Source organism: Neobacillus sp. GCM10023253 (assembly GCF_042653105.1).
Classification (GTDB): Bacteria; Bacillota; Bacilli; order Bacillales; family Cytobacillaceae; genus Neobacillus; species Neobacillus citreus.
The window spans coordinates 57672-519044 of sequence record NZ_JBHSHV010000003.1 but is presented as its reverse complement, the minus strand read 5'-3'; the positions used below and the strand labels follow the sequence as shown (position 1 = coordinate 519044).

The 461373-nt window shown below is 40.7% G+C and carries 465 protein-coding genes, 2 tRNA genes, 5 pseudogenes and 2 other annotated features (2 of these 474 running past the window's edge); of the genes and pseudogenes, 95 read left to right on the top strand and 377 right to left on the bottom strand.

Going from position 1 to position 461373, the window contains the following annotated elements:
* On the bottom strand, positions 1-312 hold the 5' portion of the coding sequence (locus tag ACFPA1_RS02970) for a cell division suppressor protein YneA (protein ID WP_378581185.1). It extends 12 nt beyond the left edge of the window; the window shows 312 of its 324 coding nt (coding positions 1-312); the start codon lies at positions 310-312; its stop codon lies off the left edge, out of view.
* 159 nt (positions 313-471) lie between these two features.
* Between ACFPA1_RS02970 and lexA the strand changes: the two genes are divergently transcribed.
* Positions 472-1095 (top strand): transcriptional repressor LexA, encoded by a 624-nt coding sequence (gene lexA, locus ACFPA1_RS02965; protein ID WP_213140668.1) that lies wholly within the window; start codon positions 472-474, stop codon positions 1093-1095.
* A 203-nt stretch (positions 1096-1298) separates the two neighbouring features.
* On the opposite strand, the gene glnA is transcribed toward lexA, so the two are convergent.
* The 4 genes from glnA to hflX all read right to left on the bottom strand — a co-directional run bounded on the left by glnA (position 1299) and on the right by hflX (position 6379).
* Entirely contained in the window at positions 1299-2633 is a 1335-nt protein-coding gene (gene glnA / locus ACFPA1_RS02960; RefSeq protein ID WP_213140669.1) for a type I glutamate--ammonia ligase, read from the bottom strand.
* Between the two features lie 27 nt (positions 2634-2660).
* Entirely contained in the window at positions 2661-3035 is a 375-nt protein-coding gene (locus ACFPA1_RS02955; protein ID WP_213141293.1) for a MerR family transcriptional regulator, read from the bottom strand.
* A gap of 801 nt (positions 3036-3836) precedes the next feature.
* On the bottom strand, positions 3837-5108 hold the full coding sequence (locus ACFPA1_RS02950) for an aminotransferase class I/II-fold pyridoxal phosphate-dependent enzyme (protein WP_378581182.1): 1272 nt from the start codon (positions 5106-5108) through the stop codon (positions 3837-3839).
* Between the two features lie 14 nt (positions 5109-5122).
* The gene (hflX, locus tag ACFPA1_RS02945; RefSeq protein ID WP_378581180.1) at positions 5123-6379 is read right to left on the bottom strand and encodes a GTPase HflX; all 1257 of its coding nucleotides are present in this window, start codon (positions 6377-6379) and stop codon (positions 5123-5125) included.
* Between the two features lie 161 nt (positions 6380-6540).
* Between hflX and ACFPA1_RS02940 the strand changes: the two genes are divergently transcribed.
* Entirely contained in the window at positions 6541-7149 is a 609-nt protein-coding gene (locus ACFPA1_RS02940; RefSeq protein WP_213140672.1) for a trimeric intracellular cation channel family protein, read from the top strand.
* Positions 7150-7288: 139 nt separating this feature from the next.
* Here the strand turns inward: ACFPA1_RS02940 and spoVK are convergent, their stop codons facing one another.
* The 3 genes from spoVK to miaA form a co-directional block, all read right to left on the bottom strand.
* On the bottom strand, positions 7289-8239 hold the full coding sequence (spoVK, locus tag ACFPA1_RS02935; RefSeq protein ID WP_213141294.1) for a stage V sporulation protein K: 951 nt from the start codon (positions 8237-8239) through the stop codon (positions 7289-7291).
* Between the two features lie 204 nt (positions 8240-8443).
* On the bottom strand, positions 8444-8674 hold the full coding sequence (gene hfq, locus ACFPA1_RS02930) for an RNA chaperone Hfq (protein WP_213140673.1): 231 nt from the start codon (positions 8672-8674) through the stop codon (positions 8444-8446).
* A gap of 27 nt (positions 8675-8701) precedes the next feature.
* Positions 8702-9658, bottom strand: coding sequence for a tRNA (adenosine(37)-N6)-dimethylallyltransferase MiaA (gene miaA / locus ACFPA1_RS02925; RefSeq protein WP_378581852.1), 957 nt, complete (start codon positions 9656-9658; stop codon positions 8702-8704).
* A gap of 315 nt (positions 9659-9973) precedes the next feature.
* On the opposite strand from miaA, the gene mreBH reads away from it, so the two are divergent.
* Positions 9974-10981, top strand: a complete 1008-nt coding sequence (mreBH, locus tag ACFPA1_RS02920; protein WP_378581177.1) for a rod-share determining protein MreBH — start codon at positions 9974-9976, stop codon at positions 10979-10981.
* Positions 10982-11123: 142 nt separating this feature from the next.
* On the opposite strand, the gene ACFPA1_RS02915 is transcribed toward mreBH, so the two are convergent.
* A complete protein-coding gene (locus ACFPA1_RS02915) occupies positions 11124-11477 on the bottom strand; it encodes a hypothetical protein (RefSeq protein WP_241113828.1) in 354 nt (117 codons plus the stop codon).
* A 227-nt stretch (positions 11478-11704) separates the two neighbouring features.
* Here ACFPA1_RS02915 and ACFPA1_RS02910 point away from each other — a divergent pair, with 227 nt between their 5' ends.
* A complete protein-coding gene (locus tag ACFPA1_RS02910) occupies positions 11705-12454 on the top strand; it encodes a hypothetical protein (protein WP_378581175.1) in 750 nt (249 codons plus the stop codon).
* Positions 12455-12465: 11 nt separating this feature from the next.
* Here ACFPA1_RS02910 and mutL read toward each other — a convergent pair whose 3' ends face one another.
* The 3 genes from mutL to ACFPA1_RS02895 form a co-directional block, all read right to left on the bottom strand.
* The gene (gene mutL, locus ACFPA1_RS02905) at positions 12466-14391 is read right to left on the bottom strand and encodes a DNA mismatch repair endonuclease MutL (protein WP_378581173.1); all 1926 of its coding nucleotides are present in this window, start codon (positions 14389-14391) and stop codon (positions 12466-12468) included.
* A 21-nt stretch (positions 14392-14412) separates the two neighbouring features.
* Positions 14413-17055 carry a DNA mismatch repair protein MutS gene (mutS, locus tag ACFPA1_RS02900; RefSeq protein WP_378581171.1) on the bottom strand — a complete coding sequence of 881 codons (2643 nt, stop codon included), beginning with the start codon at positions 17053-17055 and terminating at the stop codon, positions 14413-14415.
* Between the two features lie 447 nt (positions 17056-17502).
* The gene (locus ACFPA1_RS02895) at positions 17503-19341 is read right to left on the bottom strand and encodes a M6 family metalloprotease domain-containing protein (RefSeq protein WP_378581169.1); all 1839 of its coding nucleotides are present in this window, start codon (positions 19339-19341) and stop codon (positions 17503-17505) included.
* A 248-nt stretch (positions 19342-19589) separates the two neighbouring features.
* Between ACFPA1_RS02895 and ACFPA1_RS02890 the strand changes: the two genes are divergently transcribed.
* The 4 genes from ACFPA1_RS02890 (at position 19590) to ACFPA1_RS02875 (ending at position 21110) form a co-directional block, all read left to right on the top strand.
* Positions 19590-20333, top strand: a complete 744-nt coding sequence (locus ACFPA1_RS02890) for a TIGR02206 family membrane protein (RefSeq protein WP_213140680.1) — start codon at positions 19590-19592, stop codon at positions 20331-20333.
* Between the two features lie 63 nt (positions 20334-20396).
* Positions 20397-20470: transfer RNA gene (locus tag ACFPA1_RS02885), tRNA-Arg, on the top strand.
* A gap of 168 nt (positions 20471-20638) precedes the next feature.
* The gene (locus ACFPA1_RS02880; RefSeq protein ID WP_378581167.1) at positions 20639-20863 is read left to right on the top strand and encodes an HXXEE domain-containing protein; all 225 of its coding nucleotides are present in this window, start codon (positions 20639-20641) and stop codon (positions 20861-20863) included.
* The gene (locus ACFPA1_RS02875; RefSeq protein WP_213140682.1) at positions 20820-21110 is read left to right on the top strand and encodes an HXXEE domain-containing protein; all 291 of its coding nucleotides are present in this window, start codon (positions 20820-20822) and stop codon (positions 21108-21110) included. The genes ACFPA1_RS02880 and ACFPA1_RS02875 overlap by 44 nt, the downstream gene beginning before the upstream one ends.
* On the opposite strand, the gene ACFPA1_RS02870 is transcribed toward ACFPA1_RS02875, so the two are convergent.
* Complete coding sequence (locus ACFPA1_RS02870; RefSeq protein WP_241113831.1) at positions 21090-21242, bottom strand: hypothetical protein; 153 nt, start codon at positions 21240-21242, stop codon at positions 21090-21092. The genes ACFPA1_RS02875 and ACFPA1_RS02870 overlap by 21 nt on opposite strands.
* 16 nt (positions 21243-21258) lie before the next feature.
* Positions 21259-21747, bottom strand: a complete 489-nt coding sequence (locus ACFPA1_RS02865) for a CBO0543 family protein (protein WP_213140683.1) — start codon at positions 21745-21747, stop codon at positions 21259-21261.
* 476 nt (positions 21748-22223) lie between these two features.
* On the opposite strand from ACFPA1_RS02865, the gene ACFPA1_RS02860 reads away from it, so the two are divergent.
* Entirely contained in the window at positions 22224-22811 is a 588-nt protein-coding gene (locus ACFPA1_RS02860; protein WP_241113833.1) for a hydrolase, read from the top strand.
* A gap of 113 nt (positions 22812-22924) precedes the next feature.
* On the opposite strand, the pseudogene wrbA (ACFPA1_RS02855) reads toward ACFPA1_RS02860, so the two are convergent.
* Positions 22925-23544 (bottom strand): annotated as a pseudogene (wrbA, locus tag ACFPA1_RS02855) (NAD(P)H:quinone oxidoreductase).
* A 283-nt stretch (positions 23545-23827) separates the two neighbouring features.
* Between wrbA (ACFPA1_RS02855) and ACFPA1_RS02850 the strand changes: the two are divergent.
* On the top strand, positions 23828-24580 hold the full coding sequence (locus tag ACFPA1_RS02850) for a threonine/serine exporter family protein (RefSeq protein ID WP_378581164.1): 753 nt from the start codon (positions 23828-23830) through the stop codon (positions 24578-24580).
* Between the two features lie 18 nt (positions 24581-24598).
* Positions 24599-25024 (top strand): threonine/serine exporter family protein, encoded by a 426-nt coding sequence (locus ACFPA1_RS02845; protein ID WP_213140686.1) that lies wholly within the window; start codon positions 24599-24601, stop codon positions 25022-25024.
* Positions 25025-25132: 108 nt separating this feature from the next.
* Here the strand turns inward: ACFPA1_RS02845 and ACFPA1_RS02840 are convergent, their stop codons facing one another.
* From ACFPA1_RS02840 to ACFPA1_RS02820, 4 genes are all read right to left on the bottom strand, one after another.
* Positions 25133-25456 (bottom strand): 2Fe-2S iron-sulfur cluster-binding protein, encoded by a 324-nt coding sequence (locus tag ACFPA1_RS02840; RefSeq protein ID WP_213140687.1) that lies wholly within the window; start codon positions 25454-25456, stop codon positions 25133-25135.
* 30 nt (positions 25457-25486) lie between these two features.
* On the bottom strand, positions 25487-26818 hold the full coding sequence (locus ACFPA1_RS02835) for a glycosyl hydrolase family 18 protein (protein ID WP_213140688.1): 1332 nt from the start codon (positions 26816-26818) through the stop codon (positions 25487-25489).
* A 41-nt stretch (positions 26819-26859) separates the two neighbouring features.
* A complete protein-coding gene (gene cdaS, locus ACFPA1_RS02830) occupies positions 26860-27495 on the bottom strand; it encodes a sporulation-specific diadenylate cyclase CdaS (RefSeq protein WP_213140689.1) in 636 nt (211 codons plus the stop codon).
* A gap of 362 nt (positions 27496-27857) precedes the next feature.
* Positions 27858-28490: an MFS transporter gene (locus tag ACFPA1_RS02820; protein ID WP_378581160.1), complete on the bottom strand. Its 633-nt coding sequence runs from the start codon at positions 28488-28490 to the stop codon at positions 27858-27860.
* A gap of 384 nt (positions 28491-28874) precedes the next feature.
* Here ACFPA1_RS02820 and ACFPA1_RS02815 point away from each other — a divergent pair, with 384 nt between their 5' ends.
* Positions 28875-29186, top strand: coding sequence for a winged helix-turn-helix transcriptional regulator (locus ACFPA1_RS02815; protein ID WP_378581158.1), 312 nt, complete (start codon positions 28875-28877; stop codon positions 29184-29186).
* A 135-nt stretch (positions 29187-29321) separates the two neighbouring features.
* Here ACFPA1_RS02815 and wrbA (ACFPA1_RS02810) read toward each other — a convergent pair whose 3' ends face one another.
* From wrbA (ACFPA1_RS02810) to spxA (ACFPA1_RS02800), 3 genes are all read right to left on the bottom strand, one after another.
* Positions 29322-29987, bottom strand: a complete 666-nt coding sequence (gene wrbA, locus ACFPA1_RS02810) for an NAD(P)H:quinone oxidoreductase (protein ID WP_213140691.1) — start codon at positions 29985-29987, stop codon at positions 29322-29324.
* Positions 29988-30205: 218 nt separating this feature from the next.
* Positions 30206-31150: a ring-cleaving dioxygenase gene (locus ACFPA1_RS02805; protein ID WP_378581156.1), complete on the bottom strand. Its 945-nt coding sequence runs from the start codon at positions 31148-31150 to the stop codon at positions 30206-30208.
* Between the two features lie 187 nt (positions 31151-31337).
* Complete coding sequence (spxA, locus tag ACFPA1_RS02800; RefSeq protein WP_378581154.1) at positions 31338-31742, bottom strand: transcriptional regulator SpxA; 405 nt, start codon at positions 31740-31742, stop codon at positions 31338-31340.
* A 272-nt stretch (positions 31743-32014) separates the two neighbouring features.
* Here spxA (ACFPA1_RS02800) and ACFPA1_RS02795 point away from each other — a divergent pair, with 272 nt between their 5' ends.
* On the top strand, positions 32015-32509 hold the full coding sequence (locus ACFPA1_RS02795; protein WP_378581152.1) for a hypothetical protein: 495 nt from the start codon (positions 32015-32017) through the stop codon (positions 32507-32509).
* A 119-nt stretch (positions 32510-32628) separates the two neighbouring features.
* Here the strand turns inward: ACFPA1_RS02795 and ACFPA1_RS02790 are convergent, their stop codons facing one another.
* The 7 genes from ACFPA1_RS02790 to ACFPA1_RS02760 all read right to left on the bottom strand — a co-directional run bounded on the left by ACFPA1_RS02790 (position 32629) and on the right by ACFPA1_RS02760 (position 40878).
* The gene (locus ACFPA1_RS02790; RefSeq protein ID WP_378581150.1) at positions 32629-33966 is read right to left on the bottom strand and encodes a glucose-6-phosphate isomerase; all 1338 of its coding nucleotides are present in this window, start codon (positions 33964-33966) and stop codon (positions 32629-32631) included.
* Between the two features lie 84 nt (positions 33967-34050).
* Entirely contained in the window at positions 34051-34710 is a 660-nt protein-coding gene (gene fsa, locus ACFPA1_RS02785; RefSeq protein WP_213140697.1) for a fructose-6-phosphate aldolase, read from the bottom strand.
* A gap of 36 nt (positions 34711-34746) precedes the next feature.
* Positions 34747-35640 (bottom strand): phosphogluconate dehydrogenase (NAD(+)-dependent, decarboxylating), encoded by an 894-nt coding sequence (gene gnd, locus ACFPA1_RS02780; RefSeq protein ID WP_213140698.1) that lies wholly within the window; start codon positions 35638-35640, stop codon positions 34747-34749.
* 53 nt (positions 35641-35693) lie between these two features.
* Positions 35694-37691: a transketolase gene (gene tkt / locus ACFPA1_RS02775; RefSeq protein WP_378581148.1), complete on the bottom strand. Its 1998-nt coding sequence runs from the start codon at positions 37689-37691 to the stop codon at positions 35694-35696.
* Positions 37692-37712: 21 nt separating this feature from the next.
* Positions 37713-39221 (bottom strand): glucose-6-phosphate dehydrogenase, encoded by a 1509-nt coding sequence (gene zwf / locus ACFPA1_RS02770; protein WP_378581851.1) that lies wholly within the window; start codon positions 39219-39221, stop codon positions 37713-37715.
* 75 nt (positions 39222-39296) lie between these two features.
* Positions 39297-39431, bottom strand: coding sequence for a BA3454 family stress response protein (locus ACFPA1_RS02765; RefSeq protein ID WP_378581146.1), 135 nt, complete (start codon positions 39429-39431; stop codon positions 39297-39299).
* A 196-nt stretch (positions 39432-39627) separates the two neighbouring features.
* On the bottom strand, positions 39628-40878 hold the full coding sequence (locus ACFPA1_RS02760; RefSeq protein ID WP_378581144.1) for an ATP-binding protein: 1251 nt from the start codon (positions 40876-40878) through the stop codon (positions 39628-39630).
* Positions 40879-41246: 368 nt separating this feature from the next.
* Between ACFPA1_RS02760 and ACFPA1_RS02755 the strand changes: the two are divergent.
* Positions 41247-41525, top strand: a pseudogene (locus tag ACFPA1_RS02755) (OsmC family protein); the annotation flags it as partial.
* Positions 41526-41683: 158 nt separating this feature from the next.
* Here ACFPA1_RS02755 and cysK read toward each other — a convergent pair.
* From cysK to ACFPA1_RS02710, 9 genes and pseudogenes are all read right to left on the bottom strand, one after another.
* Entirely contained in the window at positions 41684-42607 is a 924-nt protein-coding gene (gene cysK, locus ACFPA1_RS02750; RefSeq protein ID WP_213140702.1) for a cysteine synthase A, read from the bottom strand.
* A 348-nt stretch (positions 42608-42955) separates the two neighbouring features.
* The gene (locus tag ACFPA1_RS02745; protein WP_213140703.1) at positions 42956-43732 is read right to left on the bottom strand and encodes a sulfite exporter TauE/SafE family protein; all 777 of its coding nucleotides are present in this window, start codon (positions 43730-43732) and stop codon (positions 42956-42958) included.
* 139 nt (positions 43733-43871) lie between these two features.
* A complete protein-coding gene (locus ACFPA1_RS02740; RefSeq protein ID WP_213140704.1) occupies positions 43872-44267 on the bottom strand; it encodes a DsrE/DsrF/DrsH-like family protein in 396 nt (131 codons plus the stop codon).
* Positions 44268-44279: 12 nt separating this feature from the next.
* Positions 44280-44855: a sulfurtransferase TusA family protein gene (locus ACFPA1_RS02735; protein ID WP_213140705.1), complete on the bottom strand. Its 576-nt coding sequence runs from the start codon at positions 44853-44855 to the stop codon at positions 44280-44282.
* Positions 44856-44972: 117 nt separating this feature from the next.
* The gene (locus tag ACFPA1_RS02730) at positions 44973-45452 is read right to left on the bottom strand and encodes a DsrE/DsrF/DrsH-like family protein (protein WP_378581141.1); all 480 of its coding nucleotides are present in this window, start codon (positions 45450-45452) and stop codon (positions 44973-44975) included.
* A gap of 71 nt (positions 45453-45523) precedes the next feature.
* Positions 45524-45730, bottom strand: a pseudogene (locus ACFPA1_RS02725) (sulfurtransferase TusA family protein); the annotation flags it as partial.
* A gap of 234 nt (positions 45731-45964) precedes the next feature.
* Positions 45965-46228: a metal-sensitive transcriptional regulator gene (locus ACFPA1_RS02720; RefSeq protein WP_213140708.1), complete on the bottom strand. Its 264-nt coding sequence runs from the start codon at positions 46226-46228 to the stop codon at positions 45965-45967.
* A 13-nt stretch (positions 46229-46241) separates the two neighbouring features.
* Positions 46242-46622: a hypothetical protein gene (locus ACFPA1_RS02715; RefSeq protein ID WP_213140709.1), complete on the bottom strand. Its 381-nt coding sequence runs from the start codon at positions 46620-46622 to the stop codon at positions 46242-46244.
* A gap of 142 nt (positions 46623-46764) precedes the next feature.
* A complete protein-coding gene (locus ACFPA1_RS02710) occupies positions 46765-48711 on the bottom strand; it encodes a CoA-disulfide reductase (RefSeq protein ID WP_378581138.1) in 1947 nt (648 codons plus the stop codon).
* Positions 48712-49195: 484 nt separating this feature from the next.
* Between ACFPA1_RS02710 and ACFPA1_RS02705 the strand changes: the two genes are divergently transcribed.
* From ACFPA1_RS02705 to ACFPA1_RS02690, 4 genes are all read left to right on the top strand, one after another.
* Positions 49196-49450: a transcriptional regulator SplA domain-containing protein gene (locus tag ACFPA1_RS02705; RefSeq protein ID WP_378581136.1), complete on the top strand. Its 255-nt coding sequence runs from the start codon at positions 49196-49198 to the stop codon at positions 49448-49450.
* Positions 49443-50471, top strand: coding sequence for a spore photoproduct lyase (gene splB / locus ACFPA1_RS02700; protein ID WP_213140712.1), 1029 nt, complete (start codon positions 49443-49445; stop codon positions 50469-50471). Before ACFPA1_RS02705 ends, splB begins: the two co-directional genes overlap by 8 nt.
* A gap of 14 nt (positions 50472-50485) precedes the next feature.
* Positions 50486-50908 (top strand): pyridoxamine 5'-phosphate oxidase family protein, encoded by a 423-nt coding sequence (locus tag ACFPA1_RS02695; RefSeq protein ID WP_213140713.1) that lies wholly within the window; start codon positions 50486-50488, stop codon positions 50906-50908.
* Between the two features lie 198 nt (positions 50909-51106).
* Complete coding sequence (locus ACFPA1_RS02690) at positions 51107-51367, top strand: hypothetical protein (protein ID WP_378581134.1); 261 nt, start codon at positions 51107-51109, stop codon at positions 51365-51367.
* Between the two features lie 40 nt (positions 51368-51407).
* Here ACFPA1_RS02690 and qoxD read toward each other — a convergent pair whose 3' ends face one another.
* From qoxD to ACFPA1_RS02665, 5 genes are all read right to left on the bottom strand, one after another.
* Positions 51408-51689 (bottom strand): cytochrome aa3 quinol oxidase subunit IV, encoded by a 282-nt coding sequence (qoxD, locus tag ACFPA1_RS02685; RefSeq protein ID WP_213140715.1) that lies wholly within the window; start codon positions 51687-51689, stop codon positions 51408-51410.
* Position 51690: 1 nt separating this feature from the next.
* Complete coding sequence (gene qoxC, locus ACFPA1_RS02680) at positions 51691-52287, bottom strand: cytochrome aa3 quinol oxidase subunit III (protein ID WP_378581131.1); 597 nt, start codon at positions 52285-52287, stop codon at positions 51691-51693.
* The gene (qoxB, locus tag ACFPA1_RS02675) at positions 52287-54233 is read right to left on the bottom strand and encodes a cytochrome aa3 quinol oxidase subunit I (RefSeq protein WP_213140717.1); all 1947 of its coding nucleotides are present in this window, start codon (positions 54231-54233) and stop codon (positions 52287-52289) included. The genes qoxC and qoxB overlap by 1 nt, the downstream gene beginning before the upstream one ends.
* Before the next feature lie 64 nt (positions 54234-54297).
* Complete coding sequence (gene qoxA / locus ACFPA1_RS02670; RefSeq protein WP_213140718.1) at positions 54298-55215, bottom strand: cytochrome aa3 quinol oxidase subunit II; 918 nt, start codon at positions 55213-55215, stop codon at positions 54298-54300.
* A gap of 353 nt (positions 55216-55568) precedes the next feature.
* Positions 55569-56942 (bottom strand): S8 family peptidase, encoded by a 1374-nt coding sequence (locus ACFPA1_RS02665; protein WP_378581129.1) that lies wholly within the window; start codon positions 56940-56942, stop codon positions 55569-55571.
* A 255-nt stretch (positions 56943-57197) separates the two neighbouring features.
* On the opposite strand from ACFPA1_RS02665, the gene hpaB reads away from it, so the two are divergent.
* Positions 57198-58640: a 4-hydroxyphenylacetate 3-monooxygenase, oxygenase component gene (gene hpaB, locus ACFPA1_RS02660; RefSeq protein ID WP_378581127.1), complete on the top strand. Its 1443-nt coding sequence runs from the start codon at positions 57198-57200 to the stop codon at positions 58638-58640.
* A 31-nt stretch (positions 58641-58671) separates the two neighbouring features.
* Here hpaB and ACFPA1_RS02655 read toward each other — a convergent pair whose 3' ends face one another.
* Entirely contained in the window at positions 58672-59469 is a 798-nt protein-coding gene (locus ACFPA1_RS02655) for an ABC transporter ATP-binding protein (protein WP_378581125.1), read from the bottom strand.
* A gap of 265 nt (positions 59470-59734) precedes the next feature.
* On the opposite strand from ACFPA1_RS02655, the gene adhE (ACFPA1_RS02650) reads away from it, so the two are divergent.
* Positions 59735-62335, top strand: a complete 2601-nt coding sequence (adhE, locus tag ACFPA1_RS02650; protein ID WP_378581123.1) for a bifunctional acetaldehyde-CoA/alcohol dehydrogenase — start codon at positions 59735-59737, stop codon at positions 62333-62335.
* Between the two features lie 206 nt (positions 62336-62541).
* Here adhE (ACFPA1_RS02650) and ACFPA1_RS02645 read toward each other — a convergent pair whose 3' ends face one another.
* The 4 genes from ACFPA1_RS02645 to ACFPA1_RS02630 all read right to left on the bottom strand — a co-directional run bounded on the left by ACFPA1_RS02645 (position 62542) and on the right by ACFPA1_RS02630 (position 65592).
* Positions 62542-63009, bottom strand: a complete 468-nt coding sequence (locus ACFPA1_RS02645; RefSeq protein ID WP_213140724.1) for a flavin reductase family protein — start codon at positions 63007-63009, stop codon at positions 62542-62544.
* Between the two features lie 107 nt (positions 63010-63116).
* Complete coding sequence (locus ACFPA1_RS02640) at positions 63117-63410, bottom strand: hypothetical protein (RefSeq protein WP_213140725.1); 294 nt, start codon at positions 63408-63410, stop codon at positions 63117-63119.
* Between the two features lie 30 nt (positions 63411-63440).
* Positions 63441-64856 carry a radical SAM protein gene (locus ACFPA1_RS02635; RefSeq protein ID WP_213140726.1) on the bottom strand — a complete coding sequence of 472 codons (1416 nt, stop codon included), beginning with the start codon at positions 64854-64856 and terminating at the stop codon, positions 63441-63443.
* Positions 64849-65592 (bottom strand): prolipoprotein diacylglyceryl transferase, encoded by a 744-nt coding sequence (locus ACFPA1_RS02630; protein ID WP_241113832.1) that lies wholly within the window; start codon positions 65590-65592, stop codon positions 64849-64851. The genes ACFPA1_RS02635 and ACFPA1_RS02630 overlap by 8 nt, the downstream gene beginning before the upstream one ends.
* 173 nt (positions 65593-65765) lie before the next feature.
* Here ACFPA1_RS02630 and ACFPA1_RS02625 point away from each other — a divergent pair, with 173 nt between their 5' ends.
* A complete protein-coding gene (locus tag ACFPA1_RS02625; RefSeq protein WP_213140728.1) occupies positions 65766-66323 on the top strand; it encodes a GNAT family N-acetyltransferase in 558 nt (185 codons plus the stop codon).
* Positions 66324-66334: 11 nt separating this feature from the next.
* Here ACFPA1_RS02625 and ACFPA1_RS02620 read toward each other — a convergent pair whose 3' ends face one another.
* The 87 genes from ACFPA1_RS02620 to ACFPA1_RS02190 all read right to left on the bottom strand — a co-directional run bounded on the left by ACFPA1_RS02620 (position 66335) and on the right by ACFPA1_RS02190 (position 159591).
* Positions 66335-66535, bottom strand: a complete 201-nt coding sequence (locus tag ACFPA1_RS02620) for a hypothetical protein (RefSeq protein WP_213141341.1) — start codon at positions 66533-66535, stop codon at positions 66335-66337.
* A 109-nt stretch (positions 66536-66644) separates the two neighbouring features.
* Positions 66645-67190 (bottom strand): outer spore coat protein CotE, encoded by a 546-nt coding sequence (locus tag ACFPA1_RS02615; RefSeq protein WP_213140729.1) that lies wholly within the window; start codon positions 67188-67190, stop codon positions 66645-66647.
* A gap of 214 nt (positions 67191-67404) precedes the next feature.
* Positions 67405-67860, bottom strand: coding sequence for a RicAFT regulatory complex protein RicA family protein (locus ACFPA1_RS02610; RefSeq protein WP_213140730.1), 456 nt, complete (start codon positions 67858-67860; stop codon positions 67405-67407).
* Position 67861: 1 nt separating this feature from the next.
* Positions 67862-69406 carry a tRNA (N6-isopentenyl adenosine(37)-C2)-methylthiotransferase MiaB gene (gene miaB / locus ACFPA1_RS02605; RefSeq protein ID WP_213140731.1) on the bottom strand — a complete coding sequence of 515 codons (1545 nt, stop codon included), beginning with the start codon at positions 69404-69406 and terminating at the stop codon, positions 67862-67864.
* Between the two features lie 208 nt (positions 69407-69614).
* Positions 69615-70481 carry a 2-oxoacid:ferredoxin oxidoreductase subunit beta gene (locus tag ACFPA1_RS02600; protein WP_213140732.1) on the bottom strand — a complete coding sequence of 289 codons (867 nt, stop codon included), beginning with the start codon at positions 70479-70481 and terminating at the stop codon, positions 69615-69617.
* Complete coding sequence (locus ACFPA1_RS02595; protein ID WP_213140733.1) at positions 70482-72218, bottom strand: 2-oxoacid:acceptor oxidoreductase subunit alpha; 1737 nt, start codon at positions 72216-72218, stop codon at positions 70482-70484.
* Positions 72219-72698: 480 nt separating this feature from the next.
* The gene (gene spoVS, locus ACFPA1_RS02590; RefSeq protein ID WP_038541258.1) at positions 72699-72959 is read right to left on the bottom strand and encodes a stage V sporulation protein SpoVS; all 261 of its coding nucleotides are present in this window, start codon (positions 72957-72959) and stop codon (positions 72699-72701) included.
* A gap of 160 nt (positions 72960-73119) precedes the next feature.
* Positions 73120-73917, bottom strand: a complete 798-nt coding sequence (locus ACFPA1_RS02585; RefSeq protein WP_213140734.1) for a TIGR00282 family metallophosphoesterase — start codon at positions 73915-73917, stop codon at positions 73120-73122.
* A gap of 88 nt (positions 73918-74005) precedes the next feature.
* A complete protein-coding gene (gene rny / locus ACFPA1_RS02580; protein ID WP_213140735.1) occupies positions 74006-75565 on the bottom strand; it encodes a ribonuclease Y in 1560 nt (519 codons plus the stop codon).
* Between the two features lie 327 nt (positions 75566-75892).
* Positions 75893-76933 (bottom strand): recombinase RecA, encoded by a 1041-nt coding sequence (gene recA, locus ACFPA1_RS02575; RefSeq protein ID WP_213140736.1) that lies wholly within the window; start codon positions 76931-76933, stop codon positions 75893-75895.
* A gap of 419 nt (positions 76934-77352) precedes the next feature.
* Positions 77353-78609 carry a competence/damage-inducible protein A gene (locus ACFPA1_RS02570; protein WP_378581116.1) on the bottom strand — a complete coding sequence of 419 codons (1257 nt, stop codon included), beginning with the start codon at positions 78607-78609 and terminating at the stop codon, positions 77353-77355.
* Between the two features lie 26 nt (positions 78610-78635).
* Positions 78636-79214 carry a CDP-diacylglycerol--glycerol-3-phosphate 3-phosphatidyltransferase gene (gene pgsA, locus ACFPA1_RS02565; RefSeq protein WP_213140738.1) on the bottom strand — a complete coding sequence of 193 codons (579 nt, stop codon included), beginning with the start codon at positions 79212-79214 and terminating at the stop codon, positions 78636-78638.
* 79 nt (positions 79215-79293) lie between these two features.
* The gene (locus ACFPA1_RS02560) at positions 79294-80205 is read right to left on the bottom strand and encodes a RodZ domain-containing protein (RefSeq protein ID WP_213140739.1); all 912 of its coding nucleotides are present in this window, start codon (positions 80203-80205) and stop codon (positions 79294-79296) included.
* Between the two features lie 20 nt (positions 80206-80225).
* Entirely contained in the window at positions 80226-81014 is a 789-nt protein-coding gene (locus ACFPA1_RS02555; RefSeq protein WP_213140740.1) for a DUF3388 domain-containing protein, read from the bottom strand.
* A 156-nt stretch (positions 81015-81170) separates the two neighbouring features.
* Positions 81171-81416 (bottom strand): DUF3243 domain-containing protein, encoded by a 246-nt coding sequence (locus ACFPA1_RS02550; protein WP_213116299.1) that lies wholly within the window; start codon positions 81414-81416, stop codon positions 81171-81173.
* 81 nt (positions 81417-81497) lie between these two features.
* The gene (ymfI, locus tag ACFPA1_RS02545; RefSeq protein ID WP_213140741.1) at positions 81498-82220 is read right to left on the bottom strand and encodes an elongation factor P 5-aminopentanone reductase; all 723 of its coding nucleotides are present in this window, start codon (positions 82218-82220) and stop codon (positions 81498-81500) included.
* A gap of 60 nt (positions 82221-82280) precedes the next feature.
* Entirely contained in the window at positions 82281-83576 is a 1296-nt protein-coding gene (gene yfmH / locus ACFPA1_RS02540; RefSeq protein ID WP_378581112.1) for an EF-P 5-aminopentanol modification-associated protein YfmH, read from the bottom strand.
* Positions 83576-84856, bottom strand: a complete 1281-nt coding sequence (yfmF, locus tag ACFPA1_RS02535) for an EF-P 5-aminopentanol modification-associated protein YfmF (RefSeq protein WP_213140743.1) — start codon at positions 84854-84856, stop codon at positions 83576-83578. Before yfmF ends, yfmH begins: the two co-directional genes overlap by 1 nt.
* Positions 84857-85012: 156 nt before the next feature.
* Complete coding sequence (locus tag ACFPA1_RS02530) at positions 85013-85972, bottom strand: ABC transporter permease (RefSeq protein ID WP_213140744.1); 960 nt, start codon at positions 85970-85972, stop codon at positions 85013-85015.
* Complete coding sequence (locus ACFPA1_RS02525; RefSeq protein WP_213140745.1) at positions 85973-87022, bottom strand: ABC transporter permease; 1050 nt, start codon at positions 87020-87022, stop codon at positions 85973-85975. It lies immediately after the preceding gene.
* A complete protein-coding gene (locus ACFPA1_RS02520; RefSeq protein WP_213140746.1) occupies positions 87015-88544 on the bottom strand; it encodes an ABC transporter ATP-binding protein in 1530 nt (509 codons plus the stop codon). The genes ACFPA1_RS02525 and ACFPA1_RS02520 overlap by 8 nt, the downstream gene beginning before the upstream one ends.
* 209 nt (positions 88545-88753) lie before the next feature.
* The gene (locus ACFPA1_RS02515) at positions 88754-89839 is read right to left on the bottom strand and encodes a BMP family lipoprotein (RefSeq protein ID WP_213140747.1); all 1086 of its coding nucleotides are present in this window, start codon (positions 89837-89839) and stop codon (positions 88754-88756) included.
* Between the two features lie 84 nt (positions 89840-89923).
* On the bottom strand, positions 89924-90649 hold the full coding sequence (locus ACFPA1_RS02510; RefSeq protein ID WP_213140748.1) for a GntR family transcriptional regulator: 726 nt from the start codon (positions 90647-90649) through the stop codon (positions 89924-89926).
* A gap of 213 nt (positions 90650-90862) precedes the next feature.
* Positions 90863-93211 (bottom strand): FtsK/SpoIIIE family DNA translocase, encoded by a 2349-nt coding sequence (locus ACFPA1_RS02505; protein WP_378581108.1) that lies wholly within the window; start codon positions 93209-93211, stop codon positions 90863-90865.
* A gap of 140 nt (positions 93212-93351) precedes the next feature.
* The gene (locus tag ACFPA1_RS02500; protein WP_213140750.1) at positions 93352-93561 is read right to left on the bottom strand and encodes a YlzJ-like family protein; all 210 of its coding nucleotides are present in this window, start codon (positions 93559-93561) and stop codon (positions 93352-93354) included.
* Entirely contained in the window at positions 93558-94313 is a 756-nt protein-coding gene (locus tag ACFPA1_RS02495) for a ClpP family protease (protein WP_213140751.1), read from the bottom strand. The genes ACFPA1_RS02500 and ACFPA1_RS02495 overlap by 4 nt, the downstream gene beginning before the upstream one ends.
* A 134-nt stretch (positions 94314-94447) precedes the next feature.
* Complete coding sequence (locus ACFPA1_RS02490; RefSeq protein ID WP_277398235.1) at positions 94448-96115, bottom strand: ribonuclease J; 1668 nt, start codon at positions 96113-96115, stop codon at positions 94448-94450.
* Between the two features lie 132 nt (positions 96116-96247).
* Complete coding sequence (gene dapA, locus ACFPA1_RS02485; RefSeq protein ID WP_213140752.1) at positions 96248-97120, bottom strand: 4-hydroxy-tetrahydrodipicolinate synthase; 873 nt, start codon at positions 97118-97120, stop codon at positions 96248-96250.
* Between the two features lie 69 nt (positions 97121-97189).
* Positions 97190-98434, bottom strand: coding sequence for an aspartate kinase (gene dapG, locus ACFPA1_RS02480; RefSeq protein ID WP_213141300.1), 1245 nt, complete (start codon positions 98432-98434; stop codon positions 97190-97192).
* A 24-nt stretch (positions 98435-98458) separates the two neighbouring features.
* Positions 98459-99508 (bottom strand): aspartate-semialdehyde dehydrogenase, encoded by a 1050-nt coding sequence (asd, locus tag ACFPA1_RS02475; protein WP_378581104.1) that lies wholly within the window; start codon positions 99506-99508, stop codon positions 98459-98461.
* Between the two features lie 185 nt (positions 99509-99693).
* Positions 99694-100293, bottom strand: coding sequence for a dipicolinate synthase subunit B (gene dpaB / locus ACFPA1_RS02470; protein ID WP_213140754.1), 600 nt, complete (start codon positions 100291-100293; stop codon positions 99694-99696).
* A complete protein-coding gene (gene dpaA / locus ACFPA1_RS02465; RefSeq protein WP_213141301.1) occupies positions 100290-101192 on the bottom strand; it encodes a dipicolinic acid synthetase subunit A in 903 nt (300 codons plus the stop codon). The genes dpaB and dpaA overlap by 4 nt, the downstream gene beginning before the upstream one ends.
* A gap of 716 nt (positions 101193-101908) precedes the next feature.
* The gene (locus ACFPA1_RS02460) at positions 101909-102151 is read right to left on the bottom strand and encodes a YlmC/YmxH family sporulation protein (RefSeq protein WP_213140755.1); all 243 of its coding nucleotides are present in this window, start codon (positions 102149-102151) and stop codon (positions 101909-101911) included.
* A 105-nt stretch (positions 102152-102256) separates the two neighbouring features.
* Positions 102257-103495 (bottom strand): M16 family metallopeptidase, encoded by a 1239-nt coding sequence (locus ACFPA1_RS02455; RefSeq protein ID WP_378581102.1) that lies wholly within the window; start codon positions 103493-103495, stop codon positions 102257-102259.
* A gap of 100 nt (positions 103496-103595) precedes the next feature.
* Entirely contained in the window at positions 103596-104543 is a 948-nt protein-coding gene (locus ACFPA1_RS02450) for a polysaccharide deacetylase family protein (protein ID WP_213140757.1), read from the bottom strand.
* 116 nt (positions 104544-104659) lie between these two features.
* Complete coding sequence (pnp, locus tag ACFPA1_RS02445; protein WP_213140758.1) at positions 104660-106777, bottom strand: polyribonucleotide nucleotidyltransferase; 2118 nt, start codon at positions 106775-106777, stop codon at positions 104660-104662.
* Between the two features lie 220 nt (positions 106778-106997).
* Positions 106998-107267: a 30S ribosomal protein S15 gene (rpsO, locus tag ACFPA1_RS02440; RefSeq protein ID WP_213116319.1), complete on the bottom strand. Its 270-nt coding sequence runs from the start codon at positions 107265-107267 to the stop codon at positions 106998-107000.
* Between the two features lie 159 nt (positions 107268-107426).
* The gene (ribF, locus tag ACFPA1_RS02435) at positions 107427-108389 is read right to left on the bottom strand and encodes a bifunctional riboflavin kinase/FAD synthetase (RefSeq protein ID WP_378581099.1); all 963 of its coding nucleotides are present in this window, start codon (positions 108387-108389) and stop codon (positions 107427-107429) included.
* 30 nt (positions 108390-108419) lie between these two features.
* Positions 108420-109340 carry a tRNA pseudouridine(55) synthase TruB gene (gene truB, locus ACFPA1_RS02430; RefSeq protein ID WP_213140760.1) on the bottom strand — a complete coding sequence of 307 codons (921 nt, stop codon included), beginning with the start codon at positions 109338-109340 and terminating at the stop codon, positions 108420-108422.
* 106 nt (positions 109341-109446) lie between these two features.
* On the bottom strand, positions 109447-109818 hold the full coding sequence (gene rbfA / locus ACFPA1_RS02425; protein WP_213140761.1) for a 30S ribosome-binding factor RbfA: 372 nt from the start codon (positions 109816-109818) through the stop codon (positions 109447-109449).
* A gap of 17 nt (positions 109819-109835) precedes the next feature.
* On the bottom strand, positions 109836-110114 hold the full coding sequence (locus ACFPA1_RS02420) for a DUF503 domain-containing protein (protein ID WP_378581850.1): 279 nt from the start codon (positions 110112-110114) through the stop codon (positions 109836-109838).
* The gene (gene infB, locus ACFPA1_RS02415) at positions 110114-112420 is read right to left on the bottom strand and encodes a translation initiation factor IF-2 (RefSeq protein ID WP_378581096.1); all 2307 of its coding nucleotides are present in this window, start codon (positions 112418-112420) and stop codon (positions 110114-110116) included. Before infB ends, ACFPA1_RS02420 begins: the two co-directional genes overlap by 1 nt.
* Before the next feature lie 20 nt (positions 112421-112440).
* Positions 112441-112743, bottom strand: a complete 303-nt coding sequence (locus ACFPA1_RS02410; protein ID WP_213140763.1) for a YlxQ family RNA-binding protein — start codon at positions 112741-112743, stop codon at positions 112441-112443.
* The gene (gene rnpM / locus ACFPA1_RS02405; protein ID WP_213141303.1) at positions 112740-113024 is read right to left on the bottom strand and encodes an RNase P modulator RnpM; all 285 of its coding nucleotides are present in this window, start codon (positions 113022-113024) and stop codon (positions 112740-112742) included. Before rnpM ends, ACFPA1_RS02410 begins: the two co-directional genes overlap by 4 nt.
* 17 nt (positions 113025-113041) lie before the next feature.
* Positions 113042-114169 carry a transcription termination factor NusA gene (gene nusA / locus ACFPA1_RS02400; protein ID WP_213140764.1) on the bottom strand — a complete coding sequence of 376 codons (1128 nt, stop codon included), beginning with the start codon at positions 114167-114169 and terminating at the stop codon, positions 113042-113044.
* Positions 114170-114207: 38 nt separating this feature from the next.
* Entirely contained in the window at positions 114208-114678 is a 471-nt protein-coding gene (gene rimP / locus ACFPA1_RS02395) for a ribosome maturation factor RimP (RefSeq protein ID WP_213140765.1), read from the bottom strand.
* Between the two features lie 224 nt (positions 114679-114902).
* Positions 114903-119228: a PolC-type DNA polymerase III gene (locus tag ACFPA1_RS02390; protein ID WP_378581093.1), complete on the bottom strand. Its 4326-nt coding sequence runs from the start codon at positions 119226-119228 to the stop codon at positions 114903-114905.
* Positions 119229-119383: 155 nt separating this feature from the next.
* Positions 119384-120646 (bottom strand): RIP metalloprotease RseP, encoded by a 1263-nt coding sequence (gene rseP / locus ACFPA1_RS02385; protein WP_213140767.1) that lies wholly within the window; start codon positions 120644-120646, stop codon positions 119384-119386.
* A gap of 87 nt (positions 120647-120733) precedes the next feature.
* Positions 120734-121876: a 1-deoxy-D-xylulose-5-phosphate reductoisomerase gene (dxr, locus tag ACFPA1_RS02380; RefSeq protein WP_213140768.1), complete on the bottom strand. Its 1143-nt coding sequence runs from the start codon at positions 121874-121876 to the stop codon at positions 120734-120736.
* A gap of 29 nt (positions 121877-121905) precedes the next feature.
* Positions 121906-122694: a phosphatidate cytidylyltransferase gene (locus tag ACFPA1_RS02375; protein WP_213140769.1), complete on the bottom strand. Its 789-nt coding sequence runs from the start codon at positions 122692-122694 to the stop codon at positions 121906-121908.
* 32 nt (positions 122695-122726) lie between these two features.
* Positions 122727-123503 carry an isoprenyl transferase gene (locus tag ACFPA1_RS02370; RefSeq protein ID WP_213140770.1) on the bottom strand — a complete coding sequence of 259 codons (777 nt, stop codon included), beginning with the start codon at positions 123501-123503 and terminating at the stop codon, positions 122727-122729.
* A 248-nt stretch (positions 123504-123751) separates the two neighbouring features.
* Positions 123752-124309, bottom strand: coding sequence for a ribosome recycling factor (gene frr / locus ACFPA1_RS02365; protein WP_213140771.1), 558 nt, complete (start codon positions 124307-124309; stop codon positions 123752-123754).
* Entirely contained in the window at positions 124309-125034 is a 726-nt protein-coding gene (gene pyrH / locus ACFPA1_RS02360; RefSeq protein ID WP_213140772.1) for a UMP kinase, read from the bottom strand. The genes frr and pyrH overlap by 1 nt, the downstream gene beginning before the upstream one ends.
* Before the next feature lie 117 nt (positions 125035-125151).
* A complete protein-coding gene (gene tsf / locus ACFPA1_RS02355) occupies positions 125152-126036 on the bottom strand; it encodes a translation elongation factor Ts (RefSeq protein WP_213140773.1) in 885 nt (294 codons plus the stop codon).
* 132 nt (positions 126037-126168) lie between these two features.
* The gene (rpsB, locus tag ACFPA1_RS02350; RefSeq protein ID WP_213116336.1) at positions 126169-126873 is read right to left on the bottom strand and encodes a 30S ribosomal protein S2; all 705 of its coding nucleotides are present in this window, start codon (positions 126871-126873) and stop codon (positions 126169-126171) included.
* 192 nt (positions 126874-127065) lie between these two features.
* Positions 127066-127845, bottom strand: coding sequence for a GTP-sensing pleiotropic transcriptional regulator CodY (gene codY / locus ACFPA1_RS02345; RefSeq protein WP_213140774.1), 780 nt, complete (start codon positions 127843-127845; stop codon positions 127066-127068).
* Positions 127846-127934: 89 nt separating this feature from the next.
* A complete protein-coding gene (hslU, locus tag ACFPA1_RS02340) occupies positions 127935-129338 on the bottom strand; it encodes an HslU--HslV peptidase ATPase subunit (protein ID WP_213140775.1) in 1404 nt (467 codons plus the stop codon).
* A gap of 19 nt (positions 129339-129357) precedes the next feature.
* Positions 129358-129900, bottom strand: coding sequence for an ATP-dependent protease subunit HslV (hslV, locus tag ACFPA1_RS02335; protein WP_213116339.1), 543 nt, complete (start codon positions 129898-129900; stop codon positions 129358-129360).
* 328 nt (positions 129901-130228) lie between these two features.
* The gene (trmFO, locus tag ACFPA1_RS02330; RefSeq protein WP_213140776.1) at positions 130229-131533 is read right to left on the bottom strand and encodes an FADH(2)-oxidizing methylenetetrahydrofolate--tRNA-(uracil(54)-C(5))-methyltransferase TrmFO; all 1305 of its coding nucleotides are present in this window, start codon (positions 131531-131533) and stop codon (positions 130229-130231) included.
* 151 nt (positions 131534-131684) lie between these two features.
* Complete coding sequence (gene topA, locus ACFPA1_RS02325; protein ID WP_213140777.1) at positions 131685-133763, bottom strand: type I DNA topoisomerase; 2079 nt, start codon at positions 133761-133763, stop codon at positions 131685-131687.
* A 317-nt stretch (positions 133764-134080) separates the two neighbouring features.
* Positions 134081-134959 (bottom strand): DNA-processing protein DprA, encoded by an 879-nt coding sequence (dprA, locus tag ACFPA1_RS02320; protein WP_378581087.1) that lies wholly within the window; start codon positions 134957-134959, stop codon positions 134081-134083.
* Positions 134960-135041: 82 nt separating this feature from the next.
* The gene (gene sucD, locus ACFPA1_RS02315; protein ID WP_213140779.1) at positions 135042-135944 is read right to left on the bottom strand and encodes a succinate--CoA ligase subunit alpha; all 903 of its coding nucleotides are present in this window, start codon (positions 135942-135944) and stop codon (positions 135042-135044) included.
* Positions 135945-135967: 23 nt separating this feature from the next.
* Positions 135968-137128: an ADP-forming succinate--CoA ligase subunit beta gene (sucC, locus tag ACFPA1_RS02310; RefSeq protein ID WP_213140780.1), complete on the bottom strand. Its 1161-nt coding sequence runs from the start codon at positions 137126-137128 to the stop codon at positions 135968-135970.
* A 207-nt stretch (positions 137129-137335) separates the two neighbouring features.
* Entirely contained in the window at positions 137336-138133 is a 798-nt protein-coding gene (locus tag ACFPA1_RS02305; RefSeq protein ID WP_213140781.1) for a ribonuclease HII, read from the bottom strand.
* A gap of 57 nt (positions 138134-138190) precedes the next feature.
* Positions 138191-139060, bottom strand: coding sequence for a ribosome biogenesis GTPase YlqF (ylqF, locus tag ACFPA1_RS02300; protein ID WP_213140782.1), 870 nt, complete (start codon positions 139058-139060; stop codon positions 138191-138193).
* 42 nt (positions 139061-139102) lie between these two features.
* Positions 139103-139663: a signal peptidase I gene (gene lepB / locus ACFPA1_RS02295; RefSeq protein ID WP_213140783.1), complete on the bottom strand. Its 561-nt coding sequence runs from the start codon at positions 139661-139663 to the stop codon at positions 139103-139105.
* A 171-nt stretch (positions 139664-139834) separates the two neighbouring features.
* Complete coding sequence (gene rplS, locus ACFPA1_RS02290) at positions 139835-140179, bottom strand: 50S ribosomal protein L19 (protein ID WP_213116348.1); 345 nt, start codon at positions 140177-140179, stop codon at positions 139835-139837.
* Between the two features lie 142 nt (positions 140180-140321).
* Positions 140322-141065 (bottom strand): tRNA (guanosine(37)-N1)-methyltransferase TrmD, encoded by a 744-nt coding sequence (trmD, locus tag ACFPA1_RS02285; protein ID WP_378581084.1) that lies wholly within the window; start codon positions 141063-141065, stop codon positions 140322-140324.
* The gene (rimM, locus tag ACFPA1_RS02280; protein WP_213140784.1) at positions 141062-141580 is read right to left on the bottom strand and encodes a ribosome maturation factor RimM; all 519 of its coding nucleotides are present in this window, start codon (positions 141578-141580) and stop codon (positions 141062-141064) included. Before rimM ends, trmD begins: the two co-directional genes overlap by 4 nt.
* 6 nt (positions 141581-141586) lie before the next feature.
* Positions 141587-141976, bottom strand: coding sequence for a YlqD family protein (locus ACFPA1_RS02275; protein WP_213140785.1), 390 nt, complete (start codon positions 141974-141976; stop codon positions 141587-141589).
* 82 nt (positions 141977-142058) lie between these two features.
* The gene (locus ACFPA1_RS02270; RefSeq protein ID WP_213116351.1) at positions 142059-142289 is read right to left on the bottom strand and encodes a KH domain-containing protein; all 231 of its coding nucleotides are present in this window, start codon (positions 142287-142289) and stop codon (positions 142059-142061) included.
* 13 nt (positions 142290-142302) lie between these two features.
* A complete protein-coding gene (rpsP, locus tag ACFPA1_RS02265) occupies positions 142303-142575 on the bottom strand; it encodes a 30S ribosomal protein S16 (protein WP_213116352.1) in 273 nt (90 codons plus the stop codon).
* Between the two features lie 109 nt (positions 142576-142684).
* The gene (gene ffh, locus ACFPA1_RS02260) at positions 142685-144037 is read right to left on the bottom strand and encodes a signal recognition particle protein (RefSeq protein ID WP_213140787.1); all 1353 of its coding nucleotides are present in this window, start codon (positions 144035-144037) and stop codon (positions 142685-142687) included.
* Positions 144038-144049: 12 nt separating this feature from the next.
* A complete protein-coding gene (locus tag ACFPA1_RS02255; RefSeq protein ID WP_378581080.1) occupies positions 144050-144382 on the bottom strand; it encodes a putative DNA-binding protein in 333 nt (110 codons plus the stop codon).
* A 91-nt stretch (positions 144383-144473) separates the two neighbouring features.
* Complete coding sequence (gene ftsY, locus ACFPA1_RS02250; protein ID WP_378581078.1) at positions 144474-145460, bottom strand: signal recognition particle-docking protein FtsY; 987 nt, start codon at positions 145458-145460, stop codon at positions 144474-144476.
* A gap of 17 nt (positions 145461-145477) precedes the next feature.
* Positions 145478-149044 (bottom strand): chromosome segregation protein SMC, encoded by a 3567-nt coding sequence (gene smc / locus ACFPA1_RS02245; protein ID WP_378581076.1) that lies wholly within the window; start codon positions 149042-149044, stop codon positions 145478-145480.
* A 51-nt stretch (positions 149045-149095) separates the two neighbouring features.
* Positions 149096-149842 carry a ribonuclease III gene (gene rnc / locus ACFPA1_RS02240; RefSeq protein ID WP_213140791.1) on the bottom strand — a complete coding sequence of 249 codons (747 nt, stop codon included), beginning with the start codon at positions 149840-149842 and terminating at the stop codon, positions 149096-149098.
* A gap of 152 nt (positions 149843-149994) precedes the next feature.
* Positions 149995-150228, bottom strand: coding sequence for an acyl carrier protein (gene acpP / locus ACFPA1_RS02235; protein WP_213116358.1), 234 nt, complete (start codon positions 150226-150228; stop codon positions 149995-149997).
* Positions 150229-150414: 186 nt separating this feature from the next.
* Positions 150415-151158 (bottom strand): 3-oxoacyl-[acyl-carrier-protein] reductase, encoded by a 744-nt coding sequence (fabG, locus tag ACFPA1_RS02230; protein WP_213140792.1) that lies wholly within the window; start codon positions 151156-151158, stop codon positions 150415-150417.
* Entirely contained in the window at positions 151155-152102 is a 948-nt protein-coding gene (gene fabD / locus ACFPA1_RS02225; RefSeq protein ID WP_378581073.1) for an ACP S-malonyltransferase, read from the bottom strand. Before fabD ends, fabG begins: the two co-directional genes overlap by 4 nt.
* A gap of 13 nt (positions 152103-152115) precedes the next feature.
* A complete protein-coding gene (gene plsX, locus ACFPA1_RS02220; protein WP_213140794.1) occupies positions 152116-153117 on the bottom strand; it encodes a phosphate acyltransferase PlsX in 1002 nt (333 codons plus the stop codon).
* A gap of 12 nt (positions 153118-153129) precedes the next feature.
* Positions 153130-153696, bottom strand: a complete 567-nt coding sequence (gene fapR / locus ACFPA1_RS02215) for a transcription factor FapR (RefSeq protein WP_213116362.1) — start codon at positions 153694-153696, stop codon at positions 153130-153132.
* A 101-nt stretch (positions 153697-153797) separates the two neighbouring features.
* On the bottom strand, positions 153798-155846 hold the full coding sequence (gene recG / locus ACFPA1_RS02210) for an ATP-dependent DNA helicase RecG (RefSeq protein ID WP_213140795.1): 2049 nt from the start codon (positions 155844-155846) through the stop codon (positions 153798-153800).
* The gene (gene sdaAA / locus ACFPA1_RS02205) at positions 155843-156727 is read right to left on the bottom strand and encodes an L-serine ammonia-lyase, iron-sulfur-dependent, subunit alpha (RefSeq protein ID WP_213140796.1); all 885 of its coding nucleotides are present in this window, start codon (positions 156725-156727) and stop codon (positions 155843-155845) included. The genes recG and sdaAA overlap by 4 nt, the downstream gene beginning before the upstream one ends.
* A 27-nt stretch (positions 156728-156754) precedes the next feature.
* Positions 156755-157417: an L-serine ammonia-lyase, iron-sulfur-dependent subunit beta gene (gene sdaAB, locus ACFPA1_RS02200; protein ID WP_213116365.1), complete on the bottom strand. Its 663-nt coding sequence runs from the start codon at positions 157415-157417 to the stop codon at positions 156755-156757.
* A gap of 113 nt (positions 157418-157530) precedes the next feature.
* A complete protein-coding gene (locus tag ACFPA1_RS02195; RefSeq protein ID WP_378581069.1) occupies positions 157531-159213 on the bottom strand; it encodes a DAK2 domain-containing protein in 1683 nt (560 codons plus the stop codon).
* Between the two features lie 15 nt (positions 159214-159228).
* A complete protein-coding gene (locus ACFPA1_RS02190) occupies positions 159229-159591 on the bottom strand; it encodes an Asp23/Gls24 family envelope stress response protein (protein WP_213116367.1) in 363 nt (120 codons plus the stop codon).
* Positions 159592-159877: 286 nt separating this feature from the next.
* Here ACFPA1_RS02190 and rpmB point away from each other — a divergent pair, with 286 nt between their 5' ends.
* The gene (gene rpmB, locus ACFPA1_RS02185) at positions 159878-160066 is read left to right on the top strand and encodes a 50S ribosomal protein L28 (RefSeq protein ID WP_007087786.1); all 189 of its coding nucleotides are present in this window, start codon (positions 159878-159880) and stop codon (positions 160064-160066) included.
* Positions 160067-160209: 143 nt separating this feature from the next.
* Here rpmB and spoVM read toward each other — a convergent pair whose 3' ends face one another.
* The 17 genes from spoVM to ACFPA1_RS02100 form a co-directional block, all read right to left on the bottom strand.
* A complete protein-coding gene (spoVM, locus tag ACFPA1_RS02180; protein ID WP_042356285.1) occupies positions 160210-160293 on the bottom strand; it encodes a stage V sporulation protein SpoVM in 84 nt (27 codons plus the stop codon).
* Between the two features lie 111 nt (positions 160294-160404).
* The gene (locus tag ACFPA1_RS02175) at positions 160405-161055 is read right to left on the bottom strand and encodes a thiamine diphosphokinase (protein WP_378581067.1); all 651 of its coding nucleotides are present in this window, start codon (positions 161053-161055) and stop codon (positions 160405-160407) included.
* A 48-nt stretch (positions 161056-161103) separates the two neighbouring features.
* Positions 161104-161748: a ribulose-phosphate 3-epimerase gene (rpe, locus tag ACFPA1_RS02170; RefSeq protein WP_213140798.1), complete on the bottom strand. Its 645-nt coding sequence runs from the start codon at positions 161746-161748 to the stop codon at positions 161104-161106.
* Positions 161749-161750: 2 nt separating this feature from the next.
* Complete coding sequence (gene rsgA, locus ACFPA1_RS02165; protein ID WP_378581065.1) at positions 161751-162632, bottom strand: ribosome small subunit-dependent GTPase A; 882 nt, start codon at positions 162630-162632, stop codon at positions 161751-161753.
* A gap of 37 nt (positions 162633-162669) precedes the next feature.
* On the bottom strand, positions 162670-164652 hold the full coding sequence (gene pknB, locus ACFPA1_RS02160; protein WP_213140800.1) for a Stk1 family PASTA domain-containing Ser/Thr kinase: 1983 nt from the start codon (positions 164650-164652) through the stop codon (positions 162670-162672).
* Positions 164652-165404, bottom strand: coding sequence for a Stp1/IreP family PP2C-type Ser/Thr phosphatase (locus ACFPA1_RS02155; protein ID WP_378581064.1), 753 nt, complete (start codon positions 165402-165404; stop codon positions 164652-164654). Before ACFPA1_RS02155 ends, pknB begins: the two co-directional genes overlap by 1 nt.
* 4 nt (positions 165405-165408) lie before the next feature.
* Positions 165409-166497, bottom strand: coding sequence for a 23S rRNA (adenine(2503)-C(2))-methyltransferase RlmN (gene rlmN, locus ACFPA1_RS02150; protein WP_213140802.1), 1089 nt, complete (start codon positions 166495-166497; stop codon positions 165409-165411).
* Between the two features lie 3 nt (positions 166498-166500).
* On the bottom strand, positions 166501-167853 hold the full coding sequence (rsmB, locus tag ACFPA1_RS02145; RefSeq protein ID WP_213140803.1) for a 16S rRNA (cytosine(967)-C(5))-methyltransferase RsmB: 1353 nt from the start codon (positions 167851-167853) through the stop codon (positions 166501-166503).
* 1 nt (position 167854) lies between these two features.
* A complete protein-coding gene (fmt, locus tag ACFPA1_RS02140) occupies positions 167855-168799 on the bottom strand; it encodes a methionyl-tRNA formyltransferase (protein ID WP_378581062.1) in 945 nt (314 codons plus the stop codon).
* The gene (gene def / locus ACFPA1_RS02135) at positions 168796-169281 is read right to left on the bottom strand and encodes a peptide deformylase (RefSeq protein ID WP_213140805.1); all 486 of its coding nucleotides are present in this window, start codon (positions 169279-169281) and stop codon (positions 168796-168798) included. Before def (ACFPA1_RS02135) ends, fmt begins: the two co-directional genes overlap by 4 nt.
* 51 nt (positions 169282-169332) lie before the next feature.
* Complete coding sequence (gene priA / locus ACFPA1_RS02130) at positions 169333-171744, bottom strand: primosomal protein N' (RefSeq protein WP_213140806.1); 2412 nt, start codon at positions 171742-171744, stop codon at positions 169333-169335.
* Positions 171741-172955, bottom strand: a complete 1215-nt coding sequence (gene coaBC, locus ACFPA1_RS02125) for a bifunctional phosphopantothenoylcysteine decarboxylase/phosphopantothenate--cysteine ligase CoaBC (protein WP_378581059.1) — start codon at positions 172953-172955, stop codon at positions 171741-171743. Before coaBC ends, priA begins: the two co-directional genes overlap by 4 nt.
* A 320-nt stretch (positions 172956-173275) precedes the next feature.
* Entirely contained in the window at positions 173276-173494 is a 219-nt protein-coding gene (gene rpoZ, locus ACFPA1_RS02120; RefSeq protein ID WP_213140808.1) for a DNA-directed RNA polymerase subunit omega, read from the bottom strand.
* Position 173495: 1 nt separating this feature from the next.
* Positions 173496-174110, bottom strand: a complete 615-nt coding sequence (gmk, locus tag ACFPA1_RS02115; protein ID WP_213140809.1) for a guanylate kinase — start codon at positions 174108-174110, stop codon at positions 173496-173498.
* Between the two features lie 12 nt (positions 174111-174122).
* Positions 174123-174386, bottom strand: a complete 264-nt coding sequence (gene remA, locus ACFPA1_RS02110) for an extracellular matrix/biofilm regulator RemA (protein ID WP_213116381.1) — start codon at positions 174384-174386, stop codon at positions 174123-174125.
* A 60-nt stretch (positions 174387-174446) separates the two neighbouring features.
* On the bottom strand, positions 174447-175322 hold the full coding sequence (locus tag ACFPA1_RS02105) for a YicC/YloC family endoribonuclease (protein WP_213140810.1): 876 nt from the start codon (positions 175320-175322) through the stop codon (positions 174447-174449).
* Between the two features lie 95 nt (positions 175323-175417).
* The gene (locus ACFPA1_RS02100) at positions 175418-178096 is read right to left on the bottom strand and encodes a calcium-translocating P-type ATPase, SERCA-type (RefSeq protein WP_378581056.1); all 2679 of its coding nucleotides are present in this window, start codon (positions 178094-178096) and stop codon (positions 175418-175420) included.
* Between the two features lie 220 nt (positions 178097-178316).
* Here ACFPA1_RS02100 and ACFPA1_RS02095 point away from each other — a divergent pair, with 220 nt between their 5' ends.
* A complete protein-coding gene (locus ACFPA1_RS02095) occupies positions 178317-180026 on the top strand; it encodes an Rqc2 family fibronectin-binding protein (protein ID WP_378581054.1) in 1710 nt (569 codons plus the stop codon).
* Between the two features lie 126 nt (positions 180027-180152).
* Here ACFPA1_RS02095 and pyrE read toward each other — a convergent pair whose 3' ends face one another.
* The 48 genes and pseudogenes from pyrE to ACFPA1_RS01855 form a co-directional block, all read right to left on the bottom strand.
* On the bottom strand, positions 180153-180785 hold the full coding sequence (gene pyrE, locus ACFPA1_RS02090; RefSeq protein ID WP_213140813.1) for an orotate phosphoribosyltransferase: 633 nt from the start codon (positions 180783-180785) through the stop codon (positions 180153-180155).
* Positions 180782-181498 (bottom strand): orotidine-5'-phosphate decarboxylase, encoded by a 717-nt coding sequence (pyrF, locus tag ACFPA1_RS02085; RefSeq protein ID WP_213140814.1) that lies wholly within the window; start codon positions 181496-181498, stop codon positions 180782-180784. The genes pyrE and pyrF overlap by 4 nt, the downstream gene beginning before the upstream one ends.
* A 1-nt stretch (position 181499) precedes the next feature.
* Entirely contained in the window at positions 181500-182411 is a 912-nt protein-coding gene (locus tag ACFPA1_RS02080) for a dihydroorotate dehydrogenase (RefSeq protein ID WP_378581052.1), read from the bottom strand.
* On the bottom strand, positions 182408-183181 hold the full coding sequence (locus ACFPA1_RS02075) for a dihydroorotate dehydrogenase electron transfer subunit (protein WP_378581050.1): 774 nt from the start codon (positions 183179-183181) through the stop codon (positions 182408-182410). Before ACFPA1_RS02075 ends, ACFPA1_RS02080 begins: the two co-directional genes overlap by 4 nt.
* Positions 183178-186384 carry a carbamoyl-phosphate synthase large subunit gene (carB, locus tag ACFPA1_RS02070; RefSeq protein ID WP_213140817.1) on the bottom strand — a complete coding sequence of 1069 codons (3207 nt, stop codon included), beginning with the start codon at positions 186382-186384 and terminating at the stop codon, positions 183178-183180. The genes ACFPA1_RS02075 and carB overlap by 4 nt, the downstream gene beginning before the upstream one ends.
* Positions 186351-187468 (bottom strand): annotated as a pseudogene (locus tag ACFPA1_RS02065) (carbamoyl phosphate synthase small subunit). The gene carB and the pseudogene ACFPA1_RS02065 overlap by 34 nt, the downstream one beginning before the upstream one ends.
* Positions 187465-188751, bottom strand: a complete 1287-nt coding sequence (locus ACFPA1_RS02060; protein ID WP_378581047.1) for a dihydroorotase — start codon at positions 188749-188751, stop codon at positions 187465-187467. The pseudogene ACFPA1_RS02065 and the gene ACFPA1_RS02060 overlap by 4 nt, the downstream one beginning before the upstream one ends.
* On the bottom strand, positions 188711-189655 hold the full coding sequence (locus tag ACFPA1_RS02055; protein WP_378581045.1) for an aspartate carbamoyltransferase catalytic subunit: 945 nt from the start codon (positions 189653-189655) through the stop codon (positions 188711-188713). Before ACFPA1_RS02055 ends, ACFPA1_RS02060 begins: the two co-directional genes overlap by 41 nt.
* 160 nt (positions 189656-189815) lie before the next feature.
* Positions 189816-191123 carry a solute carrier family 23 protein gene (locus tag ACFPA1_RS02050; protein ID WP_213140821.1) on the bottom strand — a complete coding sequence of 436 codons (1308 nt, stop codon included), beginning with the start codon at positions 191121-191123 and terminating at the stop codon, positions 189816-189818.
* A 176-nt stretch (positions 191124-191299) separates the two neighbouring features.
* The gene (pyrR, locus tag ACFPA1_RS02045; RefSeq protein WP_378581043.1) at positions 191300-191842 is read right to left on the bottom strand and encodes a bifunctional pyr operon transcriptional regulator/uracil phosphoribosyltransferase PyrR; all 543 of its coding nucleotides are present in this window, start codon (positions 191840-191842) and stop codon (positions 191300-191302) included.
* Between the two features lie 169 nt (positions 191843-192011).
* The gene (locus tag ACFPA1_RS02040; protein WP_213140823.1) at positions 192012-192923 is read right to left on the bottom strand and encodes an RluA family pseudouridine synthase; all 912 of its coding nucleotides are present in this window, start codon (positions 192921-192923) and stop codon (positions 192012-192014) included.
* Complete coding sequence (gene lspA, locus ACFPA1_RS02035) at positions 192895-193386, bottom strand: signal peptidase II (RefSeq protein ID WP_213140824.1); 492 nt, start codon at positions 193384-193386, stop codon at positions 192895-192897. The genes ACFPA1_RS02040 and lspA overlap by 29 nt, the downstream gene beginning before the upstream one ends.
* Before the next feature lie 79 nt (positions 193387-193465).
* Positions 193466-193759 (bottom strand): hypothetical protein, encoded by a 294-nt coding sequence (locus ACFPA1_RS02030; protein WP_213140825.1) that lies wholly within the window; start codon positions 193757-193759, stop codon positions 193466-193468.
* 219 nt (positions 193760-193978) lie between these two features.
* Entirely contained in the window at positions 193979-196750 is a 2772-nt protein-coding gene (ileS, locus tag ACFPA1_RS02025; RefSeq protein WP_213140826.1) for an isoleucine--tRNA ligase, read from the bottom strand.
* Positions 196751-196822: 72 nt separating this feature from the next.
* Positions 196823-197062 (bottom strand) — a binding site (T-box leader).
* A 48-nt stretch (positions 197063-197110) separates the two neighbouring features.
* The gene (locus ACFPA1_RS02020; protein ID WP_213116399.1) at positions 197111-197626 is read right to left on the bottom strand and encodes a DivIVA domain-containing protein; all 516 of its coding nucleotides are present in this window, start codon (positions 197624-197626) and stop codon (positions 197111-197113) included.
* An 81-nt stretch (positions 197627-197707) separates the two neighbouring features.
* Positions 197708-198481, bottom strand: a complete 774-nt coding sequence (locus ACFPA1_RS02015) for an RNA-binding protein (protein WP_213140827.1) — start codon at positions 198479-198481, stop codon at positions 197708-197710.
* 28 nt (positions 198482-198509) lie between these two features.
* Positions 198510-198773, bottom strand: a complete 264-nt coding sequence (locus ACFPA1_RS02010) for a YggT family protein (RefSeq protein ID WP_213116401.1) — start codon at positions 198771-198773, stop codon at positions 198510-198512.
* 4 nt (positions 198774-198777) lie between these two features.
* On the bottom strand, positions 198778-199230 hold the full coding sequence (locus ACFPA1_RS02005; protein ID WP_378581038.1) for a cell division protein SepF: 453 nt from the start codon (positions 199228-199230) through the stop codon (positions 198778-198780).
* A 10-nt stretch (positions 199231-199240) separates the two neighbouring features.
* On the bottom strand, positions 199241-199918 hold the full coding sequence (locus ACFPA1_RS02000; RefSeq protein ID WP_213140829.1) for a YggS family pyridoxal phosphate-dependent enzyme: 678 nt from the start codon (positions 199916-199918) through the stop codon (positions 199241-199243).
* Positions 199919-199926: 8 nt separating this feature from the next.
* Positions 199927-200745, bottom strand: coding sequence for a peptidoglycan editing factor PgeF (pgeF, locus tag ACFPA1_RS01995; protein WP_378581035.1), 819 nt, complete (start codon positions 200743-200745; stop codon positions 199927-199929).
* Between the two features lie 81 nt (positions 200746-200826).
* Positions 200827-201090, bottom strand: coding sequence for a YlmC/YmxH family sporulation protein (locus ACFPA1_RS01990; protein ID WP_213116407.1), 264 nt, complete (start codon positions 201088-201090; stop codon positions 200827-200829).
* Between the two features lie 808 nt (positions 201091-201898).
* Complete coding sequence (gene sigG / locus ACFPA1_RS01985; RefSeq protein ID WP_149869517.1) at positions 201899-202678, bottom strand: RNA polymerase sporulation sigma factor SigG; 780 nt, start codon at positions 202676-202678, stop codon at positions 201899-201901.
* A 169-nt stretch (positions 202679-202847) separates the two neighbouring features.
* Complete coding sequence (gene sigE / locus ACFPA1_RS01980; protein ID WP_213116408.1) at positions 202848-203567, bottom strand: RNA polymerase sporulation sigma factor SigE; 720 nt, start codon at positions 203565-203567, stop codon at positions 202848-202850.
* A gap of 45 nt (positions 203568-203612) precedes the next feature.
* Positions 203613-204551, bottom strand: a complete 939-nt coding sequence (gene spoIIGA / locus ACFPA1_RS01975; RefSeq protein WP_378581034.1) for a sigma-E processing peptidase SpoIIGA — start codon at positions 204549-204551, stop codon at positions 203613-203615.
* Between the two features lie 400 nt (positions 204552-204951).
* Positions 204952-206103: a cell division protein FtsZ gene (gene ftsZ / locus ACFPA1_RS01970; RefSeq protein WP_213140832.1), complete on the bottom strand. Its 1152-nt coding sequence runs from the start codon at positions 206101-206103 to the stop codon at positions 204952-204954.
* Between the two features lie 41 nt (positions 206104-206144).
* Entirely contained in the window at positions 206145-207440 is a 1296-nt protein-coding gene (gene ftsA, locus ACFPA1_RS01965) for a cell division protein FtsA (RefSeq protein WP_213140833.1), read from the bottom strand.
* Between the two features lie 121 nt (positions 207441-207561).
* Positions 207562-207924 (bottom strand): small basic family protein, encoded by a 363-nt coding sequence (locus ACFPA1_RS01960; protein WP_213116413.1) that lies wholly within the window; start codon positions 207922-207924, stop codon positions 207562-207564.
* Entirely contained in the window at positions 207924-208655 is a 732-nt protein-coding gene (locus tag ACFPA1_RS01955; RefSeq protein ID WP_213141306.1) for a DUF881 domain-containing protein, read from the bottom strand. The genes ACFPA1_RS01960 and ACFPA1_RS01955 overlap by 1 nt, the downstream gene beginning before the upstream one ends.
* A gap of 42 nt (positions 208656-208697) precedes the next feature.
* On the bottom strand, positions 208698-209399 hold the full coding sequence (locus tag ACFPA1_RS01950; RefSeq protein ID WP_378581849.1) for a DUF881 domain-containing protein: 702 nt from the start codon (positions 209397-209399) through the stop codon (positions 208698-208700).
* Entirely contained in the window at positions 209383-210174 is a 792-nt protein-coding gene (locus ACFPA1_RS01945) for a cell division protein FtsQ/DivIB (protein WP_378581030.1), read from the bottom strand. The genes ACFPA1_RS01950 and ACFPA1_RS01945 overlap by 17 nt, the downstream gene beginning before the upstream one ends.
* A 251-nt stretch (positions 210175-210425) precedes the next feature.
* Positions 210426-211334: a UDP-N-acetylmuramate dehydrogenase gene (gene murB, locus ACFPA1_RS01940; protein ID WP_378581028.1), complete on the bottom strand. Its 909-nt coding sequence runs from the start codon at positions 211332-211334 to the stop codon at positions 210426-210428.
* 80 nt (positions 211335-211414) lie between these two features.
* On the bottom strand, positions 211415-212506 hold the full coding sequence (murG, locus tag ACFPA1_RS01935; protein ID WP_213140836.1) for an undecaprenyldiphospho-muramoylpentapeptide beta-N-acetylglucosaminyltransferase: 1092 nt from the start codon (positions 212504-212506) through the stop codon (positions 211415-211417).
* A 147-nt stretch (positions 212507-212653) separates the two neighbouring features.
* The gene (gene spoVE / locus ACFPA1_RS01930) at positions 212654-213718 is read right to left on the bottom strand and encodes a stage V sporulation protein E (protein ID WP_378581848.1); all 1065 of its coding nucleotides are present in this window, start codon (positions 213716-213718) and stop codon (positions 212654-212656) included.
* 150 nt (positions 213719-213868) lie between these two features.
* Positions 213869-215221: a UDP-N-acetylmuramoyl-L-alanine--D-glutamate ligase gene (gene murD, locus ACFPA1_RS01925; RefSeq protein ID WP_213140838.1), complete on the bottom strand. Its 1353-nt coding sequence runs from the start codon at positions 215219-215221 to the stop codon at positions 213869-213871.
* Positions 215222-216196 (bottom strand): phospho-N-acetylmuramoyl-pentapeptide-transferase, encoded by a 975-nt coding sequence (gene mraY / locus ACFPA1_RS01920; RefSeq protein WP_378581026.1) that lies wholly within the window; start codon positions 216194-216196, stop codon positions 215222-215224.
* Position 216197: 1 nt separating this feature from the next.
* The gene (locus tag ACFPA1_RS01915) at positions 216198-216647 is read right to left on the bottom strand and encodes a hypothetical protein (RefSeq protein WP_378581024.1); all 450 of its coding nucleotides are present in this window, start codon (positions 216645-216647) and stop codon (positions 216198-216200) included.
* The gene (locus ACFPA1_RS01910) at positions 216647-218116 is read right to left on the bottom strand and encodes a UDP-N-acetylmuramoyl-L-alanyl-D-glutamate--2,6-diaminopimelate ligase (protein WP_213141308.1); all 1470 of its coding nucleotides are present in this window, start codon (positions 218114-218116) and stop codon (positions 216647-216649) included. The genes ACFPA1_RS01915 and ACFPA1_RS01910 overlap by 1 nt, the downstream gene beginning before the upstream one ends.
* A gap of 168 nt (positions 218117-218284) precedes the next feature.
* Positions 218285-220204 carry a stage V sporulation protein D gene (locus ACFPA1_RS01905; RefSeq protein ID WP_213140840.1) on the bottom strand — a complete coding sequence of 640 codons (1920 nt, stop codon included), beginning with the start codon at positions 220202-220204 and terminating at the stop codon, positions 218285-218287.
* A gap of 128 nt (positions 220205-220332) precedes the next feature.
* On the bottom strand, positions 220333-222570 hold the full coding sequence (locus tag ACFPA1_RS01900; protein ID WP_378581022.1) for a penicillin-binding protein: 2238 nt from the start codon (positions 222568-222570) through the stop codon (positions 220333-220335).
* A complete protein-coding gene (ftsL, locus tag ACFPA1_RS01895) occupies positions 222567-222926 on the bottom strand; it encodes a cell division protein FtsL (RefSeq protein WP_213140842.1) in 360 nt (119 codons plus the stop codon). The genes ACFPA1_RS01900 and ftsL overlap by 4 nt, the downstream gene beginning before the upstream one ends.
* Positions 222927-222958: 32 nt before the next feature.
* Positions 222959-223891, bottom strand: coding sequence for a 16S rRNA (cytosine(1402)-N(4))-methyltransferase RsmH (gene rsmH, locus ACFPA1_RS01890; protein ID WP_213140843.1), 933 nt, complete (start codon positions 223889-223891; stop codon positions 222959-222961).
* A gap of 70 nt (positions 223892-223961) precedes the next feature.
* Entirely contained in the window at positions 223962-224393 is a 432-nt protein-coding gene (mraZ, locus tag ACFPA1_RS01885) for a division/cell wall cluster transcriptional repressor MraZ (RefSeq protein ID WP_213140844.1), read from the bottom strand.
* A 149-nt stretch (positions 224394-224542) separates the two neighbouring features.
* A complete protein-coding gene (bshC, locus tag ACFPA1_RS01880) occupies positions 224543-226177 on the bottom strand; it encodes a bacillithiol biosynthesis cysteine-adding enzyme BshC (protein WP_378581018.1) in 1635 nt (544 codons plus the stop codon).
* Positions 226178-226268: 91 nt separating this feature from the next.
* Positions 226269-226664 (bottom strand): DUF3397 domain-containing protein, encoded by a 396-nt coding sequence (locus ACFPA1_RS01875; RefSeq protein ID WP_213140846.1) that lies wholly within the window; start codon positions 226662-226664, stop codon positions 226269-226271.
* A complete protein-coding gene (locus ACFPA1_RS01870; protein ID WP_378581016.1) occupies positions 226661-227560 on the bottom strand; it encodes a 2-dehydropantoate 2-reductase in 900 nt (299 codons plus the stop codon). The genes ACFPA1_RS01875 and ACFPA1_RS01870 overlap by 4 nt, the downstream gene beginning before the upstream one ends.
* A 107-nt stretch (positions 227561-227667) precedes the next feature.
* Entirely contained in the window at positions 227668-229209 is a 1542-nt protein-coding gene (locus tag ACFPA1_RS01865) for an acyl-CoA carboxylase subunit beta (protein WP_213140848.1), read from the bottom strand.
* Positions 229210-229220: 11 nt separating this feature from the next.
* A complete protein-coding gene (locus ACFPA1_RS01860; RefSeq protein WP_213116433.1) occupies positions 229221-229433 on the bottom strand; it encodes a biotin/lipoyl-containing protein in 213 nt (70 codons plus the stop codon).
* A gap of 14 nt (positions 229434-229447) precedes the next feature.
* Positions 229448-230785 carry an acetyl-CoA carboxylase biotin carboxylase subunit gene (locus tag ACFPA1_RS01855; RefSeq protein ID WP_378581013.1) on the bottom strand — a complete coding sequence of 446 codons (1338 nt, stop codon included), beginning with the start codon at positions 230783-230785 and terminating at the stop codon, positions 229448-229450.
* Between the two features lie 233 nt (positions 230786-231018).
* Here ACFPA1_RS01855 and ACFPA1_RS01850 point away from each other — a divergent pair, with 233 nt between their 5' ends.
* Positions 231019-231486, top strand: a complete 468-nt coding sequence (locus ACFPA1_RS01850) for an N-acetyltransferase (RefSeq protein ID WP_213140851.1) — start codon at positions 231019-231021, stop codon at positions 231484-231486.
* Positions 231487-231636: 150 nt separating this feature from the next.
* On the opposite strand, the gene ACFPA1_RS01845 is transcribed toward ACFPA1_RS01850, so the two are convergent.
* From ACFPA1_RS01845 to ACFPA1_RS01830, 4 genes are all read right to left on the bottom strand, one after another.
* On the bottom strand, positions 231637-232254 hold the full coding sequence (locus ACFPA1_RS01845; protein ID WP_213140852.1) for an RsfA family transcriptional regulator: 618 nt from the start codon (positions 232252-232254) through the stop codon (positions 231637-231639).
* A gap of 81 nt (positions 232255-232335) precedes the next feature.
* A complete protein-coding gene (locus ACFPA1_RS01840; protein ID WP_378581012.1) occupies positions 232336-233097 on the bottom strand; it encodes an enoyl-CoA hydratase/isomerase family protein in 762 nt (253 codons plus the stop codon).
* 95 nt (positions 233098-233192) lie between these two features.
* On the bottom strand, positions 233193-233366 hold the full coding sequence (rpmF, locus tag ACFPA1_RS01835; RefSeq protein WP_213116438.1) for a 50S ribosomal protein L32: 174 nt from the start codon (positions 233364-233366) through the stop codon (positions 233193-233195).
* Positions 233367-233422: 56 nt separating this feature from the next.
* On the bottom strand, positions 233423-233947 hold the full coding sequence (locus ACFPA1_RS01830; protein ID WP_213140854.1) for a YceD family protein: 525 nt from the start codon (positions 233945-233947) through the stop codon (positions 233423-233425).
* Between the two features lie 224 nt (positions 233948-234171).
* On the opposite strand from ACFPA1_RS01830, the gene ACFPA1_RS01825 reads away from it, so the two are divergent.
* Positions 234172-235386, top strand: coding sequence for a nucleotidyltransferase (locus ACFPA1_RS01825; RefSeq protein ID WP_378581010.1), 1215 nt, complete (start codon positions 234172-234174; stop codon positions 235384-235386).
* 22 nt (positions 235387-235408) lie between these two features.
* Here the strand turns inward: ACFPA1_RS01825 and ACFPA1_RS01820 are convergent, their stop codons facing one another.
* Both ACFPA1_RS01820 and ACFPA1_RS01815 read right to left on the bottom strand, forming a co-directional pair.
* Positions 235409-236431, bottom strand: a complete 1023-nt coding sequence (locus ACFPA1_RS01820; RefSeq protein WP_241113793.1) for a SepM family pheromone-processing serine protease — start codon at positions 236429-236431, stop codon at positions 235409-235411.
* A gap of 7 nt (positions 236432-236438) precedes the next feature.
* A complete protein-coding gene (locus tag ACFPA1_RS01815) occupies positions 236439-237218 on the bottom strand; it encodes a patatin-like phospholipase family protein (protein WP_213116441.1) in 780 nt (259 codons plus the stop codon).
* Positions 237219-237341: 123 nt separating this feature from the next.
* Between ACFPA1_RS01815 and ylbJ the strand changes: the two genes are divergently transcribed.
* Entirely contained in the window at positions 237342-238562 is a 1221-nt protein-coding gene (gene ylbJ / locus ACFPA1_RS01810; RefSeq protein ID WP_213140856.1) for a sporulation integral membrane protein YlbJ, read from the top strand.
* A gap of 15 nt (positions 238563-238577) precedes the next feature.
* Here ylbJ and coaD read toward each other — a convergent pair whose 3' ends face one another.
* The 7 genes from coaD to ACFPA1_RS01775 form a co-directional block, all read right to left on the bottom strand.
* Positions 238578-239057, bottom strand: coding sequence for a pantetheine-phosphate adenylyltransferase (coaD, locus tag ACFPA1_RS01805; protein WP_213140857.1), 480 nt, complete (start codon positions 239055-239057; stop codon positions 238578-238580).
* Between the two features lie 12 nt (positions 239058-239069).
* On the bottom strand, positions 239070-239630 hold the full coding sequence (gene rsmD / locus ACFPA1_RS01800) for a 16S rRNA (guanine(966)-N(2))-methyltransferase RsmD (protein WP_213140858.1): 561 nt from the start codon (positions 239628-239630) through the stop codon (positions 239070-239072).
* A gap of 367 nt (positions 239631-239997) precedes the next feature.
* Positions 239998-240273 carry a YlbG family protein gene (locus ACFPA1_RS01795; RefSeq protein WP_213116444.1) on the bottom strand — a complete coding sequence of 92 codons (276 nt, stop codon included), beginning with the start codon at positions 240271-240273 and terminating at the stop codon, positions 239998-240000.
* A gap of 99 nt (positions 240274-240372) precedes the next feature.
* Entirely contained in the window at positions 240373-240810 is a 438-nt protein-coding gene (locus tag ACFPA1_RS01790; RefSeq protein ID WP_213140859.1) for a YlbF family regulator, read from the bottom strand.
* A gap of 63 nt (positions 240811-240873) precedes the next feature.
* The gene (locus ACFPA1_RS01785) at positions 240874-241236 is read right to left on the bottom strand and encodes a hypothetical protein (protein ID WP_213140860.1); all 363 of its coding nucleotides are present in this window, start codon (positions 241234-241236) and stop codon (positions 240874-240876) included.
* A gap of 94 nt (positions 241237-241330) precedes the next feature.
* Positions 241331-241570, bottom strand: a complete 240-nt coding sequence (locus ACFPA1_RS01780; protein WP_213116447.1) for a YlbE-like family protein — start codon at positions 241568-241570, stop codon at positions 241331-241333.
* A gap of 16 nt (positions 241571-241586) precedes the next feature.
* Positions 241587-241994, bottom strand: a complete 408-nt coding sequence (locus ACFPA1_RS01775; RefSeq protein ID WP_213140862.1) for a YlbD family protein — start codon at positions 241992-241994, stop codon at positions 241587-241589.
* 150 nt (positions 241995-242144) lie between these two features.
* On the opposite strand from ACFPA1_RS01775, the gene ACFPA1_RS01770 reads away from it, so the two are divergent.
* Together ACFPA1_RS01770 and ACFPA1_RS01765 are read left to right on the top strand one after the other, a co-directional pair.
* A complete protein-coding gene (locus ACFPA1_RS01770; RefSeq protein ID WP_378581004.1) occupies positions 242145-242627 on the top strand; it encodes a PaaI family thioesterase in 483 nt (160 codons plus the stop codon).
* Positions 242628-242644: 17 nt separating this feature from the next.
* On the top strand, positions 242645-243010 hold the full coding sequence (locus ACFPA1_RS01765; RefSeq protein ID WP_213140864.1) for a hypothetical protein: 366 nt from the start codon (positions 242645-242647) through the stop codon (positions 243008-243010).
* 53 nt (positions 243011-243063) lie between these two features.
* Here the strand turns inward: ACFPA1_RS01765 and ACFPA1_RS01760 are convergent, their stop codons facing one another.
* Both ACFPA1_RS01760 and ACFPA1_RS01755 read right to left on the bottom strand, forming a co-directional pair.
* Positions 243064-244107 carry a CAP domain-containing protein gene (locus ACFPA1_RS01760; RefSeq protein WP_338088273.1) on the bottom strand — a complete coding sequence of 348 codons (1044 nt, stop codon included), beginning with the start codon at positions 244105-244107 and terminating at the stop codon, positions 243064-243066.
* A gap of 202 nt (positions 244108-244309) precedes the next feature.
* Complete coding sequence (locus ACFPA1_RS01755; RefSeq protein WP_213140865.1) at positions 244310-244744, bottom strand: CBS domain-containing protein; 435 nt, start codon at positions 244742-244744, stop codon at positions 244310-244312.
* 179 nt (positions 244745-244923) lie between these two features.
* Here ACFPA1_RS01755 and ACFPA1_RS01750 point away from each other — a divergent pair, with 179 nt between their 5' ends.
* Positions 244924-245283: a YugN family protein gene (locus ACFPA1_RS01750; RefSeq protein WP_213140866.1), complete on the top strand. Its 360-nt coding sequence runs from the start codon at positions 244924-244926 to the stop codon at positions 245281-245283.
* A gap of 45 nt (positions 245284-245328) precedes the next feature.
* Here ACFPA1_RS01750 and ACFPA1_RS01745 read toward each other — a convergent pair whose 3' ends face one another.
* From ACFPA1_RS01745 to cyoE, 7 genes are all read right to left on the bottom strand, one after another.
* Positions 245329-245793 (bottom strand): DUF420 domain-containing protein, encoded by a 465-nt coding sequence (locus ACFPA1_RS01745; RefSeq protein WP_213140867.1) that lies wholly within the window; start codon positions 245791-245793, stop codon positions 245329-245331.
* A gap of 97 nt (positions 245794-245890) precedes the next feature.
* On the bottom strand, positions 245891-246796 hold the full coding sequence (gene ctaG / locus ACFPA1_RS01740) for a cytochrome c oxidase assembly factor CtaG (RefSeq protein ID WP_213140868.1): 906 nt from the start codon (positions 246794-246796) through the stop codon (positions 245891-245893).
* Between the two features lie 143 nt (positions 246797-246939).
* A complete protein-coding gene (gene ctaF / locus ACFPA1_RS01735) occupies positions 246940-247275 on the bottom strand; it encodes a cytochrome c oxidase subunit IVB (protein ID WP_213140869.1) in 336 nt (111 codons plus the stop codon).
* 4 nt (positions 247276-247279) lie between these two features.
* Positions 247280-247906: a cytochrome (ubi)quinol oxidase subunit III gene (locus ACFPA1_RS01730; RefSeq protein WP_213116455.1), complete on the bottom strand. Its 627-nt coding sequence runs from the start codon at positions 247904-247906 to the stop codon at positions 247280-247282.
* Positions 247906-249780, bottom strand: a complete 1875-nt coding sequence (gene ctaD, locus ACFPA1_RS01725) for a cytochrome c oxidase subunit I (RefSeq protein WP_213140870.1) — start codon at positions 249778-249780, stop codon at positions 247906-247908. Before ctaD ends, ACFPA1_RS01730 begins: the two co-directional genes overlap by 1 nt.
* A 31-nt stretch (positions 249781-249811) precedes the next feature.
* Positions 249812-250870 (bottom strand): cytochrome c oxidase subunit II, encoded by a 1059-nt coding sequence (coxB, locus tag ACFPA1_RS01720; RefSeq protein ID WP_213140871.1) that lies wholly within the window; start codon positions 250868-250870, stop codon positions 249812-249814.
* Between the two features lie 113 nt (positions 250871-250983).
* Complete coding sequence (cyoE, locus tag ACFPA1_RS01715) at positions 250984-251910, bottom strand: heme o synthase (RefSeq protein ID WP_213140872.1); 927 nt, start codon at positions 251908-251910, stop codon at positions 250984-250986.
* Between the two features lie 564 nt (positions 251911-252474).
* Here cyoE and ACFPA1_RS01710 point away from each other — a divergent pair.
* Positions 252475-253383 carry a COX15/CtaA family protein gene (locus tag ACFPA1_RS01710; protein ID WP_213140873.1) on the top strand — a complete coding sequence of 303 codons (909 nt, stop codon included), beginning with the start codon at positions 252475-252477 and terminating at the stop codon, positions 253381-253383.
* A gap of 35 nt (positions 253384-253418) precedes the next feature.
* On the opposite strand, the gene pyc is transcribed toward ACFPA1_RS01710, so the two are convergent.
* The 3 genes from pyc to ACFPA1_RS01695 all read right to left on the bottom strand — a co-directional run bounded on the left by pyc (position 253419) and on the right by ACFPA1_RS01695 (position 258602).
* Complete coding sequence (pyc, locus tag ACFPA1_RS01705; RefSeq protein ID WP_378580999.1) at positions 253419-256862, bottom strand: pyruvate carboxylase; 3444 nt, start codon at positions 256860-256862, stop codon at positions 253419-253421.
* Between the two features lie 63 nt (positions 256863-256925).
* Positions 256926-258128: a putative lipid II flippase FtsW gene (gene ftsW, locus ACFPA1_RS01700; protein WP_213140875.1), complete on the bottom strand. Its 1203-nt coding sequence runs from the start codon at positions 258126-258128 to the stop codon at positions 256926-256928.
* A gap of 192 nt (positions 258129-258320) precedes the next feature.
* The gene (locus ACFPA1_RS01695) at positions 258321-258602 is read right to left on the bottom strand and encodes a YlaN family protein (RefSeq protein ID WP_213141311.1); all 282 of its coding nucleotides are present in this window, start codon (positions 258600-258602) and stop codon (positions 258321-258323) included.
* A 166-nt stretch (positions 258603-258768) separates the two neighbouring features.
* Between ACFPA1_RS01695 and ACFPA1_RS01690 the strand changes: the two genes are divergently transcribed.
* Complete coding sequence (locus tag ACFPA1_RS01690) at positions 258769-259266, top strand: peptidyl-prolyl cis-trans isomerase (protein WP_378580997.1); 498 nt, start codon at positions 258769-258771, stop codon at positions 259264-259266.
* A 25-nt stretch (positions 259267-259291) separates the two neighbouring features.
* Here the strand turns inward: ACFPA1_RS01690 and ACFPA1_RS01685 are convergent, their stop codons facing one another.
* On the bottom strand, positions 259292-260620 hold the full coding sequence (locus tag ACFPA1_RS01685; protein WP_213140877.1) for a PhoH family protein: 1329 nt from the start codon (positions 260618-260620) through the stop codon (positions 259292-259294).
* A gap of 208 nt (positions 260621-260828) precedes the next feature.
* Between ACFPA1_RS01685 and ACFPA1_RS01680 the strand changes: the two genes are divergently transcribed.
* Positions 260829-261419 (top strand): YhcN/YlaJ family sporulation lipoprotein, encoded by a 591-nt coding sequence (locus tag ACFPA1_RS01680; protein ID WP_213140878.1) that lies wholly within the window; start codon positions 260829-260831, stop codon positions 261417-261419.
* 20 nt (positions 261420-261439) lie between these two features.
* Here ACFPA1_RS01680 and ACFPA1_RS01675 read toward each other — a convergent pair whose 3' ends face one another.
* Positions 261440-261895 carry a pyridoxamine 5'-phosphate oxidase family protein gene (locus ACFPA1_RS01675; RefSeq protein WP_213116466.1) on the bottom strand — a complete coding sequence of 152 codons (456 nt, stop codon included), beginning with the start codon at positions 261893-261895 and terminating at the stop codon, positions 261440-261442.
* Positions 261896-262054: 159 nt separating this feature from the next.
* Here ACFPA1_RS01675 and ACFPA1_RS01670 point away from each other — a divergent pair, with 159 nt between their 5' ends.
* Positions 262055-262255 carry a YlaI family protein gene (locus tag ACFPA1_RS01670; protein ID WP_213116467.1) on the top strand — a complete coding sequence of 67 codons (201 nt, stop codon included), beginning with the start codon at positions 262055-262057 and terminating at the stop codon, positions 262253-262255.
* 31 nt (positions 262256-262286) lie between these two features.
* Here ACFPA1_RS01670 and ACFPA1_RS01665 read toward each other — a convergent pair whose 3' ends face one another.
* Genes ACFPA1_RS01665 through typA form a run of 3 tightly spaced genes read right to left on the bottom strand, consistent with a single transcriptional unit; the run spans position 262287 to position 264756 of the window.
* Positions 262287-262580, bottom strand: coding sequence for a hypothetical protein (locus ACFPA1_RS01665; RefSeq protein ID WP_213140879.1), 294 nt, complete (start codon positions 262578-262580; stop codon positions 262287-262289).
* 12 nt (positions 262581-262592) lie between these two features.
* The gene (locus ACFPA1_RS01660; RefSeq protein WP_213116469.1) at positions 262593-262898 is read right to left on the bottom strand and encodes a YlaH-like family protein; all 306 of its coding nucleotides are present in this window, start codon (positions 262896-262898) and stop codon (positions 262593-262595) included.
* A gap of 19 nt (positions 262899-262917) precedes the next feature.
* Entirely contained in the window at positions 262918-264756 is a 1839-nt protein-coding gene (gene typA / locus ACFPA1_RS01655) for a translational GTPase TypA (protein ID WP_213140881.1), read from the bottom strand.
* Between the two features lie 145 nt (positions 264757-264901).
* On the opposite strand from typA, the gene ACFPA1_RS01650 reads away from it, so the two are divergent.
* Positions 264902-265087 (top strand): YlaF family protein, encoded by a 186-nt coding sequence (locus ACFPA1_RS01650; protein WP_213140882.1) that lies wholly within the window; start codon positions 264902-264904, stop codon positions 265085-265087.
* Positions 265088-265196: 109 nt separating this feature from the next.
* Here ACFPA1_RS01650 and ACFPA1_RS01645 read toward each other — a convergent pair whose 3' ends face one another.
* Together ACFPA1_RS01645 and ACFPA1_RS01640 are read right to left on the bottom strand one after the other, a co-directional pair.
* Positions 265197-265994, bottom strand: a complete 798-nt coding sequence (locus ACFPA1_RS01645) for an inositol monophosphatase family protein (RefSeq protein WP_213140883.1) — start codon at positions 265992-265994, stop codon at positions 265197-265199.
* 270 nt (positions 265995-266264) lie between these two features.
* Positions 266265-266459 (bottom strand): hypothetical protein, encoded by a 195-nt coding sequence (locus ACFPA1_RS01640; protein ID WP_213140884.1) that lies wholly within the window; start codon positions 266457-266459, stop codon positions 266265-266267.
* A 168-nt stretch (positions 266460-266627) separates the two neighbouring features.
* On the opposite strand from ACFPA1_RS01640, the gene ACFPA1_RS01635 reads away from it, so the two are divergent.
* A complete protein-coding gene (locus ACFPA1_RS01635) occupies positions 266628-267260 on the top strand; it encodes a YktB family protein (protein ID WP_213140885.1) in 633 nt (210 codons plus the stop codon).
* A 29-nt stretch (positions 267261-267289) separates the two neighbouring features.
* Here the strand turns inward: ACFPA1_RS01635 and ACFPA1_RS01630 are convergent, their stop codons facing one another.
* Both ACFPA1_RS01630 and ACFPA1_RS01625 read right to left on the bottom strand, forming a co-directional pair.
* Entirely contained in the window at positions 267290-267562 is a 273-nt protein-coding gene (locus tag ACFPA1_RS01630; protein ID WP_213140886.1) for a UPF0223 family protein, read from the bottom strand.
* 36 nt (positions 267563-267598) lie between these two features.
* Positions 267599-268558, bottom strand: a complete 960-nt coding sequence (locus ACFPA1_RS01625; RefSeq protein ID WP_378580991.1) for an NAD(P)H-dependent flavin oxidoreductase — start codon at positions 268556-268558, stop codon at positions 267599-267601.
* A gap of 206 nt (positions 268559-268764) precedes the next feature.
* Here ACFPA1_RS01625 and ACFPA1_RS01620 point away from each other — a divergent pair, with 206 nt between their 5' ends.
* Entirely contained in the window at positions 268765-270237 is a 1473-nt protein-coding gene (locus ACFPA1_RS01620; RefSeq protein WP_213140888.1) for an aminotransferase class I/II-fold pyridoxal phosphate-dependent enzyme, read from the top strand.
* Between the two features lie 57 nt (positions 270238-270294).
* Here the strand turns inward: ACFPA1_RS01620 and ACFPA1_RS01615 are convergent, their stop codons facing one another.
* Positions 270295-270420: a GapA-binding peptide SR1P gene (locus tag ACFPA1_RS01615; RefSeq protein WP_213116478.1), complete on the bottom strand. Its 126-nt coding sequence runs from the start codon at positions 270418-270420 to the stop codon at positions 270295-270297.
* 284 nt (positions 270421-270704) lie between these two features.
* Here ACFPA1_RS01615 and ACFPA1_RS01610 point away from each other — a divergent pair, with 284 nt between their 5' ends.
* A complete protein-coding gene (locus ACFPA1_RS01610) occupies positions 270705-271139 on the top strand; it encodes a DUF1885 family protein (RefSeq protein WP_213141312.1) in 435 nt (144 codons plus the stop codon).
* A 316-nt stretch (positions 271140-271455) separates the two neighbouring features.
* Here ACFPA1_RS01610 and ACFPA1_RS01605 read toward each other — a convergent pair.
* The 7 genes and pseudogenes from ACFPA1_RS01605 to ACFPA1_RS01575 form a co-directional block, all read right to left on the bottom strand.
* Positions 271456-272338, bottom strand: a pseudogene (locus ACFPA1_RS01605) (transposase).
* Between the two features lie 319 nt (positions 272339-272657).
* On the bottom strand, positions 272658-272900 hold the full coding sequence (locus tag ACFPA1_RS01600; protein WP_213116480.1) for a hypothetical protein: 243 nt from the start codon (positions 272898-272900) through the stop codon (positions 272658-272660).
* A gap of 149 nt (positions 272901-273049) precedes the next feature.
* Positions 273050-274465 carry a dihydrolipoyl dehydrogenase gene (gene lpdA / locus ACFPA1_RS01595; protein WP_213140889.1) on the bottom strand — a complete coding sequence of 472 codons (1416 nt, stop codon included), beginning with the start codon at positions 274463-274465 and terminating at the stop codon, positions 273050-273052.
* A 5-nt stretch (positions 274466-274470) separates the two neighbouring features.
* A complete protein-coding gene (locus tag ACFPA1_RS01590; protein WP_213140890.1) occupies positions 274471-275817 on the bottom strand; it encodes a dihydrolipoamide acetyltransferase family protein in 1347 nt (448 codons plus the stop codon).
* Between the two features lie 85 nt (positions 275818-275902).
* The gene (locus ACFPA1_RS01585; protein ID WP_213140891.1) at positions 275903-276880 is read right to left on the bottom strand and encodes an alpha-ketoacid dehydrogenase subunit beta; all 978 of its coding nucleotides are present in this window, start codon (positions 276878-276880) and stop codon (positions 275903-275905) included.
* 3 nt (positions 276881-276883) lie between these two features.
* The gene (pdhA, locus tag ACFPA1_RS01580; protein ID WP_213140892.1) at positions 276884-277999 is read right to left on the bottom strand and encodes a pyruvate dehydrogenase (acetyl-transferring) E1 component subunit alpha; all 1116 of its coding nucleotides are present in this window, start codon (positions 277997-277999) and stop codon (positions 276884-276886) included.
* A 392-nt stretch (positions 278000-278391) separates the two neighbouring features.
* Complete coding sequence (locus tag ACFPA1_RS01575; protein ID WP_213140894.1) at positions 278392-279048, bottom strand: YkyA family protein; 657 nt, start codon at positions 279046-279048, stop codon at positions 278392-278394.
* Positions 279049-279220: 172 nt separating this feature from the next.
* On the opposite strand from ACFPA1_RS01575, the gene def (ACFPA1_RS01570) reads away from it, so the two are divergent.
* The 3 genes from def (ACFPA1_RS01570) (at position 279221) to rnjA (ending at position 282097) form a co-directional block, all read left to right on the top strand.
* Complete coding sequence (gene def, locus ACFPA1_RS01570; RefSeq protein WP_378580987.1) at positions 279221-279775, top strand: peptide deformylase; 555 nt, start codon at positions 279221-279223, stop codon at positions 279773-279775.
* Positions 279776-280213: 438 nt separating this feature from the next.
* Positions 280214-280423 (top strand): DNA-dependent RNA polymerase subunit epsilon, encoded by a 210-nt coding sequence (locus ACFPA1_RS01565; protein ID WP_213140896.1) that lies wholly within the window; start codon positions 280214-280216, stop codon positions 280421-280423.
* A 6-nt stretch (positions 280424-280429) separates the two neighbouring features.
* On the top strand, positions 280430-282097 hold the full coding sequence (gene rnjA, locus ACFPA1_RS01560) for a ribonuclease J1 (RefSeq protein WP_213140897.1): 1668 nt from the start codon (positions 280430-280432) through the stop codon (positions 282095-282097).
* Positions 282098-282196: 99 nt separating this feature from the next.
* Here the strand turns inward: rnjA and ACFPA1_RS01555 are convergent, their stop codons facing one another.
* The 10 genes from ACFPA1_RS01555 to ACFPA1_RS01510 form a co-directional block, all read right to left on the bottom strand.
* Positions 282197-282856: a potassium channel family protein gene (locus ACFPA1_RS01555; protein ID WP_213140898.1), complete on the bottom strand. Its 660-nt coding sequence runs from the start codon at positions 282854-282856 to the stop codon at positions 282197-282199.
* Positions 282857-282943: 87 nt separating this feature from the next.
* Entirely contained in the window at positions 282944-283861 is a 918-nt protein-coding gene (locus tag ACFPA1_RS01550) for a DUF4349 domain-containing protein (RefSeq protein WP_378580984.1), read from the bottom strand.
* A 130-nt stretch (positions 283862-283991) separates the two neighbouring features.
* Positions 283992-284447: a TlpA family protein disulfide reductase gene (locus tag ACFPA1_RS01545; protein WP_378580982.1), complete on the bottom strand. Its 456-nt coding sequence runs from the start codon at positions 284445-284447 to the stop codon at positions 283992-283994.
* 59 nt (positions 284448-284506) lie between these two features.
* Complete coding sequence (locus tag ACFPA1_RS01540; protein WP_378580980.1) at positions 284507-285631, bottom strand: N-acetyldiaminopimelate deacetylase; 1125 nt, start codon at positions 285629-285631, stop codon at positions 284507-284509.
* Positions 285632-285689: 58 nt separating this feature from the next.
* The gene (gene dapD, locus ACFPA1_RS01535; RefSeq protein ID WP_378580978.1) at positions 285690-286400 is read right to left on the bottom strand and encodes a 2,3,4,5-tetrahydropyridine-2,6-dicarboxylate N-acetyltransferase; all 711 of its coding nucleotides are present in this window, start codon (positions 286398-286400) and stop codon (positions 285690-285692) included.
* Positions 286401-286480: 80 nt separating this feature from the next.
* Positions 286481-287389, bottom strand: a complete 909-nt coding sequence (locus ACFPA1_RS01530) for a LysR family transcriptional regulator (RefSeq protein ID WP_378581847.1) — start codon at positions 287387-287389, stop codon at positions 286481-286483.
* A gap of 45 nt (positions 287390-287434) precedes the next feature.
* Positions 287435-287878: a cyclic-di-AMP-binding protein CbpB gene (gene cbpB / locus ACFPA1_RS01525; RefSeq protein WP_213141314.1), complete on the bottom strand. Its 444-nt coding sequence runs from the start codon at positions 287876-287878 to the stop codon at positions 287435-287437.
* 111 nt (positions 287879-287989) lie between these two features.
* Positions 287990-288226, bottom strand: a complete 237-nt coding sequence (locus ACFPA1_RS01520; protein ID WP_213116496.1) for a YkuJ family protein — start codon at positions 288224-288226, stop codon at positions 287990-287992.
* Between the two features lie 225 nt (positions 288227-288451).
* Positions 288452-288688 (bottom strand): type II secretion system protein, encoded by a 237-nt coding sequence (locus ACFPA1_RS01515; protein WP_213116497.1) that lies wholly within the window; start codon positions 288686-288688, stop codon positions 288452-288454.
* A gap of 64 nt (positions 288689-288752) precedes the next feature.
* The gene (locus ACFPA1_RS01510; RefSeq protein WP_213140904.1) at positions 288753-289964 is read right to left on the bottom strand and encodes an EAL-associated domain-containing protein; all 1212 of its coding nucleotides are present in this window, start codon (positions 289962-289964) and stop codon (positions 288753-288755) included.
* A gap of 143 nt (positions 289965-290107) precedes the next feature.
* Here ACFPA1_RS01510 and ACFPA1_RS01505 point away from each other — a divergent pair, with 143 nt between their 5' ends.
* The gene (locus ACFPA1_RS01505; RefSeq protein ID WP_213140905.1) at positions 290108-290950 is read left to right on the top strand and encodes a C39 family peptidase; all 843 of its coding nucleotides are present in this window, start codon (positions 290108-290110) and stop codon (positions 290948-290950) included.
* A gap of 806 nt (positions 290951-291756) precedes the next feature.
* Positions 291757-292623, top strand: a complete 867-nt coding sequence (locus tag ACFPA1_RS01500; protein ID WP_378580975.1) for a metallophosphoesterase — start codon at positions 291757-291759, stop codon at positions 292621-292623.
* On the opposite strand, the gene ACFPA1_RS01495 is transcribed toward ACFPA1_RS01500, so the two are convergent.
* Positions 292612-294714: an EAL domain-containing protein gene (locus ACFPA1_RS01495; RefSeq protein ID WP_378580973.1), complete on the bottom strand. Its 2103-nt coding sequence runs from the start codon at positions 294712-294714 to the stop codon at positions 292612-292614. The two genes, ACFPA1_RS01500 and ACFPA1_RS01495, sit on opposite strands and share 12 nt — an antisense overlap.
* 209 nt (positions 294715-294923) lie before the next feature.
* Here ACFPA1_RS01495 and ACFPA1_RS01490 point away from each other — a divergent pair, with 209 nt between their 5' ends.
* Entirely contained in the window at positions 294924-295403 is a 480-nt protein-coding gene (locus tag ACFPA1_RS01490) for a YkyB family protein (RefSeq protein WP_378580971.1), read from the top strand.
* 126 nt (positions 295404-295529) lie between these two features.
* A complete protein-coding gene (locus ACFPA1_RS01485; RefSeq protein ID WP_213140909.1) occupies positions 295530-296678 on the top strand; it encodes an aminotransferase A in 1149 nt (382 codons plus the stop codon).
* 36 nt (positions 296679-296714) lie between these two features.
* Here ACFPA1_RS01485 and ACFPA1_RS01480 read toward each other — a convergent pair whose 3' ends face one another.
* The 14 genes from ACFPA1_RS01480 to ACFPA1_RS01415 all read right to left on the bottom strand — a co-directional run bounded on the left by ACFPA1_RS01480 (position 296715) and on the right by ACFPA1_RS01415 (position 309735).
* Positions 296715-296891 (bottom strand): hypothetical protein, encoded by a 177-nt coding sequence (locus tag ACFPA1_RS01480; protein WP_213116503.1) that lies wholly within the window; start codon positions 296889-296891, stop codon positions 296715-296717.
* 81 nt (positions 296892-296972) lie between these two features.
* Complete coding sequence (locus tag ACFPA1_RS01475; protein ID WP_213140910.1) at positions 296973-297851, bottom strand: NAD(P)-dependent oxidoreductase; 879 nt, start codon at positions 297849-297851, stop codon at positions 296973-296975.
* Between the two features lie 90 nt (positions 297852-297941).
* Positions 297942-298412, bottom strand: a complete 471-nt coding sequence (locus tag ACFPA1_RS01470; protein ID WP_378580968.1) for a hypothetical protein — start codon at positions 298410-298412, stop codon at positions 297942-297944.
* 108 nt (positions 298413-298520) lie between these two features.
* Complete coding sequence (locus tag ACFPA1_RS01465; protein WP_213140912.1) at positions 298521-299156, bottom strand: FMN-dependent NADH-azoreductase; 636 nt, start codon at positions 299154-299156, stop codon at positions 298521-298523.
* Between the two features lie 192 nt (positions 299157-299348).
* Positions 299349-299495: a hypothetical protein gene (locus ACFPA1_RS01460; protein ID WP_378580966.1), complete on the bottom strand. Its 147-nt coding sequence runs from the start codon at positions 299493-299495 to the stop codon at positions 299349-299351.
* A gap of 227 nt (positions 299496-299722) precedes the next feature.
* Positions 299723-301435, bottom strand: a complete 1713-nt coding sequence (ptsP, locus tag ACFPA1_RS01455; protein ID WP_378580964.1) for a phosphoenolpyruvate--protein phosphotransferase — start codon at positions 301433-301435, stop codon at positions 299723-299725.
* Positions 301435-301701 (bottom strand): phosphocarrier protein HPr, encoded by a 267-nt coding sequence (locus tag ACFPA1_RS01450; protein WP_213116509.1) that lies wholly within the window; start codon positions 301699-301701, stop codon positions 301435-301437. Before ACFPA1_RS01450 ends, ptsP begins: the two co-directional genes overlap by 1 nt.
* Before the next feature lie 304 nt (positions 301702-302005).
* The gene (locus tag ACFPA1_RS01445; protein WP_213140915.1) at positions 302006-303697 is read right to left on the bottom strand and encodes a glycerol-3-phosphate dehydrogenase/oxidase; all 1692 of its coding nucleotides are present in this window, start codon (positions 303695-303697) and stop codon (positions 302006-302008) included.
* A gap of 176 nt (positions 303698-303873) precedes the next feature.
* The gene (glpK, locus tag ACFPA1_RS01440) at positions 303874-305364 is read right to left on the bottom strand and encodes a glycerol kinase GlpK (RefSeq protein ID WP_378580962.1); all 1491 of its coding nucleotides are present in this window, start codon (positions 305362-305364) and stop codon (positions 303874-303876) included.
* 129 nt (positions 305365-305493) lie between these two features.
* Entirely contained in the window at positions 305494-306048 is a 555-nt protein-coding gene (locus ACFPA1_RS01435) for a glycerol-3-phosphate responsive antiterminator (protein ID WP_378580960.1), read from the bottom strand.
* A gap of 32 nt (positions 306049-306080) precedes the next feature.
* Complete coding sequence (locus ACFPA1_RS01430) at positions 306081-307283, bottom strand: DUF4129 domain-containing protein (protein WP_378580958.1); 1203 nt, start codon at positions 307281-307283, stop codon at positions 306081-306083.
* Positions 307280-308476, bottom strand: a complete 1197-nt coding sequence (locus tag ACFPA1_RS01425) for a DUF58 domain-containing protein (RefSeq protein WP_378580956.1) — start codon at positions 308474-308476, stop codon at positions 307280-307282. The genes ACFPA1_RS01430 and ACFPA1_RS01425 overlap by 4 nt, the downstream gene beginning before the upstream one ends.
* On the bottom strand, positions 308473-309423 hold the full coding sequence (locus tag ACFPA1_RS01420) for an AAA family ATPase (protein ID WP_378580954.1): 951 nt from the start codon (positions 309421-309423) through the stop codon (positions 308473-308475). Before ACFPA1_RS01420 ends, ACFPA1_RS01425 begins: the two co-directional genes overlap by 4 nt.
* 117 nt (positions 309424-309540) lie before the next feature.
* A complete protein-coding gene (locus ACFPA1_RS01415) occupies positions 309541-309735 on the bottom strand; it encodes a hypothetical protein (RefSeq protein WP_213140920.1) in 195 nt (64 codons plus the stop codon).
* Positions 309736-309969: 234 nt separating this feature from the next.
* Here ACFPA1_RS01415 and ACFPA1_RS01410 point away from each other — a divergent pair, with 234 nt between their 5' ends.
* Positions 309970-310158 (top strand): YkvS family protein, encoded by a 189-nt coding sequence (locus ACFPA1_RS01410; RefSeq protein ID WP_213116517.1) that lies wholly within the window; start codon positions 309970-309972, stop codon positions 310156-310158.
* 58 nt (positions 310159-310216) lie between these two features.
* Here ACFPA1_RS01410 and ACFPA1_RS01405 read toward each other — a convergent pair whose 3' ends face one another.
* Complete coding sequence (locus ACFPA1_RS01405) at positions 310217-310336, bottom strand: DUF6254 family protein (RefSeq protein ID WP_241113792.1); 120 nt, start codon at positions 310334-310336, stop codon at positions 310217-310219.
* A 126-nt stretch (positions 310337-310462) separates the two neighbouring features.
* On the opposite strand from ACFPA1_RS01405, the gene ACFPA1_RS01400 reads away from it, so the two are divergent.
* Entirely contained in the window at positions 310463-311077 is a 615-nt protein-coding gene (locus tag ACFPA1_RS01400; RefSeq protein ID WP_378580952.1) for a CPBP family intramembrane glutamic endopeptidase, read from the top strand.
* 26 nt (positions 311078-311103) lie between these two features.
* On the opposite strand, the gene ACFPA1_RS01395 is transcribed toward ACFPA1_RS01400, so the two are convergent.
* Entirely contained in the window at positions 311104-312153 is a 1050-nt protein-coding gene (locus ACFPA1_RS01395) for a GerAB/ArcD/ProY family transporter (protein WP_378580950.1), read from the bottom strand.
* Positions 312154-312356: 203 nt separating this feature from the next.
* On the opposite strand from ACFPA1_RS01395, the gene ACFPA1_RS01390 reads away from it, so the two are divergent.
* The gene (locus ACFPA1_RS01390) at positions 312357-314510 is read left to right on the top strand and encodes an ATP-dependent Clp protease ATP-binding subunit (protein WP_378580948.1); all 2154 of its coding nucleotides are present in this window, start codon (positions 312357-312359) and stop codon (positions 314508-314510) included.
* A gap of 388 nt (positions 314511-314898) precedes the next feature.
* Here the strand turns inward: ACFPA1_RS01390 and ACFPA1_RS01385 are convergent, their stop codons facing one another.
* From ACFPA1_RS01385 to ACFPA1_RS01375, 3 genes are all read right to left on the bottom strand, one after another.
* Positions 314899-316593 (bottom strand): M3 family oligoendopeptidase, encoded by a 1695-nt coding sequence (locus ACFPA1_RS01385; protein WP_213140924.1) that lies wholly within the window; start codon positions 316591-316593, stop codon positions 314899-314901.
* A gap of 96 nt (positions 316594-316689) precedes the next feature.
* Complete coding sequence (locus tag ACFPA1_RS01380; protein WP_213116522.1) at positions 316690-317130, bottom strand: MarR family winged helix-turn-helix transcriptional regulator; 441 nt, start codon at positions 317128-317130, stop codon at positions 316690-316692.
* Between the two features lie 185 nt (positions 317131-317315).
* Positions 317316-317843: a hemerythrin domain-containing protein gene (locus ACFPA1_RS01375; protein WP_378580946.1), complete on the bottom strand. Its 528-nt coding sequence runs from the start codon at positions 317841-317843 to the stop codon at positions 317316-317318.
* 223 nt (positions 317844-318066) lie between these two features.
* Here ACFPA1_RS01375 and ACFPA1_RS01370 point away from each other — a divergent pair, with 223 nt between their 5' ends.
* Positions 318067-318414, top strand: a complete 348-nt coding sequence (locus ACFPA1_RS01370) for a hypothetical protein (protein ID WP_378580944.1) — start codon at positions 318067-318069, stop codon at positions 318412-318414.
* 125 nt (positions 318415-318539) lie between these two features.
* Here the strand turns inward: ACFPA1_RS01370 and ACFPA1_RS01365 are convergent, their stop codons facing one another.
* The 6 genes from ACFPA1_RS01365 to ACFPA1_RS01340 all read right to left on the bottom strand — a co-directional run bounded on the left by ACFPA1_RS01365 (position 318540) and on the right by ACFPA1_RS01340 (position 324268).
* Complete coding sequence (locus ACFPA1_RS01365; protein WP_040204690.1) at positions 318540-318824, bottom strand: ferredoxin family protein; 285 nt, start codon at positions 318822-318824, stop codon at positions 318540-318542.
* A complete protein-coding gene (locus tag ACFPA1_RS01360) occupies positions 318824-320119 on the bottom strand; it encodes an FAD-dependent oxidoreductase (RefSeq protein ID WP_378580942.1) in 1296 nt (431 codons plus the stop codon). Before ACFPA1_RS01360 ends, ACFPA1_RS01365 begins: the two co-directional genes overlap by 1 nt.
* Positions 320112-321143 carry an electron transfer flavoprotein subunit alpha/FixB family protein gene (locus ACFPA1_RS01355; protein ID WP_213140927.1) on the bottom strand — a complete coding sequence of 344 codons (1032 nt, stop codon included), beginning with the start codon at positions 321141-321143 and terminating at the stop codon, positions 320112-320114. The genes ACFPA1_RS01360 and ACFPA1_RS01355 overlap by 8 nt, the downstream gene beginning before the upstream one ends.
* Before the next feature lie 41 nt (positions 321144-321184).
* A complete protein-coding gene (locus ACFPA1_RS01350; protein WP_213140928.1) occupies positions 321185-322009 on the bottom strand; it encodes an electron transfer flavoprotein subunit beta/FixA family protein in 825 nt (274 codons plus the stop codon).
* A gap of 451 nt (positions 322010-322460) precedes the next feature.
* A complete protein-coding gene (locus ACFPA1_RS01345; RefSeq protein WP_241113790.1) occupies positions 322461-322721 on the bottom strand; it encodes an aspartyl-phosphate phosphatase Spo0E family protein in 261 nt (86 codons plus the stop codon).
* 365 nt (positions 322722-323086) lie between these two features.
* Complete coding sequence (locus ACFPA1_RS01340) at positions 323087-324268, bottom strand: pyridoxal phosphate-dependent aminotransferase (RefSeq protein WP_213140930.1); 1182 nt, start codon at positions 324266-324268, stop codon at positions 323087-323089.
* Here ACFPA1_RS01340 and ACFPA1_RS01335 point away from each other — a divergent pair.
* Positions 324260-325168 (top strand): carbon-nitrogen family hydrolase, encoded by a 909-nt coding sequence (locus ACFPA1_RS01335; RefSeq protein WP_378580941.1) that lies wholly within the window; start codon positions 324260-324262, stop codon positions 325166-325168. The two genes, ACFPA1_RS01340 and ACFPA1_RS01335, sit on opposite strands and share 9 nt — an antisense overlap.
* A gap of 56 nt (positions 325169-325224) precedes the next feature.
* Here the strand turns inward: ACFPA1_RS01335 and ACFPA1_RS01330 are convergent, their stop codons facing one another.
* The 3 genes from ACFPA1_RS01330 to ACFPA1_RS01320 form a co-directional block, all read right to left on the bottom strand.
* Complete coding sequence (locus ACFPA1_RS01330) at positions 325225-326331, bottom strand: ATP-binding protein (protein ID WP_213140932.1); 1107 nt, start codon at positions 326329-326331, stop codon at positions 325225-325227.
* 148 nt (positions 326332-326479) lie between these two features.
* Positions 326480-328774: a thiamine pyrophosphate-dependent enzyme gene (locus ACFPA1_RS01325; RefSeq protein WP_213140933.1), complete on the bottom strand. Its 2295-nt coding sequence runs from the start codon at positions 328772-328774 to the stop codon at positions 326480-326482.
* Positions 328774-329787: a 2-oxoacid:acceptor oxidoreductase family protein gene (locus ACFPA1_RS01320; RefSeq protein ID WP_213140934.1), complete on the bottom strand. Its 1014-nt coding sequence runs from the start codon at positions 329785-329787 to the stop codon at positions 328774-328776. The genes ACFPA1_RS01325 and ACFPA1_RS01320 overlap by 1 nt, the downstream gene beginning before the upstream one ends.
* Before the next feature lie 462 nt (positions 329788-330249).
* On the opposite strand from ACFPA1_RS01320, the gene ACFPA1_RS01315 reads away from it, so the two are divergent.
* Positions 330250-331992: a B12-binding domain-containing radical SAM protein gene (locus ACFPA1_RS01315; protein ID WP_378580940.1), complete on the top strand. Its 1743-nt coding sequence runs from the start codon at positions 330250-330252 to the stop codon at positions 331990-331992.
* A gap of 34 nt (positions 331993-332026) precedes the next feature.
* Here ACFPA1_RS01315 and ACFPA1_RS01310 read toward each other — a convergent pair whose 3' ends face one another.
* A complete protein-coding gene (locus ACFPA1_RS01310) occupies positions 332027-332152 on the bottom strand; it encodes a hypothetical protein (RefSeq protein ID WP_277398204.1) in 126 nt (41 codons plus the stop codon).
* Position 332153: 1 nt separating this feature from the next.
* Complete coding sequence (locus tag ACFPA1_RS01305) at positions 332154-332315, bottom strand: hypothetical protein (RefSeq protein ID WP_213140936.1); 162 nt, start codon at positions 332313-332315, stop codon at positions 332154-332156.
* Between the two features lie 132 nt (positions 332316-332447).
* Here ACFPA1_RS01305 and ACFPA1_RS01300 point away from each other — a divergent pair, with 132 nt between their 5' ends.
* Both ACFPA1_RS01300 and ACFPA1_RS01295 read left to right on the top strand, forming a co-directional pair.
* Complete coding sequence (locus ACFPA1_RS01300) at positions 332448-332801, top strand: DUF3905 domain-containing protein (protein WP_241113789.1); 354 nt, start codon at positions 332448-332450, stop codon at positions 332799-332801.
* A 107-nt stretch (positions 332802-332908) separates the two neighbouring features.
* Positions 332909-333103: an alpha/beta-type small acid-soluble spore protein gene (locus ACFPA1_RS01295; protein WP_213116535.1), complete on the top strand. Its 195-nt coding sequence runs from the start codon at positions 332909-332911 to the stop codon at positions 333101-333103.
* Between the two features lie 45 nt (positions 333104-333148).
* Here ACFPA1_RS01295 and ACFPA1_RS01290 read toward each other — a convergent pair whose 3' ends face one another.
* From ACFPA1_RS01290 to ACFPA1_RS01280, 3 genes are all read right to left on the bottom strand, one after another.
* Positions 333149-334186, bottom strand: a complete 1038-nt coding sequence (locus ACFPA1_RS01290) for an anti-sigma factor domain-containing protein (RefSeq protein WP_378580939.1) — start codon at positions 334184-334186, stop codon at positions 333149-333151.
* Complete coding sequence (gene sigI, locus ACFPA1_RS01285) at positions 334183-334929, bottom strand: RNA polymerase sigma factor SigI (RefSeq protein ID WP_213140938.1); 747 nt, start codon at positions 334927-334929, stop codon at positions 334183-334185. The genes ACFPA1_RS01290 and sigI overlap by 4 nt, the downstream gene beginning before the upstream one ends.
* A 237-nt stretch (positions 334930-335166) precedes the next feature.
* Complete coding sequence (locus tag ACFPA1_RS01280) at positions 335167-336747, bottom strand: peptide chain release factor 3 (RefSeq protein WP_213140939.1); 1581 nt, start codon at positions 336745-336747, stop codon at positions 335167-335169.
* Between the two features lie 168 nt (positions 336748-336915).
* On the opposite strand from ACFPA1_RS01280, the gene ACFPA1_RS01275 reads away from it, so the two are divergent.
* Positions 336916-337176: a hypothetical protein gene (locus ACFPA1_RS01275; protein ID WP_213140940.1), complete on the top strand. Its 261-nt coding sequence runs from the start codon at positions 336916-336918 to the stop codon at positions 337174-337176.
* 131 nt (positions 337177-337307) lie between these two features.
* Positions 337308-339032 (top strand): AAA family ATPase, encoded by a 1725-nt coding sequence (locus ACFPA1_RS01270; RefSeq protein ID WP_378580938.1) that lies wholly within the window; start codon positions 337308-337310, stop codon positions 339030-339032.
* Positions 339033-339092: 60 nt separating this feature from the next.
* Here the strand turns inward: ACFPA1_RS01270 and ACFPA1_RS01265 are convergent, their stop codons facing one another.
* The 4 genes from ACFPA1_RS01265 to phaQ all read right to left on the bottom strand — a co-directional run bounded on the left by ACFPA1_RS01265 (position 339093) and on the right by phaQ (position 340592).
* A complete protein-coding gene (locus tag ACFPA1_RS01265) occupies positions 339093-339224 on the bottom strand; it encodes a YjcZ family sporulation protein (protein ID WP_213140942.1) in 132 nt (43 codons plus the stop codon).
* A 24-nt stretch (positions 339225-339248) separates the two neighbouring features.
* A complete protein-coding gene (locus ACFPA1_RS01260) occupies positions 339249-339344 on the bottom strand; it encodes a YjcZ family sporulation protein (protein ID WP_213140943.1) in 96 nt (31 codons plus the stop codon).
* Between the two features lie 227 nt (positions 339345-339571).
* Positions 339572-340174, bottom strand: a complete 603-nt coding sequence (locus ACFPA1_RS01255) for a hypothetical protein (RefSeq protein WP_378580935.1) — start codon at positions 340172-340174, stop codon at positions 339572-339574.
* Entirely contained in the window at positions 340155-340592 is a 438-nt protein-coding gene (phaQ, locus tag ACFPA1_RS01250; protein WP_213140945.1) for a poly-beta-hydroxybutyrate-responsive repressor, read from the bottom strand. Before phaQ ends, ACFPA1_RS01255 begins: the two co-directional genes overlap by 20 nt.
* A 146-nt stretch (positions 340593-340738) precedes the next feature.
* Between phaQ and ACFPA1_RS01245 the strand changes: the two genes are divergently transcribed.
* Positions 340739-341521: an alpha/beta fold hydrolase gene (locus ACFPA1_RS01245; protein ID WP_213140946.1), complete on the top strand. Its 783-nt coding sequence runs from the start codon at positions 340739-340741 to the stop codon at positions 341519-341521.
* Positions 341522-341595: 74 nt separating this feature from the next.
* Here the strand turns inward: ACFPA1_RS01245 and ACFPA1_RS01240 are convergent, their stop codons facing one another.
* From ACFPA1_RS01240 to ACFPA1_RS01195, 10 genes are all read right to left on the bottom strand, one after another.
* Positions 341596-342675: an alpha/beta fold hydrolase gene (locus ACFPA1_RS01240; protein ID WP_213140947.1), complete on the bottom strand. Its 1080-nt coding sequence runs from the start codon at positions 342673-342675 to the stop codon at positions 341596-341598.
* Between the two features lie 20 nt (positions 342676-342695).
* On the bottom strand, positions 342696-343427 hold the full coding sequence (locus ACFPA1_RS01235) for a hypothetical protein (RefSeq protein WP_378580933.1): 732 nt from the start codon (positions 343425-343427) through the stop codon (positions 342696-342698).
* Between the two features lie 18 nt (positions 343428-343445).
* Positions 343446-344060: a hypothetical protein gene (locus ACFPA1_RS01230; protein ID WP_378580931.1), complete on the bottom strand. Its 615-nt coding sequence runs from the start codon at positions 344058-344060 to the stop codon at positions 343446-343448.
* A 29-nt stretch (positions 344061-344089) separates the two neighbouring features.
* Positions 344090-346693 (bottom strand): bifunctional acetaldehyde-CoA/alcohol dehydrogenase, encoded by a 2604-nt coding sequence (gene adhE, locus ACFPA1_RS01225; RefSeq protein WP_378580929.1) that lies wholly within the window; start codon positions 346691-346693, stop codon positions 344090-344092.
* A 185-nt stretch (positions 346694-346878) separates the two neighbouring features.
* Entirely contained in the window at positions 346879-349632 is a 2754-nt protein-coding gene (gene ppc / locus ACFPA1_RS01220; protein ID WP_378580927.1) for a phosphoenolpyruvate carboxylase, read from the bottom strand.
* Positions 349633-349793: 161 nt separating this feature from the next.
* Complete coding sequence (locus tag ACFPA1_RS01215) at positions 349794-350669, bottom strand: cadherin-like beta sandwich domain-containing protein (protein WP_213140953.1); 876 nt, start codon at positions 350667-350669, stop codon at positions 349794-349796.
* Positions 350670-350798: 129 nt separating this feature from the next.
* Complete coding sequence (locus tag ACFPA1_RS01210) at positions 350799-351248, bottom strand: CoxG family protein (RefSeq protein WP_378580925.1); 450 nt, start codon at positions 351246-351248, stop codon at positions 350799-350801.
* 91 nt (positions 351249-351339) lie between these two features.
* Positions 351340-352515, bottom strand: a complete 1176-nt coding sequence (locus tag ACFPA1_RS01205) for an LL-diaminopimelate aminotransferase (protein ID WP_378580923.1) — start codon at positions 352513-352515, stop codon at positions 351340-351342.
* 79 nt (positions 352516-352594) lie between these two features.
* Complete coding sequence (locus ACFPA1_RS01200) at positions 352595-353365, bottom strand: DNA polymerase beta superfamily protein (protein WP_213140956.1); 771 nt, start codon at positions 353363-353365, stop codon at positions 352595-352597.
* A gap of 153 nt (positions 353366-353518) precedes the next feature.
* Positions 353519-353713 (bottom strand): IDEAL domain-containing protein, encoded by a 195-nt coding sequence (locus ACFPA1_RS01195; RefSeq protein WP_213140957.1) that lies wholly within the window; start codon positions 353711-353713, stop codon positions 353519-353521.
* A 184-nt stretch (positions 353714-353897) separates the two neighbouring features.
* Here ACFPA1_RS01195 and ACFPA1_RS01190 point away from each other — a divergent pair, with 184 nt between their 5' ends.
* Positions 353898-354746: an alpha/beta fold hydrolase gene (locus tag ACFPA1_RS01190; RefSeq protein ID WP_213141317.1), complete on the top strand. Its 849-nt coding sequence runs from the start codon at positions 353898-353900 to the stop codon at positions 354744-354746.
* 60 nt (positions 354747-354806) lie between these two features.
* Here the strand turns inward: ACFPA1_RS01190 and ACFPA1_RS01185 are convergent, their stop codons facing one another.
* The 4 genes from ACFPA1_RS01185 to ACFPA1_RS01170 form a co-directional block, all read right to left on the bottom strand.
* Positions 354807-355685, bottom strand: a complete 879-nt coding sequence (locus tag ACFPA1_RS01185) for a processed acidic surface protein (RefSeq protein WP_213140958.1) — start codon at positions 355683-355685, stop codon at positions 354807-354809.
* A 162-nt stretch (positions 355686-355847) separates the two neighbouring features.
* Positions 355848-356447: a response regulator transcription factor gene (locus tag ACFPA1_RS01180; RefSeq protein WP_213140959.1), complete on the bottom strand. Its 600-nt coding sequence runs from the start codon at positions 356445-356447 to the stop codon at positions 355848-355850.
* Complete coding sequence (locus tag ACFPA1_RS01175; protein WP_213140960.1) at positions 356440-357582, bottom strand: sensor histidine kinase; 1143 nt, start codon at positions 357580-357582, stop codon at positions 356440-356442. Before ACFPA1_RS01175 ends, ACFPA1_RS01180 begins: the two co-directional genes overlap by 8 nt.
* Before the next feature lie 165 nt (positions 357583-357747).
* Positions 357748-358296 (bottom strand): hypothetical protein, encoded by a 549-nt coding sequence (locus tag ACFPA1_RS01170; RefSeq protein WP_378580920.1) that lies wholly within the window; start codon positions 358294-358296, stop codon positions 357748-357750.
* 212 nt (positions 358297-358508) lie between these two features.
* Between ACFPA1_RS01170 and ACFPA1_RS01165 the strand changes: the two genes are divergently transcribed.
* Positions 358509-359288, top strand: coding sequence for an alpha/beta fold hydrolase (locus ACFPA1_RS01165; RefSeq protein WP_213140962.1), 780 nt, complete (start codon positions 358509-358511; stop codon positions 359286-359288).
* 84 nt (positions 359289-359372) lie between these two features.
* On the opposite strand, the gene ACFPA1_RS01160 is transcribed toward ACFPA1_RS01165, so the two are convergent.
* The 6 genes from ACFPA1_RS01160 to ACFPA1_RS01135 form a co-directional block, all read right to left on the bottom strand.
* Positions 359373-360440: an alpha/beta fold hydrolase gene (locus ACFPA1_RS01160; protein ID WP_213140963.1), complete on the bottom strand. Its 1068-nt coding sequence runs from the start codon at positions 360438-360440 to the stop codon at positions 359373-359375.
* A 24-nt stretch (positions 360441-360464) separates the two neighbouring features.
* Entirely contained in the window at positions 360465-361028 is a 564-nt protein-coding gene (locus ACFPA1_RS01155; RefSeq protein ID WP_241114071.1) for a polyhydroxyalkanoate biosynthesis repressor PhaR, read from the bottom strand.
* Between the two features lie 14 nt (positions 361029-361042).
* Complete coding sequence (locus ACFPA1_RS01150) at positions 361043-361648, bottom strand: hypothetical protein (RefSeq protein WP_378580917.1); 606 nt, start codon at positions 361646-361648, stop codon at positions 361043-361045.
* 3 nt (positions 361649-361651) lie between these two features.
* Positions 361652-362110 carry a hypothetical protein gene (locus tag ACFPA1_RS01145; protein WP_213140966.1) on the bottom strand — a complete coding sequence of 153 codons (459 nt, stop codon included), beginning with the start codon at positions 362108-362110 and terminating at the stop codon, positions 361652-361654.
* A gap of 135 nt (positions 362111-362245) precedes the next feature.
* The gene (locus ACFPA1_RS01140; RefSeq protein ID WP_378580915.1) at positions 362246-363025 is read right to left on the bottom strand and encodes an SDR family oxidoreductase; all 780 of its coding nucleotides are present in this window, start codon (positions 363023-363025) and stop codon (positions 362246-362248) included.
* A gap of 23 nt (positions 363026-363048) precedes the next feature.
* Positions 363049-364683 (bottom strand): long-chain-fatty-acid--CoA ligase, encoded by a 1635-nt coding sequence (locus ACFPA1_RS01135; protein WP_378580913.1) that lies wholly within the window; start codon positions 364681-364683, stop codon positions 363049-363051.
* Between the two features lie 487 nt (positions 364684-365170).
* Between ACFPA1_RS01135 and ACFPA1_RS01130 the strand changes: the two genes are divergently transcribed.
* On the top strand, positions 365171-365974 hold the full coding sequence (locus tag ACFPA1_RS01130; protein ID WP_378580911.1) for an alpha/beta fold hydrolase: 804 nt from the start codon (positions 365171-365173) through the stop codon (positions 365972-365974).
* A 95-nt stretch (positions 365975-366069) separates the two neighbouring features.
* On the opposite strand, the gene ACFPA1_RS01125 is transcribed toward ACFPA1_RS01130, so the two are convergent.
* The 3 genes from ACFPA1_RS01125 to ACFPA1_RS01115 form a co-directional block, all read right to left on the bottom strand.
* Complete coding sequence (locus ACFPA1_RS01125; protein WP_378580909.1) at positions 366070-367710, bottom strand: long-chain-fatty-acid--CoA ligase; 1641 nt, start codon at positions 367708-367710, stop codon at positions 366070-366072.
* A 324-nt stretch (positions 367711-368034) separates the two neighbouring features.
* Positions 368035-369201, bottom strand: coding sequence for a tryptophan synthase subunit beta (trpB, locus tag ACFPA1_RS01120; RefSeq protein WP_213141318.1), 1167 nt, complete (start codon positions 369199-369201; stop codon positions 368035-368037).
* 100 nt (positions 369202-369301) lie between these two features.
* Positions 369302-370180: a GNAT family N-acetyltransferase gene (locus ACFPA1_RS01115; RefSeq protein WP_378580907.1), complete on the bottom strand. Its 879-nt coding sequence runs from the start codon at positions 370178-370180 to the stop codon at positions 369302-369304.
* Between the two features lie 154 nt (positions 370181-370334).
* Between ACFPA1_RS01115 and ACFPA1_RS01110 the strand changes: the two genes are divergently transcribed.
* Positions 370335-371504, top strand: coding sequence for a pyridoxal-phosphate-dependent aminotransferase family protein (locus tag ACFPA1_RS01110; protein ID WP_213140972.1), 1170 nt, complete (start codon positions 370335-370337; stop codon positions 371502-371504).
* 111 nt (positions 371505-371615) lie between these two features.
* On the opposite strand, the gene ACFPA1_RS01105 is transcribed toward ACFPA1_RS01110, so the two are convergent.
* Both ACFPA1_RS01105 and ACFPA1_RS01100 read right to left on the bottom strand, forming a co-directional pair.
* On the bottom strand, positions 371616-372542 hold the full coding sequence (locus ACFPA1_RS01105) for an aldo/keto reductase (protein ID WP_213140973.1): 927 nt from the start codon (positions 372540-372542) through the stop codon (positions 371616-371618).
* 148 nt (positions 372543-372690) lie between these two features.
* Positions 372691-373884, bottom strand: coding sequence for an iron-containing alcohol dehydrogenase (locus ACFPA1_RS01100; protein ID WP_213140974.1), 1194 nt, complete (start codon positions 373882-373884; stop codon positions 372691-372693).
* A gap of 254 nt (positions 373885-374138) precedes the next feature.
* Between ACFPA1_RS01100 and ACFPA1_RS01095 the strand changes: the two genes are divergently transcribed.
* On the top strand, positions 374139-374615 hold the full coding sequence (locus tag ACFPA1_RS01095; RefSeq protein ID WP_378580904.1) for a hypothetical protein: 477 nt from the start codon (positions 374139-374141) through the stop codon (positions 374613-374615).
* Positions 374616-374697: 82 nt separating this feature from the next.
* On the opposite strand, the gene ACFPA1_RS01090 is transcribed toward ACFPA1_RS01095, so the two are convergent.
* Positions 374698-374770: transfer RNA gene (locus ACFPA1_RS01090), tRNA-Val, on the bottom strand.
* 162 nt (positions 374771-374932) lie between these two features.
* Here ACFPA1_RS01090 and ACFPA1_RS01085 point away from each other — a divergent pair.
* The 5 genes from ACFPA1_RS01085 (at position 374933) to ACFPA1_RS01065 (ending at position 379498) form a co-directional block, all read left to right on the top strand.
* Positions 374933-375157, top strand: a complete 225-nt coding sequence (locus ACFPA1_RS01085; RefSeq protein ID WP_213140976.1) for a hypothetical protein — start codon at positions 374933-374935, stop codon at positions 375155-375157.
* A 104-nt stretch (positions 375158-375261) separates the two neighbouring features.
* A complete protein-coding gene (locus ACFPA1_RS01080) occupies positions 375262-375987 on the top strand; it encodes an alpha/beta hydrolase (RefSeq protein ID WP_378580902.1) in 726 nt (241 codons plus the stop codon).
* Between the two features lie 126 nt (positions 375988-376113).
* Positions 376114-376626: a YjcG family protein gene (locus ACFPA1_RS01075; protein ID WP_378580900.1), complete on the top strand. Its 513-nt coding sequence runs from the start codon at positions 376114-376116 to the stop codon at positions 376624-376626.
* A 6-nt stretch (positions 376627-376632) separates the two neighbouring features.
* A complete protein-coding gene (locus tag ACFPA1_RS01070) occupies positions 376633-377055 on the top strand; it encodes a GNAT family N-acetyltransferase (protein ID WP_213140979.1) in 423 nt (140 codons plus the stop codon).
* A gap of 127 nt (positions 377056-377182) precedes the next feature.
* Positions 377183-379498, top strand: a complete 2316-nt coding sequence (locus ACFPA1_RS01065) for an ATP-dependent helicase (protein WP_378580898.1) — start codon at positions 377183-377185, stop codon at positions 379496-379498.
* Positions 379499-379516: 18 nt separating this feature from the next.
* Here the strand turns inward: ACFPA1_RS01065 and ACFPA1_RS01060 are convergent, their stop codons facing one another.
* From ACFPA1_RS01060 to ACFPA1_RS01030, 7 genes are all read right to left on the bottom strand, one after another.
* The gene (locus ACFPA1_RS01060) at positions 379517-379771 is read right to left on the bottom strand and encodes a stage VI sporulation protein F (RefSeq protein WP_213140981.1); all 255 of its coding nucleotides are present in this window, start codon (positions 379769-379771) and stop codon (positions 379517-379519) included.
* Positions 379772-379887: 116 nt separating this feature from the next.
* Positions 379888-380007 carry a YjcZ family sporulation protein gene (locus ACFPA1_RS01055; protein WP_213140982.1) on the bottom strand — a complete coding sequence of 40 codons (120 nt, stop codon included), beginning with the start codon at positions 380005-380007 and terminating at the stop codon, positions 379888-379890.
* A 107-nt stretch (positions 380008-380114) separates the two neighbouring features.
* On the bottom strand, positions 380115-380471 hold the full coding sequence (gene spoVAE, locus ACFPA1_RS01050) for a stage V sporulation protein AE (RefSeq protein WP_213116586.1): 357 nt from the start codon (positions 380469-380471) through the stop codon (positions 380115-380117).
* A gap of 13 nt (positions 380472-380484) precedes the next feature.
* Entirely contained in the window at positions 380485-381501 is a 1017-nt protein-coding gene (spoVAD, locus tag ACFPA1_RS01045) for a stage V sporulation protein AD (protein WP_213140983.1), read from the bottom strand.
* Positions 381502-381981 (bottom strand): stage V sporulation protein AC, encoded by a 480-nt coding sequence (spoVAC, locus tag ACFPA1_RS01040; protein ID WP_213140984.1) that lies wholly within the window; start codon positions 381979-381981, stop codon positions 381502-381504.
* Between the two features lie 13 nt (positions 381982-381994).
* Positions 381995-382465, bottom strand: coding sequence for a YhcN/YlaJ family sporulation lipoprotein (locus ACFPA1_RS01035; RefSeq protein ID WP_378580894.1), 471 nt, complete (start codon positions 382463-382465; stop codon positions 381995-381997).
* Between the two features lie 312 nt (positions 382466-382777).
* A complete protein-coding gene (locus tag ACFPA1_RS01030) occupies positions 382778-383134 on the bottom strand; it encodes a DUF1360 domain-containing protein (protein ID WP_213140985.1) in 357 nt (118 codons plus the stop codon).
* A gap of 147 nt (positions 383135-383281) precedes the next feature.
* Between ACFPA1_RS01030 and ACFPA1_RS01025 the strand changes: the two genes are divergently transcribed.
* Positions 383282-383794: a CotY/CotZ family spore coat protein gene (locus tag ACFPA1_RS01025; RefSeq protein ID WP_213140986.1), complete on the top strand. Its 513-nt coding sequence runs from the start codon at positions 383282-383284 to the stop codon at positions 383792-383794.
* 48 nt (positions 383795-383842) lie between these two features.
* Here ACFPA1_RS01025 and ACFPA1_RS01020 read toward each other — a convergent pair whose 3' ends face one another.
* The 3 genes from ACFPA1_RS01020 to ACFPA1_RS01010 form a co-directional block, all read right to left on the bottom strand.
* Positions 383843-384334 (bottom strand): CotO family spore coat protein, encoded by a 492-nt coding sequence (locus tag ACFPA1_RS01020; protein WP_378580892.1) that lies wholly within the window; start codon positions 384332-384334, stop codon positions 383843-383845.
* A gap of 115 nt (positions 384335-384449) precedes the next feature.
* Positions 384450-385220 carry an enoyl-ACP reductase FabI gene (gene fabI / locus ACFPA1_RS01015; RefSeq protein ID WP_213140988.1) on the bottom strand — a complete coding sequence of 257 codons (771 nt, stop codon included), beginning with the start codon at positions 385218-385220 and terminating at the stop codon, positions 384450-384452.
* Positions 385221-385310: 90 nt separating this feature from the next.
* Positions 385311-387182 (bottom strand): monovalent cation:proton antiporter family protein, encoded by a 1872-nt coding sequence (locus ACFPA1_RS01010; RefSeq protein WP_213141320.1) that lies wholly within the window; start codon positions 387180-387182, stop codon positions 385311-385313.
* A 75-nt stretch (positions 387183-387257) separates the two neighbouring features.
* On the opposite strand from ACFPA1_RS01010, the gene prpE reads away from it, so the two are divergent.
* Positions 387258-387998 carry a bis(5'-nucleosyl)-tetraphosphatase PrpE gene (gene prpE, locus ACFPA1_RS01005; protein ID WP_213140989.1) on the top strand — a complete coding sequence of 247 codons (741 nt, stop codon included), beginning with the start codon at positions 387258-387260 and terminating at the stop codon, positions 387996-387998.
* 34 nt (positions 387999-388032) lie between these two features.
* Here prpE and ACFPA1_RS01000 read toward each other — a convergent pair whose 3' ends face one another.
* Genes ACFPA1_RS01000 through ACFPA1_RS00985 form a run of 4 tightly spaced genes read right to left on the bottom strand, consistent with a single transcriptional unit; the run spans position 388033 to position 390806 of the window.
* Positions 388033-388929: an RluA family pseudouridine synthase gene (locus ACFPA1_RS01000; protein WP_213140990.1), complete on the bottom strand. Its 897-nt coding sequence runs from the start codon at positions 388927-388929 to the stop codon at positions 388033-388035.
* 17 nt (positions 388930-388946) lie between these two features.
* Positions 388947-389741, bottom strand: coding sequence for an NAD kinase (locus ACFPA1_RS00995; RefSeq protein ID WP_213116596.1), 795 nt, complete (start codon positions 389739-389741; stop codon positions 388947-388949).
* Between the two features lie 43 nt (positions 389742-389784).
* Positions 389785-390423 (bottom strand): GTP pyrophosphokinase, encoded by a 639-nt coding sequence (locus tag ACFPA1_RS00990; RefSeq protein WP_213140991.1) that lies wholly within the window; start codon positions 390421-390423, stop codon positions 389785-389787.
* A gap of 23 nt (positions 390424-390446) precedes the next feature.
* Positions 390447-390806, bottom strand: a complete 360-nt coding sequence (locus ACFPA1_RS00985) for a hypothetical protein (RefSeq protein ID WP_213140992.1) — start codon at positions 390804-390806, stop codon at positions 390447-390449.
* A 120-nt stretch (positions 390807-390926) separates the two neighbouring features.
* On the opposite strand from ACFPA1_RS00985, the gene ACFPA1_RS00980 reads away from it, so the two are divergent.
* From ACFPA1_RS00980 to ACFPA1_RS00970, 3 genes are all read left to right on the top strand, one after another.
* On the top strand, positions 390927-391505 hold the full coding sequence (locus ACFPA1_RS00980) for a CYTH domain-containing protein (protein ID WP_213140993.1): 579 nt from the start codon (positions 390927-390929) through the stop codon (positions 391503-391505).
* Between the two features lie 137 nt (positions 391506-391642).
* Positions 391643-392047, top strand: coding sequence for a globin (locus tag ACFPA1_RS00975; RefSeq protein ID WP_213141321.1), 405 nt, complete (start codon positions 391643-391645; stop codon positions 392045-392047).
* Positions 392044-392910, top strand: a complete 867-nt coding sequence (locus ACFPA1_RS00970) for a ClpXP adapter SpxH family protein (RefSeq protein WP_213140994.1) — start codon at positions 392044-392046, stop codon at positions 392908-392910. The genes ACFPA1_RS00975 and ACFPA1_RS00970 overlap by 4 nt, the downstream gene beginning before the upstream one ends.
* Positions 392911-393460: 550 nt before the next feature.
* On the opposite strand, the gene pepF is transcribed toward ACFPA1_RS00970, so the two are convergent.
* From pepF to spxA (ACFPA1_RS00945), 5 genes are all read right to left on the bottom strand, one after another.
* Positions 393461-395284, bottom strand: coding sequence for an oligoendopeptidase F (pepF, locus tag ACFPA1_RS00965; RefSeq protein ID WP_378580887.1), 1824 nt, complete (start codon positions 395282-395284; stop codon positions 393461-393463).
* 126 nt (positions 395285-395410) lie between these two features.
* The gene (locus ACFPA1_RS00960) at positions 395411-396592 is read right to left on the bottom strand and encodes a competence protein CoiA (RefSeq protein ID WP_213140996.1); all 1182 of its coding nucleotides are present in this window, start codon (positions 396590-396592) and stop codon (positions 395411-395413) included.
* A 105-nt stretch (positions 396593-396697) separates the two neighbouring features.
* A complete protein-coding gene (cls, locus tag ACFPA1_RS00955; protein WP_213141322.1) occupies positions 396698-398209 on the bottom strand; it encodes a cardiolipin synthase in 1512 nt (503 codons plus the stop codon).
* Between the two features lie 80 nt (positions 398210-398289).
* A complete protein-coding gene (mecA, locus tag ACFPA1_RS00950; RefSeq protein WP_213140997.1) occupies positions 398290-398961 on the bottom strand; it encodes an adaptor protein MecA in 672 nt (223 codons plus the stop codon).
* A 348-nt stretch (positions 398962-399309) separates the two neighbouring features.
* Positions 399310-399705 (bottom strand): transcriptional regulator SpxA, encoded by a 396-nt coding sequence (spxA, locus tag ACFPA1_RS00945; protein WP_042455300.1) that lies wholly within the window; start codon positions 399703-399705, stop codon positions 399310-399312.
* 566 nt (positions 399706-400271) lie between these two features.
* On the opposite strand from spxA (ACFPA1_RS00945), the gene ACFPA1_RS00940 reads away from it, so the two are divergent.
* Positions 400272-400457, top strand: coding sequence for a hypothetical protein (locus tag ACFPA1_RS00940; protein ID WP_213140998.1), 186 nt, complete (start codon positions 400272-400274; stop codon positions 400455-400457).
* Between the two features lie 43 nt (positions 400458-400500).
* Here the strand turns inward: ACFPA1_RS00940 and ACFPA1_RS00935 are convergent, their stop codons facing one another.
* The 5 genes from ACFPA1_RS00935 to ACFPA1_RS00915 all read right to left on the bottom strand — a co-directional run bounded on the left by ACFPA1_RS00935 (position 400501) and on the right by ACFPA1_RS00915 (position 406270).
* Complete coding sequence (locus ACFPA1_RS00935; RefSeq protein ID WP_213140999.1) at positions 400501-401442, bottom strand: ABC transporter ATP-binding protein; 942 nt, start codon at positions 401440-401442, stop codon at positions 400501-400503.
* On the bottom strand, positions 401443-402486 hold the full coding sequence (locus ACFPA1_RS00930; protein ID WP_213141000.1) for an ABC transporter ATP-binding protein: 1044 nt from the start codon (positions 402484-402486) through the stop codon (positions 401443-401445).
* Between the two features lie 15 nt (positions 402487-402501).
* Complete coding sequence (gene opp3C, locus ACFPA1_RS00925; RefSeq protein WP_213141001.1) at positions 402502-403524, bottom strand: oligopeptide ABC transporter permease; 1023 nt, start codon at positions 403522-403524, stop codon at positions 402502-402504.
* A complete protein-coding gene (opp3b, locus tag ACFPA1_RS00920) occupies positions 403521-404453 on the bottom strand; it encodes an oligopeptide ABC transporter permease (protein ID WP_213141002.1) in 933 nt (310 codons plus the stop codon). Before opp3b ends, opp3C begins: the two co-directional genes overlap by 4 nt.
* Positions 404454-404563: 110 nt before the next feature.
* Positions 404564-406270, bottom strand: a complete 1707-nt coding sequence (locus tag ACFPA1_RS00915) for a peptide ABC transporter substrate-binding protein (protein ID WP_213141003.1) — start codon at positions 406268-406270, stop codon at positions 404564-404566.
* A gap of 211 nt (positions 406271-406481) precedes the next feature.
* On the opposite strand from ACFPA1_RS00915, the gene ACFPA1_RS00910 reads away from it, so the two are divergent.
* Together ACFPA1_RS00910 and trpS are read left to right on the top strand one after the other, a co-directional pair.
* Positions 406482-406847 carry a DUF3899 domain-containing protein gene (locus tag ACFPA1_RS00910; RefSeq protein WP_213141004.1) on the top strand — a complete coding sequence of 122 codons (366 nt, stop codon included), beginning with the start codon at positions 406482-406484 and terminating at the stop codon, positions 406845-406847.
* 47 nt (positions 406848-406894) lie between these two features.
* Positions 406895-407113, top strand: a binding site (T-box leader).
* A gap of 48 nt (positions 407114-407161) precedes the next feature.
* Entirely contained in the window at positions 407162-408151 is a 990-nt protein-coding gene (gene trpS, locus ACFPA1_RS00905; protein WP_213141005.1) for a tryptophan--tRNA ligase, read from the top strand.
* A gap of 55 nt (positions 408152-408206) precedes the next feature.
* Here trpS and ACFPA1_RS00900 read toward each other — a convergent pair whose 3' ends face one another.
* From ACFPA1_RS00900 to ACFPA1_RS00860, 9 genes are all read right to left on the bottom strand, one after another.
* Positions 408207-408953: a YjbA family protein gene (locus tag ACFPA1_RS00900; protein ID WP_213141006.1), complete on the bottom strand. Its 747-nt coding sequence runs from the start codon at positions 408951-408953 to the stop codon at positions 408207-408209.
* Between the two features lie 153 nt (positions 408954-409106).
* The gene (gene opp4C / locus ACFPA1_RS00895) at positions 409107-410018 is read right to left on the bottom strand and encodes an oligopeptide ABC transporter permease (RefSeq protein WP_213141007.1); all 912 of its coding nucleotides are present in this window, start codon (positions 410016-410018) and stop codon (positions 409107-409109) included.
* Positions 410019-410031: 13 nt separating this feature from the next.
* Positions 410032-410997 carry an oligopeptide ABC transporter permease gene (opp4B, locus tag ACFPA1_RS00890; protein ID WP_378580880.1) on the bottom strand — a complete coding sequence of 322 codons (966 nt, stop codon included), beginning with the start codon at positions 410995-410997 and terminating at the stop codon, positions 410032-410034.
* A 184-nt stretch (positions 410998-411181) separates the two neighbouring features.
* Positions 411182-412897, bottom strand: a complete 1716-nt coding sequence (opp4A, locus tag ACFPA1_RS00885) for an oligopeptide ABC transporter substrate-binding protein (RefSeq protein WP_378580878.1) — start codon at positions 412895-412897, stop codon at positions 411182-411184.
* Positions 412898-412930: 33 nt separating this feature from the next.
* Positions 412931-413941, bottom strand: coding sequence for an ABC transporter ATP-binding protein (locus ACFPA1_RS00880; RefSeq protein WP_213141010.1), 1011 nt, complete (start codon positions 413939-413941; stop codon positions 412931-412933).
* The gene (locus ACFPA1_RS00875) at positions 413941-414963 is read right to left on the bottom strand and encodes an ABC transporter ATP-binding protein (protein ID WP_213141011.1); all 1023 of its coding nucleotides are present in this window, start codon (positions 414961-414963) and stop codon (positions 413941-413943) included. The genes ACFPA1_RS00880 and ACFPA1_RS00875 overlap by 1 nt, the downstream gene beginning before the upstream one ends.
* A gap of 149 nt (positions 414964-415112) precedes the next feature.
* Positions 415113-415907: a DUF2268 domain-containing protein gene (locus ACFPA1_RS00870; RefSeq protein WP_213141012.1), complete on the bottom strand. Its 795-nt coding sequence runs from the start codon at positions 415905-415907 to the stop codon at positions 415113-415115.
* Positions 415908-416041: 134 nt separating this feature from the next.
* Complete coding sequence (fabF, locus tag ACFPA1_RS00865) at positions 416042-417280, bottom strand: beta-ketoacyl-ACP synthase II (RefSeq protein WP_378580876.1); 1239 nt, start codon at positions 417278-417280, stop codon at positions 416042-416044.
* A gap of 73 nt (positions 417281-417353) precedes the next feature.
* On the bottom strand, positions 417354-418286 hold the full coding sequence (locus tag ACFPA1_RS00860; RefSeq protein ID WP_213141014.1) for a beta-ketoacyl-ACP synthase III: 933 nt from the start codon (positions 418284-418286) through the stop codon (positions 417354-417356).
* A gap of 191 nt (positions 418287-418477) precedes the next feature.
* On the opposite strand from ACFPA1_RS00860, the gene ACFPA1_RS00855 reads away from it, so the two are divergent.
* Entirely contained in the window at positions 418478-418804 is a 327-nt protein-coding gene (locus tag ACFPA1_RS00855) for a hypothetical protein (RefSeq protein WP_213141015.1), read from the top strand.
* A gap of 33 nt (positions 418805-418837) precedes the next feature.
* Here the strand turns inward: ACFPA1_RS00855 and ACFPA1_RS00850 are convergent, their stop codons facing one another.
* The 3 genes from ACFPA1_RS00850 to ACFPA1_RS00840 all read right to left on the bottom strand — a co-directional run bounded on the left by ACFPA1_RS00850 (position 418838) and on the right by ACFPA1_RS00840 (position 421581).
* Complete coding sequence (locus tag ACFPA1_RS00850) at positions 418838-419782, bottom strand: BMP family ABC transporter substrate-binding protein (protein WP_213141016.1); 945 nt, start codon at positions 419780-419782, stop codon at positions 418838-418840.
* 141 nt (positions 419783-419923) lie between these two features.
* The gene (locus ACFPA1_RS00845) at positions 419924-420781 is read right to left on the bottom strand and encodes an NAD(P)-dependent oxidoreductase (RefSeq protein WP_213141017.1); all 858 of its coding nucleotides are present in this window, start codon (positions 420779-420781) and stop codon (positions 419924-419926) included.
* A 77-nt stretch (positions 420782-420858) separates the two neighbouring features.
* On the bottom strand, positions 420859-421581 hold the full coding sequence (locus tag ACFPA1_RS00840; RefSeq protein ID WP_213141323.1) for an alpha/beta fold hydrolase: 723 nt from the start codon (positions 421579-421581) through the stop codon (positions 420859-420861).
* Positions 421582-421741: 160 nt separating this feature from the next.
* Here ACFPA1_RS00840 and ACFPA1_RS00835 point away from each other — a divergent pair, with 160 nt between their 5' ends.
* Positions 421742-421924: a YjzD family protein gene (locus ACFPA1_RS00835; protein WP_213141324.1), complete on the top strand. Its 183-nt coding sequence runs from the start codon at positions 421742-421744 to the stop codon at positions 421922-421924.
* Between the two features lie 56 nt (positions 421925-421980).
* On the opposite strand, the gene clpB is transcribed toward ACFPA1_RS00835, so the two are convergent.
* Both clpB and ACFPA1_RS00825 read right to left on the bottom strand, forming a co-directional pair.
* A complete protein-coding gene (gene clpB / locus ACFPA1_RS00830) occupies positions 421981-424578 on the bottom strand; it encodes an ATP-dependent chaperone ClpB (RefSeq protein ID WP_213141018.1) in 2598 nt (865 codons plus the stop codon).
* Between the two features lie 123 nt (positions 424579-424701).
* Entirely contained in the window at positions 424702-424881 is a 180-nt protein-coding gene (locus ACFPA1_RS00825) for a YjzC family protein (protein ID WP_213116628.1), read from the bottom strand.
* 258 nt (positions 424882-425139) lie between these two features.
* Between ACFPA1_RS00825 and ACFPA1_RS00820 the strand changes: the two genes are divergently transcribed.
* Positions 425140-425832 (top strand): Crp/Fnr family transcriptional regulator, encoded by a 693-nt coding sequence (locus ACFPA1_RS00820; RefSeq protein ID WP_213141019.1) that lies wholly within the window; start codon positions 425140-425142, stop codon positions 425830-425832.
* A gap of 17 nt (positions 425833-425849) precedes the next feature.
* Here the strand turns inward: ACFPA1_RS00820 and mobB are convergent, their stop codons facing one another.
* Together mobB and glp are read right to left on the bottom strand one after the other, a co-directional pair.
* Positions 425850-426404, bottom strand: a complete 555-nt coding sequence (mobB, locus tag ACFPA1_RS00815; protein WP_213141020.1) for a molybdopterin-guanine dinucleotide biosynthesis protein B — start codon at positions 426402-426404, stop codon at positions 425850-425852.
* Complete coding sequence (glp, locus tag ACFPA1_RS00810; RefSeq protein ID WP_378580873.1) at positions 426392-427657, bottom strand: gephyrin-like molybdotransferase Glp; 1266 nt, start codon at positions 427655-427657, stop codon at positions 426392-426394. The genes mobB and glp overlap by 13 nt, the downstream gene beginning before the upstream one ends.
* 224 nt (positions 427658-427881) lie before the next feature.
* Here glp and ric point away from each other — a divergent pair, with 224 nt between their 5' ends.
* Positions 427882-428577: an iron-sulfur cluster repair di-iron protein gene (gene ric, locus ACFPA1_RS00805; protein ID WP_378581846.1), complete on the top strand. Its 696-nt coding sequence runs from the start codon at positions 427882-427884 to the stop codon at positions 428575-428577.
* A gap of 53 nt (positions 428578-428630) precedes the next feature.
* Here the strand turns inward: ric and moaA are convergent, their stop codons facing one another.
* Complete coding sequence (gene moaA, locus ACFPA1_RS00800; RefSeq protein WP_213141022.1) at positions 428631-429647, bottom strand: GTP 3',8-cyclase MoaA; 1017 nt, start codon at positions 429645-429647, stop codon at positions 428631-428633.
* A gap of 224 nt (positions 429648-429871) precedes the next feature.
* Between moaA and ACFPA1_RS00795 the strand changes: the two genes are divergently transcribed.
* A complete protein-coding gene (locus ACFPA1_RS00795; protein ID WP_213141023.1) occupies positions 429872-430570 on the top strand; it encodes a Crp/Fnr family transcriptional regulator in 699 nt (232 codons plus the stop codon).
* A 42-nt stretch (positions 430571-430612) separates the two neighbouring features.
* Here the strand turns inward: ACFPA1_RS00795 and ACFPA1_RS00790 are convergent, their stop codons facing one another.
* The 3 genes from ACFPA1_RS00790 to ACFPA1_RS00780 all read right to left on the bottom strand — a co-directional run bounded on the left by ACFPA1_RS00790 (position 430613) and on the right by ACFPA1_RS00780 (position 432565).
* On the bottom strand, positions 430613-431737 hold the full coding sequence (locus ACFPA1_RS00790; protein WP_213141024.1) for a TIGR04053 family radical SAM/SPASM domain-containing protein: 1125 nt from the start codon (positions 431735-431737) through the stop codon (positions 430613-430615).
* A 165-nt stretch (positions 431738-431902) separates the two neighbouring features.
* Positions 431903-432241, bottom strand: a complete 339-nt coding sequence (locus ACFPA1_RS00785; protein ID WP_213141025.1) for a DsrE family protein — start codon at positions 432239-432241, stop codon at positions 431903-431905.
* Positions 432242-432256: 15 nt separating this feature from the next.
* A complete protein-coding gene (locus ACFPA1_RS00780; protein ID WP_213141026.1) occupies positions 432257-432565 on the bottom strand; it encodes a metal-sulfur cluster assembly factor in 309 nt (102 codons plus the stop codon).
* Between the two features lie 167 nt (positions 432566-432732).
* Here ACFPA1_RS00780 and ACFPA1_RS00775 point away from each other — a divergent pair, with 167 nt between their 5' ends.
* The 3 genes from ACFPA1_RS00775 to ACFPA1_RS00765 all read left to right on the top strand — a co-directional run bounded on the left by ACFPA1_RS00775 (position 432733) and on the right by ACFPA1_RS00765 (position 433999).
* Positions 432733-433545, top strand: a complete 813-nt coding sequence (locus ACFPA1_RS00775) for a Cof-type HAD-IIB family hydrolase (protein ID WP_378580869.1) — start codon at positions 432733-432735, stop codon at positions 433543-433545.
* Positions 433546-433658: 113 nt separating this feature from the next.
* Positions 433659-433811 (top strand): hypothetical protein, encoded by a 153-nt coding sequence (locus ACFPA1_RS00770; RefSeq protein WP_213116639.1) that lies wholly within the window; start codon positions 433659-433661, stop codon positions 433809-433811.
* Between the two features lie 2 nt (positions 433812-433813).
* The gene (locus ACFPA1_RS00765; protein ID WP_378580867.1) at positions 433814-433999 is read left to right on the top strand and encodes a DUF3813 domain-containing protein; all 186 of its coding nucleotides are present in this window, start codon (positions 433814-433816) and stop codon (positions 433997-433999) included.
* 173 nt (positions 434000-434172) lie between these two features.
* Here the strand turns inward: ACFPA1_RS00765 and ACFPA1_RS00760 are convergent, their stop codons facing one another.
* Complete coding sequence (locus ACFPA1_RS00760; protein ID WP_213141029.1) at positions 434173-434862, bottom strand: BsuPI-related putative proteinase inhibitor; 690 nt, start codon at positions 434860-434862, stop codon at positions 434173-434175.
* Positions 434863-434955: 93 nt separating this feature from the next.
* Complete coding sequence (locus ACFPA1_RS00755) at positions 434956-435798, bottom strand: YitT family protein (RefSeq protein ID WP_213141030.1); 843 nt, start codon at positions 435796-435798, stop codon at positions 434956-434958.
* A gap of 111 nt (positions 435799-435909) precedes the next feature.
* On the opposite strand from ACFPA1_RS00755, the gene ACFPA1_RS00750 reads away from it, so the two are divergent.
* A complete protein-coding gene (locus tag ACFPA1_RS00750; RefSeq protein ID WP_213141326.1) occupies positions 435910-436770 on the top strand; it encodes a DegV family protein in 861 nt (286 codons plus the stop codon).
* Between the two features lie 30 nt (positions 436771-436800).
* On the opposite strand, the gene ACFPA1_RS00745 is transcribed toward ACFPA1_RS00750, so the two are convergent.
* Together ACFPA1_RS00745 and ACFPA1_RS00740 are read right to left on the bottom strand one after the other, a co-directional pair.
* Complete coding sequence (locus tag ACFPA1_RS00745; protein ID WP_213141031.1) at positions 436801-436932, bottom strand: DUF3941 domain-containing protein; 132 nt, start codon at positions 436930-436932, stop codon at positions 436801-436803.
* 72 nt (positions 436933-437004) lie between these two features.
* The gene (locus ACFPA1_RS00740) at positions 437005-437868 is read right to left on the bottom strand and encodes a S1 RNA-binding domain-containing protein (protein ID WP_378580864.1); all 864 of its coding nucleotides are present in this window, start codon (positions 437866-437868) and stop codon (positions 437005-437007) included.
* Positions 437869-437981: 113 nt separating this feature from the next.
* On the opposite strand from ACFPA1_RS00740, the gene ACFPA1_RS00735 reads away from it, so the two are divergent.
* The gene (locus ACFPA1_RS00735) at positions 437982-438473 is read left to right on the top strand and encodes a YajQ family cyclic di-GMP-binding protein (RefSeq protein WP_213141033.1); all 492 of its coding nucleotides are present in this window, start codon (positions 437982-437984) and stop codon (positions 438471-438473) included.
* Between the two features lie 31 nt (positions 438474-438504).
* Here ACFPA1_RS00735 and ACFPA1_RS00730 read toward each other — a convergent pair whose 3' ends face one another.
* Positions 438505-439878, bottom strand: a complete 1374-nt coding sequence (locus tag ACFPA1_RS00730; RefSeq protein WP_213141034.1) for an alpha-amylase family glycosyl hydrolase — start codon at positions 439876-439878, stop codon at positions 438505-438507.
* 81 nt (positions 439879-439959) lie between these two features.
* The gene (asnB, locus tag ACFPA1_RS00725; RefSeq protein ID WP_213141035.1) at positions 439960-441807 is read right to left on the bottom strand and encodes an asparagine synthase (glutamine-hydrolyzing); all 1848 of its coding nucleotides are present in this window, start codon (positions 441805-441807) and stop codon (positions 439960-439962) included.
* 223 nt (positions 441808-442030) lie between these two features.
* On the opposite strand from asnB, the gene ACFPA1_RS00720 reads away from it, so the two are divergent.
* On the top strand, positions 442031-442594 hold the full coding sequence (locus ACFPA1_RS00720) for a DUF2777 domain-containing protein (RefSeq protein WP_213141036.1): 564 nt from the start codon (positions 442031-442033) through the stop codon (positions 442592-442594).
* Between the two features lie 30 nt (positions 442595-442624).
* Here the strand turns inward: ACFPA1_RS00720 and ACFPA1_RS00715 are convergent, their stop codons facing one another.
* Entirely contained in the window at positions 442625-443653 is a 1029-nt protein-coding gene (locus ACFPA1_RS00715; protein ID WP_213141037.1) for a ThiF family adenylyltransferase, read from the bottom strand.
* 219 nt (positions 443654-443872) lie between these two features.
* On the opposite strand from ACFPA1_RS00715, the gene ACFPA1_RS00710 reads away from it, so the two are divergent.
* Positions 443873-445702 (top strand): aldehyde ferredoxin oxidoreductase family protein, encoded by a 1830-nt coding sequence (locus ACFPA1_RS00710; RefSeq protein WP_378580861.1) that lies wholly within the window; start codon positions 443873-443875, stop codon positions 445700-445702.
* 47 nt (positions 445703-445749) lie between these two features.
* Here the strand turns inward: ACFPA1_RS00710 and ACFPA1_RS00705 are convergent, their stop codons facing one another.
* From ACFPA1_RS00705 to ACFPA1_RS00695, 3 genes are all read right to left on the bottom strand, one after another.
* Positions 445750-446022: a hypothetical protein gene (locus tag ACFPA1_RS00705; protein WP_378580859.1), complete on the bottom strand. Its 273-nt coding sequence runs from the start codon at positions 446020-446022 to the stop codon at positions 445750-445752.
* A 1-nt stretch (position 446023) separates the two neighbouring features.
* The gene (locus ACFPA1_RS00700; RefSeq protein WP_213141040.1) at positions 446024-446296 is read right to left on the bottom strand and encodes a ubiquitin-like small modifier protein 1; all 273 of its coding nucleotides are present in this window, start codon (positions 446294-446296) and stop codon (positions 446024-446026) included.
* A 103-nt stretch (positions 446297-446399) separates the two neighbouring features.
* The gene (locus ACFPA1_RS00695) at positions 446400-446759 is read right to left on the bottom strand and encodes a YisL family protein (RefSeq protein ID WP_213141041.1); all 360 of its coding nucleotides are present in this window, start codon (positions 446757-446759) and stop codon (positions 446400-446402) included.
* 193 nt (positions 446760-446952) lie between these two features.
* Between ACFPA1_RS00695 and ACFPA1_RS00690 the strand changes: the two genes are divergently transcribed.
* The 7 genes from ACFPA1_RS00690 to ACFPA1_RS00660 all read left to right on the top strand — a co-directional run bounded on the left by ACFPA1_RS00690 (position 446953) and on the right by ACFPA1_RS00660 (position 449288).
* Positions 446953-447174 carry a spore germination protein gene (locus tag ACFPA1_RS00690; RefSeq protein WP_213141042.1) on the top strand — a complete coding sequence of 74 codons (222 nt, stop codon included), beginning with the start codon at positions 446953-446955 and terminating at the stop codon, positions 447172-447174.
* 17 nt (positions 447175-447191) lie between these two features.
* A complete protein-coding gene (locus ACFPA1_RS00685) occupies positions 447192-447431 on the top strand; it encodes a spore germination protein GerPB (protein ID WP_213141043.1) in 240 nt (79 codons plus the stop codon).
* 119 nt (positions 447432-447550) lie between these two features.
* Positions 447551-448162 (top strand): spore germination protein GerPC, encoded by a 612-nt coding sequence (gene gerPC / locus ACFPA1_RS00680; protein WP_213141044.1) that lies wholly within the window; start codon positions 447551-447553, stop codon positions 448160-448162.
* Complete coding sequence (locus ACFPA1_RS00675; RefSeq protein WP_213116658.1) at positions 448159-448353, top strand: spore gernimation protein GerPD; 195 nt, start codon at positions 448159-448161, stop codon at positions 448351-448353. The genes gerPC and ACFPA1_RS00675 overlap by 4 nt, the downstream gene beginning before the upstream one ends.
* Complete coding sequence (locus tag ACFPA1_RS00670; RefSeq protein ID WP_213141045.1) at positions 448346-448735, top strand: spore germination protein GerPE; 390 nt, start codon at positions 448346-448348, stop codon at positions 448733-448735. Before ACFPA1_RS00675 ends, ACFPA1_RS00670 begins: the two co-directional genes overlap by 8 nt.
* Before the next feature lie 42 nt (positions 448736-448777).
* Positions 448778-448996 (top strand): spore germination protein, encoded by a 219-nt coding sequence (locus tag ACFPA1_RS00665; protein ID WP_213141046.1) that lies wholly within the window; start codon positions 448778-448780, stop codon positions 448994-448996.
* Between the two features lie 73 nt (positions 448997-449069).
* Complete coding sequence (locus tag ACFPA1_RS00660) at positions 449070-449288, top strand: spore germination protein (RefSeq protein WP_213141047.1); 219 nt, start codon at positions 449070-449072, stop codon at positions 449286-449288.
* A gap of 47 nt (positions 449289-449335) precedes the next feature.
* On the opposite strand, the gene addA is transcribed toward ACFPA1_RS00660, so the two are convergent.
* Together addA and addB are read right to left on the bottom strand one after the other, a co-directional pair.
* Positions 449336-453112 (bottom strand): helicase-exonuclease AddAB subunit AddA, encoded by a 3777-nt coding sequence (gene addA / locus ACFPA1_RS00655; protein WP_378580855.1) that lies wholly within the window; start codon positions 453110-453112, stop codon positions 449336-449338.
* Complete coding sequence (addB, locus tag ACFPA1_RS00650; RefSeq protein ID WP_378580854.1) at positions 453105-456602, bottom strand: helicase-exonuclease AddAB subunit AddB; 3498 nt, start codon at positions 456600-456602, stop codon at positions 453105-453107. The genes addA and addB overlap by 8 nt, the downstream gene beginning before the upstream one ends.
* A gap of 361 nt (positions 456603-456963) precedes the next feature.
* On the opposite strand from addB, the gene ACFPA1_RS00645 reads away from it, so the two are divergent.
* Positions 456964-457110 carry a hypothetical protein gene (locus tag ACFPA1_RS00645; protein WP_378580853.1) on the top strand — a complete coding sequence of 49 codons (147 nt, stop codon included), beginning with the start codon at positions 456964-456966 and terminating at the stop codon, positions 457108-457110.
* A 299-nt stretch (positions 457111-457409) separates the two neighbouring features.
* On the opposite strand, the gene lepB (ACFPA1_RS00640) is transcribed toward ACFPA1_RS00645, so the two are convergent.
* The 3 genes from lepB (ACFPA1_RS00640) to ACFPA1_RS00630 are packed head-to-tail and all read right to left on the bottom strand — an operon-like array spanning position 457410 to position 459610.
* Positions 457410-457964, bottom strand: coding sequence for a signal peptidase I (gene lepB, locus ACFPA1_RS00640; protein ID WP_378580852.1), 555 nt, complete (start codon positions 457962-457964; stop codon positions 457410-457412).
* A gap of 1 nt (position 457965) precedes the next feature.
* Positions 457966-458619: a TVP38/TMEM64 family protein gene (locus ACFPA1_RS00635; protein WP_213141050.1), complete on the bottom strand. Its 654-nt coding sequence runs from the start codon at positions 458617-458619 to the stop codon at positions 457966-457968.
* 49 nt (positions 458620-458668) lie between these two features.
* Entirely contained in the window at positions 458669-459610 is a 942-nt protein-coding gene (locus ACFPA1_RS00630; RefSeq protein WP_378580851.1) for an LCP family protein, read from the bottom strand.
* A gap of 268 nt (positions 459611-459878) precedes the next feature.
* On the opposite strand from ACFPA1_RS00630, the gene ACFPA1_RS00625 reads away from it, so the two are divergent.
* On the top strand, positions 459879-460244 hold the full coding sequence (locus ACFPA1_RS00625) for a hypothetical protein (protein ID WP_213141052.1): 366 nt from the start codon (positions 459879-459881) through the stop codon (positions 460242-460244).
* An 18-nt stretch (positions 460245-460262) separates the two neighbouring features.
* On the opposite strand, the gene ACFPA1_RS00620 is transcribed toward ACFPA1_RS00625, so the two are convergent.
* Complete coding sequence (locus tag ACFPA1_RS00620; protein WP_241113755.1) at positions 460263-460805, bottom strand: competence protein ComK; 543 nt, start codon at positions 460803-460805, stop codon at positions 460263-460265.
* A 192-nt stretch (positions 460806-460997) separates the two neighbouring features.
* On the opposite strand from ACFPA1_RS00620, the gene ACFPA1_RS00615 reads away from it, so the two are divergent.
* Positions 460998-461234 (top strand): IDEAL domain-containing protein, encoded by a 237-nt coding sequence (locus tag ACFPA1_RS00615; RefSeq protein ID WP_378580850.1) that lies wholly within the window; start codon positions 460998-461000, stop codon positions 461232-461234.
* A 93-nt stretch (positions 461235-461327) separates the two neighbouring features.
* On the opposite strand, the gene ACFPA1_RS00610 is transcribed toward ACFPA1_RS00615, so the two are convergent.
* Positions 461328-461373, bottom strand: partial view of a M48 family metallopeptidase gene (locus tag ACFPA1_RS00610; RefSeq protein ID WP_213141054.1) — the end only. It continues 1226 nt past the right edge of the window; only the last 46 of its 1272 coding nucleotides appear in the window; its start codon lies off the right edge, out of view — the gene reads right to left on this strand; it ends in the stop codon at positions 461328-461330.

Below are 461373 nucleotides of genomic sequence, written 5' to 3'. Positions count from 1 at the left end.
TGCACTTGCTAATTCCCTTTCTGGGGGAGCTTCATTACTAACCGGAATTAAAATTTCTTCACCTGGAAAAATTTCATCCCCTACATCCCGATTATGTTTTTTCACCCAGTTGACGAATTCCTTGTTCGATAATGAATGCTCGCCTGCATACTTTTGGGAAATTTCCCATAGTGTGTCTCCGTCTGTTACAGTCACTTTCAAATATTTATCCTGATTTTTCGAACTTTGCTGAAATGCTAATACAAATGCTAATGTGCAGCTTAATAATAGAAGAATAATAGCGTACGAGTATTGGTTCCATATTTTTTTCATTAAAAAACACCCCTGATTAGAATGTATGTTCGTTTTATTTGATTTGATTATAATCCGAACGTTTGTTTGTTGTCAAGCTTTATTCGAACTTATGTTTGTATAAATTATGCGAACATGTTATAATAAAGACAACATTAACCAGGCGAGGTGTAATTTATCATGGTAAAAGTATCAAAGCGGCAGCAGGATATCCTTGATTTCATAAAAGGAGAAGTGAAAACAAAGGGATATCCGCCATCTGTTCGGGAAATTGGCGAAGCAGTCGGACTGGCATCGAGTTCTACTGTACATGGGCATTTAGCCAGATTAGAAAGCAAGGGTTTAATTAGACGAGATCCAACAAAACCAAGGGCTATCGAAATCCTAGAAGCGGATGAAGCTGCTCATATCCCTCGAAACCATGTTGTAAATGTCCCAGTTGTTGGTAAAGTTACTGCCGGACTGCCGATTACGGCCATTGAAAATGTTGAGGAATACTTTCCTCTTCCTGAAAGACTTGCTCCTTCTAGCGAGAATGTCTTTATGCTTGAAATCATGGGAGAAAGTATGATTGAAGCAGGGATTCTTGACGGGGATTACGTTATTGTAAAGCAGCAGCCTTCTGCTAACAACGGGGATATCGTTGTTGCGATGACCGAAGAAGACGAGGCTACCTGTAAAAGATTCTTCAAGGAGAAAGACTACATCCGCCTGCAGCCGGAAAACTCTACGATGGATCCAATCATTTTAAACAATGTTACCATTTTGGGGAAAGTTATTGGGGTTTATCGGCAGATTCATTAGTTGATAGATTTCCCGGAGTCCAATCTGTATTTTGATTGGGCTTTTTTTATTTAATTGGATCGGGATTACCTTTTTAACTTTGAATGGATAGGCTCCTAACCCTCCCCAAAAAGTTAAGATTAAACCTTTTTTATCTTTCCGATTCTCGAACAAAAAAGTAGCAAAAACCCCCTAACGCCTAGCGTCAGGGGGTTTTCATCATATTAATACATGCTCATATATTGTTCGCGTTCCCAAGGGTGAACGACGGTACGGAACATATCCCATTCAATCTCTTTAGCTTCCACAAAGTGTTCGAAGATATGCTCGCCTAAGCCAGAAACGATAACTTCGTTTGATTTCAATAGCTCAAGTGCTGCTGCCAATGTTGCTGGAAGATCGATGATGCCCTCTTCGATTCTTTCTTCTTTCGTCATCACATAGATGTTCCGGTCAACTGGTGCTGGAGGAGTTAAATTGTTTTTGATTCCATCTAGACCTGCTTTTAAAATGACAGCGAGTGCTAGGTATGGGTTTGCTGCAGGGTCCACGCTGCGAACCTCAATCCGTGTGCTCAAGCCGCGGGAAGCAGGGATACGAACAAGCGGTGAACGGTTTTGTGCAGACCATGCCACATAACAAGGTGCCTCGTAACCTGGAACCAAACGCTTATAAGAGTTAACAGTTGGGTTGGTAACTGCTGTGAAATATGGTGCATGCTTTAGTACACCAGCGATAAATTGACGTGCAGTATCGCTCATTTGCAGGTCGCCTGTTGGCTCAAAGAATGCATTTTGACCATTATTGAATAAGGAAACGTTACAGTGCATTCCGGAACCGTTCACGCCGAATAATGGCTTTGGCATGAAGGTTGCATGCAAGCCGTGCTTGCGGGCAATTGTTTTTACAACTAGCTTGAAAGTCTGGATTTGGTCACATGCTGTAAGAGCATCTGCATATTTAAAGTCGATTTCGTGCTGGCCAGGTGCTACTTCGTGGTGGGATGCTTCGATTTCGAAGCCCATTTCTTCAAGCTCAAGCACGATATCACGGCGGCAGTTTTCACCAAGATCTGTTGGAGCTAAGTCAAAGTATCCGCCTTGGTCGTTCAATTCCAAAGTTGGCTCGCCTTTTTGGTCTAATTTAAATAAGAAGAATTCTGGCTCAGGCCCAAGGTTGAAGTCAGTGAAGCCAAGCTCTTCCATTTCCTTTAATACACGCTTTAAGTTATTGCGCGGGTCTCCGGCAAATGGTGTTCCGTTTGAATTGTAAATATCACAGATTAAGCGGGCCACTTTCCCTTTTTCAGCAGTCCAAGGGAATACTACCCAAGTGTTTAAATCTGGGTACAGGTACATATCAGATTCTTCAATACGTACGAACCCTTCGATAGAGGAGCCGTCAAACATCATTTTGTTATCAAGTGCCTTTTCTAACTGGCTGATTGGAATTTCCACGTTTTTGATGGTTCCAAGAATGTCAGTAAACTGAAGGCGGATAAATTTAACGTTTTCTTCTTTAGCCAAGCGTTGAATATCTTCTCTTGTGTACTTCGGCATTTGCAATTCCTCCAATTTTATTAAAAATTAATGAAAAAAGCGTGAAAGATCTCCTTGTCTCAATGACGAACGATTCAGTCTGTTTGAATGCATCAGTTCATTGCGAAGAAGTTTCCTCAGCTCATCATCGGTAACCTCGCGCTTTGCACTTTTCGCTTGCTGTTCAAGCAGCGACTCTTGCTGTTCTTTAACCAATAATAATTGCTTAATGCCAGCCATATTGATTCCCTGGTCAATTAAGTCTTTTATTTCCAACAGCCTGTCAATGTCATTTAGGCTGTAAAGTCGCCTGTTTCCCTCCGTACGTGCCGGAGATATCAATTGGTGTTCTTCATAGTAGCGAATTTGCCTGGCGGTAAGTTCGGTCAGTTGCATCACTGTACCGATGGGAAACAATGGCATTGATCGGCGAATTTCTTTTCCACTCACCAATTTTCTCCTCCCTTTTGCTAATTTATATTTGTATTATATTTGGTGTTAGGAAATATGTCAATGATATGTAAGATAATCTAACATGGTTTTTTAATAGTTTCTTATAATCGTAATTTTTGACTGTAAACCCTGGCAAGAGGAGTGATGATTCATTGATAACGACCGAACCTCCTTGGATTCCTCTGGTAGAGGAGTTATGGAGCGGTCATAACGACTGAATTGGGATTTCCCTCTTTGCTTCCGGCGTTATGGAGCGGTCATAACGACTGAATTGGGATTTCCCTCTTTGCTTCCGGCGTTATGGAGCGCTCATAACGACTGAATTAGGATTTCCCTCTTTGCTTCGGGCGTTATGAAGCCTCCATAACGACTGAATTAGTATTTTCCTCTTTGCTTCGGGCGTTATGAAGCCGCTCATAACGACTGAACAGGTATTATCTTCTTTGTTTCGGGCGTTATGAGGCCTCCATAACGACTGAATTGGGATTTTTCTTTTTGATTCGGGTGTTATGAAGCGTTCATAACGACTGAATTGGTAATATCTTCTTTGCTTCGGGTCTTATGAAGCCGCCTAATTCGCCAATCTGCCCACAGATAAGGCTTTACCCTACCCAACCGGTGATTTTTCAAGAATTCGGGGCTCATATAAGACCCATATACTACCGTTCCAGCCCTTCTTTCGAGCGTTCGGGCTCATATAAGTCCTATATGCTACCGAACCAACCACTCCTTCAAGCGATCGGGCTCATATAAGTCCTATACAATTTTCCCCTATTCCAAATCCAGTAACCCTTTTTCAACCAAATGATCCAAAGCTAAACATACAGCCATTTTCACGTGGGCATAGGTTAAGCCGCCCTGCACATAAGCGACATATGGAGGGCGGATTGGGCCGTCTGCTGTCAGTTCAATACTTGCACCTTGAATGAAGGTTCCTGCGGCCATAATGACATCATCCTCATAGCCAGGCATGTAGCTTGGATGCGGAGTCACATAAGAATTCACCGGTGAGGCGAATTGGATGGCCTGGCAGAAAGCGACCATTTTATCCCGGTCATCAAATTGAACAGATTGGATCAAATCCGTCCGCCGCGCATCCCAGCGCGGAGAAGAATTCATCCCCAGTCGCTCCAACATGGCAGCGGTAAAAACAGCACCTTTCAGAGCCTGCCCAACCACATGCGGCGCCAAGAAAAAACCCTGATACATTTCCTGCAAACTATAAAGAGAAGCCCCCGCTTCCGCACCGATTCCCGGAGAGGTCATCCGATAAGAACAGGCTTCCACCCACTGTTTTTTCCCAACGATATAGCCGCCAGTTTTAGCAAGGCCGCCGCCTGGATTTTTAATCAATGACCCCGCCATTAAATCAGCCCCGACATGGCAAGGCTCCACATCTTCAACAAATTCTCCATAGCAGTTATCAACAAACACGACAACATCCTGCTTGATTTCCTTTACGAAACTGATCATTTCACCAATCTCCGCAACCGTAAACGATGGTCGGACTGCATACCCCTTTGAGCGCTGGATGCCAATCATTTTCGTATTTGGTTTAATTTTTCGAGCGATTCCTTCCCAATCAATCCCGCCTTCATCGGTCAATGCAACGCTGTCATAGGAAATTCCAAATTCCTTTAGGGAACCTACTCCATTCCCGCGAATTCCGACGATTTCCTCAAGGGTATCATAAGGTTTTCCTGTAATATACAAAAGTTCATCGCCGGGGCGAAGCACACCAAACAACGCAATTGAAATGGCATGAGTTCCAGAAATAATCTGCGGGCGAACTAACCCCGTCTCTCCACCAAAGACATCCGCATACACTAATTCCAACGTATCGCGGCCGATATCGTCGTAACCATAACCAGTAGAAGGAATAAAGTGAGAATCACTTACCCGGTGCTTTTGAAAGCTTTGTAAAACTCGGAACTGATTGGATTCAATGCGCTCCTCTATAGAATTATGTACTTCAGTAATTTGTTTTTCGACTTCCTTTACAATCGGCTGAAGCTTTTCCCCATTTTTCAAGTGTTGAAACATGCTGTTAACTCCCTTTAATCATTGAATTTCTGTAATTGGCCTGTTATTTGATGATCCTTTAGGGAATACCCTTTGCAGCGGTAGTCTTGAGTTTCTTCATCAAAAGTAAGTTCCCTGAGAATTGTATCATTTTTTAATTGCGACAAGAGCTTTCCTTCTGTAGAAGGCACCATTACTTCATATGGTTCCATCATGCCCACGACAAGCTGCTCGATTTTTACCTTTAACACATGACGGTCTTCTTCATTATAAGCGCTGATGAACACTGTCGGCGTGTCGGCGGTCGGAACAAAATCAGGATGCTTGATATCGCGTTTATTATAAACGGTCAATTGCGGGATATCTTTGACATCCAAGTCTTCAAGAAGTTTATTAACCGTTTTTTCATGCTGAAAATAATCCGGATTCGACATATCGACAACATGAAGCAGCAGGTCGGCTTCCTTTACCTCTTCGAGAGTTGAGCGGAAGGCTGCGATCAGCGCGGTCGGCAAGTCCTGAATGAAGCCAACGGTGTCAGTAATTAAAGACAAGAAGCCGCTTGGCAAAATCAGCTTTCGAGTCATCGGGTCGAGCGTGGCGAACAACTGGTTTTCTTCATATGAATCTGCCTCGGAAAGCCGGTTAAAAAGCGTCGATTTCCCGGCATTCGTGTAACCGACAATGGCAACCTGAAAGGCTTTATTTTTCTTCCTGCGTTCGCGGTAACGCTCGCGATGCTGCACGACCACCGAAAGCTGGCCTTTGATGTCATCGATACGGCGGCGGATGTGACGGCGGTCGGACTCCAGTTTCGTTTCCCCTGGACCTCTTGTTCCGATTCCCCCGCCAAGACGTGACAATGCCGTACCCTGTCCAGCCAAACGCGGCAGAATATATTGTAACTGGGCAAGCTCTACCTGAAGCTTACCTTCTTTAGAACGGGCTCTTTGTGCAAAAATATCTAAAATCAGCTGGGTCCGGTCAATGATACGCGCCTCAATTGCGGAAGCTAAATTCCGTTTCTGACTTGGAGAAAGCTCATCATTAAAAATGACCAAGTCAGCCTCCAATTCGGCCACAAGCGCTGATAATTCTTCCACTTTTCCTTTACCTATGTACGTTGCTGGATGGAGACGGTCTCTCTTTTGGACAAGCGAAGCCAATACTTCTCCTTGCGCCGTTTCCGTTAAGGATCCTAACTCATCCATTGAATATTGAAACCTTAGGTCGTCATCATCGATTTGGCAGCCGACCAGAATGGCTTTTTCCTTTGTTTCTCTTTGTTCCAAACGGCATCCTTCCTTTCCGTTAAAGCTCTAATTTCCATCTTAACAAAAAACACTCCGATACTCTAATTTTCCCAATACTTTTTTATTGTAATTTTGGAGTATCGTGATAAAATTTTTATTGTTTATAAAAAGAAATATACATCAGAGAGAAGCGGAACGAAATGACATGGGAAGTATTAAGCATGATTGGCACTATCGCTTTTGCGGTCAGCGGCGCGATTGTGGCCATGGAAGAAAAATATGATATTTTAGGAGTATATATTTTGGGGATTGTCACCGCTTTTGGCGGCGGAGCGATTCGCAATCTTTTAATAGGTGTACCGGTTTCAGCTATTTGGGAACAGGGGTTATTTTTTCAGGTTGCTATATTATCGATCACGGCCGTATTCTTATTTCCAACTAATCTTTTAAAACACTGGCAAAAGTGGGGAAATTTCACCGATGCCATCGGGCTGTCAGCATTTGCTATCCAAGGTGCCATTTACGCAGCAAATATGAATCATCCGCTAAGCGCGGTGATCGTTGCAGCCGTATTAACAGGAAGCGGCGGCGGTATTATCCGAGATTTATTGGCAAGAAGAAAGCCGATTGTGCTGCGTTCTGAGATCTATGCAGTCTGGGCGATTCTTGCCGGGCTCCTCATCGGGCTTAAAATAGCCACACAATCTTGGGAATTGTATACATTGTTCATTATCGTAACAGCGCTTCGTGTCCTTTCCTACACATACGACTGGAAGCTGCCGACACACGGCTTGCAGCGGATGAACTAAGAAAAGCTGCAAGCCTTGACCAGGCGCTCCTCCTAAAAGCTATCGCTTTTAGTCGTGCGTAGCTTATGCTCTCGAAGCATTACTTTTGCAGCTAGACAATAAAAAAATCGACGGGGAAAGCCCTCGTCGATTTTTTCATTTAACCATCCTCATCAAACACCAAGTCATTACTGCGAATCGTCATCAACTCGTGCCGGTCATAACTGTTTTGCAATAACAGCCTCATCGCCTGGGCCCGAATCGATTTTTCAATGATGTTGCGGACGTATCTCCCGTTGGAAAAATGATTGGGGCTTAAGACAGACTTCACCCATATTAAATGATCCTTTATTTTCTTTTCTGCCTCATGGCTTAACGAATATTCCCTTTCCACCAGCATTTTCGCCCCGATTTGCATTAATTGTCCAATATTGTAATCCGGGAAATCGATTACTAATGGAAAACGGGAATGGAGCCCTGGATTTAACGATAGAAAATAATCCATTTCTCTTGAGTAGCCGGCTAAAATGAGGACAAACTCATGCTGTTTATCCTCCATATGCTTCACGAGAGTATCAATCGCTTCTTTGCCAAAATCCTTTTCGCCGCCGCGTCCTAAGGAATAAGCTTCATCAATAAACAATATCCCGCCATGAGCTTTCTTTACCAAGTCCCTCGTCTTTTGTGCTGTATGGCCGATATACTCCCCAACGAGGTCAGCCCGCTCCGCTTCGATTAAATGTCCCTTCGTTAGCACGTTCATTTTTTGAAAAAGCTTGCCAATCAGCCGTGCGACTGTGGTTTTCCCCGTTCCCGGATTACCTTTAAACATCATATGAAGAGCTTGCTTTTTTGCTTTGAGACCCATTTCTTCGCGCTTTTTATTGACATAAATCCATGCATAAATTTCCTTTATCGTTCGTTTCATTTCTTCCATGCCAACCAAAGCACCAAGTTCCTCTTCGATTTCCTTTAAGGCGGAATGCTCAGGGGGAATAACCTTTGGAGCAACTTGAAAATCAGTTAACGTCTTCGTTACTGTTTTTCTTTTTTGGGAGTTGAGAGAAACGCTTATTTGGCCATTGCTTTTCATACGAATCGGTTGATCCAAAGCCTTCACCTCTCCTAAACGCAACCAGGATACGTAAATTAGCTTGCAGGAATGTATGCCTTTCTTGTTTGTGGTGAGTTATTTCAAGAAAATCATAATCCTTCATTCTATTTGTATTCACCGTTCGGGAAATTCATTAAAAAAGTTTTCTTTTGAAAAAAATAAAAAAAAGAGCCCAAATTGTATGGGCCCACGGGTGAAGATTTATTGATTTTCCAAGTCCAACTGCACATTTCTTTGCGGTGCAAAGGTTGAAATGGCATGCTTATAAACCAATTGCTGTTTCCCCTCTGATTCAAACAAAACCGTAAAATTATCAAAGCCTTTGATACAGCCTCTTAACTGGAAGCCATTCAAAAGGAATACCGTCACATTGGTATTGTCTTTCCGGCATTGGTTTAAAAATTGGTCCTGAATATTGATTGTTGTTTTCATTTTGTATATCCTCCTCTTTTATCTCTACTAATATGTATTCGATTTTACTTGAAGCTTTCCTTCAACATATTGTGAAATTTCCATGAATTTTTTTGCGAAGCTGTTCACATTTGTTACATCAAACCATTCAACCTCCATCTTGTTGCGGAACCATGTCAGCTGCCGTTTGGCATAACGCCGCGAGTTTTGCTTTAGGTTCTCGACAGCTTGCTCTAATGATATTTTACCATCAAGATAGTCATAAATCTCTTTGTAGCCTATTGCCTGAATGGATTGGCAGTCGCGCAAACCCTGTTCGTACAGTCCCTTTACCTCGTCCAATAGCCCTTCCTGCATCATTAAATCGACGCGGGCATTGATTCGCTCATAAAGTTTATCACGGTCCATCGTTAATCCGACTAGGGCGGTTTGGTATAGCAGGTCCGGCGCTTGAGATTTTTGAAATTCCTGTCTGGTTTTTCCTGTAAGATGGAAGATTTCTAGAGCACGAATCACCCTTCTGAGATTATTAGGATGAATCTCAGCGGCACTTTCCGGGTCAACCTCGGAGAGTTCCTTGTAGAGAGCCTCATTCCCTTCTCTATTCGCCCGTTCCTCGAGCTGCCTGCGGAATTCGTCATCTCCAGAAGCATCGGAAAATTGATAATCATATATGACAGATTGAACATAAAGCCCTGTCCCGCCAACTATGATGGGCAGTTTCCCTTTTTCGGCAATCTCCTTTATTTTGGCTCGAACACGGGTTTGAAATTCAGCAACGGAAAAATTTTCATCCGGCTCCTTTATATCAATTAAATGATGCGGAATCCCTTCCATTTCATCTTTCCTGATTTTCGCCGTTCCAATATCCATGCCGCGGTAAATTTGCATCGAATCCCCGCTGATGATTTCGCCATTGAAAGATTTAGCCATTTCAATGCTCAGCTTTGTTTTTCCCACAGCGGTTGGTCCGATGATCACTAATAATTTCTGATTTAATTCCAATCTTTTCACACTGCCTTATCCCTTTTTACAATCGACGCCTGTTGGGGCGTTTCTCCTTTATCGTATCATAATTTTAAAAAGCAGTTGAACATCAAATAAGTATATACAATAATATTCTTTTCTATGCACTTTTTGAAGAGGAATTTATATTTCAAATGTATGAATTACATTTCGTCTATTTACAAAAAGATAACGGTTATTTTACAAAGCGCTTTCCACCCCCAGATTCATGGTAGGCTTGTACGTAGGATATTTTGTAAAAATTAATCGCATTTTGTCATTGGATGAAGAAAAATTAGAAATTAGGTGAATAGAATGTTATCTACTTTTGATATTGGAATTGATTTAGGTACTGCAAATACATTGGTTTATAGCAAAAATAAGGGGATTGCCGTAAACGAGCCATCCGTTGTGGCCATAGATACCGTTTCGAAAAATATCGTCGCTGTCGGTACAGAAGCGAAAGAAATGATCGGGAAAACTCCCGAAAAAATCGTGGCGATACGTCCGTTAAAAGATGGTGTCATTGCCGACTTTGATGTTACAACAGAAATGCTTAAACAAATCTTGAAAATGGCTTCTAAAAAGATTGGCTTTGCGATGCGGAAGCCGAATGTTGTAGTCTGTATTCCTTCCGGTTCGACAAGTGTTGAGAGAAGGGCGATTCAAGATGCCGTCCGTAACGCCGGAGCCAAGAAAATTACCTTGATTGAGGAGCCGGTAGCAGCGGCAATTGGTGCAGGCATGCCGATCGACGAGCCGGTTGCCAATGTGGTCGTGGATATCGGCGGCGGCAACACAGAGGTTGCGATTATTTCCTTCGGAGGCGTGGTAGCCTACCATTCGATTAAAATTGGCGGCGACCGTCTTGATGATGATATTATTCAGCATGTCCGTAAAGAATACAATGTGTTAATCGGTGAAAGAACGGCAGAAAATGTGAAAATGGAAATCGGTTTTGCGTTAATCGACCATGAAGAAAAGTTCATGGATGTCCGCGGCCGCGACCTGCTGACTGGTCTGCCAAAAACCATTAAATTATCATCCTACGAAATTCGGGCGGCGATGAAGGAATCTCTACTTCATATTTTAGAGGTCATCCGCGCCACACTTGAAGATAGCCCGGCCGAGTTAAGCGGTGATATCGTCGATCGCGGTGTGATTATCACGGGCGGCGGTGCGCTTATGAACGGGATGGAGGCATGGCTGAGCAGTGAAATTTTTGTACCTGTCCAGCTGGCACCTAGTCCGCTTGAGTCAGTCGCCATCGGCACCGGGAAGGCGTTGCAATATATGAGTAAGATTCAGGTTGCGGTGAAATAGAGGTATTTTTGGATTGAAAAACGGGATCGCTGATATATTTGATATCTCAAACTAGAAGTTAGTTTTAAAATGGCAATTTTAGTTTTTTAATAAAAAAATCGCATTCTCTCATATATTCGAAGGAGAATGCGGCTTTTTTTATTTAAATATCACTCTGTTTTTTTCGTAAACTATTAAAATATAGAAAAATCGGCAGCGGAATAATGATGAATCCTAGGCTTTTGATAATTTGGTTCTTGGCTTGCTCTCGTGTTCGGTTCTTTTGATCTTCGACGGCCTGTTCGTAGTTCGCACGAAGTTCTTTCTCAGTCAATTTCTCTCCATTTTCATTCGAAATCTTACCGCTTTCTTTCATCATTTTAAAATCTTCATAGCTTTGATAATAGCCCGGCGGACTAATCAAATCAGCGGCTGCCATAAAAATCGAGATCCCGCCTCCGATGACCATCATCAGGGTTGCAAATAACACCAAATACGTATAAAGATGGCGAATCACAGCCTCTCCCCCCTTGTCTTTGTATTTCACTACAGAAACAACAATAAAAATAAGCAAAACTGCAGGTAAAAATATACTTAATAGACTAAAGGCAATCAAGGCAATACCCCCATTTTTTCAAATGGTCAATCCTTACAATATTATTATTTCACCAATGTTAAATCATTCCAATACGTTTTAAGGTTATTTTGTTGCAATTTTCGCAATCTTTTTGGATTAATATCTCATTGGTAAAGGGTTATTTTTACCTATTTTCATATAAGAGACATTTTTCGGGTAAAATAACGGCTCTATTTTTACCCTTCACCCATCTGATTCTGACTCCCGGGCAAAATAAAGCGGCCTATTCTTACCGTTTCCCTAACCGACACTTGCCCACGGGCAAAATAATGGCTCTATTTTTACCGTTCACCCATCTGATTCTGACCCCTGGGCAAAATAAAAGTGCCTATTCTTACCGTTTCCCTAACCGACACTTGCCCACGGGCAAAATAGCGGCTCTATTTTTACCCTTCACCCATCTGATTCTGACTCCCGGGCAAAATAAAGCGCCCTATTCTTACCGTTTCCCTAACCGACACTTGCCCACGGGCAAAATAACGGCTCTATTTTTACCCTTCACCCCATCGATACAGGCTCTCAGGCAAAATAGCCATCCCCCCTCTTTATTACAAACAAAAAAGGCCCAATTCACTCCCGAATTGGACCTTAGTTTTCTTTTGGCGACTGTTCTTATAAATACATATAATGTAAAAATCCAAAAAGTTGGTGATAGCATGACCCATATCATAACCGGACCAAACTGGGCAATTTACTCAGGTGTCCATGCACCTATGGTTGGTCCTTGGAACCAACCCATCCACCAGAATCATAATTACATCCACGTTGGACATCACTACTATCATTTGATCCCAACGCTCTACGGATATCCACCGGCATTTCCGTATCTAGGGCCATATGTCCCGTTTCGCAACTAAGCTAATTAAGTCTACATCACACGTTTAAACATTTTCTCCATCTCGTACACAGAGTAATGTACAATAATCGGCCTGCCATGCGGGCAGGTGAACGGATCGGACGCCTTTCGCAGATCGTCGAGAAGTGCTTGGATCTCATCATCCCGCAAATGGCGGTTCGCCTTGATGGAGGCTTTACAGCTCATCATGATTGCCGCTTCCTCGCGGAGTTTTTTAATATCCACTTTTTTCATTAATAGCAGCTGTTCAACCATTTCCTCAATGATTTCCTTCTCCTGCCCCTTTGGCAGCCATTGAGGGTGGGAGCGGACAATGAAACTATTGATACCGAACTCTTCAAGGAAAACACCGACCTTTTCAAGCTCATCCTTATGCTCGGTAATTTTAATATAATCATCAGTTGAATATTCAAAAGTCAACGGGACCAGCATCTCCTGCAGCTCCGGAGCAACCCGACCGACTTTTTCTCGGAAATACTCATACTTAAGCCGTTCTTGCGCAGCATGCTGATCGATGATATATAAGCCATTTTCATTTTGTGCAAAAATATACGTTCCGTGCATTTGCCCGATCGGATACATCCGTGGGACCCTGCTCTCTGTCTCTACAGCTGGCTCCACTTCAGGGTAATCCTCGGGCTCGTGTTGAGGAATTTCCTCATCTTCAAATGAATCATATTCCCTTTCACTAGTCGGTTTAACTTTTTCCATTTCCCTAAAGTAAGGAATTCCAACTTCAGGTTGCGGGACGAATTCCTCTTTCCTATTCGAAAAGTCAGTTTCCCGCACGGGTTCTTCTTTCATTTTTGTAAAAAATGGCTCAGCAACAGCAGTCGGCCGCTCCCCGCCAAAGCCAGAGGAAGAACGTGCAGGAGAAGTCCCCTCATCGAGCGCTAAAGCCGTCTGCTCCGTTTTAGGTTCCTCTCTTTTCGTATAGGCTGTTGGAATCAGTATCTTCGACTTAAACGCATTTTTTATAATAGAAGTGACCAGTTCGTTCATTTCCGCTTCTTTACTAAAGCGGACCTCCATTTTCGATGGGTGAACGTTTACATCGACGAGCAGCGGATCCATCTCAATATTGAGAAGCACGATTGGATACCGGCCAATCGGCAACAGCGTATGATACCCTTCGGTAATCGCCTTAGCCAGCGAATAATTTTTAATAAAACGGCCGTTAATCATTGTCGAGATATAGTTCCTTGAAGCCCTGGTCACCTCAGGCATGGATGCAAATCCACTCACTTTATAATCCAGCGATTTTCCCGAAATCGGCACCAGCTGTTTGGCGATGCTCATGCCGTAAATGGAGGCAAGAACCTGGCGGACATCGCCGTTTCCGTTCGTTTGCAGCAGCTTCCGCTCATTGTGAATCAATCGGAACGCCACCTCGGGATGAGAAAGGGCCAAGCGGTTGACGACATCGGTGATATTCCCTAGCTCTGTGTGAATCGTCTTCATGTATTTCAAGCGCGCAGGCGTGTTGAAAAACAAATCGGTGATGGTAATATCCGTTCCCCGTCTGCTTGATGCTTTTTCAAAAATTTCAACCTTGCCGCCCTCAATCACTACGCGATTCCCGGCACCTTCACCGGTTGAGGTTTTCAGCTCAAGTCTCGAAACAGAGGCGATACTCGGCAGGGCCTCACCACGGAAACCTAGTGTCCGTATCCGAAACAGGTCATTTTCATTTTTTATTTTTGACGTGGCATGACGCTGAAAAGCCAGCAAAACGTCATCCTCTTCGATTCCATTACCATTATCGGTGATGCGGATTTTCGCTAGTCCCGCTTCTTCGACCTCAATTTCAACCACCGTACTGCCGGCATCAATGGCGTTTTCAACCAATTCTTTGACAACAGAGGCGGGGCGTTCGACTACTTCACCCGCCGCTATTTTATTAGACAGGGCATCATCTAGCTGGATAATCTTCCCCATGCATTCCGCCTCCTAAAAAAACTACTTTAATTTCTTCTGCAGTTCGAACAACACGTTAATCGCCTGGAGAGGTGTCACATCCAATAAATCCAGTTCCTTAATTTTATCAAGAACCTTCTTTTCTTTGGTAGAAAGCTCTGGTTTCTTCGTTTCCTTCGGTTCATCAAAGAACGAGAGCTGGGTGAGATGGTCTGGAACAACTTGGTCAGCCGCCGCTGTCATTGATTCCTGAACTGCAGCCGGAGCAGCCTCGGCCACTCGTTGTTCCTTCACTTCCCCAGGACCTCCCGGTTGCTGTTCAAAAGCAGTCAAAATCTCTTTTGCCCTTGCAATTAATTCAGCCGGAAGTTCGGCCAGCTGAGCCACATGAATTCCATAGCTCTTATCCGCTGGACCTTCCTTAATTTTGTGTAAAAAGACAACCTTGCCATGATGCTCAATCGCGCTGACATGGATATTTTTCAGTTTGGAAAGCTCTGCTTCCAATACCGTCAATTCGTGATAGTGCGTCGAAAATAGAGTTTTCGCCCCGATACGAGTATGAATATACTCGATGATCGCCTGCGCTAATGCCATCCCGTCATATGTGGACGTCCCGCGGCCGATTTCATCAAACAAAATCAAGCTGTTCTGCGTCGCATTTGCGATGGCATTCTTCGCTTCAAGCATCTCCACCATAAAGGTACTTTGTCCGGAAATCAAATCATCCGCTGCCCCGATGCGGGTAAAGACTTGGTCAAAAATCGGCAGCACTGCTTCTGAAGCCGGTACATAACAGCCGATTTGCGCTAAGATAGCTGTCAACGCAATCTGGCGCATGTACGTACTTTTACCGGACATATTTGGACCGGTAATCAGCAGCACTTCACGGTCGCCGTCCATCAAACAGTCGTTCGGCACATATTCCTGTGTATTTAACACCTTTTCAACCACAGGGTGACGGCCGTCCTTCACGACAACCCGGCGTTCTGATGAAAACTGCGGCTTCACATAGCGGCGATCTTCGCTCACCTGGGCAAAGCATTGCAGCACATCCAGCCCACTCACGGTTTTCGCCAAAGCTTGCAGGCGCGGAATGTATTCCTTCACCGTTTCGCGGATTTCCGTAAACAACTCGTATTCAAGCTCGCCAATTTTTTCTTCCGCTTGCAAAATTAACGCTTCTTTTTCCTTTAATTCAGGTGTAATAAAGCGTTCCGCATTTGTTAAGGTCTGCTTCCGCTCATATCGGCCTTCCTCAAGGAGATGAAGGTTCGCTCTTGTTACTTCTATATAATAGCCAAACACACGGTTGTAACCGACCTTTAAGGATTTGATACCAGTTTTCTCGCGCTCTTCCCGCTCCAGCTGGGCAATCCACGTTTTGCCGTTGCGGCTGGCATCACGATACTGGTCAAGCTGGTCATTATAGCCGTCCTGGATGATATTTCCTTCTTTTAACGAAAGCGGCGGATTCTCGACAATCGCCTGCTCCAATAAATCGGTGACTTCTTCACACGGATCCAATTTTTCAGCGATTTCGTTCACTCTGGAATCCTGCATGTTGAGAAGAATTTCTTTTAAAAATGGTACCTGCAGGAGCGAATACTTTAATTGCACCAAATCACGGGCGTTTACATTACCAAAGGCAACACGGCCCGCCAATCGTTCCAAATCATAAACTTCCTTTAGTTTTTCACGAAGCTCCTGACGCTCAAAATAATGGTTCATGAGAACTTCCACCAATGTATGGCGATGATCTATTTGTTCACGGTCAATCAAGGGCCGGTCAATCCAATGCTTTAATGTCCTGCCGCCCATCGCTGTCATCGTTTCATCCAACAGCCATAATAAGGAACCTTTCTTCCCTTTCGAGCGAATCGTCTCAGTTAATTCCAAGTTGCGCTTCGAGTAGTAATCAATTTTCATAAATTGATGGATTTGATAGGTTGTGACGGGCTGAAGATGGTCAAGGCTTCTCTTTTGCGAGCGGTATAGATAGTGAAACAGCCTTGCTGCCGTCTGCTTCAGTTTATCCTGGTTCAAATCCTCGAGCAGGTTGGCAAAATTCATCTCTATTGAACTATTATCCTCAAAAGAAATGGCCAGTACATCGCGTTCGCGCATCTTCTTCTGAAGTTCGCCGTCAAAATTACTTGCAACGACGACTTCCTTCGCACCTAAAACAGCGAGCTCGTTCAGGACCTCGTCAAAATTGGTCAGTAGGGTTACTCTGCTTTCACCTGTGGAAATATCGTTATATGCTAGTCCGAATGTGGTATCGTCGAAAGCGGTAACCGAGGCAATATAGTTATTCTCTTTATCAGTTAACCCTTTGCCGTCCATCACCGTACCAGGGGTGATTAACTGAACCACTTCCCGACGCACGACTCCTTTTGCCTGCTTCGGATCCTCTGTTTGCTCACAAATCGCTACCTTGTAGCCCTTGGCAACTAATTGTTCAATATAATTGGCCGCTGAATGGTAAGGAACGCCGCACATCGGAATCCGTTCCTCTGTACCGCCTTCGCGGCTGGTTAAGGTTATCTCTAATTCCTGGGATGCGTTAATGGCATCCTCGAAAAACATTTCATAAAAGTCGCCTAAACGAAAAAATAAAAAGGCATCCTTGTAATCTGCCTTAACTGCTAAATATTGCTGTATCATCGGCGTGTATGCTGTCATAATTTCCTCCACCGTTTAAAAACTTTCGATTATCTTCGACAAACAATTATACCATAAATGGGGGGATATTTTGTTGGTAGAAAAAACTATCTCTATTGCTGTTAAAAAATTCTTCAGGTTATCGATGATATATACTTCTAAAAGGTAAAATCTAATCAACCAGAGTCAGGATTGCAGTGACAGTTTGGGCATTATGAGCCTTCATAACGACTGGGGACTTGTTTCCTTGTGCTGTTCGGGCGTTATGAGCCCTTCATAACGACCGGCGACTTGTTTCCTTGTGCTGTTCGGGCGTTATGAGCCCTTCATAACGACCGGCGACTTGTTTCCTTGTGCTGTTCGGGCGTTAAAAATCGATCATTTATATAACAGACTTCTTCCTAGATATTAGAAGAAACAATAATAAAGAAACCTGAGCTAAATAAAAGCCCAGGTTTCTTTGTTTTTTTATTTTGTACCTTCATTCGCACTATAGAAGAACTTCGCGGTAATGGAACCATCACCATTCTCTTTGATATCGGTTACATGGATACCAGAATCGGCTGGTGTCGCGCTATTGCCCTTCCAGAAATAGTATGAACCTGTGTGAACATTGGACGTAGTTGGCGTAATCTTGGAACCTGTCTTAAAGAAGTCCCCTGCATCACCACGGTTTTTATTTTTCTCTAAGTCATATTTTCCGTCCGCCTGCACGACAGATAATCCGTAGTGAGTAACAACTGTGCCGTCACCGGCTTTCGCTGACTGGTTGTATTGGAAGCGTTTGTTCATCCAGTTTTCCACGTTATTCGGACGGAAACCGGCGGTCTGATAGAGGCTGATGATATTTTCATCAACATGCCATGCTACTAAACCGTGCGAATCAGAACCTTGGCGAATTAGCCCTTTGTTAAAGCCGTCCTGCTGGACATTTTCAAACAAGAAATACTCTGTTCCATTGGAGCCTGGCACTTCCATTTTAACGATGCCATTATTCGCAGCAGATCTACTAATTGCCGGCAAGGTAATTGTTTGTACACCATCCCCAGGTTTAACCTCAATCGGCTCAGCCCATCCTAAGAAAATTTTTGAAAAAGGATCAAAATGGGTCGGTGAGTTACCGGAATACGCGCCGCTGTCCGGATATCGCATCCAAGAGCCACCTGCCATCATGGAATAGTTTCCTACTCCTTCAGATGAGTATGCCGTATCATAGAAATCCGGCAATCCTAAAGCGTGGCCGAATTCATGGGCATAAACCCCGGCAGTAGCAGGATATGGACCCGTTTTCGATGCTTCATCATATCCGCCTGTAGCTTCGTTAAATCCAGCTACGTTCCCGCCGATGGCTGGCTGAATGTTGTAGTTATTGACGATAACTCCGTCGTAGGTCATGTCTTCCGCAATCGTTTTATTAATCCAAGCCCCTTGGCTCATTCCAGCATATACATCAGCTGGTTTACCAGTTTCATAGTATTTGCCATAGTACAACGCACTTAATAGATTCCACTTATGAGACCAGAACTGAGCAGGGTCTGCACTCCACTCCGCACCGGTTCCTTCATGGATGACGAACACATTCGGAACTTCCCCTTTTACAGCGTACTTTGAAAAATCAATTTGGTCATCGGCAGCCTTTAATAAGTCGCGGATGAACTCACCTGTATGGGCATCGCCGTTCACATTACCTAAAACATATTTCCCATTTTCAGCGAACTTACCTTCCTGGTCTAAATAGTAGGAGGCTCCGTGGGGCAACTCTACCCAAACTAATTGTTTACCATCGTGAACAAGATTAATTCTACCATTACTAGATTCGGTATAAGCATTTTGCATTGTACGGTCCGTTGGTGCTGGTACGCCTTTATATTCTGCATATTGAGAGAAATATGGTAATTCATACGGATTATACTCTGTTCCAAAAATCAAATCCTCATAGTAATGCGCTGGCACCTGTCCTTTCAGGTCCCCAATCGGCTCGTCACCATCTTTATATTTAGCCAAAATAACAAGTACAGGCACATCACCTTTTGCATCACGGTAAGCAACATGATTGTCTCCGGCCTGCTGGAATTTTGCCCCTTGATTTGCCAGTTTTTCTGCAGGGTCAACCTTTGAAAGATCTTTTCCCAGCTTCTTAGCTTTTTCAGCTAGTTCCGGAGCCGCACCTACATAATGGGCCAAACTTAAACCATATGTACTAGAAGCCTGTTTTGCTTCTCCGCCCGGCTGGAATCCCGCCAATGCAATACTTCCTGCCAACGCCAATGTTAGACCGGTTTTCGATAATACTTTTAACAAGAGCATCCCTCCTAATAAAATCGTACTATTCAAACATATCAAATTTTTCCAGTAGTCAAAAGGCACTTAATTCCCGCAACTTTGGTAACGTTTTCAATTTTTATAAGATGTAAGACCTACGATACAAATTCGGAAACACTATTGTAAAATTTTGTAATAATTTGCAAACCGATAGGTCCTTACAAGCAGAATATAAAACGGTCATAATATACTTAGAAGTATTTAAAATCGAATGGGAAAAGGAGATGGTATCAATGGATTGGTTTGGGGGCAGCTATAAAGACTTTGATTTCGAAATGTTCTCAATCAGTCATTGGATGATCATTGCCATCTTACTAGCAGGATCCACTGCAATTTTTGTAAATCGGAGAAAATTTTTCGACAACAACAAATGGAGAAAGGTAGAGATTGGAGCAGCGGTCTCGTTAATTTTAATAGAACTGACCTATCATTTCTGGATGTATATAAACGGAGACTGGGACGTTAGTCACGCTATTCCATTAGAACTCTGCAGCATCAGCTTAATTTTGACTGTACTTTTGTTACTAACTAGGAAGAAAATCATATATGAAATTTTGTTGTTCACAGCCCTATTAGGCGCGTCACAGGCCATTTTTACCCCAGCCTTAAACTTTGACTTTCCACATTTTCGTTTCTTTCATTTCTTTTACACACATTTGATGGACATCTGGGTAGTGTTCTATTTCACTTGGGTTAAGGGCTACCGCCCAACTATTTGGTCTGTCGTAAAGCTTTTTGTTTTCTTAAATGTGCTGATGCCAATCATCATGTGGATCAATAAACTTGTGGGCGGAAATTATATGTATTTAAGCCACAAACCGAAAACAGCAAGTTTATTAGACGTCTTGGGGCCATATCCATACTATATTTTATCGCTTGAAGGGCTGTTAATCTCGCTAAGTCTTATCGTCTGGTTAATTTTCCGGGAAAAAGGTAACGGAAACACCAAAAAAATAAAAGAACTGCCAATTCGCTAAACTTCATTATTGACCTTTTTCGATGTTCGAATTATAATAATAAACGTTCCTTAATTTTTATTTGTCCCGATAGCTCAGCAGGATAGAGCAACAGTTTCCTAAACTGTAGGTCGGAGGTTCGAATCCTCTTCGGGACGTACATACAAACACCCTTGCCGATGCAAGGGTGTTTTTGATTTGCTCTCTTAGTTTTTCTAAAACACTCGGTTAGTTTGTTCAATATATAAGTAATGAAATTCCTTTCAGAACATAAAAATAAATTATTAGACATGCTTCGGTTGCCGAATTAGGTCAGGAGGATTATTATGATTGAGGTATTTCATAAACTTATCAATATTGAAATCATTATCTGGTTATTCCCTATCATGTTTATGTTCCATTCCTTGGAAGAGATCATAACTATTGAGAGTTTTATAACAAAGTACAAAAAACAGATTCCGGATAGTTTCTTCGCCAAGCTTATACTAACCATTAAAAAAAGGTTGGGTGAGAAATCTGCCAAACTTCCTTGTATTTCTGACTATATTTAATCTGTTTTTTCTCCAGGCATTTTCCCATGTTGGTCAAACAATCATTTTTCGTGATTATACGCCTGGTGTTATAACAGCTTTATTCATCGTAATTCCCTATTCTTTTCTAACATATTACCGCTTGTTCGAACTAGGTTTCATCGACAAACAGTTACTATTCAAAAGTATTCCGCTCACTGTTTTGATGATACCAATTTTTCTAATAGGGAATCTTCTAGGACAAAAATTAAATCGGTATTCTGTCTAATACAAAATGAAGGTTCCCAACCCTTTTGTAACTTACCATCACTCCGAGCCCCGTCCCGCTTTCCTTTAAGGAATAATACGGGGAGCCAAGGCGGTCGATTTGCTCTTGGCTCATCCCGATTCCTTTGTCCAAATGAATCATCCGTACTTTAAGATTCGGTTATTTCCTGTTTGCCTTTTAACTTATCTAAAATTTTTATTAACCCAATAAACCCTCTAATTGTAAACAGTGTGAAATTAACACTGACAAATGTATGGAAAGGTGACCATTTTTTCCATTTAAATAAACCGGTGTACTTTTCCATAATCCATTGCCCCACACTCATTGGTACACTAAAAATTAAGCTTTTTAACAAAATTTTACCGAAATTATCATTATACGAGATCTTTACCCAGATCACACTTAAAATCGGGAAAAATAACATGTCATAAATAATATTCGTTTTAAAAATTTTTGGAAAAGGACGAACTGGATATTCAAGTTTTTGTCTTCCAACAACATAAGCATCAATTAGAGTAGCAATAACACCTTTTGAGAAAAAAATCAAAAGATTTTCTCTCATTTTTGGTCCCTTGAATAAAAATGGAAAAGAAGCAATACATACTGCTAGTAATAAGTTTAACAACTTTTTCTCCACCTATTAACATCCTCTCATTTTCTGTAATCGTGATAACCTTAAATTGCCCAAAACAAATCTTTAATACAGGTAGTTTTTAGAATTTTTTTTAAAAGAAAACTAACGAAACGTTTCTATGGATTAGGTCGTTGACTCATGATTTTTTTAACCTTTTGAATGGTAATTGAAATCAAAAACAAATGTGTTACATAAATGTGACTTCCATTCCTGCCTAGAACAATATGGGGATATAAATAGTGAGGAAATTTTATTAACAAGAGTAAATCACCCCGTATGGTCTTTATGCATATACTTTGAAGAATTAAATTTTTAGTCCCAAAAACTCTGGAGGAATTAACATGAAACCTGTAGTTTATAGGTGCCCATTTTGTAATAACCATTTTTATGGTATTCCTTCCGGAGTCCCCGGAAGTTCAAAGAGAACGACATCAGGCCGCCAATTTCGGCGTTTGCTTACTCCGACTGACCATATCCTGATGTTAACCGACCATCAACCGCAAATGGTTTTTTCGGTCCAATCACATGATAGTGCACTCCTGCGCAACAATATTGCCGGATTGGCAAAAACCGCGAAATTATTCAGAATCCCTACTATATTGACATCAATAACCGCGGCAACTTTCAGCGGTAAAATTTTATCAGAAATCCAATCAGTCTTTCCTGATCAAATACCTATTGATCGAACAACGATGAATGCATGGGAGGATCCCAGAGTAGTAAGACAAATCAATGAATATAGGAAACGAAAAATAGTAATCGCCGGTCTTTGGACAGAGGTATGTTTGCTTGAACCGGTTTTGAGCGCTATCTCTGACGGATATGAAGTGTATTTTGTCTCGGATGCCTCAGGTGGGGTGAGTAAAGAGACCCACGACATGGCCGTCATACGTATGACACAAGCTGGAGCAACCCCAATTACTTGGCTACAATATTTGCTGGAGTTACAACGTGATTGGGCTCATAAAGAAACCTACAATGGGACACTCGATATTGTTAGACAGCACGGAGGTGCTTACGGATTGGGAGTTATTTATGCTAACGAGATGTTTGGACTTATTACGTAAGAAAAGGGATTAGTGATTTTGCTGAAGACTATTATTAGTTTACAATTTTTAAGATTTTTGGATAAAGACAGAAAAACTAACCGGAGGCCCGATTAGTTTTTATTAAAAAATTATTAATTTGTTTTTTTTACCCATCCTGCTATGGTAACAGTGCGTTTTGCCTGATGTTTCACGGCATCTTGAATGGCACGGACATCTTCAACCATCTTACCTGACTGATCTACTGTTACGCTGGTTCCATACGGATTTCCACCGGCCCCGAAAATGACTTGATTTGTATACCCTGGTGCTGCAATAATGGCTCCCCAATGATGCATCGTCGTATATAATGATAATATTGTGGCTTCCTGACCACCGTGTGAATTTTGTGCAGAGCTCATTGCACTTACCACTTTGTTGATAAGTTTTCCATTAAACCAAAGACCACCTGTTGTATCTAAGAACTGTTTCATTTGAGATGGCATATTACCAAATCGGGTTGGTACACTAAAAATAATGGCATCTGCCCATTCTAAATCACCAAGTATACAGTCGGAACACATACCGCAACTTCCTCAACATAGTTCTTCCATTCTGGATTAGAATCAATCACAGATTGAGGAGCTAATTCTGGTACTTTTAAGACCTTAACCTCTGCTCCAGACTCCTGTGCTCCCTCTGCAGCCCATTGAGCTAATTGATAATTTGTACCTGTCGAACTATAGTAGATGATGGCAAGCTTTACATTTGACATCGTTCTCATTCTCCTTTTCTTTTATGAAAAAAATGAGCAAATTACCGAATCAGTATTGCTCTACATTAATTTTCATTTTTCCCTACCTATTATTTCCTTCACTCTAAATTGATATCCTAATTAAAGAATACATATTTAGAAACACGTGGACCACGCTTCTAGTGCTTGGCATATTACTGAACAAAATTTCTTTTTTTCAATTATTTACCTTCATTAGCATTGAACATATCACTTGCGTATTGGATACCTTAAGTACATCTACTTACACTTGGAGAGATGAACGATGAGAAATAGGCAAGTGATAAATGATATCACAGAAGTATGTTTACTAGCTGGAAAAATTATGTTGCAAAGTGGGGCTGAGACCTATCGTGTAGAAGATACCATGATGCGGATAGCTAGATCCTTCGGCAGCAATGATCCCCAAAGCTATGTAACACCTACAGGAATTATATTTTCTTTACATAGTGCTGAGAAAACAAAATTACTAAGAATAACTAAACGCACAACGAATTTAAACAAAGTTATCAAAGTAAACAATATTTCTAGGAGTATTAGTAGTGGAGATATGTCAGCAGAAGAAGCCTATAAAATTTTAAAATCAATTGAAGAGGGATATCCTCAATATCCCATGTATATAAACATTGCTGCAGCTTCTATAGCAAGCGGCTTTTCCTTAATTATGTTTAATGGAGGATGGAATGACTTTTTACCATCATTCATTATAGGAGGGGCAGGTTTTACTTGCCAAATATTTCTTGATCGTTTGGTTAATATAAAGTTCTTCGCAGAATTTTTAGCCTCTCTTGTAATTGGACTAATGTCATATCTTTTTATAAAAGTTGGTGCAGGACATGATCTATCTAATATTATTATTTCTTCCGTGATGCCTCTAGTCCCAGGTCTTCTAATTACCAATGCGGTAAGGGATTTAATGGCAGGACACCTCGTTTCCGGCTTATCAAAAGGTGCCGAAGCATCCTTAACAGCATTTGCAATTTCTTCAGGCATAGCAATCGTCTTTGCACTTTTTTAATGTGAAAGGAATAAATGTATGATTTTACAAGTTTTAACAAACTTTATTGTATCAGGAGCATTTGCTGTAATTTTTAATGTTCCACTAAATTCTTTATTCCAATGTTGCTTGGTTGGTATGATAGGTAGACTGTTACTTGTATTAATGGTAAACAATAATATTAATACAATCCTCGCCACTTTAACCGCAACATTTTTTATTGCTGTAATTAGTCAAATATTTGCAAAGATTTATAAAACCCCCATAATAATATTTACCATTTCAGGTATTATTCCTTTAGTTCCTGGAGGTTTAGCATATGATGCAACAAGAAATTTTGTTGAAAATCATTATAACTTAGCTATTCAGTTTGCCGCGAAAGCATTAATGACTTCTGGTGCAATTGCTTTCGGTCTCGTGTTATCCGAAGCTCTCACCCAAATCTTAAAATTTAGAAAGGTCTAATATCATATCAGTTGCCATGTATAAAAATTTGAGTTCATAATGGTAAAAGCTAACCGAATTATCGATTAGCTTTTTGCTGTATGATGGTAACTTTAGTTTTTATATTTTTTAATCTTCAGGCCTTGGACCTTCATCCATCCCCGAATTTTCAACGGTCATTACTGGTCGCACCTCTAAATCTCCTTCCACACGGATTTGACAGGACAGGCGCAAATGATCATCAAAAATTCCCTTCTCATAAAATGCAACTTTCTCAACATTTGTTAAATCGCAATATTCACCGCCCAAAATTTCTACTCTGCAGGTTGTACATTTTGCCCTCCCACCACATTTGTGCAGTATTTTTACACCGTTGTCTTCTAATGCTAATACCAATTTTTTACCACGTTCAATATCAAAAGTTCCATGTCCCAAAACAGTGATTTTGGGCATTTTTGTACCTCCATATCTATAAATTTGTAATTAATGTTTATGCACATTAAATTCCTCAAGCAGCATTTTTTCTGTTTGAGGCATGGTTAGACCTAAATGCCAGCAGCCCATTCCAGCTAATCCATATTGACGAACAAGACGGAATTTAACAAGCAGGCTTCTTGGGTCCTCAAACCATACTTCATGTAGATTTCCTTTTTTATCAACATAACGGAACCAGGGGGCAGCAGCATTTTCATCGTAATGAACTTGACTTTGGTATCCAGTATATAAATCAATGGCATGTTGGGTGGAATAAGCAGAACCTGATCGCTTATTCGTTCCGATAACCCAATCATAGGCATATTGAGGAATTCCAAGCATCAACTTGGATTTATCAACAACAGATACGGCATAATCAAGGGTTAATTTTACTTTGTCTATTGGAGCAATCGGACCTGAAGGACCTCCTGGCCAATGCCAATCATACGTCATCAAAAACATTCTATCTAAGTATTTCCCTAGTATTCGGTAATCATAGGCAGAAGAATAAGATGGGTTCTGATCCCCTTCTTTTGGTGGTACCGCCATCATAACTTCCATTCCTGCCGGATGTAGCTTGGCAGCTAATTCCTGAATAAACTGGTTAAGGTTTGCCCGATCTTTTGTCTTAACCTGTTCAAAGTCAATTACGACTCCTTTGTAATCATGGCTATCTAAAAGCGAGTAAATATTTTTGACAAATTTCTGTCTTAACCACGGCGTGCTTATTAACTTATGAGTTAGGTTCGGATCAAACCCCTTTTCACTTAAATTTGTAAGTGTTGCAAACGGAGGGAGGTTCTTATTCCATGCAATCTTATGAGCCTGGTTTTCGGGTGTTTCAATGATGTTTCCTTGTTCATCGGACCTATACTCAAACACGAAGATACTAGTAAGTGTACTTTTATAATTTTCCAACATCCAAGCATTAGAATTCTTATCTTTTGGAACAAAATAGGTGCCTGTCCAAATATTCATTTTTGGCGGACGAGGAATACTCAATTTCTGACCTGGAATAATTACACGGCTTTTTAAACCATTTTGCCGCATTAATGTTTCCTCACTAATAGCGTGTCGATTAGCAATTTCCCATACACTTTCACCGGGTTGAACGACATATGTCTCACCAGGTATTAATAAAGACTGTCCAAGCACAAGTTGAGTATTCTTTGCTAAACCATTTAGCTTAGCAAGATCGTCTTTGTTGATTTGGTATTTTCTCGAAATTTTGGACAGGCTGTCACCAGATTTCACTTCATGGATTACTTGGGCATAAGTATAAATGGGAGTCATTAAAACCATGAAAACTGTTAAAAGGAAAAATAATATTTTTTTAGTCATTAGGAAGCCTCCTGGAATAAATTTATCTCAAATGTTTAAACCTAATTACCCTTCAAATTGATGGGCTTAGTGGTATTAATTGGATACAATTTTCCGTTTAAGGCAAATGAAATTCTACCTGTTTCTTCTGAAACAACCAATGCAAGCGCATCGCATTGTTCTGAAATTCCAAGAGCTGCTCGGTGCCGTGTCCCTAGTTTTTTTTCTTCTATTATAGTTGTGGTTAAAGGAAGAACATTTCCTGCCGAAATAAGTTGGTTTCCCCGAATTAAAACAGCCCCATCATGCAAAGGGTTGCCCGGATAAAAAATGGATTCTATTAATTTAGGCGTTACTAATGCTCCAATTGCTGTTCCTATTTGAATATTAGGTTCAACCAAATCACGACGTTCCACAACGATCAGTGCACCATGCCTATGTTTCGAAAGGTGCTGAACAGAGGTGGATAAATCTTTATAAGTGTCCGTAAAAGATGATAAATAGCAATTCAAATAAAAAGAAGCAGCCATTGATTCAATTTCCATTAGATGTTCTTTAACATCTTCGAGACTTCCCAACAAACAATAATTTTCATTACCAAGTACATTCAAGTTAGATTGGAGCATAAGAATTAGATGTTGAATTCCATCTTCTAAATGTTGTTTCATAGGTGAGAAGTCACAATTATTGCTGTCCATGAATGATCACTCCATATCCATATACCGTATTTCGTTTATGGGAGCAAATGCAGGAAGAACCTGAAATTAATAAGGCTTGTCCTACAACAAGATGCGCATCTTTTTTTAAGCCATTTAATTTAGCAATAGCTTCTGGTTTAGTTTTGTATTGAATTGCTATATTGGTTAAGGTATCTCCATATTTTGTTTCATAAATGACTTGAGCATATGTTTGGATAGATTGAAAAAAAACCAAAATTCATATTAACAGAAGCGATGCAATTGTTTTAACCATCTTGAATTACCCCTTATTATTTTGCTATAAGGTAGTATTTGTTAGTTGTTTCATTTATATGAGAAGGAAAGAAAAAACAGTAATTCTATCACTTTCTAGTCTTCCTTTGTTCAGCTAAGTCAATCGATAGCTGTTTCATGCGTTGCTTCGTTAATGGATATAGAAAGACTAATATAAAGAAAATCAATAAATAGATAACTGCAGGTACGATGGTAGCTAGTTGATAAAGTCCTTTCAGCGTACCTTGGGTTTGCACTGCACGTGCTGCATCATAGCCAATGGCTGTAATGACAAAGCCGCCGATACCTCCAGCAATGGCTTGACCAACTTTGCGGGCAAAAGAATAGAAAGAATATACTGTACCATCTTCTCTTAATCCAGTCAGAAATTCATGGTAATCGATTACATCCGTAACAAAAGCCCATATCATGGTATTAAAGAAGGCATATCCAAACATTCCTACAGCTGAAATGGCAATGAATTGAGTTGTTGATAAATTTGGCAGGAGGTATAAAAGCATATATACCGAACCTGCTATTAACATTCCTATTGCTGTAGTCTCCTTTTTACCAAATTTGTTCACTAACGGTTTTACTAAAGGAATAGCAATAAATACAGTGACTGTTTGAATAATCCCGATAATACTTAATGCTGCTGTATTATGGAAGTATTCTTTAAACAAATATACGTTAACTGCACCAATCAGCATCGTACTCATCATGAATATTAGTGATGTTCGAATTTTTATCTTCAATTTAATAATCTCAGTTCCGAGATGAAATACAAAAAAATAATTTCTATTTCCTGAATGATCCCCCCTATCAATTTAACCTCATACCATTTTAATTTTTCCTGGTATCTAAATGACTTTTTCATGATTCACTATTCGAATAAAGGTTCTATGTTTTGGTTACTTTGTGTAAACATAATAACTATTTGTAACTAAATTATCAATTTATATGTGTCAATTTTGTGAATGAACCAGGACAAAACCTTTGTTTTGGTAATTAAAATCCAGCAGTTACTTTATTTTATTAACTGACTCTGTTATTATTAAATTATAAGTTATTAAAAATAACCTAGGAACCATTAGGGGTGTTTATATATGGATACAGAAGATAAATTATGCAGCAAAGTTGAAGAGTGCTATCATATTATGGGAAAGAAATGGATGGGATTAATTGTCCATACACTAATGGCGGAACCGAAAAGATTTAGTGAAATCCATGCCTTTATACCAGATTTAAGTAAAAGAGTATTAAATGAACGGATGAAAGAGCTTGAGGACAATGGGATTGTGTTAAGAAATGTTATTGCAGACCGTCCTGTACGGACTGAATATTCGCTAACAAAAAAAGGTACAGAGCTTGGACGATCGCTCAAAGCTTTAGAAGAATGGGCAGACAAATGGTTATAAAATAAAAATACTTCCATTTTAATTTTAAGAAAAAACACACTGCAAGTTCACAGTGTGTTTTTTATTGTTATATCAAAAAAGAGAGCCAATCCTCTCTCTCTTTGAATAGCTCTCTTAATTTTATATTTATTCCGTTTATTGATTTGCTTTTTTTACCCATTCTGCCACTGTAACAGTACGCTTTGCTTGATGTTTTACTGCTGCTTGAACATCTTCAATCATTTTTCCATCTTGACCAACAGTAACACTTGTTCCATATGGGTTTCCACCAGCTCCAAATGTAACTGGATCAGTATAACCAGGAGCAGCCACAATTGCACCCCAGTGATACATCGTTGTATATAGTGATAAAATAGTTGCCTCTTGACCGCCGTGAGCATTTTGTGCTGATGACATTGCGCTTACAACTTTATTTACAAGTTTTCCATTAAACCAAAGTCCACCTGTAGTATCTAGGAATTGTTTCATTTGTGATGGCATATTACCAAATCTAGTTGGTACGCTGAATATAATTGCATCTGCCCATTCTAAGTCGTCTAATTTAACCTCTGGTACATCTTTTGTTTTTTCAACTGTAGCTTTCCAAACCGGATTCCCTTCGATAGCTGATTGTGGAGCAAGTTCAGGTACTTTTAATACTTTTACCTCAGCACCTGCCTCTTTAGCACCTTCTTCTGCCCATCTTGCTAACTGGTAGTTTGTTCCGCCCATGCTGTAATAAATAACTGCTAGTTTAACATTTGTCATTTTTTCATTCTCCTTTTCTGATGAATTTCCAAATAATTTGGATAGAAAGCCCATATTGATACACCTCCTATTATTTCTTTTTTTTAATTTTACATTCTAAATTTTAGAAAGCATTTGTAGTCTCTTTTGAATCCTTGTTAAATATCAAGTGGCTTATTGCGAATAGCTTGCTTCCATTAATGATAAGATATACCATTTTCGTAAATCCTCCGGTTTGTTATCTTATTTAGTAATAATAAAATGATCTTGCCCCTTATTAAATATATGTTTCATTAATTATCTCCCTCCAGAACTCGAACCTCTACAGGCGGTAAGGTTTCTTCTAATTCTTCCCTTTTTGACTCTAGCCAAGATGGCAGCATAAGTTTCTGGCCGAGTTTCGCAACTGGTTCATCGACTGAAAAACCGGGCGGGTCAGTTGCTATTTCGAAGAGTATTCCTCCCTGTTCATGAAAATAAATTGCCTTAAAGTAATTCCGATCGAGAATTTCTGTCGGATGATAACCATTTTCCTCAAGAAGCGACTTCCATCTGCGATGATCTTCTTCATTCTTTGCTCTCCAGGCAATATGGTGAACCGTGCCTGCCCCCATTAATCCTCGGACAGATGGGGTAAGCTGAATATCAATCGTATTTCCAAGATGTCCTTCAGCCTTAAATCTTAGATAATCTCCATCTTGTCCGATACATTCTAATCCCATCACATTTTCTAGTACATCTGTTGTTTTATGCGGTTGAGCAGAGTTAAGGATAGCTCCGCTAAACCCTTTAATGGCATTATCCGCTTGAACCCCACCAAAGCTCCACTGGTTAGTTGGTCCCTCATCACTTTCGACAAGTTCAAGCAGCAAACCGTCTGGGTCGTTAAATCGGATATACTTTTCTCCGAAGCGAATGGAAGAAGTAGATTCAATATTGAATTTTTCAAATCGCTTTTTCCAAAATGGAAGCGAGCCCTTTGGGATGATGTAACTCGTTACTCCTACCTGTCCGGTTCCAATTCGCCCTTTTAGCTGTTTTTCCCAGGGGAAAAAGGTAATGACTGTTCCCGGGTTGCCCGTTTCATTTCCAAAGTAAAGGTGATACACCTCTGGACGATCAAAGTTGATTGTTTTCTTAATCAGCCTTAATCCCAGTACACCTGCATAAAAGTCGATATTCCTTTGGGCATCATTTACCATCGCAGAAATATGGTGGATACCTGACGTTTTTGGCATTGTAAGAATCTCCTCATCTCACCATAGGATTTTTTTGAAGATTTATTTCGGACTTTCAATGGAAAAGAGAAACACTCCTTTTAAAATTATTGTGTTTATTATTTAATGAAATTATAGACCTTTTAATCCAAGATTCTCTAATTCGAGATATTAAAAAATAAAAAAATTATCTAATTGAAAATCGGCATTATTGAACTTCTTCTAAAAAGCTATCAATTTCATCTAGCAGGAATACTCTCATATTACGCGGCAAGAAACTCCGTATTTCTTCTTCATTAAATCCCACTTGTAATTTTTTTTCATCTAGGATTAATGGTCTTCTTAATAACCCAGGATTTTCTTTAATAATATTAAATAATTCTCGAAGTGATAAAGAATCCATATTTACATTCAGTTTCTGGAACGCTTTTGAATTTGTCGAGATAATTTCGTCTGTTCCTTCCTCTGTAAACTGAAGGATGTTCTTAATCTCTTCTATCGTAAGCTTTTCAGAAGAAATGTTTCTTTCCTTAAATGGAATTTGATGATCCTCAAACCAAGCTCTTGCTTTTCGACATGAGGTACAACTTGGTGTTAGAAATAAAGTTACCATTTTAAACACTCTCTCCTTATCAAGTTAAATCAATTATTTATTGATTCTCAATTATCTCGAATTTAATTATCTTTAATTAAGGATATTTTTATTATATTTCTTCTTCCCTATTTGTCAACACTATTATTATAAAAAATTATTAATTGACACTCCTAATAAAATCTCATGCAACTTATATTGATTTATTCCCCTTTGTTTACTATAATGTACTTAGGTTACTTAAAGTAAACATGTTACTTTTTATATAAAAATTAGAAGTGAGGTAGTAAAATATGAATATGTTAGAATCAAAAGTAATTCAAACGAGATTTGAAAAAGAAATTTTTATAGATGAAAAATCAAACATTGAAATTAACGGGTTTCGTTCTCTCGATAAGAACACACCTTTTTATGAATTTATGATTGGCCTTGATCTAATGCGGATTAGGGATAATAAGTATTATGGAAATAAAAAAAGTTATGCTCGTATAAGAATTTCGGAGGATTTACAATCTCTTTTCGTTCTAGAACCCGATATTCAAAGTATCTTTGCCATCAAAAATCAACAAGAAAAAGAAGCAGCAATGGAATTAATTCAATATTTATTAATTGATTCACAAATTTTTAAACAAGTGGTAGCAGATATAATAGGTAACCTAAGAAAAACAAATGTAGTTAGCAGCTTGGAAATCAAGGAATTAAAAGTTAAACTAGCTGTACTAGAAGGATTATTAAATGTAACTGAGGAAAATATTCAATTCACAATTAGAATGGAAAATATCGCCTAATTATTTCACAAAGGAGAAAAGCCTCCATCATAATTGGCTTTTCTCCTTTGTGTATTTGTAATGTTTCATACTTCACGAAAAAGCAACCTTAATTAAGACAAGGTTGCTTTCATTTACTATTATTTAGTAATGCGTTTTTGTAATTGTTCTCTTTCCGCTTCATATCCTGGTTTTCCTAGAAGCGCGAACATGTTCTTCTTGTATGCCTCTACACCTGGCTGGTCAAAAGGATTTACTCCCATTAACAAGCCGCTGATTCCACATGCTTTCTCAAAGAAATAAACCATTTCACCGAAGGTATATTCATTTAATTGATCCAGCTCTACAGATAGGTTAGGAACTCCTCCGTCCACATGAGCTAGAACCGTACCCTGTGCAGCATTCTTATTTACATAGTCCATTGTCTTCCCAGCTAAATAATTTAATCCATCAAGATCTGCCTCTTCCATCCCTAAAGTAATGTCAACTTTAGGTTCTTTTACAGATACCACGGTTTCAATAAGGTCACGGCGTCCTTCTTGGACATATTGTCCCATGGAGTGAAGATCAGTGGTGAAATCAACAGAAGCAGGATAAAGACCTTTTTGGTCCTTTCCTTCACTCTCTCCAAATAGCTGTTTCCACCATTCAGAAACATAATGAAGGGCAGGTTCGAAGTTCACCAAAAGTTCAATTGATTTTCCTTTTCGGTAAAGAGCATTTCTGACGGCCGCATACTGATAACTTTGGTTTTCTGCCAAGTTTGGGTTATTATACTTATCCGCAGCAGCTGCAGCCCCTGCCATCATTATATCAATATCTAAGCCAGCAGTTGCAATTGGCAATAGACCTACGGCTGTTAACACAGAGTATCTGCCGCCAACATCATCAGGAATGACAAAGGTTTCATATCCTTCTTCATCAGCAAGTGTTTTTAATGCGCCTTTAGCACGATCGGTTGTTGCATAAATACGTTTTTTTGCTTCTTCTTTTCCATACTTTTTCTCCAAATATTCTCGGAAAATACGAAACGCAATAGCAGGCTCTGTTGTTGTACCTGATTTTGAAATCACATTAACAGAAATATCCTTGTCCTTAAGCACATCAAATAAGTGGGTCAGATAAGTAGCACTGATATTTTGTCCTGCAAAATAAATCTCAGTAGTACCATCCATTTGATTATGAAACGTATGAGACAATGCTTCAATGGCAGCTCTTGCACCAAGATAAGAGCCTCCGATTCCGATGACAATTAAAGCATCAGAATCACTGCGGATTCTTTCTGCCGCTACTTTGATACGCGCAAATTCTTCTTTATCATAGTTATGGGGTAAATCTACCCATCCAAGATAATCAGATCCTGGTCCTTTTTTTTCATGGAGCATCTCATGTGCAGTTTTTACAAATTCACTTAAATAGTCCACTTCATGCTGCTGCATGAAAGATAATGCATTTGAATAATCAAAAGTTATTGACATACACTTGTTCCCCTCACCGGTTTTATTTTGTTATGTAAGGGCGCTAATTCTCCTTTGACTAACGCCCTTAGCTTTTAAATCTTTTTATACAGTCTTCCAGTCAGCAGCAAATTTTTCAAGTCCTTGATCGGTCAACGGATGTTTAGACAATTGCTCAATGACCTTGAATGGAATCGTTGCAATATGCGCTCCTGCCATCGCTACACGGGTAACATGGTCTGGATGACGCACGGATGCAGCAATAATTTGCGCATCTAGATTTTGAATCCGGAACATCTCTGCGATTTTTGCGACAAGTTGTACACCATCTTCATTAATATCATCTAAACGTCCTAAGAATGGTGAAACATAAGTAGCACCTGCACGTGCAGCCAACAATGCCTGGTTCACACTAAAAATCAAGGTAACGTTGGTTTTAACACCTTTTTTAGTTAAATAGCGGCAAGCCTCTAGTCCATCAAGGGTCATTGGAAGCTTGATGGTGATATTCTTATCGCCGCCGTTAATTTTAATAAGCTCGTCTGCTTCTGCAATCATTTGGTCAGCAGTTAAAGCATTAGGTGTTACCTCGGCTGAAACGGACTCCACTTCTGGAACGGCATTTAGGATTTCAGCAATTCGGTCTTCAAATTTAACTCCTTCTTTTGCTACCAATGAAGGGTTGGTTGTAACACCTGAAAGAACTCCAATTTTATACGCTTTTTTAATCTCATCTAAGTTTGCAGTATCAATAAAAAATTTCATTTTTGTTTTCCTCCTATTGTTAAAAATTCGGTTATTTTAATTCTTTACGACAGCGTGTCCGCCAAATTCATTTCTTAATGCGGCTACAACTTTACCTGTAAATGTATCATTATCTAAAGAACGGTAACGCATTAATAAAGACATTGCAATAACTGGAGTAGCCGTTTGTAAATCTAAAGCTGTTTCCACAGTCCATTTTCCCTCACCTGAGGAATGCATGATCCCTTTAATTTCATCTAATTTTGCATCTTTTGAAAAGGCATTCTCAGTCAATTCCATTAACCATGAACGAATAACAGAACCATTATTCCAAACTCTGGCGACCTTTTCATAATCGAAATCGAAATCGCTTTTCTCCAGCACTTCAAAGCCTTCGCCTATTGCAGCCATCATCGCATACTCGATACCATTATGAACCATTTTTAAGAAGTGACCGCTGCCAGCTTTTCCGGCATATAAGAAGCCATTTTCCACTGCTGTATCCTTGAAAAGGGGTTCCACTATCTCCCAAGCATCTGGGTCGCCTCCTATCATATAACAAGCTCCATTTCGGGCCCCTTCCATACCGCCAGAAGTACCGGCATCCATATATCTTACGCCTATTTCCTTTAATTCATTGTAGCGTTGAATCGATTCTTTATAGTGAGAATTACCGGCTTCAACGACAATATCGCCTTTTTCCAAATAGGGTAAGATCTCACCAATAACTATATCAACCACTGCGTGAGGAACCATTATCCAGACAATTCTTGGATGTTCCAAGGTCCGGATGAGTTCTTTATAACTTGATACACCAGTTGCTCCATATTTCTTCATATTTTCTACTGCACTTGGATTAACATCAAATGCTACCACTTCGTGATGGTGATCCATTAAATTTTGCCCTAAGTTAAGTCCCATTTTTCCTAAACCAATAAGTCCTACCTTCATTATGTTCTCCTCCAATGTTGGATAATAATTTTTCCATTTCTTTAATGGTCCACTTAAGAATGTTTTAAGATACTTTTCGCAATACTTACAACATTTTCAGGACTAAATCCAAATTGCTTCATAACAGCTGTTCCATCACCTGAAGCACCAAATGTCTCTATGGAAAGAATTTTTCCTTCAAAGCCCACAAACCTCTCCCACCCAAGGGAAATCCCCATTTCAATGGCAATTCGTTTAGAATTTGAAGAAGGGAGGACCTTTTCTTTATATTCCTTTGATTGGTGACTAAACAATTCCCAGCTTGGCATTGCAACAACCCGCACAGAGATATTATCCTTTTCAAGTTCTGTTTTTGCGTTTACGGCCAAGGATACTTCGGAACCGGTAGCAATTAAAATAACATCTGGTGTGGCATTTGTTTCTTCTAATACATAAGCTCCCCTAGAAAGCTTCTCTAGATTTGCTTTTGTTTCATTAAACACCGGTAAATTTTGTCGGCTTAGGATTAATGCAACAGGTCCTTCTGTTTGCTGAAGAGCATATTCCCATGCACTAGCTGTTTCGTTTGCATCTGTTGGTCGAATAACCGTTAACCCTGGTATGGAACGAAGCGCTGCCAGATGTTCAACCGGTTCATGTGTAGGGCCATCCTCACCTACTGCAATCGAATCATGCGTAAATACATAAATCACTGGAAGCTTTGATAGTGCAGCCAAACGGATAGACGGACGAAGATAATCATTAAATACAAAGAATGTACTTACAAAAGGTTTCACTCCGCCGTGATAAGCCATCCCATTCGCTGCTGCACCCATTGCATGTTCACGGACTCCAAAGTAAACATTACGTGCACCATACGATTCAACTGCGTACATTTGTTCACCTTTGATTTCAGTCATGGTGGAATGGGAAAGGTCTGCACTTCCACCAAATATGGCTGGAACAGATTTCACATAATGGTTAATGGCTTCGCCGCTGGCAACCCTTGTGGAAATACTTTTCCCAGATTCAAATGTTAATAAATCTTTTGTATCGATGAGAACTTTTCCATCAATAGCTTTGGTTAATTGATCAGCTAGCTCAGGGTAGGCTTGCTTATATGCATCGAATTGCTGAATCCAAGTTTGTTCAGCATCAATCCCTTTACGCTTTAATTGCGCAAAGTGCTCTTTTACTTCCTCTGGAACATAGAAATCTTCTTCATAGAGCCAGTTATAGGCTTGTTTTGTTGCTTTTCCTTCTTCCGCTCCAAGTGGTGCACCGTGTGCTTTATTGGTACCAGCTACCTTTGGACTGCCATAGCCAATTATCGTTCTGATTTCAATCAAACTTGGCTGATCTATATGATGTTTCGCTGCTTCAATCGCATTCGAAATAGCTTTAATATCATTTCCATCATCCACTCTGAGATAATGCCAGTTGGCTGATTCTGCTCTTTTCTCAATGTTTTCAGAGAACGAAGCGTTTAATTCACCATCCAGTGAAATATCATTTGAATCGTATAGCACGACCAACTTCCCAAGTTTCATGTGACCCGCCATTGACATAGCTTCATAGGAAATACCTTCCATTAGGTCGCCATCTCCGACTAACGCATAGGTGTAATGATCAATAATCGGATGCCCTTCTTTATTAAACTTCGCTGCTAAATGTGCTTCCGCCATCGCCATCCCAACAGCGTTCGCAATACCTTGACCTAATGGTCCTGTAGTCGCTTCTACACCAGCAGTATGACCGAATTCAGGATGCCCCGGCGTTCTGCTATTTAACTTTCTAAAGTTTTTCAAATCATCAATGGTAACATTATAGCCAGCTAAATGAAGCATGCTATACAGCAAACTGGATCCATGTCCCGCAGATAAAACAAATCGGTCTCGGTTGAACCATTTCGGGTTTTCAGGGTTATGATGAAGATGCTTCGCCCATAATGCATACGTCATTGGCGCCGCCCCCATTGGTAGACCGGGATGACCAGAATTTGCAGCGTTAATAGCATCGATAGATAATGTTCTAATGGTAGTAACTGCTAAGTTCTCGATGTTTTGTGTCATTTTAATAAACCTCCTGGATACTTATTTCTGAAGTACTTTCTCTTTATTTTCTTCAACTTTTTCATCTAGCCACCATTTAAACCCATTTTCTAACAAGAGGGTATTTGCAGCATCCGGACCATAAGTACCTGATGAATATTCATGTAGTGGGAGTAGATTTTCCTCGAATGCATCAAGAATTGGTTGAACCCATTCCCACGACAATTCTACTTCTTTCCAATGGGCAAAGAAGGTGGAATTTCCGATTAAAGAATCATAAATCAGCCTTTCATAAGCCTCAGGTACTCCTAAGCCATTGCGTGATGAATCCTCACAAGAAAAATTAATTCTGACAGGTTCGATTTTTCCATTATTCATCGGATTTTTACTGTTTAATTGTAGTGAGACATTTTCGCCTGGGCTAATTTCGATGATTAATAAATTAGGTTCGACTTTTTGGTTATCGTTTATATAGTGTAAATCTAATGAATTTTTAAATTCGATTACGATACGAGTAGATTTTTCCTTCATTCTCTTTCCTGTTCGAATATAAAAAGGAACACCAGACCAAAACGGATTATCGATCCAAATTCGAGCAGCTACAAATGTATCAGTGTTGGAAGAAGGGTCCACTCCAGGTTCATCCTTATACCCTGGAACTTTTTGACCATTAATCTCACCAGAAAGGTACTGACCACGAACGATTTGGGTTTGAACATCTTCTTTTGTTACTGGCCTGAGAGCTTCCATTACCTTCCTTTTTTCATTCCTGATTTCAGAAGCATTGATTTTTTTGGGGAGATTCATGGCCGTCATCATTAGCATTTGCAGCATGTGGTTTTGAACCATATCCCGTATGGCTCCTGCTTGATCGTAATATCCTGCTCTTGTCTCAACCCCTACCGTTTCACTCGCAGTAATTTGAACGTTTGCGATATGTTCTCTATTCCATATTGATTGTAAGACTGGATTTGCAAATTCTAATGCCTCTAAATTCTGAACCATTGGCTTACCCAAGTAGTGGTCAATTCGGAATATCTCTTCTTCTTCAAATGCAGAACTTAATTTTTTATTTAGTTGACGGGCAGTTTGAAGATCACGCCCAAATGGTTTTTCAATCATCAAACGTTTCCAACCATTCGTTGCTCCTAAGCCACTATCTCTGATATTCAAAGCAATAATGTCAAAAAATTTTGGTGCAACAGAAAGATAGAACATTCGATTTTCTTTTATTTGCAATTCCGCTTCTCTTTGCTTAACCAACTGAAGTAATTTTTGATAATCTTCTGTATTGTTAACGTCTAAAGTGTTATATCGAAAAGCCTCTAGAAAATCTCCCATTTCGCCAGCGTCATGTTCCAAACGGCGTGAAAAGGTTAATATAGATTCTTTTACTTTTTCTTGAAAATCATTATGAGTGAGGGTACCTCTTCCAAGTCCAATAATAGATATTGGTTGTGGTAATTTTTGATCTAAATACAAATTATAAAGGGCGGGGAAAATTTTTCGCTTCGCTAAATCCCCTGTTGCCCCAAATAAGACAAAGGTCATTGATTCCAATTTAATTCCTCCTTGTATTTGAAAAACATTACCCTAATATAAAGTAAAGTTCAGAAGATCACTTTATCAATTCAACCATTGTTTCTTAATTTGCTCTTGTGCGATATGCAAAATCTGTTTTTCAGATGTGTCCCTTTTAACAATTACATTGGTTAAGTAATTTTTCCCTTTGTAACTTAGCTTTACAGTTACTTCTATCATTATTGTCACCCCTATTTTAGGTTATCCTTATTTATTAGGTAACTATTAATAACCTTAGTTACTTTATGTAATCATGATACATTTTGATTAAATTATCGTCAAGTTAAGTATCTTGAATTTGAGATATTTATTTTTTCAAAATAAAAAACCTATGGTCATTACGACAATAGGTTTTGGCAGTCTATGTAACAAGCACTTAGGTTATCTGAGGCAAAAGAACAATAAATTCGGTCCCCACTCCTTTTTCGCTTTTCACTTGGACCTTACCTTTAAACGAACGGATAATTTGATAGCTTACCATCATTCCGAGTCCAGTTCCGCTTTCCTTTAAGGAATAATACGGAGATCCAAGGCGGTCGATTTGCTCTTGGCTCATCCCGATTCCTTGATCCTTAATACTAATTTTTATATAGCCATCTTCATTTGAAGCACACGAAATCCACACCATTCCACCGTTCGGCATCGACTCGATTGCGTTTTTCAAAATATTAATCATGGACTGGTCTAATTTTTGAGGATTAGCATAAACCCAACCGTTTTCAAAAATGTCCGTTTTTATCACAACATTATGGCCAAGGGCGTAACTGTGAATGAGATTAACCACACGATGTAATTGGTTCCCTACATCGACTCTTACTTCGTTATGGTTGGATGGTTTTCCAAAAGATAAGAAATCATTAATAATTTCATTGGCTCGATCTAACTCTTCAATGGATAGTTGAATGTATTCCTTCTTCTTTTGAGCCAAATCGGGCTCGTCCAAAAGCTGCAGGAAACCACGAGTCACCTGCATCGGATTTCTAATTTCATGAGCGAAAACACTTGTTAACTCACTGATTACTCGCAATTTCTCTGAGTCTTGCATCTCTAGCCGCAACTGGTGGAGCTCCCTGATTTTTTCAATTAACAAAGTGAAGGACCAGGTAAATACGACTGCAAAAACCAAATGAATCATCTGTACTTTTAGATGTTCAAATGTAAAACCTCTTAACATCCCAAAAACAGTAAGGCCAATTAAACAGTAGTAAAAGGCTAGGCCCACTGCAATTTTAACCCTTTTATCTTTTTTCGTATTTTTGAAAGACTTTTGAAAAAACAAGATAATAGGAAGTGTTAACAATAAGACAAGAACGGTATTATAGAAACCTATGCTGATGCCGGAATTAAGCCGATACAGTATGATTAGGCCAGAGAGGAAAATACTTGGCCAAAATCCTCCGTATAGGCTTCCTAATAAAAGAGGGATAATTCTTAACTCTAACCTGGCATTTTGACCAAAATTCACGGGAAAGGACATGCATAGTAATATTGACATTCCCCACAGAATGGTCATCGTGACGTGTCTATTTTTTTCACTCTTCACCTTCTCCATAATAAAGGTGGAGTAAATAAATATGGGAATAACCGTAAGTGTTAGCTGCAGTAAAAAATCCTTTATTATACTCATCTTCGTTACCTTTCACAGACCGTCCAAAAATTCTAGTAGTAATATTACATATTATACTTTAAATTTACTATAATTTGTCTACATAGTTTTTTCAAAATAATGTCATTTTTCAGACTGTAAAAAAGCACGGCTTATAATGAAGCCATGCTTTTGATGAATCCTCCATAAATTTAAAAATGAACAAAAAGGTCTGCCGTAGCTGCTTCATTTAAGACCCATTTGATAGGTACTATTAAATTTACAATTGATAATGAAAAAGTCAGCGGTGAATTAGGATTTGGTGAACTACACATTTCCCCAAATGAAAAAACGGTTATAGGCCATTTGAATTATTTGTTTCTTCCTTAGTTGGGTGCAGTGGAACGCTATTACGAAATATTTTAACAAAAAAGCGGATCTCATTTCAGATGATTGAAATGGAGGTAAATGCTGTTCGAAATCCAGCGCATGCCAATCGAATTGAGAAGCTTACTTTTACTGCCAACGTGCAAGCTGATGAACCTTTTAGTTCGCAACAGGCAGAGAAGATTGCAAATTTAGTTGTCAATAATTGCGGAATGATCCAGTCAGTTATTCATTCTATTGAGATTATTTTCACAATAAATTTGGTTCTTAAATGTATGGAAACCATCTGTAACAGAGGGTAACAAAAAAACGTGGAAGAAGATATTTCCGTTAGGAGACGCCCCTGCTGATGTACCTTATGAATTAAAAAGCAGTAAAAATTAATTAATTACCAAAAAACGGGACAAAAAAAGCTCTTGAATCATGGATTCAGGAGCTTCATTAACATATACTTATTTATTTAAATTGGAAATAAATCAGATGATAAATAGCGTTCACCAGTGTCGGGTGCCAGTGCTAAAACATTCGCGTGAGAAGGAAGATTTTTGGCAATTTCTAAAGCGTAGTAAATGGATGCTGCCCCGGAGGCTCCGACTAAAATTCCTTCTTCGGCAGCTACACGGCGTGCAATGTTCTGGGCGTCTTTATCATCAATTAATAAAATCTTATCATAAATGGATTGATTTAGAATTTTAGGAATGAATCCAGGACCTGTACCTGGGATTTTATGCGGCCCTGGACAACCCCCCGATAAAACAGGAGACCCGGCAGGTTCAACGACATAAATCTTTATATTTTGTATTTTTTCTTTTAACACTTCACCAGTGCCAGTAACGGTTCCGCCTGTTCCAGCCGTACAAACAAAGGCATCTAAATTCCCTTGAAATGATTCATAAATTTCAATCGCTGTAGTATCACGATGAGCATCTGAATTGGCAGGGTTTTCAAATTGCATCGGAATAAAGTGGTCAGGAATATTTTCTGCAATTTGATAAGCCTCTTCAATCGCTCCACGCATGCCTTTTTCCGAAGGAGTTAAATGCACTTCTGCACCATATGCTTTTAAAATTTTAATTCTCTCTTCTGTGGCATTACTTGGCATTGTAATAATACAACGATACTTCCTTGCGGCACACACCATGGCTAAACCGATTCCCGTATTACCAGAGGTCGGCTCAATGATGACGGTTTTGCCAGGAGTAATTTTCCCATCTTTTTCTGCTTGCATAATCATGTTAAAAGCAGCACGGTCTTTTACACTTCCTCCTGGGTTAAAGGATTCCAATTTAACATAAACAGAAGCGCCTTCCTGGTCGGGTAAATGATTTAACTTTACAATCGGGGTATGACCAATCAGTTCTAAAATAGAATTGTATAATTTCATATCAATACTCCATTTCATTCAGTTTATTTCTATTGGAATTATATGCTTTAATTCTCCAGAACTCAAATTACATATCTCTTAAATAAGTTTGAGATGGATTCTTATTTTGACTCTTTAAAATATTTTTACCAGCCACTTAAATAAAAAAAGGGCTTTTAGCCCTTTTTAAATTGGATAAGATGATTAACGTCCGTCTATATAAATTTTGTTACTTTTCAGTCGAATCAACATAATTCTGTATCCATTTGGGATGCTTTATTAACCCAGTAGAATCATCTGATTTATATCTCAATTCCTAGCCTCCTTCCCCTCTTTATCGTTTATTTAATATTTTAATAGGACCTCAGCTTATAAAATATTCATCCATGTCTTCACTGCCGTAGCGAATATTAAGATTCCCATAATGATTTGCAGAACTTTCGTATTGATCTTTTTACCAGCATTCGCTCCTAATGGTGAAGCAATTAAGCTGGCAAGTACCATGATGAGTGAAGGGAGGATTTCCACTTGCCCCGTAGAGATTTTTCCCGAAACGGCTCCAATCGATGAAATGAGCGTAATCGCTAAAGAAGAGGCAATAGTCATTCTTGTAGGAATCTTTAGCACCACAAGCATAATCGGAACTAACAGAAAGGCTCCTCCTGCCCCTACAATACCTGCCCCAATCCCTACGATAAAGGCAAATAGTGCTGCCAGCCATTTGTTAAATTTAACTTGTTCCAAAGGAATATTATCAATCCCTTTTTTCGGGACAAACATCATAATTACGGCAATTAGTGCTAAAACCCCATAAACGATATTAATTCCGCTTTCAGGCATATGTGTAGAGCCGAATCCTCCAATAAAACTTCCAATTAATATACTAATACCCATGTAGGCAATCAAAGTTTTATTCAGAAATCCACTTTTACGGTAAGCTAAGACCCCGCCGATGGTCGCGAAGAACACTTGGATTGCGGTAATTCCTGAAACTTCATGTGCTGTAAAATGACCTACTCCTAACATGACAGGAATATATAACAACATAGGAAAGTTGATGATGGCACCGCCTATTCCTAACATTCCAGAAATAAATGATCCTACAAATCCAATTAGGAGTATCGTAATTATAAAACTTATACTCATGTTGACCTCCTCTTTAAAAAAAGGAACCAAAACTGGTTCCTCTTATTTTTAACCCTTTATAATCCAAAACTTTAATACACCGTTCTCTTCTTCATGCCGATTTCCAGTTCTTGAACCTGTATATTTTCAAATAAAAATATTAGAATGTTAGAGTGACATCCGCGTCTTTAGCAAACTCTAAAAACGTTACTGCCCCGCCTACCTCAATTCCATCAACAAAATCTTCTGTCGCTAAACCCATCACATCCATCGTCATTTGGCAGCCAATGAATTTAACACCCATTTCTTGCGCCATAGCAGCCAATTCAGGAATGGTTGGAACATTCGCCTTTGCAAAACCTTCAGCAAAATGTTCCTTTCCTTCCGGCATTGGAAGTTGTTTATTTGCTTCCTTATGGATTAAATTTAATCCTTCGAATGTAAAGAAAATAGCTACTTCTTGATCGGTTGCAGCGGCTGCCGTTGCGATATTAAACACTTTATAGGCATCAAATAAACCGCCATTACTTGCAATAATTGCTACTTTTTTATTCATTGTTAATTCCTCCTAATTTTTGATTAAACCAGTAGTTTTTCCATTCCATTGGCTCATTCCTGGAACCACATTAAAAACTTTTACAAATCCCTTTTCCGCCAACTTTTGTGCTGCCATATCACTGCGGTTTCCTGTTCTGCAGACGATATAGATTTCACCCTCTTTGTTTAAATCTATTAATCTCTCTTCCAATTCACCCAAAGGGATGGAGATAGCGTTTGGAATATGGTTAAAGGCATATTCTGCCGTTTCTCTGACATCTAGTACCACGATGGTTTCATTCTCAAGCTTTGCCTCTAGCTGATCATTGGTAATCACATGCGGATGTTTATGTTCTATTATTTCATCACCAGATGACTTTCTAAGATAATGTTTTAATACTTCTCCTTCTTCCAATGTGCCTAAATATTGATGCCCTGTGCTTTCAGACCATGCCTTAATATCTGCTTTGGACCCTTTATCTGTTGCCTGAACTTCCAATACTTGACCTGCCTCTAATTCCTGCATTGCTTTCTTGGTTTTAACAATTGGCATGGGACATGCCAAACCTTTAGCGTCCAAGATGATGTTTGCTTTCATGTTCTCCATCTTAAAACCTCCTGATTTATATACCAATACAGGTATTACTATTATTTTAAAAATTTCTCAACTTTCCAGGCCATCATTCTCCCTGTCATATTAAAGGGGAAGATTCCTCCCCTTTCGTTAAATAAACAGGTTCACATTGCCTTCTTCAGCGTCCGCTAGGTACGCAGCAACACCTGCATATTCAATGTTATCCAACAATTCCTCTTGTTGAAGACCTAACAGATCCATTGTCATGGTACAAGCCACTAATTTAACGTCCTGCTCTTGGGCCATTTCAATTAACTGAGAAAGCGGCATTGCATTGTGCTTTTTCATGATATCTTTAATCATTTTAGGACCGAAACCAGCAAAGTTCATTTTGGATAGTCCCATTTTATCTGCTCCTCTAGGCATCATTTTTCCGAACATTTTTTCCATGAACCCTTTTTTCAATGGAATCTGTTCATCTTTACGAAGAGCATTTAGTCCCCAAAACGTATGGAAAATGGTGACCTCGTGATCATAAGCAGCTGCACCATTTGCAATAATATAAGCCGCCATTGCTTTATCATAATCTCCACTAAATAGGACAATCGTTGTTTTTTTCATTTCCGTCATGTAGCAACCTCCTGATTGTAAAATTTTTAATTAAACCATTACGCGTACGGGTATTTTGAAGATCAAAAAAATTATCCTTTTTTAATCCAAAACTTTAATACCTCATTTTCTTCCTCATGTTTCAATAATTCATGTCCAGTCGATTTAGCCCAGGCTGCTAGGTCATTTTTTGCGCCCTTATCAGTTGTATGAATTTCTAATACTTGACCAGATTCAAGTTCATTCATAGCTTTCTTTGTTTTTACAATTGGCATTGGACATGCTAATCCTTTTGCATCACTTTATCTATATTCATATGAAATCCACTCCTCTTGTTTTAACAATTACCCCAATGGGTATAATATTAGATAAAGGTAAAGCAGGTGTCAACCCTTTATATTATCTATTTACAATGAATTTTCTCCATTATTTATCCTTATATATATACCAAAAGGGGTATTTCTCTTGAGAAAATAATATACCCTCCAAGATATTTATTAACATCTTTTTGGGTATGGTATTTTCCTCTTAGGTTAACGGCTTTTTACAAGCAAATCGACCGCTTCTTTTACCATTTCTTCCATACTTCTTTCTCCTTGGTCATTCGCCTTTTGCACACATTCCACTAAATTGGAACTTACAATAACACCAATTGTCCGATCAATGGCCGTTCTCGATGCAGACAACTGAGTGATTACCTCTTTACAATCCTTGTTTTCTTCCATCATTCTCAAAATTCCTCTTAACTGTCCTTCAATACGTTTTACCCTATTTTTAATTTGATCATTATAGTCCATGTTCTTATCTCCTTTAACAACAATTATTTTCTACCTTTAATGATTTTTCCTCTATTGAAATTTTGTTATTGTCAGAAATGGAATATCCGACAACCCTAAAACCTTTATGTCTAAAAAAACGAACGCCAACATTTTTTTCAAGTGAACTCGATGCGATTATATATAAATCACCATCAGGTATTTCGTTTATATTTCTGTTTAGATAGGCAATCGGGATATTAATTGAACCTTTGATAGGATCGTTATTACATTCATTATAGTCTCTAATATCTATTATCATTATATTATCATCTTTAAGATCCTTCAAATTGATAAAATGAACACCAAGAACCGGAAAATATCTTCTATATAAAATAAATGATACAATTATTGTTAACAAAATTAAAACTATCATTTAAAGCCTCCTTCAATGAAACAAATTCATTGGCAAGGTTTATAATATACCCCGTTAGGTATTAATGTCAATAGAATCTAAAAATTTTTTTCAGTATGCAAAAAAAGACCGCAATGAACGTGGCGGTCTAAAGAATGATTTACTATTTACTTTTTTCAATCCAAAACTTGATCATGTTTTTATCGATTTCCGTTCTTAGGATGGTATGACCTGCATTTTTTGACCAAGCTGGCAGATCGTTTAAAGCTCCCTTATCCGTAACATGCAACTCCAATACTTGTCCGCTTTCCAATGAATCAAGACCTTTTTTTAATTTGATGATTGGCATTGGACAAGTTAGGCCACTTACATCTACAACCGAATCCACTTTTATGTTATTTGTATTGTTTACAACTGTTTCCCCAAGGTCGTTTGTGGAGGTTTCAACCTTTTTGTTTATATTGCTTCCAAATACGGAGGAATACGTTTTCCAGCCACCATCCACATTTTTAACCTGATAGCCGTTGTTTTTTAGAATTCTGCTCGCTAAATATCCTCTTAAACCGACCTGGCAACTGACATATATGGTCTGATCTTTAGGAAGCTCTTCTAATCGATTCCTTAAATCATTTAAAGGAATATTGATGGACCCTTCGATAAAACCAAACTCACGCTCCATTGGTTCACGAACGTCGATTAATAACCCTCCGTCTGCCACGATTTTGTCAATTTCATGCCATTGTACCATTTCCAGCTCGCCTTCCATGATGTTGGAAGCCACATAACCAGCCATATTAACTGGGTCTTTTGCAGATGAGTATGGCGGAGCATAAGATAATTCAAGGTTGGTCAAATCTTCTATTGTCAATCCACCTTTAATGGCGGTTGCAATCACGTCGATGCGCTTATCCACACCATCTGCACCGACTGCTTGGGCGCCGAAAATTTTCCCGTTTTCTTTATCAAAGATTAATTTTAAAGCAATTGGTGCTGCTCCCGGATAGTATCCTGCGTGTGAACTTGGGTGGATATGAACAACTTCATATGATACCCCTAAACGTTTTAATGTTTTCTCATTATTTCCAGTAGCTGCAACTGTTAGATCAAATACTTTGGCAATCGAAGTACCCATTGTTCCTTTATACTTCTCTTTTTTCCCCATCATATTATTTGCTGCAATTCGGCCTTGACGGTTTGCTGGCCCTGCGAGCGGAATCATGGCCTTTGTTCCGCTAATATAATCGACAACTTCCACCGCATCGCCAACGGCATAAATATCCTCATTAGAAGTTTGAAGGTATTCATTGGTAATAATACCTCCACGCTCTCCCAGTTCTAACCCTGCAGTCTTGGCTAATTCATTTTCTGGTCTGACTCCGATAGATAGGATCGTCATATCGGTTTCTATTTCTGTTCCATCAGAAAGAATAACCTTCTTCCCTTGATTAGCAAATGATTGTACACCATTTTCTAAAATCAACTTTACGCCTTTTTCTTTTAAATGAGTGTGTAAAATACTGGCCATTTCAAAGTCGATAGGTGCCATAATTTGATTTGCCATTTCAATAATGGTCACTTCGATTCCTCTATCTACCAGGTTTTCTGCCATTTCAATTCCAATAAATCCGCCGCCAACCACAACAGCTTTTTTAGGATTTTGGGAGTCAACGTAGTTTTTGATCTTATCAGTATCCGGTATATTTCTTAAGGTAAATAACGTCTGATTTTCATTTAATCCCGGAATTGGTGGAACGATCGGTCTTGCTCCAGGTGATAATAATAACTTATCGTATGTTTGCTGGTAAACTTCTCCATTTTGCAAATTCTTGATAGTTACTTTCTTATTTTCTGGATCAATGCTCATTACTTCACTTAAATTGCGAATATCAAGCTTGAAACGCTCTGACATTTCTTTTACCGTTTGTACTAATAGCTTGCTTCGGTCTTTAATCGTTTCACCGATATAATAAGGTAATCCACAATTTGCAAACGAAATATGTTCCCCACGCTCTACAAGAATTATATCGACGTCTTCACTTACTCTTCTTAATCTGGCAGCTGCAGTAGCGCCGCCAGCAACTCCGCCTACGATGATTACTTTCTGTGTCATATTTGTTCCCTCCAAGTAATATTTATAAATCTTAACAATTAAGAAATAAAATTAAGCATTATTAGATATACCCCAACGGGTTTTATACCTATATGGGTATTATAGAACGTAATAAAAAAATGTGAAGTTCCTTCATGAGATTTTCACATTTTCTTCACATTTAATTTTCACTATTTATTCACATTTAAATAAAAAAATATAATCATAGACCAAATAGAATTCCCATATTGGCTTAATAAACAAGACCAATAGCCATGGTTAATGCTGCGAATGGTAATAAAAATTTCTTCATTTAGTTTTCCCCCTATTTCTCTATTGCTTTTTACAGCATTGAATTAGACGGAGGAAAGGTCATTATAGTTTCACAAAATGGGAAATTTTTGTATTTTTTTAATAGAAATAACTTATTTTAAACTGGAGAAAATAATGAAGGATTAGCATGGATATGTTAATAAACCACATTTAGGAAAGGAAGGATGAAACCATGTCGATTCAATCCTTTCAACCGGGACAAATAGTATATGTAATTATTCGCAATCCTCATGCACAGGATGTGGCCAATGTCCAAGAAGCAGCGGTTGTCCAAAATCCCGATGCACCAGGTGATTTGGCGCTGTTTGTGTATGAAACCTATTATCCATTAAATGATGAAGTAGCAGTTTTTAGCTCTTCTTCCGAGGCGGAAAATGCCTTTCAGGAAGCATTCGGCTACACAGAAATCGAGGGTTATTATGGTTAAACCCTTTGTCCCTCAACTTGTCTATGTAGAACCCGATGCATTGACCTATCCACTTGGAAAAGAGCTTGTGTCCAAATTTGAAAATATGGGGATTGAGATCAGGCAAACCACCTCCCATAATCAAATTCGGAATTTACCTGGAGAGAATGACTTTCAAAGATATCGTGTCGCCAAATCAACACTCGTGGTCGGAGTAAGAAAAACGCTGAAATTTGATACCTCCAAACCTTCAGCAGAATATGCGATTCCCTTTGTGACTGGCTGCATGGGTCATTGCCATTATTGTTATTTGCAAACGACGATGGGCAGTAAACCCTATATCCGCACCTATGTCAACATTGATGATATTTTTGAAGCAGCCGAGAATTATATGAAGGAACGTGCTCCGGAACCTACACGATTTGAAGCATCCTGTACTTCGGACATCGTCGGTGTGGATCACTTAACCCACACCTTAAAAAAAGCGATTGAGTTTTTTGGTGAATCTGAATATGGAAAGCTTCGGTTTGTCACAAAGTTTGCCCATGTCGACCATTTGCTCGATGCCAAACATAATGGAAAAACCCGCTTTCGGTTCAGTATGAACGATGATTATATTATCAAAAATTTTGAGCCAGGCACCTCCCGCCAACAAGAAAGAATTGAGGCGGCCGGAAAAGTTGCGAATGCAGGATTCCCATTAGGTTTTATAATCGCCCCTATCTATTTACATGACGGTTGGAAGGAAGGCTATAAGGAAATGTTTGAAAAATTAGAGGCCGAACTTCCAAATGCAGCGAAAAAGGACTTAACCTTCGAGCTGATTCAACATCGCTTTACCAAACCGGCAAAAAAGGTCATAGAAAAAAACTATCCAATGACGAAATTGGAATTGGATGAGTCGAAACGGAAATGGAAATGGGGACGCTACGGGATCGGAAAGTACGTGTATACCGACCAAGAGCAAGAGGATATCAAAGATACCTTGGGTTCATATATCCATAATTATTTCCCTGAAGCAAAAATTGAGTACTTCACTTAAAGGAGTAGATTTTAATGACAAATTCAGATTTAAAAGAAAAGGTCCAGAAGGTTATCTCAGACCACAAAACGGGCATTCTATCGACAGTTGAAAATAATAAACCTCATTCCCGGTATATGACTTTTTATAACGACGAATTAACCTTATATACACCAACAAAAAGGGATACTGAAAAAATCGGGGAAATTGAGAAAAATCCGAACGTATCTGTTTTATTAGGCTATGAAAAAAAAGGACAAACTGATTCCTATGTTGAAATATCAGGAACTACCGCTGTTAATGATTCTACTCAGCTGAAACAACAATATTGGGAAGAGTCATTTAATCAATGGTTCAACGGCCCTGACGATCCGAACTATATTTTTCTGGAGATAAAACCAGAAACCGTTCGTATTATGAATCTTAATGGTGAACCATCACAAGAATTGAATTTGTAGATTCTCCCCCTTAAGGATTCAGTCGTGTAACTGAATCCTTTTTGTCTTCACGAACATATACCACATATTTGTGACAAATTTAAAATATTTTTTGACAATTTCGTGAACAAAGTTTTGACAATTTTGTGAACTCGGTGAATAATATATAGTATAAGAATTTTGGAAGTGTAAATATCCCATCCCAAGGAGGTCGTAATAATGAATTCACGAATGAAAATATTACATGCAACAAAATGGGCCGGCAGTGTTACCTTGCTAACAGGTATCATGATTTTTTTATACGGAGTTGTAAGCGGTTTAATGCCGGTCACTGGGATTGGGATTGGTACCATTGTGGGAGCGGTGATGTTCTTTTTGATGGGAATGTTTTTTATCGCGACTGAGGAAATGGTAGAAAAGACAGATAAGGGATTAGAAATCCCGCCAATGAAACCAAGATTATATTTAGTGAAAAGATAGAGAAAGAGAGCGCAAATGGACGCTCCCTTTCTTCATTTATCTACATATCCCAAAGGAAAATGAGTAATGTTCCAAAAACAGTAATCAGGGCCATGGCAATCATAAAAAATACCTTGCCATAAATTACCCACTTATCTTCTGATTCGCCAGCGTGCATAAACACAACAAGCTGCAAAAGAGCCTGAACAAATGCTGTGGCAACTAGGACAACCATTCCTTGTGCAAAGGAGAGTTTCAAGAAATAGACTGCCAGAGCAGCTGCCGTTAGGACTAAGGAAAAGACAAAACCAATTATTTGTTTTCGTGGGAATAATTCGCTCATCTTACATCATTCCTTTCAAATAGATGAAGCTGAAGATGAAGATCCAGACGACATCCAAGAAATGCCAGTAAAGTGAAAAGATAAAGGATTTATTCGCAGTTTCAGGCGTTAAGCCGCGTTTTTTCACTTGCAAAAGGATAGCTGTTCCCCAGAATAATCCGAAGGTAACGTGCAGTCCGTGTGTACCTAATGTAGTCATTAGCATGGCAGTAAATGCGCTAGTCTGCAATGTTGCACCATCATGGATATAGGTGATGAATTCATCAATTTCAAAGCCTAAGAACCCTAGACCAAGAAGAAGTGTAATCACAAAGAAGGTCATCATTGCTTTTTTGCGTCCTAGACGCATTGCGTGAACGCCAAGTCCAATTGTAAAACTACTTGTTAATAACAAAAGTGTTTCTATAATAACCGGAGCTATTTCAAAAATTTCTGTACCACTTGGACCGCTTCCGGTTCTATGCTCTAACGTAAAGTAAGAAGTAAACAGTGTAGCAAACAGCATAATTTCAGCTGCAAGGAAAACCCAAAAGCCAAAAATATTCAGTCCGTTTTGTTTTGTACCATATTCTAATGGCAGCGAGTGATCGACGTTCATTATTTAGCACCTCGCAGTTTTGTTTCAGTTTCTTCTATTTCTTTAACAGAAATATATCGGCCGTGGTCCTGTTCGAATGAGCGTAGAGCCATACATGCCAAAATTCCAATTAGTGAAAGAATTGCCGGAATCCATAAGGAGAAGACCAACGAAAATCCTAACACAAAGAAGATTGCGCCCATAATAAATGGAACTCCACTGTTATTTGGCATATGGATTTTTTCCACTTTACCCGGGAACAGCTCATGACCTTTTTTCTTGGAATCCCAGAATGCTTCACTAGAAGCAACCTGAGGCTCGATGGCAAAGTTGTATTCCGGTACAGGAGTATGTGTTGCCCATTCAAGCGAACGTGCATCCCATGGATCTGCACCAACATTTCTTGGTGAATAACGAACACTGTAATAAACGTTATAGACAATCAATGCAAAGCTGATGGCCATAACACCTGCACCAACGAATGAAACCATATTTAATGGTCCATAACCTGTTGCTTCTGAATAAGTGTACATACGGCGTGCCTGACCATCTAAACCAGTAATGTACATTGGGAAGAACGCTAAGCAGAATCCGATCGTAAGCGTCCAGAATGACCATTTCCCAATTCTTTCATTTAACATAAAGCCAAACATTTTTGGCCAATAATAGGTTAGACCAGCAAGCATAGCAAATACTACACCCGGGATAATTGTGTTATGGAAGTGAGCTACTAAGAACATTGTGTTATGGTACTGATAGTCAGCAGCTGACATCGCTAGCATGACCCCTGTCATCCCGCCGATTACAAATAGCGGAATAAACCCTAGAGAGTATAACATTGGAACGGTAAATCGAATTTTCCCTTTCCATAACGTAAATAACCAGTTGAAGATTTTAACACCTGTTGGAACGGCAATCATCATTGTTGTGATGGAGAAGAAGCTGTTTGCAACTGCCCCCTGCCCCATCGTAAAGAAATGGTGCGCCCAAACCATACAGGATAGTGCTGAGATAATAACCATTGATGCAACCATTGATTTATAGCCATAAAGGTTACGTCCGGCAAAGGTTGAGATAACCTCACTGTAAATACCAAATGCAGGTAATATAAGGATATAAACTTCAGGATGTCCCCAAACCCAGAATAGGTTAGCCCAGAGCATATCCATACCGCCATTTGTCGTTGCAAAGAAGTGAGTTCCAAACAATCTGTCCATCGTTCCCATCGCAAGCGCCACTGTAATGACAGGGAAAACCGTTACGATGATAAGGTTTGTTACTAAAACAGACCATGTAAACATCGGCATTTTCATTAAGGTCATGCCCGGTGCTCTCATTTTCATGATTGTTGTAATCATGTTAATACCGGTCATCAGCGACCCGATACCGGATATTTGAATCGCAATCATATAATAGTTCGTTCCGACATGTGGACTGAAATCATTCCCTGCAAGCGGGAAATAAGAAGTCCATCCTGCATCAGGAGATCCGCCGATAACAAACGAGATATTAAACAACATCGCACCAAAGAAGAACAGCCAGAAGCTTAATGCGTTCAATCTTGGGAAGGCTACGTCACGGGCGCCAATTTGTAATGGAACCACATAGTTCATGAAAGCAAAGATGAATGGCATTGCCATAAACATGACCATGATAACCCCGTGTGTTGAGAAAACTTCATTATAATGCTGTGGATCTAGCAGTTTATTATCAGGTACAGCCAACTGGGCACGCAGCATAATCGCGTCCACGCCGCCGCGGAATAACATAATTAAGGCAGAGAGTAAATACATAATTCCAATCCGTTTATGATCAACTGTTGTTAACCATTCGCGCCATAAATATCCCCATTTTTTGAAATAGGTTAGGCCTGCAATAATGGCAACCACTGTTAGGCCAATCGCTACCATAGATGCATAGATTGCAAGACTTGGATTTGGTATGGCAAAACGTTCAAAGAACTCCATCCTTTATTAACTCCTTTCGAGAGATTAATTTTTTCAATAATTCGTTTCATTAACCCGTTCACAATTACTCATGATTTTGGTGATCTGACATATCCATATCCATTTCCATTTTTGAGTGGTCAGTTTGACCTTTCTCTGGTTTTGCGGAAGGACTGTGATCGTGTTCTGGTGCTGGACTAAATTTTAAATGAGTCCCTGTAAAAGTCATTTGTCCAAGGTGTCCTGGCTTTAATAACTCATCAAATTTTTTCTCTGATAAAGGTTTTGCCGTTTTCTTAACGTCTTTTACCCATTTATCGAAATCCTTTTCAGACATTGCTGTAACATTAAACGTATTTTCAGCAGTACCTTTACCGCTGAAGTTCGCATTACGGCCCATCATTTCACCCGGTTCATCTGCAGCTAAGTGCAGTGTCGTCACCATATCGGACATAGCGTATTTTTGACCGCCAAGTTGTGGAATCCAGAAGCTAGTGATTGGTCCGTAGGAATAAAGCTTAAATTCAATCGGCCGGTCTGTTGGAATATACAAATAGTTGACAGTTTCAATATTTTGTTCTGGATAACTAAAATGCCATTTCCAGTCAGATGAGGATGCATAAATGACTAAAGGATCTTTATCCTGATATTTTATTGGTTTTGCTTCGACAATATTGTTACTTTGAACAGAAACGATTGAAAAGTAAGTGACAATAATGACAGGAATACCGACGCAAATTAGCTCAACCCATTTATTTCCTTCAATGTGAGGCGGTTCATAATCTGGGCTTGCCTTTGAGGCACGATACTTAATTAGCACATAAATCAAAATAGCGAAAACTACAATTACAATGAACGACATGATCCCAATGGATAACAAAATATCATGGGCTTGCCTTTCGGCTTGCGGCCCTTTAGGATCAAGAACCATGAGTGGTTCACATCCTGTTAGCACTGTGGCAATAGTTAAAACAAGCAGTAATAATGCCGATTTTACTTTCATGCTAGTACCCCTTTCTTTTATTTAAAAAATATCATGTTAAAAAAATTTTTTGTTTGTGATTTACATCACATCAATTAGTAACTATCTTAATACCAAACATTATTAAAAGACACCCATTCGGAAGATTTGTCACTAAATGTTCAAAAAGAATTCGACATTTTGTAAAAGTAGGGTCTATACATTTGCTTTTTTAATATATTTTTAATATTGGTTAGCGGGTAGATTGAGGATTATGGAAAAGCACCCTTAAAATCCCTTCACATTTATGTTTCTATTTAAAAAATTCAGATTCACTGTAGTGAAAAAACAAAGCAAAGAAGCGATCACGACCGATCGCTTCTTTGCTTTGTTTTTTATTGATTTAATGCGCTAACCGCATTGATTAATCCAAATCCAGCCTTTTCATCATAACCTGGTTTGAATACATCTTCTGCTGAAGACTGAATGATTTGTTTTACCTGCACAGGTTTAAGAACGTCTTTTCCGTACTTCGCGATGATCACTCCCGCTAAGGCAGCTGTTTTTGGTGCGGCCATTGAAGTGCCGGCATACCAAGCATAGCCATGCTCTAAAAAGTTACCTTGTTTGTCATAAAGTGGTACAGAACTAAAACAAAGGTATGAGTTGTCTCTTCCGGTTTTTGTGGCTGGATCATAATTAGGACCTAAATCTCCGCCAGGTGCCATTACATCAATTTTTCCTACCCCGTAATTAGAATAGAATGTTAGATTTTTTAGAGCTCCACCCGCTGAAACCCGAATCATAGTTTGACTGCTAGGGCTTCTGTGAACAGAACCATTGTCGTCACCAGCTAATTGTCCTGGACTGCTAATATCCACCCCATTATTACCAGCAGAACCAACAACTGTTACCCCTTTTTGGATAGCATATTGGATAGCCCTGTTAAATAATCGAACATCTGCCACAACATCTTTTGTAGCATACTCTGGATCTTGGAACCAGTCATAACCGCCAAGGGACATATTGACAACATCCACATTGTCGTCCGCTGCTGTCATCAGAGCCTCAGCAATATGGGCAGTTTCAGCACCGCCAGTTGGCCCAAAGACACGGTAGGCTGCTACTTTCAGATCAGGTCCTATTCCTAAGATTCTTCCCTTGCCAGCAATCGATCCGGCAACATGCGTGCCATGGCCATCTTCATCCATTGCATCTGTATAACCCGGTACAAATGATTTACCGTAGGCATAATTATCCTTTATATCAGGATGATTATAATCGATTCCAGTATCAACGACAGCTACAACAATATCATTTCCTGAAACAGGTTTACCTGTACCGCCCGGCAAACTCCAAGAGGCGCCATTATTTGTCACTTGCTTGATATCCCATTGATTCTGATTATACAAATCAGCGTTGGAAATATCCCCTGGCTCAACTGCTTCCTGATAAGCTGGTTTTTCCGGATACACAATTTTCTCAACCCCTGCATCCAAAACAAGACTCGATTTTTTCACCTTATCTAGAAACGCAGTATTCGTTGAACTTACTTCAACAGCCCCCAGCTTATCCAACTTCCCTGTCACTTTTCCGCCGGCGTCCTTGATCATTTTTTCATATCCTGCAGGAAGCTGGGATTGATCCTTAAAAATTACTATGTACTCCTTGTTCACAGGTGCAGCACTGCTTTTTGAAATCCCTCCGCTAAATATAACGGATGCTCCCAAAGCAACGGATAAAGCGCTTCCAAAAATCTTCTTCTTCATCGTTTCAACCTCTCCCTTTCTCTTTTTCTCAATTTTCATTATATTATTTTAAAGGGACTGTAGACATTCTACTAAAGTCCTTATTACAATCTTTTTATGCACCACTTTGTTCCTATTTTTGAATAATTACCCATATTAATTTCCATTTATACCCAAATTAGTCCAATTGTTTGGATAACCCATGCAGGACAAACACTTTCCCAATAAAATAAATTACAAAACTTTTTAATGCTCCATATTTTAGGGAGTGGTCAAATGGGAGCAATTAACGGAAAAGAATTTATCGAACGTATGGATCGTTTAAACAAGGAAATTTGGCTGGATGGAGAACGGTTGGAAGGGAAAATTTCTGAACATCCTGCATTTAGAGGCCTTCTTCAAAGCAAAGCATCTTTATATGATTTTCAGTTTGATTTGACCCTGAAAGAAAAGCTAACCTTTTTATCCGATGAGACGGAAGAGCGGATTGGGCTATCCTATTTACAGCCACGGACGAAAGAGGATTTAAAAAGAAGGCGGACCATGATCGAAATTTGGGCCAGGCATACCAATGGGCTGATGGGTAGAAGTCCGGATTATATGAATTCAGTCGTTATGGCCTTTGCCTCCTCCGCCTTATTTTTAAAAGGGAGTGAGAATTGCTTTCCGGAAAATATTATTTCCCTCTATGAAAGGGCAAGGAATCAAGATCTCTCGTTTACCCACACCTTCATAACTCCTCAGGTTAACCGGTCGCAAATCAACTTTGAAAAATCGAAAGAACCAATTGCCGCCAAAATCGTCGGGAAAAACGAAAAGGGAATTATTATCAAGGGGGCTCGCCTGTTAGCGACCCAAGGCGGTTTAACTGATGAAGTCCTAGTTTATTCAGCCGGCGGAGTGACAAATGACGCGGATGCCTATGCATTTTCCATCCCTTCTGATACGAAAGGACTTAAATTTCTTTGCAGGGAGTCGTTTGTAGGCGGTGAGTCTGCCTTTGATTATCCGCTCAGCTCGCGTTACGAAGAAATGGATACGATTTTAGTCTTTGATAATGTGGTGGTCCCGTGGGAGAGAGTCTTTTTTTACGAAAATGTCGATGCAGCAAATGAATTCATGGAGAAAAGCTCATTCTACCATCACGCCTACCACCAGGCCATCACTAGACAGGTTGTGAAAACAGAATTTCTATTGGGACTTGCCGAGTCCCTTTCGGATACAATCAATGTTTGCGGATATCAGCATATTCAAGAAAAACTTTCAGAAATCATCATCGGACTTGAAACGATGAGGGCGCTGCTGCTCAAATCTGAGGAAGAGGCGGAATTGGATGAGTGGGGTTATATGAGACCAAGCCTCATTCCTCTTAAAGTCGCTAGCAATGTCTTTCCAAAAATTTATCCTAGATTCAGCGAAATCATTCAATTAATTGGCGCGAGTGGAATGGTTACCTTGCCGACTGAAAAGGACTTTAATTCCCCTATAAAACAGGATTTGGAATCCTATCTGCAAGGCTCTAGAAAAAATGCCGAGGACCGCGTCAAGCTTTTTCGATTAGCCTGGGACCTGACGATGAGCTCATTTGGCACAAGGCAAACCCAGTATGAACGGTACTTCTTCGGCGACCCTGTCCGCTTGTCTAGCGGTTTGTATCAAACCTATCCAAAGGAAGAATATTGCAAGCGAATTAAAGATTTGCTTGATTTAAAAGAATAGGATATCCCTGCATAAGGGATATCCTATTCTTCTAACTATTTTGATGTATCACCTGCAACTTCGACAGCAATGGTCTTTTATTTTCCCAAGAAACCCGAACCGGCAGATTAAAAAATTGGGTAAGGCCCTCGCTCGATAACATTTCATTGGTGTTTCCGTACGCAAAAACCTGCCCCTCCTTTAGCAACAAGGTTTTATTGAATACAGGGAGAATCTCTTCCACATGATGAGTAACATAAATGATGGCTGGTGCATCTGGGTTTTTGGCAATCGTCTCGATTGATTCCAATAGTTTTTCACGGGCAATAAAGTCCAGACCGTTCGTTGGCTCATCGAGAATCAGCAAAGACGGGTCAGCCATTAACGCGCGGGCAATTAACACCCGCTGTTTCTCCCCTTGCGATAAAGTTTCATAATTTCTGTTAGCATAATCGATGCAGCCAAGCTCCTCAAGTAAGGAAATGGCTTTTCTTCGTATTTCGTCTGTGGGAGCTTCATAGAGACCAATGGAAGCGAATGCTCCGCTTAGTACCACTTCAAAGGCATTATCGCCCGGGTGAAATTTTTCCTGAAGTGAGGATGAAACAAAGCCAATTTGCTTGCGCAGCTTTTCAGCAAGATAGGTTTTCCCAAACTCCATTCCTAAAACATTAATTTTTCCCTTTGTCGGGAAATTATAGGCGTTCAGCAAATTTAGGATGGCCGTTTTACCAGAACCGTTTAAACCGAATAAAACCCAATGCTCCCCTTTTTCTATTTGCCAATTGACATTTTTTAAAATCCAATTGTCGCTCCGTTTGAGCGAAACGTCCTCTAGTTGCAGAATCATTATTTTACTCCCCTCTTATGATTGACTTTATACATAATATAGTATCAAAATTTTCCGAAAATAAAAATATTGAGAGTTTTCCACTCTAAAAAAAGCAATTATGAACATTCTTTGAAACTATTCTATTTATAAGTGTTTCCCCAACTTTCGCCGCATAATTCTACAAATTTCTTGGTTTACGATTGCTATATTTTGAACGTAAGGAAAATATTAATTTACTATTGTTCAACATTTCACAATAAATGATTTTAGGGAGGAACAATCAATGGCAGTGGAAGAAAAAATGTTACAGCAAAAGCAAACAGTTTCGATGATTGACCGATTAGCAGCTAATGCCGCTCAGGCAGCTACGGAGTTTCGCAGCTTTACGCAGGAAATGGTCGATGAAATTGTCAAGCAGTTGGCACTTGTTGCACTCGAGAACCACGATAAATTTGCCAGAATGGCTGTTGAGGAAACGAATCGAGGCCTTTACGAAGATAAAATCACGAAAAATATGTTTGCAACAGAGATGATTTATCACACCCTTCGAAATCTGAAAACGGTCGGCATTATCAGTGAAAACGCGCATGAGGGCAGCTATGAAATTGCCGAACCTGTCGGGGTCATCGCCGCGCTGGTGCCTGTGACAAATCCCACATCCACTGTCATTTATAAATCTCTTATTTCTATGAAAACAAGAAATCCGATTGTTTTTTCCTTTCACCCCGTTTCACAGAATTCGGGAAGGTTCACAGCTGAACTTCTAAGAGAAGCCGCTGTCCGTGCAGGCGCTCCTGAAAATTGTATTCAATGGATGGAAACTACCACTCTGGATGGTATCAATATGTTAATGAAGCATCCAAAAGTATCGCTAATTCTTGCGACCGGAGGTTCTAGCATGGTGAAAGCCGCATATAGTTCCGGCAAACCGGCAATTGGTGTCGGACCAGGCAATGTACCTTGTTATTTCGAAAAAACTGCCAATATCAAGAGTTCCGTCCAAGACCTGATTATGTCGAAAACCTATGATAATGGAATGATTTGTGCCTCTGAGCAAGCGTTAATCATCGATAAAGAAATCTATACCGAAGTCATTACGGAAATGATCGCCAACAACTGTTACTTTTTAAATGAGGAGGAAAGGAAACAGTTAGAAAAAGTAGCGATAAAAGAAGAAACCGGATTCCTCAATCCGATGATTGTCGGTCTTCCAGCCTTTAAAATTGCCCAAATGGCCGGAATCGAAGTCCCATTTGATACCAAGGTTTTAGTGGTCGAGTTGGAAGGAGTCGGACCAAAATATCCGCTTTCCTGTGAAAAACTAAGCCCTGTTCTTGCCTGCTATAAGGCAAATAGTACAGAGGAAGCCTTTAACCTGGCAGAAGCCACATTAGAATACGGTGGACTCGGCCACACCGCTTCCATTCATACGGCTAATGACCAGATTGTTGAACAGTACGCGATGAGAATGAGAGCAGGAAGGATCCTAATCAATACTCCTTCCGCCCAAGGGGCAACTGGAAACGTTTATAACGATTTACTGCCGACACTAACCCTTGGCACGGGCACATATGGAGGAAACTCGGTTTCAGTCAATGTCGGTGCCATGCATTTACTTAATATTAAAAAGGTGGCCAAACGCAATAATAACGCCCAAATCCTAAGGACACCGCCACAAATTTATTATCGTAAGAATTCTGTTCAGGCATTGGAAATCATCCCGGATATTAAAAGGGCATTTATTGTCACAAGCCCAAGTTCGGTGAAAAACGGTTATGTCGATAAAGTGCTCCATTTTCTAACGAAACGACCTGATTTTGTCCACTATGAGGTGTTTTCTGAGGTGGAGCCTGACCCTAGCATCGAAACGGTCATGGCGGGTGCTGAATTGATGAGACACGCTAAACCGAATATGATCATTGCCTTAGGAGGCGGTTCTGTCCTTGATGCAGCAAAAGCGATGTGGTTATTTTACGAGGATTCTGAGGCAAACTTTAACACCTTGAAACTGAAGACTCTTAATCCGAGAAAACGAGTTGTGACTTATCCGAAGCTTCGGGAGAAGGCTAAGTTGATCGCGATTCCGACTACTTCCGGAACAGGTTCGGAGGTTACCTCCTTTGCCGTCATCACGGATAAAAAAGCGAATATTAAATACCCGCTTTCCGACCCTGAACTTTTACCAGATGTGGCGATCATCGATCCACAGTTCTCGATGACTGTTCCGAAGGAAAACACAGCAGACACCGGAATGGATGTCTTAACACATGCTCTTGAAGCTTTTGTTTCAGTCGTTGCCAATGATTTTACAGATGGACAGATTATTAAGGCCATTCAGCTAGTATTTGAGTATTTGCCAAGGGCGTACCGTAACGGTTTTGATGAGCTGGCCCGCGAGAAAATGCATTACGCTTCCACGATTGCGGGCCTTGCATTTAATAACGCCTATTTAGGAATTAATCACAGCCTTGCCCATGCGGTTGGCGCCGAGTTCAATATCGCTCACGGCCGCGCAAACGCGATTTTCTTGCCGCTTGTTATTCGCTATAACGCGGTGAAGCCGACGAAATTTACGCCATTTGCCGGTTATGAGTATTATAAGGCTGATAAACGTTATGCTGAGCTGGCAAAAATGCTGGGGCTTCCGGCACGGACAACGGAAGAAGGTATTGAAAGCTTGGTTGAAGCGGTGATTAGTTTGGCAAGAGAGCTCGATATGCCTTTAAGCGTCGAGGAATGCGGTGTGAGCCAACCTGTATATGAAAGTAAGATTGCCGAGATGGCCTTACATGCCTTTCATGATCCTGATACAAACGTCAATCCGAAGCGTCCATTAACTAGAGAACTGATGGAAATCCTGCGTCAAGCTTATAAAGGGGTATAGTTTTAATATATGGGAGGTGCCTCAATCGGGGATTTGAGGCACTTTTTTTGTTTGGGTTTATCCAATATAACGATTCGCAGATAAATTCAGGAATTCGCAGATATATTCGGGGATTCGCAGATATAATTGGAAATTCGCAGATATATTTCAAAATTCGCAGATATCCCTTAAAAATCCGCAGATATTTTAATCCATCTTTTTATATCCTATTCTGCTAGAGACCTGTATTTCCCGCTAAAATAAATAAGCGGTTCGGCGTTTGATTCTTCAATGGAAATTTCAATTACCCTGCCTATAAATAGTGTATGGTCCCCTTCCACATGTGCAGCTGTTACTTCACATGCGACCTGCGCCAGTGCCCCGGCGATAACAGGCACCCCGCCCAGCCGGTCAAACGCCACTTCCCGATGCTCCTTCAGCTGCCCCGCGAAAATCATCGACAACTCCTGCTGTTCAGCCGACAGGATATTGACCGAGAATGTATTGGACTTTTTTATTTTTTCAAGCATAGATGCTTTTTCCGCAATTGATACGACAACCAGTTTTGGGTTGAGCGATACAGACATAAACGCATTTGCCGTCATCCCGTGAGCCTTGCCATCCACCTCTGTTGCCACCACTGTTACCCCTGTTGCAAACTTCCCCATCGCATTTCGAAATAAACGATCATCCATTAGCAGTCCCTCCCAGCTTTCCACATTAATTTATAACTATGTTGCAAAACCAATATAAATGAATGGTAAAAGCAGGTACCTTATAAAAAGCACTTGCTTTTAACATTCTATAAACCACCAAGCCCGGAAATCAGGATTCCAAAACAAGCTGTAAATAATAGAATATTAATCCCGAGACCAATCAATGCCCCCTGGCCCATCCGCTTCCTTCCCTTTGTAAAACAAATGATTGGAATCACAATCATGGCAATGGCGGCTATACATAGATAAGCAAAAAACATCGGGGAGAAAACTAACAAAACCAATAACCCTAGAAGATAAATCCCGATGGTGATGCCAATCCCAATCCATAGGTCTTTTAAACTCCCATCCTTTGAATTGTTCCCTTGATTTTGATTCATGCCTATTCCCCCCTTAAATGCTCAAAACTACTATTTTATAAATGTTCGTTCTTCCAGTTCCTGTTGGATTTTCTTCAATTCTTGTTCCTTTTCATCCCGATAAAATAAATTGTACGTATCAAACGGAATAATCCGGCCATCCGGATGGGCGATATGGACACAGGATTTTTTTACGGAGCGGACATCAAAGTTATGTGCATCTAAGAACTGCATAATAATCACCCGGAAGACGTTGTCATAGCCGATTTCTCCCGGCATTGCCACCTTTGGCAGGCAGCATAACAAGTCCTTCAAGGACAAGGCCGAGGAATCCGGAGAATGGTTCAAGGAGAACAATTTAAATATCATATTTTTAATATTATCGTCCTGTTCAAAAACGATGGTGTTGCGCTCGCCTTCCAGCAAAATATTAGGATCGATTAATCCTGTTAGCGGTGTCACATCCCCATTAAGCTTTAAGGCATAGCCCATTGCCAGGCAATCAGGATGGCATGGGACGGGGATTATATCCTTTGATCCAAACACATTCGATTGGTCAATAATCATTTGCCGTACTTCACTCAGCGTTAAGCGGTTAACAGAAGGGTCATATTCCTCCAATCTACCTGCTGCTTGAATAGGCTGAAAGGTCACCCCGCGGACACACTTCTGCTGCAGACCGTATTGAATGATTTTTCCTACTTCATGGTCGTTTAATCCCTTTTTCAAGGTGACAACAAGTGTAGTAGATATATTAAATTCATTTAAATGGTCAATCGCCTTTTGACGAATCTCTCGTAAATCTACTCCCCTTAATTCCTCCAATGCTTCTATTTCAAAGCTGTCAAATTGAAGATAGATTTCAAAGCCAGGAGAATACGAGGCTAAGCGCTTGACAAATTCCTTGTCATTTGCGATTCGGAGCCCATTTGTATTCACCATTATATGACGGATTGGCCGTGATTTTGCCATGTCCAGGATGTCAAAGAACTGCGGATGAATCGTTGGTTCGCCCCCGCTAATTTGGACGATATCAGGCTCACGCTCATTTTTAATAATGCTATCTAGCATAAATTCTATTTTTTCTATGCTGCGGAAGGTCCCTTTATGCGGCGAGGAATCCGCATAGCAAATCGGGCATTTCAGGTTGCAGCGCTCGGTAATCTCCAATAGTGTTAAACAGCTATGCTGTTCATGGTCCGGACAAAGGCCACAATCATACGGGCAGCCATATTTAATTGGCGTATTCCAGCGATATGGCATTTCCGAGGGCTTAATAAATTCACGGCACCACTTATAATAATCGACGTCTGTTGAAATCAAAACCTTTTCCCTGCCGTGCTGCATACAATGCTTAACCAAATAAACCTTTTCATTTTCAATGATGACCTTGGCTTCCACTTTACGATGACAGGTCGAGCAGATGCTGTTTGTTAATTCATAAAATAAATACGGCCGGTTAGGCATGGATTTCTCTCCTCTTCTCTGTTTGTTTTTTATTAATGAGCCATATGTAATACAAGATCCCCAGCAAGCTTGCCACTTGAATATTGTTTAAAAGCCAATATGGGTGCGGGGTTGGTTTAATAAAATCAATCATGAACCGAAACGTTAAATAACCAAGCATGTACAGCTGAAATAGCAGGCCTTCCCAGCCGATCCTATTTCTCTTTAGCTGAAAAAGTGCGACGGCAAGAGCACCCAAAAAAGCTATTTCATAAAGCTGTGTGGGGTGCCGCTTTATTCCGTCCCCAAAGTCCATCCCGGTGATCCAAGTTGTAGCCGTCCCATAAGTGTGGTCATCTAAGCCGGTTAAAAAACAGCCAATTCGGCCAATCATCATTCCAACAGCCAATGGCAAAACAAAGTCATCGCCGGTCGAGCGCTTCCATCCAATGCATTTTTTGGCTGTTTCAACACCAATCAGCCCGCCTAGTAATCCGCCGACAATTGTTTTTCCTTCCATTAAATAAATAAGATTATGCCAATTTTCCAGCGTTTCCTTTGGGTCTTCAAGCCAATAGAGAAATTTAGAGCCGAAAGCAGCGCCTAAGATTGCCCCAACAATGACCCAAAGGGCTTTATCCATTGGGATTCTATCTTTATTTCGTGTATATAAATAAACGCGGAAGCCGATAAAATAGGCTAATGATTCTAATAATAGATGGGGGTGAATGCCAAAAATATAGAAAGGGAAGTTCACTAAAACGTTATCCTCCTTTAAAGAATACTCCATGTTTTCTTCTTTATCTTATCAGAATCATAGAAAAAAATTATCATATTTTTTAAAATTTTCTAAACGTTATTGTATTTCTTTCTTTTTTTCGATCCTCGATATAAACTGATAGATGAACAAGTTTTAGCCGAGGTGAATCTGTGAACTTTCCAATCCTTGAAACCAAAAGATTACAATTAATCAAACTCACCCATCGCCATGTCGAAAGTTTGTTTGAAATATTTTCGCAAAATGAAGTAACGAGGTTCTATGGAACCGAACGGTTTACCCTGCCGGCCGAGGCCATGAAATTAATTGATTTGTTTCAAAAGAATTATCAAGATAAACGGGGAATCCGCTGGGGAATTAAGCTGAAGGAAAATCAAAAGATTATTGGAACCATCGGTCTTAATAACCTGCAACTGAAAAACAAACGGGCCGAAATTGGCTATGAACTGCATCCTGCTCTTTGGAGAAAAGGGTATGCGACTGAGGCCATTATAGAAGTATTACAGTTTAGTTTTACGCAAATGGAATTGTATCGGATCGGGGCCATCGTTTATCCGGAAAACGCAGCCTCGGTCAACCTGCTTCAAAAAATGGGCTTTACGAAAGAGGGCATTCTACGAGGCTATATGCATCAAAGCAATCATATTCATGATACATATGTATTATCGATACTAAAGCCAGAATGGGAAAAGAGCCAGGAAAATAAGTAACCTGGCTCTTTTCATTCCTCAAAGTAGTCTTTAAATTCCTTCGGATCCTTAGCCTTTTCATTATGATAATAAGGATTATTTTCGGTAACGTTCTTTGGGTCCAAATTTGTTTTAATTACTAACATGGGTCCGGTTGGACTTTCCGCAATGATTCGGTCATTTAACTTATCAAAATCAGTCATATTGCTATTTCCCGGTTGTTTCGTTTCCAAGTGATTACCACCTCCTAGAAATTAGCATGCTGATTTTAACTGGTAAACATGCATTCAAACATTTCTTGAAAAAAAGAAAAACTAGGAAGCAAAAACCTCCTAGTTAAAGTTATTCTTCTTCGCCACCTACTAAGAAATCCGGACTTAATTCTTCGAATTCCTCGTCGTCAACATCCATGCCCCATTCATCATCATTGTCTCTGCATCCTTCAGGATTTACGCGGACACAAACCTTGGTTTCACCAATGACTTCAACCAAGAACTCCCTTTCGACATGAACGATGATTTTGTTGCCATTTGGGGAAATGACGGCTTCACAGGTGTTTGGCTGCTGCAATACTTTTGCTACAATTTCGCTGTCGTCCATGCAGTCATGGTCACGGTATTTTAACTTAATGACATCTGTGTATTGGACCCGTTCCGTAACCACTTCTGTTTTGGTGTTATCGTTAAAGGAGTACCAAGTATTGATGTCATAAGTGCCGTGTATCTCAACTGTTTTACCAACTTTTTTCGCGTTATATTTATGGTTGATAACCCAACAGCCGAGAACGCTGGATGGATTGTGTGCCGGGCTAATCGTATGATTGGACTTTGTAAACTTCCGTCCCTTCGCTACTACGGCCTTCGCAAATATCTCTCTATATTCTCCCATTTTGCGCGAACCCTCCTCATTCAGTTTCATTTCATCCTATGCGAATGTCTATACTAGTGTGATATCTAAATCTGCGAATACTGGATAAAAGTTTAGTCATGATTCATCTTATGCGGGATGTCTAGGTGTGTGCCTTAAGGGGGTAGTCTTTTGCGGGAGGAATCCATATAAGGAAAAAAATAAGCCAGACTTCAGAAAGTCTGGCTTACATTTTTTAATGCTCGTGATCGCAATCATCGTGTCCTTCACAGGCTCCGCCGCCATTTTTCATGCTGGCGCCGGTTTCCCCAAGCAGCACATCACCGCCTGTTGAAATAATGATTTCATCTGTGACAGTATTTGAAATGGTTGTCGCAATTAACTGAAGCAATTCATTTACTTCGATTTGCGATTCCTTGAAATCTTGAACAACTGGAATGTCATCCAGCTCTTGTTCGATAGAAGCGATTTTTTCTTCAACCTTTTTCAATGCTTCCGGTTTGCCATAATGCTGCAGGTTTACAGCTTGCTTTTGCAATCCCTTAATATCAGCAATTAATGTTTTCACCTTTTGATTATCATGAATTTGCGCTTCTGCCCGTTTAAAGAAATCCACTTCCTGAGTATCTGCAATCATGCGAGCCAATTCTTTTGCACGAGCGACGATATCGTCTTTTGTATACTTCGTCACTTTAGTTCACCTCTGCTGGTTCTAGTTCTTCCACCATTTCTCCGTTTAATGACCATGTTTTTGCTTCGTTAATTTTTACTTTTACAATTTTGCCAATCGCTGACTTAGGACCAACAAAATTGACTAATTTGTTCTTGCTTGTATAGCCGGCAAGGACATCCGGATTGTTTTTACTTTCCCCATCCACTAGTACCTCGACAATTTGGCCCTGATATTTTTTCATAGCCTCAGCAGAAAGCTCGTTTACAAGGTTGTTTAAACGCTGTAAACGTTCTTTCTTTACTTCCATTGGGACGTTATCCTCCATCTTGGCCGCTGGAGTGCCTTCACGTGGAGAGTAAATAAATGTATAGGCAATTTCAAAACCTACTTCACGGTAAAGTGACATTGTTTCTTCAAATTGTTCGTCGGTCTCGTTTGGATAGCCGACAATAATATCCGTTGACAATGCGACATCCGGAATGGCGGTTTTGATTTTTCTAACTAGTTCTAAATATTGTTCTCTTGTGTACTTACGAGCCATAATTTTCAATACATCCGTTGAGCCTGATTGTACTGGCAAGTGAATATGATTCATTAAATTGCCGCCCTTTGCTAGGACTTCAATTAAATGGTCATCAAAGTCGCGCGGGTGACTTGTTGTGAAACGAACTCTTGGAATATCAATTTTACGGATTTCATCCATCAGATCTCCAAGTCCATATTTCAAATCCTCAAAGTCTTTTCCGTAAGCATTCACATTTTGACCAAGTAAAGTGATTTCCTTATAGCCCTGCGCTGCTAACTGGCGCACTTCCTGGATGATTTCTTCAGGACGACGGCTGCGTTCTTTACCGCGTGTAAATGGAACGATACAATACGTACAGAATTTATCACAGCCGTACATAATATTTACCCATGCCTTGATATTGCCGCGGCGTTCCTTTGGAAGGTTTTCAATTACGTCGCCTTCCTTGGACCATACTTCTACTACCATTTCCTTAGACATGTATGCTTCATGAAGGATATTAGGCAGTCTGTGAATATTATGAGTACCAAAAATCATATCAACTTGCTGATATGTTTTTAAAATTTTATTAACGACTGACTCTTCCTGTGACATACAGCCGCAGACGCCAAGAAGCAGGTCCGGCTTTTCCATTTTTAATGCCTTCAGATGGCCAAGCTCACCGAATACTTTATTCTCCGCATTTTCGCGAATCGCACAAGTATTCAATAGAATAACATTGGCATCCTCAGTACGGTCAGTCGGCTCATAACCTAAAGCTAAAAAGATACCTGACATTACTTCTGTATCGTGTTCGTTCATCTGGCAACCGTAAGTGCGAATATAAAACTTACGGCCTTTACCCATTCCGCGAAATTCTTCTGGAATAGCAAAATCATTTTGGTACTTTACTTCTTCTTTACCACGCTTTTTTGCATCTTTTAAGGAAGGCCCAGTAATTACTTGTTCGAAGTATTTGCTGTAATCCTTGGCGGATTTTTTGTCCGAAGAATTAGCAGCGTTTACTTGCTGACCTTCTAATCGTTGCTTTTCGTTCATGTGGGTTAATCCCCTTTCTTTAAAAAATTACTTCTATTATTATAAAGAATGCTAATTTTTTACTGTGCATAGAATTAACGGTTAATCTGCACATTATAATAGTATAAAGGTTTACGAACCTGAAAACAATAGAAAATCTAGGCTGCTTTCGATAATCACACTCTATAAAAAAAAATCCCGAGGGAGTGCCTCGGGATTTTCTTCACCATTACATGAATTCAGCAACTAATTTATCAAAATAATTTTGATCAAGCTCAAGGTCTGCTTGAGTTAACGGAGTTTCTTTGTAGCCATGAACTAATTCTTGGTAAGATTTTTGCTCCGTATTTTGATAAATAAGACCAGTTACTAAACCTTTATGCTTCATTAATGTTTGCATCGCTGCTTCGCGGTTATGTGGATCATAACCCTCGATATCGCTAAGCTTAGTAAGATTTTCTTTGAACCAGTCATAAGTGTTTACTTTATTATAAGTTACACATGGGCTGAATACGTTGATTAAAGAGAAGCCCTTGTGATTAATACCAGCTTCAATTAACGCAGTTAAATCTTTCAAATCTGTTGAGAAGCTTTGAGCAACAAAAGTTGCGCCCACAGTCAGTGCCATTTCCATTGGGGAAATCGCTTGTTCAATGGAACCTGCTGGTGTTGACTTTGTTTTAAAGCCAGCAGCTGAGCGCGGAGAAGTTTGACCTTTTGTTAAACCGTAAATTTGGTTGTCCATAACGATATAAGTAACGTCAATGTTACGACGGATTGCATGAATCGTATGACCCATACCAATCGCAAAGCCGTCACCGTCACCGCCGGAAGCGATAACTGTTAAATCGCGGTTAGCCATCTTAACGCCTTGTGCAATTGGCAGTGAACGGCCATGGATTCCGTGGAATCCGTATGAATTGATATAACCGGAAATACGACCAGAACAGCCGATACCGGAAATAACTGCTAAATTTTCAGGTTCTAAACCAACGTTTGCAGCAGCACGTTGAATTGCCGCTTGTACAGAGAAGTCGCCACAGCCAGGGCACCAGTTCGGTTTTACATCATTTCTAAAGTCTTTAAAAGTGGCCATTTAGAACAACTCCTTTGCTTTTGTGTAAACTTCGTGAGGTAAGAATGGATTACCATCATATTTCACATGCTTTACAATCTTGTCTGCATGTCCAACGTTCATTTTGATAATATTAGCCAATTGACCAGTCGCATTATTTTCTAACACGATAACCTTCTTCGCTGATTGAATAAGCGGAAGAACCTCGTCAGTTGGGAATGGGTGAATTAAGCGAATATGGGCATGGTTCACTTTTAAACCGTCATTTTCAAGGCGTCCCATTGCTTCTTCAATAACACCGCGAGTCGAGTTAAAGCCAACAAATAAAATATCTGCTTCTTCATGCTTCGCATTTTTATACACAGGTGTATTAAAGCGAATATTATCTAATTTACGCATACGCTTATCCATCTGCGCTAGACGGTTTGCAGCTGATTCGGATGGTTTACCAGTTTCAGCATGCTCAACACCTGTTACGTGGTGAATACCGTTTTTCATACCAGGGATAACACGAGGTGAAACACCATCTTCAGTTACCTCATAACGTTTGAAGTAGCCTTTTCCGTCAATCTCTGGAAGATCGCCATTTAACAGCTTACCACGACGAATTTCAACTTTATCAACGCTTAATGGTTCAACGGTTTGTTTACCCAAGGATAATTGCAAGTCAGTTAATAAAATTACCGGAACTTGATATTCTTCAGCAAGATTGAAAGCTTCTGCTGCATCATAGAAAGCTTCTTCTACTGTACTTGGAGCCATGACGATTTTAGGAATCTCACCATGTGTTCCGTAAATCATGGCCATAAGATCAGATTGCTCTTGTTTTGTTGGTAATCCTGTAGAAGGACCACCGCGCTGTGTATCAACGATTACTAACGGAACTTCAGTCATACCGGAAAGGCCGATTGCTTCCATTTTCAATGAAAGGCCAGGGCCTGCAGAGGCAGTAATTGTACGAACTCCAGCATAGTTAGCACCAATAGCCATTGTAGCTGCAGCAATTTCATCTTCTGTTTGAATAACTGTTCCGCCTAGTGCAGGAAGCTTCTTAATTAAGTATTCCATAATCTCGGAAGCAGGTGTAATAGGGTAAGCAGCCATAAAACGACATCCGCCTGCAATAGCACCAAGGGCAATCGCATCGTTACCGATCATAAACATGCGCTGTTTGCCGTCAGCTTTTTCAAGATGCATTGGCTCGACGCCTTGTCCAAGCTTATCTTTCATATTGTCAAAGCCAGCTTTAATGGCTTCCATATTCTTTGCAACTACCTGGTCGCCTTTTTTGCCAAAAATTTCACGTACAACTACCTCAAATACTTGGATATCCAAATCTAAAACGGCCGCGGTAGCGCCGATTGCAACCATGTTCTTCATTAATGAAGTACCAAGCTCTGTTGCAATTTCCGTAAATGGAACTACAAATAAAGAAGCTTCTGTATCTTCAGGCTTAGTTGGACCAAATTTAGCATCAGCAAGGATTAGTCCTTTGCTGTGAAGTTCTTTGTAGTTTACATCAATTGTTTCTTGGTCAAAAGCGACTAGGATATCAAGATCATCAGAAATAGAACGAACTTCTGTCGTGCTTACTCTTATTTTATTATTCGTATGGCCGCCCTTAATACGTGATGAAAAGTGACGATAACCATACAGGTAATAACCTAAGCGATTCAGTGCGATTGCAAAGATTTCACCGGTACTCTCAATACCTTCACCTTGTTGCCCGCCAACTTTCCATGAAAGTTGCTTAATCATGACTTACACCCCTTTGGATATGTAAAAGATAATTAAATAAACATGTAGATTATAGCACATTTCCGAGTAAACCACTAGAAATTGTGATTTTTAATGCTTTAAACCCCAAAAACTAGAGTCACGGAGATGTACTAAACGCTTACAATTCTAGACCTATAAAGTAAAAAATGCAACCCTTTGGCTCGAAATAATGTCTAAAATATGAATATTTTTTTATTATTTTAAATTACTTGATTTACCTTCTAAAAATATCAAGAATAAATGGGCAATTACAGTATTTTTAAACAGTTTTACTAATTCTTCTGCCTTTACGGTTATGCCCCAGTATTCCATTTTCGAAATATTCTCTCATATATCAGAATAGTATTCTTTAATTATGGTAAGCAAACAATGCATTCACAACGAGAACACAAAAATACCTGCTTGTATAAAACAACCAGGCACATAAAACTTTGAATTTTTTATACCCACGGCTTTTTTCTACCGCGGTTCTACAATTAACTTTATAGCTGTGCGTTCTTCCCCATCGATTAAAATATCTGTAAACGCAGGGACACAAATCAAGTCAACTCCGCTAGGCGCTACAAATCCTCTTGCAATGGCTACTGCCTTAACGGCTTGATTTAATGCACCCGCACCTATTGCCTGTATTTCTGCTGCACCTCTTTCACGCAGAACTCCGGCAAGTGCACCAGCTACAGAATTAGGATTAGATTTTGCTGAAACTTTTAATATTTCCATTCCTAGCTCCCCCTTGTAATAATCCCGATCCCGCATGAGCAGTTTCATGAATCAATCAGGTATAAAACATTCCACTGCTACTATATTCACGAATCAAATAACATATTCCAGCTTGGACAAAAATAAGGCATATAAAAAGAGCAAACGAGAGTGTTTGCTCCTATGAATACCAAGGATGGTCATCATTGATTAAGATTGGTTCAATTTTTTTGGCAAGGCCTGTTTTTTGATCCAGAACCATATGCACTGCGCTTAATTGATTTCTTCCTCCTGTTGGGACTTCAAATCGTACCGGCAGACTTGTAAGAAATCGTTTCAAGACCGCTTCCCTTTCCACGCCAAGAATGCCGTCATACGGGCCCGTCATACCCACATCAGTTAAATAGGCTGTTCCCCCTGGAAGAATGCGGTTATCGGCTGTTTGGACATGTGTGTGGGTCCCTACAACAGCCGATACCCTTCCGTCCAAATACCAGCCCATTGCCTGCTTTTCGCTCGTCACTTCAGCGTGGAAGTCAACGAAAATGAATGGTGTTCGTGTCCGCGCCAATGTGACGAGCTCATCGGCCTTTTGAAACGGGCAATCAATTGGATTCATAAATGTCCTTCCCTGTAAATTGATGACTGCCACTTCAAAGCTGTTTATTTTCAGAAAAATAATTCCTTTACCAGGCGTGTCCTTCGGAAAATTGGCCGGGCGGACTAAATATTTGGCTTGATCGATAAATTCAAATATTTCGCGATTATCCCAGGCATGATTGCCTAATGTTACAGCCTGTGCACCCTGCTCTAAAAATTGCCGGTAAATTTTTTCCGTAATCCCTTTACCGCCTGCGGCATTTTCACCATTAATAATCGTTATTTGCGGACGATATTTTTCTTTTAATCTTGGCAGATATTCTTTCACCATATCCCTGCCTGGAGAACCGACGACATCGCCGATAAAAAGTATGTTCATGTTTTTGCCCTTTCGTAAATAAAATGTGTTATTAGAAGTTTAGCATATTTTTTTATGCAAAAAAATAAAGCGATGCAAAAGCACCGCTTTATTTCGCGTATTCAACAGCCCGAGTTTCACGGATAACTGTTACTTTAATATGACCTGGATAGTCAAGCTCTTCCTCAATTCGCTTCCGGATATCCCGTGCCAGGCGGTGTGCAGCCAAATCATCAATTGCTTCCGGTCTGACCATAATCCGAACCTCACGGCCTGCTTGGATAGCGAAGGATTTCTCAACACCCTCATAGGATTCGGAAATCTCCTCAAGCTTTTCAAGGCGGCGGATGTAGTTTTCGAGAGTTTCACTTCGTGCACCTGGTCTTGCTGCTGACAAGGCATCAGCTGCTGCAACAAGGACCGCAATAATCGATGTTGGTGCGGTATCACCGTGGTGTGAAGCGATACTGTTGATGACTACTGGATGTTCCTTGTATTTGGTCGCTAGCTCAACACCAATTTCGACATGGCTTCCTTCCACTTCATGGTCAATTGCTTTCCCGATATCGTGGAGAAGTCCGGCCCGTCTTGCCAGTGTTTCATCCTGTCCAAGCTCTGCAGCTAATAATCCCGAAAGCTGTGCTACTTCCATTGAGTGTTTTAACACGTTTTGACCGTAGCTTGTACGGAACTTCAGGCGGCCAAGGATTTTGATCAGGTCAGGATGGAGTCCATGAACGCCAACTTCAAAGGTGGTCTGTTCGCCAACCTCACGGATATATTCATCCACTTCACGGCGTGATTTTTCCACCATTTCCTCAATCCGGGCTGGATGGATGCGGCCGTCTTGAACAAGCTTTTCAAGCGCCAAGCGAGCGGTTTCCCGACGAATAGGATCAAAGCCTGATAGAATGACAGCTTCAGGAGTATCATCAATGATTAAATCAATACCTGTTAACGTTTCAAGGGTACGAATGTTTCGTCCTTCACGTCCAATGATACGGCCCTTCATTTCGTCGTTTGGAAGGTTTACGACTGAGACAGTTGTTTCCGCTACATGGTCAGCTGCGCAACGCTGGATAGCCAAGGAAAGTATTTCTTTCGCTTTCTTGTCAGCTTCCTCTTTTGCACGATTTTCGCTTTCCTTAATCATCATCGCGGTTTCATAAGCGAGTTCATTCTCAGTCCGATCTATAATGATCGACTTCGCTTCCTCACGAGTTAAGCCCGAAATTCGTTCGAGTTCTAATTGTTGTGTACGTACCAACTCGTCCACTTTGCTTTCCATCTCTTCAATATGCTGTTGTCTTTGATTTAGAGAATCATCCTTCTTTTCTAGAAGAACTTCACGCTTGTTTAACGTTTCATCCTTCCTGTCTAAATTCTCTTCTCTTTGCAGTAAACGGTTTTCTTGTTTTTGCAGTTCATTTCTTCGTTCACGAACCTCACGTTCTGCTTCGGTACGAAGCTTGTGAATTTCATCCTTTGCCTCTAACAGGGCTTCCTTCTTTAAGGATTCAGCATCGCGTTTTGCATCCTCTAAGATTTGCTCTGCAGCATTTTTAGCTCCTGCTATTTTTGCTTCAGCAATGGATTTACGAATAAAATAGCCAACAACGGCACCGACGATAAGGCCAAGCAAAATGGAGATGATAGTAATTAAATCCAATCGTTACACCTCCTCTTGCTATGAACTTTTCTTACATTTTTTAAGTGTCGGCATGTACATTGTTTAGACTCAACATACAGCAAGCACTACGGCTTTTTCGCAATGTAATATTTCCAAAAATGTAAAATATACATGTTAATTGTAAATGTGGTGCCAATCATTGTCAAGGTTTAGTCCGATTGGCATTTTGAAATATTTCGAATTTAGTATGACGGGACTGGGACATGGGCAGTTTTTACAGAAGTATTTTTCATGTATATTACTGAATAAAAATACATTCCGTTTCAAAAAGAGCAAAACCTTAGAGAAAAGGCTTTGCTCTTTAAATTAATCTAGTAGCTCAATTTGATCATCGTCATCCACTTCAGTGACAGTTTTTTCACCATCCAACCCGTAGTGTTCACGGATTTTTGTTTGGATATCAAGGCGGATATCAGGGTTTTCCTTTAGGAACAATTTTGCATTTTCCCGGCCCTGTCCGATTCTTTGATCGCTATAGGAATACCAGGAACCACTTTTTTGAACAATTTCTAGTTCCGATCCCATATCGACGATTTCGCCTTCTTTTGAGATGCCTTCCCCATACATAATATCGACTTCAGCTGTACGGAATGGAGGTGCAACTTTGTTCTTAACAACCTTAATTTTTGTTTTGTTACCGACCATTTCAGTGCCTTGCTTAAGGGTTTCAGCACGGCGGACTTCAAGACGGATTGTCGAGTAGAACTTCAGCGCGCGTCCGCCAGGTGTCGTCTCGGGGTTCCCGAACATGACACCCACCTTTTCACGAATTTGGTTTATGAAGACAGCGATTGTTTTAGATTTATTGATTGCACCTGATAGTTTACGAAGTGCTTGGGACATCAAACGAGCTTGTAAGCCTACGTGGGCGTCTCCCATTTCACCTTCGATTTCAGCTTTTGGAACTAGAGCAGCTACTGAGTCGATTACGATGATATCAACTGCACCGCTTCGTACCAATGCTTCGGCGATTTCAAGTGCTTGTTCACCAGTGTCCGGCTGGGATAATAATAGTTCATCAATGTTTACGCCTAGTTTTTGGGCATAAGTTGGGTCCAGGGCATGCTCAGCGTCAATAAACGCCGCTTGTCCGCCTTTTGCCTGCACTTCTGCGATTGCATGAAGGGCTACGGTTGTTTTACCAGATGATTCGGGACCATATATCTCGATAATACGTCCCCTAGGATATCCGCCAACACCAAGTGCTACGTCCAGTGCTAGGGAACCACTTGGTACTGTGGAAATTCTTGTTTCCTGCTGCTCTCCCATTTTCATGATGGAACCTTTACCGAATTGTTTCTCTATTTGTTTTAGCGCCATTTCTAAGGCGGCCTTTCGGTCACTCACAAATAGTTCCTCCTTTTATATATAAAATAATATTATTGCTGGAATCTATTAAACGAAACCTATTATTAATATAACCTCTTTTTGAGTTTTTGTCGAGAAAAAACACGAACATTTATTCTGCCTTTTTCTGAGTAATTAAAGCAGGGAAAATTACAAAAAAACTCATGGAATTGTATCTTTCTTGAGAGTTTCTGAATAAAAAAAGGGAATTCTCTTGTTGTCAGAAAACTAAAAAATACTAGAAATCACTATTTTTTACCAATGCATGCTTTCAACCAACTTAACTAGGTAATATTACCTTTCTATTTTTTCTGTTGCCCATCTCCTTCACGTCAAACGGGTAAAATAATCGCTCTATTTTTACCACTAGTGATACTCTTCCTTCCCATACCTTCAAAAACAAAAAAACCACAAAACACCTAAACGGTATCCTGTGGTTCAGCTTTTAATAACTTTAATAGAAAATAACACCCAAATTTAACAGCCCTCACTCTGTTGGCGGCCCTTCCACCGGCAAGAGTTAATTTTTCAACGACCGTCGGCTTACCAGCAGCAGCGATTCCAATATAAACGGTCCCAACCGGTTTCCCTTCCAGTTCATCCGGTCCGGCCACACCGGTAAAGCTAATTCCGACATCAGTCCCAAACATTCGAGCTGAATTTTCCGCTAGTTCACGGGCACACTCTTCGCTTACAGCCCCATGCTGATCAAGCGTTTCCTGCCTAACCCCGACAACATCCCGCTTAATTTCATTGGCATAACATACAACGCCGCCTTTGAATACAGAGCTAGCTCCGGAAATCGAGGTAATCTCCTGCTGGAACAGCCCGCCTGTTAAACTCTCAGCTGCCGTAATGGTTAATTGCCCAGCCTTTAATGTCTTCGTCAGTTCCTCTAACAATGAGGCATCGCCATACCCATAAATATACTGCCCGACACGCCCGCGAATCTTCGACTCCACTTCATCCAACATAGCCTCTGCAGCCGCAGTATCCACATGCTTAGCGGTCAGACGCAACGTCACTTCCCCATCACCGGCAAGCGGCGCAATCGTCGGGTTGCTTTGTGCATCAATCAAATCAATAATTTCCGTTTCAAGGGCGGCTTCGCCAATCCCAAAAAAGCGCAGTACCCGGGAGACAATTTGTTCCGTCGAGCCGGCTGCCGAAGCAAGCGCCTGTCTGCCATAGCGGGAAAACATCGGCTCCATTTCCTTTGGCGGTCCAGGGAGGAGCATATAAATATGACCGCCCGTTTTCATCACCATACCTGGAGCCATGCCAAAGTCATTCGGCAAAACTTCAGATCCCTTCAAAACCAATGCCTGTTTCCTGTTATTCTCCGTCATTACTCGGTTAGTTCGTTTAAAATAATCCTCAATCGATTCTAATGCTGTTTCATCATGCGCAAGGTCTGTACCAATATGGCGGGCAATTGTTTCCTTCGTTAAATCATCCTTGGTCGGTCCCAGTCCGCCGGTAAAAATAATGATTTCCGAACGCTTCTCGGCAATGTCAATCGCTGCCTTAAGCCTCTCAGGATTGTCGCCAACCACCGTATGAAAATATACATCCACTCCGAGCTCAGCTAATTGCTGAGATAGAAACCGTGCATTCGTATTCACAATCTGCCCAAGTAAAAGCTCCGAGCCAACTGCAATAATCTCAGCATTCACATCTATCGCCCCTTACAAATCAAATTTTACTTCGAATTCTTCAGCACATGGCTATTTTTTGCAAAATAATCCCATCCTGACCAAATCGTGAAGAACATCGCGACCCACAATGCCAAAATATCAAAGCGGAAAGGGATCAGCGCAAAAATAATGTTATGTAATAGTAATGCAGAAATCGCAATAATTTGTGTCCAGGTTTTAATTTTCCCAAGCATATTGGCTGCGACAACTTCTCCTTCGCCTGCAAGCAGGAGGCGGAGGCCTGTGACAGCAAATTCCCGGCTGATGATGATGATGACAATCCAAGACGGGGCATATCCAAGTTCCACAAGAACAATCAAAGCCGCTGAAACAAGCAACTTATCGGCAAGCGGATCGAGAAATTTTCCCATGTTTGTTACAAGATTATATTTACGGGCATAATGGCCGTCTACCCAGTCAGTCGTGGAGGCTAATATAAAAATCAACGCCCCGACGAAATGCGTAACAGGCATGTCCGCCCCAAGTAAGGACATTTGTCCCCAATCAAAAGGAACCAACATAACAATCATAAATATCGGGATTAAAAATATTCTTGAAACAGTAATTCTATTTGGTATATTCATCAAAATTTCCTCCTAAAAAACCAGCGTGCTTTCATGAGCACTATAAAATACACGCCAAAAATAGCCATCGAAAGGATGACTATTGTTGGACCTTCGGAACATATTGGATCGTAATGTCCTGACGAACCTTCTCAGTTGGTGCGACTGCATACTCAAGCTTTTGATCATTGACATAAATGTCCGCATCTACCGTTTTTCCGACGATAATAACAGCTTCAGTTTCTGCTGATAAATCAATAGTCTGGGTATCAACACCGCCTGCTTGCAGTGTTCCGGAATAGAAAGATTTTCCTTTGCCATTCTTTATACTGACCCAGGATACACCCCTAGAAACAATCTTTACCACGAATTTATCAGCATCACTTAACGAATAAGTCGAATTTCTTCCACTGGTTTGTACTACTGATAAAACTTGCTTCGGAGTTTCCTCAACAGGTGTTGTGGTTTCTTCCTTTTTTGGTTCTTCCTTAACAGTTTCTTTTTTCTTTTTATCTTCCTTTGCCTTTTCTTCGGCTTGTGCTTTTTCAAGCTTCTCGTTCTTGACTAATTTAACCTGCTCATTATCCTTGTTCGTTGATTGATTTGAATCTGTACCAGCATTCGTTGCGAAAAAATAATATAAAAGACTAGCAATACCAATGACAAAAACACCAATTAACACCTTTGGCAGCACATCAAAAATTTTCGAATTTCCTTGTGAAATCTTCTTGTGCGTCGTTACTCTTGATAATTGCTGAGGCAATTCATCGCTATAGGAAGCCGGGATTTCACTTTTATACGTTTCAAATAGCTCTTCTGGATTTAGATGTAAGGCTTCTGCATACTGCTTAATAAATGCCCGCACATAGAAATTTCCGGGCATAGCTGAATAGTTGCCTTCCTCAATTCCAACTAAATAACGCTTTTGGATTTTTGTCATAGACTGCAAATCATCAAGACTCAAACCTTTGGCTAAACGGGCTTCTTTTAATCGATTCCCTAATTCAGTCACCGTTAACACCTTCCAATTTTTTAAAAATCAAAATCTCCAAAATCCGATCCGGAGAACATATTGTGTTGATCAACTACCTCATATGTAATTTCTTCGTCAGCGTGATTCCTTAACTCAATAATATAATCAAAATCATCAAGCGTATACTCGGAGTTTTGGACGAAAATATCCGGATGCTCAATCACCTTTACAGACGGGAGACGCATAATTTCACGAACTAGCTGCCAATGCCGCTCATTTGCCCTGCGGGTCGATACAATCCCATCAAGAATAAACAGATTATTTGCATTATATTCGTCTTCGATTAGCTGATTGCGGATCGTTTGCTTAAGCAGGGTTGAAGAGACGAACAGCCAGCGCTTATTGGCACAAACGCTTGCGGCGACCAGTGATTCGGTTTTACCGACACGAGGCATGCCGCGAATGCCAATCAGCTTGTGGCCTTCCTCCTTAAATAATTCTGCCATAAAATCCACTAAAACCCCAAGCTCGCTTCTGATGAATCGGAACGTTTTTTTATCATCTGCATCCCGTTGTATATAGCGGCCATGTCTGACAGCAAGACGGTCCCGCAGTTTTGGTTCTCTTAATTTTATTAGTTTTATTGTGTCCATTGTATTTAAAATTGACTCAAGACGTTTAATTTGATCATCATCTTTTGCCAGTATAAGCAAGCCGCGTCTTCCTTCATCGACACCATTAATAGTTACAATATTAATAGCAAGCATTCCTAAGAGGGATGAAATATCACCTAACAAACCCGGACGGTTTTTTGTAATTTCATATTCTAGATACCATTCTTTCTTCATGCTTTAACCCCCATTTAGGATATCAATCATTTTCTATTTCAAAAACGCCCTAAACCTTATCATAAATGATTTTGATAGAAGATGAAAGAAAAAACATGTCCAAATAGTAATTAATATCTATCAAAAAAGAGAGGAGATTTCTCCTCTCTTTACACATTATTGTTTTACAAGCTTAACCATTACGTTGGCAATGGCTTGCTGCTCCTGTGGATCGGCAACTGACCACATATCGGAAAGAACTCTTTCTTGTTCATTCTTTGGATCAACGTTCCTTGCCAGATAGTCGCCAATTTGGTAAGCAATGGTGTTGATTGCTCCTTCACTCATTCCTTGAGATTGTGCGTTGTTTAGGCGATCCCCAAGGAAGTCCTGCCATTGTTTCCAGTTATCTAAAACAGACATAATTTTGCCTCCTTTTTTAGATGGTACAAGTATATTTTGCAAAACGGAGGCAGTTTCTATACATCCTGAAAATATGAATTTTTAGGTATACCAGCCGCCATTGATGGCAAGCACCTGTCCAGTAATATAACTGGAATCATCAGATAAAAGGAAGGCTGTACCCTTAGCAATTTCTTCGGCCTGCCCCAGCCTGCCCATTGGAATTTCAAAGGCAATTCTTTCGGTTTCTTCCTCCGTAAATCCGGCCATCATCGGCGTATCTACCGCCCCAGGAGCGATGGCATTCACGCGGATTCCATTTAACGCAACTTCTTTGCTTAAGGCCTTCACAAAGGCAATCTGCGCCCCTTTAGCGGCAGAATAGGCCACTTCACAGGCGGCACCAGTCTGCCCCCAAATGGACGTGATCACGACAATATTTCCTGATTTTTTACTGATTAGTTTTGGCAAAAGTTCTTTTGTCAGCATTAAGGGACTTAATACATGGACGTTCATGAGTGCCATCGCTTCGTCAAGCTTTAAATCCATTAACAATCCATATTGCCCCATTCCTCCGCAATGGACAATCGCATCCAGCGAAAAGATTTGCGAGCTAACCTTTAAATAACCTTCAGGCTCTGCCAAATCGGCATGAATCGGTATGTACTCCCCCTTAAAGGGGGAAAGCTTGTTCAGCAGCTCTTTAATCGATTCTTCATTTTGATTGTAATGCAAGTAAAGATGATAGCCTTTTTCTGCCAAATGGTAAGCAACCGCCTGGCCGATTCCTCCGCTCGCTCCCGTAATAAGAACATATTTATGCATATTGTTCACTCTCTCTTTATATAAGGAGGCCTGATCCCTAGGGGGCAGGCCTCTGGATTTCTATTGTTTATTTTTAGGCACGACCTGGCAGACTGAAATCCGCTCGTCGGCAATTACTTCCGAAGCCAGTGACTGAACGTCAGCCAGAGTGATTTTTTCAAGTGTTGGCACGACATCAAATAGATTCATGTCGTTAAAGGCGTAGCGCGTAAATTGGTTTGCGATATATTCAGGAGAGTTAACCGCCCTCAAGAATGCACCAATTTTCTTTTTCTTAGCCCTTTCTAGCTGTTCTTCAGTAAATGTGTGGGCACCCTTTGCATCCAACAGGATTTTTTGAATTCTGTCCGCTAGCTGGTCCGGATTATTCGTATCGCCGCCGATCATCGCAAAGCCAAAGCCCTGCTCCTGCGTGTAATCGAAGGAGAAGGATTCATCAACCAATCCGTCATTATATAGCTCGTAATAGTTTTCAGAGCTCTTCCCAAATAGTAAATCAAGGAGCACATTCATGGTTAACTCGTTTTTTAACATTTCCGGGCCTTGCTGATCCACATGCAGCGCCTTCATGCCAACCAAGCATTTTGAGGTTTGCACATTCATTTGCAATACCTGTTTTTTCTCAGCAGCCTTCAAGGGCTCCTCTTCGAACTTCCGCTTTATTTCAGGCATTTCCTTATAGTCCTTTTTAGCCTGATTGTCTTTCACCTGTTTCATGATTTTGTCCGGGTCAACCGCTCCGACAATAAACAAAAGCATGTTGCTTGGGTGATAAAAAGTATTATAGCACTCATACAGCCATTCTTTTGTGATTTCGGAAATAGACTCAATTGTTCCCGCAATGTCAATTTTGACAGGATGGTTTTGGAATAGATTTTCGATGATCCCAAAATATAAGCGCCAATCTGGGTTATCGTCATACATCGTGATTTCTTGCCCAATGATGCCTTTCTCTTTTTCCACTGTTTTGTCAGAGAAATATGGGTCCTGAACAAAATCCACCAATGTTTCTAAGTTTTTTTCAACATCTGAAGTGCTTGAAAACAAATAGGCAGTCCGTGTAAATGATGTAAAGGCGTTGGCCGATGCTCCCTGTTTGCTGAATTGCTGAAAGACATCGCCATCTTCCTTTTCAAATAGCTTATGCTCCAAAAAATGGGCAATCCCATCAGGAACCTTGACAAAATTGTCTTTTCCCAAAGGTACAAATGTATTATCAACCGAACCATACTTAGTTGTAAAGGTTGCATAAGTTTTATTAAAGCCTTTTTTCGGTAAGATATAGACATGTAAGCCGTTTGACATTTTCTCGTGATAAAGCTCTTCTTGAAGCTGGTCAAAGCTGATTTTCTCCATTACTTGCCCGCCTCCGTTCCTGTTAAGAAATAAATGGTATCAAGGTTTATCTTATTAGCCACTGCGATAATTTCTTCTTTAGTTATTTTCAGCATATCTGTAATCCATGATTCGAGCTTAATATCTTGGTTTGCAACGACGTTATGATATAGGAGCTCGAGCAATCCCCTCGATGTATCAATGGTTTCAAGAATTTGGTTGCGAATGACGGCTTTCGTTTGAACTAGCTCATCGTCCGTAAAGTCACCCTTTTGCATTGCTTCCATTTGCTCGCGAATGATTTTAACAGCCTGATCATAATTTTTATTATCGATTCCCGACATGACCATCATTAAGCCCTTATGGCTTTCAAGCCGGCTGGCTGCATAATAGGCTAGACTTGCTTTTTCCCGAACATTGATAAACAGTTTCGAATGGGCAAAGCCGCCAAAAATGCCGTTAAAAACCTGCAATGCAAAATAATCTGGATTGCCAAAGACGATATTTGTCCGGTAGCCCATATTTAATTTTCCTTGTTTGACATCTTGAACTTCCTTAACCTCATTTACTTCTGTTCTGTTTTGAACCTTAGCAGCGGAAGACTTTTGTGGAGTGCGATTTTCAAATTGCAGAAGCCCTTCAGCAATAGTCTTCACTTCTTCTTCCTTTACATCCCCAATCACGTAAAGGTCCATCTCATCCTCTTTAAAGGCTCTCTGGAAATATTCGAATAAGTTTTCAGGAGTAATTGCATCGACAGCTTCAGCCTCGCCATTAACCTCTAGAGCATATGGCTCTCCTTTGCACATTTCCTGAATGAGGCGAACATTGGAGTAGCGCATTTTATCATCATACACTGATTGAATTCTTTGCTTTTGTGTGCGTTTTTCTTTTTCAACTGTTTCCTTATCAAACGCTTGGCCGGAAACATTGGGCTTCGTCAAAATTTCTGACAATAATTCAAATCCCTTTTTCAATAAAGGACTATGGTCAGTCAAGAATTTTTCATTTGCAATTTCTATCAGAAAGCTGACAATATGATACTCGCCCTTTTTTCCTAAATCGACGTAAAGAGTTGCTCCGTATAGGTCATCCAAATAGGAACGGAGCTGTGTCGTCGTTGGATATTTGGCAGAACTGGACTGCAGCACATAGGGCAGAAGTGCTCTTCTCGTGACATCCTCATTTGACAATGGCGCTTTCATTCGCCAGACCAGAGTATTCGTTTTATATTTATCAGTTTCAACAACATGGAGTTTATAACCTTGCATTTGCGTTATTTTTTCAACGACTGCTTCCATTTATCTTCCTCCTGTCTGTTAAAGGGTCTTAACATATGATATGAAAACATTTTTCTTTATATTTTTTCCTTTCATATAAAACCTATACTATTAAACCTGTACAATTCAAGTTATAAAAAAAGAACCCCCAGAAAATCTGGGAGTCCAAGCAAGTATCTACCTGCTTCCTTTTATATAATGTGTTCCAACTGCCTTTGGGGCATCGGCGCGGCCGATGAATCCAGTTAAGGCTAGAATAGTTAAAACGTATGGAGCAATTAACAAATACACATTTGGTATTTCTTTTAAGAATGGCAAGCTTGAACCGATGATACTAATACTTTGTGCGAATCCAAAGAAAATAGCTGCTCCAAGTGCTCCAAGTGGATGCCATTTTCCAAAAATCATGGCCGCCAGCGCCATGAAGCCCTGTCCGCTGATGGTAGCATGACTGAAATTAGAAGTGATGGACTGTGCATAGACAGCACCGCCGATTCCGCCAAGTGCTCCAGAAAGCATTACACCTAAATAACGCATTTTAGTTACATTGATTCCCATTGTATCTGCCGCCATCGGATGCTCTCCGACAGAACGAAGACGAAGGCCGAACGGTGTTTTATAAACAATATACCAAACGATAATAGCAACGATAATCGCTACAAAGGATGTCCAATAAGTATTTTGGAAAAATATTTCCCCAATAACTGGAATATCCTTTAAAACAGGCACATCAATTTTGCTGAAGCCCTTGGAAATAATCCCAGTTTCACCTTTACCATAAATTTGTTTAACAAGGAACATTGTTAAACCAACTGCCAGTAAGTTAATAGCTACACCGGAAACGGTATGATCAGCTCGAAAAGTGATGGACGCTACTGCATGCAATAACGAGAAAATGGCACCGGCGACCATCGCCACTAAGATGGCAAGCCAAGGGGTTGCATTTCCGAATGTATCAAAAAATGTTAAGTTAAACACGATGGAAGTAAATGCCCCAATAACCATTAATCCTTCGAGACCGATGTTAACGACACCTGAACGTTCTGAAAAAATACCGCCTAACGCAGTGAAGATAAGTGGAGCAGCCCATAAAAGTGTAGATGGAACAACAATTGTTAAAATGTCCATTAAGCTCACTTACTTCACCCCCTTCTTACCGATTCGATCAAGAAATGCTCTGATTATATAGCTGGATGCAACAAAGAAAACAATAAGTGCGATAATAATATCAACTAGTTCATTTGGCACACCCGCTTCAAGCGGCATGTTTAAAGCCCCTACTTTTAAGGCACCGAATAAAATCGCTGAGAAGAATACCCCTAATGCCGTGTTAGAACCAAGCAAGGCAATCGCGATTCCGTCAAACCCTACACCGGTAAATCCGCCTTTAACGGCCGCATATCCGAAGGTTCCAAGTCCCTCCATTGCACCGGCCAATCCAGCAAAAGCGCCGGAAATCACCATTGAAAGGATGATATTTTTATTTACATTCATCCCCGCATAGTGAGCAGCATGCTGGTTAAAACCAACTGCCCGCAATTCGAATCCTCTTGTTGTTTTTTCCAATAAGAACCACATGATAAAACAGCAGGCAATTGCAAGGATAATTCCCCAGTGAAGACGGGAATAATCTGTCAGGCTTTGGAGCCATTCTGAACGCAAGCTTGCAGATTCATGAATCATTTCTGTCTTATCACCGCTCTTAGCAGCTAGAACATTTCTTATAATATAGTTAGTCACATGCAAAGCAACATAGTTCAACATAATGGTGACAATAACTTCATGGACGCGAAAACGCGCCTTCAAAAAGCCAGGGATAAAGGCCCACAGGGCACCTGCAACAATAGCTGCCAAGATGGCAAGAGGCAGATGTATGACTTTTGGAAGGTCAAAAGCAACCCCTACCCAGACCGATGCCAGCCAACCGACAATAAATTGTCCCTCTACCCCGATGTTAAATAGGCCAACACGGAAAGCAAACGCTACCGCTAAACCAGCCAAAATATACGGTGTAAACTGGCGAATAACTTCCCCAACATAGTAAACTTCCCCAAAAGCCCCGTTCCAAAGTGCTGTATAAGCAGCAACCGGGTCATATCCGCTGATTAACATAATAATGGTTCCCACGATGATTCCTAATAACACCGAAATGATCGGTGTTAAGATACCTGTTAAGCGCTTAGACATTTGCACCCGCTTCCTTTCTATTCGATCCTGCCATTAACAATCCAAGTTCTTGTTCGTCTGTATCTTTTGGATTGACAACAGCAACGATCTTCCCCTCATAAATAACAGCAATCCGGTCGCTGACATTCATAATCTCATCTAACTCAAAAGAAACAAGCAAGACGGCCTTGCCATGATCGCGCTGCTCAATGAGGCGTTTGTGGATAAATTCAATCGCACCTACATCCAAACCACGAGTCGGCTGAGCGGCAATCAACAAATCAGGATTCCTGTCCACTTCACGGCCGATGATTGCCTTTTGCTGGTTACCTCCAGAAAGAGCGCGTGCCAACGTATATTCACTTGGTGTGCGGACATCGAATTCACTGATTAACTTCCTTGCCTTATTATAAATTTCTTTAAAATTTAAGACTCCGCTTTTAGAAAAAGGCTTCTGATAATAGGTTTGTAAAACCATATTTTCGGCAATTGGATAATTCAAAACAAGTCCATGTTTATGACGGTCTTGCGGAATGTGGGCTACTCCAGATTCCGTGATTTTTCTAGGGGTGTGGTTAATTAATTCTTTGCCATTTAATTGAATGCTGCCGCTATCCGATTTACGCAATCCTGTAAGCGCTTCAATTAACTCAGACTGTCCATTACCGTCAACCCCGGCAATCCCGACTATTTCACCGGCACGAACTGTTAAATCCAATCCATTTACAACCGTGACACCACGTGAATCCTTCACTACTAGATCTTTAACTAGCAAAACGTCTTGCTTTGGTTCAGCAGGCTTCTTTTCTGTTTTAAAGACCACTTCCCGTCCAACCATCAGGCTTGCAAGTTCATTTGGATTGGTTTCACTGACATTTACCGTACCAATCCCTTTTCCTTTGCGAATGACAGTACAGCGGTCGGCGACCTCCATAATTTCTTTTAACTTGTGGGTAATAAGAATGATAGATTTACCCTCTTTAATAAGAGTTTTCATAATTTGAATTAACTCTTTAATTTCTTGCGGTGTCAGCACAGCAGTCGGTTCGTCAAAAATTAAAATCTCTGCTCCGCGGTATAATGTTTTTAAAATTTCAACCCTTTGCTGCATACCTACAGAGATATCGGAAATTTTCGCCTGCGGGTCAACTGACAATCCGTAACGTTCGGAAATTTGCCGAACTTCCTGTTCTGCCTTTTTAATGTCAATCCGGCCAGCAGATGTAATCTCTCTGCCAAGGATAATGTTTTCCGTTACTGTGAAGGTATCCACTAGCATAAAGTGCTGATGGACCATCCCGATTCCAAGGTCATTGGCAACGTTAGGATCGGTAATTTTAACAGGCTTTCCCTTTACTCTAATTTCTCCAGCTTCTGGTTGGTACAAACCAAAAAGCACGTTCATCAAAGTTGATTTGCCTGCTCCGTTTTCGCCAAGCAAGGCATGAATTTCTCCCTTTTTCAATTGGAGAGTAATGTTATCATTTGCAACAAAGCTGCCGAATTCTTTCCGAATGTTTAGCATCTCGATTACATAATCCATTTTTTCTCACTCCCTGTAATGAAGGTGATGGAAATTCCGACCAATAAAAGTAAGAGGTCAGACCTTTCCAAGATTTAAAAAACAGGGATATCTCCCCATTAAAACCTTAATTGAAAGGCGGAAAATCATTTCTGCACTTCAATTAAGATTCATTAAGAAGGAATAAGCGGATTATCTTGATAATATCCGCTTATTCCCTGTTAGTAGTTTTATTTTGCACTAAAGTTTTTCAATTCATCACGAGTTTGAGGAACTTTTAAGTCACCAGATTTAATTTTTTCAATGTAGTCTTTAACCGCTTTATCAATCGCATCTTTGTTTGGAGCCTTTGCGTTAACTGGTGCTAAACCTACGCCATCTTCATGTAAGCCGTATAATACCACTTCTCCGCCAGGGAAGTTGCCATCCATTGCCTTTTTGGACAAGTCTTGAACTGCTACGTCAACACGCTTTAATGCAGATGTTAAGACTACGTCTGGACCCATGTCAGCTTGGTCACGGTCAACCCCGATTGCCCAGAAGTCTTTGCTTGGTTCTTTCGCTTTACGGTCAACAGCCTCTTTGAAAAGACCATTACCAGTAGCACCAGCAGCGTGGAAGACAACGTCTGCACCAGAAGAGTACATTTTAGAAGCGATGGATTGCCCTAATTCAGCTTTGTCAAATGCACCAGAATATTGAACGTCAACCTGTACATCCGGTTTAGCAGCCTTTACACCAGCAAGAAAGCCAGACTCAAAGCGCTCGATAACTGGAATTTCCATACCACCGATGAAACCGATATGGTTTGTTTTAGTTGTTAAAGCAGCCGCAACACCCGCAAGGAAAGCTGCTTCCTGCTCTTTAAAGAGGATGCTTGCTACGTTTGGCTGTTTTACTTCAGCGTCAACGATTGCAAAATGATGGTCTTTTTGTTGTTTTGCAATTTCTTCAACGGCTGCCTGCATTAAGAAGCCGATCCCATATACTAAGTCAAAATCTTGGCGAGCAAGAGTATTTAAGTTTGTTGCATAGTCAGCATCTGATTTGGACTGTAGGTAAGAGTACCCGCCTTTTCCTTCTTTCATGCCGTTATCTTTACCGAACTTTTGAAGGCCTTCCCACGCTGATTGGTTAAAGGATTTGTCATCTACACCGCCGACGTCAGTAACCATTGCTACAGAGAATGATTTTCCTTTTTCTCCGCCTTTTGATGTTTCAGTTCCTTTGTTGTCATCACTTTTTCCACAAGCACCTAATAGTGTTCCAGCAGCAAGAACAAGTGATAGCGCCATTCCAACTTTACGCTTTTTCAAGGTATCTTCCCCCTAAGAATGTTGTTTGATAGTAGAAATGGTATAAAACTGGACTGATTGCGTTTTCATTACCATTAAAAATTTTTACACTCGTTTCCTAAGTACATGAAAACTAAATTTGTCCGCCTTAAAATAGTTTACCGAAAAAAGGACAGGTTCATCCGTTTCATCGAAATGCATTTGTTTTAATACCAATAATGCAGTCTCCGGGTCACATTCTAAAATTGGGGAAATTTTTTCATGATAGCCAATCGGCTCGATTTGGGCAACCGCGTATGTAATCCTTCTGTTTGCCTCGTCTCCTAATATGTTGAAGATTGATTCTTCACCATGAGAGAAGGTTTCTGGTAATATGTGTGCTGGAACTTTGTCGATACAATAAACGACTGGTTCTCCATTGGCGGTTCTTACTCTCTCAATCACGACCATTTCCTCATCAGCAGAACATGAGAAACGACGAATATCCTCTTCCGATGGGCTTTGAGTTGATGACCTTAAGAAAATAGTTCCTGGTTTCATGCCAGCTTGTTTGATCATGTCAGTAACACTGCTTAACTGTTCGATCCCCGATGTGAACAATGGCTTTGCGTTAACAAACGTACCAACCCCATGGCGTCTGATAATCACATTTTCCTCTTCAAGAATTCTTAATGCTTCTCGAAGTGTAGCCCTGCTGACACCAAGCTGTTTGGCAAGATCGAATTCTGATGGCAGTTTCTCTTTTTCTTTGTATACACCATCTTCAATATCCTGCTTAAGCCGGTCGATTACTTGTAAATATAAATGCCGGTTATCTGACTTGATGGACATGCTGCTTTCCTCCAGCCTTTTCCTTAGACATCAGACCTCTGATATCATTCCTACTAATCGCAATAATCTTATCATGTTTTCTGCGAGAAATAAATAGAAATCCATGATTTTGTCGAAAAAAGACGAAAAGATAAAAATCATCTTTAACGCCTATTACTATTTTATCAACTTTCCATAAAAGTAGAATAAAAAAAGAGCCATAAGGCCCTTTTTTTAAGAGCTCTTTTCCTCGTTTGGCTTCGTAATTAAGACCGCACGAGGTTTGCTTCCTTCATATGGCCCTACCACTCCGCGGAGCTCCATTTCATCTATCAGTCTTGCCGCTCTTGTATATCCAATCCGGAAGCGGCGCTGCAGCATCGAAACTGATGCCGTTTGCATGTCAACAATCAATTCAACTGCCTCGTCATATAATTCGTCTTCAACCTCTCCAGCAGCCTCCGGGATATCATCTGGGATCATTTCCTCCTGATATTGAGCCTTTTGCTGGGAGATAACAAATTCAACCGTGTCCTCCACTTCTTGATCGGAGAGGAAGGCACCTTGGACACGTACCGGTTTTGTCGCACCGACTGGCATAAAGAGCATGTCCCCTCTGCCGAGAAGCTTTTCCGCCCCGCCCATGTCTAGGATTGTCCGTGAGTCTGTTCCGCTTGATACTGCGAAGGCGATGCGGGAAGGAATATTGGCCTTGATGACCCCGGTGATGACATCGACGGATGGACGCTGGGTCGCAATAATGAGATGAATCCCTGCCGCACGGGCCATTTGCGCCAGCCGAGTAATCGAATCCTCTACATCTGAAGAGGCAACCATCATTAAATCCGCCAACTCGTCCACTATGACAACAATATACGGCAACAACGGCTGCTTATCATCTTCTTCGAGATTATGTCTTCGAACATGGTCATTATAGCCTTCAATATTCCTTGTTCCGGTATGGGAGAATAACTCATATCGTCTTTCCATCTCGCTGACAACCTTTTTCAACGCTTGTGAGGCCTTTTTGGGTTCTGTCACTACTGGCGCAAGCAGATGGGGAATTCCATTATAAACATTTAACTCGACCATCTTCGGGTCTATCATCATTAATTTTACTTCATGGGGCTTTGCCCGCATTAAAATACTCGTAATTATTCCGTTGATACATACACTTTTTCCGCTTCCTGTTGCACCAGCGACAAGAAGGTGGGGCATTTTATTTAATTCTGCCAGGACGGCCTCGCCCGTGATATCCCTGCCAAGTGCAATCATTAGCTTGGCATCCGGCTTATCATTTTGCGTTGCTTCCAAAACCTCTCTTAGTGAAACCATTGCAACTTCGGAATTTGGAACCTCTATCCCGATCGCTGATTTTCCGGGGATTGGGGCTTCCATTCGAATGTCCTTTGCTGCTAGTGCTAATGCGAGATCGTCGCTGAGGCTGACGATTTTGCTGACTTTAACACCGACATCAGGATGGACTTCATATTTTGTCACCGCAGGTCCCAGGTGCACTTGTGTAACACGTGCTTTGACTCCAAAGCTTTGGAAGGTTCTTTCCAGTTTGGCTGCATTCTTATTAATCAGCTCATATTCACCGCTTTGGTCGGTTTTCTTTGGAAGTTTCAGAAGCCTGAGCGGCGGCAATTCATAGGAGGCATTTTCCACTTCGGCAAATGAGATAGGAGGAGTATTGTCTTCCTCAGGTTCCTCTTGTTTGCTCCGTCTGCTCTTGGCCGGTTCTCGCTGCGGTCTTTCCCTAGGCAGCTCCTCCTGATATGCCCGATCCGCAAAATTGGAGATTAACGGTTCAGGGATGACAGCTTCGTCTATATCAGCCCGTGGTTCGGGAACGTTTACGGCAGTCTGCTGATTCCGCCTGTTTTCTTGTGCCTGCCTTCTTTGATTGCTCCGCTCGGTCCGCCTTTCCTGCTGTTTCTGTTTCCATTCGGCTACATCCGTTTTAAAAGCTTGCCACTGGGTTTTTGAAAAGCCAAAAACCCCCATCAAAATTTTTGCTACAAAATCACCAAATGATTTGCCGGTTAGTAAAATAAACCCTACTAAAATAAAAATAAAGGCAATGATTTTTGTACCGGTTTCTGCAAATAAATAATGAAACAGAGCAAACAATATGGCCCCAAGGATTCCTCCACCGAGATCATGTGTACTGGTTTCCCCCCGGACCTCCATCATGAATAACTCCCATGTATTGTTGATGACACTAGGGTTCTTAAATTTTCCATTATTGCTCAGCAAATCAAACAATGTAACGTGACTCAAAAGAAGAATAGCTGAAACAATAAAATAACTGCCTACAAGCTTAATATGAAAGAAAAATGGAATCTCCCTTTTCCACATTAAATAAATACTTAGTATAACCAGCCCCAGTAAACTAAGCATGTACCATTCACCCATCCAAAAACGGAAGAACAGGACGGTTGCTCTGCCGACGGCCCCAAGCTTTGCAATTGAAATAATCGCTAATGCTAGGATTGCCAGTGCCGATAATTCATATTGGACCGTGCGTTTTAGCTGGGTATCTCGTCTTTTCGGTTGTCGTTTCTTTTTTTTGGCCATGCAATCACCTTTATATTATTGATTTTATTCTAATGATGCCTCGACTTTTTATGATAAAGGCAGAAAAGCAGCCTTATTTTGGCTGCTCTTGTCTCTTTACCCTTATTATACCATAATGTGTTAATAGTTTTCCCTTATCCTTAAAAAGAAATTTTTGCACCAGGGCAAATCTGATCATTCAAAAAATGCTGCGGATCACTACTTAATACACGAATAACTTGATAATTTTGCTGGTCTGTTTGTTCGACCAATAAAGGGATGCCCTGGTAGGAAACCGTTTGCTGATTTTTGAAGGCATCTGCATCATAAGGGAATATTAGCTCCTGCGGCATCATCGTATATAAAATCATTGAATCAGTCCCTTATTTTCATCCTTTTTTAACTCAATCAATTCATTCAGTTTCTTCATCGCATGGCCGAGGCCCCCTACTTCATCTATCAACCCATATTTCACAGCTTCTTCGCCAATCACGTTTGTTCCGATATCCCTCGTTAAATTCCCTTTAGCAAACATTAATTCTTTAAAGGTTTCTTCCGGTATTTTTGAATGCTTGGTTACGAAACTAACAACCCGCTCCTGCATTTTGTCCAGATATTCAAAGGTTGCAGGGACGCCGATGACCAGTCCTGTCAAGCGGATTGGATGGATTGTCATCGTTGCGGTTTCAGCAATAAAGCTGTACGTGCAGGAAACAGCGATCGGAACTCCAATTGAATGGCCGCCGCCAAGGACAATCGAAACGGTTGGTTTCGATAAAGTGGCCAGCATTTCCGAAATGGCGAGTCCTGCCTCAACATCACCGCCTACCGTATTTAAGATAATCAATAATCCTTCAATATTCGGGTTTTGTTCAATCGCTACAAGCTGGGGAATAATATGTTCATATTTTGTCGTTTTGTTTTGCGGTGGAAGCGCCATATGCCCCTCAATTTGTCCCACAATCGTCAAACAGTGAATTTTTGAATCTGGGGATAATTGCGGGACATTCGTTTGTCCAAGCTGCTGTATTTTTTCTACTAAAGGAGAAGCAGGTTTTTCCTCTTTTTGTGGCTCGGTGCTCCCTGGATTCTCCGCGTCATTTTTAATAAAATTGTTATTCATCCCAATACTCCCTTCAAGCATGATATCTTTTAGTATTCGCCTATGAAATAAATTCATGCTTGAAAAATAAACATCAAAAGGGGCCTGTCCCCCGCTGCGTGGATCATGTGCAGCGGGGCCAGGCCCCTATAAGATTATACTTCCATTATAATTGGCAGAATCATCGGCCGTCTTTTTGTTTTTTCAAAGAGGTAACGATTTAAATCATCTCTAATTTCCTGCTTTAAGCTTGACCATTCAAAGCTTTCCTTGGCAATATTTCTTTCAACGATATCACGGACTAATTTAGTGGAGTCATCCATTAACTTTTCAGACTCCCGGACGTAAACAAATCCCCTTGATATAATTTCCGGTCCGGCGGCAATTTTCTTTTCCTTCTTTGTCAGGGTGACGACAACTATTAATATGCCATCCTGAGACAATAATTTACGGTCCCGCAGGACAATGTTCCCTACATCGCCTACGCCAATTCCATCAATCAGGACATTTCCGGATGGCACTTTACCTGTAATGGCAAACTTCCCATCCTTCCATTCCACCACGTCACCGCGATCAGGAATGGAAATCTGCTCATCGCGAAGACCGCATTCCATTGCAATTTTCCGATGTGCTTTCAACATCCGGTATTCGCCGTGAACAGGAATAAAGAATTTAGGCTTCATCAGGTTAATCATAAATTTCAATTCTTCTTGGCTGCCATGGCTTGAAACATGGATGGTCCGTTTCCCGGAAACAACATTAGCACCCGCTCTAAATAACATATCAATTGTTTTAAATAAAAATACTTCGCTGCCCTTTAGCGGCGAGGCAGCTATCAAGACAGTATCACCCGGCTGGATATTGATCAGCTTATGTGTCTGCTTAGCCATTTTTTGCAGCGCCTCAATTGGTTCACCCTGGCTCCCAGTCATCAAGACGGCAATTTCCTTGTCTTGATAATTCTTAATCTCATCAATAGATATGATTAAATCATCCGCCACCTCTAAATAACCCAAATCCATGGCAATGTGGTAAATTCGCTCAAGACTTTTTCCAACTACTGCGACTTTACGTTTGTTCTCCTTGGCTGCATCAAAAATATGCTGAATTCTATTAATATCAGATGCAAAGCAGGCAGCAATAATCCGCCCCGGTGCATTGTAAAAAGCGTTCGATAATTCGCGCTCGACGATTGCTTCAGACGTTGTATAACCCGGTTTTTCCGCTTCGGTACTGTCTGATAGCAAGCATAATACACCCTGTTCACCGATAGCTGCCATTTTTCCAATTTCCGGCTTATAAAGCCTGGTGGCTGCCTGATCAAATTTAAAGTCGCCCGTGTAAACAATGATTCCTTCTGAAGTGTGAATACAAACCCCAACTGAATCTGGAATACTATGATTAGTCCTGAAAAAGCTTACCTGGACAGTATCTAAATCGAGAACCATATTGGAATCTATCTCGATAAAGTCAGCTTTTCCATTAAAGTCCTGCTCCTTTAATTTGGCTCCTGCCAGTGCAAGTGTCAGTTTCATTCCGTAGACAGGCGCATCGATCTGCCGAAGTATGTATGAAAGAGCCCCGATATGATCCTCATGTCCATGCGTTAGAAATATTGCTTTAACCCGGTCCCTATTCTCCTTTAAGTAGGTGATATCAGGTATTACCATATCAATGCCCAGCATTTCTTCCTCGGGGAACATTAGCCCGGCATCAATGACGAATATGTCCTTGTCCACTTCCACCAAATACATATTCTTTCCGATTTCCCCTATTCCACCAAGTCCAATTATCTTGATGGATTGATTTTTTTTCTTTATCAAATCCTTTTCCTCCTAAACCTAAGTTGCTCCGATCGAAATCAGTTAGGTTTATTATACTTGAAATCGGAAAACCTTTACAATGGTAAAAAAGGAAAAAACCAACCGAGCTTTTGGCGGTTGGTTTCTTCGCATTTATTTATGATTTAAAATTTCAATCAAATTAGCACGTTCCTGCTCTGTCAATCCCACTAGCGGCAATCTAACGGATCCAACATCCAAGCCTTTGATTTGCAGAGCTGTTTTCACAGGTGCTGGACTTGGTGCTGCAAATAATCCCTGCATCATCGGGAGCAGACGCTGATGTAATTTGGCTGCCCGTTGATTTTCTCCGTCAAAAAATGCTTTTACCATCTCTTGTAATTCATTGCCAATAACATGTGAGGCGACTGAAACAACCCCTGCACCCCCGATGGACAGCACGGGCAGCGTAACCGCGTCATCGCCGCTGTATAAAGCAAAGTCATCATCGGTATTAGCAATTATGTGCGTCATAGCATTTAAATCCCCACTCGCTTCTTTCACAGCCACGATATTTGGTATTTTTGACAAGCGGATAATCGTATCCGGGTGAATTGTCACAACCGACCTGCTCGGGATATTGTAGACCATTACCGGAAGGGTAGTTGATTCGGCAATTGCTTTAAAATGCTGGTATAGACCCTCTTGATTCGGTTTATTGTAATACGGTGCGACCAGCATAATAGCGTCCACACCGACCTGCTCCGCTTTTTTTGTCATCTCGATTGATGCGTACGTATTATTGCTGCCTGTTCCGGCAATAACAGGGATTCGTTTATTTACGGCTTTCACAACATGGCTGAATAACGCCAGTTTTTCTTCTTTCGATAAGGTTGGTGATTCACCTGTTGTACCTGCCACAACAAGTGAATCTGTACCATTATCAATTAAATAATTGATTAGCTTCGTGGTTTTGCCAAAGTCAATATGCCCTTTATTATCAAAAGGCGTTACCATTGCAGTGGATACTCGCCCGAAATGAACCATTTTATTTCTCCTTTCGAAACTTTCGCTCCCCAAATCTGGTGCTTCTAACATCCTATTCAAAAGGTTTTCTTAAAAATCCAAGCTATTTAATTCTAGTGATTCATCTTCAAGGTGAAAGGCACTATGCAAGGCGTTTACTGATTTTACTAAATCCTCCTGCTTGACGAGGACCCAAATCGTCGTATGGCTGTCTGCCGATTGCAGAATCCGGATTCCTTGATTTGAAAGGGCCGTTACAATCTTTGAAGTAACCCCGGGGACTCCCGCGATCCCGGCACCTACTACGGAAACCTTGGCACAATGACGTTCAACCTCTGGCTCATGTCCCAATTCATTTAGTACCCGGATTGCTTTATCTGTCATTTCTTCTGTAACCGTATATACAACTCCGCTTGGAGAAATGTTGATAAAATCCACACTAATCTTCTCATTTGCCATCGCTTTAAATACTTCTGCCTGCAGGTAGTACTGTTCCTTTTTGGCAAAAACCTTTATTTGCGAAACGTTCGAAACATGGGCAATTCCCGTTACCAACCGTTCCTTGATGTCACTGCCGCGATTATTTTTATTTAAAGTAGTCACCAATGTTCCCTCGGATTCTGAATAAGTGGAACGAATCCGAATCGGCACTTTTGCTTGCATTGCGATTTCAACTGCCCTAGGGTGAATGACCTTTGCTCCCTGATAGGCCATATTACAAACCTCTGTATAGGTAACAACTGATAACGGCCGGGCATTTTCGGCAATGCGCGGGTCAGCAGTCATAATTCCCTCTACATCGGTAAAAATATCAATCCACTCAGCATTAAGTGCGGCTCCCAAAGCAGCAGCGGATGTATCGCTGCCACCGCGGCCAATCGTCGTCACATCGCCATTTTTGGCCGCTCCCTGGAATCCGGCAACCACGACGACATCATGGCTTTCCAGTTCCCTAAGTAAGCGATCGCACTTCATTTCAACAATTTTGGCATTGGTATGGTCGTTATTGGTTCTAAACCCTGCTTGAGCCCCAGTTAATCCCGTTGCATTAATACCGCTCTCAAGCAACATATTCGTAAACACAATGCTAGAGATTACTTCTCCACAGGACAGTAATAAATCATGCTCACGTTTAGAGATGTTACTTGTATTGCCGCCAATCAGGGACAGTAACGTATCGGTTGCATATGGATCGCCCTTTCTTCCCATCGCGGATACGACAACGACTACTTTATAGCCCTCAGCCAGCGCTTTTTCGATATGTCCCTGCGCATATTTCCTGCTAGATTCATCTTTGACGGAGGTCCCGCCAAATTTTTGAACAATGATTTTCATGGTAAACACCAAAACCTGCCTTCTCTATTTTACAAGCCCTAATTCCACTAATCTTTGTGCAATTTGGACGGAGTTCCAGGCTGCTCCTTTAAGAAGATTGTCTGAAACTACCCACATGTGAAATCCTTTGCTATTATCGATGTCATTTCTGATTCTTCCGACAAAGACCTCATTCTTGCCAACACAGTCGGCTGGCATCGGGTATACTTGGTTTTCTGGATCGTCTTGGAGAATCACCCCAGGTGCATCTTTAAGAAGCGCTTTGATTTCTGCGGCGCTCACATTATCCTCTTCAATTTCAAAATAAACAGATTCAGAATGTCCTACAGCTACCGGCAGACGAACACAAGTCGCGGAAACCTGAAGCTCCGGTAGATGCATGATCTTTTTCGTTTCATTAATCATTTTCATTTCTTCATAGGTATAGCCATTTTCCTGGAATTTATCAATTTGCGGAATCGCATTAAAAGCAATCTGATAGTGTTTTTTATCAGATTTCACAGGTAAAATTTGTGGTTCATACGATTCTTCATTTAAAATTGCCTTTGTCTGTTGAAGAAGTTCTTCTACCGCAGCAGCACCTGAACCGGAAACAGCTTGGTAGGTGGAAACAATAATTTTTTTCAAGCCAAACTTTTGACGGATTGGTTCTAAAGCAACCACCATTTGGATGGTTGAACAGTTTGGATTAGCAATGATTCCATTATGTTCAAATAAGTCTTTTTCATTAACTTCTGGAACAACTAAAGGAATATCGGTGTCCATACGGAATGCACTGGTGTTGTCAACGCAAATTGCACCGCGTTTTGCTGCCTCAGGAGCCAATTCTTTGGAGACACTTCCGCCCGCACTGAACAATGCGATATCTACACCCTCAAAGCTCTCTGGCTTTGCTTCTTGCACTGTATATTCACGGCCATTTATATCGACCTTTTTTCCTGCCGAACGAGCGGAGGAAAGCAGGGTTAACTCTCTAATTGGAAAATTCTCTTTCATTAAAGTTTGGATCATTTGTTGGCCAACAGCGCCTGTTGCTCCGACAACTGCGACGTGAAATCCATTTTGATGACTCATTCTTGTTCCCCTTCCTATTCACTGGCCGGTTATTCCCTTAAGTTTAAGTTTTCTTGCTGCCAGTATAGTAATATTTTATGATTGTTTTCATCAGCGGATTAACTTATTAACCCACTGATGAAAGATTAATTTATTTTATCATATTATTTGAAAGAAATAACCTTTTTTAATGAAGGGAAAGGAAATTAGTCCTGATCTTTGTATCTTTCAACCAATACCGGCTGAATCTGTCTGCCTTCCATTGCTGCTTCCACTGTTTCCGGAAGCATTGTCATTCTCGCCACCATTGAATTCGGTTTATTTATCGGGTCATCCTGTCCGTAAGGAATAAAGAAAATGTGTTTAGTGGCCATCAGTCTCATCAGGTTTACCCCATTTAACCCTAAAGCGTCATTCGTGGAAATACCTAAGACAACCGGCTTTAAATTTCGAAGCGTTGCTTTTGCCGCCATTAAAACAGGGCTGTCATTCATGGCATTGGCAAACTTGCTCATAGATACTCCTGTTAAAGGAGCAATTACCATACAATCGAGCGGCATTTTCGGTCCTAATGGTTCTGCTTTTACAATGGAATCAATTAGGTTATTGCCAGTTAAATCGACAATTCGCTGGACCCAATCTTCGCCTTTTCCAAAGCGGGTATCGGTGTTTTTAACCGTAAAGGTTACAATTGGAACCACCTCTGCGCCTGCCTGCACCAGTTTTTCAATTTCCGGAAATACAGCGTCATACGTACAATGTGAACCCGTTAATCCAAAACCAATTCTTTTACCTTTTAAACTCATTTTCCATTCCCCTTTCGATCTGGTTCTGTCTCTGATAGCAGCTGGGATAGGACATCTGCTAAAATTTGCCCCGCTGTTTTGGGAGCGACAATTCCAGGCAGGCTGGGTGCAAGGAGGGCTTTGATTCCTCTCTTTTCTGCGTAACGAAAATCGGTTCCTCCCGGTTTTGAGGCAATGTCGATTACAATGGTATGTGCGGGTAGTTTGGCAATGACTGATGCATTAACAATTGGCTGCGGGATTGTATTGATTAAAATGTCTGTACCCGACACTTCCGTTTCAATATTGCTTAATTGAAACGGTGTCAGTGCCATTTCCGTAATTCTAGCAAGATGTTCGCTTTTTCTTGCCCCGACTTTTACTTTTGCCCCTAATGCATGGAATGCCCTTGCAATACTCATACCGCACCGTCCCAATCCTAGGACAGTTACATTAGAACCATGAATCGTAAAGTCAGTATGCTGGATGGCCATCATAAGTGTTCCTTCAACAGTCGGAATCGAATTATAAATGGCTACATCATCTCTTGAAAACAACTGGACTAGTTTTTTGTTTGTTTGCTCTGTAATCCCGTTTAAATAGGAATTGCTGATTCCTGAATAAATGGTACAATGCTCAGGAGTTTTCGAAAGAATATCCTCTGTTAAGACCACTTTCTCGTTGGAGAAAATCGTCTCTATTTGACCTTCTAAATTTGTGCCAGCGACTGGCAGAATAATGGCATCGATATTCGAAAAGTCAACCTCGGAGATTTTCTCCTTGACTGCACCAGTAAAGGCGTGGTCAAGCTGTTCAAATCCAATTAGCGCTAGTTTAGCATCTAATTCCGTTAACTTTCGGATAATTTCCAGCTGCCTGGCATCACCACCAATAACGGCTATCTGCATCCCTGTCAGCATGAAAACATTCACCTTCTTTTTTAAAGAATCCATTCAATTTTTCCTTTGTTCTTTATCACTTCCCCATCTTATGTAAGAAAGTTTCAATCGGTGAGTTTTCCACGCGGGAATATGCAAAAAAGCCCAAGCAAATTAAATTGCTTGGGCTTCAGGCTATCTTTTTTTCTAATTATTATTGAACGTTTTTTCAACAAGTCTGTTGATTTGCGCTCCAGGTGCTTCGCTTTCCGCGGGCGTGCCGGGGAGCCTCCTCGGCGCTAAAGCGCCTGTGGGGTCTCCCCAGCCCCGTACTCCCGCAGGAGTCTTCGCACCTTCCGCTCCAATCAACAGGTTTTTCAATTAGGACCTTTCACTTAAAATAAATAATAAAATAAGTGGTGAAATAAATGTTTAAGCAAAAAAAGGTATAGCTAAAGTGAAATAAATTTGTATCAATAGCTGAATTAGTTCCATGCGAGAAAACCGCTAATCGAAGCAGACTGCCTAAATTTAAAAAAGAATGCAACACATTTAGCAAGGATGGAAAATGTGTGTTGCATTCTTTAGGTTGATTTGGCTACCCTGTTGATTGGAGCGGAGGGCACTCGACTCCTGCGGGAAATAGAGGTCACTGGAGACCCCGCAGGCGCAAAAAGCGCCGAGGAGGCTCCAGGACCTCCCCGCGGAAAGCGAGTGCCCGGAGCGGAAATCAACAGGCCCAATAGCAGGCACAATAATTATTCTTCTTCCGGTACATCGATGATGATCATATCTGACCCAATCTTTTTAATGTGTTGCCAGGGTACTCTTATTTCATCCCCTTGCTTTCTCAGTCCAAACCATTTGACGGAAGGGATTAAGAGAGCCTGGATTTGACCTGTGCTTTCATTTATTTCTAGATCTGTTTGGCCCAAGACACCTAGGCGCTCTGCTTTTTTTACATCGACAATTTCTTTTCCGCTTAATTCACTCAACCTCATTAAAGCCGCCCCCTATTCCTCACTTACTATATATTTATAGAGGGAAGTCCTTATTTAGAATAAAGAAAAAAACAGTTCACCGAGGCAAACTGTTTTTTTCGTTAATTATGCTAAATTAGTTGGGAATTCTCCGTCAGGGCTGATTAACGACACGGAATACTTATCAGTAAATAGATCCCTTGTCATTTTGTCTACGCTTTCTTTTGTTACTGCATCAATTTGTTCAATGATTTCGTCAAGCGAGCGATGGCGCTTTAAAAGGAGTTCATTTTTTCCGTTTCGGCTCATCCGGCTGTTCGTACTTTCCAGACTCAACATAAGACTGCCCTTCAGCTGTTCCTTGCTGTTCGTTAATTCCTTTTCCGTTATGCCTGTTTGTTTTAATTTATCAAGCGTTTCCTGAACAGTATCAAACAATACATTTAATTGTTTTGCCCCGGTACCGCCGTAAATAGTCACAATGCCGCTGTCTTGATAAGCAGAATGATAGGAAAAAACGGAATAAGCCAATCCTCTTTGCTCGCGTACCTCTTGAAATAATCTGGAGCTCATGCTTCCTCCCAAAATATTATTCAAGGTAATCAAGCTATAAATATCTTCATGACCAACCTTTAATCCTTTAAACCCGATACAAAGGTGCGCCTGTTCAGTTTCCTTTTTCCGTGAAATCCGGTTGGCATGGAAAACAGGAACATTTTCTTGTACTGTTGTACTTCCGCCTTGGTAGGAGCCAAAGTAGGCTTCCACTTCTTGAATGAAGCTTTCTGAAACATTACCTGCAATTGAAATCACAACATTTTCAGGTGTGTATCGTTCATGAATATATTCCTTTAACGTATTGCCTGTAAAAGAGTTCAATGTTTCTTCAGTTCCTAGAATTGGATAACCAAGAGGATGGTCTTCATAAACAGCCCTGCTCAGCAAATCATGAACAATATCATCAGGTGTATCTTCATACATCTTTATTTCTTCTAAAACCACATTTTTTTCTTTCTTTAATTCCTCTTCCACAAAGGTAGAGTTAAAGAACATATCTGCTAATACGTCTAAAGCAAACTTTGAATGGGTATCGAGTACCTTAGCGTAATAGCATGTGTATTCCTTTGAGGTAAACGCATTTACCTGACCGCCAATGCTGTCAAAGGATTCAGCAATTTCTTTAGCAGTTTTGGTAGTGGTTCCTTTAAAAAACATATGTTCAAGGAAATGGGAAATCCCGTTTGTCTCAGGATTTTCATCTCTTGATCCCGTTCCAATCCAGATACCAATGGCAACGGACCTTACGGTAGGGATTTGTTCTAATACAATTCTTGCTCCATTTTGGCACGTGTATTTGTTAATCATCGACTTCCTCCTGTCTATAAACAGCAGATGCTACTTCCCAATTGTTAATTATACCTATAATCACTATATTCTCCAACTTTTAGGTATTTCTTCCCTCAATTTATTTTATGACCCTTTCCTCGCTCATTAATTCAGAAACCGTCCCAATCTGTAAATTCTTTTGTTCGATTAAGGTAATTAATCGATCTAAAGATTTTGCCGTCGATTCAGTTGGGTGCATGAGGATTAACGACCCATTGCCAATCTTGCCCATTACCCGGTTAATTAAGGCATCTGGAGAAGGCTTTCTCCAGTCCACAGTATCTACCGTCCACATGACTGTTTTCATGTTTAATTCATCTGCGATTTTGACTGTTTCGTCGCGATAACTGCCGCTCGGAGGAGCAAACCATTCTGTCTTTTTATCGGTCACGGCTTCGATCACTTCATTGGTTTTCACCATTTGTTCTCTGGTTTGGGCAGCTGTAAGCTTTGCCATATCCGGGTGGGAATACGAATGGTTTCCTACCTCATGCCCGGCACTAACAATCATTTTGGCCAACTCAGGGTTCTTTTTAGCCCAGTTGCCTTCTAGAAAAAAACTTGCCGATACATTATGATTTTTTAACGTTGCCAGCATATCTGATAAATATTCATTTCCCCAGGCAACGTTTATGATAAAGCTGACCATCGGTTTATCGGGATGCCCCTTATAAATAGGTGAGGGCGGCAGATCTTTAAGCTGCACTTTAGGCTTCACCTGTTTAAAGACGAGCTTTTTCTCATCAAAAGTGCCTTTCTTTTTCATATTTTGATAAGAAGCAGCCAGGTCAACTGCAAGGCCATTGTATCCCGGTATCGCCTTCCAAACCGGATCGATTTTGGCATCTGAAGGCGGTTTCTCATATTCAGGTGCATTTTTTACAATGCTTTGGTATAAGGAATCCGTCTCCTTTACTGCCGGAAGTGCTGATCCCTTTAAGGCGGAAACATAATTATGTACAATTGGACTATTTACAATAAGGAAAGCAGCAAGCACAATTACCGCGATAATTATCTTTTTTTTCATTCTTCCTCTTCCCCCTTCTATACAGATTATGACGAGCAGGGACAAGGTAGAACGATGATAAAGCATGCCAATAGAAAAAGAAAAAGTCAGGAGCGGCCTCCTGACTTTTTAAACGATTATTGATTTTGTTCAGCTTTTTCCTTCTGTTCCTTCAGGACAGCTTTACGCGATAAATTAACGCGGCCTTGTTTATCAATTTCGGTCACTTTTACTAAAATTTCATCGCCGATTTTCAAGACATCTTCCACTTTTCCTACCCGCTCTTCGGCCAGTTCAGAAATATGGACTAATCCGTCTTTGCCGGCAAAGATTTCGACGAAGGCACCGAATTTTTCAATCCGTTTTACTTTACCAAGATACAATTGCCCTACCACAACTTCACGGACAATATCTTCGATAATTTGCTTTGCTTTTTGATTCATTTCTGAGTCAGCTGAAGCAATGAAAATGGTTCCATCCTGCTCGATGTCAATCTTAACCCCAGTTTCTTCAATAATTTTGTTAATTTGCTTCCCACTAGGTCCAATAACATCGCGGATCTTATCCGGATTAATCGTCATGGTCAGAATTTTTGGCGCAAACCGCGAAAGATCAGGTCTTGGTTCAGCAAGTGTAGCTAGCATAGAATCAAGGATCTGCATTCTTCCGACTTTGGCCTGCTGCAATGCTTCTTCTAAAATTTCACGGGAAAGACCCTCAATTTTAATGTCCATTTGCAGAGCGGTAACACCTTTGGCTGTACCGGCTACTTTAAAGTCCATATCGCCAAGATGGTCTTCCATCCCTTGAATGTCCGTTAAAACGGTATAGTGCTCTCCTGATTTCACAAGACCCATAGCAATACCGGCAACTGGTGCTTTAATAGGTACACCGGCATCCATCATGGCTAATGTGCTAGCACAAATACTTGCCTGCGAGGTAGAACCATTAGATTCAAGCACCTCGGATACTAAGCGGATTGTATATGGAAAATCCTTTTCATTTGGAACTACCGGTTCGAGGGCACGTTCCCCTAAAGCTCCGTGACCGATTTCGCGGCGGCCTGGCCCGCGGATTGGTCCTGTTTCCCCGACGCTGAAGGAAGGGAAATTATAATGGTGCATAAAGCGTTTTTCTTCTTCAATTCCAAGACCATCAAGAATTTGCACATCCCCCATTGCACCAAGGGTACAAATGCTTAACGCTTGGGTTTGTCCCCTTGTAAATAACCCCGAACCATGGGTACGCGGCAGGATCCCTACTTGGGATGATAAAGGACGAATCTCATCAATCTTTCGGCCGTCCGGACGCACTTTTTCAACCGTGATTAAGCGGCGGACTTCACCTTTGACCATCTTGTCCAAAATTTGTTTAACCTGTTTTAGCTCATCATCGGCAGCTTCCTGCTCATCAAAATGAGCCAATACTCGATTCTTTACATCAGTGATGGCAGCTTCTCTAGCATGCTTTTCTTGAACTTGAATGGCACTGATCATGTCTGTTTCACACATTTCCCGTACCTTTGCTTCAAGCTCCTTGTCAAGCTCATACAGGTTTATCTGCCTTTTTTCTTTGCCGATTTCAGCAACGATTTTCTCTTGGAATTCAATTAACCGCTTGATTTCTTCATGGCCAAACATGATAGCCTCAAGCATGATTTCTTCAGGTACCTCATCGGCCCCTGCTTCAACCATGTTAATAGCATCCTTTGTACCGGCAACCGTTAGGTGGATGTCACTCTTTTCAGCCTGCTCCACCGTTGGATTGATCACGAATTCATTATTTACACGGCCGACTACGACGCCGGCAATCGGACCCTCAAACGGGATGTCCGATACCGATAAAGCCAGTGATGACCCGAACATCGCGGCCATTTCCGAAGAACAATCCTGATCCACACTCATGACAATACTGATTACTTGAACATCATTACGAAAACCATCTGCGAAAAGCGGACGAATTGGTCTGTCAATCAATCGGCTTGCCAAAATCGCTTTTTCACTTGGACGTCCTTCCCGTTTAATAAAGCCTCCGGGAATCTTACCGACTGCATATAATCTTTCCTCATAATTCACTGTTAATGGAAAAAAGTCTAGGTTCTTAGGCTCCTTAGACGCTGTGGCCGTACTTAAAACGGCTGTATCTCCATAACGGACCAAGACTGCACCGTTAGCTTGTTTGGCTAGTTGCCCGATTTCAACTGTCAGATTGCGGCCGGCCCAATCCATGGAATACTCATGTTTTTGCTGATCCATATTTTTACCCCTCTCTATCTAAATCACTTAGGAGGATGACGCGAAACTTATTCGCTGGTATCATCTTTCTAATGTAACTATAAAAAAGCGAAAACGCTTGTGATTTCAAACCAAATTAGTATTAGTATGCACAAAAAATCATGACTTAAAAATTATGTATGAAATATTCAATAACTTTTAAAAGCTAACAAAAAAGCGGGAAAAATCCCGCTTCTGTAAACTAACGACGTAGACCAAGCTTATTGATTAACACGCGGTAACGTTGAACATCTTTGTTACGCAGGTAAGTCAAAAGATTACGACGTTTACCAACCATTTTCAAAAGACCACGGCGTGAGTGATGATCTTTCTTGTGAGTACGTAAGTGCTCGTTCAAATTGTTGATTGATTCTGTAAGGACAGCGATTTGAACTTCAGCAGATCCTGTGTCGTTCTCATGAGTTTTATACTCATTGATGATTTCGTTTTTACGTTCTTGTGTGATTGCCATCCAGGTTCACCTCCTATTTCTCAATCCCCTCATGCCGAGCAAGCGTCGGTGATTCGACTTGCCAAGCAAAGGTTCATTTAGTACGTATTTAAGAATACAATGTTTTGTCGCAAAATGCAAGTTCATTCCATCATATATTATAGGAAAACTTCTCTTCTTCTATACATCAAGCAGCTTGTGTTTTTCCGCAAAATATTCCAAAGCCTTATTTTTATCTTTTTCAATTTGCTTTACAAGTTCTTCTATTCCAGAAAACTTTTGTTCATTTCGCAGGAATAGATGCCACTCAATTACGGCATCCTCTCCATAGATATCCTTATGAAAATCAAATAAATGAACTTCAATCGACAGCTTGACTGCCTCCTTATTAAAGGTAGGCTTATAGCCAACATTACAAACACCATTATGCATACTGCCGCTAACCATCATCCTTACCGCATAAACACCTGTAGGGGGAATAATGTATTCATCATTTAATTCAATATTTGCCGTCGGAAAACCAATGGTCCGTCCCCGTTTATCACCATGGACGACATACCCTGAAGTTGTGTAATACCTTCCCAAAAGGTGCGAAAGTTCCTCAACAGTCCCCTCTTTAAGAAGTCGGCGAATTCTGGTCGAGCTCACCTTTTCGTTCCCCTCGGTAAATTCCGGTATAACAGAAAAGGTAAATTTCTCTCTTGAGTGAAATGGAATGGTCTCCATTGTCCCTTTGCCCATCCGGCCGTAGGTAAAATCAAAGCCTGCGGTCGCGTGCTGCACATTCAGCCCGATAACGTATTGGTCAATAAATTCTTGAGGCAGAAGATTGGCAAATTCTATAGTAAAGTGAACGACAAAAAGAAAATCAATACCCATTCCCTCGATAATTTTGATTTTTTCTGCTAATGGGGTAATGGATTTTACATGCTTTTCATTTTTCCCTAAAACCACAGAAGGATGAGGGTCAAAAGTCATGACTGCGCTTGACAGTCCTTGTTCATCAGCTTGCTTCTTTGCTTCAAGTATTACCTGCCTATGCCCGCGATGCACGCCATCGAAATAGCCAAGGGCCATCGATAAGGGAGGCAGCGCCTGCAGATCTGACACATTTAGCGGAAAACTTAATCTTTTTACTTCCAACTGAAACTCACCTTTTCTATACAGGAACCTTTATTCGAGTTCATTTCTTAGAACCTTCACCGGCTTTAAGAGGCCTTGCTTATTGGGATGCTTTGCATAGATAGCAAGCGCCAGCCCTTCAGCCGTTTCGGCAATAATAGGTCCGTCACAAGTTTTTAAATTCTCTGGAATTTCTAAAAGTGCACCGTTTTTCACTTTCTCTGCTACTTTATCATTAATCTGCATTTTCGGCAAATGAGAAAGTGCCGATTCCAATGGTCGTAAAACCTGCGAAATGCTCCCTTCTGCCATTAACCTTTCCACTTCTTCAAGCGTAAGGCAATCAGTAAGCGTGTACGAAGCAGATTGCGTCCTTACCAATTTCGACATATGCGCTGGAAACCCCAAAGCCTCACCAATCATGACAGCTAAAGTTCGAATATAAGTGCCTTTACTGCAGCTAACCTGAAAGCGGAAGCTGATGGTCTCGCCAGCGAATTCAGTCCGTTCATCCAGAAGGTTAATCGAATAAATCATTACTTTCCTTGATGGGCGTTCCACGACAATCCCTTTTCGGGCATATTCATAAAGACGGACCCCATTCACTTTAACGGCGGAATACATTGGCGGTGTTTGCTCAATTTCGCCTGTTAACGACTGTAGTACCCTTAGAATTTCTTCGCGGCTGATGGTCCGGTTAACCATTTCCTTTTCCACCACTTCACCAGAAGCATCTTCCGTTGTCGTGGAAAAACCAATGGTTACTTCCCCTTCATACGCCTTGCCTGCATCTGTAATATACTCGGCTATTTTTGTCGCTTTCCCGATACAGATTGGGAGAACTCCGGTTACATCAGGGTCAAGTGTTCCAGTATGACCGATTTTCTTTGTTTTTAAGATCTTTCGCAATTTAAAAACACAATCATGAGAGGTAAGCCCCGCAGGCTTCAATAATGGTAAAATGCCTTCCAATTTTCACAACCTCTTTCCTGTCATCCCCGAAAAAAATGGATAGACTTTTTCGTCTATCCATTTTCCTCATTTGTGAGGATATGCAAACTATTTGGTAAAAGATGAGTTATTCTTCTTCATTTTTTTCCATCGGGCTTCCGTCAGAATGTAAATCATGAAGAAGTGTTTCGATGCGATTCCCATAATCAATGGATTCGTCGAATTCAAAGATAATTTCGGGAGTTTTGCGAAGGCGAATACGATGGCCGATTTCGCTTCGAATAAATCCTTTTGCTTTTGCAAGGCCTTTAAGCGTATTCTCCCTCTGTTCATCATCACCCAATACCGAAATAAACACCTTAGCTTGCTGCAAATCGCCTGTTACCTGAACGTCTGTAACGGTCACAAAACCAATCCGAGGATCTTTTATCTTGCGTCCGATAATGTCACTCAGTTCTTTCTTCATTTGCTCTCCAACACGATTTGGTCTGTGGCTCATTCAATTCACCTCTTCATTTAAAGCCATTCCATTTCGGTGACTGTTCTTTCTATCTCTGGAAACGAGTCAATTAGTTTTAATGCATTCTGCAGCTCATGCTCTGTTGACACCCGCGCTGCCGTAACAGCGACAATGGCTATTTTAGTCCGCTGCCAGACATCGTGATAGTCAACCTCTGCTGCTGACACATTCAATTTTTGTTTTAAACGAGTAAGAATTCGCTGTAAAACAGCTCGCTTCTCTTTTAAGGAATGTGCATCGTAAATGATGCATTCACAAACGGCGGCGCCGATTATCATTTCCGCTCGATTTCCTCCATTACATACGCTTCAATAATATCTCCCTCTTTAACATCATTAAAGTTTTTAATGGTGATACCGCATTCGTAGCCTTGGGATACTTCCTTGGCATCATCCTTGAAGCGTTTTAAGGCATCAATCTCACCTTCAAAAATAACAACCCCATCACGAATGACACGAATACCGCTGTCACGGGTAATTTTTCCGTCAATTACATATGAACCGGCAATCGTTCCGACCTTTGAAACCTTAAATGTCTGGCGGACCTCAGCTTGACCGATAACTTTCTCAACAAATTCCGGATCAAGCATACCCTTCATGGCCGCTTCCATCTCTTCAATGACTTTATAAATAATGCGGTGCAAACGGACATCTACTTTTTCTGCATCTGCTGCACGTTTCGCATTCACGTCAGGACGAACATTAAAGCCGATGACTATGGCGTTTGAAGCAGCCGCGAGCGTGATATCAGATTCGTTAATGGCACCTGTTCCATTATGGATAATTTTGATGTTTACACCTTCGACATCAATTTTTTGCAAGGAAGCAGCTAACGCCTCTGCAGAACCTTGAACGTCTGATTTCAAAATGACATTCAGATCCTTCATTTCTCCCTGCTTTAATTGTTCAAAGAGATTGTCTAGGCTGACACGGGTTTTTTCACCGCGCTGGGCAACCAATGCGATTTGAGCACGTGATTCTCCAACTTGACGGGCTGTTTTCTCATCGTCAAATACAACGAAGCGGTCTCCAGCCTGAGGTACATCACTTAGTCCGGTAATTTCAACCGGTGTAGATGGACCTGCATCCTTAACCCGGCGTCCTAAATCATTCACCATTGCCCGCACACGTCCGAATGTATTTCCGACGACAATTGGATCGCCAATTTTTAGCGTTCCATTCTGAACAAGCAAGGTTGCAACGGATCCGCGTCCTTTATCCAATCTGGCCTCAATGACCGTTCCTACTGCATTCCGTTTCGGATTTGCTTTATATTCTTCTACTTCACTTACTAACAGGATCATTTCAAGAAGACTGTCGATTCCCTCACCTGTTTTAGCGGATAGCGGAACAAAAATAGTATCTCCACCCCAAGCCTCGGCTACTAAACCGTGCTCAGTAAGCTCTTGCATAACCCGGTCGGCATTTGCTGCTGGTTTATCCATTTTATTAACAGCAACAATAATCGGAACTTCCGCTGCCTTAGCATGGTTAATTGCTTCTACTGTCTGCGGCATAACACCGTCATCTGCAGCAACCACTAGGATTGTAATATCTGTAATTTGCGCACCACGGGCCCGCATTGTTGTAAACGCAGCGTGTCCAGGTGTGTCAAGGAATGTAATTTTCTTTCCGTTTTCAATTACCTGGTAGGCACCAATATGCTGAGTGATTCCTCCTGCCTCTCCCTCGGTAACTTTTGTATTACGGATAGAGTCAAGCAAGGTTGTTTTACCATGGTCAACGTGTCCCATAATTGTCACAACAGCAGGGCGTTCCACTAGGTTTTCCGTTGAATCCTCTGTGAAATAAATTTCCAAATCGGTCGTATCAACTTTAATTTCTTCTTCGACCTCAACACCATATTCACCGGCAATTAATTCAATCGCATCTTTGTCTAAATCCTGATTGATTGTTGCCATGATGCCAAGCAGGAACAGCTTTTTGATTATTTCAGAAGGCTCTCTGTGCAGCTTCTTGGCCAGTTCTGCAACCGTTAAAGATTCACTGAAGGTAATTTTAGCTGGAAGCTCCTTCTCTTTCTTCTTTTGCGGCGCTTGGGATTGCTGCGTATGGTTTTGTTGATGATTCCGCTTCTTATTTTGTTGATGATTACGATTTTGTTGTTGATTATTATGGGGACGATTTTTGTTTTTCCCAGCTTGAAATGCTTTATTTTCTTTGGATTGAAATTCCTGTTCATGTTTTTTGCCTTCTTTGGCTTTTGGTGCTCCCGGAGCAACCTTTACTTTGGAAGGCACGACAAGTTTTTCATCATCGTCCTCATAAGCCTTTGGCGTCGTTTTAGTCTGCACCTGAGGCTTTGACTGAACCTTTTGCTGAGTTTGTCGACCATTGTTATTGTTATTGTTTCGGTTTTGTTCGGCCGTATTTCCAGTCTTTTTCTGCTGCTCTTTATTTTCCTTTTTATTGTAGGCAGCATCAAGCTTTTTAATATCTGATGATTCTAGAGTTGCCATATGATTTGAAACCTCTATGTTCATTTCTTTTAATTTTGTAATGATTTCTTTACTAGATAGGTTATGTTTTTTTGCATACTCATAAACACGCATTTTACTCATTATTTTCACCCCCGCAAGATTTAATCGAGCACTTGTTTAAGTTTTTTGGCAAATCCATCATCCAAAACGGCTGCCACAACGCGGGCCTCTTTGCCAATCGCCTGGCCAAGAAGATAACGATTTTCAACCATTTTAATTGGAACCTCATACGAATTACATTTGTCGGTAATTTTTTTTGTCGTATTTTGTGATGCATCTGCGGATAATAAAACGAGCTTCGCATTTCCACTGCGGATTTGCTTAACGCTCAGCTCCTCACCAGATATTACTTTTCGTGCTCGATTGGCCAGTCCAAGCAATGACATCCATTGGTTTTCGTTCATTTAGACGACCCGTTCTCCTTCTCTATCAACTCAAGCAGCTCATCATATAACGATTCGGAAATCGTAACCTCTAAATGGTTTGCCAAAATATTCTTTTTCTTTGCCAAGAGGACGGCATCTTTTTCCTTTGAAAGATATGCACCCCTGCCCGATTTTTTTCCAGTTAAATCGACGGATACATCTCCTTCTTTTGAGCGAACGATGCGAACGAGTTCTTTTTTCGGCTTCATTTCACCAGTGGCCACACATTTCCGCATAGGAACTTTTTTCTTTGTGTTCACCATCATTCACCTCTGATCTAATCTAATTCTTCATCGTTAAAATCGTCAAAATCAGTATCCGCTCCATCATCGAATAGACGAATTGTTTCTTCACGAGGATAAATCCCCATTTCACGAGCCTCAGATTCTGATTTAATATCAATTTTCCAGCCGGTTAATTTAGCCGCTAAACGGGCATTTTGTCCGCGTTTCCCAATTGCTAATGAAAGCTGATAATCCGGCACGACAACCGTTGTCGCTTTTTCATCTTCATTTACTGAAACATCCAGCACTTTCGATGGGCTGAGCGCATTTGCTACAAAAACAACCGGGTCATCGGACCATTTTACAATATCGATTTTTTCGCCCTTTAATTCATTAACAACTGCTTGAACACGGGCACCCTTCGGACCAACACAGGATCCAACTGGATCAACCTCAGGGTTATCGGAGTGAACTGAAATCTTCGAACGGTCGCCTGCTTCGCGGGCAACAGATTTAATTTCTACCGTCCCATCATAGATTTCCGGCACTTCGATTTCAAATAAACGTTTTAATAATCCCGGATGAGTCCTTGAAACAAATATTTGAGGTCCTTTTGTTGTTTTTTCTACCTTAGTAATAAATACTTTAATTCGATCATGCGGCTTATAACGTTCATTTGGCATCTGCTCATTGATTGGGAGCAGAGCTTCTATTTTACCAAGGCTGACATAAATAAATTTTGAATCGAGTCTTTGGACGATACCAGTCATGATATCTTCTTCACGGTCAATAAATTCAGAATAAATAATTCCTCTTTCCGCTTCTCTGACTCTTTGTGTCACAACCTGTTTAGCAGTTTGGGCAGCAATTCGGCCGAAATCCTTCGGCGTTACTTCCATTTCGACGATATCCTCAACCTGATAGTTTGGATTGATTCTAATAGCATCTTCTAAGGAAATTTCAAGACGTGGATCAAACACTTCGTCCACTACTTCTTTACGTGCAAAAACACGCATTGAACCAGTTTCCAGGTTTAAATCAATTCTAACGTTTTGCGCTTGATTAAAATTGCGGCGGTAAGCCGAGATAAGCGCCGCTTCAATGGCTTCAATTAAAACATCCCTGGAAATACCTTTTTCTCTTTCCAGGACAATAAGAGCATCTATTAGTTCGCTGCTCATTTGTGTATATCCCCCTAATCTATTTTATTTTTCTAAGTTTAAGAAAACGTTACAGCAAGCCTTGCATTTGCCACTTTTTCATATGGAATTTCAATCGTTTTTTTACGGGTTTTTATTTTCACTTCGATTGTAACAGTTTGACCATCGAAAGCTAAAAGAGTCCCTTCAAAACCTTTTTCACCATCAAGAGGCTCATAAGTTTTAATAAAAACATTTTTCCCGATTGCTTTTTCAAAATCTTTATCCTTCTTTAAAGGGCGTTCTGCACCTGGCGATGATACTTCAAGAAAATAGTTATGAGGAATTGGATCCACTTCATCAAGTTTTTCACTAAGTCGTTCACTGACAATTCCGCAGTCTTCTATATCAACGCCTGTGTCTTTATCGATATATACGCGAAGGAACCAGCTTTTTCCTTCTTTAACGTATTCAATTTCTACTAATTCTAAGCCAAGCTCTTGAAAAATAGGTGCAGCCAGTTCTTCAACAACCTCGGTGACTTTACTCATGCCCTACCTCCTTTTCCAGCAATATCTTCTATGTAGCTATGCAAGTTTAAAATACTGATGAAAAATCATCCTAAACAACACGAAAGAGTGGGAGAATCCCCACTCTTGTACACGAGAGTATGTCTTAGTATTTCCAATAAAACTATAACATAACCATGAATTAGTTGCAAATATCAAAAGCGGAAGGGCCTTGCACAGGAGCTAGAGTCAGAAAAAGCGGAAGGTTAAAACAGCGAAAGCTGGTTTTGCTCAGGCAATGCGCTAAGGCAGCCTTGCTTGTCCAGATACTCAAGGATTGTTTTGGAAACCTTCCCTCTTTGCTGGAGGTCTTCTTTCGATAGAAATTCTCCAGCACCTCGGGCATTAACAATATTTACGGCAGCGTTTGTTCCCAGCCCTGGAATGGAGTTGAAAGGCGGAATTAACGTATCTCCTTCAATGATAAATTCCGATGCAGCCGATTTGTACAAATCATAATTCTGGAAGGAATAGCCCCGTTCAGTCATTTCAAGCGCAAGCTCCAACACCGTCAGCAGGTTTTTCTCCTTGTTCGATGCTTCCAAACCCTTTGCATTGATATCGCCAATTTTTGCACGAATAGCCTCAGAGCCGCGCGTCATTGTTTCTAAGTCAAAGTCCTCTGCCCTGACAGTGAAATAAGCAGCATAATAAAGAAGGGGAAGATGAACTTTAAAATAGGCAATCCTCACAGCCATCAAGACATATGCAGCCGCGTGGGCTTTCGGGAACATGTACTTAATTTTTTTACAGGAGTCAATGTACCATTCCGGTACCTCGTTCCTTCTCATTTCCGCTTCCATTTCTTCCGATAATCCTTTTCCTTTACGGACGGATTCCATTATTTTGAAAGCGAAGGATGGCTCAAGTCCCTGATAAATTAGGTAAACCATGATATCGTCCCGGCAGCCGATTACTTCACTTAGGGTACATGTCTTATTCTGAATCAGTTCCTGTGCATTTCCCAGCCAAACATCCGTACCATGTGATAAACCAGAAATCTGAACAAGTTCTGAGAAGGTCGTTGGCTTTGTATCTTCAAGCATTTGTCGAACAAACCGGGTACCAAATTCGGGAATGCCTAACGTTCCCGTTTTACACATGATTTGTTCTTCTGTTACCCCAAGGGATTCCGTACCGCTGAATATTTTCATTACTTCAGGGTCATCGGTCGGAATCGTTTTTGGATCGATACCGCTCAAATCCTGCAGCATCCTGATCACTGTCGGGTCATCGTGTCCGAGAATATCAAGCTTTAAAACATTATCGTGAATCGAATGGAAATCAAAATGGGTCGTTTTCCATTCCGAATTTCGATCATCAGCTGGAAATTGGATTGGCGTAAAATCGTAAACGTCCATATAATCAGGAATAACGATGATACCGCCGGGATGCTGACCAGTTGTTCTTTTTACACCCGTACAGCCGGAAGCAAGCCGTTCCACTTCGGCCCCGCGCATCTGGAGGTTATTGTCCTGCTGATAGGCCTTAACGTAACCAAAGGCCGTTTTGTCGGCAACGGTACCAATTGTTCCAGCTCTATAAACGTATTCCTCCCCGAAAAGCACCTTCGTATAGTTATGGGCCCGGGGCTGATATTCTCCGCTGAAATTCAAATCGATATCGGGAACCTTATCTCCTTTAAAGCCAAGGAAGGTTTCAAACGGGATGTCATGGCCATCTTTTCGATATTTTGTGCCGCAATGCGGGCAATCTTTATCAGGCAAATCGAAGCCTGAACCGACCGAACCATCATTAAAAAACTCCGAATGTTTGCAGGATGGGCAAATATAATGCGGCGGCAATGGGTTAACCTCAGTTATTTCCGTCATTGTCGCGACCAATGAGGAACCGACCGATCCACGCGATCCGACCAGGTACCCATCATCCAAAGATTTTTTAACAAGCTTATGGGAAATCAAATAAATAACGGCAAATCCATGCCCGATGATACTTTTTAATTCTTTTTCCAAACGGGCCTCAACAATTTCCGGAAGCTCATCGCCATAAATTTTCCGGGCCATGGCATAACTCATTTCCCGCATTTCTTCATCCGCACCTTCAATTCTTGGTGTGTACAAATCATCCTTTATTGGCTTTATGACGTCAATCATATCCGCAATTTTATTTGTATTTGTGACGACGATTTCCTTTGCCTTTTCTTTGCCTAAAAATGAAAAGGCATCAAGCATTTCATTTGTCGTTCTAAAGTGAACATCCGGAAGCTCATGACGGTTCAGAGGGTTAGCACCGCCCTGTGAGCTTATTAATATTTTTCTGTATATCTTATCGTTTTCGTTCAAGTAGTGAACATTACCTGTAGCTACAACTGGTATTCCGAGCTTGTCACCAAGTGCAACGATGTTGCCGATAATTTCCTCAAGCGCCCGTTCATCACGAACCAGTTCCATTTCAAGGAGCGGAGCATACACCGGTTTCGGCATAACCTCGATATAATCATAAAAGCCTACTACGGCCTCCACTTCGTCAGGAGACTTTTGCATCATCCCCTCAAAAACTTCTCCTTTATCACATGCGGAACCAACAAGTATTCCTTCGCGATATTTTTGCAGCACCGACCGAGGTATACGCGGTACACGATAAAAATATTCAATATGTGCAATAGAAACGAGCTTAAATAAATTTTTCAACCCATGCTCAGTCTGCGCCAAAAGCGTACAGTGATAAGGACGGGCTCTTTGATAGGCATTTCCTTTTCCCATGTGATCATTAAATTCATCATGGTAAATAATCTCTTTTTCCTGAGCATCCTTCAACATTTTCAATAATAAGTATCCGGTTGCTTCTGCATCATAAATCGCCCTATGGTGCTGGGTCAGTTCGATATCAAATTTTTTCGCCAAGGTATTTAATCGATGGTTTTTTAATTCTGGATACAGGAAACGGCCCAATTCCAGCGTATCGATGACAGGGTTTTTGGCTTTTCCAATACCAATTTTTTTATAACCGACATTCAAGAATCCCATATCAAAGGAAGCATTGTGAGCAACTAAGACAGCATCCCCAGTCCAGTCATAGAATTTCTGTAAAACTTCAGCTACCTCTGGAGCATTTTGCACCATGTCATCGGTGATGCCTGTCAGGTTGATGGTTGTCGCTGATAAGCGATGATGCGGATTAGCGAATGATTCAAACCGATCAATGATTTCGCCGTTCCTTATCTTTACAGCAGCAAGCTCGATTATCGTATCGTATACGGCTGAAAGACCCGTTGTTTCAACGTCAAACACGACATAAGTATCTTCAGCGAGAAGCCTGTGGGCATCGTTAAAGGTAATCGGTACACCATCATCGACCAGATTCGCTTCAACACCATAAAGAATCTTTATATCATTCTTTTTCCCGGCACTGTAGGCTTCCGGGAAGGATTGGGCTCCGGCGTGGTCGGTAACAGCTATGGCTTTATGGCCCCATTTTTTTGCTTGGGCAATTAAAGTAGCGACAGGAGTTACTGCATCCATCTGGCTCATCGGGGTATGCAAATGCAGTTCGACCCTTTTTTCGTCATCTGGAGCAGTATCCTTCCGGCCAGCAGGCTTAATCTCATTAATATCATTACCAATCATGACAAGGTCACGAACGAAAGTATCATTTTGAATGCTGCCGCGGACCTTTACCCACATTCCCTTTTTAACAAGTTGGAAGGCAGATGCGTCCTCTTTGTCGCGGGAGAACATTTTAACCATTATGGAACTGGTGTAGTCGGTAATTTTAAAGGTTAACAAGGAGCGGCCGCTGCGCAGCTCACGAATATCCGCATCAAATATATAACCTTCGACGACAACTCGTCTTTCTTCATCGACAATATCAATTAAGCTGCGGAGCTCGTTGTTATCCTTAATTGTCAAACCGATTGAAAGCGGACCTTGCGGCACATCACCGCCTCCCTGCTCTTTCTCGGCATCTTGTTTCTGCATTTCGACCATTGCCATTAAGGCACGTTCTTGGTCTTCCTTTTGTTTAGCAATTAAAAATTGTTGATATTCCTCATTATGTTCTTCACTTTTTATATCAATCTCAAAGGAAAACAGCGGGAACCCGAAGGATTGATAAATTTCACCGATTAATGGCCCATATTTACGTTTTAGGGTTAATCCCTCTGCCTCGTTTCTAACCGAAACGGTAAGCTTATTGCCGCTTACCACAGGCAGCTGTTCATGTAAAAGTTTAATGAGCGGCGGGGAGATTCCATCAATTTGCTGGATGCAATAGCTCCAGTATTCGCTGATTAATTCTGAGGCGTTTTCTTGATTGGTAACTTTTATATCATATGATACTGCTGCAATGTTTGAAAAAGTTCGCTCAATTTGGGCAGTAAACCGCGTGAATACATTGAATGGCAGGACTTTTTCCAATAAAAATTGAAAGTGCCATTTTCTCGCTTTCTTTTCTACCAGTAGCCTTTCGATTTGCGCATTTTGGAAATGCATAACGACTGCATCTTCAGTTAGTTGCAGCTGCTGGAGTAAGAGTTGGAATCGCTCTTTTTTGCCTAAGGCATTTTCGCTCATCCTCTCATCTCTCCCCTCTTTAAAAATCTCTTTTTCTAGTCTATTTCAGAAAGTAATTATACCATATCATCCGAAAAGATTCGGGTTAATTCGACAGAAAGGTTTATCCATTTTTAACAAAAAAATAAGGGGCCAAAAAACCGGCCCCTTCTTAATTATTTTAAGAAAAATCGTTGGATATCGTTCCAGGTCACAACGAGCATCAGCAGCATTAGCAGCGCAAAGCCGATAAAGTGGACCATTCCTTCTTTTTGACGGTCAATCGGTTTGCCGCGAACGGCCTCTACTGCGAAGAACATCAGCCTTCCCCCGTCTAATGCCGGGATTGGCAGTAAGTTCATAATCCCAAGGTTGATGCTTAAAATTCCAGCCCACTTCATGAGGTAGAAGATCCCCGATTTGGCCACTTCATCCGTGGAAACATAAATTCCGACCGGACCTGATAAGGCATCAATGGAAAATTGTCCGGTTACTAATTTACCGAGCATAACAAAAATCTGCGTTGTCCAGAAATAGGTTTCTTTGGCGCCTGCTGTAACGGCTTGGACTGGCGACTTTTCAACCGGGCTGTAAACACCGATAATCCCCATTTTTTTGCCTTCCACCGTTTTCTCATTAGGCGTAACCGAAATATCCATTTCTTTTCCATTACGTACAACTGAAAAATCAAGCTTTTCGTTTGGATTTTTGCGGATAATTTCAACAACATCAGACCAGCTGCTAATTTCAGAACCATCGATACTTTGGACAATATCCCCTTTTTGTAGTCCTGCTGCTTTCGCGGCACCATCCGGGGTAATCTCACCCAGTTTCGGATCGTTAGTCGGTACTCCCTGCAATAAAGCAATGATAATAAATACCACAAATGCCAATACAAAATTCATCATCGGGCCCGCAAAGATGGCCATAAATCTCTGTCCTAACGTTTTAGAAGCAAATTGCCGATCCAATGGTGCGATTTGTGATGCCACGCCATTTTCGACAATGACTGCCTTTGGATGAATCGTAAAGGTTTGCAAATTTTCATCGTCATCCTCAGGGAACCCTTTGATGATTAGGTCCTTTTCAATATCTGCATATTCAACCTCAACAATACGGCAATTTGGGTACTTTTCTTTATTATTCAAGATAAGCTTGGTTGCTTGGCCGTTCTTATCAAATAATAGTCCAATTCGATAGCCTGGCTTTATTTCAACCATTTCCGGATCTTCGCCAGCCATCCGGACAAATCCGCCGATTGGCAATAGACGAATAGTGTATGTGGTTTCTCCTTTTTTGTGGGAAAAGACCTTCGGACCCATCCCAATCGCAAATTCGCGGCAAAGGATGCCTGCCCGTTTTGCAAAAATAAAATGTCCTAATTCATGAAAAAAAACGAGTGCGCCAAATATCACAATAAAGGCAATGACTGTACTCAATAATAAAACCACCTTTTTATTTGGTTTAGAAAGTACCTTTAGACCTCAATATCTGTCTGTCGCCCTTGGTCAAGGCGCTTATTAACTTTATAGCAGTGAATTTACAAACTGCCGCGTTTCCTTGTCAACCTCTTGGATTACACTTAAGCTCGGATGCCGGGTCGTTTGATGAGCACTTAAGGCCTGCTCAATCAAATCTTCTATTTGCAGGAAGCGAATCTTTCCTTCTAGGAATGCCGCGACTGCCGCTTCATTTGCCGCATTCAAAACAGTTGGCATCGTGCCACCGATTTTCCCAGCCTCATAGGCAAACTTCAAACAGCGGAACCTTTCCATATCCATTTCCTGAAAATGGAGTGTCCCAATTTGCGCCAAATTTAAGCGGTTCCCTGTGGTAAGAGGCAATCGGTCCGGATAGGAAAGTGCAAATTGGATCGGTACCCGCATATCCGGTGTTCCCAGCTGGGCAATCACACTTGTATCATGGAATTCAACCATAGAATGAATAATACTTTCCTTGTGAAGCAATACATCAATTTTTTCATAGCCAAGTGAAAACAGCCAATGTGCTTCAATAACTTCGAGGCCTTTATTCATCATCGTTGCCGAATCAATCGTGATTTTCGCACCCATCGACCAGTTCGGATGATTTAATGCTTCCTCAACTGTCACTTGCTCCAGTTCACTACGGGTGCGGTCACGGAAACTGCCGCCAGAGGCAGTTAGAATTAAGCGTTCAATGTTTTTCTCCTTCTCTCCTTGCAGGGCTTGAAAGATGGCCGAATGCTCGCTGTCTACTGGGAGAAGTGCAACATTATTTTTCTTCGCTGCTTCGATCACTAAATGGCCGGCCGTCACCAGCGTTTCTTTATTGGCGATTGCGATTGTTTTCCCGCATTCAATCGCCTGCAGCGTCGGGTTTAACCCTACGCTGCCGAGAACAGCATTGACAAGAATATCCGACTTGTCATAAACCGCTGCTTCAATCAGCCCTTCCTCGCCAAACGTAAACTTAAGCATAGGGAATTCTGCTTTTAATGTATTATAATCAGCCATCGTTTGTACAGAAACAAGCTCAGGCTGAAATTCCGCAATTATTTTTCGCGTTAAATCGATGTTTTTGCCAACGGAAATGGCAGCTAATTTATACTCTTCAGGGTGCTCCCGAAAAATATCCAGGGTTTGGGTACCGATGGACCCGGTCGCACCCAGTAAACTAATTGTCTTCAAACAAGTCAACTCCTAAAAAGAAAAACCTCTTACCAAAGGTGGAAAAAATGCAATAATGGTAAAACAAATAATAAACTGTCAAACCGGTCTAGAATGCCTCCATGTCCCGGTAAAATGGTTCCTGAATCTTTTACATTAAAATGGCGTTTGTAGGCAGATTGGACAAGATCTCCGATTTGTCCAAAAACGGATAGAACGATGGTCATGCCTACTATTGTAACAATCCCGGCATTCATATCGCCAAAAACAGCAAACATAATTGCCACTACAGCGGCACAAACAATACCGCCAATTGAGCCTTCAACCGTTTTGTTAGGACTGATTTCCGGCCATAATTTCTTCTTGCCCATCGCCTTCCCAATAAAGTAAGCCCCTGAGTCAGTTGCCCAAATGATGAATAAGGAATAAAAAACATACACAAGACCAGCTTCTCGCGTTTCCATGAGAAAATAAAAACCAATACCTGTATAAATTGCCGAAAGCACTGTAAAAGCGGCATCCTCAAAAGTAAAACGATTTTTTGTAATGACCGTATAGGTCAATAATAAAAGAATAAAAGCAATGCCTAGCTCTGTTTTTGAATAGTAAAAGTCCGCCATTATTTCATTATATTGTGCAGGGAATAAAATAACCCAAAGGAAAAGCAGAGAAAGGAACCCGTATGGAGAAAAAATGCTCAAGCCCTTCATCCTTAATAGTTCATATAGCCCAATGGTTGCTAGCAAATAAGTCAATAATACGAACGGAAGCCCGCCGTAAAATACGATTGGCAAAAAAAGTGCCGCTGCTACGACTCCTGTAATAATTCTTTGTTTCATCTACTGTTTCAACACCTTTTTTGACTGCAAATTTATATTCCTCCAAATCGACGCTGGCGCTTTTGAAACACCTCGATTGCTTCTAACAAATGATCCTCACTGAAATCGGGCCACAACACATCAGTAAACCAAAACTCCGAATAGGCTAACTGCCATAACATAAAATTGCTTAAGCGAATTTCGCCGCTTGTCCGGATTAATAGGTCAGGATCTTTGAAATTGGAAGTCATTAGATAGGAGGAAAATGCCTCCTCATTTAAATCGGTTTCCTTCAGTATGCCACTATTATAATCATTTAAGACTTGCTTCACCGCATCAAGAATCTCAGCCCTGCTTCCATAATTCAAAGCAAAGTTTAACACAAGTCCTGTATTATTCTTTGTTTGTTCCATCGCCTTTTCAATGGCATTTAAAGTATGTTTTGGCAGTTGATGCTTATAGCCCATCATTTTCACTTGAACATTATTGGCCACCAATTCTGGAAGGAAGGTTCCTAGGAATTCCTCCGGAAGCTTCATAATATAATCCACTTCATTTTTTGGCCTTTTCCAATTCTCTGTGGAAAAAGCATACAATGTCAGCACTTTTAGCCCAAGGTCATTGGCCAGCATAGTTGTTTTTCGGACAACCTTCATCCCTTCATGATGACCGGCAATGCGCGGCAGTGCCCGTTTTTTAGCCCATCGGCCATTTCCATCCATAATGATGGCCACATGTTCCGGTACCGGCAATTTTTTAATTTCTTCAATTTTATCTCGGAGTGTGGAAGAGTTATTTTGGTTCTTCCAGATTTTTATTTTATTTAACATGGCAAGCGCTCCTCCATTATTAGCTTTCCTCCGATAATAAACTTCATCGAACTTGTTATAGTATGTAATAGATTTAAATTCAACATGCCTATATCATACCAAAAAAGAAAAAAGATATCTCATTTCATACTATGTAAAATAGAAAGAATTAAGAATAATGTCAAACAATCCTAACTTATGTATTTTAAAATTTTTCTATTAATAGTGAAAAAACCCCCTAAAAAGAGGGTCATTCTTTATTATTTACGTTACACTTCCATAATTTCTTTTTCTTTATCTTTTGTGATTTGATCAATTTTATGGATGTGATCATCGGTAAGTTTTTGAATATCATCAGAGAATCCGCGCAGGGCGTCTTCTGTAATTTCACCATTTTTTTCAAGCTTTTTCAACTCATCATTGGCATCGCGGCGAACGTTACGGATCGCGATTTTCGCTTCTTCTGATTCCTTCTTCACCACTTTTACCAATTCTTTACGGCGCTCCTCTGTTAATTGGGGAATTGCAAGCCGAATGATAGAACCATCATTGGAAGGATTTAAGCCTAAATCCGATTTCAGAATCGCTTTTTCAATATCGCCAAGGATTGTTTTATCATATGGCTGGATGACCAATAACCGGGCTTCCGGAGTCGAGATTCCCGCCAGCTGATTAACAGGCGTTGGCGCCCCATAATAATCGACTGTAATTCGATCTAAAAGTGAAGCACTCGCTCTGCCGGCACGAATGCTGGCAAGCTCGCGAGTATAAGCTTGAATTCCTTTTGCCATTCTTTCTTTTGCGGAATTGATGACTTCTTTTGCCATTAGTTTTTCCCCCTAACAATCGTTCCGATTTTTTCACCCATAACGGCCCTTTTGATATTGCCCTGCTCCATGATAGAAAAGACAATAAGTGGAATATCATTATCCATACATAGGGATGATGCAGTTGAATCCATAACTGCCAAGCCTTCCTTTAAAACATCAAGGAATGAAAGATCATCATATTTTACAGCGTTGGCATCAACACGTGGGTCAGCAGAATAAACACCATCGACATTATTCTTCGCCATCAGGATAACTTCCGCATCAATTTCAGCTGCTCTTAAGGCCGCTGTTGTATCTGTCGAGAAATACGGATTTCCTGTTCCTGCTGCAAAAATGACTACCCGCTTCTTCTCCAAGTGTCTGATCGCACGGCGTCTTATGTAAGGTTCTGCAACTTGACGCATTTCAATTGAGGTTTGTACCCGTGATTCAATCCCTAAGTGCTCTAAACTGTCTTGTAACGCAAGAGAGTTCATTACCGTTGCCAACATCCCCATGTAATCAGCAGTTGCCCGGTCCATCCCCATTTCACTGCCAATCTTCCCGCGCCAAATATTGCCGCCGCCGACAACAACAGCCACTTCTACACCGAGCTCGGCAATTTCTTTTACTTGAGTGGCAATTGATTTGATGATAGATGGTTTAATTCCAAAGCCCGAATCACCAGCAAGAGCCTCTCCGCTTAATTTTAACACAACGCGTTTGTACTTAGGACCGTTCATATAAACCTCCATAAAAAATTCTAACTTTTTTCATCTTAAAAAATAGGGAACACAGCGTGTCCCCTATTCAAACATCAATTACAAATACTTCAAACCTTTTAGCCCGAGAATAATTGACTATTTTTTATTCACTTGGTTCATTACTTCTTCAGCAAAGTTATCTTCACGCTTTTCGATACCTTCGCCTACTTCGTAGCGAATGAATTCACGGATTGTAGCGCCTTTAGATTCAACAAATTGGCGAACCTTTTGATCAGGATTTTTAACGAATGCCTGGTCAAGAACACAAACATCTTCAAAGTATTTGCCAAGGCGGCCTTCAACCATTTTAGTCACGATATTTTCAGGCTTGCCTTCGTTAAGTGCCTGCTGAGTTAATACTTGACGCTCATGTTCTACTTCCTCTTGAGAAACTTGATCGCGGGAAACATATTTTGGATTTAACGCAGCGATGTGCATAGAAACATCTTTTGCAGCATCGGCATCTGTAGAACCTTCAAGAACAGTTAATACAGAAATGCGTCCGCCCATATGAAGGTAAGCGCCAAATGCATCACTGTCTGTCTTAGAAACTACTGTAAAGCGGCGAAGAGATAGTTTTTCACCAATTTTTGCGATTGCCGCATTGATATGAGCATCAACTGTTGCACCGTTTTCCATTGTTTGTGCTAATGCTTCTTCCACTGTAGCAGGCTTGTTCTTAAGTAAATGTTCAGCAAGCTCCTTTACAAGTGTTTGGAAGCCTTCGTTTTTCGCAACGAAGTCAGTTTCGGAGTTTACTTCTAGGATAACAGCATCATTGCCATTTGTTGAAATGGAAGTTAAGCCTTCTGCCGCGATACGGTCTGCTTTCTTAGCAGCTTTTGCGATACCTTTTTCGCGTAGATAGTCAATTGCTTTGTCCATGTCACCGTCTGATTCTGTCAACGCCTTTTTGCAATCAAGCATGCCTGCGCCAGTTTTTTCACGTAATTCTTTAACCATTTGAGCAGTAATTGCCATAATTTAATATCCTCCTTCAATTAACTATGTATTCATATCTTTACCAATGAGACCCGGGTTAAACTTTCATTCTTTAAAAAAAGGTGATAAAGGGTCTCCCTCTTATCACCTTTTTTAGATAAGGCTATAAATTTACGCTTCTACAGCTACTTCTTCGCCTTGTTTAGCTTCTAAGATAGCATCCGCCATTTTGCCAGTTAATAATTTAACAGCGCGGATTGCGTCATCGTTTGCTGGGATAACAACATCGATTTCATCAGGATCGCAGTTTGTATCAACGATACCTACGATAGGAATGTTCAATTTCTTAGCTTCTGCTACTGCAATGCGCTCTTTACGAGGGTCGATGATGAACAATGCATCTGGAAGCTGTTTCATATCTTTGATTCCGCCTAAGAATTTCTCAAGACGTTCTTGTTCTTTCTTAAGTTGAACAACTTCTTTCTTAGGTAATACTTCAAAAGTACCGTCTTCTGACATTCTTTCAATATCTTTTAAGCGGCCGATACGCTTTTGAATTGTTTCAAAGTTTGTTAATGTACCACCTAACCAACGTTGGTTAACATAGTACATACCAGAACGAGCTGCTTCTTCTTTAACAGAATCTTGAGCTTGTTTCTTTGTACCAACGAAAAGGACTGTACCGCCTTCTGCAGCAAGTTCCTTAACCCAGTTATAAGCTTCTTCTACCTTCTTAACTGTCTTTTGAAGGTCGATGATGTAGATGCCGTTACGCTCTGTGAAGATATATTTCTTCATCTTTGGATTCCAACGGCGAGTTTGGTGTCCGAAATGTACACCAGCTTCAAGCAATTGCTTCATAGAAATTACTGACATGTTTTTTTCCTCCTAATGGTTTGTTTTCCTCCGCTTATCTCATCTTTAAGCAGGACTTAAAGTTAAGCACCCTCTGCCTAAATCAACAAGCGTGTGTAATAACACCATGAAATAATATAGCACATAGCCATTAAACAATCAAGGTTTAGATTCAAAAAAATTCCCGGCTCCTGCCGGGAATCCTTTAAAACATTAATGTGATTTTAATTTTTCAAGCTCGACCAAGAACTTGTCATTAAGAACTTTAATGTAAGTTCCTTTCATTCCAAGGGAGCGGGATTCGATAACTCCAGCGCTTTCGAGCTTTCTTAAAGCGTTGACAATAACGGAGCGGGTAATTCCTACACGGTCTGCAATTTTTGAAGCGACTAATAACCCTTCATTACCGTTTAGCTCTTCAAAAATATGTTCAATGGCTTCTAACTCACTGTAAGATAAGGAGCTGATGGCCATTTGCACAACAGCTTTGCTTCGTGCTTCCTCTTCAATTTCCTCAGATTTTTCACGAAGGATTTCCATTCCGACAACAGTTGCACCATATTCAGCCAAGATTAAATCGTCATCATTGAACTTATCATGCAATCTTGCCAGGATTAATGTGCCAAGACGTTCACCGCCGCCAATAATCGGAACAATTGTTGTTAAACCTTCACGGAATAAATCCTTATTTTCCACAGGGAAAGCTGTATATTGACTATCTACATCCAAATTCGGGGATGTTTCAGTAATTGCGAACAAATTGTTTGTGTACTCTTCCGGAAATTGACGATCCTCGAACATTTTTTTCATACGTTCGTTTTCGATTTGCTGATAAATCGTAATCCCGAGTAGCTTCCCACGGCGGCTGACGATGTAAACATTTGCTTCAATGGTTTCACTTAATGTTGCTGCCATTTCTTTAAAGTTTACCGGTTTGCCTGCTGCCTTTTGCAGCAAAATATTAATTCTTCTTGTTTTTGTAAGTAAATCCATCTGTTTCTTCCTCCTAAATAACTACAACCATTATTAAATTTTTATTGGTAATACGATTTTTGCAACGTATTAGGTAATAAGATACGAACTTAAAGAATAAATTGACTCAAATCTTTGTTTTTCGATATAGCGCCTAGCTTCTCGTCAACATATTGAGGTGTTATGGTGATTTTATCCATCGTAATATCCGGTGCTTCGAAGGATAGATCCTCTAATAGTTTTTCGAGGATTGTGTGAAGCCGTCTGGCACCGATATTGTCGGTATTCTGATTCACTTCAAATGCTACTTCAGCTATTCTACGAATAGCATCGTCAGAAAATTCAATTTGTATACCTTCTGTTTCCAATAATGCTTGATATTGCTTTATTAAAGCATTGTCCGGTTCGATTAAAATCCTAAAGAAGTCATCGACTGTAAGCTTTGTCAATTCCACCCGGATTGGAAAACGCCCTTGCAATTCCGGGATCAAATCGGAAGGCTTCGCCATATGAAAGGCACCCGCAGCAATGAATAAGACATGGTCGGTTTTAATCGGCCCAAATTTTGTTACCACTGTGGAACCTTCAACCACTGGCAGAATGTCCCTTTGCACACCTTCTCTGGAAACATCTGCCGAGGAGCCGCCATTATTTTTGCTGGCAATTTTATCAATTTCATCAATAAAAATGATTCCGTTTTGCTCGGCGCGATAAATGGCCTCAGATGTTACTTCATCCATATCAATCAGCTTCGCAGCTTCTTCACTCGTTAATACTTTTCTTGCTTCTCGAACAGTAAGTTTTCTTTTTTTGCGCTTTTTCGGCATGAAGCTGCTTAGGGCATCCTGCATATTCATCCCCATTTGTTCAATACCTGAGCCTTGGAGCATGTCAAACATGGAAGGCGCCTGCTCTTCCACTTCAACCGTGACAATTTCATCCTCCATTTGACCAAGTGCCAATCTTTCTTTGACAATCTTTCTTTTTTCCTGGATAGAATAATCCTCTTGGTGTGTTTCCTGCTCGTTTGCATTGTTCCCGCCGCCAAATAACATTTCGAGCGGGTTTTTATAGTTAGATGATTTTTTCGCTGATGGAACCAAAAGTTCAACAAGTCTGCTGTTAGCATTTTCTTCAGCACGTTCTTTCACGCTTAGCATCCGTTCTTCCTTTACAAGACGGACAGATGTTTCTGCCAGATCACGAACCATGGATTCTACATCACGACCAACGTAGCCGACTTCGGTAAACTTCGTTGCTTCCACCTTAACAAATGGTGCACCGACAAGCTTCGCAATTCTCCGGGCAATTTCCGTTTTCCCAACACCAGTCGGGCCAATCATTAAGATATTTTTAGGGATAATTTCATCTCGAAGCTTATCGTCCAGAAGGCCCCTTCTGTATCGGTTTCTTAGGGCTACCGCAACGGCTTTCTTCGCATCCTTTTGGCCAATAATATATTGATCCAGCTTTTCAACAATTTGCCGGGGGGTTAAATTGGTTGTTCTGACCATTATTTTTAGCTCCTTCCCGCTATAGCTCTTCCACGATAATATTATGGTTTGTATAGACGCAGATTTCAGCAGCGATTTCTAACGATGCTTTCGCAATTTCCCTAGCCGATAAATGATCTCCGGCATATTTCTTTAATGAGCGACCTGCTGATAATGCATAGTTCCCGCCTGATCCAATTGCAAGAATTCCATCATCGGGCTCAATAACTTCACCTGTGCCGGACACAAGCAGCAAACTTTCACGATTCATCACAATCAGCATGGCTTCCAGTTTTCTTAGGACTTTATCACTTCGCCACTCTTTTGCAAGCTCTACTGCTGCTCTTTGAAGATTCCCGTTAAATTCCTCTAACTTTCCTTCAAACAATTCAAAAAGAGTAAAAGCATCTGCTACAGAACCAGCAAAGCCTGCCAATACCTTCCCATTAAATATCTTTCTAACCTTGCGAGCTGTATGTTTCATCACAACAGCGTTGCCCATGGTAACTTGGCCATCACCGGACATTGAGCACTCGCCATTATGATGGATGGCAAATATCGTGGTGGCATGAAATTGTTCCATTAAGATATCCTCCTTCATTTTTGGAGTTTTTTCTTTTAGTTCAAAGTAAAGTATGTAAAAAAATCCTTCTACAAGATAATTATGAAAACTGTATTCATTTATACCCTGGGATGTTTTTTTCTATACATTTTTCTTCACCTTTTGCTCAGCCATGAACATAACAAAATCACTATAAAAAAGCTGAATAAGTCCCTTAGTATTTTGCGCAATTCCTGTCCAGTTGTAAATAACGAATCAAAAATGTTAACAAAACATTCACAATTATCAACATTTTCTATCACAAGGGCTTCTAAATCGTATCACAATTCAATAGCCCTTGCAATAAATTTTACAAAACTTTCACAAAGTTCTGAATTGTTTCTAACGCTCTATTAGCATGCTGCAAATTCCGTTCTTGCTTTCCTCTTATTTTCACAGGCAGTTCAGGAAACAATCCGAAATTGGCGTTCATCGGCTGAAAACTTTTCGGGTTTGCAGAAGTAATATACCGCGCCATACTGCCGATTGCCGTTTCCGCTGGGAATTCTACAGTTTCCATTCCCGTCGCGAGTCTTGCCGCATTAATTCCCGCAATTAAACCGCTCGCAGCAGATTCCACGTACCCTTCAACACCCGTCATTTGTCCAGCGAAAAATAAATTTTCCCGGTTTCTAAATTGATAAGTTGCTTTTAGCACCTTTGGTGAGTTGATAAAGGTATTGCGATGCATAACGCCATAGCGAATAATTTCGGCATTTTCAAGACCCGGTATTAATTGTAGCACTTCCTTCTGCGGGCCCCACTTTAAATGGGTTTGAAAACCAACAATATTATACAGCGTACCTGCTGCATCGTCCTGCCTTAACTGAACAACCGCGAAAGGTCTTTTACCTGTCTTTGGGTCCTCTAGCCCGACTGGCTTTAATGGACCGAACAGCATCGTTTTCTTCCCTCTTGCTGCCATTACTTCAATCGGCATGCAGCCTTCGAAAAAGATTTCCTTTTCAAATTCCTTTAAAGGGACGGTTTCAGCTGTGACCAAAGCTTCATAAAAACGATCAAATTCCTCTTCCGTCATCGGACAATTTAAATATGCCGCTTCCCCTTTATCATAGCGGGACTTTAAATAAACTTTATCCATGTCAATGCTGTCTTTTTCGATAATCGGCGCCGCTGCATCATAAAAATATAGATAGTCTTCATTCGTTAAACTTTTCAGTTTGGCCGATAATTCCGGACTTGTTAGTGGGCCTGTTGCGATGACCGTTAGTCCTTCCGGAATATCTATGACCTCTTCATGGATGACTGTCACATTTTCATGGTTTTTCACCATTTCGGTAACTTTTGCCGCGAATTCATGACGGTCAACAGCCAATGCCCCCCCGGCAGGAACACTGCAGGCATCAGCCGCAGAGATAATAACAGAATCAAGCCTTCTCATTTCTTCTTTTAATACACCGACTGCATTTGTTAATGTATTAGCTCTAAGCGAGTTACTGCAGACCAGTTCGGCAAATTTATCTGTATGATGGGCTGGAGTTTGTTTGACTGGTCTCATTTCGTAAAGACGGACCTTTACACCGCGCTTGGCGAGCTGCCACGCTGCTTCGCTGCCTGCCAATCCGGCACCGACAACGTTTACTGTTATATCCATGTTAATCCTCCTGAAACATTCAAATATTAAATAAGTCCTTACTTTTTACCATTCCCTCGAATTCAGTCCATCTTGCATTTTACTATACGAATGACAAACAAAAAAGTTTTATGTTCAAAAAAATTAAAAAGAGTGGAATATTTCCCACTCCTTAGCTCTGCGGTTCTTCTTTATAGTCACAGGATACGCATTGGACTTGGACACCCTTTTTGAGTTTTTTCTCGACAAGGAGTCCCTCACATTTTGGACAGTTTCTAGGAAGCGGCTTATCCCAAGATAGGAAATCGCACTCTGGGAAGCGGCTGCACCCGTAGAACAATCTCTTTTTCTTACTTTTTCTTTCAACGATTGTTCCCTCTTTACAAGTAGGACAGGTAACGCCGATTTCTTTAACAATCGGTTTTGTGTTTCGGCAGTCCGGGAAATTACTGCAAGCCATGAATTTGCCGTAGCGGCCCATTTTAAACACCATCGGGCTGCCGCAATTTTCACAGTCTTCACCGGCAGGTTCGTCTTTGATTTCAACTTCCTGCATTTCCTTTTCCGCTTTTTTCAGGTGAACTTCAAAATCCTGATAGAATTCATCGATGATCTTTACCCACGGTGTTTTTCCTTCTTCAACATTATCCAAATCCTGTTCCATTTTGGCGGTAAACTCGACATTCACAATTTCCGGAAAAAACTCTACCATTAATTCGTGGACAATTTCTCCAAGCTCCGTCGGAACAAAACGCTTATTGTCGAGCGCTACATAGCCCCGTTTTTGAATTGTATCGAGCGTTGGGGCATAGGTTGAAGGCCTGCCGATTCCAAGTTCCTCAAGCGTCTTTACAAGCCTTGCCTCCGTATACCGAGGCGGCGGCTGGGTAAAATGCTGTTTCGGCTCAATATCCTTCTGGAACACTTCATCCCCTTCATTGAGGTCAGGAAGCATTTTGTTGGATTCCTCCACTTGATCATCTGTACCTTCAACATATAGCTTCATAAAGCCGGGGAACTTTATTTTCGATCCGGTAGCGCGAAACACCACATTGCCATTTTGTAAATCAACACTCATTGTATCCATTACAGCTTGGGCCATTTGACTGGCTAAGAACCGTTCCCAAATTAATTTATATAAACGCAGTTGATCTCTTGAAAGGAACTCCTTCAAACTGCTCGGATCTCTGAATGTGCTGGTCGGCCGAATCGCTTCATGAGCATCTTGAGCATTTGTCTGTTTCTTCTCTTTCCTTTGCTCTGTTTTTAGAAATTGCTCCCCATATTCAGTCTTGATATAATTAGCCGCTTCTTCCTGAGCTATTTCAGAAATCCTGGTGGAATCTGTTCTCATATAGGTAATCAAACCGACTGTCCCTTCTTTGCCAAGTTCGATTCCTTCGTACAGCTGCTGTGCCAGCATCATTGTCTTTTTGGCCCGAAAGTTTAATTTTCTGGCTGCTTCTTGCTGCAGGGAGGAGGTTATAAATGGCGGGGCAGGATTTCTGCGCCGCTCTTTTTTTGTTACGGCAATGACCGTGAACTTGTTTCCCTCCATTTGCTGCAGAATCTTTTGCACCTCTTCTTCAGAGCTTACTTCTGTTTTATTCAGTCCTACAAGACTATGAAACGAAGCGCTGAATTGATCTTTCCCCTTTAAAAATTCGCCGTCAATCGTCCAATATTCTTCTGGAATGAAAGCTTTAATTTCATTTTCACGGTCAATGATTAATCTGACGGAAACCGATTGGACCCTTCCCGCACTTAACCCCTTTTTGACCTTTTTCCATAACAGCGGACTGATATTATAGCCCACCAGGCGGTCAAGAATTCTGCGGGCCTGCTGTGCATCTACCAAGTCTTTATTGATTGGCCGTGGATGTTTAAACGATTCCTGGATAGCATCCTTGGTGATTTCATTAAATACTACCCGGCAGTCCGAGTTAATATCCACATCAAGGCTATGCGCCAAATGCCAAGCGATTGCTTCTCCTTCTCGATCGGGGTCGGCCGCCAGAAAAATTTTCTTGGCTTTTTTGGCTGCTGTCTTTAATTCCTTTAAAACAGGACCTTTTCCGCGTATCGTAATATATTTCGGTTCAAAGCCGTTGTTTACATCAACCCCCGTTTGGCTGCGCGGCAAATCTCTGACGTGTCCCATTGATGCTTTTACTTTATATTTTTTTCCTAAATATCGCTCAATCGTTTTCGCTTTTGCAGGCGATTCAACGATGACAAGAAACTCCGACATGTATGTTCCTCCTTAAGAGGGAAAGTGTGAAAGCGCCCCGAATCTGGCAAAAGCCTGCTTCTAAGATGCTCGATTTTTTTGAGAAGTTTTCTAAATTCTAGTTATGACAACTTTGCTTCAAGAAATACTTTCCAAAACTCCCATATCCCAAATTATTTATATAATACTTTCAATATTATTGTCTCATTCTAGTTTTTGAACTTATGTTGGAAAATGTAATACAAATTAGAAATTATTTCAACCTTTTTATCCTAACTTTTCTTCATTTATACAAAAAACCCTGCAAAAATTTAAAATTTATTCAATAAAATACAGTTTTATCTTATTTCCTCTAATATATCCCCGGCTTTTGTGACAAGTTTTGCTCCCTGCTGAATAAGTTCATTTGCCCCGATTGAATAGGGATTAAAAATGCTTCCGGGAAGTGAAAAAACGTCTCTGCCCTCATTAACGGCATAATTGGCCGTTATTAATGAGCCGCTTTTCCTCTTTGCTTCTATAATAAATGTTCCCCGTGACATTCCACTAATGATTCGGTTTCGCGCTGGAAAATGCCATCTCTGTGGCTGTGTATCCGGCGGGTATTCAGAGAGAACAAGCTGTGTTTTCATCATTTCCAATGCCAGATTCATATTTTCCTTTGGATAAATATGGTACAGCCCTCCGGCAATCACAGCAATCGTCTTTCCGCCATTTTTAATAGCGTATTCATGGGCGAGTTTATCAATACCTTTTGCTAAGCCGCTGACAATTAGCACTCCATTATCAATTAATTCCGGGAAAATTAAACGGATGGCATTTTTTCCGTACTGGGTCGCTTGCCTAGAACCAACCACAGCTAATTTCGGATCTTTCTCTAGCAGGGATAAGTCACCTTTTGCGAAGATTGCCCAAGGAGGCTGATAAATTTCTTTTAAATAACGGGGATACAGCGGGTCAAATACGGTGATGACGGAGATATCATTTGTTTTGTATTGGCGGATTTGGTCATAAATGATTTCGGGATAAAAGGGTTCGGTTGCAGGGTATGCAGCAATGGCGGAGGCCGGAGGAGGGAACATGCTAAATTGGGCTAATGGTTGATAAGATTTTAGAGATTCAAGTCCCGGGTCTCTTTTTAATATTTGATAGATCGAATGCCACGATATATCAGGATAATGAAGCAGGGAGATTAGTTTTTCAGTAAACTCATTCACTGTTAATTTCCTCCATTTTAAATTTTTTAAACAGAAAGAGCCCCTCATAGTTTGAGGGACTTTCTGTTTATCATGGTGTATTTTAGTGAGTTTTACACTTTTCGTATAAGCCTTGTTCTTTAAGTACTTCAATTAAAGTTTCACCCATTACGGATGGTGTTGCAGCTACTTTCATGCCACATTCGTTCATAACGCGGATTTTTTCATCAGCAGTACCTTTTCCGCCGGAAATAATCGCACCAGCATGGCCCATGCGCTTTCCTGGAGGTGCAGTACGTCCGCCGATGAAGCCGACAACAGGCTTAGTCATGTTTGCTTTTACCCACTGTGCCGCTTCCTCTTCTGCTGTTCCACCGATTTCACCAATCATGATAACAGCATATGTTTCAGGATCTTCATTGAATGCTTTTAATACATCGATGAAGTTTGTTCCGTTAACAGGGTCTCCGCCAATACCAACTGCAGTTGTCTGGCCGATACCTGCTTGAGTTAATTGATGAACAGCCTCATATGTTAAAGTACCAGAGCGGGAAACAACGCCAACATGTCCTTTAGTGTGAATGTAGCCAGGCATAATGCCGATTTTACATTCATCAGCTGTAATCACGCCAGGGCAGTTTGGACCCACTAAGCGAGTCTTCTTGCCTTCCATGTAACGCTTAACTTTCACCATATCCAATACAGGAATATGCTCTGTAATACAAATAGCAAGATCTAGTTCAGCATCAACCGCTTCGATAATGGAATCTGCAGCAAATGGAGCTGGAACATAAATAACGGAAGCATTTGCGCCTGTTGCTTCGACTGCTTCTTTCACAGTATTGAAAACAGGAACACCTTCCACCTCTTGGCCGCCTTTGCCCGGTGAAGTTCCGCCGACGATTTGTGTGCCGTATTCAAGCATCTGCTTTGTATGGAAACGGGCTGTTCCGCCTGTTATTCCTTGAACAATTACTTTTGTGTCTTTATTAATAAAAACGCTCACGTTAATTCCCCTTTCTCTTGATCCTATTTCACTAATGAAACGATTTTTTGTGCGCCGTCTGCCATGGATTCAGCAGCTGTGATATTAAGACCTGACTCAGATAGGATCTTCTTACCTAGGTCAACATTTGTTCCCTCTAAACGAACGACAAGCGGAATAGATAGGCCAACTTGTTTTGCTGCTTCTACTACTCCATCAGCAATGACATCACACTTCATGATACCGCCGAAGATATTAACAAAAATACCTTTTACGTTTGGATCGGAAAGGATAATTTTAAATGCTTCCGTAACCTTCTCAGCAGTTGCACCGCCCCCAACATCAAGGAAGTTTGCCGGTTCGCCGCCATAGTGCTTAACGATATCCATTGTAGCCATTGCCAGTCCGGCACCGTTAACCATACAGCCGATATTGCCATCTAATGCAATATAGCTTAAGTCATACTTGGAAGCTTCGATTTCTTTTGGATCTTCTTCTTCAAGGTCGCGATACTCTAAAACATCTTTTTGACGATACAATGCATTGGAATCGAAGTTTAATTTTGCATCCAAAGCCATTACGTTACCATCGCCAGTTACAACTAACGGGTTGATTTCGGCAATCGAGCAATCTTTTTCAATATAAGCGTTGTAAAGGCCTGTCATAAACTTAACAGCTTTATTGACTAATTCCTTTGGAATATTGATATTAAATGCCAAACGACGTGCTTGGTATGGCATTAATCCAAGACCTGGATCAATTTCCTCTTTGAAAATTTTCTCAGGTGTATTAGCGGCAACTTCTTCGATTTCTGTTCCGCCCTCTTCAGAACCCATTAATACCACGCGGGAAGTAGCACGGTCTAATACTAATCCGATGTAGTATTCTTTTTTAATATCGCAGCCCTCTTCAATTAGGAGACGCTTAACTTCTTTACCTTCAGGTCCTGTTTGGTGTGTAACCAAGGTTTTACCAAGAATTTCGCTGGCATATGTACGAACCTCATCAAGGTTTTTGGCAACCTTAACACCGCCGGCTTTTCCCCGTCCGCCTGCGTGGATTTGCGCTTTTACCACACATACTTGTGTGCCTAATTCTTTCGCAGCTTCAACTGCTTCTTCAACAGTGAAAGCCACTTTTCCATTCGGAACCGCTACCCCATATTTTCTGAGGATTTCTTTCCCCTGATACTCATGGATATTCATTTCCCATCCTCCTAATCAAACTGTTCAAAAAATTTGACTCCGTTTACATTTTATATAATGAAACAAACCTTGTCCACCATTATGCTATAAATAATATTTATATAAAAATCAAGGAAAATAATTAGTAAGATAATACAAAACTATTATTTTCCAAAAATAAAACAGGCTTTATTCAGCCTGTTTTATTATAAATCACTTAAGCTAGATTTATGTACCCAGCGAAAACGTTAATTGATTTGTCAAAGTATCCTTGATGGGTGAGAAGCTCTTACGATGATAAGGAGTGATTCCATACTTGTCAATCGCAAGCAAGTGTTCCTTCGTTCCATAGCCTGCGTTTTCTTGAAAACCATATTGCGGAAACTGCCCCGAAATTTCTTTCATAAGGGAATCTCTTGCTGTTTTAGCGACAATAGATGCGGCTGCAATTGAAATACTTTTGGCGTCCCCTTTAATGATCGATTCTGTCAGGTAAGGAGTGTCAAGTTTCATGGCATCAATGAGCACTACATCCGGGTTTGTTCCTAGATCTGCAATAGCCGATTTCATTGCTTTTTTAGTTGCCTGATAGATATTGATTTCGTCTATTTCTGGAGCATGAACCATGGCCACGCTGAATGCTAGCGCCTCTCTCCTTATGATTTCATCAAATTCAAGCCGTTTTTTTTCGGACAGCTTTTTCGAATCATCAATCCCTGGCAGGAAAAAATCTGTCGGCAAAATGACCGCTGCGGACACAACCGGCCCAGCCAGCGGCCCCCTGCCTACTTCGTCCACACCTGCGATATACTGAAAACCTTGACCGCGGTATTTACGCTCAAAGGCCGTCATTTCAAAAAATTTCTCAGCAAGGCCTTTTTCTTGAGCTCTCTGCTTCTTCCATCTCGCTAGGCAGGTTTGCACCCCTTTTCGCTCATCTCCTTCAAGACTGATTAGGAAAGGGTCGTTATCTGCATTAACGTTATTCAGCTGTTCTTCAATTTCTGCAATCGACAAACGTTTCATTCTAATTCACCTTTTAGGTAGCGTTTAATAAAGCTCCCCCAATAGGAGAGCTTTTCGTTATTCTTCATTTTCAGTTTGAAAATCCTTGGGCCTTTCGAATGATAAAGGACCAAACTTCTCGGAACGGGTTTCTCTGATCACCAATTCCGCCACTTTATCGTAGTCTACCATTCCTCCGCCCATCAAACAGCCGCGGAGCTTGCCGATGTGGTCGAACTTAAGTACAACGTCATCTGGAATGTCGGTAAACTTATAGCGCTCCATCAAGCGTTCAGGATATTCTCGCTCTAAAAAATCCAGGGCGTAAACGGTCAAGTCCTGGAGATTTAAGAGCGTATCCTTGATGGCCCCAGTAATCGCCAATTTCATTCCGACCTCTTGATCCTCAAACTTTGGCCATAATATTCCCGGAGTATCTAGAAGCTCCATTTCTTTGCCTACTTTTATCCACTGCTGGGATTTTGTCACACCCGGGGTATTGCCAGTTTTGGCGATATTTTTTTTCGCCAGGCGGTTAATCAGTGTTGATTTACCGGCATTGGGAATGCCGACAATCATGGCCCGGATGGCTCTCGGCTTTACCCCTTTTGCCCGCATGCGGTCAAATTTCTCTTTCAAAATTTCCTGGGCAGCATTGGCAATTTCCTTCATTCCTTCTCCTGCCTGGGAATTAATCGCAATTGCCTTCACACCTTTTTTTGCAAAAAAAGCAATCCATTCCTTGGTAATATACTTATCGGCCATATCCGCTTTATTCAATAACACCAAACGCGGTTTATGTTGAATGATTTCATCAATCATCGGATTTCTTGATGAGTAGGGAATTCTGGCATCTACTAATTCAAAAATGATATCAACTAATTTTAATTTTTCCGTGACCTCTCTGCGAGCCTTAGCCATGTGACCGGGAAACCATTGGATCGTCAAAGCAGTCACCTCCTTTTACTATGCATTCTGCAAAAATATTATTTATTTCACAGAAACTATATGGGCATCGTTTAGCGGCCAGTAGACGATGCTTGTCTTGCCAATGACTTTACTCATTGGAACGGATCCGATATGACGGGAATCTTTGCTGAAGCGGCGGTTATCACCCATTACAAATAATTCCCCTTTTGGAACTGTTATTTGACCGACCGGTGTTTCTTCCAATGTGAAAGAGTCTGTTAAAGGACCGTCCTCCACTTGTTTTTTATATTCATCCAAATATGGCTCTTTATACGCTTTACCATTCACATATAAAGTGTCATTCTTATATTCGATTCTATCTCCAGGAAGACCAATGACCCGTTTTATGTAATCTTTATGCTCAGGTGCATGAAAAACAATAATGTCAAATCGATGCGGTTCACCTATTTTATAACTCACCTTATTAACAATCATGCGATCCTGATTTTTTAAAGTAGGCATCATTGATAGGCCGTCCACTACTATCGGCGCAAAGAGAAAATAGCGAATTACGGCTGCCAGGATGACAGCAATTAAAAGCGCTTTTGTCCATTCCCAAAATTCATTTTTCTTTTTTGCCATTCTTTTGTCCCCACCAATCCAGTAAAAAATGTCTTATAAAGCCTATTTTACATAACTTAGAACTAATTAACACGAGGGGATTAATGTTTTTAATTAAATTTAATAATTTGTTAATAGATATTTTCACTAGGTATAAAAAAAGAGCTTGCAGAGCAAGCTCTCTTTTTCTTATTAGCGAATTTCTTTAATACGAGCTTTTTTACCGCGAAGTTCACGTAAGTAGTAAAGTTTAGCACGGCGAACTTTACCGCGACGGATTACTTCAAGCTTCGCAATTTTTGGTGTATGAACAGGGAAAGTACGCTCAACGCCTACTCCGTAAGAAATTTTACGAACTGTAAAAGTTTCGCTGATTCCACCACCACGACGCTTAATCACAACACCTTCAAATAGCTGAATACGCTCGCGAGTACCCTCGACAACTTTAACGTGTACACGTACAGTGTCACCAGGACGGAACGCAGGAAGATCAGAACGAAGTTGTTCTTTTGTGATTTCTTCAATTAATTTATGCATCGTTTTCAACTCCTTCCAACAGACGCTCATGCAAAACAAGAATTTATCAATTGCAGCGGAACATCGTTATAAGACATTAAACTGATAGACTCAGCTCAAGTCACAAGAAATATCATAACATAATCTCAAAGCCCCTGCAATACTACTTGTATTCTTTTTTTACTTCCTCCAGCCACTTTTGTTGTTCTGGTGTTAGTTCTACTTGTTCAAATAGGTCAGGTCTTCTTAATAGAGTTCTTCTTAGGGTTTCTTTATTGCGCCATTCTTCAATTAACTTGTGATTGCCGGATAATAGTATATCCGGCACCTTCATGCTGCGGAAATCAGCAGGCCTTGTATAGTGAGGGTGTTCAAGCAGACCTGTACTAAACGAATCCTTCATATGGGATTCTTGATTGCCAAGCACCTCGGGGAGCAGACGGACAACACTATCAATCACAACCATGGCACCAAGCTCACCGCCTGTTAAAACATAGTCGCCTATTGATATTTCATCGGTGACCAAATACTCCCTGATTCTTTCATCATAGCCTTCATAATGACCGCAAATAAATATCAAATGTTCCTCGCCGGCCAATTCTTCCGCTTTCCTTTGGCTGTATCGCTCCCCTTGAGGGCAAAGCAAAATGATTCTTGGGCGGCTGCTGTTAGCCTGTTCTGTAAGTGAGGCAACCGCATCAAAAATCGGCTGCGGCTTTAAAACCATGCCAGCACCGCCTCCGTATGGATAGTCATCCACAGAGGAATGCTTGTTATCGGAGAATTCACGGAAGTTCACGACATTGTATTGGACAGCTGACTTTTCCGCTGCTTTGCTTAAAATCGAACTCCCTAGTACCCCGGTAAACATCTCAGGAAAAAGGGTAAGAATGTCGATTTGCATCATGACAATAGTCCTTCCATTGGTTCAATAAGGACAACCTTTTCCTTTACATCCACTTTCTTGACAACATCATGGATATACGGGATTAGAACCTCTTTTCCATCTTTTCCTTTGACCACCCAAACATCGTTCGCACCCGGAGTAAGGATTTCAGTAATCTTTCCAAGCTCTTCCCCATCGATTGTGGCCACGAGACAGCCGATAATTTCATGATAATAGAATTCATCTTCCTCGAGTTCACTTAGCTGTGACTCCGGAACCTTCAAAATTCCTTCACGAAACTTCTCCACCAGGTTAATATTTTCATACCCTTCAAACACAAGCAAATCAAAATTTTTATGGCTGCGGTGGCTTTTAACAGTTAATTCAAGCGGTGTGCTTGATGCCTTTTGAAATAAATATAATGTATTCCCCGGTTTATAGCGTTCTTCCGGAAAATCGGTTTTCGAAATGACGCGGACTTCTCCTTTTATACCATGGGTATTGACGATTTTACCAACATTGAACCATCTTTCCATATGTACTCACCTTCTAATTTCCTCAATGATACCATCTTTAATAAGAATCTCAGGCTGTAAATCTTGGTCAATCCAAAGGTCCCCTGCTTTAACCTCAATGAGAGCCTGGACTTCTTTTTCCTTTAATTCGCTGCCTATTGGTAGGATATGTAATTGTTCTATTTGAAAATCAAGTAATTTTATTTTTTCTCGTCTCATTTCAATTTCTTTTTCAAAGTGCTTTTTTAGTGTGCCCTGAGGGTAGCTTTTTGATTTTTCCAAGCGTTTTAATTCGAATTGAAGCTGGTCGCATTCTTTTTCAAACTGCCGTTTCCTTGCATGATACTTGTCAAAAAGCTGTTGTTTGCTTTTTTCGGTTAAGATTTGCTTCACCACAACGGATTGGATAATTTGCATGTTTATTGCCCCCTTAAAAATTTGAACAACTAACAAAAAAGGGAGGACTTTGATCCCTCCCTTTCTTTCTTGATGCAAAAAGCTATTCACCAATTTCCAAGAAAATCTTCTTTTGTTGTGATGATCCTGCTGCGTAGACAACAGTCCTAATGGCCTTTGCAACACGCCCCTGCTTGCCAATCACCTTACCGATGTCCGTTTTATTGACGGTTAAGTGATAGGTGATTCGAGTATCATCTTCAATGGTTTCAACCCGAACTTCCTCAGGAAAATCAACAAGGGGCTTAACAATCGTTTCGATCAATTCTTTCATCGCTTCTCCACGATTACTTGCTTAATTTTGCATTGTGGAATTTTTCCATAATGCCTTGTTTTGAGAACAAGTTACGTACTGTATCAGATGGCTTTGCGCCGTTTTGCAACCACTTAAGAGCTAGTTCTTCGTTGATTTGAACTAAAGCTGGCTCAGCAACTGGGTTGTAAGTTCCAACTGTTTCGATGAAACGTCCATCACGTGGTGAACGAGAATCTGCTACTACAATACGATAGAAAGGAGTTTTCTTAGCTCCCATACGCTTTAAACGAATTTTTACTGCCATTTTAAATAAGCACCTCCGAATAGTTTCACACAAGATAGTATAATACCAATTGTTTTTTTATTTGTAAAGTGTTTTTTCTTTACAGTTATTATTTCCAAATTTTTACGTCCTAAAACGGTTTAAAAGGAAATTTAAATCCACCTTTTTTCTTGGCTTTTTGCTGCATGCCAGACATTTGCTTCATCATTTTCTTCATGTCCTCAAACTGTTTTAACAGACGGTTTACCTCGGCAACGGTACGTCCGCTTCCTGCGGCAATCCGGCGTTTACGGCTTGAGTTCATGATTTCAGGGTGAAGCTTTTCTTGTTTCGTCATCGACCTGATAATGGCCTCAACATGGGCTATTTGCTTTTCATCGATTTGCAGATTGTTCAAACCTTTGATTTTATTAGCGCCAGGCATCATCTTTAACAGTTCGTCAAGCGGACCAAGTTTGCGGACCTGCCCTAACTGGTCGAGAAAATCATCAAGTGTAAACGACGCTGTCCGCATTTTCTGCTCAAGCTCTTTGGCTTTTTCTTCGTCGATATTGGCCTGTGCTTTTTCAATTAAGGTCAGCACATCACCCATGCCCAAAATCCGTGATGCCATTCGCTCCGGATGGAACGGTTCAAGGGCATCCATCTTTTCACCCATACCAATAAATTTAATCGGTGTCTGAGTGACCGACCGGATTGACAGAGCAGCACCGCCCCTTGTATCACCGTCAAGCTTGGTCAGTACGACCCCAGTCAGGCCAAGCTGTTCATTAAAGCTTTGTGCCACGTTGACAGCATCTTGACCTGTCATCGCATCGACAACGAGAAAGATTTCATCCGGCTTGGTCAGTTCCTTAATGTCCTTTAGTTCGTTCATTAAGGTCTCATCAACATGGAGCCGGCCGGCGGTATCGATCAGAACATAATCATGATGCTCTTCTTTGGCTTTGGCGATGGCTTGTCTGGCAATTTCAACAGGACTTACCTGGTCACCAAGGGAGAAAACAGGCATACTTAATTGCTTGCCTAGTGTTTCAAGCTGTTTGATTGCGGCTGGGCGATAAATATCGGCAGCAACGAGCATCGGCTGTTTGTTATACTTCTTCCGCAGCAAATTAGCCAGCTTTCCTGAGGTCGTTGTTTTACCAGCCCCCTGCAGACCAACCATCATGATGACGGTTGGCGGGCGATTTGACACGGCAATTTTGCTTTGCTCGCCACCCATTAATTCCGTTAATTCTTCGTTAACGATTTTAATGATTTGCTGTCCGGGAGTTAAGCTCTTTAGTACCTCTTGTCCAACGGCGCGTTCGCTTACCTTTTTGACAAAATCTTTGACGACCTTGAAGTTAACGTCCGCCTCAAGCAGGGCGAGACGCACTTCACGCATCATTTCTTTTACATCCGCTTCAGTGACTTTCCCTTTGCCGCGGATTTTTTGGATTGTATTTTGCAGTCGGTCGGCTAATCCTTCAAACGCCATTTATCCCAACTCCTAATCTAAATTCTCCAGCTCAGCGATTGTGGCTTGCATCGCCTGCTTGCTTGGCTGCTCTTTATCGAGCAGTTCTTTCAGAAGCTTGACGAGCCGGTTGCGTTCCTGAAATTTTTGAAATAATAATAGCTTTTCTTCGTACTCCTCGAGCATTGCCTCTGTCCGTTTGATATTATCATAAACGGCCTGACGGCTGACTTCGTATTCTTCGGCGATTTCACCGAGTGAGTAGTCTTCCAAATAATAGAGAGACATATAGCTTTGCTGCTTTGGCGTTAACAGCGAATGATAGAAGTCGTACAGGTAGTTCATTCGTGTTGTCTTTTCAAGCATGCCGCATCCCCCTTTTGTAAAGCGAAAAGCCTTTACGAAGTAGTTTACATGGGCGAACCGTTAGTGTCAAGCAAAACATCTTTACATTATTCTATTCAGACATTTCAATCTGCTCCGCGAATAGTCCATAGACGTATTTTTCGGCGTCAAATTCTTGCAGGTCGTCCATTTTTTCCCCCAGCCCTACGAATTTAACGGGGATTTTCAATTCGTTGCGGATCGCTAGGACGATTCCGCCTTTGGCGGTTCCGTCGAGTTTGGACAGGACAATTCCGCTTACATTGGTGGCTTCTTTAAAGGTTTTTGCCTGAATGAGTGCGTTTTGGCCGGTTGTGGCATCAAGCACCAAGAGAACTTCGTGCGGCGCACCCGGGATCTCCCTTTCAATTACCCGCTTCACCTTTTCAAGCTCTTTCATCAGGTTTACTTTGTTTTGCAATCTGCCTGCTGTATCGCAGATGAGAATATCAGCGTTTCTTGATTTTGCGGCCTGGATGGCATCATACATGACAGCTGCCGGATCAGAGCCCTCAGCCTGCTTAATGGTTTCGACTCCCACCCGGTCTCCCCAAACCTCAAGCTGATCAATCGCACCGGCACGGAAGGTGTCTCCAGCCGCTAATATTACTTTTTTTCCCTCGGACTTAAACTTATAGGCAAGCTTGCCGATAGTAGTTGTTTTACCGACACCATTTACTCCTACGAATAGAATTACCGTCAGTCCATCCTTCTGAATATTTAATTGCGATGACTGTTCTTCCCCTGAATTATAAATATCGACCAGCTTTTCAGAGATGACACTTTGGACTTCAACAGGGTCCTGAATATTTTGGCGCTTTACCTCCATTTTCAGCTCATCGATTAGTTCCATAACTGTATCAAAACCGACATCCGCCTGGATTAAGATTTCTTCGAGCTCTTCAAAGAATTCCTCGTCCACTTTTCGGTATCTTGCAATCAGGTCGTTGACCTTGCCGGAAAAGCTGTCCCTTGTTTTGGTGAGTCCATCCTTAAATTTTTCTGTTACATTATCCGTCGACTTTGTAATCTTTTCTTTTAATTTTTTAAAAAAACTCATTTTCTCACTTCCTGATCTTATGATTCTACTAGTTCTTTGGTATCCTCCAAGCGGACCGATACAAGCTTTGATACGCCGGATTCCTGCATTGTCACCCCGTAAAGGACATCGGCGCCCTCCATTGTCCCTTTTCGATGAGTGATAACAATAAACTGGGTTTCCTTACTAAAGCGTTTTAAATATTGACTGAAACGGTGGACATTGGCCTCATCTAAGGCGGCTTCAACCTCATCAAGGATACAGAATGGAACAGGCCGTACCTTTAAAATCGAAAATAACAGAGCAATTGCCGTTAAGGCTCGCTCTCCCCCAGACAAAAGCCCTAGATTTTGCAGTTTTTTACCAGGCGGCTGGGCAACGATTTCAACACCGGTATTCAAGAGATCTTCTGGCTCTGTTAAGATTAGGTCTGCGCGGCCGCCGCCAAATAACGCCCGAAAAACAGGTTCAAAATGTTCCCGGATTCCCTCGAAGGTTTGGCTGAACCGTTTCTTCATCTCTTCATCCATTTCTCCAATGACCTGGAATAGTGTATCCTTTGCTTCTTGAAGATCAGCCTTTTGTTCACTTAGAAATTCATAGCGTTCCGATACCCGCTCATATTCTTCAATCGCACCAAGATTAACATGACCTAGCTCTTCAATGGCAAGCTTAATCAATTTCACCTTTTTGCGGGCTTCTTCGACCGGAACAGTTAGTGGGAATTGCTCCTTGGCTCCCTCAAAGGATAATAAATACTCCTCTCTAAGGTGCGTCAGCCTGTTTTCAAGCTCTACATCCAAACGGTTCATTTTTACTTCCTCGTCCTTGATGGCGATGGTTAATCCTTTATGAACTCGTTTTAATTCCTTTGTTTCAAGCTCCAAATTCTCCAGGTCGCCTTGCAGCTCTAGGCGTTCCTGTCTCCTGGCCGCAATCAGCTTAAGCGTATTTTCTTTGTCCTGCTGCTTGCGTTTAGCGGCTTCCTCTAGCTGCTCCTCACCGGTTGAACTGTTGGTCATTTCCGCTGTCAGGAAATTCAGGTCCTCGGTGAAAATAGTCAGTTTTTGTTCGTTTTCAACGATATCCCGCTTCATTTCCTCGAGCCGTTCTTTTGCATGTAAAAACTGTTCATTTTTTGAGGCAAATTCAATCTTAAGTTCATTTATCGCAGTGGTGAGCGATTCTTTGGATGTTAAATCCTTTGTCTTTTGATTTGTCAGGATTAGGATTTTCTGATCCAAGTCAGCAATGGTCTTTTTAAATGTTTCTAGTGAGTCGGACACCTTCGTTTTTCTTGCCAAAAGTTCTGAACGGTCTTTGGCTATTTGATTCTTTTCTAAATCATAAATGGCCAGTCGGTCATTAATATTCTTTTCTTCAAGCTCCGCTTCTCGTAAATCCCCTTTAATCGACTGCTCCGATAGTCTTAAATCCTCCCCGGATTTGCGGATTTCCTCAAGCGCAGCTTCTGAGGTCTGCACTTCCTCTTTCAGGGATTTAACGGTCTTCTCTAACTCAGCCGTTTTATCTTCCATGATGACCAGTTTTTCTTTTAAACCCTCTAGCTCTGTTTTTCGTGATAATAAAGATGAACTTTTTTGTTTGACGGCACCACCTGTCATCGAACCGCCAGGATTTACGACGTCCCCGTCTAGGGTTACCAGGCGTACCCGATATTGCAGCATCTTTGCCAGTTCATTAGCCCCTTTTAGGTCCTTTGCGATGACTACATTACCAAGAAGATTATTCATAACCTCTGCATATTTCCCGTCAAACTGAACGAGGCTTACTGCCGTTCCAATTAAAGCTGGATAGTGTTGTATTAAATTCAATTGAGCCGCTGATAAGGGCCTTCCTTTAATGACCGTTAATGGTAAGAAGGTGGCGCGGCCAAAAGAATTTTGTTTAAGGTATCCAATTGCTTTGCGGGCGTTTTCCTCAGTATCTACGACGATATGCTGTAGAGCTCCTCCGAAGGCTGTTTCTAGAGCTATTTCATATTCCTTCGGAACAGTGACGAGTTCAGCAACGGCACCTTCAATGCCGGCAAGCTTTTTTCCACGCTCCTTAAGGATTTCCTTAACCCCTTGAAAAAAGCCTGCAAAATCCTCTTCCATTTCTTCGAGCATTTCTTTTTTTGATTTTGCCTGCTGAAGCAGCTGATATGCTTGGTATAATGTTTTTTCCTGTTTTTGATAATTGGCCCTGAGTGACTCCAGCTTTCGCTGCTGCTCGCGGAACGTGACAACCTGTGCTTCCAGCTTAGCCTGAATGTCAACTAATGAAGACTGAACCTGCTGCTTTTTAGTTAGGGCCGTCTCCCGTTCTAACAGGAATTTTTCATTTTCCGCATCAAGCCGCGTACTTTTATGATCCTGCTGCTCAAGCTGTTCGTTGATGTATTTCCACTCATTTTTAGCACCGGCCTGCTCATTTAACAGGTCAATATACTCACTCTTTAAGCTATCAATTTTCTCATCTAAATTTTCCGCAAACAAATGAAGCTTCTCTTGCTTTTCCTTCAGTTGGGCCTGCAAGTCCTTAACCTGTTTCTCCAATGTGTTGAAAGTCTCAATTTGCAAGTCCCGGGCACCTGACAGCTCGGAGATACGATTCGTTAAATCATTGATATTTTGCTTGAGCTGATCTTTATTTTGCGATGCGTTTTTCTTCCGTTCTTTCAGGACCTCCTTACGCCCTTCAAGCTTTTCAAGCTCTTCACTGGCATGAAGGAGGACATTCTGAAGGTCGGTTATCGACTCATCCAACGCAGCAATTTGATCCCTTATTTCAACAATCTTTGCTTCTTTTAGCTGCAAATTCGAAGAAATCCCAAGTTCTTCGTGTTGATGTTCATCAAGCTGTTTCGAAAGGCTTTCCCACTTTTGATGGAGGTCTTCAATTTCATACACCGTCAACGAAACCTCGAATTTTTCAAGCTCTTCCTTTTTCTCCAAATAGTCTTTGGCCATGGATGCCTGAATTTTTAATGGTTCTACCTGGCTTTCCAGCTCAAATAAAATGTCATGAACCCGATTGAGGTTCTCCTGGGTTTCCGAAAGCTTCAATTCAGCCTTTTTTTTGCGGTTTTTATATTTTAATACCCCGGCCGCTTCCTCAAAAATAGTCCTTCGGTCTTCAGCCTTGCTGTTTAAAATTTCTTCTACCTTTCCTTGGCTTATGATTGAGAAGGCTTCCCTGCCAAGCCCGGAATCCATGAATAAATCAATAATATCCTTTAACCTGCAGTGCTGTTTATTAATATAAAAATCGCTATCCCCTGAGCGAGTAACCCTTCTCGTGACACTTACTTCGTTATAATCAATCGAGAGTCCCTGATCCTGATTATCTAATGTCAAGGTTACTTCGGCAAAATTGACCGCTTTTCGCGTATCGCTGCCGGCAAAGATGATGTCCTCCATTTTGCTGCCTCTTAGTGATTTGGCCGATTGCTCCCCCAACACCCAGCGGATGGCATCGGTAATATTACTTTTGCCGCTCCCATTTGGACCAACCACTGCGGTAATGCCAGGGACAAACTCCACGCCAACTCGCTCCGCAAAGGATTTAAAGCCAATAATGTCCAACCGTTTTAAAAACATTCATTAATCCTCCTAAAATGCCCGGGGATTTCTCCTCAAAAACTTCTTTTGTTAATTCTGGGCTGACTCATTTTTCAACATTTGTAGTGCCATTTGAGCGGCATGCTGTTCTGCTTCCTTTTTCGACCTTCCTGTACCTACGCCAAGCTCAGCGCCGTTTAAGGTCACTTTAGAGACAAACTCCTTATTATGGGCAGGGCCTTTTTCTTGAAGGACACAATATTCAATCATGCCTGATCCATCTCTTTGGATTAGCTCCTGCAATTGGCTTTTAAAATCCATCACATGAGAAAAAGCACCAGCATCAATTTTAGGAAAAACGACCTTTTCAAGAAACTGAATAACCACTTCGATTCCTTTATCCAAATAGAGAGCGCCGATGAACGCTTCAAACACATCGGCCAAAAGAGCAGGGCGCTCCCTGCCGCCGGTCATTTCTTCACCCTTGCCAAGCAAGATTAGTTTGCCAAAATGAAGTTCATTCGCAAATGCTACCAGGGATGGTTCACATACTATGGCAGCTCTAAGCTTGGTCAATTCTCCTTCGGTCATAGTCGGATATTTTTTAAAAAGGAATTGGGAAATCGTCAGTTCCAGCACAGCGTCTCCTAAAAATTCGAGCCTCTCATTATCTTCAAAAGGTTTTCTGCGATGCTCATTCACATATGATGAATGGGTGAAAGCCTGTTTTAGTAATTTTTCGTTTTCAAATATGACACCGATTGAATTTTGCAGTTCCTTAAATTGTTTTTCGTTTGCGCGATTGTTTATTTCTTTTTCCTTCCAGTTCTTGCGCATTAAATTCTCCACCTTGTTTCCAATTTGCATAGCCTAAGTTTAAGTAATTTACGTTTAAAACGCAAAGAAACTTGGCAAATGTTGTGCCAAGTTCTATATTACAGAATAAAGCTCCGTTTGAAAACGGAGCTTTAGGAATTATTCCAAGAAGATTACTTTTGGCTTTCTATGTAGGTCACAGCATCACCAACAGTGCTGATTTTTTCGGCATCTTCGTCGGAAATTTCCATATCGAATTCATCTTCTAATTCCATCACTAGTTCTACAACGTCAAGGGAATCTGCGCCAAGGTCGTCTTTGAAAGACGCTTCAAGTTTAACTTGAGATTCGTCTACTCCTAAACGGTCAACGATGATCTTTGTTACACGCTCTAATACTTCTGCCATCACTTTCACCTCCCCTCAAGTATTATAGTGATTTTCCTGAATGAATACAAATTGTTTTTTTTGTCCAGCTGCAGCGCCTAGGGGCTCGGGGTCATAAGCCAATCCGTCAAGAAGGCTAAAGAGCAGCCTTCTCGCCGGCTCGACTTATGCCTGTCGCCCCTGATCAAGGCGCTTCCGCTTTTCTATTTACATTACCATGCCGCCGTTGATATGCAGCGTTTGTCCTGTAATGTATGCAGAATCATCGGAAGCAAGAAATGCTGCGGCTTTGGCGATGTCCTTTGGTTCGCCAAGTCTAGCTAACGGAATTTGTTTTAACATTTCCGTTTTTACATCCTCAGGCAGTTTATCGGTCATATCTGTTGTAATAAACCCTGGGGCGATCGCATTAACCGTAATATTGCGGGACGCCAGTTCCTTTGCGGTTGTTTTCGTTAAACCAATCACACCGGCTTTCGCTGCCACATAATTGGCCTGACCAGGATTTCCGCTTTCGCCGACAACAGAGGAAATATTAATAATTCTGCCAACCCGCTGTTTCATCATCTGTCTTGTAACAGCCTTTGTGACCAGGAAGACTCCCTTGAGATTAATATTGAGGACATCATCCCATTCTTCTTCCTTCATTCTCATTAACAAATTATCCCTTGTTATTCCAGCATTATTAACAAGGATGTCGAGCCTGCCAAATTGCTCAATAACCGCCTTGACCATTTCACTTACTTCTTCAGTATTTGAAACATTACATTTAATCGCGAAAGCTTCTTGGCCGAGAGCCTTAATCTCGTCGACAACTTCATTTGCCTTAGCTTCACTTCCGGAAAAATTAACCGCTACATTTGCTCCCTGCCTTGCCAATTCAAGAGCAATTTCCCTGCCGATTCCCCGTGATGCACCGGTAACGAGAGCAGTTTTTCCTGCTAAACTCATAGTTTTTCCTCCTTCAACGCGTCGATTACTGCGAGTGAACTTTCCTCATCTGATACAGAATAGATTTTCACCGTTTTATCGATTTTCTTGATCAAGCCGGAAAGAACCTTGCCCGGACCAATTTCAATAAAGGTATCGACACCTAATTCAATCATTTTTTGAACAGAGTCTTCCCATAAAACAGGTGAATATAGCTGTTCAATTAATTTATCCTTTATTTCAGCCGAGGAGGTAACCGGTTCAGCCGATACATTGGCAACTACCGGTACCTCGGCATCTTGCATATCGATTCCATCTAAAACTTCACGCAATTGTCCGGATGCAGGTTTCATCAGCGGTGAATGGAACGGACCACTCACTTCCAATGGCAGGACCCTCTTGGCACCTGCTTCTTTTGCTTTCGCTCCTGCATCTTCAACGCCTTTTTTGGATCCGGAAATGACAATCTGCCCTGGGCAATTTAAATTGGCAAGGGCCACCGGATTGCCCGCATTTGTCACTTCTTCGGTTACCGCAGCTAACTTATCCCGATCAAGACCAAGAACTGCCGCCATGGAGCCTTCCCCATTAGGCACGGCATTCTCCATGAACTCGCCTCTTTTTCTAACGGCATATACGCCTTCTTCAAAACTCATCACGCCTGCCGCCACAAGGGCTGTATACTCCCCTAAGCTGTGACCGGCGACAAAGTCTGGTTTAACCCCTGAATTTCGGAAGAACGATAAAACCGCCAAACTGGTGGTTAAAAGGGCTGGCTGTGTATTAATTGTCAGTGTCAAATCTTCTTTTGGCCCTTCAAAAATCAGCTGGCTCAAAGGGACTTTAAGAGTTTCATCCGCCTTTTTAAAATAGGACATCACTTCAGGATATTTTTCTGCCAGATCTTTACCCATTCCAACTGTTTGGGAACCTTGCCCAGGAAACACAAAAGCTATTTTACTCAAAATAAGAATCCCCCTATCGTACTATGGTTTCGTTATTTGCTTCGACGGTTTGTTTAATTAAGCCGACTACATCGTTAGTAACCATTTCTCTTGTCTGGCGGATGGCACTAAAGACAGCCTGGGCATTTGATGAACCGTGTGCCTTAATAACCGGTGCCTTTAGACCAAATAACCCTGCCCCGCCGTATTCTGAATAATCCAGCTTACCTTTCAACTGCATTAAATTCGGTTTTAAAACGGCTGCTGCCAGCTTGCTTGTAAAACTGCTCATCAGCGCTGTTTTCAACATCTTAAACATGGAAAGGGCCGTTCCCTCAATAGTTTTCAACACCATGTTACCTGTAAAACCATCCGTTACGACGACATCAGCGACGCCATCAAGCAGATCACGAGCCTCGACATTGCCAACAAAATTCAAATCTGACTGTTTTAAAAGATCAAAAGCATGTCTTGTTAGTTCATTGCCTTTCTTCTCTTCTGTGCCAATATTTAAAAGTCCGACACGTGGACTCTCAATCCCTCTTACTTTTTTACTATAAATGGAGCCCATGATGGCATACTGCACTAGATGTTCCGGTTTAGCATCGGCATTAGCGCCCACATCAAGCAATAAAAATCCTTCCCCACCAATGGTCGGTAAAGTTGGGGCTAAAGCAGGCCGGTCAATTCCTTCAATTCTTCCGACTACAAAAAGTCCGGCAGCCATGAGCGCACCTGTATTCCCCGCGGACAAACAGGCATCTGCTGCACCATCGGCAACTTGTTGGGCTGCCAGAACCATAGAGGCCGTTTTTTTGCGGCGGACTGCTCTTACCGGTTCATCTGTTCCGAGAATAACTTCTGTCGTATGTAAAACCGTAATCCGGTCATGTTTCTTTAATGTTTCGTTAATTTTATTTTCATCCCCGACAAGGGTAATATGTAAGTCTGGAAAGGTTTCTACAGCCTTCATGGCTCCCAAAACGATTTCCTTTGGGGCATTGTCTCCGCCCATTGCATCAATCGCAAGTTTCATATGTCTCATCCTTTAGTTGTTTTTCGAACGGTACATTTGAAAATCACCCGTAAAAACAAGTTCATTATTTACGAAGCTTGATACCTGGACCAACGTCCGACCAGTCACATCATCAATATTCATGACCCTTGCTTTGGCAATGACCCGTTCATTTAATCTCACGGAGCGCTTAAATTGGATGTTGGCTTTTGCTGTTAATGCTAATTCATCGTTAATGACCGCAACAGCAAGCGAATTTGCCTGGGCAAATAAGTGATGGCCCCGGGCAATTTGGTTTCGTTTAAAAACATGCTCCTCTTTTACATCAAAAATAGAGATGGCGCTCTGGTCTAGTTCCATATCAATGATTTCCCCGATTACCTCTTCAAGCGGAAGGGAACGAACCTCATCATCGAAGCGTTTTTCTGCGACTGTTTTAATTCGTTCGCGAAGCTCGGGTATCGATAATTCCAGGCGGTCTAAGCGAATCGTTTGGACACTTACCTGAAACTTTTCAGCAAGCTCTTCATCGGTTATAAATGGATTTTCTTGAATGGTTGAGCTAAGCAGCTGCTGACGTTCTTTTTTGCTTCTTCTCATTTTTCACACCGTCCGAAAACTTATGACTAGGTACTAAGAGTAGTATAAAATTTAAAAAAGCAGATTGCAAGGATTAGTTTTCTCCTGCAGTCTGCTTTTTACTAATCCAGCTTCTCCCCTTCAAGGACACCGGCGTCTTCGAGGTATTGTCTTAAGGATTTATATTCTTCCGATTTCCAGAAGGTTTCGGATTGGATTAGGGTGGCGGCGTCGCTTCTGGCGGTTTCGAGGGCACGGTAGTCATGAACCATATCGGCTACTTTAAATTCTGGCATGCCGCTTTGTTTTTTGCCAAAAAAGTCTCCCGGTCCCCTTAGCTCCAAATCTTTTTCGCTTAATACAAAACCATCATTGGTTTCCGTCATGATCCGCATTCTTTCCTGGCCTGTCTCTGATTTTGGACTGGCCAGCAAAATGCAATAGGCTTGATCACTTCCCCGGCCAACACGGCCACGGAGCTGGTGAAGCTGGGAGAGACCAAATCTTTCAGCATCATAAATAACCATGACTGTTGCATTGGGCACATTCACGCCAACCTCAACTACAGTTGTCGAGACGAGCACTTGAACCTCGTTTGCACTGAACGCCTTCATAACGGAATCCTTTTCCTCAGAGCTTAATCTCCCATGCATCAGCCCTGCTGTAAAGCGATTTTGAAAATAACTGCTTAATGTTGCATGCACATCAATAGCATTTTGCACATCAAGCTTTTCCGATTCCTCAATTAATGGACAAATGACGTATGCCTGATGACCCTTCTGTAATTCTTTTTCTACAAATGCCAATACCCGTTCAAGCATTTCTGGTTTGGCCCAATAGGTTTCAATTGTTTTCCTGCCGGCAGGCATTTCGTCAATGATGGATACATCCATCTCGCCAAAAACGGTAATGGCAAGCGTCCGGGGTATCGGGGTGGCAGTCATGAACAGCACATCTGGATTTTCTCCCTTTTCCCTCAGGACACGGCGCTGCTCCACACCGAAGCGATGCTGCTCATCAGTAATAACAAAACCTAATTTCTGAAATGTTACCTCATCCTGAATTAGAGCATGTGTCCCTATTAAGATATCAATATTTCCCTCCGTAAGCTTCTCAAGGATTTCCCGGCGGCGCTTTCCTTTTATGGAGCTTGTCAGCAATTCACATTTTACTCCAAATGGTTCCAATAAGGTTTTCAATGATTCTGCATGCTGTTCGGCCAATATTTCCGTCGGTACCATCAGCGCTCCCTGATAGCCTGAAGTAACACTTGCGTACAGACCAACCGCTGCCACCACCGTTTTTCCTGATCCAACATCTCCCTGCAGCAGGCGGTTCATTCGATAAGGCGACTTAAGATCGGATAGTATTTCATTTACAACTCGTTTCTGGGCATTTGTTAATGGGAACGGCAGGCGGGCGATGAATTCCTTCAATTTCCCAAGGTCATAGTTTTGGCTGATTCCGGGTGAATGCTCACGCTCAAACTTCCGAAGTGCCTGCATTTTTAGCTGAAAGATTAGAAATTCCTCGTACACAAAGCGCCGTCTTGCCTGCTTTAGATCCTCCCCGCCGCCTGGAAAATGCATCGCTTTTATGGCATCTCTCCGGTTTAAAAGCCGATATTTTGTTATGAAGTAATCCGGCAGCGTTTCATCAATATAAGCTCCAAATTGTTGAAAAGCTAAGTTAATAAATTTACGCATGCCCTTTGTTGTCAGTCTTCCTTTAAGAGAATATACAGGTTCAAAATCTTTACCTTTCGCATTTTCCCCCATCTGGAGTTCACTGGCATTAATCGTCTGCCGATGAGCATCCCACTTTCCTGTAATTGTTAACGTTTCATTGATGGTGATTTTATTTTTTAAATAGGGCTGGTTAAAGAAAACGACTTTGATTAAGTATTGTCCTGCAAAAAAGCGGAAGGAGAGCTTTGACTTCTTCCTGCCATAATAGACAAGAGAAGGTTCGCTTTGAACCTTCCCTTCGATCGTCACCTTCTCGTCATGTTGTACTTCCATCAAATCGCGAAGACGGTAATCCTCATAACGATAGGGGAAATATTCCAATAAATCATGAATGCTGAAAATGTTCATTTCTGAAAAAATTTCCGCCGTTTCGTCACCTATGCCCTTAATAACTGTTATTGGCTGGTTTAGATATGGATTCACTTTTCTGTAAGCGGCATTCCGAAAATTTTGGCCTGCAGCGCCCGGCCAGTTGGTGTTGCCGCTAACCCTCCCTGCGCTGTTTCTTTTAAGGCTGTTGGCATTGATTGGCCAATTCTATACATTGCGTCAATCACTTCATCGCATGGAATTCGGCTTTTGATTCCGGCAAGTGCCATATCTGCGGCTACCATGGCATTGGCTGCACCCATGGCATTTCGCTTTACACAAGGCACTTCCACAAGACCGGCAACCGGGTCACAAACTAAGCCAAGCATATTTTTTAATGTGATGGCCATTGCTTCGGCACATTGTTCCGGAGTTCCTCCGGCCATTTCGACGATTGCCGCTGCGGCCATTCCTGCTGCCGATCCCACCTCCGCTTGGCAGCCCCCGGCAGCACCGGATATGGAGGCATTGTTTGCAACAACAAAGCCGAACGCTCCGGCGGTAAATAAAAACGAAATCATTTGCTCTCTTGTTGGGTACAGCTTTTTCTTTACAGCAAACAACGTCCCTGGAACGACACCCGCTGATCCGGCAGTCGGTGTGGCACAAATCGTTCCCATCGCCGCATTAACTTCATTTGTTGCGACAGCCCGGCTGACGGCATCGAGAATCGTTTCACCGGATAAGAAATTGCCTTTTTCAATATATTTTTGCAAGAGTACTGCGTCTCCGCCCGTTAAGCCGGTAACGGAAGTAACCCCTTTCAATCCGCGTTCAACTGCTTCTTCCATCACTTTGAGGTTACGGTCCATAAAGCCGATTACTTCTTCCTTGGACCGTCCCGTTACGGTGACTTCCTGCTCAATCATAATTTCGGAAATTTTTTTATTTTGACTGTTGGCCAGTTCTACTAATTCTGCTACATTTCGAAACATAAATTGACCCCCTTTCGCTGTGTATGTTTAATCAACAATTTTTGTGACCTTCAAGATGTTTGGCAGCTGTTCGAGTTCCTCGATCAGGGTATCATCAATATTTTGATCGACCTCAATTGTCATCAGGGCCATTTTTCCAACTTCCTTACGGGAAACCTCCATATGGCCAATATTAATTTCATATTTCGCCAGTGTATTGGCGACACTTGCAATGGCACCGAACCGGTCATTATGAACAACTAAGATGGCAGGGTGATTGCCAGAAAGCTTCAATTCAAAACCGTTCAACTCGATGATTTCAATCTTTCCGCCGCCAATGGAAATACCTACTAATTCAAGCTCCCCATTGTGATCGCCAATTATGATTCTAGCGGTATTTGGGTGGTCTGTAACTGCATCCTCTTCAATGAAGCGAATTTTCATTCCGCGTTCTTCAGCAATCTCAATAGCTTTAATAATCCTTTTATCGTCCGTATCGAAATCCAATAATCCGCCCACAATTGCAACATCCGTACCGTGACCCTTGTACGTTTGCGCGAAGGATCCGTATAACGAAATATTTGCCCATTTTGGCTCCCTGCCAAATAAACTTCTAGCGACACGGCCGATTCTTGCAGCACCGGCAGTGTGAGAGCTTGACGGACCAATCATGACTGGGCCAATGATATCAAATACGCTTCTATACTTCATGAATCTATTCCCCCTTGCCTATGTCTTTCTATCTTTATTAAAAAATGGTTAGTATATATTATCAAAAAAAAGAAGGTTGGTCCCTAAGGACCCCCTTCTATTTTAGCCGTTATTTATTCAATTGAAAAGATATAAGAATATAATGGTTGTTTGCCATTATGAACCTCTATTTCCACATCGCTAAATTTTTCTTCAACGAATTCGGTAAGCTGGCTGAGTTCTTCCTCTGTCACATCTTCACCATAAATGATGGTAAGAATTTCAGAATCTTCATCAAGCATGTTTGATAACAGGTCTTCCGCTGCTTTTTCTTTATCTTTATTTTTAACAACAATTTTCCCTTCGGCAATCCCCATGAAATCCCCAGTTTCAATATCCAATCCATCGATTTGTGTATCGCGGACGGCAAAGGTGATTTGTCCGGTTTTCACATGGCTTAGCGCCTCCGTCATAGCAGTAGTGTTTGCCTCTGCATCTGCGGAAGGATTAAAGACAAGCAGAGCGGAAAGCCCTTGCGGAACGGTTTTGGATGGAATCACATAAATTTCTTCATCCGATACATCGCGAGCCTGCTCAGCAGCCATTATGATGTTTTTATTATTCGGCAAAATAAATACTTTTTTGGCATTTACTTCTTTAACAGCCTTGACAATATCCTCTGTACTTGGATTCATCGTCTGGCCGCCTTCAATGACTGCATGGGCCCCGATGCTCTTAAAAAGGTCGGCAACGCCCGAGCCCATCGAAACAGCGACAATTCCGTATCCCTGCTTTTCTTTTGGTGTTTCTTTCACCGCAGTGGCAAGTGGAGTATGTGTTTCTCCCACAATATTGGAATGCTGCTGGCGCATATTTTCAATTTTCATATTAATAAGGTTGCCGTAGCGCTGACCGTATGTTAATACTTCACCAGGCTGCTCGGAATGAATATGAACTTTCACAATATCATCATCAGAGATCACTAATAACGAATCTCCATAATTGCTTAGATCATTGCGGAAAGTAGTCTCATTAAATGGATGCTTTGCTATCTTTTCTGTTTCAAAACGAACCATAAACTCTGTACAGTAGCCAAATTCAATATCTTCAGTGTTAATATGGCCCTGGACGCTTTTATGATGCTCGGCATTGACTAATTCATCCATTGATGGCATGACCTCTGGTGAATCCGGCAGTTTTTCTCCCTTTAATTCAGCAAGAAAGCCTTCATATACACAGACAAGCCCCTGCCCGCCGGAATCCACAACTCCGACTTCCTTTAAAACAGGCAATAGGTCAGGCGTACGCTTTAGGGAAGCTTTAGCCTCCTTTAGAACATCTTCCATAATAACAACAATATCATTTGATTTTTGCGCAGTCTGCACAGCTTTTTTGGCAGCATCTTTGGCAACAGTCAGAATTGTTCCTTCGACCGGCTTCATAACAGCCTTATAAGCAGTTTCAACTCCTGCCTCAAGCGCTCCTGCAAATTCATTTCCATTAATGATAGCTTTTGCTTCGATTGCTTTAGAAAAACCGCGGAACAATTGCGAAAGAATAACACCAGAGTTTCCTCGTGCTCCCATGAGCAGTCCTTTTGAGAGAGAAACCCCTACTTTACCAATATGTTCTTGAACATTATTTTTAACCTCTTTTGCACCGGAGGTCATGGATAAATTCATATTAGTCCCTGTATCGCCATCCGGAACTGGAAAAACGTTCAGAGCATCTACCATTTTAGCATTGGCTGACAGATGATTGGCGCCTTGAATAATCATCTCGGCAAAACGTTTTCCATCTAATGCTGTAATTGACACAAACTTCACTCCTTACTACGGGTTCGTCACACGAACTCCCTGAACGAAAATATTAACCGAATCAACGGCAAGTCCAACTGTCTTGTCAAGGGTGTACTTAACCTTTGATTGCACGTTGTGAGCAATTTCAGAAATCTTGGTTCCATAGCTGACAATAATATACATATCAATATGTAACGCTTCATTTTCCTGGCGGACAATGACACCGCGGGTGAAATTTTCTCTTCTAAGAATTTCAGTTATGCCATCTTTGATCTGATTTTTAGAGGCCATGCCGACAATTCCATAGCATTCTACCGCTGCTCCTCCGGCAATGGTTGCGATTACTTCATTTGAAATATCAATTTGTCCGTACTTCGTTTTCAATTCAATGGACATGAATCGTTCCCCCTCCTGAAAAATTGCTCCTTAACTACAGTCATTTTACTATAGTAGCTTAAATATTGAAAGTCATTCCTAGTACGTTTACTATAACAGCATTTATTTTAGGGTAATGTCAAGGTTTTTTTCTTGAAACCATTTAACTAAGCTATTGCATTCATAATGGTTGTGTGATAAATTATTAAGGTATCTTAAGACAGAAAATTTGGCTATGCCATTTTTCTATATGATTAGTATCTTAAAGAATACTGGTTAAGCTTTTCGTGTTAAGGAGGGAAATTTAATGCCGCGCAAATGTGTAGTAACTGGAAAGAAAACCACTACTGGTAACGCCCGTTCTCACGCTATGAACGCTAACAAGCGTACATGGGGTGCTAACCTACAAAAAGTACGTATCCTTGTTGATGGAAAACCAAAGCGTGTTTGGGTTTCTGCAAGAGCGTTAAGATCCGGTAAAGTAGAACGCGTATAATTTTTAGTGAGGCTGTCATGTGACAGCCTCACTTTCTTTTATTTTGTCCTAATTAATGAAAATAAAAAGCACCCATTTTATTCGAATGGGTGCTTTAGGTTTATGAAAGGTAATGAGCCTCTTTGGGGAATGAGGCCTTTTTCCTATTCTTTTTTATTAAACACGCCAATCATCGCTCGGACAATTCCACCTAAAAATCTCGGCAGTTTAATTGTATAAAATTTCATACTGTCCCTCCTCACAAATCTCACGTCTAACATTTTATTCTTTACCCTAAATCCGTACGCCCTTACCATTTTATTCAAACGAACAAAATCAGTACCGATTTTTCGAGGCTTTTAATCATGGCTTCTTATCACTAATAATATGCCTTCTGAAAATGAAAAAGTACCATAATCGCTAATAAGTTCATTACTTATACATAGTGTGGATCCGAGGGAAATATGACGGTTCTTCAAAGGATATTTGAACCCATCCAGAGTAATCCCGAAAACATCTAGGGTTAATGGCACAAATGAAATATATTTTTTATCCCATCTTTTCTTGAGTGTATATGTGCCTGGCCCTTTTAAAAAAGCAATATTGTAACGGTCAATCAGAAAAATTTCCGTTTCAGTTTTGGCGTTTAGCGGATGAATTAACAGCTGGACATTCGCCAGTAAATGGTCTAGCCTTCCCCCTGTGGCACCAAACATTTGGATTTTTTCTGGCTGTTGCTTTAATGCCCAGTTTAAAGCTAACTCCATATCGGTTTCATCTTTTTCAGGAATAAATTTTTTTAATTTAGTAACCTTATCTTCGATAACCGCTAATTCCGCTTTTGTTACGGAATCAAAATCGCCAAAGGCAATTGCTGGTGTAATGCTTCTCGATATCAAATGAAATACGCCGCGGTCAACACCCACCCATATTGCATTCTCTTCGATATATTCCGTTAAATCGGGCAGAAGATCCTCCGGACCTCCGGCGAGTATATTAATAATCATCATCTGAGCTCCTTTTTGCTAAACAAAAAGCCGGCGTTAAGCCGACTTTGTTTACCCTCTTATATGCGAAATGGCCTTCGCATAATCCGCTTGATTATAAATAGCCGATCCTGCGACAAGGACATTTGCGCCGGCCTCTATACATAGCTTTGCTGTTTCCGGATTGACACCGCCATCGATTTCAATTTCAATTTCTACTCCTTTTTCCACTGCCATTTGTTTTACTTTCTTGATTTTCGGCAGCACCTCAGGAATAAATTTTTGCCCGCCAAATCCGGGATTTACAGACATTAACAGCACCATATCGATATCCCCGATAATATGTTGGATTGACTCGACAGGTGTGGCAGGGTTTAAGACAACTCCGGCCTTTACACCATAGGATTTAATGTTTTGAATCGTGCGGTGCAGGTGACGGCATGCTTCGACATGGACCGTAATATAATCCGCACCTGCTTTGGCAAAGGCTTCAATATATTGGTCCGGATTTTCAATCATTAAATGCACATCCAGCGGCAGTTTGGTTACCGGACGAATGGCTTCGACGATAAGCGGACCGATTGTGATATTCGGGACAAAATGACCATCCATCACATCTACATGAATGTAATCTGCTCCCCCTTTTTCAACTGCTATGATTTCTTCCCCTAATTTTGCAAAATCAGCTGAAAGAATGGATGGGGCGATTTTTACCATAACTAGTACCTCGGCTTTCTATCTTTAATTTCCTGAAGGAAATCGACATAATGGTCGTAACGATACGTTGGAATCTCCCCAGATTCCACTGCCTGTTTAACACCGCATTTCGGTTCGCTCAGATGAAGGCAGCCGCGGAATTTGCAATTTTCACTTGCCCTTAAGATTTCCGGAAAACAGGAGGTTAAATCCTCTGCTTCGATATCAGTGAAATCCAAAGAGCTAAATCCCGGCGTATCCGCTAATAATCCATTGCCGACTTTTATCAGTTCAACATGTCTTGTTGTATGCTTTCCCCTTCCCAAATGGGTGGAGATATCATTTGTTTTCAATTCCAAGTCTGGTCTTAGTACATTCAACAAAGATGATTTGCCAACCCCTGATTGGCCGGCAAAAACAGATATTTTATCCTCGAGATGTGGATGCAATAATTCAATGCCTGTTTCTGTCTCGGAAGATGTCATAATCACTTCATAACCGGCGGCCTGATAGTGCGCGGCATATTCTGAAATCTTCTTCTGCTCCTCATTATTTGTTAGGTCCATTTTGGTAATACAAATAATCGGCTCAATTTGATTAAATTCGACCAGAACAAGGAAACGATCCAAGAGTACGGTACTAAATTCAGGTTCGACAGCGGAAAAAACCAAAATCGCCAAGTCGACATTCGCAATTGGCGGGCGAACCAATTCATTTTTGCGTTCCTTCACTTCCAAAATGTACCCTTCTTGGTCATTTTCCGCTTGAAAAACAACTTCATCCCCCACAAGGGGAGTGATTTTATTTTTCCGAAACACTCCTCTTCCGCGGCACTGAATTAAGTCATCATTGTAAAGAACATAATAAAAACCGCTCAATGCTTTTACAATTTTCCCTTCAGGCATAGCAGCCCTCCTTGTAAAAAGATTTAATTTAAAAAGGTTATTCTACGTCGTTGTAATTAATGGTTTCTTCTGCAATGACTTTAGAATCACGAAACACCTGATAGCTGGCTTTTTTACCTTCCACAATAATCAATTTAATTTGCCTCGTTGTTGTTTCTGTAATAGAGAAGACATCCGCAGGTACACTCATATTGTGATTCATATCATCAATATAAATCCTTACCTCTTGTTTTTGTCCAGGCTGGCCTGGTAAAGGAGGTTCGTAATCAATGGTAATTTCTTTCGTTATCTCCCTTGGGGGTTTTTCTTCTTTTCCTTTAGAGACAATCACGCTGACTTTATCACCTTTTTGAAGCTGAGTCCCTTGTTTAGGTTCTTGCGAAATGATCATACCCCTTGGAATGGTTTCATTATATTGTTCCTGAGAAGCATCTAACGTTAAACCGACCGATGCCGCATAATCCTGTGCAGCTTTTACACTATATTGTGTTAGATCCATTAATACAATTTTTTCCGGGCCCTTACTAACTTCAAATTCCAAAACAGTATCCTCTGGAACCACCTTTTCCCCCCCGGAAGGATTTTGGCTGAGAATCGTTCCTGGCTCGCTGTCATCGTTTTTCTCAGTCTTCTTTATATCTTTAAAATTCTGATTATCTAACAAACGGACAACATCATCATATTGCCGGCCCACATAATCGGATAGTTCATATTTTTCTTTTCCTGTACTTATATAAAGTGTTACCTTTGATTTTTCTTTAACGACTGTATCCGCTTCAGGATTCGTTTTAATAACACTGCCTTTTTCGATTTCATCATCAGTTAGTTTAATTCTCTTATCAATAGTCAGTCCCTGTTGTCTTAACTTTGAAATCGCATCATCTTCCTTCATTCCGCTGACATCAGGAATTTTGACATCCTTTGCGGAAATTAATCCCGGAACAAAATAGGCGGATAGTCCAAGCAAAACCAGCAAAACTAAAAGAGAAGTAAGAACGATTGGCCATTTTCTTCGCTTTTTATTTGCCCCTTTTCCTTGTTTCGAATCAGAAGTGCCACCCGAACTGCCAGTGTTTTTTTCACTGGTGTGAACAATTGTTTCATCTAAGTTTTTTAATGGCTTATCATTTGTAATAATCGGGATGGCCTTTGTCGCTTCATCATCAATCGGTATGATGAATTTTGGTTCAAACAGTCGATCCGGATCAAGCGCTGTACGTAAATCCTCCTCCATTTCATCGACGCTATTATAGCGATGAAATGGATCTTTCGCTGTCGCTTTTAAGACGATATTTTCTACACTCTGCGGAATGTTGGGATTCCATCTTCTGACGGACGGAGTTTCGGATTGCAAATGCTTAAGGGCAATTGATACAGCAGATTCTCCGGAAAAAGGAAGTCTGCCGGTCAATAATTCGAACATAACAATCCCCAGTGAATATATATCTGACTTTCGATTGGCCATACCGCCCCGGGCCTGCTCGGGCGATAAATAATGGACAGACCCAAGAACTGAATTAGTCTGCGTAATACTAGTGGCACTTAAAGCCATGGCAATACCAAAATCCGTAATTTTAACATTCCCATCATGGTCTACCAAAATATTATGCGGTTTAATATCTCGGTGAATGATATGGTTATGATGAGCATGAGAAATCGCCGAGGTCAATTGCTTCATAATTTCAATTGCCTCTTCCACCTTAAGAGGAGAATTTTGCTGTATGTATTGTTTCAGTGTATTTCCATCTACAAATTCCATAACGATATAATATAAATCGTCTTCTTCGCCGACATCAAATATATTGACAATGTTTGGGTGTGCAAGGCTTGTAGCAGATTGTGCTTCTCGATGAAACCTCCGAATAAACTCTTCATCATTTGCAAAATCTAGCCGGAGCATTTTAACCGCAACGTCCCGGTCAAGGATCATATCATGGGCAAGGTAAACGTTGGCCATGCCGCCTCCGCCAATCATATCAATGATTTTATAGCGGCCGCTTAGTCTTTTACCAATCAACATTACATACCACCCTCACGGGCTTCCAGAAACTCTACTATAGCCAATGTAATGTTGTCTTCTCCGCCATTTTCATTTGCAAGTGAGATAAGGGTTTTCGCTTTTTCCTCAAGAAGGCCGCTGCTTAACAGCGTATCTTTCATCCTTGTTTCACTGACTTTATTGGAAAGACCGTCAGAACATAAAAGGAGTAAATCGCCTTCTTCGAAAGTGATTGTTTTAATATCCATTTCGACTGTTTTTTCAGTCCCCAATGCCCTCAGCAATACATTTTTACGAGGATGATGCTCTGCATCTTCTTTGGAAATTTGCCCGGTCCTGACTAATTCATTAACAAGGGAATGGTCTTCGGTAATTTGCTTAAAACCAGATTCATTCAGAATATAACCGCGGCTGTCGCCTATATTTGCCATTGTCGCAAACAAACTCGTGGCGATAGCAGCGACAATCGTCGTCCCCATCCCGTCACATTCCGTATGGCTTAAGGCATGGTCAAAAAGAATTTCATTTACCTTTTTAATTTGCTCCTCGAGCCACGTTTCGGCCGTCTCGGCATCTATAATTCCTTTGGTTTTTTCCCATTCTTGTTTTAAATGCGATACGCTCATTTCACTTGCTACATCACCCGCACGGTGGCCGCCCATCCCATCTGCTACGATGGCAAGGCGGTCCCCGTCAAGGTTAATAAAAACTCCCCCGGCATCCTCATTGTGAAGACGCACTTTCCCTCGGTCTGTTTGAAATACTTCTTTCATACCTTTACATCGTCTCCTCTTTTCGCTCCTTTGCACGAAGCTGCCCGCATGCTGCATCAATATCATGGCCGTGCTCCCGGCGAATGGTTACATTTATACCACGCGTTTTTAGCGTCTTCTCAAAAGCAAAAATCTTTTCTCTAGGCGTGCGGACGTAATCCCTTTCCGGAACGTAGTTAACAGGTATCAGATTCACATGGCATTTTATCCCTTTTATCAGTTCTGCCAATTCCTCGGCATGCTCAACTGAATCGTTAACGCCGCCAAAGAGGCCATACTCAAAACTTATTCTTCTGCCTGTCTTATCGATATAATACCGCACTGCTTTCATTAAGTCATCAAGTTTAAAAGCTTTATTAATCGGCATTAACCTTGACCTTAATTCTGTATTAGGAGCATGCAGGGAAATGGCAAAATTAATTTGCATATTTTCATCAGCAAATTGATAGATTTTCGGGATAATACCGCTTGTTGAAACAGTGATATGACGCGCCCCGATATTTAACGCTTTTTCATGATTGATAATTTTTAGAAACGACAGCATATTATCGTAATTATCAAATGGCTCGCCAATACCCATAATGACAACGGAACTGACGCGTTCATCTGATTCATCAAGAGCTTGCTGGACCTTGACAACCTGCGCAACGATTTCACCAGCTTCTAAATGTCTTTTTAAGCCGCCAAGAGTGGAAGCACAAAAGGTACAGCCGATCCTGCAGCCAACCTGAGTCGTTACACAAACTGAGTTTCCATAATCGTGACGCATTAAAACTGTCTCAATGGAATATCCATCATGAAGTTCAAAGAGAAATTTGATAGTTCCATCCGAGGATGTTTGCTGAATAACCGTATTTAAGGTAGTAATCTGAAACGCGGCGGCCAGTTTCTCTCTTAATTCTTTGGATAAATTGCTCATATCCTCAAAAGAAATGACCCGTTTTTTATAAAGCCAGTCAAAAATTTGCTCGGCTCTGAATGGTTTTTCGCCATTCTCTTTCAGCCAATCTTTTAAATCTTGAAGCTCAAGTGAGTAAATCGATTTTTTTTTGTCCAATGCTGTATTCTTCTCTGCTGTATTTAGTTGTTCCAATCGTTACACCTTCCTTTTTAAAGCGGCTATATAAAAGCCGTCTGACCCAAAATCTTGTGGGAATATTTGTAAATCAAATCCGGTAATGAGCGGTTGAATCGCTTCTGGCATCCTGTTTTTGAATGTTAAATCTCCCTCAAACTCCGGATTGTTATCTAAAAATGTCTTTACTGTATATTCATTTTCCACTTTATCTACTGTACAGGTACTATATACAAGGGTGCCGCCTTTTTTCAGTAAAGGAGCAACCGATGTTAATAGACTTTGTTGAATACTGCTTAAACGCTCTAAATCCTTTTCGGTCTTGGTATACTTCATATCAGGCTTTCTTCTCATCACCCCAAGCCCTGAGCATGGTGCATCAAGCAGAATGTGATGAAATGATTCCTGCTTGAACTTTTCCTGCAGCAATCTTGAATCAGAGACATTTGTCTTTATATTTGATAACCCTAATCGGCGGGCATTTTCATTGATTAATCTTACTTTGTGCTGGTGAAGGTCAACGGAAATCACTTCGCCAGTATTTTGCATCTTTTCAGCAATATGCGTGCTTTTACCTCCAGGGGCTGCACAAGCATCAAGGACAAATTCATTTTTTTCAGCGCCTAATGCATAGGCTACAAGCATCGAACTTTCATCTTGGATTGTGAACATTCCATATTTAAAGGCAATGCTAGTAGCCAGATTTCCCTTTAACGACCTAATCGCCTCTGGAATAATCGGGCTTTTTTCAATTTCAAACCCCTCTTCTTCGAGCACCTGGGCACATTCATCTCGAGACATCTTGGTGAGATTGACTCTGGCAATTTGCATCGGTGCCGTCAGATTGATCTCACACATTTCTTTTGTTTTATCATATCCAAATTGGCTGACCCAGCGGCCCACAAGCCATAATGGGTGACTCGTTTCCAGTGATAATCTTTCAATTGGGTCAGAAACTTCATTTAAAGATGGAAGTCCTTCTCTTTGAATGCTTCTAAGCACGCCATTAACCAAGCCTGCAATTCCTTTATGCCCGCGTTTTTTGGCAATTTCTACTGCTTCATATATAGCAGCACGATCAGGAATTCGATCAAGATAAACCATTTGATAAACCGTGAGTCTAAGTAAATGAATAATCCAATCCGCCAATTTTTTATGGTCTTTTATAAAGGGCTTGAGAAAGAAATCTAAGGCCATTCTTCTTTGTAACGTTCCATAGGTTAATTCCGTTAATAAGCCGATATCCTTTTGAGAGATTTGATTATTATTGATTGCATGATTAAGTAGCAAATTGCTGTAGGATTGATTTTTTTCTATTGTAACAAGAAGGTCCATTGCCGCTTCCCGTACATTTGTTCTCGCTTTGGTTGTCATTTTACTCTCCTAATTTACTGCCTGTTGAAATTTTCGAACCCGCTCCCCGTAAAAATTGCTCACTGGCCATTTTTGTTTTACCAGATGGCTGCAGTTCGATAATTTTAATCGCAGTATCATCTCCGGTGCTGACCGTTAAGCCGTCCGGCTCAATGTTGATGATTGTCCCGGGTACGTTCTGCTTGGCATTTTTAATTTTCTCCGCTTGCCAAATTTTTAGCACCTGGCCATCTAACATCGTAAAAGAAACAGGCCAGGGATTTAAGCCGCGAATTTGATTATATATTTCAGCGCCTGTTTTGGCCCAATTGATTTTTTCCTGTTCTCGCTTAATATTGGGAGCAAAGGTCGCCTCGCTGTCATTCTGCGGTACTGGGTTTAATTTGCCCTCGAGAAGCCTAGGCAACGTTTCTGAAAGTAGTTTGGCACCTGCCGCACTAAGTTTTTCGTGAAGTGTACCAACGTTATCATCTTCGGCAATTGAAACTTCCACTTTTGATAGCATATCACCGGCATCTAATTTCTCGACCATATACATGATGGTAACGCCTGTTTTCTTTTTTCCCTGCATAATAGCATAGTGGATTGGCGCTCCGCCGCGTAATTCCGGAAGCAAGGAAGCATGGACATTGATACAGCCAAATTTTGGGGCATCCAGCAGCTCCTTTGGTAAAATTTGACCAAAGGCTGCCGTTACAATTAAGTCCGGCTTCAAAGCGAGGATTTTACTGAGCTCTTCTAAATGACGAATTTTTTCGGGCTGCAAGACTGGGATCCCCTGCTTTACCGCTTCTACCTTAACGGGGGGCGGCGTTAAAACCTTTTTTCTACCGACAGGCCTGTCCGGCTGGGTTACCACGCCAATTACCTCGTATCCATCTTCAATGATTTGTCGCAAAATAGGCACTGAAAAATCGGGTGTACCCATAAAAACAATTTTCGTCATTCAGCCTCTACTCCTTTTAACTCATCTTCCTCGAGATATCGCAATACCTTTGAAGTAAACAATATCCCGTCTAAATGGTCGATTTCATGCTGAATAGCCCGTGCCAGGAACCCTTCAGCCTCCACTACATATTTTCTGCCTTTTCGGTCCAAGGCCTCAATTTTCACGAAATTTGGTCTTGATACTTCCCCAAACAAATTGGGAAAGCTTAAACAGCCCTCGGGTCCTGTTTGTTCTCCGGCTGTTTCGAGAACACAAGGATTTATCATTTCGATCGTTCCTGATTCATCATCAATGTCGACGATCGCGACGCGGGCGTCTACACCAATTTGCGGAGCTGCAAGTCCCACCCCATCAAATTCAATCATGGTGTCATACATATCATCTAGCATTTTTGCCAGTTTTTTATCAAACTTTACTACCTCTTGGCATTTTGTTTCCAGTATCTCCGCAGGGTAGTTTACAATTTTACGTATTGCCAAAACGGTTCCTCCAATATTTTTCTACTAATTATTATTTCATTTTCACCCAGATTACATCAGGATAAACGGATTTACGTCAACGGACACAAGAAGCCCATTTTTCGCTTCATTTTGATGCTGATCAATGATTGTTTTCAATGTTTTTGTCAGGTTCGGTTCCCGCTTGTATTTTATCAGACATTGATAGCGATATCTATTATTAATCCTTGCGATTGGCGAGACTGAGGGGCCAAGAACAACCGCCTGATTAGAAACCTGTGATCTCAAGAAACGGGCAATTTTCTCTGTCGCGGACATGACTGTCATCAACTGCTCATGACTGACCGTAATAAGAGCAAGAAAATAAAAAGGCGGATAATGGTGCATTTTCCGGACAAACATTTCCCGCTGATAAAAAAGGTCATAGTTCTGTGTTCCGGCCAGCTCGATGCTGTAGTGTTCCGGAGTATAGGTTTGAATAATTACCTCTCCGGGCAGCTGATGACGCCCAGCCCGGCCGCTTACCTGTGTTAATAATTGAAAGGTTTTTTCTGATGACCGGAAGTCAGGCAAATGAAGCATCGTATCAGCGGAAAGCACACCCACAAGAGTAATATTAGGGAAATCCAGCCCTTTTGCAATCATTTGCGTTCCCAATAAAATATCCGCTTTGCCGTCCTGAAACTCCTTCAGCAATCTTTCATGTGAACCCTTACGGCCTGTTGTGTCCACATCCATCCGAATGACCCTGGCCTCGGGCAAAATTTTTCCAAGTTCGTCCTCAACCTTTTGCGTCCCTGTTCCAAAGTAGCGGATATATTCGCTTGAACACTCAGGGCATATCTTCGGAACCGGGCTTTCAAAACCGCAATAGTGACATTTCATTTGAACTCCGGCCCGATGGTAGGTAAGCGAGATGTCACAGTTAGGACAACTGACAACATAGCCGCAATCCCTGCACATGACAAACGAAGAATGTCCGCGTTTATTTAAAAATAAAACGGACTGCTGGTTTTTTTCGAGCCTGTCCTTAAGCATTTCAAAAAGTTTCGTGGAAAACATGGAACGGTTCCCGGCGCGTAGCTCTTCACGCATATCAATAATTTCCACGGACGGCAATGGTTGATTATTCATTCGTGTCGGCAGGGACAAAAGATGGTAAACCTTTTTTTGCGCTCTCGCAAACGATTCTAAAGACGGAGTGGCACTGCCTAACACAACCGGACAAGAATAGGTTTTCGCTCTTTCAATCGCCACATCTTTCGCATGATAGCGCGGCATTTCCTCCTGTTTATAACTTGTCTCATGCTCTTCATCGATAATGATAATGCCGATATTTTCAAACGGGGCAAAGATAGCGGATCTTGCACCAACCGCTACCTTAACCTGTTTCCGTTGGATTTTCCGCCATTCATCGTACTTTTCACCGGCCGATAAACCGCTGTGGAGCACCGCAACCTGGTCACCGAATCTTCCTTTAAACCGATTGACCATCTGCGGTGTAAGGGCAATCTCGGGAACGAGAACAATTGCTTCCTTGCCTTTTTCAATGACCTCCTGAATGGATTGCAGGTAAATTTCTGTTTTACCGCTGCCAGTAACCCCATAAAGCAGAAATACCTCATGTTGATTTCCTTCAATCGAATCAAGAATCGGTTTAATGGCTGTGGTTTGGGCCTCTGTTAAGGGCAACGGGCTGGTTCGTTCAAAGGTGCGGTTTTCATATGGGTCCCGGTAGACTTCTTTTTCCGCTTCCCAAAGCAGTTTCTTTTCAACAAGAGCTTTGACTGTAGACGAGGAGGCTTTAATTTTCTCGGTTAATTGCCGCAATTCAATTTCGCTGTCGTGTTCTATAAAATACGCCAGCACTTGCTTCTGCTTATCCGCGTTTCCAGGCAGCCTCTCCAGCTCTAGCTTCATGTCCTGCACACCTATAGCTGGGCCTATCACATGGACAAGTTTTTTCCTAACCTTTTCCTTGACTTCATAAATGACCTCAAGAAACCCTTCTGCCGAAGCACGCTGCAGATAGGGAACAAGGCCATTTTTTAATGCTATCTCCCAATTGAGCGTGCTGCTGTTAGCAAAGTATGGCTGGAGCGGCATTGGCAAATCCACGGCGGCCGCTCCAGGAGCAAGTTTTACCTTTTTTTCGTACTTAGCTTTTAAAGCCGCGGGAAGCATGACCTGAAAGGCAAAAATCTTAAAGCATAGGGTATGGTCTGTCAGCCAAGTTCCAAGCTTTAATAATTCCTGATTCAAAACCGGCACAAGGTCCATCGGTTCAATAATTTCCCTTAACTGTTTGAATTCGGACTCCCGCTTCACCTCAATAACAAACCCTTGAATATGACGCGGGCCAAACGGAACGACGACTCTCATTCCCGGTTGAATCGTCTCCTCCCATTGGGATGGAATAAGATAATCGAATGCTTTATCTGTTTGTTTAGCCGGCACATCTACAATGACACTGGCAATTTTCATTTTTTCTCCAAATCCTTAAGAAGTGCGGCAATTTCTTCAATAATTTTCCCGGCGACGTCCGCTTTAGACATCAAAGGCAAGTCAACAATTGAGCCGTCACGTTTGTATAGGGTGACGATGTTTGTATCTGTGCCAAATCCCGCTCCCTCGGACTTCACATTGTTTGCGACAATCATATCGGCATTTTTTGTTAACAATTTTTTTCGGGCATATTCATCGACATTATTTGTTTCCGCCGCAAAACCAATCAGCACCTGATTTTTCTTTCTTTGGCCAAGTTCAAACAATATATCCTTTGTCCGTTCAAGCTCTAACGCCGTTCCGCCAGGCTGTTTTTTCACCTTTTCATCATAAGCAATTTTGGGACGGTAATCAGCAACAGCCGCTGTTTTTATCACAATATCCGCCTTATCAAAAACTTCTATACAAGCTTTATACATATCTTCCGCGCTCTCCACCTTGACTAGGTCAACACCAGAGGGAGCGGGTATTTGTACCGGACCGGAAATCAATACTACATGGGCCCCTTGCTTCCTAGCTTCTTCTGCGATGGAATAACCCATTTTTCCACTTGAATGATTGGATATAAAACGAACAGGGTCAATTTTTTCCCTTGTCGGTCCAGCCGTAATTACGACTGTTTTCCCTTTAAGCGGTTTAAATTCCTTTTTGGCAAAAAAACCTTGAATTAATTCAACAATTTTCTCAGGTTCTTCTAAGCGTCCTTTGCCAACATAGCCGCAGGCAAGATAGCCTTCGCTTGGTTCGATGAACCGATATCCGTAGTCCGCTAAAGTGTCAAGATTCTTTTTAACCGCTGGGTGGTCATACATATGAACGTTCATGGCTGGTGCAATCCAGACAGGTGCCGTTGTTGCAAGCAGCGTAGTCGTGACCATATTATCAGCAATCCCGCCCGCCAGTTTGGCGATCGTATTGGCTGTGGCTGGTGCCACGAGGACCAAATCGGCCCAGTCGGCTAAGTCGATATGGGCAATGACCTGCGGATTTTTTTCATCAAATGTATCTGTATAAACTTCATTGCGTGAAAGTGCTTGGAAGGTTAATGGGGTTACGAATTGGCTGGCTGATTCGGTAATTATAACCTTAACTTGGGCACCGGCTTGAACGAGTTTGCTTGTCAAGGCCGCTGCTTTGTAAACAGCAATTCCACCTGTTACACATAATAGTATTTTTTTATTGGTTAACATACTTTTCCCCCGCTTTATGTAAACACTTTTTCCTCTATTATGATTGAATTTTACTTATTTTTCACCTTTTACTATTTGAATTCGACAAAATTCTATTAATGGGTCTGTTGATTTCCGCTCCAGGCGCTCGCTTTCCGCGGGCGGTACGGGGAGCCTCCTCGGCGCTTAAGCGCCTGTGGGGTCTCCCTTGCCCCTTACTCCCGCAGGAGTCGAGCGCCTTTCGCTCCAATCAACAGAAGGAAAAATGCATTATCATAAGTTTTACGAAAAATAAAAAGGCTGACTGTTATGTCAAGCCTTCATTAAATGGTTTTCTACATTTATTCAGCAGAGTTATCTGCTTTTTTGGCAACGCGGTAGGTTAGCTCGCCACTGTAAATTTCTTCAAGTGCTTTTCCAACATATTTGTAGGAAACGTATTTTGGCAGTCTCTCGTCTTTTACCTGCGACATGGCGCGGGCACGCTTAGCTGCCACGGATACCAAGGAATATTTTGAATCAATTTTTTCCAGCAATGAATCGATAGAAGGGTATAACATTCTAATCAACCTCCAGCAATTTTTTATATCGTTTTTCTACTCGTTCCCTGCGGCAATGCTCTGCAACTACAATCGCTTTAATGCGTTCGCAGGCGAGTTCCACTTGGTCATTCTCAACAACATAATCATATAATTCCATCATTTCAATTTCTTCACGGGCTGTCAGCATCCGATTATGAATAATATCTTCTGTTTCTGTTCCTCTTGTCACAATTCGGTTTTTTAATTCCGATAGACTTGGCGGCATTAGAAAAATAAATAAACCTTCAGGGAATTTTTCACGAACTTGGCGGGCACCCTTGACCTCTATCTCGAGGAAAACATCCTTGCCTTCATCTAGGGTTTGCCGGACGTAATCCACTGGCGTGCCATAATAGTTACCAACAAATTCAGCATATTCAAGCAGCTTGCCGTGCCTGATCATTTCCTCAAACTCTTCGCGGGTTCGGAAAAAATAATCCACTCCATCCACTTCTCCAGCACGAGGCTTTCTGGTTGTAACTGATATAGAATATTCAAAGGCCGTATCAGGCTGTGAAAAAATCTCTTTTCGTACAGTTCCTTTACCAACCCCTGATGGACCGGAAAGTACAATTAACAATCCTTTTTCTGGCATATTACTAAAATCCTACCCTTCTTCAATAGTATCCTCACGGTCCGTTAAGCGGTGCGCTACTGTCTCAGGCTGAACGGCGGAAAGAATAACATGATCACTATCCATTACAATAACAGCACGAGTCCGTCTTCCGTATGTAGCATCGATTAATGACCCGCGGTCCCGGGCATCTTGGATAATTCTTTTTATAGGAGCTGATTCGGGACTTACGATAGAAATAATTCGATTTGCCGATACAATATTACCAAAACCAATATTAATTAATTTAATTGCCATGAAAATCATCCAATCATTAATAATATATTTTGACCGTGTCAATGCATTTCTAAACAAATCCTATTCGATATTTTGAACCTGCTCCTTTAGTTTCTCAAGCAAGCTTTTCATCTCAACTGCCTTCTTGGCAATTTTTGCATCATTTGCTTTTGACCCGATGGTATTGACCTCTCGATTCATCTCCTGAACAATAAAATCAAGTTTTCTTCCAATCGGTTCAGCTTCATTTAATGTTTGCACAAACTGCTCCAGATGGCTTGTCAATCTGGTAATCTCTTCATTTATATCGGCTTTTTCGGCAAAAACAGCCACTTCTGTCAAAAGCCTTGTCTCGTCCACCTGACCGCCGGTAAACTCTTGCATTCTCTTTAAGACTCGCTCCTTGTATAGCTGAACCACTTCAGGTGCATAATTTTGTAGCTCCTTTACATGGGTTTCCAACTGGGCAATAAGGGCAAGCAAGTCTTTCTTTAAAACCGCGCCTTCCGCGAGCCTCATTTGTTTCAACAGGATGACAGCTTCCTCAGTAGCGGATAGCACTAAATTTTCAAGCTCTTCATTACCGGCTTCATTTTCTTCAATATGTAATAGGTCTGCACGAAGGAGCAAATCCTGAAGGGTTACTTTTCCTTCAAATCCATATCTGCTCTTTGCCTGTTCGATAAACTGATAATATTCATCAATCAATTTCCAATCAACTTGAAGTTTTCGAGTAATTAGACCTGCACCTTCAATGTTGATATATACCTCCGACCGGCCACGGCGGATATACTGATTCAGCTTCTTCTTAATTTTATCTTCTATTTTTAATAGCTGTCTTGGCATTCGAATATTTATTTCAGTAAAGCGATGATTAACCGATTTCACTTCGGCATTCACGATAAAGAAATCCGATTCTGCCCGGCCTCTTCCAAAGCCTGTCATACTTACAACCATCTAGGCGCACATCCATTCTTTGAATTTATGCAATAAGCCAAAAAATCCAAAAGGTAATAGAATGGATTCTATTACCTTTTGGATTATAACACACTTTATTTCGTTTTTCTTAATAAAAATGAGCCTGCTAGTAAAAAAGTTGGGATGGAGGATAATCCGATAATCAACAGCCAATCCTTTGCAGCGATTGGAAGGGTGTGGAAGATCGGTTGCAGCGGTGGATAGTAGATTACTACCAACACCATTAGCAATGATGATATAACTGCCCATACAAGGTATTGGTTACCAAAAGGGTTTCTTGACAGGACAGATTTCTCACTGCGGCAATCGAAGACATGGATCAGCTGAGCCATAACAAGGGTGGCAAATGCAACAGTCTGAGCATATTGCAGCTGTGATGGGTCATTATGATAGACAATCATGAAGGCAAAAAGCGTCACCAGTCCGATTAAAAAGCCGCGGGAGACTACCTTCCAGCCAAGTCCACGTGAGAATACTCCTTCATTAGGACTTCTCGGCCCACGTTTCATAACGTTTTCCTCCGGGCGATCAAGTCCAAGTGCCATCGCCGGCAGTCCATCTGTCACCAGGTTCACCCAAAGAATCTGGATTGGCACGAGCGGCAAAGGAAGACCCAGAAGCATGGCAAACAACATTACCAAAATTTCACCGACGTTTGAAGCTAACAAGTAACGGACGAACTTGCGGATATTTTCATAAATATTTCTGCCTTCTTTAATGGCTGCTTTAATGGTTGCAAAATTATCGTCTAGTAAAACGAGTGCCGAAGCCTCTTTAGCTACATCCGTTCCGGTGATACCCATGGCTACCCCAATGTCTGCGGCTTTGATGGCAGGAGCATCATTGACGCCATCCCCTGTCATCGCTACAATATGACCTCTGTTCTGAAGGGCTTTAACAATTTTCAGTTTATGTTCTGGTGATACCCTGGCAAAAACCGAAACATCTTCCACCACATTTTCTAAATCCTCAACCGACATTTCAGATAATTGCTTACCGTCGAGCACCTTGCTTTTACTCGTTAAGATCCCAAGCTGAGCTGCAATTGCTTTAGCGGTGATGGCATGGTCGCCGGTAATCATGACAGTTTTTATGCCTGCCTCTTTACACTCTTTAACGGCTAATTTCACTTCAGGTCTTGGCGGGTCAATCATCCCTTGAACACCAATAAAGGTCAATTTGCTTTCAGCTTCTTTTTCGCTGAAAATGTACGTGTTCGCAGGAATAGGCTTAAAGGCAATCGCAATCGTCCTTAATGCCTGTGATGCCAGATTGTCAATCGCGGATTGAACCTTTTGGTTTGTTTCCTTGTTTAAATATTGGGTTCTCCCGTCCCATAGAATCGATTCACTGATGCCCAAAATAACATCCGGAGCCCCTTTTGTGATGATAAAATGTCTGCCCTGTTTGTCTTTTACATGGATGCTCATCATTTTTCTTGCGGAATCGAAAGGAAATTCATTCATAATGGTAAATTCCTCAAGTAGCTTCGGACGATTAAAACCTGCCTTCATGGCACTTACCAAAAGTGCGCCTTCCGTTGGATCACCGTCAAGAATATAGTCCTCACCTTTAAGGTTTATCTCAGAATGGTTGCATAGCATCCCAAAAATCAGCATTTGCTGCAAGGCTTTTTCATCCTTAGGTTGAACCTTCTTTTCATTCCGGAAAAAATCACCCTTTGGCTGATAGCCGCCACCGTCAACTGTCCATGTTTGTCCGCCGCTCCAGAGATGGGTTACCGTCATTTTGTTTTGTGTCATGGTTCCCGTTTTATCGGAACAAATGACTGATGCACAGCCGAGGGTTTCAACTGCTGGCAGTTTGCGGACAATCGCCTTTTGCTTGATCATTTTTTGGACACCCAAGGATAAAGCTACCGTCACAATCGCCGGCAAACCCTCAGGTATTGCCGCTACTGCTAAGGAAACGCCTGCCAAAAACATTGTATAAATATCATGTCCCTGAATCACACCAACCACTACTACTAGAAAGGTCAGAAGAAGTGCCACTGTAATTAGAATTTTCCCTAACTGTTCGAGCCTCCGCTGCAGCGGTGTTTCTTGGGATTCTGCCGTTTGCAGAAGTCCGGCAATCTGACCCATCGCTGTTTTCATACCGATAGCTATGGCTACTCCCACACCGTTGCCTCTTGTTACCATCGTTCCCATAAAGGCTGTATTTTCCATATCGCCAATGCCCGGATTTTCATTCGTCAGCTTTTCCGTAATTTTCGAAACGGGCACCGATTCACCGGTCAGCGCCGATTCCTCAATTTCCAAACTTTTCGATTCAATCAGACGAACATCCGCACCAATCCGGTCGCCGCTTGTAAATTTCATAATATCGCCCACGACGATTTCCTTTGACGGAATCTTAATCCACTTTCCATCTCTTAGCACTGAGACCTGCGGAGCAGATAACTCCTTTAATGCCTGAAGTGACTTTTCCGCTCTCCGTTCTTGGAAGAAGCCAAGAAATCCATTGATAATGACAATGGCAATGATCGCGATTGCATCGATATATTCACCAAGCAGCCCCGATATTAACGTTGCTGCAAGGAGCACCAACACCATGAAATCCTTAAATTGGCTAAAAAATAAGAGTAAAGCCGATTGCTTCTCCCCTTCTTCTAGCTCATTTAAACCATATTGCTTTACCCTTTTTTTCACTTCCTCTGCTGATAATCCAGATGAAAAGTCGGTTTCTAGAGCCTTTTCAACTTGTTTTATCTCCATCTCATGGAACTTCATCCGACCATCTCACTTCCCCCTTAGCTCTAATTCTAATGACAAGCCTGTGAATCTCTGCATTAAAAAATAGTTGCAGTCAATGCATTTGCACTCTCAAGCAAGAACTCTATAGACAGCTTATTCAGGGTCGTCCAAAAAAATGCTATGATAAAAGACAGATTCTCAATTGAAAGGTTATACTTATATAGAAAACTATTGTTAATAGAAAAGGATGTTCACCATGTCATTTGATGGTTTATTTACAAACGCGATTAGTCATGAACTTTCCCGTGCCCTAAAAGGCGGGCGGATTAATAAAGTTCATCAGCCTTATAAAAATGAAATTATTTTAACGATTCGCGCTGGAGGGGTTAATCACAGACTGCTTTTATCTGCCCATCCGAGCTATGCCAGGGCACAGCTTACCACCGAAACCCACGAAAACCCTAGTGAGCCGCCAATGTTTTGTATGCTGCTAAGGAAGCATATTGAGGGTCATATTTTAGAGGATTTATACCAAGTTGAAACCGACCGAATGATTATTTTTGAAATCAAAGGCCGGAATGAAATTGGCGATATCAGTTATAAGCAATTAATTATTGAAATTATGGGCAGGCACAGTAATATCATCTTAGTTGATAAAACCCGGAATATTATTTTGGACAGTATCAAACACGTGTCGTTTGCTGTTAACAGTCACAGGGCCATCCTGCCTGGGCAGCCGTTTGTGTTCCCGCCCGAGCAAAACAAGCAAAATCCATTTCTGGCAAATGAAGAGGATGTTGTAAGGGGCATCGATTTTAATGCAGGACGGCTTGACCGCCAACTCGTGGAGCAGTTCGCTGGCATTTCGCCGCTGTTTGCGAAAGAGGTCATTTTTCAAAGCGGACTTGCCAATCGGACGACTGTGCCCAAAACATTTTTAAGCCTAATTAAAAAAATTCAATCAGGGGCAATTTTACCGTCTATCATTGCTGCTCCCGAAAAGGAAGCCTTTTATTTGTTTCCGCTTGAGCACCTGAAAGGTGAGGTGAAGAGTTTTTCCAGCCTGAGCGAAACGTTGGAGCGTTATTATTTTGGCAAGGCGGAACGGGACAGGGTCAAACAGCAAGGGAATGATATTGAGAAGCTTATTACGAATGAAAAAGAAAAAAATGAAAAGAAAATAGATAAACTGGAAGCAACCCTAAAGGAAGCGGAAAAAGCCGATGAATATCAGCGTTACGGGGAATTGTTAACAGCCAATCTCTATGCCGCCAAAAAGGGAATAAAAGAAATCGAGGTTCTTGATTATTATGATGAAAACGGCGGAACGATTGTCATTCCACTTGACCCTCGGAAATCTCCTTCTGATAATGCGCAAAAATATTTTTCCAAGTATCAGAAAGCGAAAAACGCGGTTTCGATTGTCATCGAACAGATTGAAAAGGCGCGCGTTGAAGCAGCTTATTTTGACAGCCTTCTGCAGCAGGTCCAGTCTGCTTCCCCAAGAGATTTGCAGGAGATTCGCGATGAGCTTGTGGAGGGCGGATATATTCGCGACCGTAAAAAACGTAACGGCAAAAAAGTGCAAAACGCCAAGCCGGTTCTTGATTTCTATCAGTCCTCAGATGGAACTGAAATTATCGTTGGAAAAAATAATAAACAAAATGACTATCTGACTAATAAGCTTGCGGCAAGGGATGAAATTTGGCTGCATACAAAGGACATTCCTGGTTCGCATGTCGTTATTCGCAGTAAGGAGCCCTCTGATGGGACCATTCACGAAGCCGCAATGCTGGCAGCATATTTTAGCAAGGCGAAAAATTCCAGTTCAGTTCCGGTTGATTTTACAAAAGTGCGACACGTCAAAAAGCCTAGCGGTGCTAAGCCCGGATTTGTCATTTATGACCATCAGCAGACGGTTTACGTGACGCCGGATGAGGAAATGGTACTGAAATTAAAGAAATAGAGCTATTAATGTGTAAAGCCCCGGGGCGGCCCGGGGCTTTTTTATGATTGATTAACGAAGCTTGTTGATAAATGGTTATCGACACTTTTCCGTGATTTATCGACAATTCTTCAAATTCTATATATATTACTCGAACCGCTTGCTCCACTCGCCAGGGTCCTTGCTCCATGCAAGCAGACTTTCTTGATCATCCTGGCTGATATAACCTTTTTCAATGGCCGTCTCAACTAGTGAAGGAAAATCAGTCAAGGAGTAACTTGTAATTCCTTCCGCAGCAAATGCTTCTTTACCTTTTTCAAGACCGTATGTAAAAATGGATACGACCCCAAGTACTTCACAGCCTGCTTCTCTAAGAGCCTCTACAGCTGTGATGACACTACCGCCGGTGGAGATTAAATCTTCAACCACAACCACTTTTTGTCCCTGCTCGACTTTTCCTTCAATTTGATTCCCTTTGCCATGGCCCTTTGCTTTAGAGCGGACATAGCACATCGGCAAATCCATCAGCTCGCTGACCCAGGCAGCGTGAGGAATACCGGCAGTTGCTGTTCCCGCCACCACTTCAGTACCAGGAAAATTCTCGGCGATTAGTTTTTGCAGCCCATTGGCAATAGCCCTGCGGACGGCAGGATAGGATAAGGTGAGCCGGTTGTCACAATAAATGGGGGAACGAAGCCCTGAAGTCCAAGTAAATGGATTTTGCGGGCTTAATCCCACCGCGTTAATGTCTAGTAATTTTTCAGCAATAGTGTGTTTCATTGATGTACTCCCTTCCATGCTTCCATCCAGTGTTCATAGCTTTTAAGAGGATCAGCCGACCTTGTGATCGAACGCCCGACAACAATCGCACTGACACCTGCTTGTCTCGCAAATTCTGGTGTTGCTACCCGTTTTTGATCCCCAACAGAATCCGAAGAAAGCCGGATTCCCGGACATACGGTCAAAAAGTCAGCGCCAACCTTTTCACGGATGGACGCTGCTTCCCATGCTGAACAAACGACTCCGTCGAGTCCTGCTTCCTTTGTCAGGGAAGCATAGTGCAGTACCGATTCCTCAAGCGAAACCCCAATCAGCTGCTCTCTCCTCATTTGCTCCTCCGATGTACTTGTCAGCTGGGTAACGGCAATGCAGTACGGCCTTTTCTTTCCGGAAACAGAACCAGCCTCCAGTCCTTCTAACGCCGCTGCCATCATTTCTTTTCCGCCTGCAGCATGTACATTGACAAGGTCACAGTTCATGCGGGCAAGCCCCTTCATCGCACTATAAACAGTATTTGGTATATCATGAAGCTTCAAATCTAAGAAAATGCGGTGACCTGATTCCTTTAAACGGTGAATAATCGAAGGCCCTTCTTGGTAAAAAAGCTCCATTCCCACTTTAACAAAAAGCTCTTTGCCGGCAAATGGTTGTAAAAATTGATCTACTTCAGCCGCATTAGCAAAATCAAGCGCGATGATAAGCGAGTTGTTCATCCTATTTCCAGCTCCTTCCCGTACATTCACTAATATGTTCAAATCCTAGTTGATTTAGAAGCACCGGCAGCTGTTCGATAATCTCGGGGCAGACAAACGGGTTCACAAAATTTGCTGTACCTACAGCGACGGCACTTGCTCCTGCATAGAAAAATTCAATGACATCCTCTGCAGATTCGATGCCGCCCATTCCGATAATCGGTATATTTACCACTTGGCTTACTTCATAGACCATTCGAATCGCAACAGGTTTTACAGCAGGGCCAGAAAGGCCGCCAGTTCGGTTCGCCAAAATGGGCTTTCCTGTTTTTAAATTCAGCCGCATCCCTACAAGCGTGTTAATCATTGTAATGCCATCAGCACCGCCATCTTCCACTGCCTTAGCCATCTCGACAATATTGGTGACGTTTGGAGATAGCTTTACATAAACCGGAACTTCGGAAACTTCCTTTACTCTTCGTGTTAATTGCTTAGCCACTTCTGGGATGGTTCCAAAGGCAATTCCACCCGTTTTAACGTTAGGGCAGGATATATTTAATTCCAGTGCATGGACGTTTGGCGCTTTTGAGATTTCCTGTGCAACCTTTACATAATCCTCTTCAAGCGACCCAGCCACATTGGCAATAATCGGTACATCATATTGGGACAGCCATGGCAGCTCTTCGGAAACAACCTTTTCTAATCCAGGGTTTTGCAGCCCGATTGCATTTAGCATCCCTGCTGAAGTTTCGGCGACCCTTGGAGTCGGGTTTCCAAACCGGGGCTCTGCCGTTGTTGCTTTGATCATGATTGCACCAAGATTGCTTAAATCGTAAAATTGGCTGTACTCGCGGCCAAACCCGAAGCAGCCTGAGGCCGGCATGATTGGATTTTTCAAGCTAAGTCCTGGCAATTCAACATGTAATCGGCTCATATTATCACCTCTCCGGCACGGAATACAGGTCCGTCACTGCATACTTTTTTATAGGAAGCTCCCGTTGGGTCATCCACCTTTTTGCATACACAGGCAAAGCAAGCCCCAACGCCGCAGCCCATCCGTTCCTCTAACGATAAGAACATTTTTTTATGAGAGTACTGCTGTTCAAGTGCTCTTAACATCGGGGTCGGCCCACAAGAATATACACAATCAAACTGTAAATCCTTTATGACATCCGTTACAAACCCTTTAACACCATAAGAACCATCCGCAGTAGCCACATACGTTTCGCCCAGTTCCGAAAATTCCTGTTCGTAGAAAACGGCTGATTCAGCTTGGAAGCCCAGGACATTGATGACTTTTACGCCTTTTGCTGTCAACTGTTTCGCAAGCTCATAGAGGGGAGGGACACCAATTCCTCCACCCACAAGCAAAGCAGTCTCACCAATATTGGCTTCATTAATATGGAAGCCATTGCCAAGAGGTCCGAGGATATCGAGTTCCATCCCCGGCACCATAGAGGCCAATAGCGAAGTTCCTTTTCCATCTTTTCTATAGATCATCGTAAACTGCTCTTCCGTTACATCATACGAGCAAATACTGATTGGTCTTCGCAAAAGCGGATCCAATCCATTTCCTACCCGAATATGAACAAATTGTCCAGGCTCGGTGATGTCATGAACCATCTCAGCCTTTACGGTAAGCTCATAAATATTTTCAGCAATTAACTTTTGGCTGATGATTTTACAAATTTCCTTCCGTATCATGCAAAAACAGCCTCCCTGCTTGGTACACTCATCGCTTCAGCGGAAAAGTTCATGGACTCCACCACTTTTAAGATAGCATCAGCAGTATCTAATGAGGTCAAGCATGGAACTCCATTTTCAACAGCATCACGGCGGATTCTAAAACCGTCACGCTCAGGCTGCTTCCCTTTTGTCAATGTATTAACGATTAACTGCGCTTCACCATTTTGAATAATATCCAATAACGTCCTGCCTTCTGCACCAATTTTGCCGACTACCTCAACCGGAAAACCGGCAGATTTTATTATAGCTGCTGTTCCGCTTGTGGCCACCAGACGATAGCCAATGCTGGCAAACCGTTTCGCAAGCTTAAGCGCTTCTTGTTTATCCTTATCGGCGACTGTAAACAAGACCGTCCCAAACGGCTGAATATTCATTCCTGATGCAACTAATCCCTTGTAAAGAGCCTTCTCAAGTGTGATATCCTTGCCCATAACTTCGCCAGTTGATTTCATTTCTGGTCCAAGCGTGATATCAACATCTTTTAATTTGGCAAAAGAGAATACCGGAACTTTCACATATACACCTGATTGTTCGGGCACCAGTCCGGACTGATAGCCCTGCTCAACGATTGAGACCCCAAGAATAGCTTTTGTTGCAATCTTGGCCATCGGAACATGGGTGATTTTACTTAAGAACGGTACCGTCCGGCTGGAACGTGGATTCACTTCCAGCACGTAAACCTGACCGCCCGATAACACATATTGAATGTTTAGGAGACCAACAATGTTCAAGCCCCTTGCTAATCTTTCTGTATATTCAACAAGTGTCTTCTTAACATCCTCAGATAATGTTTGCGGCGGATATACAGCGATAGAGTCACCGGAGTGCACCCCTGCCCGCTCAATATGCTCCATAATACCTGGAATCAAGACATTTTGACCATCGCAAATGGCATCTACTTCAATTTCTTTACCGGTTAGATAACGGTCAATTAAGACTGGATGATCTGGATTGATTTTGACGGCATTCTCCATATAATGGAGCAGTTCTTCCTTGCGATACACAATTTCCATCGCCCTGCCGCCAAGCACATAGGAAGGACGGACCAGGACCGGATAGCCGATTTCCTCAGCAATTATGACTGCTTCCGCGACTGAAAGAGCGGTCTTTCCAAGCGGCTGCGGAATGTTCAACAATTCAAGCGCCTGCTCAAATTTATCCCTGTTCTCCGCACGGTCTAAGTCCTCTAAGCTTGTGCCTAAAATGTTAACACCATTTTCCTCAAGCTCCGCAGCAAGGTTAATCGCTGTCTGCCCTCCAAATTGAACGACTACTCCCATCGGTTGTTCCAAATCAATGATGCTCATTACATCTTCAATTGTCAGCGGTTCAAAGTACAGCTTGTCAGAGATACTGAAATCCGTCGAGACTGTTTCCGGATTGTTGTTAATGATAATTGCCTCATAGCCTGCTTCCTTAATGGCTTTTACAGAATGGACAGTCGCATAGTCAAACTCAATCCCCTGGCCAATCCGAATTGGGCCTGATCCGAGCACGATGACACTTTTTCTATCTGACACAAGAGATTCGTTTTCTTCTTCGTAAGTTCCATAGAAATATGGAGTTTCTGACTCAAACTCCGCAGCGCATGTATCTACCATTTTATAAACTGGGATGAGGCCTAAGTCTTTCCGAAGCTTGTAAATCTCACCTTCTGTTTTATCCCAAAGCTCAGCAATTTTCTTATCGGTAAAGCCTTTTTGCTTTGCTTCTTTAAGAAGTTCGATATCAAGCTGGTTGTCAGCCAATTTTGCCTCAAGCTTGATAATGCCCTCCATTTTCTTCAAGAAAAATAAGTCAATCTTGCTCCACTCATGAATCGTATCAATCGTAATGCCGCGTTTTAACGCTTCAGCAATGTAAAAGAGGCGCTCATCACCGGCTTTTCTGATTCGTTTTTCAATTAGGTCGTTATCAATTTCAGCGGCACCGTTAAGTTGGAAATGATAGACACCCGCTTCGAGGGAACGAATTGCTTTTAACAAAGATTCTTCAAATGTACGGCCAATTGCCATGACCTCACCAGTTGCCTTCATTTGTGTACCAAGCGAACGGTTTCCAGACTCAAACTTGTCAAATGGCCATCTAGGGATTTTCGTTACAACATAATCAAGGGCCGGCTCGAAGCTAGCATATGTTTTTCCGGTAACAGGGTTCAGCATTTCATCAAGTGTCAATCCAACTGCGATTTTTGCTGCAAGCTTGGCAATCGGATATCCTGTTGCCTTCGATGCTAAGGCCGAAGAACGGCTTACCCTTGGATTTACTTCAATGACGTAATAGTTAAAGCTGTATGGATCTAGGGCAAGCTGAACATTACAGCCTCCTTCAATACCCAGCGCACGGATAATTTTTAAAGACACATTTCTTAATAATTGGTATTCTCTATCACTTAATGTCTGACTAGGCGCAACAACAATGGAATCACCCGTATGAACACCAACCGGGTCGATGTTTTCCATATTGCAGACGACGATGGCATTATCGTTGGCATCGCGCATCACTTCATATTCAATTTCTTTGTAACCAGCGATGCTTTTTTCCAATAAACATTGGTGAACAGGGCTGTTCTTAAGACCGCTTGTTACGATTTCCTCAAGCTCGGCGTCATTATGGCAAATGCCGCCGCCAGTTCCACCCAGCGTAAAGGCCGGACGGACAATGACCGGAAAACCTACCCTTTCCACAAAAACTTTGGCTTCGTTAAGTCCATGGATAATTTCGCTGTCAGGTACCGGTTGATTCAGTTCATTCATAAGAGCACGGAACAATTCACGGTCTTCTGCTTGATTAATGGCAGTAAGCTTCGTTCCCAGAATCTCAACGCCACACTCTTCAAGAACGCCTGAATTTGCCAGTTCAACAGTCAAATTCAACCCAGTCTGACCGCCTAATGTTCCTAAAACGGCGTCTGGACGCTCCTTACGGATAATTCTCGAGACAAAATCCAGTGTCAGAGGCTCAATATAAACGGCATCGGCAATTTCTGCGTCTGTCATAATGGTAGCAGGATTGGAGTTGACGAGGATCACCCGGTATCCTTCCTCCTTAAGGGCCAGACAAGCTTGAGTACCTGCGTAATCAAATTCTGCCGCTTGACCGATGACGATTGGCCCTGAGCCAATCACTAGTATGGAGTTGATATCTGTACGTTTAGGCATTTGCTGCTACCTCCTGTTTTTCAGCTTCAATCATCGCAAGAAACTGTTCAAATAATCCGTTTGCATCTTCAGGACCCGGTGAAGCCTCTGGGTGGTACTGCACGGTAAAGGCTGGAAAATCCAAATGCTTAAGGCCCTCGACGGTTCCATCATTTAAAGCGATATGGGTTACTTCTAATCTTGTATTTTTAACTGATTTTTCATCGACTGTATAACCATGATTCTGAGAAGTAATCGAAACTTTTCCAGTTGCCAAGTCCTTAACTGGATGATTGGCACCACGATGTCCGAACTTCATTTTAATGGTATCAGCACCACATGCCAGGGCAAATAATTGATGACCAAGGCAGATTCCGAAAAGAGGCACTTTTCCCAAGATGTCCTTAATCATTTGGATTCCTTCCGGAACATCCTTTGGATCCCCAGGTCCGTTGGAGAGCATCACGCCATCAGGACGCAATTTTAAGATTTCATCTGCTGTGGTATGGTACGGAACGACAACTACATCACAGCCGCGTTCATTTAACTCACGTAAAATCCCATGCTTCATGCCAAAATCGACAAGCACAATTCTTTTGCCGCGGCCAGGGCTTGGATATGGATTTCTTGTGGATACTCTTCTTACTTGGTCAATAGGAAGACGCGTCTGCCGCAGATTTCTTAACACTTCTGCTGCATCGTTTTCAATGCTGCAAATCGCTCCCTTTAACGTGCCGTGCTGGCGGATAATTCTTGCCAGTTTACGAGTGTCAATACCGGCAATTCCAGGGATTTTTTTCATTTTAAAATATTCATCAACAGTAAACTCACTTCTCCAGTTAGACGGAAAGTCGCTGACTTCTTTAACAATAAAGCCTTTTACGGCAGGAGTAATCGATTCAAAATCATCGCGGTTAATTCCGTAGTTCCCGATTAACGGGTATGTGAGCATAACGATTTGTCCGCAATAGGATGGGTCGGATAGAATCTCCTGATAGCCTGTCATTCCTGTATTAAAAACAACTTCACCAATTGTATCTACATGGCTTCCAAAGCCATCACCGATAAAAACAGTTCCATCTTCTAATATTAGCTGAGCCTTCATGCTGTAACACGTCCTTTTTCCCAAACTATTTGGCCTGAAGCAATTGTCAATACCGGCCACCCTTTGCACTTCCAGCCGGCAAATGGGGTGTTTTTCCCTTTTGATAAAAACTCATCAGGATTGATTTCTTTTTCTTCGTTTAAGTCTAATAACACGATATCCGCTGCCGCACCCTCTTCAATTCTTCCAAAAGGAAGTTCAAAGCAATCGGCAGGCTTTGTCGTCATATAAGCAATTAGCTGGTCAAGTGTGATGATGTTTTTCAAGACGAAATGGGTATAAAGAAGTGGAAAGGCAGTTTCCAGACCGACAATCCCAAATGGTGCCAGCTGCATTCCTTCAGCTTTATCTTCGGCGGTATGCGGCGCATGGTCAGTAGCGATAAAATCAATCGTACCATCAAGCAGCCCTTCGATTAACGCCTTTTTATCGTCTTCACCCCGAAGCGGAGGGTTCATCTTAAAGTTAGCATCCAGTCCCGGAATATCATTTTCTGATAATAGAAGATGGTGCGGAGTTACTTCCGCGGTAACTTTAATGCCAGCCCTCTTAGCGTCTCGTACGGTCCTCACCGATTCCTTTGTGCTGATATGGCAGACGTGATAATGGCAGCCAGAAGCTTCAGCAAGCAGAACATCCCTGGAAATTTGAACAGATTCACAAATAGAAGGGATCCCGTTTAACCCGTGCTGCTTGGAGAAGGTACCATCATGGACACAGCCTTTATGAATCAATGTATTTTCCTCACAATGGGCTACAATTGCCATATTTACTTCTTTTGCTTTTTGCATTGCCTGAAGCATCATATCTGCCGATTGGACACCAACACCGTCATCTGTAAAGGCAAATGCTCCAGCCTCTTTCAGTGCCGCAAAATCAGTTAATTCCTGACCAAGCTGTCTTGTTGTAATGGAGGCATAGGGCAAAACGCGTACGCTTGCTGTTTCCTTAATCCTGTCCATCACCCAATCCATCTGCTCCTTGGTGTCAGGCACCGGTCTCGTATTTGGCATCGCTGCTACTGTCGTAAAACCGCCTCGGGCTGCTGCCATCGTACCAGTTGCGATAGTTTCCTTTTTCTCGCCGCCAGGTTCCCTTAGGTGGACGTGAAGATCAACAAACCCTGGTGATACAAGCAATCCTTGTGCATCTACAGTTCTTTCAGCCGATTCCGTTAAACTAGGTGCCAGTTTGCTAATAATCCCATTTTCTATTAAAATATCAGATTGTTTCATTTCTCCATTAGATGCTATATATTTTGCGTTCTGAATAAGCAGTTTCATATTGATTTCCTCCTCCTAAGCTTTCAAGTGACCGCTTCAGGGCAGCCATTCTTACATATACTCCATTTTGCATTTGTTTAAAAATTCTTGACCGTTCACATTCAACTAAGCTGTCTGCAATTTCAACGTTTCGATTTACCGGGGCCGGATGCATGATAATACTGTGCGGCTGCATTTGCTTTTCCCTCTCTAGGGTTAAGCCATATTTTTTATGGTACTCAGAGGCAGTAAAGCTTCCCATTTTCTGATGGCGTTCATGCTGCACACGCAGAAGCATGACAACATCGGCTTCTTTGATAGCCACATCAACTGGCTTAAAACGGGATGTACTTAAACTGTGATAATCAAACCATTCTTCCGGCCCTGAAAAAATGACCTCCGCCCCCAGCCTGGTCAAGGCATCTGCGTTAGAACGCGCTACCCGGCTATGACTGATGTCCCCAATTATTGCAATCTTCAAGCCTGAAAAACTGCCAAACTCCTGCTTTATCGTTAACAAATCAAGAAGGGATTGTGTCGGGTGGTGTCCGCAGCCATCGCCTCCATTTAAAATCGGAATATTGATATTTTCAACCAATTCATCAAAATAGCGATCCTGGCTGTGACGGATGACAACAGTATCAACTCCGATTGATTCCAGTGTTTTTACAGTATCATATAATGTCTCACCTTTTTGTACGCTTGAGGTTTGGACTTCAAAAGGAATGACGCTTAATCCTAACCTTTTTTGAGCCATTTCAAAGCTGCTTTTCGTTCGGGTACTAGCTTCAAAAAAGAGGTTTGCTGTATACATTTGTTTTTCCGGTTTCCAAAACAGTCCTTGTGAAAACCTTTCAGCATCCTCAAGGATTTGATAAATCTCCTCAACTTTTAACTCGTTTGTTGTTAATAGGTGCTGTACCATCCTTTTTCCCCACCTTCTCTGATTGCTAAAAAAAACACCCTGACTAAGTGGTCAGGGTGCCAAAAGTTTAACCTAAGATATGGACAAAATTTCAGCCCATATCCAAGTTAAGCAACACACCCTTCCAAGTCTCTCTGTACTTAATTTAAAAGGCATTTTTTTATGCAGTTTTTTTGTTAGTTGTATCTTCTGTTTCAAACATATTTCCACTGACTTTCGGCTTTCCAGGAAGGATCAGGTTTAATAACACTCCAGAAATTGCCGCCAGGGCCATACCTTGGATTTCGATATTAAATGGCAACTTGACAATCGCGCCACCGATACCGATGACAAGGATTACCGATGAAATCACGAGATTGCGTTTGTCACCAAAATCAATTTTACTGTCAACCAGCATTCTTAATCCTGAGGAAGCGATAATTCCGAACAGGAGAATGGAAACTCCCCCCATTACAGGTGTTGGTATGGTTTGGATTAAAGCTGTTATTTTTCCAATAAAGCCGAAGATGATGGCTAGAACCGCGGCACCCGCTAGTACATATACACTGTAGACTCTTGTAATGGCCAAGACTCCAATATTTTCACCATAGGTGGTTTTGGGAGGTCCGCCGACTAGCGCCGAAATGATTGTGGCTGTTCCATCACCAAGGATTGAACGGTGTAAGCCCGGCTCTTTTATGTAATCACGGCCGACAACCTTGCTAAGAACAAGCTGGTGTCCAATATGCTCAGATAGTGTAACAATGGCAACAGGCACCATTAACCAGAAAATATTCCAAGTGAACTTGACATCATAGCTGACAAACGGAATTAAGAAGTCAGGAGCGGCAAACCACTTTGCCTCTAGTACTGGTTTGAAATCAACAATTCCTACAATCACGGCATATACATAGCCGACAATAATCCCGGCCAAGATAGGGATAATGCTGAGCATTTTTTTTGCGTATATTGAGAAAATAATGGTCGCTGCCAGCGTCACAAGCGCCACTGAGAAGTGAAGCATGCTATACTTTCCAGCTGGGTTGTTCATAGCCATTCCAACCGCAGTTCCGGAAATGGCGAGGCCAATTACAATAATGACCGGTCCAACAACAATTGGGGGGAGTAAGTTCATAATCCAGCGATGCCCCGCTCTGCTTATAATTAAAGCGACAATTCCATAAACAAGGCCAGCTAAAAATGTTCCGACCATCGCCGCTGCAGGTCCGCCAGAGGCTTTTGCAGCAATTACCGGTGCAATATAAGCGAAAGATGAACCAAGATAGGCAGGAACCTGAAATTTTGTAATCAATAGGAATGCCAACGTTCCGAGTCCGCTGGATATTAGTGCTATCGCTGGGTCTAAACCAACCAGGTATGGTACTAGGATTGTTGCCCCGAACATCGCAAATAAATGCTGCAAGCTTAAGGTCAGCCATTGGGCTGGTTTTGGTCTATCTTTAACATCTAGGATTGGTTTATTACTCATTTTCTGTTCTCTCCTAATTTCTATATTGTTTTCATTATTTTCTTCAATTGTTCAAATAAAAAACCCTCTTTGCCATGTAGTTGACAAAGAGGGGTGAAAGGCGCACCGGAAAATGGTCCAGATGTGCGCTTTTCCCTTTGTCAGCCTCACGGGACTGAAATTAAAAGGGGTGCTATTTATTTGTCATATATACTTACTTGATCAACTTTATCTACTTCCAGCAGTTCAACAACAATTTTTTCATTGCTTGAAGTAGGGATATTTTTCCCAACATAGTCTGCTCTGATTGGCAGTTCCCTGTGACCGCGGTCGACCAGTACCGCAAGCTGGATGGAAGCAGGACGTCCAAGGTCCATAAGGGCATCAAGCCCAGCCCTAACTGTTCTTCCTGTATAAAGAACATCGTCCACAAGGACTACCTTTTTGTCACTTATGTCAAACGGTATATCTGACCCTTTTACGAGTGGTTCCTGACTTTCCGTTTTCTTTGTTAGATCATCCCGATAAAGAGTGATATCTAATTCACCGACTTGAATCGGACTTCCCTCAATTTGGGCTATTTTCAAAGCGAGTCGTCTTGCTATATAAATTCCTCTAGTCCGAATTCCTACAAGTACGCAGTCTTCGATTCCTTTGTTTTTTTCGATGATTTGATGGGCAATCCTTGTTAACGCCCGCCCGATTGCCTGTTCATCCAGAACAAGTGCTTTTTGGCTCATGGTCTCACCTTCTTATTATACTAAAATAAAAAACCTCTCGCCTGTGGTGGCGAGAGGGAGACAGTTCTTCCTTAGGGAAATAACATCTTAACCGTTCCTTCTCGGCCTCACGGGACCGACTTAAAGGCTTATTAAACTATAGTAAGCATACTTTAATTTATTTATCCTGTCAACGATTATTTCTTAACCGGTCCAGAAGTTCTTCAAAATCCTCCGGTAGCGGGGCTTCGAATTCTAGATACTCATTTGTTCTTGGATGTACGAAACCGAGCAAACCGGCATGCAATGCCTGGCCATTAAGATCGAGTGTCTTTCTTGGTCCATATTTCGGATCACCGGCAAGCGGATAACCGATATATTTCATATGGACACGAATCTGATGGGTCCGGCCTGTCTCCAATTGACATTCCACAAACGTGAAATCATTAAACCGCTCAAGGACACGAAAATGAGTAACAGCATGCTTGCCATTATCAACAACCGTCATGCTTTGCCGGTCTTTTTGGTCTCTCCCAAGCGGAGCATCGATGGTTCCATATTCGTGAGGGATCACTCCATGGACAATCGCCTTATACTTCCGAGTCACAGACTTTTCCACCAGTTGGTTGACAAGACTTTCGTGGGCCAAATCATTTTTCGCTACCATTAACAGCCCTGATGTATCTTTATCAATGCGATGCACAATCCCGGGTCTTAATACACCATTGATCCCGGACAAATCCTTACAATGGGCCATTAACCCATTAACAAGTGTCCCTGTAAGGTGCCCAGGTGCAGGATGGACCACCATACCTTTTGGCTTATTTACCACTAATACATCCTTATCTTCATAATAAATATCTAAATCCATTTCCTCCGGAACCACGTCCAATTCTTCCGGATCTGGAATGGTAATAACGATAGTATCATTTACACTGCATTTGTAATTTGTTTTTACATTTTTCCCATTCACAAGTACATTGCCTTCTTTTATCCAATCCTGTACCTGTGTTCTAGACCATTCTTCGTTCATACGTGAGATTACCTTATCAATCCGGTCTCCTTTTTGTTCCTCAAGAATGGTGTGTTCCATTTTCTCCATATGACTTCTCCTTTGACGCTCTCTCTTCAAGCAGCATTTGAATCATTAATAATCCAACACCAATCACTAATGCTGAATCGGCAATATTAAATACAGGGAAATTGTAGCCAAAAATAAAGGTATGAATAAAATCAACAACCTCTTTCCGAACCACTCGGTCGATAAAATTCCCGATTGCACCTCCAAGCATGAAAGCTAGAGATACACCTAACAGCCATTTTCCTTTGGCCGCTTTGTAAAGATAATACATAATCGCAATAATGACAATAACCGTAATGACATAAAAAAGCCACATCTGCCCTTGAAGGATTCCCCATGCGGCCCCGCGATTCCGGTGAGAAGTAATATATAAAAATTTATCAATGATGGGTATACTCTCACCGATATACATATTTTTTTCAATAAGCCATTTAGTAATTTGGTCGAGCACAATAACGAATAGGGCGATTAAGTAATAATACACTAAGAAATACCTCCAACTTAAGCTAGACTTGCTCCCCTAGTTTAGCATACTTAATCGCTATATCACAATGAAACAAAAATTACAGAGTGGGGAAGATCGGTTTCTTGCAATAGCCGCCAAGCAAGCTGGGATCATTAACTGTTCTAATGGTTGGAATCAAATTTAACAAGTCGAGGGGTAATAATTCGCCGGAAAGTTCACAATGTCCGAAATTTCCTTCTTCGATTTTTTTCAGCGCCAAATCAATGTCCGCCATTTCTTCCTCTAAAATAGTTGTAAACCAATTCTCTGTTTGTTTGTTCTTTAATGACCTTTCGATTTCTGTTTTTGTTTGACGGAGTTCTTGAAACAGCTTTTCCTGCATTGCATTCATAGTGTTAATACCTCCGTTATGTTATTTGTTTTATTATTACCGATCGTTTTCCATTGACCCGGATAATAATTTGACATCAGCAACAACAATTAACGGAGGTGGAAAATAAATGAAAACTCACCGATTGGCGAATCCGATAGGACGGTTCATGAGGCGTAGTTGAATTTATACTTTTTTATTAGCAAAATGAAAGAGGCTGACAAGTCAGCCCCTTTCTATTTACGCTAAGTGTGAATAATTTTCTTTTACAACTTGGGCACAGCGCGGGCAAAGAGTTGAATGCTCCGCATCTTGACCGACATCAGGCGTCACTACCCAGCAGCGTTCACAGGTTTCACCTTCTGCCTTTGTGACCACAATAGCAGCTGTATCTAATTTCAAGGCATCTTCAGGTGCCTCATCATAAGCACCAGCCACTTCAAAACCGGATACGATAAACAATTGTTTCAAGTTCTCTGAAACAGAATCGAGCAGCGCTTTTGTATTATCATTTACGTATAAGGTTACTTTCGCTGTTAATGACTTACCAATCACCTTTGCATTCCGGGCTTCTTCAAGTGCCTTTAAGACATCGTCGCGAAGCTTCATGAATGCAGACCATTTCTCCTCTAACTCTTTAGCACCAGGAAGTTCCTGATATTCTGGAAGATCTGTCAACTGAACACTTTCCTCCTGAACCTTCGGAATATATTTCCATACCTCGTCTGCAGTGTGAGAAAGGATTGGCGAAACCAATTTGGTCAGAGCAAGCAATGATTCATATAGAACGGTTTGAATCGCCCGACGTTCTGGATGATCAACTGCTTCAATGTACAGAACATCCTTTGCAAAATCTAGGTAAAACGCGCTTAAATCAAGCGTACAGAAATTATTGACAGCATGGTAAATGCCTGCATAATCGTAATTTTCATAAGAATTGCGAACACTCTTAATCAGCTTATTTAATTTAACCAGCATAAATTGATCTACTTCACGAAGGTTTTCGTAAGCAACCTTATTAACAGCCGGGTCAAAGTCCGCTAAATTCCCCAACAAGAAGCGGAATGTATTGCGGATTTTCCGATATACTTCAGCAACCTGCTTTAAAATTGCATCCGATACGCGGACATCTGATTGATAATCAACAGAAGCCACCCATAGGCGTAAAATATCTGCTCCCAATTGATTCATAACCTTCGCCGGAACGACGACATTACCTAATGATTTACTCATTTTTCGACCTTCACCATCAAGAGCAAATCCATGGCTTAATACTCCCTTATATGGAGCCTTGCCTGTGACAGCAACTGCAGTAGATAAAGAGGAGTTAAACCAGCCGCGGTATTGGTCAGAACCTTCAAGATATAGGTCGGCAGGGCGCACCAAGTCTTCTCTTTCAAGCAGTACCGCCTGATGGGAAGAACCGGAGTCGAACCAAACGTCCATAATGTCGGTTTCCTTCGTAAACTTGCCGTTCGGGCTGCCAGGATGCGTAAACCCTTCCGGAAGCAGGTCTTTTGCTTCGCGCTCAAACCAAATGTTTGAGCCATTGTCGCGGAATAAATTAGAAACGTGTTCGATTGTTTCGTCAGTAATGATTTCTTCACCATTTTCAGCGTAGAATACCGGAATTGGCACACCCCAGACGCGCTGGCGGGAAATACACCAATCGCCGCGGTCACGGACCATATTGAAAAGCCTTGTTTCGCCCCAAGCCGGCACCCATTTGGTTTCTTTCACAGCTTCGAGCAATTGCTCGCGGAAATCTTTAATGGACGCAAACCACTGTGCAGTTGCCCGGAAAATAACCGGCTTCTTAGTTCTCCAGTCATGTGGATAGGAGTGTGTTATAAATGTAAGCTTTAACAAAGCTCCTTTTTCCTCTAAGGCTTGGGAAATCGGTTTGTTGGCCTCGTCGTAAAATAACCCTTCAAATCCCGGTGCTTCATTTGTCATATTTCCTTTATCATCAACCGGACAAAGGACATCCAAGCCGTATTTTTGACCAACATGGAAGTCATCTTCCCCGTGACCAGGAGCAGTGTGAACGCAGCCAGTACCAGCATCCGTTGTCACATGCTCGCCTAACATGACAAGAGAATCACGGTCATAAAGTGGATGACGGGCTACAACATATTCCAGATCAGCCCCTTTGACCTTTTTAAGAACGGCTGCTTCTTCCCAGCCAATTTCATTCGTTACACTTTCCAATAAGCTTTCAGCGACAACATATTTTTTATCATTTACCGCTACAACCACATAAGTTAGCTCAGGATGAACCGAAATTCCCAAGTTGGCAGGAATGGTCCATGGGGTTGTTGTCCAGATGACGATTTCCGTATCCGTATCAAGAACTCCCTTGCCATCCTTCACCGGAAAACCAACATAAATGGACGGTGATCGTTTATCATTATATTCAATTTCTGCCTCAGCCAAAGCGGATTCACTTGACGGAGACCAATATACTGGCTTCAATCCCTTATAGATATAACCTTTTTTCGCCATTTCTCCGAAAACCTTAATTTGCTGGGCTTCGTATTCAGGCTTTAAAGTGATGTATGGATTCTCCCAATCACCGCGGACACCAAGACGTTTAAACTGGATTCGTTGATTGTCGATCTGCTCAAGCGCATATTCTGTACAAAGCTGGCGGAATTCAGCTACGGACATTTCTTTCCGTTTAACCCCTTTATTGGTTAAAGCCTGTTCAATCGGCAGACCGTGCGTATCCCAGCCCGGCACATATGGGGCATGATAGCCGCTCATTGACTTATAGCGGACAATAAAATCCTTTAAGATTTTATTTAGGGCGTGGCCCATATGGATGTCACCATTTGCATATGGAGGGCCATCATGCAAAACAAACATCGGACGCCCTTTAGTGCGCTCCTGTACTTTTTGGTAAATATTCATTTCTTCCCATTTTGCCTGCATATCCGGTTCTCTTTGCGGAAGATTACCGCGCATTGGGAAATCCGTTTGCGGCATTAATAACGTGTCTTTGTATTCCATTTTATTTCCTCCAATACCTTTCTATTGAACAGAATTGACATTCTTGCAAATAAAAAAACCCTCTCATCCCAAAAAAGGGACGAGAAGGTTTTATTCCCGCGGTACCACCCTGATTGATAGAACTGTCTTATTCTATCCTCTTGCGAATTCGTAACGTGAATACACGCCTTAGTCTACTGTTCTAAATTTAGAGGTTCGACCTCGGAACTCGAGGGTGATTTTCCAATCTTTCGGCTTTATCGGGCTTCCACCATCCCCGACTCGCTAATAAGCTTTTTTGAAAAATTGTACTGTCCCTGTCTTCGTCATTTTCATTCAATTAATCTGTTAAGAAATTATATGCTACTAAATAGCTGTTCGTCAAGCTAATGAATCCTCTTCTTCGTGGATTTTCAGCTCGGTGGCATCAAGTTCGTACTCTAAAAGGTGATCCCAATCGTCAGTATTCAGCATATCAAGCTGTGCCTCAATCAGCATTTTGAAACGGGTGCGGAAAATTTTCGACTGCTTCTTTAAATCTTCTATCTCCAGAGCAATCTTTCTCGCTTTAGATAGGGATTCGTTAACGATACGGTCTGCATTCTTTTCCGCTTCCTTGACGATTAGCTTCGCTTCCTTTTGCGCATTGCGTTTTACTTCTTCCCCTGCCTCCTGGGCAATCACAATCGATTTATTAAGTGTTTCTTCAATACTTGTAAAATGCCCTAAACGTTCCTGCAGGTCAGTTAAGCGCTCTTCCAATTCTTTTTTCTCTCTTAAGACAAGTTCGTAATCCTTGATTACCTGGTCAAGAAATTCGTTTACTTCATCCTCGTCATACCCTCTAAATCCTTTATTAAATTCTTTATTATGAATATCTAACGGCGTTAACGGCATGATGCCACCTCCAACAATCTGTGCAATATATGTAAATGTGAATATTCGACAAGTTTTTCGAAAATCCTGCAAGAAAATAAATTATTTTTGTCTTCCGACAGAAATTCGCCATTTTTCTTTCTTTGTTTTTCCGTCAATACTGGACAATCTTACCCTTCCATGGCCCCGGACCGACAGCATATCGCCAATTTCACAAACAAAGGCCGGGCTTTCAATCTGAGTCCAATTCACCTTAACTAGGCCTGCGGCAATATAGTTTTGCGATTTTTGCCGGGAAAGATTATAAACACCAGAAATAACAGTATCCAGCCTTAATGAAGATACTGTTAATTCATGTTCCTCCCATAATTCTTTAGGAGAAATTATGTTTTCGGGCGGCTTCTCGATTAAATGAACCGTTGCTTTACCGATTGATTCAAGATTACTGCTGATATAGCCGCCGATTTCCTTGGCTGCCAAGAACTGGATTTGCCCATCATCGACAAGAATATCCCCAAATTTCCCACGTTTTAGTCCCAACGACATCAATGTGCCTAAGACGTTGGGATGTTCAATTTTGACAAACTTCTTTGGATAGTCAATTTCAAACAAGCTGATTTGAAAATCCTCTTGAGCTGGGACTAGATATTCTGGGAAAAGAAGAGCCCTTTTTCGTTCTGCCCCTGTCCATCCTCCAAAGAGTTGATATTTTACATCACCATTTTCACCGATGATCGTTTTTAAGATATGCTGTTCTCTTGGGTCAAGAAAGTCCGTTAATTTCGGGGCATACTGAAGTTCGACAGTGTTTTTCCACTGCATGACCTGGTCAATATAATCCCGTTCTTCTGGACGAAAATGCTGATATATATTCATGCTCTAAAAACCAACCTATTTTTAATTATTATGAGAGCCAGACAGCTACATAGCTTAAGCCCCGTGTTGCAAAGTTGAGCACAAGAAATGCGACAATCGGAGAAATGTCAATCATGCCGATTGCGGGAATAATCCTTCTGAATGGTTCCAAATATGGCTCACAAATTCTTGCTAAGAATTGACCGATCGCAGATTCTTTAGCACCCGGAAACCAGGACATCAATATGTAAATAATTAATGCCCACGAGTAAGCCCAAATGAGTTTTTGTATTAAACCGATAACAAAAAACATCTCTTTACCACCTCGTATTCATATTTTCGTGGTCAGGGAGCAGTTCCGAAATATTCCCCGATACTTCCATATTATCCGGGGTGCACAAGAAAATATTGGCGCCAATTTTCTGGATTTCCCCACCGAGAGCATATACTACTCCTCCTAAGAAATGAACGATCTGCCGGCCTTCCTCTTGATCAATCCGCTGCAAATTCACCACCACCGGACGGCGGTTTTTTAGATGGTCTGCAATCTCGGTTGCCTCAGATTCGGAATGCGGTTCCGCCAAAATAAGCTTTGAGGGCTTTACTTGGACAGATGGCTTTTGCACACTTTGCAGGCTGACTACATTATGACTTTTTAACGGCTGTTTTTTCTGCTTTATTGGTTCCTTCGGCTCACTATAATCTTCATTTTGCTCATCGTTGTCGTCGTCTAAAAAGAAAAATGTTTTTAGTTTAGATTTAATTGTCATATCAACTCTCCTAACCAGCTTCACCAACAAGCGCTGTACCTATTCTTACCATCGTCGCCCCTTCTTCGATGGCGATGACAAAATCATTAGACATCCCCATTGACAGCTCTGAACAAGGAGCATAGTCTAAGTGACAGGATTGAACTTGAGTACGAAGTTCTCTAAGTTTTTGAAAACAATCACGCAAGACTTCTTCATCGTCCGTGAGTGGGGCCATTGTCATTAAACCAGCAACAATAATATTTTCTAGGGAGCCGAGTGATTTAATAAAGTCGATCACTTCTTCAACCGCTAAACCGTGCTTTGAGTCCTCTTCTGCTACATTAACCTGTACCAAACACTTTACTTTTGAATTGGCACGTTTATTTATTTCTTGTGCCAAAGAAAGACGGTCAAGGGAATGAATGTACTCCACTTTATCGATAATATTTTTTACCTTTCGTGTTTGCAGGGTTCCAATAAAATGCCAAATTGGCTTGTCCTTAAGAACTTCCCATTTTTCAAGCATTCCTTCGTCCCGGTTTTCGCCAAGATGCTGAATGCCTGCATCAAGTGCTTCCTGCGCTCTTTGGGTACTGACGTATTTTGTAACGGCAATTATAGTTACTTCATCTGGTTTCCTGCCTGTCTTTTCGCACGCTTCATTTATTTGCTGTCTAATAAGTTCATACTTTGCTGCTACTCTCATAAGCGGTTCTAATTCTCCTTCCAGCCAATAAAGCTTAACATTCTTCCGGCTTTGCCGTGGCTCTTCCGGTGGGAAAAAAACAAATGGTTGTTACAGCTTGAGCAATAATCGGTTACGATTATATTCTCCATTGGTACTCCTGCCTTGACAAGAATCTGCTTGTTCAATTCCCTTAGGTTTAATGAATATTGACCTTCACTAATTAAATTATAGGGTTTTCTATCGACATCTTCTAGTATATTTTCAACCAAGTTAACGACACGTTCATCCACAATATAACATTTTTCGCAGATTGATGGACCGATTGCGACAAAAACCTTCTCAGCCTTGATGCCTTCCTCTTCCCATTTTTTTATCATCTCACGGGCAATTTGTCCTACCGTCCCCTTCCATCCAGCATGCGCCGCCCCAATCATCCGATATTCGGGAGCAATAAAAAAAAGAGGGACACAGTCGGCAAAACAGAGCGTTAACAATACTCCCTCTTCACTAGTATAGAAGCCGTCCGTGCTCTTAAAAGACTGTTCGTAGGAAATAGACCCTCGCCCGCGATCTGCTTTTGTTATTTTTTGAAGGAAAATATCATGTGTTTGCTCAGCGCTAACCCATGAATCTAATGGAAAATCAAGCAGTTCGGAAACTTTCATTCTATTTGAGCAAACATCATTGAAAATATCACCAACATGAAAGCCGAGATTTAGGGCTTCAAAGCTGCCTTTACTTTGTCCCCCCAGCTTGGTTGTTATTCCGGCAACAAGGCCGGGGTTGTTATTCATCCAACCGTCGATGGTTAATAAAGATTCATTTTTTATAATAAATGGTTCCATTCCATTACCTCTGAACTTTTTTCTATAGTTTACCATGAAACCGGGCATTGGTCACCGAAGCAGTTTTATTTCATGCAAAGGCTACTCTTCTTCCGTTATTTTTTCATCGCTGATTTTATAGCGGACCAAGATGACATCCTGACCAATTTTGATAATGTTTTTCCACGGGATCACTATATCTTCGTCCTTCCCAAAAAAGCCAAGCACGCGCCCGTTTCCGGAAATGACAACCGCTTCTATTTTTCCCGTCGTTAAATTAATTTCTATATCTCCAACATTCCCTAGTCTTTTGCCATCTGAAACATTCACAACATCTTTTATCTGAAAATCGGAAATTTTAACCATTAAACAACCACTCCCAATCTTACGATACTATAAAAAATATATGTTTGTATTTCCTAAATTAGAAAGGGAAAAAATGAGCTAGCCTTTTATTTCACTTATTTTCTTTATTAACTCACCGTGTAATTTTCCTATTTTAAAAAATTTAAAGCTTTCAATAGGTCTGTTGATTGGCGCTCCAGGCACTTCGCTTTCCGCGGGCGTGCCGGGGAGCCTCCTCGGAGCTATCGCTCCTGCGGGGTCTCCCCTGCCCCGTACTCCCGCAGGAGTCTTCGTGCCTTCCGCGCCAATCAACAGGTGTATTCAATAAAGACATTCAACTCACAATACATAAATACAATGAGGAATTCTTCTTTTAAAAGTTCGGAATATGGGAGGCCAATTTCCCTCATATAAAGCGATGAAGGACAAAATCACAGGAATCCTAAAAGAAAATGTCCCTCATAAAGCCAATGAAGGACAAAATCGAAGGTATCCGAGAAGAAAATGCCCTCATAAAGCTTTTGTGAACAAAAATGGGGAATTGTAGGATGCAAGTGATTAGAAAAATTGTGTGGCAAACCTTTATATAGTTTTGCCTCCCTGTTGATTGGAGCGGAGGGCACTCGACTCCTGCGGGATAGAGAGGTCACTGGAGACCCCGCAGGAGCTTTCAGCGCCGAGGAGGCTCCAGGACCTCCCCGCGGAAAGCGAGTGCCCGGAGCGGAAATCAACAGGCCTATTAGCAGAAACAATCCATTAATTTAAACAAAAAAATTGCCGAGAAAATACTCTTTCCCGGCAATATAATAAGCTGCCCTTAAAAGGCAGCTTAGCTTTGGATATTCTTATTCATTTGTCTGATTGCTGCTTTTTCTAAGCGGGATACTTGCGCTTGGGAGATGCCAATTTCGTCCGCAACTTCCATTTGTGTTTTCCCCTGAAAGAAACGCTTTCTCAAAATCAATTTTTCTCGTTCGTTTAATCTTCTCATTCCCTCTTTAAGGGCGATTTCTTCAATCCAATGGATATCTTTATTTTTCTCATCGCTTAGCTGGTCCATTACATAAATTGGATCCCCGCCATCATTATAAATCGGTTCAAAAAGTGATACCGGGTCTTGTATTGCATCTAGCGCAAAGACAATTTCCTCATGGGGTACTTCCAGGACCTTCGCGATTTCTTCAGCAGTCGGTTCCCGAGAGGTTTCACTCATCAGCCTCTCCCTTACCTGGAGGGCTTTGTAAGCAATATCCCTAAGAGAGCGAGATACTCGGATCGGATTATTGTCACGCAAATAGCGCCGGATTTCGCCAATAATCATCGGCACGGCATAGGTGGAAAACTTCACATTTTGACCTAAATCAAAATTATCGATAGACTTCATCAGTCCGATACAGCCAACCTGAAACAGGTCATCAACAAACTCGCCCCGGTTATTAAACCTTTGGATAACACTTAATACGAGGCGTAAATTGCCGTTTACTAGCTTTTCTCTGGCGGTTATATCGCCCTCTTGCATTTGCTTGAAGAGTATTCTCATTTCTTCGTTTTTCAGTACAGGAAGTTTTGATGTATCTACACCGCAAATTTCTACTTTATTTCGAGTCAATTCTTTTCCCTCCTCGAGAGAGCTGCTGTACAAAAAACAGTATCTCCTTGAGGAGGAAAAATATGCACTTGATGAATGGAAGGAAAAGTCAGCTATTGTCGAAAAATGCATTAGAGGCAATATTTTTCAAAGCTTTTTTATGGAAAAAAATTTTTCTGTTCTCTGTCTTTTAGACCATTTTATTAAATTCCTTGCGGAGCCTTTTAATAATTCTTTTTTCAAGTCTTGATATATAGGATTGGGAGATGCCAAGCATATCGGCAACATCCTTCTGTGTCTTTTCTTCCCCATTTGTCAGGCCGAACCTTAACTCCATGATTTGCTTTTCCCGGTCGCTCAGCTGATGCAATGCTTTGGTTAACAGTTTTCGGTCCACATTTGCTTCAAGATCCTTTGTAATGATGTCGTCATCCGTTCCCAAAACATCTGACAAAAGCAGCTCATTGCCGTCCCAATCAATATTAAGCGGCTCATCGAAGGAAACCTCTGACCTGATTTTATTATTGCGTCTAAGGTACATGAGAATTTCATTTTCGATACATCTTGAAGCGTATGTAGCCAGTTTAATTTTCTTTTCCGGGTTAAATGTATTAACGGCCTTAATTAAGCCAATTGTCCCAATGCTGATTAAGTCTTCAATGTTGATGCCGGTATTTTCAAACTTCCTGGCGATATAGACTACGAGTCTGAGATTTCGCTCGATTAATATCGATCTTGCCGCCTTATCGCCGCCAGGCAGTTTCTTTAATAACATTTCTTCTTCGTCTTTTGTTAAAGGAGGCGGCAGGGCTTCGCTTCCGCCAATATAATATATTTCATCTGTTTTTAGACCTAATTTCATTAATAGTTTATACCAATAATAGGATAAGCGAAGTCTCCATTTTTTCATGTGTATTCCTCCTTCTAAAATTTTGTTTTTCTGAGTATAGTAATATTAACTTACCTTCACTGTTTCCCCATTCTGCCTTGGCCCGGTTAGCATTTTTGGATGAACAATACACTGAAATACATCATCAGATGAAAGCTGCTGAAGTGTAAATGTTACCAGCCCCTTATCACACAAGTATTCGAAACCATTATGTTCAATCAATATCCTATCGGGTTTAACCGCAATGATGAGCTGAGAGGTTTGGCCTACTACCTGGTAAGGGATAATTCTCATTCTGCTCTGCCACTCTTCGGGGAACTCAGAATTGCCTAATACAAGTGCTTCAGGGTCCGCCGCCATTTTCTTAATTAGGTCCGACATGTTATCAAATTGATTCTTAATAGAAACAAACATGACAGGTAGCTTTGACAGAGGGTCATATAGCTGATTGCCGCTATCGACTAAGCCCTTCAAATATAAAGTTTGTTCCTCAATCACTACGGTTACAGTTACAATTTGATCGTATTGAATTTTTGTCATTTCCATGCTTTCAATATTTTTTCTTGATACGTGCCACGCAACAGGAAACCCGATAAGGACAAACAGCCAGCTAATCGGATCGCCAAATCCCAACACACTAGACTTTAGAACACCGACGGTAAGTTTTGGGTCATATTGGATAAAAAAATGAGCACCCATTAATGCGCCGCCAATTAAAAAAGTTGACACATATAACGTCATCAATGCCTTTATAAAAAAGGACAAACGCTTATACCCAAAGGCTATTAAGACCATCACAATCGAAAATAACAGTTTTGAAAGCGGGTGGCCGGAGATGGCATTTACTGGCGTAAAAGATAATAGAATGATCAGTGAACCAATGAATCCCCCGGCAAAGATTCTCCACAGCCGAATCCTTCTTTTGAGAATAATAGCCGTTAAAAAAAGGAGAAGACTATCAAATAGCAGGTTTAGAGCCCAAATCACATCCAAATAGACAATCAAAAAACGCTTCCTCCTTCTACAAGGCCCTTTCTATTATTCTGATTATGGAAAAGTATACCTTAGATGTATGTCTGAAGTGTGTCACTTTCTGTAATCAAAAAAACAGAAATTTTCCCTATTCTATTCGGATTTTGTCAAATAGATAATAGAATAAAAACTATCCTTCAACATGTTGGTTGATGGCAGCTCCAGGCACTTCGCTTTCCGCGGGCGGTTCGGGGAGCCTCCTCGGCGCTGAAGCGCCTGTGGGGTCTCCCCTGTCCCGTACTCCCGCAGGAGTCTTCGTGCCTTCCGCTGCCATCAACCAAGTGATCGTAATAGGGCTTCAACATTTCAAATAAAAAAAAGGTACAGCCCTTTATATTCAGGCCATACCTTCTTCATTTATCTTTATTAATTATTATCGTCTTCTGTTGCGGTTGCGCAGGAAGGTTGGGATGTCGAGTGTGTCTTCCTGGTAATTGTTATTATTGCGAGCTGGCTCTTGTTGTGGAGCCTGCTGTTGTGGTGCTTCTTCGCGTTTTGGCTCTCTCTTGACGCCGCCGACTGGAGGTTTAACTTGTCCAAAGGTTGGACGTGTTACCTTTGGCTGGATTACCTCTTCCTTAAAGCCTGTAGCAATTACTGTTACGATGATCTCATCTTTAAGGTTCTCGTTGATGACAGAACCGAAGATCATATTAACTTCTTGGTCGGAAGCAGAAGCAACGATGTCTGCAGCTTCTTGAACCTCATAAAGGCTTAAGTTCGTTCCGCCGGTTATGTTCATTAGGACCCCTTGAGCACCGTCAATGGAAGTTTCTAATAAAGGAGAACTGATGGCTTTCTTCGCCGCCTCTGCAGCACGGTTTTCACCTGCAGATACACCGATACCCATTAAAGCAGAACCTTTATTCGACATAATCGTTTTAACATCGGCAAAGTCCAGGTTAATAAGACCAGGCACGGCAATCAAATCGGAAATACCTTGAACACCTTGGCGAAGAACATTATCCGCTTCACGGAATGCTTCAAGCATTGGAGTGCTCTTGTCTACAATTTCAAGCAGGCGGTCATTTGGAATCACAATTAGTGTATCCACTGCCTCTTTCATTGAGCCGATTCCGCCGGAGGCTTGTGTAGCCCGCTTTTTGCCTTCAAACGTAAACGGACGGGTAACTACTCCTACTGTCAAAGCGCCTAAATCACGGGCAATTTGAGCAATTACAGGTGCAGCACCAGTACCAGTACCGCCGCCCATACCGGCTGTAACGAACACCATATCCGCACCGCGCAATGCTTCCTCAAGTTGCTCTTTGCTTTCTTCAGCGGCCTTTTTGCCCACGTCAGGGTTTGCCCCTGCCCCAAGACCACGGGTTAGCTTAGCGCCGATCTGCATTCTTACTTCTGCTTTTGAAAGATTTAACGCTTGTGCGTCTGTATTCACTGCAATAAATTCCACACCTTGCACACCATGCTCAATCATTCGGTTTACTGCATTATTACCGCCGCCGCCAACCCCGATTACCTTTATTGTGGCAAGAGAATCTAAATTTGTATCAAACTCTAACATGAAAAATCCTCCTAATTCTTCGATATCCTTTTCAATTTAGCTTATTCGAAAAAGTATCCAAGGAATTTTTTTACTCTTGAAGTCATTTTTTCTTCCGGATGCTTTTCTACTTTTGTTTTTGGCTGCTGCTGCTTCGGGGCCCTCTTTTCGACTGGCTCTGAAACTGCGGATTGCGGGCTCGCCACGCTCCCTGGTAATCTAGCATTCTTGTAAGCATACTTTATCAAGCCAACCGCTGTTGTATATTGAGGCTCTCTTACACCTATATAATCGGGACGGGCAATGCGGACGGGATTTTTAAACATATCCTGAGCAAGTTCCAGTAACCCCTGCATATTGGCTGTTCCGCCCGTTAACACGAAACCGCCTGGCAGGTCGGACACGCCCATGCGTTTTAATTCCTTTGCTATAAGCTCAAAAATCTCTTCCATTCTGGCTTCAATAATCTCTGATACATAAAGCTGATTAAATTGTTGATGCTGGTCGCTTCCGATAATCGGTACACTGAAAAATTCATCTTCAGATGCATGATCATAGAATGCATGTCCATATTTTAATTTTATATTTTCTGCATCCTCCGTGGATGTGTGCAGCACTTTAGATAGATCATTCGTGAGCAAATCCCCACCTACAGGAATGACACTTGTAGCTTTTAAATAGCCTTCCTCATAAACCGCAATTGTAGTCGAGCCGCCGCCCATATCAATCATGGCGACGCCAAGATTTTTTTCATCCTTTGATAAAGCGTAATCTCCCGCTGCCAAAGGCTGAAGAATAATATCTGAAAATTGAAGTCCGGCGCGCTCAACGCAGCGAATGATATTTGCCAGAACTGAATTTGATCCGGTCACAAGTGTTCCATCCATCTCAAGGCGGACACCTATCATCCCGCGAGGGTCATTGATTTCATCTTTTCCATCCAAAATAAATTGCCTTTGGATAACCCCCATATTCACTCTCTCAGGTGGTATGGAACCAGCATAGGATGCTTCAATAACACGTGCAACGTCATCGTTCGTAATTTCCCGGTTTTGACCAGAGACTGCTACAATTCCGTGGCAAGGCTGCATCATGATATTGTGTCCCGGTATACCGACAACAACCTCATGAATTTCCATTCCAATCATTCTTTCCGCTTGTTCAATCGCCCTTTTAATAGAATGAACGGTGTCGTCCATGTCGACGATTGAGCCTTTGCGCAAGCCTTCAGAATTTACGTTGCCAACTCCAATTATATTTAACGAGCCTTTTCCTGAGTCATTGACCATTTCACCAATGATTACTTTTACACTGGATGTACCGATGTCAAGACTTACGTATATTTCATTGCTGTTCATTCTCTGGCACCTCCTTTAATTTCCCTTTTATTGAACAACAATTTATTTGTTCAAATGAATTATTCATAGTCATATCTTATAAAAATATTCGTCAAAACTAAATGATTCCCTTTAAAAATTTTCAACTTTTTTCTAATTTTTCTTTCTTTGTTGACCATTTCGTTAACAAAATTCGACGAATTACAGCAATATTTTGAAAAAGCCTTACGCCAAACGCAAAAACCGCTGCTAAATACAAGTCTACACCAAGATGAACACCGAGAAAAGCTAAACTTGCAGCAAGTATTATATTAAAAAAGAATCCAGAAACAAAGACCTTTTCATCATAAATATTTTGCAAATAGGCACGGATTCCTCCGAATAATGTGTCGAGTGCAGCTAAGACAGCAATCGACAAATAATTGGAATATTCTTCAGGAATCCGAATTTCTGTCAGCAAGCCTAGAATAATTCCAATTATTAATCCCATGACCGGAAGCCACATTAGGAACCGCTCCCCTCTTTAACCGGCTCCATATACCGGATGCGAATTGGATTCTGATAAGCTGGGACTGTTATTTCCGGATTTGGTGCATTGACATCGAGCCTTAAGTTCTCCGTAAAAAATTCGTCTCTCGCTTTGGAAACTTTCATTCGGTTATATAATTTTTCAGCCGTACTAAGATCATTGACGACTACTTTTACCTCGATTGGCAGTTCCTTTATGGTATGGCCATCAATTTTGGTTTCGGTATTGATATCCCGGATAACAGTCGTATTAATAACCCTTTGGCCATCAATCGAAACATATTTGGCTTCATACATGTTTAACTCATTTAACAGTCTTTTCAAGAGTTCCGGTGAAACAACATTCTTTGTCGTTTCCCCAAGTTGAATATTTTCCATGACAGGTTCAATCATTAAAGTAATTCCCGGGCCAGTTACTTCTGTTAAGCCCGCGTCTGTCTTTAATTCATTTAGGGTGTCACGCAGAGCCTTTTCTTTGCTTTGCTCTCTTTTAGATTTATAGGCTGATAGTTTTTCCTCATTTGATCGAATTTCATTCAATAAATTAGATTGCAGCTCCTTTTCCTTTAACAAGGCTTCTCTAAGCTGCCAAATATCCCTTGTATCCCTGTCCTCAGGCTTTTTTACCGTTTGAAATTGGACTGCAATCATAAAACCAATTATCGCCGCAATCAGCGTAAAGTTTATTTTCATTTTCCGTTTGTCCACTTTTTCCACCCAGCCTTCTCATATATACTCGTGGACACATTATTAACCGCCAAGAATAGGGTTTAAAGCAATTTCACTTTCTTTTTCTAATGTGAAAATAATATTATCGTTAACCAGCTGATCCTTCACCCCGCCGACTAAGTTAATAGATGAAGCAAGGACCTCAGGGTCTCCGATAGCTGTGATGACAAAAGGGGCTGGATGCTGCACTCCATCAACCGTTATGACAGGGCCCTCACAGTTAATATAAGAATGGCTCGTTAACCTTTGGCCATTTATCGCAACCGCAGCCGCTCCCGATATGTAAAGCTCATTGATCACCTTGAAAACATGATGTTCATGAACCAAATAACTGTTTATATTCTGTTCTTTCGGATTGTAAGCCCCATCAGTCAGAGTAATTTTTACTCCCTTTCCCGTAACCTTTACCTTACCTAAAAACATTCTGTATTTTTCTGCATCCTCGGCAAGGTTGGTAAACACCTGTGCTTCCTTTGCTAGGTTTTTTTCGTTTTCTGTCACACTGGCCTGTTTTTGTCGCAGTTCCTTTTGCAGTTTTCGATTCTCCTCTTCCTGCGAAATTAACTGGTTTCGTAAGGCTAAGGTTGTTGTATATTGGTTATCAGAAAGGCTTGTCCTTTCCGATTCATGTTCCAATTGGGTTAAATGATAGGAGAATGCCATGATGAACCCCAAAACTAAACAGACAAGGGATAAGACGAGATGATTACCCTTCACCTTCATGATTTTCAACTTTATTTTCCTCCACTTCCGTATCAAAAGCCTTAAAATATGAACCTACCTCTAAATCAATAATGCCCTTTTTATTTGGGTCTAACTGGCTGATTATGGAAGGGTAGTGGACCATCTTTTCAGCAAAGCTTCTAAGTGTGGCACTTACCTCAAAACCATCATTCATAAAAAGAGTAATATGATAATTGTCGGTTTTTTTCGGAGTGTAATGAATTTCAGAAATGGAGTTCACAATTCCAACCGGAAGATTTTTTAACCCTTCAACCATTTCATCGAGGACTGGTCCTTCTTCGAATTTAACTAGAATCGGAGAATTGCTGGGAATCATATCAGTTTTTTTATTGGTTAGGATTTTTCCGTTCTCCATCACCGGAAGGTAGGCATTGTCTTGGTATAGGTAAGCCATCCTTTTATGTTCTTTTACTTGGATTATGATTGAATTCGGCCATACAACCTTAACTTCTGCACTATTAATCTCAGATAGCCGTTTCAGGTTGGCGGCTACTGTATCCTTTCTGACTTCCCAAATGTTCGTGCTGTTCGTTAGGCCGCTTGTTTTGATGATTTCGGCTTGGGAATATACCTCATTTCCTTTTATGGTAATCTTTTTTATATGGGCTAACGGTGATTGTGTATAAGCAACAGCTGCTATCATCGTAAAAAACAAAAACAATAAAAGCACAAGCCTTTTGTTTGCTTTTTTCCGCCTTTGTTCTTTTAATTTAGGAATTCGATCCTCTAGAGCAACTATTTTTCCATTTTCCATTTATAATTCCTCCACCATAAAAAGTGGTTTCCCTTTATTATTGTCCTGCTTGTCCAAAACATTGGAAGACGCTTCTAAGAAAGTGAAACAACGGCACGAAAAGTCATGCCGTCATTCATTTTCTACCGCATTTTCCCTATAATATTACCAGTAATTATATCACAATATTTGTCATTCGTAAGACATTTCTTGCTCAAAATAAGGGTAAAATTTTGGAACTAATGTCAGGAAAATACCACAGGCGGCCTTGCTTATTTTCTCCCGATGATTTCAACTTCTGTTTCCATTTTTATTTGATATAAATGGTAAATCGTATCTTTAACATGCTGAATTAAGGCAAGCACATCCCCTGCCGTGGCATTGCCGGCATTGACAATAAAATTCCCATGCATTTCGGAAATCTTTGCACCGCCAATACTAAAGCCCTTAAGGCCAGCTACTTCAATTAATTTTCCGGCGTAATTAGGCAGCGGGTTCCGAAAAATACTGCCTGCACACGGAAAATTCCAAGGCTGAGTTTCCTTCCTGTAATCTTTGTTTTTTTGCATCTGGGCTACTATCGAGTTCTTTTCTCCTGCCTCGAGTTGAAATACAGCTTCGACGACGATACCCGGACGTTTATTCTGCAGAATGGAGGTCCGATAAGAAAACTCTAGCTCCTCATTAGAAAGCCACTCCATTGAACCATCCAAAAATAGGATATGGGCTTTTGTAAGAACCTTGCTGATGTCAGACCCGTGCGCTCCAGCGTTCATGTACACGGCCCCGCCTACAGAACCGGGAATTCCGCTAGCAAATTCCAGACCGGATAGACCTTTTTTGCTAATTAGGGTAGATAGACTAACAAGTGAATGTCCACCGCCAACAGTTATTTCAGTTCCATTAATCTCAAGCGAATCGATGCCATTGCCCAGTTTAAGAACAACTCCCTCAATTCCTTTATCTGACACTAAAAGGTTGGAGCCTCTGCCGATGGCCCGCCAATTTAAGTGATGGTTTCTAATAACTTCCATTACCTTTTGCAAATTTTCAACAGAAGAAGGTTCAATAAATATATCAGCGGGACCGCCGATTTTAATTGTGGTGTGATGGGCAAGAGGTTCATTTATCTTCACTTTTCCGATATTTAATTCTTGCAATTCTTTTACAGCTTCAACCAATTTATACCACCTAGCTTTCCTAACTTACATATCGTTTTAGTTTATGCCAAAAAAATAATTTGGGCTACTAATGATTACCATTATTTCATCAGATTCCTCATCACTTTGTAAAGTCTAACGGCTGAATCCGGAACACCCATTTCCCTGGATTTTTGTTTCATTTCCTTCAGGATATCTTTATTTAGCAAAATTCGATCTATTTCCTTAACAAGGGCCACGCTGGTTAAATCCTTTTCCAGTAATACTTGTGCAGCTCCATGACTGCTAAGTGACCTGGCATTTTTTTCTTGATGATTATTCGTTACGTACGGACTTGGGATTAAAATACTAGGTATTCCAAGCGAAGTGAGCTCTGCCAATGTGGTAGCCCCTGCTCTTGCTACCACTAAATCAGTCCCTGCCAAAACTTCGGGCATATTATGAATAAAAGGTTTGATGACGACATTTTTGGGGTTTCCAATCAATTCAGCTTCTTTTTTAACATCTTCAAAATGCACTTCACCGGTTACATAAAGCACCTGATATGGTTTACCTGCAAACTCAGGGATCGCCTTAATAACCGCCTCGTTTATAGGCCTCGCCCCTCTCGACCCGCCAACTATTAGGACACAAGGCTCAGTTGTGCTCAAACCCGCAGAAAGCCGCCCCTTAATGCCATCCGTACCAATAACCTCAGATGCGCGGGGATTACCTGTAAAGACTACTTTGTCTTTAGGGAAGAACTCCTTCGCTTCATCAAAACAAATGGCAATTTTGCTGACGTAACGGCTCAAGAACTTGTTTGTTAAGCCGGGAACACTATTTTGCTCATGGATAATTGCAGGGATTTGCATCTTGGCAGCAGCATAGACAACCGGTCCGCAAACATATCCGCCTGTCCCAATCACTATGTCCGGTTTAAATTCTTTTAATATTTTTTTACTGTCTCTTACTCCTTTAAGAAACCGCCAAATCGTTTTCACATTTTCAAAGGATAGCTTTCTCTTAAAGCCTGTAATGTGGATAGACTTAAAAGAGATATTTTCCCTGGGAACAAGTTTACTCTCCAAACCATTATTTGTACCTATGTATAGAAATTCGGCTTGATTATTTTCCTTTTGGATTTCTCGAATAAGTGCAAGTGCAGGGTATATATGACCTCCTGTACCGCCGCCGCTTACCGCTATTTTCAAATTTCTCACCTCGTAAAAGTCAGCTAAACACATTCTACTATAAAAATTATATGAAAAAAGCTATCGAAAAAAGAATGTTATCTATTTGTAATGAAAAAAGAAAATTAGAAACAAACAAAAAGACCCTGTCAATCAACAGGGTACTCTTTAATATCTTGAATAGCGGCTTATATTCAGGAGCACACCGATTGCCATTAGCATAAGTGTCAAGGAAGATCCTCCATAGCTTAGGAATGGCAGGGTAATCCCCGTAACCGGCATCAGTCCTGTAACAACACCTATATTAATCATAACCTGAATCGCAACCATTGCGATTATTCCGACGGCTAGAAAACTTCCATATAAGTCAGGTGCTCCTAAGGCAATACGGATCCCGCGCCATAATAAAAGCGCAAATAAAAGAATAACGAATGAGCCGCCAATAAAGCCCAGTTCCTCCGAGAGAATCGCGAAAATAAAATCGGTTTGCGGTTCTGGCAGGTAGAAAAACTTTTGCCGGCTTTCACCAAGACCAAGTCCGAACAAACCGCCAGGGCCTATGGCATAAAGCGATTGAATAATTTGAAATCCGCTTCCCAAGGGGTCGGACCACGGATCTAGAAACGACGTGATCCTTTTAATCCGATAGGGAGCAGAGGCAATTAAGCCGACAAATCCGGCTACTCCCATGAGTCCCAGAAAGGCAAAATGGCTGATGCGAGCCCCCGCGATAAAGATCATCACCACACACGTGCCCATCATGACGGTACCAGTCCCTAAATCAGGCTGAAGCATAATCATTGCAAACGCAACGAAGGCGAGGCCCAATGAAGGTACAAGTCCTTTTTTAAAGGAAGTAATCAATTTTTGCCGTTCCGAAAGATACTTTGCCAAAAAGGCAATCATTGCAAGCTTCATAAATTCTGACGGCTGAATCGAGAACGCCCCTACGCCAATCCAGCTTCGTGACCCGTTCCGAACATTTCCGATACCCGGGATTAGGACGAGAATTAATAAAACAAAGCAAACAATTAAAATAGTTTTAGACCACGTCCGCCATGTCCAGTAGTTAATATTCATAATAAAAAACATGGCCAGTATGCCTACACCCGCGAATAAGGTTTGCCGTTTTGCAAAGAAAAAGGAATCTTCGAATTTATATTCAGCCCAGATTGCACTCGCGCTGTACACCATAATCAACCCTACGGCAAGCAAGGTAAAGGTAACGATCATTAAAATAAAATCGGGAGTTGTTCTCTTTGTCGGCACCACAAACACCTCAACTACAAGTTTTAGGGCACAAAGGAAAGCTTCTTTGGACAATCGCAGAACCAAGCTGTGCTTGGTCCGAAGGCGCTTAAAGCTTTTCTTTGGACAAGTCCCCTACTTAAGTCTATGCACCGCTTCGATAAAAATGTCTCCCCTGATTTCAAAACTTTTATATTGATCCCAGCTGGCGCAGGCAGGAGATAACAAAATAACGTCACCCGGTTCCGAAAATCCGAATGCAGCAGGTACAGCCATGTCAACATTATCGACACGCTTTATGCATTTTATTCCCGCAACTTGCCCAACGCGTTCAAGCTTTGGTGCTGTCTGGCCGAATGTAACCATTGCTTTTACATTTTTAAAGTAAGGAATCAACTCATCAAACTCATTACCCCGATCCAGACCGCCTGCAAGCAGGACAATCGGGCCGTTAAATGCCGAAAGTGCTTTGATTGTTGCTAACGTATTCGTTGCCTTTGAATCATTATAGAATTTTCTCCCATTCACTTCAGCAACGTATTGCAATCGATGTCTGACTCCCGTAAATGTAAGAAGAACCTGTTGAATCGCATGATTTTCAACACCTGAAAGCTTGGCTGCAGCCATGGCCGATAAGATGTTTTCTAAATTATGGCGGCCCGGCAGAACAATTTTCTCAATTTCCATGACTTTTTCTTGATTAAAACAAATCCAGCCGTCCTTGATGCAGGCCCCTTCCATTAGCACTTTTTTAGTAGAGAAAGGAATGATTTTGGCTTTCGAATGGCGGGCCATTTCGAAAGTTTCTTCCTGGTCGGCATTTACGATCAAATAATCTTCCTCTGTTTGGTTTTTCGTAATGTTTGCTTTTGCCCTTTTATATTCCTCTCTAGTCCCATGATAATCTAGATGGGCATCATAGATGTTTGTAATAATAGCAATTTTCGGTTTGAAAGTATCAATCCCCATTAACTGGAAGGATGATAATTCAATAACAATGGTATTGTCTTTCCCAGCTATCTCAGCAACACCAGAAGCAACTGTCCCGATATTCCCTGCAATTAACGGCTGCTTTGCACCTTCATTCAGCATTTCATAAACGAGGGTTGTCGTAGTGGTTTTCCCATTCGTTCCGGTAATTCCGATAAGTGGGGCTTCGGAGATTTCATAGGCAAGCTCCACTTCAGTTATGACAGGAATACCTTTTTCAAGTGCGCCTTCAATCATTGGATTGGTATATGGTATTCCGGGATTTTTGACAATCAACTCAAATCCCTCATCCAGCAGTTCAACCGGATGCTCCCCGCAAATTACTTTAATCCCTTGTTCTAACAGCCCTTGAGCCTCAGGATTTTCCGACAGTGGTTTTTTGTCATTAACTGTTACAAAGGCTCCAAGTTTATGTAAAAGAGCGGCGGCCGTTACTCCGCTTTTGGCTAACCCTAAGACAAGAATTTTTTTATGGCGATAAGATTCAATCTGCTTCAATTACAACCACACCTCGATATAGATTCCAAGAATCGCAAAAATTAGACCGACACTCCAAAAAGTAACAACTACTCTCCATTCAGACCAGCCGACAAGCTCATAATGATGATGCAGGGGACTCATTCGGAAGATGCGCTTTCCAGTTGTTTTAAAGGAAGCAACCTGAAGAATGACTGATAATGTTTCAATCACAAATATCCCGCCAATGATCAGGAGCAATACTTCTAGCTTCGTTAGGATCGAAATGGCGGCAATCGCCCCTCCCAGCGCAAGCGAGCCTGTATCCCCCATGAAAACCTTGGCCGGATGGGCATTAAACACCAAAAAGCCAAGGACAGCACCGACAATGGCAACAGAAAAAATCGCAACTTCCATTTGCGACTGATTCCAGGCAAGGACGGCGAACGCGCCGAACGCAATAGCGGCAGTACCGGACACCAAACCATCTAATCCGTCCGTTAAATTGACAGCATTCGAAAATCCAACTAGCCAAAAAACAATAAAAATGACAAAAAACCATCCCAAATCAAGCGACTTGTCGGTAAATGGAAGAATGATATCGGTTGAAAACCCGTTTTGTTTGTACACCAAGTAAAATATAACGGAAATAATAATTTGTCCTAAAAACTTTTGCTTGGAGGTTAATCCCAGGTTTCTCTTCAGGACTACTTTTATAAAATCATCTAAAAATCCCAATAAACCAAACCCAAGCGTGACCAAAAGAAGCAAATACGTTTTAACTGTCGGTTCGGAAAATTTGCCCGTCATCACCAGCGTTGTTATGACAATGGCAAATAAAATCATGATGCCGCCCATCGTCGGTGTTCCTGATTTTTTCTGGTGTGATTTAGGTCCTTCCTCCCGGATGCTTTGTCCAAATTTCAACCTTCTTAAGAAGGGAATAAAAACTGGTGAAAGCAGCACTGATATTAGAAACGCCATGATGATTGTGAAAAATATAACTTGCTCCAGCATATTATCCCCTCCCCCCGTGTATCTTTTCTTGTTTTTCAATTATTTTTTTTAGCATTACAGCAATATCATATGATTCGTTATTTTTATTAAGAAGTTTTTTATTTGAAAATTTAAAGTTAGTTGTCTCCATTTTTGCAGTTGCTTCTCCATCCAATTTTTCAATATATCGTGTTAAAATCTGTACAATTGCATCCCCTGAACCATCTGTAAAAAAGACCGGAAAATGATTTGGAGTGTAATTCGGCAGTTTATTTCGTTTGTCCCAAAGAACCGCAATAGCACCTTGAGCAATGGCTTCAGATAGACTGCCGCTATCTTCGCTTATGGAGATAAACAGTCCCTTTGGCTGTATATCCCCCGCCATGTCAGTCACCGTATAAAAAGCAAAATCGCCTTGGACTCCTTGTTTTTCCGAAAAAATTTCAGCTAAGTCCCGATAGGTCAAAACCATTATTTTCTCTCCTCAATTGCTTCCCTAGCGACAAGCCGGTCATCGAAATCATAAACTTCACTGCCGATAATCTGATAGGTTTCGTGTCCCTTGCCGGCAATCAAAATGACATCACCTGCTGTTGCCTGCTTTACCGCTACGCCAATGGCTTCTTTACGGTCAGGAATCACCCGATAAATATAGTTCCTGCCTTGAATCCCAGATTCCATTTCCTTTAAAATTTCAAGCGGATTCTCACTGCGTGGATTATCCGAGGTGAAAATCGGATCAGTTGCATATTGACAGGCAATTTGCGCCATCAACGGACGTTTCGTCCTGTCCCTGTCACCACCGCACCCGACTACAACAAAGATTTTTTTCCGGGCAAAATGCTGGATTGTTTTCAAAACATTTTCCAAGCTGTCCGGTGTATGGGCGTAATCGACAATCACGGTAAAATCTTGGCCTGCTTGCACAAGCTCAAACCTTCCTGCCACTCCCTTAATACTTTCAAGAGAGCGAATAATCGTCTCAATTGGAAGCCCCGATACCAGTGCGGCCGAGATACTGGCCAAAACATTATAAACGCTGAATTTGCCGATAAACTGAATGTTAACGGGATATCTACGATTGCCAAACACGACCTCAAATTCGGTGCCTGATGCGTTCATCTGGATATTTTCGGCTTGAATATCCGCTTTTGAATCGATCCCATAGGTCACAACATGGGCAGCCGTCGACCGTTTAAACAGGCTTGACGCAGGGTCATCGGCATTTAACACGGCAAATTTAGCTTTTTGCTGGTTAAAGGTGTTGCCAAGCTGAGCAAATAATAGACTCTTTGCCCGTTGGTATTCATCCATTGTCTTATGATAATCGAGATGGTCTTGAGTAAGGTTGGTAAATACGGCCACGTCAAAGTCGCAGCCATGGACCCTTCCTAAATCCAAAGCATGTGAAGAGACCTCCATGACCGCTGTTTCCACCCTATCATCCACCATTTGTTTAAAGGTTTTTTGCAGCGTTAAGCTTTCAGGTGTGGTATTTTTAGTTTCAATCAGCTTATCAGCTATTTTTGTATACATCGTGCCAATTAATCCGGTAATCCGCCCATAATCAGCAAAAATCTTTTCAATCATGTGGCTGGTTGTTGTTTTTCCGTTTGTACCTGTAATTCCTATCAAATGCAGTTTCTTTGAAGGCTGTTCGAAAAAGGTATCAGCCAGAACCGCCATCGCTCTTGTTGTATCATTCACAACGATAACAGGAACATCAAGCTTAAGCGGACGTTCCGCGAGAATAGCAGCAGCACCGCTCGCTACGGCCGATTCAGCAAAATCGTGACCGTCCACGGTGTACCCTTTAATACAAATAAATAAGCTCCCGTTTTGCACCTTGCGGTTGTCATTTTCTATTGAAGTGATTTCCCTGTCTTCTCCTTCATAGGGAATTATCAGATGCAAACTCTCAAGCAGCTTTTTCAGCTTCATGGTCATCTCAAATCCTCTCATTACCTTACCTCTGCTTTTGCCAATGCCCCTTTAGAAGAGACTAGTGGGCGAAAGTTTCACTTTATTTTACATGAAAATAAATTTTTTTGCCATTTTGTTCTTTGCATCGGCAAAAACTAGAGGTGAGAAATGCTTTAAGATTTTTAATTAATCACCACTGCCGAAGTATAGTCTAATTTTTGAACCTTCCTTTACTTTCGTTCCTGGTGCAGGAGATTGTCTCACAACAACATCACCTTCGCCGCTTGCATCAACTCGAAGGTTCAAGATTTGTTCCATAAGCTCAATTTTTGTCATGCCAACAAAATCAGGCAGTTCGATTGGTGCAGTATCAGGCCATTTAATTTCTTTTTCAATTTGATCCTTTCTTGGTTCTACCCCCATCGCACTCAAGCTGTCCTTCATTATATTCCCTACAATCGGAGCACTTACGGTACCGCCAAATGCGGTTACGCCTTTCGGGTTATCAACCGCCACATAAACGACTATTTGCGGGTCATCCGCGGGAGCAAAGCCAATAAACGAGACGATAAAGTTATTTTCTAAGTATCGGCCGCCCTGGGCTTTTTGGGCTGTCCCAGTTTTGCCGCCAATCCGATATGAATCAACAAATGCTTTACCTCCAGTACCTTGGGCAACAACACTTTCAAGAGCATGGCGAATTTCCTTGGATGTGTCCTCAGAAATAACCCTGCGCTTTTCAACTGGAGTATTTCTCATTACGATTTCTTTAGTTACAGGGTCGATTAATTCCTTTGCAATAAAAGGTTTATATAAGATCCCGCCGTTTACGGCAGCAGACACTGCAGCAACCTGCTGGATTGGCGTAACAGATACCCCTTGTCCGAAAGCAGTTGTTGCCAATTCAACCGGGCCGACGCGGTTCATATTAAATAGAATCCCGGTTCCTTCCCCCTGTAAATCAATTCCTGTCTTTTGGCCAAAGCCAAAATCCTTTACATATTGGAAAAGCTTTTCCTTTCCCAGCCTTTGACCAAGCTCCACGAATCCGGGGTTGCAGGAATTCTGCACCACTTCTAAGAAGGTTTGATCTCCATGTCCGCCTCGTTTCCAGCATTTCAACCTGGCACCGGCTACCTGAACTGAGCCGGAATCATGAAAGTGTTCTTTCTCTAAGTCTACCTTTCCCTCATTCAATGCCGCTGCCAGCGTAATAATTTTAAAAGTCGACCCCGGCTCATACGTCATCCAGACAGGTAAATTCCGGTTGTAAACCTCCTGCGGAACGTTGCGAAAATTTGCCGGGTCAAAGGATGGCCTGCTTGACATCGCTAAAATCTCACCGCTGTTCGGGTTCATCGCAATGGCAATTAGTCCATCAGGGTTATACTTAGCTTCAGCAATATCCAGCTCTCTTTCGACAATCGTCTGGACCTTTGTGTCAATCGTTAATTTTAGGTCAAGACCATTGACGGGCTTCTCATAATCATCCGCCATATCATTCATTCGTTCGCCTTTGGCATTTGCATAAAATTTAACAGAGCCTCTTTCCCCGCTCAGCTCTTTATCATAATATTTTTCAAGACCCATCAATCCCTGGTTGTCCACTCCTGCAAAGCCTAGAACATGGGCTAAATAGCTGCCATAAGGATAATGTCGTTTAGAATCTTCCCCAATGTAGACACCTTCAAGACCTAATGCCCGGATCTCCTTTGCTTTTTCATGGGAGATCTTTCGCCCTTCCTTTATCCGAACAATTCTCTCTTTTTGTGTTATCTCGCGATAGGCTGTTTCTTTAGGCATATTTAAGACTGAGGCCAGTTTTTCAGCTGTTGCCGCCGGGTCTTTAACCTGCCTTGGGACAACCCAGACAGTTGGGGCACTCATATTAGTCGCTAACGGAACACCATTGCGATCAACAATTTCGCCTCGCTGGGGCTCAAATGGAATATTCCGGCTCCAAGAATCCTTTGCACGTCCAGTCAACATGTCTCCGAGATAAAATTGTACATAACCTAGCCTGACATCAATAATCAAAAAGATCAGAATTCCGATGATTAGTGCAAGTAATAACCGTTTACGGACCGTTACATTTGAAACGCGCATATTTGAACAATGCCTCCTACTCCTTTACGTTATCGTTCATTTATATGCTTGTACTTCCTTGATTAGAACGGGTCCAAACGGTTCAAACCGCGGAAAAGAGGCTGTCCGATTACAGCCTCTTCCCTTAGTTAATCCTGCACTTTCTCTTCCTGATTGTCCTCTTGCTTTGTTCCCTCTTGCTGCTGCCCATTTATTTCCTCTGTCCATTGTTCTTCGGGCGTTTTAAGTTCGACAATCAAGAAATCATCCTTACGCAATAACGCTTGTGGTTGAATATTTTGACTAACAACATATCCTTTGCCTTTTGGATTCAAATTTAATCCTGCCAAATTGGCAACCTTCATGACATCCCTTAGTGACCAGCCTGTTAGATCCGGAGCAGTCAATTCACCATTTGTTCGAATAACCACCTTTTCACCCTCGAGAATCTCCGTTCCGGCTTTAGGCAGCTGCTTGTCCACCTCGGTTCCGGATCCAAGAACCACCGCCTCAATTCCCTTGTCCTTTAGACTTTTTACCGCCTCATTCACGTCCATTCCCTGTAAATCAGGCAATTCGCTGACATTCGTTTTTTCCGTAGTGGAAGGCTGAATATTTAAGTAATGCAAGCTATTCTGCATGACAGGGTTAAAAATAGCCGACACAGGAATGGCACCTTGGCCTGCATCAAGTCCTTTCAGATCCGGCTGCTGTACGGCCACATAAACAATCAGTTTCGGGTCCTCCTTTGGAGCCATCCCTAAAAAGGAGAACATATAGTTGTTAACCCCGCTTAGGTATTTTCCATCCGGACCGGGAATATTAGCTGTTCCTGTTTTCCCTGCCACACTGTAGCCGTCAATTTTATAACGCCCGCCAGTGCCTTTTGGAGAGGTGACCACCGTTTCTAGGTAATCGAGAACCTTGCTGGCTGTTTCAGCAGAAATCGGGCTAGAAACAACCTCGGCAGTTTCTTCCTTTATTGTTTCGCCAGTATCATGATTGACAATTTTCTTGACCACACGCGGCTTTACCATTTTCCCGCCATTGGCAACGGCCGTAGCCGCCTGGATTTGCTGCATTGGTGTGATCGCTGTTCCTTGACCATATGCGGTGGTAATCTTTTCAATTGGATAAGTGTATTGAATTTTCCCAGATGTTTCATTTGGCAGTTCAATGCCTGTCGGCTTATCAAAACCAAACTTCGTTAAATATTCTCTGAATCTTTCAAAGCCCAATTTTTCCTTAGCAATTTTCGCAAACGCCACGTTTGACGAGCGCTGTACACCTTCAAGATACGTAATGCTTCCCCAGCCAGACCCGTTGTGGTCATGGATGGCTTTATCCTTATCCGTCACCCGATAAGACCCGGACTGATACAGTTCATTTGGATCGAACACATTTTCTTGAACGGCTGCAGCAAGTGTAAAGATTTTCATCGTCGAACCAGGCTCAAACGAAGTTTCAATCGCTTCGTTATGCCAGCTTTTATCAATCCCGTCTTTTGTCTTTGGATCAAAGGACGGCCGCTGGCCCATCGCTAATATCTCTCCTGTTTTCGGGTCGGCCACAATCGCAATAATTTTCTTCGGCTTGTAATCCTTAACCACTTTGTCCATGGCATCCTCTAAAAATGTCTGGATTTTCTTATCAATCGTTAAATAGACATCATTTCCATCTTTTGCGGGGATGACTTTTTCCTTTCCAGTAGGAAGAATATATCCCCATTTATCACTTTCATATTGTATTTTTCCATCTTTGCCAGTTAAGGCATCGTTATACGATTTTTCAACCCCCATTATGCCTTCATATTTGAAGGTATTATCCTTTTGTTTAACGCTGTCTGTATACCCTACTAAATGTGAGGCAAAGGTACCATTTGGATAAAACCTTTTCGAATCACGGATAAATGTAATTCCTGGCAGTTTCAGTGCCTCTATCTTTGTTTTTGTGTCATGGGTAATATCTTTTCCTGCCTTTCCAAACTCCACCTGAAACCGGCCTTTTATCGATAGTCTGCGGTAAATCTCTGATTCATCCATTTTAATATATTTGGCCAGCTCTTTTGCCGTTTTCTCTGGGTCCTTTACATGCATCGGTTTTTTGGGGTCAGTCGTCATTTTCTTATCAAGAATTGCTACTAAGGTATAAGATGCAGTATCCTCCGCAACCACCTCACCATTCCGATCGTAAATAACTCCCCGTACTGCAGGGATGGTTCCATTTCGGTTATATTTTTCCTGAGCAAGTGCTGATAACTTCTGGCCTGCTGCTTCACCAGTAACTTGAATGAAAAGAAATCTGCACAATAAGACAAAAAAGAGCAGGCTGAATATTATAAACAATATCGCTGCTCCGGAATTTATATATGGCTGTTTCTTAATCATTTCTGCTGCACAACCTTGACGTTATTTTCGTTTAATATTAATCCCATTTGTTTGGCTTTTTCATAAATCCGTTCGTACGTACTTAATTCACTAACTTGTACCTGCAGGTCACTATTAACTTTCTGCTGTTCCTTCACCTTGGCATCAACTGTTTGAATTTCTTTATTCACGTCATAGATTTTTGCCTGATTGTTTAGGAGATGGGCAGCCCCAAAGCAAACGACACCTGCAAAAACAACTCCGATTATTTTTTCCCCTGGAGTAAGCCAGGATTTTTTTATTTTTACCTGTCTTTCGTCGCGTACTGTTTGTTCTGTTCGCTGCTGCTCTTGAACTTTCCTGGCAAGATTACTCAATCTTTTTCCCCTCCGGTTTGATTATTTATATTCTATATTTTTTCGGCAATACGTAGCTTTGCCGACCGCGCACGATTGTTGAGTTCCACCTCTTCTTCAGATGGAAGAATCGGTTTCCTTGTGATTAATTTTAAAATAGGCTTGTACTCATCCGGAATGACCGGCAAACCTGGCGGCAGCGGTGGTGTTTCACTTGCCTTTTTAAATGTTGCTTTACAAATTCTGTCTTCAAGCGAATGGAACGTGATGCAGCTGATTCGTCCGCCTTTATTCAGCAAAGAAATCGCCTGGTTTAAAGACTTCTCAAACACGCCAAGTTCATCGTTCACTGCAATTCTGACCGCTTGAAAAATTCGTTTGGCAGGGTGTCCGCCTTTTCTCCTTGCAGGGGCCGGAATCGCTTCCTTAATCAAGTCAACCAATTCAAATGTCGTTTCAATTGGTTTGACCGCTCTCGCCGCTTCAATCTTACGGGTGATTTGTTTCGAGAACTTTTCCTCACCATAGTGAAAAAAGATTCGGACTAATTCCTCATAAGACCAATGGTTAATGACATCATAGGCAGAGGTTGGTGCACCCGTATCCATCCTCATATCGAGAGGGGCATCATGATGATAACTAAAGCCTCTCTCAGGAGTGTCAAGCTGCGGGGAGGACACACCCAAGTCATACAGAACTCCATCAACTTTTTCAATTCCTTGTTTTTCAAGCTCTTCTTTTAAATGTAAAAAATTGCTTTTAATAATGGTTAAACGGTCGCCATATTCGGCTAATTTCTGCTCTGCATTTCTGATGGCTGTATCATCCTGGTCAAATGCAAACAATTTGCCTCCTGTCCCGAGTTTCGAAAGGATTAAAGAGCTATGACCGGCACCACCCAATGTACAATCCACATAAATACCATCAGGCTTAATATTCAAGCCTTCTACCGCTTCATCCAATAACACAGTTGTATGTTTAAACATTTAAGTACCACCTTTTCCAATCTATCGCAAAACATTTGTATGCAGAAAATATATTAAGATAACTTATCCATTATATATCAAAGCCAATCATATTTTCTGCAATTTCCGCAAAAGATTCTTCAGACTGTGAAAAATAGTCTTCCCAAATCTGCTTGCTCCAAATTTCGATTCGATTGGAAACACCCAAAATCACACATTCTTTATCTAATTTTGCATACTGCAATAATGGTGCGGGGATGTTAATTCTTCCTTGTTTATCCAGTTCACTCTCTGTTGCACCGGAAAAGAAGAATCGTGTAAAGGCACGGGCGTCTTTTTTTGTCAGCGGCAAGCCTTTTAATTTTTCTTCAATCAGCTTCCATTCTGATAATGGGTAACCAAACAAACATTGATCCAAACCCCTAGTGATGATGAACATCTCACCGAGTTCATCGCGGAATTTGGAGGGCACAATCATTCGTCCTTTGTTATCAATGCTATGATGGTATTCACCCATGAACATACCCACTACCCCCACTTTCTATTAAAAATGTACCACATTCCCCCACTTTCCACCACCTATTTTTTAACTATTCTTCTTTTAATCCAAAAATCCTTTCCAAATTAGTTTTTTTTTACAAAAAAAAGAAAACCCCACGTAAGTGAGATTTTCTAGATTTTGATAACCTTGTGCAGACCGTCAAATTCAAATGGTAATATCATAAGGTCTTTGATAAAAGTTAATCCATAATGATTTAGGTAATAGAAAATATTCCAGACTCTTTCCTGCGGGGATCCGTCTGGTCTTAAGGCGAGATTGATCCGGCTGAATTTTTTTAATTGGATATCGTGTCTCTGCTTTACTGCATCTTCGAGCTTTGTTTCCATGAACCCTATCTCCTTAAGAAGATAGCTTTCATTTTTCTTGAGCAGTGGCAGGAGACCACGGTCGATCACCGCTGTTTTTGCTTCAATAAACTGATATTGTTTAAGCAGTTCTTCCTTAACAGAAGAAAATAACATTTCAACTTCCTTATCCTTCACTGTTTCAAGAAATTGCTCTATTTCTTGATTCGTTCCCCTTTGTAAAACTTCCTCTAGCTTTAAATCTAATTGTGTCACTTCCGCTTCCACTGAGCGGTCCAAAAACGTAATATTTAAACGAGGAACAATCGGTGGCATTTTCATGTTAAATTGTTCAAAGACAAGCTTTAGTTCCGCCCAATACGATATCTCGCCTGGACCTGCAATAAAGGCAAGGGTAGGAAAGATCCATTCCTGCATGAGCGGCCTGGTCACCACATTATTGCTAAATTTTTCAGGATATTGTGTTGCCATCTCCACTAATTCCTCTTGGGTGAAGGTAACTCTTCCACTTTTCCCCACAAAGCAATTGGCGGCCCGGTCATATTCCAGCAAAATGCGTTCTTTTAATTTTTGATCATAATAAAATAAATTAGCAGCATGTTCCCCCGCTTCGATGGTGATTGGGAATCCTTTATCTCCTATCTGCTTTTGCTGTTCCAATAGTGAAAAGGTGATTGCCTCGTGATTGACAATTTGCTCCGTTAGAAAATCCCTTTGAAGCTGCCGGAAGCTTTTGTCGCCGGAGTCAACAAGTAATAAACCATAATCCTTAAACAGTTCCATTATTATATAAGCGAAAAAGTCAACAAAGGTGGCTGATTTTTCAATCTGCCTTTCGGCAAACTCTAATAGCCGCTTCGTATGCTCCGATTCACCGAAATTCTCAATAATATTGCGAACCCATTCCCGGCAGATTTCCTGGTCCAATGGAATATCAGTAACCATTGGCTTGCTATGAACCTTTTTCGGATAGGTCCATTTATCAAGCTTTTCTTCCATCGGAACATAGACATGATTCACTTCTTGATAATCATGGTCTTCACCCGCAATCCAAAACACTGGGACAACCGGAATCCCAAGAAGCTTCTCTTTTTGTTCTGCCAATTTAATGATTGAAATAACCTTATGTATCGAATAAAGCGGACCTGTGAGGATTCCTGCCTGCTGTCCCCCAATTACGACTGCACTGTCCTCACGCTTTAACTTCTCAATGGAGTTTTTCACCGCTTCCGAGGTGCCAAATCGCTCCATAAAGCTTTCAATATGTGTGGCAGTCTCAATTCGCGGAAAGCTTCTCTCCTTTAATTCAGCCGTCCTCTTTAAATCTTCGTTTAAATCATTGAAGTGATAATGAAAAAAAGGCATAACATCCTTTGATTGCGCCAAGTAATTTGAAGCGAACCGGTTGGCCGCTGGTAAAGAGAGATTTAAAATCTCCATTCATGAACTCCCTTTCTGTAAACCCAAATTATTCTTTTAAGAGTATACCACTCCCCGGCCTATATAAAAAAAACATATGCCTCAATTTTTTTTAAGATGCTAACGAAAAGATAATGGCCCGATGAATGACACCAAATAGTGTCAGGGATATATAGGCAAGAAAAAATAGAAGAAAATTAAACCGCCAAAAACCTTTCATCACCTTTTTTAAAATGATCTCATCTTTCACTTTCCAATGGACAACAACAAAAATGATCGCGATGAAAATCATTACTAGTAGTATTATCCAAAAAAATGAATTCCCCCAAATTGTTTTTACTAAAAAATGAACAGAAATAATAAATAAAATGGTTGAATAATCAAGGGCATGATGCACTGATTTCCGAGTGTCATTCGTGATGAGTTTAAAGACAAGAAAAACGAGTAAAAAGCCAAGGAACGGCATAATGAACAACAGCGTTAACAAAGTCGATAGGACGGCGCTCAAAATTTCTCACTCCTTCCTTCTTGTTCTTTTCCCTTAATTAGGGAATATAACGCCTGTATTTGCGCGGCCTGTTTATGCAGCTTCTCAGCCTCATCCAAGAGAAACCCTAAAATGGCGTCCACCTCGGTCATTCTGCCCGCTTCCAAATCCTTCAGCATGGACGAACGATTTTCGGCTGTTGATTGACAGACATAATGAATATGCTGCAAATAGGCTTCCTTATCACCTAAACGCAGCACGTCCGAAATTTCCTCGAATAAGTTGTTCAGCGCCTGCAGGTAATATGGATTTTCGATTAAGTCACCGTTTTTGACGCGAAGAATAGCCGTCAGAGGATTAATTGCTGCATTGACAATTAATTTCTTTAGCAGCATATCAAAATAATTTTCTCTTATCACAATCGGAAAATCATTCGGTACTTTAGCAGCAAGAAAATGCAGCCAATCGGCCGTTCCTTTATAACTGGCAGCATTCGTGATTCCTTCCCCATTATGATAAACCGTGTAGGCATTTTCTCTTAAGGCACCGTGTTCCACAGAGCCTACCGCAATATTTTTTTCCTTAATCGCTTCGAGCAGCTTTAAATGCCCCATACCATTTTGGATAAATAGTAAGTTAGGTGCCGCCGAGCTGTTCACATTTTCAATAATCGTTTGCAGATGATATTGTTTTACAGCAACAACCGTAACAGTTTCTGTTCCTTTCCAATCGCTGATAGGCAAGGCTTGTACATTGGTGCTCGTCACAGTATCTCCTTTTTTTAGCACGATTCCATTTTGATTAATTTGCTCTGCTTGTGCGGGGGTTCTTGTGTATATAATAGTTTCAAAAGCCCTGCTCAAATAGGCAGCAAATAATAAACCTAATGAACCCGCTCCAATAATTCCAACCTTCATCGCTATCCCTTCTTTAAATCGTCTTACCCGTATTTTACCAAAATCAATTAATTGTTTGTAAAAAAATAAACCCTCTTCGACAGAAAGTTCGAAAAGGGATATTTTTTTTAGACTGGGTAGACAGGATGTTTCCTGACACCGAAGTTCAATTCTTTTGTTTCATAGTAATCAAAACGCTGAATGAGTACGCTTCTTAATTCAGATGGGGCAACAATTTCATCAACAATAAGCTCAGAAGCCAGCTTATAAATGTCAATAGCTTCTTTATATTCCTTTTGCTTCGCCTGAACATAAGCGATTCTTTCCTTTGGATCGTTAATTTCATTTATTTTATTGGAGTAGACAGCATTTACCGCAGCTTCAGGACCCATTACGGCGATTTGCGCGGTAGGCAGAGCGATACAACAATCCGGTTCAAAGGCGGGGCCTGCCATCGCATAAAGACCAGCACCGTAAGCCTTGCGAACAATGACCGAGATTTTGGGCACTGTGGCAGAACTCATAGCAGCAATTAATTTAGCCCCATGACGGATGATGCCCGCACGCTCGACCTTTGTTCCAATCATAAAGCCCGGAACATCCGCCAAGAACAATAACGGAATATGAAAGGCATCACAAAGCTGAATGAATTTTGCGGCTTTATCCGCGGAATCGACAAACAGGACGCCGCCCTTTACCTTCGGCTGATTGGCAATGATGCCAACCGCTCTTCCATCTATTCTAGCAAGTCCAGTTATTAACTCAGGTGCAAATAATTTTTTAATTTCATAGAAGCTGCCGGCATCAACCAGTCGATCAATACACTCATACATATCAAACGGTGCATTTTGGTTTTCCGGAATAATCGCCTCTAATTCCCTTCCTTCCTTAGCCGCCGCACCAGCAATCTTTTTTGTCTTCTCTTTAAAATTGGCTGGAAAAAAGCTGATATATCTTTTGGCAGACTCAATTGCCTCCTCCTCACTGAAAGCCAGAACATCACCACAGCCCGAAATTGTACAATGCATTCGAGCCCCGCCCATTTCCTCCAGCGTCACCTTTTCGCCGATGACCTTTTCCGCCATTCGCGGCGACCCTAAGTACATGGAGGCATTTTGGTCGACCATGATGACAATATCGCAAAAAGCTGGGATATAGGCCCCGCCTGCTGCGGATGGCCCAAAAAGGATACATATCTGCGGAATCATGCCGGACAGCTTTACCTGATTATAAAAAATTCTTCCGGCCCCGCGGCGGTTTGGAAACATCTCTAATTGGTCGGTTATTCTCGCACCTGCCGAATCCACCAAATACAATAAAGGCACCTGCAATTTCTCAGCAGTTTCTTGAATACGGATAATTTTTTCAACGGTCCGTGCTCCCCAGGAGCCCGCCTTTATGGTGGAGTCATTTGCCATTACACATACAGTCTGGCCATTTATTTTGCCAATTGCTGTTACCACGCCATCAGCAGGCAAATCACCTGCCGTAAAGTTGGCAAATTTGCCGTCTTCTTCATATTTCCCATCATCAAACAATAATCTTAAGCGGTCACGGACGAACAGCTTATTCTGCTCTTTGGCCTTTTCATGATATTTTGGATGCCCGCCCGCTTCGATTTGTTTCCGGTATTCGTTTAATTGGTCATTTAATGTATTCGTCTGTGCCATAATGCCCCCTCCTAAACTAGAACAATCAGCACATCGCCTTCATTTACGAAGTCTCCGATGTTAACCTTTACTTCCTTAACCACACCTTCGATACTGCTTTCAATCGGAATTTCCATTTTCATGGATTCAAGCATTAATACTTCTTGACCCATGTTGATTGATTCGCCTGCTGCTGTGAAAATATTAAGTACGGTTCCTGCCATTGATGCTGTAATTTCTTTCATCTTTAAAACACTCCTTAGTTCACTAATGTTTTTGTTAAAAAGCTTGTGGTATAATTTCCATTTTGAAAATCTCTATTTGCAAGAATATTTAAGAATAACGGGGCATTCGTTTTAATCCCCTCAATTTTAATTTCCTGGAAGAAAGTCTCAGCCATTTCCAATGCTTTTTGCCGGTCTGCACCATAAAAAATGCATTTAGCTATCATTGGATCATAAAATGGAGTGACCGTTCCACCTTCTTCATAACCCGAATCGATCCGTACCCCTTCTTTTTCTTCCCACCTCAAGGTGGTGATTTTGCCAGGAGAAGGCAAAAACCGTACAGGGTCTTCCGCATAAAGACGAAATTCCACAGCATGGCCGGAAGAATGGACTTCTGATTGCAGCAGCGGCAGCCTTTCTCCCCGCGCAACGAGAATCTGCCATTTTACTAAATCAAGACCTGTAATAGATTCAGTTACTGGATGTTCAACTTGAAGTCTCGTATTCATTTCAAGAAAATAAAAATTCTCGTTTTCATCAACAATAAATTCAATTGTTCCCGCATTTGTATAATTGACAGCACGAGCCGCTTTAACGGCTGTTTCATACATTTGCTGCCGGACTGAATCGGAAAGAAACGGCGATGGCGATTCCTCGATAACCTTCTGGTGCCTTCTTTGGACGGAACAATCCCTTTCAAATAAGTGAATGAGATTGCCAAATTCATCACCGAAAACTTGAACCTCAATATGCCTGGCATCCGCGATATATTTTTCGATAAATACCTCATCCGACCCAAAATAGGCAAGCGCCCTTGCCTTGGTGGATGCGTATGACTTAGCGAGCGCTTGCTCATTTTCACATAACACCATGCCGATTCCGCCTCCGCCGCCGCTCGCCTTCAGCATAATCGGATAGCCTATATTTTCTGCTAAGGCAAGGGCCGCTTCAACCGTTTTTAAACCGGTGCCGCTGCCTGGGACAACCGGAACTCCCGCTTTTTCCATTGTTTGCCGGGAAACAATTTTATCTCCCATTAAATCAATTGTTTCGGGCTTCGGTCCGATAAAGATAATGCCTTCGTTTCTGGCTTTCTGTGCAAAAGCTGCATTTTCCGATAAAAAGCCATAGCCTGGATGGATGGCATCCACTTTTTCTGCTTTTGCTACCTCTAAAATTTTCTCTGCCTGTAAATAAGACTTGTTAACTTGAGCTTCCCCAATACACACCGCCCTCGTCGCAGCCTTTACAAAAGGCATCTCCCTATCTGCTTCGGAATAAACAGCAATTGTCTCAATTCCCATCGCTTGGCACGTTCTAATAATACGAAGGGCAATTTCTCCCCGATTGGCAATTAAAATTTTTTGCACATTTCTTCCCCTTTCCTGACCCAATGTCACTTTCACTATTAAGTTTCTACATCATTCTTCGAATTTCCTGCCATTTTTGAAACCGCTTTCGATTATTCGATGAGGAAATTTTAGTTTTTTTGTATTATAATGATAGTAATTCATTTGAATAATGAAAAAATTATTCATATCATGTTATTCAGTAAAAAAAAATATATACAAGGTTACAGAATATAATTTCTAGGAGGAAGAACATGGGGACTAAAGTGGAAAAATTAAAAGTTAATTTCAAAACTCTAGAAGAATTTAAAAAGTTTAAAGAATATGGCCTTCAAGAGCTTTCAATGTTTGAAGATCTTGAAGCCAATATGATAGACAATGATATCAATTCACCGTTTTACGGTATTTACTATGGAGATAAGCTTGTTGCCCGGATGAGCTTATACCAAATTGAAGCTAAATTCGATCGATATTTTTATCCGCCCCAAAGTTATTTGGAATTATGGAAACTGGAAGTATTACAAGACTATCAGGGAAAAGACTTTGGTAGACAACTTGTAGATTTCGCCAAAAGCTTTGGACTTCCAATTAAGACAAATGCAAGAATGCAATCTCGCGGCTTCTGGGAAAAGATGGGCTTTTCAAGTGTTGATTACGATATGGAACGAGACCGCGGGGAAAATCCGCTTGTCTGGTATCCAGAAGGTGTGGAAGCACAATAATATAAATGAAAACTCGCCGATTGGCGAGTCCGATAGGACGAAGACAGAGGCGTAGTTGAATTTATGCGTTAAGAAAGTATAAAGCTTTCGACAGAAAGTTTATACTTTCTTATTAGCTAAGCGAAAAAGCGGACCGGATGTCCGCTTTTTCTATTTCTCTACTCTTTCCAGGTTGCCGTTTTTATCCATCTGGAATCTAACCTTGGATTGACGGTCTTCATCCTGAAGAACAACCATTTTGCGAGCTCTTTCCATAATTTCCAGTAATGAACGGTAGTCCTCTTCGATGGCCTTTAGGTTCTCCGTAAGTCTTTCATTCTCTGCTGCTAAATAATAAGTTTGCTTTTCTAATTCTTTTATTTTTTCGGAAGACTTCCTGCTTCCCTCTTCAAGCTCAGCAAAATTCTCTACTTGTTTAAAAACGCCCTCTAAAAACTGAATGACAGCCGGAAATGTCAAAGTACCCCCTGGCTCGGTCGAGACAGCTTCCTTTTTAATTATTTCAGGGGCTGGATCAGCTTCAACAGGAGCAATATGTTTTTTCAATTCTTTACGCTGCTTCTTGGCAAGCTCTATTCCAGACTTGTATTGCTTTCTAACATATGAGTTCCAGCGGAATCCACAGGCCGCAGGTGTCCGCGATAGCTGTTTCCCCACCTCCTCAAATGCTTGAAGCTGTGTCCCGCCTTCTCGAATATGCCTTAATACTACTTCAGCAAGCAGTAAATCCTCATCTTGGCTCCAAGCATCTTGTCGAGTTGGTGACATCAAATCCCCTCCTAGTAGTGTTTTTATAAACATATGCATCTACTAGAAAAGATAGACTTAATCTGGAGCCCTGAATTCATCTTATCTGGTGTTTTTCTTAATAAAATTTTTTACATATTGATGATGGGCATCACTTTCCCAAAGGATGGCACAGTTTTTAACCTCTTCCTCTATTCTTTCACGAAGGCCTGCTTGCTTCCACTTATTAATCCATATTCTTTTATAGGATTTGAGAACCTCTAAATCATTGGACAGCATTTTCTTAAGGAAATCTTCACATTGTTGAAGGGAGTCTCCGTCGAATAGGTGATTAATAAAACCGGTTTCGGTTAAATATTCTGCGGTTTCGAGGTCTGCTTCCATCAAAAGCTTCATGGCAAATGGGGATGGGAACTTTTCGACAAGAATAGAGCCTCCACCCCAACCGGTCGTAATGGCTTGTTTTCCTTGAACAAACCCTGCTTTAACGCCTTTTCTGGCGAGCCGGAAATCACAGGCAACAGCAAGCTCACAGCCGCCGCCAACCGCTGGACCGTTCATTAGTGCAATGGTGGGAATGGGCAAGGTTAATAAGGAATACAGAATATTGGACATTTTCGAAAGCATTGGATACGCATCCTCTTTGGTGTGCAGGAGATGAAAAACGGATAAGTCTCCGCCGGAGCAAAACGCACTCTCACCGCTCCCCGTAATGACAAGAGCTTTTATCTCAGGTTCACTAGCTTTTTCTAACGCTTCCAATAGCCCTTCCATAACATCGTAGTTTATGGCGTTTCGCTTTTCGCTTCTTTCAATGGTAAATAATAAATATCCCGGGTCCCGCCTTTCAATCGAAAAAGCCATTTTTTGCTCACCCTCTCAATTAAAAAAGTATGTATTTGTTTTGAAATGACAAAAGCACAAGGGCGTTTGCTCCTTGTGCTTTATCTAAGTAGAAATTAGTCGTTTACTACTTCTTTTCCTTTGTATGTTCCGCAAGATTTGCATACGCGGTGAGCAAGTTTCATTTCACCACAGTTTGGGCATGCTACCATACCAGGAACGTTTAATTTAAAATGAGTACGACGCTTTCTCTTCGCAGTTTTAGAAGTCCTTCTAAAAGGTACAGCCATTCTTCCCACCTCCTTATAAGAAATGCGCAGGAGCGCTTGAAGTCAGATCATTTCGATTAGCTTTCCGATGAATTGTTTTTGTCAAAAAACTTTGCTAGCCCTGCAAGACGTGGATCAATCTTGTTAGATTGTTCCTCCTCCTGAATAACCTCCCAATCCTTACCGGATTGCGGCGCTGCATCTTCAGATTGGACATCGTCACAGAATACTTGCATTGGAACCTCAAGTAACAGAATTTCTCTTATGATTGGTTTTAAATCAATCATATCTCCTTTTACCTGATGGACCTCCTCTTCAGTTTGGTAAACTGAATTTTGCAGGAGGAAGGTTTCCGTAGTTTCGACATTAATTGGAAATTTGACATCCACTAAGGTTCGCGAACATGGAAGAATCAGATACCCCTCAATTTTTAAATGAAAGGTAACTTTTGAAGAATCAATATCCCCACGTCCGGTAATTTGCATTGGAGACACTTCACGAATAGTTGGGTCATCCAGTTTAAGCTCGTCAACCCGAATGGTATCGTCAATCGAAAATTCCTTATCTCGATATTTTTGCAGCTGATTTAATGTCCATTTCAATTGAATCACCCCAAGGCAACAAAGGTAATTATAGCTTTCGATAAAATTTTTGTCAATATTTTTTCTTTACACTTCACCTTATGTTGCATAAATAAAAAAATTTTTCCATTATAGTGTATCCATAAATACCTTTTGCAAACATATGTATCATCATATCATATTATTCGATTGAAAAACGGAATAAATTGCTATAATGATAGTAATTAAATTTCAAGGAGAGAGTTATGAGAGCAGTTGGTGTTATTGTTGAATACAACCCATTTCATAATGGACATGCCTTTCATTTGCAGGCGTCCCTCAAGGCAGCCCAAGCGGATGTGGTTATTGCGGTAATGAGCGGAAACTTTCTGCAAAGGGGGGAGCCTGCACTAGTTTCGAAATGGCAGAGAACGAAAATGGCCTTATTAAATGGCGTGGACATCGTGTTTGAACTTCCCTACCGCTTTGCCACACAAAATGCCGAAACCTTTGCAAATGGGGCAGTGTCCATCCTTGCTGCTGCAGGCTGTCAGTACCTTTGTTTTGGCAGTGAAAGCGGGGAGATTGAAGCTTTTCAACAAACGATTCATTTTTTGGAAAGTCAGCAGGATTCCCACAAAAAAAATATAAAGCATTTTATGGGTTCAGGTGTCAGCTATCCGAAGGCTTTAGCATTATCATACAAACAGCTGTCAAATTCGGATAATTATTTAGATTTGTCCAGGCCAAACAACATACTAGGCTTTCACTACATAAAAGCGATCCATGAGCAAAGAAGTCAGATTACTCCATTAACTGTGGCACGTAAAAACGCCGACTATCATGATGAACATTTTGCCTCCGAAACTATTGCCAGTGCAACCAGCATCAGGAAAGCACTATTCGCAGATATAAACAGCCCATCTGAAATTAATCAGTATGTACCGGAGCCTACTAGACAATTATTACATGAATATCTAAATCAATATGGGCTTTACCACCGCTGGGAAAATTATTGGCCATTTCTTCAGCTTCGTCTCCTCCATTCCTCCCCAGAAGAGTTAAAAGAAATATATGAGGCTGAAGAGGGACTTGAGAACAGGTTACAACACGCCGCAACCGAAGCGCGAAGCTTTCAGGAGTTTATGGAAAGAATTAAAACAAAACGCTATACATGGACGAGGCTGCAGCGATTATGTGTTCACATATTGACCAATAGCAAAAAAATAAACATGGAAGGAAGCAAAAGAGCGGGCTATTTAAGGCTCCTTGGGATGTCTGAGAGAGGACAAGAATACCTAAATAAAATGAAAAAGGAATTTGCTTTGCCTTTGGTTGCGAAATTGTCTTCATTTAAGGACGAAGAGATTAACCTCGACCTAAAGGCTGCTAGGGTATATGCAATGGGGGTCCCGGGCCCGGCAAAAAAATTTTTGATGGAACAGGAATTCAAACAGCCTCCCATCATTATAAAGAAATAGGACGGCGCACTCTGGCACCGTCCTATTTCTTTTTAGGTAATTTTTCTAAATATTTTACCGCATCGTCAAAGGTATCTACCGGAACAATTTTCATCTTTGTTTTGATATCTCGTGCTGCCTTTAAGGCTGCCCGGTAATTGGAGTCCTTAGCACCCTTTTCGTTCGGTGCAAAAAAGATTTCTGCACCGGCATGATCAGCGGCAACAATTTTTTGTTCGATACCGCCAATCGGCCCAACGGTGCCATCTGGGTCAATCGTTCCCGTTCCGGCAATTTGGTAGCCTTTGGTTAGGTCATTCTTGGTTAACTGGTTATATATCTCCAAGGTAAACATTAAACCGGCAGAAGGCCCGCCGATTTCATCTGTTCTGACTTTAACCTCGGGATCGACGGAGATTTCTTTATCATCCACAAGTGAAATGCCAATGCCTGCCTTCCCAGACTGATCCTTAAAGGGCTGCAGAATAAGATTCACACTTTTTTCCTCGTTATTTCTGGAATAGGTTAATGTCACTTGATCTCCGGCACTTTTTTTTCCTAAATATTCAATGAAATCTTTTGAAGAGGGAAATGTGTGTCCATCCATTTTAAAAACGCGGTCACCAGCCTGGAGCTTCCCTTCTGCAGGCATTCCCTGCAGGACCTGCATCACATAAATCCCCTTATATTTATAATGTACAGGCAGCCCTGCTTTATGGTATGCCACCTCAATCGCATTAAGTTTTGATGCTGCCATCAAATGCAGCTGCCTGACATTATACTCTTCTTCCGTTTCCTGTTCATTTAATACCATATCGAGCGGATAGATTTCCTCATATTTTCTCATTTTGGCTTCTATATAGGAATAGATATTAGCCCTTCCCATCCGGACAGTTGTCAGCATAAAATTTCCCTTTTCCTGATAACCGCCTTCAACTGTAATGATTGGAGCAAGTTCTTTTGCCATCCCTGGTTTTGAAACATAGTAAGGTAATGAATAATACATTCCGCCAATCAGAAACACTGCAAGGATAAAGAAAATGCCAATTGATAATTTTTTATGCAAGCTGCCATCACCCCTTCCAATTATCAATTTCCTTCTTAATTTGCTCAAGATACTTTTTTGCCTCGTCTTCGCCAATTTTAATGATTTCTTCAATGTTAGTAAATGCCCGCGAACTATAGCCCTCGACAGGGGGACGAATCATCACATTTGCAGATGTTTCGTGGAAATTGATAATCTCAGTCTGCATAATATCAATACTTTGCATGATGACATCGTAAATGGAGGTAATTTCAGCGTTTCGCTTAACCCGTGAGACGTCCACTGCAATCACAATGTCCGCCCCCATCTCTTGCACAACAGAAATGGGAACACGGTCAGCAACTCCTCCATCCACGAGGATTCTTCCCTTATACTTTTCAGGCACAAATATTCCGGGTATGGAAATGCTTGCCCTGACAGCCTCTGCCACTGGCCCCTCTTTAAAGACCACTTTTTCTCCGGTTAATAAATCCGTTGCCACAATCCCAAGTGGTATTGACAAATCTTCGATGTTTTTCCCATGGGTAAAGATACGAATAAATTCCTTTACTTTCTTGCCTGTAATAAATCCCATTTTCGGGACAGTAAAATCAAGAAAATACTTTCTCCTAAACGCGGTTGAATATTTATATAGAAGGTCTAAATCAATCCCTGCTCCATAAAAACAGGCAACCAGGGCTCCCATGCTGCTGCCTGCAATTAAATCAATCGGAATGCCGGCATCCTTTAACACCTTTATAACACCCAAATGAGCAAACCCGCGAGCTCCTCCAGAGCCGAGCGCCAAGCCAATCTTAGGGTGCTCCATAGCAGAACCCTCCTATTATACATCTAATAAATCACGTTCAATCTTATGGTCTAAAACAACATTCTATGAGTATATTTATTTTATATGAGGACATGCAGTTTCACAAGGAAGGAGAACTCTTTGATGTTTCGGTCAAAGCTCAAAACGCTTGCTTTAGCCATCTCCGGCATCGTGTTAGCGGCGTCACTTATTTTCTATCCAAAAGAATCATTTGAAGGCTCTATCCGTGGCCTGAATATGTGGTGGGAAATAGTATTCCCTTCCCTCCTGCCTTTTTTTATTGTATCAGAAATGTTAATCGGGTTTGGAGTGGTCAAGTTCATAGGGGTTCTTCTTGAACCACTTATGCGACCGCTTTTCAAAGTTCCTGGTGTTGGAGGCTTTGTTTGGGCCATGGGAATGGCCTCAGGCTTCCCGGCAGGTGCAAAATTTACCGCAAGAATGCGGCAAGAAGGACACATAACGCGAATCGAAGCTGAGAGACTCGTCTCTTTCACCAATTCCTCTAATCCCTTATTCATCTTTGGAGCAGTAGCTGTCGGTTTTTTTCACAATACCCAATTAGGTATTCTCTTGGCTGTTGCGCACTATTTGGGCAATATATGTGTTGGCATTATGATGCGTTTCCACGGTAAGGAGTCGCCTAATAAAGCGAAAAACGCCAAAAAATTCAAGATTCGGGAAGCCTTATCAGCTTTGCACCAAACAAGACTGAAGGATAACCGCCCGATTGGAAAGCTTCTCGGCGATGCTGTTACCTCATCGATTCAAACATTATTGATGGTCGGCGGTTTTATCATCCTATTTTCTGTGATTAATCAACTTCTTTACCATCTACATATAACGGCTGCGCTGGCAAAATTCGTGGAAATGATTTTTTCAGTTTTTAGATTTTCAGAAATGTTAAGCATACCGTTTATTTCCGGACTGTTTGAAATCACTCTTGGCAGCGATTTGACCAGCAGAGTGGAAGATGCCATACTGCTCCAGAAAGCGATCATAACAAGTTTTATTTTGGCCTTCAGCGGTTTTAGTGTCCAAGCACAGGTGGCCAGCATCCTAGCCCAGACTGACATCCGCTTTCGGCCATTCTTTATTGCACGAATCTTCCAAGGCATTTTTGCCGGTCTCTTTACGCTCCTATTATGGAATCCCATTTATGTGCGCTTCCTAGGCCATAATCAGCCTGCAGGAGCCCTGCCGGTATTTGGAGATGGAATATGGACAAAGGATTTTTATCATAAAATGCTGGAAACCGGCCCACTCATCACGATTTGCTCCCTATCATTATATGTACTAATCTTATTTATCAGGCTAAAAGAAAGTAATATAAAAAAGAGCTAAAAATTAGCTCTTTTTTTATCTGTATTTTTTTTGCAATTCTTTTTGGACTGGAGGAGGAACAAGCCCTGATATATCCCCTTTGTACTTTGCTGCTTCCTTAACGATGCTGGAGCTCAAGAAGGAATATTGATTATTGGTCATCATAAAAAAGGTTTCCACATGATCGTTTAAAAACCTATTCATCGAGGTAATCTGCATTTCATATTCAAAATCGGAAACAGCCCTAAGGCCCCGAAGGATTGCATTTGCGTTCACACTCTTGGCATAATCGACAAGCAGCCCGGAAAATTGATCGACAGCCACGTTAGGGATGTCCATTGTAACTTCCTTTATCAGGTCAAGCCTTTCCTCAACAGTAAAGAGCGGATTTTTTGAGACATTATTTAATACCACAACATAAACCTTATCGAAAACCTTAGCCCCTCTGCGGATGATATCTAAATGGCCATATGTAATTGGATCAAAACTCCCCGGACAAACGGCTATACTTGCCAACTTGACTCCCCCTTATTCCCCATTAGATTTTAAATATATTGTTATAGCAATAATCCCGTATTTCTCATGTTTTATTTGCGAGAACCGCCCAACAGAGGGAGGTAAATCGACATCAAAACTATGTTCACAGACAATAATTCCTTGGTCTTTGACCACATTTGCTTTATCCATTTTTTCCATTAACCGGACCAGCTCTTGAAGCTTGTACGGCGGATCCAAGAAAATATAGTCAAACATAATTTCTCGTTTAATTAAAGCCTTTAGTGCCCTGTCTGCATCATTCCTGAATACCTCAGTTTTGTCTTCAAACCTGCATGCGCTGATATTATCTTGGATTGTCTGAATTGCTTTGGCGTCCCTGTCGATAAAGATCACTTTATCCAAGCCTCTGCTCAGTGCTTCCAAACCTAATCCTCCGCTCCCGGCAAAGAGGTCAAGCCCGGTACCCCCGTCAAAATAAGGGCCAATCATATTAAATAGGGCTTCCTTCACCTTATCAGTTGTCGGTCTTGTTGTATTACCAGGGACAGCTTTAAGAGGACGGCCTTTACAGATGCCAGAAACTACTCTCACGTGTTCACCACCACATTTTATCCAAAATCACGTTTTTTTACATCCTACCATAGGCTGCAAAATATAAACAAATTTGTCACATTAGTTTTTTCTTTTCTTACATTTTATAAAAAATTTGCGAAAAAAGGAAATTTTAAATTTCGACGTATAAGGTTTTGGGTTGTGGAAATAATGTAAGTAACAACATCAATTCGAGGATGTTGTTGCCAACCGCGGAGAAGACTTACGTTTCCCCATAAGTTCTTCCTCCGGTTTCTCCTCTCCCTTTGCCTTCTGTCCTATATCAGGATTTAGAAGGACCCTGCAAAATTTTTGCAGGGTTTTTTTCTTTTTAGGGCAAAAAAAAGATGAGATAATTCTCACCTTTTTATATCCCCATTTTATAGTCATATTCTTTTGCCTTGTCAGGTGCTGAATTTTCGTATTCCATTTTTAAAAAGGGCTTGTATGAAGGCTCTACTTTTTTCACGAACGAAAAGGATTGGAGCTTTTCTATAATTTCCTCTGCGTCGTCCTGGTTACAGTAAACCACAACATATTTTAGCTTTTTTGACACATAATGGACATTTCCAAAACGTCTGAGCATTTTGGCCTGTTTTAGTGAATACAGCCAAACAACTAATCCTTGTCTTTGAACAAACATAATTTTTTCCCCTTCATTGCAGGCTTCTTTTTAAATAAGTCTAGCACATGAAAAGGTTTTATTTCAATCCTTACCCCTTTAGCTCACATGCTCATTTTTTTAACTGCAGCCACAGCTACCTCCGCCACCGCAGCCGCTTGAATGACCTTTATCAAAAAACGGGTTGCCGGTCGGGACTTTTATATGCTCGGAGACGGATCTACCAACGTGGAGACTGATTTCATCCAAAAGGCTTTGCAAATCATTTTCCGCCAATTTAAATTCAGCTACGTTTGCGTCCAAGTCCATTTCCCGTTTATATTGACGAATTTGAGTCATCACGTTTTTATAATCAGGATGGTACTTACCAAACCTTTGCACCTCTTCATAAAGGTCTTTAAGCTTCGCAAAACGCTGTATCTTTTGCTGCGTTTCTGGGCTGCTTTGCATTTTATATAAACAAATCCGATAATTTTCAACAATGTCAGATTCGAGAACCATTTTTGCCAGTTGTTCAGCGTAGTCCAGTAATTCAACTCTTTCTGATGTAGCAAGCATGTACGCTCACCTCCACTGACATTTTATCATGAATTCCTCCTGAAAGCGAAAAAATCCATTTAATTAGGGGATATTTACTATAAACTCCTTTTTCAAACCGTATGAATTATTTTTTAAATCAACCACATCCAGCTTTACCTGGTGGTTCCCTGGAGAAAGATCCTTGATAATGAATACCGCAGAGGAGGCTTCGGATTTTTTCAGTCCGTCTACCCAAATGACAATTTTACCCGTTTTCTGTTTTGAATCCTCTGTCTCCCTAAAACTAATTCCCGTTAAAATGCATTCTACCAGCACTTGATTTCCTTTTGTTTCATGTTGAACAATCAGCTCAGGTATTTCGCTTGAGATTGCCTTTGCTTCGTGAAGTATTAAGGCGCCTAAGGACCAGAACAAAATAAAACCAATGAGGATATGTTTTTTCACCAATATCACTCCTTCTCATGATTGTATTGTTCGCCTTCTCAATATTTTTTAATCCAAACAAAAAAAGGCCACATCCAAATTTGTGTGCCCTTTGTTAATTTTGGTTTTTCATGGCTTGGAACATGGAGTACATCATTGAAGCCATTTGCACTCCATTTGTGAATTTCTCCACTTGGTCTGGAATGGTTTTTTTGTAATGGTGTAATGCTGCAATTTCTAGCGATTGAATATCATAAGGATTTCTTGACAGTTTCCGATACCAAAGTGGCTGCTCCCGAATAAATCGTTTTAAATCCTTTTGTCCTTCTACATATTCTAAAATTTCCTTGCGCATATCCCCCACCCTTTAATTAGTCTTGTCTAAATGTAAATGGATGTTTTGGCCCTTCAGGAGGTTTTACAGGATTATTTGGTGCATTACCGCCTTGAAATTGGGAAACAAGGCCTTGGATGGCGCCGATCGCCTGACTGATATTCTGTAGATGGGACTGCATTTGATTGGGATCCATTTTTTTGAAAATCCCCATCACATTGGACATTAAGTCCCCTTTGGCTTCTTTCTCATCTTTTACCTCCGCAGCTTCACCATCTGAACCAATTTTCTCCCAACGCTGGTCTTCTTCCCCTAATAAGTACCAGTCCTCGTATAATTCCTGCCAGGTGGCGTTTCCCTTGCGGACCTCCTTAATAATTTTTGGATTATTTTTAACAAATTCTTTAAATTTTTCAACGGATGGGTGCAATTTCTTTTGCGTCATTATCCTCACCTCTGCCCCTATTCATTCCAATAATAAAGTATGATAAACCAGAAGAAATGTGAAACGGCGAATTAGGTTTAAAACATTTATTATTAGGCACACAAGTGGTAAGATGGTCAAAGAAATGCAAAAAAAGAAAGAGGTAAAAAAATGAAACAAGAGTTAAGGCATCTTTTAGAAGATTGTATCGAGAATGGCTCGGAAACAGACTTGGAAAGTCTCGCTTCCATATTACGAGGGGTTCAGCAAAAGATTGATAAGAACAGTGATACCTATATTGGCCATCTTCTCCATATGGACAGAAAAATGGACAAAAACACGTGTGAAATTACCATCCCCATTAATCCAATTATTCATAATAATTTAGACATTGTTCATGGCGGAATAACAGCCACAGTTTTGGATACTGCAATGGGTTCATTAGCAAACTATGTTTTGCCAGAAGGTTTGGGGGCTGTAACCAATCAGCTTAATATCCATTATATTGCCCCTGGAATTGGGGACATATTAAGCTGCAAGGCTGACATCATTCATCATGGCACAAAAACAATCGTCGTCTCAGGCACCGCCTACCGAAATGACGGCAAAAAAATAGCCTATGCCACCGGCACATTTTTTATCATAAATAAATAAAAAGGGGTTTAATGATAATGGTTACAGCCATTCTTATCCCGATTATTTGTTTTTATTTCTACCTGCTGACTAAAAAAGAAATGAAAGAGCACGATGAAAAATGGCTTGCTGCAGGGAATGTAAGGGAAGAAGCAATATTAACAGGTGAAATTAAAAGCATCGACGAAAGCAAGGAACGCTATTATTATCACCGTTATCTTTTGGTTCAGACAATAAAACTTCAAACTGATGCTAAAATAATCACCGCCAAAAGAATGACTCCTGTTACGAAAAACATGGAAAAATGTTTATTTACACCAGGCCATTTTATTCGTCTATATGGGAGCTGGGAAGGAAATACGTTTTTATTTAACCGATTTGATTCGAAAACTCCGAACGGCTAATTTTATAATAAATAATAAAGGGAGAAAATGCAGGACCCTGCTTCTTCTCCCTTTTATTGTTCTGTTTTTTGGATAAAGTTTTGCGTATAATATTTTTGATATACACCAACACCAAGATGGGTGAATTCCTTATTTAATAACGAATCCCTGTGGCCCTTGCTGTTCAGCCACCCTTCAACCGCAGCAGGCCCGTCCGTATAATTGGCGGCGATATTTTCACCAGCCGTTTTATAGGCAACCTCAGCTTTATTTAATCGATCGGCAAGACTGCCAAATTTTTTAGATGTATGTGAAAAATCATTATTCAATGCCATATCCTTACTATGGCCAAATGCTACTTCAGCCGTACTATCGTCCCATTTTAATGGATCCAATTTGTACCTTTGCCTTAACACATTTGAAATATCAAAAATTTCTTGTTCTGCCCCTGTTTCAATCTTTTCCCACATTTCTTCGTCAGGCAGAGGCTGATCGATTAATTCACCGCGATAGACGAGCTCATAAGGGCGCTGCTTGATAAATGTCTCAGCATTTAAAATGCGTACGCTTGAAAGAGTACCCTTGAATTTATCAATATAAAGCTGAAAAAAAACATCACCCAGCTGAATGATTGGTCGCAGGTTTAAATCTGTGTCATTTAATTCAAACCGATAGTTATTCCCATTCAAATCGATATTGATATTCGTTTCGAAAAATTGCGTATTAAATATTTCTTCCACCGGCTGCCCGATCTCAAAAGGGGATATATTCAAATTTTCACCAAGGACGAAAATCGTTGCCACATGACTATTTTCAATCCCAACTTGAACATAACGTTTAAAGTCCAAGTTATAAATATACCATTGATAACCGTATGGAGTCTCATCAATTCGCTGTGGTTCCCCCAGTTCTTTGACAATGTCCGCAGCATTTTTGCCTATCAATAAAGACAAACCTTCTTCAGGTTTTTTCAATTTATTGTTTGATTGCGAATTGGGATTTTGCTGATAAGTTTGTTCCATTTCCGATGTGCTGTCTTTCTTTATTAAAACCTTATCCTGATTTTTTTCATTTATGCCAACATAAAAGCCAATTGTAACGATTACCGCAGAAAGCACCAAAATTCGTAAAAGCGTCTTCAGAGGCTACACCCTCTCTATTACTATTTCTACCATTATATGTACTGTTAGAATAATTATAGCATTTATATCTTTTTTAGTAATACCCGTTTTCTTAAAATGTCTGAAAATGCTTAATTAAAAAAGAAAACAGGCACCGGGGCGCCTGTTAGAAATATTTGTCCTATAATAAATTACTATTTTAATGCTGCGCACCATTATAGTTTTGTTCAGAAATTTGTGTCAAGGCCTGCCTTGCTTGATCATCAGTTAGTTCACGGATTGCAAAATCGCCAAGTGATACAATACCAATCAACTTCTCATCCTCTACAACGGGCAAACGACGAATTTGATGCTGTGCCATCAATTTTGCTGCCTCTCTAGTAGAAGCCTCTGGAGAAACAGTAATCAGGTCATTGCTCATGATTTCCTCCACTTTGGATGAGCCAGGATGCTTTTCTGCCACGCCTCTAATGACAATATCACGATCTGTAATCATACCAACAATTTTTTCTTTATCGACAATAGGAATAGCCCCTACATTTAATTCTTTCATTTTAACCGCTACTTCATAGATATTATCTAATAGAGTACAGCAGTCTACCTCATCAGTCATAATATCACGGATTTTTTCCATAAAATCGCCTCCAAAATTTATAGCTCTTTTCGTAAATTAGAATATCCAGCCACAATGGATTTATTCGTTAAATGATTTCGTTGCAAGTTACAGAAATTTCATCTATTATTAAATTGAATTAATCTTGCTTTATTACCAAATAATGAATACAGGCAAGCGTTTCTAGGAGGGATTTATTTATGAAATTCGAAAATACTGGTATTGAGGAGTTCAAAGCAGGCTTAAACCGGCTTGATGACGTAATGCATCAGCATGGTTTAGTGCGCGCAGGACAATGGGATTATGAACGCGTTACATACGACAAAAAGTTTGAACTAAGAGAGGGAGTATTTTACCTTCGGATCCAAGGCTATTCTGTTGAAGGCGATGTAGATACCTTCAAAGCTGTGGTTCAATTGATGACTCCTCTGTTGGGAAAACATTATTACCCACACGGTGTTGAATACGGTGAAGGTGAAAACTTCCCTGCATCACTTGTAAATCAATGCAAAAAAATTATTGAAGATGTAAAAAATGAAATCAGCAAATTTGCTGTATAACGCACAAAAAGCCGCATGAATGTTAATCATGCGGCTTTTTTGATCTTAAAAACCTAAAATTGCTTTTATCATGGAAGTCGTTTCCCCGCCTCGGTAAAATACGTATAAGAGCAGGTAGACCACTACTCCGGTAGCGGCTGTAAAAAACCAGACGATGCTGGTAAAGGGGCCAAGGCGGCGATGGAAGGTGAGATTATTTTTATATCCTGAAAAAAGAGACAAAATCCCCAAAACTGCTCCTAACGTGGCCAAGGTAATATGAAAAATCAAAAATACAGTATAGTATATTTTGATATTATCTGGTCCTCCAAAGGATGTGTTACCAATGAAAATAGTTCTAGATGCATAAATAATAAAGAAAATAAGAGCAAAAATAGCTGCAAAAAACATAGTCCGTTTGTGAGCTTCCAATTTTCTTTGTTTAATTTGCCACCAGCCGATGGCAACTGTAATCCCGCTTAAAACGATAAAAGTGGTACTAATCGTGGGTAAAATTGGTATCGAATCCATGCATAAATCCTCTCTTTTTGTTTATTCTCCTCTTATAGTAGAGTAATCCTTCCTAAACTTCAACCAAAAGAAAAAGAGGTTGTCGTTCGGACAGCCTCTATTTAATAAGCGATGGATTTAATTTTTGATTTAAATCGCGCTCTGTTTCTGCTTGGTCCTTACGATACCATTCAAAAAAGACGCGGAAAAGGATTACCCCATAAATGATTTCCTGCATAATCTTCATCAATACCCCGCCAAGCTGTTGGTCGTGTATTAAGGACATCGAACTAAACAGCTCAGGACCGCTTAAATTTAAGCTGTTAAAATTAGCGGTACCTACACACAAGCTCATCACGTTGCCCCATACATGCGGATCAGAATAGGTAGCATAGATTGGTGTGTCAGCAAAGATAATCAATGCGCAGGCCGGTGTTAATAGAATACCATCCGCAAAAATATACCCAACCTTTTTTAAACCGCTTAGGGTTTGATGCTCAGGAAGCTGATTAATTAATGGCCACCACATAAAAATGGCAACGACAAACAATAGAATCGAATAGCCTGCATGCAGCCAAATATTTTGCATGACATGATCAAAAATGATAGGAACATGGTAAAACGAAAATAACCCGTTAAAGATTATTAGAGCCATAAGCGGTCTAGTGAAAAACTTAAAGAGAGAGTTAAAAACTCCGATGCGTAAAACCGCTCTCCACAGCCATGCAGGTACACCCAAAATGAATAAAGGCGGAACAATCAAGACCAGTGCAGCCATCTGTATCATATGAATATAAAACATCAAATGGGCCATTAAGTCCAATGGAGATCCTTTAATAGCGTACAAAAGAATCATTGAGGTAAGAAATAAAGACCCTTGCTGCCATGTTAATGGCTCACTGTCCTGGAAACGGTGTCTAAATCTTGTGGTTAGAAGAAAAAATCCTCCTGTCAAAACAATCATAATCAATAAAAAATACGGGCTCCATAGCGCTTGAAAACCAAATATATCCAAGGTAAGCACTGCAATATCACCTCTAAAATAGTTAAAGAATCATCAATTTTATTATACCCTTGGCTTTTGGGATAGGCAAAGAAATGATGCTGCATATGTTTTCCATTTACTAAAAAAGAAAATCGGCTAAAAAGCCGATTTTCTTTTAATTCCTACCACCAAATAATGGTCATAAATGCCCAAATCATAACTAAGCCAACAAATAAACCTGAAAATAGGAATAATGTTGGGGCCTCATGGCCTTTATGACTCATATGCATAAAATAAAACAATTGGAAGACTACTTGCACAGCAGCCAAAAGAACGATAAATGGTATTGTAAACCACGCTGTAAATCCTTTAGCAGCTACAGCAGCAAAAGCAACCAATGTTAAGAAAATCATCAAAGCAAATGAAATGACTTGATATCTCATCTCTTCCGCACTTTTACGGCGGCGATATTCAAGGTCAACTCTTGGGTTCCCTGAATTTAATTGTTGATTTGCCATCAGTTTATCCCACCATTCCCATTAAATATACAACTGTAAAGATGAATACCCATACAACGTCAATAAAGTGCCAATATAAACTAAATACATAGAATTTTGGCGCATTGTACAAGTTTAAGCCACGTTTTGCATTACGGAACATTAACGATAAGCACCAAGCTAATCCAAAAGCAACGTGTGCTCCGTGGAAGCCAACCAAGGTATAGAAGGCAGATCCAAAGGCGCTGCTGGTAAATTTATGGCCTAAATGGACATAATGGTTAAACTCATAAACCTCTAGTCCTAAGAACCCGAATCCTAATAAAGCAGTAAGCCCTAACCACACCATCATTTTTTTGAAAGCAAAATTTTTCATGTGGTAAATTGCGTAAACACTTGTTAAAGAGCTTGTCAATAACAGCATCGTTGCCACGAAGGTCAACGGAAGTTCAAATAAATCCTTGGCCAGCGGCTGAGAAGTATTTGGCACCTTATCCTTTAACGAAAGGTAAGTGGCAAAGAGAGAGGCGAAAAGCACAGTCTCTCCCCCTAAGAATAACCAAAAACCTAAAAACTTATTTTTCGCTTCAAGGGTTGATTTCTCAGGCTCTGCAGGCCAAGTTTCATAAGTTAATTTTTCTTCAGCGTGCATTATGCCTTAACCCCCTTATTATCATCATCATTCATTAATTCTTCTTTATGAATATGGAAACCATGGTCGTCTTTAACAGAGCGTATTAACATGGAACCAAATGTTACGAGCAGACCAATAAACAAGACTGGCAATGCCCATCCCTTATCATCTACATGGTACATAGCACCGAAAGCGGCGATGAAAAGACCAAGAGATGTTGTAAATGGCAAGAAAGAAGAGTTTGGCATATGAATATCACCAAGCGGCTCAGCAGGAGTCATTTCTTTCTTTCCTTCCATTTTTTCTAACCAATAAGCATCCAAACCGCGAACAAGTGGAAGCTGCTTAAAGTTATAGAACGGCGGTGGAGATGGAATAGCCCACTCTAATGTACGGCCGTCACCCCAAGGGTCATTTCCAACTCGAACATTTTTAACAGATGTCACAACGATGTTAATCAATAGCACAATAACACCGACAGACATAAAGGCAGCTCCAATGGAACTAATCATGTTAGAGGTTTCAAAGCCCTGACCTGGCAGATAGGTAAATACTCGGCGAGGCATACCCCATAAACCAAGGAAGTGCTGGATAAAGAATGTCATATGGAATCCGATAAAGAAAGTCCAGAACGTAATCTTACCCATTGTTTCATTTAACATTGTTCCAAACATTTTTGGCCAATACAGATGTGTACCAGCTAAAAGCGCTAAGACTACCCCACCAACAATAACATAGTGGAAGTGGGCAACAACGAAATATGTGTCATGGTATTGATAGTCAGCAGCAGCAGAAGCAAGCATTATCCCTGTTACTCCACCCATAACAAATGTAGGTATAAAAGCAAACGCATAGTGCATTGGTGTTGTAAATTTAACACTTCCGCCCCACATGGTGAACAGCCAGTTAAAGATCTTAATACCTGTCGGCACCCCAATTGCCATTGTAGCTACAGCGAAGATAGCATTTGCTACCGGACCAAGACCTGTTGTAAACATATGGTGCGCCCAAACCATGAATCCTAAGAAACCGATTAGAACTGTTGCAAACACCATAGACGAATAACCAAATAAACGTTTTCTTGAGAACATTGCAAAGATTTCCGAGAAAATACCGAAAGCTGGCAAAATCAAAATGTAAACTTCCGGGTGTCCAAAAATCCAGAATAAGTGCTCCCAAATTACGGTATTACCACCTTGGGCAACTTCAAAGAAATTAGCTCCAAATAGACGGTCAAACATCATTAATACCAACCCCACTGTTAATGGAGGGAATGCAAAAAGAATAAGTGCTGAAGTTACAAATGTTGTCCAAGTGAACAACGGCATCCGCATGTAAGTCATCCCTGGCGCACGCATATTAATGATCGTTACTAGGAAGTTAATACCACCAATCAGTGTACCTAAACCAGAAATCTGTAAACCTAGAACATAGAAATCAACACCATGTCCTTTGGAGTGAATAGCGAGAGATGCATAAGAAGTCCAACCAGCATCTGGTGCTCCTCCTAAGAACCATGAAAGGTTTAGGAAAATACCACCAAAGAAGAACAACCAAAATCCTAATGCGTTCACATAAGGAAAAGCTACGTCACGAGCACCAATTTGAAGTGGCATAATGGCATTCATGAACGCGAACACAAGCGGCATGGCAGCCAAGAAAATCATTGTTGTTCCGTGCATTGTAATGATTTCATTAAATGCGCCGGCGCTGACAAAATCATTGTTAGGAACTGCAAGCTGGATACGGATGAAGACAGCTTCGATACCGCCAATTAAGAAGAAAAATCCACCTGCAATCAGATATAGGATGGCGATTTTTTTATGGTCAACAGTTGTTAAAAAGTCCCATAAAGTTGCACCAAATCCCTTTTTTTGAGCATAGGTACTCACGTTTTTACCTCCCTTTCAACCAATTCCCCTATTAGTCCTGAACCTTTAAGCCCATCAGATATTCTGCTAATGCATTTAGCTGATCTTCGGTCATTTCCGGATATTTACCAGTCATAGTGTTACCCGGCTTATAGGTTTCTGGAGTACGAATCCAATTTTTAACTTCTTCCTTATTATGGTCCAAAATACCAGCAACACGTGATCTTTCGCCAAAGTTTGAAAGGTTCGGCGCGATACGGGCTGTTTCTGGCATTTTGTTCTCAGGTGTTACAGCATGGCAGCCGATACAGCTTTTATTGAAGATATCCTGTCCTTGCTGTGCTAGAGCAGTTTGCGCTTTTTCAGGCGCTTTAACACTCTGCATATCTTTTACCCAAGCATTAAAATCGTCTTTGCTCATCGCTTTTACTTTAAAGTCCATTAAAGCATGGGATGGTCCGCAAAGCTCAGCACATTTCCCATAGAAAAGATTTCCTGCTTCATTGGCTTTTTCTGCATCAAACTCTAACCAAAATTTATTAATATTGTCTGTATTTGTATCAAGTTTTCCGCCTACAGCCGGAATCCAGAAGGAGTGCTTAACATCCATGGATTTCAAACTAAAATATACCTTTTCATCGGTTGGTACGACAAGTTCTTGGCTGGTTACAATCTTTTGTTTAGGATATTCGAAATCCCACCAGTATAAATGAGAACGAACATTAACTACAACTGCTTTAGAGTTTTTGTCATCCATTGTTTTAACATCTGCAAGCTTAAATGTTGCGGAAACAGTTGGAACAGCTAGAACCAAAAGCAAAAGTATCGGAATAACGGTCCAAATAATTTCTAATTTATGACTTCCTTCCACCTGTTTAGGTATCCTGTCATCCTTCCTTCTAAAACGGAAAAAGACGATAACAAAAACTAACATAACTACAATAATAACGCCAACCATAATTATCGTACTTAGCCCCATCAAATCGTACTGGATGTCAGCAACTTCACCGGCTGGAGTTAATGTGGATAAATATGGTTTTCCACAACCGGAAAGTACAAGCGCTACTATCGCAAACAGCGAGAATAAACGCCAATTTGCAAGCCTTTTCATGCTTAATCAAACCCCTCTTTCACTTTTAGTATATTATTTTATTGATTGATCAAAGAAGTATGTACGACCCCTTTCCCGAAAGAAATTTCTTCAGGAAAGATACGTCAGCAAAACTAGATTAATGTAACTATAACCATCGCCACAAAAATAATAGTCAAATATTGCAATGAATAAACAAACATTAGTTTTGCCCACTTTATGTCATCTTTGATCTTATATCCATAAATCCCTAATGCCAGCCAGCCGAGATTTAAAACGGTGGCAAGAATTAGAAATGGGATTCCTAATTTAGTAAGAAAAAATGGGATTGGCAAAAGTGCTGCAACCCAGAGTACAATGTGAATTTTTGTGGTTTTAAACCCTTTTACTACCGGAAGCATTGGGATGTTCGCGGCTTTATACTCCTTCACCCTTCTCATCGCCAAAGCATAGAAATGAGGCGGCTGCCAAACAAACATTAAAACAAATAATGCCCATGCCATGACATCAAGATTTGCATCTACTGCAGCCCAGCCAATCAACGGTGGTACAGCTCCGGAAATACTGCCAATGATGGTATTAGAGACCAGCTGTCTTTTTGACCATAATGTATATAAGAAAACATAACTAAAAACTCCAAGCAGTCCTATTACTGTTGCAGTTATCGTTGTAAACAATAAAAACAGTGTTCCCAGTCCTATAAGTAAAATACCTAATCCCAGAACTTTTACCGGCACCACTTTCCCGGTAACAGTAGGTCTAGATTTTGTTCTTTCCATTAAGTGATCGATATCCCGGTCAACGTAATTGTTTATTGCACAGGAACCGGCAACGATTAAAGCCGAACCCGCCACTGTAAAGAAGACAATATCTAAATTATTCAAAAAGCTAAGGCCGGAAAAATGCAATGCGAGCCAAAGACCTGTAAAGACAGTGATCAGATTGGAATTAACGATTCCAATTTTGATAAGGGCCATAAAGTCTTTCCAAACGGATGTTTTTTCTGAAACAGAATCCAGGCTTGTCGCACCATTTCCTATGGCAGCCTTTGAGTTGGACATTTAATTTCTCCTCCTGATTCTTAATACTGTCCTTTATCACTTGATGAAGCATACCCTCATTATGTATACCGTGATTTCAATAACACTTTCTCTGTATATTAAATCACACTTTCGGGAATTTTTGTGAACTTTTTTTGAATAATTTTTGACTAATTTGTGACTAAATAAAATTTCTTCTTATTTTCCCCTTGTTCAGACCATTAAAGTTTTGTAAAAAAATAAAAAGGAAGTCTTTTATGTATTTATTTCAACAGTATGAATATAGGATTGTCGGAATTAAGACTGCAGTATGCAACCCTGTCGGTCTCTTGAAAAATTCATCCCTCTATAGTTCTAACAGACTACACCTTAAGTTTCAACGTTTTCCACTATAATAATAGTGATAAATTAACATTATCCATTTTCAAAAAAAATCCTATAAGAAACTAGGCTGAAATTCTGTTCTTTTTTTGGATAATTCGTTATGATGTATAAGTACTTTTAATCTTGCTTCTTTTTTTATCCATTATACTGTCAAGAATTTTTTTTGACAAATTATTGAACTTTAGTTAGAGGTGAAATTTTTTGCGACGCTCTTTGAAGTGGTTGGCTGTTGCCACCACCATTGGAATGATACTTATTTTACTCGGCGGGGCACTCGTTACCAAAACGGGTTCTGGAATGGGCTGCGGAAGATCTTGGCCATTATGCCACGGCAAGATTCTGCCTTCGGACATTACACCGGAACTTATTATTGAACTTGCCCACCGGCTTGTTTCAGGTGCAGTCGGCATCATGGTATTAATATTGTCCGTTTGGTCGTGGAAGGCAATCGGTCATATAAGGGAAACAAAATTTCTTTCCTTTCTGTCTTTTTTCTTTCTGCTGCTCCAGGGGTTAATCGGAGCTGCTGCAGTAAAATGGGGACAATCTGATTTCGTCCTGGCTTTACATTTCGGTATTTCTCTCATTTCATTTGCGGCTGTTTTCTTATTAACGCTGCTCATTTTTGAAATCGATAAAAAGTTCGCCGCCGAGAAACTCTATATTGATAAACGGATGGGTTTCCATATTATTGGCGTTACCATTTATAGTTATATCGTCATTTATACCGGCGCCCTTGTCCGTCATACAAAATCAAGCCTTGTCTGCAGGGATTGGCCATTTTGTCTAAACGATTCTCCCGGACTTCCAAGCAATCTATATGAATGGGTGCAAATGGGCCACCGAACGGCTGCGGGCTTGATTTTTCTCTGGATCCTTTACATTACTGTGCTTGCTGTCCGTCATTATAAGCACCAAAGAGTCCTGTATTGGGGCTGGATTATTTCGTTGATTTTGGTATCAATGCAAGTAACCGCAGGCGCATTTATCATTTTTAGCCGCCTAAACCTTTACATCGCCTTACTGCATGCTTTTTTTATTACTTGTTTATTTGGTCTCTTAAGCTATTTTGTCCTTTTGTATTCAAGGTCAAAAAGGAACTTTCATTAAAAAAGGCTGTCTCGAGTTTGAGACAGCCTTTTTCTTTATGCTTTAACTAGTTCAATCAAGAGGTCACCGGTTTGGATAGAGTCACCGTTTAATGCGTAGATGTCTTTTACAACACCGGAAAATGGTGCTTGAACGGTCGTTTCCATCTTCATCGCTTCCGTAATCATCAAATGATCACCACGTTCGACCTTTTCACCCTTCTCTACCAATACTTTAATAACTGTTCCAGGCATCGAGGCGGAAATATGGTTTTCATTTTTCGGATCCCCTTTAAGTCTAGAGACAACCTTTGCTTTTATACTCTCATCTTTTATAACCACTTCACGAGGCTGGCCATTTAATTCAAAATAGATGACTCTTGTCCCGTCTGCCTGCGGCTGACCAATCGAAACTAGTTTCACAATTAGCGTTTTACCTGTTTCTATTTCTACTTCAATTTCTTCACCCAAGCGCATTCCATACAAGAAGGTTGGAGTATCAAGAACGGAAATATCCCCATACAGCTCTGTTGTTTTAGCATATTCCATAAACACCTTTGGATAAAGGGCATACGAAATAATTTCAAAATCAGTTACCTGTCTTCCCAATTCCTCATAAAGCTCTTCTTGTAACGTATTAAAATCAACTGGTTCAAGCAGTTCTCCAGGTCGCACTTCCAAAGGCTTCTTGCCTTTTAAAATCACCTTCTGCAGCTCTTCAGGGAATCCGCCATGCGGTTGACCTAAATAACCTTCAAACAATTCAACAACTGAATCAGGGAAATCGAGCGAATTTCCTTTTAATACGACGTCTTCCTCGTTTAAGTCATTTTGCACCATGAACAACGCCATATCGCCAACAACCTTTGAGGATGGGGTTACCTTGACAATATCGCCAAACATTTGGTTTACACGGGAGTACATTTCCTTTACTTCATCCCAGCGCTCGCCAAGCCCGACTGCCTTTGCCTGCTGCTGAAGGTTGCTGTATTGCCCCCCCGGCATTTCATGCTGATAAATTTCCGAATGCGGCGACATCATTCCGGACTCAAAATCTTGATAATATTTACGGACATCCTCCCAATAATGGGAAAGCTTTTCTAGAGCATCGATGTTTACATCAGGCTTTCGCTGATTGCCTTCTAAAGCGTAATAAAGGGAGTTACCACTCGGCTGGGAGGTCAACCCTGCCATTGTACTCATGGCAACATCGACAATATCTACACCTCCGTCGATTGCACGGGCATAAGTATAAATCCCATTACCACTAGTATCATGAGTATGAAGGTGGATTGGTATATCGATTGTCGCTTTTAATTCTGACACAAGCCGGTAAGCAGCTTCTGGCTTCAATAGGCCCGCCATATCCTTTATGCCAAGAATATGGGCACCTTGATTTTCAAGCTCTTTGGCGAGGTTTTTATAGTATTCAAGATTGTATTTCGTTCTCGTAGGGTCCAATATATCCCCAGTATAACAAATGGATGCTTCGGCGATCTTTCCGGTCTGCCTTACAGCGTCGATAGCCACTTCCATTCCCTTGATCCAGTTTAAGCTGTCAAAAATTCGAAACACATCTATCCCAGCCGACGCTGATTGCGTAACAAATTCCTTGATCAAATTGTCAGGATAGTTTTTATACCCAACAGCATTTGCTCCGCGAATTAACATTTGGAAAAGAACATTCGGAATCTTTTCGCGAAGATTCAAGAGTCGGTCCCAAGGGTCTTCCTTAAGGAACCGGTAAGCCACGTCAAACGTAGCTCCTCCCCACATTTCAAAAGAAAATAGCTCTGGCAATAGCTTTGCTGTCGGTTCGGCGATATGAGCGATATCAGTTGTGCGCATCCGTGTTGCCAGCAATGATTGATGGGCGTCCCGGAAAGTTGTGTCAGTTAACAGCACCTGCTTTTGATCTTTTACCCACTGGACGAGGCCATCTGCTCCTTGCTTTTCTAAAATTTGTTTAGTCCCTTCTTTATATGCTAAATCAAATGGCAGAGAAGGAATTCGCGGCTTTGAAAAAACAGGTCTTTTCTTCTTTTCAATGCCCGGAAAACCATTTACTGTGACGGTGCCGATATAGGACAGCATTTTTGTTCCCCTGTCTTTACGGACTGGGAAAATAAACAGTTCTGGTGTTGTATCAATAAAGGAGGTATCATACTTGCCGTTTAGGAACAATTCATGTTTCACAACGTTTTCTAAAAATGGAATATTCGTTTTGATTCCTCTTATCCTGAATTCCTGCAAATTACGAACCATTTTTGCAGCGGCCTGTTCAAACGTCAATGCCCATGTGGAAAGCTTCACTAATAATGAATCATAGTAAGGAGTAATGACTGCGCCTTGAAATCCATTCCCGGCATCCAGTCGTACGCCAAAACCACCGCCAGAGCGGTACGCCATAATTTTGCCGGTATCAGGCATGAAGTTATTTAACGGGTCTTCTGTTGTAACCCTGGATTGAATAGCATATCCATATAAAAGAATTTTTTCTTGTTCCGGTATCCCAATTAAAGGCCCATGCAATTCATGTCCTTCGGCAACTAAAATCTGTGTCTGGACAATATCGATACCTGTTACCATTTCCGTAATAGTATGCTCCACTTGAACACGAGGGTTTACCTCAATAAAATAAAAGTCATTCTCCGAAACTAGAAATTCCACTGTTCCTGCATTGATGTAATTGACATTTTTCATTAATTTTACAGCCGCATTACAAATCTGATTTCTTAACTCATCAGTAAGAGAGACGCTTGGAGCAATCTCGACCACCTTTTGGTGGCGCCGCTGGACAGAGCAATCCCTGTCAAAAAGATGAACGATATTTCCTTCTTTATCTCCAATAATCTGAACCTCAATATGTTTAGGTTTTTCAATTAATTTTTCCAGATAAACATCATCGTTTCCGAAGGCTGCCTTTGCTTCTGATTTAGCCCGTTCAAATGCTTCACGAACTTCTTCGCGGCTTCTGACAATTCTCATTCCTCGTCCACCGCCGCCAAGCGCTGCTTTGATGATGATTGGGAAGCTATATTCTTCGGCAAATTCCAGCACTTCCTCAACACTGTTAACAGGGCCGCCGCTCCCTGGTATAACTGGTATTCCCGCCAGTTCAGCCTGATAGCGGGCTTTTACTTTATCGCCAAACATATCTAAATGTTTAGATGCAGGACCGATAAACACAATCCCTTCTTCTTCGCAGCGTCTGGCAAAGTGGATATTCTCCGACAAAAACCCATAGCCCGGATGAATGGCGTCTGCACCACTTCTTTTAGCAATCCCAATGATTCCTTCAATATCTAAATAGGCATCAATTGGTTTCTTCCCTTCGCCCACTAAATATGCCTCATCTGCTTTATAGCGATGATAAGAGCCGGAATCCTCTTTTGAATAAATCGCAACAGTTCGAATATTCAGTTCAGTACAGGCGCGAAAAACCCTGATTGCAATTTCTCCACGGTTTGCAACCAATATTTTATTTATTTGTCTTGCCATATAAAACACCTCAATCTATGTATTTTTAAAAATGCGGGAGGCTGATAATCAGCCCCCTCATTTTTATTTCATATAAATAATTTTTCCATTACCGCTTTGCACTTTAGTATCCACTGTTTGTTTTTTGGTTTTATATTTTTTCTCATATTTAACAAACATAGAAACGTTCACAAGGATTCCCATTGCCGCAGCCAGCATTAACAAGGAGGAACCTCCATAGCTGATGAACGGTAGCGGAACACCTGTTAACGGAATAACCCCAGAGATCCCGCCAAGATTAATAAATGTTTGAATCCCAATCATACTTGAAATCCCAATCGCGAGGAGACTTCCGAAGGGGTCCTTACATTGCAAGCCGATATAAATCCCACGCAAAACAATATAAGCTAGCAGCAGAATGACAAAGCCTACACCCCAGATTCCTAATTCCTCGGCAATTACCGCCATAATAAAGTCAGTATGAGATTCCGGCAAATAGCCTAGCTTTTGAATGCTTTTACCTAGACCCAAACCATTTATACCGCCCTGCCCTATCGCAATAAAGGAATTTGCAAGGTGAAATCCAGCGTTTTGGGCATCAGCAAACGGATCTCCCCAGGATGAGAATCGTTCAAGCCGTTTTTCAGAAAAGATAAACCCCTTAGCCGCAATAAAAAGAGGCAGGATAATGATTATAGCCATCACAAGCAGTTTTCCAATCGTTTTATAATTCATTCCAGAACTAAAAATGATCATGCCGGCAATGAGGGCAATGATGCTCGCTGTGCCGTAATCAGGCTGAAGAGCAATTAATACACAAACTATAAAAAGAAAGAAAATTGGAGGTAGTACCCCTTTGTTAAATTGATTGATATAATCCTGCTTTTTCGAATAAACAGCTGCCAAATAAATGATAATTGCCAGTTTCACAAATTCAGAAGGCTGAAATTTAAAACCACCAATCTGATACCAGCTTTGTGCACCGCCTGCGACAGTACCAAATACGAAAAGTCCCAATAAAGTGATAAGGGAGGTCAGAACAATAAATACCATTACTTGCGTAAACTTCATAATTTTATACGGAATGATAGCTGTAAAAAGGAAGATGAAAGCAAACAATAGCAGCCACATTTTTTGCTTTTGATAAAAATAATCACTTGGCACATCATACCTTTGGACGGCCCAGGCCATGCTGGAGCTATAGATCATGATTAAACCAAAAGTACATAAAAGTATAATGGCAATGATTAGAGAATAATCATATGATTTTAATATTTTCTTTACCATGCTTACATCCTCATTTTCAATTTAGGTTTATACCATTCTATTATAATCGAAATTTCATGTTATGACTTGAGGAAACAATTATTTGTTACAAGATTTTAATAGAGAAAATTCAGAAAAATGAGGTAAAAAATATTAACTCTATATATAACAAAAAACTCAAACAATCGCAAGCATTGTTTGAGTCCTTTTGTGTTATTTTTTTATGGATGCATCGTGAAGCGCAGATAGTTCTCGTTCCAATTGATCTAAAATCGCTTTCCCATCCTTGCTATCTATTAAGCCCAATCTTACCGCAAAGTCTATTTCTCTAGATAGGCCAAACATTTGGGTATCCAACACCTCTTCATAAAGAGGGCATTGAGGCATCGTGAGATTGTCCATTTGCACTTTGATAAGCTTTAATATTTTTTCAGCGTCTGCCTGCAATAAGGCAAAAGCTTTTTCCTGGTGATTCACGATCATTTCAGACGCCAACATTGATCCCCCCATTTCAGAGCGAATATTCAACTTATCTATAAATTTTACCTTTTGCAGCGAAAAATTGCAAGAACAATAAGCCTTAGCTGCCGCTCGATTGAATAATTATGACTTTCGAGCAGAAAAAGGCTATACTTAATAATGTAAATAAGGAGGATTGACCATGGAACGCATTATCAATATAAAAGGTAAAGTAAAATATCCAATCACACTTGACCCAAGTGTTTGGATTTTCGATGATCGCCGGCTTGATTTAACTACGCATTTTTTAACTGAAAAAGATAATACCGATTCTACGGAAGCATATACGAAAGCCGTGTCAAAGCACTGGGACCGTGAAATCATGGAAGGAGCCGTCTTCCCTCCGACATTAAAAACAGAGCGCATATATGAAAAACAAAAGATGCTAACCGGAACCTTCGGAATTCTATTTAAACCATTTCTGAAAAATTCCGAGCCGGCAAGCACCGCATCAGTGCTTGTAATTGAAACAGAAGATGATAATTATGAGCTGCCCATAAATGAGGCCTTTGAGTTGATTTTGGGATTCTCAGATAAAGGCAAGCAGCTGTCCGCTGATGGCCCTGTTCACGTTTATTTTGGCGACGGCTCAAACCAGCAAAACCCTATTAAAAAAGTAAAAGGTTTTATCGTAAAATAGGACGGGCAATCTTGCCCGTTTTTACTTACAATAAATCCGCGGCTAGCCGTGCCAATCCTGACCTTTCCCCTTTTAATAGTTTCACATGACCGGAAATAACTTGATTTTTAAATTTCTCCACGACATAGGTTAAACCGTTATTATAAGCATCAAGATATGGATGATCAATCTGCTCCGGATCCCCCATTAAAACGATCTTACTGTCCTCTCCAACCCTGGTTATAATCGTTTTCACTTCATGCTTGGTCAGATTCTGCGCTTCATCGATAATAATAAATTGCTTAGGAAGACTCCTCCCCCGAATATAAGTTAGTGCCTCCACCTCAATGGATCCCATACCAGCTAAGATTGCATCCAGTTCCCCAGGTTTTTTTGTATTAAATAGAAATTCCAAATTATCAAAAATTGGCTGCATCCACGGCCGCAGCTTTTCCTGCTTTTCACCTGGCAAAAAGCCTAAATCCTTGCCGACCGGAACAATCGGCCGGGCGACGAGCAGTTTTTTATATTCGTGAAAATCCTCTGTCTGCATAAGTCCAGCGGCTAATGCCAGCAAGGTTTTTCCTGTTCCTGCTTTGCCGATTAAAGTTACTAGCGGGATATCTTTTCGCAGCAGCAATTCGATTGCCATTGTTTGCTGTACATTCCGCGAATGAATTCCCCAAACATGCTCTTGGTTCAGCGCTAGCTTCTTGACCTTCTTGGCCGTTATATTAACCATCCCAATCGCCGAGGCCGAGCTTCCGAGGGAATCCTTTAATATCAGAAATTGGTTTGGATAAAAGGTATAATTGGCGATTTCTGAGAGTAGAAGTTCTCCTTTCTCATAATAACGGTTTAACAGGTCTTTTGGGATATAGACCTCAAGAAATCCCGTATATAAAGAATCAACTTCCACCACCCGGTCATTTAGAAAATCCTCTGCAGATAGTCCGATGGCATCTGCTTTTACTCTTACTAATGCATCCTTGCTGACTAGAATAACGGGTTTTCCATTCTCCTTTGTTTGTTCCTCTAAAAACAAATTCTTCGCAACCGCAAGAATTCGATTATCATTCGTTTTTTCAACAAAAATATCCTGAAGCTCATGAAATGATCGGTGATTCAGCTCAATTCTGATGGTTCCTCCATTTTCGAGCGGGATTCTTTCATGGAGCTTTCCCGAGGCTCTGAGACCATCAATTAATCTTGATACATGCCTAGCATTTCTACCGATTTCATCCATGTACCTTTTCTTTGAGTCCACTTCTTCAAGTACGACTGCAGGAATAACTACTTCATTATCTTGAAAGGAAAAAATGGAATACGGGTCTTGTAATAAGACGTTTGTATCTAACACGTATATTTTACTCAAAGCGACGCCTCCTGCTTTACTTGATGTAAGGAAAGTGTAACATTACTATACATGCCATTTTGCCGGTTGGACTTTGGTAAAATATATGTTTATTGGAATAAAGATAGAAGGTGTTCCGCACAATAATTGTTAGTTGGGACCTTCATATCAAATAGAATATTATGTGAATTTTCCCAGTCTTTTAATTAGCTTTTTGGGAGGGTTTTTTATGAAGAAGATTTTAGTGACAGCTGCCATTTTCTTATTATTAACGGGATGTAATACGAATCAAAATAACGAGACGGCAAAAAATCAACAAAATAAATTAGTAAATGTAAAAAATAGCTACATAGAAAGTGTAGACCGAAAAACGGGCCAGGAAATATCAAAGCGGTTGGTGGAACTGGCGACAAGCGTACCGAATGTAAATGATGCAACTGCCGTGGTAATAGGGCGTTACGCAATCGTTGGAATCGATGTAAATGCCAAAATTGACCGTTCTCAGGTGGGGACTATAAAATATTCCGTGGCAGAAAGCCTCAAAAAGGATCGGTATGGTGCCAATGCCATCGTTGTAGCAGATGCCGATACCACTGAGCGGCTCAAAGAAATTCAGGCGGATATAAACAACGGGCGTCCAATCAAAGGGATTATGGAGGAGCTAGCTGACGTTGCCGGGAGGTTAATGCCGGAAATACCCGGAGATTTGATAACCCCTAATCCGAAAAACGCAACGGAAGAACCCGATAAAAAGCTCCCTGCAAAACAAGAAAACCAGCTTGAAAAAGAGCAGGAAAAACAGTCTAATTATCATAAATGATAAAAAAGCTTAGCTGTAGGCTAAGCTTTTCTTATTGCATCCATGACCTGCCTGTCCAATCTTTCAGCGGCATTTTTATCATAGGTTTTGTCATATTGGACTTCCTGAACAATTTTAGAGCCATAAAACATGACATCCCTTACTTCCTTAATTTTCACTTCAATAAGGGCCAGTTTCAACGGAACGTCTTTCAGTCTTTCTTCTTTTAAATTAGCTTCTCCCTGGATGGAGTATGTAGACTCATTTGCGATAATATTAATAACGACATGGTTATTTTTATTTATATTTTCAATGATTCTGGAACGGTTATCAACCGCAAAATAGATGATATTTTCATCTTTTGCAAGCACCCAGGATATAGCGCTGACATTTGGTCCACCTGTTTCATAATCAACGGTAGCCAGCGTAACAAATCTTTCTTTTTGCAATTCCTCATATAAAGGTTTAATTAATTTTGGTTCGACTTGATTGACCATTTCTATTTTCAACTCCTTTTTCTTCAATGCTGCCTTAAAACAGATATTCCCATATTACTACTATCTCTTTTTTTCTTCAACTAATACAACGTTCCCCTACAGACAGCCTTGATACTATAGTATAATAAGTAGTAACCAAGAAATATAAAGAGGTGCATAATGAGAGTTAAATGCGTGCTTTGTGATAAAATTGAAACGATTGATGACGAATCTCCAGAGGCAAAACGTTTAAGAAATCGTCCAATCCATACATATATGTGCGATCCATGTCAGGAACGTATAGCGAAAAAAACGAACGACCGGCTGGAAACCGGAAATTTCCGTTTTCTCAGGCCAAAATCAGATAGGGATGAATGGTAAAGAGGCTGACTTTTCCGGTCAGCCTCTTTTTTTAATCTGCAATAGGAAAGTTTTCGTATTTCTCTGGTTCTCTACTGATTTGGTCCAGCATAACTTCAATTAATTCCCGTGGGAAACGTGTTTTTTTACTATCTTCCCCCTGCTGATAGGCAACATAGTACATCACTTCATCGTGCGTAATTTCAACTTTGCTAATATGGTATTCATCCTTAAGCATTCGTTCGAAATGCTTTAAGGTATCTATCGCAGCCGTATCTTCCGGACGGGCATCACTAACTACTTTTATTGTCAGCCAATTATATAAAACATCCTGAACGGAATTCATCGTATCCCCCCATCACTTTGCCTCCGACTGCTGCTTTTTCGATTGATGCAGGCGGATTTTATATATTATTAAGATTAGAGCAGATACAGCTAACGCTTCGGCTACTGGCAATGCATAAGAAAGAATCAGCAAAACTAAGCATCCAATTACGAGACAAGTATAAATGACCACGTTTTTTAAAAGAGGCAGCTTCTTCGCATATCCCAATTTATATACAACGACAGCTAAAATCACGATATATATAAACTGTAACCAAACAGCCGTTTTAACATCCGTAAGCTGCATGAAAAATCTTAGAGTGGGGGAGAATCCTTCCATTTAAATTGCACTCCTTTTATTAACTCATTTCAGCATATTTTTTCTTTTTAGCCAAACGTTCCCGTTCGTTTTTATCAAGAATTTTCTTACGAAGACGGATGGATTGTGGAGTCACTTCACAAAATTCATCGTCATTTAAATACTCCAAAGATTCCTCCAAGGTTAAGAGACGAGGCTTTTTAATAACAGAAGTCTGATCTTTATTGGCAGAGCGAACGTTCGTTGCCTGCTTAACCTTTGTAATATTAACTGTCAGGTCATTTTCACGAGTATGTTCCCCTACGATCATTCCTTCGTAGATTTCCGTTCCCGGCTCAACAAAAATGGTTCCGCGGTCTTCCACTTGCATAATACCATAAGTTGATGCTTTACCCGACTCCATTGAGACAAGAACACCTTGTCTTCTTCCGCCAACCTGACCCGTAGCCATTGGCTGGTAGCTGTCAAATGTATGATTGATGATTCCGTACCCTCTGGTCAGCGTCAAAAATTCTGTTGTGTAGCCAATTAAGCCGCGGGCAGGAACATTAAATATTAGCCGAACCTGACCTGTTCCATTATTAATCATATCAAGCATTTCACCTTTACGAGCTCCAAGTGATTCCATGACAGAACCGGTATGCTCCTCAGGAACATCAATTTGTACCCTTTCGATTGGCTCACAGCGTACCCCATCAATTTCTTTAACAATAACCTCTGGTTTGGATACTTGAAGCTCATATCCTTCACGGCGCATGTTTTCAATTAAGATGGAAAGGTGCAGTTCTCCGCGTCCGGAAACAATCCATGCATCTGGCGAGTCTGTATTTTCGACACGTAAGCTGACGTCTGTTTGCAATTGAGCTTGAAGTCTTTCTTCAATCTTTCTGGATGTTAAATATTTTCCTTCACGACCGGCAAATGGGCTGTTATTGACAGCAAAAGTCATTTGCAGGGTCGGTTCATCAATCCTTAGCACTGGCAGGGCTTCTTGATTTTCTACTGGACAGACGGTTTCCCCGACATTAATATCCTCCATACCGGAAACAGCCACTAAGTCACCGGCAACCGCTTCTTGAACTTCCTCACGCTTTAATCCAAAGAAACCAAAAATTTTCGTTACCCTGAACTGTTTGACTGAGCCATCAAGCTTCATTAAAGCAACCTGTTGTCCCACTTTCATCGTTCCGCGGAAGACACGGCCAATACCAATTCTTCCTACATAGTCACTGTAATCTAGAAGGGCTACCTGAAATTGCAGCGGTTCCTCCCTGTTATCGACTGGTGAAGGAATGTGTTCAATAATGGCTTCGTATAATGACTGCATATTTTCATCTTGTTTATCCGGAGTCAAACTTGCTGTTCCATTGATGCCTGATGCATAGATGACAGGGAATTCTAATTGGTCCTCATTGGCATCCAGTTCGATAAACAAGTCGATAACTTCATCTACAACCTCGGCTGGACGGGCAAAGTCACGGTCGATTTTATTTACCACCACGATTGGAGTCAGATTTTGTTCCAACGCCTTTTTTAACACAAATCTTGTTTGCGGCATAGTGCCTTCATAGGCGTCCACCACGAGCAGAACACCATCGACCATTCTCATAATCCGCTCTACTTCCCCGCCGAAGTCAGCGTGTCCGGGAGTATCCAGGATGTTAATTCTTGTATCTTTATATTGAATAGCAGTATTTTTGGCAAGGATTGTAATGCCGCGCTCTCTTTCCAAATCATTGGAATCCATGGCCCGTTCATCAACATGCTCATTTGAACGAAACGTTCCTGCCTGTTTTAATAACTGGTCCACCAAAGTGGTTTTTCCGTGGTCAACGTGCGCAATAATTGCAATGTTTCTTATATTATCTCTTTTCTTCAAAGAAGTTCCATCTCCTGACTATTTTCGGGTAAAATCTATTTATAGTTTCATTTACAACTAAAACATTATACCATAATAAGAGTGGAAACCTAAAAGTATTTTATTGTAGAATGAAAAATAAAGTTTTGATAAAGGAGTAAAGATCATGAAAGATGTGAAATGGCCGTTCCTCATTTATGCAATTCTTGCAGCAGCATGCATTATGGGAATAGGTGTTGCTATAGCCGAAAAAAGCCTGCTAGGGATATTAGGATGTATTATTGCTGTTATCGTTATCATGGGACTTGGTTTTAAAACAAAAAAGAAAATGCGTGAAAACGGAACGTTATAAATGAAAACTCGCCGATTGGCGAGTCCGTTAGGACGGCTCATGAGGCGTAGTTGAATTTATACTTTCTTATTAGCTAAAAAAAGAGGCTGACCTTGTTTAAGTCAGCCTCTTACCATTTTCCGCCCTTTAAATATTCTTGAAGAATCGTTTGATGCAGCCCCGGCTTAGCAACAAAAAGGGAGTCTTGTGTAAGGTAATCCAGCTTCTCTCCCCTTAAATTAGTGACAACTCCACCAAGCTCCTTAATAATCACGGCCCCTGCAGCATAATCCCAGGGGGACAAACGCATGGAGATATATGCGTCTACTCTGCCAGTAGCTACGAACACCATTTCTAAAGCCGCCGACCCATAGGATCTCGTCCCTCTTGCATCCCTAACTAATGGAATTAACAAATTATGGTCAATTCGGTGATTTTTCATTACCCATGTTGCGTTCAAGGCAATAATGGACTTTTTCACTGAAGTCTCGCTTAAATTCGCAATCGGAGTTTCATTCAGATAGGCTCCCTTGCCGGAAAAAGCATGATACAATTCATCATGAACCACATCATAAACTAACCCAATTTTGCCAACACCGTCTTCATAAACCCCGATAGAAATCGCAAAATTCCTTTGCTGATGAATAAAGTTCATCGTTCCATCGATTGGATCAATCATCCAGACGATTCCCTCAAGGCTGTCCAATTTATCTCCGAACCCTTCTTCTCCCATGATTTTATGATGAGGGTAGGCCTCTTTTATTTTTTTGATAAAAAATTGTTCCGTTTCTTTATCGATATTCGTTACTAAATCATTGGCATTTGATTTGGTTTGAATACTTAAGCGCTGATTAAAGGATTTCCGAATACTCTCTCCGGCTTCGTTTACCCATTGTTTTGCCTGGGAATAAAGACTTTCCCAATTCATCCTTCTTCACTCCAATTTATCTTTATTTCTTGTGAGCTTTCGATGTATGTAGTATGAGATACGGAAAAAATTTCATGTATCTATAGCTTAATCAAAGATAAGCCAATCATCAACTTTTTGCGCCTTTATTCCTTTTTTACTTTTATTAACTTTTTTCCAAACACAATAATAAACGAACTCCCCCGTCCACATTGGAGTTCGTTTAGATTATGAAAACTTTTCGTTTCATTCTATTTTGTATCCCCTTAAATTATTAATACAAATTTATTTTTATAAAGCTTTTAGCCGCATTAATTCTAAACGGATTCTTTCAAGCTTCTGTTTGCATTCTTTAATTTTTTTCTCGTCTTTTTCTTCAATCGCTTCAAATAAAACTGCTAATTCATAGTCCATTTCCAATCTTAGAACTGCTGCTTTTTGCTTTTCGCCAACTTTTTTAAGTGATGTATTCATCAACTGCTTCACCTTTTCTCCTCCCCCTAGGATTCATTTCGGTTTATTTTTTACTGTATAATATGAGGCATTTTGAAATGTTGGAACAAATATGTGCTTTAACCCAGAATGCTGTTCATTTCATGTCTGTAAAGGCATTATGCTACAATGTTTGGGGAATGGCTTATAGGAGGTATAGGGATGGATTTTAAAGGATTTACCGAAGAAGATTTTAATGTGTTTTTAGTCGCGGGATTGGAGAATAGAATGGAAGCCTTAAAAACCTCCATTCGTCCTAAATTAGAGCAATTGGGCCATCATTTCGCCCCAGCCTTGAATGTATTAACTGGTGATGAAATGTTTGTTCATATTGCCAAACATGCAAGGCGGACAGTTAATCCTCCAAAGGATACCTGGGTGGCTTTCGCCAATAATCCGCGCGGCTATAAAATGCTGCCTCATTTTCAAATCGGCTTATGGCATACCCATTTATTTATTTGGTTTGCAGTTATTTATGAAGCTCCACAGAAGGAAGTAATTGCAGAGCGTCTGTCAAAAAAATTGACCAAGATATTTAAAGAAATACCAAAAGAATTTGCGTGGTCTGCTGATCATACGAAGCCTGATACTTTCTCACACAGGGAAATGTCAAAGGAAGAATTAAAGGGGCTTATCGACCGCTTACAAACAGTTAAAAAAGCAGAACTATTGTGCGGCTATACGATAGATAGAGAAGCTGCCATCGCGCTTGGCTCTGAAGGCTTGATAAACGAAATCGAAAATGTATTCCAAAAGGTTGCACCAATATATAAAATTGCTTGTAATTTGAAATAAACAAAGGAGACAGCTAATGTCTCCTTTGTTTATTTCATCATAATTCTCTCACCGGGAGAAGCTTCTTTTGCTTTTTTAATGGCCCGATAGGATGAATATCCGCTGATTTCTTCAAATTCACCGCAAACGGTCTTTTCCTCTGCTTTACTTGGGACAATTTCCTTAAATCTCCGGTAGACGGACATTAACTGGTCGCGTTCAATTCCGGACTCATACGCTTTTTCAATGGCTTCAAAGAAATGAACGACATCAACAATTTCCTCTGTCGACCATCTGTAGTCTATTGGATACTGATATTCCATGTAATCTCACCTGCTGACTCTCTTGTGTATTGTTTCTTATTCTTTCCACTTCCGGCGAATTTGTTCAGCTTCAAGGATAATCCGATCAAAAAGCTCGGCAGTAGACGGTACATCTTTAATGAGTCCCATGACCTGACCCGCCCAAGCGAAGCCTTTATCAACTTCACCATTATAAATGTACTGTTGATTAGCTTTTCCACTAATAAAATCCTTAAGCTCTTCATAACCGCCATGATTCTTTTCAATTTCAAGAATTCTATCTGTCCATGTGTTCGCAATTGCTCTTGCTGGTGCGCCGAGCGAGCGCTTAATCACCACTGTATCAGTTTCAGTGCCTTCAATCAATGCATTTTTATACACATCATTAGCATGAACACATTCCTTAGTGGCAATAAAACGAGTACCCATCTCTATTCCTTCAGCACCTAAACTGAGTGCGGCCATTAGCCCTCTGCCATCACCTATTCCGCCCGAAGCAATAACCGGTATTGACACTGCATCGACAACCTGAGGGATTAACACCATAGTACCTAGATCATCACGGCCGAGATGCCCTCCTCCTTCCTGCCCAACTACCATTACAGCATCAGCGCCAAGTTCCTCCGCTTTCACTGCCTGCCTTCTTGCAGCAACAAGGACAAGCTTTTTAATGGATGTACCCTTTAATTGTTCAAAAATAGGAGCCGGATTTCCGCCAGTCATAGAAATAACAGGTACCTCTTCATCAATAGCCACCTGCAAAAAGTCAGCAAAAGGCCTTCCGGTTTGTCCGATGGCAAAGTTCACTCCAAAAGGATTATCGGTTAATTCTCTAACCTTCTTAATTTCTTCTCTAAGAAGTTCAGGACTTGCCAAGGACATGGCCGTAATTTGCCCAAGGCCGCCACTATTGGATACGGCTGCGGCTAAATCAGAATAAGCTAAATACGCAAGCCCGCCTTGAATAATTGGATAGCGGATATTTAATATTTCTGTTACTCGTGTCTGCCAATTCATTTGAAAAATCACTCCTTAATTAGTCGTTATTTGTTATTTCGTTTCAAACGGGTAAATTTCCTTTTCTTTTGGGAAACTAAATTTTATAAATCCATTCGGATAAAAATTTACAGAATTCCTATGCAGACCACATATTTAATGCTATAATTCAATTTGTTTTTTTGAATCTTTATTTATAAGAGATCTTAATAAGAGGTGTGTATAAATTGTCCCAAAATCAAACACCGCTCTTTAGCGGTTTATTAGCACATGCCAATAGAAATCCAATTCAATTTCATATACCTGGACATAAAAAAGGAGCCGGTATGGATCCGGAATTCCGAGAGTTCATTGGTGAGAATGCTCTTTCCATTGACTTAATCAATATTGGACCGCTTGATGACCTCCATTCACCTAAAGGAATGATTAAGCAGGCCCAGGAATTAGCGGCAGAAGCTTTTGGTGCCGACCATACTTTCTTTTCAGTCCAAGGCACCAGCGGAGCCATTATGACAATGGTTATGGCAGTTTGCGGCCCTGGAGATAAAATCATTGTGCCACGAAATGTCCATAAATCAGTCATGTCGGCCATTGTCTTTTCAGGTGCAATTCCGGTATTTATCCATCCGGAAATTGACATGGAGCTGGGGATTTCCCATGGTATTACACCGGAATCAGTGGAAAAAGCACTTGAACAGCACCCTGATGCCAAAGGAGTATTAGTCATTAACCCGACTTACTTTGGAGTTTCCGCCGACTTAAAAAGAATCGTGGAAATTGCCCACTCTTACGAAGTGCCTGTCCTTGTAGACGAGGCCCATGGAGTTCATATTCATTTCCATGAAGACCTTCCAATATCAGCCATGCAGGCAGGTGCGGATATGGCTGCAACCAGCGTCCATAAGCTTGGCGGTTCGATGACGCAAAGCTCCATTTTAAATGTTAAAGAAGGTCTTGTTTCGGTTAAACATGTTCAATCCATTCTCAGCATGCTTACGACAACATCCACTTCTTATTTATTATTGGCTTCGCTGGATGTTGCCAGGAAACAGCTGGTGATGAAAGGAAAAGAATTAATTGACAGAACGATTCGCCTTGCGCAGTCCATCCGTCAAAGAGTGAACGAAATAGAACATCTTTATTGCCCTGGTGAAGAAATTTTAGATTCCAAAGCCATATTTGATTATGACCCGACAAAACTGATTATTTCCGTCAAAGATTTAGGGCTTACTGGCTATGAAGTAGAAAAATGGCTCCGTGAAAAGCACAATATTGAAGTGGAAATGTCTGACCTTTACAACATCCTCTGTATCATTACTTTAGGAGATACGGAAAATGAAGGGGATATTTTAGTAACCGCCCTAAGGGAGCTTTCTAAAGAGTATGAGAATCGTTCTGAAAAGATCGAGCCTGTTGAGGTTCTCCTGCCGGAAATTCCTTTGCTTGCCTTAACTCCGAGGGATGCGTTTTACTCTGAAACGGAAGTAGTAGCCCTGGAGAAATCTGAGGGCAGAATAATTGCTGAATTCATTATGGTGTATCCTCCAGGAATCCCAATTTTTATTCCTGGTGAGATTATTACGAAAGAAAACCTCCACTATATAAAGAAAAACCTGGAGGCCGGACTGCCTGTTCAAGGACCGGAGGACGATGAACTGAAAACAATCCGGGTTATTAAAGAATATAAGGCAATTCAATAGCAAATAAAAAATACAGGATTCCTAATGGAATCCTGTTTATTTTTAAGTAAATTATATTTATTTCACTTCTTTTTCCCCATGGCTTTCGCAGCAGCAGCCGCATTTTGAATAGAGAACCGTTACTTTTTCATCTTCAAAATGATCAATTGTTGAATTACAAGTTTGGCATACAATAGTACCCATGCTTATTAGTCCCCTTTTTTGTGGAATTATCACTAAATTGAAAGCGATTTACTATCCTTGAAATCATAATAATATATCACATTAAAAATTTCAAGCCTAATTGTATGTCACATTTAAAAATAATAATTTAAATAGGAGTTAAAATTGTCCCAATAACAAACATTTTAGCTTCAAACTGTACAAATAAAGAAAAGTTTATAAATATACCTATTTAAGTTGTCATTATTTTTTATTCAATGCTAGAATAAAAGAGGTGATATTACAGGTATATAAGGGGGATAATGATGGCTTTAAATGCATATATAAAGCTCGTGCCTTCATCAGCGAAGCAAACGATTACAATCGAAGAAGTAAAGGATTTATTTCATTACTATAAAGACATTACAAGCAAAACTGGCGATCAGCTGAATTGGCAATTTGAGGATGCAGCACTACCTTATGAGATAAAAGAAACGGCTGAAGGAAAAGGAAACTGGTTTTATTTACATTCTGACCATGAACGTTACTTTGCCATTTTAATAGGTGTTGATAAAGAAACTGTCAAAACAGAAGAAGGCGGGGAATATGAGCAGACATATATTCAGGTTACCTTGCCGGAACAATCTACATACGGAGATAAAGGAAAAGCAAATGAATTTTGCAAATTCCTAGCCAAAAAGCTTCAAGGCGAATTGCACCTCTTTAACGAAAGAATTATGTACTTTTACCCAAGAAAATAAGCTCCCAAAGGGAGCTTCAACAGACTTGTTGAAAAGCTATCGAATGTTTTTTGATAATCCAAGCTCCTAAAAGGAGCTCAGATTGTCGAGAAAGTATATTTTTCTCGGCAATTTTTTATTTTATCAGAATCCGAAAATTCATTTTTTATGAAAAATTGTCGCTGCTAATGGGCCTGTTGATTTCCGCTCCAGGTGCTTCGCTTTCCGCGGGCGGTTCGGGGAGCCTCCTCGGCGCGTTCCGCGCCTGTGGGGTCTCCCCTGTCCCGTACTCCCGCAGGAGTCTGCGCACCTTCCGCTCCAATCAACAGGGAGATTATCAATCTAAAGAACTACAACACACTTTTTCTAGTCTGAATAAGTGTGTTGCAATCTTTTTCATGTTCTGGCAAGCTGCAGTAAGAAGGGCCTGCTCACTTGCTTTTTTATCCCACGTAACCGGCAGTAGCGAAGCCCGTGCAGCTCTTTTGAGTCTGCGAAGCTTCGCTCAATTTTTTCCTTTCTAAATTTATAAAGCTGTTTTCCTGATTTAGATAAGCGATTTATTCTTACCTTCTCTTTTTACTCCTCCCATACCCGAATTTCTTTTGTCTCTTTCTTCTCTTCTTTTTCCTTTAACGGCTTTTTTCCATGATTAATTCTATCCTCTTCTATAGCTTTATTAAGTTCCTCAAAATATTCGCGAGTCTCTACTTTTACCTCTTCCTTTGTATACTTATGCTTATTGGCGTTTGCCTTTAAATGAGTGGAATCAGTAAATAAAACACGACCGCCAACCATTTTATGATTCATTGCCTGCAGAACAATCTCATCAAATATTTCCTGAAATATATCGGTATCAATTTCCGTATTTATAACTTTGAAACGATGTTGGCGATTCCAACTGATCGTCGAATGATGTGGACCGGATCGTGGAATTTTAAACCTAAAAACCACCGGTAGGCAATGTTCATTTTAACTTCTCTTTCTAGTTGTCTTTCAGATCGAATACCAAAAAGGTATCCAATAAACATCATTTTAAAAAGAATTAGTGGGTCAGATGGGCAGCCATTATCCTCACTATAAAATGGACGAACTTTTTCTAAAAGAAATGAAAAATCTATATATTTATCAATCAAGCCAAGAAGGTGGTTGTCTGGAACTAATTCATCAATAGAAACAAATTCGTATTCACTTTGGCTGGACACTTTTGGCTTAAACATTAATTTCACCACATATTTTATTATTTATTGTTTGAGTTGCAGGTCTCTTTATTAACACCTGTTGATTTGCGCGGAAGGCACGAAGACTCCTGCGGGAGTACGGGGCAGTGGGAGACCCCACAGGAGCTTGCGCCGAGGAGGCTCCCCGGCACGCCCGCGGAAAGCGAAGTGCCTGGAGCGCAAATCTTCAGACATGTTGAAAAGTCTATGTATTAATAATATTACAACAAATTAACGCGGTGCATTGTTAAAGAATACGAATAAAAATAGAGGCTGCCGAGGGTTTCTCGACAGCCCGAGCTCCTAAAAGGAGCTTTTTTCAATGTATATAACGTGCCATGGTGTAATGGATTGATGTATAGACCACTAGGCTTAATGTGGTAATAAAAAGCGTTTTGCGGAAAGAATTGGTGATTTTGTTGCCAATAATGAAAGCCAAATAAAAAAAGACAAAAAACATAATAACTTTGAATAGAAGCTGATCGTGTTTTGACAGCCATTCGATTAATGTATAGCCACTCCAAATAATAAATTGCAGCATCATGACGATATAAACCCTCATCTTTGTCACCACGCAGTTACATTTATTAAAATAATTATATTATAGGAACAGCAAATTATTTGTAAAATTTTGCATTACTAACTGCAAATATTTGTTTTCCCCATAAAAAAAGTCCCTTTCGTGTTTAGGTACGAAAGGGACTTTTTTTATTATTTAAGGATGTGAATTGGACTTCCTAGAGCTACTTCCGCTGCTTCCATAGTGATTTCACCAAGGGTTGGGTGGGCATGGATAGTCATAGCCAAATCTTCGGCAGTCATCCCTGCTTCAATCGCAAGGCCAAGCTCAGCAATCATGTCAGAAGCGTTTGCACCGGCAATTTGTGCACCGATTACAAGGCCGTCTTCTTTCCGCGTAACTAATCGTAAGAAACCATCACTTGAGTCAAGCGATAGAGCACGGCCATTTGCTGCAAATGGGAACTTAGCAACCGTTACTTCCATTCCTTCTTCCTTCGCCTGCGCTTCAGTATATCCGACTGCAGCCAACTCAGGCTCAGAGAATACAACGGCAGGAATTCCTAAATAATCAATTTCAGAAGGATGTCCCGAAATTGCCTCCGCCGCAATTTTAGCCTCGTATGATGCCTTGTGGGCTAATTGAGGGCCTGCCACGACATCACCAATAGCGTAAATATTGCTAATATTAGTTCGGCATTGTTTGTCGATTTCGATCAATCCGCGCTCAGATAATTTCACCCCAGCTTGTTCAAGACCCATTTCATCAGTATTCGGACGACGTCCAACCATGACGAAAACGTAATCGGCTTCGATTTTCTTTTCTTCACCTTTTGTTTCAAAGGTTACCACGACGCCGTTTTCTGTCTCTTCCACACCTTTAGCCAAGGCTTTCGTATAGAACTCCGCACCTTTTTTCTTCATGTTGCGCTTAACCAAGGCCGCCATTTGCTTATCAAAAACACCCATGCCTAAAATTTCCTCGGCACCTTCCAAAATCGTCACCTGACTGCCAAAGTTTGCATAAGCACCGCCAAGTTCAATCCCGATAACACCGCCGCCAATCACGACAATTTTCTCAGGAATTTCGTTTAGATTAAGGGCACCAGTCGAATTTAGAACACGCTTTGAATATTTAAATGCCGGCAGTTCAATAGGACGGGAACCAGTTGCAATAATAGCATTATTAAAAGTATAAGTTTGAGCAGAATCTTCATTGATTACACGAAGAGTATTAGCATCCACAAAGTATGCTTCTCCGCGTACAATATTCACTTTATTCCCTTTTAATAAGCCTTCAACACCGCCGGTTAATTTTTTTACAATACCAGCTTTAAATTCTTGAACCTTCGAGAAGTCAACCTTTACATTTTCAGCTGTAATCCCGAAGCCCTCGGAATGAAGGGCAGTTTCATAACGATGACCTGCAGCGATTAAAGCTTTTGAAGGAATACAGCCGACATTTAAACATACTCCGCCTACATATTCCTTTTCTACAATTGTTACCTTTTGTCCTAGTTGAGCAGCACGAATAGCTGCCACATACCCGCCAGGACCAGAGCCGATGACTATAGTTTCTGTTTCAATCGGAAAATCTCCAACTACCATTTTTCTTACGCCTCCATTAACAATAGTTCTGGATCGTTCAACAATCGCTTGATATGATTTAGTGCATTCTGAGCAGTTGCACCGTCAATCATGCGATGGTCGAAGCTTAAGCTGATGGCTAATACAGGGGCTGCAACAATTTCGCCATTTCTAACAATAGGTTTCTCGGCAATTCGGCCAATTCCTAAAATAGCCACTTCAGGATGGTTAATGACTGGAGTAAACCATTGGCCTCCAGCAGAACCGATATTGCTAATTGTGCATGAGCCGCCTTTCATTTCATCAGGAGCTAGCTTTCCGCTTCTAGCCTTGTCAGCCAATTCATTAATTTCTTGTGAGATTGAGAAAACTGATTTACGGTCTGCATCCTTAACAACCGGAACTAATAGACCTTTTTCAGTATCAGCAGCAATACCAATATTAAAGTAGTGCTTATGAACAATTTCCCCAGCAGCATCGTCAATCGATGTATTAAAAACAGGGTATTCACGCAATGCACTTGTTAAAGCTTTTACGACATATGGAAGGAAGGTTAACTTGATGCCTTTCTGAGCAGCAACTTCCTTGAATTTTTTACGGTGGGCAACAAGCTTTGTTACATCCACTTCATCCATTAATGTAACATGTGGAGCAGTATGTTTGGAATTGACCATCGCTTTCGCAATTGCTTTGCGGATTCCGCTTAACTTCTCGCGGGTTTCCGGATATTGCCCTTGCGGAATTTGTGCAGCAGCTTTAGGTGATTCAACCGTTTCAGCAGTTTCAGCTGCAGGTGCTGCTGCTTGAGGTGCCGCTGCTTGTGCACCACCGTTTAAGAATGCATCAATATTTTCTTTTAGAACCCGGCCATTTTTACCTGTTCCAGCCACTAAACTGATTTCTACACCTTTATCACGTGCATATTTACGAACAGATGGCATAGCAATAATGCGTCTATTAGGATCCACATCAGCCTGCGGTTGTGCGGCTGCAGCTTCTTGTGGCTGTGCAGCAGGCTGAGATGGCGCTTCTGCAGGTTTCGTATCTGTAGAAGGTGCCGGCTGAGGAGCTGCTTGTGCTTCTGGCTGCGGCTGTTCTTCCGCATGGTCTCCCTTAAATTGTAAGTCTTCATATCCCGGTGCATCAAAAGTCACCAGAACTTGTCCTACTGTTGCTACCGTTCCTTCACCAATTAATACTTCAAGTACTGTTCCTTCAACAGGGGAAGGAATTTCTACTACAGCTTTATCGTTTTGAATTTCACAAAGGACATCATCTTCTTTTACCTGATCTCCAGGTTTGATGAACCATTTAACAATTTCCCCTTCGTGAATACCTTCACCGATGTCAGGCATTTTAAATTGAAATGACACTGGTATTCATCCTCCTATTTCGCTTGTGGTTTGCTTTTAGTATCAAGGGCAATAGGGAAACAGTTAAGCCCTATTTCCCTTTTCATTAAAATGTTAATACTTTTTTAGCTGTTTCAATTACGTCTTTATAATTTGGAAGCCATACAGACTCTGCTTGTGAGAAAGGATAAATAGTATCCGGCGCAGCCACGCGCAGAACTGGTGCTTCTAGGCTTAAAATTGCACGGTCATTGATTTCAGCCACTACATTGGCAGCAACACCGGCCATTTTTTGTGCTTCTTGAACGACAATCGCACGGCCCGTTTTTTCAACAGATGCAATAATCGTGTCGATATCAAGCGGGCTGATTGTACGTAAGTCGACTACTTCTACAGAATGTCCTTCCTTCGCTAACTCATCTGCCGCTTTTAAAGATTCGTGCACCATTGCACCATAAGTAATAATAGATAAATCAGTACCTTCACGTTTTACATCAGCTTTACCAAGCGGAATAGTATACTCTTCCTCTGGCACCTCTTGACGGAAAGCACGATAAAGCTTCAAATGCTCAAGGAAAATGACAGGGTCATTATCACGGATTGCTGAAAGCAATAATCCTTTTGCATCATACGGCGTAGATGGGACAACGACTTTTAACCCTGGTGTTTGTGCCATCAAACCTTCTAAGCTATCGGAATGCAGCTCAGGAGTGTGGACACCGCCGCCAAATGGAGAACGAACAGTAATCGGCATATGATAACGACCGCCTGAACGGTAGCGCATACGTGACATTTGCCCTGCAATAGAATCCATTACCTCAAATACGAAGCCAAAGAATTGAATCTCAGGGATTGGGCGGAATCCCGTCATCGCAAGACCAATTGCTAGTCCGCCAATTCCTGATTCGGCAAGAGGAGTGTCAAATACACGATCTTCACTAAATTCTTTTTGAAGGCCTTCTGTCGCTCGGAATACACCGCCGTTTACGCCAACGTCTTCGCCGAATACTAACGTTTTAGGGTCATTTTTCAATTCCGTACGAAGTGCATCAGTAATTGCTTGAATCATTGTCATTTGAGCCATGACTTACTTCGACTCCTTTGCTTGATATATTTCATTTTGTTCTTTTAAATTAACCGGCATTTCCTCAAACATGATGGATATTAAATCGGTAACCTTTTGTTTAGGAGCCGAATCCGCCTTTTTAATTGCCTCTTTAATATCTTCTTTTGCTTGGTCAATTACTTCATTTTCTTTTTCTTCACTCCATAAACCTTTCTTCTCAAGGAATTTACGGAAACGGACAAGCGGGTCTTTCTTTTCCCATTCATTATCAAGGTCAGCAGTACGGTAACGTGTTGGATCGTCACCAGCCATGGTATGTGGTCCATAACGATAGGTTAATGTTTCAATTAAGGTAGGTCCTTCGCCATTGATGGCACGATCACGAGCATCCTTTACGGCAGCATATACTGCAAGAGGGTCCATTCCATCGACTTGGATACCAGGGATTCCAGCAGCCATTGCTTTCTGAGCAATTGTTTTTGCTGCAGATTGCTTTTCAACTGGAGTGGAAATCGCAAATCGGTTGTTTTGAACTATGAAAATAGCTGGCGCCTTGAATGCACCTGCAAAGTTAATTCCTTCATAAAAGTCTCCTTGGGACGCGCCGCCATCACCTGTATAGGTAATCGCAACAGCCTTCGTGCCGCTCTTTTTAAGTCCTAATGCCACACCTGCTGTCTGCACATATTGGGCACCAATAATAATTTGTGGAGATAAAACATTAACTCCCTCAGGAATTTGGTTGCCATGAAAATGTCCACGTGAAAACAAAAATGCTTGGTAAAGCGGCAGTCCGTGCCAAATTAACTGAGGAACATCCCGATACCCAGGTAAAATATAATCTTCTTTTTCCAGAGCAAATTGTGATGCCAACTGGGATGCTTCCTGTCCTGCTGTTGGTGCATAGAAGCCCAAACGGCCCTGACGATTTAGGGAAATGGATCTCTGGTCTAAAATTCTTGTGTACACCATCCGCCGCATAAGTTCCTGCAGCTGCTCGTCTGTTAATGCTGGCATTGCGCCTTCATTAACAACTTCCCCTTCTTCATTTAAGATTTGGAATGTTTTAAACTGTTCTTCTGCTGCTTGGAGTGACTTAACTGCATCCAACGGCATATTTTTGGTTTGAGAAGCCATCGTGGTCACATCTTCCTTTCATTATTTAAATACTTATAATTAAAATAAAATCCACTACGTTAGGTTACCCAAAAAAGCTGGAAAATAGGGTATTCCAAATTTTTTCAAATAAAAATTCTGAACCTAACTGCCAAATATAATCTGTATTAATATCTCCAATAGAAAATATAATACAACATATCATTCCATAACCGAGTTTACACCATCCAATCTGAAGCGTCAAATCCTTTACACCATAATTTTTCAACACATCCATATTATTTATTTTTCACCCATTCTAATAACCTGTATTAACTTGCAATTAACATCTGTTATATAAAAAACAACATTTATCTGGAGTTGTTATAATATAGAAAAAAGCCAGCCTTTTTTTTGGCTGACTTTTTATAATGTCATTTATTAGATGATTTTATTCCTGCCTGTTTATAGAACGAAAGCTTTGTCGCATTGTATTCCTCCGTTAACTTGTTAAAACTTTCGTTTGCGGCAAGAACGTTTTTATACGTCTCATTTACTTTCATAACTTGGGCTTCCAGAGCATCTAGCGGAAGCTCTTTGTTTTTAAACATTTCATACAATTCTTTATCATTTTTTAATGCCTCGGAATAATTACTGTACAAGACATCATGCGCCCTATACCTTTGCATCATAATATCATACAGTTCATTTGCTAATTTCTTTTGTTCCGGGTCCTTTAACTGATCCTTTATTTTTTTCACTTTTTGAAATTCTTTTTCAGACTCTTTTAAGCTGTTTGTTTCTTTTTCCAAAAGCTCTTTTCTTTTATCCGCTGAGTCTAGCGCCTCATCGGATAGCTTTACAATTTGCTCATATTCCTTCATTCCTAGTTTTATGATTTGGTCATAAAGGGCTTTTTCTTTCTTTTCCAGAGAAACGAGTGGTTCCTGTTGTTCTTCAAACCCTTTCTCTTTTGCTACAACCTTTTCTAGGACATCATACATTTCCTTCGTTGGATCTTTTTCACTTGTGCAGCCCGATAATATCAAAATAAGAGCGAAAATAAACAGAGCATACCGTTTTCTTTTCATCTTAAAGCACCTTACTTTCCTTCTTATCACCCTCTACTATATCTTTACTTTGTTTATTTGACAACATACCCTTTTGTCGAGAAGGAAAGAACCATCACCGTTAACAAATCCCAAAATGTTTGATAGACTAATGAGTACATATGATTTTATTCGAACATAGGAGTGAAGGTTTATGTTAACGATGGATGATATCATTCGTGATGGACATCCCACTTTAAGGATGGCAGCAGCAGAGGTTTCCATGCCGCCAAGTGATGAGGATAAACAGATTCTTGCGAGTCTGTTAGAATATGTTATCAACAGCCAGGACCCTGAAATAGCGCAAAAATATGGTCTGCGGCCTGGGATAGGACTTGCAGCACCGCAAATAAATGTATCCAAACGGATGATTGCTGTTCACTGCACAGATGACAAGGGACAGCTTATCAGTTATGCTCTATTTAACCCCAAAATCATCAGTCATTCTGTTGAAAAAGCCTATTTACAAACAGGCGAAGGCTGTCTATCGGTTGATGAATCGATTCCGGGCTTTGTGCCGCGGTATGCCCGTGTCACTGTAAAAGGAACAAGTCTAACTGGCGAGGAAATTAAAATCCGCTTAAAAGGTCTGCCTGCTATTTGTTTTCAACATGAAATCGACCATTTAAATGGCATTATGTTTTATGATCATATTGATAAAAAGGACCCTTTAAAGCCAATTGAAGGGGCTAGCGCAATTGAACGATAATGAGGCTGTTTTAAGAACAGCCTTTTTTTTATGTTTGCTTCCCCCTTATTCCATGTTTATCCATGAAAAATTCAGCAATTTAACCATATAATAATAGTAAAAAAAGGCTCTTTCAAAAAATTTCAATTATCTGCCATCACCACCTTTACATTGGACAAGGATTGTTTAAAATAAGAAGTAAGGAGATGATCCACTATGTTAAAGAAGCTTAGGAAGAAGCTTTTAAAACAGTGGAAAGAATTACTCAGAAAAAAATCGATTGCCTAAACTTTTCGAGCCCTTCAAAGTTGCGAAGGGCTCCTTCGTTATTGTAAATTATTAAAACATGCTTTTTACATACATTTCATAATGAAACTAAGTTTTCCACTGAAAATAATGAAAAAGATGAAAATGTTTTATATAATAGAAAAAGTCATGATGAATTAAGGAGCGAGAATAATGTTATTTAAGGTCTATTTTCAAGAAAGCATTAACGAAGTCCCAGTTAGAGAAAATACAAAAACCATTTTCGTTGAAGGTGAATCAAAACGGGATGTTCTTTCTAAAATTGCGGAACGGAAATTTAATGTGGAATATGTTCAAGAGGTACAAGGAGCCTATTTAGAATATGAGCAGCAAAACGAAAACTTTAAAGTATTGGAGATTTGATAATTTATGAAATTTGTAAAAAACGATCAAGCAGCTGTTTTTGCCCTGGGGGGATTGGGTGAAATAGGCAAAAACACGTACGGGGTACAATTCCAAGATGAAATTATCTTAATTGATGCTGGAATTAAATTTCCCGAGGATGAATTATTAGGAATAGATTACGTCATTCCTGATTACAGTTATTTAGTTAAAAATGAAGATAAAATTAAGGGCTTATTCGTCACCCACGGCCATGAAGACCACATAGGTGGCATTCCTTATTTATTGCGCGAAGTCAATATTCCGATTTATGGAGGGAAGCTGGCGCTTGGGTTAATTAAAAATAAGCTGGAAGAGCATGGTCTACTGCGGAATGCTAAATTAATCGAAATTAAAGAAGATGATGTGATTAAGTTCCGGAAAACATCGGTTACCTTTTTCCGGACAACCCATAGTATCCCAGACTCCTATGGCATTGTCGTAAAAACGCCTCCTGGCCAGATCGTCCACACAGGTGATTTTAAATTTGACTTCACACCGGTCGGAGAACCAGCAAATTTAACAAAAATGGCAGAAATCGGCAAAGAAGGCGTGCTTTGTTTATTATCTGATAGTACCAATAGTGAAATTCCTGATTTCACTATGTCGGAACGTCGGGTTGGTGAAAGCATCGATGATATTTTCCGCAAGGTAGACGGACGAATCATTTTTGCTACTTTTGCTTCCAATATTCATAGACTTCAGCAGGTAACAGAAGCAGCCGTTACCTACGGCCGCAAAGTTGCTGTATTTGGACGGAGCATGGAAGCAGCGATTAATATCGGTCTTGATTTAGGCTATATTAGGGCACCGAAAGATACCTTCGTTGATGCTGGTCAGATTAATCGCCTGCCGGCTGATAAAGTAACCATCCTTTGCACAGGAAGCCAAGGGGAGCCAATGGCTGCGTTATCGAGAATCGCTAACGGTACACATAGACAAATTCAAATTATTCCTGGAGATACTGTGGTCTTTTCCTCATCTCCTATTCCTGGAAACACTATTAGTGTCTCAAGAACAATCAATAGTTTGTTTAGAGCGGGTGCCGAGGTAATCCACGGTAAATTAAGTAATATTCACACATCCGGTCATGGCGGACAAGAAGAACAAAAGTTAATGCTCCGATTAATCAAGCCGAAATTCTTTATGCCTATTCATGGCGAATATAGGATGCAAAGAATGCATGCTAAACTTGCCGTCGATTGCGGCGTGCAAGAAGAAAATTGCTTCATTATGGACAATGGCGAAGTCCTTGCATTATCAGAAAATACAGCTCAAGTTGCCGGAAAGATTCCATCAGGAAATGTATATATTGATGGAAGCGGTGTGGGCGATATTGGCAATATCGTTTTAAGAGACAGAAGAATTTTATCTGAAGAGGGCTTAGTAGTTGTTGTTGTCAGCATCAACATGAAGGAATTTAAAATTGCTTCCGGTCCAGATTTAATTTCACGTGGATTTGTTTATATGCGTGAGTCAGGGGACCTAATCAATGATGCACAAAATTTAATTACCAAGCATCTTAACAAGATAATGGAGCGGAAAACAAGCCAATGGTCAGAAATTAAAAACGAAATTACCGATACACTCGCTCCATTCCTATATGAAAAAACAAAGAGAAGACCAATGATTTTACCAATTATTATGGAAGTATAAAAAAAGGAACCGCTAGGCGGTTCCTTTTTTTAGCTAATAAGAAATTCAACTACGTCTCTGTCTTCGTCCTAACGGACTCGCCAATCGACGAGTTTTCATTTATTCCATCACTTTATGTTCAAACCGGTCTATATCATTGTCGGTGCCAATCACGATCAGTACGTCATTGACATTGATCATTTCGCCTGCATGAGGAGAAACAATGATATCCTCCCCTCTTTTGATGGCCACAATATTCAAACCGTATTTTTTCCGGATATCAAGATCCATAATGGTGTGGCCGCCAATTTTACCGTTTGCGACGATTTCAACGATACTATGTTCATCCGATAACTCAAGATAATCAACAACATTACTGGAGGTCATATTATGGGCGATTCTCCGCCCCATATCCCGTTCAGGATGAACAACATGGTCTGCGCCGATTTTTCTTAAAACCTTTTCGTGATAATCATTCTGCGCCTTTGCGGTTACGCGGCTCACTCCTAATTCTTTTAGAATTAGTGTGGTTAAAATACTTGATTGAATATCATCGCCAATGGCGACAATGACATGGTCAAAATTACGAATCCCTAAACTTTTTAAGACTGTTTCATCGGTTGAGTCGCCGACTACCGCATGTGATGCAATCATCGAAAATTCATTGACCCGTTCCTCGTTTACGTCAATTGCCAATACTTCCATTCCCTCATCTGTTAAGGTCCGGCAGATACTGCCGCCAAATCGGCCAAGACCAATGACAGCAAAACTTTTCTTCACAAACAATTCCCCCAGGAAATTCAATTAGATAACTGGTATTATTTTAACATCCATCATAATTTTTATATAGAGCGAAATTTCAGCGATTTAATCACGGTTTCTCTGCTGCTTTCTTTTTTTATAAATAACTATGCCCACTGCTGCTAATATGATAAATAGTATTATTATCGGCATATTGCCAAATATAAAAACGACCAACCCTGAAAAGAAGGATAACAACAAATTGGTACTCTTCATAAACTGTTTTTTTGTTTTTTCCCAAGTATTTAGTTTGTCCTTTTCAATATCAGGAACAACAATTTTATTTTCATAGAGAGTAATATTTACCGTTGAGAAAGATGTTTGATTTTCGAGATATTTCATTTTCCCTTGTATAGTTTCGATTTCCTCTTGAACAGCCGCTAAATCTGCAGAGATTTTTAAAAGGTCTTCTGTCTTAACTGCCCCATTCATAAAGGAAAGAAGACGTTCCTCCACGACCCGTTTGGATTTTAGCCTTGACTCAAGGTCGACATATTCCTCGGTTACATCCTGACCGGTAATATTCCGCTGGAGCACTTCAACTGCTTGCCCCTCTGCATCGTGCAAAAAGTCCTGGAAATGTTTTTGCGGGATTCTTATCTTCATATGTCCGCTGATTTGTTCTTTTCCGGCTCTTGCGACATTGGACTCAGCGATATAGCCGCCATATTGGGCTGCTTTTTCTTCAAAAGTCCGGACAGTCCGGTCAAATTTCTTTACACGGAGTTCTAAGTCTGCCTGATAGATGACCATTTTACTTTGAACCTCTATGCTTACCGTTTCAGCAGCCTTATTTGCGGTTGATTTGTCACTAGCAGATAAAGAGGGTTTCTCAGCACTGCCCGAACCTGCAGAATCCATTTGTGCTATGTTTTCCACATTCATTTTTCCACTTTCACTTTTGCTATTGTTCGAGCTGCAGCCTGTCAGTATAACCATCAATGTCATAATAAAAATGATGAAAAGTTGTATTACCTTTTTCATATCTTAAGACACCCCTTTTTTTATAAAATAGTCCATTTTATACACTGACGATTTTATAAGGGGATGGTTACATCTTTTCCTTCTGATAAAAAATAAAATACGGTGCGTGATTAAAACAGATTCACAAGATTTATTCTGTTTTCTCTAATTCACTCAACACCCGGTTAATTCGTTTTTCGAGCATTTTTAGGCCGCTGCCTCCGGCTTGGAAATGGCGGAGCCTGCCTTCTTTGTCAAACACATAGTAGGCAGGAACATATTTATTTTCAAAAGCAGCTGTCAATTTATGTTCGCTGTCGACAAAAGTCGGCTGGGTGATGCCATGTTCAGCCGCAGCCTGTTTGATATCTTTAATATTTAAATCATTCTCTGACCTTGGCATATGAATTGAGACAACATTCAATTTTTCCTTGTATTGGTCGCGAAATTGATTAATCTGCGGCATAGCTTCTTTACAAAGATGACAGCTGATGGACCAAAAATGAAATAGGGTCGGCTTTTCACCAACTAACTCATCCTTAGTTACCTGACCATTTAGCCACTCAGCCTCCCCCTCTAACTCGGGCATTTCCTCCCTTAGCTTCATCTCTTTTCCCTCCTATGAAATAGACCTAACACGAAGGTTAGGTCTAGCTAAAGCATGCTTTATGATTGATTACCTTTTAAGGCAATATATTTTGTGATCACCCTTACCGCAACATCGATTGCCTCTTCACTTGGTGTTAATTTGGCATGATGCAGTCCGTAGGGGGAATCGACACCGAGCCAAAACATAAATCCAGGAATTTCTTTCAGCATGTAGCCATAATCTTCCCCTGTCATAGCTTCTTTACATTCTACGAATTGAACCGCATCAGCTTCTTTTATAAAATTTATAAATTCCCTGGTCAATTCCTCGCTATTATACACCTGATGGTACATAGATCCGTAGTCAATTACTGCCTCACATTCAAAACCGGCTTCAATTCCTTTTACAATCGCTTCAATCCGATGCTTGACCTTTTTCATCGATTCCGGTGACAATGTTCGGATTGTCCCCTCTAGCCTTGCTTTCTCGGCAATAATGTTTTGAACAGTTCCTCCGGTGATTTTTCCAATCGTGATCACGGCACTATCTAATGGGTTAACATTTCGAGAAACAATGGTTTGCAGCTGATTAACAAGCTGGCAAGCAGCAATGACCATATCATTGGTTTGATGCGGATAGGCGGCATGACCTCCCTTTCCCTTCAAATCAATAAACAGTTCAGATGTATTTGCAAACAATAATCCTTCTTTCACAGCGATGGTTCCGACTGGATACTCGGGTGCAATATGAAGTGCAAGAATCATATCTGGCATCCATTCTCGCATTTCCTCTGTCCTTAACATCGGTTCGGCACCGCCAGGACCTTCCTCAGCAGGCTGAAAAATAAATAATAAATCGTCATCAATTGGGTTTTCTACAAAAAAGGTCAGCACTCCAAGTGCAATGCTCATGTGAAAATCATGCCCACAGGCATGCATTTGCTCGCTGTGCTGTGAAGAAAATGGAAGACCCGTTTCCTCTGTAATGGGAAGACCATCAATGTCGGTCCTATAACCAATTGTTTTTTTCGAGTTCAACCCTGAAACCTTGACAAAGAGGCCAGTTTTCCATTTTTTTATGGCAACCCGCTCTTGGGGTAATGAATGTATGTAAGCTAATAAATAGGCCTGAGTTTTATATTCTTGAAACCCGAGTTCAGGAATTTGATGAAGATCACGGCGAATTTTAACAAACGGATTCATGATTACCACTCCAATCTATGCAGAAAGCGTGGAACAATTCCACGCTTTTTTGTCTTAATTATAATTGACGAAGTGCGTCTAAAATCTCTGTTTTGGATTTTGTTTGCTCGTCAATATCTTTAATTTTTCTTGCCGGCGTTCCTGCAACCACTGTATTTGGAGGAACGTCTTGGGTAACAATTGCTCCGGCAGCGACAACCGAGCCTTTTCCAACTGTTACTCCTTCAAGAACTACGGCGTTAGCGCCAATTAAAACATCATCTTCAATAATAACCGGTTTTGCTGATGGCGGCTCAACCACTCCAGCCAATACCGCACCTGCACCAATATGACACTTCTTACCAACTGTAGCCCTGCCGCCAAGAACTGCGTTCATGTCAATCATCGTTCCTTCACCAATTACAGACCCAATATTGATGACGGCCCCCATCATGATAATCGCATTATCGCCAATCTCTACTTGGTCACGAATAAAAGCACCTGGTTCAATCCGGGCATTAATATGCTTCATATCCAATAAAGGAATGGCTGAATTACGACGGTCGTTTTCAACAACAAAATCTTCAATTTTTGCCTGATTTGCCTCAAGAGCAGCGCTGATTTCAGACCATTCACCGAAGACAACCCCGGTATTACCATTAATGAATGCTTTTGCATTTGCACCAAAGTCAATGCCTTCAAGCTCGCCTTTTACATAAACCTTTACTGGTGTTGATTTTTTGCTATTTTGGATAAAGGATATAATTTCATGCGCATCCATCATTTTCATCTTCTAAATCCCCCTATACTTGTACTAAAAAATACTTTAGCAAACAAAAGCGCTGAAAACAAGAAAAACATATGCTTTATTTAAGATTCCGAAACATATTCTTTAATCAACTCTACAAATGCTTGTACTTGTTTTAATTGAAAAGCCGACTCATATCCAAGAAGCCACGTATCACGGCTTAAAGGTTCATTTTTTTCATTCACAAGGGGAATTTTGCAAATATCTTTTTCTGCCTTCGTTAAGGTAATTCCAGGCAGGATCGCATAGCCAATTCCGTTAAATGCCATTTGTTTGCAGGTTTCAATTTGGTCAACGATAACGGTCCTTTTCGGCGTTGTTTTAAAGTTCCGCATCCACCAATCCTGTATCTCTTGGTAATAATTAGAGTCACTCTTAAATTGGATAAACGGGCGGTCTGTATCAAGGACTTGATCTGGATTGGTGATTTCTCTATCCACCAAATACAGCGGATCATGAAACAGGTGTACCTTAACCCCTTTCCAATCAGGTGTACCGCGAATAATGCCAACATGGACCTGATCATCATACAAACAGTTTAAAATCTCACTGCTCCAGCCTGTTACTAGCGAAAGCTTTACTTGGGGATATTTATCGATAAATTTCTTAAGAACTTGCGGCAGCCAGTTTTGTCCGACAATGGAGGCTACAGCAATTTTTAAAGTACCCGATACGCCCTCTTGCAGGGAGTAAATTGTTTCCCGCACCTTTTCCTCTTTTTTCAGGACCTCGTTTACAAAGGCTATCACATGTTCACCGGCAGGGGTCAGCGCTAATCCTTTTTGTGAGCGGATAAAAAGCTTAGTCCCCCAATCCTTCTCGATGGTTTGCAGACGCTGTGAGAGGGCCGGCTGGGAAACAAACAGCCGTTCCGAGGCTTTGCGCATATTCATTTCCTGTGCCAAAACAGACAGTAGTTGGAATTCCGACAATGATGACACTGTTTTCTCCCCTCCTTTTTCCTTTTTCACCTGCAAAAAATAGCCCCCAAAAAAGGGGGCCCTGCTTTTCGTAAGTTATCTATTACCGCGCTTAATAAACAAATTTAATTGATTTAAAACCGTACTTCTTGGCAAAATCCCCTCAAAAAAACCATCTTCCGTCTCAACACAAAGAAATGGTTGGGTAACGAGCAAATCTAAACATTTGTTAAATGGGGTGGATATTGTGACTCTAGGCATAGACTTTTTCATTACTTCTTCTACCCGTCTTTGTTCAAGCTTTTCAAATTCAATTCTTTCAAGACCTAAAATGGAATCCATTATAATGGGTGTACTGATTAAACCATGAAGCTTGTAGGATGGGTCCAAAACAGGAATAGCCGTGTAACCGCTTTTCGTTAACACCAATAAGGCATGTTCCACACTATTTCCGATTTGTACATGTGCGACCCGCTCAGACGGGATAATCAAGTCTTTTATCATTAATTCTAGAAATTCCCCGCTGGGAAGATTAATCATCACCGAAAACTCCTCATGTTTGTTTTTCTACAGACCTATTCTATCATAGTTTTCGGACCTCATGCCAAAAATTGCGATTGCCTTGATAAAAAAAAGGAACCATACAGGCTCCTATTGAATCAAGTCAAAAATTTCGATTGTAATCATATCAATATTATCGAATTGATATCGTTTTGGTTTTTCCTTCTCAAAATAAACCTCTAACTCAAATGTTTCTGTTTTTGGATGGAAAGTGACTTGACATTTCCTCTCCCCATTAACCTCAAAATAACGCTGCGCCGGCTCTCCGCTAGCGGATTGTTCCTGAAGGTTTTTTAATCTTGTTAATATACCTTGAAGCTGTGACATGTGCTTATCTCCTTTCAAACACAAACAAGAATTCTATAAATTAGGTTTTGCATTTGACATGTTTCTATCCTAATGAATTATTTTCATCAATAAAAAAATCATCTTTTAAACATGCCAATATTAAAAGAATAAAATAACGTCCTCTATTTGTCCAAATAAAAATGAAAAAATTGGCTAAAAAATTTTCAAAACGCAAAAAGAAGGCCCTCATTGACTGAGACCTTCTCAAAAAAATCTGATGGCGATAAAAAGTATAATAAATAAAGTCAATGCAAAGAAGATGCCGTAGGATAAAAAAATAGGGTTTTTGACATATACATTTTTTTGAATTCCTTTGTCTAACTGGGTATCAAATTCACCCTCCACAGCTTTTTGCTGCCTGCCAAGGGCAAGTGTATAAATGAGGGAGACAGCCAAAATACCAACAATAAGAATGGCAACCGTCATTTCAAAAAGAGTCATTGAGCATTTCTCCTTTAAAGATAAACTATATCTTTAAATTGCCACTCCGTGACACATTCTATTCCTACAGCAATTGATCGTGTTCAAACAAATATTGGTATGAAATATCGATAAATAAATATTCACTGCCAGTGATTGGAAACGAAAAGGTTCGAATCGGCTCGCCGGTTTCAATATCACTATATAGGTCAGACAATATGCCTTTTCTTTCATTCCGCATTTTGATGATGTTCTCTAGAAAATACGGTCTCCAGCTCCAGTTTTTATTGATATATTCAGTCTGGATGCTCCAGCCTCCGTCTTTCTTAAAAAGATTGGCCGACTTTTGAAAGCCGTCTTCATCACAAATATATAACCGAAAGACGATATGATCCATTTCTTTTCCCAGGACATGCAGGAGCTCTTCAAAACCGGACTTCCGGTTTTTCGTTACAATTTCCTGAACCTTTGCTTGAAAATATTCAGCAGTTGTATAAACAGCTTCCAATTTTCTTTTTTCATATACAATAAAGTCATGGAATTTTTCCTTTAATCGGGGTTTTAAGAAATCTCGGCTGATAAATTCCGCGGCTGGAGGGTGCAAATAAAAACCCTGATAATAACGGCCGCCATTTTTCCAAGCAAACTGCAGCTGGTAGCTCATCTCAATATTTTCAAACAAGAGCGTTGCTCCAATTTTTCTAGCAAGGACCGATACGGAAAATAAAACATCATTGAAATTGGTACCAGTTGAGGTTGATTTTAAAGCTTCTAAATTAATTTTTAAAATGTCCGGTTCAAGCTCCCCGATTCGTTCGAAAAAACGGTTTTCACTGCCAAGATTTGCAATGGCAATTTTAATTCCATAGGTCCGATAATATTGTAAAAGGTTATCAAATTGGTCTAAATCTCCTGAGTATTTGTGATCAGAAATTTCAAGAACAATTCGACTTAACCTAAAACCCTTGCTTTCGAATTCTAAAAGCTCCTGAAGAAATGGTTCTCCATGTCCATACATAAGCAGCTCAGCATTCCGGTTCAGGAATATGCTGACATCTTCATCCAGCTCCTCTGCCTTTTCCAGCGCTTTTCGAACTAAAAGCAAATCAACTTCGAATTTATATTCTTCAGGAATTTGTTCATCACAAAAAAACGGACCTAAGCTTATAACATTTTCTGCTGATTTATATCTTCCTAATACTTCATAGGCGATTACACGCTGTTCATCGGCACTAAAAATCGGCTGGAAATAAGGAAAAACATCATTTAGATTTGAGAGTATTTCCAGTGCATCCATCCAAAGTACCTCCAAAAAATTGTTAATTTCATTATACCATACGCACAGGTATTACCGTCTGTTCTTTGCCAAAAGGATACCATTATAACTCTAAAGAAACAATCAAACAATATTCTTAGCTCTTCAAAAGAGGAGGTAAGGATGTGAAAAAGCTAAGTCTGTTCGCTTTAATCCTTCCATTGCTTGGATGCAGCCATGTTGATGAAAATTACGAAGTGAGTTCTAAGCAAAACAATATTAAGCAAGAGCCTCCGATCATTGAGGATGAAAAACCCAAGAACGTTGCTTCTACAAAAGAGGATAATCGCTCCTATAATTTAAATGACTTAAACAGTCAGATCATAAATATAAGCCAAGAAAAGGAAACAGCAAAGCCCTTTGTAAAGAAGGACTCCACTTTATTGGACGTTATCATAATCAGGCAAACCCCTGAGCTTAGAAACGGATGTGAAGTGACCAGCCTTGCAATGATGCTAAACTACGCCGGGATTCAAACAAACAAAATGGAGTTGTACCGGCTGATAAAAAAAGACCCCGATCCGCTCATCAAATCACCAAAAGGTGATTTCTTGCATTGGGGGAATCCCGATCACGGATTTGTTGGTGATATGACCGGCAAACAACCGGGGTATGCTGCTTTTGAGCAGCCAATGATTGATTTAATAAATCAAAAGTTGCCGGGGAGAGCCGTTAATTTAACCAAGCAGCCATTTGAAAAAATATTGGAACATGTTTCAAGTGGGTTTCCTGTCGTGATCTGGACAACAGGTGATTACCGGCTCCCAGATCGGTGGGAAGCATGGAATCATGGAAAAGAATCTATAAAAACACCGCTTGATTTACACGTCGTCTTGCTCGTCGGCTATGACGAGGGTCATGTATATCTGAATGATCCACTTTCAGGAAAAAAACAAGTCAAAGTAAACAAAGATCAATTTATCGCTTCATGGAATGCCCTAGAAAATCGTGCCGTCAGCTACAAATAAACGACAAAAAGCAGCCACCCCGGCTGCTCAGGCTATCGAAAAACTTTCGATAGCCTTTTATTTTTGCTCTTTTTTTAGTGATACACCGCTTTTTACAATATTATTAATCTTTAGGCTTTTCAACAAGTCTGTTGAATGGCACTCCAGGCACTTCGCTTTCCGCGGGCGTGCCGGCGAGCCTCCTCGTCGCTTCGCTCCTGCGGGGTCTCCCCTGCCCCGTACTCCCGCAGGAGTCTTCGTGCCTTCCGCGCCATTCAACAGGTGTTTTACAATTAAGACCTTCAACTACAATAAAAATAAATATAAAATAAGTGGTGAATTCAATGTTTTAGCCAAAAGTAAATAGCCAAAGTGATGTGAATTTGTTTCAATTGATGAATTATTTCCTCACGAATTCTTACTGCAGCCTGCCAAAATATGAAAAAGATTGTAACACCCTAGCAGGGCTGGAAAATGTGTGTTGCTATACAGGTGAATTGTCTCCCTGTTGATTGGAGCGGAGGGCACTCGACTCCTGCGGGATAGAGAGGTCACTGGAGACCCCGCAGGCGCTTTTAGCGCCGAGGAGGCTCCAGGACCTCCCCGCGGAAAGCGAGTGCCCGGAGTGGAAATCAGCAGGCCTAGTTGCAGAGACAATCATAATAGATTTACACAAAACAAAATGCGTCGTCCAGGCTGCTTTTTATTGGTATCTTTTATGATTTTTCAGAATAAACACTAACATGAGCCTTTATTCTTGCAATAAGCTTTATTTTTTCTGAAAATACATAAGGGACTCTAATAAAAAAAATAGGCTGGTAATAAAAATGTTTCAAAATTTAACTCGGAGGACGTTTATTAAAAGAACATTTGGTTCCCTGCTAACAGTCCTCGGAATGGGGGCTGGGGGATATTATTATGCAAATCGAATTGAACCATCTCTTCTTGAAATTAAACAATTGGAAATCATCCATGAACGAATTCCCAGCAGCTTTATTGGAAAAAAAATAGTCCAATTCAGCGACACCCATCTTGGTTTTCAATATACCTTGGATAAGTTTACAGGTTTAGTTGATACTATCAACGACCTCCAGCCGGACATTATTGTTTTTACGGGCGATTTAATGGACGAGCCAAATAAATATTTGGAAACGAATCAGCTCGCGCCAATTCTAAAAAAATTGCATGCGCCATTAGGAAAGTATTGTATATATGGGAACCATGATCATGGCGGTTATGGCTCAGAAATATATCGGGAAATTATGAACACAGCGGGTTTTACTATCCTGTTAAATTCAGCGGTTTCAGTTACCTTAGAGGATAACAGTTTTATCAGCCTGCTTGGGATTGATGACCGCATGTTGGGCAGACCTGATATAACGACAGCGATAAAAAATGTGCCAAATAATTGTTTTAAAATATTATTATCACACGCGCCAGATATGGCCGATACGGCAAGTTCATACCCCATCGACTGGCAGCTGAGCGGACACAGTCACGGCGGTCAGGTTAAACTTCCGTTTATCGGCGCTCTTGTTATACCGCCTTTTGCGAAGATTTATCAGGAAGGTCATTACATTGTCCGCGGCGGCCATGAGCTAAATCTTTATGTAAATAGGGGAATCGGAACGACACGCCTGCCTTTCCGATTTATGGCCAAGCCAGAGCTTACAGTGTTTACTTTAAAAAGTTAAAAAACGATCTTCCAGCAAGGCTGGCGGGATAGGCTCTGAATAATAAAAGCCTTGAATTTTGTGGCAGCCTGCCTGAATCAAAAATTCAGCCTGTTCTTTCCTCTCAACGCCCTCGGCAATCACTTCAAGGCCAAGGCTTCTGCCAAGGTGGATAATGGTCGATGTGATTGCCGCATCCTTATCGTCGTCTAATATCTCCTTGATGAACGATTGGTCGATTTTCAGACAATCAAGCGGGAACCTTTTCAAATAGTTTAACGATGAATACTCTGTTCCAAAATCATCAACTGAAATTAAAAGCCCCAAGTCTTTTAGCTTTCTTAGCAGGGGGATTGTTTCCTTCATGTCCCGCATAATGCCTTCAGTAATTTCAATTTCTAATGACGTAGGCTGAATTGAATATTTATTAATCATCGATTGAATAAAAGAAACCAAATTAGGCTGTTGAAATTGTTTCGGTGAAATATTTATGGCAATCCGTATACCCATGATCCCTTTATCATTCCAGCTTTTAATCTGTTTACAGGCATTTTCTATTACCCAATTCCCTATGGAAACAATAAGGCCTGTATCTTCAGCGATTGGAATAAAAACCCCTGGGGAAATCCAGCCGAATTCTGTATTCTTCCAGCGCAGAAGCGCCTCAAAAGATGCAGCTTTCCCGGTCCGGACATCTATTTGGGGCTGATAATACAATGTAAGCTCGCCCCTGTCTATCGCTCTTCTTAGATGAGTTTCCAGAGTTACAATATTGGTAAATAACGAATTCATATCTGATCGATAAAATTGGTAATGGGCCCGGCCTCTCTCCTTAACGCGAAAAAGCGCCTCATCTGCATTCTTAATTAACATTTCTGCATCCTTCCCATCATTCGGGTACATGCTGATTCCAATGCTTGGAGAGATAAAATACTCATGGGAATTAAAATAAAAGGATCGAGAAAAGGAAGTAAGCAGCTTACCTACAAAAAAATTAGCCCCGGAGCGTTTTGTGTTAAGCAATAGAATAGTAAACTCATCCCCGCCAACCCGGTAAATAAAACAGCATTCATTCTGGAATTGTAATAACCGGTTGGAAACCTGCTTTAAAATTTCATCACCAGCCAAATGTCCAAGCGTATCGTTCAAATATTTAAATCTGTCCAAGTCAATTGTGATTAAGGCGAACTCTTCTGCCGGATGATGGTCAGCCGGGATACGTTCATTTAAATGTTCTAGCATGGCCCGGCGGTTATATAATCCTGTCAATTGATCATGAAATGCCATGAATTTTATCATTTCCATGTTTTTTGCCTGCTCTGACAAATCCCTTAAAATTATGTAGACCCCGTTTATCTCCCCGTATACGACAATTGGTACTGTTTTTATATGCACAATGAGCCGTTTCTCTTTATTGTTCAAAATTTTACAATCCAGTGACTCAAGAGAAAAACCGGAACACGTCTCTTCGATAAGACCTTTAAACTTTTCCAAATCATGGTCATCAATTAAATCATAAATCGACCGATTTGACAGATGCCTTTCCAATGACCCCGTCAAAACAGCAGCAGCCGGGTTTGCTTCGATTATTTTTCCTTCCGGGCTAATGATAATAATTGCATCCAAGTTATGGTCAACTATAGACCGATAACGCTGCTCACTTTCGGCGATTCTTTTTCTCTCAAGGGACCATTCGGTAATATCCCTTGTAACTGCAACAATATAACGGATGGCGTTATCCTCATCATAGATTGGAGTTAAGATGGATTCCCCGTAAACCTCTTTCCCGTTATCTCCATAAAACACATCGTCAAAAGTAATGATTTCCCTTTTTTTTAATAGTTTCTCATACATTCGCTGAAGCGATTTGGCAGAAGCCTCTGGCAGAACATCCTGAAAAGACCTCCCTATCGCCTCCACATTTAAGTTTGCCTTTCTCATTCCCGCCTCATTGATAAACAGGTATCGAAAGCTTGGGCCTTCTTCCACTTTGACGACAAATACCATATCCTGTATATATTGAAAAATAATATCGAAGATGATTTCCTGTATTTTAGGCCCGGCTTTCCCGGATTCAATTTCACTTATAAAAAATTGATTGAATTGGGTCATTTCATCATCCTCACGAACAAAATAAAATTTTTTCCTTATCCTATACCATATTTCTAAATTTATTTTACAACGAAATAATTTGATTGGAAGTAATTTATAGAAAATAATGACTATTCTACGAAAGTTTTTCCTCTTTTACTTATTGTATTTCTATTTTCCTAATAAAAACGGTATAATATAATTGTCTAAAAAAGAAAGGAGATATGATTTTGAATCCCGACCAGAAATCCCCCCATAAAAAAGTAAACCTAACCATCGAAAACCTCTCACAAGCTGTCTTTATCGTGAACCGGCATGCAAAGACAGCGCCAAATCCCAAGTTTTTGTATAAACTAAAACAAGAATCATTAAAGAAATTGATTGAAGAAGGAAAAGCAAAAAAAGTCGGTCTTCACTTTTCCGAACATCCCAGAAATAGTCAGCAGCAATCCGATGTTTTAGTAGAATGCGGAAATTACCTATTTCACATTCCGCCTACTAAGAGTGACTTTATGGATCTTCCTCATTTAGGAAAATTGGACGGACATATCCGAAATCCAAAGGCAGTACTATCCCTTAATGCAGCAAAAGCCCTGTTGCAGGCCTATACAGGCATAACCGAGTTAGATCCTCCGCCAGGCAGCCCGAAAAAAAGGCCTCGGACCTATCAAAAACCGATCTTTAAAAAGTTGGGTGAAAGATATTCATAGTGGTTTAAAAGCCGGACTTTTCCGGCCTTTTTCATTTGTTCTAAATAGTAGAAACATCTTTTGTAAATATTCTATAATTAAGCAAAATAACTTTTATTAATTTTATCTCGGGAAGGACGGACAATTTTGGAGCATTTACTTAATGAACGTGTAAAAAATATTGAAATTTCAGGGATTCGAAGGTTTTCCAATATGGTTTCCCATGTTGAGGACGTGATTTCCTTAACAATCGGGCAGCCTGATTTTCCTACACCGGAGCATGTAAAAAATGCGGGTATCGAAGCAATTACTGATAATTTTACCTCTTATACACATAACGCCGGCACAATAGAATTAAGAAAGGCTGCTTGTGAATTTGTAAAGAAGAAGTATCATTTGGACTATCAGCCGGAATCGGAAGTAATCGTCACAATGGGAGCTAGTGAAGCAATTGACATTGCTTTAAGGACCATCTTAACGGAAGGCACCGAGGTTATTTTACCCGGACCGATTTACCCGGGTTACGAACCAGTGATTCGAATGATGGGGGCACAGCCGGTCTATAGCGATATTCGCGAAAATCAGTTTCGCTTCACGCTGGATATGATAAAACCATACATAACAGAAAAGACTCGCTGCATCGTCCTCCCTTATCCATCAAATCCTACCGGAGTTAGTCTAAACGAAGGAGAGCTACGGGAAATAGCGGATTATTTAAGGGATAAAGATATTTTCGTTCTTGCCGACGAAATATACAGCGAGCTTTCCTATAACCAGACGCACTATTCGATCGCAAGCTTTCTTAAAGAACAAACAATCGTCATTAACGGATTATCCAAGTCCCATTCAATGACGGGCTGGCGAATCGGCTTTTTGTTTGCTCCCGAGAGTATTGCCAAGCATATCTTAAAGGTTCATCAATATAATGTTTCCTGTGCAAATTCCATTGCTCAAAAAGCAGCATATGAGGCGCTTACAGCAGGGATTGATGATGCCCTTTCCATGAAAAAGGAATATGAAAAGCGTCGTGATTATGTCTATCAGCGCCTTGAGACAATGGGTTTTGAAGTGGTCAAGCCAGACGGGGCCTTTTACTTCTTTATAAAAATTCCAAGCACGATTGCTTTGAATAGCTTTGATTTTGCGGTTAAACTCGTGAATGACGCAAAGGTAGCAGTAGTACCCGGCAGTGCTTTTTCTGAATACGGAGAAGGATATTTTCGTTTATCCTTTGCCTGCTCAATGGGCACGCTTGAAGAAGGACTAAATCGAATCGAACAGTTCTTAAAAAAGTAAAAGAGGCCAATCAGCCTCTTTTACTTTTTTAGGGATTCATCCCTTATATTTTCCGTTATTTTTCGCAGCTTTTACCTTTTTTGCCTTATCATGATGAATTTTATTCGTATCGGCAGAGCCCATTTCGTGGGCAAATTCTTCATTTAATACTGCAGAATCAAAACCTTTTTTGTTTTTTTGCTGCGGGTCGTTTTTCTTTGTTCGCTTTGCCATAAACATTCCTCCTATTTAGGTTTCTCGAATAGTTTCATGAAGACAGGAGGAATTTATGCCTGGCAGTTTGTGGCCGGTCCGCTACTTTTTCCAGTACTTATATAAAGCTTGAGTACCGCTGTTTTCTTCACCCAGCGAAGCCAGTTTATCATACATGGATTTTGCCAAAGCCAATCCTGGCACTTCCATATCCATACGTTCAGCCTCATCCAAGGCTATTTTCATATCCTTAATAAAATGCTTTATGTAAAATCCAGGCTCAAAGTCCCCTTTTAACATTCTCGGCGCCAGATTGCTCAATGACCAGCTTCCAGCAGCACCTGCTGTGATACTTTTTAAAACAGTTTCAGGATCAAGTCCTGCCTTTTCTGCATAAATAATGGCTTCACAGACACCTATCATATTAGAAGCAATCGCAATTTGGTTGCACATCTTGGTATGCTGTCCTGCTCCTGCCTGTCCTTGGTAAACAATATTGGTTCCCAACAATTTTAATAGCGGGTGAACGGCTTCAAAGGCATCGTAGTCTCCGCCAATCATAATGGAGAGCTTTGCATCCCTAGCACCGATATCACCGCCGGAAACAGGAGCATCAATCGCATGGATGTCTCTTTTTTTAGCCTCATTGTATATTTTTTCAGCCAGAGAAGGTGAAGAAGTCGTCATATCAATATAATAGCTGCCCGGAATTCCATTTGGAATTAATCCGTTTTCACCCAAATAGACCTCCTCAACATCGTTTGGGTACCCTACCATCGTAATGACCACGTTTGCCTTTTCAGCAACGGCCCTCGGGGTTTCCGCCCATAAAGCTCCTTTTTCAATTAATCCTGCAGCTTTGTCTTTTGTTCTTGAATAAACCATTACAGGGAATCCGGCAGCGAGCAGATGACCTGCCATACTTTTACCCATCACACCGATTCCAATAAAACCGATTACTGTATTATCTGGTGTTAACAAAAAAATCTCTCCTCTCGTCTATTGCTTTTATTTTAGCATTTTCCGCCAATATTATCGTAATAAAAAAGACCGAAACTTTTTATTTCGGTCTTAAAGTTCAGACGAAAAATTTGTTAAAAAGGCTCTGCCAAAGACCTTTTTGTTATTGAACACTTCGATAGAGACAGCGTTATTCTGTTCAATCATATTTTGAAGCTCTTGGATATGCAAATCCTTTTGCAGCGGAATCGGGTCCATAAAAATATATTTCTCCTTTTTCCCCTTAACGTCTATATATTCTCCGTTAAGAACCTGCTCCTCACCATAGACAATTTCCCGCCTGCCGATGGCAGCTGCCAAGCGGTCATCGTGGATGGTTACTTTCACCTTATATAATTGGTGTCCCTCCAAAATTTCATTGTTTATTCGAAAGCGAAATTGGATTTCGTTATTTTTTGTTAACAGAGCATCCGCATAACGGTTTGCAATTAATTCATTAGAAGGCAGTATTCCACATCCGCTTAATAAAACAGACCCGAAAATGATATAGAGGCCTAACATAATCTTAATGTTTTTATTCATTTTGACCACTCCTTTATACCTTCCACCATCGCCAAAATTTTTTGGTGTTAAACATAAAGGATAGAAATAAAAATAGAGGCAGAAAACTGCCCCTACCACACTTAGGTATTAGAATGTATGAGCTAAATCCTGTGCGCGCGCAATTGCTTTTTCTTTGATTTCCTGAGCCTTGTCAGGCATGGCATTATGGCCTTCCACAAACAGACCTTCGAACGATGGTACACCGAAGAAACTCATCAGGACGCTAATATAACGGTGCCCCATTTCCATTTCTGCAGCAGGACCTGAGGAATAAAAACCGCCTCTAGCTTGGATATGCAAAGCTTTTTTATCAGTTAACAGACCAATTGGACCTTGCTCTGTATATTTAAATGTTTTTCCTGCAACCGCAACCGAATCAAGATATGCTTTCATTACTGGAGGAAATGAGAAATTCCATAAAGGGGTAACAAAAACATATTTATCCGCAGCAATAAATTGTTCGCTTAACTCATTCAAGCGGCTAACCTTTGCTTTTTCGTCTGCTGATAACTCATCAAAGGATTGCCCGGAACGAAGCTTTCCCCATCCGCTGAACACATCCACATCAATTTGCGGGATATGCTCAGTATACAAATCCAGATGAATTACTTCATCATTAGGATTAACCTGTTTGTACGTATCGATAAATTCTTTTCCTACTGCCATACTGTATGATTGTGTCTCATCATGAGGGTGTGCTGTAATGTATAAAACCTGTGCCATGTTATTCACCTTTCTTGTTGATTTGATATCTTTAGTGTGAATCAATTTCATCTGATTTAACCAAAAAATATATCTCGGATTAGAATGATTTTAATTCAAGAAAACTTTAAAATAAAAACCCTGTATGTATCAAATATTCTGCTTTGGATAAAAAAATGGATTTGCCGTATTTGACAAATCCACTAGTAACTTTTATTCATTAACTTCCATCGAATAAGGATTTTCACCTATATTCTTTCTCATTTCATCGGTCATTAAAAAAGGTTCCTTCACAACAGCTTCATTTTCTGCTTGATCAAGATGAAAACTGCCATCATAATGTACTGGTTTTTGCTCCATAATTAATCCACCCCTACAATGATTTACATTTAAGATGCCCAATTTTAGTTCTTATTACTTAGTATACCTGCCGGAATTTCATCTTACTATAGTCATGTAATTCAGGTCTTTATGACTATTATTATAACTGAAAATAATTTGAAAGAACATAATAAATTGAAAATAAAAACAGTAAAAAAAGACTAGCTGATTTTCCAGCTAGTCCTTTTAAAAATATACATGTTTTATTATTTTATAGCAGCGTTTACTGCTTCTATTACTTGATCTGTTGTTTGCATGTTTAAGACTTGCTGGGCAAGTCCTTCCATGTCAGACTTCTTAAGATTTTTTATTAATGAGCGTGCCTTAAGAATTGACGTAGCACTCATCGAGAATTCATCTAGTCCAAGACCAAGCAGGATTGGAATTGCCGTTTCATCACCAGCCATTTCTCCGCACATACCTGTCCATTTACCTTCTGCGTGAGCAGCATCGATGACCATTTTTACTAATCGTAAAATTGATGGGCTATATGGCTGGTATAGATAGGAGACACGCTGATTCATGCGGTCGGCTGCCATTGTATATTGAATCAAATCATTAGTACCAATACTGAAGAAATCTACTTCTTTGGCGAATTGATCAGCTAGAACCGCAGTCGATGGAATTTCAACCATGATACCAAGTTCAATTTTTTCAGCAACTTTTTGCTCGCCTGAGATTAATTTTTGCTTTTCCTCTTCAAGAATGGCTTTTGCTGCCCTGAATTCATCTAGAGTGGCAATCATCGGAAACATAATTTTCAAGTTTCCGTATACACTTGCGCGTAATAATGCCTTAAGCTGTGTCCGAAAAATCCCTTGCTCTTCCAGACATAAACGAATCGCTCGGAAGCCTAAGAATGGATTCATCTCTTTAGGTAATTCCAAGTATGGAAGTTCTTTGTCGCCGCCTATGTCCAATGTCCGAACTACAACTGGCTTTCCTTCCATGCCTTCTAGGACTGCCTTATATGCCTCGAACTGTTCTTCCTCTGTTGGCAGCTGATCTCGGCCCATATAAAGGAATTCAGTCCGATAGAGGCCAACTCCCTCGCCGCCATTTTCTTTGACTCCTTTTAAATCTTTTGGAGTACCGATGTTCGCAGCCAGTTCAACGTGATGCCCATCAGCGGAAACAGTAGGCTCGTTGACAAGCTTGGCCCATTCAGCTTTTTGCGTTTCGAAGTCTTCATGAACTTTCTTGTACTGCTCTACGAGTTCAGGGGTTGGGTTAATATGTACTTCACCCTTTAGCCCATCGACAATGACCAAATCGCCATTTTGAATTTCTTCGGTAGCTGTCTTAGTTCCAACCACAGCTGGAATTTCCAGTGAGCGCGCCATAATAGCTGAGTGGGATGTCCGTCCGCCAATATTTGTTGTAAACCCTTTTACAAATTGTCGGTTTAATTGTGCTGTGTCCGAAGGGGTCAGATCTTCTGAAACAATAATGACTTCTTCCGCAATCATGCTTGGATTTGGCAGCTGCACGCCTAACAAATGAGCTAATACACGCTTAGTCACGTCGCGGATATCCGCAGCACGCTCCTTCATGTATTCATTATCCATTTGTTCGAACATCATTACAAACATATCCGCAGTTTCTTTAAGGGCTGCTTCTGCATTTACGTTCTCGGACCCGATCTTATCTTCAATCGGATTATTTAATTCCGGATCACTTAAAACAAGGAGATGCGCTTCAAAAATGGCTGCCTTATCAGGGCCAAGGTCAACCTTTGCTCGGTCGCGAATGATTTCAAGTTCAGACTTCGCTTTTGCCATGGCATCACGAAAACGTGCTACTTCAGATGAAGCATCTTCAATTTTTTTCTGTTCAAAAGATAAATCTGGTTCAACCAGGCGGTATGCTTTAGCAATGGCGATACCATTTGATGCAGCAATCCCATTTAAAAAAGTCATTATTCAGCCAATCCTTCTTTTCTCAATGTTTCTTCTAGGCTGTTTAATGCGTCGTTTGCATCGCTGCCTTCTGCTGTAATTTTGATTTCGGCTCCCTTGCCAATGCCGAGGGACATAACGCCCATAATCGACTTTAAGTTAACTGTTTTGCCTTTATGTTCAAGATTGATTTCTGAATCAAATCTGCTAGCTGTTTGGACTAAAAGTGTTGCTGGTCTAGCATGAATTCCTGTATCTGCTGTTACTGTAAATTGTTTTTCTGCCATCTTCAATCAAACTCCTTTTTTTATGTAGATAAATAAAAATTAATGCTCACTTTCATAAAATAGCCAAAATACCTTCTTTAGTCAAATAAGACATTAAAGAAATAAAGTAAAGAATTTAAATTTATTTTCCCCTGAAAGTTATCCAAACATGTAATGATTATTTATCTATCAAGGTTATATAATAATGGTACAAATGGTAGAATAGCATTTTCTTTAAATTCATTCAAATATTTTATGTCTACGTTCACAAAAACGTCAAAAACATTAAAAACCGTCCAAACGGACGGCTTTTTTTTAAAATTATTTAATTCTCGCTCACTGCTTGGGGAAAATCGCTCGGTTCATCGACCGGTATGACCGCAGACACTAAAGCCTCTTCAACCGCTAAAGAGTATTTTGCCTTATCCTTGTCACTCCAGCCAAATTTGTCAGACAAATAATTTATTACTTGTTTTTTATATTTCCGAACTGTTTGTATATCAAATAATATTGCACCAGTACGGCGATTTAAGAAGTCGATTGGCGTAGCAATCATTTCATGCTCAATTGCATAAATCAGTTTTGCAAATAAATCCAAAGGCAGTTTGTATTTTACTGCGTCATCTTTATTCTTTCTTAATAGGTTAAAGACTATGTCAATATTTGAACCGTACATTCTCGCTAATTTTTCAGCTTCTTTGCTGGACAGCCCTAGCTCTGTCCCGTTCTGAATTTGTTTTGAAACATAGGAATTAAAATTGGCGGAACCTCCTACATTCCCTCCTGATATCGGCATGTTTCTTGTTTGGCATGAAGGAAGAGTTCTCCCTTCTTCTAATTGAAATTTATCAACTAGCAAATCAACAACTGTATCCGCCATTTTCCGATACCCCGTTAATTTGCCGCCGGCAATCGTAATCAAACCAGACTTAGACTCCCAGATTTCATCCTTTCGGGAAATTTCAGAAGGATCCTTTCCTTCCTCATAGATTAGCGGCCGTACACCAGCCCAGCTGGATTCAATATCCTGTTCCGTAATCTTTACGTTCGGAAACATATAATTAATTGCATTAATGATATAGGCCCGGTCTGATTTTGTCATTTGTGGATGTACTGCATCTTCCTTATAAAAAGTATCGGTCGTACCAACATAAGCCTTCCCATCTCTCGGAATTGCGAAAACCATTCGGCCGTCTGGTGTATCAAAATATATTGCTTGCTGTAATGGGAACCTGGATTGGTCGATAACTACATGAACCCCTTTTGAAAGCTGAAGTGTTTTTCCTTTTTTAGATTTGTCCATTTCACGGATATGATCAACCCAGGGACCGGCAGCATTTACAATTTTTTTAGCCCTGATTTCGTATTTGTCACCAGTTATCTGATCCTCAACAATTACTCCGACAACCTTTCCATTTTCATAAATAAGCTTGGTTACCTTTGTATAGTTGCAGGCAATTGCTCCATTTTCAACTGCGGCCTTCATTACTTCAATCGTCAGTCTAGCATCATCAGTACGATATTCAACATAATAGCCCCCGCCTTTTAAACCATCCTTTTTCACCAGCGGCTCCTTAGCAAGCGTTTGTTCAGCTGATAACATGCTGCGGCGTTCAGATTTTTTCACCCCTGCCAAAAAATCATATACCCGAAGTCCAATCGAAGTGCTGAACGGGCCGAAGGTACCGCCTGTATGCATGGGCAAGAGCATCCATTCAGGCGTCGTAACATGAGGTCCATTTTCATACACAATGGCCCTTTCCTTTCCAACTTCAGCCACCATCTTCACTTCAAATTGTTTTAAATAACGCAGCCCGCCATGGACTAGCTTCGTTGATCTGCTGGAGGTTCCTGCCGCAAAATCCTGCATTTCAACCAAGGCGGTACTCATCCCTCTAGTTGCCGCGTCTAGTGCGATTCCGGCACCTGTAATGCCTCCGCCAATTACTAAAATGTCAAATCGTTCACTTTTTAGTTTAGTTGCAATTTCAATACGATTTAAATTTGAAAATTTCATCGTCATTTCCTCCAATGTAATTGCTATATTATATGCAAACTTTTTAAAGGGGAAATAAAAAGAGACCACAAAAGCCATTATCTATTTTTAGATAATGTTTTGTGGTCTCTCCAATTTCTCCAGACAATTTATTAACTTGATCATATCATACCATAATTTTCTTTAAATGGTTAATATTATTTAAAAACCATCGCTGCTTTTACTGCCTTTTTCCAGCCGGCATATAATCCAGTCCGGATTTCTTCTGACATGGTTGGATTGAATTGATGATCAATAGCCCATTGTTTTGAAATTTCCTCTTGGCTTTTCCAGAAACCAACCGCAAGACCTGCTAAATAGGCCGCTCCAAGTGCGGTCGTTTCATTAATGACTGGTCTTTCAACCGGCACATTGAGGATATCGCTTTGGAAATTCATTAAGAGGTTATTCTTTACAGCACCGCCGTCAACGCGCAAGGTTTTCAGTTCAATACCTGAATCGGCTTCCATCGCAGATAACACATCTTTAGTTTGGTAAGCCAGTGATTCAAGTGTCGCCCTAATAAAATGTTCCTTTGTTGTACCGCGTGTCAAGCCAAATACAGCCCCACGCACTTCACTATCCCAGTATGGTGTTCCTAATCCAACAAACGCCGGTACAATATATACACCTTCAGTCGATTCCACCTTTTCGGCATAAACCTCGCTATCCTTTGCATCCTTGAACATCCTTAACCCATCGCGCAGCCATTGAATCGCCGACCCAGCAACAAAGATACTGCCTTCGAGCGCATATTCAACCTTGCCATTCAATCCCCAAGCGATCGTTGTCAGCAGACCATGGTCTGAACGGACAGCCTTTTCCCCAGTATTCATTAACATAAAACAGCCTGTGCCATACGTATTTTTGGCCATCCCTTTTTCAAAGCATGCCTGGCCAAACAAGGCTGCCTGCTGATCGCCTGCGACACCGGCAATCGGTATTTCCTTGCCAAAAAAGTGATAATCAATTGTGTTGGCATAAACCTCAGATGATGGGCGAACCTCGGGCAACATGGACTTTGGAACACTTAAAATTTCCAATAGTTCATCATCCCATTTTAGCTCATAGATGTTAAACAGCAGCGTACGCGAAGCATTGGAATAATCCGTCACATGGGCCCGCCTGCCGGACAATTTCCAAATCAGCCAAGTGTCAATTGTCCCGAATAGCAATTTCCCTTCTGCCGCTTTTTCCCGTGCTCCTTCAACATTGTCTAAAATCCATTTTACTTTCGTTCCTGAAAAATAGGCATCAATTAGCAAACCTGTTTTATTACGGAAGGTTTCCTGATACCCTTTTTCTTTTAACTCTTCACAAATTTCGCTCGTTTGTCTTGACTGCCAGACGATAGCATTATAAACAGGAACTCCTGTCTCTTTATCCCAGACAACAGTTGTTTCCCGCTGATTGGTAATACCGATTCCGGCAACCTGTTCGGGTTTAACTCCTGATTCCGAGAGGACAGCAGCTATAACAGCAAGAATAGAACCCCATATTTCATTGGGATTATGCTCTACCCAACCTGGCTTTGGAAAATGCTGAGAAAACTCCTTCTGGGCGGAATAGACTATTTCGCCACTTTGATTAAAAAGAATTGCACGGGAACTTGTAGTTCCTTGATCTAGCGATAAAATATAGTTTTCCATACTTACACCTCACATTCAAAAAAGGAGAACCACAAACTAGCCGCATAAAACGACCAACTGTGTTTCTCCTTATCTCCGTCACAAAATATTAACTTATTAAATTGAGTATATAAAGTTAGGAAAACGGTGTCAACCTATTTTTTCAAATAGGTTCCAGAGTTCTCTTTTTGAGGTTGTTATTGCAGTGGCGCCTGCATTTAGGGCATTTTCGATCTCATCTGCTGTTCGAATTAGTCCGCCTGCAAAAATCGGGATATTAACGCGTTCTTTCACTTCTTTAATCATCCACGGCATTGCCCCTGGAAGTACTTCAATATAATTCGGCTGGGTTTTTTCGATTAGCTTATAGCTTTTTTCAAGGGCGTGGCTGTCAATTAAAAAAATTCTCTGCACCGCGATGACTCCCTTTTGCTTGGCTTTCTGTATCACACCAGCCTTTGTAGAAATAAGTCCGTACGGCTTGAACTCCTGGCAAATATATTCCGTTGCATATTCATCATTTTTAATGCCATGAATTAAGTCAACATGGTAGATCATTTTTTTCCCAGATTGCTTGGCCATTTGATTAATATTTTTAAGCTGGGCAATATGCATATCTAAAAAAACCCCAATTTCGTACGGACTTTGTAAAAACCGCTCAAATTCCTTCATGTTTCCAGAAGCCGGCAAGATTTTTTGTTTCATCGTATTTAAGTTCACCTACTAGTTTTAAATGTCTACTTTTTTTGTTCTTTTCGTATTTCCTTCAGTTGTAATTTTAATGCTTGTGCTTCCTGTTGAACATAGTTCTTATCCTCAATAGAAGCTTCATCTCCGCCATAGCGTACCCTTTCATAAACTTGAATGGTTTCATTTGACAAATGAAGTCCAGTCCTCTGCCGCCACTCTTTAAGCGTCTCGTTTGCCGCTCGTCCTAAACGCAGACGCTTCGCAAATTTTTCCAGCCGAAAAATTTCCTTTCGAATAAAATCATCCGGCGGCACTCCCTTTCTTTTAAAAATGGAGGTGAATACTCCGCCAGGCTCTCCTTCCGAAATAATCACGGAATGATGAAAATGACTGCCTGATTCCTTCAGTCTTGATTTCTTTCGAAGCAAATATATGACAAACCCAACTACAGTGCAGAGAGCAAGAAAATACAAAACATTTTCCGTTACTTCGAAGGATCTTGGCTGATAGTCAAATCCCTCGTTTGTACCTTCCCCAACCTTTGTGGTAGGTTTATAGTCGCTGCTGCCAAATAAGGATAGCGCAAATTCGATAAAGCGTATCACAGGGACTGCAAGGCCTGAAAATAGAAAAACAATACCTTGCAAAATACTCGAGAAAATCAGCTGAATATATTTTAATAAGAACATAAAGGCAATTCCAATCACTGTCACACTCGCCATTATTCTAAAAAAATAAAAGGCAAATTTCGCTTTGTCATTGGTAACTGCAGACCACTTCCTACAGAAACCGTCCGTTATAATAACGACAATAAAAAGGATAATTTGAAAAATAATCGCATTTTGATATGGATAGGAAATCATTGCGGAATACACAAGGGCGATAATCCCAAGAGTAAATGAAAAAAATAACAATATGGTTTTTGAAAGCCCTGAACTTTCATCATAAATGGAAATTCCTCGCCAAAAAACAAACAAACCTATTACCGATGCGAAAAAAAGAGACAGCCCCCCTAGATGACCGATGATGACGATGGCAGGCAAGATAATGACTAAAAAAAGCCATTTCCCCTTACTTGCAAACCTTTCTAGCAATATGAAAAATAAAATAATGCTGATAAAGCCTAAAGAAGAAAACAGCAAAATAGGCGGAAACCTTTTTTGACCGATAAAAAATAAAAACAGAAATAAATTAGCAATGACTATTTCTAATATAAAATGTGAGGATACGGCTGCAATTCGATACATCATAGCTGCAGCCTTCTTTCTTTTTGAATTTCCAACTCACCAAAAAGGCAATCTTCGCCTGCTAACGTCAATTCCATTAATCTCACACCTTTTTGCGCTTCATTTAATAACAGCCTATTTGTTTCCTCAGTCCTGCCTCCGAGATGAATAAAAAAGGGCTGTCTTGCGAAATGACGCTGATAGAATGAAACAAGCTGATGATAGGGCAAGGTTGTATTAAGTGAACTGACGGAGGAAAGGGTTTCCAGAACCTTTTGTAAATGTTCTTTTCCCTCCCCTTTGGGCAAATAAAGAAAAGGCGTGCTCCCTGCTGTTCGAACGTTGATACATAAAGAAAAGGGGAGTTGCTGTTGATAGGCATAATATGCAAATTCTGCAATCGCACTTATGTATGTTTCAAGATAGCCGGTAATGGAATGCCCATTAGAAATATTCAGGCCGATTACGCAGCCCTTTTCAGAAATTTTTTCATAAAGTTTCGTTTGTAAAATCTGCTTTCTAGCACTTGCTTTCCAATGAATTCGATTAAAGCTGTCGGTTGAAACATAGTCCCGAGTTCCTAACGGTCCGAGGCGCTCCTCAAAAACAGAAAAGGGAACGGCATTATGTCCTTGGCGGATTGTCTTTTGTTCCGTTAAACCTTTTACCGGTACGGTGGATGGATAAACAACAGCCTGTTGTTTTAACAGAAATCTGGACTCTAACACCATTTCCCCAAACCCAATTAAACTTGGGAGACGGTATTCGATTTTGCGAATCCGAGCAATGCCTCTTTTGATTGCCGTAAATGGAATTTCCACATGTTTTGTTTGATTCGTAAAAATGGAAAAAGGGACATTAACCTCGTACAAAGAAAATCCATCTTCTTGTTCATTTCCTTTGGGAGCTACATAGGAATCAAAGGAGACTCTTAATTCCCCTTTAATGATTGGATACCCATGGTTTTTGAACACTATGTTCCAGTTACCCTCCTCACCAATAAAAAAGCGATTCAATTCATTTCTATCTTCTAAAACAAGGCCGTTCCCTACTTCCTTCAAAAAATAACGATTAAACATGATTATTGCCAGAAAAAAGCCGACTAAAAAAAGAGTCCATTTTGATTGGATATAGAGTCCAATTATAATCATAACAATGGCCAAACCGACAAGGCCAGGAATTACCTGGTCCTCTATTGAATATTTGTTCCAGTTCATCCGTTTGCCCCCGCTTCTACTGGAACAGGAACCGAATCGATAATTTCCAAAATGATCTCCTCTTGGGATTTGGTTAGCGACCCTTCGATTGATAGGATGATTCGATGTCCGATTACAAATGGAGCAACTGACTTTATATCAGCAGGCGTTACATAGGTGCGCCCGTTTAAAAAAGCTTTCCCTTGAGAAGCTTTCATAAGTGCCAATGTTCCCCGCGGGCTGACCCCGAGTTCAATACTGCTGTGCTCCCTCGTTCTTCTGACAATAGATAGCAGGTAATCTTCAATATCGTTTGTCATGTAAACCTTGTTTACTTCCTTCTTTAACTCCTCGAGATCAGAAAGTAAAAAAACGGGACTGACTGGATTCTGCCCTGGATTTACCTGGCCGTTATGCATAATCTGTTTTTCTTCTTCAAATGTAGGATAACCCACCTTTATTTTCATAAAAAAACGGTCCATTTGCGCAACAGGCAGCGGGAAAGTCCCTTGCTGGGATTCTACCGGGTTTTGCGTTGCGATGACCATAAACGGCTCATTAATCGGAACAGTAATACCGTCAATCGTGACCTGTCTCTCTTCCATAACCTCTAATAAACTGGATTGTGTTCTCGGAGTTGCTCGATTAATCTCATCTGCCAAGACAAGGTTAGCCATTATTGGCCCCGGGCGAAGCTCAAATTCCTGAACCTTTGGATTAAAAAATTGGATTCCCGTGACATCACTCGGAAGAACATCGGGGGTAAACTGGATTCTTGAAAAGTGTCCGCCAATTGCTGCTGCAAAACTTTTCGCAAGCATGGTCTTCCCCGTCCCTGGCACACTTTCAAGTAAAATATGTCCATTAAACAATAAAGAAATTGCCATCAACTCTACTTCCAAGTCTTTTCCTACAATTACTTTACTAATCTCCTGCTTTAATGATTGGATATTTTCTATTAAGGCCATTCCCTCAGCTCCCTGGAAGTTTCTTCTATATATGTAGTCCTTTTATTTTATCAAATTTTTCCACTTTTCTAAACATACTGGTAAAAAAAGAACCCTATTATAAATGGGTTCGTTCCTTTAACTTCTAGGCTCTTTTAAATATTGGTAGAGAACATCTCCATTCCGCTGAGCAATGCCGCGGAAGTGTTTAAAATCTTTTCTTTTTACCAGCACCTGACGGAAATCCATAAATTCCCCAACGTTAACGTAATATTCGGAAAGCTCTCCGTTCATAAGACGATTTAAGATATCGTTAACTGTTTCTTCCCTCATTTTTAAGCACCTCTTTCCACTTCCTTATTTTAACGTAAAAACCTAATTTAAAGCTAATTTCATCCCTAAATATGAAAACGTTACCATTATCTAATTATATTTCCAGAATTTTTTTACAAAAACATATAAGAAATTAACTAAATTGTAACATTAACACCTTTACGAATTTGGAAAAATAGTGCAAACTGTTATTTAAATAGTTTTTAAGTTTGCTAGATAAAGGAGAGAGGAAATTTGAAAAAAGCAGAGGTAGGAAATATCATCGAATTTCGCGGCGGACTGCAAGGGATTGTTGAAAAGGTGAATGAAAATTCTGTAATAGTTGACTTAACATATATGGATAATTATCGTGATTTAGAATTAGATCAGCGTACAGTTGTTAATCATAAAAATTATAAGGTTATTAAAGAAACCGCTTACTAATTATTTGAAAAGGCAGAATGCACACTGCCTTTTCTTCTTTTTTATACCGGAAAACCGTTTATTTTCCTTGGTCCGTTTCCTTTGAAAGCTCTTTAAACGATTTAACTTTGCCATGAGGATTTTGATCCTGCTTTCTGACCGTCCATTCACGTTCCTTTTGACTTTGTGATTTACTCATTCTCTTCACTCCTTTCTCGATTATATTTTTTTCATTTAAAGATATTCTTATCAACGTAATTGGATAAAATGTATATTGAAATCTTTTCCTTTACATATTGAGTTATGATCTTCGAAGGAGCTTATTATGGAATTAAAACGAACCCTGGATCTACGTCTAATTACCGGATTGATTATCGCCCATGCCCTACTCTTTTTTTCTTTTCATGATAAGGCGATATTTTGGTACATTTTTTCCGGTTCCATTCTAATACTAATCGCCTTTTCCACGTTTCAGGGAGACGTGGAAGATGAGGCCTCTTTTATCAAGTATTTATTTTTAGGCGTCATTTCCGGTTTGCTATTATATTTGCTGTTTTGGATTGGCTATCAGCTGTTCGAGATGGCCATTTCAGGCTTTAAAAAAGATGTAAGACGTTTGTACCGATGGTTTGCCCCTTCGTTATTCTGGCACTATTTAGCCTTAATTTTAGTGGCAGCACCTGGTGAAGAAATGTTCTGGAGAGGGTTTGTCCAAAAAAGACTGTTAAAATACCTCAAACCGTACGTCGCCATTATTGCTAGCTCTATATTATATGGGTCAGTCCATATTTATTCGGGGTCCTTTTTACTAATGTTCGCTGCCTTCGTCTCCGGTCTTGTCTGGGGGTTTTTATACTTTTTGAAAAAAAGCATGCCCCTCGTTATTGTTTCTCATATTATTTTTGACATGATGATGTTCATTTTTCTGCCACTAACATAAAAGCAGCTGACCTGAGCAGCTGCTTTTCAATTTCTTTCTGGGGGTGTAAATGGCTTCATCCACAGGAGAATAAAAAAACTCATGCAAATATAGCCGAACAACGGATATAGGTAGGACAAAAGTGTTCCATAATTCACCAAGCTAATTAAGTAAGATACTGTAAAAATAGCCGTTACAGAAACCAGCGTCGGTACAGGCATATATTGCTTTAACTGCCGGTCGAGACCAAAAACATTCCCAATAACTGAAGTAAAAATTTCTCCATAAATGATAAGAACAAAAATCCAATAGAAAAACGGGGCTAAATTTCTCATAATAACGGCCATCGGAATTTCATATAATTCCAGGTTTGGGAGCATGATTAATGTAAAGTGGCTGGCAATTAATATTACCGTCAAAGCCACACCACCAAGAATTCCCCCCCATTTGATCGTCCAATCGTCCTTCACTTCTGATGCAATCGGCACTAGTACCGCTTGAGCAAGTCCAAGATTCAAGGCAGCATACGAAAATGGTGCAATAACGCTTTTCCACCCATCAGAAGCATGAGGAATATACAAAAACTGCTCTAAAAAGTTTGGCATTTGCAAAGACAATAGCATTAAAATCAGACTAAACCCAATCATTAAGGGAACTACAAAGGTATTGACAGCAAAAAGCCCCTTAGTACCTACAAGCATCACCAAATAGGATAAAAAAATGGTGATAAACACCCCCGCATTTTTTGGCAATCCAAGCTGTTCTTCAAAAACAGCTCCTGCTCCTGCCAGCATAACGGCACTTACCCCAAGCAGCATAAATAGCATAAAAAAATTGATGATGCCTCCAGCCCATTTTCCAAATAAATAATCATTAAATTCCTGGTATGATTTTGCATTAATTTGCGCAGCGATCCGCATCAGTTTTGAACCAATCACAATGAAAAGATAGCCGCTCATTAATATACTTATAAAGCCAAAGAAACCAAACCGTGAGAAAAATTCCACGATTTCTTTTCCTGTAGCGAATCCTGCTCCAACAACAGTCCCCACATAGACTGCCGCTATTTGAAAAGCTTGATTCCAGCTTTTTTTCACATCATCTCCCCCTTATCACAAATATATGACCAAAGGGACAAACAATGACGAGCTTTTTCTTGTAAGCTTATTTTCCTATCATGGAAAAAATTTCACCAAGCGAAAGACTTGAAAGTCAAAAAAGGTCAGAGTATACTATGGTCATAAGGTCAAATATAGTCAAAGTCAAATTGATAAAAGCTAATAACAAGGAGGTTATTTACATGCTTTGTCAAAAATGTAATCAAAATCAAGCAAATGTACAATTAAACATGAATGTTAATGGGCAGCGTCATGATTTGAAACTTTGCCATGAATGTTATACAAAGGAGAAAAATGCATTAGGTGCAGGCTTTGTAATGAATACGAACCCATTCAACGGTTTTCCATTTGAAGAGCTTTTTGCTAGCAAAAACTTTTCCCAAGGCCACATTCCAAATGGTCAATTTAGTCCGGCAGTTGAGAATAAAAACGGCCGCGGCGGCTTTATCGATCAATTTGGCCGTAACCTCACACAAATGGCTAAAGCCGGCTTGATTGACCCGGTTATAGGCCGTGATCACGAGATTAAACGAGTCATTGAGGTATTAAACAGAAGAAATAAAAACAATCCTGTGTTAATTGGTGAACCTGGTGTTGGTAAAACGGCAATAGCGGAAGGTCTTGCCTTAAAGATTGCCGATGGCGATGTACCAGGCAAACTGCAAAATAAAGAAGTTTATTTATTGGATGTAGCTTCTTTAGTTGCCAATACCGGAATCCGCGGTCAATTTGAAGAGCGGATGAAGCAATTAATCGCTGAATTGCAGGGGCGGAAAAACATCATTTTATTCATTGATGAAATCCATCTGCTTGTTGGTGCAGGCTCTGCTGAAGGCTCTATGGATGCCGGCAATATTTTAAAGCCGGCCCTTGCCCGCGGTGAACTTCAGGTTATTGGTGCTACGACATTAAAAGAATACCGCCAAATTGAAAAGGATTCAGCCTTAGAACGCCGCTTCCAGCCTATTCAGGTTCAAGAGCCTGATACAGATGCAGCCATTGCCATCCTTAAAGGAATTCAGAAAAAATATGAGGACTTTCATGAGGTCAATTATTCAGACGAAGCCGTCCACGCTTGTGTGACCTTATCGCAGCGCTATATTCAAGACCGCTTCCTGCCTGATAAGGCGATAGATTTATTAGATGAATCAGGTTCAAAACTAAATCTAACTACAGATTATCGGAATAATGAACAAATCGAGGCCCGTCTTAAGGAAATTGCCGCTAAAAAGGAAACAGCATTAAAAAAAGAAAACTATGAACTGGCAGCAAAGCTTCGTGATGAAGAAACACAACTTGAAAAGGCATTAAATAGTGCCTCAAAAACGGAGCGACCAGTTGTTACAGTTTCTGATATCCAAAAAATTATTGAAGAAAAAACTGGGATTCCGGTCGGTAAACTTCAAGAAGACGAGCAGCTTAAAATGAAATCACTGGAAGAAAATTTGAATAAAAAGGTTATTGGCCAGGAACAAGCCGTTCAGAAGGTCACAAAAGCTGTTCGCCGCAGCCGTGCCGGTTTAAAAGCAAAAAATCGTCCGATCGGGTCCTTCTTATTTGTCGGTCCAACAGGTGTTGGTAAAACAGAATTATCTAAGACTCTTGCAGAAGAATTATTTGGCACAAAGGATTCGATGATTCGACTTGATATGAGCGAATACATGGAAAAACACAGCGTATCAAAATTAATTGGTTCTCCTCCAGGTTATGTCGGCCATGAGGAGGCTGGTCAATTAACCGAAAAAGTCCGCCGTAATCCATATAGCATTATTCTCCTGGATGAGATAGAAAAGGCCCATCCTGACGTCATGCATATGTTCCTGCAAATACTTGAGGACGGACGTCTTACTGACAGCCAAGGAAAAGTGGTAAGCTTTAAGGACACCGTCATTATCATGACAAGTAATGCCGGCGTTGGGCACAAAAACATTCACGTTGGCTTTGGAACATCCAATGCTGTGGAAGAAGCTAGCATCCTTGACTCTCTTGGCAGCTTCTTCAAGCCGGAATTTTTAAACCGCTTTGACAGCATCATTGAATTTAAACCACTGGATAAAGAGCATATCTTATCAATTGTCGACCTAATGGCTTCTGAGTTACAAGAAACATTAAAAGAACAAAACATTGAACTAACCATTTCAGTAGAAGCGAAAGGAAAATTAGCTGAACTTGGCTACCATCCTGCATTTGGCGCTCGTCCATTAAGACGCGCCATTCAGGAACAGCTCGAGGATAAAATTACTGATTTTATTTTAGACCAGCCAGATGCTAAACAACTTGCTGCTATTTTAGAAGATGGCCAAATCAAAGTTGTCACTGAAAAGGTGACAGATTAAAAATAAAAAGCGAATCCCTACGTCTTCGCTCAGATTGTCGAGAAAGGGTATTTTTCTCGGCAATTTTTTATTTTGTCCAAACCTAAATTACCAAACTTTTAATGTTTATCCCTGCTAATGGGCCTGTTGATTGGCGCGGAAGGCACGAAGACTCCTGCGGGAGTACGGGGCAGGGGAGACCCCGCAGAAGCGTAGCGCCGAGGAGGCTTCCCGTCACGCCCGCGGAAAGCGAAGTGCCTGGAGCGCCAATCAACAGACTTATTGAAAAGCAATATATTAATAATATTATAATAAATTAACGCGGTGAATCACGAAAGAAAATGAATAAAATAAAAAGCTGTCGATAATTTCTCGACAGCCTGAGCGAAGCCCTGCAGCTTCGCTTTTTTTATAGCTTTTTATCATCAACCGAATTCAGCCAATTCTCGATTTCACCAACAACAGATTCTACACAGCCGGTTTTAAATGGTGATATTAAATTGGCTGCTTCCACTAGTTTAGTAAATGACATAGAACCTCCAAGCTTACAAAGCTTGACATAGTCTGCCCATGCCTCTTGATGATTCTCCCTTGACCGCTTCCAGAATTGGAAGGCGCAAATTTGCGCAAGCGTATAGTCAATATAATAGAACGGTGAATTATAAATATGTCCCTGACGCTGCCAGAAACCGCCGTTCTCCAGATACTCATTGCCGTCATAATTTTTATGCGGCAAATACTTTTTCTCAATTTCCCGCCATTTTTGCTTGCGCTCTGTTGGCGTGGCTTCTGGGGTGTCATAAACCCAGTGCTGGAATTCATCAACGGAAACTCCGTATGGAAGGAATAAGAGCGCATCACTAAGATGAGAAAACTTATATTTATCGGTGTCTTCTTTAAAGAATAGGTCCATCCATGGCCATGTGAAAAATTCCATACTCATCGAATGAATTTCACATGCCTCATAGGTTGGCCAGTTATATTCAGGTATTTCAAACTGACGGCTCGAATAAACCTGGAAGGCATGGCCTGCCTCATGGGTCAGGACATCAATATCACCAGAGGTACCATTGAAATTTGAGAAAATGAATGGCGCTTTATGATTTTCAATGTATGTGCAGTAGCCCCCGCTTGCCTTCCCCTTCTTGGCAACAAGGTCCATCAGATTATTTTCCATCATAAAGGTAAAAAATTCTCCGGTTTCCTTTGAAAGATCCTGATACATTCTTTGCCCGTTCTCAATGATCCATTCAGGACTACCCTTCGGTACAGCGTTTCCGGTCTCGAACACAAAGCCTTCATCATAGAATTTTAATTTATCGAGGCCAAGCCGTTCCCGCTGCCGCTCTTTTAGCTTAGAGGCAATTGGAACAATAAAGTCCTTTACCTGCTGACGGAAATTAGCCACCATCTCGGCGTTGTAATCGGTTCTCATCATGCGGTTATAACCAAGCTCGACAAAGTTTTTATAACCCAAGGCGTGAGCAATCTCGGTCCGCACCTTTACCAATTCATCATAAATCCGGTCAAACTCCGCTTCATGCTCTGCAAAGAAGCCAAATTTCGCCGTGCTGGCGCGTTTGCGCATCTCCCGGTCTGTCGATTCAATAAACGGGTCGATTTGCGCAAGTGTACGCTCTTCCCCTTCAAATTCGATTTTCGCCGATGCAACAAGCTTGGTGTATTCTGACGATAATCGGTTTTCCCTTTGCAGCAAAGGAACAATTTCCGGTTTAAACGTCTTTAGCTGACTTTCAGCAAGGGCGAAAAGCTGAGTGCCCCATTTATTTTCCAATTGCGGGCGGAATTTGGAATCAACCAAAGCATGATAATATCCTGTGATTAACCCTTCCACCTCAGGCTGGATTTCATCCATGTAATCCTGCTCATTTTTATAAAATTCATCATTCGTATCAATGGTATGTCGAATATTACAAAGATTGAACATCGTCCCCAAGTCATTTCTCAGTTGATTGATTTCATTCATGGCCCCGCTCTGCTTTTCCACTGATTCAGCGTTTTTGAAACGCTCTAATGCTTCATTAAATTTTGCCCGAACCTCGTCTAAGTTAGGTCGTATGTATGTATACTGTTCAAAGCCCATGAAAAAACCCCCTTTTTCATTTTTTTCGGCTATATTCATTTCGACACTATTGATTAATATTCCTTTTTGCCAAAAAAAATACGACTAAAAGCCGTATTAAAATTTTCCTGCAGGCAGACCTAATTTTTTTAACAAGTCAATTGCCTCCAGCTTTTCGGAATCAGATAAACTTGACATAAGCTTATCAATTTGTTGGGCATGTTCAGGAAAAATATCCTGAATCAATTTTTTCCCCTCATCTGTTATTTGCGCAAAAATCACACGTCTATCTGTCGGGCAGGCGCTCCTTCTCAATAATCCCTTTTGTTCCAGCTTATCGACAACATATGTAATGCTTCCGCTCGCAAGCAGGATTTTTGCACCAATTTGTTGCAGCGGCTGGTCGCCTTTGTGGTAAAGAAGCTCTAATACGGCAAACTCAGTTGGGTTTAAACCGCTTGCTTGGATCACTTTATTGACGTGTTCATTAATGGCTTTATAGGCTCTTGAGAGAACAATAAATAGCTTTAGCGAAACGGCTGTTGAATCTTTTTCCATAACAACTCATCCTTTATCTTTATTGGGAAATTGCCCTCAAAAGCAAAACACCCATAATATCTCGATTTCAAAATTATTATAAAAAAATTTCGAACCTCTGTCAATTAACGGCAAAGTCACACTTCTTATCCTAAATGTTTATATGATAGAAAAAGTAAAAAGGATGGAATCTATGCCCATCCTTTTTACTTAATTTCTTGAATTCTTTGATATAACTCTTCTTTTTCTTCATCAGAGAGCATTCGCTCGGCCATTGGAAAAAGGACGTTTTCTTCCTTGTTAAAATGCTCCGTTAAAATAAAGTAAGCATTTTGGATGTATCCAGCTAATTTTTTTAATTCATCAGGTGAAGCAGGGCTGCCGGCTGCCTGCTCAAGAAAGGATTTAATATGTGCTTTTGCTTGGTCATGCTCATACTCCATTACCGCTATTGGTCCAGAAGTTGTCCCAATATAAGTCCCCATCATTGGGAACAGCACACCTTCTTCTCTTTCCGAATGCGGGTCAAGCGCTGCCTGAAATTCTTTTACCTTCGTAATTAACTCTTGGAAATTAACTTCTATATCAATATCTTTATCAATTTTTTGAGTTAGGCTGAACAATCCTTCCATTTGGCTTCTTAATGGGGGATGTTCTTCTTTCAATTGCCTTAATCCCTTACTTTTTAGCTCAGCACTCGGCATCCCGCCGAAACCGCTCATACAACTGCTCATTACATTCACCTCTTTCAATCTTCTGCTTTCAGTATAAAAGCGCCATTACAATTATGTAGTGACAATCGTCACATCTATACCCAAATTACAACTTCCTCATAATATTATTGACAACTTTTTGAAAACGTTTTATTTTTTTGAAAAATTATAACATTTATCACTCAAAAAAATCTTTATAGTTTCATATAATAAAGTTAGATATTATGAAAGGGAGGTAAATATATTGAAAACCCCAAATTATCATGACTTTTATCAAACGGCATTTTTACCAATTGGTGCAAATGATCTTGTTTCGCTTAAGGATACAGATGCCTATATTCCAGAATCCAATTCTACACATTGGCTAATAGCCGTAGAAGGGGTTCAGCTCCCTCAGCCACGGATTTATTATCATTGGAAAGTCAGTATATATCCAGCCGCAAATGACGGCGACTTCAATTGGAAAAAGCCATATTATTACTCAGAAAATATGGAACAAATGGATCATGCCATAACCCTTGCTTCCTCGCTTGCAGCCTCCTGCAAAAAAGATGAACTTTCCTCGGCAGCCCTTTTAGAGAAAATAAGCTGACCCTGTAAATACTTACCTTCTAGCTTCACCTTCTTTTTATAATCCTTTGTGAAAAAATATACATATAGTGTAAATTGCAATTAGCTAAAAAAGGTGCTGCCTGCAATAGCAAACAGCACCTTTTTTTATGCTAACCTGAAGACAATCCCGTGTCCGCCTTTTGGATATTCCCATTTAATATTTTGGTAAGGACAGCCAATCCGGCAGCTTCCGCATTCGTGACAGCCTTCATAACCTACCTGCATCCGCGTTCCTTCCCACTTATATACCTCGGCTGGGCAAAATACTGTACAAATTTTATCAGGACATTGGGTCATGCAAACGTCATGATCAAGAACGGTAAGATGGGACTTTGTGTCACACTTAAACCTGAGAAGATACTGTTTTTCCTCAATATTCTTCGTTGACATTATTTCACCGCCTTCCAAGCACGATAGAGATCTTGCAATACGCGAAGCGTTCCTCTTTGTGAGGTCATATTCTTAATAATTTGCTTTTGTTTATCACGTTTTGGCGTGCCATCAACCGTAAAGAATTTGCTAGCTGCCTGATTCATCATCGGAACATACTCTTTAAAATATTGCGGGTATTTTTCGAATGTATGGGCCGCATCTTTGTACTTCTCTAAATCTTTGATGATAAAGCTATTATAAAGGGCCTCGCGGTAGTTATTTAACATTGATTCGCTGAAATTGCCGTGGCGGTGCGCCTCAATGACAGTCTCAGCAGCCAATAAGCCAGAATGCATCGCCATGTTCGAACCTTCACGATGAATAGCGTTAACAAGCTGGGCAGCGTCCCCAACAACAATAACTCCGTTACCTGCCACTTTAGGAACTGAGCGGTAGCCGCCTTCCGGAATGAGGTGGGCAAGATATTCAGCAGACTCGCCGCCGGCAATGAACGGCTTGACCATCGGATGATTCTTTAAGTAATCCAGCAGTTCATAGGGCTTCATTTTTGCTTTTATCATACTCGATAGTGTTGTCCCCACACCGATATTCAAACTCTCTTTGTTGGTATATAGGAAAGCCGTACCCAGATTTCCTTTTGTGGAATCTCCAAAGATCTCAATTGTGCAGCCTTGGTTGTCCTCCAAATTGAAGCGGTCATTTATTTTTTCTTTTGGAAGATTAACAACTTCCATAACTGTCAGCGCCACTTCGTCCGGGCGGAACTCCTTATGAAACCCAAGCTGTTTGGATAACAGCGAGTTAACTCCGTCAGCAAGGACGACTACATCTGCAAAAACCTCACCATCCGGCCGGTCGGTGCGGACGCCAACTACCTTGCCGTTTTCTACAATACATTCCGTGACAACTGTTTCGGTAATTAGAAGCGCTCCTGCATCCACAGCTTTCTTTGCGAACCATTGGTCAAACTGGGCCCTTAGAACTGTAAAGTTATTATATGGCTCGACACCCCATTCAAGGCCCTTATATCCGAACGAAAGAACTGATTCTTTGTCCATCATCCAGAACCGCTGTTCAATGACTGGTCTTTCAAGCGGCGCTTCTTTCCAAAATTCAGGAATCAATTCTTCCATTTGCTGGCGGTACAATACTCCACCCATAACGTTTTTTGCCCCTGGGTACTCTCCACGTTCAATCAGCAGCACATTTAAACCGTTTTTAGCACAAGTGTAAGCACAAGAGGTTCCTGCAGGGCCAGCCCCTACCACAATCACGTCAAACTTCTCAGGCATAGCTCAGTTCACCGCCCTTTTCAGCTTTAAGCTTTTTAAATTGCTCGATTAGTTTAGGGATAATTTCCATTGCGTCTCCTACAATGCCGTACGTTGCCACGTCAAAAATCGGGGCGTTCGGGTCTTTGTTGATGGCAATTATAAACTCGGAATTCTTCATACCTACCACATGCTGAATCGCTCCGGATACTCCAATGGCAAAATAAATTTTCGGTGTGACCGTTTCTCCTGTCTGTCCAACCTGCTGCTCATGAGGCAGCCATCCTGCTTCAACCACATCGCGGGTTCCGCCTACGCTTGCGCCGATTGTTTCCGCCAATTCATGGATTAGCTGGAAATTTTGCAGGTCGCCCAATCCTTTGCCACCGCATACGATGACATGGGCATCGGCTAATTTAGCTTTTTTTGTTACGTCATTCACAATTTGTAGTACTTTTGTACGCATTTCCGCTTCGTTCAGAGCTATTTTCTCTTCAATGATCTTTCCTTGTCTTCCTGCATCCGGCTCAAGTGCCTTCATTACTTTAGGTCTTACTGTTGCCATTTGCGGGCGATGCTTCTTACAGAGAATCGTTGCCATAATATTACCGCCGAATGCCGGCCGGCTTGCTTCTAGCAATCTATTATCTACGTCCACATCCAGCATCGTCGTATCTGCTGTTAATCCTGTAACTAAATCAGTTGCAACAGCACTTGCCAAGTCCTTTCCGTTGGGTGTTGCACCGTAAAGAATAATTTCCGGCATATATTTTTGCGCTAGCAGCATAACACCGCTCATATAGGATTCTGTACGATAATCCTTCAAAACTGGATGGTCAATTACGTAGACCTCGTCAGCCCCATAAGAAATAACCTGATTAGCTAATGGCCTTATTTGATTGCCCAGCAAGAATCCCCCTAATGGGACCTCAAGCTTATCTGCCAGCTTCCTGCCGGCACCCAGCAATTCTAGTGAAACATCTTCAATTTTGCCGTCATTTTGTTCAATGAATACCCAGACTCCACGGTAATCGTCAAGATTCATTTAAGACCCCTCCCTGCTCTATACCCTAAAATTTATTAACATTATTTAGTTGACTGTAATGTAAACAGGTCTTTTTTCTCCATCAGAATATCCATTAGCTGACCTACCTGCTCATCGGCTGAACCATCTAGCTTTTTCCCGCCTTCAGGCCGTGGAGGTGTGAACATTTTGCCGACAACCGTAGGTGACCCTTTTAGTCCAAGCTGTGAGCGGTCAACATTTTCAAGATCATCCACTGCCCAAATAATAGGTTCATATCTTGCAGCACTAATCATGTTCGGCATTGGTGAATACTTGATATCATTGATTTCTTTTTCAACTGTTAATAGACAAGGCATTTCCGACTGGACCAGTTCGTATCCGTTGGTTAATTTCCGTTGAATTAAGACCGTTTTCTCACGCTCATTCACTTCTGTTACCTCAATCACATTTGTAACAGGAGGAATATCCAATCTCCGGGCGATACCAGGGCCAACCTGACCGGTATCTCCATCAATGGCATGCTTTCCACAAATAATCATGTCAATTGGGAGTTCTTTGGAAATTCTCTCCAACGCCTTTGATAAGGCGTAACTGGTTGCAAGTGTATCGGCACCGGCAAAAGCACGATCCGATATTAAATACCCTTGGTCTGCGCCAATTTCAACGCTTTTCTTAATGACAGCAGTTGCCTGCGGAGGTCCCATTGATAAAACCGAGATGGTCCCGCCAGTTTTTTCTTTGATTTTAACAGCTTCTTGAACCGCATGGGCATCATATGGGTTCAAAATAGCCGGGGCACTCCTGCGGTCGAGTGTATTTGTTTTCGGATTGATTTTGATGATTTTTGTATCGGGTACTTGTTTGACACATACGACAATGTGCATGTAGGACTTCCCTCCTCCAAATAAGCTAAAAATGATGAAAGCGTTTGACTTACTGGTTGGTTATTAAAAATGCTTTTATTAACGATATATGAATCGCAATTTAAGCATATTACCCAAAATTAATAGATTTCTTTAATTGAATGAAAAAAGCTGGAAAATTCATATAAGAAAAAATTTGCTGCATGTGCAGCAAGCACGGGTGAAGTTCATCATGGTGTGGGTATTTTAGATAGAAAATAGTACTAATTTAACTATATGAAATATTGAGATATAGACAATGATAAAAATCACAGCACTGTCTATACATGTAGAAAATATTTTTCTCTCTGAAAAATATTTTTTTAAAGGAGGCACTAAAAAGAATAGGCCTTCTGCTACAATGATTAAATGTAACGGAAGGCCTTTATTTTGAGGTTTCTGGGCATTTTACAGTTAGATAATTAGTAATTAGTTAGACTAATACTTTGGGCCAAATCATGATCATTTGCTTTAAGGCGAATTTGATTTCTTCGGGTGGTTTGGAGGCTTGTCCCATCATTCGGTGATACTCATTGATTAACTCATCCAGTTCTTGACTGTATTTAATGGTTTGTTCACTTGTAAATCCCAATGTATTTGCACTTTTTATCATAAGTTCTCGTTTTGCTTTTATCTCTTCAATCATTTGACTATGGCTCGGACTGTGACTAGTGGTATTACTATACTCGTACAATGTTATCCTCCTACCTCTTACACACTTACTTTAATTCGCTAAAAAATTAGACTACTTGATGAATTATGACAAGAATTTCTTCAAATGTAAATACATTCGCAAAAGTAGACAAAACATTCTAAAACTTTCTATTTTCGACAGTTTATTTGCTTGTTTTCTTGAAATTTCGACATAAATTCCCAAGTAGTTAGTTGTGGATTGGGATTATTGATGAAAACCGCTTTGCGTCAATAATGAAAGCGCATTCATTATTGTGGGAGGATTGTACATTTTTTTAAAATATTTTTTTAGTACAAAAGTCCCTGAATCTAATATAAAAAAGCTGGCTCTAAAAAAATCTTAGCCAGCTTTGTAACTTTATATTTTTAGCTTTTTTTAAATATCTCTAACTCACTGATCCGTTTGACTGCTTCTGCAAGGCGCTCTTCTGAGGTCAGCAGGCCGATTCGGACATATCCTTCACCATACGAACCAAAACCAACTCCCGGCGCTGCTACTACTTGAGCCTTTTCCAACAAAATGTTGGAAAATTCCTCGGAAGAAAAACCATTCGGCACTTTTAGCCAGGCAAAGAAAGATCCCTTTGGAGCAGACACGTCCCAGCCTATCGAACAGAGGCCGTCAATGAGGCAATTTCGTCTTTGCTCATACATCTCATTTAATTCCTTCACGCAGTCCTGAGGGCCTGTCAGCGCTTCAGCCGCTGCCTCCTGGACGGCACCAAACAAACTGACATATAAGTGATCCTGAATGAGCTCTAGTGCAGAAATCACACTTTCATTTCCTACTGCAAAAGCAACGCGCCAGCCTGCCATATTATAAGTTTTAGAGAGTGTGTATATTTCAATGCCGACATCTTTGGCACCCTGTGCCTGCAGGAAGCTTGGTGGTTTTACACCATCGAAACCGATGCCTCCATAGGCGAAGTCGTGTACAATACAAATATCATGGTCATTTGCAAGACTTACAGTCTCTTCGAAAAATTCTAGGTCAGCAACAGCACCGGTCGGATTATTAGGATAGTTGAGGAACATTAATTTTGCCTTCTCAAGATCCTCTGTCCCTAGCTCGCTATAGTCAGGAAGGAAACGATTTTCTTCTTTCAAAGGCATGGTGACCATTTCGGCTTTAGCCAGTGCGACCCCGGACCAATAGTCAGGATATCCTGGATCAGGAACCAAAACCGTATCCCCAGGGTTTAACAAACATTGTGGAATCTCCACCAAACCTGCTTTGCCTCCAAAAAGGATTGCGACTTCCTTTTCGGGGTTGAGTTCTACACCATATTCCCGAAAATAAAAATCAGAAACGGCTTTTTTTAAATAAGGAAATCCTTGAAATGGAGAATATTTATGATTTATAGGGTTTGCCGCTGCCTCCTGAAGCTTAGCAACGATATGCCCTGGTGTCGGTTGGTCAGGATTCCCCTGGCCTAAATTGATCACATCAAATCCCCGTTCTATGTACTCTCCAGCTTTTTTGACGAGTGATGCAAAAAATTGCTTTGGAAGACTATTCAATATTTCCGATTGAGGAAAATGCTTCATGTTCTCACCTGCTATTTTCTAAATTTTAAGGTTGAAATTCTAGTCACAAATGATATAACTTTTATAACGGCTTGTAAAGGAAAAATTCCGAAATTTCATAAGGGAGAGATAATAATGAAATTAAAGATTGCTTGTTTGCAGATGGATATTGCCTTTGGCAATCCCGAGAAAAACTATCAGAATGCAGAAAAACTAATCGAAGCAGCTGCTAGCGATCAGCCTGATATCATTGTCTTGCCCGAGCTGTGGACAACAGGCTATGATTTGACCCGCCTTGATACAATCGCTGATAAAGGAGCGCTTCAAACAATAGAATTTTTTAAAAATGCCGCCAAAAAGTACAATGTTAACTTTGTCGGCGGTTCTGTCGCCAATCGGGATGACAAGGGAGTGAAAAATACCCTTCTTATCATAAACCGTGAGGGGGAACTTAGTTCCGAATATAGTAAACTGCATTTATTCAAGCTGATGGATGAGCACCTTTATTTGGAAGCGGGTTGTGAAAAAGGACTGTTTAAGCTTGATAATCATGCATTTGCCGGGGTCATTTGCTATGATATCCGCTTCCCGGAATGGATTCGTGCCCATACAACTGAAGGGGCGGAAGCGCTGTTTGTAGTGGCGGAATGGCCTGCACCAAGATTATCGCATTGGAGAAATCTATTAATTGCCAGAGCAATCGAAAACCAATGCTTTGTGATTGCCTGTAACCGTTCCGGAAGCGATCCGAATAATCAATTTGCCGGACATTCACTCGTCATTGATCCATGGGGTGAGATTATCGCCGAAGCGGGCGCAGATGAGGAGATTTTAACTGCAGAGATTGATTTAAAGCTTGTCGGAGAAATCCGTAAGCAGATTCCAATTTTCGAAGACCGCAGACCGGATTATTATAAATAATTCTTTACAGCAAATAAGAGGCTGCAAGTCAGCCTCTTTATCATACTTTTTAAGTTTTAATGCAGCGGCAGGGTAATAAAGAATGTAGTCCCTTTTCCTACTTCGCTTTCAATCCGTATTGAGCCTTTATGTTCCTCAATAATTTTATAACTGACCATTAATCCAAGTCCTGTGCCTCTTTCTTTGGTTGTGAAAAAGGCTTCCCCCAGCCTTTGTAATTTCTCTTTGGATATTCCTATCCCTTCATCCTGGATTGAAATAAGAGCCTGCTTATTCTCAAAGGCCTCTATCGTAACCGTAATTTTTCCGCCGTCTGGCATGACTTCGATCGCATTTTTGATTAAATTAATAAAAACCTTTTTCAACTGATTGGGTTCACAAAAAATCGGAGAAAGCTTTTCATCAAACCCTGTTGAGAATTGAACATTATGTAATACAGCCTGGGCATGTAAAATGTCTAAGGTTTCCCTCATTATTTGATTCAGATTCTTCTCCTGAAAACGGATTTCCTGGGGTTTAGCCAATAGTAAAAATTCGTTAATGATGGTATCAATCCGCTCTAGCTCACTAGTAATCACTTCATAGTACATGGAATGTTCTTGTTTGATGCTACCTTCAAGCAGCTGGATAAAACCTTTTAAAGCGGTCATCGGATTTCTGATTTCGTGGGCAATTCCGGCCGCAAGCTCGCCTATAACCTTTAACGTTTCTGATTTCCTAAGCTGTTCCTGCATATCCATCTTTTCAGTAATATCCTTTAAGGCGGTAAAATTCAAGTCCGCCATAATGTCTAATTTTGAACTGATTTCGATATGCCTATTTTTGCCGGAAATCATCTCAAAAATAATAATGGATGTATAATAACCCTTTTCAATTACCTGCTTTAAATGTTTCTTTATTTCTAGTGTTTGTTTTTCAAGCTTGCTAAATGGCTCATAAAACAATCTACCTATTAATTTTTCCTTTGGAAGGCCAAATAGCTTTTCTGCTGTAAAATTTACATCTACTATGCGATATTGGTAATCCCAAAGGATGAGTCCATCAATGGAATCTTCAAAAATGCGTTTATATCTTTGTTCGTACTCTTGCAATTTTGCATTTTTTGAAAACACTACATCAGGCTTGCTCGGTAAAGTACCATCCTGTTCCAATTTGATTTCCACTAAACGGCCACCCCGCTATCAACCAAAGTTCAGCGTTAATTTAAAAAGATATATTCTATACAAAACTTGGAAATCCCTTTTTTCTGCCAATAATTTTTATTAGCTTAAAACAAAAACGCAAAGCTAATTTGCTTTGCGTTTTTCTTTTTTATAGCCATGGATTTTCATGCTTTGCTTTAAGGCGCTGCCACCTTTTTTCTACTTCTCTTTCGAATTCGTCTACTAGATGTTTGTTTTCCTCTTTGAGGAGATGTTTCGTTTTCCCCATATATTTAAACCATTCTGTTACCGAAACGCGCTTTTTCTTTTCTTCAGGGTTATAGGTAATAGCGGTAACACCCTGTTCTACTTCATACAGTGGGAAGAAGCAGGAATTGACGGCCTCTTCAAGAATTTTTGTTCCATAACGGTCCTCAGATTTCCAGTTTAATGGACAGGTAATTAAAAGTTTTCCATACACTGGTCCGACATTTTGTGCGTACCACTGGGCTTTCGCACCTTTTTTAACCAAATCCTGCGGGAATGCTTCTGAACCAGTAAATACATAAGGGATATTTGTCGCAGCCATAATTTGTACTGTATCTTTGTGGTGGAAACTTTTCCCTTGCTGTGTTTTTCCAACACCAGAAGTACTTGTCATATGGCCAAGCGGTGTTGAATAAGACATTTGCGACCCGGTATTCATGTAGCCTTCATTATCGTATTCGAGCATAATCAGCTTATGGCCGCGAAGTGCCGTCCCAATTGCCGATCCCATACCGATATCCATTCCGCCGTCACCGGTAATCATCACGAATGTCGCATCATCGGACACTTGAATTTCCCCGCGCCGCTTTAATTCCATGAAGGCCTCAACAGTACCTGAGAGGGTTGCTGCACCATTCTGGAACAGGTTATGCATCATCGTCTGCTTATGCGAGCTATATGGATAGGCAGTTGTTGTAACGTAGGCACAGCCAGTTTGGAATAGAGTGACAATATCCCCTTCAATCCCTTTAAAGAACAACTCCAGCCCGCCAAATATGCCGCAGCCCGGGCAGGCGCCATGACCGGAAGCAATTCTTTTCGGCTTATTTGTCAGCATCCGCAGTGGCGGGATTTTCACTTTTAATTTATTTGTTTCTTCATCCATTTTCACTTCAATTAAGCCTGATTTATAAGCATCACCCTGCTGCGGAGTAATGACAGGCTTCAGGATTTTTTCCGGATTTCCCGGTACATGCCCGAAATAATCAAATGGTTTTTCAGCATAGCCTTTCTCCATCGCATCAATCGCCATATTAAAGAATTCATGGGCATCACTTGCATAGAAATCCTTACCGCCCATTCCGAATACACGGCTTAATACGATGGTTTGATTATTCTTGTCATCCTGCAGGGCAGACTTGATCTCATGCGTTAGGTTTGGACCATGTGCACCATAGGAATCGGCACGCTCACCGACTAATAATGCTTTCACATTTTTAAGAGCTTCACGGATTTCTTTAGCCGGGAATGGACGAATAATATTTGGACTGATTACCCCTGCTTTAATTCCTTGGTCGCGCAGCTGGTCGACAACATCCTTTGCCGATTCGGCTGCAGAGTTTAATAGGAATAACGCAACTTCAGCGTCCTCCATTTTGTATAAGTCCAAAACAGAATATTCTCTTCCTGAAAGTTTTGCATATTCGGCAGAAACTTCCCTGAATACCTCTCCGGCATTGTACATAGCTTCGGATTGCTGGAAGTGATTGTTCATCAAATCTTCGCCGTTCATGTGGGCACCGATTGTTACCGGTTTTTGCGGATCTCTAATAAAATTGTAATCAGTCGGGCATTCGCCGACAAATTGCTGCACTACCCGACGGTCCTTGAAGTATTGAACTCTCCGTTTTTGGTGGGACGTCCAGAATCCATCATAGGCTACAATGACAGGGAGCCGGACTTTGGAGTGTTCGGCAATTTTCAATGCCATAATATTCATGTCATAGACCGCTTGCGGGGTTCTTGCCGTTAAAATAACCCAACCCGTATTTAGACCAAAGTAAAGATCTGAGTGGTCTCCGCGGATATCAAGCGGACCACTGACAGCCCGAGTGACCAGATTCATGACCATCGGGAATCGTGTGCCCGCCTGAACCGGAAGCTGTTCAATCATATATAAAAAGCCATTCGCACTTGTTGCATTGAAGACGCGCGCCCCAGTGGCGGCAGCACCATAGCAAATACCGGCCGAGCCATGCTCGCCATCTGCCGGAATCAGCTTAATATCATGCTCGCCCCGGGCTTTCATTTGGTCTAAGAATTGTGCCACCTCTGTAGATGGAGTAATCGGGAAATAACCCATGATATGATAGTTGATTTGCGCTGCCGCCATCGCAGCCATTTCATTGCCGGATTCAAAGGTTGAAATCTGCTCGGCTCCAACCTGCGCTGTTAATTTTTCCTCTAAAATACCCATTATAAATTCCCTCCTACTGCATAAGGAAAGTTTTGCTTCACACGATTTGCATCTGCGTATCCAATCATTTCGCGAAGATCCGTTAAAGCACTTGTCGGACATGCTTCCACACATTTTAAACAGCCCTTGCAATATTGATAGTCAATTCCCTTTAGAAACATTTGCTTTCTGCCGCGCTTGTCCTCTCCCTCTTCCCAGACGAAACAGAAATCTGGACAAACGTTATCGCAGGCCGCACAGTCTATACACTTATCGCGTTCAAACTGTGGCAGGAAGCCCTGTCTTGAGCCGCTCAAATCTTTTAATATACTATTTGCCTGAGTGGTGATTACACCACCAAGCTCTTGGGTCATATAGCCTAGCTGCGGAAGCGGGCGGGCAAAGGCTTTACCTTGGGCATCCTCCGGAACATGGTATGTTTTAAATTCAACTTCATTATAGCCGCGGTCAAACGTCCGTAGGTTCGGTTCAACAAAGTGCGGGTATTTTTTCTCGAATGTCTTCCGGATAACTTTTCTCATGGCGTCCGGATCCAAAAAATCACATATGCGGAATAACGCCCCGAGCATCGCTGTATTTACTTTTGTTTTTTCCTCGACAGCAATGGTTAACGCATCTACAATCGCTAATGTTCCATATTCTAGTTTTAAGTCCTTTTTCACATCATCGAAATCCCTTGATGAGTTGACTAAGACGATGCCGTCAGCATTTAAACCGCTGACCACATTAATCGTTTTATACAATGCTTCGTGGAAAACGCCCACAATATGAGGCTGCTCAATTGGACTGTGATCACGAATTTCAACCCCAGGTTCACAAAAGCGGATAAAGCTTTTAACCGGAGTTCCTTTTTTCTCCGAGCCATAGGACGAAAAGTTGGAACCATTTAACCCAAGCCCTAATACCCCTGCTTCCGCCAGCATTTTTCCGGCAAGATTTGCTCCAAGACCACCGATTGATTCGAGACGGATTTCGAAAAAACCCAGCTCATTTTTTTGCGGTAAAATAGACATAATGTCCCTCTCCTTCTTTGTTCAATAAAACTACCCGAAAAAGACATAAATAATTAACTTATCTCACCGCTATTGTAGGCCATATTATTTTTTAAATCTGTGACAAAAATCAAACATCCAAACATTTTTTTTAAAACACATTTTAATCCATCGAAAAAATTCTTTATTTACAAAGCATCTTCATTGTTTTTTAATTATACAACAGGTCACTCATTGTATTATAACAGAACGATTGCGATTAAAAATCATCTTAGCATAAGCTAAAGTGGCACCGGTTTGTCCCCTGTCCTTTTCGGCTAAAATAAGCTATAATATTATTTTGTTTTATTATAAAGAAAACTCGCCGATTGGCGAGCCCCTAAGGGCGAAGATAGAGGCGTAGTTGGACTTATGCGTTGAGAAAGTATAAAGCTTTCGACAGAAAGTTTATACTTTCTTATTAGCTGAAAAAGGAGCTTTATTATGAAAGTCATTTGTTCCACCCTTAACGCAAAATACATTCATACCAATCTGGCCATCAGGTGCTTAAAGGCATATGCAGCACCTGAATTTGATATCATTTTAAAGGAATACACCATCAAAGATCCGGTAATGAACATTGTCTCCGATCTCCACCAGCAAAAGCCGGATGTTATCGGTTTTAGCTGTTATATTTGGAATATCGAAGAGACCCTTAAGGTCATCAATATGCTAAAGAAAATTGACCCTTCCCTCATTATTGTATTAGGAGGCCCTGAGGTTTCCTACGACACACGCGAATGGATGGAAAAACATCCGGAAATCGACTTTATCGTAATGGGCGAAGGGGAACAAACCTTTAAACAACTGCTGACGGAGCTTGATACAAACAAAAATATCGAGAATGTCCATGGAGTTGCATATCGTGACATTGGAACCTTAGCCAGCACACCACAGAGAAATAAGCTTGATTTAAAAGAATTACCTTCCCCCTTCCGCTTTCCTGAGGATATTCCCCAGTTGGGGAAACGGGTTACTTATATCGAAACAAGCCGAGGCTGTCCGTTCAGCTGTCAATTTTGCCTATCTTCCATCGAAGTCGGTGTCCGCTATTTTGACCGGGAACGAATTAAAGAGGATATTCGCTATTTAATGGCAAACGGTGCAAAAACAATTAAATTTGTTGACCGGACCTTTAATATTAGCAGAAGCTATGCAATGGAAATGTTCCGCTTCCTTATTGATGAACATCTTCCAGGAACTGTGTTTCAATTTGAAATTACTGCGGATATTATGCGGCCGGAAGTGATTGAATTTCTTAACCAAGAGGCACCAAAAGGGCTTTTCCGTTTCGAAATTGGTGTTCAGTCAACGAATGACTATACAAATGAGCTTGTGAGAAGAAAGCAAAATTTTGAAAAACTGAAAAGAACAGTGACAATGGTGAAAGATGGGGGGAAAATCGATCAGCACCTTGATCTTATCGCGGGACTGCCTGAAGAAGATTACGCCTCCTTCCGGAAGACCTTCAACGATGTGTTTGAAATGAGGCCGGAAGAACTGCAGTTAGGGTTTTTAAAAATGCTGCGCGGAACAGGGGTACGTATACGTGCTTCAGAACATGATTATGTATATATGGATCATTCCCCATATGAGATTTTAAGCAACAATGTTCTATCGTTTGACGATATTGTTAAAATAAAGCAAGTGGAAGATGTGTTAGAAAAATATTGGAATGACCACCGTATGGATCACACAGTTGAATACCTGGTGACACATGTTTTCCCTTCACCGTTCGATTTCTTTCAGGATTTTGGTTCCTACTGGGACGAACAGGGCTGGTCAAGAATCGGCCATCAGTTGGAGGATCTATTTCGGCGATTACATTCATTTTTAGTCAAGAAGGCGGTTCCGAACCTTGATGTCATTTCCGGTTTAATGAAATATGATTATTTAAAACATCATAAATACAAACCGAGAAAACCTTGGTGGGAAGCAGGGCTGGAGAAAAGCGAACGTTCGAAAATCTACAAACGTATTTCCGAGACTCCGCAGCTTATAGGTCCGGAATTTCTCAAACTTGAGCTGGATGAAAAAGAACTCTATAAGCATACCATGCTAGAGCTTTTGTCCTTTGACCTGACAAAGTACTTTCTAAACGGTGAAATAGACCACCAGGCTTCCGGTTTACTGGCGTATTTTGACGCTACCAACCTAGAGACACTTTTATTTCCTTTTAAAATCTAAAAATAAGCCGGTGCTCCCGGCTTATTTTTCTTTTTTAGGTGCGTTTTTTCTTAAATTTGTTTTTTATTTTTTCAACCAATGGAATACCGTTTACATCACCAAATTCTACACTAAATTCCTCTGTAGGTATTCTTGGCGGGGTCTTGCGGCGGCCTTTCATTTTAACTTCTTCCCTTTTTTCCTAGCTTTGAATTGCGGTTTTGAAATCTGATTGCATTATTGTTATCGGTAAATTCAGCGGAAAATTCACTTTCCTGGATATTCTTCTTTGGGGTTTTGGTGTACTTTTCCACTGCATCAAATTCAGCCTTCCGCTTAGCCATCTTGGAAAACCTCTTAAAATTCATGTTACATAGATAGTTTTAAGCAATTTTTGTTGAATCATTCGTTTCCTTATTTTTCATAAATAAAAAAAAGGTTTACGCAAAAAATATAAAAAACAGGGGGAATGCTGGATGAAAAAAGATAATATGAAGAAAATTGGACAGAAAGTAAGTATCGATGAAACTTTGCCGCATCAAATAAATGCACCAAGCTTTGAAGGAACAGGAATAAAAATGGAAGCGCCATTTGTTAATGAGCACGGTGTAGTCATTGGGGATAGCTTATATGCTTCAGAAAATTCTCCACTGGAAAACTGGTCAGAGGATACGGACCCAGCCATAATGTCGGGTGATGAGTGGGTGCACCCGACGAACGATATCGGCTGGAACACGACAGAAAATCGGGAACTGCTAGAAAGCAAAAGAAAGCCGCAAGCTTATCCGTTTATGCATCCCACCAAGGATGTAAGCAAAGGGACAGATTGAAAAGCTAACCAGATTCGATAAACATTTCCACTTATGAATAAAGTCAAAGCAATCAATACTACCCTTACAGAGAAAAAAATCTCTGGATAGAATAAGGAGTGAAAAATATGGCTAACAGCAGAAATAAATTATTAGTGCCTGGGATTGAACAATACCTTGATCAAGTTAAATATGAAATAGCCCAAGAATTCGGAGTACATTTGGGGTCCGATACCGTTTCTAGAGCCAATGGTTCGGTCGGCGGGGAAATAACTAAAAGACTTGTCCAGCAGGCACAGGCACAATTATCAGGACGTGAATAATTTCATAAAAATGGCAAAGAGGCAGCTCTTATGGAGCGCCTCTTTTTATTTGTTTCTTTGTTTAATTTGGTTGTCAGAATAATGGTATTTGCCTTTTGGATTGGGATTCCCCTGTGAATTTCCCTGTGAATTTCCCTGTGATCCCTGTTGAATGGCTTGCTTTTTAGCCTGCCCAGGATTTTGCTTTTGTTGGTTATCATCCATCTTTTTTGCCTGTCCAGGTGGGATATTATCTTCGACTGGAGATTGGTCTACGGCTGCCTGCGGTGTATTATCAACGGCAGGAGGTTCCTGAGTAACATTTTCCTCCATTTGTTTCTTTAATTGCCCTGGCGGTGCCTTTGCTTCCGGCTCAGTAGGATTACTATGATTTTTATACTTTTTCCAATTATTCTCCACTTTCTCTTTTGCCACTGGATTATTTACTGCCTTGTATTTACCAGCAGTGACACCTTTTTCGTGAGCAGTTTCAAGATCCTTTTCAGTGCCTGATAAAACAGTATATGCTAGCTGCTGCTCGGAAACAGCTTTGGTAATCTCTTTAATATCAGTTTCAAGCTTTTGCTCTTCCTTCTTTTCCATTTGACTGGTCGGAACGGTTGAAATAATGACATGCTTGTTCGTTTTGAAATACCCTTCTTTACCTATTTCCGATAAAATTTCTTCCGTCACCTTCGTAACATCTTGTTTCTCCCAATCATCCAAATGGGATATAATCTTTTTACCTTCAGGATTATAGCCTGTCAATTCCACAACCTGCATCTTTTTATTTATTCCTAGTTCAATACTCGGATTTACATCAATTGACATATAGGCATAAGCTTTATTATTTTGATACATTGGAATAAATGAACCGGAAAAAAGTAAAACTGCAGCCGCTGCAGCCCAAACGGTTTTCATTTTGGCAACTTTCTTTATGGACGATAGATATCTTAATTGATTCTTGCCTTCAACGGGATAAAAAGTTATTTCCTCTCCAATTGAATAGGATTGCTTAAGTCTCTTAGCCCGTAAGAACTCACCTTCAGGGGTTAAAAGCGTGAGAAAAAAATCATCCATTTCCATTATTATTCCCTTTTTCATGTATCAAGCACCCCCTTTATATAATCCTTCATATACACATAATCACTTGATAAAATTAAAGCAATGGCAATAATATATTTGCGATTTCTCTCTAAGGTTTTTCTAGAGACATTTACCATTTTTTCAAGCTGATTAATAGGCAGCCGCTTTTTTTCGCGTAATGATTTAAATAATTCTTCATTGTCAACCAGTGTTTTTGCTGCGATGATGGCATTTTTCCTAGCATCCGCATGCTTCGGGGAATTCTCCACCAAATCGCTAAAGGTTAAATCAAAAGAAGCTAATAATGATTGAAAATGAATAATTTCATCTTTTCTTAGCTGTTCGTCAGTCTTTTTCTGATATTCATCAAGGGAAAGCTCATTGACTATTGCCGTTCCAGGTAATTCCTCATCTTGAAGGGCATTCGTTATATCAATACTGATGTGCTGATTTTTTGTTTGCTTTCGAATGTAGTCAATAACTCGTCTTTTAATAATCACTTCTGAAAAGCTTAATAAAGAGCTGCCGCGGTCTTTTGAATATTTTTCAATCGCCTCGTTAAAAGCAATAAGGCCAATGCTAAATTCATCATCGGATTCATAGATATACCGGCGGCATACTGAAGAAACAGTTTTAGCGATAAATGGTTTATAGGCCTGGATGAGTTCATTCAGCAATGACTTATCACCTTGCTGAATCAAGGCAACTGTATCTTCTAATGTTCTTTTATTCTTTTTAGCCATAAACAATAAACCTAGCATTTGCTCACCTCTTATTCGACCAATTATAACATACGAAACAAGCTTTGGTCTTTATGGGGATAAGCATATGAAAAGACTGTATTTAACCCACGAGCCTTCGTTTATTTGTTATTGTTCATGTCTTATTTTAATAAATGTTACGTATATGGAAATACTCTTTATGGGGGTTTTTTTAAAAATTTCCCAATAAAAAAAATTAAGGCTGCCTCGTACGAGACAGCCTTAATTTTTTGGAGTTTAGTCATGCTGGTCCATTGGATTATAAAGCTTTACATTCGGATTTTTCTCCTGGAACCACCGTAATGCAAAATCGTTCTCAAATAAAAATACATAATGCTCATAACGATCCTTCACAAGAAGACTTCTTGAGCTTGACAGGTTTTCATCGACTTCATCTTTTTCAATCCAGCGGGCAATTTTCGATCCCAGCCGTTCCATAATGACCTCTGCATTATATTCATTTCTCATTCTGTGCTCGAATACTTCAAACTGCAGCTGGCCTACAGCCCCTAATAAATACTCGTCTGTTTTGACCGTTTTAAAGAGCTGGATAGCCCCTTCCTGAACAAGCTGATGCAGCCCCTTATAAAATGATTTCTGCTTCATTACGTTCTTCGCAGATACCCTTACGTAAAGCTCAGGTGTAAACTGCGGCAGCCTCTCATATTGGAAATTATTCTTACCCGTCGTAATCGTATCGCCGATTTGGTAGGTTCCCGTATCGTATAAACCGATGATATCTCCACTGACGGCTTCTTCCACAGTATTTCGTTCTTCAGCCATAAAGGAAGTGGATTGAGAAAGCTTTAATTGCTTTTCAAGCCGGGGAACGTTTACGGTCATTCCTCTTTCAAATTTTCCAGAACAAATTCGTACGAAAGCAATCCGGTCCCGGTGGGCGGGATTCATATTCGCTTGAATTTTAAAAATAAAACCGGAAAATTGGTCGGAAAGCGGATCAATTTCCCCAATCGATGAATTTCTCGCTTTAGGAGGCGGCGCGAATTGCAGGTAGGTCTCTAAAAATGTCTGAACCCCGAAATTCGTCAACGCACTTCCGAAAAACACAGGTGTCAGGCTTCCTGCTTGCACTTTTTCAGCAGAAAAATCATTTCCCGCTTCATTTAACAGCATGATTTCCTCTAATGTCTGCTCATAAAGTCCTGAAGATTTCAGCTTGTGATCACCATCAATTTCCCCATCATCATTTAAGGGAATATAGCGTGCAGCTTCATCAACCCGGAATTGTTCAACACGATTATAATATCTGTCGTAAATTCCTAAGAACTCTTTTCCCATTCCAATTGGCCAATTCATAGGGTAGGATTCAATTCCCAGAACTTCTTCCAGTTCTGCCAGAAGTTCTAGCGGTGGTTTTCCTTGGCGGTCAAGCTTATTAATAAACGTAAAAATAGGAATTCCACGCATCCGGCAAACCTTGAAAAGCTTAATGGTCTGATCTTCGATTCCTTTCGCCGAATCGACAATCATCACGGCACTGTCAACTGCCATTAAGGTCCTGTACGTATCTTCACTAAAATCCTGGTGTCCAGGAGTATCTAAAATATTGACGCGAAAACCGCTATAATCAAATTGCATGACACTGGAGGTAACAGAAATTCCCCGCTGCTTTTCAATTTCCATCCAGTCACTAGTGGCAAATTTCCCTGTCTTCTTTGCCTTTACTGTTCCGGCATCGCGGATTGCGCCGCCAAACAATAGCAATTTTTCCGTTAAGGTTGTTTTACCCGCATCCGGGTGCGAGATAATCGCAAATGTACGGCGCGATAATACTTCTTTTTTTAAATCGTTTCCCATTATGTCTTCCTCTCTTTTAACAGCCTAAAATTTTTCCATAACTTCAATCTTATCGCTCAAACGGTTACTTTGCAATATTTCAATAAAATACAATTGAGATTTTCTTTAATCGGGTTGAAATAATGACTATAATAAAATTATACATAATTGATGCTTTTGGGAGGATTTATGGAAATTACAAAATTTGATCGGCAAACATTAAATTTATTGCAAAAGGCATTTGAAATCGTGCTTGAACAAAACAAAATTCCCTATAAAAAAATCGGGATTGCCGAAGAAGCTGAGCAGCTTGTATTTTTATATGAAGGTAAAGATGAAAAGGTTCATGTATTTAAATGGAAAAAGGCATCGAGTATTGGCGTCAGCATCGGTGTTCTGGCTCAAAGCGTTCTCACGCCCATTATTCCCCATCTTCGGCTATTATCATAATTTTGAGCTGCAGTTCCTGTTTTTTGTGGGAAGTGTTTTTTCTTCGATCAGCTTCCATCGATTCCCACATCCATTTTATTGGAAATCCCCTTATAATAGAGGTTGTACTTCTGTTAAAGGAGGAATAGCCCATGAATCAAAGCAAAAAAACAGTTTCAAAAAAATTCTTTCCGCTGTTCGCAGCATTTATTATAGTTATTGCCGGAATTATTTGGTTCGTTCAATCAACAACTAACCAAGTATCTATACCGTTTTCGTCTGTAGAAAAAATTATTCAAGAGCAAAACGGGAAAACAGTCACCATAACAGAACAATCCGATGGAAGTCTCTTTATAAAAGCAGGCAAATCCGAATATGTTTCCCAAGTTCCCCCTAATAGCCAAATGGTGGATAAACTGGTTGAGAAATATAATATCAAATATTCCTTTTCTTCTAGCAGCCGCTATGGTAAATGGATCATGGCTGGAGTCCTTCTTTTATTAGGAGGTGCTGTCTACGCTGTCCGAAAATCTAAGGGCGGCATCGGCTTAGGAAATTCCATGAAAAACAGCGTCGCAAAAGCCCGGCCTCTGCCAAACATCAGTTTAAAGGATGTAGGCGGTCTAGGCGATGAAATGAAAGAAGAGATATTGCAAACTTTGACAACATTAAAGGATAAGGAAAGAGCGTTAAAGCTTGGGATTAAACCCCCGAAAGGAATCCTGTTATACGGACCCCCTGGAACCGGAAAAACCTTGCTTGCGCAAGCAATTGCCCATGAGCTGAATGCTTCGTTTTTCTCTGCCAGCGGGTCAGCGTTTAATGAATTATTTGTCGGCGTCGGTGCAAGCCGTGTCCGCTCCTTGTTTCAGGCGGCCAGAAAACAGCGTCCTGCTGTCATTTTTATCGATGAAGTAGATGCCCTTGCCGGCAGACGTAAAGCCCATGGCGGCGAAGAAGGAGAAAAAACATTAACTGAACTTCTTGTCCAGCTTGACGGCGGCCATTCCAATGACGGCATTTTATTTATTGCCGCTACAAACAGAAAAGATATGCTTGATGAAGCATTCTTGCGTCCAGGGAGAATAGATTTCTCATTCCATGTTCCGCTGCCTGATACAAAAGGACGCAGGGAAATCATTGACATTCATTCAAAAGGAAAAGCGATTACCAAAGATGTCCTTACGTCATTAGATGGTTTAGCGGAAAGTACTTCCGGGTTTTCCGGAGCAGAGCTGTTTTCATTATTTGAATCAGCAAGCCGTCATGCAGTTCGTAATGGGCGTGATATGATTCAAAAACAGGACCTAGATTATGCTCTTGACCGAACCATTTTAGGAAGTACTTCACGGCCGTTGCAGGATCATGAGACAAAGCGGCGGGTAGCCATCCACGAAGCCGGGCACGCCCTTGTTGCTTCTGTAACAAAACCGGGTTCAGTCAGAAAAGCGACGATTATTCCACGGGGTGAAGCCTTGGGGTATGTAGCACCAATTCCGAAAGAATTGAATTTATCTACAACAAGCGACCTGCTTGACCGAGTTGCCATGATATTAGCCGGCGGTACCGCCGAAAGGATGTTTCTTGGTGAACACAGTATCGGTGTATCCGGTGATGTGCAACAGGCTAAACATATTATTGAACAAATGGTTGAAATCGGAATGCTTCAGGACGGCTTTACGTTAACCTTTAGTAAACCGGATAAAGAAATCAAAATGCAAGAACTGTTTGCAAAGGGTATAGAGAAAGCAGAAAAATTAATCGAAAGCCATCAAGAGCAGTATCTGCAATTGGTGGATGCCTTATTAAAAAAAGAAACTTTGGAAGGGCATGAAGTCGAAGAAATTATTTGTGCGAATATGAATGTAGCCGGCTAACATACAAAACCCGCTTGGGAAACCAAGCGGGTTTTTTGGGCTTATTACCCATTCATTTTCTTAATAGTAGCAAGCTGCTCCTACAATAATCAAGAGGATAAATAACACCACGATTAAAGTGAAGCCACCATAGCCATAGCCAAAGCCGCCGTATCCACAGCCGCCATAGCCAAAACCGCCATATCCAAACATACTTTTTACCTCCTTATTTTTTTTTTATATAACCCAAGAAGCCCCTACAATGATTAACAAAATGAACAGAACCACGATTAGGGCAAATCCTGCTCCGTAGCCACCTGCTACACCAGACATTTAACATTACCTCCTTTTTTGAATTCCATATATCCTATTCACCTAGATAAAAATGTGCAATAGACACTTATCCCTATTACCCAGATTTGTAAAAAAGGAAAAGCCCATTCTTAGAAAGAAAATGGGCTTAAAGTAAAAAGCCACAACTCCCTGTAAATAGAGAGTGCGGCTTTAATTCAGGTAAATACACATTCTGTAATAATCCTTTGCTGCAGATATGCTAGAAGTTAATTCGTTTTAACAAGCTCTTTCAAACTATTCTTCCCGCGTTCAACTAAATCAAGATGGGTATTACGTGCCAATTTAACGTATTCCTTTCTAACTTGCAGCCACGCATTTCTGCGGTCGCGAGCATAGCCAATTCCTGCTTCAGTATTTTTCACAAAATTGTCTTCCATTTGTTCGACAAATTGGAAAAAGGTTTTAACTGGAGTCAAAGCCAATATCTCCAATTGGCTGGAAACCTCGCTAAGCTGCTTTTTAAGCTCTTCCCGATCGTTATTTGGCACTGCCTCAGCCTTTGCATCCTCTTTGCGTAAATTAACTTGCTGGGCAACTTCAGATACCATTTCTTTGTTTGTTTTTCTTGCCTGGTCATATAATTTCGCGACGGATTTTCTATATTGCTTATTGAACTTGATGACTTCCTTTACAGAATTAAGGTAGGCATCCTCCCGGCTCTCCCTTAGCTTCCGTGCCCGTTCCTGGGAAAGCTCATATTGTTCCCAAAAAGTGTTAACAAACGAAACTTCAGCAATAGATTCCTCCGCAGCTTGTGGAACTGTTTTTACGTCGACTTCAGGAATCGTTTCAATCTTCTTCTGCGCCATCGTCCTTCCTCCTCTTACGATTATTTACTTTCTCTATTGCATCCTTCTTTTGGAAAGAAGGAATATAGAGCTCAAGGACACTGGTATACATTTTGAAAAATTGATCGAGGAGTGATTGATACGTTTCTAGTTGATTGGCATATCCTTTTAAGTATGTAATACCAGCTTTTGTAATGGAATACCTTCTTTTGGCAGGCCCTGCACCAGTTGTATCCCATTCAGATGAAACCAAATCTTCTTTTTCTAATTGTCTTAACATTCTGTACAGGTTTCCTTGATCCAAAGTTTTAAAGCCAAATGACTCCAGCTTTTGACTCAATTCATACCCATGCAGAGAAACCCTGCTAAGAAGCAATAAAATAAATGGCAGCACAAAATTTTTTGATGGATTGACTGATTGATTATCTTGGTTTACCATGTCTTTATCACCTCACCTATATGTATTTTACACCTATCAGTAATATTTTGTCAATCTTGTCAATAAATATTACTAAAAGCTGAATAAACCTGTTTACAATTTTACCAACTTGGATATAAACTATTAAAAATGAAAGGTGGTGTAAAATGGAAAAAGCAAAGGTTAGCAAATTGGGTGTTCCTTATTTACATTTAGGTAAAGGCGAGCCGTTAGTGTTTATTCATGGTCTAGGTGAGATAAAGGAGGGGTGGCATCACCAATTTGAATTTGCCGATGAATATGAATTAATTATTCCAGACCTGAGAGGCCACGGGGAATGCACCAAGACCGATGGAATCACGATCCAGAATTTTGCTGCAGACATTATCAGCCTATTGAAGGAGTTAAAAATTGAAAACGCTCACATTGTTGGATTATCAATGGGTGGAGCCGTTGCACAGGAAATCTACCGCCAGTCGCCCTCTATCTGCCGTTCTCTCATGCTAGTAAGTACATTCCACTACTTTCCAAATAAACTCAAACGCCTACTATTCGAAAATCGAAAAGCAAAGTTTCAAAAAGTCGCTTCTGCCGGGAAAGAATCAGAATATTTAGCCCGAATGGCCTTGTATTCCTGGGATAAGGAAACTGTTAAACAATTCAACCAACTTTTTCGACCTAAACATGAGATTTTTATTGAATCATTGAAAGCTTGCCTGGAAGTGAATAATTTATCATTACTGCCAACAATTGAAGTGCCAACACTTATAATTGGCGGACAGTATGATTCTGTATTGCCGGTTTGGATACAGGCATGGATGCATAAGTTAATACCAAACTCAAAATTCATTATTATGAGGAATACCGGCCATCTTGCCAAACTGGAAGCAAAAGACCGGTTTAACCTTCTCTTACGTGAATTCCTCAACCAGCATCGTAATGCAGGATAAATTTATATTAGCGGGAAGGATGGGACCCCCACCCCGTTTCCTCCCGTTAATAAATTTATTCCCGTCCTTGGAAATTATGAGCGGACTTCTTGTAAATCATGTGAACGAGTGGATAACCATGGGTCCATTATTTCTGCGAAAACTCCTGTGAGCACAAGAGAAACATGGCCGCCTTCATATACTTCATATGTCTTATCCTCACTTGAAACAAGGTCCATGATCGGCAGACTTTGCTTTTCAGCAATTAAAGTATCGCGGGAACAAGAGAACACAAACAACGGGCATTTAATATTCTTTAAATCTACTTTCCTGCCATCCATCACTAATTCACCTTGTAACAATTTGTTTTCTTTATAAAAATCATTAAAAAATTGCTTAAAGGCGGCACCCGCAAATGCCTGAGCATCCTTCGTCCATTTATCCATCCGGCGCCATTTTTCAACATATTTCTCATCATGGGCGCGGGTATATAGGTTGGCCATTGTGGCCGCGTTTAACGGTGTGATCAGCTTAAACATCAAGTAAAGGAACTCGGATGGGAGGGTTCGATAAGCATTGGCAAAGCGGTCAAAGCTTAGTTCACCATTTTGAATTCCATCCAGCCATTTTTGCGGTACAGTCCCTATGCTAAAATCAATTGGGACTGCGGCTAATACTAAATTCTTAATTGGCAGGCTTGTAATAGAGGCAAGAATAGCGGCCATTGTCCCGCCTAAACAATATCCCATTAAGGATATTTCTTTTGCACCAGAATGCCTTATTGCCCGTTTAAGTGCGTTTTCCAAATAATCGATAATATAGTTTTCTAAAGTAAGATCAGCATCTTCCAGGCCCGGAGTACCCCAATCCAGAAGGTAAACATCGTATCCTCTTTCCGTTAATCCGCCAACCACGCTGCTGCCTTCTCCTACATCCAAAATGTACACTTTGTTCAAAAGTGAATATACAAGAAATACAGGTACGGCATGCTTCTTTTCCTTTGCAGGATGATACCATAAAGTCGTTTTATTTTTTTTCCATACACATTTTCTCGGTGTAGGGATGATATCCGGCTTAGGCTCAGTCATAACTTTATAAAGCTGATTCCATCGTTTCGTTTCCTTCTCGATATTTAAAAGCGGTAAAAAACTTTTTGTTGAAACTCTAGTACTCATTTACCAATACCCCCTTTACGTTATTTTGTGGTACTGGCCCCTGGCAGGACCAGCTCTTTTTCCGGTTCCTTTTTTTGTTTTCTTTCTTTCTCTTTTCCCATTAATTCCTTTAATGAGGCAATTTCACTTTTTAGTTCAGCCAATTGGGCAATCTCCTGCCTTAGTTCCTCCAAACCGCTATCTATTTGGGGCGGTTCTTGATGGGTGAGAGAATCTTTAAGCTCTGCTTGAATTGCCTTTAGTCCCTCAAGCTCCTTGCGCATTTCCTGGAGGTTCACCTGGAGGATTTTGATATCAACAAAACCCTGCCGTAAATCTTGAAGATCTGTCTTAATCTTTTTGGTTTCTGCCAGCTCTTCTTTTGTTTTCAGTGATTCAGCTTTCATTTGATTGATAGTGTTGATTATCTCTTGAAGGAAAGTCAAATTTTCTTTACTAAAGCTTGCCAAACTGTCTTGCAAATTCCATACCTGTTCTTCTAAACTATCAAATTTTTCTTCAGCCTGAATCGACATTTTTGCCGCGTTTGCGACATCCTTCTTGGTTGGGATATTCATTAATGCAGCAATAAACTCCTGATTTTTTCGCAGCCTTTCCATATATCGCGAATGCAGGTCAAGTCCTATATTTGCCGTGCGGACAAATTCTTTGTTGTCAGTCGCCTTAAATAAAACATCCATTAATTGTTTTTCCCACATTTCACTTAACAGTTTATAACCTGCAAATAGATCATAGGTTTTTTCTTTAGACATGCCGCCTCACTCCTTGTATTAAAATTTTCTAATCGTACTTCTCTCCAGATATTTGTTAAGCGGAAAAACGAACGTACTGATTTGTTTGGAAAATAAGTTTACAAACACTTTTTGGTTTTCATAGACTAGATTTCCAGCCTGTTTTAAAGTTGTAAGATATCGGCTTCTTGCCTTTTTTCTTAGCGAAATATACTGTTCTATCATTGCAAAATATTTATCTGGTGCCTCCGTATTAGTTATAAACTGGCATGGCCTGTTAAGAAGTGACAGTGTTTTTTGATGAATGCGCTCGAGTTGCTCATTTATTTCTTTAAAGGACTTAACCGGGAAAAAGTGTGCTAGACTGGTTGTTGACATAAAAAATTCATCGCGTGCTGTTTTTTCCCATTGAGCAAATTCCTTTGTAAATTTATCAGTGATTTCTTTCACATCTACTTGGCTTCGTCCTACACTATCTGCAAATAGCTTAGCCCTCTTCAAAAATACCTCGTCTTCGAATTCAGCACGTTTTGCCCATTCATCCATTTTCCTAAAAGCTGCACGCCAGAGCAGATCTAAACCGCTGACCCCGAGCTGAATATGTTCTTCGCCTACTGTTTGGGTTTCCTGTTTTTGCTCCATTTCCTCCGACAATTTTTTCTCCCTCCATAGACTGACTTTATTCAGACACCTTTGTATGCTTGAAGATAGATTTCTGCTAATTCAGTTACTAGAGGCATTTTGGGATTGGCAATTGTATCCTGATCGTCAAATGCCCGTTCAGCAAGTTCTGATAATTTGCTTTCAAATTCATCTTTCCTAACACCAGACGCTTCGATGCTCATTGGTATATCCAATTCCTCAGCAAGTTCAACGATTGCTGCGATTAAGCTTTTCACTCCCTCTTCGGTCGTGCTTGCAGGCAGGCCAAGCATTTTGGCAATTTCCGCATAACGTACATCCGCAATAAAGTGTTCATATTTAGGGAAAGTCATTAATTTATTGGGCTTCATCGCGTTAAAGCGGATGACATGCGGCAGCATGATGGCATTGGCCCGTCCATGAGGAATATTAAATTCCGCACCAATGACATGAGCAAGACTGTGATTAATACCTAAGAAAGCATTGCCAAATGCCATACCGGCAATCGTAGCCGCATTATGCATTTTTTCACGGGCAAGTTCATCGCTTCCATCCCTGTATGCCTTAGGCAGATATTCAAAGACCAACTGAATAGCCTTCATTGCAAGTCCATCCGTATAATCATTGGCTAGAACCGATACATAGGCTTCAATCGCGTGTGTTAATACATCCATGCCCGTATCCGCTGTTACATGTTTAGGAACAGTCATGACAAACTGTGGATCGACAATGGCAACATCTGGTGTCAGCTGCGCATCAACCATTGGATATTTGATATTTGCCTTTTTATCTGAAATAACGGAGGCGGATGTTACCTCGGATCCTGTACCGGATGTGGTTGGGATCGCAATAAAATTCGCCTTAGTTCGAAGAGCCGGGAATTTAACCACTCGCTTGCTTGGATCAAAGAATTTATGCGTCAGGCTCTTGAAATCTGCGTCTGGGTGTTCATAAAACAGCCACATGGCTTTGGCAGCATCCATGACCGAACCTCCGCCAAGGGCGATAATACAATCAGGCTGGAACTTTTTCATCCGTTCTGCACCGGCCATCACTGTTTCAATGCTTGGGTCCTGTTTAATCTCCCAGAAAATATCACAAAGAACATTGTTAGGATTCTTTTTTAAATAATACTGCACCTTTTCGACATAGCCATTCTTTAGCGGGCTTTCGCTGGTCACAATAAATGCTTTTGAAATACCGGGAACGGCCGCAAGTGTTTGAACCGAATTCTTCTCAAAGAAAATCTGTGATGGAACTTTAAACCACTGTGTCATAGTTCTTCTTTTGGCTACTTTTTTGATATTGAGTAAATTTGCTGCTCCCACATTCTGTGACACAGAATTCCCTCCATATGTTCCGCATCCGATGGTTAAGGACGGTAATGATGTATTATAGATGTCGCCGATTGCCCCGTGTGTGGATGGTGTATTGACAATAATCCTGCCAGCTTTCATTCTTTGCGAAAATGTATCAATCACATCCTGGTTGGTAGTGTGAATCGCTGCCGAATGCCCAAGACCGCCATATTCAAGTGTCTCTTCAGCAACAAGAAGTCCTTCTGCAAAACTATTGACCTTGTAGCACGCTAATATCGGGCTTAATTTTTCACAGGATAGTGGATACTGCTGCCCCACACCATCCAACTCGGCAAGTAGAATCTTTGTATTGAGCGGCACATTGATTCCAGCCATTTTTGCAATCATATAAGCAGGAAGACCGACAATCATTGGGTTAAGCTCTTTTGTTTTTGGTTCAATTGCGGCGCGTTCGAGCAATTGCTTTTCTTCCCTATTGAGAAAATAGCAGTGATTGGCGATCAACTCCTGTCTTACTACATCATAAATTTCTTGATCAATGATAAGAGCTTGTTCGGAAGCACAAATCATACCGTTGTCAAAGGTCTTTGACAAAATTAAGTCATTGACTGCACGTTTAATGTTGGCCGATTTTTCAATATAACAAGGTACATTTCCGGCACCAACACCTAGTGCAGGCTTTCCAGAGCTGTACGCTGCCCTTACTAGATTCGGGCCCCCGGTTGCAAGGATGAGCGATATCTGCGGATGTTTCATCAGGGCCTGAAAGGCTTCATGAGAAGGTACCTCTATCCACTGGATGCAATTCTTTGGAGCGCCAGCCTTTTCAGCCGCTTCGCTAAGCAGCTGGGCTGTTATTGTACAGCATTTTTGAGCATATCGTGGAAATGCAAAGATGATTGGATTCCTTGTTTTAAGTGAAATCAACGATTTAAAAATGACTGTTGATGTCGGATTGGTGATGGGGATAACACCGGCAATGACTCCAACCGGCTCGGCCATTTCGACCATCCCATCATTATCATTTTCGGCAATGACACCCACCGTTTTCATATCCCTGATGTTGTTGTAAATCATTTCAGTGGCAAACATGTTTTTAAAAACTTTGTCTTCGTAAACCCCTCTTTGTGTTTCTTTTACTGCAAGCTTGGCCAAATACTTGTGGTTTTCAAGTGCAGCAAGAGCCATCTGTTTAACAATTTCGTCCACGATTTCCTGATTATAACAGCGGAATTCATTCAGTGCTTTCGCTCCGTTATTGGCTAATTCATCAATCATTGCATAAACCTGATGTTTCTCCTGGACAACTTTTTCTTTTACAGCCATGTAGACATCCCTCCGGTAATATGAATTATCTAATCACTCCTTTTCCCCTCTGCATAAATATAGCACGTGACTTTTTTCGATTTTGTCGAATTTTGCGACAAAATGAATGAACAGCCATTCATTTTACAAAAGTTCACAAAAAATTCAAAAAGCCACAAACCCTAAAATAGGTTTGTGGCTAAAAATCAACCTGTATTACGCAAACCGGCGGAGATACCGCTAATGGTCAAGAGAACTTCCGTCAAAACAGCAGCGTCAGGCTCGTCCTGTTTTCTAAGTTCTTTTATTAATTCGACCTGAAGGAAATTAAGCGGGTCGACATACGGATTGCGGCGGAACACAGATTCTTTTATGTTTGGAGTATGGTCAAGTAATTCTTGGTCCCCCGTAATTTTCAAAAGAATCGCTTTTGTTTTCTCATATTCCTCGAATATATTCGTAAAAATTCTTTCAGCAATCGTTTTATCTTCAACAAGTGTTAAATATTCTTTGGCAGTTGTAATATCAGCCTTCATGAGAGCCATTTGCAGGTTATCAATCGTTGATTGGAAGAAAGGCCACTTCAGATACATTTCCTTTAGCAGCTTTAAGTTTTGCTCACTGCCTGATGCAAAAGCTTCCAGGCCTGTTCCTGCCGCATACCACCCCGGCAGGAGTTGTCTGCTTTGGGTCCAAGCAAAAACCCATGGAATAGCTCGCAGGTCTTCAAAGCGTCCTTGGTTTTTGCGGCTCATTGGTCTTGAGCCGATGTTTAATGCACCCACTTCCCTTAGTGGTGTTGCAGATTGAAAATAGGTTAGGAAATCGGGATCTTCAAAGACAAGAGATTGATATTTAGCAAGAGCAGCATTTGATATTTCTTCAATTGCTTTTTCCCATGACGCCTCCCGCATTTCTCCTTCTTCCGTAACATGCGCTGCGGCAAGAATCAGGGTCGATACAGCTTGCTCCAAGCTTCTATAGGCAATATCCTCAAGCAGGTATCGAGAAGATAAAACCTCACCCTGCTCGGTAATTTTCACTCCGTCACCAATTGTTTCAGCCGGTTGTGATAAAAGGCTTTTGTTTAAAGGACCGCCGCCGCGGCCTAATGAACCGCCGCGCCCATGGAAGAATTTCAGGCTGATTTGATATTTTTTCGCCATTTCATGAATTTCTACCTGTGCCTTATAAAGCTTCCAGTTCGCCGTCAGCGTGCCGCCGTCTTTGCTGCCGTCAGAATAGCCGAGCATAATTTCCTGCTGATTCCGCAAGCACTGCAAATGATTGCGGTAAACTGGCATATTGAAAAGTTCTTCAATAATAAGTGAACCGGCTGTTAGATCATCAATGGTCTCCAATAGCGGAGCAACATTTAAATGGCTTGTCAACGTCCCATCCGCATGAAGACGATAGAGTCCAGCTTCTTTGGCTAAAACTAAAACTTCCAATAAATCACTCGGTGATTTAGTCATGCTTACCAGATAAACTGTAATTGCTCTTTGTCCAAATTCTTCATGAGCGTTTTTAATCATCTGAAATACTTTAATCATTTCCTGTGTTTCCGTGGAGTAATCCTCATGTAATAAAAGGAGCGGCCGGGGATCAAGGAGAATCCTCTGCAATATTTCTAATTTTTCTGTTTCGCTTAGTCCTGCATAGTTTTCAGTGATGCCTACTTTTCCAAGTATCTCAGTAATAGCGGCCTCATGCTCTCCGCTATGATTTCTAATATCAAGTGTGGCTAAATGGAAACCAAACAGTTGGACCTGACGAATCAGTTTTTCAATGTTCCCGAGTTCGTGGCGGGCAGGATGATGCTGCTTTAAGCTTCTATTAATTAAAAACAGATCTTCCAGCAATTCTTCCGCACTGCTGTAGCCTAGTTCAGATTTTCCAGTCTGCTTCACCCGCTCAATTATAATAGCGAAAGCGCGACGGTATACCTCAGCTTGGACCGGCCATTTTTTATCTTCTGTCAAATAGAGATCTTCTTTTTCATCAATATATTTCAGCAGATCTTCGCTGACTTTTACCCTTGAGGTGGAATGGCTGTAGCGTTTCATTAAATCTACTAAAACATTTTTATATTTTTTCAAGACAAGGCGCCTTTGCCGGCCCAATGTTTCCCAGGTCACATCATGGGTCACGTTAGGGTTACCATCCCGATCCCCGCCAATCCATGACCCGAACCTCAAGAAATTTGGAACATCCCAGGAGGTTTCAGGATAATATTTCTCGAGACTATCTGAAACCTCTTGATGGATATCAGGGAGGACTTCAAATAATGTTTGATCAAAATAATACAGCCCATTTCTAACCTCATCCATTACGGTTGGTTTATTTTCCCGCAATTCATCGGTCTGCCAAAGGATAGCGACTTCATTAAACAAACTTTCTTCGTGCTTTTTTTGTTCCCTGCCTGAAAGAAGCGGATGATCAAGATTTTTTAAAATTTCGGCAATCCGCTGTTGTACTTCAAGAATGGAACGCTTTGTTGCCTCTGTTGGATGTGCCGTAATAACAAGCTCAAGTGATATGCTTTGCAGCACATTTTGAATAGTTTGCAAGTTAATGTTATTTTCTTTCAGTGAAAGGATTGCACTTTCAATTGAAGCAGGCTGAACGATGTTGTCACTTTGAAGCTGATATTGCCTGCGCCTGCGGATTCGATGGTTTTGCTCAGCAACATTTATTAAATGGAAATACATAGAAAATGCCCGGATTACCTGCTTGCGCATTGGCGGGGTCAAGGTAACGATTTCCTGTTTTAATGCAGAATAAATTTCTTCGTCAAAGTGAATCCTAAGTGATTTGGCCATAAGTCTTATTTTTTCGACTTTCTCATATAGCTCCTGGCCACCGTGGTTCACCAGAATCTCACCTAGCATTTTACCAAGTAGTTTAACATCGCGACGCAACGGAAGACTGCTGTCTTTTTTCATCAAATCTGCTGCCATTCTCTCACCTTCCCTTTAATCATGTGATGTACTAAAATTTTTATTTATAAATATATCATATCTTCAGAAATTTGTTAAAAGATAAATTTCTTTTTTTAATGGAAAAAATTCCAAGAAAAAAATAAAAACCTGCGAAGGCAGGCTTTTTGAGTATGTGATATTTATTTATCAAAGACAAGTACATAGGTTTTCCGGTCATTGTCGTTATAGGTGACGACTACGGAAATAATTGTTTTATTATCATTGTCAAGCTGGACTGTTTTGTTAGTTCCGCCTTCAATTTTTATTGAGGCTCCTTGAGATGCGGCGGCTGGGTGAATCGTCACGGCTGTTGTATCACTTGGTACAGCAATATGGTATGTATACTCATCAGAAGTAAACGAACTATCCCATGTGCCTTCGGAGACCGTTAAAGCAGACAATTTAGCCTTGCTCACCGTTTGCGTTGTTCCGCTCATAGACTGTGTGGAAGATTGAGAAGCAGTATTTGCATTTGTATTGGTACGTGTAAGGCTTGACTGAAAACCGGAATTACCGCTGCTCAAAATGGTTGCTTGAGCAACATTGCCTGCAGCCTGGTTTGACGGATTTGCAGCAGCGGCCGGAGTTACCGGTTCAACCTTTGCGGACCTGGTTACATGAACTTTATAGGTAGTTTCTGCATGATTGGCATCATAGATGATAATCTGAAAAATATTTTCACCAGACTGAAGTGAAAAAACAGCAGGTGTCCCTCTAAGAACAGATTGACCATTAATGGTGATGGCAGAGGCTGATTCATTCCCTTCTACCAGCATCTTAATAGTTTCAACTTCATTTACAACGGAAGCGGAGTATTCTTTTACATCTGCTGAGAACTCCTTGTCGAGCTTTACTCCGTCGATTTCAAGTTTTGTCAATGCACTTGCCGTCTGGGGCTGTTGAGTTGTTTCAGTCGCTTCTGCATACACAACAGGTGTAAAATGGACCAAACTCATACCGGCAATAGCGGTAACAAGAAATAAATTTATACTTCTTTTAAGCCCTGTACTTAACATAAGCTGCTAATCCCCCTGTCTACTATCTGATTGATAGTGGATTTTGGACTAACATACCATGCCAAGCTTAAGATTACCTTAACTTTTACAAACTGCGAATTTCTTGTTTAATCGATATCGATGCACCTATTAAACAGATTTAACTTCCACAAGCTTTTCCGAAATAGCCTCCGCCATTTCTTTCACCGCTTCTGGGAGTGCGGTCTCCAGCTTCGAGTTCAGCGCTCCGGCCATCTTCCCAATAACGTTCACTTCAAGAAAGCCAGTTAATCTTGTTTTTTTTACGTTTATTGCCTTTGCTTCGAAAAATCCTTCGCCAGAATATTTTTCACTTTTGCCTTTTAAGGCAAAGCTGACTCTTATTGGTTCTTTACATTCATTAATATCAATTATTAAACTGATTTTCTTCTTCATTATGCCAATATCGCTTTTAAACTCCCATGTGGACCTATGCTCATTTAGCTTTTCGTGTTGAATATAGTTCGGCACAAGCGGTGCCCAATTGTCCATATCCTTTACAAAGTCCCAAATCACATCAATTGGCAAATCCAGTTCGACCTGATGCATTCCGCTAGGCATAATCTCCCTCTCCCCTTCAAAGTAAAAGACCTTCAGTCGTGTGAAGGCCTTTTGTTAAAGATATATGTTAAGAAAGGTTTAATTAGAAGAATTAAACTTGAGTTTCCCTAAGGAATTCTTGAATGCGCTCTGCCGCCTCAGAGATCCGTTTCGAAGGCTGAACCAAGGCAATCCGGACATAGCCTTCACCAAGCTTTCCAAACGCATCTCCAGGAATAACCGCAACTCCTTTACTGTCAATCAGTTCAAAGGCAAAGCGACGGGATGTCCATCCTGATGGGATTTTTGCCCAGACAAACATTGTCGCCGGAGATTTTGCCGCCTGCCACCCGCCTTTTGAAAGGCCTGATATCAATGCATCACGCCGTTTCTCGTATTCTCTCACTTGTGATTGCAAAAATGAGAAATCCGAAGTCAAAGCAGTTATGGCTGCTTTTTGGATTGGATAAAACACACCATAATCGATATGAGATTTTAAAGAAGCCAGGATGGCAAGTGCTTGTTCATTCCCGACCGCATAGCCAATCCGGCAGCCTGCCATATTAAATGTTTTGGAAAGTGAATTAAACTCAATCCCAACCTCCTTTGCTCCCGGAATCGACATGAAACTAATTTGCGGATTGTTATCAAAAATTAACTCAGAATAGGCAAAATCATGCAAAACTAGGATTTCATGCTTTTTGGCAAAACGGATCACCTCTTGGAAAAAGCTTCTGTCAGCGAGAGCGGTAACCGGATTACCTGGATAACTGATAATCATCAATTTGGTTTTCTCTAGAACCTTTGCAGGAATTTCATCTAGTTGAGGGAGAAACCTGTTTTCCTCCAATAACGGCATTGGATAAATATTTCCGCCAGCAATCGTCACACTTGCCTCATAGATTGGATATCCAGGGTCAGGTACCAGAACATAATCGCCAGGGTTAATAACCGCCATCGCTAAATGAGCAAGTCCATCCTGCGAACCCATTAGCTGAATAACCTCAGATGCCGGATTAAGTTCTACATCGTAACGCTGTTTATAAAAATAACTAACGGCTTCATTAAATTCAGGAATCCCTTTTAAAGTGTAGCCATATTTACTTCGGTCCATTGCCGCTTCTGCTAATGCCTCGACTACAAACGCTGGCGGTGCAAAATCCGGGCTTCCGACACTCAAATCGATGACATCAATTCCATTTTTTAATGCCTTTTGCTTTTGATCGGCCACCTTTTGAAAAATACTCGATGACATTTTTTGAAGTTTCTCGGATGCAACGATATTCATAGAATTCCCCTCATTCTTTATTTATTCGAAATTTTTCGCAAAATAATATTTTTATATATTTTAACATATTTTTTGGTAATCAAGGCCATACCTCGTCAAGTATGTCCCTAAATAGTTCATCCAGTATTGGGGAAATATCCTGTTTCGGAAAAGACGTTTTCTTTGCGTAATCCTCAATTCGATTTATTTCATTCTCCAAAAATTCATTAATAATAAAAACCTTTGGCTCAAGGTTAAGTTCATCGCCCCGTATTTTCCTATCAAGCAAAGTATTGATTTCATTTTTAAGAGGGCCGTCCATAATAAGGTCCGCCACTAATGCCTGGAATTCAATAGGCGGGACACTATTATATTTTTCAATCCATTTACAGGCTAAAACCGGCCTCAGCACATAAAAGTATTTCTTAATTTTCACTTCATCTGCTTGAAGATAGTCACGGTAATTCCCTTTGGCCATATTCAGGTAATGATAAAGGGCCGACTGAGGCCGGAACACCTGGTTTTGGATTGCCTTCATTTTATCTACTAAAGAATAGGCCTGATAATATACAATTCCCGAATGTAGCCATTCCATTAGGGGCGGGTTTGATTTTTTAAAAAGCCTGAGTGCTTTACGAAGCTCCCATCCATTTATATCCAAGAGATTATTTATTGGCAGTTCTATAACATCCCGCTTTTCTTCAATGGAAAGATACCATTCTTTTTTGGGGACATAAATAAACCTAACATCATAGTCGCTGTCTTTTGAAGGAAATCCCCATGCCCTGCTGCCTGACTCAACAGCATAGCAAATTTTAACGGCATATTGCTCTTCGATTTTTTTTAATTCCTCGATAATTTTCTCTTTCACTACTAACCGCCCCCGATTCCTTTTCTTTATCATACAAAAAAAGGGTTCAGGGTCCAAATGAAATTCTCGTCAGAACGGCCAAGAAGCCCTATCCGTATTGGATAGGGCTTCTTTTTTAAAGTTTTGTCATAATAGATAGTAGGTTGTTCGGAACTAGCTAATTTTCTTCAGTTCTTCTGTCAATTGAAGAAATAATTCCTTGTTACCGTCTTGTAACGTTTGGTCGATTTCCTTCCGGATCTTCTCCCTTTTAAATTCAAGCAGGGCGTTGTTTAAAAACATCTCAGCAAGGACAGAATCAGTGTTTTCATCCGAATGTTGCGGGGAATTAAGTAACTTCTTTTCCATGGAAATCAACTCCTTGAGCTTTTTTTTATTATACAGTTAGTTTTCTAAAAATTCAAACACTTTATTTTGGAAATTTTAAAAAATTTAGGAATTAAAAAAGGAGTTATTTAAATTTATTGTTGTATGGATTAATAAAAGGGGGAATATTAATTTCATCTATTTTTGTTAATTGGGAGGAAGGATGATGGAGCAGAATGTTGTAGCAGGGTATAAGCCGCTAAATAACATTAATGTTTATTATGAATTTTATCCTAATCCAAACGCAGAAAGGACCTTCGTTTTATTGCACGGTTTTCTTTCTTCCACCTTCACCTATCGTCATTTAATTTCGTTATTAAAGAATGAGTATCAGGTGTTATCTATTGATCTTCCCCCTTTTGGGAAAAGTGCAAAATGCAGCCGATATATCTACTCCTATAAAAATTTAGCCGATACCGTCATACAGCTTATCGAATCACTGGGCTTAAAAAAAATGACTTTCATCGGCCATTCTATGGGTGGACAAATTGTCTTAAATATTCTTCACCTAAAACAGGAGCTTGCCGACAAGGCTATTTTACTCTGCAGCTCAGCCTATTTAAAACGCGCGAAACTTCCGCTCATTCTTACCAGCTACCTGCCTTACTTTCATCGCTTCGTAAAGTATTGGTTTGCCAGAACCGGGGTAGAGAAAAACCTTCAGGAGGCCCTTTATAACCATTCCATTATTAATGAAGAGATGATAAATGGCTATCTGCAGCCCTTTTTACAGGATGAAATATTTGTTGCCTTAACACGGATGATTCGCGATCGCGAAGGCGATCTTCCACCGGAAATTTTAAAACAAATCAAAACACCTTGCTTATTAATCTGGGGTGACCAGGACAAATCAGTGCCTTTAAAAATTGGAGAGAAATTGAACAAGGACCTAGCAAACTCGGAATTGATTATCTTAAAAGAAACCGGCCATGCTCTGCCAGAGGAACGTCCCATGGAAGTATTCGAATATATAAAAAACTACATTGGCAAATTCCAAACAAATGCATCCAGCTGAAAAACTTATGAACATTATGCAAATAAACCCGCCAGGTTTGCGATACTGGCGGGTAATTCCTTATTTATATCGGTTATCTGCATTTTGGTATTTTTCATCATGAAGATGATCAATAAACTCATTGGAGATTTCCCCCAAATGAATCATTTGTTCTCCTTGGTTAATTGTTTCTCCAGTTTGGAAATATGACCCTGGAATTGTAAAGTCAATTAATGGTTCACCTGCAATACTGGATATACCGATATACAAATTATCAGGTGCATCCTTCATTTTTAGCAGTTCTTTTAAGGAGATATTCTGATTGTTGACTTTAAATTGAACCTTGATTTCATAAGTGTCAATGGTTTCAGTGAGTATTTGCACCAATTCATCCTGCTGTTCTTCGGTAAGGTCGGTGGTATCATCAAGACCTACAAATTTTTCCAAAAGGGAGTCGTACAAATCCATTTGGTCCAACTGATATTTGTTTTTCTCTTCTACCTGCCCAAGATAATTAAAAAACTTTTCAGACTCTTCTTCAGTAATCCCAATTTCGTTTAATTCACTTTCTATATCAGCCATATACTCATCATGATTGACATAAAAGTCTAATGCAGAATCCAAATCCTCTATGAACTTATACTCCCCCAGAGAATCACCAAAATGATTCAACAAATCATCCATTTCTTTCTGGGAAAGATGATACTTCGTTAATAGTTCCTGCAAATTTTGTTCATTGATAGGTGTTCCGAGGAACTCACGAAGTTCATCAATTGAAGCAAATTCATCCATGGGAATTTCATAAAAGTCAAGGTAATCCTGAAGTTCTTGCTTCGTCCAACCAATTTCCTGCAAATACTGGTTTAGTTCTGAATCTGATGGCGCTGCAGATACAAAAGGAACACTAAACAAAAACATGAACAGGATGAAGGAAAAGCTAATGATCCTCTTTAAATTCAATTTATTTCCCTCCTCAGAACATTGTTCAATATTAATGTTCCCTTTGTAAAAAAGTTAAGAAATGAAAATTATTGGCTGATTTGGTTAAATTAAAAATTGCAAAAAAAAGATGCCTCATATCGGCACCCGTTTCGATTAATAAAAACAAGCAAGCTGGAAAACCTATTTAAACCAGCCTTTTTCCTTTGATTGGGTTATGGCTTCAATCCGGTTTTTTACCTCCAGTTTATCGAGAATAATGGAGATGTAATTCCGGACCGTCCCTGTTTTGATACTAAGCTCTTCCGCTATTTCTTTTGTGTTTTTGCCGTCTGCTACCAGTTCTAATACCTCACGTTCCCGGTCTGTTAATGGATTTTCTTCGGCGTACACATCATCCATTAATTCTGGCGCATAAATTCGTCTTCCTGCCACAACACTTCGGATGGAACTTGCCAATTCTTCACTTGGGCTATCCTTTAAAAGATATCCACTTACCCCTGCCTTTAAAGCCCGCTGAAAATACCCTGATCGGGCAAAGGTTGTCAAAATGATCACCTTGCAGCTTAGACACTTAATTTCCTCTGCGGCCTCAAGTCCGCTTTTGCCGGGCATCTCAATATCCATTATACAAACATCAGGACTTAGATTCTTGACAAGAGTAACAGCATCTTCTCCGTTGGTGGCCTTCCCGACTACCTCCATGTCCTCTTCCAAATTAAGTAATGACCCAAAAGCTCCGAGAAGCATTTGTTGATCTTCGGCGATGACAATCCTAATCATTTCCAACTCTCCTATCCTGGCGAGGTTTTAAGTCTACTGGGACTTTAATAATTATAGCAGTACCATTGCTTGTCAATAGCTCTAAACTGCCGTTGATAAATTCCAGCCTTTCCTGCATCCCTCTTAAACCATGGCCATCAGAAATTTTCCCCTTGGCAGTTTTAAATGAACCATTATCATGTATCGTCATCACGACTTCTTTCTGCGTTTGATCAATAGAGATTAAACAACTGCTAGCCCCGCTGTGTTTCACAACATTATTAATCGCTTCTTTTAAGCACATGCTTAAAATATTCTCAGTAAATGGCGTGACATTTGTTAAAATAAATTCTCCTCTGCATTCCAGATTGATTTGAGCCGCTGCAAGCATTTGTTTAATACGCTGAATTTCATCCTTTAAACGAATTCCCCGCATGGAGGAAACCATTTTTCTTACTTCACTTAATGCAGTTCGGGCCGTAGCTTGAACATCTTTTAGTTCGTTTCGGGCTTGATCGGGGTCCTTCGAGATTAATTTTCTTGCTAAATCAGACTTTAGCCCAATCATGGAAAGTTTTTGCCCCAGTGTATCATGAAGGTCGCGGGCAATCCGTTCTCTCTCCTCGAGTTTAATCAGTTCAGAAATCCGTTTGTTGGCATCCTCGAGTTTTTCTTCAAGCTGCCCTCTCTCCTTGCGGTTATGAATACTAAATGGAAGGAGAATGACGCTAATCCAAATAATGATGACAAATGGGAGTTGCTGCAAAAACAATTTTTCATGGATGACAATGCTGTAATTGATGGAAGCGGAAGTACTTAGCAAATGGATAAAGTACAATGTAAAGAAAGCAACCCGATCCTTGATATTTCCTAGATAGTAAGCAAGAAAAAAAGCGAAATATACATAGCTGAAAAGGCTGGTTGCCGTTATGGAAATCGCAATCAAAATCATTGTCCAAACATATACAAGCCAGCCTTTGGAAATAAAGGCAATCCGATAGAAAATAAAGAACGCCAATGTCAGCGCAATCCCAACAACGATTTGCAGTGTTGTTGGAGCCTGAAAAATAAAATAAAATGGCAAAATACAAAGAACAGTCCAAATATACGGTGCAATCCCGTTCGCTTTTTGGAATGTCAGTAAACTCTTTAGCATAGCTGAACCTCTTTTTTTCCTGAAATCCTTTACTTTCTATCATAGCCGAAAACGATTAAATTTTCCTCTTTATACTCTTTATTTTATGAAAACAAAACAGCTTTAAAGCCCATGAATAAAAAATAAAAACACGGCTATCCAAATGGACAGCCGTGTTTCAAATCATTATTTTGCATTTACAAATACTTTTACACTTTCTTCAAGGCGGTTAACCACTTGTTGATGGCTTTTTCTTGCTGCTTTTACATAACCATCTGTAACTTGCTGCCAGCTGCCTCTGCGCGCTCTTGAGTACTCAACATATTTTTCACTATTCTCAATAAAACTATTTTCGGTGCGAGCAACCAAATCAAGTCCCGCAGCGATCGGAGCAGCCACCAATTGTTCAATCCTGCCATTTACTTCTTCAATTTGTTCTTTTAATTCTGGGCGAACAACTTTTTTTGCTTCTTCTTTTACAAGTCCGTTGGAAACACCCTTGACTAATTCACTATTGGTGTTTCTAAAAGTACGGTATAGATTTCCAAGCGAAAATCTGAATTCTTGATTAAACTTTACTACCTCTTTAACTGCATTTAAGTAAGCATCTTCCCTGCTTTCACGAATCTTTCTGGCACGGTCTAAGGATTGTTCATATTGATTCCAAAGTGTGTCAACTAATTGGTTGGTCTGAAGAGATTCTTCAGCTTGGCCATTTTTCTTTGTTGTGCTCATATTTCTTCCTCCTTTTTCATTATAAGTCCAATCGCTTAAAGCTGGCATTTTCTTTATGTAATTTCATTGCTAGTCTATATATGTAATTTACACCTATGTGTTATATTTTGTCAACACCGATTATATAATAAAATAATCAGAATATTGTAAATGTATATATTATAGAAATGAAGGAAACAAAGGTTATTAAAAATCACAGGGAGGAATGCAATTTGCGTAATTTTTTTAAAGTCACCCACGAAATTCCTTATTTACGACTCGGTGCCGGTGAGCCTTTAGTTTTTATTCATGGACTTGGGGAGGTAAAAGAAGGTTGGTTACATCAGTTTGAATTAGCAGATCAATATGACTTAATTATTCCTGATTTACGAGGACACGGTGAATATCAAAAGCCTGGTGAGATTTCAATAAAAAACTTCGCAGCCGATTGTATAAGTCTTATTAAAGGGCTAGGCTTTGAAAGCGCCCACATTTGCGGTTTATCCATGGGCGGCATGGTTGCACAAGAGATTTACCGTCAGGCACCAGAAGTGTGCCGTTCCTTAATGCTGGTCAGCACGTTCCATTATGCCCCGAAAAATTTCGGGAAATTATTTTTAGCCTATAGAAAGGCACGGGCAGAAAATAAGTCTCCAGACATTACAAGAGAAACTGCAGCAAAGGTTTGCCTGTATACTTGGTCGGATGAGAATTTTGAGCAATTTTACGAATTTTACCGTCCGAACAAGGAATATTATTTTAAAGCCATGGAAGCGTGTCTTAAGGTCAATAATTTAACACTCCTTCCAAAAATCGAGGTGCCGACCCTTATTATTGGCGGACAATATGATTCCGTAACACCTGTCTGGATTCAATATTTAATGCATAAACAAATCCGCCACTCCGAGTTTGTCGTTTTTAGAAATACCGGCCATGTTGCTAAACTTGAAGCAAAAGACGCGTTTAATGAAGTGCTTCGCAATTTTTTGAATAAACACCAGGCTGCAAGTTAAGGGGAAGGAAGTTATTCCTTCCTCTTTTATGCAACACTATTTACTATATATGTCCTTGTACCTTACTTTATTCCTACTTCTTTATTATAGAGGATTGGAACGGCTGGATGCCCACTGATCTACAATTTTGCCAAATAATCCAGAAAGCGCCAGGCCTACATGCCCCGTTTCAACAACCACATACGTTTTATCCTCGCTGGAAACTAGGTCCATGATTGGTTTACTTTGATCTTCCAAGATTAAATGGTCTCTAGAACCAGAAATAACATATAAGTTGGCTTTAATATTTTTTAAGTCCGCCTTTTTATTGCCAATAACCAACTCACCCTTTACCAGTTTATTTTCTTTAAAAAGGTCATTGGATAATTGACGGTAGGCTTCTCCTGCAAATGGAACCTGATCAACTGTCCATTTGTTCATCCGCTGCCATTTATCAACATAACGCTGGTCATGTGCCCTTGAAAGCAGCATTGTGTAGTTAGTAAAATAAACAGGTGCTTGCATTGCCCTGAACATGCCTTCGACCATTTTAGGCGGGATGTTGCCATAAACATCTATAAAGCTGTCTATGTTAATATCACCGTTTCTAATGCCTTCTGTCCATTTATCCGGACCAATAGCCGGTTGGAAATCAATTGGCACAGTTGCAACGATTAAATTTTTAATCGGCTCATCAGCAATTGACGCATAAATGGAAGCAATCGTTCCGCCCAGGCAATAACCGACAACGGTAATTTCATCCGCTCCGGAATGGCGGATTGCACGCTTGACCGCAGTTCTTAAATACTTGTCGATATAAGTATCGAGACCAATTTTTTTGTCCTCGTAGCCTGGTGCACCCCAATCTAACAAATACACCTCATAGCCTAAATTTGTGAGACCCTCGATCACGCTGGTCTTGGGAGCAACATCTAAAATATATGGCTTATTAAACAAGGAGTAAACAAAAAATAATGGAATTTCATATTTTTTTTGTTTAGCTGGATAATGCCATAAAACCGATTTATTTTTCCGCCATACTTCGTTTCTTGGCGAGTGCCCCATTTTCGGCGCAGGTCCAGTTAATGCTTTAACAACATTCTTCCAACGTGCCGTTTCTTTCTCATAATTCAATTCTGGAATCAAATTCCTAAAAGGTGTCTCTACAGCCACGGTAATGTTTCCCTCCCTTTAAAATTATTTAGATGATCCTGCACTAGAAAACACAGGTTGCTCCGTTTTTTCCTTTTCAATCAGACCCTTAATAGCGTCAAGTTCTTCTTTAAAGTTACTTAACTTCAATAGTTCAAATTTCATTTCCTGAAGTTCGGCGTGCAGGCTCTTTGTATCGGACAGTTCTTTTTTTGACTTAACCAGATCTTGTTTTAGCTGTTTTGTCAGTTTAATGATTTCCTTGGAAACTTCTACGACACTTTCAATCTCTTTACTCTGTGATTTTACAGAATCTTGTAAATCCCAAATTTGCTCTTCAAGAGCCTCCATTTTCTCTTCTGCTTGAATCGTTAAGTTTGCCACATTTGTAACGTCGCTCTTCGTCGGTAAATTTAGGACACTTGCGAAGGCTTCTTGATTTTTTTTCAATTGCTCCAGATAACGGGTTTGCACTTCAGTTCCGAAATTGGACATTTTGACAAACTCATTGTTATTTGTCCACAGGTAGATAAAATCATTGATTTGCTTTTCCCACAAAAGACTTAACTTATGAAAGGATTCATACGGATCATATTTTTTCTCTGACATTAACATTCACCTCGTTATGATTTTGTTGATTCAACCGCGTTTTTCATGAATTTTTGAAAAGGAAAAATGGCTGCTTTTAATTGTTTTGAGAATAAATCAACAAATATTTTTTGATTTTCATATAGTACATTAGTAGTTTTCTTTACACTATCAATATATTTTTCACGTGCTTTTTTCCTGAAAGCCAGATATTGCTCGACGGCATCCAGATACTTGTCTAGTGCCTGACCGCCGGTTAACGCCTTTACCGGAGTTAACAGTAGAGCTGCCGTTTTTTGTTGAATGTCATCCACAACTTTATTGATTTCCTCGTAAGATTTAACAGGGAAGAAATGCTGCAAAGTCGTGGTTGTTACAAGTAATTCTTCACGCGCAGCTTTTTCCCATTCCTTGACTTCACGGTCAAATTGCTCAGTGACCGCTTTTAGATTTTCCTGATTGCGCTTAACGCTTTCTACATAGTTCTTAACCGCTGACAAGAATAGCTCATCGCGCTTATTAAAACGATTAGCCCATGCATCTAATTCATCAAAGCCAATCTTCCAAATCAGCTCAAGGCTTGACAATTGATTTTCAACATTAACCTCAACCTCTAACTCTTTTTCATTTTTCTCAGTCATTGGTTATTCCTCCATTTCGAATTCTATTTGAAATAATCGCTTTAGTTGTATTAATTCCTTTTCAAGCGATGTAAGATTACCTGCTTTTAATTCTTTTTCTTCCGTCCGCAAAACAACCAGCAGTTCTTCCCATGATTGTCGTACCATTTTTAAATGAGTTAAATTTATTTGCTGCCTTTTTTTAAAACTATAGATTGTGTCGTCGAGCAGGTCGATTTTCTCCACACAATCTACCAATCTAATTGAAAGCTCTGCTACTTCATCTTTATTGGGAAGGTCTAATCGTTTTAACCATCTAGTTGTTAACTTTCTGTGAATTTTTAACCGAGCCAAATGGGCATCCATTGCCCTCCCCCATGCTAGGGTAAAGCCCCGGCTATTAGTGAGTTCATGGATTCTTTTATTTATTTTCGCTTCGAGTTCTCTGGAAAAAGCAACTTCGTCCTGGTGCGTGGTTTCCATTTGATTCCCTCTTACTAACCGGTTGGTATGTTTTTCTTAACATATGTACTAATATGTCAATCTAAACATATTTACTGGAACCCTACAAGGCTATCTCTTAAAAATTCAGAAAAATTTTAAAAAGTGCTTGCGGACCTATTCCACACTTGCAGTCGTTCCACCATCAACCACCAATACATGACCGAATACATAGTCTGATGCTGATGATGCTAAAAATAGCGCCGGCCCCTTCATATCTTCATCGGAACCAAAACGTCCTGCGGGTGTACGATCAAGAATACTTTCACCAGAATAGCCCAAAATGGCTTTGGTCATTTTTGTTGGGAAAAACCCTGGTGCAATGGCATTCACATGGACATTATGCGGTGCCAATTTTACTGCTAAATCTTTTGTTAATGTAATGACGGCACCCTTGCTGACAGAATAACCAATGGCATCCATGACTTCAGGTTTCTGACCGCCCATACCGGCAATCGAAGCAATATTAATGATTTTTCCGGAACGCTGCTCGACCATAATTTTTCCAACAGCCTGAGAAAATAAAAACACTGCTTTCAGGTTGATATCCATTACCTTATCCCATTTATCTGCTGGCATTTCAAGTGCAGGGGCTCCCCAGCTTGTGCCGCTGTTATTAACCAAGATATCAATTGAGCCAAATTCTTTTAGCGTTTCGTCCACAACATGCTGGATATCTTCAGGATTTGATACATCACATTTAAATGCAAGTGAGCGAACACCTTTTTCCTTGAGTGCATCGCTTAATTGCTGACATGCTTCAATATCTCTTGAACAAACAACAACATTAGCACCTGCTTCTGCATACACAGTGGCAATTTGCTGTCCTAAGCCTCTGCCACCGCCTGTAACAATCGCCGTTTTTCCTTGTAAACTGAATAAATCTTGTAAACTCATCTTAAATTCCTCCTAGTTGACTATTAGGCTTTTACTTTTTGTTTTTCTTGGTCTCTTAATACTCTTCTTAGCAGTTTCCCAACTGAAGATTTTGGCAGCTCCGGAAGGATTTCTACATCTTTTGGCGCCTTATATGGTGCTAGGTTTTCCTTTCCAAACTGTTTGATTTCTTCTTCGCTAATAGAATAACCCGCTTTTAGCTTTACATAAGCCTTTACGGTTTCGCCGCGATAAGGGTCTGGAACGCCCACTACCACCACTTCTTCGATTTCTTCCAGCTGATAGAGAACCCCTTCAATTTCGGTTGGATAAACATTGAAGCCGCTTGCAATAATCATATCTTTCTTGCGGTCAACAATATAAAAGTATCCATCTTCATCCATTTTTGCCATATCGCCAGTAAACAGCCAGCCATCCTTTATTACTGCATCCGTATCTTCAGGACGATTCCAGTATCCTTTCATAACCTGCGGCCCTTTGACGATGATCTCCCCAGCCTCACCAACCGGTGCATCGACAAAGCCATCTTCTGTTTCGTGAACGATTCTGGCAATTGTACTCTGAACTGGAATGCCGATACTTCCGTGCTTTCTTGGCACAAATGGAGGACTAAAAATGACTGTTGGTGCTGCTTCAGATAAACCGTATCCATCACGCAGCTGTTTCCCTGTCCTCTTTTCAAACACTTTGGCCGCTTCTATTGGAAGTGGAGCACCACCGCAGTTCACGTAGTATAGTGAATCAAAACCAGCATCCTCTAGTCCCTCTTGGCTGTTTAATGCAAAGAACATGGTTGGAACACCTGAGAATTGGAATGGTTTTTCACGTTTGACAATCTCCATTACTTCCTTTGGATCGAAGCGCGGCAGGATAATTTGGTTGGCACCTTCTCTGATTCCGCAAAGCGCAACACTTGATAATCCATAGACATGGAACATCGGCAAAACAGTTATGATTTTAAAATCTTCTGGTTTGTCATCACATGTTTTATAAGCAAAATCACAAACCTGTGTTAAATTGGCTAAAAGATTCGTATGGGTAAGCATTACCCCTTTGGAGAGACCGGTTGTTCCACCGGTATATTGAAGCACAGCGACATCTTCTTCACGGTCAATGTCTACCTCTGGAAGACTAGCTTCCTTATCAAGGAATTCATCGAAATAAACATCACCATCTGCAAGATCAATTTTGGCACCGCCAAAATTAACAACAATCACCTTTTTTAACGAAGTATTTGACTGGACTTTTTTCGCTTTTGGGTAAAGCGCATCGAGGACCACCATGTACTCTGAACCGGAGTCATTTAAAACATGCTCTATTTCTCTTTCAACATACATGGGATTAACTTGGACATTGATCCCTCCAAGGCGAAAAGTCCCGAATAAAGTAAATATGTAATGAGGTGAATTTGGCAGCATTATGGCTAAACGACTGCCTTTAACAAATCCTGCTCTATGTAAGGCTGAAGCAAATCGGTCAACAATCGTTTTGGTATCATTGAAGCTGGTTACATTTCCCAAAAACGTCATTGCCGGTTTCGTATTAAAACGATTTACCGATTTCTCCAGAAAGTGGTAAAGAGAATTATACTCAATCTGAAGATGCTCATCCAACCTTGAATCATAAACTTTAAGCCACGGCTTTTGCTGATAAACCATAAAAAACTATGCCTCCCCTTGATATTAAAGTAAAACAAAGATTGTTAGAATATTAATATAATTTTAATTATTGAAGCAAAGTTTAGATTTGTAAACCAATGCTTATCGACAAAATTCCACAAATATCAGCGAATATCCTTAAGGTACCATTGATTAAATTCATTCCATATTTAATTCATGGGTTTTTTTTAATAAAATCCCTTTTACCCAAAATAGTTCTTTGTCGAATATTGTTGGAATTTTTCCCCATTCACTCCCCGCCCAATCTATCCCCTCGCCGAAGCCAACTGAATGACACTATCTTAGGAAAACGCTTTCATTTTGAGATGAATAACAAAAAGGTGTCAGGCACCACAAAAAGACATCTGTCCTTGTTCCGTGGACAGTTTAGGTGCACGCAATCAGTCCATGAATTTGTGATTTTTAGACATGTCCTTAGGGCTATGGTCATATATTTTAATATTATGATTAAAGGAGTTGTGCTTGCGTGCCGATTACGAATGCAAATGGAATTGATCTTTATTATGAGGTTCATGGTGAAGGGGAGCCGCTTTTATTGATTATGGGGTTATCCCTTGATTCCAGGTCATGGTATAGAACTCTGCCAGCTCTAGCGGAACACTATAAAGTAATTATTTTTGATAATCGTGGTGTAGGCTTAAGCGATAAGCCCAATACCCCGTATTCTATTGAATTGATGGCAGAAGATGCACGGGCAGTCCTCGATGCTGCAGGAGTTAATGTTGCACATGTTTATGGTATTTCCATGGGCGGAATGATTGCCCAAAGGCTGGCAATAAAATATCCAGAACGGATTAAATCCCTTATCCTTGGGTGTACCACTTCCGGCGGTACAAATCATGTTCAGCCAGGGGCGGATGTCTCTATGCTTATGCTGTCCAGGGCTTCGTCCACTGCGACTCCTGAGGAAATGGCATGGGCCACTGCCCCCATCCTATACAGCCAATCATTTATTGAAAATCAGCGCAATCTCGTAGCAGAGGATATTAAAGTAAGAATCGAAAGGCCGATTCTTCCATACGCATACATGCTTCAGCTCCAAGCATGCCTTGCCCACGACACTTACAGTGAACTGCAACAACTTAAAGTACCAACTCTAGTTATTCACGGCGATGAAGATCGTTTAGTCCCATATGAAAATGGCGTTACCCTGGCAGAGAATATCGAAAATGCCGAATTTCTAACAGTTAAAGGCGCAGGGCATATCTATGTTACCGAAGCCACTGAGCTAGTTAATCAAAAAGCACTGGAATTTCTAAAAAAACAATAATCCAGAAAAATGCCCTATCGATCACGACTGGGCATTTTTCTGTGCAGCTAAAACTATTAAACTTTATTCCTACAAGCAAATGGAATATAAATATATTAAGCCTTCACTTTTGCAATCTCTTCATCCCGCAAAACTCTTCTAAGCAGCTTTCCAACTGATGATTTTGGCAATTCCACTAGTATTTCTACCTCTTTAGGAGCCTTATAAGGTGCCAGGTTGGCTTTTGCAAACGCAATAATCTCTTCTACAGAAATTCCACAGCCATCTTTTAGTTTAATAAACGCCTTCACCGTTTCGCCACGATAGCTATCAGGAACACCGATTACGATCGCCTCTTCTACACCCTCCAGCTTATAGAGGACTTCTTCCACCTCGCGCGGATATACATTGTAACCGCTGGCAATAATCATGTCCTTCTTCCGGTCAAGAATATAGAGATAGCCATCTTCATCCATTTTTGCAATGTCACCAGTGAACAGCCAGCCATCCTTGATTACATCTTCCGTATCTTTCGGACGGTTCCAATATCCTTTCATGACCTGAGGCCCTTTAACAATTAATTCTCCTGATTCACCAACAGGGACATCCACATATTCTCCGTCTTCAATCTCCCGGACAATTCTAACCACTGTACTTGGTACCGGTATGCCGATACTTCCATACCTTCTCGGTAAAAACGGCGGATTGAATGCAATCGTTGGAGATGCTTCAGAAAGCCCGTAGCCATCGCGGAGGGTTGAACCTGTAATATTTTCAAATGCTTTCGCCTGCTCCACTGGTAACGGCGCCCCGCCGCTGCCTGCATAATATACATCTGCAAAACCGCAATCCTTTAATGCTTCAGACAAACTATTCAATGCAAAATACATTGTTGGAACTCCAGCAAAGATAAATGGCTTTTCCCGCTTAATGGTTTCCATAACCTCTTTTAAATCAAAGCGAGGCAGGATAATCTGGTTAGCGCCTTCGCGAATTCCGCAAAGAGCTACACTTGACAGTCCATAGACGTGAAACATTGGCAGGACGGTAATCATTTTAAAAGAGTCTGGGACATCATCACAGGTATTATAAATAAAATCGCAGACCTGATTGAAATTCGCTAAAAGATTGTAGTGGGTCAGCATAACACCTTTCGGCACACCAGTTGTTCCACCAGTATATTGCAGGACCGCGATATCCTCATGCGGGTCTATTTCCACTTCTGGAAGTTTGACATCATCTTGAAGTGCTGCTTCAAAATAATAATCTCCTTCGCCGAGCTCGCCTCGGTTACCGGTTAAGTTCACTGCTACGACCCTTTTTAGAGATGTGCTCGGCTGGACCTTTTTAACCCTAGGATAGAATGAGTCCAGCACAATCATATATTTAGCACCCGAGTCCTCCAAAACGTATTCGATTTCCCTTTCGACATACATTGGATTCATTTGGACAACAATCCCGCCTAAACGAAAAACTGCAAATAAGCTGAATATATAGTGAGGGCAATTAGGAAGCATAATTGCGGCTCGGTCGCCCTTTTTAAAGCCTTCTTTATGTAATGCAGACGCGAGTCTGTCGACCATCCATTTTGTTTCCTTGAAGCTATAAACTTTCCCATAGAAAGTGAATGCTGGTTTTTCGCTAAAACGATCTACGGCACTTTCTAAAAAATCATAAAGAGACTCGTGCTTTACACTTACATGCTCTTCCACTCTAGGATCATACCATTTCAACCAAGGCTTTTGCTGATACACCATTACACATCCTCCTCAAAAATTTAATGAATGGTCATACTCCAACAGGCAATTTTCATAAAAAATACTTATTGGAATATAATTCAATTTAAATTATTGATAGGTTTGGAAAAATTGTAAACGCGATAATCTCGACACATTTCGGCATGTACCCTGTTATTTACGGACTAAACTCCCTTAATTATCTACCTCTCGAGCTGTCAACGACAGAAAGATGTCGAAATTCAGCAATTTATCAGAAGTATTTCACAAAACTTTAACAATTTTTTGTGAATAACTTTTGACAAAAAAAGGATGACCCGTTAAAAGGATCATCCTTCATTTACATTATTGTTTTAACATCTGGAAAACCTGCTCAACGTCTTTATCCCCGCGTCCTGAAAGATTTACAATTAACACATCGTCCGATGATAATTCTTTGGCCAGCTTCACTGCATGGGCAACCGCATGAGAACTTTCAAGCGCTGGAATAATGCCTTCTGTTTTACTCAAAAGTTGAAACGCTTCTAACGCTTCCTGACCGGTTGCTGTAACATACTCCGCTCTGCCGCTCTCTTTTAAATAGCTGTGTTCTGGACCAACACCTGGATAGTCCAGACCTGCCGCAATGGAATAGGTTGGCTTTGGCTCCCCTTTTTCATCGATTAGTGTCAAGCATTTAAAACCGTGGATAACAGCCGGCACCCCTTCTGTCAAGGTCGGAGCCTCTGCTGGTTCAACACCAATTAACCAGACATTTTTCTCATCGATATAGTGGGCAAATGCACCGATGGCATTGCTGCCCCCACCTGCACAGGCAATCACGGCTGTTGGGAGCTTTCCTTCTTTTTCAAGAACCTGGCGCTTTGATTCCTCACTGATAATCGCTTGGAAATGCTTCACCATGGTTGGATATGGATGCGGGCCAACTGCTGAACCAAGCAAATAAAAGGTATTTTGATAGTTTTGGACAAGGTCCCCTAAAGCCTCATCTACAGCATCCTTTAAACGCCCCTGTCCTTTGGTTACTGGAATCACCTTTGCCCCCAATAATTCCATACGGAAAACATTTAACGCTTGCCGCTCTGTGTCCAATTTTCCCATATAGATGATACATTCCATGTCAAACATCGCACAGGCGGTTGCGGTTGCTACACCATGCTGGCCAGCGCCCGTTTCTGCGATAATCCGCTTCGCTCCCATCCGTTTTGCCAGCAAAATCTGCCCAATCGCGTTATTAATTTTATGGGCCCCGGTATGATTTAAATCTTCCCGTTTCAAATAGATTTTCGCCCCGCCAATTTGTTTTGTTAAGTTTTCGGCGAATGTTAATGGATTTTCTCTTCCAATGTACTCCCTGAGATAATAATTATATTCTTCAATGAATTCGGGGTCATCCTTGTATTTTAAAAATTGCTGTTCCAATTTGTTTAGAACTCCTTGTAAATCCTCTGGAACAAAACTGCCTCCGAATTCGCCAAAATACCCTTTGCTTGCTACGCTCAAATTTTCCATACTCATCTCAACTCGTCTCCTTCAAAAACAATTTATAAGCAAAACAATAACTGAATATTAAAATATTATCACTATTTTAATATTCTGCCAATAATCAGCTTTAGGCCTGTGAGGTAAGCGGATGTTTAAATGCATTTGGCAATGAAACACCTGTAAGATTTTTGATAAATAAAACATTACTGGATTTATCAACCTTAGTCTTAAGCGGCAGCACGTCATCCCCAGGCTGGAAGTGAAAAACAATTTTTACAGTATTCTTATTAACAAGTTTCCTTAAGATCGTTATTAATTCTACTTTCTCCTTACTAATAACATCATAAAGATGGAGCGTATCCTCCTCATGCTGCATGATGACCACAGCCTGCTCATCATGGGCATAGTAGAGGTCTTGGTTAAAGACCATCAAACAATAAAACATTAGCAGCTCCTCTGTTCCGTGTGTCCCAAAGGCAGCTGACCCTGATAGCCGATCAGCTGCCAATCTATAAATAAATGCTAAATCTTCAACGTTGCTCCCATTTAATTTTCGTATGCCGGTTTCGTCTTTTGCCTCGAACGAACGATCCATTGAAAATTGGAGTTCTTCATATTCTTTAAAACCAAACTTTGGGTAAAAATCTAGCACAGATTGATTAGCGAATAAATACATTAAATCTATATCCTTGTAATCTTCCAAAACCTGATCCATCAGTTTTTTGGACAAACCTTGATTTCGATAATCGGGATGCGTCATAACTGTACCGATTTGGACAGACTGTTTCTTTTCGTTATCAATGATTAAATCCACAAGATTTACTGATACATTTGCTATGACTCTACCATATTCAATATACGAATATGGTATATATTTTTCTGTCCAGAAGCCATGCTGGTACCAAACTTCGAAGTCAATGCCAAAGATGGAGGAAGCTAATTCATTAAAACTTTTTCTTAAGAGTTCGTTTTCTTGATAGCCCTTTGCGAATACCAATTCTTTCATGCTTACACCATCCTTCCTGGAAATCAAACCATATTATACCATTTCATATAATAGATGAATCCTTAAAAATATTAAAGGATTTTCGAAAATGATATAGAAGAGGTAAATGTTAGTTTATTTTTCATCCAAAAAGTCTATTTAGGAGGAACGAAAAATGCGTAACGAAGAGATGCTGCTTATCCCCGGTCCGACACCTGTCGTTGATTCCATTTATGATGCGCTGGCACAGGAAACCCGGGGTCATACTGACCCAAGATTTGTAAAAATATTTAAGAGTGCTATTGAAAAAACAAGAGAGATGTTTAAAACAGACGGGGAAGTGTTTGTTGTTTCCGGGTCCGGAACCCTCGCGATGGAAATGGCACTTGTAAATACAGTGGCTGCAGGGGAGAAAATACTTGTCATCAGTCAAGGCTACTTTGGTGACCGCTTTATCCATTTAGGAAAAGCATTTGGAATTGAGGTTGACGTCATTCAGTCAGAATGGGGCAGTCAGGTTCAGACAAAGGAAGTAGAGGAAAAATTAACTGCCGGGAATTACAAAGCCGTTACCATCACCCATGCCGATACTTCAACAGGTGTCGCTGCAAACTTGGATGCACTTGTGCCCCTTATAAAAAAACACGGGGCATTGGTTATTCTCGATGGTGTTTGCGCCACTGCGGCGATGGAAGAAGATATGAGCAAGGCATACGGCCATCCGGATTATAAAATCGATGTTGTGTTAACAGGATCGCAGAAAGCAATCGGTGTACCCCCAGGACTGGCAGTTATCGCCTTTAACCAATCGGCATTGGCCGCACGTGAAAAAATCGGGCGTGTACCAGCCTACTATTGTGACATTCATAATTGGATCCCAATTATGAATGATCCTGGCAAATACTTTGCAACACCGCCGGTAAACCTCATTTATGCCTACGACGAGGGAATGAAATTGGTGCTTGCTGAAGGGATGGAAAATCGCTATAAACGTCACGAAGCTTACGGACGAGCAGTCCGGTCCGCTCTCGCCGAATATGGCATGAAGGCAATCGCCGATGAGGATGTCGCTGCCGCTACTCTTAGCTGTATTCTGTACCCAGAAGGCTTGAATGATGCCGCCTTCCGCGCTGCCCTTGCCGAAAAAGGTGTCATTGTCGCCGGTGCGCTTGCGCATTTAGCAGGAAAGGCGTTCCGAATCGGCCATATGGGCAACACCACAAATGAAATGCTTGAGAAAGCAATTGTGTTAATCGGGGAAACAATGAAGGAAATGGGCTTTTCAGTAAATCCGGAAAAGGCAGCTGTAATTTTCCAGCAGTGCCTGACGCCATTGAAAATGTAATGCAGAAAGACCTGTCCCAAAATAAGGACAGGTCTTTTTAGCTTAGCTTATTTCCGCTTAATGATATAGCTTAGAAAGGCATTTAAGAGGTTGGATTTATTCTAATATAAATTAAGGCACAATATTCCCTGCTGCTTTATAAATTTGATACCATTCTTCTCTAGTTAATTTGATTTCAGATCCCATGCAGGCATCGTGCATTCGACCTGGATTGGTTGTTCCGAGTACGACCTGGATGTTGGCCGGATGGCGGGTAATCCAAGCAACCGCAATCGCAGTGTTGGTGACACCGTATTTTTCAGCAATTCCGTCAATAGTTTTGTTCAATTCAGGAAAACGTTCCAAATCCCCAAGGAATGAACCTTCAAAAAAGCCGTGCTGAAATGGGGACCATGCTTGAATGGTTAAATCGTTCAAACGGCAGTATTCTAAAATGCTGCTATCACGATTAATAGCCTGATCAATTTTCATATTTAAGGAAATTCCCGAGTCAATCATCGGAGTATGGGCGATGCTAAACTGGAGCTGGTTGATCACCAGTTTAAATGGTATGTATTTTTGCAGCAGTTCAATTTGGGACGGATTGTGGTTCGACACACCAAAATATTTTACCTTTCCGCTTGTATGAAGCTGTTCAAAAGCTTCAGCAACTTCCTCAGGCTCCATTAGCGGGTCAGGGCGGTGCAGAAGGAGAATATCAAGATAGTCCGTTTTTAAACGTGTTAAGATACCTTCAACAGAATTCAGGATATGATCCTTTGAAAAATCAAAAAAGCCTTCCGGCAAACGGATCCCACATTTGCTCTGCAAAATCATGTTTTCACGAATTTGGGAATTCATTTGAATGGCGTCAGAAAATATTTCTTCGCATTTACCTCTTCCGTAAATATCGGCATGGTCAAAGAAATTGATCCCTTCTTCCAAAGCCGTACGGATTAACTTTTCTGCCTCTGGCACCGATAACGAGGTTAACCGCATATTGCCCATAATCATGTTTGAAGCTTTTAAATCGGTATTGGCAATGTTTATATATTTCACACTCTATTCCTTCTTTCATTGTCTTTTCCCTCTTACATATTAAATGAAAACTCGCCGATTGGCGAGGCCGTTAGGACGGTTCATGAGGCGTAGTTAAATTTCTTATTAAAAAAGCCATTGTAAAAAAACAATGGCTTTAATGAAGCATTCATACTATTTCTTTAACCGAGAAATCATATTCATAACATATTCGGTATAATTGTTCAATTTCCCACTGTGTGGGGACTTTTGGATTATTGGCTGGACTGCCGCTATCTAATGCATCCTTGGCCATTTTACTGATGGCGCCGGTAAATTTATGTCTGTCGATTCCCCACTCCATTAAATTCGGTATTTTTAAAGCAGAACATAGCTGCTTGACCGATTCTACTGCAAATTTCGCCCTTTCTTCTTTTGAACGATTGGAATGGTTGGGGGCAAAGATATCCCCTAAATCGGATAGCCTGTCAATGCAGGAATCCATACTAAATTCAAGTACAGCCGGAAGCAGCATGGCATTGGAATACCCATGCGGAACATGAAACAGCGCCCCAATCGGCCTCGACATTCCATGTACCAGACATACAGACGCATTGGAAAACGCCATTCCTGCCTGAAGGGCGCCAAGCGACATGGCTTCCCTTGCTTCAAGGTTTTCTCCATTCGTATAAGCTTGATAAAGATTTTGGACAATGAGTTCCATGGCTGATAATGCCAGCGAATCTGTCATAGGATGCCCTTTTTTGGAAAGATATGCTTCAATGGCATGGCTTAATGCATCCACGCCTGTTGCGGCAGTTACATGCTGCGGTGAGGAAATAGTTAAGAGCGGGTCGACTATAGCTATTGAAGGCATAAACGCCAGTTGTTTGACCATGATTTTTACATTCGTGGAAGGGTCGGTAATGACCGTGACATCAGTCGCTTCTGAACCTGTTCCGGCTGTGGTAGGAATCGCGATATGCGGGATTGGCATCGCTTCGGCAATCTTTCTGCCGCCTGCATAGTCACCAATATCCCCTCCGTTTGTTACTAATACAGCAACTGCTTTGGCGGTATCGATACAACTGCCGCCGCCAATGGATATAAGTAAATTACACTTTTCCAAACTGAACTGCTCAAGTGCTTCAGAAACATAGTTGACTGTCGGTTCAGAGTCTACGCCTAGAAATACACGGCTTTGAACACCATGATTTGCTAATAACTGTTTGCATTTATCAACAACCCCAAGGTGATTCATGACTTTGTCTGAAATAATTAACGCTCTATCCCCTAATCCTGCTCCTTCCACTCCTACTTGGTTAAATGCCTGTTTTCCATAAACGATACTTTGTGGAGTCCTAAAATAAACAATATCCCTCATCAAAAAAATCCCCCTTCCTATGTAAACGATTACATAATAACAAAAGGAGAAAAAGAATTGTGTTGAAACTTGTTATATTCACTCAATTTTTTTAAAACCTTTTGAGCCTAAGCACCAATAAAAAATTATTGAACCGTACCTAATTGTCTGTCATATTCCATGATAATCCGGGACAAACTGATTAGTACGATATATGTTTACTTTAAAAATGAGCATTTAGTCCTAAAGGTATATCCTTGGAAGGGGAAGTTGGCTTGTCAAATCCAATTGAAAAGTTATTTTGGAGCATTGCCCTTCCGGGGTTTGGGCAATTATTAAATAAAAAATATCTTAAAGGTTTCTTGTTTGTTTTTTTAGAAATTCTGGTGAATACACAAGCAAATTTCAATACAATCATTATGCTAAGCTTTCATGGAGAGATTGAAAAGGCAATTGCTTTAACTGATTATCAGTGGCTTATGTTTTATCCTTGCTTATATTTCTTTGCAATGTGGGATGCGTTTAAGGATGGAGGCGGAGGCAGTGAAAGATATTCCTTCCTTCCGTTCGTATTTGCCGCTTATTTTGTCACGGTCGGCTGTATTTATTCCCCGAAATTAAAAATCTTTGGTGTCTTGTTTGGACCAGTCTGGCTGCCGATGTTGTTTGTCATTCCAGGCGTAGCAATAGGAATAATTATAAAAGTAATTATTAAAAAGTTCACTGAACCAAAAAAGCAGGCTTTTGATTAAAGTTTGCTTTTTTAATATTTATTTTTTCACCATTCCTAAGACAAATAAAAATCCTAACATCAGCAGATGTTAGGATTTATGATGACCTGTGAGGGGTTCGAACCCCCGACCTCAACCCTGTCAAGGTTGCGCTCTCCCAGCTGAGCTAACAGATCAATATTTAAGCTATAAATATTATTATAGTAAAAAAGACAAAAAAGTCAATAACAATTTTTCATTAAATACCCCTCTAAAAAAATAGAACACACATTCCTCTTTTCGTTGATTAAAGAACTAATGTTCGGTTATAATAATTTATAGAAAGGAGGAGTTTTAAAATGGATGGCCTGTTTATTCGTTCCATCGAAGAAAATATTCCTTTGGAGATGATTTATCTTGCCGAAAACCAGAAAATTACCCAGCGAAGTTTAATAATTAAAGAGGTAACTGACGAATACATTCGCGCCTACTGCCTGCTGCGGAAACAAATCCGTACCTTTAAACGGGACAATATTCTTTCCATCATGCCTGATCAGCATCATAAAAGCCGTTACCTGCATTAATCCTCAACCTAGCCCCCTTATCCTTACACACATTTCTGCATTTCCACTTTCATTATGGTAAAATTCTTTTTGTAAAACAGTTGAACTCGGGGGGATTTTTCAAAATGGATTATCCAAGAGGTACCATTACAGAACAAACATTTTACAGCAATGAACTTGGAGAAGAAATGCAGCTGCTCATTTACCTTCCAGCCAATTTCTCACCGCTATATAAATACTCGCTGCTGATTGCTCAGGATGGCCGTGATTATTTTCAGCTTGGCCGAATTGGTCGAGTGGCAGACGAGTATCTTTCTATAAAAGAAATGGAAAATTTAATTATTGTTGGGGTACCCTATAAGAATGTAAAGGACCGCCGCAGAAAATATCATCCTGCCGGAGACCAAAACCGGCAATACATACGCTTCCTTGCTCATGAATTAGTCCCCTTTTTGGACAGTGAATATCCAACGTACCAAGTTGGGACAACCAGAGCACTTATAGGGGACTCGCTTGGTGCAGCGGTTTCCCTAATGACTGCATTGCAATACCCGCATACATTTGGGAAAGTGCTGCTTCAATCTCCCTATGTGGACGAGATTGTGTTAGAAGCTGCCAAGCATTATACAGAGCCGTTATCACTGGAAATTTATCATGTCATAGGAAAACTCGAAACCGAAGTGAAAACAACAGATGGAAAAACCAGCGATTTTCTGACACCCAATCGGGAGCTTTCAAAAGTCCTTTCCAAAAAGCCTTTTAGTTATTTTTATGAAGAATTTAATGGAAATCACACTTGGACCTATTGGCAGCCAGACTTACGACGGGCACTTAAAATGATGTTCTTGTAAGCCATTTGGATTATTTATTATATTTAGAAAATTTGTTATAATAATAAATACCCATTTTTACTCGCTATTTTCCTTGTCATTCCTTGACTTTTGATAGAACCCACTACTTAAAACGGAGGTACCGCCATGAAATTTGGAGTTGTTATTTTTCCATCGAAAAAGCTTCAAGACCTTGTAAATTCTTATCGCAAGCGCTATGATTCGCATTATGCTTTAATCACACCGCATTTGACATTAAAAAATGCCTTTGAAGCAACTGAGGAAGATGTGAAAGAATTTGCCGATAAACTGCGGAAAATTGCCGGCAACACACAGCCTTTCACCTTAAAAACTACTAAAGTGAGTTCTTTTCATCCGGTTAACAATGTTATTTACTTTAAAGTTGAGCCGACAGAAGAACTAACTTCCTTACATGCAGAAGTTAATAAAGAATTTAGCGAACAAAATCCGGAATACGCATTTGTCCCCCATATTACGATCGGCCAGAATCTATCCAATGATGAACACTCCGATGTTTACGGGTCGCTGCGTATGAAAAGAATTGACCACGAAGAAACGATTGACCGTTTCCATCTCCTCTACCAGCTGGATAACGGCTCTTGGACAGTTTCTGAAACATTTCGGTTTGGAAAGGAATAGTTCTAAGTGACAGTAAAAGTTGTTGAAAACCCAAAAGAACTCGAGGACGCCTACACAGTTCGGAAAATAGTTTTTGTAGATGAACAAAACGTCCCCTTTGAAGAGGAAATTGATCAATTTGAAAATGATGCCACTCATTTTGTGTTGTATCATGAAGGTAGTCCAGTAGGGGCCGGACGATTCCGCAATGTTGAGGGCTATGGAAAGGTTGAACGAATTTGCGTCCTCAAAGAGGCTAGAAACATTGGTGCCGGTAAAGCCATTATGGAGACAATCGAATCCCATGCCCGGGAAAAAGACTTCCGAAAGCTAAAACTTAACGCCCAGACGCAGGCCATCCCCTTTTACGAAAAATTGGGCTACGAGGTAGTCTCAGAGGAATTCATGGATGCCGGAATTCCTCACAAAACAATGGTAAAGAATTTATAGAAATATGCACTTGCCAATATTAAAGTTGGCAGGTGCTTTTTATTGGTTTTCTTCAAAACTTCTTTCCCGCCATTCCAGGTTTTGATATGATAGAACATGTCTTATTTCAAAATAGAGGGTTATAAAAATGAAAACAGCAGTTTATCGAAATCGGAAGATTGTGATTGACGAGCTCAATCGTGAGGAATTCCAGTCTATTTACATCGCCGGCAAAAGAGGCGAACTATCTTGTCCTACTTGTAAAGAAATGGTGCAGCTGTATCTGGGAATCCTAAGTGACCCCCATTTTTTCCACCATTCTTTACCGGAAAAGAGATGTCCGGTACCAGGAAGACTTGACACAGGGCTTCAGCCACAAACAGAAAATCACTATATTGAACGAAACGGGTTTAGAATTCCCCAGGGCAGAACCATTACAGAAGAAAATTCTGCTCCTGTAAAATTTAAAACAGCAAAACCTATCGAATATAAAGTTCCGTTTAAGCAAACACAGACAAATTCTCCAGGAAGCCTTCCCCCCTATTTGCAGCAGCTATCAGCAAATGGAGTTATTTTAGATGATAGTCAGACGAAAGCAGTAATAGATACGGAAGGCCCCTTATTAGTGCTTGCCGGTGCCGGAAGCGGCAAAACAAGAGTGCTGACTTGCCGGACCGCGTTCATGCTCGAGGCTAAACAAATCGATCCTCGAACCATCATGTTGGTTACATTCACCACCAAAGCAGCAGCTGAAATGAAAAATCGCCTTCTTTCCTATCCAAATATGAAGCGTGAAAAAATCCAGCAGCTCATAACCGGCACGTTCCACAGTATCTTTTACCGGATTCTCATGTTCCATGATGCCGCCAGTTGGTCCTCTGACAAGCTGTTAAAAAAAGAGTGGCAGCGGGATAGAATTTTGAAAGAGGCCGGTAAAGAACTCGATTTGTCCGAAAAGGAATTTGCTTATGATCTAGCACTGCAGCAAATTGGACTATGGAAAAATACGATGCTTCTCCCCGCAGAGGTCAGACCGGCATCAGAATGGGAAGAAAAAACCGCAATTTTATATAAAAAATATGAGGATTACAAAAACCGTGAAAGTTTGTTTGATTTTGATGACATGCTGATCGGCTGCTATCAGCTGTTGAAAACCACTCCTGCCATATTGGAGTATTATCAAGACCGATTTCAATATTTTTTAATCGATGAGTTCCAGGACATCAACAAGGTTCAATATGAATTAATTAAACTACTATCGAATAAGCACAAAAATGTTTGTGCTGTTGGTGACGATGACCAGGCCATTTACTCCTTCAGAGGAAGCGACCCAAATTTTCTGCTTGAATTTGAAATGGACTTCCATTCATCAAAGACTGTAACGCTTGAACAAAATTACCGTTCATCTCATGAGATTGTTTCGGCCGCCAATCAAGTAATTTCTGCTAATAAATTGAGAAAAGCAAAAAAAATGCAGGCGCAATTTTCTAGCGTTGAAATGCCACTTACTTTTTTCCCTTTTGACGAAGAGGAAGAAGCCACTATGATTGTCACTGATATTTCTGAGCGGATTGCAAACGGAGCAAATCCCGCTGATTTTGCTATTTTGTATCGGACCAATGCTGCTTCAAGGGCCGTGTTTGAACGGCTGGCGCGTTCGAATCTTCCTTTTAAAATCGACATGGACGCAGAAGCCTTTTATGACCGTTATATCATTAGATGCGCCCTAGCCTTTTTAAAGGTCAGCTTAAATGAAGAAGATCCAAACAGCATGACAGAAATTTTGCCATTATTATTTTTAAAACAATCGGCCCTGAAGGACATGAAAGCACTTAGTATCCTTCAGGACTGCAGTCTACTTGAGGCACTGATGCATTTAAAAACATCCCATGCCTTTCAGGAAAAAAAATTAAAAAAGGCAGTACCGCTGATTCGCGCCCTTAAAACCTTGACACCGGCAAAAGCGATTGAAAAGATTGAAAAGGAAATAGGCTTCCTGGATTTTCTTAAAAAACGCGGCAACGAGGCAAATCAAATCGAAAAAGGATCAGATGATTTGAAGGATTTAAAAGTGGCGGCAAAGAGCTTTGACACGATCGACGTTTTTTTAGAACATGCTGAACATATGGCAGCGATGAATAAGGAAATAAAAAATTTAAGCAAACATTTTCGCGATGCTATCACCTTAAGCACCATTCACAGGGCTAAGGGACTTGAGTATAAATATGTATATTTGCTTGGCGCAGTCGACGGCAGCCTCCCGCACGACTACGCATTGGAAACAAGTCGAAACGGGGACTTTTCCGGACTCGAAGAAGAACGAAGGCTGTTTTATGTTGCTATGACCCGGGCTCAAGAAGGTCTATATTTATCTATTCCGGACAATCGAAGAGGAAAAAAAGCCAACCGTTCCAGATTTCTCGCACCACTTTTAAAAATAAGCAAAAAGGCCAAATTCCAATAAGGAAAGCGGCCTTTTTTCTTATTTCTTATTCATCATGTTTGAAATGGTATTGAAATCAAGACTTTTTCCATCTTTAATGATGGTATTGCAAATCTGATCTTCTAATTCCTTACTAATCGGCTTGTTTGCAAGCTGAGATACTTTGCGAATGACTCCACGGACTGTCTTTTCGTCTTTAAAGTTGGCATTCTGAAGAGAATTAGCCAAATCAAAAATATCTTTCATATTTACGCCAGTTTTTTTCTCTATATTTTTAAAGAAACCATTATCCATGATCAAAATTCACACTCCTTCATAAACTACTTTATTGTATGAAGGAATGAAAAAATGGTGAAAAAAGAAAAGGATAGCCAAAAAATGGCCATCCTTTCCTATAGTCCATTCACCTATTAATACCAGCTAGCACCTACAATGATTAATAGAATGAATAGTACGACGATTAGTACGAAGCTGCCGCCGTAGCCAAAACCACCACCGTAGCCGTAGCCGTAACCTCCACAACCCCACATAGATAGATTCACCTCTCTTTAGTAATCTCATTAATACAATATGAAATCACTAAAAAAGTGTATAGGCACGAATAAGCTATTCATCCATTTAAGAAAAAAATCAGCATTTACCCTTTTGGCTTAAATACGAGTGCTCCAATAAATCCAAAAATAATCGCGGCTGACACTCCAGAACTGGTCACCTGAAACATCCCGGTTAACACGCCTATTAGCCCATGGTTGTTGGCATCATCAAGCGCTCCGTGAACCAATGCATTTCCAAAGCTGGTTATCGGAATGGTCGCGCCTGCTCCGGCAAAATTAATAAGTGGCTCATACAACCCAAATCCCGCTAAAATCGCCCCGGCTACAACCAATAAGCTTAACGTATGGCCTGGTGTAAGCTTGGCAACATCAAATAATAGCTGGCCAATGACACAAATCAATCCGCCTATGACAAAGGCCCAAAAAAACATCGCTAACATAATCGTCACCCCTTTAATTGTTCATTTCTATGCCAACTGCATGGGCAATACATGGAATCGATTCATTTTGTTGAAAGGTGAGCGGGGATAACAATGCACCGGTAGCAACAAGCAAAATCCGTCTGTATGTACCCTTCCTCATTTCATTCAGTAAATGTCCATACAATACTGTCGCTGAACATCCTGCTCCGCTTGCTCCGGATTGAACGGGCTGGTCATCCTTATAGATGAGGATCCCGCAATCCTGAAATTGCTTTCTTTCAAGCTTAAGTCCGCTTTTGTTAATTAATTCAAAAGCAGCGTCATGGCCGACTCTCCCCAAGTCTCCAGTAATAATTAGGTCATAATAAGATGGATCAAGGTCAAGATCCCGAAAATGGGCCATAATCGTATCTGCTGCTGCAGGAGCCATTGCACCTCCCATATTGAACGGGTCTGTCAAACCCATATCAATTACCTTTCCAATGGTTGCAGATATTGTGACAGGGTTTTTCTTCCCCGGTTCGTTTGGCTGAATGATTCCAACACCAGCCCCTGTAACCGTCCATTGAGCCGTCGGAGGCTTTTGGCTGCCGTATTCTGTTGGATAGCGAAACTGTTTTTCAACCGCGGCATTGTGGCTAGATGCTCCCGTCACCACATTTTGTGCTCCCTGATAATTGACAATAAATGAGGCTAGCGCTAAGCCTTCCATGGAAGTGGAACAAGCCCCAAATAAACCGAAATAGGGAATCTGCATAGTCCTTGCTGTAAAGCTAGTTGGCGTTATTTGATTAATTAAATCACCGGCAATTAAAAATTGAATTTTTTCTTTCTCAATATTTGCTTTATCCAGTGCAATTTTTATCGCTTCTTCAAGCAAGATTCGATGGGCTTTTTCATAGGACTCCTGGCCCATCCATAGGTCTTCATACAATAAATCGAAGTCATTTGCCAAGTTTCCGTTAGCCTCAAAGGGGCCCCCTGTTACCCCAGTCGCCGATATCATCGGTTTATTTTGAAAGACCCACGATTGATGTCCTTTTAGCAATTACAAAACCCCCCAAATGCTTAAAACCGTTCTAATCAGCGCTACCACAAAGGCTGCAAATACACCAAAAAGAAGAACTGAGCCTGCAAGCTTAAACATATTGCCGCCAACCCCTAACACAAACCCCTCTGTGCGATGTTCAATGGCTGCGGAGATAACGGCGTTGCCAAAGCCCGTGACCGGAACTGCACTCCCCGCCCCGGCAAACTGCCCCAGCCGATCATAAACACCGAAGCCGGTCAAGAGCATGGAGAGAAACACCATTGTGGCCACCGTTGGATTCCCGACACTTTGTTCCGTAAAATTAAAAAAGTAAATGTAAAAATAACTGATGGCCTGGCCAATTGCGCATATCAGTCCGCCAACAAAAAAAGCCCTGATACAATTTTTTAAAACTGGCCGTTTCTTTTCGTGCTTTTGTTGAAGCTGCTGGTATTTTTGCTGCTCGGGTGTCATATTTTTCTGTTTGCTTGCCATCATTGCATCCCCTTTCCTACTTGATATCCTCTGTCATTTTAACGATTTCATTAAAACGTTTTTCTGCATCTCGATGGTTAAACTTAGACGAGGACCTCATCTTTTCATCAAGCCGTACGACTTCCAGAAATATTTTATAGTCACTTGAGACGGTAAATTTCTCTTTTGGATATTTTTTCTCAAGCATTTTGGTAACATTTTTTTCAATCTTTTTCATGTTAAAGCGATGCAAATGCTTTACCTTATAGGCAACAAGGATTGCTTTTTTCCCTTTGACGACAGCGACATCATACAATTCTGGAAAAGAACTTACATCTCGTTTAATTTTCTCTACCTGGTCATTTCCTTTATGCCCATCAGTGACAACTGGTGGTGGATTTGTAGTTTTCACAAGCGCGAGCTGGCTGTCTTTTGCTTTTTGATCCTGATTGCAGGAAACCAGTAAGATTACACTCATCAATATAATGAATCGATATGTATTTCGCATAACGGTTTTCATCCCTTTTTTATAAATATGACTGTCATTAGTTTTTTCGACATTGACTAAAAATATGACTAAGTTAATGCCGATTAGAGAAAAAATAAAACTGCCAGTAACCCAGCAGTTTTTCACTTCTACTTATATGTCTTCTTCCCACAGCCACAGCCTTGTTTTTTTATAGCATTTGATGGCTGGTAAACCTTTGTTGTTTCAGTTTGCTTCTTTTTCTTTGTCACGTTTTTCCCTCCAATCAAATACAATTCATTAGTTACTAATCATCATATGAAAAAGCGTAAGTCTTGTCTCAGGCAAAAATCCTTATTTCCCAATAAAATATTGAATAATTGTTTCGATGATGGCCGCCATACCAGCAACAGCCAGGATAAGTATAATTGGCTCCGCCCAAACAGGGAAAAGGAAGGATATTCCTACCAAAATGGCAGAAGACCATATTCCTGTACACCAATAACAACTTAGCAATTCACCCATAAATCGCCTTATTCCAAACTTTTTTGGAATATAATAAATTTCCACTTCACCTTCTGCATTTACTTCCTCTACCTCATCAAAAAAGGGATTGCGTAAAAATTCAGTAATTTTATCAAAAACAATTAACCTCGTAAACCGAAAGCTTGCCAATGCTAAAAGGAGCAGTTGCATAAGACTTATCTTCATGTAAAAAAACCCTTTCATTTTTGGACTAATGACTGTGTATGAAAATAGCCTAATTTTGGTAAATAAGGCAATTGTCCGTAACCCATAAGGCTCTCGTTAAATATGTTAGTAATGTAAGATATATTACGGATTAAGGAGGAAAAATAAATGGGTTGTGGGAGCTTTAGAAATAATCACGACAACGGCAATTGCGTATGTCAAGTAGTTCGCGCGATTAAAGATATTCAAGATAATGCTGTTGAAGCTGCTGAATGTCAATCCTGTACCAGCTGCTTTAACGAGCCGCTTGGTTCATTAGTCTCACCTGTTAAGGAACATGTTGATACGCGCGTATTCGTTTTAAAAACAGCTGATGGTACACCATTCCACGCATTCTTCAATGACGATTACAATGCATGTGTCTCCATCTATTTCCGCGTAGAAGATGTGTTCGATAACTGCTGTGCTACACTTCGCGTATTAGTTCCTGGCAAAAAAGACGGCGGAAACTTTGTTCCAGTCAATTTCGTAAAGGGCGATGATAAATGCTGTATTAACCTATCTAAACATTGCCAAGTGACTTGCTTCAAAGCGAGCAACGATTGTGTAACGGTTGACTTAAGCTGCTTCTGTGCCATTCAATGTATTGCAGACGTAAACCTTGGAATTTGCAACAGTTAAATAAATTAGCCAGTCGGTGAATCGGCTGGCCTTTTTTTTATTTATTCATTATCGCTTTATTCCGATCATGATGACATTGGTGATATCATCAACTGGGAATGTTCTTTGAGTTTTATTATGGTATTCAATGGTTATTTGATTGTCCTCATAACTAATCAGGTAGCCCAAATGTTTCTCATCATCGATATTAAAGACACATGGAACAGGCGGAAGCACTTTTGGAAAGTTAATTAAATATTCCAGTCTTTCCTTTACCGTCATTTCCTTAAATGGTTTTACTCGATTAAAGGAAGATCGGTTATTCTCCACAGGTATTGAAGATGCTGCTTCTTTTATTTCCGTTCCCATCCCATTTGAATCTTTCTCCATCTTCGCATGAGGGACATTCTTTTTACTTTCATCTGCCCTTATATTCTCTTCCATTGCCGGCTCAGCTTCAAGCTTACTTCTGTAGATTTCCTGCATATGATAGTTTGCGGGATTCCTTGAAAATGGCTGTTTAATAAAGAAAAGTGGTCCCTGATCTTTTGTATTTGACATATAAGCACCTCCCTTACGGCATCCTACACTTTTATATATATGTGAATGGACTATAGGCGTTAACTGTTTTTTTCCATATAAAAAAGCCCGCAGTTCATTTTGCGGGCTTTTTATATTACATAATATGATATCCTGAGTCTACGTGAATATTTTCCCCTGTAATTCCACGGGAAAGATGGCTGAATAGGAAAACGGCAGTATCGCCTACTTCCTCAGGCGTTGTTGTTCTCCGTAATGGTGCTTTTTCTTCAATTTCCTTTAAAATCAAGTTAAATTCACCGATTCCTTTTGCGGATAGTGTTCGGATTGGACCGGCCGAAATGGAATTTACGCGAATATTATCTTTACCTAGGTCCGCAGCTAAATAGCGAACGCTTGCATCAAGGGAAGCTTTTGCAACACCCATAACATTGTAATTTTTGATGGCTCTTTCTCCCCCAAGGTATGTGAGAGTAACGATGCTGCCGCCTTCTGTCATGAGGCCGCGTGCTTCCTTCGCTACTGCCGTTAAGGAATAGGAGCTGATATTATGTGCCAGCAGGAAGCCGTCTCTTGTTGTATTCATATATTCGCCTGATAATTCTTCCTTATTGGCAAATGCAATACAGTGTGCTATTCCATGAATAGTCCCAACCGCTTCTTTTATTTCAGCAAAACACGCAGCAATTGCTTCGTCACTAGTCACATCACATGGCAGCACTAAAGTTCCCTCTGCATTTAAGGATTCCGCTAATTCCCGTACACTGCTCTCCAGTCTTTCCCCGGCAAACGTAAATACTAACCGTGCCCCAGCGTCATGAAGTGAGCGGGCAATCCCCCAAGCGATACTCCGCTTATTAGCAACACCCATTACGACAAATGTTTTTCCAGTTAAAGATAAATTCATTTTTAAAAAATCCTCCTACATGATAACTGATATTAGTACTTGGTACTAATTCTACACTAATTCTGAATAAATGAAAAGTACTTGCCTTTTCTAATAATAGCTTTTGCCTGTTTCTGAAAATTCAAGCTCCCTTTTCAGGTCATCCACATATTCCTTTGAGCCTGTGACAATCAGTCGGTCATGCATTTGCAGCTCCGTGTCACCATGAGGCACGATGGAATCCTTCCCTCTGAAAATTCTGACAAAAATAACATCCCCGGTAAACGGAAATCTTCTTAATGACATACCATCAAATAATTCATTATTCATGACAATTTCATATAACCCAGTTTCCTGATTCGTCAAAAGATTTATGACTGCAGGAGACTCAATCATCGCCCGAAGCAGCGCTTTTGTAGACATAAAGGAGGAGAACACCTCTACCCCATGCTCACGAAGCCTCAGCTCCAATTCAGGACTTTCAATTCTGGCAATGACCCTTGGAACTCCTTTTTCTTTCGCAGCTATAGCAAGATCTGCATTCACTTCCTGGTTTCCTGTTAAGATTACTACTATTTCAGACTCGAACACTTTTGTATTTTCAATGGCCTCCTGCGAATAATCCTGGATTTCCTTTATTTCAAATACCGAGTCAGCAAATGTTTTTTCGGCCTTTTCAATTTTTTGATGATACAAAACCGGATTATAGAGTCCGGACTTTAATTCTAGGGAAACAGGCAAAGTAATCTGGTTAGCACCTAAAAAGGCAATGGACACTTTCCTGCCCTCCGCTGCTTCTCGAGGGAACAGCTTTTTAAAAACAATTGGCGTAAAAATTGAGGTAATCACAGCGACAAGAATTAGTGTTCCTTTCATTTGCTCTGATATAACCCCAATCCGTTCTCCGATTGTCGCTGCAGCAATAACAAGTGACAATGTGGAGGTAAGCAGAAATCCCGAGGCAATTACGGTTTTCATATCGTACCAAATTTTCAAAAGGTACACAGGAATTAGCTTCGAAAATAATAGCCCAATTAATAAAAGCGGTATTAATAACAAAAGTTTCTTTTCACTTAATAACGACCAGATGTCCAGTTCTACACCTACCATTACAAAGAAGATAGGAATTAAAAATCCGTAGCCAAAGGAATCAAGCTTATGAACAAGCTCTTGGTTTGGTGCCAACAAAGAAACAAGGACACCTGCCAAAAATGCTCCCAGAATATTTTCAGCACCGACTGTTTCGGATAATCCTACCAGCACAATAATCAGCATAAATACAGCCCTTGTGCCGATTTGGACCGTCCCTGTTGAGAGTGTTTCAATAAAGCTGCGATTTTTAAATCTTTTACCAATGAAATAAAGGATAATTCCTGCTCCAAACAAAATCAGCAGAAGCCATGTATCCCCCTCTCCCCCTTCATTCAGGGAAACAAAGAGGGCCAGCAGAATCATGGTAGCCAAATCAGCAATAACTGCTACCAGTAAGATAATCTGCCCAATCACCGTTTTCATTAAGTGAGCTTCTTTTAAGGTGGGCACGACTACTCCCAATGAAATCGTCGAAATAATCAATGTCATCAGGAAAGCATTATCGATAAATCCTGCCAGAACAAAGAGATACGATAAACCGAGTGAAAGAATGAAGACACCGGCAAAGATAATGGATGAGACCAGAAAGGAGTTTGGTTCTTTTTTCCCGTTTGGAAGGGTCTCACGTTTTTTCCCGCGTGAAAAAGCCGTGAAGTCAATTTCAAGACCGCTTAGGAACATAAGAAAAATAAAGCCAAGTGTAGACAGGGTAGACAGCCACATATCCTCATGAACGATATTGAATCCACTCTTACCAATAATGAGGCCCATGATAATTTCCGCAACAACCACAGGAATAAAATTTAATTTAAATCGATGCAATAGAATTGGAGTTAAAAATGCCATTGTCACAACAATTAATAATGAAATAATGGAGACGTGTTGTTCCATCATACTCCTCCCTTACGGATAGTAATAAATGCTCGCAATCCGACAAAAAATAAGAATCGGAAAGGGGCAACAATTATGAAAATAGATATTATCGGAGATATCCATGGATGTTTCACAGAATTCTCGGAGTTAACTGCAAAATTAGGTTACGATTGGAAAAGTGGGATTCCCCTCCATCCGGAAAACAGAATACTCGGGTTTGTCGGTGATTTAACCGACAGAGGTCCAAATTCTCTCAAAGTGATTGAAATCGTTTGGAAGCTGGTCATCGAGCAGGAAAAAGCTTTCTATACACCTGGAAACCATTGCAATAAGTTGTATCGCTTTTTCCTTGGCAACAAAGTCCAAATTTCCCACGGACTTGAAACAACCGTGGCGGAGTATGAAACATTATATAAAAAAGACCAAGATTCCATTCGAAAAAAATTTATGGACCTTTATGAAAATGCTCCATTGTACTTAGTATTAGACCAGAAAAAGTTAATAATCGCCCATGCAGGAATTAAACAAGAATTGATTGGAAAGAAAAATAATCAAGTAAAGACATTTGTTCTCTACGGAGATATTACAGGTGAAAAGCACCCGGACGGATCCCCTGTCAGAAGAGACTGGGCTAAACAGTATCACGGGGAAGCTTATATTGTTTATGGACATACACCTGTGAAGGAGCCAAGAATTATTAATAAAACGTATAATATTGACACAGGGGCTGTTTTTGGCGGCAAACTTACTGCCTTAAGATATCCAGAAATGGAACTGGTCTCTATTCCCTCTACAATGCCATATATCAAAGAAAAATTTAAACAATTTGAATAAAAATAAAAATAAAAATAAAAGAAGGCTGGCCTTTTTAGTCATGACCAGCCTCTATTAATTTCTTCATATCATCCGGCAAAGGTGCCGTAAAGGTCATTTCCTCCCGGGTAAGGGGATGAATGAAGTGGACTTCTTTACAATGTAACGCCTGCCTATCAATTAACGAGGTGTCTCCCCCATACAAGTCATCACCGAGAAGAGGATGACCCAAGTAAGACATATGGACCCTGATTTGATGGGTCCGTCCGGTTTCCAGGTTCAGCTCAACCTGGGTAAATTCCCTATGCCTTGATATGACTCGGTAATGGGTACAGGCATATTGTCCATCCTCACGGACCTCCCTTTCGATGATGCTTTCCGCTTTACGTCCGATTGGGGCGTTTACCGTGCCTCTGTCCGCCGACAACAAACCGCCTGCAAATGCTTCATAGGTTCGTTTCACTTGAGATTTCCGCTGCATTAAACTAAACAAATGATGAACATGACGATGTTTAGCCACTAAAACAATCCCTGAAGTATCCCGATCCAGCCGGGTTACAATGTGGGCTGTAGCAGTTAGTCCTGTTTTTTGATAATATCCTACAAGGGCATTTGCCAGGCTCCCGGCAGGATGCTCCCGTGACGGAATTGTGCTCATACCGGCAGGTTTAACGACAACCAGCAAAAATTCATCCTCAAACAGAATCGTCATTGGAAGCTTCTCTCCCGGAAAACTAGGGCTCTCGGAAGGGAATATCACTGTCAGTACATCCCCTTCAACGAGCTTATACCTTACATTTACATCTTCACTGTTGACAAGGATTCTCCCGCCCTTGAATTTAATATCCGTCAAAGCAGTCCGAGAGATTTCTTCCCTCTTTAAAAACTCTTTAATGAGCAATCCGGCACTATTATCATGAATACTCCACTGAAGTTGAAAATTTTTTGTCATTCCGTGTTTTCCTTCATTTAGTCCGAAATAAATGAATCATGTACTCTTTTCCAGAAAGGAAACGGGCGGAACCTAGCAAAGCGGATTTTTTCCTCTGGAACCCGGAATTGGATTGACTTTACATCCTTATGAAGCAGGGTTAAATGATCAATTGTAATCTGGAAATCCGTCCGATTTACGGGCTTTAACATACATGTGTGGTGTGCTGGCAGAATAAGCGGCGAACCCACTGTTCTGAAAACCCTGTTGTTAATGGATGCCATTTCCGCCACTTGAAGGGCTTGGATGGACGGGTGAATAATGGCTCCGCCTAGTGCTTTATTATAGGCTGTACTTCCGGAAGGGGTAGAGATACAAAGACCATCACCACGAAATCTTTCAAAATGCTGGCCGCGTATTTCTACATCCATGACCAGCGTACCCTCCACACCCTTTACGGTAGATTCATTCAACGCTAGGTACCTGGATTCCTTACCCGCATGGGAATAACGAATAATGACCTCCAAAAGCGGATATTCAACAACCTGAAACGGTGTCTTTGCAATGGCAATGACCAGCTTTTCGATTTCCTCAGGGGTCCAATCCGCATAAAAACCGAGGTGCCCTGTATGGATCCCAACAAATGCTGTTTTATCCAAACGGCTGCTGTAACGGTGGAAAGCATACAGGAGCGTCCCGTCTCCCCCTACAGAGATGACGATATCCGGCTGGTCTTCATCGTACTTTAACTCAAAATCCAGCAAATAGGTCCTCATTTTATGCATAAGAATATTTGATTTTTGATCCCCTTTAGATGTTATCGCAAATTTCATCTTTTTTACCCCTTGTATTGGAATAATCTATATAAACAGCGGCTCATTTCTTTTCTTCTTGGGCTGTTTCCTTCTTTCTCGTAAAAAAAGCCTGTGCTTCTTTAATTTCCCCCCGGATAAGTGACATTTCCTCATCTAAACGGAAAGCCGCCTCTGCCGCACGCTGGAGTCGCATTTTTATATCAGTAGGAAAGGCACCTTTATACTTATAGTTTAAGGAATGTTCAATTGTTGCCCAAAAATTCATGGCCAATGTCCGAATTTGTATTTCGGCTAGAATTTTCTTTTCCCCGTGGATAGTTTGCACCGGGTATTGAATGACAACGTGATAGGAACGGTATCCACTGATTTTTTCATGAGAAATATAATCCCTTTCCTCCACTATTTCAAAATCATTGCGGTTTCGGAGCAGCGAAACGACCCGATAAATATCCTCCACAAACTGGCACATAATCCGAAGGCCGGCAATATCCTGCATTTCTTCTTCAAGTTTATCTAACGGTATTCCTTTTTGGTTTGCTTTATCTAAAATACTGGCAATTGGCTTTACCCTACCGGTAACAAATTCAATCGGTGAATGTGTCGAATCGAGTTCAAATTGACCTCTCATTCCCTTTAATTTTATCTTGAGCTCATTAATTGCCTGCTTATAAGGGGTTAAAAATTGGTCCCAATGCTTCATGACTCCACCTCGACAAGAACAAATTATGGATGAAAAACTGTTTCTGCTTTTTCAACCATTTCTTTACCGTAATTGCTATTTCCTTTTATGTTGTTAATAATAAAATCAAACTCTTCATTAAAACGCTGAAGTTCTATTTTTTCATTTCCGTCGGAAATCCAAACCGGAAGTTCTGCAGCCATTTTCATGTCGGGCCAGATTGGTTCTGGGAGCACGATGTATGTATAGTCATCTGAATCTTCCATTAGATAAATAAAGGAATAATGTTCAGAATCCACAAGGATTTGTTCGGCCGGAACTAAACCAGTTATTGTTTCCGATACTTCTAAAACAAGTGCATTTTCCATTACATTTGCCGCTTGGACTATTAGTTTTTTCCTCATTTTTTACCTCCATCTTCCATACCCACTATTTTAACATAATTCCTCATTTCTCCCAAGGATTGCAGTTTCCACTGAAGATGAGATAATGTAAATAATTTTTATCGGAAAGGAAGACAAACGATGCCGCAAAATATTGAAATAGAATTTAAAAACATGCTGACAAAAGAAGAATATTTAAGATTATTAAACGATTTTCAAATTGATGAAATAAACATTTTTTCTCAGGAGAACCATTACTTCGATACGGAGGATTTTGCCTTAAAGGATAGGCGTTCAGCTTTAAGAATTCGGTTAAAAAAGAATAGCTGGGAAATGACGTTAAAGCAGCCTGCAGAAATCGGACTTCTTGAAACAAATCAAATACTTAGCGAAAGGGAAGCTCTAGAAGCAATTCAATTTGGGAGACTTCCTTTGGGCCAAATAAAGGTGATCATAGAAGAAATGGGTATCCCCTTTAGTAAATTGGTTTATTTCGGATCTTTGGCAACAAGACGCGCTGAAGCAGCGTTTAAGAAAGGCGTGCTCGTTTTCGACCATAGTATTTACCTAAATCAAGAGGATTTTGAACTAGAATATGAGGCTGAAAACTTTCATGAGGGGCAGGAAGTCTTTTTGCAGCTGTTAAAAAATTATCAAATTCCTGTTAGAAAAACCGAAAACAAAATTCGCCGCTTTTACAGGCGGAAATACAACTTATAAATTAGTTTCGTAAGAAAATCCATATTGGACACATTAATAATATCCTTTTTTCTGGAGCAATTCATTTGAGATAAAAATTAGGCATTGTTAAAATGAATGTAAACTTGATAATGACGAGAGGAGGAGTTGTCAACATGATGAATAATCAGCAAACACCATTTGAGGTTATTGGAGAAGAAACGCTCCATCGTCTTGTGGACACTTTTTATGGCCTTGTTGCACAACATCCTGACCTTGCTCCTATATTCCCAAATGATTTTTCTGAAATTGCCCGTAAACAAAAGCAATTTTTAACCCAATATTTAGGCGGTCCTCCACTTTATACTGAGGAACATGGACACCCGATGATGCGCGCCCGCCATCTGCCTTTTCCGGTTACGCCAATACGTGCCAAAGCCTGGCTTTCATGCATGACCAAAGCAATGGATAAAACCGGCTTAGAAGGACCGATAAGGGATGAATTTTATTCCAGGCTTTTTCTAACTGCCCAGCACATGATAAATACACCTGACGATCAAGAAAATTCCGGTGAGCCATCGTGAATAATTTTGATTACTCAAATTCTTTGCAGCCAATCAATAGCAGCGATAAAAAACCGATAGAAATTTATTTATTTATTGATCCGCTTTGTCCCGAATGCTGGTCTCTTGAGCCTATCATGAAAAAGCTTCAGATTGAGTATGGACGTTACTTTTCTATCAAGCATGTGTTAAGTGGAAAATTAACAGATTTAAATGTAAGCCGTAAAAAAAATGTTGAAAACCTTGCGCAGGTTTGGGAGAAAACAACGAGCAGGTCAGTAATATCTTGTGAAGGAAATCATGGGTTTGAAGACCCTGTAGATGCTCCCTATAATGTATCGATTGCGTTAAAAGCAGCAGAACTTCAAGGGAGACGTGCAGGAATCCGCTTCCTCCGCTCAATCCAAGAGGTATTATTTTTGGAAAAAAGGAATATTTCAGATTTAGGAGTATTAAGAGAGTGTGCGGATAAAGCAGGACTTGAAATTCAAGAATTTCTTCAAGACATGCATTCAGAAAGTGCTGCAAAAGCTTTTCAGTGCGACCTGCAAATTACTTCCGAAATGGAAGTTCGCGAAATTCCTACTCTTGTCTTCTTTAATGAGAACGTTGAAGAAGAAGGAATAAAAATAACAGGAACATATCCATATGAGGTTTATGTTCAAATTCTGGAGGAAATGCTCGCAGAAAAACCGATTAAATCTCCACTGCCTCCACTGGAAACATTTTTAAAGAATTTTAAGTTTGTCGCCTCAAAGGAAATTGCACTTGTATATAATATGACCATTTCACAAATTGAACGGGAAATGAAAAAATTGCTCCTTAAGCAGGTGGTGCAGCAAATCCCTGCAAAGTTCGGGACCTTTTGGAAGTATATTGAGTAGCTTATGATTGATTATGTATAACAGAAATGCCCTGCAGCCATCAACTGCAGGGCATTTCTCTTAATACGAACAAAGGGGATGGGAGAAATTTTTCACGGTCAAACAAAGGGGTATATGTTTGTTGTGATCAACTTCACGTATTAAATATAGCATGGGCTGAAAGGGGTGACAATAAGTTTGTGCTTTATTTCACATTATTGTCAAAATATCATAAATTCATAGAGTAGACCATAAATATTAAGGAAGATATTTACTAAAAAAGGATGGATTAAGAATTGAAAAAGTTCTCCATTACACTGATGATTCTTTTCTTTATTTTTGCATTTTTTTTACAAGTACTGGCACTCTTAAAAATTTTCCCGATTATAATTAGCATCCCCGTCTTGTTTCTTTCTATCTTAATCCCCAGCATCTCCATCAATGACAGAAAAAAATTTAAGGGATTCTAAATGAAAACTCGCCGATTGGCGAGTCCGATAGGACGGTTCATGAGGCGTAGTTGAATTTATGCGTTAGGAAAGGGCTGGTGACTATCACCAGCCCTTTAAACTTACTTTTTAAGCAATAATTGTTCTAATTCACCTAGTTTTTCTTCAAACACCTTGCAGGCATCCTTGATTGGCTCAGAGCTTGTCATATCCACTCCGGCTTTCTTTAATACTTCAATTGGATAATCGGAGCTTCCCGCACTGAGGAATTCAATATACCGTTTTACGGCTGGCTCGCCTTCCTCTAAAATCTGCTTGCTTAAGGCAGTTGCCGCGCTGAAGCCTGTCGCATATTGGTAAACATAATAGTTGTAATAGAAATGTGGAATGCGGGTCCATTCAAGGCCGATTTCCTCATCAATGACAATATCCTCTTCACCGAAGTACTTTTTATTTAATTCATAGTAAGTTTTTGTTAATGACTCTGCCGTTAATGCCTCATTATTCTTCGCCATCTGATGGATTAAATGCTCGAATTCAGCAAACATCGTCTGACGGAATACCGTGCCTCTAAAGCCTTCCAAATAATGATTCAACAGATAAATCCGCTTTTGTTCATCATCAATTGTTTTTAACAAATAGTCGTTCAGCAGCGCCTCATTGCAGGTAGAAGCAACCTCAGCGACAAAAATCGAATAGTCCCCATATGGGAACGGCTGATTCTTCCTTGTGTAGTAGCTGTGAACAGAGTGACCAAATTCATGAGCCAAGGTAAATAAGTTGTTTACGTTATCCTGCCAGTTCATCAGGATATATGGATGCGTTCCGTATGCCCCTGATGAGTAAGCCCCGCTGCGCTTGCCCTTATTCTCATGGACATCGACCCAGCGGTTTTCAAAGCCCTCTTTTAGAATCTGGGCATACTCATCACCTAACGGGGCTAGTCCTTTTATAACAAGATCTTTTGCTTTTTCATACTTAATTTCCATTTTCACATCTTTAACTAGTGGTGTGTACAAATCATACATATGAAGCTCCTGAACCCCTAATACTTGTTTGCGGAGCTTTACATAACGATGCAGCAGATGCAGATTCTCATTAACGGTATTCACTAAATTATCATAGACCGTTTCAGGAATATTATTAGCAGCAAGGGCAGAGTGTCTAGCTGAGTCATAGTTCCGGACCCGCGCATTAAAATTATCCTTTTTCACATTCCCGCTTAAAGTACTTGCGAATGTATTTTTAAACTGTCCATAGGTTTGATATACACCTTTAAAAGCGTCATGCCTTACCCTCTGGTCTTCGCTTTCAAGGAACCGGATATAACGGCCATGTGTAATTTCAACCTCGTTGCCATTTTCATCCTTAATGGATGGGAACTCCAAATCGGCATTATTCAGCATACCAAATGTATTACTAGACGCATTCATTACTTCACTCGCCTCAGCAAGCAGAGCTTCCTCTTCCGCACTCAATACATGCGGCCGTTGCAAATTAATTTCTTCAAGAGCATGTTCATATAGCTTTAATTCCGTTTTTTCATTTAAAAAGCCAGTTACTTTACTTTCGTCAATTGCAAGAATTTCTGGAACAATAAAGGCAAATTGGCTCGCCGCTTGAGAATAAAGATTTTTCATTCGATCATCCAAGCCCTGATAAAAAGAGTTTGTCGTATCTTGGTCGTATCTCATATGTGAATATGTATAGAGCTTGCCGATTCTTTTAAAAAGCTGGTCCTGAAATTGAAGGGCTTTATAAAGCGTCTCTGCACTTTCTCCCAATTTTCCTTCGAACTGCTTAATTCCCGGAATTTGTGCCTTCACCTCTTGGAATTCTTTTTCCCATTCCTCATCGCTTGCAAAAATATCCTCCAGCTTCCACGTATCTTCAACTGGGATTTCACTTCTTGCCGGGAGTGACTTTACAGCCGTTTCATTTGTCATGATTGATCCTCCATTTCCATTCGATAATCCAATATCACTTTATTATATTCCATTTTTTCTTTATTTTTCCTCCTTTACGCTTATAAGCAGTAAAGCCTCTCCTATATTATGCCCTGTCATCTATTTTCATTTATTATTTTGATAAAATATTGACTTTGCCTCATCCTTTTCTCGGTTTGATTGAGGAATCTTGATTTTTCTGTTTATTTCGCATATCCAATCCCCTTTTCGAATTAAAACGCCCAATTCAATCAGCTTCCGGAAATATTCTATGACCGGTATCATCGGATTAATAGTTTCTAGTAAAGGTAAAGTTCGGATCGTAATATCTTTTTTGGAGATTCTTTTCTGCACCTGGTAATGTATATCCTGATACGAGATCAATGCTCCGGGATTTTTATCAGCTAGACAATCAAGGAATAAGTAGGTTTGCCATACAACTGGAGGGGTTTGAATGTAAACTGCATGAGGAACTGGCAGGCCTATTTCTGCTGGCAATAAAAAGAGATTTAAATTTCGCTGATAAATTTCATGAAGAAAAGGATTTTTCAGGGCACCTGCATGAAGAACCCAACTAATTTGATAATTTTCTGCGGCTTCCTTCCACTTTATTAGGTTAATCTTCCATTTATCGGGCTTAGGATTGAGCAAATCCTCAAGTCGCAAACTGTAAAGGGAATTGAATGATTGCTCCGCAAAAGCATTTTTAATGGAATACGGAGTAATAGAACTAATTAATTGGAAGGCTTTCTTTTCAGGAGAATAGCAGGGTATATACAACTGACCTCTGATGCTCGTTCGTAAAAATAAGTAATGAAAATTTGAAAAAGGAATGATGTGGCGGCTTTTTTGATGAATGTGATGGCTGGAGATGATCCATAGAGGTGTATAGTGATGTTCAAGGTAGTTTTTTGTTCTTTTCCAAAATATTTCTTCTGATAGTGTGGAGCACTGAAACTCTAGGGCAAATCTCTGACCATTATGTTCAAACATGATATCGGGACGCTGTTGCATTTTCCGATCATAAAATTCGAGGATACAAGGAATTTTTTGCATGCTTAGCCAATGATATAACTGAAGCTTTCCTTCAATATGATTGACGGACTCTGCTTCGTATAGTTCGCAGCAGGTGCTTCCTTTTTTATGGGCAAAATGGAATATTCGCTGCTCACCAAGCTTTAATGAAACATTTTCCCCACAGACAGGACATATGAACTCCTCGGTTTTTCTAAGGCTTAAAAGTGCTTCTTTCGAGTAACCATTTCCAAGCGAAATTTGTTTACCTGTTTTCGTCTGGGCTGTTAACAATCGGAATCCTCCCCCTTCTTTTCTTCTCCAATTCGACTAAATGTGCCAAAATCCCTTTACAAAAAAATAAAAACCCGCCGGTATCGACGAGTTTTAACAAAATTTTCACAATAACGGTGAGAGCAGTCTTGCAGTAGATTCTAGCAACCGATACCCCAAATGCCGCTGTTGGAATGTTTTTAAATCTAATTGTATTGCAAATTCCAAATCGTTTAGGTATTCTGCAACAAGCTTTTGGGTACTTTTCGTACGGAAAAGGAACGCATTTACCTCAAAATTCAAATGAAAGCTTCGCATATCCATGTTAGAGGTTCCTATTGAGGCCAATTCCCCATCAACAATGACAATTTTGCTGTGCATAAACCCTATTTCGTATTCAAACACCTTTACTCCTGCCTCTAAAAGCTCAGGAAAATAGGATCTTGAAGCATGAAAGACAATCCGCTTATCCGGGCGGTTTGGAACTAGAAGCCGTACATCAATTCCACTTAAGGCGGCTACTTTAATGGCGGAGAAAATATCCTCATCTGGTATAAAGTATGGAGAAGCAATCCAGACTGATTTTCTTGCCGAGCCAATCATGGAGAAAAATATATTCTTGATGACACTCCATTCGTTATCCGGACCTCCTGCGATTAACTGAACACCACCGTGGCTTTTGTGGTCAATTTGTGGAGATAAGTATTCTGCCGTCAGAAAACTATGATTCGTCATATAATACCAATCCTGGAGAAAAATCAGCTGCAGAGTCCGCACTGCTTCGCCCCGAAGCATCAAATGGGTATCCCGCCAGAATCCGATATCCTTATTTCGTCCCAGATATTCATCGCCAATATTTAATCCGCCGACAAACCCAATATTCCCGTCTATGACAATTATTTTTCGGTGGTTGCGGAAATTAAACTTATTATTTAAAAAAGGCAATTTTACCGGCCCAAATGGAACAGTTTCTATTCCGGCATTCTTTAAATCATTGATATAAGCTTTTGAAAGCTGCCAGGACCCAACGGCATCAAACATAAAACGAACCTTTACACCCTGATTCGCTTTTTCAATTAAAATATTCTTTATTTCTTGGCCAATCTGATCATGCCTAATAATATAATATTCTAGATGAATATGGTGCCTCGCCCTTTTTAGCTCTTTCATTATATGACAAAAGGTTTCCTCACCGTTTGTTAAAACCTTGGTTGCTGTATCAAAGGATATTGGACTATTCCCCAGTTTTTGAGCAAGCATAAATAATTTACCTTGATGCTCCCCCATTAACTGCAGCTTTTCTTCACTCCTTGGGTCATTTTCGCCCTCAACCGTTAAGAATGCCTGTTTATCAAGAAAATACTTTTTTCTAAACATCCGTTCCTTTCGATAATTCCTGCCAAATAGAAGATAAAAAATAAACCCCACCAGCGGAAAGCTTCCAAGAACAACCAGCCATGTTATGGTTTGTGTAGGATGTCGGTTTTCCAAAAATATTACAAACCCGATAAAAATGACGGAAAGCGAAATCATTACACTTAGGAACCCTAAAATGCCACTCTCCAACTGATTTTTGAAAGCAAAAAGAAGAATTGAAAGAACCAACAAAAATATGACAACCCGAACCGTATTCTTCAGTGTCCTCACCTGCTTTGAAACACCCATATTTAAAGTCAGATAAAATAATACCGATTTCAACTGTGAAATCGGTACTTTTTTCAGCTAAAATAGTTTCGAATAACTTCAAAAACATTCTCAGCAATTATTTCTTTACCGTACTCCTGAATTCGGTGAATCGTTAACTGTGTTTCATACCCATATTCCAGCAATACGCTTAAAACATCATCAATCTCATCTTCCCCGAAAACATCTTCAGGAAATTCAGTATATAAGTAATACTTACCTTCAAAGTGATATAGCGTTGTGACTAAGTTATCAAGACCCGGTCTTTTTGCCAAACTGATCACATCTTCAAAATCTTTAAAAGCAAGAATAAACTCCAAACTATCTTCTTCAAGAAGGACTTCTTCTTCATCTGAATAATTTGGATTAAAATGCTGATCTAAAAGTTCTTCAATCTTATCATCAACAGGCAAATCCTTAATTTTATCATTAGGAATAGGAAGTTCAAATTTCTGGCCATCTTTGGAAAGCTGCGCTTTGGTCACAAGTACCTCTAACCCTTTATCCAAGGCTTGAACCTGAATCCATAACGGACCTTCAACCACAAACTCTTCCTCTCCATGGACTTCATCCATCATTTCCCAAAAGAGTTCTTCACTTCGTTCACGATTGTACCATATCTCTTCCCGATCAAAGCCTCTTTCTTCTATATCACCATAGGAAATATAAAATTTAACCGTATTTTCGTTAATACGTTCAATCTCCATTTTAACCTCTCCCTTCCATTGTTCATATTGAAGGGACTAAATACCCCCAAGCAGATAACTCCCTTAGCATTCACTCTTAAAAAAAGTTTATTCAATGAAACTTTAAATAAAAAAGCAAATACTCTTGTACTTTCATTTTATGATAAAAGAACAAATAAGGGAAATAAAAAAGCGCAATTTCACAAAATCCATAAATCCGCCTAATATCCAATACGAACAGTAGTCCAATCAACATTCAGAGGGAAAATTTCCAATATAGATATTCCTTTAATAATAACAAAATTCAATAAAAATTTCAAACAATAAAAACGAAAAAAAGACCTTCATAAAAAAGGTCTTTACTCTTAATTAATTTACCATCCGCTGTGCTTCTCGCAATTGATATGTTCTGACCTTTCTAGGCAGAAATCTGCGGATTTCATCTTCATTATATCCAACTTGCAAACGTTTTTCATCAATGATGATTGGGCGGCGAAGCAACCCAGGGTTTTCTTTAATTAATTTGAATAAATCCTGAAGAGGCATTGTATCCAAATTCACATCTAACTTTTGAAAGGTTTTAGATCTCGTTGAAATAATTTCATCCGTTCCATCTTCAGTCATACGTAGAATTTCTTTGATTTCTTCCATAGATAAAGGTTCTGAGAAAATATTTCTTTCCTTATATGGAATCTCATGCTCTTCTAACCATGACTTTGCTTTCCGACATGATGTACAGCTCGGTGAGGTGTATAGTGTTACCATCTGTGTTTCACACTCCTCTAATTATTTGCAAATCTATCATATATCAATCCGGAATTAGGGAAATTAACACAATTCCAATGTATTAGCAGTTTATAAAATTAAAATTATTATAAATAAGGAATTTATATCACTCATTATACACTACAATATCGAAAAAAGGTATCCCTTTTTCAAAAATAATCCCTATCAGAATACCCCCTAAATTTAAGATTCCTTATTATATTAGACGAATGATTTCTGAAAAAGTTTCAAAAATTTTTTTATTTTTTTATTTTTTATTACGTTTCATTGTTAATCATACTAAAATGTTCGTATCTTTATTTATGCTTTATGAGGGTAATGCATTGTGAATTAAATCTAGTTTTTAATAACAAATAACCTGCTAGGTTTTTTTCTGAAAAATCCATTCTCAATTAAAATCACAAAATGAAAACGATATCAGTATTTAAATATAGCTTTTCATTAGTTTTTTATTTTTCTCTTTTCTTAAAGGCAAAGTTCACTTACAATAAGTGTAGTGAATAAAATAAAATCAATTCTTTGATTCATCAAATGGAGGGACAATCATGGCTGGATACATAACTGATTTAACAGTTGTTGCACTGTTAGTGATCGGGATTACAGCTTTTATGGGAGTCATCACAAACGGTATTGGTGAAAAGGTATTTGGCGGAAAACGCCGCAGCGAATTTGTCGACCAAAGTGCCAGATTTCAAACTGGCTGGAAAACCGTTGGCGGAAAAAGAAAGTAAAATAATAAAAAAACGATCTCGATATCTGAGATCGTTTTTTTTATTATTGTTTGGATTGTGCTTGGTATTGTTTAAATTCTTTTTCCGAACAAAGGACAAAGTGTCCCGGCGTAACTTCACGGAACTCAACCTGCTCATTATCCTGATAATTATGGCTTGCTGGATCATATGTTTTACGTTTGCGAGCCCGCTCACTAATCGGATCTGGAGCAGGAATAGCTGATAATAGTGATTGCGTATATGGATGAAGTGGATTTCGGTAAAGTTCATCTGACGGTGCAAGCTCAACCATTTTACCAAAATACATAACACCAATACGGTCACTGATGTATTTAACCATTGACAAGTCATGTGCAATGAACAAATATGTTAATCCTTTTTCATGCTGAAGCTTTTTCATTAGATTTACGACCTGCGCTTGAATCGATACGTCCAATGCTGAAATAGGCTCATCGGCAATGATGAACTCCGGTTGAACTGCCAGTGCACGGGCAATCCCAATCCGCTGACGCTGACCACCGGAAAATTCATGAGGATAACGATTGGCATGTTCCTTGTTCAATCCAACAGTTTCGAGCAATTCATATACCTTTTCCATTCGCTCCTGTTTTGATTTAGCCAACCCATGAATATCGATTCCCTCGGCAATAACGTCTGCTATTTTTAATCGAGGATTTAATGATGCATATGGATCTTGGAAAATCATTTGCATCTTACGGTTGAATTGTTTAAGTTCTTTCTTGGATTTTTTCCCATGAACATTAACACCATCATAAAGGACTTCTCCACCTGTGGCTTCGTATAGACGGATAATTGTCCGGCCTGTTGTAGATTTACCGCAGCCTGATTCACCTACAAGCCCCATTACTTCTCCTTGATAAATACTAAAGGAGACATTATCAACCGCTTTTACCTCATTAGGTTTGCCTTCATTAAAATATTGTTTTAAATTCTTTATTTCTAATAATTTTTTTCTTTCACTCATTTATTTTCCCACCTTTACACCAGGGAATTGACCTTGACGCCTTTTTACAGCCTCAGGCGGTTCCACCTTAGGAGCATCCGGATGCAATAGCCAAGTGGCTGCATAATGAGTATCAGACACCTTGAAAAATGGCGGCTCCTGTTCTAGGTCGATTTTCATCACATAAGGGTTACGGGGTGCAAATGCATCTCCCTTTGGCGGATCTAATAAATCAGGTGGTGTCCCCGGGATTGAGTATAATTCCTCATCATCTGTTTCCATATCCGGCATGGAGCTGATCAATCCCCATGTATATGGGTGTTTCGGATTATAGAATATCTCATCAGCAGTCCCAATTTCTACGATTTTACCGCCATACATAACAGCGACTCGGTCAGCAACATTGGCTACAACGCCAAGGTCATGGGTAATAAAGATGATTGATGTATCAATCTTTTTTTGCAAATCCTTCATTAATTCCAGAATTTGAGCTTGGATTGTAACGTCTAAAGCCGTTGTCGGTTCATCAGCAATTAAAACTTTAGGATTACAAGCCAACGCAATAGCTATAACAACCCTTTGTCTCATCCCGCCCGAAAACTGATGCGGATATTGATCAATACGAATTTCCGGCTTAGGAATCCCAACTAGTCTTAATAGTTCAACTGCTCTTTCCCTAGCAGCACCTTTAGACATGTTTTGATGCTTAATCAGAGGTTCCATAATTTGATTTCCGATTTTCATTGTAGGATTCAATGATGTCATCGGATCCTGGAAGATCATCGAAATGTCCTTACCACGGATTTTTTGCATTTGCTTATCCGTTAATTTGGTTAAATCTTTGCCTTCAAAAAGAATTTCGCCGCTTTTTATCTCGGAATTATGTTCTGGGAGCAGGCGCATAATCGACTTTGTCGTGACTGATTTTCCCGAGCCCGATTCACCAACAATCGCTAATGTTTCCCCTTTGATTAAATCAAAATTAACGCCGCGAATGGCTTTGACTTCCCCGGAAAATGTATGGAACGAAATATTTAAATCTTTAACTTGTAAAATCTTCTCCAATTCGATTCACCTGCCTTAATCACGCATTTTTGGATCTAATGCATCTCGTAATCCATCTGCTACCAAGTTGAAGCAAACCATGATTAAAGCAATCATGATGGATGGAATAATCATTTGATATGGAAATGCAATCATCGATTTAAAGCCATCTTCAACTAATGTACCTAATGATGCATTAGGTTCCTGTAATCCTAAACCGATAAAGCTCAAGAATGCTTCGAAGAAAATGGCATTTGGGATAGAAAACATTGTGTTAATAATAATTACTCCGAACATGTTTGGAATCATATGTTTGAAAACAATTGAAGTATCGGATGCCCCCAATGTTTTGGCAGCTAAGACAAATTCTTGATTTTTAAATTTTAATACTTGAGCACGTACCACCCGGGCCATACTAGTCCATCCGGTAATCGTTAAAGCTACAATAATCGGAACAATACCCGGTTTTAATACAAGAATCATTAAAACAACAATGATTAGGTTCGGAATACCGACGATAACCTCTATAATCCTCTGCAAAACACTGTCTACTCGTCCGCCTAAATAACCTGATACCGCACCATAAGTTACACCAATCAGCATATCGATTAATGCTGCCATAAAAGCGATAAATAAGGAAACTTGCGTCCCTGTCCAAACACGGGCAAACAAATCTCGGCCAAGAGCGTCTGTACCAAACCAATAATAATTGTCAACCTTCCGCACCTCGTAGGCGTTATATTCTGTCCCGTTTCTACGAGTCAAGGTTCCATCGAAAGGAAGCCAGTGGACATTTTCAAGCCCTTGAATTCTTGGAGGCAGATTATTGTGTTTTGTATTCTGGGCATCGTATTCATACGGTGTAATCATCGGACCAACAAAAGCCATGATGATTAAAATACCAAGAATAACAATACTAACCACGGCGCCCTTATTTTTTCGTACGCGAAGCCAAGAATCCTGCCAAAAATTCAAGCTAGGTTTAGCAATTTTTTCACTTTTTGATGGGTCTATATGGGCGGGCGCAAACATATCTTTAGAAATTTCTTGATTTATCATTTTGCTTTCCCCCCAGAAATACGAATACGTGGATCAATGACTCCGTAAAGAATATCAACCACAAGTATTACGACAACAAATAATGCCGCAAATAAAAGATTTGTCCCCATAATGACAGGATAATCGTTGGTGGCAATCGATTTGACAAACTGCTCCCCTAGTCCAGGAATCGCAAAAATCTTTTCAATAACCAATGAACCTGTCATCAAGCTAACAGCTAAAGGTCCTAAAACTGTGACAACGGGTATTAAGGCATTTCTTATCGCATGCTTAATACTGATTTGCCAGTAGCTAGCCCCTTTTGCTTTTGCTAAAGTAATATAATCTGATCCTAATACCTCAATCATTTCTGTCCGCATAAACCGGGCCGCAATCGAAATTGGGAACATGGCTAAGGCGATAGTAGGAAGAACCGTATATTCAGGCCCCCGCCACAGCATGACCGGAAACCACCCCAATTTTACAGCCACGTAATATTGCAGCAAACCTGCAAATATAAAGGATGGGATAGATTTACCAACTACAGCAATAAAGGTTGAACCATAGTCAACCCAAGTATTTTGTTTTAATGCAGCAATGGCACCCAATAGAATGCCCAAAATGGACCCAACAATCATTGCTTGAAAACCTAAGACCGCAGATGGGCCAATACGGTTTGCAAGAAGTTCTGACACAGGGGTATTATTGAATTGGAAGGAAACTCCAAGGTCACCCTCAGCCAAGTTCTTTATATATTGAAAATATTGAACAGGCACGGGATCGTTTAAATTGTATTTTTCTAACAAGATTTCCTGTTGGACCTGCGAAAGCTTTTGGAAATTGTTAAATGGAGTTCCAGGAATTAGTTTCATGAGGAAAAACGTGACCGATGCAACAATGAATAGTGTGATAATCATATAAATGAAACGTTGCACTAAATATTTTGCCATGCCTACACCTCCTAATTGGTGAAATTTTCGTCTTTTTTCGACAATTCTGATACAGGTAAAAAGAGAGTATATTTGAAAATATACTCTCTTTTCTATTTGATTAGTGTTACTTATTTTGTAATTTTAATCCACTGATAGCTATAGTCAGGGCCAAAGGCATGGTGTGCAAAGCCTTTAACTTTTGGATTAATTAATAGGTTAACGGAACGTTGATACATAGGAGCAAGTGCTGCATCCTTTTCAAGTAATAGCTCTTCAGCTTTTTGAAGTGTTTTCCAGCGTTCTTCTGGCTTAGCAGATAGGTCTTCGTTAGCAGCCTTGATTAACTTATCGTATTCTGGGTTGCTATAATCCATTCTGTTGTGTTCGCCGCCAGTTAACCATAGGTCCATGAATGTCATTGGGTCAGCATAGTCTGGTCCCCAACCGCCGAATAACAAATCATATTCCTGTTTGTTTTCACGGTCGATACGAATCTTAAATGGTACAGCATTCATTTCAAGCTTTAATCCAGGAAGGTTTTTCTCTAACTCACCTTTTACGAACGCGTCAGTTAACTTCGAAGTCTCAGTGTCACCGCCAACGTATACAAAGCTGATTTCTTTAACTCCAAGTTCTTGTAAACCTTTTTCCCAATATTTCTTTGCTTCTTCTTTGTTAGTCTTCAAGTATTCCTTAGTTGTTGCACGGAAATCTTTGTTATCTAAGAAAGTAAATTCTTTTGGTACAAGGAAGTTTGCTGCAATAGAACCGTTAGCTAATACATCGTCTACCATTGCTTTTTTATCTACTGATAAAGCAATTGCTTTACGGATGTTTAAGTTTTTCAATGCTGGGTTCTTTTCGTTCATTTTAATCCAGAAAATAGATGGTTCTACGTAACGTACTAATTCGTCAGAACCTTCGAACTGCGAAATGATTGCAGCTTGTGCAAGCTTTGGTGAAATATCCGCTTCGCCAGCAGTAAAGGCGTTTGCAGAAGCCTGCGGATCTTTCGATACGTTAAAGTTAATCTTTGTTAATGTTACATTTTTAGCGTTCCAATAAGTATCGTTCTTTTCATATACCCATTCAGTAGCAGTTGGGCCATCCCATTTAGTTAACTTGAATGGACCATTGTAAAGGATGTGAGCTGCATCTTTCGCATAGTCAGCGCCTTGTGCCTCAACAAACTTTTGGTTTTGCGGATAGAACATTGGGAATGTTAGATAAGACTCAATATATGGAACTGGTCTTACTAAGTCAATTTCCAAAGTATTGTCGTCTACAGCTTTAATTCCTAAAGTTTTGATATCTTCAGCAGTAGCTTTGTCTTTCTTGGCTACGATCTCTTCAGCGCCCTTGACTTTCCCAGCCATGAAGTACGGGCCGTATGTAGAAGCTGTTTTTGGATCGATAGCTCTCTGCCATGCATAAACGAAGTCGTTTGCAGTAACAGGGTCGCCGTTAGACCATTTTACATCCTTTTTTAATTTGATTGTTAAAACAGTTTTGTCATCATTATATTTAGGCATTTCCGCAGCAACTGCTGGGATAACCTTTTGATCAGCATCCAGACGGTATAAGCCTTCATTTACGTTGCTGATTGTTGTAAAGCTGACAGTATCTTCAGCAATTACACTATCCATAGATGGAATTTCAGATGATTCAAGAACATTCAGTTCCTGTTTATCAGCAAGCTGCTCTTCTTTAGGAGCATTCTTGGTACCTTCTTTTTCCTTACCAGTGTCTTTATTACCGCCGCCTGAACATGCTGCAAGAAACATGCTAAGTACTAGCGATAATACTAAAAGTAGTGAAAGTTTTGATTTCTTCACTAGTAGACCTCCCTTTTCTATTATTCTGAAAAATTACTACATTCTCTATTATACATATTTTCATTCTCTTGTACATTACTTTTTGAAAATTAATTTACATTTTCGAGACAATTCTTACGTATGAATTACAATTTACTATGTTATAATTTATATTTATAAAGGTTTTTTCTCGTTATAAAACCTTACAATACAACGTTTCGGAGGAATAAAAGTGAAATTTTTCCCAAATAAAAGTGTAATATTGGTAGCGTTTACACAGCTTTCCATTTTCATTTTATCCTTTATTTTTTATGGCGAAATTTCTATTGTTAGCTATATCAATATATCTTTTTATATCTCCTTTGCTCTTCTCCTTTCTTTTTTGCTCATTTTTACCATTCAAAGTGGTTTTTATGATGCGATTTTCAAGTCCTTCAACTTTGCACTATCGTTTAGGACTAATAAACGGAGATTCGAGGATGTTCCCGGTTTATCAGAACTTGTCACGATTAATAAAAACCCCTTCCTTTTTTATGCAATTATAAATGGCCTTTTTATGGTCATTGCCCTTGTTGTTTATTATGTTTTACTGACTTGAAATGAAATATGTAAATCATTTATAATGGGAAATAATTAAATAACAGTAAAAAAGCATTGAAAAAGAGTAGTACGTATCGTCCTTTGTTTTAGAGAGTTTGTGGGTGGTGGAAACAAACACAAAGAAATACGGAATGGACTTTGGAGCTTCTTTCTGAGCCTTTATAAGAGGAAAAGTAAGAGTAGACGTTCCCCGCGTTAAAGGGTTTTAAAGTGACTCATTTTTTTGAGTAATTAGGGTGGTACCGCGAGCCATTCGTCCCTATCTTTGGGGATGAATGGCTTTTTTTATCTATTTGTTTAGGAGGATTTTTTATGAAGACAATATTTTCGGGAATTCAGCCAAGTGGAACAATCACACTTGGTAACTATATTGGTGCACTTAAGCAATTCGTGGAGCTGCAGAATGAATATAATTGCTACTTCTGCATCGTCGACCAGCATGCAATAACTGTCCCGCAAGATCCCGCAACTTTGAGAAAGAACATCCGCAGCTTGGCTGCCTTGTATATTGCAGTAGGAATCGATCCGGAAAAAGCGACATTGTTTATCCAATCGGAAGTTCCCGCTCATGCTCAAGCCGGATGGTTAATGCAATGTGTGTCCTATATCGGAGAATTGGAGCGTATGACCCAATTTAAGGATAAATCAGCAGGAAAAGAGGCTGTATCTGCAAGTTTATTAACCTACCCTCCATTAATGGCCGCAGATATTTTATTGTATAATGCTGACCTTGTTCCAGTAGGAGAAGACCAAAAACAACATTTAGAGCTTACACGTGACCTTGCCGAAAGATTTAATAAAAAATATAGAGAAATACTCACGATACCAGAAGTGCGCATTCCGGAGGTCGGTGCCCGTATTATGTCCTTGCAGGACCCGACTAAGAAAATGAGCAAATCCGATCCGAACCAAAAAGCATTCCTTGCATTGCTTGATGACCCAAAACAAATTGAAAAGAAAATTAAAAGTGCTGTGACCGATTCAGAAGGAATTGTTAAGTATGACAAAGAAAATAAACCAGGTATTTCAAACCTTTTATCCATATACACTATCTTAGGAAATAAGACTATTGCTGAACTTGAAGAGATGTACCATGGAAAAGGGTATGGGGACTTTAAGGGTGATTTGGCCAATGTTGTTATTAATGCATTTAAACCAATCCAAGATAAATACTATGAATTAATGGAATCAAATGAATTAGATGAAATATTAGACCTTGGTGCAGAGAAAGCAAATAAAATTGCAAGCCTTACCTTAAAGAAGATGGAAAATGCAATGGGTCTTGGAAGAAAGCGCAAATAGTAAAAAAAGCCTGAACCGCAAAAGGAATGAAATATATTCCTTTTGGGTCAGGCTTTTAGTTTACCTTTGGACCGTGTTCCATTTCCCAAAGCTTCTCAAAAAATGGCTGTCCCTTTATTAAATTTTCACAAAAGATTTCGTGTTTTTTAGACCAGCCAAATTTGATTTCTTCATAAAGTTGTTCCCAGGCATCAGCAAAATTTAGTTCTTGGATTGTTTGGTAGCGTTCTGGGCACCACTCAGTAAACCAATAACGAATTTCCGCTTCATTATTTGATGAAAACAACTGATCTAAAGCCATAAACAGAAGCTGCTTAATCTGCCGTTCTTTTCTTGTCAAGCCCAGCATTAACGTAGGCTCTGGAGAAAGAATATGGAAGTCCTTTTTACTCGACTGATTATAAAATACAAATTCTTTTGGTTCATGATTGCTGATCATTTCGTACACAAGCTGTTCCTGTCTTGGTATTAACCGGCTTTTTCGAATCGGAATATTATAGCCAATCGTATCAACAGCAAGAATTCCAACCCCATCGGTTACCACAAAGCAGTAATCCAATTGGATCCGTTCATGGTTTTTTCTTAAATACGCTTTTTGAAAAATATCATCTAGAAGCTGTTGTGGCAATTCAGATAAATCATTTTCAATATAGTTAAAAAGAATTGGCTCCACTTTTAGCAGCGGTACTTGGTCAAGTAGTTCAACTCCGTCATCCTTGCGCCATTCGTGGAAGTGGCAGACATTATAACCGTTTTCTTCTCCTTCAAACCAATTCACCCATACATCATGAAGATATAACATTGTATAATCCCTCACTTCAAGAAACTGTTTGTCAATCAGTATGGGCAGGCTACAGTTAAATTATTCCTTTATATACATTTTGCTCCGGTTGTTTCCATATTATTGGGTACAAAGACTCATAAAAAAAATCTACCATGTCTTAATGGTAGATTTTTATCTTCTTGATTTAGGGTTGAAAGCGTCTTTTAGGCCTTCTCCGATAAAGTTGATGGACAGGATGGTCATGGTGATGATGAGTGCCGGCGGCATCCATATCCAGAGCTTAAATTGAAGCACATCAGGTTCATTTGCTGAATTCAGCATATTTCCCCAACTCGGCGTTTCTTGCGGAACACCAAATCCAAGGTAACTCAATGCTGATTCAATAACAATCATTGAGGCAAATGTGATGGTTGCCTGAACAATGATTGTTGACAAAACGTTAGGCAACAAATGTTTAACAATTACCTTTGCCGGTGAGCAGCCGATGGAAACTGCTGCAATGATATATTCGTTTTCTTTTTCGGCAAGAATTTTACTGCGGACAATCCGGGCAATACCTCCCCAATACAGAAGACTGATAACCGCAATTAACACCCATAGTCCACTTACTTTACCAAAGAAAATAGCATTAATAACAATAACAAAAACCAAGAACGGAAAGTTTAAGATAAAATCAGTAAATCTCATTAACAGATTATCAACTGCTCCGCCAAAATAACCTGCCACAGAGCCGACCAATGTCCCAATAAAAATAACAAAAAGCGTACAGCTTAATCCAACCAATAGCGAAATCCTTCCGCCATAAAGCAGTCTTGTAAACACATCCCGGCCTGATTTATCTGTTCCAAGCCAGTGTTTACTTGAAGGCTCTAACGACATTTCTCCAATATTTACCCTCGTTATATCCGCCGTCGTGATATAAGGGGCCAAAAAGGAGATAATCGCAACAATAACTAAAAAAATGAAACTAATCATTGCGAGTTTATTCTGAACGAACTTTTTTCTGGCGATTGCCCAAGGAGATAAGCTCTTATTCGGGGGTGGTGCTGATATATTGGTATCCTTTTGTGTAACAATTTGCATCTTTTCTCCCCCTTTAATCTAACCTGATTCTCGGGTCTACAACACCATATAAAACATCAGCAACCAGGTTTCCGATTAGTGTTAAGAATGAGAACAACATGGTCAATGTCATTAAAACTGGATAATCCCTTGTTCCAACTGATTGCAGGAATAGCTGTCCAAGACCCGGATATGTAAATATTGTTTCCGTAATGATGGCACCGCTAATAATCGCTACAAGGTCAAATCCCAAAAAGGTAATCAAAGGAATAATCGAATTCCTTAAAATGTGAACATTATAAATTTTTCTTTCAGGCGTCCCTTTAGCGCGTGCCGTACGAACAAAATCCTTACGACTGTTTTCGATAATATCGTTACGTAAAAATTGTGTATAACTTGCTGTACTTAATAAACCTAGTACAATGGCTGGCAACAATACATGATGGAGGCGGCTTAACCAATATTCCAATGTCCCATCGGTAACCCCGATATCAACTGATCCATTGGAAGGAAACCATCCTAAAGTAAAGGAAAATAAGTATATCGCAAATACACCGGCGATAAACGATGGAATGGATAAACCTAAATAGTTTAATCCTCCTATAAAGTTATCTCCAAATGTATACGGTTTTCGACCTGCATATGATCCCATAAAGAAAGCGAGAATATAAGTTATAAGTATGGATGTAATACCTAGCATAAGGGTATTAGGAAGGCGTTCGGATATAACATCTGCCACAGGAATTTTAAAGCGGGTTGACTTGCCAAAATCCCCTTGGACAAAATTTTCGATCCAGCGTAAATATTGCTGAGGCATCGGATCATTATAGCCCAATTTTTCCCTCATCTCAGCGATATATTGAGGATCAGTATTCCGTGGGTCGATTTCTCCACTGATGCCGTCACCCGGCATTAATTTTGCTAAAGTAAAAACGACGATGGAGATGAGGAATAACATTGGAATCATGCCCAAAATTCTTCGAAATGAGTACTTCAGCATGTGCATTCTCCTTGTCTATAACTATGTTAAATACATTGTTGCAATTACCTTTCTATTAACTGGGAGAGTAATCGGACGATTCTCTGGCCGTCTTCTGATGACTCATCCCAGTAAAAATCAAAAGGCTTTCGTTTTCAAAAGGTTAAGGCTTTTAGCATAGTTTAATGCTGTTAATCTGCTGCTATTATTGCTTAATCCACCATTCATTTGGACGGTTCATACCAGATACATCGAATTTAACGCCATTTACACGCTTGCTGACTGCCATTGTTTCTTCAAGTTCAGCAATCGGTAAAACTGGAAGGTCCTTCATGAATAGCTTTTGCCATTGGACATATAGATCTTTACGTTTGTTGTTATCAGTACCAACAACATTAATGTCAAGAGCTTCATCTAATAGCTTATCGCTTTCTGGATTTACCCAGCGAGGATAGTTCCAAAGAGCCTTAGATCCCCAAAGTGGAGTTGGGTCTGGATCGGCACCAGTTGACCAGCCGCCGAAGAATACTTCCATGGACTTATCCGCTTTTTCAAGCTGATCGTAGTAAAGGTTGAAGTCAACCATAGAAACCTTTGTCTTTAAGCCAACTGCTTCCCAATATTGTGCCATTGCTTTCGCACGTGCTTCAAATGTTGGGTTTTGTGTTGCATAGTGAGAGAAGTTCACAACAAATTCCTTACCATTTGGATCTTCACGGAAGCCATCGCCGTTTACATCCTTATATCCTGCTTCATCTAACAATAATTTTGCTTTCTTCGGATCATATTTGTATTGCTCTAATTGATCATTTGGTGCTGCAATCCAGTGGTTAGTTGGAATTGGCCGGTTAACTGGCTTACCTACGCCGAAGAAGAACGCTTTAACCCACTCTTCACGGTTAATTGCGTAGTACATCGCTTCACGAAGCTTCTTTTCTTGGTATTTCGGTTCGTTCATGACGTTCTTTTCGCCATCCCAAGTACCTAAGCGGAAACCAACATAGTAGAAGCTTACACCTGGGTAAGTGATGGTATTTACATTATCAAGCGCTTTTACTTGATCGATAATGCTTGGGTGGAATGAAGTCATGTCAAGTGTACCGTTTTTAAGTTCGCCGACAGATAGAGATGGGTCAATTACTTTTACAACTAACTTTTCAATATGCGGTTTTCCGCCAAAGTAATCATCGAAGCGTTCCATTTCAACGGACTCACCTGGAACGATTTTTGTTACTTTAAATGGTCCAAGACCTACTGGCTTGGTGCGGACTGTTTCAGCGCTCATCATATCTTTAACAGCTACACCTTTAAAAGCAGTACGGTTCATTGGGTATGTCCAAAGATTATCCAGGTTGTTTACGCGTGCTTTGTCAAAAGTGATTTGGATATGATAATCGTCAGTAACTTTAATACCTTCGATTTTGTCAGTTTTTCCATCATGGAAATCCTGGGCGCCTACGATGTTTCTTACGTTATCGAAACGAGGGCCTTCATAATCTTTGTCAGCGATCGTGTATAGTGCGAATTCCCAGTCCTTCACTGAAAGTTCGTCACCATTATGCCATTTAACACCTTTTTTGATTTCAAAATCAAATACTTTATTATCGGAAGTTTTCCAGGAAGCAATATGCGGCTGTGCTTTTAATTGCGCATCATAGTCAATTAAATTTTCGTCAAAAAGATCGATTACTTGAGCATCAACTGCATCACCATAGAAGGAATAGTTAAATACTCCTTTTGGAGAAGAATCAAGCGCATATACTAATGTACCGCCATCTTGAGGTTTATCTGCAGTTTCGCCAGATTTCCCTCCATTTTCTTCTTTCTTAGTACCGGCTTTTTCGCCGCCGGAGCATGCTGCTAAAAATGCTGATAATATGAGAATTAAAGCTGCAAGCCAGAGCATACTTCTCTTCTTCATTTGTTTCCCCCCTAAATAAATTTAAATTTTGTTTTAATAAAGGTGGCAAGCTACTCGGTGAGAAGGCTTCACCTCCTTTAAAACAGGTTTGCTTTTAGAACATTCCTCCATTGCCATTGGGCAGCGAGGATGGAATGGGCAGCCCGCAGGAGGATTGATTGGGCTTGGCACATCTCCGGTTAAAATGATCCGCTCCTTCTTATGCCGTGGATCAGGATTTGGTATCGCGGAAATTAATGCCTGGGTATAAGGGTGCAAGGGTTCGGCATAAAGGCTATTTTTATCGGAAATCTCTACCATATTCCCTAAATACATAACCCCAATGCGATCACTCATATGTTTGACAACACTTAAATCGTGAGCAATAAAAAGAAAAGTCAGGTCAAATTCTTCCTGTAAATCCTTTAATAGATTTAATACTTGAGATTGCACCGATACGTCTAAAGCAGACACCGGTTCATCCGCTATTATCAATTTCGGGCGCAGCGCAAGGGCTCGGGCAATTCCAATCCGCTGGCGCTGCCCGCCAGAAAATTCATGCGCATATTTATAATAGGCATCTGGCGGCAAGCCTACCTTTTCTAACAAATCCATTACTTCATTTTTTAATTCAGATTTGCTTTTTTTGTGAAAGTTATAGATTGGTTCGGCAATAATATCCCCTACCATTTGCATCGGGTTCAAAGAAGCATAGGGGTCCTGGAATACCATCTGCATATCTTGACGGATTTCCCGTAAATGTTTTCCGGAAATTTTCGTAATGTCTTTTCCGTCAAACAGAATACTGCCTTCGGTTGGTTTTAGCAGTCTTAAAATGGTCCTGCCCGCCGTGGATTTTCCGCAGCCGGATTCCCCTACAAGCCCTAGCGTTTCCCCCTTTTTAATCTCAAAGGATATATTATCAACCGCTTTGACATGGCCGACAGTCCGCTTAAAAAAGCCACCTTTAACAGGATAATAGGTTTTTAGATTTTGAATTTGTAATAGTGTTTCAGATTGAGAGGAAATTGCTTCTTGGTTGTTATGTACAGAAGTAGTTCTCATTACCTCACCCCTTCTCTTGGTTTACTTGTTTCATAGAGCAGGCAGGCAACTTCGTGGCCAAAATCGGTTTCAGCGAGAATTGGGGTTGTTGTCAGACATTCTGACATCGCCTTTGGACAGCGGTTCGCAAACCGGCAGCCGACCTTAGGCATATTCGTTAAAGAAGGTACGATTCCTTGAATGGAGCTAAGTCTTTCTTCCTCTTGTTCCATTTTTGGAACCGCTCCCAAAAGTAAAGTCGTATAAGGATGCTTCGGATTATAGAACAATGTTTCAACATCAGTTCGTTCCACGATTTTGCCGGCATACATAACGATGACTTCGTCACACATCTCGGCAACCACACCCAAATCGTGGGTAATTAAAATGACGGACATATCATTTACTTCCTGAATGCTTTTCAATAATTCGAGAATTTGTGCCTGAACCGTCACATCAAGGGCTGTAGTCGGCTCATCAGCAATTAACAATTTTGGCTGACAAGCAATCGCGATTGCAATCATAACCCGTTGTCTCATACCGCCTGAAAGCTGATGCGGATATTCATCAACGATTTTTTCCGGGCGGGAGATTCCTACGCTTTTCAACAAAGCAATTGATTTCTGCCTAGCTTCTTTTTTTGATATTTTCGTATGGTTAAAAAGAACCTCTTCAAGCTGATATCCTATTGTAAAAACAGGGTTTAGAGAGGTCATTGGTTCTTGGAAGATCATTGAAATATCTTTTCCGCGAATTTTATTGATTTGTGCTTCAGTCATTTTTTCAAGATTTATGCCATCAAAAACGATTTCACCGGCATTGATTTTCCCTATCCCTTTAGGAAGCAGCTGCATGACCGACAAACTCATGACAGATTTACCGCAGCCAGATTCACCGACAACTCCGACAATTTGCCTTGGTTTAACCTTAAATGAAACATTATCGACAGCATTATAGAAAGTCCCGTCAATATCGAAGGCTGTTTCTAAATTTTTTACTTCTAGCAATGGTGCCTCTTTGAGTGATGATTTATTTGCGCTCATGCTACACCTTCTTACTTTTTTGTATTATTCTGTTAATTAGTTATATTTAAATAGAATTTTATTACAGAATTATTGCAATTGCAAGACTTTTTTGTTTAATTAGTCAATTCAAAATTAACTGAAATAGGAAAAGCCTGAAAAATCAGGCTCTACTTGGAAAAATCAACATTCTCTTTTAAATATTTTGAAGCAGATTGAGTAAAACTTAGTTTTGTAGAATAATTTTGCTTCTCGTAGAATTTTCGGATAATATTATATCCCGCAGCATATCCGAGCAGCAGCGGAAATCTTCCCCCGCCATATAGAAGTTCATCATGGAGTTTTTGACTTTTACTTATATCTAGCTGTTTTTTTATATAACGATCCCAAAAATAAGAGATTTCCCTATCTGTATACATACGGCACCAGTTTGCTAAATATTCCTTGCCACAATGTTTATAAACAGCATACTCTGCAAGGCCCTCAATGATAAGGGAGTCTAAAAGGGTGTATTCTTTAAAATCCTTATTAAGTGCACGCAGCCGGCAGACATGATGATATTCATGTACAAATAGAGCTTCAACTTCTTTTAAATCTTCGTAGCCGGAAAGAAACAGGAACATCTTATCAGGGAAAGATACCCCTGCCTTCCTCCTCTCATCTCTCCTAATAAATAACCCTCCCCTTTCATTTAACGGGAAAAGGAAAATGGGTATATTCGGTCCTGACCATTTCTTTACATAGATATTGAACAATTCTTCCACCCTGTCCCAGGCGTTGTATTCCTTCATTTCACTTAAATTATTTCGGGATTTCCAGGATGGCCGGTACATTCCAAAGTTTTGCAGCTGGTTATATATTTCATTGGCTTTTTGCCCCTTAAAATATGGGAGCAGCCGTTCACAGATTTTTATTGGACGATCAAAATCTTTTTCAAGCCATTGATCGGTTCTGATGATCCCCATTATTGCACCCCATTTAAGTGTTCATTCTAATTTATAGTTTATGATGGCTTTTTAGGGGTGGTTCTCGGTTGTCAAGGCGCTGTAGCATAAAAAGAAAAGAGACCAAGATAGATATTCTCGGTCCCGAATTCTTATTATTGATATTTTTTAAAGACAATGGTTGCGTTGTGCCCGCCGAATCCTAATGAGTTGCTCATGGCAGCGTTGATTTCTTTCGGTCGTGCTGCATTGGCAACATAATCCAAGTCACATTCCGGATCTGGTGTCTCATAATTCATTGTTGGCGGAAGAATGCTCTCCTGAATAGCCCTAACGGTAATAATGGCTTCTACCGCCCCTGCAGCGCCAAGTAAATGTCCCGTCATCGATTTTGTTGAACTCATGGCTACCTTATAGGCATGTTCTCCAAAAACATCTTTAACAGCCATTGTTTCAAATTTATCGTTATATTCAGTACTTGTTCCGTGAGCGTTGATATAGTCGATATCCTCCGGTCTTAACCCGGCATCTTCGATTGCCATTTTCATTGCCCGGGCACCGCCTTCTCCTCCTGGCGCCGGTGCAGTGATATGATAGGCATCTCCGGTTGCTCCGTAACCGACAATCTCTGCATATATTTTTGCTCCGCGGGAGAGCGCATGCTCTAACTCTTCCAGAATCACGATTCCGGCACCCTCACCAATAACGAAGCCATCACGGTTTTTATCAAATGGACGGCTTGCCGTTTTTGGATCCGGGTTTGTCGATAAAGCTGTATTCGCAGAGAAGCCTGCTACCGCCATTCTCGTAATCGGAGCCTCTGCACCGCCTGTTACCATGACATCGGCATCCCCGCGTTGAATGACTTTAAATGCATCCCCAATGGAATTTGTCCCTGTCGCACAAGCGGTAACGGTACACGAATTAAAACCTCTGGCGCCAAGTGTGATGGAGACCTGGCCTGTGGCCATGTCAGGAATCATCATCGGCACAAAGAACGGGCTGACCCGCTTGTAGCCTCTTTTTTGGAACATCTCAAATTGATTTTCAAAAGTTTCCATACCGCCGATACCGGAACCAATCCAGACGCCGACACGGTGAGAGTTTTCTTCATTTATTGTTAAGTTTGCATCCTTTACAGCCATTAATGCACTGGCTACTGCATAATGCGTAAAACGATCCATTTTTCTTGCATCTTTTTTGTCAATAAAAGTTTCCGCATTAAAATCCTTGACCTCTGCCGCTACCTTGGCCGGATATTCATCAGCATTTAAGCGGGTAAGCGGCCCGACCCCTGATTTGCCTTCAATTATACCTTTCCAAGTTGTTTCAGCATCATTCCCGAGTGGTGTTACCGCTCCAATGCCTGTCACAACTACCCTGCGTCTATTCATTTTTACAGCTCCTTTTTTAGGATTTCATTTTCCCTATAAATAAACCTTGTTCTATTATTAGCTAAACTTACGATTATTTGCCCCAGCGGATGGCAATGGCTCCCCATGTTAGGCCGCCGCCAAATCCAACCATCACGATTAGATCATCGTCTTTTAATTTTCCTGCTTCCAACTCTTCAACTATCGAAATTGGAATCGAAGCCGCTGAAGTATTTCCGTATTTATGAACCGTTTTGGACATTTTTTCAACAGGCAGCTCCAATCTTTGTCTAGAGGCCTCCATAATCCTGATGTTCGCTTGGTGTGGAATCAGAAAATCTACGTCTTCTTTGCTTAAACCTGCTTTTTCAAGGACATTTATACAGCTTTCTCCCATTTGCCTTACCGCAAATTTAAATACTTCACGGCCATTCATAATGATATATTCGTCCTGGTACAAGTGCTTCGCTCCTGTACCATCTGCTCCAAGCTCAAAAGAAAGGATTCCCCTGTTTTCTGATACTGGTCCAATGATTGCAGCACCGGCCCCATCTCCAAAAAGAACTGCCGTATTACGGTCATTCCAGTCGGTAATTTTTGAAAGCTTTTCGACTCCTACAACAAGGACATTTTTATAAACTTCAGACTCAATAAATTGTTTGGCTGTCACAATTCCATACATAAAACCTGCACATGCAGCGCTGACATCCATTGCAGCGGCTTTATGAGCACCTAATCTTTCTTGGATTTTACATGCGACTGACGGGAAAGGTGTATCCGGAGTTACTGTTGCTACTAAAATTAAATCTAGATCCTCCGCACGTATTCCTGCATCACTAATCGCTTTTTCAGCTGCAAAAAAGGCCATATCAGACGTATTTACATCATCTGCTGCGATTCTCCGCTCTTCAATACCTGTTCTTGTGCGAATCCATTCATCAGAGGTATCCATCATTTTCTCTAAATCAAAGTTGGTAACCACTTTTTCCGGTAAATATCTTCCAATACCAACAATGCCTGCTCGCATAATTCCATCTCCTTTGGATTATCCAAATACATTTAATATCAATTATTATGACTTGGTACTAATTTTATCAAATTAGAGCTTTGTTTAGCAATAGTTTCTTCCGGGATCTCTCCGCTAATGTACATTCCATTTATTGGTTTATTCATAAGGTAATACTAAACGAATTATTTTTGAAGGGAGTCAAATATGCTGTGGACGATCGGGAACTTAATGAACTGAGGGATTTTGGTAATGAAGAGGCGGAAGACTTTGACGGTTTAGCCAACCATGATGGAACAGAGGAGAAGTGGGAGGAGGATCCATTCACGGCATTAATGTTCGGACATGGACGGGGGCGTCAGGGCCAGGGGACGGTCCAACATGATCCTCTTTTCCAGCACCCGCAATATCAGCCGCCGAATATTGATTACACGGAGATTATGGGGCATGTTGATACTTTAATGGAATCTGCCCGGGGATTAAAGCCCCTGTTTCAGAAAATTTATCCGTTTGTCGAACAGCTTTGGAAAAAAAAATAAAGCTGCCTTCCAAAAGGGCAGCTTTATCCATAATTAAGGCAGATTGCCGGAATTTTTATAGGTCTCGATATAACTATCCATTTTATGGATAAAGCCCTTGTCTACTAAAGGGCTGTATTTGCCTAATGAAATGACATCGTCTTGAAAATCAAAGGAAAGATTCCCCGACTTTAGTTTCTGGTTATTAAACTGGTCGGCCACCTTAACGTACAATTTATCGACCTGTTGAATCGTGCTAGTTAAGACCGTTGATTCTCCAAAATCCGATTGTTCAGAAACATAACCAATCACATATTGCCCTCGGTCTTTTACTCTTTCTATCACGGGTACGTTAAACCCATCCCCGGCAGGATAAACGACATCCACACCGGTATCAAGCATTCGATCAACTAATTGGATGGCTTTATTATCATCATCCCAATTGCCGACATACTCAATACTTACATGGGTATTTTTATCCTCCGCCATAGCTCCTTGGTAAAACCCTTCGATTTCCGGCTGCCATTCATAGGCGGCCAGGACACCGACTTTATGCTGCTTTGACATATGGGCTGCAACCATCCCCCCAAAAAAGCCCATCGCATGCCCCTTGAAGTTCAGGCTGGTGGAGTTGGGTGTTTTGGCATCACCATTAAAACTGACAAAGTGAATATTAGGATAATCCTTTGAAATTTGATTAAAATATTCGGCGTATTCCGACCCGTGCCCGAAAATAAGATTGACCCCTTTTTGATCAAACTCTTTTACGGCCTTTTCCACTTTGTCCTCAGAATTCATGCCCTCTTTATAAAATACATCGATATTAAATTTGGATTGAATTTTTAACAGTCCATTAAATCCTTTCGTGGCCCACACTTGATCATTTACGGTATCGGGCACTAATAAGCCAGCCTTTTGCAGGTGGCCTTGTGCTTTTGTTTCCCCGCAAGCACTTAGTAAAAAAAGGCATAAAAAAATGATGCCGAAGCGGCTAAGCATTGAATGCAACTCCTTCGTACGGCGGCCTAGCTCTCAAACCTAAACTAAACTAACCTTTTAGTAAATCTTGTTAATTATTATTCTACCTGTTCAATAAATAATTGAAAAGTAAATTTCTTCGCTTTCCCCGTACAAAGGAGCCTATCGGCCATCATTTTCAAAATAATCGAGATACAGCATCCGAGTATGCTGCTTTTGTCTGTTCAGTGATACAGTTAAATCAGTTATCTTTTTAACCGGCACTCTTACGGCATTATGGTCAGAGAGATGCGGCACTATCCGACTTTTGAGCTGTTCCAACTGTTCCGTAATATTTAAATATGTGACACATTTATCCCAATAATTCTCCTGACCGCTTTCCACAATAAATGACCCTGATTCCTCTCCTTCAATCAGTTCAAGTATAGATTCAGCAGCATCTTCAACATATACTGCATCTTCAGTCCATTCCCTATCATTAATTGAAATGGCTATATCTGTAATGGCCGCAACAATGGCTTGTTGTATAAAAAAAGCGTTCGGCTGCCAAGGTCCATAAGCAGAAGGCAGGTATATAATTTTGAAGTCTTCCACCAGGTTTTTTATCTGCCTTTGAAAATCTAAAACAGCAGTTTCCTCGTTCGTTTCCAACATTTGCATAGGCAAAATAAAAAGTACCTCTATATTCCCATTATATTTTTTAAGATAATCCAATATTGTTTCTCTAACCTGCACATTTAATAAGAGATGTTCTTGACGGAGCATGTAAAGATCATAAATAGAAAAAATAAACAGTTGGTTTTCAGCTGATCGGTTCTGTATTTTTTTTCTCCATTGTGAGAAGGAGTACTCGGCAAAATTAGCATTTCTTCCCACTTCAAGCCTTTTTTCATCTAAATAAGGGATTTTGCTTGTATCCTCTAAATGGATACCGTCAACCTCAATGCCTTTATTTAATAACGTTTTACAGACGTGAAAATTGACAAAGTCGAAAACGCCCCAAATGACAGCCTTGTCCATTTCATCACCCTCCCCAAACTACCCTTACTGAATCCTATGCTCTTCAATAAGGAATTATTTCAGTTGAGGAGGGATGGTCACAAGACCGATTCGTGGCTGCTTAGAAATTTAACACATATTTTACCTAGCTGTTGCTTTTTTTCCAGAAGAATAAACGTTGGATTTATATTTGAGGGTCCGAGGATCTGTTGATATTGTTTCGATTGGTTATAGGATCTGCCGCCTGCCAAAATGTGGATGATTTGAATAGGGCAGTCGTAATTAAGATTTACCGTATCGTCCATTTTAGAAATGGCGCTTTCAAGGTCCTGCTGATTTGTTTGATAGGCTGCAACTAATTCCCTGATTAACTTTTTATAAAAAAATTTATGTTCCTTTTCTTGCTGGAGATGATGTTTTAACGAAAGCACAGGATTTAGGAGGATAACCGATCTGATGTTGTCTTTCATTTTCTCCATTAATTTTAGAGCAACTAGCGCGCCCATGCCCTCTGCCAAAATATGAATTTTTTGATTAAGAATTTCACTTCGAATGACATGCTGATACAAGCTTTGTGCAAGCTCAACCGCATGATCACTGCCCCAGTTCCGCCCATAAAGATTTGAGGAAAAAATGGTGTACCCTTTTTCTTTTAAATCGTTGATTATGATTTGCTTTCCTTCATTTTGAGTCCAAAAGCTTTTACTCTCGTCCACAAAATGCCGTTCATCTCCGATTACTAAGACCCCAAACCCGGTTGGCTTTTCAGGATAATAAATAATATTCCATTGGGAATCCATTTGAAAACACCGACATTCCATAGATAAAACTCCTTTTTCCATATTTCCTCATGATAATGTATGTCATTTCACAAAAGATGAATGGGGCATTGCCTATTTTTTATTTGTAAAAGAAACCCTTTCATTAATTTCATATCATGTGGTAATATAAGATAGGATGTAAAATAGGCAGGTGAAAAATATGCGTTTCTTTTGGACTTTTTTCTGGGCTTTTCTTTTAACAGAAATGCTTACATATGTAGTCAGCTCGATGTCCGGTGCGGCATTTGATTTCAAGCTTGGTGCCATTTTATCTGTAGGAATTACCATTTTAATTTTCGTTATTTCGACAGTTATTCCAAATGAGCCTGTTGAAAAACACTAAGACTTTTTAAAAAAGGTCCTCCCCCAATTGGAGGACCTTTTTTAATTCCATGGCTTTTATGAAAATATTTTTAAAGCCACTACCCCGTCTTCAACTGTAATCTCGACGTTTGTCCCATCATGAATTTTTCCTGCAATAATATCACGGGCAAGCTTTGTTTCAAGATTTCGCTGAATATAACGTTTCAGCGGTCTTGCCCCGTATACAGGATCAAAGCCATGTGCGGCAATGAATTCCTTCGCTTGTTCATCAATCGTAATATCGATTTGTTTCTCTTTTAACCTTGCCTTAAGCTCTTTTAAAAGCTTGACGACAATATTCTTAATATCGGCCATAGACAACGGCTTAAAGAGAATCGTTTCGTCTATACGATTTAAAAATTCCGGCCGGAAGTGTGCTCTCAGAAGATTCAACACTTTTTCTCTCGTTCCTTCTGAGATTTCTTGTTCATTTTCATTTCGTTCGAGTAAAATGTGTGACCCAATATTGGATGTCATAATAATGACTGTATTTTTAAAGTCAACAACCCGGCCTTGGGAATCTGTAATTCGTCCATCATCAAGTGCCTGCAGGAGGATATTGAATACTTCAGGATGCGCCTTTTCAATTTCATCCATCAATATAACCGAATACGGTTTTCGACGGACTGCTTCCGTTAATTGGCCGCCTTCCTCGTAACCTACGTAGCCGGGAGGTGCACCAATAAGACGTGAAACAGCATGCTTCTCCATATACTCCGACATATCAATCCGGATCATATGTTCTTCACTGTCGAATAAGCTTTCTGCCAGCGCCTTCGCAAGTTCTGTTTTACCAACTCCAGTCGGGCCTAAAAACAAAAATGAACCAATTGGTCTGTTCGGGTCTTTAATCCCCGCACGTGCCCTTAAAACAGCGTCAGCAGTTAAACCTACTGCTTCATCCTGTCCGATGACCCTTTCGTGCAGGATTGATTCCAGTCTTAAAAGCTTTTCCCGCTCACCTTCGACAAGCTTGGAAAGCGGAATTCCTGTCCATCTTGAAACAATATTGGAAATCTCTTCTGCAGTCACTTCTTCACGTAGAAGCCGGTCGTCACTTTCAGCTTTTTCTTCAAGTGCCAATAGCTCTTTCTCCGCAGCTGGGATGAGACCGTGACGAAGCTCTGCTGCCTTGTTTAAATCATATTTATCTTCTGCCTGCTCGAGTTCGCGGCGAAGTCTTTCAATTTGCTCCCGTTTTTCCTGTAATTTATTAATGGTTTGTTTTTCCTCAAGCCACTTCGCCTTCATAGCATTTGTCTGTTCCTTCAAATCTGCCAACTCTTTTTGCAAGGCGCGGAGTCTTTGTTTACTAACCTCATCCTGCTCTTTTGTTAACGCCGCTTCTTCTATTTCCAATTGCATTACCCGGCGGGTCACTTCATCCAGCTCAGTTGGCATGGAGTCAATTTCGGTCCGAATCATCGCACACGCTTCATCGACAAGGTCGATTGCTTTATCCGGCAAAAAGCGATCCGTAATATAGCGGTCAGAAAGGACAGTAGCAGCGACCAAGGCCTGGTCGTGAATTTTGACCCCATGATGGACTTCAAACCGTTCCTTTAACCCCCGCAAGATGGAGATTGTGTCTTCGACATCCGGTTCTTGAACAAGGACCTGCTGAAATCTCCGTTCAAGTGCAGGGTCTTTTTCGATATATTTACGGTGCTCATCAAGTGTGGTTGCCCCGATACAATGCAGCTCACCCCGGGCCAGCATTGGTTTTAACATATTTCCGGCATCCATCGCTCCATCAGTTCTTCCCGCACCTACAATCGTGTGGATTTCATCGATAAATAGCAATATTTGCCCTTCACTTTTTTTAATTTCATTCAAAACTGCCTTTAATCTTTCTTCGAATTCACCTCTAAATTTCGCACCAGCAATCAGTGAACTCATATCCAAGGCAAAAATAGTCTTATCCTTCAAGCCTTCTGGTACATCTTTTCTAACAATCCTTTGGGCCAATCCTTCAACAATGGCGGTTTTCCCTACACCAGGCTCACCAATTAGAACGGGATTATTTTTGGTTTTCCTTGAAAGAATGCGGATAACATTTCTTATTTCTGTATCTCTGCCAATGACAGGGTCCATTTTCCCAGCTCTTACTTCTGCTACAAGATCCCGCCCGTATTTTTTTAAAGCATCATATCCCGCTTCAGGATGTTGTGTTGTCACCCTTTGATTCCCCCTTATTTCTTTTATAACTTTTAAAAGATCTTCCGAGGTGCGGCCAAATGAATGAATAATTGTTTTCAATTCCGTATCGTTCGCGTTTGCTGCGGCAAGCAGAATATGCTCGATGGATAGATATTCATCAGCGAATTTTGCCGCGTATTCTTCAGCACTTACCAATAACTTTTGCAGTTTGGCTGTGATATAAAGCTTTCCCTGTTCAATTCCACTGCCGGTTACCTGCGGTTTCTTGGCAAGAGCCTTAAGCAAACTGTCTTCAGCTTTTTTAGCGGAAATCCCGGCCCTTTCCAAAACGGATGCAGCAAGACTATCATCTTGGTTTAAAAGCGCTAATAACAAATGGGGCTCGTCTATTTCTTGATGGCTATATTTAATGGCGATACTTTGAGCATCCATTAAACCATTCTGCATACGCTCCGTCATTCGGTTTAAATCCATGAGTTTTCACACCCTTTGACCTTTTTTGACCTATTACTTATATTATAATTCATCCTTCATTTAAAAGTAAAATTTGAAAGAGCCATCCGGTTCCGGACAGCTCTTTCAACAAATTTATATTAATCATGGCTTTCTCTGGTAAGTCCATACACGGTCATCATTTGAGTTCTCCGGAAATCTGTCGCCGGCTTTCAACTTTATTTTTTTTGGATTGACTACGTTATCGCCTGTATCCCCAACTTCAATATAAACACCATTATTCGGTGCTTTTTTTCCCGGCCCGAATTGACGGCTTTGTCCCATGTTTTTCCCTCCTTATCTATTTCGATTTTATTATTCCCTTTAAGCATTGGTTCATTAAAGGAAGTTCCTTCAATTTTACAAGGTTCGACAATATTTCCTAAGAAATATTGCTTTGTACCCAAATTTTGACGATTATATGAACTTATCCATCCATTTATTGCGATTGATTCATTATTAACAATATAATTACAGTAATATCTAGTAAATTTTTACTGAGCGATTCATCGCTTTTAAGTTCCCATAAAAGGGGGTATCGGCATGCAGTCCATTAAAGAAATGCCTGTCACATTGTCGCGTCTTTTCGAAACAGTACAACATACAAAGAAAATGGAGAAAGGCTCCTTTCTGTTTCAAGAGGGAATGCCAGCAAATGAGCTATATATTGTTAAAAGCGGGATTCTTCATGTTAGTAAGATTATTCCTGATGGTAGAGAGCTTACCTTAAGGATGTGTTCAAGCGGAGATTTTGTGGGGGAATTACATTTATTCTCCCCTCAGCCAAAATATCTGTTAAGCGGACGAATTATTGAAAGCGGTGAAGCGGCGGTAATAAAGAGAGAGTTTCTGGAGGAAAAATTATCGCAAAATCTTCCTCTTTCATTTGAATTCATTCAATGGATGAGCCTTCAATACCGTAAAACTCAAACAAAATTTCGCGACTTGGTTTTACATGGAAAAAAAGGCGCCTTATATTCAACCTTAATTCGAATCAGCAACAGTTTTGGTGTCAAAACGAACAAGGGCATCCTGATTGAATTGCCTTTAACCAATCAGGAACTGGCTAATTTCTGTGGAACCTCCAGGGAGGTTGTCAATCGACTATTGGCTGACTTAAGGAAGACAGGGGTTATTTCCATAAATAAAGGCACGATCACCATTCATGACATGGATTATTTAAAAAATGAAATTGATTGCGAAGATTGCCCTGAGGATATTTGCAGGGTAGATTGAAATCATTAGCGGCTGACTCAGTTTTTCGAGTCAGCCGTTTCCTTATCATGCATCTGTTTTAATAATCGAACAATCTGTTGCTCAGCTTTTGCATCGCCAATATGAAAGCATGGAACTTCCAAAACCTCACTTATTGCCCCCTCCAGCCCTTCCTCCCAATAAACAACCGCTGCAATATTTTTTAGCTTTCTTATTAGCGAAAGGTCACGCTTATCCCGCAGGAGGACCATCTTTGGAAAACTTTCTTGTTTATGGCCTTCAACCAAGATAATATCCAAATTAAATAAACCAAGCAGGTTTATTTGTTTATCCAATTTGAACTCTAACTGTTCGGTTTGCAGGAGCAGCCTTCCCTCTCCTTCGACAATCGAAGCAATTGCACCCGCTGCAAGATGTCTGGTTGAGTCCTTTTTAGGCAAAACATCTGGTTTACCGCCATGACCATGGTGTTTAATAACAGCCGTCATTAATCCCTCGGCCTTCAATCCATGAAGAAGCTTTTCAATAAATGTTGTTTTCCCGCTATCCTGGTAACCGGTAACTTGAAATATGACCGGTCTTACCAAGGCCATTCACTGCCAAACTGATCTTCAAGCAAAAGAACATCTACCTCAGTTCCGGCAGCGAACCCACGTGTGCCACCTGGGAGGATGGTTAATGAGTTTGCACCGGCAAGACTCATGATAATGTTGGATTTATCCAGACCGCTTGGCGTCACCTTTAACCGGCCGTTCTCGATAAAAACAGAGCTGCGCACAAATCTTGTAAATGGATTAGCTTTTAGAAAATCCACCTCAAGGATTGCTTGCTCCTTCCTTAAATGAGGTTTTTCAGAAAAAAGCATTCTGCGTATAATTGGCCTTGCAAACAATTCAAATCCAACATAGCAAGCAGACGGATTACCGGATAAACCAAAAAGGAGCTTTCCGTTATGGCTGGCCACTGTTGTAACACTTCCAGGCCGCATTGCCACTTTATTAAATAAAACCTCGGCACCAAGCTTTTCGTAAATCTCTGGCAGATAATCAAAATCACCAACTGAAACCCCGCCAGTCGTAATCAACAAATCAACCTTGTTTACGGCATTTTTCACAGCCTCGAAGCAGGTATCAAATTCATCTGGAAGCTTTCCAAAATAGTGAACGATACCACCAACCCTCTCAATCTGGGCGGCAATCATATGAGAATTGCTATTGCGGATTTTGCCAGGAACTAAAGGGTCGCCAACATCCAATAATTCCGTACCAGTTGCAAACAGGCCAACAATCGGCTTTTTGGCTGCGGGAACATCCTTATAGCCAAAAGTGGCAAGCATTGCTTGAATTCCAGGGTTAATTAGTGTCCCTTTTTTAACTAATACCTCGCCCTCTTTCGCATCCTCCCCACGAAAGGAAACGTTATCCCCCTTTTTGAAACTGCGCTTAATGGCCATAAACGGCTTCCCATCTTTTTCGTAGGTTTTCGCTACTTCGAACATAACAACAGCATCAGTTCCTTCAGGCATAATCGCACCAGTCATAATTCTGACTGCCTGATTTTCTGTTACGGTCATGTTGGAAACCATCCCCGCCCCAATATGGTCTATTACCTCAAATTCCACCGGATTAGCTTGGGATGCATCTTGTGTATCTATTGCTCTAACAGCAAAACCATCATAGGGTGCCCTGTCAAAGTGAGGGACATCGCAGGTGGCAACTAAATCCTTAGATAAAAATCGGCCAAAGCTTTCTTCAATGTTGATATATTCCGTCTCACCGGACAATTGGTATTGCATTATTTTTTGAACTGCTTCTCCGATTGGAATGGGTTGTCGTCTTTCAAACAAAATTCATCGGCTCCTATCATTTTTGAACGTTATGTATTTTAACTGTATCCATTATAAGCTTACAAAAAACTAATAGACATATCAAAAGTCACAAATTCGAAACTTTCTCACAGAAGAATATAAAAATTCACGCTTGCAGTGTGATTTTAGTCACCTAGTTAAATTTGATTTTCCATTATGCTTAGTTTAGAAACCAAACCTTTTATCAAGGAGGAAGATTAATGTTGACATTCCCATTTTCCGCAAATTCTTTAGTTAAAGATATTGTAAACGAATTACCAAAAACAAGTGATGTATTTAAATCTTATCGAATCGATTTCTGCTGCGGCGGTAACATCCCGCTTTCCGAAGCTGCAGCCCAAGGCAATCTTAATATCGATGCTATTTTAGAGGATTTAAAAGCTGTTTATGAAAAAAATGAGTCCAAAGAGACCGATTTAGAAGTTTGGACTAACTCTGATTCCAACACCATCATTGACCATGTGATCGCTAACTATCACCGGGCAACGGAAGAAGAATTTAAAATGCTTAGTCCTTATGTGACAAAGGTGTCCCGCGTCCATGGGGATAATCATCCAGAATTGCTAAAGGTTTATGAGCTTTACCATGAATTTAAAAAGGAAATGTTAGAACATATGGCAAAGGAAGAAGAAATTGTCTTCCCAATCATTAGAAAACTAGCAGACGGGACAATTGAAAACCGCGACGAAGCGATTAACATGATTGTGGAACTCGAAAAAGAACATGACCATGCCGGTGCCATATTGAAAGAGCTTCGGGAGATTACCGGCGACTTTACACCGCCGCTTGATGCCTGCGGTACGTACCGGCTAGTCTATAGCCGTTTAGAAGAACTGGAAGGATTAACCTTTATGCATGTTCATTTGGAAAATAACATTCTATTCCCTAGATATATCTAAGAAGAACAAAACAGCCTGTGATTGCAGGCTGTTTTCTTTCGTTTGCGGTTTGTTTACCCGCCGATATAGGACATTTCGATTTTTTTACGATTTTTGTTTGTTTCGGCCGTTCTTTCATCCGAATATCGATCATTTCGACCGTTCCAAATCTCCGCAATTCTTCCAAAAAGTTGTTCATCAGATGCGCCGTTTCTCATGAAATTACGAAGATCATGGCCATTACCGTTAAATAAGCAAGTAAAAATCTGGCCATTCGCTGAAAGACGGGCCCGGGTACAGCTGGAACAGAACGATTCCGAGACGGAGGTAATAAAACCAACATTGACATCGGTACCTTTATAGCGATAATGCTTAGCAACCTCACCAAAGTAAGCAGGGTCAACTGGTTCCAATTCAAATTCCGCCTTTAGCATTTCGTAAATTTCCTTTTTTGTCACAACATCATCCATTTTCCAGCCATTGGTGGAGCCAACATCCATATATTCAATATACCGGAGCTCCAGCCCTTTTTCTTTACAGAATTTAGCCATTGGAATAATGTCTTGGTCGTTTAAACCCTTTTTGACAACCATATTTAATTTAACGCCTAATCCTGCATCTTTAGCGGCTTGAATTCCTTCTAGAACAGGACCGGTCCCAATTCCCCTGCCATTGATTTTGCCAAATAATTCATCATCTAGACTATCCAGACTGATATTCACTCGCTTCAAGCCTGCTTCCTTCAATTTCGCAGCCAATTTAGGAAGAAGAACGCCATTTGTTGTTAAGCCAATATCACTAAGGCCTTCAATCGCGGCTAGCTTTTCAATGAGAATCGGTAAATCCCTTCTTAACAGCGGCTCACCGCCTGTCAAGCGGATTTTTTTCACGCCTAACTGCACGAAGATTTTTCCTAACCGTTCAATTTCCTCATAGGTCAGGAGGGCACTCCTTGGCAGAAATTCAAAATCCGGCCCAAATTGATCGGCAGGCATACAGTATTGACAACGAAAATTACATCTATCAATAACGGAAATTCTTAAATCCCTTAATGGTCTATTAAATTTATCTGTAATGATTGTTTTTTCCATTTAATCAACTCCAATAAATAAAGAAGCTCATTTTATACCATTGTAACAGATGAATTTAAAAAATACTGTTACTTTCTTCACTATCCATATTTCCCTAAAAAAAAATTGTCCAGTTTTCACTATATTGTCATTGTTTACTACTTCTACGTGGCTAATCTTGATATAAAATGTTACTAACGAATCCAAGTTATTTATATAGAAATATAGTACAGGGGTGGAGAAAAATGATTACGACAATGAAACCAACTCATTCAATTGAAATAAAAGAACTGCTTAAATTTGCTGATCGGAAGTTTAAAAGCGAACGGGGAAGATTTCTATTTCAGGAAGGGATGCTCGCTGATGAATTATATGTCATCATTTCCGGTAAAATTCAAATCAGCAAAATTACAGCAGACGGGCGGGAGCTGTCACTAAGAATTTGCGGAGAAAACGATATTTGCGGAGAATTAACCCTTTTCACTGATAGTCCAAAATATTTATTAAGTGCTAAGGTTCTTGAAGAAGGTGAAATCGCGGCAATAAAAAAAGAAGTACTTGAAAGTGAAATTTTCCAAAACAGTAAGCTAGCCTTTGAATTTATGAAGTGGATGAGCGATCACTTCCGCAAAACGCAGACAAAATTCCGCGACCTTGTCCTAAACGGAAAGCGCGGCGCTTTATTTTCAACCTTAATCCGGATGACCAATAGCTATGGGGTACCAAAAAGTGATGGAATATTAATCGACCTGCCGTTGACCAATCAAGAGCTGGCAAATTTCTGCGGCACTTCACGGGAAAGTACAAATCGGATCTTAAGTGAGCTAAAACGTGATAATATCATTTCCATTAAACGAGGTAAAATTACCGTCCTGGATTTGCAATACTTAAAAGATGAAATTGGCTGTGAAAATTGTTCCACTGTTTATTGCAGCATTGAATAGTTATTAAGAGGAGGCAATCGAAAATCGATTGCCTCTATAAATTTATTGTGTTTGTTTTTCTCTTAGTGCCTTAGGAATATAAACGCAGAATGGTTCACTTTCTAAATAATCCCCAGTCATGGCGTATGCTCTTGATCTTGAGCCGCCGCAAACATATCGGAATTCGCAGACACCGCATTTCCCTTTAAATCCATCTGGGTTTCTAAGTGCCTTAAAGATTGGCGACTCCCGGTAAATTTCAGCCAGAGGGGTTTCCCTAATATTTCCGGCCTTAACCGGAAGCAGGCCGCTCGGATAGACATCCCCAATATGGGATATAAACACAAAGCCATTGCCGTCATTTACACCCTTTGGTGCACGGCCCAGACCATCGATTGAGCCCGTTAAGCCTTTTTCTGTCAACGCAGATAAATAGCTGATTTCCTCTGTCTTTTCTTTGGCTTCACGCATTTTTTGCTGGATTACCACACGGCGGTAATGCATCGCCTCCGTGGTTTTAATATCAAAAGGAACCCGCTTGCTTAGATCATAGAGCCATCTTAGCACCTTTTCATGCTCCACAGGCGATATCATATCAGATGCCTGTCCCCTTCCGGTCGGAACAAGGAAAAAGACACTCCACAGAACACACTTTAATTCTTCAACCAATTTCGCCATTTCATCAAGATGTCCGTAATTATATCTGGATACTACGGTATTAATCTGAATCGGCATTTCCAGTTCATGTAAATATTTAATTCGTTCCATTGTTAAGTCAAAAGAACCCGCTGTCCCGCGAAAATGGTCATGAATCTCAGCAGTAGGACCATCAAGGCTGAACGCCCAACGAGAAAGTCCGACTTCTTTAGCCTTACGCATCGCATCAATTGTTACGTTAGGAGTAGCGCTTGGTGTCATCGAAACACGTACCCCTTTTGAGACTGCGTATTTGGTAATTTCAAAAATATCCTCTCTCATAAGCGGATCTCCGCCGGTAAATACAAGAAGCGGATTATTCATTTCATATATCTGATCAATCAAATGCTTGCCTTCTTCAAGCGTAAGTTCTCGAGGGTCCCTCGTATACTGGGCATCTGCGCGGCAGTGCAAACATTTTAATTGACAAGCTCGAGTTAGTTCCCATATCACAATAAACGGATCTTTATTAAAGTCTCGGCTAAAATCCATCTTGAAACGCCTCCTATAAAACGGCTAGTTCAAACTAAATAGCCCTATTACTTCGTATTATAAAGGTGTTTATGTTTGAAAAAAGTGAACTTCCTCACAATCCTTTTTCATTATATGGACGATTTGTGAATGAAAAAAAACAGCAGAGCGGAAAGCTCTGCTGTTTTATGAGATGGTTAAAACTTCGTATTTGGAGGCAAGCTCAACAAAGTCAGCCATTCCGCTTATTTTGCCAACTGTCAATTTTTCGCTAACACCGTAGTGGTCGGCACAGGTTTTACACGCAAAAATGTTAACACCCTTATCCTCCAACTCTTTTAAATGAACGGATACAAAGGAATCCTCAGTCAACGTGAATACCCCACTGTTCATGCAAAAAACAGCTGCTGGGAGTTCCTCTCTTTGTTTTAAAACAGTAAAGAAAGTCTCTAAAACATTCTCTCCTAAAACCTGGTCGCCTTTGCCCAACTGATTTGAACTAACTAAAATGACTTTATTTTTCATGCTGCGGATGGTCCCTTAACGAATTCCCAGTGCAATTTTTGCATAACGGGACATCATGTCCTTATTCCAAGGGGGATTCCAGACGATATTGACATCGACATCCTTGACTTCCGGAATATCAGACAATGCTCTTTTCACCTGATCAACAATTGTTCCGGCTAGTGGGCAGCCCATTGCTGTTAATGTCATTGTAACCGTCAGTTTTCCCTCGTCGTCCATTTCAGTATTATATATTAAACCTAAATTGACGATATCGACGCCAAGCTCAGGGTCAATAACAAGCTCAAGGGCGCCCATTATATTTTCTTTTAAATCTTCATTCATTTTATCTTCACTCCTGTTCAGTTTTATTGTAACCATTATAACAAAAGGTATTTCGAAAACCAGTATAGCGCGTTTCAGAAACATTTGAAGTGAATTTTTTTACAGTTTAAATATAAATTGATAACATATTGATAATAGAAACAAATACTTCCAAAGAGAGGTTTCAAATGACAGAAAGACATTTAATCGCATTGGACTTAGACGGAACTTTATTAAAAGATGATAAAACGATTTCGGAAAAAACGAAGGAAGTTTTAAGAAAAGCAAGAGAAGATGGCCATATCGTGATGATCGCCACTGGGAGGCCATATCGTTCCAGCGAAATGTATTATCGAGAGTTGGATTTAGATACCCCGATCGTTAATTTCAATGGGGCTTTCATGCATCATCCCCGGAACCCGAAATGGGGCTTTTTCCATGAGCCGCTTGATATACATGTTGCAAAAGATATTGTCGAGGCCTGCCGCAGCTTTCATTTTCATAATATCATCGCTGAAGTAATGGATGATGTCTATTTTCATTATCATGACCAAAAGCTGATTGAAATTTTTAATTTTGGCCATCCCAATATTACTACGGGCGATTTAAGTAATTATTTGAAGGATTCACCAACTAGCCTGCTCATCCATACAGAGGAAGACCAATTAAAGAAGATCCGCGACCATCTATCTGATGCACATGCCGAAGTCATCGATCACCGCAGCTGGGCTGCCCCATGGCATGTTATCGAAATCATTAAGTCAGGCTTAAATAAGGCAGTAGGGTTAAAAAAAGCGGCGGATTATTATGGTATCTCCAAGCAAAGAGTGATTGCCTTTGGCGATGAAGATAATGACTTGGAAATGCTTGAATACGCCGGTTATGGAATTGCGATGGGAAATGGCATTGACCAAGTAAAAAATATCGCCAATGATGTTACTCTTACCAATGAAGAAGATGGAGTCGCAGAATATTTGACGGATTTGTTACGATTAAAATAATTACACCTATTCACCATTGTTTACCTATATGAACCCCTCAATGTTGGAGCATACTATGGATGAAGCAGCGAAGCTGTTTCAATCCGAGCTTTTAGCATATTGGAGGGATTCGAATGGGTAGATCAAACAAATCAAAACGCTTTGTCCAGCAAGGAAAGGATTCGGTCAACAAGCATTCAGAACGGATTCCTTATCACATGACCTACGCTGAAGCAGAAGCTCAGAAAATGGCCAATGTGCAAGAATCCTCGCTTGGAGGAATTTAACGATGGGTAACCGTTTATTCCAGGAAGCACGTAGATTTGTTGAATCGGCAAAAACTGCCGGCCCAGGTGAACGCGACACGGCAGTGACCAAAGCCAAGAATGCCTTAAGTTCAGCTTATGCCAACACGACGGTCGCTGAGCAAAGACAGCTCCAAGAAATGCAACAAGAGCTTGACCAGATCCAATGATAAGAAAAGCGGAAGCGCCTTGAACAGGGGCGACAGGCATAAGACGAGCCGGCTAGAAGGCTGCCTTTTAGCCTTCTTGATGGATTGGCTGTAGACCTGCGAGCCCCTAAGCGCTGAAGCTGGACAGTAAATGAGGAAAGCGGAAGTACCTTGGGAGGCGACTTCCGCTTTTTTCATTCAAATCTTTCTAATAATGCAGGGTAAGGATTACTCCTTCCGCCCTCAGCATTTTTTTCGTAAAAATTCAGAAAGACACCGCCATGGTTTGGAAGCTTTTCAGCTGGAATCTGAATATCTACTTTAAAGGGTCTCCACTGGTCACCTTTTCCAGCAACATCAAGCTTTTGCTCCCTCAGGAATTCTCTATGCCCATCCTCCACCGAATAATAAACCACCCTGCTTGGTGACTTTACTTCTCCGCTGACTCGGTAGTTTCCTTTTGTTCCTGATACCTTTATATTTCGGAAAACAGCATTTTCCTCAGGTACATATGTTTTATGCGTTATGGTCAGTTTCGAGCGGTCAGTTATTGGCTTGCCGTTCAAGCTTGCTGCCCTTAAAACGGCTTGGATAGTATATTCCCCCGCTGGAACTCTTTTTCCCATAAAATGATAGTCCCATGTCTCAAGCCACTTCTTGCTGCCATGGGCTTTAAGACTGATGGTTTGAAACGCCTGAAGGAAAAACCGTCCTTTTGAGTAGTCATATACTTCACGGCCTGCAGTATCGAAAATTTTAATTTCATAAAATTGTGAAGTGGGAAATTCAAAATGGAGCGGGAAATCCTCCTCATTTTTTAAAAACATTTCGATCGTTAATTGCTCAGGCATGCTTGTTGGGATTACATAAAATTTGTATGCCAATTGGTCCACCCCATTTGCATCTGCTTTTATTACCATCGGAAAGAAAAGTAACATTATACAACATAATATACGCATATTGAGCTCCTTTTTCCTTTAGTCTCTGCGAAAAAAACCGTAAACTCCGGTTGTTTGAATTATATTTGTAAACGCATGGGGGTCCACTTCTTTAATTACTCTCTCTAAATCAAATAATTCATAGCGCGTAATGACGATCATTAACATTTCTTTTGTTTCGTTAGAAAAAGCACCCTTCGCCGGAAGCATGGTGATTCCTCTGACCAGTTTCTTATGAATCGCTTTCTTAAGCTCATCCGCATTTTTCGTAATAATAAACGCGGTAAGCTTAGCATGCCTCGTATGAATCGCATCGATCACCCTTGTTGAAGTGTATAAAAAAACAAGCGTGTACAAAGCTTTTTCCCAGCCATACAGGAAACCTGCCGTAATAATAATAATGCCATTTAAGAGAAGCATATATGGACCAATCGGTTTATCCTTCATTCTTGAAAGCACCATCGCAATAATATCAAGCCCTCCGGTAGAGGCGCCCCATTTTAAGGTGATCCCTACGCCCGACGCAATAATGACGCCGCCAAAGACAGCATTAAGCAAAATATCATGAGACATACGATGGATTGGAATAAGCTCCAGAAATAATGATGAAAGAACAACACTAAGAAAACTATAAATGGTAAAGGACTTCCCTACCTTTTTCCATCCCAGAAACGCAACTGGAATATTTAATAACAACAGCAAGACCCCCATTGAAATGTTCAACGGAGTATATTCGGTCAATACTTTAGAAAGCAGCTGAGCAATTCCTGTAAAACCGCTCGAATAGACATTTGCGGGAATAAGAAATAAATTCATTCCAAGGGCAGTCAAAAAAGCACCCACAATAACGATGACGATTTTTTTTGTTTCCTGCCAAACCATTGATAAATCCCCCTTTATTTTTACTTCAACCTTAACAATTTAATTGTTTTTTCCATATGAAACCGATACACTTAAAACGAGTATGATATGATTTTGAATGAGGTGAGCTTCATGCAGGTAAAAATACTAGCTGACAGCGCATGCGATTTACCTAAAAGTTTTTATGAAGAAAACAACGTCACATTACTTCCCTTAAAGGTCCTCATTAACGGTGAAGAATATGAAGATGTCAAAAGCATAGACCCGAAAGCGGTTTATGATTCTATCCGGACTGGATCAGTACCGAAAACTTCTCAGGTTTCACCACTTCTGTTTGAGGAAGTATTCACAAAAATGGCGGAAAATAATGAAGACGGAATTTACATAGCCTTTTCATCCGAACTATCCGGAACATATTCAACCGCTGTTATGATTCTTGACCAAGTCAAGGAAAAATATCCAAATTTCAATTTAACCATTGTCGATACCAAATGTGCCTCTCTTGGCCAAGGCATAATTGTGATGGAAGCAGCGAAACTGGCAGCACAAAATGCAGCAAAGGATGAAATCTTAAGGGATGTTCAGTTTAGAGCAAACCATATGGAGCATCTTTTTACGGTTGAAGATTTGGATTATTTAGCTAAAGGCGGCCGTGTCTCAAAAGCTTCGGCATTTCTTGGGGGCTTATTAAATATTAAGCCGGTTTTAAATGTGGAAGACGGCAAACTGGTTCCAATTGAAAAGATTCGCGGTAAGAAAAAGGTTCTCCGGCGCCTAATTGAACTGGCATATGAACGTGGCGAGAACCTGTCAAACCAGATTATTGGCATCAGCCATGCGGATAATGAAGAGACGGCACTAGAAGTAAAAGCGATGCTTGAGGAGGAATTCCAGCCAAGAGAAGTTTATATTTCCTCCATCGGCTCAGCAATTGGGGCCCATACTGGAGCAGGGACCATCTCCATTTTCTTCTTAAATAAAATTCCTTCGTAAAAAAACAGAGCTTAAAGCTCTGTTTTTTTGTTATTTATGATCTGTTTTCTTTGAGTACTGATTTTTTCCTGCTTGGCGATTTTTTTCTCGCATCATATTTTTTTCATGGTGCATTGCATTATTGTCTTGTGCCTTTTTATCATTATCGGATGTGTGTGGCATTTCCTTACCCCTTTCCATCTGCTTTCGCTTAATAGTGTCTGTCAATTTGGAAAAGAGTATGTACGCCAAAATCTACTCCTTCTTGACGTAGGTCCAAAAGTCTTCCTGGTATACCTTTCCTTCTTTGATGAGCTTACCCAGAGCTCGTTTAAAGGCGGCTTTGCTTAAGCCAAAACGCTCTTGAATGTCTTCTGGCATGCTTTTGTCACTGTACGGCATGGCACCATTTCTGCTCATCAGATATTCATATACTTTGGCTGCATCAGAATCCTGGGACTCCTGTTTTCTGGCAAGTAAGGAAACGTTTATCGTTCCGTCCTCCTTAACATCAATGACTCGCCCCTCAACCTTCTCACCCAGGCGCGGTTCAATCCGACGCTGCGACTCATGAATGAACCCTTTGAAGCCTTCAATAGTGTAAAGCCAACTGCCGACTTTGGCCGTTCGGTAAATATACCCTTGCACATTTTTATTAAATTCTTGTCTCGATGCTTTCACCGCAATTGATTGGATAACCTGGTCACTGGCAAGCTTGGCGTATAAAAGATTATTCCGGTTGACCCTTAGGGTTATATAAACCATATCCCCTTCCCTGGGCCAAACCGATTTATGCACTGGTAAATCTTCGGCACCAAGGAGAATGTCTTTTTTTAACCCGATATTTAAAAAGACACCAATCTCCTCTTTTACATCTGTCACCTTTATCCAGGCGTAGCGGCCGACGGCCACTTCAGGTATCGTTGTGGAGGCCGCGGGACGTCCCTGAGAATCCACATAGATAAACACTTCTATCTCGTCACCTTCCGCAACCTCTCGATTCACTTCATTATTATGAAGCAATACATCTTCTTCTCCATCTGTTAAAAAGTAGCCGAATTCAGCTTGACGGGCTACCGTTAAAGTTGTTGTTTGTCCTATAAGTTCTTTTATTGCCATTATCTTATACTCCCCTTTTCCATCTTGGAGTTTTCCTTTAGGTTGTTTGAACTGCTATATTTTACTATAATGTAGACATAAAGGGAAACTTTAGCAAATTCGGAGGTTTTGTCATGTCAAAAGATAGCTCATTTGATATTGTATCCAAAGTTGAATTTTCAGAAGTCACTAATGCCATAACACAAACGATGAAGGAAATTAGTACGCGCTACGATTTTAAAGGAAGTAAAAGTGAAGTTTCATTAGATAAAGAAGAATTGGTACTTATTTCTGACGATGAATATAAAATGGACCAGCTTAAAGATGTTTTGCTCAGCAAATTAATTAAAAGGGGCGTCCCGATTAAAAATCTTGATTATAGTAAAATCGAAAAGGCCTCAGGCGGTACGGTCCGTCAAAGAGCCAAACTTGTCCAGGGCATTGATAAGGAAAATGCAAAAAAAATTAACACTATTATTAAAAATAGCGGGGTGAAGGTCAAAAGCCAGGTCCAGGATGACCAAGTCCGGGTCAGTGGCAAAAACCGAGATGATTTGCAAAAAATCATTTCCCTTGTTCGTGAAGCAGATCTCACCATCGATGTTCAATTTATAAATTATCGGTAATAATAAAAGAGGCTGTCCTTAGGCAGCCTCTTTATTCTACAATATTCGTTTTACTCCGTCTAAAAACTAGCAGTAGAAACCAAATGGCCAGTATCCCCGGTATCACTGCCGCAGCGATAAATTTCAGGTTAAGCCCTGTTTTTTCCGCCAATACATATATTTCAGAATTGTCCCTGTCAAGAATTAGAATATATTGATTATCCCTGCTGCGGACAATGTCCCCGCCCAGGAGGCCGCGAAGCTCTTTGCCGCCTTCCACTTGATCGCCAGTTAAGGTAACCTTTTGGGATTTGTTTGTATTATTGATGGCAATTATCGATGTTTCCCCTTTATAGACACGCTTATAAACCGCCATTCCGGACTTTTCATAGAGCATTTCCATCGTTCCTCTAGTTAAGGAAGGCAGTTGATTTCTTAATTCACCAAGCTTTGTTATATAGTCGATTAGATCCTTTTCCGTCCGGAAATTCATCAGCCTGCGGTTATCCGGAATATCTCCGCCCGTCAAGGCAATTTCCGTCCCATAATACATAACGGGAATACCTGGCGTCGTATAAAGATAGGTTAAGGCAGTTTTCCACCTGGCTCCAGGGAATTGTCTTTCATCCACTATATCTGTAGTAAATCTTTTGGTAAATTCATTATCAAAAAAATGAGCATCTAGATTTTGCTTGTCCCCTGCAGGACGAATCGATTGAAAGGAGCGGTCTGTAGTGGCAAACACCTGCCGCATCTGTTCACTCTCGTTATAATCAAATAAGCTATCAATTCCCGCTTCATGATAAACTTCCAAGTCATCAGCTGTGTTTCCAGATGAAACTCCCATCAATAAAAAATCTTTTTTCTGCTGCTTAACAGCAGCCGAAAACTCCCGCCAAAAGCTAATTGGAACTTTATTGACTTCAGGGAGGCTGTATCCATCAATATTCGTTTTCTTAACCCACCATGTGGCGGCATCAATTAAATTTTCGCCCTTTACCTCTGAATTTGCAGGAAAATCAATTATTACCCGCAATTTCCTTTTATGTGCTTCGTTGACAAGCTTCTCGAAATCTTTCATTGTTCCAAAATGCTCGTCCACTTTATAGTAATCCTTCACCCAATAACCGTGATAACCATTTTCCCTGTTATCAAAAATTGGAGTCAGGCGAATTGCCGTGAATTCCATGTCTTTTATGTAATCAAGCTTATCGATAATTCCTTGAAAATCCCCGCCATTGTACTTTTCGAGATTCTTTGTATCCACATCGAAATCATTTTGGGTATTCCCGTTATTAAACCGGTCAATCATGATAGAATAAATGGTTTCATCCTGCCACTGTCGATTTTCTTTTGTTACATTTGCATAGGCCGGTGACGAAACCCCAAGTAAAATGGCGATTAAAATGAGTATAATCCTTTTCATCTAGCTTCCTCCTCATAAAAAGAGAAGAGGATTCCCTCTTCCCTACATCCATTTTAATCTAATTAAGTTTTTATTCCAAATTTAATTTACGATATTGATATTGTAATCCTTGAACCATGTATGAAGCTGAACAAAGTAGGCTAATAATTGCGGTCCTGTCATCAACTGGCCAAACCAAGGCTCTTTGAACGAGTTTCCTCCAGATTGAGTCAGTTTTTCCAATTGCTCTTTGTCAAAAAATTCATGAATAGCTGAAGACTTATCCTGTAAAATAGCCAGCATCTGATTTTGAACGGCCTTCGTATATTCAGGATTATGTGTTTTTGGATAAGGGCTTTTTTTACGGTACAATACTTCCTCAGGCAAAATGCCTTCGAAGGCCTTACGCAGAAGTCCTTTTTCCCTGCCGCGGTACATTTTCATCTCCCACGGGATATTCCAAACGTATTCTACTACACGGTGGTCTGCAAATGGGACTCTGACCTCAAGGCTTGCCCCCATGCTCATTCGGTCTTTCCGATCCAACAAAGTGGTCATAAACCATATCATATTTATATAGAATAACTCTCTTCGCTTTGATTCCTCCAAGCTTTCCCCTTCTAATTTAGGCGTTTCGGAGATGGCCTGACGATATTGTTCCAAGCTATATTCACGTAAATTTAACCTGTCCTTCCAAAACGGCTTTAATAAATTTTCCCTTGACTCAACTGAACGCATCCACGGAAAGCCTGGGCGCTCTAAATCTTCCTTGCGATGAAACCATGGGTAGCCGCCAAAAATTTCATCCGCACATTCACCCGACAGACTAACAACAAAATCCTTTTTTATCTGTCTGCAAAACCATAGTAAGGAAGAGTCTATATCGGCCATACCTGGTAAATCCCGAACGTGAACGGCTTCCGCTAATGCATCAACTAATTGCTGCTGTGAAATAATTTCACTATGGTGTTTCGTTTGAAACGTATCTGTCATGAGATTAATATATTTTTCATCGGAATCCGGCTGAAATTCATTCGCAGTAAAGTATTGCTGATTTCCCTCATAATCAATCGAATACGTTTGAAGCTGCCCTTTCCCCTGCTCTTCTAAACCTTTCGCGGCAATGGCTGTAATGATACTCGAATCCAGTCCTCCTGACAATAAGGTACATAAGGGTACATCCGAAACAAGCTGTCTTGTGATGGCATCGCTGACTAAGAAACGTACTTTTTCCGCTGTTTCCTCCGCATTATCCTTATGCTCCTCGCTTTTTACATTCCAATAACGCCAAATTTTCAAGCCGTTTTTGGAAAAGGTAAGAGCATGTGCCGGCCTTAATTCGTTAATCCCTTTAAAAACACCAGATCCTGGCGACCTCGATGGCCCAACACCTAAAACCTCTGCCAGACCTTCATGAGTAATCTCTGTTTTCACCTCTGGGTGGGCAAGGATAGCTTTTAACTCTGATGCAAACAACACCCCATCCTTATGTTCTTTGTAAAATAACGGTTTTACCCCCAATCGGTCGCGTCCGATAAAGAGCTGCTCTTTTTTGCTATCCCAAACCGCAAAGGCATAGATCCCATTTAAATAGTTCACACACTCTTCCGCCCATTCTATATAGGCAGTTAACAGTACTTCTGTATCAGAATGACCATTAAAAGAATATCCTTTAGTAAGGAGAATTTTGCGCAAATCTTCGGTGTTGTATAATTCTCCATTGTAGCAAATTGTATATGTTGAGCCATCCTTTTGTTTGGACATGGGCTGACGTCCCCCAGCAGGGTCAACGACGATCAGCCGCTTATGACCGAAACCTACATGTGTATCTGTCCATAGATTTGTTTCATCAGGACCTCTTTTTGCCAATGTTTGCGTCATCTTTTCAATTGCATGGTGTTCTTTTCCAACCCATTTTTTAAAATCAATCCATCCTGATATGCCACACATGTAATTTTGTACTCCTCTCTGTTATTGCAGTTAATTCACTGCTTAGATGGTGATTATTCTATTCAGCCCAAATGAATTGGTTAATTGTCCATAACAGAAATGGTATCGGTCAGTTTGTCTATATACTTACGTAAAATAGTTTTTTTAAAAAATAGTTGAGGTTATAAAATCCCTTTAAGATGTCAAAAAAGGAAAATGAAAGCATCTGGCATGGAGGTTAACAATGAATCGACAACAACGAATCCATCTATACGATATTCAGGAGCGGTCTTATACAGAAGGGACCGTTGAACAAATAAATGGTCAATGGATATTTTTTGATGAGGAAACAGAGGAAGCCTCTATGTTGGAGGAATTTCTTCACCAGGAAATTGAAATCTTCCGGATGAACCGCTGGAAAAAGGGAATATTGTATGAACCAGGCAATATCCGAATTGGAAACGAAGTAACGATGCTGCGAGACCATGATACTGTAAGAATTAGGAAGCATTTAATCTACTCTCTCGAACGACTTTTAGATGGAATTAATGATGATGCCTTTTTCCAATTTGTGACGACCTTGAATTCTTTAGAATTTTCCATTTATGACTGTATTTACTGTTATAATCATTTGTCCTTTCTTTCGGATGAGAATCGTAAAGATGGGGTCAATTTTATGGTTTTTGATAATCAAGAGCTCATTTGCAATGTGCAGCATCATTTTTATTATTATGAAAAGGTCAATGACCGGTTTGAGTTTACAATTAACACTGGCAAGCGATTAATCATTGAAAAAATGATTTCATAAATAAAAGAGGCTGTGGTCAGCCTCTTTTATTTATTCTCCGATATATTTTGCATAAAGTGATTTTGCTTTGACAATGTCATTGGTTCCATGGATCAGGACCCTGGCATCTTTGAATATGACAATGGAGATCCCTTCTTCGGGGGAAAACCGGACGAGAAAGTCATTTCCCGCTGCTTGAGTGCTGTTTACAAGCCTTGCACGAACTTTATTTAAATCTAGCTCCCGTTTCCTTCTGGGATTGACCTGCACTGTGTTCCGCCCGCATAGAGATGTATAAGATGCCTGATGCTCCGAGGAGCGGTCCAGAAAGTCAAATCTCCTTTCCACGCAGGCCGGACAATTAGGATTTCGCCCCTGTGAAATATCCATTTGCATCGTCGTCATATCCCAGATGTCGATTTGTTCAAGATTAGGAGTCGTCTTTGCATCAACTAGATATTTGATGGTTTCCATCGCCTGAAAGGAACCGATAATATCTGTTAACGGAGAAAGAACGCCAACTGTATCACAGGTTTCCCCCAATCCTTCCGGAACATCTGGAAATAGACAGCGGTAGCAAGGAGTAATCCCTGGTTTGATGACGGCAAACATTCCTCTTGAACTGACAGCGGCCCCATGAACCCAAGGAATGCCATACTTAATGGCCACATCATTGATCAAGAAACGGGTCATAAAATTGTCCGTTCCATCCACAATTATATCCATCCCACTTATCAGCTCTTCAGCATTATCCAAATTAACATCGGCAATAACCGCATCAACCTTGACGGATGAATTAATTTTATTCAGCCTTTTTTGCGCGGCAATCGATTTTGGAAGATTTAATTCCGCATCCTCTTCATCAAATAGCGTCTGCCGCTGGAGATTGGACAGCTCCACCACATCCCGGTCAATCAGCCTAAGATAACCGACACCTGAGCGAACTAGATGATTCGCAATAACCGTCCCAAGCGCACCTGCTCCGATCACAACCACTCGGGCTTCCAGCAATTTCTTTTGTCCCTCTTCCCCAATGGCCCGAAACAGAATTTGTCTCGAATACCGCTCCAAGTTACTCATCCAACCGCCCCATTTCTACAAATTAATGAATCACCATTATTTCTATTTTATCAAATTAATAATCTCCTACTATCACGTAAATTTTAATTTTAAAAATATTGTAAAAATGATACAATAAATATTGGATTTAAAGATAATTTTTGGGAGAAATCTCTTATTAAAAAATATATAAAAATAAGAGATGTTGCTATACATTTTAATAGGAAGAGGGGAATTAGCTTGAATTTAGGTGGTTTTAAAAACAAAGAAGTAGTCGTCGATTTATCATCTCGTACCATTGATTACAGAACTATCAACGAATCAGATGCAAAAAAGTATATTGGCGGACGGGGGCTTGGCGTCAAATATGTTTTAGATAACGGCCCCGATGTGGAACCGCTCTCATCTGAGAACCTGCTTTGCATCATGACTGGTCCTGTTACAGGTTCACGCTCCTCGATGAGCGGACGCCTTTGTGTTGTCACAAAATCCCCGCTTACAGGAACCGTAACAGATTCTCACATGGGGGGATGGACAGCAGCACGCCTTAAATGGGCAGGTGTCGATAATATTCTCATCAAAGGGAAAAGTGACCAGCCTGTTTACCTCTACATCGAAGAAGGCAAAGCCGAGCTTCGCGACGCCTCAAGCCTGTGGGGAACAAGCGCCAGAGAATTTGTTAAAGCGATGAAGGACCAATATGGGGAGAAGGACCTGAGTGTCATGACCATTGGCCAGGCCGGTGAAAATACCGTCCGCTTCTCATGCTTCATCAACGAGCATGACCGGGCCGCAGGACGCGGCGGAACAGGAGCGGTTGCTGGTTATAAAAAATTAAAAGCGATTGTCATTAAAGCGGTCCAAAAAGGCAATATGCCGGCGCCAAAGCTTGAAAACGAATATAAAGAAGCCAACAAAAAGGCGGTTAAAGCGATCTTAGATGGCGGGTTGACCGCTCCAAATAAAGGCGGTTTATCCGTATACGGAACGAACGTATTAACCAATATCATCAATGAGGTTGGCGCGCTTCCAACAAAGAACTCCCAATTCACTCATTGGGAGGAAGCCGAAAAGCATAGCGGTGAGTATGTAAACACACACCTTCGTGTTGCCAACAACACCTGCCACGCCTGCCCAGTCGGTTGTAAAATTGAAGTCGAAGTAAAGGATGGCAAGTATAAGACGCGGGTCGAAAGCATCGAGTTTGAATCTGCTTGGTCACTTGGTTCCAACTGCTTATTAAGCGATTCCGAAGCCATCTCCTACTTAATTGACCGCTGCAATGAGTACGGTCTTGATACCATTGAGCTTGGCCATGCGTTTTCAGTAACAATGGAAGCTTACGAAAAAGGGATTATTACCGACAAGCTCAACTGGGGCGATGCAGATGCGATGATTGAGCTGACTAGAAAGATTGCTCTTCGTGAAGGTTTGGGCGGCATTCTTGCCGAAGGTCCTGCCCGCGCTGCGGCCCATTTTGGAGCACCTGAATTATCCATGTCCGTTAAGGGACAGTCCATCCCAGCCTATGACCCACGCGGCATTCAGGGTATTGGTCTTGGGTATGCAACAAGCAATCGTGGTGCCTGTCACCTGCGCGGTTATACCGTGGCAAGTGAGATTGCCGGAATTCCGGAGCCTACCGACCGCTTAAAGCCAGAAGGAAAAGGCGAATTATTAAAGGTATTCCAGGATATGCTGGCCTTTGGTGATTCCATGGATATTTGTAAGTTCTCCTCCTTCTCTGAAAATGCTGAGCATTATGCCGAGCAATATAGTGCGATGACCGGTATTTCACTCACAGCTGAAGATGTCATGAAGGCAGGGGAAAGAATTTACAATCTTGAACGCTATTATAATAACCTTGCCGGCTTTAACAAGAGAGAAAACGATTTCCTTCCAAAACGCTTTACGGAGGAACCGGCATCAGGAAATAGTGCTGGATTTGTCAGCCGCATGGATATCATGCTTGAAGAATACTACGAGGTACGCGGATGGAAAGATGGAATTGTACCAGAGGAAAAACTTCGTGAATTAGGGATTATCGACCATGAGGGTCAATTAGTTTAATAGTTCATTTAAAAGAGGCTGACTCCTTTTTGAGACAGCCTCTTTTCTTAACCTCCTACCCTGGAGGTTTTATATCGATATTTTTTGATTAGTTCTTCAAGGGCGCTCGCACTTTCTGCACTAAAACGAACAAAAACAGCATTCACCTTAAAAGTTGACGTAATGGATATGATTTCTTCTGATAGGATCTGACCCGTCCAGCATTCTGCTGAATATGTATATGGGAAGAAATCCGTCACCTTTTCTGCGCCAAGTTCCTCGAAATACATTCCAAGATGTTCTTTACGGATGCCGCGAAACTCTAACTCTTTTACCAGCATATTATCCACCAGCAACGGGCGGAAATAAGGCGAACTGGTCGGTATCCACTACTTTTGTCTCCAGGTCATCAAGATGGATGATATTTCTGCCGTTGATGAACACATGGACAAATTGCCGCAATTTTTTTTCCTCTGTAAAAATTTCCTCCCTTAGTGCAGGAAACATTTCCACCAATTTATCAAGAACGTCAATAACCCGATCTCCTTCAGGCAATACATTTACAGATACACCGCCGCAAATTTCTCTTAGGTTAGCAAATACCTTCACAATCACCGGCTCCACTCCTCTCTATTTATTAAAATATTAAAAGAAAAACACCTGGTTGTCATCCTATTATCTAAAAAAGCCATCGGAACGATCCGACAGCTTAAAAATTTTAAGGGTTTAGAATGGACATTGGCAGTTCGACAAAACCCAAATATAAAACAAGGGCCCATGCAATTACAAACTGAATCCAAAATACTGAAGTTTTTCGCTTAGCTGCTGCGCGGCTGAGAATCATTTCAAAAAGGCCGATAATCCAAAGCCCGACAACTGCTTTTAAAATATACAACACGCTGATATTTGACAGCATGAATAGTAGACCTACACCAGTTGCGATGATAACAAGATAAAGCACCCTTAAAATCATTTGCACAATTTTTGCCCCTTTTGCCTTCCCGCTCGAATGCAAGGAAAGGGCCACAAAAAACAAAATGAGAGCTAACGCCCAAGCGGTAACGTGACCGTGAATCATATAATAACTGCCTCCTATGTATTGTTATCCTGTCTATCATACCATAGGGAAATGAAAAAAACGAAGAAAAGGAATGGTAAGAGCCTTATTTGAATAAAAATCACGATAATAAGATTATTTGGGCTTTTTTATCACATTATATGAGCCCAAACATAAAATGGTAAAGACCAAATAAAACATAAGGGTGTTGTTTATGCCAGCCATCGTTGGAGTTGCGCAAGTCATTACACTGGGTAACAGCTCTGTTTTTCACATTGGCGATGTTTATAAGATTATGCCATTCGCAGCTGCGAAAACATTCTCTGGGGCTGGATCCTTTAATACCGGTGAAAGATTGGATGTTAATAACAGAATGAGTTCCACAAATACGTACGATCCAGAGCTAATTGATCAAGCAACTGCCTTTAATATGTAATGAATGGGTGGGGTATTATGAATTTTTTTATTCAACAATCCATTCACATCAATTATATCAAAATCGGCGGTATCACCAATTCTTCTATCTTACAAATTGGCAGTGCCGGGATCATTAAATCAGCCGCCTATTTAAGCAATACTGGCGGATTTACACAGCCGGCTCCAACTGCTATTAAACCCGGTGAAGTCGTAAGCCCGACTATATCCCCACTATCTCTGGCCCCGGCTGTTCCGCTGCAAGCTCCAGTCCAGTAGCAGAAAATGACTGAAATTCTTTAAAGATAAGCATTCTTGTAAAATAACAACCAGAATTCTATTGCTGCTGCATATATTTACTTAACAGGAAAAAGTAATTTTCTAGTGAGGTGAGATATATGTATCAGGATATGAACCAATATATTCAATGGCTGGTTCGGAGTGTTCAGGAACAGGAAAATCGAATTGCTTCATTAGAAAGGTCTATTCAACAAATGAAGGATGAAATCAAAAAGTTAAATGAAAAGCCGCCTATCAATGTGGAGAGAATTGAATACAAATTTGACCAGTTAAAGGTGGAAACACTTGAAGGAACATTAACGATTGGGTTAAATCCGGGTGACCTTTCCGGGATTGAGGATTTTGCGGTTCAAAATCAATCTCCTAAGGCGCCAATTCCACCCCAGGATCTCATGCAAAGAACAATGAAATTAGAAGAGGCTATTTATCAATATTTAGAAACAGATTTGCCGCAAATTATTGAAAAAGCCCAAAATCAGCTGGCTATCCCGCCAAATGAATCCTATCTTAGCTTCATTCGGGATGATATTATGAAACAGCTTCCGAACAGGATTGACTTTCATTTTAAGGCGTTAAGCCAAGACCGGACAATTGATGTAAATACAATGGAGGAACAAATTATAGAACTTATAAAAAAGGAAATACAAAATGGCGTATTCGTTTTTCTGCAAAATATACCTGATAATATGAAAGGGATGAACAAGGAATGATTTTTGAAGTCTATAACCGGGATATTTGTGTAGGGAATATTAAAATCACCGGGGTTGCAAGCTCTTCATTGGTCATGGTGGGCGATACTCAAACCATCCAGCTGGCAAGTGCTTTTGATACTCCTCCGGAATCCTTAATCATCGGCCCCTTCGTTCCGCTTGCACCGGATGTGACTCCAGGTTATGCTTGAACGAATATCTAAAGTTGATTTTTTAGGTGCAAAGGTTGTCTCTTTCTCCTCCATTATTCAGGTGGGTGATTCCTGCATTTTAGATGCATTCTCTCGGGCTCTTGCCATTCAAAGAGAAGCGGAAATCTTTTATGGTCAAGAAGGGAATACTCCTTCATTTCCGGTAACGACAAAACCGATTCCGTTTCTGCCGATTAATGAAAACATATCCATCAGGTCGCATCATTTCAATCCTGTTATAAAGGTTCAGAAAATAGATATCGTAGGAATTTCCAATGCCTCCGTACTGAATGTCGGTAATACGAGGAATGTTTCAATGGAAGCACGTGTAAAACATATCCGGCAGCTCCTTCCGCATGGGCATGAAGAGGAACTGCGGTAAGAGATACGCGTTCAACAAGTTTTTTTGCAAAGGATGTTATAAATGCCTGCAATTATAGGACCAGTTCAGATTGTTAATGTTTCCGGCGGAATCGTGCAATTTGGAGATACCGTATATATTTCACCAAAATCCGGCTCGAAAACAGCTGCAGGTTCTGGCGGGTTTAATACTGGTGGAGTTGTGATTGCCAATAATGGCCTTAGCGGGACCAATGTGGTTGACACAAAGCTGCTTGACCAGCCAATTGTTGGGAACAATTAAAAATGACAGATTTGCGTTAAAACCCTATTCTGACTTTAAGTCAATTTAGTCAATTTACAAAGGATGTTTTAAGATGCCGGCAATTATAGGACCAGTTAGTATTATAAATGTTAGCGACGGAATCGTGCAATTTGGAGATACCGTATATATTTCGCCAAAAGCTGTCTCGAAAACAGCCGCGGGTTCTGGTGGGTTTAATACTGGTGGAATTGTGATAGCCAATAATGGCCTTAGCGGGACCAATGTGGTTGATACAAAGCTGCTTGACCAGCCGATTGTCGGGAACAACTAAAAATGACATAAACCTTCAAATTAGGTTTATGTCATTTTTTATTTTTATTAAAGCCTTAAAATATGGGCACCATCAAAGAAAAATAAATATCTCTCGCTTACATTTCTTTTCCAAATTTGTTCGATTGCTTTTGTATATAAATTAATTTGCACTTTGTATCTTTCTTCAAGAATTGGTTTTGCCTGTTCAAACCCGCCTTTAAACCTATCGGTAATTCCATCTGATTTATAATCGATGAGGACAAGACCCCTTTCATCCTCGAGAATGCAGTCGATGATTCCTTGGACAAAGACGGATTCTTCTTCATTCTTCCAATCAGGGTAAACCTCCCCTGCCGGCAAGGCAAGCGTAAAGGGAACTTCTCGATGGATCGCAGCTGCTTGAAAATATCTTCTTCCCAATTCCGTTTGAAAGAATTGAACAATTAACTCAACTGGAATTACTTCTGCCTGTTCAAGTGTTAATAATTCATTATTAACCATCCAGTAAATCTTTTCAGTAATATTTTCCGCTTGAACAGGTTTAGTCAAATCAAGATGCTGCATGACCATGTGCATGGCTGTCCCGCGTTCCGCAGGTGTAATCGATTTTTCCTGCATAAACCTCGGCCGCTTCAGAATCGGTTTCTTCATTCGGCGGACAAGGTCTGTACCGCTTTGCTCATCCTTAAGTTCCGAGAAGCGTTTAATCTCCGAAACCGATTGCTTTGAGCGATGAACAGAAGCCTCTGGATACAGATATACCCATGAAAGTCTGGCTGCAATCTCATCAGAGAGTGCAGAGGACTGGGGAACTTTTTTCCCTGACATGACTAAATCTAAATAGTGGTTTTCTTCTTTCTCCTGAGCGATTACTTGGTTTTGAATTTCATCTGCATGCACAATGGCTATTTTCCAGGAGGAAGGATGCTGGGTAATTTCCTCAGGAACCAGGTCAATTGCCGCACCTACAGCCTTTAATACTCCACTGTCCTGGTGACGGACTATAGCCGGCCCGATCCAGTCTATATAGCTTGAGGCAGAAGCCCGTTCAAAGTCCTTCAGCAGCCAATCCAGATGATTAGCGGAGTCGTTCCACTGATCGATTTTCTTGCTGGCATCTTTTAGTGTGGCTGTCAAATACAGCTTTTCCTTTGCCCTTGTCATGGCCACATATAATACACGCATTTCTTCAGCCAGCATCTCCATTTTCTTTTTACGCTTAAAGGCAATTTGCGGCAGAGACGGATAGGAGATTCGCTTTTCCGGATTAACATATTTAGATGCAAACCCATATTCTTTATCAAGTAAATATGGATTGCGTATATCCGCCATGTTAAAGCTTCGGGCCATTCCCGCCATGAAAACTACTGGAAATTCCAGCCCTTTACTGCTGTGGATGGTCATGACCCTGACAACATCCTCCTGCTCCCCAAGTGCTCTTGCAGCCCCAAGATCATCGCCTCGCTCCATCATGCGCTCAATAAAGCGTAAAAAGCGGAATAGACCGCGAAAGGATGTTTTTTCATAGGCCCGCGCCCTGTCATATAAAGCTCTAAGGTTAGCCTGACGCTGCTTTCCTCCCGGCAGGCCGCCGACAAAGTCATAAAAATGGGTATCGCGGTATAGCTGCCATATAAGCTCTGAAAGCGAGCCCTGCCGCGCCACAGGGCGCCATTCCTTCAATAAATCATAGAAGTGCCGAACTTTTTCATAAAAGGATTCAGAGTGTTCAGCGGGTTTACTCATACAAAAAGAATGAACAGCCTCCCAAAATGATCCGGTTTTCCTGCATAATCGGATTTGCGCCAGCTCTTCCTCGTTCAAGCCCACAATCGGCGACCGCAACACTGACGCTAATGGAATATCTTGAAACGGGTTATCAATGATTCGCAGCAGTGACATCATAATGGCCACTTCTGAAGCCTCGAAATAACCAGTTGATAGGTTAGCATAAATTGGTATCCCTTGTTGCTTGAATTCCTCCATTATCTGTGGAGCCCATGTCATGGAACGAAGAAGAATGACGATATCCCGATACATAACCGGCCGGCCTGACTTCGTTTTTGGATTATACACTTGAGCCCTATTTTCCACTAATTCCTTTATTTTGGCCGCGATCGTCCGGGCTTCCAGCTGTGATTGTTCAAGATCGCTCTGATCGAATTCAGCAGGCTGAGCATCATCATCAATCCCCCCTGCCGATTCTGGTCCATCAGTATCGCGATTTTGGTCAATCAGAATCAGCTCAGCAGGAAATGGCTCTTCCTCAGGATAGGGAGCTCCTTTTTTCAATTCAGCAGCTTCATCGTATTCAATTTCCCCAACCTTTACACCCATGATTTGTTTGAAAATATAGTTTGTCGCATCAAGGACTTCCTTACGGCTCCGGAAATTGCGGGCTAAATCAATTCTTAATCCCGAAGCTTCCCCATCGAGCCGAAATCGATTATATTTTGAAAGAAACAGGTTGGGTTCTGCTAACCGAAAGCGATAGATGGATTGCTTTACATCCCCGACCATAAATAAATTGCCTTCGGCCTCGTCCTCTTTAGCGATAAGCTTTAAAATCGTTTCTTGAACCATGTTGGTGTCTTGATACTCATCCACATACACCTCTTTAAAATGACGCCGGTAGGCAAGTCCTGCCTCTGAAGGATGAAAAACCCCTTCTACTGTAATTTCACCTGTCAATATATCAAGGCAATAGTGCTCCAAATCCGCATAATCGACAAGCCCTTTTTCCTTTTTTACACTTTCAAAGCGAACAGAAAATTCTTTTACAAGACTGACGATTGTTTGAATAAGCGGCTTCATTTCATCCATATCCCGTAAAAAGCTATCAGGCTTTCGCGAAAAAAGTTCATCCTTCAAATCTTGAAGCTTTTTCTTCGCTTTATCCCGAAGCTTTTGAGCCTTTTCCGTCAATTCTTTATCAAAAGAGTCCCCTTTGACTTGTTTCGCTCTTGAAAATGACCATGCTTGCATAGCGTCATAGAGAACAGTCCAGGATTCCTGTTTTGACAGCATCAAAGAGTCAATTAGCTGCAGGTCCTCGAGAAAATTTTCCGCTCTGGGAGCCGGACCACCCGGCAGCTTGGCAATTTCTAAAGCTTTTAAAATCATATCCCTGGCAGCCTCTAATTGAAGCTCAATATCAAAGAGAAGTAACTCCACGAAGGGCAGCTCCTCGATATTTTTTACAGCAGAAACGTCATACATATCCACAAGTGACTGCAAATAACCTTGCGGTGAAGGATTTGCCCGGGCAAAATCGTAAATGGACAGCACAATTTCCATTAAGGCGGCATCACTGCGGTCGCTTGTAAAGGAGTCTACTAATCTAAAAAATGCCTCATTATTCTCTTTCCCATATTCCTCTTCAAACAATTCATCCAACACTTCATCCCGGAGCAGCTGAGCTTCTGTGACATCCGCAATTCGGAAACCAGGGTCGACATCGATCAGATAATAATATTTGCGGATGACCTCCATACAAAAAGAATGCAGTGTTGATATGGATGCTTTATTCAACAGGCTGAGCTGCTTTCTTAAATGCCTTGAAGCCGGGTCATTGTCAATTGCTTTTTCCAATGCCTCTCCGATTCGATGACGCATTTCCGCCGCGGAGGCATTCGTAAATGTAACCACGAGTAATTCATCGACATTGATGGGGGCTTCTTCAGCTAGGATTTTTTGGATCATTCTTTCAACCAGCACTGCCGTCTTACCCGAACCCGCTGCAGCCGCAACAAGAATGTCCTTATCACGCGCCTGAATGGCTTTCCATTGGTCATCCGTCCAGGTTACGCCTTCAGGCTTTTTAGGAATAACGATTTTACTCATTCTCATGCAGCTCCTTCCTGATTAACTCGAGTACCTCATCCTTGGCACGCGGGAAAAGAATACGATAATGATTGTTTTCAATCGATTCATCAAAATGACAGACAGATTTAAATGCGCAGAAAGTACATGGTGTTTTGTCCTTTAACTTATATGGCGCAATATCCGTATGGCCTTCCATGATGTCATTTCCTGTTTTCTGATATAAATTGCGAACATAATCCTTTAGATCCTCAAAATCTTGTAAACTCGCAACCTTTGATTTTTTTGATAATTGTCCATCCTTCTTGATTCCGGCAGCGATAATCTGCGAGTCACCTGATTCAAGCGTTTGATCCATGAGTTGGATGACCTGCTGATCGCCAAGCATTAATCCATTCATTTTAAACTTTTTCATGATTTCCTTTTCAATCTCGTCTATGGTCAGCATTTTCGTCGACTGGACAAACGGGTTATGCACGTGGAAATAGAGCACACCTGCCGGGCTTGCCTTCATCTCGACTAATTCATTTGAATGGGTCATAACAATATCAAGATAGGTTAGCATCTGAAGGGCAAGTCCATAATAGACTTCAGTTAAATTGACATCCTTTTCGCTCGACTTATAATCAATGACCCGCAAAAAGATGCTGTTGTCTTCGGCTTTAGCCTGATCAACCCGATCAATTCTTCCTGCAAGCTCCATCCGTTTGCCATTTTTTAATGTGAACGATAAAGGAGGAAGCTTCTCATTCCGGCCAAAGCCGAGTTCCAAGCCAATTGGCGAAAAGCCGCTTACCTTCGCATGCTCGCTCAAAACCACGGAAGCCCGGGTAATAATCTGCTCCAGCTTTCGTTTAATATAATGATGGCGCTCCGAGCTTAATAAGATTTGGTTTTGCAGCTTAGGTGCCAGGCTTTTAACCGCATCTTTCGAAAGCTCCTCACATTGTTTTCTCGATAAGCTTGCCCATGATAAATTTTGTTCAGTAACTGTGTCTGCAATTTGCTTTAAGGCCGCATGAAACAGCTCCCCAATATCCGGGGCTTCAAGGCGGAAAATTTGCCGTTCCTTTAGCTTCAGCCCATGTTGAGCAAAATGGGAAAAGGCGCACGAGTTGTAAAGCTCCATTCTTGAAACGCTGGCCTGAATCGTTTCCCCATACAGGTTATCAGCTGTTTCACTAGCTAATTTTACAGTTTGATTGGCATAAAAAAGACTGGAAAATACCTTTTGCGCCCTGTCTTTCCACTGGCCATCCATATAAAAGTTATAAACATCCCACCAAAGGTCTGGAATCCCATAATGCCGCTTTTTCAATTGAAGCTGGGCATTAAGGTATGAAAGAGTAGCACCAGTATTAGACACAAAGTTCAGCTGCTCTTCTTCTGAAACCTGTGAAGGGTCGACAAGCAGCAGCCGTTCAATAACCTCCGGAAACATATCTTTTATTCTCTTAATATACGAAGAAGGAATTAGCGCTTTTCCTTCATCATTTGCAAGCGGATAACTGATATAAAGCATATCTGTTGGGGCGGTAAAGGCTTTATAGGCAATAAAGTTTTCATCCAGCAAGCGTATTCTGCTGCTTGGCGCAACTGTTATGCCGCCGGCTGCAAGCAGCTCCCGATCCTCGTCTGAAAGAATCCCCTCGTCAGCGATTTTCGCCGGCAGAACACCTTCATTCACGCCAACAACAAAGACAATTTTGACATCATTCAGCCGCGATTTCTCCAAATCACCGACTAAAACCTGGTCAAGGGCCGGCGGAATTAGGGAGAAATGCATGGATTCAAAACCTGCCTCCAAAATAGCTGCAAATGATTTTAAGGAAACAGGCTCCTCACCCAAAACTTCCACATACTGGTCAAGGAGATCGATGACGGCATTCCAAACCTGCTCATGCTCCCGTGCCTTTACCAGATTCCCCTTTTCTTCCGCAGCTATCTTCCATTTCTCAAGCTTAGCCGGAACATCTAATTCTTCTAAAAACAAATAAATAGCCTCACAAAACTTTTTGCCTGAATCTGACTTTTTCAATCTTCTCGAAAGCCGAAGAATAGGAGCTGTTATCATAAGCTTCAGCTCATTCAGTTCTTGTTCCATGTTTCTTTCAGCATCTGTTTGAACATTTCGCTCTACATCTAGTCCTTGGTAACGTCGATAAGTCCAGCGATCCTTTTTCGTCCAGCTGCTTCCATTTATTCCGTAAGCTAAACAATAGTTTTCCAGCCTATCCATTCGTTCACGCATTTTCACGGGGTTTTCCTGAAGCGGATAGATTAGCTCTGTTTTTATTACCCTAAAGACCGGGTCATAGCGCCAATAAGAATTGATGACTTCAAGCGTAGAACGAATCAATTCAACAAGCGGATGGCTTTGCATCGTCCGTTTTTGATCAATAAAAAAGGGAATTTGATGGTCGGTAAACACGGGTTCCACTAGTTCATGATATTCCCCGCCGTTTCGAACCAATAGAGCAATATCACGCCAGCGATATCCTTTTAATCGAACTAAATCACGAATCTCACGGGCAATTCCTTCAATTTCAGCCCTTCTGTTAGCCGCTTGGAATAGGTTTAAATTTGCTTTTTCATGATATGGCGCAGCAGGCCTGGCATCAAAATGTTCCTCCAGGTAACTTAAGACGCTCCCAGACCATTTTTTTGATCCTTTAAGAATAACAGGCTGCTCGATTGCTATCCCTTCGATTTTTGCTATCTCATTGATTGTAAAACAAGCCTCGCTCGAAGCACGAAACAGGTCTAGTTCATCCGGTCCGGAATCAACCTTAATGGAATCAGTTGTCAATGCAACCGAAACTCTCCTGCATCGCTTCATTAACTCCGCTATCACTTGATATTCCTGGGGAGAAAAGCTGTAAAAACCATCAATATAAATTTCCGCATCTCTTAAATAGTGGGAGGAGGAAATTTTCTCGGAAAGCAGTCGAAAATAATCCTCGGAATCCAAATATTTACCGAAGATTTCATCCTCAACCCTTTGATAAATCAGTTCCACATCACTCAATTTATCCTGCAGGGATTTTGAAGCCGAAGAACCTTCCGCTTCCATCCTGAATGAACCTAGGGCAAGATCCTGAGGGCTGACACAATACCGCCTAAGCTCCGTAATCATTTGCTCTACCTGCTGAATAAAACCGTTTTTATCTGCTGCCCGATTGAACAGTTTCAGCTGTTCCTTCTTTTCATCGATGATTTTACGGATTAGCATACTCATGCCGACAGTGCTTAAATGCATCCGGCTGATCCCGCCTGTTTCCTGCAGGATTCTCCATGCCAAGCGCGGAAAACTATATACCTGGGCCCGAATCATCCCACCAATATTAGGGTCTGTTGCTAAACGATATTCAGACATGAAGGTCATTTGCTCAGGAACAATATATATAATCGGCTTTCCTTCAGGGTTCTCCGAAAGGCTGCTGGTAATTTCATTAAAAAACATGGCCGTTTTGCCGGTTCCTGACCGCCCGATTACCATTCTTAATGACATGTATTCCCCTCCATCCTCTGCAACTTTACGTATCCTCCATTTTATCATAAAAGAAGCACAAACGTTTGCAATAGCCAGTGATAGATTAAAGCCAAAAATGGTAAAACTAAGCTTTAGAAGGCAAAAAATACGATAGTTTACAAGTGTTAGGCTGTCGAAGGGGTCTGTTGATTGGCGCTCCAGGCACTTCGCTTTCCGCGGGCGTGCCGGGGAGCCTCCTCAGCGCCTCTGGCGCCTGCGGGGTCTCCCCTGCCCCGTACTCCCGCAGGAGTCTTCGTGCCTTCCGCGCCAATCAACAGGTGTATTAAATTAAAACTTCAACTTTACAAGATGAAACAAGTATTTTCTTGCCAGAAGACCAATGAAGGACAAAATTGATGAAATCTACGAGGAAATGTCCTTCATAAAGTGGATGAAGGACAAAAGCGAAGGAATCATTGAGGAAAATGTCCTCATAAAGTTGATGAAGGACAAAAGCGAAGGAATCCAAGAGAAACGTCTTTCATAAAGGGGAAACACTTTGCAAGGTTCGACAAAGTGTGTGCAATACTTTAGTTGATTTGCCTCCCTGTTGATTGGAGCGGAGGGCACTCGACTCCTGCGGGATATAGAGGTCACTGGAGACCCCGCAGGCGCTTTTAGCGCCGAGGAGGCTTCAGGACCTCCCCGCGGAAAGCGAGTGCCCGAAGCGGAAATCAACAGGCCCATTAGCAGGGACAATCAAAAATATCGAAACACAAAAAATTGCCGAGAAAAATATCTCGACAATCGATCAATGTTTTACCATCGTGCTTTCCAACTAACTATTTAAAAATGAACGCCCACTTCATCCAACGGCCAGTACCGCAGGTCAACTTTACCGACCACCTGGCTTTCTGAAATGAATCCAAAGTGTCTGCTGTCCCAGCTTCCCAAACGATTATCGCCAAGGACAAATAATTTCCCCTCAGGGACCTTATCTTCACCGGTAATCTCTTTTAAACTGAAATCACCTGTCAATTTCATACCAAGTGCCTCTTGTTTATATTTCTTTAAAAAAGGTTCTTCATATTTATGGCCATTAATAAATAATTGGTCATCCCGATATTCAATTTTGTCGCCGGGAAGGCCGATAATCCGTTTGACAAAATCCTCTTTTTCATTAGCATGAAAAACAATAACATCGAATCTTTCCAGTTCGCCTGTTTGAAAGCCCAGCTTGTTAACAACAAGTTTATTCCCATCCTGGAGAGTGGGCATCATCGATTCACCTTCAACTACGTAATTCGAGAAAAAAAATGTTCGAATAAAAACGAAAATAATAATACCGATTGCAAAAGCCTTAACCCATTCGATTCCTTCCTGTCTCCATTCACTCCTCACTTTATCCCCTCCGTTTTTTTAGTCCTTTCTCCTGGTGCTTCTCCTCCACATGTCCATTTTTTTCATGTTTGTTTAGTCTTGCTTCAATTCTTCTTCCAGCGAACCAAAGAATAAAAATGATAATAAAAACAATAATCGTCCGAAACGGCTGAGTAACCAAGGAGCGAATATCATATCCAATGAAACTAATGGTAAAAATCATCACCATTTTTCCAATGCATACTGCAAGCATATACTGGGCAAAGCTTAGCTTCGAAAGCCCAGCCACAATATTAACCACTGCAGATGGTGTAAAGGGAAAACAAAGCAGCAAAAACAACGGGCCAAACCCATGCCGTTCCACCCAATCCATCAGCCTTCGGACTTTCTGGTGCCTTGGCAAAAAGGCAAGCAATCGTTTTTGCCCATATTTTCTAATGAACGAAAAGACTAGCAGCGCGCCAATGCAGGCACCCAGCCAGGAATACAGAAATCCCAGCCAGAGCCCAAAAGCACTAGCATTGGCCATCACAAATAAAAATAATGGGAGAAACGGCAGGAAGGCTTCAAGTATCGTCAACAGAATTCCAGGCAAAGGCCCAAGGGCTTTATAGTCCTGAATAAGGTTCATGATATTTTCGAGTGTAAACCAAGCTTTAAATGTTTCAAAATCCATCCGTGTTCTCCTACCCGCTTCTAATTCTATTTTATATCCTAGACAAGTATTATTTTGTAATAAATTGGTGAAGCGCCTCTTTATTTTTTGCAAGATTTATATCCAAAATGGCGCCCTCCCCTTTAACCCGCGTCTCTTCAAAACTGTTATCAACAGGGATTCGTAATGTTTCGACACTTCCCCTTTTATCGGCGAAGAAGTCTTTCCCCATAAAGAGGATATCCGATGTTTTCATATTTGTATTAACGTAAGGAGCTACCACACCTATTAGCTTTGGCAGCTTTGGAAGGGTTTGAATCGCACTTAATTGGTCACCAATGGCCTGTACTGCCTTCTGCTGCCGCTCGACCCGCCCAAAATCACCAATGGCATCATGACGGAAGCGGACATAACTTAACATCTGCTGGCCATTCAACTTTTGCACCCCGGGCTGCAGCGGTGGATCAACATATGCCGACATTTTCTTCTCCACATCGATTTCTACCCCATGTGGGAACGCTTCATCAATCAGTTGGACAAACCCTTGGAAATCAACAATCGCATAATACTGCAAATCAATATCAAAATTCTGCTTAATCGTTTGCCTTATTAACTCCGGACCGCCAATGGCGAAAGCAGAATTTATTTTATGCTTGCCATGCCCAGGGATGGCCACATAGCTGTCGCGCATAATCGAGGTAAGTTTAAAAGTCCCTTTGTCCTCGTTGTAATGGGCAATCATGATGGTATCTGAGCGAGCTTTTTCTTCCCCGCGCGAATCGCTTCCGAGCATCAGAACATTTGTGTCGCCATACTGATCCTTCTGTCCATCAAATTTATACACTACCTTTTGCTCTTTCGTTTCATTATCAATTTTTTTTAATGATTGATTGACACCCTGTTTATATTGAAAATAGGAGTAAGCCGCTCCGGCCCCAATTAAAAGTAATAACACCAATAATACGGATTTCCATCTTCTCCTTTTCTTATTTCGATGTTTATCAGCTCGCATGTTTATCACCTTAATCTATGTATTTTTGGGTTTCACCACTATATATGACTGTTTTTTTCTATCCTTCGTTTCTTCTTTAATTCATTTTCCCCTATCAGATATCCTTCTATTAATAAAAACTTTCTCATGAATTTGTCGAATATTTCAATTAAAAAGCTCACCTAGAGCAAAGCTAGAAGCGTGGCAGCAGTATTGCATTTCTGTTTTCTTTTTTGTAAAATAAAAACAGGAACGTAGGTTCGTATAAAATGAAGGGTGAGATCTTATTATGACGCGAATTCCGGAGAATGACCGTGATATTATGGAAAAAGCCATTTATTTACCAATGGTTTTAACGATCTTAAATAGGGATTTGAATGTGGTGGAGAAGAGTCCTTTTAAATTGAAAAAGCCATATTTGGAGTTAATCGAAGTAACGATGAAGGCTATTCAGGGGGAATTAGCCGAGGTAAAGCAATATATGAAAAAGAATAAGCTTCAGGTTAGTGAAACCAAACGGGACGATGCCTTTACCATGTACATGTTTATTTATAAAGGTTATGAAGAGCATCATAATTATTTTAATCCGCGCATCCGCAATAAGGTCCAAGAATTAATGGAAACCTACTTATTAAAAAAACACCTGTCCCGTTAACCCGCCACAAAGTCATTTTTATTTATAATCATGTGAATGTTCAGAGGCTTTAATAGGCTTTGGAGCATTAAATAGGTAAGTCATTTTTTTATTACCTTCGATTCTTTGGAGGAGCTTTGTCTTTAATAAGGCCGTTCTTAACATTTGTCCTTCAATAGTCCCAAATGAAACTGAAAAAAGATGCGTTTGTTTGTTTTGGAAAGTAACTTGAGTTTGATGAGGCCCTAGACGACGGTAATTCTCAACGTGCTCATGTGAAATCCAAATACATTCGGGGCGGCTCGGTGATGTGGTTGGAAAAAAGAATATATGGTTTGCTGGCTCAATGGCAATAGGAATCTTACGGGAATATCCAATTAGTTGTCTAGTCCCCTTCTTTCTGCTTTCATAATCGACGCCAAAATAGTCGCAGCTTTTTTTGATGATGTCTAATGGTTTAAAAGGTGAAATAAATTCATCATCCACCTCAATAATCTTTGTGTATACTTTACTTCCATATTCCATTGGTGCCAAAAACATGGTACATGAATTAATCTCATACTCTTCAATTTGTTTTTTCAAACTCGTCAACTCCTATTCATATGACTTCCACCATATCTTAACACTTTTATTTCCCAAAGCATTTACTTTTCTGAATTGTTACTAAATTATTCACAAATCCTGTCAAGGAAAAAGTTTTACGGAAATTATAAATACTATTGATAATATTCTAAAAACTCCATATAATAAAAAAAAGCATCAGAGGTGATTTTCTTGAATGAAAAATCCTACACGGACTTAATGAAAGTTGCTGCCATGAAACGGAACCAAAGGAAAGAGAATTTCGTCCAGGACCTCTACATCGACATGCTTTTATCGGAAATCCAGCTTACGGTTGAAAAGGAAAAATTGCTGCGGAAAATTGACTCGGCTATTGATCGGCGGGACAAAAAGTTGTTCATCCAGTTATCGGGCCAGCTTAGGGAAATCAATAAGAAGTTTGGAACTTGAATATGTTCACATTAAACCGTCATTGACGGTTTTTCTTTTTGGCAAGCGAAAAAAGCTGAAGATCAATGATCCTCAGCTTTTTTTAATAAAATTTTATTCTGTTCGATGCTTGACCTCATATTCTTCCAGTTTGGAAATT

Coding starts and splice junctions, on each gene's coding strand:
- lexA (WP_213140668.1), top strand. CDS start 472: ATGGTAAAAGTATCAAAGCGGCAGCAGGATATCCTTGATTTCATAAAA.
- glnA (WP_213140669.1), bottom strand. CDS start 2,633: ATGCCGAAGTACACAAGAGAAGATATTCAACGCTTGGCTAAAGAAGAA.
- ACFPA1_RS02955 (WP_213141293.1), bottom strand. CDS start 3,035: ATGCCATTGTTTCCCATCGGTACAGTGATGCAACTGACCGAACTTACC.
- ACFPA1_RS02950 (WP_378581182.1), bottom strand. CDS start 5,108: ATGTTTCAACACTTGAAAAATGGGGAAAAGCTTCAGCCGATTGTAAAG.
- ACFPA1_RS02940 (WP_213140672.1), top strand. CDS start 6,541: ATGACATGGGAAGTATTAAGCATGATTGGCACTATCGCTTTTGCGGTC.
- hfq (WP_213140673.1), bottom strand. CDS start 8,674: ATGAAAACAACAATCAATATTCAGGACCAATTTTTAAACCAATGCCGG.
- mreBH (WP_378581177.1), top strand. CDS start 9,974: ATGTTATCTACTTTTGATATTGGAATTGATTTAGGTACTGCAAATACA.
- mutL (WP_378581173.1), bottom strand. CDS start 14,391: ATGGGGAAGATTATCCAGCTAGATGATGCCCTGTCTAATAAAATAGCG.
- mutS (WP_378581171.1), bottom strand. CDS start 17,055: ATGACAGCATACACGCCGATGATACAGCAATATTTAGCAGTTAAGGCA.
- ACFPA1_RS02895 (WP_378581169.1), bottom strand. CDS start 19,341: ATGCTCTTGTTAAAAGTATTATCGAAAACCGGTCTAACATTGGCGTTG.
- ACFPA1_RS02890 (WP_213140680.1), top strand. CDS start 19,590: ATGGATTGGTTTGGGGGCAGCTATAAAGACTTTGATTTCGAAATGTTC.
- ACFPA1_RS02880 (WP_378581167.1), top strand. CDS start 20,639: ATGATTGAGGTATTTCATAAACTTATCAATATTGAAATCATTATCTGG.
- ACFPA1_RS02860 (WP_241113833.1), top strand. CDS start 22,224: ATGTTAACCGACCATCAACCGCAAATGGTTTTTTCGGTCCAATCACAT.
- ACFPA1_RS02850 (WP_378581164.1), top strand. CDS start 23,828: ATGAGAAATAGGCAAGTGATAAATGATATCACAGAAGTATGTTTACTA.
- ACFPA1_RS02845 (WP_213140686.1), top strand. CDS start 24,599: ATGATTTTACAAGTTTTAACAAACTTTATTGTATCAGGAGCATTTGCT.
- ACFPA1_RS02840 (WP_213140687.1), bottom strand. CDS start 25,456: ATGCCCAAAATCACTGTTTTGGGACATGGAACTTTTGATATTGAACGT.
- ACFPA1_RS02835 (WP_213140688.1), bottom strand. CDS start 26,818: ATGACTAAAAAAATATTATTTTTCCTTTTAACAGTTTTCATGGTTTTA.
- cdaS (WP_213140689.1), bottom strand. CDS start 27,495: ATGGACAGCAATAATTGTGACTTCTCACCTATGAAACAACATTTAGAA.
- ACFPA1_RS02820 (WP_378581160.1), bottom strand. CDS start 28,490: ATGATGAGTACGATGCTGATTGGTGCAGTTAACGTATATTTGTTTAAA.
- ACFPA1_RS02815 (WP_378581158.1), top strand. CDS start 28,875: ATGGATACAGAAGATAAATTATGCAGCAAAGTTGAAGAGTGCTATCAT.
- wrbA (WP_213140691.1), bottom strand. CDS start 29,987: ATGGGCTTTCTATCCAAATTATTTGGAAATTCATCAGAAAAGGAGAAT.
- ACFPA1_RS02805 (WP_378581156.1), bottom strand. CDS start 31,150: ATGCCAAAAACGTCAGGTATCCACCATATTTCTGCGATGGTAAATGAT.
- spxA (WP_378581154.1), bottom strand. CDS start 31,742: ATGGTAACTTTATTTCTAACACCAAGTTGTACCTCATGTCGAAAAGCA.
- ACFPA1_RS02795 (WP_378581152.1), top strand. CDS start 32,015: ATGAATATGTTAGAATCAAAAGTAATTCAAACGAGATTTGAAAAAGAA.
- ACFPA1_RS02790 (WP_378581150.1), bottom strand. CDS start 33,966: ATGTCAATAACTTTTGATTATTCAAATGCATTATCTTTCATGCAGCAG.
- fsa (WP_213140697.1), bottom strand. CDS start 34,710: ATGAAATTTTTTATTGATACTGCAAACTTAGATGAGATTAAAAAAGCG.
- gnd (WP_213140698.1), bottom strand. CDS start 35,640: ATGAAGGTAGGACTTATTGGTTTAGGAAAAATGGGACTTAACTTAGGG.
- tkt (WP_378581148.1), bottom strand. CDS start 37,691: ATGACACAAAACATCGAGAACTTAGCAGTTACTACCATTAGAACATTA.
- zwf (WP_378581851.1), bottom strand. CDS start 39,221: ATGACCTTTGTCTTATTTGGGGCAACAGGGGATTTAGCGAAGCGAAAA.
- ACFPA1_RS02765 (WP_378581146.1), bottom strand. CDS start 39,431: ATGATAGAAGTAACTGTAAAGCTAAGTTACAAAGGGAAAAATTACTTA.
- ACFPA1_RS02760 (WP_378581144.1), bottom strand. CDS start 40,878: ATGAGTATAATAAAGGATTTTTTACTGCAGCTAACACTTACGGTTATT.
- cysK (WP_213140702.1), bottom strand. CDS start 42,607: ATGAAATTATACAATTCTATTTTAGAACTGATTGGTCATACCCCGATT.
- ACFPA1_RS02745 (WP_213140703.1), bottom strand. CDS start 43,732: ATGAGTATAAGTTTTATAATTACGATACTCCTAATTGGATTTGTAGGA.
- ACFPA1_RS02740 (WP_213140704.1), bottom strand. CDS start 44,267: ATGAATAAAAAAGTAGCAATTATTGCAAGTAATGGCGGTTTATTTGAT.
- ACFPA1_RS02735 (WP_213140705.1), bottom strand. CDS start 44,855: ATGGAGAACATGAAAGCAAACATCATCTTGGACGCTAAAGGTTTGGCA.
- ACFPA1_RS02730 (WP_378581141.1), bottom strand. CDS start 45,452: ATGACGGAAATGAAAAAAACAACGATTGTCCTATTTAGTGGAGATTAT.
- ACFPA1_RS02720 (WP_213140708.1), bottom strand. CDS start 46,228: ATGGACTATAATGATCAAATTAAAAATAGGGTAAAACGTATTGAAGGA.
- ACFPA1_RS02715 (WP_213140709.1), bottom strand. CDS start 46,622: ATGATAGTTTTAATTTTGTTAACAATAATTGTATCATTTATTTTATAT.
- ACFPA1_RS02710 (WP_378581138.1), bottom strand. CDS start 48,711: ATGACACAGAAAGTAATCATCGTAGGCGGAGTTGCTGGCGGCGCTACT.
- ACFPA1_RS02705 (WP_378581136.1), top strand. CDS start 49,196: ATGTCGATTCAATCCTTTCAACCGGGACAAATAGTATATGTAATTATT.
- splB (WP_213140712.1), top strand. CDS start 49,443: ATGGTTAAACCCTTTGTCCCTCAACTTGTCTATGTAGAACCCGATGCA.
- ACFPA1_RS02695 (WP_213140713.1), top strand. CDS start 50,486: ATGACAAATTCAGATTTAAAAGAAAAGGTCCAGAAGGTTATCTCAGAC.
- ACFPA1_RS02690 (WP_378581134.1), top strand. CDS start 51,107: ATGAATTCACGAATGAAAATATTACATGCAACAAAATGGGCCGGCAGT.
- qoxD (WP_213140715.1), bottom strand. CDS start 51,689: ATGAGCGAATTATTCCCACGAAAACAAATAATTGGTTTTGTCTTTTCC.
- qoxC (WP_378581131.1), bottom strand. CDS start 52,287: ATGAACGTCGATCACTCGCTGCCATTAGAATATGGTACAAAACAAAAC.
- qoxB (WP_213140717.1), bottom strand. CDS start 54,233: ATGGAGTTCTTTGAACGTTTTGCCATACCAAATCCAAGTCTTGCAATC.
- qoxA (WP_213140718.1), bottom strand. CDS start 55,215: ATGAAAGTAAAATCGGCATTATTACTGCTTGTTTTAACTATTGCCACA.
- ACFPA1_RS02665 (WP_378581129.1), bottom strand. CDS start 56,942: ATGAAGAAGAAGATTTTTGGAAGCGCTTTATCCGTTGCTTTGGGAGCA.
- hpaB (WP_378581127.1), top strand. CDS start 57,198: ATGGGAGCAATTAACGGAAAAGAATTTATCGAACGTATGGATCGTTTA.
- ACFPA1_RS02655 (WP_378581125.1), bottom strand. CDS start 59,469: ATGATTCTGCAACTAGAGGACGTTTCGCTCAAACGGAGCGACAATTGG.
- adhE (WP_378581123.1), top strand. CDS start 59,735: ATGGCAGTGGAAGAAAAAATGTTACAGCAAAAGCAAACAGTTTCGATG.
- ACFPA1_RS02645 (WP_213140724.1), bottom strand. CDS start 63,009: ATGGATGATCGTTTATTTCGAAATGCGATGGGGAAGTTTGCAACAGGG.
- ACFPA1_RS02640 (WP_213140725.1), bottom strand. CDS start 63,410: ATGAATCAAAATCAAGGGAACAATTCAAAGGATGGGAGTTTAAAAGAC.
- ACFPA1_RS02635 (WP_213140726.1), bottom strand. CDS start 64,856: ATGCCTAACCGGCCGTATTTATTTTATGAATTAACAAACAGCATCTGC.
- ACFPA1_RS02615 (WP_213140729.1), bottom strand. CDS start 67,190: ATGGGAGAATATAGAGAGATATTTGCGAAGGCCGTAGTAGCGAAGGGA.
- miaB (WP_213140731.1), bottom strand. CDS start 69,406: ATGAACGAAAAGCAACGATTAGAAGGTCAGCAAGTAAACGCTGCTAAT.
- ACFPA1_RS02600 (WP_213140732.1), bottom strand. CDS start 70,481: ATGGCCACTTTTAAAGACTTTAGAAATGATGTAAAACCGAACTGGTGC.
- ACFPA1_RS02595 (WP_213140733.1), bottom strand. CDS start 72,218: ATGATTAAGCAACTTTCATGGAAAGTTGGCGGGCAACAAGGTGAAGGT.
- spoVS (WP_038541258.1), bottom strand. CDS start 72,959: ATGGAAATATTAAAAGTTTCAGCAAAATCTAATCCTAATTCTGTAGCT.
- ACFPA1_RS02585 (WP_213140734.1), bottom strand. CDS start 73,917: ATGAACATACTTTTTATCGGCGATGTCGTCGGTTCTCCAGGCAGGGAT.
- pgsA (WP_213140738.1), bottom strand. CDS start 79,214: ATGAATATACCAAATAGAATTACTGTTTCAAGAATATTTTTAATCCCG.
- ACFPA1_RS02555 (WP_213140740.1), bottom strand. CDS start 81,014: ATGAAGAAAGAATGGTATCTAGAATATGAAATTACAAAAAACCGTCCG.
- ACFPA1_RS02550 (WP_213116299.1), bottom strand. CDS start 81,416: ATGTCTGTTTTAGATAACTGGAAACAATGGCAGGACTTCCTTGGGGAT.
- ymfI (WP_213140741.1), bottom strand. CDS start 82,220: ATGCATAAATATGTTCTTATTACGGGAGCGAGCGGAGGAATCGGCCAG.
- yfmH (WP_378581112.1), bottom strand. CDS start 83,576: ATGGAGAAAATCAGCTTTGACCAGCTTCAAGAAGAGCTTTATCACGAG.
- yfmF (WP_213140743.1), bottom strand. CDS start 84,856: ATGGAAGCAGTCGTTGAAAAAATAACGCAAATGCAAGGTTATAAACTC.
- ACFPA1_RS02525 (WP_213140745.1), bottom strand. CDS start 87,022: ATGTCTAAGCGCTTAACAGGTATCTTAACACCGATCATTTCGGTGTTA.
- ACFPA1_RS02520 (WP_213140746.1), bottom strand. CDS start 88,544: ATGGATTATGTAATCGAGATGCTAAACATTCGGAAAGAATTCGGCAGC.
- ACFPA1_RS02510 (WP_213140748.1), bottom strand. CDS start 90,649: ATGTCCATCAAGTCAGATAACCGGCATTTATATTTACAAGTAATCGAC.
- ACFPA1_RS02505 (WP_378581108.1), bottom strand. CDS start 93,211: ATGGCCAAAAAAAAGAAACGACAACCGAAAAGACGAGATACCCAGCTA.
- ACFPA1_RS02500 (WP_213140750.1), bottom strand. CDS start 93,561: ATGATTTTATATACGATGATGCCGCAGGAGCTAATATTCCCTTATGAT.
- ACFPA1_RS02495 (WP_213140751.1), bottom strand. CDS start 94,313: ATGAATAACAATTTTATTAAAAATGACGCGGAGAATCCAGGGAGCACC.
- dapA (WP_213140752.1), bottom strand. CDS start 97,120: ATGGTTCATTTCGGGCGAGTATCCACTGCAATGGTAACGCCTTTTGAT.
- dapG (WP_213141300.1), bottom strand. CDS start 98,434: ATGAAAATCATTGTTCAAAAATTTGGCGGGACCTCCGTCAAAGATGAA.
- asd (WP_378581104.1), bottom strand. CDS start 99,508: ATGAGTCATCAAAATGGATTTCACGTCGCAGTTGTCGGAGCAACAGGC.
- dpaB (WP_213140754.1), bottom strand. CDS start 100,293: ATGAGTTTAAAAGGTAAAAGAATTGGTTTTGGATTAACGGGTTCACAT.
- dpaA (WP_213141301.1), bottom strand. CDS start 101,192: ATGCTGACAGGGATGCAGATAGCCGTTATTGGTGGTGATGCCAGGCAG.
- ACFPA1_RS02460 (WP_213140755.1), bottom strand. CDS start 102,151: ATGAGGTTGAGTGAATTAAGCGGAAAAGAAATTGTCGATGTAAAAAAA.
- ACFPA1_RS02455 (WP_378581102.1), bottom strand. CDS start 103,495: ATGATTAACAAATACACGTGCCAAAATGGAGCAAGAATTGTATTAGAA.
- ACFPA1_RS02450 (WP_213140757.1), bottom strand. CDS start 104,543: ATGAAAAAAAAGATAATTATCGCGGTAATTGTGCTTGCTGCTTTCCTT.
- pnp (WP_213140758.1), bottom strand. CDS start 106,777: ATGGATCAGCAAAAACATGAGTATTCCATGGATTGGGCCGGCCGCAAT.
- rpsO (WP_213116319.1), bottom strand. CDS start 107,267: ATGGCAATCACACAAGAACGTAAAAACGAAATCATCAATGAGTATAAA.
- rbfA (WP_213140761.1), bottom strand. CDS start 109,818: ATGAGCCACAGACCAAATCGTGTTGGAGAGCAAATGAAGAAAGAACTG.
- infB (WP_378581096.1), bottom strand. CDS start 112,420: ATGAGTAAAATGCGTGTTTATGAGTATGCAAAAAAACATAACCTATCT.
- ACFPA1_RS02410 (WP_213140763.1), bottom strand. CDS start 112,743: ATGAACGAAAACCAATGGATGTCATTGCTTGGACTGGCCAATCGAGCA.
- nusA (WP_213140764.1), bottom strand. CDS start 114,169: ATGAGCAGCGAACTAATAGATGCTCTTATTGTCCTGGAAAGAGAAAAA.
- rimP (WP_213140765.1), bottom strand. CDS start 114,678: ATGAGTAAAGTCACCGAGGTTGTTGAAGAACTGGCTGCACCTATTTTT.
- ACFPA1_RS02390 (WP_378581093.1), bottom strand. CDS start 119,228: ATGAGCGAAAATGCCTTAGGCAAAAAAGAGCGATTCCAACTCTTACTC.
- ACFPA1_RS02375 (WP_213140769.1), bottom strand. CDS start 122,694: ATGAAACAAAGAATTATTACAGGAGTCGTAGCAGCGGCACTTTTTTTG.
- ACFPA1_RS02370 (WP_213140770.1), bottom strand. CDS start 123,503: ATGTTAAATAAAATAAAAATCTGGAAGAACCAAAATAACTCTTCCACA.
- frr (WP_213140771.1), bottom strand. CDS start 124,309: ATGGCAAAAGAAGTCATCAATTCCGCAAAAGAAAGAATGGCAAAAGGA.
- pyrH (WP_213140772.1), bottom strand. CDS start 125,034: ATGAACGGTCCTAAGTACAAACGCGTTGTGTTAAAATTAAGCGGAGAG.
- tsf (WP_213140773.1), bottom strand. CDS start 126,036: ATGGCAATTACTGCTCAAATGGTTAAAGAATTACGTGAAAAAACTGGC.
- rpsB (WP_213116336.1), bottom strand. CDS start 126,873: ATGTCAGTAATTTCTATGAAGCAATTGCTTGAAGCTGGTGTACATTTC.
- codY (WP_213140774.1), bottom strand. CDS start 127,845: ATGGATTTACTTACAAAAACAAGAAGAATTAATATTTTGCTGCAAAAG.
- hslU (WP_213140775.1), bottom strand. CDS start 129,338: ATGGTCAGAACAACCAATTTAACCCCCCGGCAAATTGTTGAAAAGCTG.
- hslV (WP_213116339.1), bottom strand. CDS start 129,900: ATGGAACAATTTCATGCCACCACGATATTTGCCATCCATCATAATGGC.
- trmFO (WP_213140776.1), bottom strand. CDS start 131,533: ATGGATATAACAGTAAACGTTGTCGGTGCCGGATTGGCAGGCAGCGAA.
- topA (WP_213140777.1), bottom strand. CDS start 133,763: ATGTCGGAGTTTCTTGTCATCGTTGAATCGCCTGCAAAAGCGAAAACG.
- sucC (WP_213140780.1), bottom strand. CDS start 137,128: ATGAATATCCATGAGTATCAGGGGAAAGAAATCCTCAGAAAATATGGG.
- ACFPA1_RS02305 (WP_213140781.1), bottom strand. CDS start 138,133: ATGAAACGTTTGTCGATTGCAGAAATTGAAGAACAGCTGAATAACGTT.
- lepB (WP_213140783.1), bottom strand. CDS start 139,663: ATGGCAAAAAAGAAAAATGAATTTTGGGAATGGACAAAAGCGCTTTTA.
- rplS (WP_213116348.1), bottom strand. CDS start 140,179: ATGCATAAATTAATTGAAGAAATCACAAAAGAACAACTTCGTTCTGAT.
- trmD (WP_378581084.1), bottom strand. CDS start 141,065: ATGATGCAAATCGACATTCTTACCCTTTTTCCTGAGATGTTTACCGGG.
- rimM (WP_213140784.1), bottom strand. CDS start 141,580: ATGGAAAGATGGTTCAATGTTGGTAAAATCGTCAATACCCATGGTATA.
- ACFPA1_RS02275 (WP_213140785.1), bottom strand. CDS start 141,976: ATGCAAATTATCCAATCCGTTGTGGTGAAGCAAATCTTAACCGAAAAA.
- ACFPA1_RS02270 (WP_213116351.1), bottom strand. CDS start 142,289: ATGAAAGAATTGATCGAAACGATTGTTAAGCCCCTTGTTGATTTTCCT.
- rpsP (WP_213116352.1), bottom strand. CDS start 142,575: ATGGCAGTAAAAATTCGTTTAAAGCGTATGGGAGCTAAGAAAACTCCT.
- ffh (WP_213140787.1), bottom strand. CDS start 144,037: ATGGCGTTTGAAGGATTAGCCGACCGACTGCAAAATACAATCCAAAAA.
- ACFPA1_RS02255 (WP_378581080.1), bottom strand. CDS start 144,382: ATGCTTGAAAAGACAACACGAATGAACTACCTGTACGACTTCTATCAT.
- ftsY (WP_378581078.1), bottom strand. CDS start 145,460: ATGAGTTTTTTTAAAAAATTAAAAGAAAAGATTACAAAGTCGACGGAT.
- smc (WP_378581076.1), bottom strand. CDS start 149,044: ATGTTTTTAAAACGGTTGGACATTATTGGCTTTAAATCCTTTGCGGAG.
- rnc (WP_213140791.1), bottom strand. CDS start 149,842: ATGCGCAAGAACTGGAAGGAAAAAGAAATAAACAATCGCGCAAACGAA.
- acpP (WP_213116358.1), bottom strand. CDS start 150,228: ATGGCAGAAGTATTAGAGCGTGTAACAAAGATCATCGTTGACCGTTTA.
- fabG (WP_213140792.1), bottom strand. CDS start 151,158: ATGAGTTTAGCAGGAAAAACTGCTCTCGTTACCGGTGCATCACGGGGA.
- plsX (WP_213140794.1), bottom strand. CDS start 153,117: ATGAAACTTGCGATTGATGCAATGGGCGGAGACAATGCCCCAAAGGAA.
- fapR (WP_213116362.1), bottom strand. CDS start 153,696: ATGAGAAGAAGCAAAAAAGAACGTCAGCAGCTGCTTAGCTCAACCATT.
- sdaAA (WP_213140796.1), bottom strand. CDS start 156,727: ATGTTTCGAAATGTAGCAGAATTAGTAGAACTGGCCAACAGTCAAAAT.
- sdaAB (WP_213116365.1), bottom strand. CDS start 157,417: ATGAAGTATAGAAGCGTATTTGATATCATTGGCCCAGTCATGATTGGT.
- ACFPA1_RS02190 (WP_213116367.1), bottom strand. CDS start 159,591: ATGTCCATTGAATTGAAAACGAAGTACGGACAAATTGATATTTCAAAT.
- rpmB (WP_007087786.1), top strand. CDS start 159,878: ATGCCGCGCAAATGTGTAGTAACTGGAAAGAAAACCACTACTGGTAAC.
- spoVM (WP_042356285.1), bottom strand. CDS start 160,293: ATGAAATTTTATACAATTAAACTGCCGAGATTTTTAGGTGGAATTGTC.
- ACFPA1_RS02175 (WP_378581067.1), bottom strand. CDS start 161,055: ATGATGATTATTAATATACTCGCCGGAGGTCCGGAGGATCTTCTGCCC.
- rpe (WP_213140798.1), bottom strand. CDS start 161,748: ATGGTAAAAATCGCCCCATCCATTCTTTCAGCTGATTTTGCAAAATTA.
- rsgA (WP_378581065.1), bottom strand. CDS start 162,632: ATGCCTGAAGGGAAAATTGTAAAAGCATTGAGCGGTTTTTATTATGTT.
- pknB (WP_213140800.1), bottom strand. CDS start 164,652: ATGTTGATTGGTAAAAGACTAAGCGGCCGCTATAAAATCATTGATATG.
- ACFPA1_RS02155 (WP_378581064.1), bottom strand. CDS start 165,404: ATGAAAGAAGTATTTCAAACAGACCGAGGGAAAGTGCGTCTTCACAAT.
- rsmB (WP_213140803.1), bottom strand. CDS start 167,853: ATGACAACCAAAGCGAGAACAAATGTACGGGAAGCGGCAATGGACCTT.
- fmt (WP_378581062.1), bottom strand. CDS start 168,799: ATGACGAAAATTGTTTTTATGGGTACACCCGATTTTTCAGTGCCTATT.
- priA (WP_213140806.1), bottom strand. CDS start 171,744: ATGAAAATTGCCAGTGTCATTGTAGATGTGCCGGCTAAACAAACAGAT.
- coaBC (WP_378581059.1), bottom strand. CDS start 172,955: ATGTTAACCAATAAAAAAATACTATTATGTGTAACAGGTGGAATTGCT.
- rpoZ (WP_213140808.1), bottom strand. CDS start 173,494: ATGTTATACCCTTCTATCGATTCATTGCTGGAAAAAATTGATTCAAAA.
- gmk (WP_213140809.1), bottom strand. CDS start 174,110: ATGCCAGAAAAAGGATTGTTAATTGTACTTTCCGGTCCATCAGGGGTT.
- remA (WP_213116381.1), bottom strand. CDS start 174,386: ATGGCAATTAAATTAATTAATATTGGTTTTGGTAATATTGTATCGGCA.
- ACFPA1_RS02105 (WP_213140810.1), bottom strand. CDS start 175,322: ATGGTTGTAAGTATGACAGGCTTTGGAAGAGGCCGGGCAGAATCGGAT.
- ACFPA1_RS02100 (WP_378581056.1), bottom strand. CDS start 178,096: ATGAAGTTCCATGAGATGGAGATAAAACAAGTTGAAAAGGCTCTAGAA.
- ACFPA1_RS02095 (WP_378581054.1), top strand. CDS start 178,317: ATGTCATTTGATGGTTTATTTACAAACGCGATTAGTCATGAACTTTCC.
- pyrE (WP_213140813.1), bottom strand. CDS start 180,785: ATGAAACACACTATTGCTGAAAAATTACTAGACATTAACGCGGTGGGA.
- pyrF (WP_213140814.1), bottom strand. CDS start 181,498: ATGAACAACTCGCTTATCATCGCGCTTGATTTTGCTAATGCGGCTGAA.
- ACFPA1_RS02080 (WP_378581052.1), bottom strand. CDS start 182,411: ATGAGCCGATTACATGTTGAATTGCCAGGACTTAGCTTGAAAAATCCA.
- ACFPA1_RS02075 (WP_378581050.1), bottom strand. CDS start 183,181: ATGATACGGAAGGAAATTTGTAAAATCATCAGCCAAAAGTTAATTGCT.
- carB (WP_213140817.1), bottom strand. CDS start 186,384: ATGCCTAAACGTACAGATATCAACTCCATACTAGTGATTGGCTCAGGG.
- ACFPA1_RS02060 (WP_378581047.1), bottom strand. CDS start 188,751: ATGAAACTGCTTATTCAGAACGCAAAATATATAGCATCTAATGGAGAA.
- ACFPA1_RS02055 (WP_378581045.1), bottom strand. CDS start 189,655: ATGGTACAGCACCTATTAACAACAAACGAGTTAAAAGTTGAGGAGATT.
- ACFPA1_RS02050 (WP_213140821.1), bottom strand. CDS start 191,123: ATGAGTAATAAACCAATCCTAGATGTTAAAGATAGACCAAAACCAGCC.
- pyrR (WP_378581043.1), bottom strand. CDS start 191,842: ATGAGCCAAAAAGCACTTGTTCTGGATGAACAGGCAATCGGGCGGGCG.
- ACFPA1_RS02040 (WP_213140823.1), bottom strand. CDS start 192,923: ATGGAGAAAATGGAACACACCATTCTTGAGGAACAAAAAGGAGACCGG.
- ACFPA1_RS02030 (WP_213140825.1), bottom strand. CDS start 193,759: ATGAATGCAATGCAGGAAAAGCTGTTTCAAGAACTCCGTCAAACAAAA.
- ileS (WP_213140826.1), bottom strand. CDS start 196,750: ATGGAATACAAAGACACGTTATTAATGCCGCAAACGGATTTCCCAATG.
- ACFPA1_RS02020 (WP_213116399.1), bottom strand. CDS start 197,626: ATGCCGTTAACGCCGTTAGATATTCATAATAAAGAATTTAATAAAGGA.
- ACFPA1_RS02015 (WP_213140827.1), bottom strand. CDS start 198,481: ATGAATATATATCAGCATTTTCGTCCAGAAGAACGGGATTATATTGAC.
- ACFPA1_RS02010 (WP_213116401.1), bottom strand. CDS start 198,773: ATGTTTTTTGTTATCGGTTTAATACAAAAACTCATTTGGGCTTACTCG.
- ACFPA1_RS02005 (WP_378581038.1), bottom strand. CDS start 199,230: ATGACAATTAAATCTAAACTAAAAACATTTTTCTTTTTAGACGACGAC.
- ACFPA1_RS02000 (WP_213140829.1), bottom strand. CDS start 199,918: ATGAGAGTAGCAGCAAAGTATGAACTTATTAGACAGCAAATAAATGAA.
- pgeF (WP_378581035.1), bottom strand. CDS start 200,745: ATGGAACCATTTATTATAAAAAATGAATCTTTATTAACCATCGACGGT.
- ACFPA1_RS01990 (WP_213116407.1), bottom strand. CDS start 201,090: ATGGTTAAAATTTCCGATTTTCAGATAAAAGATGTTGTGAATGTTTCA.
- sigE (WP_213116408.1), bottom strand. CDS start 203,567: ATGAAAAAATGGAGACTTCGCTTATCCTATTATTGGTATAAACTATTA.
- ftsZ (WP_213140832.1), bottom strand. CDS start 206,103: ATGTTAGAGTTTGATACAAATTTAGATTCTCTTGCCACAATAAAGGTA.
- ftsA (WP_213140833.1), bottom strand. CDS start 207,440: ATGAACAGCAATGAAATATACGTAAGTCTTGACATCGGTACATCCAGT.
- ACFPA1_RS01960 (WP_213116413.1), bottom strand. CDS start 207,924: ATGTGGCTTCCGGTCATGGGATTAATAATTGGAATTATTCTAGGCTTG.
- ACFPA1_RS01950 (WP_378581849.1), bottom strand. CDS start 209,399: ATGAAGGTGAAGGGTAATCATCTCGTCTTATCCCTTGTCTGTTTAGTT.
- ACFPA1_RS01945 (WP_378581030.1), bottom strand. CDS start 210,174: ATGGAAAATGGAAAAATAGTTGCTCTAGAGGATCGAATTCCTAAATTA.
- spoVE (WP_378581848.1), bottom strand. CDS start 213,718: ATGATCGTTACCTTTACCTTGCTTGCCGTAGGGTTGATTATGGTGTAC.
- mraY (WP_378581026.1), bottom strand. CDS start 216,196: ATGCTGGAGCAAGTTATATTTTTCACAATCATCATGGCGTTTCTAATA.
- ACFPA1_RS01915 (WP_378581024.1), bottom strand. CDS start 216,647: ATGGTTTTGACCTATCGGGACTTAGCTGAAATTTTTTCGGAAAAACAA.
- ACFPA1_RS01910 (WP_213141308.1), bottom strand. CDS start 218,116: ATGAAGCTGAAAAAGCTGCTTGAGAGTTTGCATCTGATAATTCCCTAT.
- ACFPA1_RS01905 (WP_213140840.1), bottom strand. CDS start 220,204: ATGCGCGTTTCAAATGTAACGGTCCGTAAACGGTTATTACTTGCACTA.
- ACFPA1_RS01900 (WP_378581022.1), bottom strand. CDS start 222,570: ATGATTAAGAAACAGCCATATATAAATTCCGGAGCAGCGATATTGTTT.
- rsmH (WP_213140843.1), bottom strand. CDS start 223,891: ATGTTTAAACATACAACTGTGTTATTGGATGAAGCGGTAGAAGGCTTG.
- mraZ (WP_213140844.1), bottom strand. CDS start 224,393: ATGTTCATGGGTGAATACCATCATAGCATTGATAACAAAGGACGAATG.
- bshC (WP_378581018.1), bottom strand. CDS start 226,177: ATGGAGATTTTAAATCTCTCTTTACCAGCGGCCAACCGGTTCGCTTCA.
- ACFPA1_RS01870 (WP_378581016.1), bottom strand. CDS start 227,560: ATGAAGGTTGGAATTATTGGAGCGGGTTCATTAGGTTTATTATTTGCT.
- ACFPA1_RS01865 (WP_213140848.1), bottom strand. CDS start 229,209: ATGGCACAGACGAATACATTAAATGACCAATTAAACGAATACCGGAAA.
- ACFPA1_RS01860 (WP_213116433.1), bottom strand. CDS start 229,433: ATGAAAGAAATTACAGCATCAATGGCAGGAACCGTACTTAATATTTTC.
- ACFPA1_RS01850 (WP_213140851.1), top strand. CDS start 231,019: ATGGGGACTAAAGTGGAAAAATTAAAAGTTAATTTCAAAACTCTAGAA.
- ACFPA1_RS01845 (WP_213140852.1), bottom strand. CDS start 232,254: ATGTCACCAACTCGACAAGATGCTTGGAGCCAAGATGAGGATTTACTG.
- ACFPA1_RS01840 (WP_378581012.1), bottom strand. CDS start 233,097: ATGGCTTTTTCGATTGAAAGGCGGGACCCGGGATATTTATTATTTACC.
- rpmF (WP_213116438.1), bottom strand. CDS start 233,366: ATGGCTGTACCTTTTAGAAGGACTTCTAAAACTGCGAAGAGAAAGCGT.
- ACFPA1_RS01825 (WP_378581010.1), top strand. CDS start 234,172: ATGAGAGCAGTTGGTGTTATTGTTGAATACAACCCATTTCATAATGGA.
- ACFPA1_RS01815 (WP_213116441.1), bottom strand. CDS start 237,218: ATGGAGCACCCTAAGATTGGCTTGGCGCTCGGCTCTGGAGGAGCTCGC.
- ylbJ (WP_213140856.1), top strand. CDS start 237,342: ATGTTTCGGTCAAAGCTCAAAACGCTTGCTTTAGCCATCTCCGGCATC.
- ACFPA1_RS01795 (WP_213116444.1), bottom strand. CDS start 240,273: ATGTTTGTTCAAAGACAAGGATTAGTTGTTTGGCTGTATTCACTAAAA.
- ACFPA1_RS01790 (WP_213140859.1), bottom strand. CDS start 240,810: ATGCTTGCTACATCAGAAAGAGTTGAATTACTGGACTACGCTGAACAA.
- ACFPA1_RS01780 (WP_213116447.1), bottom strand. CDS start 241,570: ATGCGCAAGGAAATTTTAGAATATGTAGAAGGACAAAAGGATTTAAAA.
- ACFPA1_RS01775 (WP_213140862.1), bottom strand. CDS start 241,994: ATGACGCAAAAGAAATTGCACCCATCCGTTGAAAAATTTAAAGAATTT.
- ACFPA1_RS01770 (WP_378581004.1), top strand. CDS start 242,145: ATGAAACAAGAGTTAAGGCATCTTTTAGAAGATTGTATCGAGAATGGC.
- ACFPA1_RS01765 (WP_213140864.1), top strand. CDS start 242,645: ATGGTTACAGCCATTCTTATCCCGATTATTTGTTTTTATTTCTACCTG.
- ACFPA1_RS01755 (WP_213140865.1), bottom strand. CDS start 244,744: ATGGAAAAAATCCGTGATATTATGACTGATGAGGTAGACTGCTGTACT.
- ACFPA1_RS01750 (WP_213140866.1), top strand. CDS start 244,924: ATGAAATTCGAAAATACTGGTATTGAGGAGTTCAAAGCAGGCTTAAAC.
- ACFPA1_RS01745 (WP_213140867.1), bottom strand. CDS start 245,793: ATGGATTCGATACCAATTTTACCCACGATTAGTACCACTTTTATCGTT.
- ctaF (WP_213140869.1), bottom strand. CDS start 247,275: ATGGCAAATCAACAATTAAATTCAGGGAACCCAAGAGTTGACCTTGAA.
- ACFPA1_RS01730 (WP_213116455.1), bottom strand. CDS start 247,906: ATGCACGCTGAAGAAAAATTAACTTATGAAACTTGGCCTGCAGAGCCT.
- coxB (WP_213140871.1), bottom strand. CDS start 250,870: ATGAAAAGGCTTGCAAATTGGCGTTTATTCTCGCTGTTTGCGATAGTA.
- cyoE (WP_213140872.1), bottom strand. CDS start 251,910: ATGTCCAACTCAAAGGCTGCCATAGGAAATGGTGCGACAAGCCTGGAT.
- pyc (WP_378580999.1), bottom strand. CDS start 256,862: ATGGCAAGACAAATAAATAAAATATTGGTTGCAAACCGTGGAGAAATT.
- ftsW (WP_213140875.1), bottom strand. CDS start 258,128: ATGGTAAAGAAAATATTAAAATCATATGATTATTCTCTAATCATTGCC.
- ACFPA1_RS01690 (WP_378580997.1), top strand. CDS start 258,769: ATGGAACGCATTATCAATATAAAAGGTAAAGTAAAATATCCAATCACA.
- ACFPA1_RS01680 (WP_213140878.1), top strand. CDS start 260,829: ATGAAGAAGATTTTAGTGACAGCTGCCATTTTCTTATTATTAACGGGA.
- ACFPA1_RS01675 (WP_213116466.1), bottom strand. CDS start 261,895: ATGGTCAATCAAGTCGAACCAAAATTAATTAAACCTTTATATGAGGAA.
- ACFPA1_RS01670 (WP_213116467.1), top strand. CDS start 262,055: ATGAGAGTTAAATGCGTGCTTTGTGATAAAATTGAAACGATTGATGAC.
- ACFPA1_RS01665 (WP_213140879.1), bottom strand. CDS start 262,580: ATGAATTCCGTTCAGGATGTTTTATATAATTGGCTGACAATAAAAGTA.
- ACFPA1_RS01660 (WP_213116469.1), bottom strand. CDS start 262,898: ATGGAAGGATTCTCCCCCACTCTAAGATTTTTCATGCAGCTTACGGAT.
- ACFPA1_RS01650 (WP_213140882.1), top strand. CDS start 264,902: ATGAAAGATGTGAAATGGCCGTTCCTCATTTATGCAATTCTTGCAGCA.
- ACFPA1_RS01645 (WP_213140883.1), bottom strand. CDS start 265,994: ATGAATTGGGAAAGTCTTTATTCCCAGGCAAAACAATGGGTAAACGAA.
- ACFPA1_RS01635 (WP_213140885.1), top strand. CDS start 266,628: ATGGATTTTAAAGGATTTACCGAAGAAGATTTTAATGTGTTTTTAGTC.
- ACFPA1_RS01630 (WP_213140886.1), bottom strand. CDS start 267,562: ATGGAATATCAGTATCCAATAGACTACAGATGGTCGACAGAGGAAATT.
- ACFPA1_RS01625 (WP_378580991.1), bottom strand. CDS start 268,558: ATGAATTGGCAGACACGAGTAACAGAAATATTAAATATCCGCTATCCA.
- ACFPA1_RS01615 (WP_213116478.1), bottom strand. CDS start 270,420: ATGGGTACTATTGTATGCCAAACTTGTAATTCAACAATTGATCATTTT.
- ACFPA1_RS01610 (WP_213141312.1), top strand. CDS start 270,705: ATGGCTTTAAATGCATATATAAAGCTCGTGCCTTCATCAGCGAAGCAA.
- ACFPA1_RS01600 (WP_213116480.1), bottom strand. CDS start 272,900: ATGAGGGTTTATATCGTCATGATGCTGCAATTTATTATTTGGAGTGGC.
- lpdA (WP_213140889.1), bottom strand. CDS start 274,465: ATGGTAGTTGGAGATTTTCCGATTGAAACAGAAACTATAGTCATCGGC.
- ACFPA1_RS01585 (WP_213140891.1), bottom strand. CDS start 276,880: ATGGCTCAAATGACAATGATTCAAGCAATTACTGATGCACTTCGTACG.
- pdhA (WP_213140892.1), bottom strand. CDS start 277,999: ATGGCTTCTCAAACCAAAAATATGCCGTTGGATGCAGTTAAGTCACTC.
- ACFPA1_RS01575 (WP_213140894.1), bottom strand. CDS start 279,048: ATGAAAAGAAAACGGTATGCTCTGTTTATTTTCGCTCTTATTTTGATA.
- def (WP_378580987.1), top strand. CDS start 279,221: ATGTTAACGATGGATGATATCATTCGTGATGGACATCCCACTTTAAGG.
- ACFPA1_RS01565 (WP_213140896.1), top strand. CDS start 280,214: ATGTTATTTAAGGTCTATTTTCAAGAAAGCATTAACGAAGTCCCAGTT.
- rnjA (WP_213140897.1), top strand. CDS start 280,430: ATGAAATTTGTAAAAAACGATCAAGCAGCTGTTTTTGCCCTGGGGGGA.
- ACFPA1_RS01550 (WP_378580984.1), bottom strand. CDS start 283,861: ATGAAAAAGGTAATACAACTTTTCATCATTTTTATTATGACATTGATG.
- ACFPA1_RS01545 (WP_378580982.1), bottom strand. CDS start 284,447: ATGAAGCTAAGGGAGGAAATGCCCGAGTTAGAGGGGGAGGCTGAGTGG.
- ACFPA1_RS01540 (WP_378580980.1), bottom strand. CDS start 285,631: ATGAATCCGTTTGTTAAAATTCGCCGTGATCTTCATCAAATTCCTGAA.
- dapD (WP_378580978.1), bottom strand. CDS start 286,400: ATGAAAATGATGGATGCGCATGAAATTATATCCTTTATCCAAAATAGC.
- cbpB (WP_213141314.1), bottom strand. CDS start 287,878: ATGATTAATCTTCCCAGCGGGGAATTTCTAGAATTAATGATAAAAGAC.
- ACFPA1_RS01520 (WP_213116496.1), bottom strand. CDS start 288,226: ATGTCACAGCTTCAAGGTATATTAACAAGATTAAAAAACCTTCAGGAA.
- ACFPA1_RS01515 (WP_213116497.1), bottom strand. CDS start 288,688: ATGACTCTTTTTGAAATGACGGTTGCCATTCTTATTGTTGGTATTTTG.
- ACFPA1_RS01510 (WP_213140904.1), bottom strand. CDS start 289,964: ATGGATGCACTGGAAATACTCTCAAATCTAAATGATGTTTTTCCTTAT.
- ACFPA1_RS01500 (WP_378580975.1), top strand. CDS start 291,757: ATGTTTCAAAATTTAACTCGGAGGACGTTTATTAAAAGAACATTTGGT.
- ACFPA1_RS01495 (WP_378580973.1), bottom strand. CDS start 294,714: ATGACCCAATTCAATCAATTTTTTATAAGTGAAATTGAATCCGGGAAA.
- ACFPA1_RS01480 (WP_213116503.1), bottom strand. CDS start 296,891: ATGGCAAAGCGAACAAAGAAAAACGACCCGCAGCAAAAAAACAAAAAA.
- ACFPA1_RS01470 (WP_378580968.1), bottom strand. CDS start 298,412: ATGAATAAAAACATTAAGATTATGTTAGGCCTCTATATCATTTTCGGG.
- ACFPA1_RS01465 (WP_213140912.1), bottom strand. CDS start 299,156: ATGGCACAGGTTTTATACATTACAGCACACCCTCATGATGAGACACAA.
- ACFPA1_RS01460 (WP_378580966.1), bottom strand. CDS start 299,495: ATGGAGCAAAAACCAGTACATTATGATGGCAGTTTTCATCTTGATCAA.
- ptsP (WP_378580964.1), bottom strand. CDS start 301,435: ATGACTTTTTTAAATGGGATTGCTGCATCAAATGGTATCGCCATTGCT.
- ACFPA1_RS01450 (WP_213116509.1), bottom strand. CDS start 301,701: ATGGCAGAAAAACAATTTACAGTAACAGCAGATACAGGAATTCATGCT.
- ACFPA1_RS01445 (WP_213140915.1), bottom strand. CDS start 303,697: ATGAAATTTTCAAATTTAAATCGTATTGAAATTGCAACTAAACTAAAA.
- glpK (WP_378580962.1), bottom strand. CDS start 305,364: ATGGAAAACTATATTTTATCGCTAGATCAAGGAACTACAAGTTCCCGT.
- ACFPA1_RS01435 (WP_378580960.1), bottom strand. CDS start 306,048: ATGAAACAAAAAATCTTGCCGGCTTCTGGAAACATGAAGGAATTTGAG.
- ACFPA1_RS01430 (WP_378580958.1), bottom strand. CDS start 307,283: ATGATGTATCGAATTGCAGCCGTATCCTCACATTTTATATTAGAAATA.
- ACFPA1_RS01425 (WP_378580956.1), bottom strand. CDS start 308,476: ATGAACTGGAACAAATATTCAATAGAGGACCAGGTAATTCCTGGCCTT.
- ACFPA1_RS01420 (WP_378580954.1), bottom strand. CDS start 309,423: ATGGCCTTAATAGAAAATATCCAATCATTAAAGCAGGAGATTAGTAAA.
- ACFPA1_RS01415 (WP_213140920.1), bottom strand. CDS start 309,735: ATGAGGGAAGAAACAGTTAACGATATCTTAAATCGTCTTATGAACGGA.
- ACFPA1_RS01405 (WP_241113792.1), bottom strand. CDS start 310,336: ATGAGTAAATCACAAAGTCAAAAGGAACGTGAATGGACGGTCAGAAAG.
- ACFPA1_RS01400 (WP_378580952.1), top strand. CDS start 310,463: ATGGAATTAAAACGAACCCTGGATCTACGTCTAATTACCGGATTGATT.
- ACFPA1_RS01390 (WP_378580948.1), top strand. CDS start 312,357: ATGCTTTGTCAAAAATGTAATCAAAATCAAGCAAATGTACAATTAAAC.
- ACFPA1_RS01385 (WP_213140924.1), bottom strand. CDS start 316,593: ATGGGCTTTGAACAGTATACATACATACGACCTAACTTAGACGAGGTT.
- ACFPA1_RS01380 (WP_213116522.1), bottom strand. CDS start 317,130: ATGGAAAAAGATTCAACAGCCGTTTCGCTAAAGCTATTTATTGTTCTC.
- ACFPA1_RS01375 (WP_378580946.1), bottom strand. CDS start 317,843: ATGAGCAGTTGTATGAGCGGTTTCGGCGGGATGCCGAGTGCTGAGCTA.
- ACFPA1_RS01365 (WP_040204690.1), bottom strand. CDS start 318,824: ATGTCAACGAAGAATATTGAGGAAAAACAGTATCTTCTCAGGTTTAAG.
- ACFPA1_RS01360 (WP_378580942.1), bottom strand. CDS start 320,119: ATGCCTGAGAAGTTTGACGTGATTGTGGTAGGGGCTGGCCCTGCAGGA.
- ACFPA1_RS01355 (WP_213140927.1), bottom strand. CDS start 321,143: ATGAATCTTGACGATTACCGTGGAGTCTGGGTATTCATTGAACAAAAT.
- ACFPA1_RS01350 (WP_213140928.1), bottom strand. CDS start 322,009: ATGCACATTGTCGTATGTGTCAAACAAGTACCCGATACAAAAATCATC.
- ACFPA1_RS01335 (WP_378580941.1), top strand. CDS start 324,260: ATGCTTCATGTTCTCACCTGCTATTTTCTAAATTTTAAGGTTGAAATT.
- ACFPA1_RS01340 (WP_213140930.1), bottom strand. CDS start 324,268: ATGAAGCATTTTCCTCAATCGGAAATATTGAATAGTCTTCCAAAGCAA.
- ACFPA1_RS01325 (WP_213140933.1), bottom strand. CDS start 328,774: ATGGGTATTTTAGAGGAAAAATTAACAGCGCAGGTTGGAGCCGAGCAG.
- ACFPA1_RS01320 (WP_213140934.1), bottom strand. CDS start 329,787: ATGTCTATTTTACCGCAAAAAAATGAGCTGGGTTTTTTCGAAATCCGT.
- ACFPA1_RS01315 (WP_378580940.1), top strand. CDS start 330,250: ATGAAAGTCATTTGTTCCACCCTTAACGCAAAATACATTCATACCAAT.
- ACFPA1_RS01310 (WP_277398204.1), bottom strand. CDS start 332,152: ATGAAAGGCCGCCGCAAGACCCCGCCAAGAATACCTACAGAGGAATTT.
- ACFPA1_RS01305 (WP_213140936.1), bottom strand. CDS start 332,315: ATGGCTAAGCGGAAGGCTGAATTTGATGCAGTGGAAAAGTACACCAAA.
- ACFPA1_RS01300 (WP_241113789.1), top strand. CDS start 332,448: ATGAAAAAAGATAATATGAAGAAAATTGGACAGAAAGTAAGTATCGAT.
- ACFPA1_RS01295 (WP_213116535.1), top strand. CDS start 332,909: ATGGCTAACAGCAGAAATAAATTATTAGTGCCTGGGATTGAACAATAC.
- ACFPA1_RS01290 (WP_378580939.1), bottom strand. CDS start 334,186: ATGAAAAAGGGAATAATAATGGAAATGGATGATTTTTTTCTCACGCTT.
- sigI (WP_213140938.1), bottom strand. CDS start 334,929: ATGCTAGGTTTATTGTTTATGGCTAAAAAGAATAAAAGAACATTAGAA.
- ACFPA1_RS01280 (WP_213140939.1), bottom strand. CDS start 336,747: ATGGGAAACGATTTAAAAAAAGAAGTATTATCGCGCCGTACATTTGCG.
- ACFPA1_RS01275 (WP_213140940.1), top strand. CDS start 336,916: ATGGAAATTACAAAATTTGATCGGCAAACATTAAATTTATTGCAAAAG.
- ACFPA1_RS01270 (WP_378580938.1), top strand. CDS start 337,308: ATGAATCAAAGCAAAAAAACAGTTTCAAAAAAATTCTTTCCGCTGTTC.
- ACFPA1_RS01265 (WP_213140942.1), bottom strand. CDS start 339,224: ATGTTTGGATATGGCGGTTTTGGCTATGGCGGCTGTGGATACGGCGGC.
- ACFPA1_RS01260 (WP_213140943.1), bottom strand. CDS start 339,344: ATGTCTGGTGTAGCAGGTGGCTACGGAGCAGGATTTGCCCTAATCGTG.
- ACFPA1_RS01255 (WP_378580935.1), bottom strand. CDS start 340,174: ATGGCGCAGAAGAAGATTGAAACGATTCCTGAAGTCGACGTAAAAACA.
- phaQ (WP_213140945.1), bottom strand. CDS start 340,592: ATGGTAAACCAAGATAATCAATCAGTCAATCCATCAAAAAATTTTGTG.
- ACFPA1_RS01245 (WP_213140946.1), top strand. CDS start 340,739: ATGGAAAAAGCAAAGGTTAGCAAATTGGGTGTTCCTTATTTACATTTA.
- ACFPA1_RS01240 (WP_213140947.1), bottom strand. CDS start 342,675: ATGAGTACTAGAGTTTCAACAAAAAGTTTTTTACCGCTTTTAAATATC.
- ACFPA1_RS01235 (WP_378580933.1), bottom strand. CDS start 343,427: ATGTCTAAAGAAAAAACCTATGATCTATTTGCAGGTTATAAACTGTTA.
- adhE (WP_378580929.1), bottom strand. CDS start 346,693: ATGGCTGTAAAAGAAAAAGTTGTCCAGGAGAAACATCAGGTTTATGCA.
- ppc (WP_378580927.1), bottom strand. CDS start 349,632: ATGGCAGCAGATTTGATGAAAAAAGACAGCAGTCTTCCGTTGCGTCGC.
- ACFPA1_RS01215 (WP_213140953.1), bottom strand. CDS start 350,669: ATGTTAAGTACAGGGCTTAAAAGAAGTATAAATTTATTTCTTGTTACC.
- ACFPA1_RS01210 (WP_378580925.1), bottom strand. CDS start 351,248: ATGCCTAGCGGAATGCATCAGGTCGAACTGGATTTGCCAATTGATGTG.
- ACFPA1_RS01205 (WP_378580923.1), bottom strand. CDS start 352,515: ATGAATATCGTTGCATCCGAGAAACTTCAAAAAATGTCATCGAGTATT.
- ACFPA1_RS01195 (WP_213140957.1), bottom strand. CDS start 353,713: ATGGAAAAGAAGTTACTTAATTCCCCGCAACATTCGGATGAAAACACT.
- ACFPA1_RS01190 (WP_213141317.1), top strand. CDS start 353,898: ATGGAGCAGAATGTTGTAGCAGGGTATAAGCCGCTAAATAACATTAAT.
- ACFPA1_RS01180 (WP_213140959.1), bottom strand. CDS start 356,447: ATGATTAGGATTGTCATCGCCGAAGATCAACAAATGCTTCTCGGAGCT.
- ACFPA1_RS01175 (WP_213140960.1), bottom strand. CDS start 357,582: ATGCTAAAGAGTTTACTGACATTCCAAAAAGCGAACGGGATTGCACCG.
- ACFPA1_RS01170 (WP_378580920.1), bottom strand. CDS start 358,296: ATGAGCACAACAAAGAAAAATGGCCAAGCTGAAGAATCTCTTCAGACC.
- ACFPA1_RS01155 (WP_241114071.1), bottom strand. CDS start 361,028: ATGTCAGAGAAAAAATATGATCCGTATGAATCCTTTCATAAGTTAAGT.
- ACFPA1_RS01150 (WP_378580917.1), bottom strand. CDS start 361,648: ATGACTGAGAAAAATGAAAAAGAGTTAGAGGTTGAGGTTAATGTTGAA.
- ACFPA1_RS01145 (WP_213140966.1), bottom strand. CDS start 362,110: ATGGAAACCACGCACCAGGACGAAGTTGCTTTTTCCAGAGAACTCGAA.
- ACFPA1_RS01140 (WP_378580915.1), bottom strand. CDS start 363,025: ATGAGTTTACAAGATTTATTCAGTTTACAAGGAAAAACGGCGATTGTT.
- ACFPA1_RS01135 (WP_378580913.1), bottom strand. CDS start 364,683: ATGGTTTATCAGCAAAAGCCGTGGCTTAAAGTTTATGATTCAAGGTTG.
- ACFPA1_RS01125 (WP_378580909.1), bottom strand. CDS start 367,710: ATGGTGTATCAGCAAAAGCCTTGGTTGAAATGGTATGATCCTAGAGTG.
- trpB (WP_213141318.1), bottom strand. CDS start 369,201: ATGGAAAATTTGAGCGTAGCAAGCAAAGGGTATTTTGGCGAATTCGGA.
- ACFPA1_RS01115 (WP_378580907.1), bottom strand. CDS start 370,180: ATGAAAGAATTGGTATTCGCAAAGGGCTATCAAGAAAACGAACTCTTA.
- ACFPA1_RS01110 (WP_213140972.1), top strand. CDS start 370,335: ATGCGTAACGAAGAGATGCTGCTTATCCCCGGTCCGACACCTGTCGTT.
- ACFPA1_RS01100 (WP_213140974.1), bottom strand. CDS start 373,884: ATGAGGGATATTGTTTATTTTAGGACTCCACAAAGTATCGTTTATGGA.
- ACFPA1_RS01085 (WP_213140976.1), top strand. CDS start 374,933: ATGGATGGCCTGTTTATTCGTTCCATCGAAGAAAATATTCCTTTGGAG.
- ACFPA1_RS01080 (WP_378580902.1), top strand. CDS start 375,262: ATGGATTATCCAAGAGGTACCATTACAGAACAAACATTTTACAGCAAT.
- ACFPA1_RS01075 (WP_378580900.1), top strand. CDS start 376,114: ATGAAATTTGGAGTTGTTATTTTTCCATCGAAAAAGCTTCAAGACCTT.
- ACFPA1_RS01065 (WP_378580898.1), top strand. CDS start 377,183: ATGAAAACAGCAGTTTATCGAAATCGGAAGATTGTGATTGACGAGCTC.
- ACFPA1_RS01060 (WP_213140981.1), bottom strand. CDS start 379,771: ATGGATAATGGTTTCTTTAAAAATATAGAGAAAAAAACTGGCGTAAAT.
- ACFPA1_RS01055 (WP_213140982.1), bottom strand. CDS start 380,007: ATGTGGGGTTGTGGAGGTTACGGCTACGGCTACGGTGGTGGTTTTGGC.
- spoVAE (WP_213116586.1), bottom strand. CDS start 380,471: ATGTTAGCGATGTTTTTTTGGGCCTTTGTCATAGGCGGATTGATTTGT.
- spoVAC (WP_213140984.1), bottom strand. CDS start 381,981: ATGATGGCAAGCAAACAGAAAAATATGACACCCGAGCAGCAAAAATAC.
- ACFPA1_RS01035 (WP_378580894.1), bottom strand. CDS start 382,465: ATGCGAAATACATATCGATTCATTATATTGATGAGTGTAATCTTACTG.
- ACFPA1_RS01030 (WP_213140985.1), bottom strand. CDS start 383,134: ATGAAGATAAGTCTTATGCAACTGCTCCTTTTAGCATTGGCAAGCTTT.
- ACFPA1_RS01025 (WP_213140986.1), top strand. CDS start 383,282: ATGGGTTGTGGGAGCTTTAGAAATAATCACGACAACGGCAATTGCGTA.
- ACFPA1_RS01020 (WP_378580892.1), bottom strand. CDS start 384,334: ATGTCAAATACAAAAGATCAGGGACCACTTTTCTTTATTAAACAGCCA.
- fabI (WP_213140988.1), bottom strand. CDS start 385,220: ATGAATTTATCTTTAACTGGAAAAACATTTGTCGTAATGGGTGTTGCT.
- ACFPA1_RS01010 (WP_213141320.1), bottom strand. CDS start 387,182: ATGGAACAACACGTCTCCATTATTTCATTATTAATTGTTGTGACAATG.
- prpE (WP_213140989.1), top strand. CDS start 387,258: ATGAAAATAGATATTATCGGAGATATCCATGGATGTTTCACAGAATTC.
- ACFPA1_RS01000 (WP_213140990.1), bottom strand. CDS start 388,929: ATGACAAAAAATTTTCAACTTCAGTGGAGTATTCATGATAATAGTGCC.
- ACFPA1_RS00995 (WP_213116596.1), bottom strand. CDS start 389,741: ATGAAATTTGCGATAACATCTAAAGGGGATCAAAAATCAAATATTCTT.
- ACFPA1_RS00990 (WP_213140991.1), bottom strand. CDS start 390,423: ATGAAGCATTGGGACCAATTTTTAACCCCTTATAAGCAGGCAATTAAT.
- ACFPA1_RS00985 (WP_213140992.1), bottom strand. CDS start 390,806: ATGAGGAAAAAACTAATAGTCCAAGCGGCAAATGTAATGGAAAATGCA.
- ACFPA1_RS00980 (WP_213140993.1), top strand. CDS start 390,927: ATGCCGCAAAATATTGAAATAGAATTTAAAAACATGCTGACAAAAGAA.
- ACFPA1_RS00975 (WP_213141321.1), top strand. CDS start 391,643: ATGAATAATCAGCAAACACCATTTGAGGTTATTGGAGAAGAAACGCTC.
- pepF (WP_378580887.1), bottom strand. CDS start 395,284: ATGACAAATGAAACGGCTGTAAAGTCACTCCCGGCAAGAAGTGAAATC.
- mecA (WP_213140997.1), bottom strand. CDS start 398,961: ATGGAGATTGAACGTATTAACGAAAATACGGTTAAATTTTATATTTCC.
- spxA (WP_042455300.1), bottom strand. CDS start 399,705: ATGGTAACACTATACACCTCACCGAGCTGTACATCATGTCGGAAAGCA.
- ACFPA1_RS00940 (WP_213140998.1), top strand. CDS start 400,272: ATGGCTGGATACATAACTGATTTAACAGTTGTTGCACTGTTAGTGATC.
- ACFPA1_RS00935 (WP_213140999.1), bottom strand. CDS start 401,442: ATGAGTGAAAGAAAAAAATTATTAGAAATAAAGAATTTAAAACAATAT.
- opp3C (WP_213141001.1), bottom strand. CDS start 403,524: ATGATAAATCAAGAAATTTCTAAAGATATGTTTGCGCCCGCCCATATA.
- opp3b (WP_213141002.1), bottom strand. CDS start 404,453: ATGGCAAAATATTTAGTGCAACGTTTCATTTATATGATTATCACACTA.
- trpS (WP_213141005.1), top strand. CDS start 407,162: ATGAAGACAATATTTTCGGGAATTCAGCCAAGTGGAACAATCACACTT.
- ACFPA1_RS00900 (WP_213141006.1), bottom strand. CDS start 408,953: ATGTTATATCTTCATGATGTATGGGTGAATTGGTTTGAAGGAGAAGAA.
- opp4C (WP_213141007.1), bottom strand. CDS start 410,018: ATGCAAATTGTTACACAAAAGGATACCAATATATCAGCACCACCCCCG.
- opp4B (WP_378580880.1), bottom strand. CDS start 410,997: ATGCTGAAGTACTCATTTCGAAGAATTTTGGGCATGATTCCAATGTTA.
- opp4A (WP_378580878.1), bottom strand. CDS start 412,897: ATGAAGAAGAGAAGTATGCTCTGGCTTGCAGCTTTAATTCTCATATTA.
- ACFPA1_RS00880 (WP_213141010.1), bottom strand. CDS start 413,941: ATGAGAACTACTTCTGTACATAACAACCAAGAAGCAATTTCCTCTCAA.
- ACFPA1_RS00875 (WP_213141011.1), bottom strand. CDS start 414,963: ATGAGCGCAAATAAATCATCACTCAAAGAGGCACCATTGCTAGAAGTA.
- ACFPA1_RS00870 (WP_213141012.1), bottom strand. CDS start 415,907: ATGGGGATCATCAGAACCGATCAATGGCTTGAAAAAGATTTTGATCGT.
- fabF (WP_378580876.1), bottom strand. CDS start 417,280: ATGAATAGACGCAGGGTAGTTGTGACAGGCATTGGAGCGGTAACACCA.
- ACFPA1_RS00860 (WP_213141014.1), bottom strand. CDS start 418,286: ATGCGAGCAGGCATTGTTGGTATTGGAAGATATTTACCGGAAAAAGTG.
- ACFPA1_RS00850 (WP_213141016.1), bottom strand. CDS start 419,782: ATGCTTAGCCGCTTCGGCATCATTTTTTTATGCCTTTTTTTACTAAGT.
- ACFPA1_RS00845 (WP_213141017.1), bottom strand. CDS start 420,781: ATGGACAAGGCTGTCATTTGGGGCGTTTTCGACTTTGTCAATTTTCAC.
- ACFPA1_RS00840 (WP_213141323.1), bottom strand. CDS start 421,581: ATGGAATGTCGGTGTTTTCAAATGGATTCCCAATGGAATATTATTTAT.
- ACFPA1_RS00835 (WP_213141324.1), top strand. CDS start 421,742: ATGCGTTTCTTTTGGACTTTTTTCTGGGCTTTTCTTTTAACAGAAATG.
- clpB (WP_213141018.1), bottom strand. CDS start 424,578: ATGGATTTAAACCGAATGACGGAGCGTATGCAGAATGGTTTAATGGAT.
- ACFPA1_RS00825 (WP_213116628.1), bottom strand. CDS start 424,881: ATGGGACAAAGCCGTCAATTCGGGCCGGGAAAAAAAGCACCGAATAAT.
- ACFPA1_RS00820 (WP_213141019.1), top strand. CDS start 425,140: ATGCAGTCCATTAAAGAAATGCCTGTCACATTGTCGCGTCTTTTCGAA.
- mobB (WP_213141020.1), bottom strand. CDS start 426,404: ATGGCCTTGGTAAGACCGGTCATATTTCAAGTTACCGGTTACCAGGAT.
- moaA (WP_213141022.1), bottom strand. CDS start 429,647: ATGGAAAAAACAATCATTACAGATAAATTTAATAGACCATTAAGGGAT.
- ACFPA1_RS00795 (WP_213141023.1), top strand. CDS start 429,872: ATGATTACGACAATGAAACCAACTCATTCAATTGAAATAAAAGAACTG.
- ACFPA1_RS00790 (WP_213141024.1), bottom strand. CDS start 431,737: ATGGATTTTAGCCGAGACTTTAATAAAGATCCGTTTATTGTGATATGG.
- ACFPA1_RS00785 (WP_213141025.1), bottom strand. CDS start 432,241: ATGAAAAATAAAGTCATTTTAGTTAGTTCAAATCAGTTGGGCAAAGGC.
- ACFPA1_RS00780 (WP_213141026.1), bottom strand. CDS start 432,565: ATGAATGAAGATTTAAAAGAAAATATAATGGGCGCCCTTGAGCTTGTT.
- ACFPA1_RS00775 (WP_378580869.1), top strand. CDS start 432,733: ATGACAGAAAGACATTTAATCGCATTGGACTTAGACGGAACTTTATTA.
- ACFPA1_RS00770 (WP_213116639.1), top strand. CDS start 433,659: ATGGGTAGATCAAACAAATCAAAACGCTTTGTCCAGCAAGGAAAGGAT.
- ACFPA1_RS00765 (WP_378580867.1), top strand. CDS start 433,814: ATGGGTAACCGTTTATTCCAGGAAGCACGTAGATTTGTTGAATCGGCA.
- ACFPA1_RS00755 (WP_213141030.1), bottom strand. CDS start 435,798: ATGGTTTGGCAGGAAACAAAAAAAATCGTCATCGTTATTGTGGGTGCT.
- ACFPA1_RS00750 (WP_213141326.1), top strand. CDS start 435,910: ATGCAGGTAAAAATACTAGCTGACAGCGCATGCGATTTACCTAAAAGT.
- ACFPA1_RS00745 (WP_213141031.1), bottom strand. CDS start 436,932: ATGCCACACACATCCGATAATGATAAAAAGGCACAAGACAATAATGCA.
- ACFPA1_RS00740 (WP_378580864.1), bottom strand. CDS start 437,868: ATGGCAATAAAAGAACTTATAGGACAAACAACAACTTTAACGGTAGCC.
- ACFPA1_RS00735 (WP_213141033.1), top strand. CDS start 437,982: ATGTCAAAAGATAGCTCATTTGATATTGTATCCAAAGTTGAATTTTCA.
- ACFPA1_RS00730 (WP_213141034.1), bottom strand. CDS start 439,878: ATGAAAAGGATTATACTCATTTTAATCGCCATTTTACTTGGGGTTTCG.
- asnB (WP_213141035.1), bottom strand. CDS start 441,807: ATGTGTGGCATATCAGGATGGATTGATTTTAAAAAATGGGTTGGAAAA.
- ACFPA1_RS00720 (WP_213141036.1), top strand. CDS start 442,031: ATGAATCGACAACAACGAATCCATCTATACGATATTCAGGAGCGGTCT.
- ACFPA1_RS00715 (WP_213141037.1), bottom strand. CDS start 443,653: ATGAGTAACTTGGAGCGGTATTCGAGACAAATTCTGTTTCGGGCCATT.
- ACFPA1_RS00705 (WP_378580859.1), bottom strand. CDS start 446,022: ATGCTGGTAAAAGAGTTAGAGTTTCGCGGCATCCGTAAAGAACATCTT.
- ACFPA1_RS00695 (WP_213141041.1), bottom strand. CDS start 446,759: ATGATTCACGGTCACGTTACCGCTTGGGCGTTAGCTCTCATTTTGTTT.
- ACFPA1_RS00690 (WP_213141042.1), top strand. CDS start 446,953: ATGCCAGCCATCGTTGGAGTTGCGCAAGTCATTACACTGGGTAACAGC.
- ACFPA1_RS00685 (WP_213141043.1), top strand. CDS start 447,192: ATGAATTTTTTTATTCAACAATCCATTCACATCAATTATATCAAAATC.
- gerPC (WP_213141044.1), top strand. CDS start 447,551: ATGTATCAGGATATGAACCAATATATTCAATGGCTGGTTCGGAGTGTT.
- ACFPA1_RS00675 (WP_213116658.1), top strand. CDS start 448,159: ATGATTTTTGAAGTCTATAACCGGGATATTTGTGTAGGGAATATTAAA.
- ACFPA1_RS00670 (WP_213141045.1), top strand. CDS start 448,346: ATGCTTGAACGAATATCTAAAGTTGATTTTTTAGGTGCAAAGGTTGTC.
- ACFPA1_RS00665 (WP_213141046.1), top strand. CDS start 448,778: ATGCCTGCAATTATAGGACCAGTTCAGATTGTTAATGTTTCCGGCGGA.
- ACFPA1_RS00660 (WP_213141047.1), top strand. CDS start 449,070: ATGCCGGCAATTATAGGACCAGTTAGTATTATAAATGTTAGCGACGGA.
- addA (WP_378580855.1), bottom strand. CDS start 453,112: ATGAGTAAAATCGTTATTCCTAAAAAGCCTGAAGGCGTAACCTGGACG.
- addB (WP_378580854.1), bottom strand. CDS start 456,602: ATGTCATTAAGAATGGTAATCGGGCGGTCAGGAACCGGCAAAACGGCC.
- ACFPA1_RS00645 (WP_378580853.1), top strand. CDS start 456,964: ATGAAGGACAAAATTGATGAAATCTACGAGGAAATGTCCTTCATAAAG.
- ACFPA1_RS00635 (WP_213141050.1), bottom strand. CDS start 458,619: ATGGATTTTGAAACATTTAAAGCTTGGTTTACACTCGAAAATATCATG.
- ACFPA1_RS00630 (WP_378580851.1), bottom strand. CDS start 459,610: ATGCGAGCTGATAAACATCGAAATAAGAAAAGGAGAAGATGGAAATCC.
- ACFPA1_RS00625 (WP_213141052.1), top strand. CDS start 459,879: ATGACGCGAATTCCGGAGAATGACCGTGATATTATGGAAAAAGCCATT.